The sequence below is a fragment of the Paenibacillus sp. FSL R5-0345 genome, from assembly GCF_000758585.1.
GTDB lineage: Bacteria > Bacillota > Bacilli > Paenibacillales > Paenibacillaceae > Paenibacillus_AQ.
The window spans coordinates 57,672-519,044 of sequence record NZ_CP009281.1; the positions used below are offsets into that span (position 1 = coordinate 57,672).

Consider the following 461,373-nt stretch of genomic DNA (forward strand, 5'->3'; position numbering starts at 1 on the left):
GGAAAGTGCTGCTCGTTTCATTGGTAGCAGCGGTTTCCTTTTCTATGCTCGCAGCATGCGGTAGTAGTGCTGATGATAGCAAGGCAGTAGCGACTTATAAAGGTGGAACGATTACAGAGAAGGAATTTGCGATGGATCAAAAAATCATGAAATTCCTCTCCCCACAGCAAGCGCAATATTTAGAGATTGATGCTTTTAAGGAGTCTATTTTGAAACAGGAAGTGGGCTTCGAATACTTGGCTTCCCAAGCAACGGATGAAGCGAAGAAGCAGGCGAAGAAAGAGGCAGATAGCCAAATCGCAGATTTGAAGAAAGCTCTGGGCGACAATTATAAGAAAACACTAAAAGACGCAGACGTTACTGAGGGCGACATCCATAGTTATATGGAGCGTGTGCTGACAGTTTATCAGGATATGCTGCTTAAAGTGACCGACGATCAGGTTGTTAAAGAATTTGAAGCTACAAAAGGTGACTTTACGGTAGCGACTTTGCGTCATGTGCTGATCGGTCTGACCGATGCTGACAACAAAGAGCGCACCAGCGAAGAAGCTCTGAAAATCGCGAAGGAAGTTAAGGCAAAGCTGGACGGCGGAGCTGATTTTGCAGCAATCGCTAAGGAATACTCTGACGATACAGCCTCTAAGGAAACGGGCGGAGAATACAAAGATAAAGCTGTAGGCACCTATGTAGATGAGTTTAAGAAGGCTGCCCAAACGTTGCCTCTGAATACCATTAGTGATCCTGTAGAGACTTCTTACGGTTACCACATTATTAAGGTGGAGTCCCGCACAGACAAAACCTTTGACCAGTTAACGGATGAACAAAAAGAAGGCATTAAGAGCTCCATTGTGTCCAAGAACCTAGAAGCGTTCATGGAGAAGGATTTGGAAGGCATTATTGAGAGCATCAATCTGCCGAAGAGCTCTGCTGCCGCAGATGAATCCGGAACAGAAGCCACTACAGCACCAAGTGCATCCCCAAGCGCTACAAAAGCCGCTGAATAAACATCGGCAAAAATGGACAAGCTTACCTTAGAAAAAGCCATCCTCACTTAATGTGAAGATGGCTTTTTATTTCGAGGAAACATCTGTAGAACGGCTTTATCTTGATACAGATATTAATACATGTCAGCTTATGTATAAGGATCTGGGAAGAGATGAATACTATGGTCAGATATTACGATAAATCACTGGGATTATCCTTTCCCATAATGGACAGTAGTAAGACCATACTTCTTAAGAAAGCGGGGCACATGTGAAATGAAAGCTACTGGAATTGTTCGGCGTATTGATGATCTCGGACGAGTGGTTATTCCCAAAGAAATTAGACGTACTCTACGGATTAGAGAAGGCGACCCATTGGAAATTTTCGTCGATCGGGACGGTGAAGTTATACTCAAGAAATATTCCCCGATTGGTGAGTTGGGTGACTTTGCAAAAGAGTACGCGGAGTCGTTATTCGAAGGTACTGGTCATATTACGATGATTGCTGATCGTGATACCTTTATTGCACTAGCTGGAGGCTCCAAGAAAGACTATTTGGAGAAACAAGTAGGAATCCTCTTGGAGAAGGTCATGGATAGTCGTAAGACGGTGCTGGAAACCAACGAAGGCAGTTATGAAATCGCTAAAGATCATCCGGATTTGGTGTCCTCATATGTAGCCTCACCGATCATTTCCGGTGGAGATCCTATTGGTTGTGTAGTGATGGTAAGCAAGGATGATTCGGCAAAAATGTCGTCAATGGAAGTGAAAATGGCCGAAACCGCCGCTGCATTCCTCGGCAAACAAATGGAGCAGTAATCGTAATATAGACCCCGCTTTCCTTTTGGTAAGATATACAAAGGGTAAACGGGGTTTTGTCGTTCATACAAAACCGTTTCTACTTGTGGGCATACATACGTTATAATATAGAAATTCATCCCATCAAAGTCGTAGAAGCAGGTATTTTATGAAATCTAACACACAAACATCACGATTACTCCAAGGAGCATTTATTTTAAGTGCCGCAGCGATTATTTCAAAGCTTATAGGTACACTCCAAAAGATCCCGCTGCAAAATCTTGGCGGAGATGCGGTATTTGGTATATACAACACAGTTTATCCCTTGTACACGATGTTGTTAACGGTAGCGATGCTGGGTCTGCCAGCAGCCATATCCAAATTTGTCGCTGAGGCTTCTGCCGGAAGGCGGGATGACGAGGGGCGGCGGATTTTGCTGGTATCTGCCGTAATAACGAGTCTTAGCGGATTGGTTATCGGAGCAATTACCTATGCAGGTGCGCCGATTATAGCTGAGTGGGTCGGCAACTCGCATGTGATGCCCGCTTTACGAACAAGTGCTTGGGGACTGGCAGTTGTACCAATCATGTCAGCATTGCGCGGTTACTTTCAGGGACTTCATAATATGGTTCCGACGGCTGTGTCACAAATTGTAGAGCAGTCCGTACGTGTTACAGTGATGATTGTACTGCTGTTATATCTGACCTCACAGGGGGCAGGCGCTGAGAGCATCGCTGCTGGCGCATTGCTTGGCTCCGCTGGGGGAGGGGTAGCAGGGCTTGTGATTATGCTGTTGTTTTTGCGACGTCATCGGCGGCAGTTAAGACAGGACACCTCTTTAGATGCTGCCGTCTCTGTCGAGAGCCTAGATTTAAAGCTGCCCAATATGGAAAGTAAAGGGCGTTCCAATCAACGGATGAAGGGCGTTAAAGCAAGTACATTGCTAGCTTATGGAATTCCTGTGATGCTTGGCGCATTGGCAATGCCTCTTATCGGCCTTGTAGATGTATTCACTGTACCTCGCTTGCTATCCTCTGTAGGGAGCGAAGTGGAGGCGATGACACAATTTGGTGTGTACAATCGCGGTTTGCCGTTAGTGCAGATTGTAACGATGATCGCCACTTCTTTGTCTGTTGTATTCATTCCAGCCTTGGCAGAGGCGAAGTACAAAGGGGATACGAAGCTGATCGAGAGCCGTTGCAGCTTATCGCTGCGTTGGTTCTGGCTGTTAGGTTTAGCGGCTTCAGCAGGCCTAGCAGTGCTTGCTGAGCCGATTAATATGGCTCTTTACGGGGATACCGCCGGTAGCAGCACTATGACTTGGCTGGCCTTAACCGCTGTTGGTGGTACGGTCAGCATCATCTCGGCTGCGCTCCTGCAGGGCCTCGGCCACGTGCGCGCCCCGGCCCTGCACCTTTTGGCCGCCGCGCTGCTCAAGGCGGCCCTGAACCTGCTGCTGGTCCCGCAGCAGGGCATTACCGGCGCGGCCATCGCTGGCGTGGCCGCGCATTCGTTCGCAGCAGCGCTTAACGTGCTGCTGCTCTACCGCCAGGGCCATCTGCGGCTTCGCCTAGCAGATGCCCTGGCACGGCCCGCGCTGCTCACAGCGGGCCTGGCTCTTGCCGCCGCAGCCGCCAGCTGGGGCGTGGGCGCTGCGGCTACGGCCGCTGGCATTGGCGGCGGGCGCACCGCCAGCTTGGCGCAGAGCCTGCTCGGAGTGCTCGCAGGCTGCGTTGTCTTTGCCGTAGGGGCAATAGCCCTGCGGCTCCTTAGCGAGAGCGAGCTGCGCCAGCTTCCGGGCTTCGGCCCGTCCCTGGCGGACAAGCTGAAGAAGCTGCGCTTATTCCCTTAATCTACATTTACATCACAATATAAAAATGCGGTCTGCTGAGACAGCCGTTGATGAGGAGGAACAGACATGAGTGCAACATTAACGGTCGTTGGTCTTGGTTCAGGTAACCCTGATCGACTGACGTTAGGGATTATAAAGAAATTGAAGGCAGCATCTGTTGTTTACGTGCGGACAAAAGAGCATCCAGTCATGGCTGCACTCTCCGAGCTTGAAATTGCTTCACAGTCTTTCGATGGATTGTATGAATCCTTATCTTCGTTTCCTGAGGTTTATGCAGCGATTACTTCAAAGCTGATTGAAGAGGCTCGGTCCGCACCTGAGGGTACAGATATTGTCTATGCGGTTCCGGGTCATCCTATGGTGGCGGAATCAGCGGTTTCACAGCTGCGTGAGCGGTGTCCTGAGGAAGGCATTGAACTGCAAATATTAGGCGGAGAGAGCTTCCTCGACGAGGCGTTTGTTCGACTGGGGTTTGACCCCATCGAAGGATTTCAACTATTAGATGCTTCTGGTATTCGCAGCGCTCAGCTTCAGCCTGAACTGCATACCCTGATTGGCCAGGTATACGATAGCTTTACAGCCTCGGAGACAAAGTTATGTCTGATGGAGCTGTATCCGCCTGAATATGAAGTGGTTGTGGGTCATGCACTCGGTGTGGAGAACGAAGAAAGTATTGTAAGAGTCCCTCTATACGAGCTGGATCGTCTTAACGGTTATGGAAATTTGTCGTTGGTCTATGTACCTGCGAATCGTGACGAGAATCTAAGAAATCGTACCTTTGCTCGTTTGCATGAAATTGTCGATATTCTTCGAAGCCCGGAGGGTTGTCCATGGGATCGGGAGCAGACACATGAATCCCTGCGCAAAAATTTAATCGAAGAAACCTATGAAGTCCTTGAAACCATTGATGAGGACGACCCCGATCATATGAAAGAGGAGCTGGGCGACCTTTTGCTGCAAATTATGCTTCACTCTCAAATGGAGGAGGAGCTGGGCACGTTTAACGTGTATGACGTCATTGAAGGGCTGAATGATAAGCTTATCTTCCGTCACCCTCACGTCTTTGGAGATACCAATGCGAATGATGCCGAAGAAGCGTTGAAGAACTGGGAGGGCATGAAGGCAGAAGAGAAGCGGCGTAAAGGTGTGAAGCCAGAGGAATTATCCGTTCTTAGTGGTGTTCCGCGTGACCTACCTGCCCTTATGAAGGCATACAAGCTTCAGAAAAAAGCATCCAAGGTGGGCTTTGACTGGGACAACGCTACGGATTGCATAGCCAAAATTCGTGAGGAGATCGATGAGCTGCAGGAGGCGATTGACACAGATGCGGCGACAGATGATCAAATTCTGGAACTTGGGGATTTGTTGTTTGCAGTTACGAATGTCGCTCGTTTTATCGGTGCAGATCCGGAAGAGGCATTAACCCGAACTAACCGCAAATTTGTGCGCCGGTTCCAATATATTGAGCAAAGCTTGCACCGCAAGGGAAAGAGTGTAAAGGATAGTAGTTTGGAAGAGATGGAAGAATTGTGGCAAGAAGCTAAGGCGGAGGAGCGAAAAGTCTAGCCTTTCACAGCCTCCTTACGGTATATGGACTCTAAAATGGGGCAATGCTGTGGATGTAGCTTTTATTTTCTGATTTAGAATGTGGCCAGTAGTTTAATAGTGCTATAGAATAGATTCTGCGACGATTTGTGAGAAATAACTGCTTCTTTTTTAAAAAAACGACGAATCGTGGCAGGATTTTAAGGTGACATCAAGAATAACATAAAGACGAAATGCGATTCGCCCCATCCTATGGTGGTGATTCTCGTTTCATTTATTTTTTCGTATCCTAGGAGGAACTTTAAATTATGAACAAGACAGATTTGGTAAACAACATTTCCGAGAAAAACGGATTGGCAAAAAAAGATGTAGAAGCAGTATTGAACGGGTTCTTGGGTGAGATTACAGAAGCTTTGGCAAAAGGTGATAAAGTCCAACTGATCGGTTTCGGAACTTTTGAAACTCGCAAACGTGCAGGACGCACTGGTCGCAACCCGCAAACGGGCACAACGATTGAAATTCCAGAATCGACTGTACCGGCTTTCAAAGCTGGTAACAAGCTTAAAGAAGCCGTTAACTAATGCGTCTTGACAAATTCCTGAAAGTGTCCCGTTTAATTAAGCGCCGTACAGTGGCCAAGGATGTGTCCGAACAAGGCCGGGTACTGATTAACGGGCGGGAATCTAAACCTAGTAGTGCAGTTAAGGTCGGTGACGAGATTACTGTACAATTTGGGCAAAAGCTTGTAACGGTCAAAGTAGAAAAGCTGGTCGAAACGACTCGCAAGGACGAGGCCGCTGGGATGTATACTCTAGTTCGGGAAGAGCCTGTTGCTAAGAGCAGCGGACTGGACTGGTAAGAGTAATAGTAAATAAAGAAGAAGGCATAACTTTACATTCTGTAGAGTGGTGCCTTCTTTTTTCTTTTTGTTTCTCTTATTTTTTTAGAGGGACGGGATGTTCTATAACTTCTACTTCTGCCATAGATTAGAGGTAAGAAGGAGGGGTACATGCTATGATCGAGCCAGGAAAGGTAAACAAACAGCATGATCTGCACATGCGCAGTCGTAAGCAGTTAGAGTTGACGGGCGTGCAAAATGTGGAGAGCTTCGACAGTGAGGAATTTTTGCTTCGTACAGAACTCGGCCATCTCACCATTCGCGGGAATCATTTACATATCAAAAATTTAAGTCTGGAGAACGGAATGTTGTCATTAGAGGGCAATGTACATTCCCTGATTTATCTCGATCCCGGATCGCAGGGCAAAAACAAAGGTCTACTCGGTAAGCTATTTAAATGAATCCTGCAGTTCAGTGGGTGACGCTGTTCTACATGATCATGGCTGGGTTGGCAATGGGACTGGCCTATGACAGCTACCGGGTGCTGTCGCTGAAGTTCAATTTTCCCAAATGGCTGAATGCTATGCTAGATCTACTATATTGGCTATGGGCCGCTTTGCTAGTATTTCGTATGCTATATGCCGGAAATCAAGGCCAACTGCGATTTTATGTCTTTTTAGGTTTGTTTCTAGGAGTATGGATCTATTTTTTAATCTTCAGTGTTACGGTACGGCGTTTTGTGTTAATGTTAATTCAATCGGTTCAGTATATGTTCAGGTTGCTATGGAGACTTGTGGAGATCCTGATAGGTACACCTCTTCGCTGGCTTTGGCGTTTTATTTTAGGACTGCTAAAGCTAACAGGTCGTATTCTATGGTTTATTCTTAAGCTTCTGCTGCGTCTGACCAAACCAATTTGGGTATTACCTGTAAGGTGGATCTCTCCACGGTTATCGCGGCTGACACATAGCGCCTGGATTGTGAAGATCACTGGATGGATTACCAAATGGCGGAAACGCTGACCTTGAATTAGGGGGTACGTTGCATGAACAGATTTACTGCGGAAGAGAAAAGTAATCATAGTAAAAATTCGGCCGCAGGCGCGAAGAGAAGAAGATTCATGTGGATTGTCTTTGTGGCACTATTTTTTGGCTGGGCGGGTTATACTTACTTCGATCAGAGTGCAGTCATTGCGGACAAGGGCAAGGAACTTGCGAAGAAACAGGAAACTAGTAAGGATGTCATGGCATCTTTAACTCAATTAAAATATGAATTATCCAGACTTAATGATGACGAGTATATTGGCCAATTAGCACGTAAATGGTACAATATCTATCCTCAAGGGGAAACTCCTATTCGAACAGAGCAATCCGAGCAATAATAGAGGTTAAAAGAGGCTTTTACTCTGTTGCCTTGATTTGCTCTTTACTGTATAATCAAATCACCGCAGACAGGATGACCTTAATATTCGTCTGTATATTTTTAAGGGAGGATCATTTTATTCTATGGCAATTGAAGTGGGCACCAAGTTAGAAGGCAAAGTGACAGGCATCACGCATTTCGGAGCATTTGTGGATCTGTCAGGAGGTGTCACAGGTCTCGTTCACATCTCGGAAATCGCCGATAATTATGTCAAGGATGTTAACGATCATCTGAAGATTAGTGATGTAGTAACAGTCAAGGTGATCAACGTCGATAAGGACGGCAAGATCGGACTTTCCATTAAGCAGGCTGTTGACAAGCCGGCATCGGAAGTACGTCCGCCTAGAGCTCCAAGACCAGAACGTCCTAGCGGCGGAGACCGTTTCGGCGGTGGCGGCGGCAGTGGTGGAGGCGGCGGTGGATTCAATCGTGAACGGGGTGGGCGTCCATTTAAGCCTGCAGCCGGTAAACCTTCATTCGAGGATAAAATGTCGCGATTCCTGAAAGACAGCGAAGAACGTATATCTTCGATCAAGAAGAACACAGAAGGAAAGCGCGGAGGCCGTGGAGCCAAACGCGTATAATCCAATAACCTGTACATCATAAATAACCGCAGGGGCATTTCGCCCTTGCGGTTTTTTTGTCATGTCATATAAAATTGCCGACAGCATCCATGCCATTCTCACATAACTCTAGGGCAATCGCTGACGAATGACCGCCGCGTCAGCGCGTGAAACTGCGTTGGAAATAATCTTGAAACTAATCAACCTACCGCCCCGCATGGGATAGAACAGCTTTTTTAAAGATCGCGGTCGAAGGCTTTTTTGTCGGAAATTTCTTGTGTGTGTCCCTCCATTTCTGACAAACTTTCTCAAATCCCCGGCTATATAATGAGTACCATAAATTCTTAAACGGGTGGTGTAGGGGAATGAGTAAAAGCAACGTGGTAAATTTGCCAGAGTGGACAAGAGTGGGAAGTGAAGATAAGAAGCAAAGACAAGCCTTACGCACGCGTATTGCAGCTTGGGGTCAGAAGCAGCGGTACATTCAGCTTATAGCAGCGAAGAAATGGATGCTTTTGCTTAGTTTCATGGGATTTCTGCTGGGTAGAGCCATGATTTTGGACGAACTATCTCCTTTTGCCGCCGCATACTTTGCCGTCATTGTGTTTATGCGTCGCGACTCTATTCTACCTGTAGCTGCAGCCATTATAGCTGGAAGTCTCTTTACCCCATTCCCTGGAGCTTTGATTATTACTGCTGAACTGATTATTTTCTTTCTAGTTTATAAAGGGCTGGAAAGTTATGAGCGAATAGACTTGTCCTATGCACCACTGATGGTGTTCGTGTCTTCGTTTATGGTTGGCTTGTTCCAGATCGTTATTGGCCCTTCTCTTTCTTGGTATCCGCTTATGATGACAACACTAGATGCTCTACTAGGCTTTGTGCTTACATTGGTGTTCATTCAAGCGCTACCTCTACTAACCTATAAGCAAAAGAGTAGAGCGCTCAGGAATGAGGAGATTCTATGCCTTATTATCTTGCTCGCCTCAGTAATGACAGGCCTAGTGGGTTGGACCCTTAACGGTTTGTCTTTGGAGCATATATTGTCACGTTATTTAATTCTTCTCTTCGCCATGGCAGGAGGGGCTCCTCTTGGTGCTGCTGTCGGGGTGGTGACCGGGTTGATTCTCAGTCTGGCGGATATCAGTGCAATCTATCAGATGAGCCTGCTTGCTTTTTCCGGAATGCTGGCGGGAATGATGCAGGGCGGCCGAAAAGGTGCAGTATCTATTGGGATGTTGCTAGGATCCACGATCCTTTCCGTCTATTTTACGGGTCCGGGTGATATGATGGCCTCAACATGGGAGACCTGTGTAGCGGTGGTGCTATTTCTTATAACGCCTAAGGCGATGATATCTGCTATTGCTAAATATGTTCCGGGCACATCAGACCATAGCCGATCTCAACATGAGTATGCACGAAGGGTAAGGGATCTAACGGCAGAACGGGTGACGCAATTCTCACAGGTATTCCAGCAGCTGTCGAGCAGCTTTGGGCAGATTCCACGCGCAGGAGAAGTAGGGAAATCAGACCGTGAGATGGAGGATTTCATGAATACGGTAACAGAGGGGGCCTGTGCGGGATGCATTCGGCGTTCCCACTGCTGGGATGCGAAATTCTATCAGACATATAGATACATGACAGATATGATGACCACTGTGGAGGAATGCCCTGATATTACGGCAGCTCAGTTACCACCGGAATGGAGCCGGATTTGCGGTAAAACTGGCGAAGTGCTTGAAGTCATGAAAGGGCAATATGATCTTTACCAACATGATATGCGATGGAAAAGACAAATATACGATAGTCGTCAATTTGTTGCCGAGCAGTTATCCGGCGTGTCGCAGGTTATGGAGGACTTAGCGCGAGAAATTAAACGTGAAGGACAGGCCATGTATCGCCAGGAAGCTCAAATCCGTGAGACATTGGAGAAATTGGGCTTGTCTATCCATGGCATTGAGATCTTAAGTCTGGACCCTGGGCGCGTAGAAATTGAGGTGGTTCATGCCTATACTCGTGGATTTGATGAATGCCGTAAAATGATCGCCCCGCTCTTATCTGACATTCTGGATGAGAATATTGCTGTCATGAGTGAGACGGCAGTCCATCCTAGGGAAGGCTTGTCGATGGTTACCTTCGGTTCAGCTAAAGCTTTTGAGGTAAACACAGGGGTGGCTGTCGTTTCTAAAAGTGGAGATATGCTGTCGGGTGACAGCTTCAGCACCGTAGAGCTTGGAAATGGTACCTTTGCGGTATCCATTAGCGATGGGATGGGAAATGGTGAGCGGGCGAGAATGGAGAGCAGTGCTGCACTTGGCATGTTAGAGAAGCTACTGCAATCGGGTATGGACGAGAAGCTGGCTGTAAAGTCGGTAAACTCTATTCTCTTATTACGTTCTCCCGACGAGTTCTATGCTACCGTCGATATGGCTTTAATCGATCAGTACTCTGCACAGACCACCTTTATGAAGATTGCTTCCGCACCGAGCTTTATCCGGAGGGGCAGTGAGGTCATTCCAATAACCTCTAGTAATCTGCCTATAGGAATCATTAAAGATATCGACGTGGATTTGATCAGCATGCAGCTTCGGGCGGGTGATATTTTGATTATGATGACGGATGGTATTTATGATGCGCCTGGATATGCCGTTAATAAGGAGATATGGATGAAACGGTTGATCCAAGAGCTTGAAGGGGATGATCCTCAAGATTTGGCGGATAGCCTGTTAGATAAGGTGATTCGTTATCAGGGCAATGAGATCCATGATGACATGACGATTGTCGTCAGTCGTGTTGATCATTTTCATCCGGAATGGTCCAGCCTGCATATGCCTGGTGTCGGCCGAATGGAGCGTCCGCGTACGGTGAGCTAGATGGTTGGGCACGCGCGAAGTGTCGTAATGCCTGTATGTTTAAGCACGCGCGAAGCGTCGTGTTGCTTGTATGTTTTAGTACGCGCGAAGCGTCGTGTACACTGTTATTGGTATAGGCCGAGGCGAGTCTGTGATGTGTAACTCGCCGACGTCTACTATTTACGTTTCAAAGGTTGACTGACTTTGGCGCATAATTTTTTCAGATCTTAACTGTTTACTAGTGAAGGTATGGAACGGAGAGAAATTTTGGAGCTGTAGAAGCGGAGCGTTCGCCTTTGTCCTCGGATTCCAACCGCAACAGGGGGTTCTAATCAGGGAATCTGAGGACAACAGCGATCGAAAGCCCAAACATTTCTCGCAGTTCCCCTATTCACTATCCCACAGTTCAGATCACAAATGTCCCCAACAATAGCGACCGTTTGAAATCTCTCATTTCTGGATATGCTAGAAACAGAGGTTTCAAACAAGGGGGAGTGGAGAGTTATGAAGCAGATTTTGCTCATTACTGACGGTTGTTCAAACGTAGGGGAAAGTCCGGTGATGGCAGCGGCGCATGCCTTGCAGGAGGGAATCACCGTAAATGTGGTCGGTGTAGTTGATTATGGTACGATCGGCGAACTCGGAAGCCGGGAAATAGCCGACATTGCCAAGGCCGGGGGAGGCCTTAGCCGAATAGTCGGAACGCCACAACTGGCGCAGACAATTCAGATGATGACACGGAAAACTGTGGTTCAGACGATCCAGCAGGCGGTTAATAAGGAAGTAAAAAAGATACTAGGTGAAGGGTCGCTGGAGCAGCTACCACCTGTTCAACGCTCGCAGGTTGTTACAGTTGTAGATGAACTAACAGAAACATCGCCACTGCGCATTGCGCTCCTTATCGATGCCAGTGCTAGTATGAAGCCTAAACTGGGTGCTGTGGAAGATGCGATTCGGGATTTGGCGCTCAGTCTGGAAGCTAGAGAAGGAAAGAGTGAGATCGCTGTGTTTCATTTTCCTGGAAATAACAGCAGCGAGGATGCCAGACTTGATTTAGATTGGACCAAGGATATGTCAGGTATTCGTACGCTATTCTCCAAATTACACATGAGAGGCGCAACACCGACGGGTCCAGCTATTTTCAAGGTGCTTGAACATTATCGTTATGATACACTGGATGAACATCGTGGACGGCGAATGGATGACCACGACGAAAGAGAAGGGATGATTGGTGGGTATGTCGTCTAATCCGTCCTATCCTACTGGCACCTTAATTACCGGCAAATGGCGGGGAAACCGTTATGTCGTGGAACGGATGCTGGGAAGGGGCGCGAACGGAACCGTATATCTTGTGCAAAGAGAAGGCAGACGGGAATGGTACGCGCTAAAAATCGGATACGATACACTTGAGCTGCAATCGGAGATCAATGTACTGACGTCGCTGCAATCGCGTCGAAAGCGCAATGAACACCGTGCTCGCCGTGAATCTCCATTATCTTCTTATTTCTTGGAATCGGATGATTTTGCGAATGGAAACAACGTACCTTTTTATGTCATGCGGTATGTTGAAGGCAAGCCTTTGCATCATTTTTTATCGAAGAATGGACCGGAATGGTTAGGTTTGGTAGGGCTTGGGTTGCTCGATAAGCTGCGCACATTACATGAATGCGGTTTTGTGTTTGGAGATTTGAAGCCGGAGAATGTAATGGTGTCCAATTACGGTGAAGTGGAGCTGATCGATTTTGGAGGCGCAAGCCCTAAAGGTCGTAGTGTGAAGCAATTTACGGAGTGGCATGACCGTGGCTTTTGGAATGCAGGTAGCCGCACGAGTGATGAGGGGTATGATTTATTCGCTTTTGCTGTGCTGTGCCTCCGTCTTTTAAATGAAGAGGGGCTCAAGAAAGCCGCGCTACAGTTGCCGCAGACAAGAAGTGTAGATGAACTGTTTAAGTTGGCCAGAAATCTACCCGACAAGAAACTATCCTCTTGGATTTGTTTGGCGTTAAAAGGAGGTTTCTCCGGTTCTGCAGATGCTACAGAGGTCTGGCGCAACCATATTTACAATTCGCGTAGAAAGCGACCTGATAGTATGGACACACCTCGCTGGCTTAAAAATGCTTTTGCATTATCCTTGTTCGTGCTTGCCTTTACGATTTATTGGGTATTTCGGTTTTGAACTTATACATATAGTTGAGAAAAGGGGGGCCGCATATGGAGCAAATGAATGGACTGATGGAGTCAGTATTGGAGTCAGCAGCCGAGCATGAGCTGTGGGCACCCCATGACACCATTGTAGTCGCAGTTTCCGGCGGCCCGGATTCTGTGGCTCTTTTGCATGTTTTGCATGAAATATCTTTAAACGTTATGCCACTTACCTTAATATGTGCTCATGTGAATCACGGATTTAGACCGGAGTCGAAGGAAGAGGCAGAGCTCGTACGTGGTATGGCTGAAGAACTGGGATTGCCCTTTGAGTTTGCGGAATTCGATATTCCCTCCTTGGCTAAAGAGAGTGGACTTGGTCCTGAGGGAACTGCACGTGAGAAGCGGTATGAATTTCTGATTGATACGGCACACCGATATGGGGCGCGTTCTGTTGCTCTGGCTCATCATGCGGATGATCAGGCAGAAACTGTCATTATGCGTTTATTACGCGGAAGTGGATTATCGGGACTGTCGGGTATCAAGTGGAAAAGAACAGAAAAAAAGGTGGAACTCATTCGCCCATTCCTACGTATTAACAAAACAGCACTTTTGGGTTTATGCCAAAATGAAGGTTTCACTTATGCTGAGGATGCCACCAATCTGCTAACGAAATACAAGCGGAATGCCATTCGTTTGGAAGTTCTTCCTTTTCTGGAAAAGTATAATGGAAGAGTGCGGCAGTCCCTCGTACAGCTTGCGGAAATTGCAGGGGCTGAGGATGAATATATGGAGGCATCTGCGGTAAAATGCTTTGAGGAGCTCGTTTCGGAAGGGGAAGGGAAATATACCTTTAACAGAGCTTCATTTGCGGCCATACCCTCCGCTTTACAACGGCGTTTGATTAAACTAATATTAAATTATCTGTCGGCGGATCTATCTGCCCTTGATTTCTCCAAGATTGAATCTGTACGTCGGGGAACGCTGCAGAGCTATCCCACCACCTGGAGTTTAGATTTAGGTGGAGGCCTGACTTGTGTGCGGCAATATGATATCATCTTGTTCTCGTCCAAGCCCGCGCAGCAACAGGCAAGCTATACATATCGTCTGTTTTTACCGGACTCCGAGCTTAAACTGGAGGAAATAGGTAAGGTGATGTCAATGGCGGTGCTGGAGAGAGAAAACTTTTTTGTACAGGGGGAGGATTATGGGAAGATGTCGGCTTGGTTTGACCGTGATGAACTGGTCTTTCCACTAACGATACGTTCCCGATTGCCTGGAGATACCATAAGAGTCATGGGATTAAACGGAAGCAAAAAGGTAAAAGATATTTATATTGATGATAAAATACCTGCTGCTAAACGTTCTATGATCCCCCTCGTTTGTGATGGTTTGGGCAATATCGTCTGGATTCCGGGCGTAAGACGCTCGATGCATGCCGCAGTAGGGCGGCACACGACCTCGGTACTTCTGTTGTCTCTAGCAGAGCTGGATGACCCTGAAGAAACGTAATGGTCGAAGTAAGTCTTTCATAGTATAACTTAGGAGGTTTCGCAAGTTGCAAAATGATATTCAAGAAGTCTTGATCACCGAAGAGGAACTTCAGCAGAAAATTAAGGAGCTCGGTCGAACACTGAGCGAAGAATACGCAGGCCGTACCCCTTTAGTCATTTGTGTACTAAAAGGCGCGTTTATATTTATGGCAGATTTGGTTAAAGCCATTACAGTACCTGTTGAGATGGATTTCATGGCAGTGTCCAGCTATGGAGCATCCACCAAGTCCTCTGGTGTTGTCAAAATTATTAAGGATTTGGATGTATCGGTAGAAGGCCGCGATATCTTGATCGTTGAAGATATTATTGACAGTGGCCTTACGCTCAGCTATTTGATTGAGCTGCTCCGCAACCGCAATGCTGCTTCTATCTCGGTGGTTACCTTATTTGATAAGCCATCAGGTCGTACGGTTAATCTTGAAGCCAGCTATACAGGCTTCGTGTTGCCAGACGAATTTGTAGTAGGCTACGGATTGGATTATGCCGAGCGGTATCGGAACCTCCCATATGTTGGAGTACTGAAGCCTGAGATTTATTCCAATTAAACTATTGATTGCCTTGATCATACGGATCAGGCACCCTTGGCTTCCTATATTTGAGGTGTCCCAAGAGGCTATGGTACAATAACTTGAGTGTTGCGAGAGGAGGTAGGGGATGAATCGGTTCATCCGGAATTCTGGTTTTTATTTGATTTTATTTTTAGTCGTGGTGGGTATTGTCCAGTTTGTGAGCAATGGAAATGAAGCCGCCGATTTCCCTAGATACGACGAGTTACGGCAGGAGATCAAGAACAACAATGTGAAGGATTTGACGGTTCAGTTTGAGGGTAATGCCTTTTTAGTTACAGGCGAATATAGAGAGCTGCCTGCCGATACTAAATCGAAAAGCTTCTCCACATATATTCCTCCAACAGATGCTGCTATTAATGAACTGATTCAGGCCAGTGATGTAAATGGCATTGAATTAACTCAGAAGAAAATGGAAGGTACCAGCATTTGGCTGACATTCCTTTCTTCCATTATCCCGCTGGTCATTATGTTCATCTTGTTCTTCTTCCTGTTTAACCAGGCGCAAGGTGGCGGCGGTAAAGTTATGAATTTCGGCAAGAGCAAGGCTCGGTTATATAATGAAGAGAAGAAGAAAATCAGCTTTGAGGATGTTGCAGGGGCTGATGAAGAGAAGCAAGAGCTTGTCGAAGTTGTTGAGTTCTTGAAAGATCCGCGTAAATTTGCAGCTGTCGGTGCACGTATCCCTAAAGGCGTACTGCTTGTAGGTCCTCCGGGAACAGGTAAAACATTGCTTGCACGTGCAGTAGCAGGTGAAGCCGGCGTTCCTTTCTTCAGTATTTCCGGTTCTGATTTTGTGGAAATGTTCGTGGGTGTCGGTGCTTCTCGGGTACGTGATTTGTTCGAGAACGCCAAGAAAAACGCACCATGTATTATCTTCATTGATGAAATTGATGCTGTGGGTCGTCAACGTGGCGCCGGACTCGGCGGCGGACATGACGAACGCGAACAGACACTTAACCAATTGCTGGTTGAGATGGATGGATTCGGTGGTAACGAAGGCATTATTATTGTTGCGGCAACTAACCGCGCTGATATACTTGATCCTGCATTACTTCGTCCAGGACGTTTTGACCGTCAAATTACGGTTGACCGCCCTGACGTAAAAGGTCGTGAAGCTGTACTTAAGGTTCACGCTCGTAACAAGCCGCTTACGAAAGATGTAAGACTGGATGTTGTCGCTAAACGTACAACTGGATTCACGGGTGCTGATCTAGAGAATCTGCTAAATGAGGCAGCGCTGCTAGCTGCACGTCGTAACCGCAAGGATATCTCCATGATTGAAGTGGATGAAGCCATTGACCGTGTTATCGTAGGTACTGAGAAACGTAGTCGTGTTATCAGCGACCGTGAGAAACGCATTGTAGCTTACCATGAAGCAGGCCATACTATCGCTGGTTATTTCCTTGAGCATGCTGATATGGTGCATAAAGTTACAATTATCCCACGCGGACGTGCAGGCGGATATGTAATTATGCTTCCGAAGGAAGATCGGATGATCGTTACCAAGCAGGAGCTTTTGGATAAGGTTACTGGATTACTTGGTGGACGTGTTGCCGAAGAATTGTTTATTGGTGAGATCGGTACGGGCGCATACAGTGACTTCCAACAGGCTACGCGTATCGTGCGTGCCATGATCATGGAATACGGTATGAGCGATAAGCTTGGACCTATGCAGTTCGGCTCTTCTCAAGGCCAAGTATTCTTAGGTCGTGATATTGGGCATGAACAGAATTATAGTGATTCCATTGCTTATGAGATTGATCAAGAAATGCAGAACTTTATTACTTCGAGCTACGAACGTTGTAAAGAGCTGTTGCTCAAACACTCTAAAGAAATGCATCTGATTGCCAACACGTTACTTGAGAAGGAAACACTTGAGCTTGATCAGATTAAAGAGCTGATTGAACAAGGATTCCTTTCTGAAGATGGTAAGGCTGAAGGTGGCGAAGGCGTTGCACTTGAAGTTGGTGAACCAGTCATTGATAATATCGGTGATGTGCGTGTTCGCATTCAAGGCAAGTCTGAAGATACGGAGTCCACGCCTCCGAACCTATCTAAGGAAATCCCGAACAAACCTGAGTCTGAGGGAAATGACGGATCTGATGATGACAATAAAGGCGGCGGAACTAGCCTTACCTAAGCAGGCTTACTATTCATAAGATGTAAAATTATCCGGAGAGCGTAATTGTTCTCCGGATTTTTTATTTTAATTTTTAGGTAATTTCATGCTTGGAAGCCTGTCTAGTCACATTGACAGGGGCTGGAACGTTGTGTACATTAGTGATTAATATTACTTACTATTATCATCAGCTTATTCATTTTTTCAGATGATGGCTCATGCCATTTGATAACATCGCGCCGGCGTAAAGCCGCGAAGATTTAAGGGGGAGAACAATCGGTGGAAGCTCTGGCACTTGAGCGCAAGCAGGAACAGAATCGTGAACTTCGTATACGTCTTGAACAGCTTAAAAAGGAAAGAAACGCAATCATTTTAGCTCATTATTATCAACGTGATGAAATTCAGGAAGTTGCCGATTTCCGGGGGGACTCTTTTTTACTCGCTCAGAAGGCTGCGGAGACAGATGCAGAGGTTATCGTATTCTGCGGTGTTCATTTCATGGGGGAAAGCGCTAAAATATTAGCACCAAACAAAACCGTCCTTATTCCTGATGAACGTGCAGGCTGCCCAATGGCTGATATGGTCAATGTAGATGGTTTGCGTAAGCTTAAAGCGCAACATCCAAATGCTAAAGTGGTGACTTATATCAACTCGTCTGCAGAGATTAAAGCGGAAACTGATATCTGTTGTACCTCTGCCAATGCCGTGAAAGTAATCGAATCCCTCGATGCTGAAGAAATTATCTGGGTACCCGATAAGAATCTTGGTCAATACGTACAGGATCAGACCGGCAAAAAACTGATTATTTGGGAAGGCTATTGCAACACTCACGATATGTTGACTGTTAAAGATGTAGTAGAAATGAGAGCAAAATACCCAGAAGCAGAATTTGTAGTTCATCCAGAATGTCGTCCGGAAGTAGTGGCCATGGGTGATTATGTAGGTAGTACTACATCCATTCTCGAGTATTGCCGGAAATCCGACCGTAAGCAATTTATCGTTGGAACTGAGGATGGTACAGGATATCAGCTTCGTAAAGATAGTCCGGATAAAGAATTCTATTTTGCTACAAAATTTCTTGTTTGTCCCAATATGAAAGTTAACAATCTAAAAAAACTGGTGAAATGCCTGGAGACAATGAAGCCACAAATCTATGTACCGCCTGCTGTCGCCGACAAAGCCAGAACTTCCCTAGAGCGCATGCTACAAGTCCGGTAGTATGCGCTACTCTTTCGTTGAAACAGGTGAAACGCGGTCATGATTCCACAATATTTGGTTGATTTTGATCTTCGGGATATTCCTAAAGTAAAGACAGATTGTATTGTTATCGGTTCAGGGATTGCCGGATTGTTCACGGCTATTAAAGCTAGTGAAGATCGGCGTGTCATTATGATCACAAAGAAATCAGTAATGGAGAGTAATACTCGCTATGCACAAGGGGGGATCGCAGCTGTAATAGCTGAGGACGATTCTCCTGCTTACCACCGGCAGGATACCTTAATGGCTGGAGCAGGTCTTTGCTCCTCCACAGCTGTCGATGCACTTGTTAATGAAGGACCAGATCGAGTTCATGAGCTAATTCGTTTAGGCACTCTTTTTGATAAGGAAGATGGGGTACTGGCTTTGACGCAGGAAGGAGCGCATAGCCACCGTCGTATTTTGCATGCTAATGGAGATGCTACAGGTTATGAGATTGTTCGTGCTTTGGCTGAACAGGTAGCAGAACATAAGAATATTGAGGTGTGGGATGATCATTACGTCATTGATCTCATCACTGAAGGCGGAGAATGTGTAGGCGCATTGTTGCAGCGTCCCGGGGGCGGACGGTTATTCCTGCAAGGGGATGCGACTATTTTGTGCTCTGGTGGAGCAGGACAATTATTTAGATACACTACCAACCCTGAAGTAGCTACAGGCGATGGGGTAGCCATTGCCTATCGAGCCGGCGCTCATATAAGAGATATGGAATTTATTCAATTTCATCCTACAGCATTGAGTTATCCTGGAGCTCCTAGATTCCTAATCTCCGAAGCAGTTCGTGGGGAAGGCGCAGTATTGCGCAATATTAATGGAGAGCGGTTCATGGAGCGTTATCATGAGTTGCTTGAGCTAGCCCCACGAGATATTGTAGCTCGGGCAATTGTAAGTGAAATGGAGCTTACAAAGTCAACGTTTGTCTATTTGGATATTACGCATGAATCTCCAGAAATGGTGAAGCATCGGTTCCCTACAATACATGAGACATGTATGGGCTATGGATTGGATATTACAAGTGATTGGATTCCAGTGGCTCCAGCTGCGCATTATATGATGGGGGGCATTAAGACCGATCTGAATGGGGAGAGTACGATTCCCCGCTTGTTTGCTTGCGGAGAGGTTTCTTCCACAGGCGTACATGGGGCTAATCGATTAGCAAGCAATTCATTATCAGAAGCAGTTGTTTTTGGGCATCGTATTATTGAGCGGATTCGCAAATTATCCCCGCTTGGACGTGATGTTGTATCAGTTAGCAGCAACGATGGGCGTGTTGATTCGCCAACTCAAGCTATTGTGGAACGCCGTTTGAAGCTGCAAAAGGTAATGGTTCGATATGCTGGATTACGACGTAATGAAGAGACCTTGTCTAAGGGAATAGAAGAATTGAAACGGCAGCTACCCATCTTTGGATCCGTATTGACTAAACGCGAGGAATACGAGTTCGCTAATATGCTGACCTGCTGTTTGCTCGTGACAGAGTCTGCTCTAGCACGGGAAGAGAGTCGGGGGGCACATTACCGTGAGGATTATCCGCAGCGAAGTGATGTTCAGTGGCGCAAGCACCTGCTTCAAATTCGCGATCTGGGAATAGTGGAGGAATTAAGCGATGATGTTTAATGGTTACAATGAAGAACTAGTACAATCCATCAAGGCTTGGCTGCGGGAAGATGTTGGTTCCGGGGATGTAACAACACAGATGACGATACCTGTTGGCCATCAATCTAAAGGGATTATTCATGCTAAAGAAGATGGCGTAATTTGTGGTATCCCAATTGCAGAGTTGGTTTTTGAAATTGTTGATCCTACGCTTAGCTTTACAGCCCTTGTAGAAGAAGGTCAAGCAGTGACCAAAGGGACTGTAATTATTGAGGTGGAAGGCAGCACACACGCAATTCTTACAGGTGAACGGCTTGCGCTCAATTTGATGCAGCGTCTTTCGGGTGTTGCCTCACGTACGGCATCTTTCGTACAGGTGCTTGATGGATTATCGACTCGTCTAGTAGATACACGGAAGACTACACCAGGCCATCGTATGCTTGAGAAATATGCAGTTCGTGTTGGTGGAGGCTTTAATCATCGCTTTGGCTTATATGATGCGGTTATGATCAAGGACAATCATATCAAAGGTGCGGGGGGTATTCGGCAAGCTGTAGGTCGTGCTCGAAAGAACATCCCGCATACGATGAGCATTGAAGTAGAGACTGAGAACTTAGAGCAAGTCGAAGAGGCGCTGGCAGCAGGTGCTGATATTATTATGCTGGATAATATGTCTAACGAGATGATGAAGCAAGCGGTGGCTAGGATTAAAGCTAAAGCGCCACATGTCAAGACAGAGGCCTCCGGCAATGTATCGTTAGAAACGGTTCGTGGGATTGCAGAAACAGGCGTGGATGTGATCTCTGTAGGGCGCCTTACGTACTCCTTCTCCAGTCTGGATATTAGTCTAGACCTTAATGCCAAGAAGGAAGGGCCTTCATCATGATGCTTGCTGTTGATATCGGTAATACCAATATTGTTCTCGGCGTATACAGAAAGCGTGAATTGTTGCATCATTTCCGTCTAAGTACTGCGCGCCAATCGACCGTGGATGAATATGGAGTGCTGATACACAATCTTTTTCAGATGTCAGGAATTTCTGTCAAAGAGGTGGAAGGTGTAATTATATCCTCGGTAGTTCCACCCCTGGTTAAGACTATCGTGGATATGTGTATAAAGTATATAGGCAAAGATCCGTTACTCGTGGGACCAGGGATAAAAACGGGCCTTAATCTTCGCTATGAGAATCCACGTGAGATTGGCGCAGACCGGATTGTTAATGCTGTGGCTGCGATTGAACAATATAAATGTCCGCTTGTTGTTGTTGATTTTGGTACGGCTACGACCTTTGATTGTATCGATGCGGGAGCTAATTATCTCGGAGGAGCGATTGTTCCGGGGCTTGGCATTTCTACAGAGGCCTTATATCAGCGAGCATCCAAACTGCCACGAATTGAGTTAGAGAAGCCTAAAAAAGTTATCGGACGTAATACAGTGCATGCTATGCAGGCTGGTATTATTTTTGGGTACGCGGGTCAGGTTGAGGGAATCGTTAAGCGTATCAAAATCGAGATGAATGCTCCGGGGCTAAAGGTTATTTCTACCGGAGGTCTCGCTTCGCTAATTGCAGGTGAGACGGATTGTATCGACGAAGTAAACCCCATGTTAACACTAGAAGGATTACGAATTATTTATGATCGTAACCAATAAAGATAAAGAAGCCTAAAGGGCGAAGAGATAGGAGGGCTAAGCACCCAATGGAAAAAAAGAAGGATCGACTTATCCGTGGAACGGCTATGAATGGTAAAGTGAGAGCGTTTGCTGTCCGCACAACAGAATTGGTCGAGGAATTGCGGCGTAGACATGATACGTATCCGACGGCAACAGCCGCGTTAGGACGTACGGTTACCGCTGCAGCCATGATGGGCGCTATGCTCAAAGGTAGAGAGAAGCTATGCATCATGGTCAAAGGGGATGGACCGATTGGACAAATTGTTGCGGAGTCCAATGCGTTGGGAGAAGTGTGCGGATATGTACACCATCCTCACGTTCACTTACCTAGCAATAGCATGGGCAAATTAGATGTAGCTGGAGCTGTAGGGACGGAAGGGTTCATTGATATTATTAAGGATTTGGGTTTAAAGGAACCTTATCGAGGTAGTATTCCAATCATCTCTGGAGAGCTTGCAGAAGATTTCACTTATTATTTCGCTGTATCTGAGCAAACCCCAGCTGCCGTTGGCTTGGGTGTACTAGTAGATACTGATGAGTCAGTAATTGTAGCCGGAGGATTTATCGTGCAGCTTCTTCCAGGACTGACGGATGCGGAGATTACGGAGATCGAAAAAGCTCTAGGGGCTATGCCTTCCGTGACAACACTCCTTGATCAGGGCTTAGAGCCAGAAGAAATGCTGCGTTTTCTTTTGCCGGATGCCGTGGTTATGGATGAACTGGATATTAACTTTGCTTGTCAATGTTCGCGTGAGCGGGTAGAGCAGACATTGATTAGCCTTGGGCAAGCTGAACTGGAGAGAATAATTGCAGAAGATGAACAGGCTGAAGTTGTATGTCATTTTTGCAACGAGGCTTATGTTTTTAATAAGGACGAATTACAGGTCATTTTAGAACAAGCGAACTCGTAGGTCATGGGATGATGACGAGACAGGAACGCGCACTTCGCAATACGGTTGTTATTCTAGCTGTTGCATCTTTAATGCTCGGGGGTCTGTTATTCTGGAGTTTACGCGCCATGGCCCTTCTAAAAGGAGATACAACAGAGAGTGAAATATCGGAGATAGCGACTGCAGGCGGGCAACCGATAACAGATAAGCAGTGGATGGATGAGCTGAAAAAAAAGCATGGTTACGAAGTGCTAGTTGGAATAATCAATCATATTGTTGTGGAGATGGAAGCTAAGGCTCTGGGGATTACTGTGACGGATGATGAGGTTGAGCAGGAGCTTGCACGAACTATGGTTGGATACGGATCCGAAGAACAGTATTATGCGCAAATGCAGTCTCAGCTGGGTTTATCCCGTCAGGAAGTGTTCGCAGAGACAGCTTATCGTCTAACCTTACAAGCGATAGCCACCGTGGGTATTACGATTAATGAAGCGGATATCGATACTTATTTAGATCAAAATGCTGAGCGGTTTACTCCGAAAAGAGAACTAGAGCTCTCCATGATCAAGGTTTCATCTTATGAAGAAGGCGAGCAGGTAATGGATCGTTTGGAGCAGGGTGAGAACTTTGCTGATTTGGCTAGGGAAGTGTCCATTGATGAAGCGAGTCGGCAGCAAGGAGGCAGCTTGGGGAAGGTGGAGGAAGACGATCCTTTTTGGCCTGAAGGACTGCTTAAGACTGCGGCTAGTTTGGATGCGAGTGATATAGCGGGACCGATTCAGGCGGAGGACGACTTCGCTATCATTCGACTAGAGAGTATTCACTCTCCAGCAGTTCCGGACCAGAAGGAGATACGGGCGCTGATACGTCAAGAACTGGCTTTGGAGCAAGCACCTCCTCTACAACAAGTAGAGAGTGATTTGCGTACAAAATATGATGTGGCAATAAATATTGACAACAGCCTGCAAGATTGATAATATGATATTAACGTAAAACCTACCGTTTTAGTCGGAAATAACTAACGGTGGTCAAATATCTACACCTCTTTATAGCAGTTATTACTGCGTAAAAGGCACCCACATACAGAAGAGTAAAGTCATAATTTACGTTCTTATATTGCACTTATCATTCTAAGGAGGTTTTTGCTCATGGCTAAAGTCGTTAACAACGTAACAGAATTGATCGGCGGTACTCCGCTCGTTCGTTTGAATCGTCTGGCACAGGAAGGCTCCGCAGATATTTATTTGAAATTGGAATATCAGAACCCGGGATCAAGCGTAAAAGACCGTATCGCAATCAGCATCGTGGAAGAAGCTGAGCGCGAAGGTCTACTGAAGCCAGGAGGTACAATTGTAGAAGCAACTAGTGGTAATACTGGTATCGGCTTGGCACTTGTAGCTGCGGCTAAAGGTTATAAGGCAGTTATCGTAATGCCTGAAACCATGAGCTTGGAGCGTCGCAATCTACTTCGTGCATACGGAGCAGAATTGGTACTAACTCCAGGATCGGAAGGCATGAATGGTGCGGTTAAGAAAGCGGAAGAAATTCTGAAAGAGAACCCAAGCTATTTCCCATCCGAGCAATTCAAGAATAAAGCGAACGTGAAGATCCACCGTGAGACCACTGGACCTGAAATCGTTGAAGCGATTGAGTCCATCGGTGGCCCACTGGATGCTTTTATTGCAGGTATCGGAACAGGTGGAACGATCACGGGTGCAGGTGAAGTGCTGAAGAGCAAATATCCTGACGTGAAGATCTATGCTGTGGAACCTGCTGCTTCTCCAATCTTGGCAGGAGGCAAACCAGGCCCTCACAAAATCCAGGGTATCGGAGCTAACTTCATTCCTGAGATTCTGAACCAGGATATTTATGATGAGATTATCCATGTAGAGAACGATGAAGCATTCGAAACTGCACGCCGTGTAGCTAAAGAAGAAGGCGTTCTTTCCGGTATTTCTTCAGGTGCTGCTGTGTTTGCGGCGCTTAAGGTAGCTAAAGACTTGGGTCCTGGCAAAAAGGTAGTTGTCATTATTCCAAGTAACGGTGAACGTTACCTGAGCACACCACTTTACAATTTCGAAGCGTAATTGCTTGCAATAACGTAAATCTATAAGAGTCTTCATACCACCCTTTTGGTGGTGATGGAGACTCTTTTCGTTGATTAATAAGGCAAAAGGTTCTGTACATATACGGCAGGCTTGACGCGGTAACATCATTATTGTTGAAAAACACTTTGCTTTTTACTGAAAACGCAAAAACCATAATAATTTCCTATCGCTGGGGGCTTTTCAATAATGCCTTAAGTACAGTATACTGACAGGCAACATACTACTGACGATTTAAAATAGGTGAAGGCTGGACAAAACTAATGGAATGCTTACGAAGCGATTTTTGTTGAGAAGTGATGACTACGATGTAATGGCTTCATAAAACTAAGCAAATGCTTACGAAGCGGGTTTTGTCCCGAAGAATAAACTGTAGGATTATGATAGACAAAACTTAAGCAAATGCTTACGAAGTAAGTTTTATTGCGAAGTGATATCTATGATGTAATGGCTCCATAAAACTAAGCAAATGCTTACGAAGTAAGTTTTGTCCCGAAGAATAAATTGTAGGATTATGCTAGACAAAACTTTTAGGAGGATGGCTTTGGAAATCATAACGACATGGCATGAGTGGGAACAATGGGCAGCTGAGGACTGGAGCATGTTCCCTTTAATAATAAAATCCCCCCGGTGCACAAACGAGTTGCCTGCATCGTGGGAGAAGGCCTGGGAATTAGCTTCCCAGTATTCTGTAGTCTTAGAAAGTGGCAAGGGTGGGCGATTTACGTACTTAGGCTTGAATCCTATATCCATATTGAAGGGAAAAGAGGACAAGGCCGAAGTATTTAACTTTTCTACTGAATCTTTGGAATCAGCGGACGATGAGGAAATACTTGAGGTAACAACGCTGCAAGGACAGCCGCTGGAACTGCTACAGCAATGGATGTCTGGCTTCACCTCGCCAAGTCTAAATGTTCAGGGCATTCCTCCATTTACAGGTGGATGCATTGGATTTCTAGGGTACGATGTGGTCCGCTCATTGGAGCGTTTGCCGTCTCTTGCACAAGATGATCCTGGTTTTCCTGATTATCTTTTTATGAGGATGGATGAGGTATGGATTTATGATCATGAAGAGCATGTGCTTTATTGTGCAGTTCACGTCCCGGTTCCAGCAGAATGCGGGATGGAGGAATTGCAGAACCTTTACCTCGGGGGGATAGAGCAGGCCGGGCGAATGGTTGAGCAATGGCAGTTGATTTCTTCAACCTCGGGCTTGAACAAAGAAACCGTAGATAGCATTGAATCCATTACGGCTTCATCAGGAGAGTGGCCGGGCATGACCTCGGCTTTTTCACCAGAGAAGTTCCAGCAGGCTGTGCTGGACGTTCAGGAATACATCCGCCAAGGCGATGTATTCCAAGTGAACCTCTCGCTGCGCCAGGAGGCGCAGCTGAAGTCCTCGCCGGAGGATGTTTACGAGTGGCTGCGCAAGCTCAATCCGTCCCCGTACATGGGGCTCTTGCGGTCGCCCGGCTTCGCGCTGTCCAGCGCTTCACCGGAGCTGCTCGTCAAGCTGCACGGGGACAAAGTGAGCGCACGGCCAATCGCCGGCACCCGGCGCCGAGGCCTGACTCCCGCGGAGGATGCCGCCATGGAGGCGGAGCTTCGCGGGAGCGAAAAAGAGATCGCCGAGCATATCATGCTTGTCGATCTAGAGCGCAACGACATTGGACGTGTCGCTGCATACGGGTCCGTCAGCGTACCTGAGCTGATGACGGTGGAGCGCTACTCTCATGTGATGCATCTCGTTTCGCAGGTTGAGGGCCAGGTCGCGCCCGATAAGGACGCTTACGCTGTTATCGCAGCTTTGTTCCCGGGGGGGACGATTACAGGTGCGCCTAAAGTAAGAACAATGGAAATCATTGAAGAACTGGAGCCGGTTCGGCGTGGACCGTATACAGGATCCATGGGCTTTATTGACTATAACGGAAATATGGAATTAAATATTATTATTAGAACACTGGCTGTAAAGGATGGAGTCGGATATATTCAGACAGGTGCAGGCATCGTGATCGACTCTGATCCATATCGTGAATACCGTGAATGCCATAATAAAGCCAAAGCGGTAGTGAAGGCAGTCCTCTGTAGTGAATTGCAGCAGGAATCCCAAACTACCGGCGGCGCCGAAGGGGGAGAAACACTGTGATCTTGGTCATCGATAATTATGATTCCTTTACGTATAACCTCGTGCAGTATTTGGGGGAACTAGGGGAAGAGGTTAAAGTACACCGCAACGATGAAATTACCATTGAAGAGATTGAAAAAATGGCTCCCGATCATATTCTAATTTCTCCAGGACCATGTACACCTAATGAAGCGGGGATCAGTTTGGAATTATTGCATCATTTCAAAGGTATTATTCCGATCTTCGGCGTATGCCTTGGACATCAGGCGATTGGCCAAGCATTTGGTGGCAATGTTATTCGTGCAGAGCGTTTGATGCATGGAAAGACATCTCCGATTCATCATAAAGGCACGTCGGTTTTTGAAGGTCTGGAGTCTCCTTTTACAGCAACTAGATATCATTCTTTGATTGTTGAACGTGAGAGTCTGCCGGATTGTCTGGAGATTACAGCGGAGACTGAAGAAGGGGAGATTATGGCACTGCGCCATAAAGAATACCCTATCGAAGGTGTGCAGTTCCACCCGGAATCTATTATTACGGATCATGGTCATACGATGCTGCGTAATTTCTTGAAACGGAGAGCCGGAGAAACGGCATGAAATATATAGGATTTAACAATGATGTCATAGATGCACGACAAGCCGTGGTTTCCGCACTGGATCACGGCTTTTTATACGGCATAGGGTTATTCGAGACTTTTCGGACGTATGGTGGACTGCCTTTTTTGCTGGAGCGTCATTTGAAGCGTATGGCGGAGGGGTGTAAGGAGCTTGGTATTCCCTTTGAGCAGGATGCTGAACATCTGCAGGAGTGGATTCAACGTGTTATGGACAAAAATGAATTAAAGGAAGCTTATATACGCTATACCGTGACCGCTGGCGAGGATATTCTCGGATTACCGGCGGACGATTACCGTGAGCCTAATCATTTGCTGTACATCAAAGCGCTCCCGAAAGCTCCTGATAAACTATATACCGAAGGCAAAGAGCTGCAACTGTTGTCCTTACGACGTAACACTCCTGAGGGAGCAGTGCGGTTCAAGTCGCTGCATTATATGAATAATATTTTGGCCAAGCGTGAGCTTAGGGGGTATGCCTCTGCTTCGAATGGTTCTGAAGGACTGATGTTGACCGAACAAGAGATCATAGCAGAGGGCATTGTCAGCAACATCTTTTTTATAAAAAACAATATTCTCCATACGCCGGATATCTCAACTGGGATTCTGCCGGGAATTACCCGGGAAATGGTAATGGAGCTGGCTCGTAGTGCTGGAATTAGGGTAGAAGAGGGCGCATATCACTGGGAGCAGTTGAAAATAGCTGACGAAGTATTTCTTACTAATTCCGTGCAAGAAATTGTTCCTGTCACAACGCTTTGGGAAAAAGATAAAAGATTTACCGTAGGCGATGGCCTTTGCGGCAAGATTACTTCGGTTATGATTTCAGCCTATAGAGAAAGGACGGGAGTATCGAATTGAGACCAATCATATTTAAGCGGACGTACCGCTGTGGGAGTACAGATTTACAATTGGGAGATCGAACGCTGATTATGGGCATCCTGAATGTAACCCCGGATTCTTTTTCAGATGGAGGACTTTGTGATCATCCGGACAAAGCAGTAGAACATGCGCTGCGCATGGCTGCCGACGGTGCTGATATTATAGATATTGGTGGGGAGTCTACCCGTCCGGGTCATAAACCGGTGGGGCTTGAAGAGGAACTAGCGCGTGTATTACCTGTCATCGAGAGTATTCATCGAGCGGCACCGCATATTCCTTTATCTATTGATACCTACAAAGCTGAAGTGGCACGCCAAGCTATTGCCGCTGGTGCTCATATCATTAATGACATATGGGGATGTAAGGCAGATCCGGAAATGGCGGCAGTGGCAGCAGCTGCGGACTGTCCTATTATTTTGATGCATAACCGTCAGGATCGTGAGTATACAAATCTAAGTGCAGATATGTCGGCAGACCTTAAGGAAAGTATTGACCTTGCTTTAGCCGCAGGCGTGAAGCCGGCCAATATTATCTTGGATCCAGGGATCGGCTTTGCTAAGGATTTTAATGAAAATTTGCAGGCAATGATACTTTTAGACCGATTAACTGATCTTGGCTATCCGCTGTTACTCGCGACTTCACGCAAAAAATTCATCCGGACGGTACTTGATTTACCCTCTGATGATGTTGTCGAAGGTACCGCAGCTACTGTAGCTTTCGGTATTGCTCAGGGCTGCCAGATCGTACGTGTGCATGATGTATCCCTGATTAAAAGAACGGTCAAGATGTGTGATGCGATGTTGTATGCTGCACCTCCAGTGGTGCGTGAATAAAGATATTTTAGAAAAAGGGCGGGTTTAAAGATGGATAAAATGACGCTGCATCGAATGGAATACTACGGATATCATGGTGTATTTGAAGAGGAGCGTAAGCTGGGTCAACGTTTTTACATTGATTTGGAGCTGGAGCTTGATCTGCAGGGAGCGGGTCAGAATGATGACTTGAACCAGACGGTGAACTATGCTGAAGTGCATGAGCTTGTTAAAAATATTGTCGAAATAAAGTCCTTTAAGTTGATTGAAGCTTTGGCAGAATACATTGCATCCTCCTTACTGGACACTTATACTGTTATCAATGCAGTAACGGTAAAAGTAACTAAACCGCATCCGCCATTCGACATTCATTTTCAGGGAGTGACTGTAGAGCTGCGCAGAACTAGAAAGTGAGAACAATGTCCATGAATATACATTCCACCTCTGAAGAATCAGAGGCTTATATTGCTTTAGGGGCTAATTTGGGTGACCGTGAGGGTACGCTGTCAGAGGCTTTGAACAGACTGAATAATTATGATGAAATAACGGTGGTTCGCTGCTCCAAAGTTTACGAGACAGAGCCTGTAGGTTATTTAGATCAGCCACAGTTTCTCAATATGGCAGCAGCTTTGCGCACGACGCTTGCGCCAGAGACCTTGCTGGAAGTAATGCTGGGGATTGAGACGCAGCTGGGTCGTATCCGGGATATCCGGTATGGGCCGAGAACGGTAGATCTAGATCTATTGTGGGTAGAGGGGCAGACACTGGATACCCCGCATTTAACGTTACCGCATCCGCGTATGTTTGAGCGTGCATTTGTAATGCTTCCGCTCAGTGATATCGTTCCACAGGACGAACAGTCTTCCGGACTCCGCAAGTTGATTACAGCAGCGCTTCAAGACATAGACGGGAAGGAAGGAATTCGGTTGTGGACAACAAGCGTATGGGACGGAGGATCAGGGCATTCCGCAAGCTAAAAGGCTACACTCAACAGGAGCTTGCGGATCTCGCTGGGATTTCATTGGCTGTGCTTGGCGCAGTCGAGAGAGGCAACAGACATTTGGAAGATCAAATTTTAGATAAAATTGCGAATGTCCTAGGGGTTACAACCGAAGAATTGGCAAATCCTAACTCATAATTTTTAAGGGATACAAATAGGAATAGAGGAAGTGATACGAATGCTGAAGATTGGCGACATTGAGATGAAGAATCAAGTTGTTCTGGCACCTATGGCTGGCGTTTGCAATCCAGCTTTTCGTCTAATCGCTAAAGAGTTTGGTACAGGTTTAGTCTGTGCAGAAATGGTGAGCGACAAGGCTATTATTCACGGAAATACGCGTACTCGCGAAATGTTGTTCGTGGATGAACGTGAGAAACCGCTTAGTTTGCAGATTTTTGGTGGAGACAGAGAGTCACTGGTACAAGCGGCAAAAGTAGTTGATAAAGAGACCAATGCTGATATTATCGATATCAATATGGGATGCCCGGTGCCTAAAGTAACAAAATGTGATGCGGGAGCCCGTTGGCTTCTGAATCCCGACAAAATCTATGAAATGGTATCCGCGGTTGTCGATGTTGTTGATAAGCCTGTAACTGTGAAGATGCGGATTGGCTGGGATAGTGAGCATATTTTTGTCGAAGATAATGCGCGTGCAGTAGAACGTGCGGGTGGCAAGGCTGTCAGTGTACACGGACGAACACGGGAGCAACTCTACACGGGTCGTGCGGATTGGAATTATATCAAGATGGCAAAGGAAGCGGTCTCCATTCCGGTTATCGGCAATGGGGATGTCAATACACCTGAAGATGCTCGGGCTATGCTTGATCAGACGGGTTGTGATGGTGTGATGATCGGGCGTGGTGCGCTAGGTAACCCATGGATGCTGTATCGTACGATTCAGTATTTAAGCACCGGGGAACTGATGCCTGAGCCGGGGTTAGATGAGAAAATTAAGGTTGCCATTCTTCATATGGATCGACTGGTTGCTCTTAAGGGAGAAGCCATTGCTGTTCGTGATATGCGTAAGCATATGGCTTGGTATTTAAAAGGCCTAAAGTCTGCTGCACGTGTGAAGGATGTACTCATGTTAGAGACCAAACGTGATGGAATGGTGAAGATTTTGAATGATTTTGTCGTTCAACTTCAGCATGAAGAAGCGAATAAGGGGAATGAAATGTCTTCATCCGCAGTATAAACGTTATTTTCCTAACGCTTTTTGAACACATCCCACTTTATATGTGGTGTCATTGACATTTTGTAGCGGTTCCAATATAATTTCACAGTATAAAATCGCCGTTACAGTAAGAGCAATGCAGCAGGGAGTGTTCTTATCCTCCTAGATTAGCATATAGTATGGTGTTTTCAATAATTGTATACGACAGGAGAATCGGTTGAGATGAGCGATAAAGAAGTCATCCTTACGCCGGACGGGCTAAAGCGTCTGGAAGATGAGCTGGAGACCCTCAAATCTGTGAAACGCCGTGAGGTTGCTGAACGGATTAAGGTAGCGATTGGCTACGGAGATATCAGTGAGAACTCGGAGTATGAAGACGCGAAGAATGAGCAGGCTTTTATCGAAGGACGCGTTATCACCTTGGAGAAGATGCTTCGCAACGCGCGCATCATTAATAGCGACGAGATCGTTACTGATGTGGTAAGTATCGGTGTTACTGTAAGTGTAGAAGATTTGGAATATGGTGACACTATGGAATACACGATCGTAGGTACAGCGGAGTCCGATCCACTGAATAATAAGATCTCCAATGAAAGTCCAGTAGGCAAAGCCATCATCGGCAAGAAAATAGGCACGATTGTTGACGTTAATACACCTGCAGGCGTTATTCAATATAAAATTCTCGATATCAGAATGAAGTAGTGTACAGATCTTATAGTCTGTAAATAGATGTGCTGCCGAATGTATAAGTAGTTTTGTTGTATGCAGGCAGATAAGGGAACATTGTTTGGGAAAGCTTCCTTAGGGAAGCTTTTTTTCAAAATATAAGGGATTTATATCTGCAAGGGGATGAATAGCATGACCGAGGAAATCAATAATGTGGAAAATGCAGAGAACGAACTTAGTGAGCTTTTGCAAATCCGCCGTGCCAAATTGGACGAGCTTAGAGGACTTGGTATCGATCCTTTCGGCAAAAAGTATGAGCGTACAGCTAACGCTGGCGACTTAGTATCGAAGTATGATGGACTTTCTAAAGAAGAATTGGACGAGCTATCCGTTGAAGTCAGCATAGCAGGCCGTATTATGGCAAAACGTGTGATGGGTAAAGCCAGTTTTGCGCATATCCAAGACCTCAGTGGAAGAATCCAGCTTTATGTTCGTCAAGACAGCATTCCTGAAACGCAATACGCAGCGTTCAATGTTCTCGATCTAGGAGATATCATCGGCGTTCGCGGAACAGTATTCAAAACTAAAACAGGCGAGACCTCCATCAAAGTGCATAATCTCGAAGTCTTGTCCAAGTCCTTGTTGCCACTTCCTGAGAAATATCATGGCCTTAAAGATGTAGAGCTGCGTTACCGTCAGCGCTATGTTGATTTGATTATTAATCCAGAAGTTCAACAGACATTTATTGCTCGTTCAAGAATCATTCAATCGATGCGTCGTTATTTGGATTCACTTGGTTATCTTGAAGTCGAAACACCAACACTTCATGCGATTGCCGGTGGAGCTGCTGCGCGTCCGTTTATCACTTACCACAATACGCTTGAAATGCAGCTGTATATGCGGATTGCGATTGAGCTTCATTTGAAACGTCTTATTGTTGGTGGATTGGAAAAAGTATACGAAATCGGTCGTGTCTACCGTAATGAAGGGATCTCGACTCGTCATAATCCTGAGTTTACTATGATTGAGCTGTATGAAGCTTATGCTGATTACAAGGACATCATGAACCTTACGGAGAATATGATCGCTCATATTGCCCAAGAGGTATTAGGAACTCAACAGGTCGACTATCAGGGCAAGCCGGTAGATCTGTCACCAGGATGGCGTCGTGTAACTATGGTTGATGCCGTTAAAGAAGTAACCGGTGTTGATTTCAGTGTTCATATGACAGATGAGGAAGCACAGGCTCTCGCAAAAGAGCACCGTGTACCTGTAGAGAAGCACATGTCTTTCGGCCATATCCTAAATGCTTTCTTCGAGCAATTTGTAGAGGAAACTCTGATTCAGCCTACCTTTGTAATGGGACATCCGGTTGAAATCTCACCACTTGCTAAGAAAAACGATGAGGATCCACGCTTCACCGATCGTTTTGAATTGTTTATTGTGGGTCGTGAGCATGCGAATGCATTTAGTGAATTGAATGATCCGATCGACCAACGTCAACGCTTTGAAGCGCAAATCCAGGAGAAAGAGCAAGGAAATGACGAAGCTCATGAGATGGATGATGACTTCATCCGTGCTTTGGAATATGGTATGCCTCCTACTGGTGGACTAGGAATCGGTGTTGACCGTTTGATTATGTTGCTTACGAATTCTGCATCTATTCGTGATGTACTGCTGTTCCCGCATATGCGTAACCGTACAAACGAATAGTATTTATACAACAATGAGCACGGGGGAGCTGTCTAACGGCGGTTCTCCTTGGCTACTGTTGATCAGAAGGTAAGGGTTTCAGTATTGCTTTGAGGATATATAGCTTAATGCTAATTTGTTTGAAAAAAAGTGTTGCAATCAATCTCTATACATGATATATTCTAAGTCCGGCCAATAAATACACATGCCGAGCTCGAAAAAGAAGTTAAAAAATAGCTTGACATTAAATATCCGAACATGATATAGTATAAGAGTTGCTGCTGAGACATTAAACGGCGCCAACGAGAACTTGATCTTTGAAAACTGAACAACGAGTGAGTAGGAAATCACGAAAGTGAAATCCAAAACTGATGAGTTTCACAGCGTATTTTACGCTTTTGAAATTTCATCGTGAGAATTAATTTTCTCGTCAGATGTTTCAAAATGAGCATATCGCTCTTTTCAATACTAATTGGAGAGTTTGATCCTGGCTCAGGACGAACGCTGGCGGCGTGCCTAATACATGCAAGTCGAGCGGAGTTATTTTGAAAGCTTGCTTTCAAAATAACTTAGCGGCGGACGGGTGAGTAACACGTAGGCAACCTGCCCCTTAGACTGGGATAACTACCGGAAACGGTAGCTAATACCGGATAATTTCTTTTTTCTCCTGAAGGAAGAATGAAAGACGGAGCAATCTGTCACTGAGGGATGGGCCTGCGGCGCATTAGCTAGTTGGTGGGGTAACGGCCCACCAAGGCGACGATGCGTAGCCGACCTGAGAGGGTGAACGGCCACACTGGGACTGAGACACGGCCCAGACTCCTACGGGAGGCAGCAGTAGGGAATCTTCCGCAATGGACGAAAGTCTGACGGAGCAACGCCGCGTGAGTGATGAAGGTTTTCGGATCGTAAAGCTCTGTTGCCAGGGAAGAACGTCCGGTAGAGTAACTGCTATCGGAGTGACGGTACCTGAGAAGAAAGCCCCGGCTAACTACGTGCCAGCAGCCGCGGTAATACGTAGGGGGCAAGCGTTGTCCGGAATTATTGGGCGTAAAGCGCGCGCAGGCGGTCATTTAAGTCTGGTGTTTAAACCTTGGGCTCAACCTGAGGTCGCACTGGAAACTGGGTGACTTGAGTACAGAAGAGGAAAGTGGAATTCCACGTGTAGCGGTGAAATGCGTAGATATGTGGAGGAACACCAGTGGCGAAGGCGACTTTCTGGGCTGTAACTGACGCTGAGGCGCGAAAGCGTGGGGAGCAAACAGGATTAGATACCCTGGTAGTCCACGCCGTAAACGATGAGTGCTAGGTGTTAGGGGTTTCGATACCCTTGGTGCCGAAGTTAACACAGTAAGCACTCCGCCTGGGGAGTACGGTCGCAAGACTGAAACTCAAAGGAATTGACGGGGACCCGCACAAGCAGTGGAGTATGTGGTTTAATTCGAAGCAACGCGAAGAACCTTACCAGGTCTTGACATCCCTCTGAATCTGCTAGAGATAGCAGCGGCCTTCGGGACAGAGGAGACAGGTGGTGCATGGTTGTCGTCAGCTCGTGTCGTGAGATGTTGGGTTAAGTCCCGCAACGAGCGCAACCCTTAACTTTAGTTGCCAGCAAGTAATGTTGGGCACTCTAGAGTGACTGCCGGTGACAAACCGGAGGAAGGTGGGGATGACGTCAAATCATCATGCCCCTTATGACCTGGGCTACACACGTACTACAATGGCCGGTACAACGGGAAGCGAAGCCGCGAGGTGGAGCCAATCCCATCAAAGCCGGTCTCAGTTCGGATTGCAGGCTGCAACTCGCCTGCATGAAGTCGGAATTGCTAGTAATCGCGGATCAGCATGCCGCGGTGAATACGTTCCCGGGTCTTGTACACACCGCCCGTCACACCACGAGAGTTTACAACACCCGAAGTCGGTGGGGTAACCCGCAAGGGAGCCAGCCGCCGAAGGTGGGGTAGATGATTGGGGTGAAGTCGTAACAAGGTAGCCGTATCGGAAGGTGCGGCTGGATCACCTCCTTTCTATGGAGAATTGTCTTCTGCAATGAAGACATTCAAATCGGAAGTTAAACTTCCAAAACTCAGGTTTAGGCCTGTTACTCACTCGTTGCTCAGTTTTGAGAGTTTAAGCTCTCAAGTAAGACTTGATCCTTGAAAACTGGATACCGAAACGAATTTGCGTTTTAGAACATCTTTTAGCAACTTGTGTAAACAAGTAAATGTTATTAGTGAGATTTTTCGAAAGAAAAATCAAGGTTAAGCTAATAAGAGCACACGGAGGATGCCTAGGCGCCAGGAGCCGACGAAGGACGTGGCGAACAACGAAACTGCCTCGGGGAGCTGTAAGCAAGCTTTGATCCGGGGGTGTCCGAATGGGGAAACCCAGCTGTGGTAATTCGCAGTTACTCACATCTGAATACATAGGGTGTGTAGAGGCAGACCAGGGGAACTGAAACATCTAAGTACCCTGAGGAAGAGAAAACAATAGTGATTCCGTCAGTAGCGGCGAGCGAACGCGGAACAGCCTAAACCTAAGAGCTTGCTCTTAGGGGTTGTGGGACGTCTCACATGGAGTTACAAAGGAATATGGTAGGCGAAGAGGTCTGGAAAGGCCCGCGATAGAGGTAAAAGCCCTGTAGCCTAAACTGTGTTCTCTCCGAGACGGATCCCGAGTAGTGCGGGGCACGTGAAACCCCGTATGAATCCAGCAGGACCATCTGCTAAGGCTAAATACTACCTGGCGACCGATAGTGAAACAGTACCGTGAGGGAAAGGTGAAAAGCACCCCGGAAGGGGAGTGAAATAGAACCTGAAACCGTGTGCTTACAAAAAGTCAGAGCCCTATTAATGGGTGATGGCGTGCCTTTTGTAGAATGAACCGGCGAGTTACGTTTAACATGCAAGGTTAAGTCGAGAAGACGGAGCCGCAGCGAAAGCGAGTCTGAATAGGGCGATTTAGTATGTGGACGTAGACCCGAAACCGTGTGATCTACCCCTGTCCAGGGTGAAGGTGCGGTAACACGCACTGGAGGCCCGAACCCACGCACGTTGAAAAGTGCGGGGATGAGGTGGGGGTAGCGGAGAAATTCCAATCGAACTCGGAGATAGCTGGTTCTCCCCGAAATAGCTTTAGGGCTAGCCTCGGTATAAGAGTAGTGGAGGTAGAGCACTGATTGGGTGCGGGGTCCGCAAGGATTACCAAGCTCAGTCAAACTCCGAATGCCATATACTTATTGCCGGGAGTCAGACAGTGAGTGCTAAGATCCATTGTCAAAAGGGAAACAGCCCAGACCATCAGCTAAGGTCCCCAAGTGTGTGTTAAGTGGGAAAGGATGTGGAGTTGCACAGACAACCAGGATGTTGGCTTAGAAGCAGCCACCATTGAAAGAGTGCGTAATAGCTCACTGGTCGAGTGACTCTGCGCCGAAAATGTAACGGGGCTAAACACACCACCGAAGCTATGGCTAGATACGTATGTATCTGGGGTAGGGGAGCGTTGTATGTGGGTTGAAGGTGTACCGTAAGGAGCGCTGGACAGCATACAAGTGAGAATGCCGGTATGAGTAACGAAAAGATCAGTGAGAATCTGATCCGCCGAAAGCCCAAGGTTTCCTGAGGAAGGCTCGTCCGCTCAGGGTAAGTCGGGACCTAAGGCGAGGCCGAAAGGCGTAGTCGAAGGACAACAGTTTGAAATTACTGTACCACCGTAATCCGCTATGAGCGATGGGGTGACGCAGGAGGGTAGTGACGCGGACTGATGGATATGTCCGTCTAAGCAGTGAGGCTGATGTGTAGGCAAATCCGCACATCATTAAGGCTGGGCTGTGATGGGGAGCGAAAATTGTAGTAGCGAAGGTCATGATCTCACACTGCCAAGAAAAGCCTCTAGCCAGGAGAAGGTGCCCGTACCGCAAACCGACACAGGTAGGCGAGAAGAGAATTCTAAGGCGCGCGGAAGAACTCTCGTTAAGGAACTCGGCAAAATGACCCCGTAACTTCGGGAGAAGGGGTGCCCCGGTAGTGTGAATAGCACGAGGGGGCCGCAGTGAAAAGGCCCAAGCGACTGTTTAGCAAAAACACAGGTCTGTGCGAAGCCGCAAGGCGAAGTATACGGGCTGACGCCTGCCCGGTGCTGGAAGGTTAAGGGGAGTGGTTAGGGGTAACCCGAAGCTATGAACCGAAGCCCCAGTAAACGGCGGCCGTAACTATAACGGTCCTAAGGTAGCGAAATTCCTTGTCAGGTAAATTCTGACCCGCACGAATGGCGTAACGACTTGGGCGCTGTCTCAACGAGAGATCCGGTGAAATTTTAATACCTGTGAAGATGCAGGTTACCCGCGACAAGACGGAAAGACCCCATGGAGCTTTACTGCAGCTTGATATTGAATTTGGGTACGATCTGTACAGGATAGGTGGGAGCCGTAGAAATCGGAGCGCAAGCTTCGGTGGAGGCGCCGTTGGGATACCACCCTGATCGTATCTAGGTTCTAACCTAGTGCCCTTACCGGGTACGGGGACCGTGTCAGGCGGGCAGTTTGACTGGGGCGGTCGCCTCCTAAAGAGTAACGGAGGCGTTCCAAGGTTCCCTCAGAATGGTTGGAAATCATTCGAAGAGTGCAAAGGCATAAGGGAGCTTGACTGCGAGACCTACAAGTCGAGCAGGGACGAAAGTCGGACTTAGTGATCCGGTGGTACCGCATGGAAGGGCCATCGCTCAACGGATAAAAGCTACCCTGGGGATAACAGGCTTATCTCCCCCAAGAGTCCACATCGACGGGGAGGTTTGGCACCTCGATGTCGGCTCATCGCATCCTGGGGCTGAAGTAGGTCCCAAGGGTTGGGCTGTTCGCCCATTAAAGCGGTACGCGAGCTGGGTTCAGAACGTCGTGAGACAGTTCGGTCCCTATCTGTCGTGGGCGCAGGAAATTTGAGAGGAGCTGTCCTTAGTACGAGAGGACCGGGATGGACGTACCGCTGGTGCACCAGTTGTTTCGCCAGAAGCATGGCTGGGTAGCTACGTACGGACGGGATAAGCGCTGAAAGCATCTAAGCGTGAAGCCCCCCTCAAGATGAGATTTCCCAATTAGTAAGACCCCTTGAAGACGACGAGGTAGATAGGTTGGAGGTGGAAGTGCAGTAATGCATGGAGCTGACCAATACTAATCGGTCGAGGGCTTATCCTATACTTAAGACGCAAATTCAATTCGGATTCAGTTTTCAGGCATCAAGCCTGTAACACGCTTAGAAATTTTTTCTCACTTCTGGTGATGAACTAAATTTCACGCGGCAGCGTCTGTTTCACAGACGCATGTTTGGTGGCGATAGCGGAGGGGTTCCACGCGTACCCATCCCGAACACGACCGTTAAGCCCTCCAGCGCCGATGGTACTTGGACCGAAGGGTCCTGGGAGAGTAGGACGTTGCCAAGCACGCAAGACCACTGTTGAGTTATCGACAGTGGTCTTTTTGTTGTATTATTGAAGAATTCATTAGGGTTTAATTTGAGATACTACAGTATAGATAGGCGTAAGGATTGGTGGTGGCTGTGGTGAATTTTATAATTCCACCACAAAACGTCCACTGTGCGTGGACAATAGTCCAATAATTCGCTTACTCGAGAGTCGTTTTTTGAATACCTACTCTGATGATGTAATGTTCTTGACAGTCCAAATGCCCTTTGCTAAGATGGCAATAATATATTTTTGGATGAGCATCACAAACCTAAATTGAAGATATGAACTTGTTCTACTTCCAGATGTACAGAGTTGTCTGTCGTGAATGGACTTAAAGGCGAAGGTTCTTCTTTATAAAGTTTGTAGGCGGGTATAATTTAAAAACAACCGAGGAGGAATGACCCAGGTGTGGAAAGATAAGTTTGGTAAAGAAGGTCTAACTTTTGATGATGTGCTGCTGGTTCCGCGTAAATCTGAGGTACTGCCGAAGGAAGTAGATTTGACTACAGTTCTAAGTAAGAATGTGAAGTTGAACATCCCGCTTATGAGTGCAGGTATGGACACAGTCACAGAAGCGGCTATGGCCATTGCTATTGCTCGTGAGGGTGGTATCGGCATTATTCACAAGAATATGCCTGTAGAGCAGCAAGCGGAAGAAGTGGATCGTGTGAAGCGTTCCGAGAGCGGAGTTATTACTAACCCTTTCTCACTTTCAGCAGAACATCTGGTTTCTGATGCTGAACTATTGATGGGTAAATATCGCATTTCAGGAGTACCGATTGTAGACAGTGACAACAAACTGGTCGGTATTCTAACTAATAGAGATTTACGCTTTATTCATGACTATAGTATTCCAATTAAAGAAGTTATGACGCATGAGAATCTCGTGACTGCTGCTGTAGGTACGACACTTCAAGAAGCAGAAGGCATCTTACAACGTCATAAAATTGAGAAATTGCCGCTGGTGGACGAGAATAACGTTCTTAAGGGCTTGATCACGATTAAAGATATCGAGAAAGCCATTCAGTTCCCTAACGGAGCGAAAGATGCACACGGTCGCTTACTAGTTGGAGCAGCTGTCGGTATCTCTAAAGATACATTCGAACGTACTGCAGCGTTAGTTAAATCAGGTGTAGATCTGATTGTCGTTGATTCTGCACATGGTCATCATATTAATATTATTGAAGCTGTTCGCCAAATTCGTGAGTTGTATCCTGATCTTACGATTGTTGCTGGTAACGTGGCTACAGGTGAAGCAACCCGTGAACTTATTGAAGCTGGAGCTTCTGTAGTTAAAGTAGGTATTGGACCTGGATCTATCTGTACAACACGCGTTATCGCTGGTATCGGTGTTCCGCAGGTTACAGCCATTTATGATTGTGCAACGGTTGCTCGTGAGTACGGAGTTCCTATCATCGCTGACGGTGGAATAAAGTACTCCGGTGAAATCACTAAGGCTATTGCCGCTGGTGCTCATGCAGTAATGATGGGAAGTATGTTTGCGGGTACAGAAGAAAGCCCAGGAGAATCGGAGCTTTATCAAGGCCGTAAATTTAAAGTATATCGTGGTATGGGCAGTATGAGTGCCATGAAACAAGGTAGTAAGGATCGTTATTTCCAGGATGACGATAAGAAGCTTGTTCCTGAAGGAATTGAAGGCCGTATCGCTTTTAAAGGACCTCTTTCGGATACCGTTCATCAATTGATTGGCGGGCTGCGTTCGGGTATGGGCTACTGTGGTACCAAGTCGCTCGAAGAGCTCCGGAATGACACTTCGTTCATTCGTATCACAAGTGCTGGACTTCGCGAAAGCCATCCACATGATGTGCAAATCACGAAAGAAGCGCCAAACTATTCCGTGTAATGGACTAGAAAGACTATTTTTTGGACAGACAGGACTATTTCGTCCTGTCTGTCTTTTTTTGCGTGTACCCCTGTGTTAGAATAGAACAAGCTATTGATATGAGGTTTAAAGGAGAGTAGTAATCATTGAAGCACAAGCAGAAGTTTAACGGTAAGCAATTTATGATTAAGACAGTCACAGTAGGTCTACTTTTAAATATGTTAGTTTCCACTCCACTTCCGGCATTCGCTGAGGAAGGTACGACTACGACAATACAAGCTGGTACTGCAGCTCAGACCACTCAGAAAGCGGTAAAGATCCCTTCTGTGGAATCACTGGGTCTAAATTTGAAATCAGCGGTTCTAATAGAACCAACAACAGGTGAAGTTCTTCTATCAATGAATGCAGATGAGGCTTTGCCTCCAGCTAGTATGACTAAGATGATGACAGAGTATCTTGTAGCAGAAGCGGTGAAGACAGGACAGCTTTCCTGGGATCAAAAAGTCATAGTAGGTGAAAATGCGTCTAAACAAGTCGGATCACGGATTTTTCTAGCGGAAAATGACGAGCATACGGTTGAAGAGCTGTACATAGCAATGGCTGTCGGATCTGCAAATGATGCTACAGTAGCTTTGGCAGAACTAGTTTCTGGATCAGAATTGGAATTCGTAGAGCTAATGAATCAGACTGCCCAGAAGATGGGGATGAAAACTGCTTATTTTGTTAATTCTACTGGATTAGACAAAGCTGACATGCCTAAGAAGTACCGCTCAACTGATAAGAAAGAAAACGTAATGTCAGCGATGGATGCTGCTATCCTTGCCAAACATATCGTTACGGATCATCCTGATTTTAATAGATTTACTACGGTTCAGTCTTATAAGTTCCGTGAACGCGATACCGCGCCAATGATTAACTTTAACTGGATGTTGGAAGCTAATAAGAATATCCAGAATTTCAAGGCTTATGCTTATGAGGGATTGGATGGCTTGAAGACAGGCCATACCGCTAGAGCTAAATATTGTTTTGCAGGTACAGCTGTACGTGATGGCATGCGTCTGATAAGTGTAGTAATGGGGGCTGATACAGAGCCACACCGTTTTACAGAGACGAAAAAAGTACTTGATTTCGGATTTAATAATTTTGAAATCAAACAAGTTGTAGCCCCTAAAGCAGTGATAGCCGGCAATGAAACCGTGCCAGTTCTTAAAGGGAAAAGTAAAGAGGTGTCTGTAGTTACGGATGAAGCTGTTTCATTTATCGTCCCTAAGGGAACAACCTCCCCTGAAATTAAAACAACCGTTGAAATAAATGATCCGGCAACCTTAGTTGCTCCTATAGAACAATCTGCTAAAGTGGGTAAGGTCACTTATTCCTACCAAGTTGAAGGCATGTCGGATGTTCAGCAGAAGACAGTTAATCTGATTACTGCTGAAGAAGCGGAGAAAGCCGGTTGGTTCAGTTTATTCCTTAGAGCCATTGGAGATTTCTTCGGCGATTTATTTACAGGGATCAAGAACTTGTTCTAATGAATTTAGCGTCGAAAATTGTATTAATTCCGAGTAAGTGGATTGTATATTTCCCTTCATTGGGGTAAAATTACAAGTTAGATTACGATAGATCATTCGGGGGGCTAGGACATGGAAACTGGAACATCGCGAGTTAAAAGAGGCATGGCAGAAATGCAAAAAGGCGGCGTCATTATGGACGTCATGAATGCAGAACAAGCAAAAATTGCTGAGGCTGCGGGTGCAGTAGCAGTTATGGCTTTGGAACGCGTACCTTCTGACATTCGCGCAGCTGGCGGTGTAGCACGAATGGCCGATCCTACAATTGTAGAAGAGGTTATTAAAGTGGTAAGTATTCCTGTTATGGCTAAGGCTCGTATTGGCCATTACGTAGAAGCAAAGGTCCTGGAATCCTTGGGTGTTGACTATTTGGATGAGAGTGAAGTTCTTACTCCTGCTGATGAAGTGTTCCATATTAATAAACGTGAGTTCACTGTTCCATTCGTATGTGGAGCTAAGGATCTTGGAGAAGCCCTGAGACGTATTAATGAAGGTGCATCCATGATTCGTACGAAAGGTGAACCAGGAACAGGCAACATTGTTGAAGCAGTGCGTCATATGCGCTTTATCAACAGCCAAATCCGCAAAGTAACCAATTTGTCCAAGGATGAACTATATAATGAAGCTAAGAACCTGGGAGTGCCTTACGAGTTGCTGCTTGAAGTACATGAGCTTGGCAAGTTGCCGGTTGTTAACTTTGCGGCTGGCGGTGTAGCAACTCCTGCCGATGCTGCCCTGATGATGCATCTAGGTGCGGATGGTGTGTTCGTAGGCTCGGGTATTTTTAAATCGGACAACCCTGAGAAATTTGCACGCGCGATTGTTGAAGCTACTACACACTATACTGATTACAAACTGATTGCAGAAGTATCCAAGAACCTTGGTGCACCAATGAAGGGGATTGATATTGCAACTCTAACCCCGGCTGAACGTATGTCAGAGCGTGGCCGTTAATAGAGAGAAGGTTGCTCGGATGAAAATAGGAGTGCTGGCGCTTCAAGGTGCTGTTACGGAGCATATTGTTAGTATAGAGAAGACCGGTGCTGAGGGCGTACCTATCAAGCGGGTAGAGCAGCTTGATGAGGTTGATGGCCTAATTATTCCTGGTGGTGAAAGTACAACAATTGGTAAGCTGATGCGGAAATACGGCTTCATCGAAGCCATACGTGATTTCTCCAATCAGGGGAAGCCGATTTTTGGAACTTGCGCGGGAATGATTGTTCTGGCCAAAAGGATTGCCGGCGGCGAATCAGGGCATTTGGAGCTAATGGATATAACGGTAGCCCGGAATGCATTCGGTCGTCAACGGGAAAGCTTTGAATGTGATCTGGAGGTTAAAGGCATCGATGAGCCGGTCCGTGCTGTGTTTATACGTGCACCGCTTATCAACGAGGTAGGTCCGGGAGTCGATGTGCTTACAGTCTATAATGATGAGATTGTAACTGCGCGGGAGGGTAACCTGCTGGTGTCTTCTTTTCATCCAGAACTGACCGATGATTTTAGACTGCATCAATATTTTGCCGATATGGTAGAGACTACTAGGCAAGTGCAACAACAGAATCGCATATAAGAACATTCTGACTCTTTCAAAGCTGTAAGCAGCAATTTGAAAGAGTTTAGGCTGTTTTCAGGAGGGAAACTTTGTGTTAGACGTAAAAGTATTGCGCAGTGATTACGCTCGAGTTGAACAAGCCTTAGAGAAACGGGGTAAATCACTGGATTTGATTGCTGATTTTCCACAACTTGATCTACGCAGACGTGAATTACTGCAAGAAACAGAAGGTCTTAAGAACCGTCGTAATACGGTATCGGGTGACGTAGCCAAGAAGAAAAAGAATGGTGAGCCAGCAGATGACTTAATCGCAGAAATGCGTACAGTATCTGATCGAATTAAAGAGCTCGATGACGAAGTACGCGAATTGGAAGCTCAGATTTCTGAACTTACTATGAGCATTCCGAATATTCCCCATGATTCAGTTCCAGTAGGGAAGTCCGAGGACGATAACGTTGAATTGCGTCGCTGGTCAGAGCCCAAAGAGTTCGGATTTACTCCAAAATCACACTGGGAGCTTGCACAGCAGCTCGATATTATTGATTTTGAAGCTGCAGCTAAGGTTACGGGATCTCGGTTTGTTTTCTATAAAGGATTGGGAGCACGTTTAGAGCGGGCGCTAATTAACTTTATGATGGATCTTCACAGTGGTGAGCATAATTATGAAGAAATGCTGCCACCTTACATTGTAAATAAAGACAGCTTATACGGAACAGGACAACTTCCTAAGTTTGAGGAAGATTTGTTTAAGCTACGTGACACTGAATACTATTTGATTCCTACAGCGGAAGTACCTGTAACGAACTACTATCGCGAAGAGATTTTGACAGCAGCAGACCTGCCTAAGTACCATGTAGCATACAGCTCTTGTTTCCGTTCTGAGGCGGGTTCAGCGGGCCGTGATACTCGCGGCTTGATTCGTCAGCATCAGTTCAACAAAGTAGAGCTGGTGAAGCTTACTACACCTGAATCCTCTTATGAGGAGTTAGAGAAAATGACAGCAGATGCTGAACGTGTGCTGCAGCTTCTGGGACTGCCTTATCGTGTACTTGGGCTATGTACAGCTGATATGGGCTTTACTTCGGCTAAGACGTACGATTTGGAAGTATGGCTGCCTGAGAGTGGAATGTACCGTGAAATCTCTTCCTGCTCGAATACGGAGGACTTCCAAGCGCGTCGGGCAAATATTCGTTTCCGTAAAGATCCAAAGTCCAAGCCTGAATTTGTTCATACACTGAATGGATCTGCTTTGGCTGTTGGACGTACTGTTGCAGCAATCCTTGAGAATTATCAGCAAGAAGATGGAAGTGTGCTGATTCCGGAATGTCTACAACCGTATATGCGCAATGCGAAATCGATCCAACCTAAATCTATTTAATAAAAGGGTTGCTTTTTCTCTACACCATATGGTACAATTACTAATGCATGTGAAATTTATATGCATTTGGAGAGGTACCGAAGCGGTCATAACGGGGCGGTCTTGAAAACCGTTAGGGTGCAAGCCCACATGGGTTCGAATCCCATCCTCTCCGCCATTCCTTTAAGAACTTTAAGAAATAAGTAGATAGAAACCGTCTCCTCTGGGGGCGGTTTTTTTGTTGTGCTTGAACTAGTACAATTTTAGTTATTGTTTAATGTGCCTAAGTTCATTGAGAATAAAAAGATTGATTTCTCCGCAATGTATTAGAGAAGGAGGATGATCATAATTATGGACAGACAATTGGAAGTAGATCAGCATAATCTTGTCTCGGCCTGGCAAGAACGCCTGCCTGCGTTAATGGAGGATGGGGACAGTTTTAATGTACTGGCAGATGAAGGTGACCCGAATAGTCTGCTGATTCATTTTAATGCAGCGGGACGTCAAGGTTACTCCCTTGATTTCCGCTGTAAGTATGTAGATAGCAGGGAGGTTGCTGTTGATCTGCTTGATGTGGAGCAGAGTGGAATTCATATTGATGAGCATAGCGATGCAGTGCAGCTATTAGCACAGCAGTATACACGGCAAATACACGAATGTGCTCAGGCTCTTCAGAACATGACTAATCCTTAGGAGGAATGAACAATGTCAAAGCCAAAGAGTATTCCAGTTCCCGGGGCACAACCCACCGATGGTCAACCTAGAAAGGAGCATCATTCTTCAGCACCAAAGCCACTTTCTGGATCTAAAAAGGTGAAACAAGCTAATCATGTAGACCATCATAATCCGCAGGGATAACAAATAAAAACAATAAGAATTATAAAGAAGTGTTTCTTGATTTTTACAAATAGTTTATCATTAGAGGGGGGAGATTTTTTTTCACATGGGAGAGGAGAAAAATAATGAACAAAAAATGGGGTTTATCGGCCGCGGCGCTGTTGCTAACAGCAGCAGTAATTCTGCCGGGATGTGGAAGTAAACAGGAGGCGCCAAAAGAGGCCTTAAAATCAGCCGCTACAAAAGCGACCACGATGTCTTCATATGAGATGAAGAGTAAGTTCTCGATCAATGATCTAACTATCGAGACCGCTGATGCTGAATCTGCTGCAATGACAACACAGGTACTCAGCATGCTTAAGAACGCTGATATAACCATTGATGGGGTTTATCAGGCTGATCCAATGCAGACAGAGCTAACTATGGTTCTGAATCTCAAGGGTGATATGAGCATGAGCTTCAATGTCCCTATGGTGATGACCACTGAGAAGCTGTATGTTAAGATTCCATCGATTCCGTTCTTCCCGATTCCGGAGACAATCGTTAACAAGTTTGTAGAGGTGGATCTCAAGGCATTGGCTGAGCAAGAGGGTGCTGAATTTAATCCAAACTCTCTGGATACGCAGAAAATGCAAAAGTTCTCTAATGAAGTCATGGACACTGTATTAGCCGAATATGATGAAGGAAAATATTTTAATGAGCTTAGTCCAAAGGAAGCAAATTTGCCAGAGGGTGTTGAAGCTAAGCAAGTCGTTCAGTTCAAAGTGACGAACGATAATGTTAAAGAAGCAATCACCATCTTTGTGAATAATGCCCTGCCAAAAATCATTGATATTGTGAGCAAGGAAGAATACAAGGATATGCTGCAAATTAATGATGCGGATCTAGCTAAGGCTAAAGAAGAGATCACATCAAGTGAAACTAGAACTGAATTCGATAAGAGCTTGGCAGATCTTGATAAGTATCTTACGATTAATCAGTTCCACTACAATACAGCGATCAATAAAGACGGATTCCCTGTGTACCAAGATTTATTGATGGACATTAAAGTTAATGATCCAGAAGATGGTACGAACGTAGCCTTCTCAGTAAACGGAACAGGTCAATATGACAAGATCAATGAGAAGCCAGAGTTCAAGATTGGAATTCCTCAAGGCGATGATGTAATTACAATGGATCAACTAGAGGAGCAATTCGGTAGCTTGGGGACTTATTAATAAGAAGTTATGAGAGAAAGACCCGCATGTCGCGTATGATATACGCCCATGCGGGTCTTTTTAATAGAAGAATCCTGAACGAGTCAGTAAAAAGTTATTTAGGTTCAACCAGTAACACATCTTCGGCCAATATTGCGTAGGTTTGGTGATCCTGCCACTGGCCGTTTATTTTGAGATACTGGCGGGCGATGCCTTCAGGTTTAAATCCGCTCTTCTCCAGCACCTTCCGGGAAGCCTCATTATGCAATAAGATGGCTGCCTGAACCCTATGAAGACCTAAGGCTCGAAAAGCGTAGCCTAGAATCAATCCGACCGCAGCAGTCATATAGCCTTGTCCTTGCATCCTATGGTCCATCAAATAACCTAAATCCGCATACTGAGCTACACCTCTTGAGACATTAGATAGCGTGATTTGACCTATTAGTTGTCCATCAAGCAGATAGACACCGAACATATAGGCTCTGTCCTCCAGCGCATCCTCCAGACGCTGATTAATGATCCTTTGTTGACTCTCCAGCGTGTAGAATTGCTCATCGCGTTTAGGTTCAAATGGTTCGTGTGTCAACCGATTATTCAAGCGCAGCTCCAGTAATTTCTCTGCATCCTTTAGCTCTAGTGGAGAAATATAGATGTTTTGTGAGGTATGATATAAAGTAAGGGTCATTTCAGGGTTCTCCTTTTTTTAAAATATGGACGCCGATGGTGTTTATGCTTGTTTCGGTGGCTTTTGACGTAAACGGCGAAAGAATGAGGTCAGTAGCTCTGCACATTCCTCTTGTAAAACCCCCTGAATGACTTCGGTACGATGATTAAACCGCGGCTCTTCAAGTAAATTCATGAGGGTTCCAGCACACCCAGCCTTAGGATCGGGAGTGCCATATACAGTGAGGGGTACCCTTGATTGTACAATCGCTCCAGCACACATCGGACAAGGCTCTAAAGTAACATAAAGCTGGCAATCCAGCAGTCGCCACGAATTCATGAATTTGCTGGCCTCACGAATGGCTACCATTTCTGCATGAGCTGTTGAATCCATTGTTGTTTCTCTTAAATTGTATCCGCGTCCGATAACTTCACCATGCCGTACGACGATCGCCCCTATAGGAACTTCTCCTAATGCTTCAGCTTTATGGGCTTCTGCTATCGCCTGCCTCATCCAATGTTCATGAACCGCCACCATATCATCTAGCGATTCACCCGCTCTAATATTCAAGATCATCTTCCCTTTCTTTATATCCATTGTACAACGAACAAATATTCGTTCTTAACAAAATGTGAATAACTCTGTGGATAACCGCCTACTTATGCACATTTTTGTGCACATCGTTCTATAATAAAATGTTTATATGTGCATAAGATGTGGATGGTTTTTTAAAATATAAGAAATTATATATTTCTCGCTATCCTTTATTCTTATATTTCTTGCTAAAACGCTTACCGTCCTTATAAGGGCACCGAAGGCGTTTATACTTGTATATTGTAGATAAAGACCCATTGAATTTCAATATTCCTTGAATTGAATGCTTCATTGAAATGTCTTTTCAAATGTGGGGGCAAAAGGTATGATGTTTATTGTAGGCCCCGCAAGGATTTACCAGTGGATAAGAGGTGAACAAACAGTTTGTCCATAAAGACAAAACTATCTGCTATTATTTTTGGGGCGGTGTTGCTAATTTTAGCACTGAACCTGACATTTAACCTTTATGCCGCCCAAAATAATCTACGGAATGAAAGCATTAATAATATGCAACTAACTGCTATGCAAATGGCCGTTTCTGTAGAACAAAGTAACTATAGCTCTAACTATGTAGAATATCAAATTGCGCATAATTTAAGGATGGCGGCTATCTTTGCCTCCGAGGAATTGGACCCAGACTATAAGAACGTGACGAATGAAGAACTTAAAGCCCTAACTTCCAAGGTGGGCGTGTCTAATATTTCAATTCTGGTAAAGACTGATAACGATGTCGTAGTAGCAAGGTCTTCGGTACCTGGTGATATTGGGATGTCCACAAAAGATTGGGGGTACTGGTACCTGGCCTTTTTGGAGTTGTTCGATAATCAGGAGGTATCCGTGGGTCAGGGTCAGGCCTTGGACCATTTTTGGTCAGGTCCATTTGAATATTCAACCTACAATCCCGATTTCATTGAGAAGTGGGGTTATTATCGTGATGAAGAGAGTAACTACATCATCAATCCCGTTATTCTCAATACGGAGGCCAGCGATTACGTCAAAATCACTAATCCCGACCAAATTGCATCGAGAACTAAAGAAGCTAATCCGGGGATTTTAGAATTGACAGGATTTAACCCGGCAACCTTTGCTTCTGCAAGTATGAAGGCGGACGGAAGCGACACGCTGAATAAGAAGCTGGGGAACCGCCCCATTAAGTACGGCACCTATACTTATGGTAACGTGGAGCGGGATAGACAGGCGATTCTATTAGCTCAAGGGAAGCAGAAGCCGGTTACGCTCGAAATGAAAGTACATGGAAAAAGAGTGCTCAAAAGCTACATTCCTATCCAATCGCCTGGACTGAAAGCTTATGTGATAGGAGTAGTTTTGGATTACTCTGTGATTTCATCTGTGGTTCATGATCAATTAATTAATAGTCTGACTACGTCACTGTTATTGCTTACCTTATTCTTGTTATGTAGTTACATACTGTCTGGATTTGTTACTCGTCCGATTCAGGCGATACTTGCCAAAGTGAACGATGTAGCTAAAGGGAAATTTGAGCCTCCTCTAAAGGTAACAAGCCGGGATGAGCTAGGACAGTTGGCTCTGCGAATCAATGCTATGACGGCTCACCTCATGCAGCGCACCAATCGACTCAAACAGACACTGGAAGAGAACCGAGCGGTTAAGGAGCATTTGGAGTCCGTCATTAACGGAACTTCTGATGCGATTCATACGATCGATATGGATGGCCGAATTACTAGTACGAACAGAGCCTTCGAAGAACTATATGGATGGAGTGCCAAAGAGGTATTGGGTAATATGCCGTACCTTGTACCTGCGACAGCGCTTAAGCAGGAGGAAGAGCGGCTTAATGCGTTAAAGAATGGTGCTGTTCTACCACCCATTGAAACCGTAAGACTTAAACGTGATGGAACAATAGTTGAAGTTAGTGTTAGTACCTCGGTAATTCGTGATGAAGACGGGTATCCGCATTCCTTTATTCACGTTTCACGTGATATGACGGAACGTAACCGAATGGAGGAACTGCTTAGACGCTCTGAGAAGCTGACTACAGTAGGCCAATTAGCTGCGGGAGTAGCCCATGAGATTCGTAATCCGCTTACAACGCTAAAAGGATTTTTACAGCTTCAACAAGAGAAGCAGATTCTGGTTCCACTCCATATTGAACTGATGTTATCCGAGCTGGAGCGGATTAATTTGATCGTAAGTGAATTTTTGATTTTGGCCAAGCCTCAAGCTGTTCATTTCCAGGAAAAAGATGTACGGGACATCCTTGGTGATGTAGTTTCTCTATTAGACAGTCAAGCTCATTTGTTTGGGATTCAGTTTAGTGCCATATTCTCTGAACATCCATCTACCGTACATTGTGAAGTGAACCAGCTAAAGCAGGTGTTTATAAACATCGTCAAAAATGCAATTGAAGCTATGCCAGATGGTGGTGTGATTTCAATGGAGCTAAGAAACACCTTGGACTCTGTCTTCATTCTCATTTCAGATCAAGGTGAAGGAATTCCTAAGGATATGTTGCCTAAGCTGGGTGAACCCTTCTTTACTAATAAAGAGTCGGGAACAGGCCTTGGGCTAATGATTAGCCAACGTATTATTCAGGCTCATAAGGGTCATTTGGATATACAAAGTGAAGTAGGTCAAGGGACAACTGTTATGATCAAGCTGCCTGCAGCTGGTACGGATACCCCTTGGCTTAATATTAAGGATGAACGGAGTGAAGGACAACGTGAGAATTAATAAATTCATCAGTGAGACAGGGTACTGTTCACGCCGTGAAGCAGACAAGCTGGTAGAAGGCGGTAGAGTTACGATCAACGGAGAACCTGCTGTGCTTGGCAGTCAGGCCGTTCCGGGTGATGATGTGCGAATAGATGGTGTTGCGCTTGAAACATCAAGCCAGACGGTTTACATTGCGTTAAACAAGCCAGTGGGTATTACTTCAACTACAGAGCAGCATATTAAGGGGAATATTGTTGATTTTGTAGGTCATCATGAGCGAATCTTCCCGATTGGGCGTCTCGATAAGGATTCAGAAGGATTGATTCTGCTTACTAACGATGGGGACATCGTTAACAAGATTTTACGCTCCGAAGGTCGGCATGAAAAAGAGTATGTGGTTACTGTAGACAGACCGATTACGCCATCATTTATTACCGGCATGTCCAGCGGCGTAAAGATATTAGGTGAGAAGACGCTACCTTGTGAGGTCACTCGTATTACAGAGCGTGTATTCCGTATTATTTTGACGGAGGGCAAGAATCGTCAGATTCGCCGTATGTGCAGCGCTTTTGGCTACGAGGTTAGAAAGCTGCAACGCATTCGGATTATGAATATTCGTCTAGGGGTATTACAAACTGGAGAATGGCGTGAATTGTCTGCTGAAGAAAAGCAAGAACTTGGAGCTACACTGAACTACAAACTTCTATAGTCTAGAAGAAATAGTGATCTAATTATGAATACAATTTATCAAAAAAAGAGCTGTTCCATCGGTCTAAGACCTTGGGACAGCTCTTTATGCTTTGAACTAGGACAACCATTATTCATCGGAAGGAGCAATACCTGAGAACTCTTTGGTTTCTTGATATTTACGAATAATGGACACTTCAACCCGGCGGTTCTTACTTCGTCCAACAGCTGTAGTATTTTCAGAAATAGGGTGGTACTCCCCGTATCCGATCGCACTAAACTTGCGTGGATTCAGGTTCGTATTCGTTAACAGGATCTTCATGAACTGAAGAGCACGATCCGCGCTTAGGTCCCAGTTGGAAGAATAATTGCTATTAGAGATAGGAATATTGTCGGTATGTCCTTGCACGACTACATCATAATCCGGGAATTGCTGCAGCATGGTTGAGATGGACTTTGCTAATTGCCGAGAATCATCTTTAACTACAGCCTGTCCGGAAGCGAACAGCGCATTATCACTTATCGTAATCATAAGCTGAGACTGATTGAGCTTAGTACTGAGAAGATCGGTAAGACCGTTCTTGCTGATATATTGATCAAACTGCTTTTTAAGCTTCTCTAAATCTTCTTGTTCCTTTTGCCGCAGCTTAGCCATTTCTGTTTGTTCATTTTTCTTGGCTACTGATTTATCCATTTGATCATTTTTTCCTAAATCCTCTTGACTCTTAGATGGCATTGCCGCCCGTTCTTCAAGAACACCTGTACCGCCATTAAGAGCGGAGCTGAAGGCTTGACTCATCTCTTCGAATTTTTTGGCATCCGTTGCACTCATAGAATACATTACGATGAACAAGGCTACCAGAAGGGTCATAAGATCAGAATAAGGCAGTAGCCACGATTCATCGGCGTGTTCTTCATGCTCTTCGTGTCTAGTCTTTTTGCTCACCCGATCCACTCTCCTTCTCATCATTTAACTTAGCTCGTTCCGAAGGTGTTAGGAAGACAGCAAGCTTCTGATTGATGGCAATAGTGGATACACCGGATTGTATGGACAATAGACCTTCGACCATCATCATTCGAACTTCAATTTCACGTTTGGAAAGTCGTTTTAGCTTATTGGCAATAGGATGCCATAATACGTAACCTGTAAAGATACCGAGTAGTGTTGCGATGAAGGCAGCCCCGATTGCTGCAGCCAATTTGTTCATATCACTCATATCAGCCAGAGCGGCGATAAGTCCGATAACAGCCCCGAGCACGCCAAGTGTAGGAGCATACATACCTGCTTGTGTGAAAATGAGTGCACCTGCTTTATGTCTATCCTCTGTGGCGTGGATGTCCTCCATGAGAACATCGCGGACAAAGTCCTGATCATTCCCATCAATAATCATTCGCATGCCGTTTCTGAGGAAGTTATCTTCTATTTCATCGACTTTAGACTCAAGAGCCAGTAGACCTTCACGCCGTGTAATAGAAGCCCATTCCATGAACATAGTAATTAATTCGGATTTACTGATTAATTTCTTTTTGACAAAAATTATTTTAAACAGACTTGGAATCTTTTTGACCTCCGAGATTGGAAAGGCCATAAAGATGGAGGCCGCCGTCCCCACTAAGATAATAACGTAAGCAGCGGGTGTGGCTAAAGCGTGAAGAGGAGCGTGCTTGAGGATCATACCCCAAATTACTGCAACTAGACCAAAAATTAAACCGAGTATTGTTGAAATTTCCATTATGCACCTCGTCCATGAGATTATAAGATGTGTTCCGACAAAGCCGCGTATATCATCCTTGAAATAGCGGCAAGGCACTCTGTGCGAAACCGAATAACGTATATTCTTATTTATCGACATCATTCCGTTTTTTGTGAAGTCATTTTTTCGGCTATAATGGATAAGGTAAGTAATTATTCATCTGTGGAGAAAACGGAGTGATACATGTGGGTGTAAAGCATGGTAGAGATTACGGTGAAATCCTAACGGATTTGACTGAGGCTGTCGGAAGAATTTCCGATGGGTACTTATTTTTTGAAATGGATCCGGAAGAGTGGCAAGAATTGCCGCAGGAATCCAAGATGGAGGTATGGGAGGCGCTAGCTGAGGATCTTTTCTTCGCGCTGGGTAATGAACCTATGATTGAGGTGGGGAGCGGCGTTATCATCTACGATAAGGACACGCACCGCATTAATATTTTAGTCGGAGAAGAGGATTTAGCCTCTGTTGTTTTGATTTAGGAAGAGGGGGCGGCGGGGCGTAATTTGCCCGTAGTTAGTAGCCCGTGTTAAAATTGGTGTAGCCGAGTTATAATCGCTGGGATTCTTGAATACATTTAATCGAAAATATTGCCTTTATCCTGGCACATCCCTTGGACCTCAGAAGCTAAGGGATGTTTTGTTTAGCGAATAAGACGAGTAAAGGGACCTGCGGATTTTACTGCAATTTTTAGTAAGGGAGGAAACGAATTGTTATTTACGGAAGAAGAACTGCGTGAGCAGATCAGCAAGCTGGAAGGTTGGAAGCTCGAAGAGAATACCATGGTGCGAAAATATATGTTCAGCCAATATATGAAGGGTATTGCTTTCGTTGATGAAGTAGCCACCATTTCAGAAGCCTTTGATCACCATCCACATATTACGATTGATTATAAGACAGTGACTTTACGACTGAAATCAAATGAGGAAGACGGTATTACAGCTCTAGATATTCGAGAGGCACATGAATTTAATGAAGCCTTTGAGAAAAATCGTTAGTGTCACCCAAACTCATAAATAAACGCCCGTGCGCAGATAGTGAACTATCTTCTGGCACGGGCGTTTTTAGTTGCTTAGGTAGTAGTTACTGTTACTTTTTCTCTGAGAGCCAGAGGGCGACGTTTGCGATCTCCTCAGGGGCTAGCTTTTCTTTAAAGGAAGGCATTTGACCGCGTCCCTTAGTGACGATGCTGTAGATTTCTTCAGCATCATGCTGACCGCCTTCATTTTGAAGACTAGGGCCAACTCCACCTTGAAGCTGATCGCCGTGACAGGTGATACAGCTGGCTTTCACGGTTGCTTCTGCCTTTGCCGCATCCAATTGAACTACCGGCATTGTGGGTTTATTCTGTTCAGCTACCTCTTCTTTACCTGGAAGTGTAAACATAAGTACTACCGCAAAGGCACAGGCGGCAAAAAACAAACCGCTCATGATCCATTTCTGCATCCCAGTTCGTCCCTTCTATGTAAGCTGCTCCCTACATTATAGCTCAAGGTGAAGCGTTATCATAGGGTTTGTGACAAAAAAATGAACGATAATACCATCAATTGATTGAAAAATATGGATTTTAATATCATTTCTCATAGACCATGCAATAAAAAGGTTTGTTTCCTGATGGGGTTAAGCGCTCATACGTATCTGTAATCGTAAATCCACACTTTTGGTAAGTTCGGATCGCCCGCTGGTTCCAGGTCAATACCTCTAGATCAATCTCACGCTCAGGATAACGAAGCAAGGCTTCTTGCACGATTGCATCCATGAATAATTTGCCTAGCCCTTTACCGCATAGATCAGGTTGCATGCCAATCCCCAAACGTACAACACCTTCCATCGGGAACAACTGCGCGAATCCACACAAAGCTTCTTGCCCATTTAATATGGAGACATATTGCTCATTCCGTAGCTGAGGATCACCGAACTCGATGCCTAGAGCCTGCATTTGTTCCCACGGCATCCAGCCGTAAATATTATAAGGGGGGATGTAATTCCAATTGCATATCTCTTCCGCGTGACTAGTCTCCATAGGAGTTACATGAAAAGTAACCGAGGGATTTATCATAAGGTCAAAGACCTCCTTTCACGTGGGTTATAACGCTTGCCGTCCTTACGAGTGCCGAAGGCGTTTATACTTGTAACTAATTATATACAAAAAGAGGGGGCATCGACTCAGAAAATTTATAAGGAATATTGTTTTACAAATTTTGAGAGGGGTAAATATTAAATAAGACAAAAAAACAAGCTCTTCCCCAAGAATTAACCTCTTGGAAAAGAGCCTATGTACGTTCTACTTATTGAACATCATCATTATCTTCTGTCTCAGAAGCAACAGAATGATAAGCATCAGTGCTCATAATCCGTTTAGCACCGATATAGCGTTTTACGTAGTAGCTATCACTCAGGGAGCTAATCGTTACACCGCGTGAGGAAGATGCGTGTGCAAACTTGCCTTCACCGACATAAATGCCGACGTGGGAAACACCCTTACCACTTGTATTGAAGAATACAAGATCTCCTGATCTTAAATCATCTCGGGAGATAGCAGTACCCATTTGATACTGGGAACCTGATTGGTGTGGTAGGTTGATACCGATTTTATCAAAAACATACATTGTAAATCCGGAGCAATCAAATCCATTTGTGGAGATCCCGCCGGATACGTATTTAGTTCCGATGGTCTTGTCGATCACTTTATCCATTTTGGAATCCGCGAAAGCGCTTCCTGCTCCGATGGTGAAGATAATGGAAAAGCTGAGTACAGCTGCTGCTAACTTCTTCTTCAAAAGTTTATACCCCTTCCAGATGCCTACGAGGTTAGCTTAAGGGTTCGGTTGAAGGTCCCCTATGACCCCTCTAAAAATGGAGGTCAATTCACCCAAAGTTGGTTCCCCCGTTTCCCTAATAGTTAGGAAACTCGGCTCAGACTGTTGATTAGGAATAGCTTGTAATCAATACATGACAAAACCTTTGTAAATAACAACTTAATGATTACAAAAATGTTACTAAAATCTTACTGCAGTTATTGTAACAAACAGAGTGCCGCTTGGCAATCGTTTTTAACCTAATCATGCAGAAAAATTCATATATTTAAAGACAAAATGCATATGTAAGCGATAATATTAAACTTATTTTTATATTTATTGAAATTTTTATCAAATAAAAGTGTTTAAAGTCTGTTCTAGAGGTGTAAAGATTATAATAAGGCAAAAGAAAACCTGGATTCGATTAAGGTGATAATCAAATCCAGGTCTATATAGTTGTAATTGTGAGGTTATAGTTGTGGGGAAGTATTAATCGTAGGCTACAGCTTGATATGAGGAAGTACTCATTACTCTTTTAGCGCCAACGTAGCGATTGGCCCAGTAGGACTGGCTAAGTGAAGTGATGGTCACGCCATATGAAGATGATGATTGTGCGAATTTTCCGTTTCCAACATAAATGCCGACATGGGATACGCCATTGCCCAATGTGTTAAAGAAAACTAGGTCACCTGAACGCAATTTGCTTTTGGCTACAGGAGTTCCAACATTATATTGAGCTTTTGAAGTGCGGGGCAAAGAAAGACCCACCTTCTTGAATACATACGTAGTGAATCCAGAACAGTCAAACCCGGCAGTGCTAGTGCCTCCGGTTTTATAGGCAACTCCAATTGTCTTTGAAATAACACTGTCCATCTTAGAATCTGCAAAGGCACTTCCTCCACCAATAGAGAACGCCATCACAAGTCCCAGCGCCGCAGCGACGCATGCTTTTCTTAAATTCTTCAAAAAAATTGTACCCCTTCCAATGCCTGTGAGGTTAGCTTAAGGATTCGGTAGAAGGTTCCCCTATGATCACTGCAAAGCGAGATCAATTCACCCAAAATATGGTTCCCCCACTTCCCGGTGCAAGGAATTCGGCGTTTTATGCACCAGATAGTGACTTATCGACAAGACTACGATGAATACATGAAGTTATGTAGAAATCGTTTCAAATGATTACAAACTTGTTACTAATGGAACAGGACTTATTGTAACAAAGTCTTTACGATTTTGCAAATCGTCATAATTTGTCTATAACGCGAAAGAGTCCCGGCTCCTGATTTAGGAACCGGGACTCTTATATTATGTGTTGTAATGCCATAAATTATTGTGGAAATGCTTTACTGCGCCATAGATGATATTGAGCGGAGATTCCCCACATTTTGAAAAGTGTCGAGGGCAGTGATGAGAGTTGACGAATAAGAAGTGCCGGCAGGCCAGGACAGAAGATACCGGATAGTCCGCACACTAGCAGAAGGATAAGGCCCGCTGCACCAAGTATGATTGAAATGCCTAGTGCAGGAATCAGTGACTTTATACAGATGAATAGGGAAGAGAACATCCCCGTACCGCTGGTATAACCAAACTGCATATATAGAAGGAACAGGCGAACGATAAAGATGTATATAAGCCATGCCAATACGTATGGAAGTAGATGAAGTAACAAAGAGGAGTTCAGAAAGGAAGATAAGAACAGCCCGTACATTTTTGGAGCGAGCCAGTATAACGGCAATAGAGCCAGCACCCATTCGATTAAACTAAAGATAAACACTGGAAATCCATAAAGCTTCATGCCGGGAAAAAAGAACAGGCCTCGCTCTCCTTTTCTCTCCTGATGGAGTTCATGCAGTAATCCTGCTCTTATGAAGGGGGAGAGCAGCAGTCGTAAGAGAACAAGCCCTAGGAACATCCATAACCAATTACGTATCTCAGGATCTGTGTTCAAGCTGAACTGCCCTTCGACATAATAGAGTAGTCTACCCATTCCACTGCCTCCAGCGTCTTTATCTGGGTAGCGCAGTAGAATTGGAACGATAGCAGACCGGATGAAGCCGTACATAAAGTAGCCCCAGAGCAGTCGATAGATGAAGAGCAGAATCAGAATATAAAATTGCTCCTTCATGCTTTGCCAGCCGCGGGTTATCGATGTTCTCACAATCATTCACCTCACCAGACAAGAGTTCCGAGCACAGTTTCAACTAATTTAGTTACACTTAACGTCCAGCGGGAGAGTGTTTTGGGCTCTATTTCCGCCAGTCTGAAGTTATTAAGATGTTTGTTTTCTAAAAGAACGGTATGCTCAGGATCAATCTCAGCAGAGAGGAGAAGTTTATCGCTTAACAGCTGAAACGTAGTCTCTGCTCCTTCACCGTTCCAGACCCGCTCTGCCGCAGAACCGTCAGCGAATGTGAATTTAATGGGAACGTCAACGTAATGACTCCCTTTGTTTGTAATTTTCACTATGGATTCGTAGCTCTGAGCCTCGCTGCTGCCATTCTTTTTAATCGTAATCGTATCTACTGAGAAATCAGGAGCACCGCCACCATAAACATAATCCTCGAAATAAGGCTGCCACGATTTTTTGGTTACCTTCTCAACGACTTTTTGAAAATCAGATGTAGTGGGATGCTGGAAACGGAATTTACGTGCGTAAGTAGACATGATACTGTTCATTGCTTTAGCGCCTACTTGGCGTTCAATATCCTTAAGTACTAGCTTTCCGCGAATATATACATTTCGGCTATACGATTCTGCCCCGTCATATTTCCATGTCTCTAAGTTCAGCGGCTCTGATTTGGTCACCAGGCTAGATTGCAGAGGGAGATTAGCTTTGACACCATATTCCTGCTCCATGAGTTTGTCTTCAGCGTAAGAAGTGAAGCTTTCGTCTAACCAAGCCTCTTCGAATTCATTGCTGGCGACCATACCGTAGAAGTATTGATGGCCAATTTCATGAACGACGGTTCTCTCAAGTGAAGTATCAGGTGAAGAGTCCGTGGCTCCAAAGGCTGTAATGAGCGTAGGATACTCCATTCCTCCTGCACCATTACCCTCCTTAGGTGGAACGATAATAGACAGAGTGGAGTAGGGATAAGGACCATACCATTTACTGAAGTAGGTCAGGGCAGCCTTAGCGGCCTGAAGGTATCGTTCCTTTAAGTCTTTGTGCAATGGATCGAGATAGACCTTGATCCGTACACCAGGTACTTCTGGTGTAGAGAAGGCTTCTTCAGCTACTGTGAAATCAGGGGAAGCCGCCCAAGCGAAGTCATGGACATCATCAGCGTAGAATTGATATATTTTTTGATCTTGTTTCAGTTTGGCATTCTTTACAGGAAATCCGGTCGCAGCTACCGTATAGTTAGAAGGAACTGCAATCGTTACATTAAAGATGCCAAAATCGCTGTAAAATTCAGAGGTGCCGTGATATTGATGTAAATCCCAGCCTTCTTCCTTAACCCCGCGTGTGCCCATAGGCTCGTATACACTAAGCTTAGGGAACCATTGCCCAGCCATCACGAAATTCCCTGATGTACCCATACGGGCAAATATTTTGGGAAGCTGGACCTCGTACTTTAGTTTAAGTGTGACACTTTCTCCTCCATTAACCGGTTGTGGGAGATGCACCTTTAGGAGTGTCTTATCGTTGACGTTACCATCGTCGGGTTGTACAAATTGTACTCGTTGCATTAGCGATGTTCCTTCTGTCGTGCGCAGATCGGTTAGAGTCATACTTCCGAAGCCGTTCTCTGGCATGGTGTCACCCCTGAGCGTTCCTCCGGATTCCTTCATAAAAGTAGTATCTGGTGAGGCAAAAGCATTTGGGTACATATGAAAATATAGATCACTTACAGGTTTTACACCGGGGTGTGTCCAGGTTACCGTCTCAGAAGCGATTAAGGTTTCTGTATCTGGAACAAGCTGAACATCGATGTGGTACTCGACAACCCGATGACTTAATGCTTCCTCTGCCGGAACGGGGGCGCTATCAGGAAGATTTTGCTGTGGTGCAGCAGCAGGAGCTGTGCCACTGGAGGACTTGGCCTCTTTTGAAACAAAGCTAGTAACAGAAGTTGTGGAGTTATCCCCCGAATAGACCCATATTCCTCCTAGTAGCACGAGGGCGGCCAGGGTCGCAAAGATGATAATGTACCTTAATGACAGTGACTTCATACTGTGATTCCTCCCGTGACAAGCATCTACGGGATGTATATGTTTGCAATCGCCGCATTATTAGCTAAAATTAAATTATTCGTAAGAGGAAGGGTGTGCACTCGTGGACAACATACAACCGGAGGGCAAGAAACAGATTGCCTTAAATATTGTGAATGCCAAAAGTAAACATAAAGGCTTTGGAGCAGGCTCTATTGAGCTCAATAACGTATCGCCTGTCATTATTGATGGCGGTGAAGCAGTCATTGATATCGGTGCCATGCATGCCAAGAGTAAGGTTGAAAAGGGTATTAAATTCTCCATGAACCGTGAAGATGTACCTAATGGAAGACAGGTTTGGGTGGTATGGGTAGCAGTGGACCGTACCCAGGATAGTCAATTCTATGGTGGAATAACAGCTTGTGAAATGTGGATTGATACGGAAGCGCGTCGTGGCTGGAAAATCCTCGCCGAGCATGTCAATAAGCTGGATGGGGCTCTAAAACGCAAAATCGATGTGGGAGGGCTTGGTGCAGTTGAAAAGGCTGCGCTAAAATCCCTCTTGATCTCTCATAATGAGGCATGGTGGACCGCATCCTCCGATGAACTCAAGGCTGCTCTGACCGAGTAGGAACAATCACCCGGTCAAGATTAAAGGATACAGTAAAAAGGCTTCGACACCCTGAAATAGGAGAGTCGAAGCCTTTTTTGCTATACATGAATTTAGTTTACGATTTGCTTCCCGTACTAAGTTTGCGTTTGAGTTGACTTACTCTGGCTTGACTGATCCCCAGGATTTCAGCAAGCTCTTTCTGATTGGCATATGGATGATCATCTATGGCCCGCTCCAGGCGTTGGCACATATCCTCTGTTTTCGTCTTCCGGATCGTGCTGCTGTGCTCTGACACTTCGCTAGCAAAATCTTGGCGTGTCTCCGGCGCTTGAGACATGCGTTCAGGATCGGCAATTTCTTTTAGACAGCTACTGCAAATAAATTGCTCTTTATAGTAGGTGACATGGTCGTGGCTTCTGCAAAACGTACATTCTGTCGAGGTGTACTTCCTGAGTATGATGGTGTTATCGTTTAATATAAAAAATTCGATAGGATCACCAATGTCGATATTACGAGTCATACGGATTTCTGCGGGAACCACAATTCTCCCAAGACTGTCTAAACTCCGGATCATGCCTGTATCCTTCATCCCATGTCCCTCATTTACATCTTTATATTTTGGTTGCTACTAACTATTATAGCAGTAATTGTGAGTTAAGAGAATGGGGTGATTACATAAAATGAAGCGGTTACATCCTTTGCGGGAGAAGTGAAAATTGAATTTGCCCATCCTATCAATTCTGCAATAAATAAGTTATAAAAAAGAAAAACCTCTTCAATAAATGAAGAGGGCTAATTCAACCACCAGCGCTTAATATTGTTCCACAGAGAACGATTTTCTTCAGCAGGATCTACTTTGCTTTGTGCATCATCGGCAGCGGGACCTTTGCCGTGCTGATCACAGTATTCGGTGGGCTCAGTTCCACTAATGAAAGTCTCTAGTTCTTTTTCGGGACAGGCTGCTGTCGCTAGCTTGCCGGACTGCGGATTGATGTATACACTAACCACGCCATCTGGAATGGGGAAAATCTTAGGCGGGATATTTTCCAGAGCTTTTTCAGTGAACTCCGCGAAAATTGGAGCTGCCCGTCGACCGTCGGTAGTTGTAATGTCGCGCCCCTTGTCATATCCAACCCAAACAGCAGTGGATAGCTCGGGGGTGAAGCCTACCATCCAGCCATCTGTATCCGTAGTTCCAGTCTTGCCGGCTACCGGACGTTTGATTATAGAAGCTACACGGTTCCCAGTTCCTCCAGTCTCAAATACTCCCTCCATTAAACGGGTTAACACATAGGCGGCAGAAGGTTCTACAACGGCTTCACCCTTTGGCTGTGGAGCTTCATACAGGACCACACCCTTTGAATCCGTTATTTTTAGAATGGCAGTGGTGGGCATTTTCTGACCACTGTTTCCTATAACAGCAAAAGCTGCAGCCATTTCTAGCGGACTGATTGGTGAGGTGCCGAGTGCCAGTGAAGGAACACTTTGAAGCGGGCTGTCAATGCCCATCTTGGCTGCCATCTCGCTCACTTTATCCGCACCGATCTTCATGATTGTATTCACAGCATAAATGTTGTCGGATGCTGCAATAGCTTGTCGCATGTTGATTTCCCCTAGATACTTATCCCCGAAGTTCCGAGGCTGGTAGGTTTTGCGATTGTTATCATAATGGAACATCGTTGGCTGGCTTTTGAAAACGGAAAGACCCGTCATCTCTTTGGAAGAAAGTGCGGCTAAATACATGATTGGCTTAAAGGATGAGCCAGGCTGACGTGTAGTGGCTAGAGCATGATTGTATTGGTTGGTACGATAATTTTTTCCGCCGACCATTGCTTTAATGTAGCCAGTTCGAGGATCAATGGAAACAAGAGCCGTCTCCAGATCACTCTTTTGATCCATCTCTTTGTCGACGGCTTGTTCTGCGGCATGCTGCATGTCAGGGTCTAGGGTAGTGTAAACATTTAGTCCCCCTTGCTCTAGCTCATCACTGCTGATGTGAAGAGATTCTGTGGCGAGATTGCGGATATAATCTCTGAAATAAGGTGCAGCCACAGTGGTATCCTTCTGGCCTTGTGGTTTTAAGTTCAAGTCTTCCTGCACTGCCTGCCCCGCTTCTTCTTGCGTAATTTCTCCTAAATTAGTCATGACGGTCAAAATAATTTTTTGGCGTTTTTTAGCGTTGTCTAAATGATTGTATGGCGAATAGTAGGTCGGTCCTTTTGGAATCCCAGCTAGCATGGTACTCTCTGCTAAGTCTAAATCTGCTGCAGATTTGCCAAAATACATCTGAGAGGCTGCTTCAATGCCATAGGCACCATGACCATAGTAGATGTTATTTAAATACATGTTCAAGATTTCATCTTTGCTGTATTTCATCTCAAGCTGCATCGTATACAAGGCTTCTTTGGCCTTGCGCGTCCATGTCTTTTCGTGGGATAGATAGAGATTTCTCGCGAGCTGTTGAGTTAGCGTACTAGCGCCTTGTGTTCGATTTCCCTCTTCCAGATTGACGAGTACGGCCCGCGCCATCCCCTTCATATCGAATCCGGAATGCTCGTAAAACTTACGGTCCTCGACGGCTAGTGTGGCTTCAATAAGCAGGGGAGAAATTTGACTTAATTTGACCGGTTCACGGCTACGCCCGTCTGAGGTAAAGGTGGCAAGAATATTGCCTCTGGAGTCGAGTAGCTTGGAGCGCACATCGTCGCCAATGGGAGGAAGATCCTTTTGATATAGGTAACCGAGCAGAGCTCCCGTGGTCAGTAGAAACAATATAATCATGGCTAGCAGCAGCCGGAATAAACGGCGGAAGCGGCTTTTTCGTTTAGGTGGATTTGTTGATTCACGTGTCATGGCACCAGACTCCCTTCTCCTTGTATTATGGGATAGGAACTGGAAGGATATTCATTGTATAACTAGGCGATCTGTGAAAGGGACTATTGCCGGAGGCGATTTAAATAGGAGATGACAAACTGTTTCCATTTTGTGACTATTCAATGGTGGATCATGCGTGCTTCAGGAGGTATAAAAGAGTAGAGATTGAAAGCGAGGGTATATATACAATAGGAGGTGTCACTATGAACTGGACGAAAAAGATTCACAGAACGACAATAACCGCCCTTTCGGCGACGTTAATAATGGTTTCAGGCTGGGGTGCATCAGCTTCTTCTGTACATGCTGCGGCATCAGCCACGCCTGCGGCTTGCGGCACTGGAGACCATGGGCTACTACAGTCTCTGCAAAATAAGCATTCAGGAGACGTATCCACACCGCTTACCTTTTCTGATGTTCAGTTTTTGAATGGAGATATCGGACGGGCAGCAGGTAATGGATTTATGATTGGCACTTCTGATGGAGGCTGCAATTTTCAAGCGATTTATGAAGGCCAATGGAGCTTTAAACAGATTGATTTTCCCGATAACGTGCATGGTTTTGCCCTTGCTTCTGTAGAAGACGGTCAAGCTCGATATTTAATCAGTACCTCTAATGGCGGCTCAGAATGGAAAAGACTTTCGAATAAAGCGGTTAGCTTTGAAAGAATCGATTTTATCGACAGTAAGATTGGTTTCGGGTATAACAGGGCATCAACGTATTACACCAAGGACGGGGGACTTAGCTGGAGTAAGATTTCAACCCCATCCAATACACGCGGTGCTTATTTCAGTGATCGTAATACCGGCTGGGCCGTTGTAACTGTGCCTGGAACCGGCTACCGGGTAATGAAGACTACAGATGGTGGCAAAACTTGGAGTTTATCGTTAAAGGTAGCCTTTACCGATCCAGAGTATGGGCAAATCACTTCAAAGGGAGATCAAGTTGATGTGGTTCTCTTTGGCGGCTCAGGGATGAGTCAAACCTCATACTCCCTATATACAAGTACGAGTAAGGGTAAAAGCTGGAATAGAGTGATCGCTCAGGAAACTGCTGGGGGTGGACCTGCTCCGGGTAGTGGAAAAGCTGTAGTAAATAAAGGGCCTGCGTCTGGCAGACCGGGAAATTTGGAGCTGATAGGGAACAGTACGACCTTCTTGGTGGGTTATTCCGACGCAGCAGAAAAAGTAGCGGTAGGACGCACGTATAACGGTGGTAAGCAGTGGACCAATCTTCCGGCGATTGCTGGGTATGATGGGGTAATCTCTTTCACTAGTAATAAAGAAGGCTGGCTGGCCGTTCGCGAGCGCGATTATGCATCGTTATATGTAACGAAAGATGGTGGCGCTTCTTGGCAGCTTAGGTTTTCGTTAAAAATTCTGTCCTTGTAATCGGTGATTTGTAAAGGTAGTAAGCGAGTTAACAGAGCGTTATAGTTAACTAGACGGTTCCTGAGGGGACCGTTTTTTTGTGATTATGAAGCCGGGTGCACTCATGTGCAGTTTTACTACATGTTCCAAGTGTGCTTTTATCCATCAATATGGTAAAATTTTATGAGCTAAGCTAGATCTATTGGATTCAAAGATTGAAATGCTTCTTTGAACTGGATATAGTGTACAATGGGAAAGCGAATAGGCCTTTGATAAAATATAAAAATGTTTAAGTTTCACGATAGACGTTTTTCTTATGCAGAATGCAGAGGCTTGCAGAATGGAGGAACGTGTGATGCCCGAATTACAGTCTGACAAATATGACGTCTCTATTACGCTCGTAAGCCTTCAAGAGGGTCAGCGGAATGTTATGAAAGCGAATGGAGAGGTAGTATCCAAAGGACCGCATCTATATATTCAATATGAAGAGTTAGAGCAGGGCCCTCGAGGAGAGGAAGTTTCTGTTCGTACAACAATAAAGATTGCAGGCAATCAGCTAAAGCTAATCCGCCACGGTGGGATACAGTCGGAACAGAGCTTTCAATCTGGACGGCGTCTACCGGGATTTTATCGTTCGCCATATACACAGTTTAATCTTTCTACAGAAACGAACAAGCTGGACGTGGTTCGCGAAGGGCGTTCCTTAACGGTCGAATGGGAATATGATTTGTACGTTTACGATGAATTGTCAGGAAAGTTTGCTATTAGTTTGCATATACAGGAGGAACCGAAATTATGACACAGAGAAAGAATCCGTTGGAGCTTGTAAATGAACGGGTAAAAGAAGCCATTGCCGATGCAATTGTGAATGCAGGAATTGTTGCACCGGAAGAGGTTCCGGATATCGTACTGGAAGTACCAAGAGATAAGGCACATGGTGATTTGGCTACGAACGCTGCTATGCAGTTGACCAAAATCGCAAAACGTAATCCGCGCCAGATTGCTGAGGCAATTATAGAACATTTGGATACAAGCAGCGCTTCTATTGAAAAGGCTGAGATTGCCGGACCAGGCTTTATTAACTTTACGTTGTCCAAGAATTATTTGTACCCAATTATCAGCCTTGTTGCTGAGCAGGGTGATGATTATGGCCGTATTAACATCGGTCAAGGTCAGAAGGTTGAAATGGAATTCGTCAGTGCCAATCCAACGGGTAGCCTTCATTTAGGACATGCTCGTGGTGCTGCTGTCGGCGATGCGCTTTGCAATGTACTCGATTATGCAGGCTATCAGGTGACAAGGGAATATTATATTAATGATGCCGGTAACCAAGTAGTCAACCTGTGTAAATCCATTGAAACTCGTTACCTGCAGGAGCTGGGCCAAGAAGCAGAAATGCCTGAAGACGGTTACCATGGCGAGGACATTAAGGGATTTGCTAAAGAGCTTGTGGCTGAAAAGGGTGATACACTGCTCGAAATGAGCCCAAGTGACCGCGCAGCTTTTTTCCGGACCTATGGACTTAATAAAGAGCTCGATAAAATCAAACGCGATCTGGGGCTATTCCGCGTAAACTTCGATATTTGGTTCAGTGAGACTTCGCTGTACGAGAACGGAGAAGTGTTACGCTCGCTAGACGAGCTTCGTGATCGTGGAGAAGTATATGAGCAGGATGGGGCAACCTGGCTGCAAACGACTAAGTATGGCGATGATAAAGACCGCGTTCTGATTAAGAACGATGGCACATATACCTACCTTACACCGGACATTGCTTATCACAGCGATAAGTATGGCCGCGGTTACGATAAAATGATTAACATTTGGGGTGCGGATCATCATGGCTATATTCCGCGGATGAAAGCAGCGATGGCAGCACTTGGCAATGATCCTGAGAAGCTAGTGGTTCTGATTGCTCAGATGGTCAGTCTGTTCCAGAATGGTGAAAAGGTTAAAATGTCGAAGCGTACCGGCAAAGCGGTTACGATGGAAGATTTGATGGAGGAAGTAGGAATCGACGCGATTCGATATTTCTTCACCATGCGTAGCATGGATTCCCATCTCGATTTCGATATGGATTTGGCGATCTCTACTTCTAATGAGAACCCTGTATTCTACGTTCAATATGCGCATGCACGTATCTGCAGTATCTTCCGTCAGGCAGAAGAGCAAGGGATCTCCATTCCTGATTACGCTGAGATTGACTTCTCCAAGCTGACAGCAGTGCATGAATATGACTTGCTGCGCAAAATTGGTGAGCTCCCAGCAGAAATTGCTGTTGCTGCGGAAGGTTATGCTCCACATCGCCTCATCCGTTATGTATATGAGCTGGCTGCGATGTTCCACAGTTATTATAAAGCTGAACGTGTAATTACAGAGGATGCCGCTCAAACAGTAGCCCGTCTTGCCCTGCTTGGCGCTGCGCGCACTACCATTGCTAATGTCCTGCGTCTTGTCGGTGTTTCTGCACCGGATCGCATGTAATTCAACATCAAACGACAAAAAATCCGCCTTCCGGTTCCCCCGGAGGCGGATTTTATTTTTTGCCGTTCTTCGCATCGGCACAAGCTGCGCTCACGTCAGAGTGACCCACCCGGTGCCCGGGTAGGGTCTATACGTTCGCGGAGACCGCCCGCTTGGCCCTAACTCCTGCTTTCAGCAGGCGTAGGGCATCGGCAGCGCCGCCGCCAAGGGATGCGCGTCGCTGCCCCTTGCGCAGCCGCACCGGGGATGCGGTGCGCCGCAAGAGCAGCTTCAGCTCCCTTGGCGAGAGCCCCGGTCGCACCGCGAGCAGCAGTGCAGCGGCTCCCGTAACATGCGAGGTCGCCATGGAGGTGCCGCTCATCTCTTTGTAGCCCTCCCTTAGCCAACAGGAGGGCACGCCTTCGCCGGGGCCGTATACATCGATGTAAGAACCGCGGTTGCTGAAGCCGGCAACACGATGTCTTTTATCGATGGCACCCACGGCAATCGTCTCAGGATAACGTGCGGGGTAATCTCCGCCACGCTTGCCATCATTCCCTGAGGAGGCAATGATAGCGATTCCGGCTCGGTACGCTTTTATAACCACATTATGAAGTGCTTTGCTTCTAGTTTTCATTCCGAAGCTCATATTGATGATATCGATTCTGTTCTGCACACACCAATCAATGCCCAGTACTATGTCCGACACATAGGCGGAGCCGCTATGATCAAAGGCCTTGACTGGATATAGCAACGCTCGTGGAGCTACGCCCATCATCCCGCGTGTTCCGCCTGCCGCGGCAAGCGTGCCGGCGATGTGAGTCCCGTGTCCATTATCATCTAGCGGCAACATCCCGCGGTGTAGTAAGTTGACCCCAGAGGCTAATGAATGCTTCAGATCGGGATGGCGGTAATCAGCACCTGTGTCGATTACGCCGATTTTAACGTGAACTCCAGTTGATTTAGACCATGCCTGAGGGGCATGAATGGCTTTCACTCCCCATGGGAGTGTGGCGGTTCCGCTCTTTTCGTTAGCTATAGAATGGATTTGTATTTGTAGATCCTCTTCAACATTTAGAAGGTCTGCAAATCGGCTCATTAGTTTTCCAGCTCCGGCAGCAGGCACAAAGAAGGCCCGAATCAGCGGAGATACCTGCACTTGCCGCAGCTCGGGCTGCTTCGCTTTCAGAGCCTTCCATTGTGTAAATGCTCCGGCATACTGGCGGGGATCATTGAAGGTAAGAATACGCCGCTCACCATTGTTGGGGGCAACCGATATTTCTTCAAGAAGCATGTGCCAAAATTTGTGATAGTCCATAGGATTTGCTGTCCCCTCCTCGGTGCCCTGCTGCCATATTGTATGAGTGGAAGAGGGGGTCCGAATGGGAACTTGCCCTTTTTTAACGAAATGGGCTGCCCATCGTGTCAAAAGACGGCGCTTTACATAAAATAGACAGAAGAGATTAACACTCTCTTTGTAACATCACGTAAGGAGCCGATCCTTGGCGTGGATACAGTCATGCGCGGAGGGTTTCCTCCGCCTTTTTTAATAATAAAAGGGAGTAAAAGTCTCACACGGGTACATATGTTTTAGATTTCTTCTTCTTCAAGATAGAGACAGGTTTCTGCTACGGATAAGTGCTGGAGGACTCTTTCTGTTAGCTGATACCGCTTTTGACTTGCAATTTGTTGTCAAATAGGTTTTACTTAGTTTTGTTAATGGATATTATTGAAATAAACCGTAATGTGAACAATGCGTGAGAGGAAGTGTCCTTTAGTGAGTACGCCACTCAATTTAAAGCTAGACCCTGAGAAAGTTAAAGAAATGCCGATGGTGGATTTGGCTTTTCTAGTCCTTAAGGCAGCCAATACACCCTATTATTACCGTGATCTGATGGTCGAAGTAGCCAAGCTGCGCGGCATGACCGATCAACAAAGCCAAGATACTATTGCCCAGTTATATACCGAGATTAACATTGATGGGCGTTTTGCCTGTGTTGGAACCAACCTTTGGGGATTGAAACGCTGGTATCCTCTAGAGCGTTCTGATGATCCGGTTGGTAACACCAAACGTGTACGTATCATCAACGATGAAGATGACGATTTGGAAGACGACGACTTTGCTGAAGAAGAAGAAAACTACGCTGCTGAAGAAGAGGATTTTGACGCTATCGACGAAGATCGCGACGACCTCTATTCCGACGACGACAGCGAAGAAGAAGTCGACGAAGATGTCGTGATCGATGAAGATGACATAGACGAAGATGACACAGATGAAGACGATGCAGAAGATGACTCAGATGAGGATGCAGAAGCTGACGAGTAAGATAAATAATTTCAAAGAGTCTCGCTGATGGTATAATTCCTCCCTTGACAGTGGGGGATCGTCAGAGTAAACTATTGCATGGGCTTATCATGTAAGTTAATAAACGCGTTTTTTAAAATAAAAAGTGCCCCGGTTCTACGGGTGTCACTTTTTTGTTTTTTTAGATGCAAAGTAGCTGTAGTTTTATGTAATTCGCGGGACGACGCCTTATGTTTTCCCCGGTGTATTAAACTTTTGATTTCCCCTGTTTTGATGATAGTAAAACGGGTTACGATAAACACCATGCGTTGTTGAATGTCTGGACTTTATTTAGGAGGGTTTTACAGTGACAAAGTATATTTTTGTAACGGGTGGCGTTGTGTCTTCCCTAGGCAAGGGCATTACAGCCGCTTCGCTGGGCAGGCTGCTCAAAAACAGAGGTCTAAAGGTAACGATTCAGAAATTTGATCCGTATCTTAACGTAGACCCTGGAACAATGAGTCCTTATCAGCACGGTGAAGTATTCGTAACAGATGACGGTGCGGAGACTGACCTTGACCTTGGACACTATGAACGGTTTATTGATATTAATCTGTCAAAGAACAGCAATGTAACGACAGGCAAGATCTATTCATCCGTAATCAGCAAGGAACGTCGTGGAGAGTATTTGGGCGGAACTGTACAAGTTATCCCACACATTACGAATGAGATCAAAGAACGCGTGTTCCGCGCAGGTCGCGAGACCAACTCTGATGTTGTAATCACAGAGATTGGTGGAACTGTAGGTGATATTGAAAGTCTTCCGTTCCTAGAAGCCATTCGTCAAATCAAGAGTGATATCGGACGGGAAAATGTGATGTATATCCACGTAACCTTGATTCCTTATATCAAGGCTGCTGGAGAAGTGAAGACAAAACCGACACAACACAGTGTAAAAGAGCTGCGCAGTATCGGTATTCAACCGAATGTCATCGTGTGCCGTACGGAATATGAACTTTCCGCAGATATGAAAGCGAAGATCGCACTCTTTTGCGATATTGATGCTAATGCTGTCGTGGAATGCCGCGATGCTTCAACATTGTATGAAGTTCCACTGAATCTTCGTGATGAAGGATTGGACGAGATTGTTGTTAACCATCTGAAGCTTACAACACCTGCGCCAGATATGCGTGAATGGGAAAGTATGCTTGAGCGGATTCAGAAGCTAGAGAAAACAGTGGAAATTGCGATTGTTGGTAAGTATGTAGCTTTGCATGACGCTTATTTGAGTGTTGTTGAGTCACTTTCACACGCAGGTTTTGCTTCCAATGCAGAAGTTAAACTTCGCTGGGTCAATGCAGAAGAAATCACGGATGAGAACGTGGACGAAATGCTGCGCGGTGTTGGCGGTATTCTAGTTCCTGGTGGTTTCGGTGATCGGGGAATTGAAGGCAAAATCTCCGCGATTCGTTATGCCCGTGAGAAATTGATACCTTTCTTCGGAATTTGCCTAGGTATGCAAGTTTCCGTAATCGAATATGGCCGTTCTGTTCTAGGTCTAAAAGGTGCGAATAGCTCCGAAATCGATCCGAACACACCATATCCACTGATCGATTTGCTTCCTGAGCAGAAGGATATTGAAGATATGGGCGGTACTATGCGTCTTGGTTTGTATCCTTGTAAGATTGCTGAGGGTTCCCTGGCAATGTCTTGCTACGATGATGAACTGGTATACGAGCGTCACCGTCACCGTTATGAGTTCAATAACACGTACCGTGATGAGATTGAAAAAGCAGGTCTGGTTATTTCCGGAACCTCACCAGATGGTCGTTTGGTCGAAATTGTAGAACTTCCTGGACATCCATGGTTCTTGTCGGTTCAATTCCATCCGGAATTCACTTCACGTCCGAACCGTCCACAACCTTTGTTCCGTGAATTTGTCAAAGCTTCTTTAACTCATTCCGAACAGCAATAGGTTGTAAACATAATCGTAACTTACGTGCGAGTTTTTAATTAAATCTGAAGAGCCTCCTATTGGAGGCTCTTTTTTTAATTATTAGAATGTATAAGTTGTTCACCGATCTTTTATGTCCAATATTTCTCACTTAAACGCTTACCGTCCTTATAAGGACGCCGAAGGCATTTATGCTTGTTTACCCATTTTGGAGAGTTCCGAAAATGACATCACTGCAATTCAGGCTCTTTATTTACCCATTTTATCCAATTAGAAGGATTTGGGCATTGAAGCACGAATAATAGGTTTCGTATGGAGTTAATTTCTGAAGGGGCCGTTAGCTGTGGAGAGCGCGGTATAGTCAATCTGGCTTAATCTCTGGGAGGGTGTTATATGGAAAAAAAGAAAGTGTTAATTGTCGATGATCAGAATGGGATTCGGATTCTTCTTATGGAAGTATTTAATAGCGAAGGATATACGACATTTCAAGCAGCTAACGGAAAACTGGCTTTAGACATTGTTCGCAGCGAGTCTCCTGACTTGGTTCTGCTCGATATGAAAATACCGGGAATGGATGGACTCGAGATTTTGAAGCATCTAAAAGAGCTGAATCCGTCCATTAAGGTCATTATGATGACGGCTTACGGAGAACTGGATATGATTAAGGAGGCTACCAAGCTAGGCGCATTGATGCATTTTACAAAGCCATTTGACATAGATGAAATGCGGGTAGCGGTCAATATGCATCTTCATAATAAGTCAGTAGATCAATGCAGTTAAAGTGACATTTTCTGTATTGATCCTATTTGGTTATGGTGATTATAAACAGGTTGAGTCTAATTGCTATACGGGCTGGATAAAAATCGTCCCACCGGGACATTTTTTTGTTTATCCTATTTAGTATTTGACTCAGGATGTGTTATAATAAGCCTGTATGTGATGTCGGTTTAAAAACATAGCCAACCAACATTCTTAGGAGGATGAAACCATGCCATTAGTATCTATGACAGACATGTTGAACAAAGCACTTGAAGGAAAATACGCAGTAGGTCAGTACAACATTAACAACTTGGAGTGGACTCAAGCTATTCTTGGTGCCGCTGAACAAGAAAAATCACCAGTAATCCTTGGTGTATCCGAAGGCGCAGCACGTCACATGGGCGGCTTCACTACTGTTGTTAAGATGGTAGAAGGTCTAATTATCGATATGAATATCACAGTTCCTGTAGCTATCCACCTTGACCATGGATCAAGCTTTGATAAATGTAAGGCAGCAATTGATGCTGGATTTACATCCGTAATGATCGACGGTTCCCACCACCCAATTGATGAGAATATTGATATGACTAAAAAAGTCGTTGAATATGCTCATGCTAAAGGTGTTTCCGTAGAAGCAGAAGTAGGTACTGTTGGTGGACAAGAAGACGACGTTATCGGCGGCATCATGTATGCTAAGCTGGATGAGTGCGTTCGTATTGTTAAAGAAACAGGTATCGACACTTTGGCTCCTGCTCTAGGTTCTGTTCATGGTCCTTACCATGGTGAGCCTAACCTCGGATTCAAAGAAATGGAAGAAATCCGTGACGCTACTAACATCCCAATGGTTCTTCATGGTGGTACAGGTATTCCTGAACATGACATCAAGAAAGCTATCTCCCTGGGTACTTCCAAAATTAACGTAAACACTGAGAACCAAATCGTGTTTGCAAAAGTTGTTCGCGAAGTTCTAGCTGCTAAACCGGATGCTTATGATCCACGTACATTTATCGCACCAGGTCGCGACGCAATCAAAGAAACCGTTATCGGTAAAATCCGCGAATTTGGATCCAACAACAAAGCCTAATCATTGTTAGTTTCCGCCTTAGGTGGACAAGCAATTTGTAAAGGGCAGGGTGTAGCTCTGCCCAGTTGAATAGTTTGATGAGGAAAGCACACCGCTTAGCCGGTGTCTTTCCATTTTCATCACTAAAAGTCCACAGCACGTATTGCCCGCACAGCTGCAATACACGTAGGGGGAAATTGATAAATCTATGGAAAAATTAATGATTGGCGGTGGACGTCCGCTAGAGGGCGTTGTAACCATCAGTGGAGCAAAGAATAGTGCTATTGCACTTATTCCTGCGGCGATTTTGGCCGAATCTGAAGTTGTTCTTGATAATTTACCGTCCCTTAGTGATGTAGCCGTTTACTCTGAAATCTTGCAAGAGCTTGGCGCAAGTGTATCTTGGTCAGGCAACCAGATGAAAATTGATCCTTCGCGTATTGTATCTATACCTATGCCTAATGGTCCGGTTAAGAAACTTCGAGCCTCATATTATATGATGGGAGCTCTGCTTGGAAGATTCAAAGAAGCGACAATAGGTCTTCCTGGTGGTTGTAATTTCGAACCTCGTCCCATCGATCAGCATATCAAGGGATTCGAGGCACTGGGAGCAACAGTTACAAACGAACATGGTTCTATCCACTTATATGCTAAAGAGCTACGCGGCGCGAAGATTTATTTAGACGTATCAAGCGTAGGTGCCACTATTAACATCATGCTGGCGGCTTCACGTGCCAAAGGCTCCACAATTATTGAAAATGCGGCTAAAGAGCCTGAGATTATAGATGTAGCAACCCTATTGAACTCTATGGGCGCTGTTATTAAAGGCGCTGGTACAGAAACCATCCGAATCGAAGGGGTCTCGGAAATGCACGGCTGCCGTCACTCCATTATTCCCGATCGGATTCAAGCAGGAACTTATATGATTGCCGCTGCGGCTACGCGTGGTAATGTGTTGATAGATAACGTTATTCCTAAGCACTTGGAAGCATTAACGGCCAAGCTTTTAGAGATGGGCGTTGATATTGAAGAGCTTGATGAGAGTATTCGTGTTATAGGTAGAGCTAAATATGAACATGCAGATGTCAAAGCGCTGACCTACCCTGGCTTTCCTACAGATTTACAATCTCCTATGACAAGTATGTTGACGCAGGCAGAAGGTGTTAGTGTTCTTAGTGATTTCGTCTACAGCAACCGTTTTAAGCATGTGCCAGAATTGGTACGAATGGGCGCAAAGATTCGCGTTGAAGGCCGTTCTGCTATTATTGAGGGTGGTAAGCTTAATGCTGCAAAAGTAAAAGCGACCGATCTACGGGCAGGTGCTGCTCTTGTTATTGCTGGGTTGACGGTAGAGGATGGAATCACCGAGGTGACCGGCGTAGAATATATTGACCGTGGTTATGATAATTTAGTGAGTAACCTTCGACAACTAGGTGCTCATGTTTGGCGTGAGAACGAATAAAATTAGGATATCCCGTTTGGAGGGAGGTTTATTTGCTGATTTACCGCATATATCCTTCCAAATTGGGTATTAATATCCTAACGGGCATTTTAATAGACTCATCATTTTGCCTAGTAGATAGACTAGGGCGAACTCATTTAAAAATTGAATAGGTGGTTATTACATGGATCTTCAAATTTCCGATTTGGAAGAAATGAAGCTGACCGAGTTGTATAAGCTGGCCAAGAAATACCAGATTCCTTATTACGGACAGCTGAAGAAACGGGAACTGATCTTTGCGATCCTTCGGGCACAGGCAGAGCAAAGCGGTCTTATGTTTATGGAAGGCGTACTGGAAATTCTACCCGAGGGCTATGGATTTCTAAGGCCGATTAACTATTTGCCCAGCGCTGAAGATATTTATATCTCAGCCTCACAAATTCGGAAGTTTGATCTCAGAAGCGGAGATCTTGTATCTGGGAAATGCCGGACGCCGAAAGAAAATGAACGATATTTTGGCCTGCTTCAAGTCAATGCCGTTAATGGTGAGAACCCTGCTAGCGCAGCGGAGCGACTTCATTTTCCAGCATTAACACCACTTTATCCGCAAGACAAGCTACCGCTTGAAACATCCCCTACTCATTTGTCTACCCGAATAATGGATTTGCTCGCTCCTGTAGGTTTGGGGCAGCGGGGTTTGATTGTAGCACCTCCTAAAGCAGGAAAAACGCTCCTCTTGAAAGAAATTGCCAATAGTATTTCCACTAATAATCCTGAGATTGAGCTCTTTGTATTGCTTATAGATGAACGTCCTGAAGAAGTAACCGATATGCAACGTTCTGTAAAAGGCGAAGTGGTTGCATCGACGTTTGATGAGCTTCCAGAGAATCATATTAAAGTGGCCGAACTTGTGTTGCAAAGGGCTCTTCGTTTAGTTGAGCACAAGAAGGACGTAGTTATTCTTTTAGATAGCATTACCCGTCTGGCGCGTGCGTATAATCTTGTGGTTCCGCCATCTGGACGCACACTTAGCGGAGGGATTGACCCAGCAGCGTTTCATCGACCGAAGCGGTTTTTTGGCTCTGCACGGAATGTGGAAGAGGGCGGTTCACTGACTATTTTAGCAACGGCTTTAATTGATACCGGGTCACGTATGGATGACATTATTTATGAAGAGTTTAAGGGTACCGGTAACATGGAGCTTCATTTGGACCGCAAATTGGCAGAACGCCGTATTTTCCCTGCTATTGATATTCGCCGTTCAGGTACACGCCGGGAAGAAGTACTCTTGAGCAAAGAAGAGCTTGATACGATCTGGGCGATTCGCAAAAACATGAATGAATCCTACGATTTTGTGGAGGGATTCATCAAAAAGCTGCGTGATACAAAGACTAATGCTGAATTCTTAGCCTCCTTTGACGTTGCGGGAGCTAAACAATCACCAAATGGAACTGCAAGCAGCGGAGGAACTTCCAACAGTGGTACGGCTGCTCGTCGCACAACACGGGCGAAGACTTCTTCAGTACCTACAACTTGAGAATTGATAATAAGAGGAGACTAACATGTATTTGGTATATGCCGACGGGCAAGGAAACGTATATGATCATCCTGAACTGTACGGGCTAGCCCGTAGTGGGGATATGATCGTTGAAATACTGGAGGAAGAGTTGATTCCGCTGCCTGAAGGCGCTACTCTTGTGGGCTTGCCTAGTACACGGGCGGTGGGTATGGATCCTGAAACCGGTGAAATGATGTCGCTGCCAGATGGTTCGCAGGCTGTAGGGGCTTTGTTGCCTCAGGGCTATACTCGCTTGTGTCTTCCTGGCTATGTGAAGACAGACAAGTCTTACAAGCTTCCTCTGTTTGGGTATTCGGCTGTAGTGTGGAAGGATGGCGGGTTCTATGTTGCGGCGGACCCAACAGATAATCCGGAAAAGTGGAATCCACTGAACTGTGATAAACAGGACCTTGAGGTAAGTGTTGGTGAATTAACTGCCAAATATCCTGATAACCGTCTCTATGAGCATCTTTCTAACTGTGCGCTTGGTTATGAATGCCTCACTTCCTCCAATACCTTTTTAGGTCGTTGGGAGGGCGGCGTGCCTGTCTCTTATTCATGTAATGCTGGATGTTTTGGCTGTATTTCTGAGCAACCTGATGATAGTGGTTTTGTATCTCCGCAGACTCGGATGAATTTCCGACCAACCGTCAATGAAATTTCACAAGTTATGCTGGAGCATTTGACCACGCCTGAATCGATAATCAGTTTTGGACAAGGCTGTGAAGGAGAACCTTCTACGCAGGCAAAACTTATTATAGAAGCAATTCGTGAAGTGCGCTCAATTACTGACATGGGCTACATCAATATCAATACCAATGCTGGCTTAAGCGATCATATTCGTGGAATCGTCGATGCTGGGCTGGATTTGATGCGTGTCAGCACGATCAGTGCCCTAGATGATCATTACAATGCTTATTACAAACCGCGTGGCTACACATTGGCTAATGTAGAGAAGTCTTTAAAATATGCAGCCTCGCAAGGTGTATACACATCGATCAACTATCTGATATTCCCTGGAGTGACTGATCGCGAGGAAGAGATTGAAGCGATGGTAGAGTTTGTAAGACGAACGGATCTGAAGCTTATTCAAATGCGTAATCTGAATATTGATCCTGAGAGTTATTTGGAGTTAATCCCCCCTGCTAAGGGTGAAATTCTTGGCATGAAGACGATGCTGGAAATTTTCCGGGATGAATTGCCGGATGTTGTTATTGGTTCCTACACGCATGTACCGCCGGCAAATATGGCTCGAGTAAAGCAACGGCAACTCAACATATAATAGAGTGAATGTACCAATGAATTACCAATGAAACATATTGATCATTTGAATTTTTCGTGCTAAAATACCACAGTGTAATCATATAACTCTGGGTCCGCATGAGGCTTAGGGCATGAGAGGTGAAATTCAAAATGCAAGCAGCAATTCAACCAAAGTATAACTTAACTAAGGTAACCTGCGCGTGTGGCAACTCTTTCGAAGCTGGCTCTGTTAAACAAGAGCTTCGTGTTGAAATTTGCTCCAGCTGCCATCCTTTCTTCACTGGCAAGCAGAAGTTCCTGGATGCCGGCGGTCGCGTTGATAAATTCAAGAAGAAATACGGTATCTAATTGGAATAGCCGCTTAGCGGCTTAATGGTTAGATCGAGCCCCCAGCTTTCTCGCTGAGGGGCTCATTTTATGTCTTGGAGTTGATTTTTGTCTGATCGTGAGCTATACTTATCTTCGCCGTGCTAGACGGGGAGGTAGCGGTGCCCTGTAACTCGCAATCCGCTGTAGCGAGGTTGAATTCCTGTTAGAGGTGCTATCGATGTGAGGCCTTGGTTCCTACGGGCTGTGTTGACGGTTGGGTCCTCCGCAATGAGTGCTTATGAACCTGGTCAGGTCCGGAAGGAAGCAGCCATAAGTAAGTTTACTCTTGTGCCGGAGGGTGGCCTAGCCCGAGCAGTCATGTAGGGTTGCCGCTTGGATCGTAGTCATCAATAACAGGTGCACGGTTTATATTTCTGTTTATAACAGCATCTTTGCGGGACTGACCCCATAACATGAGACAAATCAAAACACCTTCAAGAGAATGGAACCTTGTCGTAAGATAAGGAGATCATCTTGGAGGTGTTTTTGCATTGGCAACCAGAGTAAGTTATCCCGTGGAAATAAAGATGAAAGCTATAGAAATGAGATTAGCAGGAGTACCTGTGAAAGAGGTTATGGAGCAGCTCGGAATACGGAATAAGACACAGCTAAAGACATGGATGAGATGGAATCGAAATGGTGAACGACATCGTTTGGAGCAGCCGGTGGGTAAACAGTACAGCTATGGCAAAGGTCCGGAGGACTCTTCGGAACTCGAAAAAGTAAAGGCAGAGAACCGATTCTTAAAACAACAATTAGATCTGCTAAAAAAGTACGAGGAGTTGGAGAGGAGGTGGAACCAGAGGCCGTTATTGCCTGGATTGAATCCATTCGAAACGAAGTGACGGTGTCTGAGGCTTGTAGATGGCTCGGAATCGCAAGAACGACTTACTACCGCTGGAAAGCAGCTGTGGGGACAAAGCATACAGACAAACTGGTGGAGAAAATCCGGGAGCTTTGCATCCGTCATAAATTCCGCTATGGGTACCGAAAAATCACGGCGCTCCTTCGGATAGAGCAGAGTATAAATCATAAGCGAGTCCAGCGGATCATGCAGTGTGAGGGGCTTCAGTGCCGCGTGAGGATGAAAAAACGAAAGGTGACTGGGCAATCTGTACACTCCTTTGAAAATCTGCTCAAGCGACAGTTTCATGCAGAAGCACCTCTGCAAAAACTCGTCACGGACATTACCTATTTGCCATTTGGCGGGAAGATGTTGTACTTCTCCAGCATTCTAGACTTGTACAATGGTGAGATTGTGGCTTACAGTATAGCAGATAAACAAGATACCTCTTTGGTGTTGGATACATTAAATCAACTTCCAAAGCAGAAAAAGATGTTGTTGCATAGCGACCAGGGCAGCGTGTATACGTCCTTTGCGTACCAGGAAGCTGTAAAAGGAAAAGGCATTACCATGAGCATGTCCCGTAAAGGAACGCCCGCTGATAATGCCCCCATTGAATCGTTTCATTCCACTCTAAAGTCTGAAACGTTCTACCTCGAAGATCTCACATCTACAACGACTGCAATCGTTGTAAAGACCATTCGAGACTACATCATTTACTATAACTCAATTCGAATTCAAGCGAAACTAAATAACCAGTCACCGATGGATTTCCGGCGACTGGCTACTTAAACTTGTAAGGTGTTTTGATCCCTGTCTCACAAACGGGGGTCAGTCCCTTGCCACAAGCAAAGATGCTTTTTGTTTTTGGTCAATAGCCGATGAATATAGTATAATAAATTTGCGACAAATGCCGGGAAAGAGGCAGCCTAAGAGAGGGTAATGCATAGTGGAACATATCGCGCTGTACCGTGCTTGGCGGCCGCAGTCGTTTCAAGACATGGTTGGACAACAGCACATTATCCAAACGCTGCAGAACGCAATTCGTGAACAGCGGGTTTCGCATGCCTATCTGTTCAGTGGTCCGCGCGGAACGGGTAAGACAAGTGCTGCTAAAGTCTTAGCGAAAGCGGTCAATTGTGAACGAGGGCCAGGTCCGGAGCCTTGCAACGAGTGTCCTTCCTGCTTGCGAATCACTGCGGGCAATGTGATGGATGTGCAGGAAATAGATGCGGCATCGAACCGGGGTGTAGAAGAAATTCGTGATCTCCGGGATAAGGTGAAATATGCACCTACCGAGGTGCGCCGTAAAGTGTATATTATTGATGAAGTGCATATGCTGACAACAGAAGCATTTAATGCGCTATTAAAGACATTGGAGGAACCGCCGTCACATGCAATGTTTATCCTTGCGACTACGGAACCTCATAAATTACCAGCGACGATCATCTCTCGTTGTCAGCGCTTTGATTTCCGTAGAGTAGCTTTGGAAGAACAGACAGCTCATCTAAGCGCTATCTGTGAGAAGGAAGGGATTACAGCCGATGTTAACGCATTGCAGTATATTGCCCGTCTTTCTGATGGAGGTATGCGTGATGCAGTGAGTTTGCTGGATCAGATTTCATCTTTTACAGATGGCAAAGTTACGTACGAACAAGTGCTTGGGATGACCGGAGGGATACCCTCTGAGCAATTTGCACGTCTTGCAACTGCTATCCTGGAAGGTGATATGGGTCTTCTTCTGGAGCTTGTTGAACAGCTTATGCATGAAGGTAAGAGTGCTGATAAATGTCTAGAGAATCTTATGTATTATTTCCGTGATTTATTGATGATTAAGATGGTACCCGGGGCCGACCAACTGACTGAGCGAGTGCTTAATCCCGCCGAGTTTAAAGATATGGCCACCGCATTTTCTCGGGATCGTCTGTTTCAGATCGTTGATACACTTAATAAGTACCTAGGTGAAATGAAGTATGCTACACATCCGCAGACGTTGTTTGAGGTTGCGTTGATGAAGCTTTGTAGCTTGCAGCAAGATGAAGGTGAGACTGTAACAGCTGCTCCGTTAGGTGCATTACAGCCTGGATCAGGGGCAAATGCTCCTGTGGTTCACTCTGGCGAATTGGATCTGCTCAAGAAACAGATTGCTGCGCTGGAAAAAAAGCTGGAACAGGCGTTGCAGTCTGGCGGCGTTTCTGGAGGTGGGCGAGATGGTGCCTCTTCTGCGAAATCGCATCCGGCTCCAAGTTCTGCGCCGAGAATCTCTGCAAGCTCTAAAATGCCTCCAAATGTAGATAAGTTCATTGCTGGTAAGGATAGTCCTGATTTTGCAGCTATCTACAAACAGTGGAGTCTTGTCTTGCAAGGGGTAAAAGAGGAGAAAGTAACGGTTCATGCGTGGTTTGTAGACGGTGAGCCTGTATCAGTAATGGACGATGCAGTGCTTGTTGCATTCAAGAACACGATTCATCGCGATACAACGGAGAAGCCGGCCAACAGACAGGTCATTGAGAATGTGTTTGCAGCACGTCTTGGTAAACCTTATAAACTGGTAACTATTATGCAACGCGACTGGAACGAAGCTGCTCAGAAGTCAGTGGGACAGCCTGGCAAAGAAGAGTTACGGCTAGAACATGAACATGACACTGCAGAAGCGAAATCTGAACCTTGGATTGATGAGGCTATCCAGCTTTTTGGAGAAGACCTTGTTGTCATAAAAGAGTAATGTAAGCATACTAGCGCAGATAGCGCATCCCAAAGGAGAGATGATGTATGAATAATATGAACCAAATGATGAAGCAAGTTAAGAAAATGCAGGAGCAAATGCTTAAAGCTCAAGAAGAGCTAGGTGGCAAAGTAATTGAGGGCTCATCTGGTGGCGGTGTAGTTACAGTTCAAGTGAATGGTCACAAAAAATTGCTTTCTATTCAAATTAAGCCGGAAGCTGTTGATCCGGAAGATGTTGAAATGCTGCAAGATTTAGTAATTACTGCGGTTAATGATGCTTTGACTCAAGCTGAAGAGCTTGCAAACAATGATATGGGTAAATTTACTGGTGGAATGAAGATCCCAGGTTTGTTCTAATCACTCACTCCACATTCGTTTAAAGGAGAATAATAAATTTGTATTATCCCGAACCGCTAGCCAAGCTGATCGATGCTTTTACGCGCTTGCCCGGGATTGGGCCTAAGACAGCCGCCCGGTTAGCCTTTCATGTGCTTAACATGAAAGAGGATGACGTCATTGATTTTGCTAAAGCGCTAGTAAGCGTCAAACGTAATCTTCATTATTGCTCTGTCTGCTGTAATATTACGGATACTGACCCGTGTAAGATATGTCAGGACAAAACTAGAGATCCTTCAGTAATCTGTGTGATCCAAGACTCCAAGGATTTGGTGGCAATAGAACGAACCAAAGAGTTTAATGGGTATTATCACGTTCTTCAGGGTGCGATTTCACCTATGGAAGGTATAGGTCCTGATGATATTCGCTTGAAGGAATTATTGACTCGTTTGAGTGATGAGAGAGTAAGTGAGCTTATCATGGCGACCAACCCCAACATTGAGGGTGAGGCAACGGCGATGTATATTTCTCGTCTAGTTCGGCCGTTTGAGATTAAAATCACCAGAATAGCCCATGGCTTGCCTGTTGGTGGCGATCTTGAATACGCCGACGAGGTTACCTTGTCCAAGGCGTTAGAAGGCCGTCGTGAGCTATTCTAGTAGCTCTAAAGTTGTGTTTTTCAAAAGGAGGCCCCTTGGGCTTCCTTTTTTTGTTCTAAGTTTGTCCCTATTCCGATATGAATGAGAATAACGAGATGTAATTTTGCATCGAAATTATTCTGAGGAGGAATTGGTAATGGGATGGTGGAGCGTGTTGTGGCGGGGCGTAGATAAAGAACAGGGAAGAAGAGAGTCTGAGGGTTGGGAAACGTTATTGGAGGTTCGCAAGGCGCATTCAGAGTGGGAGAGAGCGTACCTAATGTTTGATGAAGCGTTGGGTCAAGATCAAATTGATTACGCTATTTATATCCTGGAGGCGGCAGAGCGTAAATATCAGATACATCTCAAGCATGCAAAAAGCATGGGGTTAAATAGCAGTCAGATGTAGGCACTAGTCAAAAAATATAAGGAGGATTATTATGCTAAGAATGTTAGCTATAGGAGTACTGGTCTTATCGGTTGTGTTGTTGAGTGTAATTGTGTTCCGAAAAAAACTTGGATTTGGATGGCTTAGTTTATTCGGCGCTCATTTGGTGCTAGCTGCGCTAGCGATATATGTAGTGAATTTCTCGGGGTTGATCACACAGGTTCATATTCCATTAAACCCCGCAACCATAGGCGCAGTAACGATTCTTGGCCTTCCAGGAGTAGTAATGTTAATGGGATTAAGAATAATTTTGTTTTAAAGCTTGACGTGGGTTTGAAAAATATGATACATTAAGTCTCGCCCCTTTGGACAAGATGTTGATTAACAACTTGCTGAAACGGTAAGCGAAAAAAAGAAATTAAAAAAAACGCTTGACGAAAACAAAGGTGCTGTGATATATTATAAAGGTCGCTGCTGACAAGCAACGACAACGAAAGATGAGACATTGATCTTTGAAAACTGAACAACGAGTGAGTAGGAAATCACGAAAGTGAAATCCAAAATTAGAGAATTAATTTTCTCGTCAGATGTTTCAAAATGAGCATATCGCTCTTTTCAATACTAATTGGAGAGTTTGATCCTGGCTCAGGACGAACGCTGGCGGCGTGCCTAATACATGCAAGTCGAGCGGAGTTATTTTGAAAGCTTGCTTTCAAAATAACTTAGCGGCGGACGGGTGAGTAACACGTAGGCAACCTGCCCCTTAGACTGGGATAACTACCGGAAACGGTAGCTAATACCGGATAATTTCTTTTTTCTCCTGAAGAAAGAATGAAAGACGGAGCAATCTGTCACTGAGGGATGGGCCTGCGGCGCATTAGCTAGTTGGTGGGGTAACGGCCCACCAAGGCGACGATGCGTAGCCGACCTGAGAGGGTGAACGGCCACACTGGGACTGAGACACGGCCCAGACTCCTACGGGAGGCAGCAGTAGGGAATCTTCCGCAATGGACGAAAGTCTGACGGAGCAACGCCGCGTGAGTGATGAAGGTTTTCGGATCGTAAAGCTCTGTTGCCAGGGAAGAACGTCCGGTAGAGTAACTGCTATCGGAGTGACGGTACCTGAGAAGAAAGCCCCGGCTAACTACGTGCCAGCAGCCGCGGTAATACGTAGGGGGCAAGCGTTGTCCGGAATTATTGGGCGTAAAGCGCGCGCAGGCGGTCATTTAAGTCTGGTGTTTAAACCTTGGGCTCAACCTAAGGTCGCACTGGAAACTGGGTGACTTGAGTACAGAAGAGGAAAGTGGAATTCCACGTGTAGCGGTGAAATGCGTAGATATGTGGAGGAACACCAGTGGCGAAGGCGACTTTCTGGGCTGTAACTGACGCTGAGGCGCGAAAGCGTGGGGAGCAAACAGGATTAGATACCCTGGTAGTCCACGCCGTAAACGATGAGTGCTAGGTGTTAGGGGTTTCGATACCCTTGGTGCCGAAGTTAACACAGTAAGCACTCCGCCTGGGGAGTACGGTCGCAAGACTGAAACTCAAAGGAATTGACGGGGACCCGCACAAGCAGTGGAGTATGTGGTTTAATTCGAAGCAACGCGAAGAACCTTACCAGGTCTTGACATCCCTCTGAATCTGCTAGAGATAGCAGCGGCCTTCGGGACAGAGGAGACAGGTGGTGCATGGTTGTCGTCAGCTCGTGTCGTGAGATGTTGGGTTAAGTCCCGCAACGAGCGCAACCCTTAACTTTAGTTGCCAGCAAGTAATGTTGGGCACTCTAGAGTGACTGCCGGTGACAAACCGGAGGAAGGTGGGGATGACGTCAAATCATCATGCCCCTTATGACCTGGGCTACACACGTACTACAATGGCCGGTACAACGGGAAGCGAAGCCGCGAGGTGGAGCCAATCCCATCAAAGCCGGTCTCAGTTCGGATTGCAGGCTGCAACTCGCCTGCATGAAGTCGGAATTGCTAGTAATCGCGGATCAGCATGCCGCGGTGAATACGTTCCCGGGTCTTGTACACACCGCCCGTCACACCACGAGAGTTTACAACACCCGAAGTCGGTGGGGTAACCCGCAAGGGAGCCAGCCGCCGAAGGTGGGGTAGATGATTGGGGTGAAGTCGTAACAAGGTAGCCGTATCGGAAGGTGCGGCTGGATCACCTCCTTTCTATGGAGAATCGTCTTCTGCAATGAAGACATTCAAATCGGAAGTTAAACTTCCATAATAGAACCTTCGGGTTCGAACACTCACTCGTGTTCAGTTTTGAAAGAGTAAGTCTCTTTCATATGCGTTTGGTGGCGATAGCGGAGGGGTTCCACACGTACCCATCCCGAACACGACCGTTAAGCCCTCCAGCGCCGATGGTACTTGGACCGAAGGGTCCTGGGAGAGTAGGACGCCGCCAAGCGAACAACCACTTTGGTTGATTCACAATATTATATATGTTATATGGGCTTTTAGCTCAGTTGGTTAGAGCGCACCTCTGATAAGGGTGAGGTCGGTGGTTCGAGTCCACCAAGGCCCACCATATAACTTATATCCCTTTATGGGGCCATAGCTCAGCTGGGAGAGCGCCTGCCTTGCAAGCAGGAGGTCAGCGGTTCGATCCCGCTTGGCTCCACCATAATTTTTAAATTCAATACTTTCTTTAACATTGATCCTTGAAAACTGGATACCGAAACGAATTTGCGTTTTAGAACATCTTTTAGCAACTTGCGTAAACAAGTAAATGTTATTAGTGAGATGATTCCAAGAGAGATATCGTATGATATTTTCCTGCGGAAAAATCAAGGTTAAGCTAATAAGAGCACACGGAGGATGCCTAGGCGCCAGGAGCCGACGAAGGACGTGGCGAACAACGAAACTGCCTCGGGGAGCTGTAAGCAAGCTTTGATCCGGGGGTGTCCGAATGGGGAAACCCAGCTGTGGTAATTCGCAGTTACTCACACCTGAATACATAGGGTGTGTAGAGGCAGACCAGGGGAACTGAAACATCTAAGTACCCTGAGGAAGAGAAAACAATAGTGATTCCGTCAGTAGCGGCGAGCGAACGCGGAACAGCCTAAACCTAAGAGCTTGCTCTTAGGGGTTGTGGGACGTCTCACATGGAGTTACAAAGGAATATGGTAGGCGAAGAGGTCTGGAAAGGCCCGCGATAGAGGTGAAAGCCCTGTAGCCTAAACTGTGTTCTCTCCGAGACGGATCCCGAGTAGTGCGGGGCACGTGAAACCCCGTATGAATCCAGCAGGACCATCTGCTAAGGCTAAATACTACCTGGCGACCGATAGTGAAACAGTACCGTGAGGGAAAGGTGAAAAGCACCCCGGAAGGGGAGTGAAATAGAACCTGAAACCGTGTGCTTACAAAAAGTCAGAGCCCTATTAATGGGTGATGGCGTGCCTTTTGTAGAATGAACCGGCGAGTTACGTTTAACATGCAAGGTTAAGTCGAGAAGACGGAGCCGCAGCGAAAGCGAGTCTGAATAGGGCGAATGAGTATGTGGACGTAGACCCGAAACCGTGTGATCTACCCCTGTCCAGGGTGAAGGTGCGGTAACACGCACTGGAGGCCCGAACCCACGCACGTTGAAAAGTGCGGGGATGAGGTGGGGGTAGCGGAGAAATTCCAATCGAACTCGGAGATAGCTGGTTCTCCCCGAAATAGCTTTAGGGCTAGCCTCGGTATAAGAGTAGTGGAGGTAGAGCACTGATTGGGTGCGGGGTCCGCAAGGATTACCAAGCTCAGTCAAACTCCGAATGCCATATACTTATTGCCGGGAGTCAGACAGTGAGTGCTAAGATCCATTGTCAAAAGGGAAACAGCCCAGACCATCAGCTAAGGTCCCCAAGTGTGTGTTAAGTGGGAAAGGATGTGGAGTTGCACAGACAACCAGGATGTTGGCTTAGAAGCAGCCACCATTGAAAGAGTGCGTAATAGCTCACTGGTCGAGTGACTCTGCGCCGAAAATGTAACGGGGCTAAACACACCACCGAAGCTATGGCTAGATACGTATGTATCTGGGGTAGGGGAGCGTTGTATGTGGGTTGAAGGTGTACCGTAAGGAGCGCTGGACAGCATACAAGTGAGAATGCCGGTATGAGTAACGAAAAGATCAGTGAGAATCTGATCCGCCGAAAGCCCAAGGTTTCCTGAGGAAGGCTCGTCCGCTCAGGGTAAGTCGGGACCTAAGGCGAGGCCGAAAGGCGTAGTCGAAGGACAACAGTTTGAAATTACTGTACCACCGTAATCCGCTATGAGCGATGGGGTGACGCAGGAGGGTAGTGACGCGGACTGATGGATATGTCCGTCTAAGCAGTGAGGCTGATGTGTAGGCAAATCCGCACATCATTAAGGCTGGGCTGTGATGGGGAGCGAAAATTGTAGTAGCGAAGGTCATGATCTCACACTGCCAAGAAAAGCCTCTAGCCAGGAGAAGGTGCCCGTACCGCAAACCGACACAGGTAGGCGAGAAGAGAATTCTAAGGCGCGCGGAAGAACTCTCGTTAAGGAACTCGGCAAAATGACCCCGTAACTTCGGGAGAAGGGGTGCCCCGGTAGTGTGAATAGCACGAGGGGGCCGCAGTGAAAAGGCCCAAGCGACTGTTTAGCAAAAACACAGGTCTGTGCGAAGCCGCAAGGCGAAGTATACGGGCTGACGCCTGCCCGGTGCTGGAAGGTTAAGGGGAGTGGTTAGGAGCAATCCGAAGCTATGAACCGAAGCCCCAGTAAACGGCGGCCGTAACTATAACGGTCCTAAGGTAGCGAAATTCCTTGTCAGGTAAATTCTGACCCGCACGAATGGCGTAACGACTTGGGCGCTGTCTCAACGAGAGATCCGGTGAAATTTTAATACCTGTGAAGATGCAGGTTACCCGCGACAAGACGGAAAGACCCCATGGAGCTTTACTGCAGCTTGATATTGAATTTGGGTACGATCTGTACAGGATAGGTGGGAGCCGTAGAAATCGGAGCGCAAGCTTCGGTGGAGGCGCCGTTGGGATACCACCCTGATCGTATCTAGGTTCTAACCTAGTGCCCTAATCGGGTACGGGGACCGTGTCAGGCGGGCAGTTTGACTGGGGCGGTCGCCTCCTAAAGAGTAACGGAGGCGTTCCAAGGTTCCCTCAGAATGGTTGGAAATCATTCGAAGAGTGCAAAGGCATAAGGGAGCTTGACTGCGAGACCTACAAGTCGAGCAGGGACGAAAGTCGGACTTAGTGATCCGGTGGTACCGCATGGAAGGGCCATCGCTCAACGGATAAAAGCTACCCTGGGGATAACAGGCTTATCTCCCCCAAGAGTCCACATCGACGGGGAGGTTTGGCACCTCGATGTCGGCTCATCGCATCCTGGGGCTGAAGTAGGTCCCAAGGGTTGGGCTGTTCGCCCATTAAAGCGGTACGCGAGCTGGGTTCAGAACGTCGTGAGACAGTTCGGTCCCTATCTGTCGTGGGCGCAGGAAATTTGAGAGGAGCTGTCCTTAGTACGAGAGGACCGGGATGGACGTACCGCTGGTGCACCAGTTGTTTCGCCAGAAGCATGGCTGGGTAGCTACGTACGGACGGGATAAGCGCTGAAAGCATCTAAGCGTGAAGCCCCCCTCAAGATGAGATTTCCCAATTAGTAAGACCCCTTGAAGACGACGAGGTAGATAGGTTGGAGGTGGAAGTGCAGTAATGCATGGAGCTGACCAATACTAATCGGTCGAGGGCTTATCCTATACTTAAAATGCAAATTCAATTCGGATTCAGTTTTCAGGGAGTCAAATTCCTGTTTGGATTGCTGTGGTACTGATATCGTTTGGAGAGATACCCAAGTGGCTATAAGGGGACCCTCTGCTAAGGGGTTAGACTGCGTAAGCGGTGCGTGGGTTCGAATCCCACTCTCTCCGCCATTTTCAATCCATAGCATTTCTAATTATTGTGGCGGTGTAGCTCAGCTGGCTAGAGCGTACGGTTCATACCCGTGAGGTCGGGGGTTCGATCCCCTTCGCCGCTACCATAATACCTGGAGGCTTAGCTCAGCTGGGAGAGCATCTGCCTTACAAGCAGAGGGTCGGGGGTTCGATCCCCTCAGCCTCCACCATTATTACTTTTTTAGAAACACTTTTTACACCGTGCCGGTGTAGCTCAACTGGTAGAGCAACTGACTTGTAATCAGTAGGTTGGGGGTTCAAGTCCTCTCGCCGGCACCATTATTACTAATGCGGAACCGTGGTGTAGTTGGCCTAACATGCCTGCCTGTCACGCAGGAGATCGCGAGTTCGAATCTCGTCGGTTCCGCCATTTTTTCCACAAGATTAGGGTGGGAAGTTTAATACTACCACTTTATTTTTATGTCAATTTAATATGGCTCGATAGCTCAGTCGGTAGAGCAGAGGACTGAAAATCCTCGTGTCGGCGGTTCGAATCCGTCTCGAGCCACTTTTCCCTGGGGGATTAGCGAAGTGGCCAAACGCATCAGACTGTAAATCTGCTCACGTACGTGTTCGGTGGTTCGAATCCATCATCCCCCACCATTTATGAGCCATTAGCTCAGTTGGTAGAGCACCTGACTTTTAATCAGGGTGTCGAAGGTTCGAGTCCTTCATGGCTCATCCCAAACAGAAAGTCATCACCATAAGGTGATGGCTTTTTTTGTGTTTTGAAGTTGTATTATAGTAGCGCGCTAATGTAGCGATTAACATAATATAAGAGAATATGCTAAAATAGGCGAAAAGAGCAAAAGTGGTGGAGCATGGTGACTATGGATAGTGAGACATTGCGGAAAAAATTAGAGCAGCTCACCGGAAAGAGAACCGGAATCAAGCAGTTAGGGAGGCAGCATTCAGCTTCTCTTTTTAGCATGGGATTAGAAGCGCAGGATCAGCTGGTAATCCATGAGGGCCATCTCTGGGCACCTTTGTATGAGAGTGACGGACGTATAACCGCCGTTTGGGTAGAAATGGAAGGACTAAGCTCTCTGGAAGTACAATTGGTCAATTATGCAGTTCGGAATTTTGCTATTGCACTTAAAGCTACAGGGCTTAGAGAAGAAGGCGAAGTTGAGGCGCGGCAGCTTGGCGCCTGGTTAAACACAGAGCTAGAGCAAGAGAAGAATGATACTGAGATTCCGGATGAGATGACCTTAAAGGGGCGTCTGTTCGGTGACATGATTCCATTCCTACTTAGTAGTGAGATTGCACACAGCCCACAGATAACTTATCGTTCACTGATGAAATTGTTGCGCAGCTATTTTGAGAACGAAATCCTGCTTATTCCTCTTCAAGAAAAGGAATGGTTAATTTTAGCCCGTAAAGAATTGCTTATGGGCGGGGATGATAAGGATGATGAAGAAGAGAGTGTAGATGATCTTCTAGCACAGACTAGTATGGGTTTACATGAGCTGATAGCAAGTGAATGGGTAGGTGTATTCCATTTGGCGGTGGCTCCGGCTATTGTCCCTGTTAAGGGATTAACAGGATCTGTGGCTTTGCTCAGGGAGACGATTGTACTTGGTCGTATTTTTCAAGTAGGAGAGTATATTCATTTACCTTGGGAGCTGCATTTGGAACGTTTGGTTAACAGCATACCTGACGTACGCCGTAAACAGCTGCTTGGACAAATTGGTGATTATTCCTCTGTACTATCAGATAAAGAAATGCTGCTGACCTTAGAGACTTTCTTCGAGATGGACTGTAATGTAAGTGAAACCGCCAAGAAGCTATATATCCATCGTAATACGCTGCTATACCGTCTGGATAAGATAAAACAAGAGACTGGGGCAGATGTAAGAAGCTTTGGAGACGCTGCTATTGTGAAGCTTACTATGCTTTTGTATAAAGTGACGAAAAGGAAATAGGTTTTTTGTGAACCTTACAAATAGCCATCGTGTCACGACTGGGGTAATATAAATGTACAAGGAAACAGAATTTTTATTTTAACTAATTAATAATTAACTCGAGGGGGAAATACAATGGCAGGCGTACGTTTAGAGCATATTTTCAAAAAATACCCGGGTTCAGATAAAGCGACAGTAATCGATATCAATCTTGATATTAAAGATAAGGAATTTCTAGTATTGGTTGGACCTTCCGGTTGCGGTAAATCCACAACTTTGCGTATGATCGCTGGTTTGGAAGAAATCTCTGAAGGTAAAATGTACATTGGCGATCGTGTAGTTAACGACGTTGCACCTAAAGACCGCGATATCGCGATGGTATTCCAATCCTACGCCCTGTATCCGCATATGAGCGTATACCAAAACATGGCTTTCGGTTTGAAACTTCGTAAAGTGAAGAAGGATGAAATCGACAAGAAAGTTCGCGAAGCTGCTAAAATTCTCGATATCGAGCATTTGCTAGATCGTAAACCAAAAGCGCTTTCCGGTGGTCAACGCCAACGTGTCGCTTTGGGACGCGCTATCGTACGTGATCCACAAGTCTTCTTGATGGATGAGCCTCTTTCCAACTTGGATGCTAAACTTCGTGGTCAAATGCGTGCTGAAATCACTAAACTGGTTAAGCGCCTTGAAACCACTTGTATCTACGTAACGCATGACCAAACAGAAGCTATGACAATGGGTGATCGCATCGTAGTTATGTATGATGGTATCATTCAACAAGCAGCTTCCCCTGAAGAGTTGTACAATGAACCTACAAACTTGTTCGTAGCTGGATTTATCGGATCCCCTACAATGAACTTTATCAATGGTACTTTGTCTGAAGTAAGCGGTTCTATCCGTTTCCGTGCTGAGAACCTTGATGTTGAAGTACCAGGCGGAAAAGCACAAATCATCCGCAACAAAGGTTACATCGGTAAAGAAGTAATCATGGGCGTTCGTCCAGAAGATATCCATGAAGAGCCAGTATTCTTGGAAGCTTCCCCGAACACAATCTTTACTTCATTGGTTGATGTTACTGAAAACCTTGGTCATGAAATGCTCCTTTACTTGAGCGGCCTTGGTAAATCTACTGTAATCGCTCGTGTAGATGGACGTTCCACTACTCGCGAAGGCAGCAAGCCAAAATTGGCTATCGATATGAACAAAATTCACTTCTTTGATAAAGAATCCGAAGCTAACATTTTGTTGGGATAAGATTGTAAAGATCTTTTCTCTCTTGATAAAGCCACCCGAAAGGGTGGCTTTATTGTTTAGATGGACCCTGTTTGGTTAGGCGCTAAGATTGCATTCATAGGCGTTATCAATTAAGATAGCAGGAGAATTACCTCCGGAATGTAATGAGATCGCTGCCAACCGGACGCAGTAAGCGGACAAATACCGCAGGTGACGAAAGGACGAACTTACATGGCTAAGAAAGTAAAAGTATCTGAATTGGTGCAGCATTTTCAATTAGAGGTTATTTCCGGCCAGGAAGGTCTAAAGAGACCCATTACGGTCGATGACCTGAATCGCCCTGGACTAGAGATTGCTGGTTATTTTGAATATTATCCAGAAGAACGTGTTCAATTGCTAGGCAAAACAGAACTCGCTTTTTTCTCCATGCTGCCTGAAGCTGAGCGGAAAAGTCGACTTCGTGGAATTTGTAATGACAACACACCTTGTATTGTAATTACACGTGGTTTGGATGTGCCTCAGGAGTTAATTGACATAAGTAATGAAAAGGCCCTTCCTGTGCTTCGGAGCTCCATGGCTACGACTATTTTCTCCAGCCGGTTGACGAGCTTCTTAGAAGGAAAATTAGCCCCTACAGCGACGATCCATGGCGTACTTTGTGATGTATATGGTGTAGGTATGCTAATCACGGGTAGTAGTGGGATTGGTAAAAGTGAAACAGCACTTGAACTTGTAAAACGCGGACATCGCTTGATTGCTGATGATGCCGTAGAAATCCGTCAGACTTCAGATAACCAGCTGCATGGTACAGCACCTGAGTTAATCCGTCATTTACTGGAGATCCGTGGAGTAGGTATCATTAATGTAATGACACTGTTTGGTGCGGGTGCCATTCGTAATCATAAACGGATTACACTTGTTGTTAGATTGGAAGCTTGGCAGCAAGACAAGCAATATGACCGGCTTGGACTCGACGAGGAAACGACACGGATTATCGACACCGATGTTCCACTTGTAACGATTCCTGTACGCCCAGGACGTAACCTTGCTGTTATTATTGAGGTTGCAGCGATGAACTATCGCCTGAAACAAATGGGCTTTAATGCAGCCCTGCAGTTTACGAATAAGTTAACTGCGACCATATCTGAAGATATGGATGATCTCGATTAGGAGTGTGAGAGAATGTTCCCATTAGCACTAAATCCTATTGTCTTCTCAATTGGATCACTGCAAGTACACTGGTATGGATTAATACTAGGTTTCGGTGCACTCGCGGGGTTATATCTTGCGATCCGCGAGGGCAAACGGTTTGGTATCCCACAAGAATTCTTTATGGATATGCTGCTGCTAGGTGTGCCCTCAGCCATTATCGGGGCACGGATTTATTTTGTAGCATTTAAATGGGAGGATTATAAGGATAATTTAATAGATGTCTTTAAGATCTGGAACGGTGGCATTGCCATTTACGGTGCATTAATTGGAGCCATTATTTGTGGAATTATATATTTCCGCTATAAAGGCTACCCCTTCTGGCGTATCGTTGACATTTGTGCACCCGGACTACTTGCGGGTCAAATGATTGGACGCTGGGGGAACTTTGTCAACCAAGAGGCATACGGCAGCGTGGTTGAAGAGTCTTTTTTACGGGATAAACTGCATTTACCTGACTTCATTGTGAACCAAATGTACATAGGGGATGCTTTTCATCATCCAACCTTCCTATATGAATCTCTTTGGAGCTTACTGGGCATCGCACTTCTCATGGTCCTCCGTCGTCAGAAATTTGTGCGTGCCGGTGAGATCTTCATGTCTTACTTTATATGGTATTCCATCGGTCGTTTCTTCATCGAAGCCATACGTACGGACAGCTTGGCGTTTAATGGAAGTGCAGGTTTGGCATCCTTTATGAACGGATTGTGGAAACCGATGGAATGGCTAGGTTTTGAACAAGGATACTTGGACCCAAGCTATGGAAATATCCGTATTTCCCAGCTACTTGCTCTACTGATCATCGTTGCAGCTGTACTGCTTATCATTATTCGTAGGGTCACCGGAGAGCCTAAAGCACATTATTCTGATCCTATCGTATGTACTAAACCGATCAAAGCAGATACCGTAGTGCCAGAAAGTGCAGTAAATACACCGCAGAAAGCTCGTCATGGGGCACAACCTGAACAAGGACAGCCTGCGGATGGAGATAAGAAGGAGCAGTAAAGCTTATGATAGAATGCGTTCTTTTTGATCTGGATGGAACGATTGTCGATACGAATGAACTAATTATTAGTTCGTTTATGTACGCGCTGAAGGACAATGGTCTGGCTCCACTCACCAGGGAAGAGATTATTCCGCATATGGGCACGACCCTTCAGCAACAGATGAGAGTCTTCTCTGGACTTGAGGATGTAAGTGGTGCGCTAGAAAGATCCTACCGTTCTTATAATTATGAACATCACGATGAGTTAGTGCGTCCCTTTCCTCAGGTGAATGAGACGATGGAGGAGCTCAAACGTCGTGGGATTAAAATGGGGATTGTAACCACAAAAATTCGTCCAACAACGATTAAATCACTTGAGATGTTTGATTTGCTAAAGTACATGGATACGATTGTGACGGTGAACGATGTTACTGAACCCAAGCCACATCCAGAGCCTGTTCTGACGGCAGTCAATAACCTTGGCGTTGATCCTCGTAAAACGCTTATGGTGGGTGACAGTACGGTTGATATTCAGTCAGCAAAAGCTGCTGGTGTATATGCGGCTGGCGTATCGTGGTCATTAAAAGGCGAAGAGACTCTCCGCAAGTATGATCCCGACTATATCATCCATAACATGAAGGATATTATAGAAATTGTGGAACGAGGAACGAGTGAATCGTGAGAAACGTAACCCGATATCCTGTAGAAGGTCATAACTCACTTTGGTACATTTACCGTACGGTCAGCCCATGGAAGGGTGTCCGCAACTTTATTTTTATTCAAATCGCACGTTATTGCCCGATTCTACCGTTAAAGAATTGGATCTATCGTCGGATTCTCGGTATGAAGGTTGGGAAGCATACCTCCTTCGGTCTGATGGCGATGGTGGATGTGTTTTTTCCGGAAAAAATCACGGTGGGTGAGAACTCTATTATCGGTTATAACACGACGATTCTGGCGCATGAGTATCTAATCAAGGAATATCGGCTAGGCGAAGTAGTGATTGGTGAAAATGTATTGATCGGCGCGAATACAACGATTCTTCCCGGTGTGACCATCGGTGATTGGGCAGTTATTGCCGCAGGATCAGTGGTACACAAGGATGTGGCAGCCGGCTCTTTTGTCGGAGGCAATCCGCTGCGAGAGCTGCGCCCGTCTTCATCGGAAGATTCCTTGGAACAAGTGTAAAAGATGCTTCGTAAACCCTGCAGTTTCATATTGCGTTTTTTTAGCGCAGGATCTGCAGGGTTTCTTGCGTCTTGGAGAAGCTTATTAAGGAAACTTTAAGATCTTCTTAAGTTTTTCAAACAGATGCATTCGATATAATAATCGTTAGTGATAAGGCGAATCCCACGCTAGGCATTCAGCTTCTAATATCAGAATGTAAAATCAGCAGGTGCAGGCTTCCTGATATTTCAGTTTCAACATTCCGCTTAGCGTCTCTATGAACAACCATCATAGTAGAGAAGAGGAATAGAACATGAACACTGCGAGACAGGAAAGACTGCCCCAACTGGATATTTTCAGAGCATTAGCTATATTAGGTGTATTGCATGTGCATTCCTCATCTTTTGCTGCTGGAGAGCAGGCACTGCATTCTCCTTATTATTACTGGCTGAACTGGATGAACATTTTCTTTAAATTCGGCACGCCTTCATTTATTTTCCTTAGCAGCTTCGTATTGTTTTATAATTATTATGGTCGTCCTGTGACACGCAGCTTGATCATTAATTTCTATCGTCGTCGATTAAAGTATATTTTACTGCCCTATTTTCTAGCTTCTGTAGGGTACTATGCACTAACTTTATATGTGAACGGACGATTGACGCAGAACCTCGGAGACAACTTGTTAAGCTTTTCTAGAGCGTTATTCTCGGGTTCAGCCTATGCTCATCTGTATTTTGTGTTTATTAGTATTCAGTTTTATGTGCTTTTTCCAGTGCTGCTTAAGCTGTTGCAGAGCTCCCGATTCTTAGTACGATGGGCGGTTCCGCTCGGGTTTGCTCTTCAGTGGGGGTTTATTTTCTGGAATAAGTACGAACTGCACATTGTTGAAAAAGGGAGCTTGGCGATCTCCTATTTAGCTTATTATATGATGGGTGCTTATATTGCCATTCACTTTGAGAAGGTGAAGCAATGGCTGATAAAGCCATGGACAGAGCTGCCTGCCAAGCAAAAGGGATGGACTGCCCTATTAGTGAGCTTGTGGTTAATTGCAGCCTTTATCCATGTGCAGCTATGGTATGTGGCCCGCCATTTTGGGGTGTGGACGGATTCGCTGTGGTACGAGCTGTTATGGAATGTCCATACGATATTGTCAGCGTTGGTGCTGCTGTATGCTGCATTTTTGATCCACCGTAGGGCTCCACGCAGGATGGTCGCTTTTTTGACTCGTCTGGGTGAGCTGTCATTTGCGATTTATTTGATTCATCCGCTATTGCTGGCGATATATCGCAGGTTCCGATATCATATTCCCCTAGAGTCGCTAACTTATGTTTTCTTTATCTATGGAGGACTTGCGTTTGCGCTGGGAGGAAGCTGGTTCATGGTGCAGTTTGCTTTTCGCCGAATTCCTAAGTTATGGATCTTCTTAGGGAGTGTTCCTCGGTCTTTAGAGTCTAGTTCCAAGGTAAAGTCAGGACATGCCTCTGATGAGATGAGGAAGGTTAATACTTGATTAAGGCATCATTTGGATGCGGAGCTTAACAGGAGGAAAGATCATGAAACAAAAAGAAAGAATTCCGCAGCTGGATATTTTCCGCGCGATTGCTATTTTTGCAGTGCTAGCTATTCATGCGACTTCGCGAACGTTGGCGGAGACATTAGGTACAAACATGTTTCATCCGTTCTTATTTATTAATAAATTCAGCCAGTTCGCCGTACCTTCATTCATATTTTTAAGTGGGTTCGTGCTGTTCTATAACTATATTGATCGTCCACTGGGCGGAAAGACGCTGGGGAAGTTCTACAGTAGAAGGCTGCTTTATATTATTGTGCCCTATGTGCTATTCTCGCTGCTATATTTCGCTTTAAAAATGACGGCCGGTCATACATGGAGCTTACCTCCAGGGGAGATGGCTTCTAAGCTTTGGAAGTATTTATGGACAGGAACGGCATATACGCATTTGTATTACATTATTATCATTATTCAGTTCTACGTATTATTTCCGCTTATTCTGTGGTGTCTGCAAAAGGTTCGCCGTCTGGCGGCTTGGGCGCCGCTAATCGGATTAATTCTACAATGGGGTTTCGTACTACTGAATAAATACATGACTAATAACGGGTATTGGCAGTTGTCCAAAGGCAGTCTGGCAATCACTTATTTCTCGTATTTCTTGCTGGGTGCTGGGATTGCAGTATATTATTCTTCTTTGAAAAAATGGCTGGTACCTTCACGTGAAGGCTGGCGCACTGGTAAAGGTCCGGTATGGATTACATTGTGGTTGTTATGGATCGTAGCAGGGATTGTTCATGTTGAGCTATGGTTTAACAACTATACGAAGAAAACAGTCATTAATAGTTTATGGTATGAGGGATTCTCTAACCTCCATGCGCTGCTCTCTTGCTTGGTGCTGCTGCAAGTATCCTTCTTACTGTACGGAGCGGGCCGAAGCTTGCTTACAAGATTGTTGTTATCTGCCGGAGCCTGCTCTTTCGGAATTTATCTGCTTCACCCTTTACTGCTATTTTTCTATAGAAAAATACCGTTTCACGGGGGCTCTCTTGCCTATACCGCAGCAATTGCTGGGGGTTGGCTCTTTGCATTGTTAGGTTCATGGCTGGTAGTGGCTGTAGCCTTCCGATATCTTAAATCAGCTTGGATCATTTTCGGATCGGGTCCACAAAAATCGAAAACGAATTCCAAAGGTGCGTAACTAAGTTATGCATTAATGGTAATAAAGAAAGCGTCGGTATTCCACCATTGGGTGGATTGACCGACGCTTTTTAATTTATTATATTTGCCGCTGAAATTCTGCAATGGCTTGATACTGGCTTTCAAGACTACGGTAAACAGAAATATAAATCGGTAGCAGCTGTTTGTATATTTTGGTATGTTCATCTATTGGATCATGCTTATAGGTTGAACCGATCATGTCAAACACCACATCAAAAGAATCGACTCGACCTGTTGCATAAAGGCCAAGTACAACCGCCCCGAGGCAGGAGCTCTCGATACTCTCCGGAATGACAACCTCCTGATCAAAGATATCAGCCATCATCTGCCGCCACACCGAGGAGCGGGCGAAGCCGCCTGTGGCTAGGATTCTGCTTGGGCGTCCGATTTGCTCTTCCATAGCAAGAAGTACCATATACATATTGAAGATTACGCCCTCAAGTACTGACCGAATCATATGTTCTTTATGGTGATTCATAGATAGGCCAAAGAAGGAGCCGCGGGCATCCGGATTCCACAGTGGTGCCCGTTCACCAGTTAAGTAGGGATGGAACAGAAGCCCACCGCTGCCTGGTGGAACCTGCTCCGCGATGCGGGTCAGCACCTCATAAGGGTCAATGCCAAGACGTTTGGCGGTTTCGACTTCGGAGGCGGCGAACTCATCCCGTACCCAACGGAACAGCATACCGCCATTATTAACCGGTCCTCCGACTACCCAATGATTTGGAGTTAGATTATAACAGAAGGTCCGTCCTTTGGGGTCTGTTAGCGGGTGATCCACTACGGTACGTATTGCTCCGCTGGTTCCAATCGTAGCGGCCACTACACCGGGTTTAATGGCACCTACGCCGAGGTTGGATAAGACGCCGTCACTGGCTCCAACAACAAATGGGGTTGTAGGGAGCAGTAAGAGCTGCTCTGCCAGACCGGGAAGCAGTCCATGCATAATCTGCGTGGTGGGAACAAGCCGCGAGAGCTGATCCGCTGTGATATGGGCAATCTCTAAAGCTTCTTTATCCCATTCTAGATTCTCCAGATTGAGCATGCCTGTGCAAGAGGCAATGGAATGATCAATGATGTATTCGCCAAACAGTCTTGCGAATATGTATTCTTTTATGGAAATAAATTTATAGGTTTGGTGGAATACGTCCGGCTGCTCTTCGCGAAGCCACATTAGCTTGGTGATCGGAGACATGGGGTGTATAGGTGTTCCTGTACGCAGATACAATTCATGGCCGTTTAGCTCCTCCTTTAAACGAAGTGCGCATCCGGCGCTGCGATTATCGGCCCATGTGATGCAGGCAGTTAGGGCTTTACCCAGTTTATCAACTGCAATGACACTGTGCATGGCTGAGCTGAAGGAGACGAATAGGATTGCATCCGCAGAGACACCGCTTTGCCGCATAACAGCAGAGATAGTATGGAAAACTGCATTCAGGATTTGCTCTGGGTCTTGCTCCGCTATTGAGGGTAAGGGCTGATGTAAAGGATATCCTACATTAGCTTGTGCAACTATGGCTCCTTTTTCCTCGAAGAGAACTGCCTTGGTACTCGTAGTTCCGATATCAACGCCAATCATATAGGATTTAGTCACGCATTAGCCCTTCTTTCTAGTTGTGGGTAGATTTTTAGAACACAAATTACAGAATTATGAAGTACAATCATATTAGCTCATTATAGTATTGGATAAACGTGGAGGCAAAATAAAGGGATTCCCAAGTTTTGGTTCGAAGTACATAAGTGTTTAATTTAGACAAGCTTAAGCATACAAGCATTTGAAATGAAGTTATAGGCTTTACCCCGTTTGATTGACGAAAAAGCAGTGAACATGATACGATATTGAAAATACTTTAATTTGCTACCACTTTACCATAGTAAAGTAAACATAAACAGTATCTAATGATAACTGACGAGGTGAACAATGAAGATGTCCAAACCAAAGGGATTTGAGAAGCCGTCTGGCGTTCGGGACTATCTGCCCCGGGCCGTAACAAAATTACGCAAAATTGAGAATGATGTCCTGCATTGTATGAGTCGCTGGGGTTATCAGCAAATGATGACTCCGACGCTAGAATATTACGATACGGTTGGCGTGGCTAGCTCAACGTCCGACCAAAAGCTTTATAAATTGCTCAACAATCGTGGTCAGGCGCTAGTGCTTCGTTCTGAAATGACTGCTCCAGTTGCCCGTGTTGTTGCATCTTTATTGAAGGATGAGCCATTACCATTGCGGTTATCCTATCACGCTAATGTCTTCCGTGCCATAGAGGAAGAAGCAGGGCGGGAAGCGGAGTTCTTCCAGACAGGGGTCGAGCTGGTAGGTGATGACTCACCTGAGGCTGATGCTGAAGTAGTAGCGCTCGCGATTTCATCGTTGCAGGCTGCGGGTGTGAAGTCTTTTAAAATCGCTATGGGGCATGTCGGTTTTCTGAATGGTTTATTTCAAGAGGCACTTCCAGAATTACCGGAGGTTCAAGAGGAGCTGAAGAGTCATTTGCTGGGCCGTGACTATGTCTCTTTCCGTGAGACCTTACGGAGACTGGATCTGACGGAAGCTCAGAAGAATGAACTGGATGGATTGCTGCGTTTACGTGGGGGTAAGGAGATCTGTGGACAGGCACTAGAGCTTAGCAGTCATCCGCTTGCCCGTCATTCGATAGACCATTTGTGTAAGGTATGGGAGGTACTAGTCTCTTACGGGGTATCACAGCATGTACTGATTGATCTGACGATGATCGGGGACTTTTCCTATTATACAGGTATGACATTTGAAGGGTATGCAGCAGAATTAGGATTTCCGGTATGCAGTGGAGGTAGATATGACAATCTGCTGCAGCAGTTTGGCCGTCCGATCCCATCCACAGGGTTTTCTTTAAAAACAAATCGAATTCTCGATGGTGTGACCGGCTCAAACGAAGAGGAAGAGCTACCCATCTTAATCCAATATGATGCTACTCGCAGAAAAGAAGGTCTGGAAGAGGCAACACGCTTGCGGTCGGAAGGTCACGCAGTAGTGACTAGATTGGCAGCAGGACCAGAAGAGCTTGAAACGGTGAAGCGTTTGGATACGGACACAGTCGAAGCAGAGGGTGTGCGGTACGGAGAAATCTATACCTTTGTGTCTTTTATAAGTGAGCATGGCTGAGATATCGCTAGTAAGAATGAGCGATTAAGATAAATTTTGCATGGAGATGGAAAAGGAGGCAACTTAACGATGGCACAGATTTTGAAGGTCGCTATGCCCAAAGGTCGGATTTATGAAAAGGCTGCTGAGCTGTTCCGCCAGGCAGGTCTCCCGATTCCACCAGATGGTGAGGCATCCCGCAAGCTTGTTATTCCACTGCCTGAGGCAGGGATGGAGTTTATATTAGCGAAACCAGTAGATGTACCTACATATGTAGAATATGGTGTGGCGGATATTGGAATCGTGGGCAAGGACGTATTGCTGGAGGAAGATCGTGATGTATATGAGCTGCTTGATCTTGGCATTGCTCGATGCCGGATGTCGATCATTGGATTGCCGAACTGGCAGCCGGGAATTCAGCAGCGTGTGGCGACGAAATATCCGAATGTAGCATCAAAGTATTTCCGGGAACAGGGACAACAGGTCGAGGTTGTGAAACTAAATGGTTCAATTGAGCTTGCGCCGCTGATTGGTCTCGCTGATCGTATCGTGGATATGGTAGAAACCGGGCAAACGCTGCGGGATAATGGGTTAATTGAAATGAAGAGCATATTCGAAATTACGAGCCGCCTTGTGGCGAATCGTGTGAGCTATCGGATGAAAAATGAAGAGATACAGCAGCTGTGTGATCGACTGCAGGCGGTTATAGGGGAACCTAATTTGCGGTAGGTGGCAAGAGACGTTAAGGGGTAAAGGGAGGAACCAGCGATGAAGGTTGTATCGAGCAAGGATTTTAAGCTAGAGCGAGAAGTAGAGTATGGAACACCGGAGCAAAATAAGGCGGTAAAGGAAATTGTGGCCGCTATTAAAAAAGAAGGAGACACGGCGCTTCTTCGCTACACGGAGCAATTTGACGGTGTTGCGCTTACGCCTAATCAGCTACGGGTAACCCCGGAAGAGCTTCAGGCGGCATATGGTCGAGTAGAAGAATCTTTCGTATCCGCTATTCAAGCGGCCGCAGCAAATATCCGGGCTTTTCATGCTAGACAGAAACGGAATTCGTGGATGGACTTGCAGCCTGATGGTACGATTCTGGGGCAGATTATTCGTCCGCTGAAGCGGGTAGGGGTATATGTTCCTGGCGGCAAGGCAGCTTATCCTTCCTCGGTGCTGATGAACGTGATCCCTGCGCAGATCGCGGGCGTGCCGGAGATCGTTATGGTAACCCCGCCATCCACCGGCGGCAAAGAAGGAATTGATCCTTACATCCTGGTCGCTGCCGCAGAAGCAGGTGTGAATGAAATCTACCGTGTGGGCGGAGCGCAGGCGGTAGCTGCTTTGGCTTTTGGGACGGAGAGCATAGCACCGGTAGATAAGATATGTGGACCCGGCAATATATACGTTGCGCTGGCGAAACGCGAGGTATATGGCGCCGTGGACATCGACAGTATCGCGGGACCAAGCGAGATTGTCGTGCTCGCAGATGAGACCGCTGAGCCGGCCTATGTCGCAGCGGATCTGCTCTCGCAGGCCGAGCATGACGAGATGGCCTCAGCGATTCTGGTTACGCCATCGCAGAGCTTGGCGGATAGTGTGGCAGCCGAAGTGGAGCGTCAGCTACAGGAGCTGCCCCGTCAGGCGATCGCCCGTTCATCAGTAGAGAACTACGGCGCGATCATTGTTGTGGAATCTATGGAGGAGGGAATCTCCGTAGTGAATCGTTTGGCGCCAGAGCATCTAGAGATTGTTGTCGAGGATCCGATGGGTCTTGTGGGCAGCATCGAGAATGCTGGAGCGATCTTCTTGGGAGCATATAGCTCCGAGCCCGTGGGCGATTATTTTGCCGGACCAAATCATATTATTCCGACCAATGGTACAGCACGGTTCTCGTCACCAGTGGACGTGGATGATTTTATAAAGAAATCAAGTCTGATCTATTACAGTAAGGAAGCCCTCCTTCGAGATGGGAAGACCATTATAGAGCTGGCACGTCGCGAAGGCTTAGAAGGTCACGCACGAGCTATTGAGATTCGATTAGAGAATGAAGGAAAAGGTGGAGACGGATATGGAGAACAATAATGAACAGGCCTTGCGCCAGTCGGGGCTAAGCCGTAAAACAAACGAGACGGATATCAAGCTGTCTCTTAACGTAGATGGAAGTGGAGTTTCCGAGCTGGAGACGGATGTTCCTTTTTTGAATCATATGCTGGATTTGTTTACGAAGCACGGTCAGTTTGATCTATCTGTACAGGCCCGTGGAGATATCGAAATTGATGATCACCACACGGTTGAAGACATTGGGATCTGCCTAGGTCAAGCATTGTACGAAGCACTAGGTGATAAAAAAGGAATCAAACGTTATGCGAGTGTTTTTGTACCGATGGATGAGGCGTTGGCACAGGTTGTAATCGATATTAGCAATCGGCCGCACTTTGAATATCGCGCAACGTATCCTTCACAGCAGGTGGGCAGCTTTTCGACGGAGCTTGTTCAGGAGTTCTTATGGAAGTTCGCACTTGAAGCTCGGATTACGCTGCATGTGATCGTACACTACGGTTCTAACACTCATCACATGATTGAGGCTGTATTCAAGGCTCTCGGACGTGCGCTCGATGAAGCGACACTGATTGACCCGCGTGTGAAGGGTGTGCCTTCTACGAAGGGAGTGCTGTAGCATGACTGTTGCAATCGTCGATTATGGCATGGGCAACCTGCACAGTGTGAGCAAGGCGGTAGAACGTCTCGGTTATGAGTGTGTTGTGACAGGGGATGCCGAGAAAATTCTCGCTGCTGATAGTGTCATTCTGCCAGGTGTCGGTGCATTTGGCGATGCGATGGAGCAGCTGCGGGAAAGCGGTTTGGATCTAGTGGTCAAACAGGTAGCAGCCGGAACCCAGCCGCTGCTTGGCATTTGTCTTGGCATGCAGCTGCTATTTAGCAGTGGTGAAGAGCATGGCAGCCATGAGGGACTTGATATTCTCTCAGGTTCGGTGGTGCGGTTCGCTCCTAGAGATGGCTATAAAGTACCGCATATGGGGTGGAACAAGCTGAGCTTTAGGCAGCCGCAAAGTCCGCTTTTTGCAGATCTTGATGAGGGGCATGTGTATTTCGTTCACTCTTATCACGCGCTTGTAGCGAAAGAGAGCGATTTGCTGGCTGTCACCGATTATGGTTACCCAGTCACAGCTATAGTGGGGCAAGATAATGTGTTCGGCATGCAGTTCCATCCGGAGAAAAGCGGGGAGCTGGGCATCAAGCTGCTGGGTAATTTTTTGAAATATAAGAAAGTATAAGTTTCACAATACACTTTATCCTTATATTTCTCGCTTAAACGCTTACCGTCCTTATTAGGACGGCGAAGGCGTTTATACTTGAAATTAAAGGGAGAGCGGGCGTAAGCCGCGCTATAAATATAATGTAACGAAAGTGGGGAGCGCCAAATGTCTTCTTTTATTGTATATCCGGCGATTGATATCCGGGATGGAAAATGTGTCAGGCTGCAACAAGGGGATTACAGTCAGGAAACGATATACAATGATAGTCCACTGGAAGTAGCAAAATCATGGGAAGAGCAAGGCGGAAAGTTCATTCATTTGGTGGACTTGGACGGTGCGAAAGCAGGTCATCCTGTGAATGATGCGATTATCGGCGCTATTGCTGCTAATGCTAATGTGCCTGTTCAAGTGGGCGGTGGCCTTCGTAATCTTGCGGACGTGGAAAAATTGCTCGGACTTGGCGTTAGCCGCGTTATTATCGGCACTGCTGCAATTAATGACCATGCTTTTACCGAAGCGGTATTGGCTAAATACGGTGATAAAGTAGCTATCGGCATTGATGCGCGCAACGGGTTTGTTGCGACACACGGCTGGTTGAACACCTCTGAAGTACGGGCCGAGGATCTTGCTAAGGAACTGGCTGCAAAAGGAGCGGAAACGTTCATTTACACCGATATCTCCCGCGATGGGATGATGCAGGGTCCAAACGTGGAGGGCATTGTGTCCATGGCGAAGTTCAGCGGCAAAACGGTGATCGCTTCCGGCGGAGTCACCAGTCTTGATGATCTGTTACGTCTAAACGTGCATAGCGGTAGCGGTGTGGGTGGAGCTATTGTTGGCAAGGCGTTGTACACGGGCAATATCGATCTTTCCAAAGCTTTGCAGGCACTCGGGCAGAAGTAGTGCTGATTATGTGCGTTAGTTGACGAACCTGACTAATTAACTCGTTCTTACTCTGTGAAAAATTGCATTTATAGGGATTTTGGTTGTATTTAGTGCAATAGAACGTTGAACTAGGCTTATAGTCACCAGCAACCGAGTGACTAAGTTGGTAGAACGGGACAGTACTCCTCAGATGGATGATATAAGTGTACTTCATACAACTATTATTCCAGTTAAGAGCGTGTTTGCTAATTTAATTGTATTTCGTGCAGCTATAAATGAGAGTTGAGCTTATATCTAAGCTCATTCCCGGATTTAATTGTACGAAATGCAGTTAAACGCCTGGTTTGCTGTACGGACGATGAAATAACTGCACGTTGTGCAACTAAATGAGTCGATTATTTCATGAGCGCGAGCCCACAGGCTGCCTCTAAGGTTGTGGTCTTGCAATTGTCGCGAGTCCGTCGTCCTGCTAGGAGCAAGAGTCGTGGAAACATAGTGATTATAGGGTGAGTATTGAAGTTGGTCTCGCTTATGCCAACAATCCGGATGTCCAGAGGGCCGTAGACTTTGGTGCCCCCTTGGCTAAGGTGGATCGAAATGATTTAGGAAACACATGGAAAGGAGGAACATCTAATGTTAGCAAAACGTATCATCCCCTGTCTTGACGTTAAGGATGGACGGGTAGTCAAAGGCGTTAACTTTGTGAATTTGCGTGATGCCGGAGATCCGGTAGAATTGGCGGCGCTGTATGACCGTGAAGGCGCGGATGAACTGGTGTTTCTCGACATTTCTGCTTCTGTAGAAGGTCGGGCGACCATGATTGAAGTAGTGCGGCAGACCGCAGGTGAAATCGCCATTCCTTTCACAGTGGGTGGAGGGATCTCTACACCTGATGATATGAAGCGGATCCTTCGTGCAGGTGCAGACAAAATCGGTATTAATACGGCAGCAATTACTAATCCACAGTTAATTCTAGAAGGTGCACGTCGTTTTGGCTCTCAATGTATTGTGGTAGCAATAGATGCTAAATATAACGAGGCCTTTGGTGAATGGGAAGTGTACACGCATGGTGGTCGCAAGCCCACTGGTATCCGTGCTTTGACCTGGGCCAAGGAAGCTGAGAAGCTGGGTGCAGGTGAGATTCTACTCACTAGTATGGATGCAGATGGTACAAAAGATGGCTTCGATTTGAAGCTGACCTCAGCTGTAAGCGACTTGCTCAGTATTCCTGTGATTGCTTCCGGCGGCGCTGGGAAGAAGGAGCATTTTTACGATGTATTTACGGAAGGGAAAGCCGATGCGGGACTGGCGGCGACCATTTTTCACTATAAAGAGATTGCTATTAATGACTTAAAGGCAGACTTGAAGCAAAAAGGGGTAGAGATCCGATGAGCGAAACAGAAAAGAATACATCCAGCCAAAAAGAAGCGCTGGCCGGCATTCGTTGGAATGAAGCAGGGTTGGTGCCTACCGTTGTACAGGATGCTAACACACTAGAAGTTTTGATGGTTGCTTATATGAATTCGGAATCATTACAGCTCTCGCTGGAAAGTGGTCAGACATGGTTCTGGAGCCGCTCACGCAGTGAGCTTTGGCACAAAGGTGGAACCTCAGGCAACACACAAGCGATTACATCCATATCCTATGATTGTGATAGCGATACATTGCTTGTGAAGGTTGTCCCTGAAGGACCGGCTTGCCATACTGGAGCTACGTCGTGTTTTTTCCGTGAGATTCCTTTGAATAACCAAACCAAGGAAGCTCAAAAGTCATCTCCTGGTAATACGGATGGCGAGCGTTTTGCTGTTCTTGGTGAGCTGGAGCGCGTGATTGCTGAGCGGGAGGTAGAGCGTCCGGAAGGTGCGTATACCACTTATTTGTTTGATAAAGGCGTGGATAAGATCCTCAAAAAGGTAGGCGAGGAAGCCTCCGAGACCATTATTGCCGCCAAAAATAAAGATAACGCCGAGCTGCGTCTTGAAGTTAGTGATCTGATCTACCACTTACTAGTACTGCTGCAGGAGCGCAAGCTTCCGCTGGATGAGATCATGGAAGAATTGAGTACCCGCCACGAGCGCCCACGCCGGGACCAGTACTAGGGAGGGAACTGACGGATGCATATCGATTACCACACGCATCATGAGCGCTGCGGTCATGCCGTGGGCAAGCTTGAGGAATATGTGCAGCGTGGGATAGCGCTTGGACTGCAGCAGTTAGGGTTGTCGGACCACTTGCCGCTCATCCATGTCGATCCCGCTAGCTATTACCCTGAAATGGCTATGCCAATGGCCGAACTGCCTCGTTATGTGGAGGAATGCCTGACGCTGAAGGAACGCTACCGAGGAGTCATAGATCTGCGGGTGGGGCTGGAAGCGGATTATATTGAAGGCTACGAAGATCAAATTCGTGAGATTTTATCTCCTTACCCATGGGATTATTTGATAGGTTCCGTGCATTTTCTTGGGGAATGGGATATCACAGACCATCGACAGGTTCATGGCTGGGAAGGCAAGGATGAACTAGAGGTATATCGTCTTTATTATGATGCTGTAAAGAAGTCGGCGTTATCAGGATTATATGATATTATAGGACATATGGATGTTATTAAACGGTTCGGTTATGGTCCACAGACACCAGAAGGAAAAGCAGAGGTGAAAGCGCTGGAGCTGGATACCTTAAAGGTTATAGCGGATAGCGGCATCGCCATGGAGCTGAATGCTTCAGGACTTTCCAAACCATGTGCTGAGATGTTCCCGGCGGAACACCTGCTACAGGAGGCTTTTAAGCTCGGTATACAGCTTACGCTCGGCTCGGATGCACATGACCCTGCCAAGCTTGGTGACGGCTTGCAAGAGGCACGCAGCATGCTGTGGCACACAGGTTTCCGTGAACTGGCTGTATTTGAGGGACGCCGCCGTACCGCTGTTCCGTTCAAACTATAATTTATAATCCGCAGGAGGGTATTATGCATCATCAACAATTACGTATTTTTTCCGGTTCGTCGAATCCAAAGCTGGCGGCAGATATTGCAGAGCGACTTGGTGTTGAATTGGGGCAGATTAAGCTGACCCGTTTCATGAGCGGCGAGATTTACGTGCATTACGAAGAGAGCATCCGGAACTGCGACGTATTTTTGGTGCAATCCCTATCCCATCCCATTAATGAGATGTTCGTGGAACTGCTCGTGATGATAGATGCCGCCAAACGGGCATCGGCGCGTACAGTTAACATTATTGTACCGTATTATGGATACGCTCGGCAGGAACGTAAGTCTGCACCTCGTGAACCGATCTCGGCTAAGATGGTAGCAGATGTACTTACGACTGCAGGCGCAACCCGTGTGATCACTATCGATTTGCATGCAGCGGCAATTCAAGGCTTTTTCAACATTCCGGTCGATCATCTGACTGCACTTGATTTGATCAGCAGTCATTTGAAAGCCAAGGCTATGTCTGATCTGGTCATTGTCTCCCCGGATGCCGGACGTGCATCTATGGCTGAGAAGCTGGCGAATAAGCTGGATTCCCCTTTTGCCATTATGATTAAGAAGCGTCCTGCCCATAATGAATCGGTAATCACTCATGTCATTGGCGATGTCGAGGGACGTACACCGATCATTATCGAAGACCTGATTGATACAGGAACTACTATTGTGAATGTCGTAGAGGGTTTGAAAGAGAGAGGTGCGAAGGACAGTATCGTCTGTGCGACGCATGGATTGTTCTCAGGACCTGCGTTGCAGCGGCTTGACCATCCCTCTGTTCAGGAAGTGGTCATTACCGATTCTATCGCGCTGCCAGATGATCATTCAAGTCGGTTTACGGTCTTATCGGTTGCACCGATGCTTGCGCAAGCAACACGCATTATTCTTGAGGGCGGTTCGATCGACAAGCTTTTCAGAGACGCGGGAATTTAATTCCCCGTCTTTTTTATTTTTTACTTGAGAAAGTTGCTGTTAATGGAGTGGTAGAGTCTTTCTCAACTTGAGAATCTCACGGTCACATGTGGTATACTGTGTGAAGATAGCCGCACCCATAAAGGGAACGGAATAGCGATTAAGTTTGGAGCTCCGGTATACCCTATTGGGCGCCGTTCTCCTATTTTTTCGTTAGTATAAGGAAGCTTCTTATAAGGGGGTGCCTTGCTTCCATGATGGAGAGAACTTCAGAGTATGATGCGGAGAATGGTAATGTTATTCCTGTCACTCTGAATGCCAATTTTTTCTTTGAAAGAGCCGTTCGGTCCTTGGATCGCTTTCAATATGATAAGGCATTAAAGAATTTTCGCAAAGCTGTAGAGTACGAACCGGAGAACCCGGTAAATCATTGCAACGTAGCAGGCGTATTATCAGAGATGGGTAATTATGAGGCGTCTAATGACATTTTGACCCATGTCTTAGAGAATATTGATCCTGGAATGACGGAATGTTATTTCTATATGGCTAACAACTTCGCCAATATGGAAAGCTATGAGGAGGCCGAACGTTCACTCGTTACTTATCTCGAAGAAGATGTGAACGGTGAATTTCTGGCCGAATCAGAAGAATTGATGGAGCTTCTGCAATATGAGCTGGATCGTCCTGCACCGCTTATCCGGATTAGAAGCCGGGAAGGGGTAATAGAGCATGAGCGGGCCCGAGCGCTGTTGGAAGAAGGCAAGTTTACACAAGCCGTAACTTTGCTTGAAGAGATTGTAAGCAATACGCCAGACTTCTTGGCGGCGCATAACAACCTAGCCCTTGCGTATTTCTATATGGGGCGTTTCACCAAAGCCAAAGAATGCATCATGCGGGTGCTTGAACAGGACTCAGGGAATTTACATGCACTCTGTAACTTGGCGATCTTTCTGCAGTATGAAGGTGACCGGGGGCAGCTAGCTGGATTGTTACGTCTGTTAGAGACAACTATTCCTTTTCACCAGGAGCATTTGTTCAAAATGGCCACTACCATGGGGATTCTGGGACGGCATAGAACCGCCTACGGTCATTTTCGACGCCTGCTGAAGGATGAAGAAGTCGGCGGTGACGCCAGCTTGTACCATTATTGTGCAGCGGCAGCTAGCAATAGTGGTCTGTACACAGAAGCTCAGCGTTGCTGGCAAAAAGCTGCTAAGCTGGATCCGGAATCGGCTGTGCCGAGGTTTTTTCTGGCTCAGCTGCAGCAAGCGCAGGGAGAAGGTAAAGTGCTCTCTCCTATAAGCTACAACTATCAGCTCCCATTTCAAGAGCAGCTGAAGCTGTGGAAAGACAATAAGGGCAGCTTTGCCGAAGAGGTGCGGAACAATCCACTGCTTCGATCTTCTTTCTTCTGGGCGCTTCGCTACGGCGATGCCAATACGAAGCTTCAGGTGACGGAAGCTCTGCGCTGGATCGAAGATGAAGAAATGTCCGAGATTCTGCAAGGACTTTTGAAGCAACAGCCTTTACAGGAAGAAAAGCTTCAAGAAGCCGCACTTCTCAGTCTGCAACGGCTGATTGGTAGTGTTCCGGAGGAAAAGGTACTTCAGGAAGCCAAAGAAACGCCTACTGCACGTCTGAAGGGATTGCCAGAATGGAGAGAAGATTGGCAAAAAGTCATTGATCAGACAGTAAGTATGATGGACCGGAGATTCGATGCCGTCCAGAAAAAGGATGCTGAATTACTCTGGAAGCAATTCGTGAGCAGCATATATCCGGATGTTCCTTTTATCCGACAAACGGAAGGCTGGTGTGCGGCCTTAGAGTATCTGATCGCAAAAATGCATAACCTTCCAGTCACCTACCGTGAGGTAGCTCAGCGTTACAACGTTTCTGTATCGATGGTCAGTCGCTATGCCCGGCGTATCGATGATGAATGCAGTTTTCAGGGAAGTGTGAGCGACAGTCTTCCCCCATTTACTGAGAATATCTAAATTATCAATGCAGTATTTCGTAGAGACGGAGCCTTCTTTCTAATGAGGGCCCGTTTTCTTCAAAATATAAGGAAGTACAAGTTCTACACCTTTACTTTAAGTCTTATATTTCTCACTTAAACGCTTATCGTTCTTATAAGTACACCGAAGGCGTTTAGGCTTGAAATAAATCCTATTGTGAGGAGGCCACTGTTATGTACAAAACGATTGTAATCGGAACAGGCCCGGCCGGGCTTACTGCTGCTATTTATTTGGCACGTGCCAACCTTAACCCACTTGTAATTGAAGGTATGCAGCCTGGTGGACAACTGACAACGACAACGGAAGTGGAGAACTTTCCAGGTTTTCCAGAGGGGATTCTCGGCCCGGATTTAATGGACAACATGCGGAAGCAGGCTGAACGTTTTGGTGCTGAATTCAAGAATGGTTGGGTGGACTCCGTGGATTTTTCACAGCGTCCATTTAAAGTTACAGTAGATGGATTGGGTGTATTAGAGGCAGAGTCGGTGATTATCTCTACCGGTGCTTCTGCCAGATATTTAGGAATACCAGGGGAGCAGGAGAATGTAGGCCGTGGGGTCAGCACTTGTGCTACTTGTGACGGTTTCTTCTTCCGCAATAAGAAGATCATCGTGATCGGTGGTGGAGACTCCGCGATGGAGGAAGCCAGCTTCCTAACAAGATTTGCTTCCAGTGTAACCGTGGTTCATCGTCGTGATGAGCTTAGGGCTTCGAAGATTATGCAGGATCGCGCACGTGACAACAGTAAGGTTGCGTGGGCGCTTAATCGCACACCGCTTGAGGTTACAACGGATGAGTCCGGTGTTAAAGGGCTAAAGGTTAGGAACAATGAGACAGGTCTTGAGGAACTCATCGAAGCAGACGGAGTATTTGTCGCTATTGGACATACGCCGAATACGGGTTTCTTGGGTGGTCAGATTACCACGGATACTAACGGTTATATCGTGGTGAATCCAGGTACTACTGAAACGAACATTCCAGGCGTATTTGCTTGTGGTGACGTACAGGATACCCGTTATCGCCAAGCGATTTCTGCAGCAGGCACCGGCTGTATGGCAGCAATGGACGCTGAGAAATATCTTGAAGGTACAATGGTGCATGACTGGAGCGAAAACTTGGGTAGTAATAGCAAAGTTTAATCGGAATGATTTCAAGCAGGTGACCTTATCTTAAAGGGTCGCCTGCTTTTTTGTGATGGTTAAAATAACTGTAACAATATCCTTCAAAAAGGACTTGCGCATTCTTAAAATAGGTTTACAATAAGATTGTAATGTTAACGTGAACAATTTGTAAAAAGCAATTATCTTTAGATTTAATCATAGTTTGTTTTGTTATCGACAAGAAATTCTAAAACCAATAAATGTTCACGTTAAACTAAATGCAACTCCCATTATGATTATAAAGGAGAGCAGTAAATCTCATGAGCAGAAAATTCATGGATGAGAACTTCTTATTGTCCAGTGAGACAGCAATTCAGCTGTTTCATACCTATGCGAAAGACATGCCGATTATCGACTATCATTGCCACCTCAGTCCACAAGAGATTTATGAGAACAAGACGTTTAATAATATTACCGAAGCGTGGCTGTATGGTGACCATTACAAATGGAGAGTGATGCGGGCAAATGGTGTAGAAGAGAAATACATTACCGGTGACGCCAGTGACTATGATAAATTTCTAGCCTGGTCCAGAACCGTTCCTAAGATTATCGGGAACCCGCTTTATCATTGGACACATTTAGAGCTGCAACGTTTCTTTGGTGTATATGATCTGCTAAATGAGGCTAATGCGCCGAAGATTTGGGATGAAGTGAATAATCAGCTGCAAGGGGAAGGGTATGGAGCAAGAGATCTAATTGTTAGATCGAAAGTTACTGTTGTATGCACCACAGATGACCCTGTAGATACTCTGGAATATCATGAAAAAATCAGTCACTTGAGCGGATTCAATGTCAGCATAGTTCCGGGGTTCCGTCCAGATAAAGCCCTTGAAATCAATCGTCCTACCTTCAAGCCTTGGGTAGCTCAGCTAAGCGAAGTCTCAGGAATGGATGTTGAAAATTATGGTCAGTTTCTAGAAGCATTGGAGAGTAGAGTGAGATTCTTCCATGCCAGAGCGGGCCGTGTATCCGACCATGCTTTGGATGCAGTAATGTTTGAGCCAGCTACTTTGGAGGAAGCTGCGGCAATATTTGCTAAGGCGCTTCGTGAAGGCACTGTAAGCGAGAGTGAAGAAAAGAAATATAAAGGGTTCACACTTGTGTTCCTAGGTAAATTATATAGCGAGCTGGATTGGGCAATGCAATTCCATATTCATGCGCTGCGCAATAATAACAGCGTAATGTTCGGACGTCTCGGTCCTGACACGGGTTATGATTCCATCAATGATGGTGTGATTGCTAAGCCGCTGGCAGGTCTACTGGATGCGCTGGATCGTGAGAACGCGCTGCCTAAAACAATTTTGTACTCACTGAATCCAAATGATAATCATGTCATTGCCGGGTTAATGGGCTGCTTTCAAGGAGGCGGAATTCCAGGAAAGATTCAATTCGGAACGGCATGGTGGTTCAATGACAATAAGGATGGCATGCTGGAACAAATGAAGACGCTCGCCAACCTTGGTGTACTTAGCCAATTTGTCGGGATGCTAACAGACTCCAGAAGCTTTTTATCGTATACCAGACATGAGTACTTTAGAAGGATTCTATGTGATCTTATAGGCTCCTGGGTAGAGACTGGAGAAGCCCCAGATGATATGGAACTGCTGGGCGGTATGGTTGAGAACATCTGTTACAATAACGCTGATCATTATTTTAATTTCTCGAAACAGGCATTGGTGACTAGGTAATCGTTATGATATCCTTACATGGAATAGCCAAACCCGTTTGATAAGGAAGGTTGACCCATGGCACCTACAATCAAGGATATCGCCAAGCTGGCGAATGTTTCACATACAACTGTATCAAGAGCACTTAACAACAGTCCCCTAATTAAAGAAGTTACACGTAAAAAAATCGCCGAGATCGCTGCGCAAGTGGGTTATGTCCCCAATTACAATGCTAAAAGCCTTGTGATGCAGCGATCATACACCATTGGCTTGTTCTTCACGAGTATCGCCAACGGCACAACGTCTGGTTTCTTCTCTGACACGATTCGTGGTGTAAATAGTGTCATAGATGTAGAGTATAATCTGTTCATCCGTGGGATCGATGATTATGCGGAATATTCCTCTATTCATCGCAAACGCTTTGATGGAATTATTCTAATGAGCCAGAGTGAAGCAGATAATAAATTCATTTACCATGTGGTCCAGCAAGGCATTCCAATCGTTGTGCTGAATCGGCAGATAGATGACCGTTCCATTATTAACATCATCTCGAATGACCGGGAAGGTGCTTATCATGCAGGAAAACATCTAATTGAAGCCGGGCATCAAGACATTGCGATTATTGAAGGCGTAGAGGGTTTTAAATCCACGCAGGAACGCAGAGACGGTTTTATAAAAGCATTGATTGACCATAATATCCCTGTGCGTAACGACTATATGAAAAGTGGTAATTACGATATGCAAAGCGGATATGAGGCGATGGGCAAGCTGCTGGATTTAGAAAAACCACCAACGGCAGTATTTTGTTCCAATGACGATATGGCGATCGGAGCTATGAAATCTGTGTTCGAGCGAGGGCTGCAGGTGCCGAAGGATGTCTCTATTGTTGGTTTTGATGATATTGGTTTTTCGCTTTTTGCGAATCCATCGCTTACCACGGTCAAACGTCCGATTGAGAAGATCAGTGAGCAAGGTGCACGCCAGTTGTTAAGCTTAATCAAGGAACCTACAGAACAAGATGGACGAATCTCGATCGAGACAGAGCTGATTGAGAGAGAATCGGTTAGGAAGCTGTCAAAATAGTAGGTGGACGCATATGGCCCCCAATCCTTTACAATGGTAAAGGGTTTTAGATAAAATTTTCACGTGTGCATAAATTAATAAAATTAAGAATAATAATATTAATTTATATAGTTTTTTTAAATAGTTTATCGTGTGCATTAATAAATGGGAGGCGTTTAGATTGAAAAAATTGAATAGCGATAGTTGGAAAGCCTACAAGCAATACCCCGAAAAGGTCCTGCAATTTGGTGAAGGTAATTTCATGCGCGCCTTTGTAGATTGGCAGATTCATACGATGAATCAAAAAACGGATTTCAATGGTGGAGTGGTGGTTGTACAACCGCTGGGCAACGGACTTGCAGAAATGCTAAATGTCCAGGATGGTCTATATACGCTTTATCTCCAAGGAATCAAAGACGGAGTAGCGGTAAAAGAACATGAGGTCATCAACTGTATTACGAGAACGCTTAATCCTTTTGCCCAGCATGAGGAGTATATGAAGCTTGCTGAGAATCCAGAGCTGCGCTTTATCGTGTCCAACACCACTGAGGCGGGAATTGCTTTTGAAGCAGGCGACAAGTTAACCGATGCTCCGCAGAGCAGTTTCCCGGGCAAGCTGACAGCCTTATTGTATAAACGTTTTGAATTTTTTAATGGGGATGCTTCTAAAGGTTTTATCATCATTCCATGCGAGCTGATTGACCGAAATGGTGATGAGCTTAAGAAGGTTATTTTAAAATATGCGGACCTTTGGAATCTTGGAGAGGGCTTTGTAGACTGGTTGAACGAAGCCAACACCTTCTGCTGCAGTCTGGTGGATCGCATTGTTCCCGGATATCCAAGAGACACTATCGCCGAGATAACAGAAGAACTCGGTTATGAGGATAAGCTGGTCGTTGTCGGCGAGCAATTCCATCTTTGGGTGATTGAAGGGCCAGAGTGGATTAAAGAGGAGTTCCCTGCTGAATTAGCAGGTCTTAATGTACTGGTAGTCGATGATATAGCGCCTTACCGGACTCGTAAAGTTAGAATTTTAAATGGAGCACACACAGCTATGACACCAGTAGCCTATTTGTACGGCATTGATACGGTTGCCGAGGCCATTGAGCACGAAGAGGTTGGGGCCTACGTGAAGTCCTTAATCTATGATGAGATCATTCCGACACTGGATCTGCCGACAGAGGAATTGAATTCTTTTGCAGACGCGGTATTGGAACGGTTCTTGAACCCTTATGTGCAGCATTACTTGATGAGCATCTCCCTTAACGCTATCTCGAAATTTAAGACAAGAGATCTGCCTTCTTTATTGCAATATGTAGAGTCCAAGGAACAATTGCCTGAGAAGCTTGTTTTCTCATTGAGCGCATTAATTGCCTTCTATAAAGGACGTAGAGGGGATGAAGAAATTAAGCTTGCGGATGATGCGGATATTTTGGAATGGTTCGCTTCCTTGTGGGGAGGATGGGATGGTACAGACTCTGGGTTACGCGCACTGACTGCTCAGGTACTGGCGGCAAAAAATCGCTGGGGTTGTGATTTAAATGAAATTGCGGGGCTGACTGACAAGGCGGCAGAAGGGCTAATTGCAATTGAGCGAGTAGGGATGAAGCAAGCGCTGCAAATGTTCGTGAAGAGACCTGCGCACAATTAATACACAGGAGGTGGATAACGATATGATCAAGACCATGAAAGAGGTACTACAAATCAATGATGCTGATAACGTAGCGGTTGCATTGAAGGACTATAAGGCAGGCGACACTATCGTAATTGGTTCAAAAGAGATCAAGATTACAGAAGATATCGCCAGAGGTCATAAAATTGCATTAACCAGCATTAGCGAAGGCGAGAATGTGTTGAAATATGGTTATCCAATCGGTCATACCAAAGCACCTATTGCGCCTGGTGAATGGGTGCATACCCATAATACGAAGACCAACCTAACAGGGGTAGAGGAATATACGTTTGAGCAGAAGCTGATACCGAATCCTTTTGCCGATGAGAATTTGACCTTTAAGGGGTACCGTCGCTTTGATGGAACTGTAGGTATTCGCAATGAGCTGTGGATCGTGCCTACAGTTGGTTGTGTGAATGGAGTGGCGGAGCAGATCATCAATATTTTCAAGGCAGAGGTTGGCGATATCGCTCCGTTCGATAACGTGCTCGTACTGAAGCATAACTATGGTTGCTCTCAGCTGGGTGATGATCATGACAATACTCGTACGATTCTGGCTAATGCGGTTAAGCATCCAAATGCGGGCGCCGTACTTGTGCTCGGACTAGGTTGTGAGAACAACAATCTGCATATTTTTAAAGACATGCTGGGTAGTTACGATGAGGATCGTGTGCGTTTTCTTGTCTCGCAAGAGGTTGGGAATGAGATTGAAGAAGGCGTAAAGCTGTTGAAGGAACTCTACAATAACGTACAAGGCGATCATCGGGAAGAAGTCTCGCTCTCTGAGCTGAAAATCGGTCTGAAATGCGGAGGCTCCGACGGTTTGTCCGGTATTACTGCGAATCCTCTGCTAGGACGTTTGTCTGATTATATGGCTGCTCAGGGCGGTACAACTGTACTGACTGAAGTGCCCGAGATGTTTGGCGCCGAAAAGATTCTGATGGAGCGTGCGGCAGACGAAGCTATTTTCCACAAAATTGTTGATCTCATCAATGACTTTAAGCAGTATTTCATGGACTATAAACAGCCGGTATATGAAAATCCTTCACCAGGCAATAAAGCCGGAGGGATTACTACGCTTGAGGATAAATCGCTGGGTTGCACTCAAAAATCCGGTAATTCTACGGTATTGGATGTACTCAAGTACGGAGAGCTTATCACTAACAAAGGCTTAAATCTTCTTAACGCGCCGGGCAATGACCTAGTGGCTTCGTCGGCTCTGGCTGCTGCTGGCTGCCAATTGGTGATCTTTACGACTGGACGGGGGACACCTTTTGGTACTTTTGTGCCAACGATGAAGGTATCGACGAATACACCTTTGTATGAAGGCAAACGTCACTGGATTGATTTTAATGCAGGTGTGTTGGTCGAAGACGGTTCTCCAGATGAGGTCCTGCGTGACTTTATTAACTACATTATCAGCGTGGCTAGTGGGGATTGGGTAAATAATGAGAAGAATAATTTTCGTGAGATTTCCATATTTAAAACAGGAGTAACGCTATAATAAATGAACATTTACCAATCAAGCTGTCCCTTATGCTTTTTAAGCGTAGGGGGCAGTTTTTTTAGTTTCGGACTATACATAATCCATCTTTAAAAAGAACGATAATTGCATTCTTCTAATTTAGTGACTGCAATCACAATCGCCCCATACGGCCTGTGCTAATCTGTTGTTGAGAATAGTTCTCACACAAAGGAGAATAGTCCAATGGAAAAAGTGCTGCGAATGGATGAGTCTATCTTCGAGATGGTATCAAGGCATCCGGAGGTCGTTGAGATTATGGTAGAGCTGGGCTTTAAGGACATTGCTAAGCCAGGCATGCTGCAGACCGCTGGCCGTTTCATGACCTTATCCAAAGGAATCAAGCTGAAGAAAATGGATCTCGAAACCGTGAGGTTAGCATTTGAACGACATGGCTTCGAGATTATGAAATAAAGACATCTATCATCAAAATATCATTAAGGAGAGATCAATAATGAGTGAACTGATAAATAACCGCGAGGTTGATGTGCCGGAGCAAACTCGTCGCCAAGCCATGCTCAAGGAGATTATTAAAGAACTGCATGCAGGCAAAAGCATTGAAGAGGTGAAGGCGCGCTTCGAGGAAGCTGTAGGCGATGTAACCGTAGCGGAAATCTCAGCTATGGAGCATTCATTAATGACCGAAGAGGGGATTCCGGTATCTGAGGTACAGCGGCTTTGTTCGGTCCATACAGCGATTTTTAAAGGTTCTATTGAGCAAATTCACCGTTCATCTAAGCCTGAGGAGCAGCCAGGGCATCCAGTACACACCTTCAAGCTGGAAAACCGCGAGATAGAAAGACTTGTGAACTTCCGTTTAGATTTACACGCAACCAAATTTCAGAAGAACGACAGTGAAGAACTTATCTTCAAGTTATTGGAAGATTTAAGCTTATTGCTAGATCTTGATAAACACTACAGCCGTAAAGAGAATCTGCTATTTCCTTACCTTGAAAAGTATGGGATTTATGGACCGACCAAGGTCATGTGGGGAGTCGATGATAATATCCGCCGTATGATAAAAGAGGCCAAAGCAGCACTTAGCGCGTATAACGGAAACGCTGCAGAAATTGGGGCTCAAGTTACGGAGATTATCCAGGAAGTAAATGAAATGATCTTTAAAGAAGAGAATATTCTACTGCCTATGGCGCTGGACAAACTGACTGAAGACGAATGGGTCAAAATCGCTCGGGAGAGCGATGAGATTGGTTTCTGTCTAACCGCACCGGAGCAGGAATGGGTCCCAGAGCGCGCCGCAGAGCCGGAAGGTGCAGTGCTGGGAGAAGCAGAGGGAGTAACTCCGCAAGAAGGGTTCATACGTTTTGAGACAGGGCTGTTGTCACTGCATCAGCTGGAGACCGTACTCAATCATCTGCCGGTAGATCTGACATTCATTGATGAAAATGATGTTGTGCGGTATTTTTCACACGGCAAGGAACGTATCTTTGCCCGAACTAAGGCAGTTATCGGCCGTACGGTACAGAACTGTCATCCGCCTCAAAGTGTTCATGTGGTGGAGAAGCTTCTGGAAGACTTTAAGGCAGGACATAAGGACGCTGAGGACTTCTGGATCAACATCAAGGATAAGTTTATTTATATCCGTTATTTCGCTGTCCGCGACGAGACAGGCCGGTATATGGGAACGCTAGAGTTTACACAGAATATCGCACCCATCCGTGCACTGGAGGGGCAGAAGCGTATTCTATCAGAATAATGGGTGATAATGGAATATTTCCAGATAATAATATGGGAAGAAGACTCTCTTGCTTTGGCGCAAGAGGGTCTTCTTAGAATATAATAGAGTATACTATTGAAATAAGGAATTCCCGGGTGTGTTGTCTTTCCTTGACCACAGAGGGGGCTTCTATTATAGTTGGTACTTAGGATTAACTATTTTAGTATAAAAAAAGGTGGCTTGTTACATGTCTGAGAATATCTACGTTGGCGTGGATTTGGGTGGAACTGCAATTAAGGTTGGAATCTGCAATGCTGAGGGAACTCTACTACATACTTATGAGGGACCAACAGGAACTGCAGAAGGTGTCGATACTGTTATCGATAATATCGAGAAGTATGTACGCCAAATTGTGGAGGATTCCCCGTACTCTTGGGATCAGCTTGCAGGTGTAGGCGCGGGCGTAGCAGGGTTCACAAATATTCGTGAAGGAATCATCATTCTTGCGCCCAACATAGGATTTAAAGATGTGCCGATTCGCTCCATTTTGGAAGATCGCTGGAACAAGCCTGTCAAAATAGACAATGATGCGAACGTGGCTGCGCTGGGTGAAGCTTGGAGTGGTGCAGGTCGCGGGATTGAGAACTGTGTTTGCTATACCCTTGGAACAGGTGTGGGTGGCGGAATCATTATTAATGGAAAAATTTATCAAGGTTTCGCGGGTCTAGCGGGCGAGCTTGGCCATATCACTGTAGTGCCGGATCTGGAAGCTATTCAATGTGGTTGTGGCAATATGGGATGTCTGGAAACCGTTTCCTCTGCTACAGGTATTATTCGTATGGCTAATGATGCAGTCGCTCGTGGTGATCGTACTTCCCTTTCTCAGGTAGAGAAGATTGCAGCGAAGGAAGTATTTGATGCGGCTAAAGCTGGTGATGAAGTAGCGATTCGTATAGTAAACCGTGCAGCTTACTATCTGGGTAAATCTATGGCTTCTGTTGCGGCCGTGCTTAACCCTGAGGTCTTTATCATTGGTGGTGGTGTGTCTAAAGCTGGAGATATTCTATTTGATGAAGTTCGTCGCGTGTTCGCTAAGCTCGCACCAGCTCCGCTTCAGACGGGTGTTTCGATTATCCCTGCGGAGCTTGGCAATGATGCAGGTATTGTTGGTGCTGCAGGCCTTCTGCTTCGTTCTTAAAAGATAGGGAGTATTCATATACTAATTTAGGGAGGGGACGCTTTAATGACCGAATTGGACAATACTCCAACGGCTGGAGCCACCCTGATCATTATTACCGGAATGTCAGGTGCGGGTAAGACAATTGCTGTGCAGAGTCTGGAAGACCTAGGGTTCTTCTGTGTCGATAATTTACCGCCGGTGCTGATCCCTAAGTTTGCAGAACTGATTGAGCAGTCGAAGGGTAAGATCGCCAAGGTAGCACTTGTGATTGACCTGCGCGGCCGGGAATTCTTCACTGCTTTGTCCGAGTCTCTAGCCTATATCAAAGATGAGTCAACCATTGGCTGTGAAATCTTGTTCTTGGATGCTACGGATTCGGTACTTGTGCAGCGTTACAAGGAAAGCCGGCGTCATCATCCTTTAGCACCCAAGGGACTTCCGCTTGACGGTATCAAGCTGGAACGTAAAATGCTTGAGGAATTAAAGAATTCAGCCACATTATGTCTGGATACTAGCAGTATGAAACCAGTGCAGCTTAAAGAGAAGATTGTATCTCGGTTCTCGCATTTAGGAAAAAGCACACTTTCCGTCAATATTACATCGTTCGGATTTAAGTATGGTATTCCTATTGATGCAGACCTCGTCTTCGATGTTCGCTTTTTGCCTAACCCACATTATGTGGATCACCTGCGGCCAAAAACAGGTCAGGACAGCGATGTCTATGACTATGTAATGAAATGGCCTGAAACACAGGTGTTCCTGACCAAACTGCTCGATATGCTTCATTTCTTAATTCCGCAATATCGTAGGGAAGGTAAATCCCAGATTATTATCGGCATTGGCTGTACAGGCGGAAAACACCGTTCAGTAGCCATTTCGGAATATTTGGGTAAAATGCTGGGCGTCAGCGAAACGGAATCCGTAGCGGTTAGTCATCGGGATTCCGAGCGTGATCGGCACTAATGAGAGAAGGGGTCCATAGTGGCTGAAGAACAAAGACAGCGTCCACGTATCGTCGTTATGGGCGGTGGTACGGGGTTATCTGTCATGCTTCGCGGCTTAAAAGAAAAGCCGCTAGATATTACAGCTATAGTTACGGTAGCGGATGATGGAGGAAGCTCGGGCATTTTGCGCAGTGAACTGCAAATGCCACCTCCTGGGGACATCCGTAACGTATTAACAGCTATGGCTGATGTGGAACCGCTCATGGCGGATATTATGAGATATCGTTTCAACACGGGTGAAGGCTTGGCGGGTCATAGTCTTGGTAATCTAATCCTCGCTGCGCTTACAGATATATCTGGCGATTTTGTCACAGCTGTTCGCGAGCTTAGCCGATTATTTGCTGTTCGTGGACGGGTATTGCCCGCTGCGGGAGATGCCGTTGTGTTACGTGCAGAAATGTCGGACGGTACGATTATCACAGGTGAGTCTAAGATACCGGAAGCCGGCGGGATCATTAAACGGGTATCTTTGGAGCCTGCTGATGTGGAACCGTTGCCTGAAGCACTTGAAGCGATTCGAAACGCTGATGCGATTCTTTTGGGACCAGGAAGTCTCTATACGAGCATTCTTCCGAACCTACTTGTTCCAAAGCTAGCAGAAGCCGTTGTATCTTCGGATGCAATCAAAATCTTTGTCTGCAATGTAATGACTCAGCCTGGCGAAACGGATAATTATACCGTAAATGATCATCTACAAGCCGTTTATGATCATATTGGAATTCATTTATTCGATTATGTTATTGTCAATGACGGTGAAATTCCAGAGCAGGTCCAGACGAAGTACGCAGAGAAGGGCGCACGTCCGGTACAACTCGACAAGGATGTACTAGATGGCAGTGGGTATAAAGTCATCGCGGATAAGCTAGTGTTATTCCGAACTTACTTAAGGCATGATACCGATAAACTTAGTCATCATATCTACCAGCTTGTGCAAGATTGGATAAACAGGAACCCTAGGGTATAACTTAAAAATATAAGAAAATATAAGTTTTACACCTATACTTTCTTATATTTCTCGCATAAACGCTTACCGTCCTCAAAAGGACGCCGAAGGCGTTTATGCTTGTATATATGAATGACGTACTTATTTCAGAAAGAGGTGAGACCCTTGTCTTTTGCGGCCCTTACCAAAAAAGAGCTGACGATGGTGGAGAGTGAGCCCTGTTGTGAGAAGGCGGAAATGTCAGCACTTATCCGTATGAATGGATCTGTGCAGCTTTCAAGCAAAAAGGTTATTCTCGACATTTCGACGGAGAACGCCGCGATTGCAAGGCGGGTATATTCTTTGCTTAAGAAATATTACCAGGTCCATATTGAGCTACTCGTGCGTAAAAAAATGCGTTTGAAGAAAAATAACGTTTATATCGTTAGAATTCCTAGTCGCGTACAGGAGATCCTAAATGACCTCAGAATTGTGTCCGAAGGATTTATTTTTACCGACGGTATTGATAAAGAGATTGTTGGGAATAACTGCTGTAAGCGTGCTTATTTACGCGGTGCCTTTTTGGCGGGCGGATCGGTTAATAATCCGGAGGGTTCCTCTTACCATTTGGAGATTTCCTCGATGTATGAGGAGCATTGTAAGGCGCTTGTCGATCTAGCTGGTGAATTTCACCTAAACGCACGCTGCATTGAACGTAAAAAAGGGTTCATTCTATACATTAAAGAAGGCGAGAAGATTATCGAATTCTTAAGTTTGATCGGGGCGCATCAAGCGTTGTTCAAATTTGAGGATGTAAGAATTATGCGGGATATGCGTAATTCCGTGAATCGGATCGTGAACTGCGAGACCGCGAATCTCAATAAAACGATAAGTGCCGCGGTGCGGCAGATTGAAAATATCAAACTGCTGCAGCGAGAAGTAGGACTGGAGAGCTTGCCGGATAAATTGCGAGAAGTTGCAGAGATTCGAATGGCACATCCAGATATCAACCTTAAAGAGGTTGGTGAAATGCTGAAAGGTACAGTTAGTAAGTCCGGAGTAAATCATCGACTTCGTAAGATTGATGAACTGGCGGACAAGGTTCGCGGCGGCTAGTCACTTTTTTTCTAGTGTGGTTTACGTTATAATGATATAATAATATAAAATTAATGTGAAATTTTTGGGGAGAACTCAATTAGGGGGTAAGCGTTTCATGACAAAGCACCCGGTAGTTGTTCGGTTGAAGACAGGGCTACACGCTCGACCGGCAGCATTGTTTGTGCAAGAAGCTAACAAGTTTTCGTCGGAGATTTTCGTGGAAAAAGACGATAAAAAAGTAAACGCCAAAAGTATTATGGGTATTATGAGCCTAGCGATCAGTTCCGGCACGGAGATCTATATCAGCGCGGATGGTGCAGACGCGGATCAAGCTGTAAACGCTTTGACGAGTCTCGTCAGCAAAGAAGAGCTTGAAAACCAATAATATTTTGAGATGACTTTTTATCGCATGACTAAAAAGCCCCTAGGGGCTTTTTTTAATACCAAAAAATAGATTTACGTGTGCAACATTTACCAAAAAGACTCGTCTAGAGGATAATAACAAATCACAAAAGATGAAAGGGGCTGGCAAATATGAAAGGTTTGGTTAAAAAGATTGGTTCAGTGTTGATCGTAGGGAGTTTGTTAATTGGAGGGATTAGCATGAGTGGTGCCTTCCAAGGTCCTGCAAAGGCTTACGCAGATGAAGTGCAGAAAAATGTCGTTAGTGTAGTAGGTAAAGGTGAATTGTCCATCAAGCCGGATATTGTATACTTGTCCATCGGTGTAGATACTACGGCTGCAACTGCACAAGAAGCGCAAAAAACAAATGCTGCTAAAATCCAAAAGATCACTACACTACTGAAAGGGACTTGGAAAATCGCAGACAAGGATATTCAAAGTACCCAATTTTATGTGCAACCCAACTATAGTTATAGCGAAAAAGATGGACAGCAAGTGAAGGGATACAACGCGAATCATACGCTGTTAGTGTCTTATAGAGATCTGACCAAGGTTGGTGAATTGCTGGATGCTGCATCTGCGGCAGGGGCAAATAATATCGGAAATGCACGTTTTTCAGTGGAAGATACTTCTGCCTTTGAAGCTCAGGTGATTGAAAAGGCGATGGCGAACGCAGATGTTAAAGCAGGAGCTATTGCTAAGGCAGCTAGACGTAGCTTGGGTCAAGTAATCACAGTCAGCCAAAATGATGGTAATGTTACTCCGGTTTATTTTGAGCAGAATCTAAAAATGGAAATGGCTGCAGCAGATGCTGGTGCAAGCACATCCGTTCAACCGGGAGTAGTTAAAGTTACAACACAGCTGAGCGTAATGTATGAATTGAAATAGTAGCAGAACAAGATGTGTGTAGAGAGGAGAGGTGCTCTTCCGCTAGTAATAGTGGGGGGTGCCTCTTTTTTTGTGTAAAATCTCTAAGATTATGTTTAATAAACTGGAAAGGGGAGGAAAAATATGATGATGAATTTCTCAAAAGAAATAGTACGCAAATGGGGCATAGGCTTGATGTCGGCGGGGTTATTGCTTGGTGGAGGATTACTGCCTGTTGAGACTGGTTATGCAGCATCGGATCAGACGAAGAGTGTGGCTATTGCTTCAAGTATAGTTTTGAAGGCAAACGGGATGATTTCTCAGCAGACAGGTATTTTGCAGGAAGGGAAGGCATGGGTGCCGATCACCTTTATGCGTGATGTGCTGCGATTACCACTTACTTATGATAAAAAAGAAAATGCATATACGATTGGAAAGGGAACGATAAAAACTAAGTTCATGTTATCTAGCTATGGAAATTCTATTTGGGTGAACAATTATTACATTCGAGAATATGAAGGAAAGCTAATTAACAATCGGCTTTATGTTCCATCAGGCCTGTTGAATGATTATTTGGGTTATAAAGTAGATTGGAGTCGGGACTCTGGTAGGCTGAACGTGGTGAACAGACCACTGAACGTGCTGACAGTAACCACTGAAACCTATGCTAAGGATCGGCAAGAGGCTTTTATCCAGCTTGATTATCCGAAGATCAGTGGATTAAGTAATTCCAATGCGCAGCAGGCAATTAATAATACTTTGAAGGAAAGTGTTATGAAATTTGCGGCTGGTGCAGAACAGGATATCTCCGATCGGACCGGGTCAGAGCCTAAGTATACCTATGATATAGATTATGTGGTGACCTACAATCAGAATGGTGTGATCAGTTTAGTGATGTCACAGTATAGCGATACGGGCGGCGCTCATGGCATGACTAATCGTGAGGCATTTACTTTTTCACTTAAGGATGGCAAACGTCTATTGCTGGGTGATTTGTTTGGTGCTAATCCCAACTACAAACAACAGCTAAATGCCAAGCTGAACAAGCTGGTAAAAGCGGAGGAAAGTTATTTGGGAGGATTCAACGGATTGAATACGGAGAAGTATTTTTATCTGAAGGATGATCAGGTCGTGCTGTTCTTCCAATTGTATGAATACACAGCTTATGCTGCGGGATTCCCGGAATATCCCTTTACTTTCAAAGAACTGTTGCCGGAAGGCGGTAGCCCATTTGCTGCTGTAAAATAAATAGAGAAGTTGTAACCGCTAGTGTCACCACTGGACATCTCCCCCTTACCAGAATCACCTCGAATTCATATGCTAAATGGAGTAACTAGTTTATGAACGGGGGAGAGCTATGAGCTATCAATACACTGCAATTGGCGATTCCTTGACGACTGGATTTGGCGCTCTGCCAGGTAACGGTTTTGTACCGGTGTACCGTAGAATGGCGGAAGGGAGACTGCGTTCTAATGTAGCCTCTACGAATTTGGGCGTGAATGGATTGACTACTTCTGAACTGGAACAGCGGCTACGGGGGAGTGCAATGACTCGCGAAGCCATTCGAGCAGCCGACATCATCACTCTATCCATCGGTGGCAACGATTTAATCCATGCTGCGAAGGCTGTAGCTAGACAACCTGAAAATTTATCTAAAGAGCTGCGAAGATCATTGCAAGAATGCAAACAAAATTTTGCTGCAATTATGAGTATCCTCTTCCAATTGAAGACGGGAACGCGTAGACCTTTTATCATTCGGATTGTGGGACTGTATAATCCTTATCCTCAGGTAGTGGGTGCTACAGAGTGGGTGCGGCAGTTTAACCGCTATGCCTCACAGTACAGTAGCCGAGTATGTGGGTTTGCTTCTATCTATAGTGAGTTTGCAGGAAATGAGAGAGGGCTATTATCGATTGACCACTTACATCCGAATGGCCGAGGCTACCGTGTGATTGCTGAGAAACTCGATGCGCTTGGATATGGCGGTTTGATTTAACTGAGATTCGTATGGAGTGGTGGTCTGAAAAGTAAAGAGGCTGTGCGCTAACCATCAAGTGGATAGGGCACAGCCTCTTTGCGTTGTTTTATAGCTTACACACCGCTAGGCAGTGTTTTCTCGATGACTTTATCAACGATACCGTAAGTTGCCGCGTCTGCAGCAGTCATGAAGTAATCACGATCTGTATCCTTCTCAATACGTTCTAGCGGTTGACCCGTACGTTCTGCAAGAATACGATTCAACTTATCACGCAATTTGAGGATACGGCGGGCACGGATTTCGATATCCGTTGCTTGACCTTGAGCACCACCCAGAGGTTGGTGAATCATGATCTCACTGTTAGGCAGTGCGAAGCGTTTGCCTTTAGCGCCAGCGTTAAGTAGGAATGCTCCCATGGAAGCTGCCATACCTACACAGATGGTGGAAACATCCGGTTTAATGTACTGCATTGTATCAAAAATAGCCATACCTGCAGTAATGGAACCGCCGGGGCTATTCACGTAAAGGTGAATGTCCTTATCCGGATCTTCGGCAGCCAAGAACAGCATTTGTGCGATGATAGAATTGGCTACCACGTCATTAACCTCCGTTCCAAGGAAAATGATGCGGTCCTTCAGCAGGCGGGAATAGATGTCATAAGCGCGCTCACCGCGGTTGCTCTGTTCTACTACCATAGGAATATAACTCACGTGGAAAACCTCCTTGATATTGGTTCTTCAAATGTATTCATTTTTACTCTTGCCGTATTACCCACATGATAAACAAATTCAAACAAAAAGTCAAAGAAAGTCAAACTTATATTCAAAAAAAAGAGCCGACACGCGGCTCTTTGGTTAAGTAGTAGTATAGGCACTACTAAATTATGTACAAAAGTGAAATTAATGGCGCGCCCGCCAAGAATCGAACTTGGATCTCAGGCTTCGGAGGCCTACGTCATATCCATTGGACCACGGGCGCAACAAAAATGATTATAATACAATTTCTTTGCAATTGCAATGAATTAATAATGCTGTGCACGGACTCTACCCCTTGTCTTCAAGGTGGACAAGCGTATATTGTCTTTCACTGAGCGATAGAATCTGGATTGTTAATTACAGGTTTTAGGAACCGTACCTCTTTCCCGATCTTATAAATGTATAAGAAGACAAGCGCTTGAGAATTCTACTCTCGGAAGACTTGCACTTCGAGCAATATTTGGTTAGAATATGAGTGGGACTTAAAAAGTTTACCCGGGACATTTTGAGACCATGAACAAGGGAATAGAGGAAGACGAAGTTGCAGGAGTGAAAGTATGCGTAATTTATTAGATATCCAAAAGCAGCTTCTGCCTGATCTCATGGAAACCCTTAAGAGACGGTACACGATTCTTCATCAGATCATGCTGTCCGATATAATTGGGCGCAGAACGCTTGCCGCTTCGCTTGATATGACTGAGCGGGTACTGCGTGCCGAGACGGATCTTCTGAAATCGCAAGGGCTCATTGAGATCGAGAGCGTTGGTATGCGCATTAGCGCTGCTGGACGTAGGCTGCTTGATTTGCTAGAGCCGGTCGTTAAGAGCCTGTTTGGTCTGGATGAGCTGGAAGAGAAAATTCGGGCAACGTATGGTCTGGATAAAGTTATTGTGGTGCCGGGTGATTGTGAGTCATCGCCATTCACCAAACGTGAACTCGGCCGAGCAGGTGCAAAAGCGCTGCTTAGTGTACTTCGTACAGATGATATTGTTGCTGTCACTGGTGGATCAACGCTTGCCGATATGGCTGATCAACTGACACCGCCGTTATCCCTTTCCTATAAGAACGCTTGGTTTGTTCCGGCGCGTGGTGGATTAGGAGAGAGTATGGAGATTCAAGCCAATACGATTGCCTCAACAATGGCAAAACGGGTAGGAGCGAATTACCGGTTGCTGCATGTACCTGATTTACTTAGTGGGGATGCCTACCAGTCACTAGCACTTGACTCTAATATTGGAGAGATTGTACAAATCATCCGCAGTTCGCGTATTATTGTACATGGGATTGGGGATGCCATTGAAATGACTCGCCGCCGCAAGCTGGATGAGGCAACTGTCTCAGAAATCCAGGGTGAGGGAGCCGTGGCTGAATCCTTTGGGTATTACTTTAACGAAGATGGTCAGGTTGTCCATACGATGCTTACGATGGGACTACGTCTAGAAGATATTGTTCGGACGGAGACAGTCATCGGTATTGCTGGAGGCAAACCAAAGGCCAAAGCCATTCATGCCATGCTGCGTTTCGGGCAGGAGAATATACTCGTCACCGACGAGGCTGCTGCTGTGGAAATCGGCAAGGAAATTGATAATCAGTTACAGATATCCTCGTAACTCACTAGAACATATATCTTGCATCATACTTAACATTGTTGTCATGACAGGCTTCACGGTCTGTTTTGAATAAATAAAACGAATTCTAGGAGGAACTATTCAATGAGTGTAAAAGTTGGAATTAACGGATTTGGACGTATTGGACGCCTTGCTTTCCGCCGTATTCAAAATGTAGAAGGTATCGAAGTGGTAGCAATCAACGACTTGACTGACGCTAAGATGCTTGCTCATTTGCTTAAATATGATACAACTCAAGGTAAATTCCAAGGTGATGTTGAAGTGCATGATGGCTTCTTCAAAGTCAATGGCAAAGAAGTTAAGGTTCTTGCTAACCGCAACCCTGAAGAATTGCCATGGGGCGACCTAGGCGTTGATATCGTACTTGAGTGCACAGGTTTCTTCACAACTAAAGAAGCAGCTGAAAAACACTTGAAAGGTGGAGCTAAGAAAGTAGTTATCTCCGCTCCAGCTACTGGCGACATGAAAACTGTCGTTTACAACGTTAACGATGACATTCTTGATGGTACTGAGACTGTTATTTCCGGCGCATCTTGCACAACGAACTGCCTAGCTCCAATGGCAAAAGTATTGAACGACAAGTTCGGTATCGTTGAAGGCTTGATGACTACAATTCACGCTTACACTGGTGACCAAAACACTTTGGATGCTCCACACGCTAAAGGTGACTTCAGACGCGCTCGTGCAGCAGCTGAGAACATCATTCCTAACACTACTGGTGCTGCTAAAGCAATCGGTCTTGTTATTCCAGAACTTAAAGGTAAATTGGATGGTGCGGCTCAACGTGTTCCAGTTGCAACTGGTTCCCTGACTGAGCTTGTAACTGTTCTTGATAAGAGCGTTACTGTTGAAGAAATCAACGCAGCAATGAAAGCAGCTTCCGATCCAGACACTTATGGTTACACTGAAGATGAAATCGTATCTTCCGATATCAAAGGTATGACTTTCGGATCCCTGTTCGATGCTACACAAACTAAAGTATTGACTGTTGGCGACAAACAACTCGTTAAGACTGTTGCTTGGTATGACAATGAAATGTCCTACACTGCACAATTGGTTCGTACTTTGGAGAAATTCGCTAAAATCGCTAAGTAATTGACTTGATATAAGTAACATCTATAGAGCGGAAACAGAAGTTCCTTGTTTCCGCTCTTTCTAAATGTATTTCTTGTTTCCTGCTAGAAACAACTTTGGGTGTGGAGGAATTAATCATGAACAAAAAGAGCGTCCGTGATGTAGAAGTAAAGGGTAAACGCGTATTTGTACGCGTGGATTTCAACGTACCTGTAGAAGACGGTAAGATTACTGATGATACTCGTATTCGCGAAACACTTCCAACCATTAAATATTTGATCGAGAACGGTGCAAAGATTATTCTCGCAAGTCACATGGGCCGTCCTAAAGGCCAATTCGTAGATTCCATGCGTTTGACTACTGCTGCTGAACGTCTGTCCGAGCTTCTCGGCAAACCAGTAGCTAAAGCTGATGAAGCTGTTGGCGATGCTGTAAAAGCAAAAATTGCTGAGCTAGGCGAAGGCGACGTACTTGTACTTGAGAACGTTCGTTTCTACCCAGGCGAAGAAAAGAACGATCCTGAATTGGCTAAACAATTTGCTGAATTGGCTGATTTGTTCGTCAATGATGCGTTTGGTGCGGCTCACCGTGCACATGCATCGACAGAAGGTATCGCTCATTTCCTACCAGCTGTATCCGGTCTTTTGATGGAGAAAGAATTGACCGTTCTTGGTAAAGCTCTTACTAACCCAGAACGTCCTTTCACTGCGATCATCGGTGGTTCGAAAGTTAAAGACAAGATTGATGTTATTGATAACTTGTTGTCTTTGGCTGATAACGTTCTGATCGGCGGTGGATTGTCTTATACATTCACTAAAGCTCAAGGCTTCGAAATTGGTAAGTCACTTGTAGACAACGACAAACTTGACGTTGCTCTTGGATTCATCGAAAAAGCTAAAGCACTTGGCAAAAACTTCATGCTTCCTGTTGATGTTGTTGTTGCTGATAAATTCGGTGCTGATGCTAACACTAAGATCGTTAATTACAATGAAATCCCAGAAGGTTGGGAAGGACTTGATATCGGACCTAAGACTCGTGAACTTTATGCCGATATTATCAAAAACTCCAAGCTGGTTGTCTGGAATGGACCTATGGGCGTATTCGAAATCGATAAATTCGCTGAAGGTACACTTGCAGTAGCAAAAGCTTGTGCAACAACTGAAGGTTACACTGTTATTGGCGGCGGAGATTCCGCAGCAGCAGCAGAAAAATTCCACCTGGCTGACCAAATGGATCACATCTCCACTGGTGGCGGTGCATCCCTTGAGTTCATGGAAGGCAAGGCGCTTCCTGGCGTAGAAGCACTGAACGACAAGTAAGACGTATAGAAGGAGGCAATTTAATTCATGAGAACACCAATTATTGCGGGTAACTGGAAGATGTTCAAAACAGTTCCTGAAGCAGAAAGCTTTATTGCTGACATCAAAGGCAAAGCAGAAGTAGAAGGCGTTGAGACTGTAATCTGCGCTCCATTTACTAACCTGCCTGCACTTGTAGCAGCTGCAAAAGGTACAGACATCAAGATTGGCGCACAGAACCTGCACTTTGAAGATAACGGTGCTTACACAGGAGAAATCAGTGGTGTAATGCTTAGCGATCTTGGCGTAGACTATGTAATCATTGGTCACTCAGAGCGTCGTGCTTATTTTGGCGAAACAGATGAAATCGTGAATAAGAAAATGCATGCTGCATTCCGTCACGGTATCACTCCAATCGTATGTGTTGGCGAAAAGCTCGAAGAGCGTGAAGCTGATCAAACGAAAGCTGTATGTAAAGTACAAACTGAAGCTGCATTCCAAGGCCTTAGTGCTGAGCAAGCAGCAAAAGTTGTCATTGCATACGAACCTATCTGGGCTATTGGCACAGGTAAATCTTCCACTTCCCAAGATGCTAACGAAGTTATTGCGTACATCCGCAGTCTTGTAAAAGATCTGTATGATGTTGCAACAGCTGAAGCTGTTCGTATTCAATACGGCGGCAGCGTGAAGCCTGAGAATGTAACTGAGTACATGGGCCAAAGCGACATCGATGGTGCGCTTGTTGGCGGTGCCAGCTTGCAGCCTGCTTCCTTCGTTCAATTGGTTGAGGGGGCGAAGTAAGATGTCAGCTCCAAGACCTGTAGCTTTGATCATCATGGATGGTTTCGGTTTGCGTGGAACATCTGAAGGTAATGCCGTTGCTCAAGCTAACAAACCTAACTATGACCGTTACTTGAAACAATATCCTAATACTACCCTTACTGCTTGTGGTGAAGCTGTTGGTCTTCCAGAAGGCCAAATGGGCAACTCTGAAGTAGGGCACTTAAATATTGGTGCAGGACGGATTGTATACCAGGATTTGACTCGTATTGATAAATCGATCCGTGAGGGCGAATTCTTCGATAATGAAACACTGGTAGCCGCAGTTAGAAATGCTAAGAACACAGGTAAAAAGCTTCATCTTTACGCGCTTGTATCCGACGGAGGGGTACATAGCCACATTAACCACCTGTTTGCTATGCTTGACCTGGCTAAGAAAGAAGATATGCACGAAGTGTATATCCATGCTTTCATGGATGGCCGTGATGTACCTCCAGATAGTGGTAAGAAGTTTGTCCAAGATCTGGTGGCTAAGATTGAAGAAGTTGGAGTAGGTACAATTGCAACGGTATCCGGACGTTATTACGCCATGGACCGTGACAAACGTTGGGATCGTGTAGAAAAAGCCTATCGTGCTATGGTTTATGGCGAAGGCCCTAAATACACGGATGCTCTGCAAGCTATCACTGCTTCTTATTCAAATTCCGTGTTCGACGAATTCGTTGAACCTAGCGTGATTGTAGACAGTGAAGGCAAGCCGGTAACGGCAGTAGAGAGCGGCGATTCCGTCGTGTTCCTCAACTTCCGCCCTGACCGTGCTATTCAGTTGTCACAAGTGTTCACGAATCAAGATTTCCGCGGTTTCGACCGGGGTCCGTTGTTCCCACAAGACTTGCACTTCGTATGCCTGACTACTTTCAGCGAAACGGTACAAGGTTATGTAGCCTATTCACCGAAGAACCTGGATAACACATTGGGTGAAGTACTTGTGCAACACAACAAGAAGCAACTGCGCATCGCGGAAACTGAGAAGTATCCGCACGTAACGTTCTTCTTCAGTGGTGGACGTGATGAGGAACTTCCAGGAGAAACTCGTATCTTGATCAACTCTCCTAAAGTAGCAACCTATGATCTTCAACCTGAGATGAGTGCTTACGAAGTGGCTGCAGCCTGCGTAGCAGAAATCGAAGCGGAAAGACAGGATGCTATTATCCTTAACTTTGCAAACCCTGATATGGTTGGACACTCCGGTATGCTGGAGCCAACAATCAAGGCTGTAGAGGTAACGGATGAGTGTGTAGGTAAAGTAGTGGACGCAGTAGTTGCCAAGGGTGGCGTTGCGATCATTATCGCCGATCACGGTAATGCAGACATGGTATTTGATGAGAACGGTCGTCCGTTCACAGCTCATACCACTAACCCGGTTCCGTTCATCCTTACGGATGAAAATGTTGTATTGCGCGATCGCGGTATCCTTGCTGATGTAGCACCAACCATTCTGGATCTGATGGGAATTCCGCAACCTGCGGAAATGACTGGTCAATCTATGATCGCTAGTCGCAAATAAGGAAACAATACCTGAGATTAAGCTTCAACAATTAAAACCAAAACATTGTTTAAAGGAGATTAACTAAAATGACTATTATTTCTGATGTTTATGCTCGCGAAGTCCTTGACTCCCGTGGTAACCCTACTGTAGAGGTTGACGTTTATCTTGAATCCGGTGCTAAAGGCCGCGCTATCGTTCCTTCCGGCGCTTCCACTGGCGCTCATGAAGCTGTAGAGCTTCGTGATGGCGACAAATCCCGTTACATGGGTAAAGGCGTTCTGAAAGCTGTTGAGAACGTAAATGAAATCATCGCTCCAGAAGTTATCGGTATGGACGCTCTTGACCAAGTGGGCATCGACAAATTGATGATCACTTTGGACGGAACTCATAACAAAGGTAAATTGGGCGCTAACGCGATCCTAGCTGTATCCATGGCCGTAGCTCGCGCAGCTGCAGCAGCTTTGGATATTCCTTTGTACGTATACCTGGGCGGATTCAACGCTAAGACTCTTCCAGTACCAATGATGAACATCATCAATGGTGGTGAGCATGCGGACAACAACATCGATGTTCAAGAGTTCATGGTTCTTCCTGTAGGAGCTCCAAGCTTTAAAGAAGCTCTTCGTACAGGTGCTGAAATCTTCCACAACTTGAAATCCGTACTTCAATCCAAAGGCCTGAACACAGCTGTAGGTGACGAAGGTGGTTTCGCACCGAACCTTGGTTCGAATGAAGAAGCAATCACTACAATTATCGAAGCTATCGAAAAAGCTGGTTACAAACCAGGTGTTGACGTATTCTTGGGTATGGACGTTGCTTCCACTGAGTTCTACAAAGACGGTAAATACACCCTTGCTGGCGAAGGTAAATCTTACACTTCCGCTGAGTATGTTGACCTTCTTGCTTCATGGGTTGAAAAATATCCTATCATCACAATCGAAGACGGTATGTCCGAAGACGACTGGGATGGTTGGAAATTGCTTACTGAAAAATTGGGAGACAAAGTTCAATTGGTTGGTGACGACTTGTTCGTTACAAACACTGAGCGTCTTGCAACAGGTATCGAAAAAGGTATCGGTAACTCCATCTTGGTTAAGGTTAACCAAATTGGTACATTGACTGAAACTTTCGATGCTATCGAAATGGCTAAACGTGCTGGTTACACAGCAGTTATCTCTCACCGTTCCGGTGAATCCGAAGATAGCACAATCGCTGACATCGCTGTTGCGACTAATGCTGGTCAAATCAAAACTGGTGCTCCTTCCCGTACAGACCGTGTTGCTAAATACAACCAATTGCTTCGCATCGAAGACGAGTTGGGTGAATTGGCTCAATACAACGGCCTGAAATCCTTCTACAACCTTAAAAGATAATCTGCTTTTATAGCAGAGTACGAAGACCCGCCTTTATGGCGGGTCTTTTTTGTACTCAAAGAGACGCAGACGCTATGTAATTCCTTATCTTACAAGAAAAGCTACGACTTAACAGTCTAGGCGGTTGTATTACCGACAACGCTATGATAAAATAAGAATACTGTTTATGTATCGTGATAACCTCAATTACCATAGATAGTGATGCTTAGGCGTAGGAGGTGGAAGTGAATGGATATCTTTTTGAAAGTTGTGCTCCTGATTTTTTCCGTCGGTCTTATTGCGGTCGTTCTTCTGCAAAAGGGGAAAAGCGCGGGTCTTTCCGGTGCCATCTCCGGCGGTGCTGAGCATCTCTTTGGTAAAACAAAAGCTCGGGGTATGGAACTCGTACTACAACGTGTAACTGTTGGACTTGCTGCAGGATTCTTCATTATGGCGATTCTAGCTGCTGTTTTCATTGACTAAAGTACCTACAGTAAGCCCTCGCTCTGTTCTGAATGGAATGGAGCGAAGGCTTTTTTGTTATAATTAAAAGGGGATAAGCACCTGTAGGTGCTTTTCTTTGCATAAAGGAAGAATAAGATTCGGTAAGGTAGAGGCCTAATAAATAGACTATCTTCTTAGTTGTGACTGAAATTTTGTACTGCGTTTACCTTTGGATGACAGTAACAGGGATGCGCAGGATTGATTTCGTGTATACTAGGGTATGAAGTAGGTAAAGGTAAATTTTACTTGGCATTACTACAGAGCAGGACAAGACATACATATTTGCCAGCGGCTTGGAGCCGCGGAGGGCTGGGGTGACGAACATGATAACACAAGAAATATTACTCGATTTCATGCGGGAAACTGCATATAAACCAATGACTTATGAAGAGCTGGTGAGCCATTTTGCTCTAGAAGATAGCACAGGGTTTAAAAAGTTCGAGGAACTACTAATTGAATTAGAGCAGGACGGAAGAATTGTATTAACTCGTAATGCACGTTATGGCGTGCCGGAACGAATGGATTTACTGCGAGGCCGGTTACAAGCTCATGCGAAAGGCTTCGCTTTTTTGATCCCGGATGATCGTGATCATCCTGACGTGTACATCCATGCGAATGATCTAAAGGGAGCTATGAATGGCGATATCGTTTTGATCCGTATTACCTCTAAAAGTCCGTCCGGCGGACGTATGGAAGGTGAAGTTGAACGTATTGTAAAACGTGGCGTATTGCAAACGGTCGGCGTATTTCAAAATCTAGAGACCTATGGTTTTGTGCTGCCTGATGATAAACGGATTAACCGTGATATTTTTATTCCTAAGCAATCCTTCATGGGGGCGGTAGACGGGCAAAAGGTCGTTGTGCGCATCGTGAATTATCCAGAAGGACGATCAGCAGCAGAAGGTGAAATTATTGAGATTCTCGGACATAAGGATGATCCGGGAGTCGATATTCTATCTATCATCCGTAAGCATCAGCTACCAGAGGCATTTCCGGCTGAAGTGATGTACGAAGCGGACAATGCTCCGGATTCAATCACAGAAGAGGAAATTGCTGAGCAGGGACGGCGCGACTTGCGCGGACTAAACATTGTCACGATTGATGGCGAAGATGCTAAGGACTTGGATGATGCCGTTAATGTTCAGCGATTGGAGAACGGGAATTACAAGCTAGGCGTGCATATTGCGGATGTAGGTTATTACGTGCGTGAGAGCTCTGAACTTGATAAAGAAGCTTACGATCGGGGCTGTAGCGTGTATTTGGTGGATCGGGTTATTCCGATGCTTCCTCACCGTTTGTCTAACGGGATTTGTAGCTTGAACCCACAGGTTGACCGCTTAACAATGTCCTGCGAGATGGAATTTAACGAACAAATGAAGGTTGTGAAGCACGATGTCTTTACCAGTGTGATTCGCACCAAAGAAAGAATGACTTATTCTAATGTTCGTAAAATTTTGGAGGATGAAGATCCAGAATTGCTGGAGCGTTATAGTCCATTAATTGATGATTTCCGTCTCATGAAAGAACTAGCGATGAAGCTGCGCGATGCGCGGATGCGGCGGGGCGCGGTTGATTTTGATTTCGAAGAGAGCAAAATCATTGTGGATGAGAACGGCAAGGCTGTAGATATTGTGAAGCGTGAGCGTTCTGTAGCGGAGCAGATTATCGAGGAATTTATGCTTGCTGCGAATGAAACGGTCGCTGAGCATTTCCACTGGCTGAAGGTTCCGTTCCTTTACCGGATTCACGAAGATCCAGATCCAGAGAAGCTGCAGAATTTTATGGCTTTTGCGGCTAATTTCGGATATCACGTGAAGGGACGTGGCAATTCGGTTCATCCACGTGCTTTGCAGGATCTGTTGGAGCAAATCCAAGGAACTAAAGAACAGACTGTTATTAGCACAATGATGCTGCGTTCCATGAAGCAGGCGAAATATGATGCAGAGAGCACAGGCCATTTCGGACTCGCTGCAGAATACTATTCTCACTTTACTTCTCCAATTCGCCGGTACCCCGATCTGGTTATTCACCGCGTAATGCGTGAAGTGATTGAGAATGGAGGGGCGCTGAGCCAGAAACGACATGATTATTTGGCCGGCCGGATGCCTGACATTGCTCAGCAGTCCTCGGAACGTGAGCGTGTGGCGGTAGAGGCTGAACGTGATACAGAGCAGCTGAAGAAAGCTGAATACATGCAAGATAAAGTAGGCGAGGAATTCGAGGCTATGGTCAGCAGTGTGACCAGCTTCGGAATGTTCATCGAGCTGGACAACACCGTCGAAGGACTCATTCGTCTCAGTGCAATGAGCGATGATTATTATCACTTCGACGAGGCGCATATGGCGCTCATTGGCGAGCGCACATCACGGGTGTTCCGTATTGGCGACGAGGTGAAGATTCGAGTCGCCAAGGTAAATATGGATGACCACACGATCGATTTCGAGTTGGTCGACATGAAACCGCGCGCGCCAGGCGAGCATCGCAGCGGTGGTTTTGGAGGCAGCCGCGGTGGCAAAGGCGGCCGTTCAGGTGGCGGCGGCTTCGGCAAGCCAGCCGCTGGGGGTAAAGCCGGCGGCGGCAAGGGCCGCGGCGGTAAAGGCAAGCCCGGCGCTGCTGTAGGCGCGGGCAAGGGCAAGCCGGGCGCAGGTGTGCGCGCCGGCGAAGGGCCGCGCGAAGCGGCCGGTGCTGTTGCACCGGGCGGACGCGGAAAGCGGAAGCGCGGGCGTGATGCCGGCGAGGATGCGAGCCGGGGTGTTGCGGCGCCGGGCGGAAGCACCGGCGCAGAGCGCGGGGGCGAAGCCGGCGGCAACGCAGGCGCACCGCGTGAGCGCAGCGGCGGTCGAGGCCGCGGTGGGGACAACGGCGGTGCCGGTGGTGGACGCGGCATCAGCTTCGGCTTTGGCTCCGGCAAAGGCGGATACGGCGCTCCTGCGTCCGAGTCTTCCGGCGGCGAAGTTCGCGGCCTGGACGGCAGCACGAAGTTCCGCAGCCGCGAGGACCGCGGCGGTAACTTTGGCGGTGGAGAAGGTCGTAACGGCGCTCCAACAGGTAAAGGTCGCCGGAAAAAGAAGAACAAAAGCGGTGTGTTCATCGGTCAGTCCGTGACACCGGGCAACGTTCAGACGTCTGAACAAGCCACTTCTAAACGTAGTGACACTACGGGCAGCACTCCAGACGGAGCTCCTCGTAAGAGAAAGAAGAAATAAATAACGTTTATGGGCTACGTCTCGTAGCTCTATGACGCAAGATTAAGCACCGCCCCTTTGCTTGAAGTGCACCCCTTAGAATAGACATTGGAAAAAACCCCTGGTTTATCCGATGAAATTCTAGGGGGTGCATTTTTATGGCGATTAAAGGACAGAAGTTTAAAAATTACTCAGATGAGATTAAAAAAGAGGCCATTCGTTTACATGTGGAGGAAAGATGGACTTATCGGAAAATTACGGAGCATTTTGAGATACAAGATCAAGGACGGGTAAAGAGATGGATGAAGAAATACCGAGAGCTAGGGGAATTTGGGCTACTAGATCAACGGGGGCGTCGTATTGAATATATCGATCAAGATAGGTATGTTCAAAAGCTCAAACGGGAAAATGAAATGCTAAAAAAGTGTTTGGAAATCTGGATGCAGGAGGTGAAACGCACAAATATAGAGTCATTGAGAACGCTGCAAAAGAGTATGCCGTTAGCAACCTGTGTAAACTCTTTAGGGTCTCTAGAAGTGGATACTACGCTTTCCTGAAGCGCAAAGGAACAGATCGGGATCAGGAAGCAAAGGCGCTCATTCAGAAGGTCTATGAAAGGTATGAAGGAGTCTACGGTTATCGCCAAATTCAATTGTTCTTGCTACAAGACCACGGGGTTTGGATGAATCATAAGAAGGTACTCAGAATTATGCAGGATTTAGGCATTCGTTCGAGGATCCGCCGAAAACATCGTTGTAATTATGCTACTTCTGAAGGAGACCGTGTGGCGAAAAATATTTTGAAACGGGATTTCAAAGCGGATGCTCCCAACCAAAAATGGGTGACAGACATTACGCAATATCGTGTAGGCGAAAAGTGGCTCTATCTTTCTGCGATTAAAGATTTATTCAATAACGAAATTATCGCTTATCAAATGAGCGCTAGGAACGACAACGAACTGGTTCTCCGGACCTTTGAGCAGGCGTGGAGTCAGCAAAAAGACGTGACTGGACTGATCGTTCACAGCGATCAGGGATTCCAATACACGTCTCATGCATACCACGACATGCTGCCAAAGGTTGGGGCCCGAATCAGCATGTCTCGCCGAGGCAATTGTTATGACAACGCCTCTATGGAGAGCTTCTTCTCGCATCTCAAAACGGAAGGACTCTATCCTTATGATATCCGAAATATGGATGAGGCACAAAGGAAAATTGAAGATTACATTCGATTTTATAACCAACATCGGCCACAACGAAGGTTAAATAAGCTGCCTCCGGTAGAGTACCGGAAACAGCTTATTGCCTAGGGTCTTTTTTCAGTGTCTATAAAATGGGGGCTTGACCAGCTGGGGGCGGTGCTTTTTTAATTGTTTTCTGCAGCTCGGCTAAAGTGTAAAATTATCGTTTCTGAACGAGAATATTGGTTGCCACAAGTTTGTTGAGTAATAGTTAGAAGAAGCTTTGTACTAACGTCGTTTTTGCAACTATGACACTTGGATTGGAGCAAAGTAACTAGTGTTATCACGATGCTTATTTTTAATTGCATAATGTGCGGTTAAAATACTGGCGTTTCAGTAAAGAATGAGGTTAATTGCACTTTGTACATCTAAATTGGATCAGTACCTTCAAAACGGCATGACTTCGAGTTTTTAACTGCAGAAAGTACAACTAAACAACCATCAAGCGTCTAAATATATTAAATAGATGTATAAAGTGCATTTATGTAGCTTAATTAGCTTTAGCGTCCGAGGGAGAGAGTGAATAAAAAAGGGTATGAGTTAATTGGGATGTGTGAATATAGGAACATAAATATATTTTTATAAACAAATGTAATTAAAGTTAATTAATGGGTAAACTTACTGACAACTAGTTGTCAAAATGACTCAGAAAGGATTACCTGATCCTTTCTTGCGCACAATCGATTCCATTTGTTACAATATAGATCAGACGTTCGATGACTATGTCGTTTAAGATTAGAGAGACATGGTTACTTTAACTTATGAATATGATTCAAGGAGTGATTCTCATGGGTAAAAAAGCAGACGGGAAAGTACTTGCCCAGAACAAAAAAGCTTCCCATGATTATTTTATCGAGGATACTTATGAAGCTGGCTTGGTGCTGACAGGTACAGAGATCAAGTCGCTGCGTAATGGCCGCGCTAATATTGGAGATGCTTTTGCTACGATCCGTAACGGTGAGATTCACATTCACAACATGCATATCAGCCCTTTTGAACAAGGTAATCGTGCTAACCCTACTGACCCGACGCGTACTCGTAAATTGCTGATGCATAAAGAGCAAATTCATAAACTGCTGGGCTTGTCCAAGCGAGATGGATTTACGATTGTGCCACTTAAGGTTTATGTGCGAAATGGTTATGCGAAGCTGTTGATTGGTCTTGGTAAAGGTAAGAAAGAGTACGATAAACGTGACTCTGCTGCTAAGCGTGATGCTCAGCGTGATATCCAGCGTGTATTGCGTGAGAAGCAAAAGATCGCCAGATAATCTAGGAAGAATAGACGATTCAAATGAGTACCAGTTTCCACCTTCAATTCCTTTAACCCACGTGTTAAAGTATTGATAAATGTGATATACTGAATAAGTAAGATTATTGCTTCGTTACGACTTCTTGAAGAAGAAGCTGTGGATTGGATCTCTCTTGCTTGGAAGATCCGCTTGATCCGAAGCGCCCTTTATAATGAGGGGCCGTTCTTGGATTCGACGGGGGTAGTTCGAGCATGAGTAGCGAGTAGTGGGGACGCGTCCGCTTCATCAACGCTAAAGCCTATTAAACGGCAAACAACAAAACAACTACGCTTTCGCAGCCTAAGAAACTGCGCGCGTGCTTCTACCCTGCATCGCCCATGTGACAGGGATAGGGGCTAACAAGTAGTGGGATACGCCGTCTGGTCTCCGCCTGGGGTCAACGGAAGAAGATAATCAGGCTGACCCAACGTATAGCCGGTTACGGGGCGATACTCGGGTGACATCAAAACTGTGACTACACTCGTAGAAGCTTATGTGCCGTTATCTTCGGACAGGGGTTCGACTCCCCTCGGCTCCATAAGAAAAACCCGCTAAATAGCGGGTTTTTTGCTGTTTAGTGTTTGAATTGTATACTGAATGTAGACAAGGAATTGTGGGGAACTAAATGTGTTCATTATTGTAGACATGCTGTTTATATCTAAAATTAGATCATTCACTTTGAAGTTAATAATTAGTGGCACATTTAATAAGCATCAAAAGCAAAACATTCGGAGGAATTACTATCATGAGTTTTACTATTGATTATGTTAAAAATAAAAACAGAATTATTGTAACATCGGACGGTATGGAAGTTGAGGATGCCCTTGCGTACGCGGAACAATTTCCGAGAGTACTGAAGAAAACTAAGCGAGGGTTTACAGGTATGACTGTAATTACTGGAGGCTTGGTATTCAAGCAAGAAGTGATGGCAATTCTTGCTCCAACTGGTGAAGATGCTGTGAAAGCCGGGATCTCTACAAAACACAAATGGGTGTATGTTGCGCCTACCGCGTTCTACAAAACGCAAATGCATCGTATGTTTAAAGATATTGCAAACTTGTACGAATCGATAGAAGAAGCTGAAGCGTATCTTGATTCCGCAGGCAATTAGCAACTTCTTAAAAATTAAAAACCTTTATGTAAACCTTCTGGCTGGTTAGAATGCTTCTAGGGTGACTTCAAAACTGTGACTACACTCGTAAAAGCTTATGTGGCGTTATCTTTGGACAGGGGTTTAACTCTCTCGGCTCCATATGGAGTATTAGTGAAGACACCTTAAAGGGTGTCTTTTTTATGTTTTCAGAGTATGATCTGGACTATGCATGACGGTTCAAAGAAACTGAGTATCTTGCTAGGTCCAGTATCTTTCGTATATGGAACTAAAATTGCAGTGTAGAAGAAGTGCTTGTCCCGTAATTAAAGATGATCAGCTCTGGAATTGCTATTCATTCAGTCTTAGAATTGTGAAAGTTGTGAAGACCAAAAAAAATTAAGGTTCTATATAGGGATAAAAAAGGCAAACATAGGATGGGATGAGTTAATAAGTAGATATAAATGAAAACCAGTACACTTATGCTATAATTTAATAAAGTGTTTCTGTGCTTTTAGAAAATCGGATAAAGGATGCAATGACCAACCATGTATGAGAATCAGACTTCTATGCACCACAAGCTGTTTATTATCGGCGCAGGTGCTGCCGGACTAATGGCCGCTGTTACTGCGTGTGATATGGGTATCGATACTGCCATTCTGGAGAGTAACGACCGGATTGGAAAGAAGATATTAATGACAGGTGATGGCCGCTGTAACATTACAAATGAATCCACTGCAACGGGTACAGATGAAGCAATCGCTTTATCGCGCAAGTATCACAGTAATCAGGCCGGATTTCCACTTGCGGTATTGCAGCAATTTGGCATCCGTCAGACCATAGATTTTTTCTCCTTTCTCGGGCTTCCGCTTACAAGATTGAAGGAGGGCTTGATGTATCCGATGTCGCTGCAGGCAGCAGCGGTACTGGATATTTTCCAGCTAGCGCTGGAGGATCGGAATGTTCCGGTGTACCTCAATAACAAAGTGTTGGATGTTACTGTTTCGAAGAATCATCCGCGCTTCAAGATAAAATGCCAAACGGAGACAGAGGAGGAGGTTGTTTATACTAGCGACTATCTACTTATATCTGCGGGTGGCCTTGCCGGTCCAAATGCGGGAAAAGAACCTCCTGGGTATACACTTGCCGAACGTCTGGGACACACCCTGATTAAGCCTTTACCGGCCATTGTGCAATTGAAGCTGCAATATCCGAATATGAGGGCACTGTCCACTATCAAATCTCAGGGACAAGCTCATATCATTGTGAACGGTAAAGTCATCTGCAGTGAACAGGGTGAAATTGCCTTCACGGATTATGGTATTACCGGCCCGCCAATTCTTCAGCTAAGCAGGAAGGCTGCGTATCATCTTGCAAGAGGAGAACAGGTAACATTGTCGGTTGATCTGATGCCGGGCCGCACGGAGGAAGAGTTAGTTGAGTTTTTAGAAAGGCTCTGGGAGACCTTTGGACACCGGACTGTGGCGGATTGCCTTGTTGGCATCTTCAATAAGAAGCTTGTTTCTGTCCTACTAAAAGAGACTGGCTTAGATCAACAGCCAGAGTTGCTTTGCCAGGATCTATCGATGAAAACCAAGGGGAAATTTTATCGAATCTTGAAGCGTTGGGAATTTAAAGTGACGGATACCAATGGCTTTACGAATGCGCAAGTGACAGCAGGCGGCATTGATACGTCGGAACTCATCGAAGGAACGCTGGAATCCAAGCTGGTGCCTGGGCTGTATTTGGCTGGCGAAGTAATGGATGTGGACGGAGATTTCGGCGGCTATAACCTGCAATGGGCCTGGAGTTCCGGATATGTGGCCGCCATGGCGCTAGCTAAGTCAATTCAATAAATTTATTAGGAAAAGGGATGCATCAATTAACATGTATAAGGATCAGACTTCTAAGCACCACGAGCTGTTCATTATCGGTGGGGGTGCTGCAGGTCTAATGGCTGCAGTTACAGCGAGGGATCAAGGTATTGATACAGCAATTATTGAAAGCAATGACCGGCTTGGGAAGAAAATAATAACGACGGGTAACGGACGTTGCAACATTACGAACCAATCCACCGCCACCGGTACGGATGAAGCGGCCGCTTTATCACGCAAGTATCACAGTAATCAGGAAGGATTCCCAATACATGTATTGCGGCAATTCGGTGTCCGCCAAACGATCGAATTTTTCTCCTCGCTCGGGCTTCCCTTTATAAGCTTGGAGAATGGCCGGATGTATCCGATGTCGCTGCAGGCGGCTTCGGTGCCGGGTGTATTTAAGCTGGCGCTGGAGGATCGGAATGTTCCCGTATATTATAAACATAAAGTGTTGGATGTTACCGTTTCGGAGGGACATCCGCGGTTCGCGATAACCTGCCAGACGGAGACAGAGGAACAGGTTGTGTATACCAGCGACTATCTTTTTCTATGTGCAGGCGGCCTTACCGCTCCCAAAACGGGAACGGACGGCTCCGGTTATACGCTTGTCCAACGTCTGGGGCACACCCTGATCAACCCGGTGCCAGGCATTGTACAATTGAAGCTGGATTATCCGTATTTAAAGGAACTATCGGGCATTAAATTTGAGGGAGAGGCCCATGTTATCGTAAACAATGAAGTCATCCGCACTGAGTCTGGTGAGATTCTTTTTACGGACTATGGTATCTCGGGCCCGCCCATACTTCAGCTCAGCAGAAAGGCTGCGTATAATCTCGGAATAGGAGAATCGGTGACATTGTCGGTTGATTTAATGCCGGAGCGCACGGAGGAAGAGTTAATTGATTTTCTGGAGATCCACTGGGGGATCTTCGGACACCGGACGGTTGCCGATTCCCTTATAGGTATCGTCAGCAAGAAACTGATTCCAGTTCTGCTGAAGGAGGCTGGAATTGATCAACAGTTGCACCTGCTTTGTCAGGATCTTTCGTGGAAAACAAAAAAAATATTTTATAAAATATTGAAGCGTTGGGAATTTAAAGTGACCGATACCAATAGCTTTACTAATGCACAAACAACAGCCGGTGGCATCGATACGACGGAGCTAACCGAAGGAACGTTGGAATCTAAGTTAGTCCCTGGACTGTATTTGGCAGGTGAAGTGATGGATGTCGATGGAGATTGCGGCGGCTATAACCTGCAATGGGCCTGGAGCTCCGGCTATGCCGCAGCGATGGCACTTGCTGATCGACGTAATGGCAACACGTAAGGAGACAGATGGTTTACGGACTCTTGGCACGTTGCAGTGAAATACTTGCATGCATTGAACACACAGCGGCTAATTGTGGATTTGCTATGGCTCTGCTCCATATGGATTACAAGTAGAAGACACCTTAATAGGTGTCTTTTTTTATTTACTGGGAAATCATACCTATTGGAAAACAGCATGTAAACTTAGAGAAATAGGGATTTGTCATCATTGTAAATAAAATATACACGAAGATATATGCAACTCTTATTAACTATATAATTTCACTTTCAATAATTACCGATAGAATAACGAGATTGATATATAAATTAAATTGGTATTTTTTACTAGATAATTGGTATTTAAGACTAATAAAAATTTGGAGGGAAAAATGAAGAATAAAATTGGAAAGCTTTCTAGTGTAGTTTTGTTGTTTTCACTTGTAGTGTCTTTAATTACAGGTGGATTAGGAAATACGATAGCACATGCTGCGGGTCTTTCGATTACGGGTAGTGGGGGCTGGAATGAAACTGCGTATGTGGAATGGTCACCTGTAAGTCAAGCGACGGGTTATACGGTATATGTTAAACCGGCAACTGCAGCGGATTCCCAGTATCAACAAATTAATGATGAATTAATTCGACAATACGCTTCCTATTGGAGAGCGGATGCTGTGGGACTTGCTGCTGGAGCTTATGTAATGAAGATTGAAGCTACACTGCCAGGCGGTGGGGTGGTAAGTGAGGTTTCGAGTCCGCTATCTGTTACGTCATTTGACCGATCTGGATTTTCTTTTTCGGCCAACTCACCCTATGGAACTGGTTCGGGTGCTTATAATGAAGATGGAACGCTCAAGAATGGTGCACAAGTGCTGTACATAACCTCTCAGAATGCTAAAACCGTAACCCTTGGTGTGAAAACTAACAGCTCAGGTGCTATACAAACTGGCGTAGGTCTTGGAGAAATATTGAAACTTAGACAAAAAGGTTATGATAAAATGCCACTAGCGATTCGAATGATTGGAAAAGTTACAGCTGCTGATCTGAGTGGACAACTTAACAGCAGTGGATATCTTGAAGTCAAAGGTAAAAATAATTATTCGGAAATGAATATTACGATTGAAGGTATCGGGAACGATGCTTATGCATACGGTTGGGGAATACTTCTTAGATATGTCGGTAATGTGGAAGTAAGAAACCTAGGGGTGATGTTATTCCCTGACGATGGCATTTCAATGGATACAGGCAATGCGAATGTGTGGGTGCACAATAATGATATTTTCTATGGATCTGCAGGAAGTGATGCGGACCAAGTTAAAGGTGATGGTTCCACGGACGTTAAAAAGGGGTCAACATATGTTACCATCTCTTACAACCACTATTGGGATTCCGGAAAAGTTGCTCTAGTGGGTCTGAGCGAGTCTACTGAATTCTTTGTTAGCTTCCACCATAACTGGTTCGATCATTCGGATTCCCGTCATCCGCGTATCAGAGTGGCCTCTGTTCATATCTATAATAACCTTTATGACGGAGTTTCCAAATATGGTGTCGGTGTAACCACAGGAGGTTCAGCTTTTGTAGAATCAAATGCTTTTAGACATGCTAAATATCCAATGATGAGTTCTTTACAGGGTACTGACGCTTTAGGAGAAGGTACATTCTCAGGTGAAAATGGAGGTATGATCAAAGCATACAACAATAGTATTGTTGATGCTGCGAGTCTTATTTATGCGAACTCTGATGCTGGAACTGCTCCGGCAAAAGCAACCTCATTTGATGCCTACTTAGCATCGTCGAGAAATGAAACCGTCCCAAGTTCATACAAAACACTAAAAGGCGGCACAACGTATAACAATTTCGATACGATCGTTGATACGGGAGCGAAGGTATCTGACATTGATGACGTGAACGCAGTTGAACAGATTGTTACGGCAGAGGCTGGACGATTGAATGGCGGAGACTTCACATGGCAGTTTAATAATTCAGTGGATGACACATCGTCTGCACTTAATACAGCTCTGATGTCCAAAATAAGAAGTTACACCACTGGGCTTGTATCTGTAGGCGGTAACTCCAACTCAACAGAGCCGACACCAACAGCAACGCCAACACCAACAGTAACGCCGAAGCCGACGGTAACACTTACACCGACAGCAACTCCGGTGCCGCCAACGGGAGCGTATGCCCATAACTTTACGACTGATGGGATTACAAGCGATTTTTTCAATATTCAAGGAAACCTTTCAGCAAATAAAGGAACTGTGATCTACAATGGATTGACACTAACTCAAAGCTTAAAAATCGAGAGTTCAACTAACATTGAGTTCACCTCTAATGAAGGAACTTTGACATTAGTATTTAATTCAGCAGATGGTAACAAAATCAAGATTGATGGAACAAGTTATTCCATGACAGATGGCATTGTTAGCGTAGCGCTAGCAGCAGGCGCACATACCATTACGAAAGATAGTCCTGCCAATCTTTATTACATGCAACTAGATCAGGTTCCAACAACTAGAGCATATGTTCATAACTTTACGACCGATGGAACAATTAGCGACTTCTTCAATATTCAAGGGAATCTCTCAATTAATAAGGGGACTGTGCTATATAATGGTCTAACACTCACTCAAAGTCTAAAAATTGAGAGTCCAACCAGCATTGGGTTTACGACAACTAAGGATTCAACCCTAACATTAGTGTTTAATACAGCTGACGGAACTCAAATCAAGGTCGATGGAACAAGCTACCCGATGACCAATGGTATTGTCAGCTTACTCCTTGCACCCGGTGCCCATACCATTACCAAGGATAGTCCTACGAACCTGTATTACATGCATGTAGAATAAGATGCTTTAATTCCTTACTAATATATATTTCGATATTATTCAGACGGATTCGATTTCCATCGGCTCCATATGAAGTAAAGACACCCTTAGGGGTGTCTTTTGCTTTAGTCCAAACTCTTCCAGTCTCTCTTATATACTCGGCTCTCTTTTTGCCCAGCTATAGTTTTTTTCAGCCAACCCAGTTAAATGAACCGAGCCTCTGACGCATGAAGCCCTATATGAGAAAAGATAGCTCAGCCCTCTTCCCCCAAATCACCCTATTGATGGTAACTTGAATTTTGCGTAGTACTAGAATCTAATTTATAATAATAGACTGATCTAAACTGCTTTAGGAGGAAACAATGGAATTTATCAAAAATCATCTAGACGGATATGGCATAAGTGAACAAATGATTGGGTATCTCTCAAATTTGATCATGGTTGTTTTTATAGCTGTGGTCTCCATAATGGTTAATTTTATAGCCAAAAAAATCGTATTAAAGACAATTATTCATATCATCAATAACAATAGTTATACGTGGGACAATGTCATTTTGGAGAAGAAAGTATTCCATAAGCTGTCGCATCTCATGCCAGCAATCATTATCTATTATTCGGCATCTATCTTCCCATCTTACCAATCTATAATTGAAAAATTTGCTTTAACGTATATGATTATCGTAACTATCATGGTGTTTGATGCATTGCTCAATGCCCTTGATGCGATATATCGTTCGTTCGAGGTTTCCAAGATTAGACCCATTAAGGGATACATTCAGGTAGGAAAAATCGTTCTATTCATCATCGGTGGTATCGTGGTGATCTCGAACCTCATCGGTCAGAATCCTTTAATTATTCTCAGTGGTCTTGGTGCCTTATCGGCTGTTCTAATGCTAATCTTTAAAGATTCCATATTAGGCCTTGTTGCAGGTGTTCAATTATCATCGAATGATATGGTGCGTGTCGGTGACTGGATTGAAATGCCTAAATACAATGCGGATGGTGATGTGATCGACATTACATTAAACACAGTAAAGGTTATGAATTTCGATAAGACAATCACGATGATTCCGAGCTACGCTCTTATCTCGGACTCATTCAGGAATTGGAGAGGTATGCAAGCATCTGGTGGCAGAAGAATTAAGCGAAGCATTTATATCGATACGAGCAGCATAAGCTTTTGTTCCCAAGAGCTGATTGATGAATTTATGAAGATTCAATACCTTACCGATTATGTCACGACAAGACTGAATGAAATTAACACGTACAACCTGGAACATCAGATTAATACAGATAGTATGGTCAACGGTAGACAACTTACGAATGTGGGTGTATTCAGAGAATATATCCATCAATATTTGAGAAATCATCCGAAAATTCATAAGGATATGACACTGATAGTCAGACAGTTAGCACCGGGAGATAACGGTCTGCCATTGGAAATTTATGCTTTCAGTAATGATATTAACTGGGGAGTATATGAATCGGTTCAAGCGGATATCTTCGACCACATTTTTGCGGTTATGCCGACATTTGGACTTCGTGCTTTCCAAAATCCAACCGGCCATGATATCGTCCATCTAAAAGAGAGCGCGCAATTTTCTCGGGAATATTGAGATGGAGCGGAGATAAACTGAGTGATTGTAAGGAGAGCGAATCCCCTTGGTCTCCAACATTATGAACACCATCCTTATGAGGATGGTGTATTTTGTATTTGCTAGCAATGCAATCACTGTATTTTCAGCTAACTTTCAGTTCAATATAAGCTTTGTTTAAGAATAGAAATGTAAACTAATCGTGTATAAAATCTATCGAAAGGAAGTGATATAGTATGCTGAAGCGTACAATGTCTCTTATGCTTGTCTTCATCTTGACAATGACTAGTGTAGTGGGGGTTGCTTCTGCTAGTACAACTACGAAGGAAACGGTTATTAATCTTTCGGATTCAGCAGTAACCGTTGATGGACAGAAGGCGTCAACGAGTTCATCGGCCGCTGTATATACGGGAGCTAGCATTGTGTATTATGAGGACGGACATGACAGTAGCTATGGAGAAGGTACAGATTCAGATACACACAGTGCGGAGGAAGCAGCTAAGCATACAGTTGTGACCATTACAAAACCGGGCGTTTATCGTGTAACAGGCAAGTTATCTAAAGGACAGCTTGCAATTGATCTTGGGAAGGATGCGGCTTCTGACCCTACAGCGGTAGTAACACTTATTCTAGATGGAGCAGATATTACGAGTACAGTTGCTCCGGCAGTTATTTTCTACAATGTATATGAGCCGTACTCCAATACAGAGGACACCAAAGGAATTGTCGATCTTAGTCATGCAGGTGCACAGGTTATTTTAGCAGATGGCTCTGTAAACACTGTAAATGGCTCTTATGTCGCACGAATTTATAAAGAGGGCACAACGAAAAAACTGCATAAGTATGATGGAGCCTTCTATTCTAAAATGTCCATGAACATTTCTGGAGAAGCTAAAGGAACAGGAGAGCTACATATTACTGCTGCTAACGAAGGGCTCGATTCTGAGCTGCATTTGGCTCTCAATGGTGGAAAGGTTTATATTCAATCCCAGGATGATGGAATCAATACGAATGAGGATGGAATATCGGTTACAAGTATCAATGGTGGATATCTTTATGTGAATGCAGGTCTAGGAGCAGAAGGTGATGGGATTGACTCCAATGGCTACTTAACGATTAACGGAGGAACTATTGTTACTATGGCTAACGACCGTAGTCCTGACGGCGGTATCGATGCAGATAAGGATATTACCATTAATGGTGGTACGGTGCTTGCACTAGGAACGCGTAATGATGCGACCTCTTCTACATCCAAGCAACCGTTTATGGAGTTTTCTTTTGCTACGACACAAGCGAAGGGAAGTATAATTTCATTAAAAGATTCGGCAGGAAATGAATTACTAAGCCATACTGCGGAAAAGAACTTTCAAAGCGTAACCTTCTCATCGGCTGACCTTAAGCTCAATACTGAATATCATCTGTACATTAATGGAGTTCAGCAACAATATACAGGAAATTCATTTGGTATGATGGGTGGCGGAGGCTTTGGTGGTAATCGTCCTAGTGGTGACAACGGCCAAGCTGCTCCTCCAACAGGAGAGCGTCCTACTACTGGAGAAAAACCAGAAGGTACACCTCCATCAATTCCTGATGGGATGCAAGGAAAACCAGAAGGTGGCTTTAATCCAGACGGACAAAACACAACAGTAAGCGGTGAAGGTTCTACAGTATTTAAAATAACCGACTCTATTCATAGCTTTTCAGGTATTTCCGAGGCAACTGATAATAGCGGTAAAACAAAAGTTACCTTTACCGTCAATGACGGAGCCGGCATTCAAAGTGTAGCTTCTGGTAAAAGTGTTGTATTGAAGGGAGTTACAGCAAGTGCAAATGTTCCTGAAAGTGATATTCAGCTAACAGTAACGGACGTACCTTCTGAGAACTATTCTGAAACGTATCTTCTTTCTGAGTTAAAGGATGATTACTCTAAGATTATGCCTAAGGAGGATGGGCAATACCGTCTTACCATTGCGGTTGTGTCTTCTAACGAAACCTACACAGGGGTATCACAATGGCAATTTTCAATCGGTATGCTACCCTTCACGGATGTGAAGTCAGACGATGCGTCTTATAATGCCATTAAGACTTTGTATGAAAAAGGAATTATGATTGGAACGAGCTCTACTCAATTTTCACCAAATTCACCAGTAACACGTGCAACTGCGATTACAACTCTTGGTAGACTTCTTAATATTGAGCAGACTGAATCCAACGCCTTTAATGATGTTGTGAAAAATAGCTGGTATAGTGGGTATGTTGGTTGGGCAGTTGAAAATGGACTTGTTATTGGCGATGGAAAAGGAAATTTCATGCCCAATGCTAACCTGACTGCTGAGCAGATGAAAGCTGTTATATCGAGATATGTGGAACTTAATGGATTAAATATTGCGGTAGACGAGCTTTTTCCAAATACTCTTACGGGTACAATGACTCGCGCAGATCTTGCGTCTATATTAAGCAAGCTGCTGTAGATATGAGTAATAAAAAAGACACCCTTTCAGGTGTCTTTTTTATTTTTTCATCTTGAAAAGAAAATATTGCTGACGAGTCTAATGAAAGTTCCCGGTTTCATTTTCCGTGAATTTTCCATTGCTGTCATGCTGAGCTTGTTTGCGGCGATCATTACGGGCTTGTTGCTGCTGTTGGGCTTCCAGGCTGTTTACGGGAGTGGCTTCCAATTCTTTTACGGTGTTGATCAGATTCTTGTCTGGTTGATTTGCACTCAATTGAAAATTCCTCCTTGATTACCTAATGGTTGTGAATTTTATTATGTGCTGGCTACTGTGAGGCTATTCGTAATGTATTTTCATTCTATATGCCATTATTTTGGATGTTATCTTACTGTAATGTCTTGAAAATCAGGCCCAGCTTGTCTAAGTTATCTCCACCACGACCTAAGAAACCTGCGACATAGCTACCTGAAGGAGCAGACAAAGTGTAAGAGGTTCCACTTTTTGTCCCTGCGGCTACTTTGCGGTTTTGATTTGTTGTCAATTCAAGATAGAATATCCGATCGCTGCCTTTATAGCTGTTTTTGTACACCACAGCGCTTGTGATGAACTCCCCGCTGTTAAGTGTGAGCGATGCTGCTGTACCGCCTGTGCCGCCATTCAACAGCGAGGTTCCATCGGCGTATTGCATAGCTATGGAATCTAGACGGCTTGCTCCTTTTAAGGTTACGGAGGTTGGACTGCTTGTGGATACGGCTTTACTTCAAGCCTTCTATATACATAGACTGAGTAGTATGATTTGCTAATATGTATTAAGAGTACTAATTAGAGGAGGAATCCAGTGGATAAATACAACATCCATAGCGACTTTGAACCCTACGCGAAGACAAAACTCCCTTTAAATCCTTTGATATTGCCAATTTTGAATAAACTCATAGCGAGAAGTGCGAGAAAATTCAACTCTACTGAAGGCGTGAATGTAACGAAAGAAGTTATTTCAGGCTATAAAGACGGAAGTGTTGAGCTGACGATAATTGAACCTGATGGTATTCCAAAGAATGCTCCTTGCCTTATTTACATTCATGGAGGAGCATTTGTCCTAAAAGCAGCACCTGCTCATATCCATTGGGTCTGTGAGTATGCTTCAAAAACACCTTGCATAGTGGTATTTGTGGATTATAGACTAGCCCCGAAATACGCTTTTCCATTTGGTGTCGAGGATTGTTATGCAGCATTCGAGTGGGTCTGCAATCATGCGGACGCCTTAGGCATTGATAAGAGTAGAATAGCAATTGGGGGAGATAGCGCGGGTGGCGCACTTGCTGCTGCAGTGACTTTAATGGCACGCGATAGGCAAGCTCCTCTTATTTGTTATCAAATGCTACTTTATCCAGTAACAGATGCAAGACAGACTACGGAATCCATTAAAGAGTTTACAGACACACCACTGTGGAACTCCAAACTTAATAAGAAAATGTGGGAATTGTATCTCAAGAATGGAGTAGCCGCTAGCAAGAGAGAATATGCATCTCCTATGGAAGCAACATCATTAAAAGGCTTGCCTGACGCCTATGTTGAAATTACAGAGTTTGATTGTTTGCGGGACGAAGGAATTCATTACGCAGAGGCTTTACAAAAAAGTGGGGTTCAGGTTGAATTGTATCACACCAAGGGAACCGTTCATGGGTATGATATAGCTGAAAAAAGTGAAATTGTGCAGCAGAGTGTAACACGAAGAATTGAGGCTTTACGAGGAGCTTTCAAGTAGAAAAAATGAATCAAGCCGTGGGCATCTTTTCGATGATCCACGCGTTTGATTCTTTTTTATTTTATCATCCATAAAATGTAAAAATGTCATAATAATTTGATGACTGCTGTCACTATTTATCTTAATTTAAAAGCATTACAATAAAGGATGGTCCTAAAGCTTAGCTATTGCTAGAGTTGAGGCTTACTCAATCCTAAAAGAATTAACTATTTACACTGGAGGCAGCTCTTGAAGATGAACCCACAACTGTTACGAGATTTCCCGTTCTTCGAACATCTTGATGATGAATATTTAGCTGAAATTGCCAAGCTATGTAGTGAGCGTACTTATATAAAAGGAGAGTCCATCTTTTTTGAAGGTGAAGAGGGAGAGGAACTCTATCTGGTGATCTCAGGAGTTGTTCAAATCTATCAAGATAACCACTCTAGGGATGTGATCCTTTCTATTTTTAGAGAAGGTGACTTCTTTGGAGAGATGGCTTTGCTGCAAAATGAAAGAACACGCTCTGCTTCTGCAAGGACCATTGAGAAGTCCACCTTATGTATTCTGAAAAAACGCGATTTCATTCCCCTATTAAAAAGTAACCCAGAAATACTAATCGGCATTTTGGAAACAGCCTTAGATCGTCTACGTGATGCCAATAAATTAATAACAGACTTGACTGTTATTGACGTGCGTACGCGCATTGCTCGCGTGTTGTTGCGTCTAACAGAACAGCATGGCGTGCCCAGTGATGAAGGTGTTCTAATCGATTTGAAGCTAACGCATCAACACCTGGCAGATATGACAGGAACGGCGCGAGAGACCGTGACAAAATCATTGCTTGGATTACAGGATGAGCAGTTGATACGTATTGATCAGAGAAAGATACTCGTGTGTAACATAGATAGACTTAGAAATATACTTGACGTAATTTAAATTTGGATATTTGAAAATTGTAATTGGGGTTACAGAACATTAATCAACCTAAATGATATAACAGTATTAACAAAGAACACGAACGACTATTAATAAATGAAAAGAGGAACTGGAATGAGTGTTAAAAAATTGGTTTTATCTATGTCAGGTACTTTTGTACTGGGAATCATTGTAGGCGGGGTCTTGTTATATAACGATTCGGTCTATAACTCCGTTAAGGATGCCCTGAATGGAAATGCCACGCAAAATTCGGTAGGCAGCGTTAATGGAGTGGGTGGTGTGACACAGGTTAATATTCAGGGTATGGATCTTGAAACAGCATTGATGGCTGTACAGTCTAATCGTGCAAGTATGTTAGAAAATCAGTTGAAAGACCAAATCGAATCCGTACAAGCCAAGAATGAAACAATCTCAAAACTGAATCAATTGTTGGGAATTATCAATGAAGAGCTAGGGAAGCTTCCTTCAGGTACTGAGGCCAACGCTGCTGTGAATCTGGCAGATGACAAGGGTGCCATGTTTACTGCCATGAGTATGGCTATACCGCAAACAAAAGGCGAGCTTGAGAGTCTGTTGGGACAAATCAAGTCACAGATTGATAGTGCAAGTAATAGTCAGCAAATGGACATGCTGCGCCTGCAAAGTTTATCCAATAAGCGGAACGAAGCTTTCGATGTAATGACGAATTTTGTTAAAAAAATGGAAGATTCAAGAAATAGTATTATAGGAAATATGCGGTGATGAATTAAAACTATGATACCTAGTGCTGCAGTCGATTTTCTACGTGATCATCCGTTATTACGAGGTATTCCTGATGATGAGCTACGAAATGTAATTAACGCTATAAAACTTATGTCTTTAGAGGATGGACAACGACTTCTTATGGAAGAGTCCACCTCTAAGGACTGTTTCATTATATGGCAAGGGAAAGTGCAAGTCACCTCGGTGAACTTAGTTGGAAAGGCGCTGCTCTTAGCTGAACTTGGACCGGGAGAGTTAGTAGGAGAGATCGGTCTTATTCGGAACGTACAAAGATCAGCTAGTGTTACGGCAATCGGACCAGTAAAGGCGTTGCGTCTGGACCGTTCCTCGTTCGAATATTTGGCGAGCCTGAGTCCGCTATTTTATGAGAGTGTGCTTGTGAACATACGGATTCGAATGATCCATAGTATGCTTCGCAAAGCGACAATCTGGTCGGTCATACCTGATGCTGAACTTCGGGGTCTTGCAGAGATTACAACGATTAAGAAAGTAACGAAGGGCGAAGAGATTATCGCGGAAGGTACGGATGTTGATCAATTTCTCATGATAAGCAGCGGAAGCATCGAGCTTTGCAGCCGAAAGCGGCGTAAGACTATTCTTCGAGAAGGGGATTTTTATGGAGAGACAGAGTTACTAACGGACACGGTTTCCTCGCACACGTTGATCGCGGTAGAAGATAGTGAATTACTGATCATGGGTAAGTTAGAATTCTTAACTATACTTGACTATTATGCTCCGGTTCGTCAACAACTCATAGAGGTTCTAAATATACGAACACCTCATATGTTGGAGAAAGTTACTATCGCCTTTGGCGGGGAGTCTATTGTAGAGGATAATAAATCGCTACCTAAGGCCAAGGACAAGTGGATGGAGCAATTACTCTGGCTGGTAGGTGGATTCCTTGTCTTATCCTTCTTGGCACTATTCCTTCATAGCCAATGGTGGAAGATCGCCGCTTTAATTGTTGGAGGTGTTGTGGGTCCTGTAGCATTCGTAGCTTTTATGAGAAGTCAGCAGTTAATAGGCTTTCGCCAGAGGAGGCTTGGTTTAGTTTTTGTGTCCACGGCGATTGTTGCTATCCCTCTGGCTTGGTATTTAGAGCGGATTTGGCTTTTTGAAGTAAAAGCAAATTCCTCCGACTTTTCGCAGCTTTACGTACCGTTGTCTGTAGCTCTAATTGAAGAAACTGCAAAATTATTAGTCTGTGTGATGCTCGTTCGGACGCGAAAAATCCATTTTCTGATGGATGCAGTGGTGTTTGGTGCCGCAGCAGGAATGGGATTTGCTGCAGTGGAAAGTATTATTTATGGATGGGTACATATTGATGATGCCTCTTCACTTGGAATGCTCGCCGTCCTATGGATGAGAGCATTATTATCTCCCTTCGGTCATGGAACATGGACTGCGATCGCAACTGTGGGTATCTGGTATGCAAGCAGCATGCATAAGAACTCGAACTTGGGTGACAGTAAGCCGTGGACGAAAGGGCGACGTGCAATGGAGATGTTTTTGGCAGCAGTCGTGATGCATGCATTATGGAATTATCACTTTGAATCGGGTCTGATGAAGGCGGGTGCTATGGCCTTAGTCGGGTTTTTGGGTCTCTATTTATTGTTCTCACTCATTCGTAGGGGAAGAAGAGAGGAGTTCCATGCATTGAATATGTTAAATCCAACCACGCATGAGGCGATAAGGCATGACGATCAAGTGAAGCCTAAGACGCAGGAGCTTTTTTGTGAAGGCTGCGGGTCAATGTCTCCTCAAGGTACTCGTTACTGTGCACGCTGTGGCCAGGCATTAAGGGTGAAATGATAATTAACTTTGACGTAGAGCCACAAGCTCCGTTCCTAGTGGAACGGAGCTTTTTTGCGTGCTCATTTAGAAACATGTAAAGGATTGGATGGACTCCAAGCTCAATCCTGTATACACCCAGAACCTTCCGTTCCACTGAAATCCAGCAACCGAGGTACGTCCTACGAAAACCGGGTAAAACCAGAATTGATTTCTATTGACAAGCCAAATGTACGTATTCCGAAACAAACAGCCAGCAATTGCTCCCGGGTCGACAGCAAGGGGCGAAACCGCAGATTGCTGAGGGATGAATTCTGGGGGAGGTGAGCTGGGTGCTGTGAGTCCTGGTTGCCCGGGGCCTGGCTGTCCCGCCTGTCCCGGCTGCCCTGGGAATCCTGGGAAACTTGGAGGTGGTAAAAATGACATAATCTTGTCACTCCTTAATGGATGGGCTAAAACATTGTATGTAGAAGCGGAGAAAAGTGAATGGGCGTTTCGAAGATTCTTTACTATGTTTCGCGGGGGATGAAATGTTTTCTGGATTATGTGTTAAACGAGAAGACAGCTCATTGCAAGAATGAACAGTGGCTTACAATGCCATGTGGATATTATTCCCTTTATAAATTAAGCGCATGAATAACCCATGGAGGTTATAATAGACACAAAGAAGAACCGATGCTTACTAACCAACAGTACAATAGACCCCGTATCTTACGATGGGTGGGGTCTATTTTTTTTGGCGTAAGGCTGTTATGAAAGCTGTGTAGTCGGTATTATTGAAAGGTGATTTAAATGCTGAAAGCTTATGGTTGGCTCACTTTTTGTGTAGTCGTATGGGGTAGCAACTTTGTGTTTGGAAAGATCTTAGTTCAGGACTTCTCCCCCGGTCTGTTAACATCACTGAGACTTTTATTTATAGTGTTATGTCTAGTTGGAATAACAGCTTACAAAAAGAGTTTTAAGCTGGTGGGTAAATCGGATGTCCTACTAATTTTATCTTTAGGTGTTATTGGTGTGTTTATTAATCAATGGTCCTTTTTTAAAGGGCTGCAAACGGCTGATCCAACGACATCTGCAATTATTTTAGCTATGACTCCTATTTTAACGGGCTTGTTAGCCGCTGTTTTTTTAAAAGAAAAATTAACGATTCGTATGCTCATAGGGTCCATTCTAGCGATCATAGGCATTTATTTTGTCGTTGTAAAAGGTGGATCATCCTCGTTACATGTTGACAAAGGACTACTGTGGATTGTTGTGACGATGATAACATTCGCAATTATGATTATTATGACTAGGGTACTCTCGCAAAGAATAGATCCACTCACGATTACTTTATATTCAAATCTGGTGGGTTTTATATTATCGATCCCTTTTGCCTTCTCGCTAGATACACCTATACGAATGAGCTCGAATATTACGGATTGGGCTCTGCTGATTGGAACCGCCATTGTTGTACATGGCATAGCCACTCTGATTTGGAATAACAATATTCGACATGTTAATGCTTCAAAAGCGTCTGTATTATCTAATTTAGAGCCTTTTGTAGCCATGATTATGGGATTAATATTACTGTACAAACCCATCACAGGTGTGGAAGTGTTAGGGTCATTGTTCATTCTGACAGGAGTTATGTTATCTACGTATCAACGAAAAAGTGCGATATTAAACCCGGTGGAATAGCCTGAGGGGGAGAGACTCGGAGACTCATTAATTCTCCGGGTTACAGCCCTTATTTTCACCAATTTATTCATATACTTGTGAATTAGTATCTTAATAGACTTAGATATGTTATAATAAATTTATTGAAGTAGCGTCCTAATAAATACACATAGTGTAGAGGGTTGTTCTTGAATTAATAACCTTGTACCATATGTGTATTTTTTATTTTTAGAGATAAGAATGTCATGTAAATTAAAATTAGGTGGTAATTAGTATGGAAACAGGCACAGTGAAATGGTTTAACGCAGAAAAAGGATTTGGATTTATCGAAGTTGAGGGCGGTAGTGATGTATTCGTACATTTCAGCGCAATCACTGGAGACGGTTTTAAATCTTTGGACGAAGGTCAACGTGTTGAATTTAATATCGTACAAGGCAATCGCGGAGCACAAGCTGAGAATGTCGTAAAACTCTAATATAGAGCTCGAAGCCCCAAACAATATGTTTGGGGCTTTTTTATTTTTTTTCAGGGGATAAAGAACGGGCTGATATCCTGAATCTTTTGATGTTCTGAAGTTAATCAAGCAAATAAAACCATTTTATGGTATGTTTTTTGGTGATTGATGTTATAACTTGGGAGCTGTATAAGGATGATAGGGAATACGACAGACAAAGAACGGACGATATTCGATCATGCTGGAAATACGATCAAGACAGAAGACAGAGAAATTCGAATTCTTGCCAAGTATGAAGAGCCGCTGGTTGTCCTGTTAGGAAACGTGCTTAGCGATGAGGAATGTAATGAGTTAATTGAGTATTCTAGAGAACGATTGCAACGTTCGAAAATAGGCGAAGACCATGTGGTCAATTCAATTAGAACGAGCAGCGGTGTGTTCTGTGAGGAGAATGAGACGGTTACAAGAATCGAGAAACGATTCTCACAAATTATGAATATCCCTATCGAGCACGGTGATGGCTTGCAAGTCCTTTTGTATATCCCTGGTCAAGAGTATCTACCCCATCATGATTTCTTCGCACAAACGAGTCGAGCAAGTAGCAATAATCGAATTAGTACGCTCGTGATGTATTTGAATGATGTGGAGGAAGGTGGAGAAACAGATTTCCCTATGCTTAATTTATCTGTGAGCCCTAACAAAGGTATGGCGGTCTACTTCGAATATTTTTATGATAATCATGAATTAAACGAGTCCACCTTACATGCAGGTATGCCAGTAATCAAAGGCGAAAAGTGGGTTGCAACGATGTGGATGAGAAGACAAGTCCTTCGCTCTTCCTAGATGTAAGTTATTGTATTTTTTTAATCTCACTTACTACAGTCAATATATCTTCCAGACAAGACACCCTAAAGGGTGTCTTTTTATATTAAAGTAAGTAATTTTATTGATAATTTCTATAGATTGGAGAGAGGCTAAGGGGGATCGGAGTATTGATTGGAGGATTTACTAGTCACTATGTTATAATATTTATTCACTATTTCAAATAGGGTGAATCTAACATCATGAGAGAGTTTCAAAGTAATCATCACAAGCTGTTTATTATTGGTGGGGGCGCTGCAGGGTTAATGGCTGCCATTACTGCGAGTGACTTTGGTATTGATGCAGCTATATTGGAGGGCAACGACCGGATTGGCAAAAAGATATTAACGACAGGAAACGGTCGCTGTAATATTACGAATAATTCTACAACGATGGAGCCGGAGGAGACGATTGCTTTATTATATAAGTATCACAGTACTCAGCCTGACTTTCCATTGTCTGCGCTGCAGCAATTTGGTATCCAACAAACCATCGACTTTTTTAGAATGCTCGGACTTCCGCTAACAAGCTTGGAGGATGGTCGGATGTATCCGATGTCACTGCAGGCTGGCTCTGTGTTGGATATTTTCCAGCTTGCGATGAAGGACCGGAATGTGCCTGTGTATTTTAATCATAAAGTGTTGGATGTTACTGTGTCGATAGATCATCCACGTTTTAGGATTGTTTGCCAGACAGAGTCGGAGGAGCAGGTTGTATTAACCAGTGATTATCTTTTTCTATGTACAGGCGGTCTTACCGCTCCGAAAACGGGAACGGACGGTTCCGGGTACACCCTGGCTCAACGTTTAGGGCACACGCTTATTGAGCCTTTGCCGGCCATTGTTCAATTGAAGCTGGATTATCCGCATCTAAAGGCATTGTCAGGTGTCAAATTCGAGGGAATGGCTCATATCATGGTGGACGGTCAAACGATCCGCAGCGAATATGGCGAGATTCTTTTCACCGACTATGGTATCTCCGGTCCAGCCATTCTCCAGCTTAGTCGAGTTGCTTCTTATAACTTAGCTGAAGAGAAGCCTGTGGTGATATCGGTCGAATTAATGCCGGACCGCAGTGGCGAAGAAGTAATTGATTTTCTGGAAATGCACTGGGGTACATTCGGGCACCGGACTGTTGCGGAATCCTTTATCGGCATTATCAACAAGAAGCTAATTCCTGTATTAATGAAGGAAGCAGGCATCAATCAGCAGCCTAACCTGCTTTGTCAGGATTTATCGTGGAATACGAAAAAAATAATTTATCGAATCATGAAGAATTGGGAATTCACAGTCATAGGTACCAATAACTTTACTTTCGCCCAAACTACAGCCGGAGGCATCGACACAATGGACATCAACCAAGAAACGATGGAATCCAGGCTTGTTCCCGGGCTCTATTTTGCGGGTGAGGTGATGGATGTGGATGGAGACTGTGGTGGATACAACCTGCAGTGGGCTTGGAGTTCAGGTTATGCTGCAGCAAAAGGGCTTGCTGATCATATAGCAACTAATTCTGAATGATACGAAGAGAAAAGACACCTTAAAGGGTGTCTTTTTTCGTTTAACTGCAATGTCTACTCCACCAAAACACCATTAATGAACGTCATAGTTTTATCTTTGAATTCAAGAATAAACTTGTTTGGGAAATCCAGATCGGTTTGAATCTCCGTCCCCAACATAACTTTTTTCCCTACATCATCAAAGGGATTGTGAATCAAGCCCCTAGGGGTATACCTAGTTTCGGAACCAATCACATTATTATTTTCATCGCGGATAAATTTAGTTTTTCCTGAGAACACCAAGTCTTTACCATTTTGCAAAGTTAGATGAACCTCCAGATGAGTCTTTGTCTTCTGATAATCGATGGTCACATCTTTAGAGGATACAGGGAAACCAATTACAAAAAGTCCAATAAGAGCAGCAGCCAGTAGGATTACCGTTAAAATGGAAAAGGCGAGCGTCTTTATATTTTTTGATTTGACCTTTTTAAAATAATTAAGTTTGTTAACTTCTTCTTTATCAACAATAGGCACAATTAGATCTGCTGTTGCGGTCATTTCGTTATAGGACTGAAGGCAGCTTTCACAGGTTTGCAGATGTTTTTCAATCTCTTCGTTGCTATGTACAGAGGTTAGTTTTTCAATATAGGAGGGCAATAAATCCTGAATGATCTCGCATTTCATGAAGATCTTCCTTTCATCAATTTTTGTTTTCCGCGGTAAAAGGTAACTCTTGCCCAAGTCTCATCCCTTCCGAGAATTTCACCAATTTCCCGAAAGCTGAATTCTCCGGTCAAACGCAGATACAATACTTCCTTGGTATTGGGATCAAGTAAATGAAGCTGTTTAAATAACTCCATTTTATCTTGAGCTAAAATGAATTGAGTTTCTGTTGAATTTTCGTTTGAAAAAGCAGGGTCTTCTAATTCTTGAGTCTTCCTTTTGTTCTGCTTGTCCAGCTCCTGATACCACACATGCTTAGCAATCTGACAAAGCCATACGTATACTTTGCAGGTTCCATCATATTTGTGTATGGACTTTATAGCTCTATAAAAGGTTTCTTGGGTGATTTCTTCTGCCAGTAAATGATTATGACAAAAACTGAAAACGAATTTATATACTTGGGTTGAATATTCCCTGTATAATTCCCCATTGTCCTGCATCCGTTCACCTCCTCAAGTTATATATCCGTAAAATGCTATAAACGTTACAGCCTTATATAAACTTTTGAAATTAAAATCTTTGGAAGAAACATCATCATAAAGGATTTTGCAGGCAATGTCAGGATTTAAGTTGATAAAAAACAGAAAAAACGGACATCATTGATGTCCGTTTGTCCGTTTGTCCGTTTGTTTCTTCTATTTTCCACTTGGCAACAATTTATTCAATAAGATCGCAGCCAATGAAGCCGCTAGGATAGGTGAGCCCAGCAAATATTGCACGAATGAAGGTAAGGAATGCAAGTAATCGCTAGGAATGAGTACCAAAGCTAACGTTATAATCATCGGTATTGCGATAATGTACATTTCTTTTTCGCCAATCGTTACGTTCTTCATCACCTGCACACCGTTAATCGCGATAATCCCGCAGACGATAGCGAAGACGCCGCCGATTACAGCGGATGGAATTGAAGAGATCAGAGCAGCTAATTTACCAGAACAACCGAAGAGGACAAACCATCCTCCTACAGCAAGAAAGACCCGGCGGGAGGCAACACCCGTGATGGAGATAATGCCTGCATTGGTTGAATAGCCTGTAACAGGTGTTGATCCGAGAGCAGAAGCAATAAGACAGCCAATTCCTTCACCGATAACACCTTTGTTAATATGCTCGTCTGTTAAAGGTTTATTGATTACGTTGCTGACAGCAAACCAGGTACCAGTTGTTTCAGCAAGCAGTACGAGATAAATAATGACCATGGTGATAATAGCAGAAAAGTTGAAAGAAAATCCGAAATCCACAAAAGCGATCCGCGGCATACTAAACCAATTCGCTTGGCTAATCGCTGAGAAGTCTAACACACCCATCATATTAGCAGCAACACATCCAACTACTAACGCCATCATGACGGAAATAATTCGGAAGATCGATCCTTTATTGCGGAACATAGAACCTAGAATTACAAATAAAAGGAGTGTACCCGCTGAAATAAGGGCTAATAATACATTCTGGTTGATGGAAGCGCCTGAGGCTCCATAGATATTGTCTCTTATAGCAACTGGTAGTAAAGAAAGACCAACTATGAATATGATCGTACCACCTACAATAGGTGGGATAAAGTTTTTAACGATTTTATTAAAGATACCGACATAGCCCAGAATAATAACCAGGATCGCACCGATTAAACTGGCACCTAACACGGAACTCCAACCTAACTCTCCGCCACCACTTGCTGCATAAATACTGACGATCGCACCAAGTGGAACATAAGAAGGCCCTTGAGCGATCGGAAGCTTCATACAGAAATAAGTCTGCACAATCGTTGCAAGTCCAGCAGCAATAAAGGTGGATTGAATCAACGCGCTTGACTGATTGGGTTGTAAGCCGATTAACATTGCAACTAGGAAAGGAACCACATAAACGTCCATTGCCAATACATGTTGGAAGCCTAGGATGATGGATTTACTGAATGAAACCTTTTCATCGGGTAGAACGGTTAATAGTTGTGACTTTAATGGTGCTTGATCTTGCACGTTTGCTTGTGTTTCCACTCAGATGCCCACCTTATATTTTCTAGTTTTATCGATCCTTAACGTGAATGAACCTTGTTACCCTGTACCCAGACTTCACGGATATTCTCAGGTCGAGCTAGATACATCATTTTTTGAAACACGTCGTGTAAATCTTCATTCCCATCAAAGATAGGCAATCTAGCCGATGGTATTTTCGTATCGATAATTTGAACATCCCATGTATAGCCTTCTAGTATCCGACCGATAGGTAAGCTTAAACTTTTACCACCGCCAGCGGTAGCAAGATAGAAAGATTCATCAATCTTAATCCGAGATCCTAGTAAACCACGCTCTTGTGCAGGAAGAGAAGGATTAACGCCATCCTCTAGCATTCGTGAAGACATTACAGCTTGTCTTATGTTATCGAAGAGACTAGGTGAAAAACCACCGGAAATATCAGACCCTAAACCAATCTCCACACCCTTGGAATGAAAGTGAGCGATAGGGATGACACTATTGGCAAAATAAGCGTTTGATATTGGACAATGCGCAATAGCTGTTCCTGTCTCCGCAAATAAATCTACATCGTCTTCATCTAAAAAATTGCAATGTGCCATGACAGATTTATCACGGAGCAGACCGAAATCATGCAAGGCAAAAGCATCGTTCTTCTGGAATCGTTCTTGTACATAACCGTGCGCCCAATCACTTTCACTACAATGCGATTGAATATGAGTATCGTATTTTGCGGCTAAGTCCCCTAAACCTTGCAAAGCCTCATTTGTGCAGCTTGGGATGAACCTAGGTGTCACTACTGGATAAACGCCTTGCTTAGTAGATTTGGCTAGTTCTTTTACCGCTAGAATAAATTCTTCTGTATCTTTAAGTGCGGTGTCGGTGTCAGTGTCGCGATAGTTTTCTGGATTCCCTTGAGGATCGTCCATTACCACTTTTCCAACGAGTCCCCGCTGTCCTTTTTCTGCACAGATTTGGGCTAATAATAAGCTGGCTTCTTTATGCACCGTTGCAAAATAAAGAGCTGTAGTGGTTCCGTTCGCGAGTAGAGTATCAACCACGTCATCGTAGATCTTTTTTGCAAAATCCAGGTCTGAAAATTTAGACTCCAATGGGAAGGTGTACGTATTTAACCAATCATAGAGTGGAATGTCTAACGCAGTACCGGATTGAGCCCACTGCGGGGCATGAACATGCAAGTCGATAAAGCCAGGCAAAAAATACTGACCTTCAGCTAATCGATGGAAGTTATCTTGATCTTGATAAGAATCTAGTAAAAGTTGATAGTCGGGTTCCTCTGGCGAAACGATCTTTTCTATCATCCCATCTGTATTAATGCAGTAGAGGTGGTCTTTTAAAATTTGAATTTCCTTCGGTGATTTGCTTGAAAATGAAGTACCTAGGAATATTTGCATATATTCTGTCATGATTTCCGCCTTAATGTTCGTCTTTTGGTGTTCGTTTGTTATTATAATCCGTAAAAAATGATAAGTCTATACCTAAAGTCGAACAAAGACGAGCGTTGAATACTGAATTATGTTCTAATTAGATCGAAACATATGAATTCACGTTATCTTTGCGTAAAATGTATGCGGTTACTTACTTATGCTATAATACTTATAGATTAATAAGGTTAAGCGCTTGAGAAAAATGGGTTAGGGAGTGTTACTGAAATGAGAAGATATAACTTTTGGCGTCCGATCATGCTAATTATTGTCGCCCTGCTTACGAGAAGCTTGGTTACTAACGTATGTATTTTGTTTGGTCTTCAGACTGATGTAGCGAGTAGTATAGGTACGCTGGGCATGGTTATCGCCGGTTTAGTGATGTATAATCGCATGAACATCCGCCGCCGAAAATAACGAACAGATTCCAACAATCCGATCCATCCGGTTGATTAATAAGTCATGAGTGCAATCGTATAAACTGCTTAGTTATTATGTTATAGTAAAGAGTGAAATAAACATGTATTAACCTTAAAAGGAGTACTTCATGACACAGTTTGTCTACAAGCAAATTATTGATGATCTAAAAATGAAAATCTTTGCTGGGCAGTTTCCTGATATGAAATTACCGGATGAACGGAGTCTCAGTGAGACTTATCAAGTGAGTCGGAGTTCCATTAAAAGTGCTCTGACTAAAATGGCGAATGCCGGCATTATTTTTAAAAAACGTGGTTCAGGAACCTTTATTAACCCGTTATACATAAAAAATGAATCTATTTTTAATTACGAAGGCTCTAATTTAGGGGTCACCGACAATTTTCATATGCATGGCAAGAAACCTAAAATCAAAGTATTGAAATTTGAGGTTATCCCACCAACAGAAGAGTTACAGCGGGATTTGTTTTTAGGGCCTCATGACTTTGTTTACAAAATCGTTCGACTTCGTCTCTTTGAAGATGAACCCTTTATGATTGAAACAGGGTATATCCCCATAAAAATCGTACAAAATTTGAATCAGACGATTATCGAAGGATCTATTTTTAATTATTTGGAGGACTCGCGCAATTTAGCGGTTACCAAATCTTTTTTATCCATATCTGCAGAGCCGTCGGATTCCAATGATCAAGAACTGCTGAATTTAGAGAAGAATGAGCCTGTTAGCATTATGGAGGGGATTTTCTTCTTGGATAATGGCACGCCTTTTGAATTTTCGCACATGCGATTCCACTACAAATTCTTAAAATTTAATACCTTTGTATCGGTTGACTAAAAGTAAGACTGGGGAATTTTTCTCGGTCTTATTTTTTTTGTTTTGAACAAAATAGAGTTAAGTCCTCCAGCATGATCTCTTCGAAAATAGTTCCTATATTTTTACAAATATTAAAATATACAAGCTTTTTTACAGTGAATTTACTCCGTTTTTCATACTATGTTCATATTTTCACATAATTGGACCGTATCATTTGTTTAAAAGGTTGAATTAATTTTGCGCGGCGGTATGATGTATTTGTGGAAGTAATACGGTACTGAAAAAAACATAAAAAATTTTGGGGAGTGGAAGAAATGGTATTATCCATGGATGTTGATTACTCATCAAAAACTTATTTAGAAAAGCTGGATGCCTATTGGCGTGCGACGAACTACATATCCGTAGGTCAACTGTACTTAAAAGATAATCCGTTGTTAAAGGAACCGTTGAAGGATGCAGATGTAAAAATTAAGCCTATCGGACACTGGGGAACCATTCCTGGCCAAAATTTTATTTATGCCCATTTGAATAGGGTCATTACTAAATATGACTTGAACATGTTCTATATTGAGGGGCCTGGTCATGGTGGTCAGGTTATGGTTTCAAATTCTTATCTGGACGGTAGTTACACGGAAATTTATCCGGAAATCACGCAAGATATTCCAGGGATGAAGAAATTGTTCAAACAATTCTCATTCCCAGGGGGCATTGCTTCTCATGCCGCCCCAGAAACACCTGGTTCTATCCATGAAGGCGGCGAGTTGGGTTATTCTCTTTCTCACGGTGTCGGTGCCATATTGGATAATCCGGATCTGATTTCGGCTGTTGTGATTGGTGATGGCGAGGCTGAAACTGGACCACTAGCTGCTTCATGGTTCTCCAACAGATTCATCAACCCGGTTACTGATGGTGCGGTTCTGCCGATCTTACACTTGAATGGTTTCAAAATCAGTAATCCAACGATCCTATCCCGTCAATCAAAAGAAGAAATTACCGCATACTTTAAAGGGATGGGTTGGGAACCGTTCTTTGTTGAAGGTGAAAATCCTGATCTTATGCATCCAGAAATGGCAAAGGTGCTGGATACTATCGTAGAAAGAATTGAAGCGATTCAAAAGAATGCACGTGAGAACAATGATCTTACTCGTCCGGTTTGGCCAATGCTGGTCTTCCGCTCTCCTAAGGGATGGACAGGTCCAAAGCAATGGGACGGTGTACCAAATGAAAATTCATTCCGCGCCCATCAGGTGCCAATTCCAGTGGACCAAAAAAATATGAAACACGCACCAGCGTTACTGGAGTGGTTAAATAGCTATAGACCGGAAGAATTATTTGACGACAATGGCCGTTTGAAAGCTGAAATTGCTGAGATTCTGCCTACAGGCGACCGACGTATGGGAATGAATCCTGTTACCAACGCCGGTAACCTCATTAAAGATTTGAAATTGCCAGATTATCGTAACTTTGCACTTGATAATGCTGTGCCAGGCCAAGTTATTGCACAAGATATGGCTGTGCTGGGTAAATACATGAAAGATGTAATCTCCCTTAATGAAGAGAACCGTAACTTTAGAATTTTCGGACCGGATGAAACGATGTCCAACCGTCTGGGACCTGTCTTTGAAGTAACTAAACGACAATGGCTGGATCAAATTAAAGAACCAAATGATGAGTTCCTCTCATCTTATGGACGTGTAATTGATTCTCAATTGTCTGAACATCAAGCAGAAGGCTTACTTGAAGGATATGTTTTGACTGGACGTCACGGTTTCTTTGCGAGTTATGAAGCTTTCTTGCGTGTAGTTGATTCTATGATTACTCAGCATTTTAAATGGCTGCGTAAAGCAACAGATCAAAGCTGGCGTGCAGATATCCCATCCTTAAATGTGGTGGCAACTTCAACTGTATTCCAACAAGACCACAATGGTTATACTCACCAAGATCCAGGTCTGTTAGGTCACTTGGCTGATAAGAAGCCTGAATTTATCCGTGAGTATTTACCTGCCGATGCGAACTCCTTGCTGGCTGTCTTTGACACCGTCTTAAATGACCGTCAAAAAATCAACCTGATCGTTTCATCCAAACATCCGCGTCCGCAATGGTTTAATGCAGATGAAGCACAGGAGCTGGTTGAAAAAGGCTTGAAGATCATTGACTGGGCAAGCACCGATCAAGGTGGAGAGCCGGATGTTGTTATTGCTTCTGCTGGTACAGAACCAACTATTGAAAGCTTAGCGGCAATCTCTATCCTGCATGAGAAACTTCCAGCACTTAAGATTAGATATATCAATGTGGTGGACTTATTGAGACTGAGAAGTCAAAAATTAGATCCTCGTGGTTTATCTGACGAAGAGTTTGATCAATTTTTCACAAAGGACAAACCGGTTATTTTCGCCTTCCACGGGTATGAAGGTCTGATTAAAGACTTGTTCTTTGATCGTCATAACCATAACCTTCACGTACACGGGTACCGTGAGAATGGTGATATCACAACACCTTTCGATATGCGTGTCTTGAATCAAATGGACCGTTTTGATCTAGCGAAGGAAGTTGTGCTGAGCTTGCCTGATGGGGATAAGCATAAAGCCATCGCAGATGAAATGGACGCTATCGTGAAGAAACATCACCAGTTCATTCGTGAAGAAGGTATTGATCTGCCAGAAGTAGAGAACTGGGTATGGAAGCCATTGAAATAAGCATAGCCAGTACCATAGGAAGTAATGAAAAAGACACCCTTAGGGGTGTCTTTTTTGTGTTGTCCAAGTAACTATATAAAACAATTATAGTCATTCTTTCATCTTTACCACTGTAAATATATGTGAGTAAATAGGATGGATAATGAAAGGGGAGAAATGTATGCCACATATTGATAAACTTCCCAAGTCTATAGAAATGCAGCTTACGGAACAACCGTTATTTCACTTTGTATCTGATTTAATGAAAGATGGACAATTCGGTGAGCAGTGGCTTGTATTGACTGAGAAGGAGCTTTCCGTTTGGGGGACGGATGGGAAATTGGTGTCGAAGCTATTTGTTTCGAGCATAACCGATTCCCGAGTTGTAGGCGGGGTAGGCGGCGGTTCGTTGCTTGTCGATACTAAAGAGGGTCCAATGATTCTTATACGTTATACCGCATCACTTACTTCTATATTTGGATTTGCGTCTAAATTAATTGCTGCTGTAGCTAAAGGGGAGGAGCGGCCAACGGCTTCTGAAAAAGAATTTCCAAGACATTGCCCAAAGTGCCGCAATCCGCTTCCGGACGATTCTCAAGCTTGTCCGGTATGTAAAAGTAATGGCAAGGTTCTGTTTCGGATGCTAAGTTACGCTAAGCCGTATAAAATCCAAATGATCGCAGCAGCGATTATGTTGATTTTCACTACATTGGTAGAGCTTGTTCCACCTTTTTTGACGAAGATGATTGTTGATAACGTGTTAACAAAAAAGGACATGGGCTCAACGCTTCTATGGATAGTCATTGGGCTTGCTGCCACATCTCTGGTGGTTACGCTAATGCAGACTGTACGTGGGCTTATCGGGGTATGGATTGGTTCCAAAATTATGGGTGATCTGCGTCATGATGTGTATCATTCCTTGATGAAATTGTCGTTATCTTTCTTCGATCGAAGACAGTCTTCGCAATTCATTGGACGGGTCAATAATGACTCTGAGGCGATGCGGCAATTCATGACAGATGGTGTGATATGGGTCTCTGGCGAATCCTTGAGGGTAATCGCAATCTTCGCGATTATGTTTAGTATGGATTGGAAGCTAACACTGCTAGCCATGCTGCCTATGCCGCTCATGGTCGTACTATCGACTGTATTATGGCCAATGATTGGTAGACGTTGGTATCAGCAGTGGAGATCTATTTTCAGACTAAATGCTTTGGTAGGCGATTCTTTGCAGGGCATTCGTGTAGTTAAAGCATTTGGACAGGAAACTACAGAAATGTCACGTTATACTGTCGCTAATAAGGAATTGGTGCGGCACAACATCCGGATTGAAGGCTTGTGGCAGGGAATGTTTCCCGCCTTTGCATTAGTTGCTGGTGTAGGTACGCTGTTAATTTGGTATTATGGCGGCAGAACGGTGCTTGATGGGCAATTATCCATTGGTACACTAATCGCTTTGGTTACTTACCTGGGAATGCTCCTCGGACCTTTGCAGTGGGTAAGTCAAATGATCAATTGGGCCAGTCATGCGATTTCGGCAGCCGATCGGGTATTCGAAATTATGGATACACCATCCGATGTGCCTGATACTACGAACCCAGCGGATATTGGTCGTGTCAGTGGTGAGGTAGAGTTTAAACAGGTCACTTATGGATACGAAAAGCATCATCCTGTGCTCAAGAACGTGGATTTAAAAGTGGGTGCAGGAGAAATGATCGGTCTGGTTGGGCATTCAGGTGCTGGGAAGTCGACCTTCATCAACATGATTTGCCGATTCTATGACACAGACGAGGGGACTATCACCATCGATGGGGTGGATATCCGTAATATTAGTCAGTCTGACCTGCGGAGCCAGATCGGTGTAGTGCTGCAGGAGACATTCCTGTTTGACGGCACGATTGCTGAGAATATCGCTTATTCTAAACCGGACGCCACAGAGCTAGAAATTATGCGTGCTGCTAAAATTGCCAATGCACATGACTTCATCGTTCAGCTACCTGATGGCTATGACACAAGGGTAGGAGAACGTGGGCATAAGTTATCCGGAGGGGAGAAGCAGCGAGTGTCTATTGCCCGAGCAATAATTCACGATCCGCGGATTCTAATTCTGGACGAAGCAACGGCTTCAGTGGATACAGTGACTGAGCGGCAAATTCAAGAAGCGATTTCGCGTCTGGTCAAAGGCAGAACGACATTCGCCATTGCTCATCGCTTGTCCACTTTAAGAAATGCCAATCGGCTCGTCGTGCTGGAACGCGGCAAGATTATTGAGGTGGGTACGCATGAAGAATTGCTAGCAGTAGAAGGGGCTTACTTCAAACTGGTCGAAGCACAGAAAGAAATGTCCCAGATCAAGGGGGTAGAAGTGCATGAGTGATCCAATCAGCGTCAGTGGTCAATCGAATGCTAAAGATAAAGATAAAGATAAAGATAAAGATCCCTATGAAATTAATATTTTCGAACCGGGTGCGATCTCCTTTAGTCGTAGTCAAGGCGGGGTATTTCAAGGCGTAGTGGAAGGTAAGGTTTATGAAGAACTAATTCTTTTTCGTATCTTTCCTTTTCAATACAACACCCAGTATATTTCTGTACGTAACTCTAAGAGTGAGGAGATCGGTGTCATTCGTGACATTGATCAGCTGGATGAGGAAAGTCGCGGGGAAGTGGACAAAGAATTGCAGCTGCGATACTTTTTACCGGTTGTGACCCGAATTGATTCCATCAAACAGAAGGCAGATATGTGGATTTGGGAGCTGCAGACGAATCTGGGTCAGACCCGTATCGTGATGCGTAACCTGCATGAGCATATGCAATACCCAAGCCTTCATCGAATCATTCTGACTGACGTTAACGGAAAAAGATGCGAAATTCGTGATTATTCCACTTTGGATGCTCAGAGTCGGAACAAGCTGAAAGACGTTTTATAGTGGAAGAAGGAAAGTGCTTGGTAGTTTATACTACTGAGCACTTTTTTGATCGGTGTAAACATCCGAGGTTATCCCTCCTTTTGTGATGAGGAAACGCATTGGATTGAAGCAAATTTGTCACTAAACTCCCAGTATATGTGGTAATATATTACAACTAGATGATTACTATATGGGAGGTATGTGAGTGAAGCATAAATGGATGAACTCGCCGTACACCTTTGCTTTAGGGATGTTTGCGATGATGGTTCCCAGTCAGGCTTTTAGTTCTTTTTACAGTTATTTTTATGTGGAGAAATTGGGCTTGGGCATTGGACTTGCTACACTGGCCAGAACAATCTTTCTGATCTGGGATGCGGTGAATAATCCGCTGTTTGGATACTGGTCAGACCGCACAAATACCCGCTATGGTCGGCGTAGACCCTGGGTGTTCGGCTCGATTCCGCTGTTTATGCTGGCGTTTGTGCTGGTATTCTCTCCTCCTGGCGGTTTATCCGAGAATGGACTCTTCACTTGGTTTCTAGTGACGCTTATTTTCTATGAGGCTGTCGCTACGGTCTTGTGGGTGAACTATGGCGCACTGCTTCCGGAGCTCTTCCGTGGAGATCGTATTCGGGCAAAAGCCTCGGCGATTCAGCAAGGCTATCAAGTGGTTGCTCTGTTAATCGGTACGGCTCTAACGCCAATCCTTTTCGCAGCAATTAACTTCTCTAATATGGCTATTGTGTATGCCTGTGTCTTCGGTGTGTTTATGTTCTTATGTATGATGAATGTCCAAGAGAAGAAAGAGACTACTAAGACCGAACCTTTGAAGCTCATTCCTGCTTTTCGGGAGACGATACGGAATAAGAAGTTCTGGGTGTTTAATATTTCGAACTCTTTTGCCCAAACGGTTAATGGACTTGTAAGCTCGATGATTCCCTTTTATGCAAAATATGTTCTACATATTTCAGAAGCACAGGTGTCTATTATGCTCGCGGCTGTCTTTGTCTCAGTCATTCCATTAGTGTTCGTGTGGTATTGGATTATTCGTAAGATGGATGGGGTCAAGGCATGGCGGCTATCGCTTATCCTATATGCTTTATCTGTCATTCCGCTATGGTTCGGGTATGATCTCGTGAGTGGTGTGGCCGCTGGCATTGTTGTCGGCTTCGGACTAGCAGGGTTTCTAGTAACCCCGGCGATCGTAGGTGGCAAAATCATTGATGAAGATGCAGAGAAGACAGGGCTGAGAAGAGAGGGTATCTATACTGCAGTAAGCGGATTCATCACTCGTTCAAGCGGATTAATCTCGGCACTGGCCTTTTTTATTGTAGGGATGATCTTTGGTTATAAGGGTGGCGATGATCCAGGGTCTGATCCGGAAGCGACGTTCCGGTATTTAATAAGTGTGGTACCGTTATGTCTGCTAGCTATATCTGTTGTCATATCTTTTACAATTAAATTTACATTTACGGGGCAAATGAGAGGTGATGCTGACTATGAGCAGAAGATTAATCATCAATTGTGATGATTTTGGGCAAAGCCCTGCCATGAATCAGGCCATTATGCATCTATTAGAAGAGCAGAAGGTATCCTCAACGACGATTATGGCAGTAGCTCCTGGATTCGAGGAGGCTGCTGCATGGTGTAGCCGTAGGCAACAACAAAATGTGGGCCTTCATTTGACGTTGACTAGTGAGTTCGAGGCTTTACGCTGGAGTAGCCTGACGGGGGATTCTTCTCTGCACGACGAGAGTGGACATCAGTATAAGACGGTAAAAGAGTTCGAGCAGGGGGCGCAGACAAAAGCTGTGCTGAAGGAGATTGTTGCGCAGTACGAGCGAGTGAAGCAAGCAGGAATAGTGATTAGTCATGTAGACAATCATATGGGTAGCTTATATGGCATGGAAACGGGACGCAGTTTGCTACCGCAGACGCTGTGGAGAATTTCGCGCTGGGGGTTGCCGTCAAGATTCTTCCGATACATCCATGCAGAAGATCCTCTTCTGGGATCGCTGAAAAATATTGAACGTCCTGTTGCACTTGGATCCGGGCTGGCCGATACATTTGGAGTCCCGATTCCTGATTACTTGTTGTCGCATCCTTTTGGTGTGGAAGAGGGTGAGACGTACGATAGCTTCAAACAATCCATTATCGCCAAGATGTATTCGCTACCTGATGGTGTTAGTGAAACCTATATTCATCCCGGAATAGACGATCAGTGGATGCTTGCAAATATACCACATTGGGAGAAGCGAGTCTGGGAATACCATCTACCTTTTGATGATGATTTTACCTATGCGATTCGTGATGCTAATGTTGAATTGACGGACTATCGCTATGTACAGGAGCATTTAAAGCGCCCACGGGTAAAATCTGCGGGAAGGCTTTTGAAGAATCTGATAAGTTCATGAGGATAAATAAAAAGACACCTTGAGGGGTGTCTTTTGACTATCCCATTAAACCCTTCAGTCCATTCAAGAATGGGGAAATCGATTTAATCATATTGTAGCCCATTTTCACAACCGGCATTGTTCTTTGGATCATCCCTACGAAGCCCATAATTCTACCGAATCCTGAAGCGCCTGAACCTGCAGCCTCGGCAGCCCCCGCAGCTCCTCCTCCCATTCCGAACAGTGAGCCAAATAACGGCATGAGTCCAGATACATTCGCCTTCTGGCGGGAGTGAGTGTGTCTTTTTGACTTTCTATTTTTACTTTTATTTTTACGTGGTTTGGACAGGGTCAATCCATCCTTATCGAGGCCAGTTATCCATCCTACATACGTGCGTCCATCATGAAGCGTAACACACACGGGTCTACCCTTGAGCTGTTCAGCTCGCTTGCGAATCTTTGCTCTGTTTGACATACGTGGATCACCTCATTGGTCTATTTAATTCTATATTACTCAGATATTCTGGTGTTGCTTGTGCTGGTTCATCATAAATTGGAAAAGAAAGTCCAAAAAATTGATGAAGAGAGGCTGTACATAAATATCCATCTCAGACTGGGACAATGCTAAGGTCATCGATTTTCATTTGGGATCTTATATTTGAGGGAATGGCTTGAAAGAGGACAATAGATAGATTAAAAGGAAAAAAAAGGTGTTCTTCCGCTTATAAAACCCGAATACCAATTAGCATGGGGGTGGAAGGATGTTATCGGCATGGATTGGAAGTTTTATTTTTGCGGGAGCAGCGGTTTTTTACATACTACTAACATTGGGATTACCTTATGGTGAATTTGCGATGGGAGGCAAACATAGAATCATGCCTTCACAGATGCGGGTGGCATGTGCAGTTTCAGTAGTCATACAACTGCTTGCAATCTTGTACTTGCTGCAGGCAGGTCATGTGATTTCAATTGGTTTACCGTTTGATAGAGGCGTATGTTATTTTTTCGCAGTCTATTTAATTCTCAATACCGTTATGAATTTATTATCGGACAGTAAAAAAGAAAGGCTTGTGATGACACCTTTATCTTTAGTCACTGCTATTTGTTTTGGGCTTACAGCTATCATACGTGGGTCTTGAGAAAGATATCATGAGACCAGGATTCGACGCATCTAGACTTTAAATTAGTGATTATTTTAGGACGCATCTGTATAAGATGTGTTTTTTTGTATGTCTAGAGACTCTTGATCTATTAAATTAAAACATGACTTAGGTCTTTCTTCACACGTTAATAAATTTAACATAGTTTTAAATTGATTTTACAATACTATGCTTTTTCGTTACATCTGTGTGATATAATATCACAGAAACTATGTAAAAATGATAGGGAGGACTTATAATTTATGGGATGGAAGACACGATGGAACAAGCCACTCGCTTCTGTACTGGCAACTGCAGTGCTTTCTTTGCAGGTGTTTGGAGGAATTGGTTTGGGTGCGACTTGGGGTACAGACAAAGCTGAAGCAGCATCCTCAGCTACAGCCAAGCTCCGGTTAATGAGTACCACAGACGTGCACACCAATGTCTACGGCTGGGACTACTTTAAGAATGCGGCCTCTACAACTGTAGGGCTCGATCGAACAGCTACGTTAGTTACTTATGCTAGAAGCGAATATCCTCTTAATAATCTTCTACTCGATAACGGGGATCTGATTCAAGGTACACCACTGGGGACTTACATTGCAAACGAAAGTAAACTGATGGAATCAGAGACCAAGCTACACCCTATGATTGCGGCTATGAATATTATGGAATATGATGTTGCCACTTTTGGTAATCATGAATTTAACTATGGGCTGGAATTCTTAAATCGTACTATTAAAGGCTATAGTAATAATCCATTGACTGGTGCTGATTTCCCTTATGTAAATGCCAATATATATATTGATGATAAAGATGGTAATCCAGACAATGACAAAAATGCTTTCGACCCTTATGTCATTATCAAAAAAACAATAATGGACAGTGATGATCAACCTCAGGTAGTTAAGGTTGGTATACTAGGCCTTGTGACCCCTCAAATCATGGAGTGGGACAAGGTTAATCTGGAAGGTCGAGTTATTGCTAAGGATATTGCAGAAACTGCAGCGAAATTTATTCCTGCCATGAAGAACGAGGGAGCCGATGTTATCGTAGCAATGGCGCATACCGGCTTCGATGCAACTGCAGTTGCGGGTACTGATGCAGAAAATGCTATCAATCTGTTAAGTAAAGTTGATGGTATTGATGCAATTACCTTCTCGCACACTCACAAGGTGTTTCCGACAGGCGATAATGCTTCCCTTGATGCTTCTTTCAAGGATCCATTAACAGGACAGCCGTATAATAGTCCTCAATCTGTTGTTGATAATGTTTATGGCCACATTAATGGTACTCCAGCTGTGCAAGCAGGTTATGGCGGGGGTTACTTGGGTCTGATTGATCTTAATCTGGTGCAGGAAGACGGCAAATGGACAGTCGATAAAAAGAACTCTAAAGCTTCGACCCGCTCCATAGCCAATGCTAAACCGGATGCTGTTGTTGATGCTGCTGTGGCAGCAGATCACCAAGCTACTATTGACTATACAGGTCAAGAGCTAGGCGTTACTACTGCTCCGATGAACAGCTATTTTGCAATGGTTCAGGACGATCCTACCGTGCAAATTGTGACCAATGCCCAGAAGTGGTATGTGGAGAAGTATATTGAAAACAACCTTCCACAGTATAAAAATCTTCCGATTCTCAGTGTAGGTGCTCCTTTTAAGGCTGGACGTAACGGCCCTTCGGAGTACACGAGTATTGAAAAAGGTCCGTTGACTATCCGCAGTGCAAGTGACTTGTACCTGTATGACAACACGCTAAAAGCTATTAAAGTTAAAGGCTCTGTTGTTAAGGAATGGGTTGAAATGAGTGCGGGTGCGTTTAATACCATCGATGAGAAGAGCACGGCTCCACAAAGCTTGCTAAATGGAGATTTTGCGGTTTATAACTTCGATATTATTGATGGTATTAAGTACACTATTGATGTAACTAAGCCTGCGAAATATAATCCTAACGGTACAATTAAGAATGCTTCATCCAGTCGTGTGAAGCAAATTACGTATAAAGGTAAAACTTTGGATCAGAACCAAGATTTCATTGTTGTGACTAACAACTACCGCGCAAGTGGCGGGGGCAATTTCCCGGGTGTGAAAGGTTCAGAGATGTTGGTGGATTCACAAGATGAGAATCGCCAGATCCTCATGGACTACATCAGAGAAGTAGGTACCATTGATCCTTCTGCGGATGGGAACTGGTCTTTGGCCCCTATCTCGGACGATGTGAATATCACCTTTACTTCTTCACCAGAAGCGGCAAAAGTTACGCCAGCCAACATTACGGATACTGGTGCAAAAGATATTAAGGGATTTAGTATTTATAAATTGGCTCTCCCGGTTAAGGATGTAGAAGTTCACCTTCTGGGAATCAATGATTTCCACGGCCAACTGGATACAGTTTCTACAGTAAGTAACAAGAATGTGGGAACGGCTGCTATTCTTGCAACTTACCTAAAAGAAGCACGGGCTAAATACGACAATGCTCTGCTCTTTCATAACGGAGATTCCGTAGGTGCATCTGCTCCGGTATCCTCGCTTGAACGCGATGAGCCGACGATTGAGTGGATGAACATGATGGGATTTGATGTAGGTTCCCTGGGTAACCATGAATTTGACCAAGGTGTCGATGCACTGATGACGCAGCTTTATGGCGGTGTGGATCCTAAGGACGGCAATGTTACCCACAAGGGTACCAATTTTGACTATGTTAATGCCAATGCGGTAGATGCGACAACCCGCGAGCCGATCATTAAACCTTATGTAATTAAAGAAGTGGGCGGTGTGAAGATCGGATTTATTGGTCTGGTAACGAAGGCTACACCAGGCAAAGTTTCACCTTCCGGTACCGCTGGCGTATATTTCCTCACACCTGAGGAGGAAGTAGCGGCTGTTGAGAAATATGCGAAGGAGCTTCAAGCTAAAGGCGTAGAGACGATTATCGTGCTTGCGCATGATCCAGCTTCTACTAAAGACGGGGTAACTACAGGTGAGGCAGCTGATCTAGCCAACGCACTTCCTGCAAATTCCCCTGTTGACGTTATTGTTGCTGGTGATAACCATGCGCTGGCAAACGGAACAGTAAACGGTAAGTTGATTGTACAAGCCTACTCTTACGGTACAGCATTTGAAGATATTAAGCTGATCATTGATCCTAAAACAGGTCATGTGAAGGAGAAGTCTGCTGTAGTGACCTCCACCTTCCATGACGGCGTAACACCGGATCCGGAAAGTGTGGCACTGGTTAATACTTACCTTGAGAAGCATCCTGAACTTACTCAACCAGTGGGTACAACAAACGGAACTATCACTCGTACCGATGCTTACAACAATGAGGCTGCACTTGGTAACCTGATCGCTGACGCTATGCGTACTGCTGATTTCGGCGATGGCGCTAAGGCTGCTGATTTCGCCTTTATGAATCCGGGTGGTATCCGTGCGGATCTTCCAAAAGGCCCTGTAACCTTCGGCGATCTGGCGAAAATTCAGCCATTCGGCAATACGCTTGTGAAGCTGACGCTGACTGGAGCGCAAATCAAAACGTTGCTGCAACAGCAATGGAATGTAAAGGCTGATGGAACACCCGATATCAAAACGCTGCAAATTTCTGGACTGAAATATACAGCGAATATGTATCTTCCGGTAGCAGATCGCATTGCCAAGCTTACGCTAACTAATGGAACACCAATTAATCCTACACAGAAATATACGGCTGTAGTGAATAACTTTATGGCTGCGGGCGGGGATAACTACAAGGTTCTGACTCAAGCTAGTGATTCATTGGCTGGACCTATTGATTTGGACGTATTCTACGACTATATTGTGAGCACGTTTGATAGAAAAGAGATTAAAGCAGCTGTTGAAGGTCGGATTGTTAACAATTTGAAGGAAGTAACTCCAACGCCGACACCTAGTCCAACGGCAACACCAACGCCAACAACGGTACCAACAACAGCACCAACAACGGCACCAACAACAGCACCAACAACAGCACCAACAACAGCACCAACAACGGCACCAACAACGGCACCAACAACGGCACCAACAACGGCACCAACAACGGCACCAACAACAGCACCAACAGCAACACCAGCACCAACAACAGCACCAACAGCAACGCCAGCACCAACTACTGCTCCAGCAGCAAACTTCAAAGATCTGGGTAAGGTAGTATGGGCGCAAGAAGCTGTTCAAGCATTGGCTGCTAAGGGCATTATAAAAGGATTGGACGCAAATAGTTTTGCGCCAACCAAAACAGTGACTAGAGCAGAGTTTATTACAATGCTGGTACGCGCACTGAATCTGACGGGTTCGGCAACAACCAGTTCATTCAGCGATGTTAAACAAGGAGTTTGGTACACGGATTCTATCGCTATTGCGGTGAAGGCCGGGATTGTACAAGGGTCTGGTGATGGTAAGTTCGAACCGGGTCGTCAAGTGACCCGAGAAGAGATGGCTATTATGATTGCTAATGCATTGAAGGATAAACTACAGCCGATTGATAAGAATGCAGCGCTGGGCAAGTTTGCAGACAAGTCCAGTATTGCTCCTTACGCTCAGGACGCTATAGCACAACTGACCCAATTGGGGATCGTTAACGGTGTTGAAGGTGGCAAATTTGCACCTAAGGGCATAGCTAACCGTGCTCAAGCGGCAGTCATTATCTACCGTATGCTTGAACAAGCTTCATAACCCGATAGTTCTTCTGAAAAAGTGTATCGATGATCCCAAATAGGGACTCGGTACACTTTTTCTTTTTACATTAGGTATTGCCCTTTGTGCTAATATATGATAATTTAGTTCTGCACTGCATGTTTCTTTTATATTTTGTGCGGTCGTGGCGGAATTGGCAGACGCGCACGGTTCAGGTCCGTGTGGGTTAATCCCCGTGGAGGTTCGAGTCCTCTCGACCGCATACCTAAGTGCATATAAACTAGCTGTACTTTTGAATTGCTCTTCAACCTGAAGAGCCTTTTTTTTATTTATAAGGATATTTCAAGTTTGGATAACTCTAATATAAAAGAAGTGAAGCGAAGATGGAACCTAATGTAAATGTCAATACGAAGCGAAGTGTGCGGTTTCTTGAGAAGTATTTTTCAGGAGAATCGTTAGATTATCGCCATATGATTGCTTTATTCATTCCTATTCTGGTAGATCAGGCCTTTATAGTGGGGCTTAATCTAGTGAATACAGCCATGATCAGCTCGTCCGGTGTGGCAGCTATCAGTGCGGTGAACATGATCGATTCCCTTAATCTTTTTCTCATTAGTGTGTTTATCGCGGTATCAACAGGTGGTACGGTTGTCGTAGCGCAGTACAAAGGAAGCGGTAATAGTCTTATGGTGTCAAAAGCCACCGCAGGTGCCACCTCGTCGGTTTCCCTTATGGCTTTTGTTATTGGTATGTTTGGTATTCTTTTTCACAATCCGTTGTTGAACTTACTATTTGGAGCGGCTTCGCCAGAGGTAATGCACAACGCCCGAATCTATTTGATTGGGAGCTGTATCTCCTATCTTGGAATAGCTGTGGTAGAGGCAGTGTGTGGTGCCCTTCGGGGAATCGGAAGGACGAGAGCCTCGCTTGCACTATCGCTCATTATGAATTTAGTTTACGTCCTCTTGAATCTCGTATTTATTAACCTTTTGCATATGGGTGTTCTAGGGATGACTATTTCTATAAATATAGCTCGATATTTGGGCGCGATATGCGCTCTGTATTATCTGTTCCGGATGGACAATGAACTGCATATTCGAATTCGTGACTTACTGGTGGTTCAATTCTCCATGCTCAAAAAAATAATGTTCATCGGTATGCCGTTTGCGGCGGAGCAGATGTTCTTTAATGGTGGTAAGATTCTGACGCAAGTCTTTATCGTCAGTCTCGGTACTTACGCGCTTGCTACAAACGCTATTGCCTCTTCCTTTGCGGGGATTATGCAAATTCCGGGCAATGCGCTGTCTTTGACGATTATTACAGTGGTCGGACAATGTATGGGAAGCAATAATGTTAAGGATGCCCGGAAATTTATTAAATCGTTTCTCGTAGCCTCTTCCCTTTCCTTTGTGGTGATGGGATTGTTAGTTATGCCTTTCTTCCATCCGCTAGTTTCGATGTTCCATCCACCTGCGGAGATCGTGAGAGATATCTTTATAATTGTACTTATCAATACAATCGTACAAATACCACTGTGGTCTATTAGCTTCATAACACCATCAGCGCTTAGAGCAGCAGGAGATTCCAAGTTTACATCCATGGTGTCTATGCTGAGTATGTGGTTGTTCCGCGTAGTACTCGGGTATATCTTAGGTATTGTTCTGGATTTCGGTCTACTTGGGGTTTGGTTAGCTATGAACTGTGAGTGGGGAATTAGAGGATTCATATTTCTACGGCGTTTCATGGGTAAGAAGTGGGTTCAGCATCGTGTTATATAGTAAAAGTAAAAGACACCCTAAAGGGTGTCTTTTTGTTCGCCATGCATGTAATGTTATTCTTTGATCTGTGAGAACAAATCATTCAAAGCCTCGCTCATTGTGGGGTGAGTAAAGATATGATCTCTCAAAAAGGTGAAATCTTGCCCTGTTTGAATAGCCATACTCACGATATTAATCACTTCACTGGATTCCGCACAGAACAATGTAGCTCCGAGAATTTTATTGGTTTTTGCATCCACAATAGCTTTTAGGAAGCCTTCAGTTTCGTTAATTAAGCGGGCACGTGGAATAGCTGCTGAAGGCAATTTCGCGACTTTAATTTCAAGTCCTTGTTCGGTAGCTGCTTCTTCACTAATTCCTACTCTGGATAGTGGAGGATCTATAAATACGCTGTACGGAACAGCGTCACGGTCATTTGTGGTATGGGAATGATCGCCGAAGAGATCATTTCGTACGATTCTATAATCGTCTAAAGATATATAGGTAAACTGTAATCCGCCTTTGACATCGCCAAGAGCCCATATATGGGGAACGGAGGTTTTTAGGGAAGGGTCCACCTTAATAGCACCCCGATCTGTAACTTCTACACCGGCTGCTTCTAGATTTAATCCCTCGATGTTTGGTTTTCTACCTGTCGCTACCAGTACAGCATCGACTTTCAATTCTTGAATAGCGCCATCTATCGAAAAGGAGATAACTGTTCCATCTTTAACATCCTTCAGTCCTATAACCTTTGCCTTCAGTTTGACCTCAATGTTCTTCTTGGTAAAGGTTTGGAGGACGGCCTCCGCGACATCGCGGTCTTCTTTAGGGATGAATTTCGAGGAACCCTCCAGCACCGTAACCTGTGAGCCGAATTGACTGTAGATCGAAGCGAATTCCAAACCAATATAACCACCACCAATGATGGCTAGTTTAGTTGGGAGCTCCTTAAGATCCATAATGGACGTGCTGGTATAAACGAACTTACTATCTTGTATCCCGTCAATCGTTGGAATGATGGTCTCAGCACCCGTATTAATGAAGATTTTGTCGGCGGTTAAGATTTTCGTCTCACCGGCTTCCTTCACTTGAACTTCGTGATCTGATAAGAAGGAAGCTTCTCCATTAATAACTTCTATATTCTCGTTCTGATTTAGATTATCGTAATTTTTCTGGCGTAGAAATGAAATCAGTTGATCCTTGTTATGGATCGCTTCTTCATAATCTTTGCCTTGATGTGCTTGGTAAGCTAAGGATTTGGTAGGGATGCAGGCGATGTTAATGCAGGTTCCACCGTACATTTCCTTAGATCGTTCAATAACGGCTACTTTCCATTTTCGATTAGCTAGTTCTGTGGCAAGGGTCTTTCCGCCTTTACCGAAACCAATAATAATAGCGTCGAACTTGTTCATTTGAATACCTCCGGGTTACACAGGATGTTATAAATTATGCGGTAAATAGCATGTTATCTTTATTATTACCCTTGATTCAAAGGCTATTAAACGAATAATAAGGAGATTTAAAGACAAAAAAAGATCTCCTCTAAAGGAAATCTCTTAATGATCAATAGGCTGGCTGGCGTATAAATTAACGTAATTTAATCGATCCGCCATCGACCATGATTGTTTGACCCGTAATATAGTCGGAGTCTTCGTTCGCTAGGAGAACAGCAACACGGCCGATATCACTTTCCAGCTCACCCAGTCTTCTTAAAGGGATCTTGGAAATCATGCTTTGGTAGTACTCTAGGTTTGCTTCTGCCCATCGAATCATACATCGAATGGTTTCTTTCAAATAAGGTAATGCGGCTTGTATGAAATAGAAGGTAGGATAGAATCCGGTTAGCTGTCTAGGTAGGAGAGAGTACAGGGAATCCCATGGTGATCACTGCACCGCCATCCTTACGGTTCCCCGCTGTAATCAGACCTCCGGAGCGCTCTACGATCGCACGGGAGATGGCAAGTCCTAGTCCCGATTCGCCATCTTTTCCTTTAACAAATCGGTGGAACAGGTATGGAAGCAGGTCTTCTGAAATGCCAGGGCCATCATCGCTAACTGAGAGTAGAACCTGGTCATCCTTAACCGAAGCATGAATGTAGATATGCTGATTAGCATAACGAGTTGCATTGGAAACCACATTAAGCAGTGCCTGCAATAGCTTATCTCTATCGGCACGGACCGTAAGCGGCTCGCAATCATCGTAGGATACATGCAGGGTCAGCCCTTTTTTCATCAAAAGAGGGTTCATGCGTTCAATGGTTTCTACAATTATATCGTCCAGTGAGAGCTCGCTAGTTCTAAATATATTCTCCTCACTATCCAGCTTCGCAAGCAGGGTCATTTCCGTAACGAGTTTCTTCAGACGACTACTCTCGCTCATAATGATATCCAGACCCTTATCGATCGCTTCCCCCTCGAAGACACCATCCTTAATGCCTTCAGCATAACCAGAGATGGACATCAGTGGGGTCTTTAATTCGTGAGAGGCATTCTGAAAAAATTGCTTCTGTACGTGGTTAAATCGATTCAATTCACCAGCCATGTCATATACCGACTTAGCAACAGCGCCAATCTCTCCACCAGCCTTGATCAGTTTAACCTCTGAGAAGTGGCGCTCTTTTACTTTTTTCAGTTCTTGCTGCAGCTTCATTAGAGGCTGGATTAGCTTTTTCGTGATAAACAGGCCAAATAGGAGCATAAATGCCCCTGCAGCACCGAAAACGATTAGCAGTCTTTTGAACAGAGCTTGTTCAATGCTTGTTACTGCGCTCATAGGTGTAAGCAGAGTTAGCGTGCCTATTGGCGTAGCCTTCACTTCTGTTATATATCTTGCATCTGTTCCATTCCAAATATTCTGGAGGTCAGAGGCTTGACCAGCGACAAACTGCGCATTGGATTTTACCGCGACGGAACTCATACTCGATGAGGTGGACAATACTTTTCCTGTCTCATCACTAAGGATAGCCTCGACGCTTGCAGTGCCTACAGAAGAAGGCATGATCACGGGCAGCGCATGGAGTTCAGTCTCAAAGTCGCCACTGTATGTGCTCCCCTCAACTATAGTGGCTGACATGGCAGAGCTAATGGTTCGCAGTTCCGCCTTTTGTGTTCCGACAAAATGATTAAGCAGCACAAAATGGATCACGACAGCGGTAATAGACAGGAGCAGTACCAATACAACGCTAAAGGCTAAATTAATCTGATGTGCTAGCTTCATCGATCTCCACTCCCTCCTCAATACGCATACGATAGCCATGTCCCCATACGGCTTCAATCGGCAGCAGATCTAGTTTTTTTCGCATCCGTTTAATTAAATGGTCTACGGCACGGTCGCTTCCGAAATAGTCATCTCCCCACACATGGGTTAGCAGCTCATCTCTTGTAAATGCGCGGTTGGGAGAGGTTGCGAATACTTTTAGGAGGGTGAATTCTTTACTGGTGAGTTCAATCTCTTTCCCATGCCAGAACACACGTCTTTCATCCAATAATAGCTGTAGATGAGTAACCTCAATATGCGTAGGTGTGAGGGGGGTACTACTTGCAGGTTCTATTTGAATACTCATTTTATACCACCGTTGTAGCTGGCGTTTAATGCGAGCAACTAGCTCCCGAGGGCTAAATGGCTTGACTAGATAATCATCACTGCCTAGCTCTAAACCTAAAATTTTATCCACTTCATTATCCCTTGCGGAGATCATAATAATCGGCACTTCGGCTTCATTGCGAATTCGCCGACAAAATTCGTACCCGTCCATGCCGGGCAGCATAACGTCGAGTACCCACATATCCGGTGGGCTTGTCTGCCATAAGGTCCATGCTTCTTCAGCGCTGCCAAGAGCAATCGTGCGGTAATTTTCTTTTTGTAAATAAGCTTCTACAAGATTACGTATATGTTGATCATCATCTACTACGGCAATGAGATAGTTGGTATTCATTTAGTTAACCTCCAGATTATTCTTCTGCAATTATATCAATCCAGAGGGGAGTAGAGGGGGCTGCCATCGTTTTTCCACAAATTAACCAATGTTATGCCACACCGATTTTGTAAGCTTGGACTTGTAAGATCATTCGAATCGACGAGGAGTGTTGTATTTATGAATCAACAGATGATATTTAAAAAGTTAGCGTTATCCGCCCTACTGGTATCCGCAGTTGCTGCACCGACTGCAGCGAACGCAGCTAGCGGAGCTCAGGATCAAAGTGGAAAAACAACGGCTGCAGCGGTGGTTACTCCAGCAACTAAGGGAACAATTGCTACTCAAGTAACAATCTTTGATTGGGTAGATCCCCTTGAACTGGCTAAAACATATGCACCTAGTACTCTAGAAGACTGGAAGAAGACCTTGGATCAATATTACAAGGCTGCTGGATTTAGTGTAACCGCGGTTTCCGAGCTAGTACCTTCTGAGCAGGCAGAAGGGGTTGTGTTCTCGAAAAATATTGCATCAGCCGAAGCGCTGCCCGTGAGTTATATTGAAGCTGGTCGCAATGTTGAGGTATTGCCTAATGATGAGAAGATGGGGAGTGTCGTCTCTACTTCTATTAAAGGTGTAGCTGCAATTGCAGCAGTAGAAGTGAGTGAAGCTACAATTTCAATTCAAGAGTTTAGCGAGGCTGATAAAGCCTTTTTCAAAGCCCAAGAGGATCTGAATAGTGCTGCTAAAACCAAAGATGCCACTGTGATTAAGGAAGCTTTAGCTAAGCTGCTGGATCAATATAAAGAGAAAATCGAAGCATTTGAAACAGCTAAGTAACAGCGATTAACGCGGCTGGATACAGAGCAGAGAGAGTGAAAAGGGAAGAATAAAAGACACCTCGAGGGGTGTCTTTTTTTACGTAAATGTAAGGATCGATCGAAGGTGTACTTTAGCAGGCTTTCTCTAGTCCAGCCCAATCTCGCCCTTTACTTGAAGCTTTGCCTTCTTGCGCCAGTTGACTCCGATCACCCCGGCGATGATCATCACCGTACCGGTCCAATGATACCATTCCAGCTGTTCATTCAGCAGAAGCACGCCGCCAAGAATAGAGACAACCGTCGAAAGACTGCCGAAGATGCTCACGCGTGAAGCCTCCATTCGGGATAAAGCGTAGTTGGAGAGGAAGGAGGTCACGAGGGATGAGAGTACGCCGAGATAGATCATGGAGAATATGAACTTAGGCTCCTGAAAAGGTGTGAAATATTGATTCAAGGTTCCTGCTGAACCATGCTTAATGATTGATAGACCATTGAAAAATATAAATCCGAATAAAGTAATCATATAAGTGAGCTCTTTAGGACTCCAAGTTCGTGTCAGCTTTCGGGCCGCAACATTATAGCCGGCAAGGGATAGCGCTGAGATTAGGATGAGTAAGACGCCCCAGAGACTAGAGGAAGAAATACTCACACCCGGTATGGCAAAGATAAGAATGATACCTGCAACCGAGATTAAGGTGGAGATCTTTTGGAAGCCGCTTGTAGTTTCCTTTAAGAACATTGCCGCCAAAATAATGGTGAAGATGGGCATGGTCGCCTGAATAATACCCGCTACAGCTGATGTTGTATGCAGAAGTCCAAAGGCTTGGAGCGTAAAGTACAACGCTGGGTATAGTAGAGCAAGTGGGATGACCACTGCTGCCTTGGATATTCCAAACTTCACCCGCCCCCACCCTGGAAAAGTAAATAACGAAGCGGCAAGAAAAGATAACGTGAAACGATGAGCCAATGTATCGAATGGGTCCGAAACGGTTAGTGCCATTTTTACAAATATAAAAGAAAACCCGACAATAACAGCATTCAAGACAGCAGCTACTATCGCTTTTTGAGTAGAAGATATATTCATCAGTAAGACCTCCAAAGTGTTGCGCGCATTTAGGACCGGTCCTGTTATGTTCTTTATTCTAAGGCTAGAATAGCTGTGCTACAATGAAATTATTGTTCATCTGTACCGGTACAAAATAGACTCGGAGGAGGGTGAAGGAGATATATAAGTATTCGGAATTAATTAATGATCTGGAATTTCAAATCGCAGAAGACACGTACCGAGAGGGTGACAAGCTGCCCTCTATTCGGGAGCTGGCACTGCGTTATGATTGCAATAAGAGCACAGTTATCCGTGCACTCCAAGATCTTCAAGATAAACATCTAATCTACGCTGCTTCAAAGAGCGGATATTATGTTATGAAACGAAGTGGGGAGCGGAAAGAAGAAGGTGCGCACTGGATTGATTTTGCGGCATCTGCACCGGACCCGGATATTTTCCCGTATCTGGATTTTCAACATTGTATTAATAAAGCGATTGATATGTACCGTAAGGATTTGTTTATCTATGGAACGCCGCAGGGGCTGCCGTCTCTTATCCGTGAAATGCAGCGACAACTGGCCTCTTACCAGGTATTTGCTGATCCGAAGCAGATTTTCATCACCTCTGGCGTGCAGCAAGCGCTTGGGCTCTTGACCCGGATTCCTTTTCCGAATGGCAGGGAGCGTGTGCTGATTGAACAGCCGAGTTACCCGTTATTTATGGAGTATTTGAAGACGTACGGCATCGAGACCGAGGGGATACAGCGTTCGGATGACGGGGTGGATTTGAATGAATTAGAGCGTTTTTTTAAAACAGGCGAGTTCAAGTTCTTCTATACCGTTCCGCGGTTTCATAACCCGCTAGGTGTTTCCTATACTCGTAATCAGAAGAAGGCGATTGCGCAGCTTGCAGCTACATACGATGTGTATATCGTAGAGGATGACTACATGGCAGATTTAGAGCAGGATGCGAAGCAAGATCCGATCTATGCCTATGACAATACCTCACATGTTATCTATTTAAAAAGCTTCTCCAAGATCATATTCCCAGGTCTGCGCGTTGGTGTGGCCGTACTTCCCGAGGTGCTCTGTGAGTCCTTTAACCGATTCAAAAGACTGATGGATATAGATAGCTCTATGCTATCCCAAGCTGCTCTGGAGCTGTATTTAAAAAGCGGGATGTTTGAGCGCCACCGTAAAAAGATGCGTTCCTGCTACGGAAAAAGGTCCATGCTCCTCCATGATTCGATCGTGAGGGAGGTAAATGCAGCCTCTGAACAGTATTATTCCTATCGTCCTGCCAGTCAGTTAGGTGTGCATACATATCTGAAATTGGCGGATAACCTTAGAGCAGAGCAAATAATCAAACGGCTGCAAAAAAAGTCTATTCGAGTGGAGATGGCGGATAGCGGTTACCTGCCCTATTTTGCTAAAAAAGAGAGAATCCTAAAGCTTAACGTATCTAGTGTAAAAGAGCCTGACATTCCCTCTGGTATTGAACAGGTCATTCGAGAAATAAGATGAAGTAGCGGTAATAGAGACTATGACTAACTTTGGAGGAAAAATAAAAAAGCCTGCTAATGTAGCAGGCTTAAGGGGATGCGTTATATGAACTTCTAATCTTTCTCTGGCAATGGATATGGATGATTTCTCTTACTGATCTTCTACTATCTCTGACTGCCAGCCTAACTGTCTGCACATCTCGCTCATTTTGCGGATATTAAGTCTGGCTTCAATCTTGGTTAAGCCCAGTCTCATCGAAGTATCCGCAGCCCAGCGAAGTAAGTACACCAAGGTGTCAGCCTGCGCTTCTTTAGCTGCATAATCTAATAGTACAAGGGTATTGTCCACAACACCTGCGCGTACATATCCCCAGTAGCTGCCATCAAATTGCTGTATAGTAAACAACTCGCGATCCTCTATAACTCCAACCTCTTCTAGCGGACTTTCCAGATGCTCCAGCCACTCTTTTTCAGAAGTGAAATGCAGTGTATATTGCGGAATATTCCACTCGGTAGTCTGGGTCGCGAGGTCGGTAAGCTGCTTGTTATTTTCTAAAGGAACCCATTTTTCCACGGGATGATCTAACGCTGCCGGAACGTCTACAACGATTTTCCAAGGTCTGTAGTTTACTTCTACGCCAATGGACCCTAGGATCTCAGGTACGCCGACACTTTCCAAACCTCTTTGCTTGGCGATCCGAATAAGTGCTCTCAAGGCATCCGGTGAACCCTTTGCGACATCATTACTATGCATGACTACAATGGTTCCATTTTCAAGTGTAGGTTCAACTCTGGCAACGATCTCGTCTGCAGAAATACCTGACCAATCTCCGCAATCAACGCCTTCAATATCCAGATAACCGCCCCATTCTGTCAGCCAATCCAGATTCTCTTCCCGGAATGAGCAGTATGGAAAACGCATGAAATTTGGAGACGGAAGACCTGTTGCGTCCTGATATGCCAGCTCGGTCAGCTTCAACTGCTCTAAGAATACGGCCTTTGGCACTTGGGCCATTCGCCGGTGATGATACGTATGCGGAGCAAGTACATGACCACGGGAGAGGATTAATCTCGCCTTATCTGGGTGCTGATCCATCCATTCCCCAGTGAAGAAAAAGGTGCCTACAGCCCCTTCCTCCTCCAAAACATCAAGCCACAATTCAACGGGAAGTTGGGAAGGTCCATCATCAAATGTAAATGCGCATAGTGCTTGGTTGATATCGCCTTTCCAAACCGCTTTAGCTGACATATTGACGCCTCTTTTCTATGGTTATTTGGTAAAGAAGTTCGGCAAGAACTCTTTATTGGCCTCCAGCATTTCATCCAGCATACGTACCGCTATATCTACAGATGGAACGAGTGGATGATGTACCATGGCCTGAAGAGCAAGTGCACGGTCACCGGTTACAGCGGCATCAATAGCTAGTTGCTCATAAGTTTTGACCGCATGAATGAGTCCCTTAGCCATCGGTGGAATCTTGGTCAGTGGTAGAGGCAGTGGACCGTTCTTGGTGACAACACAGTTGACTTCGATACTTGCATCTTCTGGCAGGAAGTCCAGTATGCCACGGTTAGCAACATTCAGGGTCTGGATGTCGCTTGATCCGTTATGGAGCGATCTCATGAGATTAACGGCCGCCTCTGAGTAGAAAGCACCGCCGCGTTGCTCCAGCTGTTTTGGTTTCTCGCTTAACTCCAGATTGGCGTATAGCTCAAATAGCTCTTCTTCTACGCGCTTCACGACTTCAGCACGATTGATGCCTTGCTTAAATGATTCCATTTGCTCTTCGAGCATGGCATCTGTCATATAAAAATATTTCAAATAGTAGGAAGGGACGGCACGAAGCGATTGTAAGAACTCAGGATTCCACTCTCGGGCAGGTACGTTCTTAGCACTGTAACCTTCTGTGAGCATGTCATCCAGCTTATCTTCACCTTCAACATCGATCCGAGTAATCCAGTGCAAGTGATTCAGACCCACAAATTCGGCATAAACACGGTCCGCAGCTACGTTATATTTGGCGGATACTTGCTTGATCAGACCGATAGGTGCGTTACAGAGACCGATACTCTTTACTTTGGAGTATTTCAGAACAGCCTCAGTGACCATTCCTGCAGGGTTGGTGAAATTGAGCAGCCAGGCGTTAGGAGCCAGCTCTTCGATGTCACGGCATACATCCAGAATGACAGGGATAGTACGCAGTGCTTTCATCATTCCACCAGGGCCCGTCGTTTCTTGACCGATAACACCATACTTAAGAGGAATAGACTCATCACGTGCGCGGGCATCGAGCATACCGACACGCATCTGAGTGCTGACGAAGTCTGCGCCTTCGATAGCCCTCCGGCGGTCTGTTGTAAGATGAACTTCAATCGGAAGCCCGGATTTCTCAACCATACGTTTAGCGAGATTTCCAACGATATTCAGCTTGCGGAGTCCAGGTTCAATGTCTACAAGCCAGAGTTCACGAACAGGAAGCTCCTTGTAATGAAGAATAAAACCCTCTACCAATTCGGGTGTATACGAAGAACCCCCACCGATAACTGCGATCTTTAATCCTTGTTTAGTTGCCAAGATCAATCACTCCTGTCTTATTAGTTTGTTGAATAGATTCATAGTCTTGGAATCCCCGCATTTTGTTAAAGACTTCATTACTAAGGACTAGACCGTCTTGGTCCATCGCGGACCATACGGCACCTACTACAGGTTCTGTGGTAAGGGTTACCACAGTTGCTTGTGGAGCTGCGGCTAGTACAGCCTTCTCAATTGGTCCGCGAATCCAGCCGCGATCTCCACGGGTTAGCAGACTTCCTGCCAGAACCACATCGAAGGTATCCTGCTCCATGCCAAGCTTGTGTATGACTGCAGCAGCGGATTTTCCTAACTCAACGCCTTGCCGATTTAGAATCTCCAAGGCTACGGCATCTCCCTCAGCGGCTGCTTCAAAGAGCAAGCGTGCAGCATGTACAGGCACCTGTTTCCAATGATCGAGGAAATCATTAAACATATCCGCTACTTCCTCATAGCCTAGCAAATTGAGCAGGAGACCGGTCAAGAGTGTAGGTTGTTCTCGTCCATCCCAAGCTCTAATAACAGAGCGAAAGACTTCAATGTTGAGTGCACCACCTCCGCCGAAATCCCCGTACATGTAGTCGAAGCCGCCACACTGATAGTGCTCTCCTTTCGGGTTTCTGCCTGCCGAATTAGTGCCCGTGCCACAGATTAGTGCAACTCCATAAGTGCGAGTCGTCCCTGCGCGTAATCCGATCATCGTGTCACAGTTGATTGTGTAATTGATAAATCCGATCTCGCATATCATTGGGTGGAGAATGGCATAATCAGCCTCGCGATCGGCACCAGCAAGTCCTAGATAAGTGTGCTTGATGTCTTCTAATCGGAGTCCGGCTTCTGAGAGTGCTCCGAATGTGGCTTCTCGAATACTGTTGGCTGCCTCCTGGGCGCCAGTCTGGTGGTTACCGTTACCGCTCTTGCCTTTACCGAGAACATTACCAAGTTCATCGCATAGCAGAGCATAGGTTTTAGTACCTCCACCATCGATCCCTAAGTAGTAAGTCAAAGGTCATCACTCCTAGTGTATGGTATAGAATCTACTTGACTGCGGTAGATTCGCGTACAATAATTTTGGGGTCAATCCGCACGCCGGCTCCACGTTTCATCTTGCCGGAGATGCGTCTGAGCAGCATATCTGCGGCAGCCAGCCCGATTTTATCCGAAGGTTGACGTATCGTTGTAAGATATGGATGAAGCTGTGAAGCAATGTAATGATCATCATAGCCAATTACAGCTACCTCTTCGGGTACTCGAATGCCAGCTTCCATCAATGCGTTGATGACTCCAAGGGCGATATTGTCATCACCAGCGAATACTGCAGTAGGTAGTTGTCCTTCATTTAGCCAACGCTTGCAGGTATCATATCCCATTCCAATATCGAAATCGCCATGCACAATCTCAAATGGAGTGAGATTTTTTTCTTCAAGCGCGTGCAGGAATCCAGCGCGTCGCTCCCGCGTACTGCGGAACATCTCCTGTCCACAGAGATGAGCGATTGACGTATGACCGAGTGATAACAGATGACTGGTGGCCATATATCCACCCTTGAAGTTGTCGATCGTGATGGAGTAGGTGTCATTTTCAGGCTTCTGATTATCTATCAACACATAAGGGATACCTCGTCGTTTTAATTCCACAATATAATTATCCTCTTCCACTGGAGACAGTAGAATCAAACCATCTACCCTATCCTCCTGAATCAGATAGTGGCTATCATCCGATTCGATGCCTTTTGAGATGGATATGGCTAGATAATAACCGTGTAGCGCCAACACCTCATTTAGTTCTTTGACCACTGCATCGAAGAAGGAATCCTGCAAGGTGGTGACGATTAGACCGATAATTCCAGTCTTGCCGCTGGCCAAGCTCCGTGCCGCTGCATTAGGGCGATAATCCAGCTCTTTAATGGCATCTAACACCTTCTGACGATTGTTTTCTCGTACCGATTCGGCTCCGTTTAGAACCCGGGATACGGTTACGACGGATAATCCGGATTTCTTAGCAACATCAAAAATACTAACCTTCATTTTAAGTTCTCCTTGCTTAAATATAAGCGCTTTAACTTTTGTACGGATTATGATTATTCTTAAGTTTAAATGTAGTATGTGTACATCCAAAAGTTTAAGCGCTTTAACTTTTGGATGCGCTTGTTAAATTCATCTTAGAGGATGACTTCTAATTAATCAATACTTATTTTGGATATGAAAGCGATATCGTAATTTACTAATTTGTGTGTAAGTATGTCAAATATGATGACATTCATTTGTGATTTTCGAGAGCGAGCGCTCGTGCTATGATTAGGCTTGATTATATTTTTTTAGAATCGAGGAAACTGAGTGACGACTAGACCCTACCTAAAAATGATCCAGCATTCCGTGAAATCCAGAGGTATCAGCTTTGAGGAAATCACGCCGAATTTCGTATATAGAGCAACGGATGGAGTTCATTCGTTTGTAATGGTAGACGCGGAGATTGGTCTAAACAGCAGCGCTTCTACGATTATTGCCATGAGTAAATCTCTAACTTATGATGTCTTACGCAAAGCGAATATTCCGGCTGTAGAGCATGTCTATTTAGCACATCCGGACTCCAAATTTAGCAATTTAGATCCTTATCCAATAGCTAAGGATTATTTCCATAAGTGCAATGGAGAGGCTGTTGTGAAGCAAGACAACGGGGCGCAGGGCAATCATGTGTACAGGGTTAATGAGATAGGAGATCTGCAAGAGAAGCTGGATTTATTATTTTCCTTGCAGCTTAATGGGGCGATAGGCCCTTATTATGAAGCAGAGATTGAGTATAGAATCGTAACTTTTAATCATCTGGCGCGTGTATTCCTTGGGAAAAAAAGAGTTCATTCCTGGAAGCACAATTTGATTAATGGAGCTGTTACGATTGAGGTAAGAGATCAGGCCAAACGAGAGGCGCTGGCAGAGCTTGCTTCCCAGACCTCTAAAGCGATGGGCCTTGATTTCTGTTCCATAGATATCTTAGAGACAAATCAAGGCCTCAAGGTCATCGAAGTTAATCATAAGGTTATGTTAGATGAGTATTGTAAGCAGAACCCGAGCGAAGTGCCAGCTCTATCTGATCTTTATAGGGAAGTCATTCTCCAGCGTTTTGAGAAGCTATAAGCCGATATCGAGCAGCGATTGCCCGAATAATCGTTTGGCATTTCCGATGAAGGTTTGCGTGCCGACAATTACAATAATCTCGGAGGACGATCGAGCTTTTATGTGAGTAAGAGCATCCTCCAAATAGGGAAACTCGGAGCTTTTTTCGATAAAACGCTCGGCAACACGGAGTGCATCTGTAGGAAAAGAAAGATGACTGATGTCAGGCTTTGTGACGATCAATTGCTCCGAGACCGTACTCATCACTTCGATAACCCCTAGATAATCTTTATCTTCGGGAACACCGATGATTGAAGTTACATCTCGACTGCGGTCGGGATTGACTAGTTGAATAAGCTCAGCCAGATAGGCTGCCGATTCCTTATGAATCGCTCCGTCAATAATCGTTAACGGATCATGGCAGATCACCTCACAACGACCCGGCCATTGCAGTTTTGCAAAACAATTGATTAAGAGTTCCCTATCCAGGGGACTGCCTGTAATATCCTCACATAGCGCGACTGCAGTGGCGGCATTTAGAGCTTGAAATTGCCCCAATAACGGGATCGTTAAGGACGGGTAAATCGCTTGATTTGTCCGAACATCAAAAGTAGTTCCAATGGGCGTTATTGTAATAGAGTCAGCCCAAAACTGCTCCTCATAGTACTGTACAGAATTGGAGGTAAGGTTCTCCTTTATAGTCGCTAGTACGCTCGGATTCTGCCTGCTGATATAGGCTTTTGTAGCCTTATTTTTGACGATTCCCAGCTTATGTAGCGTAATACTATTCAGGTCAGGACCCAAATTAGCTACATGTTCTTCCATAATCGGAGTAATGACCGCCCAATCATTCTTCAGGACATTCGTGTCATCAAACCTTCCGCCTCTTCCGCATTCAATTACATTGAAATCGGTATGATTCTCCTTGAAGTACAACGCCGCTATAGCTAGACCTATCCCAACAGGACCTTGATATTCATCAGCACTAAGCTGATTTTCAATCGTTTGGAATCCCTCGTGAACCACATTTCCTAATCGTACAAAATCCTCTGTGGATATGGCCCGCCCGTTAATCCGAATTCTCTCGTTGAAATCGACCAGATGAGGGGAGGTGAACAAGCCCACTTTATAGCCTAGGTGACTTAACAAAGAAGAGATGAATCTGGAGGTGGAGCCTTTACCTTTACTGCCTGTGACTAGTATGTATTGTTGATCTCGATCCGGACTTCCGACTAGATCCAGCAAAGCTCTGGTTAATTCCGGTCTTCTAACTTGTTCATCCAAAGTTTCTGTGATGTTGTTAATGGCTCTTAGATAAGAGCTATAGATCATATCTTCTACCTGGGATTGTGAAGTGAATTTCACGATTATCGCTCCATTTAGTTAATTTTTGCTCGTTCTTCAGATAGCGTCGTGTAGATGATTATCGGAAGCAGTATCAGAGAAATAGCAACGGTCAGAGCGATGCTCCAGTTCAAATCCTTATACAGCTGAACTACAGTAAACAATAAAGCGATTACGGGCAAGACCAACTTGTTTAAGTGTTTTAAGAATAGGGAGTTCATGCTTCTCTTTACGGTAACCGATGTGCCGATACTGGGGATTTCCAGTTCATTCCGTGACAAAGCGGTGATTCCGATAAATAAGTGGCTGTCGATAAATTTAAGCTGCTCATTCTCCTCATTTAGCTTGATCAGTTGGGCTATATGCTCAGTGTCTATATCTAAGATGGGGACGGTGATTGTTTTGTTGTTATAGGTGACGACGATTTTGTCGGTCTCTTCCATACCCAGCAGCTTTCTAACATTGGGATGAATTCGGCATAGATTTTGGTGTTCATCAAAAGGGTAGGGATGGCCTACTCTTAGTGTAAGCTCTCTTTTGCCAATAAAAAGATTTCCTAATGCGGTTAAAGGCCGTTTGATTCCCAGATGTATAAGTTTATGTATGCCTGGCTTGGACTGAGGACTTGTTCTTGCACGGGTAATAATTAGTTGATCATCCTCAGTGGCATGAGTCTCAAGCAGCAACATGATATATCTGTTGAAATACAGGGCATTCGGCTTGGCTGTGTCATCTTCTTTTAAAGTTAAGTTTACCCGAAAGCCATTTTTAGGATTAATAAGCTCGACATGGTTCGAATATTTACGGACAAGCGTTGGACAGGCTTTGACATAAGGCTTGGCAATCTCGTCCACTTTAGGAATTCCCCGAAGGATCGTGCTGTACTCAGGTTTGGTAATGGTTAATCCTGTTAGTGGGCAGTTTCCTAGCTTGTCCTTTGCTCTTTTCGACAATTGAATACTGCCTCTTGGGATATCACTTTTAGATAAAAGCAAACAGCTAACCTGAGCGCCATTCTCTGCTTTAAGCTCGACAAAGATATGGTGTACTAAGCCTAATTCGACTAACTCATCGGGGTTTATTGTGATTTCTTTCCGAGCGGTATAGCTCTGTTTCTCCAGTATAGTGAAGGTCTGCTCGATATTTATGTTAGGCGCCTCCCAATCGATTGATAATTTGTTCGAGGGAATGAATGGTTTTTTGGAATAAATCAAATGAATTCGGGTTACGATAATTTCGATTAATTTCAATCTGAAAACCTTGAACTAACAATTCTTTAGCCGAATACGAAGTGATCGTTCCGGGATGAGATGCAGAAAAGGTATGGTTTTGATGAACATTGGTAATACCATTATTGAAAAAAATACGTACGACTTCATTTATATTATTTTCCTGTATGGATGTTCCGTGTAATGTGCCTAAATCAATATCGAATTCTCTATCTTTAGAAGCACCATGCAAGTCTATAACAAAGTTAATTTGATGCTCTTTGACAATTGTTCCAAGCGCAGCTTTATATTCTCCCCCAAGGATGTAATTAGGGTCTTCTTTGGAGAAGCTATTGGAATAGATACAGTGGCAATCTGTGAGCTTGTGTAACAGCAGCGCTAGCGAACCTGTATACATGTCTGCAGGCTTTACAGCATGTTCTCTATAGTGGTTAATGGCATGCGGAGCAGATACAAGTACGGGAAGGGTGCCAACTTCAATGGAGTAAGAGGGCTCTACGCCGATATCGCCAAAATAATTATTATTAGAGAATTGTAACTCATACTTTTCGATCAGAGATAAGATATGATATCACCTATTCCTATTTATTTTGAATCTATTATAACGTCTGAGGATTTGTGATGGCGATTTTTTCTAATAAAGTGGCTATTGAAATGTTGGAAACGGTGTGCTAATATTTCAATTGAAAACGTTACCGATAAGGATACCGGAAAATAAGCGATCGTTACTTAAGTGGAATGGAAACGCTGACAACACTCTCGGTGGGTAATTTCGGAGACGTCTTTAAGCGAGGTAATTTAATAACAAGTACGAGGGGGAAGAAAAATGAAGAACATTAAAAAATATCTAGGGCTCATGTTGGTTATGTCTATGGTAGTAGTCTTGGCAGCAGGGTGCGGGAATAAAGAAAACAATGCTGCCTCTAACGATGGGAACGCTTCATCTGGTAAAAAAGGATCGGTTTACTTTTTAAACTTCAAGCCTGAAATTGCAGAAATATATGAAAAAATAGCTAAGGATTACGAAGCAGAGACAGGCGTTAAAGTAAAAGTGGTAACGGCTGCCGCAGGTACTTATGAAACCAAATTGAAATCTGAGATTTCTAAGTCAGATGCACCTACAATCTTCCAAATTAACGGACCTGTTGGTTTTCAATCTTGGAAAGATTATACCTTGGATTTGAAGGATACTAAGCTGTACAGCTATCTGTCCGATAAAAGCTTGGCTGTAACAGAAGGTGAAGGCGTATATGGTATCCCTTACGTAGTTGAAGGCTACGGTATCATCTACAACGATGCAATTATGAAGAAATACTTTGCCTTGGCTGATAAAGCTGTATCCATCTCTTCCACGACTGAAATCAATAATTTCGAGACCTTGAAAGCAGTAGTAGAAGATATGACTGCTAAAAAAGATCAACTGGGTATTAAGGGTGTATTTGCTTCCACTTCCCTCGCTGCTGGTGAGCAATGGAGATGGCAGACTCACTTGGCTAACTTGCCGCTGTACTATGAATTCAAAGACAACACTGAGTTTGATAACACCGTACTTGCGGGTTTAGCTTCTAAAGAAGTTGAATTCAAATATAACGATAAATTCAAAAACATTTTCGATCTTTACATCAAAAACTCTGTGACTAAAGAAGCGCTTCTAGGTAGTAAATCTGTAGCTGATTCCATGGCTGAGTTCGCACTGGGTAATGCAGCTATGGTTCAAAACGGTAACTGGGCGTGGTCACAAATCAATGATGTAGACGGTAACGTAGTTAAAGCTGAAGAGATCAAATTCTTGCCTATCTACACAGGTATGGAAGGCGAGGAAAAACAAGGTCTGGCTGTAGGTACAGAAAACTATTTGGCAATCAACAGCAAAGCATCTGCTGAGAATCAACAAGCTTCTATCGCATTCTTGGAATGGTTGTTCTCCAGTGAAAAAGGTAAAGCTTATGTAACGAATGACTTAGGTTTCATCGCTCCATTCAACACTTTCGAAGATAGCGAAAAACCAGCAGACCCACTGGCTAAAGAAGTGTCCGCTTGGATGGAAAAAGATCTGACTTCCGTAGCTTGGACATTTGCAGCATTCCCAAGTGAGGAGTTCAAAAATGTCTTTGGTGATGCGCTCTTGCAGTACGCTCAAGGTAACAAAACTTGGGATGAAGTTGTAACGATCTTCAAGGACACTTGGAAGGCTGAAAAAGCAAAATAATAAAGGCATGGAAAGATGATTGAATATCCCTCAGTTGTTATATAGATACAAGCTTAGTGCCACTAGGTTCCTTAGGGACTTCAGTGGCACTAAGCAACAATTCGAGTGAATTTGATTACATCTGTTTAATCATTTTCCATTCTGAGATAGGAGAAGACTCCATGGAAAAATCGATAAAAAAATATTTTGCTCTTTTTGCATTACCGACCATAATAGCCTTTGGAATCGCTTTTGTTGTACCATTTCTGCTAGGTATATATTTATCCTTTACAGAGTTTACTACAGTCAATGATGCTAAATGGATAGGTTTTGGCAATTACGTTAAGGCATTCTCAAATCAAGAATTCCTAAATGCGCTGGGCTTTACGGTTAAGTTTACAGTTCTATCGGTTCTTACGATTAATGTGTTCGCTTTCATTCTGGCGATGTTGTTAACTAGAAAACTAAAAGGCACTAACGTATTTAGAACTATCTTTTTCATGCCTAACTTGATAGGCGGTATCGTATTAGGATACATTTGGCAGTTGATCTTTAATGGAATCCTGTATAAATTTGGTGTTACTTTGACCTCAGATGCTACTTATGGATTTTGGGGATTAATCATCCTTATGAATTGGCAATTGATAGGGTACATGATGATTATCTATGTTGCAGGTATTCAAAATGTGCCTAAGGATATAGTAGAAGCCGCAAGAATTGATGGAGCTTCACGTTCTAAGATATTACGTAATGTGACCATCCCGCTCGTAATGCCGTCTATCACCATTTGTTTGTTTTTAACCTTATCGAATTCATTCAAATTGTTTGACCAAAACTTAGCATTGACCGCTGGTGCTCCGTCTAAGCAGACATCCATGTTGGCACTGGACATCTACAATACATTCTACGCAAAAACAGGGTGGGAAGGTGTGGGTCAAGCGAAGGCCGTCGTATTCTTTGCTTTAGTAGCCTTAATCGCCTTAGTACAACTTGTCATTACTAGAAGAAAGGAGGTTGAGAACTAATGCAACAGACTAGAGCAAAAGACTACTCCATTTTCACTATTTTGTTGGTCTTGGCCATTGCGTTCTTATCTCCGATCTTTATTGTTCTAATGAACTCCTTCAAAGGTAAGTTCTACATTAGTGATACGCCTTTTTTATTCCCTAATGAAACTACATTTGTTGGTTTAAAGAACTATACTAGCGGTGTAGCGAAGATCGATTTCTTTAGTGCTTTCGGAATGTCCTTGTTTATCACCGTGTGTTCGGTTGCTGTAATCGTGTTATTCACTTCCATGACCGCATGGTATATTACTCGGGTGAAATCAAAATTCACGAACTTAATGTACTACGCATTTGTGTTCTCAATGATCGTACCTTTCCAAATGGTTATGTTCACAATGACTAAGACAGCCAATGTGCTGCATCTCGATAATCCGATTGGAATTATCTTGATCTATTTAGGATTTGGCTCAGGGCTATCCGTCTTTATGTTTAGTGGATTTGTGAAGTCCATACCGCTTGAAGTTGAAGAAGCAGTTATGATTGATGGATGTAATCCACCGCAAGCCTTCTTTAGAGTGGTACTGCCCATCCTTAAGCCTATAGCTGTAACCGTAGCGATCCTAAATGTAATGTGGGTATGGAATGACTTCCTGTTGCCGGATCTGCTGATCGGTACTGAATACAAAACAATTCCTATTGCGATACAGTACCTAAAAGGCGGTTACGGATCGATTGATATGGGAGCTATGATGGCGATGCTTGTATTAGCTATTGTACCGATTATCATTTTCTACCTCACCTGCCAAAAATACATTATTGAGGGTGTTGTTGCAGGAGCTGTGAAGGGTTAAATAGAATATGTCTGTAGAAGCAAGTAGGGTGCTTTTCTTGTTGAGTCTTCTCTTCAAGAATCCCCTGCTTTCTTATTTAACGTGCAAAGGAAAGGTAGAAATGGAGAGATTGACTATAATAGATATCGCCAAATTATGTGGGGTTGGCGTGACTACAGTATCCAGAGCGATAAATAATCATCCTGATATTAATGAAGAAACAAAAGCGATGGTGATGAAAGTCATCAAAGAGAACCATTATGTACCGAATAACAGTGCCAGAAATTTAAAACGTTCCGATTCGAAAACGATTGCAGTATTGATCAAAGGGATATCTAATCCATTTTTCAGCCCGATGATTAAAGTATTTGAAAAAGAGATCCAACGAAAGAAGTACTCCTTTATCCTACAGCGAGTCGATGAGAATCAAGATGAGATCGAAGTGGCAATTGAGCTGGAGAAAGAAAAGCGTCTGAAGGGAATTGTGTTCCTTGGGGGATTATTCTCACACTCTCAAGAAAAATTACAGCAATTAACGGTTCCATTTGTCCTCAGCACGATCGGAATGACGGAAGAGTTTGATCTAAGTAACTATTCTTCTGTATCTGTAGATGACTTTAATGAGAGTTATAAAATTGTAGATTATTTATGTAATCTGGGACATGAGAAAATCGCAGTCATTACCGCGCCCGAAGATGATGTAAGTATCGGTAAGTTGAGATATGAAGGGTATAAGAAGGCTCTTTCTGATCATGGAATAGTTTATAATGAACGGCTAGTACGGCGGATGAAAGAAGATATTGATAGCTATAGTATGGAAAATGGGTATGCGGTTACAAAAGAACTACTGGATTCAGGGGAAGAGTTTACTGCTATTTTCACCTTATCGGATAGTATGGCCCTCGGTGCTTGTAAAGCAATATTTGAAGCGGGCAAGCGAGTTCCTGAAGATTACTCTGTAGCTGGTTATGACGGACTGGATATTTCTTTCTATTATAATCCCTCTATCACTACCATCAAACAGCCAGTAGTAGAAATTGCGGAGGCGACGATTAAGATTCTTTTTGATCTCATTAATAAGAAGGTCAGTCATGCGCATCAGATTTTCCCTGCAGAACTAATCGTTAGAGAATCTACGAGATCTATATTGTAGTGTCAGGTCGCTGAAGGCTGGGGAAATTGCCGGTGAATTCGAGGACTAAGCCACTTAAGATATGGGTTTAGTCCCATTGTCAAGATAACCAGGCACCTACCATATCAGAAACAGGTTTATAGATAAAGATCATCCAGCCTAAGGGATTAGAGACTTGGATATGCAAAGCGTTCATAACGCCGAAATAGGTTCCCAGCAGTAGAAGAAATGAGAACACCCATAGCTCTTTGATTAATTTGTTCTTCCACATAAGGGGCACTTCAATGGCTATAATCACGGCTACAACGATGACGATCAGTACTAACCCCAAAATTCATAACCTCCCAAGCCATCTTTAGTTTCGAGATTTCAAGTCTTTATGCAGTGCTCTCCGAAACATCGCCACACCTAACAACACCAAGGGTAGAAAAAATCCGAAGGTTATAACATAGTACACCAAATAATTATCGAAAACTGTGTTGTAATATGTATAGTTCGGGGCAATGAGAGGTGCTAGAGCAACCAAAATTAACCCTGTGGGTAAGGTTAGCACGCGAAACTCTTTTAGTTTGAATAATTGGGATACCCCTAGAATGAATGCATAGAAGAACAAAGTTACTTTTATAAACAGGGTTAACATCCATTGTAGAGCTATCAGGGCTTCCACCCGCTCAAAGAATCCGCCCACAGATATTCGCCTTGCTATATTATAACTAGGGTATATGTCTCTAGTTGTCAGATCGGGACCTAGTACTAAAATGGAAACTGAGAGCGTTAGGAAGATTATAATACCACCGAGGAAGCAGCCTTGTAGTAAGCTTTTTGTTATCTTTTGTTGTTGGTTTACATAAGGTAGAAACATTAGAAAGACAACCGGTTCTAAAAAGGTGTAAGCCGTAATAGAGATAGCCCCTCTCAACACTGGCTTTATGCCATCCTCCAATATGGGAGTTATTCTGACAAATTCTATCTGAGGAATAATTGCGACCGTCAGAACTAGAAATAGGATAATAATCATGGGCGTAAAGATTTCCCCAGCCCGTCCTATAACCTCAATACCGAGCCGCGTCGCCATAATCACGATCAGTATGAACAAGATTAGAATGGATGGGATAGGGGTTCCTTGCAACATTTCTGAAACCACGAAATCACTGATCTCTCGCATACTTCCAACGCCAATCATAAGAAAAAACATTAAAGTCATGAGTGATAGGATTGTACCTATCCATTTTCCAAGTGCCTTTTGAATCGCCTGAATTAGCGTTAGATTGGGGTATGCTTTAACGAACCTACTGTACATATAGGTGGTTAACAATCCAGCTACCATTCCAATTATGGTGGAAATCCAGGCGTTTTGTCTGGCGTAGTGTGTAGTAGAAGGGGGGATTACGAGAATGGAATCCCCGATAGTAAGAAGCATAACCAGAATGGTTAGCTGACGATTACTTATTTTTCCTTTTTCCAGCATAGCTTCGTTCCCTCCAATGTATCACTTCATCTCTTCTAAGAAAGAGTTAGTTATTTTTCCTAACAGGCGAATTTTAATGTCTGTCTTTACACTTACTGGCAGGTTAGCAAAGATTTGATCCCAATTGTCTTTTAGTTTCTTCCATGCCTGTGGATCAGAGCGATGTACAACCTCGCCAAATCCAAAAATATCAGATTTATATTGTTGTTGTACTTTCTTAATAGTATTTTCGAATAAAAGTTCTACCTTCTGGTTAGCGATTTGTTCTAATTCGGTGATGGTCTTTGGATTGGTCAGGTCTAGATTTCTACATTGAACCTCTCCTAAATTTGATTCTATGTGTTGTTCTATACTGATTTCTGGCTTGCCGTTTTTCATGCTACTTTTTATTTTGGAGTGGGCTTCAAATACATCAAGAGACACCTTATTTCCTTCGGGGCACTTGATGTAGAATACGGTGCTCTTCACCTTATTGGTTAAATAGTTATATACTTTTGATTCCTCTTGATTTAGCCAGCCAATCAATTTGTCCTCTTTAAATACAGCCAATCCGGAGTATTTCAATTCTGTTGGAGAGTCAACTGTTTCAACATTCTGTTGAGTTTCTCCCACATCTACATTTCCATCGATGATAACCCCTGTTAGGACTGGATTCTTACCTTTAGTAACAAGCTCTGTTGTCAATGTTCCTAAGGTCACAGTAGATGTAGGTGCCCATTGTTTCTCCGATGTTTCCAGACTAGAATATAATCGCATGGCAGGAATCTTTTCGAGGCTGGTTAATATTTTCAAAGCATCTGATGCTTTGGAGTTTTTGGATACGACTATAAAAAAATCATTTCTCACTTCGGTATCTCTAGACAAGAGATCAAGAACTGGACTGATTCCTTCCTTTGCTAAATCTTCGCCCAGAACTAATATTCGCAAATGAGCGATGTAAATTTTGCGGGGGCTAAGGGTTGTGATTTTCCTTACGGCTTCATAAACGGTGCTTCCAGTGGCTTTATATAGGTTTACGGGTGACTGAGGACTTCCGCCCTTTGAGCCTGCAATCTGACTGGGTAACACCACTTGTGCAGAAACTTGATATTGATCTCCGATCTTATCAATGCCGAGCCCGACAGTAATCGCAAGATCGTTCAATTCACGGCGACTCCAGCAACCTGTTATGAATATTTGTAAGAGTATAACAATGCAAAGTAGGAGTGATCTTCGTCTCATGGTTTATTCCTCCGTTACATCTCCCGGTTTTTCCGGTGGTGTACTCTTCTCCCGAACGAGATTTTTTTGATTGATTAGCTTAGGACGGGTAAACATAGCCCAACGAGGCATTCGGAAAAAGGTGTCCTTTTGATCAACAAGATTAAACGGAGCTAGCGGGCTCATATAAGGAACTCCAAAGGAGCGTAAACTGCACATGTGCAGAACAATTGCAATAATCCCGATAATGATTCCGAACAATCCGAAGGAAGCGGCTAGAAACATCATTGGAAAACGAAGCATTCTGACCGTCAAGGCGAGATCAAAGGCTGGCAGAACAAAGCTGGAAATAGCTGTGATTGCGACAACAATGAGCATGGCGGCAGAAACAATACCGGCATCAACTGCTGCGGTCCCTATCACTAAAGTTCCCACAATAGAGACAGATTGGGCTATGGTTTGAGGCATTCTTACACTAGCTTCTCTTATAATCTCAAAGGCAAGCTCCATTAAGAGGGCTTCAATAAATGCTGGAAGCGGCACGCCTTCCCGTTGAGCAGCTAAACTAATTAGCAGCGTTGTGGGCAACATCTCTTGATGGAAGGTAGTAATAGCTACATATAAAGATGGGGCTAGCAGGGATATGAATATACAGAAATAACGGAGCATCCGAACTAGGGTGCTGACATCCGCACGTTGGTAATAGTCCTCTGCGGTCTGCATGAAGGAAACGAAAATGGTAGGAACCATCATCACTTCAGGGGTGCCATCTACTAAAATAGCTACTTTCCCTTCCATAAGACCAGCTGCAATAACATCAGGACGTTCGGTATGATGAATAGTTGGAAATGGAGTATAGGTTTCATCCTCGATTAATTCCTCGATATAACCACTCTCCAAGATTCCGTCAATATCGATCCGATCTAAACGTGAATGTACTTCTTGCACCACCCCGTCATCTACAATTCCTTTGATATACATAATCGCAACATCTGTTTGGGTAACCCGTCCAATGGGTTGCGTTTCTAACCATAGGTTAGGGTCTTTTATTTTTCGCCGGATTAATGCAGTGTTGGTACGTATGCTTTCTGTGAAAGCTTCCTTAGGCCCACGGATCACCGTTTCGGTGGAACTTTCTGTTACACCACGATCTTTCCAACCACGCATACCTATCATGAAACCCTTGGCGTATCCATCTAGCAAGAGAATCACATCTCCGGATAAGAGGGAGGTCATTAAAGAATTGAACTCCGTTGCGTCTTTGATTTCACCTACGGTAAGCATGTGATTTTTTAATAAGGAATAGTTGTCTTTCTCAGGTTCTAAGCTCAAATCTGGAATTTCTAAGATAAGAGACTCTAGAATGAAATCCTGAATAGCTTTACTGTCAGCCAGTCCATCTGTATAGAAAATAGCAGCCTTCATCTGTTGCTTGGAGCCAATGAAGAAATCTCTGATTACAAGGTCTGTGCTATTGCCGAGCGCTGTTTTTATATGTTCAATATTATCTTGAAGGTTTGTCTTGATAGGTTCTTTAGGTATTTCTCTATTGGGGTTGGGGTATCCTGATGTAGGGTTTTTGAATATTTTAGTTATTGTTCTGTTTAGAAATCCCATAGTTGTTATATCCCTCTTCCGCAAGCTGCTGTGAAATTAGCTATTACCAAAATGCGGTGGGATTATTCTTTGAATAATCAACTGCAGGTTTGGGGATGAACATGCAAAAAAGCCGTCGAGAGCATCTCGACGGCTAGGGTTAGAACTAGGTATTTAAAAACTTTAGGACGTCCAATCGTTATATAAATGTTTCTCAGTTAAGATGGACAACAACTGGATACCGACCTCATTATGGCCACCTTCAGGGATGATCAAATCGGCGTATTTTTTGGATGGCTCAATAAAAGCTTCGTGCATCGGTTTAACCGTGCTCAAATATTGGTGATGGATTGATTGAATGCTCCGACCGCGTTCCTCGATATCACGGAGTACCCGGCGGAGGATGCGTACATCAGGATCAGCATCAACAAAGACTTTGATATCAAGCATATCGCGGAGGTTCTCGTCGGATAGAACATGAAGCCCCTCGATAATTACAATATTGTTTGGTTTCAGTTCTACAGTCTCCGTAGTGGAGCGGGCATGAACTGTGAAGTCATACACCGGTGCATATGCGGCCCTATCTTCTCGCAGACATTTAAGATGCTCAATCAGCAGCTCGTTGTCGAAAGCGAAAGGATGATCGTAATTGATGGATTCACGTTCAGCGAAGCTGAGGTGTGAATGATCTTTATAGTAGTTATCTTGAGATATGAAAGTTACCTTTCCCGTTCCAAGACGGTCAATGACGGAGCGGGCTACGGTTGTTTTTCCCGAGCCGGTGCCGCCGGCGATACCAATAATGAGCATGTGATTCAATAACCCTCCCTAAGATTGCCGTTGCAATTCCAATATTGTAGCACAGCGCTCATGTTTTTTCACCTTAGATCGGGTAAAATTAAGATGGGATTTTTTGAAATTCGTCTATATTAGGGACAAGGCAAACACGGAAGGGGCAATTCTACCAATGAACGGAAAAAAATCAGTGCAAGAGGCATTTAATGAAACGACTTATCGAATCGTAGGACATGGGGATCGGGATGTTCAAGTCTTGAAGGAAGCCTTTGAAGCTGTAGAAGATAATACGCCATCTGATATTTATGGATCGGGCAAGGTGATTGAGAATTTCCAGTCGGAAATGGCGAAGCTTTTGGGAAAAGAAACAGCAGTCTTCTTTCCGAGTGGAACGATGGCACAGCAAATCGCCTTAAGAATATGGTGTGATGAAAAAGGACTCAAGAGCGTCGCCTATCATCCTTTATGTCATTTGGAGATCCATGAGCAGGATGGGTTGGAGGAATTGCATCATATTAAGCCTGTCCTACTTGCGGATAAGGATCGACTAATTACCTTGGATGATGTATTACAAATGAAGGAGGATATTGCTTGTCTGCTGCTTGAATTACCGCAGCGTGAGATTGGCGGGCAGTTACCAGAGTATCAGGAGCTTGAAGCGATTTCTGCTCATTGCCGTGCTCGGGGAATTAAGCTGCATTTGGATGGCGCAAGATTGCTCGAGACACTTCCCTATTATGGCAAGACAGCTGCTGAGATCTGTGCCCTCTTTGATAGTGTCTATATCTCACTGTATAAAGGAATCGGAGGAATTGCAGGCGCGATTCTTGCAGGCAGTGAGGCGTTTACGAAGCAATCGAAGATATGGAAAAGGCGGCATGGTGGCGACCTAATCAGTCTGTATCCATACATTATTTCCTCTGACTATTACTACAAGCAAAGAGTAAATAAGATGCAGCAGTATTATGAAGACGCTAAGGAGCTTGCTGCTTTAGTTAATAAATGCCATGCGGTGACTACGTTACCTACTGAGCCTGTCTCCAATATGTTTCATATGCATTTTCAAATGTCTAGGGAGCGCATGGAACCAATCCTGTCTTCTGTATATGAGGCAACAGGAATCGGTTTAAGCGCAGCGATAAGACCAACGGGAGAACATAGTTCTTATTGTGAGATCAGTATTGGAGACAAGTACGCCGACATCCCTAAAGAAGAAGTAAACGGATTCTTACTGCTGCTCGATAAGCTAATGCATGAATCATCTTCTGAGCAGCGTTCGAAGTAACGAAATCCGTAATAATTGTTTTTTAATAAGCTTTGTACGAAATTCATTTCTTAATTGATTGTAGATTGGCGGGCAATGGTTAAGGGCCCAATGATACATGAATTTAAAGTCTGTAGCGTCTTTCGCAGAATTTAATAAATAGTATGAGATCGTATCATACGCATTATGGCTAAACCATTCTGTCATTTCCTGCTCGCTATAGCCATATTTCTGAATGGCCATATTCTTAATCAAGAGTTTCTCCTCCAGATTCTCAATTAAGAATCCCTGACTCAGATGAAAGGTAATGTTGTCACCATGTAATCTATACACGCCGGCAAGGGTATCTATGAAGCCAGCATCACCGACCAACAGAGAGCGCAGATAAATAGAAGCATCGTTGACCATATTCATACTCAGGATATCCATAGCCATTAAGGCCTCGCGCTTAAAGACAGTTGTTAGTGTGGAGGAGGGCTTCGGATATCCTTTTTTCTCGAAATTCATGAAATAATCTTGCTTCTTAATAATTTTACTTAGCTGTAGGCTGCAGATCTTCAGTTGTTTTGCCTTTGAATATTCAAGAAACACATTAGCAGCCACAAATGAGATTTCGGGATGAAGATTGTGAAAGTCCACAGCCTTACTTAAATAGTTCATGTCAATCAGATAGTCGTCATCATCTAGGAAAAGAACATACTCGCCATCACCATGAGCGGCAAAGGCTGAACGGCGATTATTACCGGGTCCGCTATTCTTTTCGTTTCGCATGTAGATTACCTGCGGCTCATCTCCGAAGCTTTGCTGCATTAACTCTTCCGTCCCATCTGTAGAACAATCGTCGATCACTGTGATCTCTTTATGAGGATAGTCTTGCTTTAAGATGCTTTGGATCGCTTGGTATAGAAATGCCTTTCTATTGTAAGTAGTGATAATGACACTGACCTTGGGATAATCGGCAAAGGAAACGAGTACTGGGTCTGAACTAGCCGTATCTGAGGACTGATATTTGAATGCAACTAACCCATGGATTAACCCGTCGATCTCTTCGTGCACGATACTAAATTGCTCTGCTAAATAGAACCTTAATGCATCCTCCGAAGCTCTCCCTGTGAGATAAGCCTGGATCACCTCTGATAAAGTTTCTAAAAAGGCTTTGACTTGGGGATTTTGTTCTTTATCTATGATCAGACGACATCTTTGGAAGATTTCTTTATCATCCATATGAAGGGGGAATGAGTGGTTGATTTCATCATTTAGGTCATTCAGAAAGACGTAACAGGCTTGCTGTAAAACCTCGCTATGATCCATTTCGAGTCCTCCTGTTGTGTTATTTGGATAAACCACTTACCTCAGGCTGAGTATTAATTTTATTTTTGAGTTTATATCGATACTTTTTGAGATGTTCCCATGTATAGAGAAATACTTCCCGTTCCATTAAAGAGCCGATTACGAAATATACAGGCAAAATCACAAGTCCTAGCAGTACACCCCACAACATAAGTCCCGCATAGGAATGGATGGGGATATTGATAGCGCGAGAGATCAGAATAATGCCCACAAAAACCACTGCATTCGTTAGCCATCTTTTAAAGGTGACCCAAGGACTCCGATTCAGCAGATGTCTGCTAGCGTAGATCACGATATCTATGGAGCGGTATAAGAGGGCGGCTATAGTTCCCATCAGTACACCGTAAATTCCCATGAAGATTACAAATACAATGGAAGCTACCAGATTTATAGCTGATTCCAGAATGGAACGGTTCTGTGTGTTCTTGAAATGCCCGGCGATGGTAATCACATTATTGGAAGAAGCTCTGGCATTGGTTAATAATTTGATGACTACGAACAGGATCGGTAGCCACATATCGATGTAATTCACGTCATTTACTCCAGCGGTATACAACTTCATAAAAGGAAGAATTAGAATGTAAGCCACAGTCAGAATTGAGAAGATGAGCCCCATAAAGTAGACTTCGTAAGCATCATAAAATTTAATAAAGGCTTCTTTACTCTCATGAAAGCTCTGACCAAGAGCTGCCTTTACACTTCCGTTTATAGTTTGAACAATGTTATCTACAATCGTAAAAATCATGTTGTACATGACATAGATGCTAACGATCTTTAAGTTCGTAAATATAGTCAGGATCAGCACGTCGGTATTTCTAAACACCAAGTAGGAGATCTCATGAACTAACACGGAGTTTTTTTGACCAATGGCTGCATAGTCTGGTTTAAGATTTAGGTCGATCCATTTGTAATGCTTATTGATATAGATATAGAAGACAACGATTTGAAGTATGGTCAATATGAAATAGGATGCTTGCACTGCGATGATGTTAACACCTTGAAGTAATAACAGAATCCGAATCACATTGTTCAGAATATTAGCCACAGTGACAATAGAAGTTTCTACATAGCTTTTTCCCTCTGCAGCGAGCAGAGCTTTGAATTTTCCTTGAAAATAATAATTAATCGCTCCGCCCATCCCTGTGAGCAAAATAATGAGCATAATCGATAATTTATCGATGTCAGAGGTGATCACTAATGGGTATATAACGGCAATTAGGAGGACGGCGAAGAAATAATAAATCCCTGTTTTTTTATAATAGCTGGAGGTAGCGGCCAGAATAGAGTTGATATGGGTCTTATCATCCGAAGCTACCGGCTTATATAGGGCTTGAATCGAAGCGGCGCCTACACCGGCTTCCAGCAGGGCCAAATAACTAATGATCTGTACAATCGAAGCGATTAAACCATTGGCTTCAGAGCCATAGTTAACCATAATCAGTCTGGGTATAAAAAAACCAAGGATGATCGTGATGAGCTGACTTCCGAGTCCAAAGGATAAGTTAAGAATGCTCCGCTTGGCTCTCATAACGTATCCTCCTTTCGTAAAGCGATAAATACGTATCCAGATGTTCGAAATGCCTTTCGGCATGTTTGGCTTGTGGCGTAACATCCATGTAGTGGGTAGTCATACTATCAAAAACCTGTGCAGGCTGTAGCTGCTCTAGTGTAGTGAAATCGGTATATAACCCTTTGTACTGGGCATCTTCCATTACATTGATCATTTTTTGGCTGTAAGCCACGGGAAACACTGGTTTATCCAACACCCAACCCAGGATCATCGCATGGAATCTTGATGCTACTATGAAGCTGGAGTTGGCTAGAACGGCCAAGACCTCTTCCATATTCGTTTTATATAAATGCACTTGGATGGCATCCTCATAGGAGGAGCCCATAAGATTCCGGATTTCCTCAATCGCTAGCTGATCACCTTCATGTTCGCAAAATGACATGAAATGAACAGCGTAGCCTTTTTCAATGAAATAAATTGCGAGTTCTTTCATTTTTTCATAATAGAGGTTGTCAAAACCGTTCAGACCTTTAGAAGAAGGCTTAATAACGGATAAGACGATGTAATCCTCAGGTTCGGGTTGAAGATCTGGCGGGTTAAGCTGAAAAATAATATCTGGCGCTAAACGGACATGATCCAGATCCTCAAATAACTCATAAGAGTACTTTTCTCTAAAACAGATATCTGTATAGTCCTTAAAAATCCGCCTGTGTTCCTCATAATATTCTTTATCTGTATAAGGGCCGAAATTCGATCCTAATAAATAGTAGGGTTTATTCTTATTCCGTATGGCTTCAGCGTTCTTGAAATGCTCTTCCCAATGCTCTGCCTGCATAAAGATCGAGCCACCGATATGAACAACGCCATCGGAGCGATCGGCCATATATTTTTGTGACAGATTATGTATCTTTAACCTTCTGCAAATAAAGGCAACGCCTCTTAAGAAAAGGGAATCAGAAGGATACACTTTCAGATTCTTGATCTCTTTGAAACACTGCTTGTATAAGCTTGGAGCACAGATTCTGAATTGGGTATCGGGATATCGCTCACATAGCACCTTAATGAACAAATCATCGCCCAAATTAAATTCCGTATAGGCATAGATCAGCATCTTTTTCATATTCTAGATTCCTTTCGCTTGAACCTGGATAAGCTTCTCTCCACAGAAATGAATCTGTGATATAGAAGCGGGGAGATTAAGAATGCTCGGATATAAAGGGCTAATCTTCGATCATTACCTCTATAACGTCTTATGAGTTCATACATTTCTTGATTTAGTTCAGGATAGGTATGATCAATGTCGCGAAGTAACTCCTGAATGCTTATGCCTTCTGTCCCATTTAGACAGGTTTTGAGGTTGAAAAAGTAATTCTCGATCAACTCGCGATTTCTTATATAAGGGGATATCATATCCAGCTTCTCAAAGGGATGGGCCTCGAAATAGGCATCAACCCGTTTGAATACACCGACGACATCAAATTTTTTTACATTATAGCTATTGGAAATTGAAGTGTTTCTTTGTAAATAAAACGATAATATATCCGGTAACGTAATGACTGTAGCCGCTCTGGACAAGGCTTTGTAGATAAATTCCTGATCCTCTCCATTTACACAGCGTTCTGTATATTTGAGTCCATGATGGAGTAATAGTTCCCGTTTATATGCAATGCTCCCTGTCCATATCCGCAAGCTTTTGTCCACAAAAATATGAGTCAGCGCTTCACTGCCTGTGATGTCACTATAATCGGAAGAGTAGCTCAAAGTAGTGACTCCATCCTCTGAAACATGGCTATATCCCCAGCAAATAATCTCGGGGGCTGATGCTTGAGTATGGGTATGAATAGTTCGTACTAAGTCTGTAGAGATATAATCATCACCATCCAGAAACAGCACATATTTTCCTGTAGCTTCTGTTAAGCCTCTATTTCTAGCCGCACTAACCCCTTGATTTTCTGTTTGAATGGCTTTGCAAGAAAGATCGGGGTGAAGTGCGAGAATATTTGCTATCACGTTGTAGGTGTTATCTGTAGATCCGTCGTCCACGATAATGACTTCGAAATGTTGTTCACTTTGGGTAAGGAGTGAATTAAACATAGGGGTTATATAATGCTCAATATTGTATACAGGGACCACAATGCTTAAATTCATGTGCTGGCTCCTTTCCTTAGTAGAACTGGATAAATAGCTATCTTAAGCTTACCCTCCGTATCAAAAGATTGTATATACTACTTTAGTTTACTTATTGCTACCTCTATTTCGTTGTAACATCACGTGAATAATAATTATTACAGTATGTAAAATGACAATCATATCGATTGGTATAACATATATAGAAAGCCATAAAATCATGAACGCTCGAAGCGGAGGGACCTACAATGCAGCTGCAAAAAATATTCGTAAACGGTGAGAGATTAAAGCATACGATTGAAGCATTTGCGGATTATGGGCGTACAGATAACAACGGCGTGACCCGGTTATCGCTGACTGAAGAGGATCTTAAGGTTCGGGATTATTTTCGATCCTGTTGTGAAGAATTGGGGATGTCTGTGAAGGTGGACGATATGGGCACGATGTACGCTACGCTTGCGGGTGTAGAGTCTGGGCCTCCTATTGTGATTGGTTCGCATATGGATACTGTGAAAAAAGGTGGCAGATTTGATGGCGTACTTGGGGTAATCGCTGGACTAGAGGTAGTCCGCACACTCGTGGATCATGGGATAAAACCGAAGCTACCGGTGACCATTATGAATTTCACAAACGAAGAAGGCGCTCGCTTTGAACCTTCGATGATGGCCTCTGGTGTGCTGGCCGGTAAGTTCGATAAGGTGGAAATGTTGAATAAAAAAGATCCGAAGGGTGTTACCTTTGGTGAAGCACTGGAGAAGAGCGGGTACAAGGGAGAAACGAGCAATCGTATTACCGAAGCTGCTGCTTATTTAGAGCTTCATATCGAGCAAGGTCCCGTGCTAGAACAAGAAGAACTGTCGATTGGTCTGGTGGACTGTGTAGTTGGCATGGCTTGTTACGAGATTGAAGTGACGGGTGAATCGGACCACGCGGGCACAACGCCTATGGCGATGCGCAAGGATGCCTTGTTCGCTGCCACGGATCTGATCACGGCGCTGCGAAGCAAGCTGAGTGTGCTCGACTCCGAGTTGGTGTATACCATGGGCAGAATGAACGTGCTACCTAATATTCATACCGTTATTCCTAATAAAGTGATCTTCACCATTGAGGCTAGACATAAAGAGATGGAGATTGTTCGTGAGGTGGAAGCGATTATCCATGGTTTGCCGGAGAGGCTGCTGGACTGCGAAGTGAGTAAGACCAAGCTTTGGGGCAGAGAGACCGTCTGGTTTGACCGGGGTGTATGTGATTTAGTGGAGCAAGCGACACAAGCCTTGGGTTATTCTAATCGGAAGATCGCAAGTGGCGCAGGGCATGATGCTCAGTTCGTAGCCAGCTTTCTGCCATCCGCGATGGTGTTTGTACCTAGTGTGAAGGGGAAAAGTCATTGTGAAGAGGAGTTTACCTCCTATGAAGACTGTGAAAAAGGGGTAAATGTAATCCTAGAAACGGTGTTGTTATTACTGTTAAAGTAAAACATGTTATTAAACATAACATTCCATTATGGTAGTAGTGCTTTAATTTCATACAAAATCGTCAAAAAGACACTCTAAGCAGTGTCTTTTTGTATGAGATAATGATTAGGGTTGTGTTGGGTACCAAATGAACCTGAAGTTGATGGGCGGTTTAAGACGAATCCTTTGTGTAAAAACACAATGATGATAGATAATATTTTAATTTTTTACCAAAATGGGAATACTAAACGTATGTTATCATTCTTTACATAAGGGATCTACATTAGACGGGAGAGATGAATGATGATTATCGGAGTGCCTAAAGAAATTAAAAATAATGAGAATCGTGTAGCCATAACGCCTGCGGGTGTAGTTAGCCTTATTAAAGAAGGACATCAAGTGTTAGTGGAAGCCGGGGCTGGTGTGGGAAGCGGATTTCCGAATGAAGAGTATGCTTCTGCCGGAGCAAAGTTGGTTCAGGATGCAGCTACGGTCTGGAACTCTGCCGAAATGGTGATGAAAGTCAAAGAACCGCTGGAAAGCGAGTACCCCTATTTCCGTCCAGGCCTTATCTTGTTCACGTATTTGCATCTTGCACCTGAACCTTCTCTGGCCGCTGCACTTAAGGACAATGGTGTCTTTGCTATCGGATATGAGACGGTTGTTCATGAACGTACCTTGCCGCTATTAACACCGATGAGCGAAGTAGCGGGCCGGATGTCTGTTCAGCTTGGTGCTCAGTTCTTGCAAAAAAACTATGGCGGACAAGGAATTCTTCTCTCCGGTGTTCCGGGGGTTAGTCGCGGGAAAGTTAGCATTATCGGCGGTGGCGTAGTAGGTACCAATGCTGCGAAAATGGCGATCGGATTGGGAGCTGATGTTACGATTGTTGACCTCAGTGCAGAAAGATTACGTCAATTAGATGATATTTTTGGGGCACAGATCAATACACTGATCTCGAACCCTTACAATATTGCCAAAGTAGTAGCTGAGGCAGATCTGTTGGTAGGTGCGGTGTTGATTCCGGGTGCAAAAGCGCCGAAGCTGGTTACAGAGGAAATGGTCAAGACCATGAAGCCGGGGTCAGTGATTGTTGATGTGGCCATTGACCAAGGCGGTATCGTAGAGACGATTGACAGAGTGACAACACATGATAATCCTGTATTTATCAAGCACGGCGTACTGCATTATTCTGTTGCTAATATGCCGGGTGCTGTTGCCAAAACTTCGACGATTGCTTTAACCAATGTCACCGTTCCATACGCCCTGCAAATTGCCAATAAAGGCGTGGTCAAGGCGATTCAGGAAAATGCCGGCCTAAGAAGCGGTGTAAATGTCGCTAATGGAAAAATCACCTGCCAAGCCGTAGCTGAAGCACTTGGAGAGAAACATTTTACGGTAGAACAAGCGATGGAGCAAACGTTCACGATGAGTTAAATAGATGCGTTCCAAATGAGTAATGATATTTGGAAACCGACAAACAGCAAATTCCCGCTATGGGAGTTTGCTGTTTGTCGGTTCTGGGGGAATACACCTGGCTAGCTTCTCTTTTGAAGTGAGGAGATCTGGTAGAAATCTGCTTGTGTGATCTCGAAGGTGGAATTCTCTGCACTCTGCACTTTGCACTTGCTTAAATCGAGTAGAAGCTTGCAGGCTGGTGATAAAAGTAACTGAAATGCGTAGTGGTGTGGTTGGGTCGGGTATGTGTGATGGTATGTTATTAAAAGTAAAGTTCTATTTCGCTGTGGCTAGGTACAGTAGATGTAACTAAAGCTGTGCAAAAGAAGGGTAGAATACGTAGAAGTTGGTATTCGAGCACATCTAGCTAGTTTCAACTATGCGTAGCCTGATTAGGCCGGTTATAGCTGGATTTAGTTTCTGGTTTTTGGTTTTTGGTTTTTGGTTTTTGGTTTTTGGTTTTTTGGTTTTTTGGTTTTTTTGGTTTTTTGGTTTTTTGGTTACGATGAGAGGCTTGTTGAGATAGTTTTTGGGGAAATCCTCCCTAAAAATTACGCATAAATAGCTTAAAATGCAATAATTAGGGAATTTCTCCCTAATAATACGAAGAAAATGTCCGATTACAACCTAATCGGATAAAAATTAGGGAGTTTTTCCCTGATTAGTGGTAAAACAAGCCCAAAACACAGAATTTTAGGGAGGAATTCCCTAAAAACTCTAAAGGTGCTCTCTCAAATAGCGATTTATGTGCTGTCGAGCCACTCCGTCACCCGCACTCAACGTAACTCTCATCAACGTAGCCTGCAACTCCGTCCCATGCAAACCCGCAACCCTGTAACCAACGTAACCGTAACTCAACAACTCCGCCCACACGGGAATTTATAACCCCGTAGCTCCTTTGCCCTGTCATCTCCCGGCCCGTGACCACGCCCTCCATCCCATTATCTATAGTCAGCTGAGAGCACGCATACTATAATAAAATCACGCTAGAATGCAAGGTTCGGCTATTTTTTCGGGCAGGGGTGGGGCTAGTGACGGATAAGGATCCATTGTTTGATCGTTTCTTCGATAGTATGGAATCGTTGGCGGATGCGATTAGTGAGTCTCTTCAATCTCAAGTTACGATTGAGGATAGTAATCACCATGTGATCGGATACAGCTCCCATCAATTTGAGAGTGATTCCGCGAGAATTTCAACCATTATCGGAAAGCGCGTACCTAATGCTGTCATTATTGGGTTGCGCAAGAAGGGGATTATGCAGCAGCTTGAGAGCGCTACACGTCCGATTCGGATTCCTGCGGTCATGGAGGTAGGGCTTGGTCCCCGACTCGCTATTTGCATCAAACATCAGAAGGAAATTCTCGGATACATATGGGTAGTGGATGCAGGCAATCTAGTTGAAGGGCACGCGGAGAATATTGTAGAGAAAGCGGCGGCCATCGTTGGTCGTTATATATTGAAGCAACGGGGTTGGAAGACGAAGCAGGAGAAGACTCAGGAGGATTTTTTCTGGAAGCTGCTCACCTCCCATTATGACAATGAAGCGAATATCAAGCAGGATGCGGAAGTTTGGTCGATTCTTTTGCCGGAAAAATATTATATTAGCGTGTTTGAGAGTGACAAAATTATCAATGATCATCTCATACTTCGGTTTCGGCAAACTATGGCCTCTTATCCGGGGCTGCAATTATTGTTTCTGACGGCGGAGCACAATCGGTTGATTATATTGTTTTCATTCAGCTTTCGCATGGAAGGAACGGGTGGGCTGTTTTCGTTCATGCATAAAATTATCGAGGATATGCGTAAAAGTGAGAGCTGTATGCTAGCAGCAGGCTGTAGTCTGGATTACACCGAGTATATGTCGGCGGCTATTGCGTATTGGGAAGCGGGATCCATTCTGGAGATCAAGAAGCTGCTGCCTTTTCATGGCCGGGAGTTACTATTGTATGAGGATATTGGATTTTGGGCGTATATTCCGGCTATGCTGGAGCAAAAGCGCAGTCGAACCCGCAAAAGTCCTCTGCTCTATCCGCTTAAAGAGCATGATCGCGAGCATAAAAGTGATTTTCTAAAAACGATCGCCGTTTATTTATCGCTCAATGGAAACCTGAAGGAATCGGCTGCTTTTTTACATATTCATACCAACACATTGCTGTATAGATTAAATCGCATAGCAGAGATTACAGGTAAAAGCTTGAAGGATACTGGATACCGTACTTCTATTTATTTGGATATTTTGACGGAAGAGACCAGGCAGCTCAATCAGTGGTTTGTTGAGGCACGGGAATAAAATGAATTAAGCACCAACTGGGCAGTGAACACGTACAATAACCTATATTTAGAACCTATAACATTGGAGGGACTAAGCATGGTGAAGGAAGTTCGTTCACCCGATGCCCTTGACTTTGAACGGAAAATGAGAGAAAGCATCGTGGATTCGGCCGAAGGTTTAAATAATAGTGGAGCGGATTTTGCAACATTTGATGAGTCACGCGGTAATCCGCAATTTTGGACGCGTACAGATATCGGAGGACTTCAGCTGAATGCTGGCGTGGCACCTTCGGTTGGGGTTAAAGACATTTTTCGGAACGGACATTTATATGCCTTCGAATGCGCGACAGCGATGGTCATTGTTATGTACAGGGCGACAATTGAAGCTATAGGTGAAGAAGCTTTTAATAGGTATTTTAAGGATTTGTTCTTATGGGATTGGAACTACGACGAGAATCTACGCTTAGTTACGAATTATAATAAGGATCAGATGCTTCGGGGAGATGTTGTGTATTTCAGGAATCCAGATCATGCCCCTAGCAAGCCGGAATGGCAGGGTGAGAATGCTGTTAAGCTTGAAGAAGACCTGTTTTATGGCCACGGCATTGGGATAACCACTGCAGAAATTATCATAGACTCTCTTAATGAGGAAAGAGTGCCCGGAAGTAATGTTTCAGCTTTTCTTACGAATGAATCGATACATCCTGATTTTAATTATTTACAGAGATTGTCTACAGAATCTGTCTTACCCATGGCGGAAAACAGAGGCTCCCAATACACTGTTTTTTCAAGAATAGGGGTTCGAAGCTACATTTATAAAATCTAGAATCTAAGAAAGCACCAAGAAAAGCAATCTTCCTGCAAAAAAATCCCGGACCTCCGATAAGGTCTGGGATTTGTTGTGTTCGATAACCTAAAGCTCTGTAAAATCGTTGCGGAATTTTTCGAAATCAGATTTTCTACATTCCAGCGCAAGCCGTGTGCCTGTTTCTTCATAGCTTGTGGATTGAACATGGGCATGCTCGTTAAAATAAGAAACCACATTGCCGCGATCGAATGGAATCAAAATTTCACACTGAACATAATCCGTAAAAACATGGCTGCGAATCAGATCAGTAAGTTCAGCCATTCCACTATTTTGTTTCGCGGAGAGATAGATGTTGTCCCCTTCAATATGCGGGTAAGGCAAGTCTGTTAGGTCAGCCTTATTATAGGCATAGATCGTCGGAATCTGATCAGCGCCGAGTGTTTTTAATGTCTCATCCGTGACGGCCATATGCTGCTGATGCTGTGGATCAGAAATATCGACTACGTGAATCAATAAGTCAGCTTCGGTCACCTCTTCAAGTGTGGAGCGAAAGGCTTTGACTAGATGATGGGGAAGCTGGCTGACGAATCCAACGGTATCCGTTAATAAAAAGGTTTTGTGATCCGGTAGCTCAATGCTCCGAACGGATGTCTCCAGCGTAGCAAATAACATATCTTTGGCGAACACTTGCTTATTAGAGCCTGGATGGAACGTCTCCACCATCACATTCATTAAGCTGGACTTGCCGGTATTCGTGTAGCCGACGAGACAGACAACCGGAATTTCATTCTTATGCCGCTGCTTCCGCTGAATTTGGCGTCTTGCCACTTGCTGTTGAAGCTCAACTTGTAACGCTGTAATCCGTTCTTCAATTCTTCTGCGATCCAGCTCCAGCTTCGTTTCACCTGCGCCTCTGTTCTTCAGCCCAGCACCACCGCCTTGTCTGCCAAGGGACTCCCGGAGTCCTGTTAATCGAGGCAACATATATTGCAGCTTGGCTACTTCTACTTGCAGCTGTGCTTCTTTGGTCTTCGCTCTTTCTGCGAAAATATTCAGAATTAGAATCGTCCGGTCAATGACCTGACGATCCAAAGAAGACTCTAAATTGCGAATCTGTGATGGGGACAGCTCATCGTTAAAAATAACAATAGGAGCATCATGCGCTTCCAGAAGCGCTGATAATTCCTGGATTTTGCCTGTGCCGATATAGTGGGAAGGGTTGATCCGACTTGCCTTTTGACTAAGCTCTCCGACAACCTCCAGGTCACAGGCGGCAGCCAAATTGCGCAGCTCCTCCATGGAATAGGCAAAGTTTGTTTCGTTTTGAAGCTGGACACCGACTATAATAGCTTTTTCTCGTAGTTGTTCCATATATTAATCATCCTCCAGTAGTAAATAGTAAACGCAAAAAAACACAGGCCATCTGCCTGTGCTTACGGTTCGTTAGAGGACGTCAGAACAAATGTGTAAGGAGAAATCTCCATTACCACATTCGGGTCATCCATAGATATATCGAATTAAACAACGGCTGGGGCGTAGGGAAATAATAACTTAATCCCTTACGAGCAGCAGTTGGTTTAAATTATAAGAAAGTATAAGTTTCACGATATACTTTATCCTTATAATTCTCACATAAACGCTACCGTCCTTATAAGGACGCCGAAGGCGTTTTAGTTTGTTGGCTTCTATGGAGTTAAATGGGTAGACCTATCCTGAGTCCTCTGCACATGGGCAGAGCTTTAGCGCTATTCAATTAGCTGCGCAAAGTTCTAACTCGGATAAAGTCTATCACACGTAACCCTCCGTTCATAAAAAGTTAAGTCGAGTTTACCATATCCTTTATTTGGTGGCAAATCTGTATTTTATGCTCGGTGAAGCACTTCTCTATTTTAATATCATCCAAGAATTCTAAAAAAAGATTGCATACCATATATATATAATTTGATATGAATAGGAGGTGTGAAGACATTGCCTGTCCTCTCTACAAACACCATCATTAATTTACCTGTCGACGGTACTCGTCCAATAGATCATGTTGTGATTAAAGTAGTTAACAATGGATTAGCTGGCGCGGCTTGTTATTTAACGGGTTTATCCAATAGTGCAAGTCCTCAGACAGTCTTTATTGAAGAATTATTTGAGCTGCAATATCGGGAAACGTTAAGCAGGACCTACGCTATTGTAGAGGAATTATTTCAATTTAATTTTGTATATTCACAGGAGCAAATGAAGATTCAGATTTTTCTTGTGGATGTTAACGGTGTCTGGACGGATGTTAATCTGGAAGTGTTTCAAGTAAGCCGTATAACCTCGGAAATACGTGATAACGTATCCGTTACATCGACTGACTTTGCAGCGATCAGCTTTATGAGGAGCCCTGCCTTTACTCTTCCACAAGGTCTTGCGGCTGAAATCAGACCGGCAGCTTTAGATGTTCTGTCCAAAAGACCTGTGCGTTATATGGTCGTTGCAGGCGGGACGCTGGATGGGACATTCGAGAATTTTCCTACACCAACTACGGATATTCCTGTTACGGATACGGCACTGCTAGTGAATTACACCTGCACTTCAGTCACTGGTGGAAAGGTTATTATGCAAGGTACAGGATCAGGGATCTCTGGTGCGTATGCAAATTTGGCCGTTAATTTGCTTAATGAGCGACTCTCTTACGAGCTTCAGCATGAGCCGGTGACTTTGGTAGTTAACTCACTCTCAGGTGATGATGATCTTGCAGTCACCTTTAAAATGTCTGAGCAATGGTGAGCGCTCAATAATCTAGTGCTGAAGATAAATTCGGGTGATTGAAAAAAGGAACATCCGCGTAGATGCGAATGTTCCTTTTGATAGCGTTGCAAGCGGTAGGTTTAGTCTGTTAATCCTCGCCGCAATGTAAATAGGTCTTTCAAAGCTTCAGTAGACAGCTCGGTAATCCAGCCTTCGGAGCTGGAGATGACATTATCACTTAGCTGCTGCTTACTCTCCAGCATCTCATCAATCTTTTCTTCGAGCGTCCCGAGGGCGATGAATTTATGCACCTGCACATCACGTGTCTGGCCCATCCGATAAGCACGGTCTGTCGCCTGATTCTCAACGGCTGGATTCCACCAGCGATCGAAATGGAATACGTGGTTGGCTGCAGTTAAGTTCAGACCGACACCTCCAGCTTTGAGTGAAAGGATGAACACATTCGGCTGATCAGACGGTGACACCTCTGGACGTCTGGCCCTTTCGTCCGCAGAAGGGGCGGGCGTCTGAAATTGCTCAATCATTCGGTCACGCGCCTGTTTGGAGGTGCTTCCGTTCAAATAAAGGACAGGCTCTCCCAGCTCCTGCTGTAGAACAGCTTGAAGCATTTTCCCCATCCCTACATATTGCGTAAAGATGAGACAGCGCTCATCCTCTTCACGTAGCTCCTTCACCATATCCAGCAGTCTTTCGAGTTTAGAGGAACGGTTAATGAGTTGACTAGTGTCCAGCTTGTTGTCTGAATCAGTTTCAGGGAGGGCTTCCTTGGTCACGAGCATCGGGTGATCACACAGCTGTTTAAGTCCGGTTAAAGCTCCAAGGATGGCACCTTTGCGCTCGATACCTTCCAGCTTCTGCATACGTTCCAACAGTCCGTTTACGGTCTGATCATAGAGCGCAGCTTGTTCAGCTGTCAGATGAACATAAGTCTTCATCTCATTTTTATCGGGTAGATCGAGCTGGATATTAGGATCCTTTTTCTTGCGGCGAAGCATGAACGGCTTCACGAGATTCTGTAGGTCCGCCGTACGCTTCTCGTCACGTTCCTTCTCAATGGCATTACTGAACCGGTCGTTAAAGGCTTTGGCGGTGCCCAGATAACCTGGGGTTATAAAATCATAAATGGACCAGAGCTCCGATAATCTGTTCTCTATAGGTGTTCCTGTTAGCGCAATCCGGTGTAAAGCCGGGAAGCTGCGCACAGCTACCGACTGCTTCGTTTGAGCATTCTTGATGTTCTGTGCTTCATCGAGGCAAATCGCCGCCCAAGTGAATTCCTTTAGCAATTCCTGATCAAGGGCCGCAGTCGCATAAGAGGTAAGTACCACGTCCGCTTGCGAAGCAGCGCCATAGAAGAATCCTGCATCCAGACGGCGACTTCCGTAGTGAAGCATCACATTCAGAGAAGGCGCGAAGCGCTGCAATTCCTTCTGCCAGTTACCAAGTACAGAGGTAGGGCAGATGATTAGAGCAGGCCAGCCAGGCGGGTCGGTCTGGCGACGAGATGAGCTAGGATCGGTATTTTCTTTGATATGAAGTAAATATGCGATGAGTTGGACGGTCTTGCCAAGCCCCATATCATCGGCTAGACAAGCCCCCAAACCGAATTGACGCAGGAAAGTCAGCCAAGCATATCCTTCGTGTTGATAGGTGCGTAGCTCTGCCTGGAGTCCTGCGGGCACTGGAGGCTTCGGCCACTGTGAGCGTTGGCCCAGCTGACCAATGAGGCTGATCAAATGCTCGTTTAGCTCTACCTCGAGCCGCAGGCGCGCCGCATCCTCTTGAAGCTGCTCTTCTGTAGCCTCAGCATCAGCTTCCTCACTCGCTTGCAGCAAATGAAGCTGAAGCACATCTTGGAAAGACAAGCCTTGTGACTTATCCATTCCAGCCATGGCTCTTTGGATTTGTGCCAGCAGCGCGGGATCGAGCGAGACCCATTTGCCTTTGAAGCGCACGAGTCGTTCACCTCTTGCGACTAGCTCGGCAAATTCAGCTTCGGTGAGGTCGACGTCGCCGATGGAGATTCGCCAATCGAAATCGATGATCGAATCGAGGCCGAACAGCGACTCGCCGCCGCTGCGTTTGTCCTCGCCGGAGCTGATCTTGGCGCGGAGGCGTGGTTTTTTCCGGCTGGCGGCTTCCCACCACGCCGGCAGCAGCACTTGCCAGCCTGCTTCCAGCAGCCGCTGGCTCTCGGCCGTCAAGAACCGCCAAGCGATGGCATCGCTGAGCGGTTCGGCCAGCACGTCGCCGCCCGCCGCGAAGCGCTCGGGCGGTAGACTGCCGCGGAGGCGCTCCAGCCATCCCGCGGCGCGTTCATGCACGTGGGCCGACCATGCTGTCGGCCACAAGCCGTGCGGCTCGCCGTCATCGGCGAGCCTGATGGGAACAAGCGCGGATTCATCGCGCTTGTCCTGGAGGATCAGCTGCAGCCGCCAAGGGGATTCATCCCCCTCCGGCTCCAGCAGCTGAAGTGCGGGCCGGAAAGGCGCGGTATCCGCCTTCCAGCCAATGGCGATAAGCCATGCAGCGGTATCCATACCCGCTGCAAGGGCCCCGCTTCTATCGAATAGAAGCGGGAACTCGCTCCGGAGGTCGCCTGCTGCGGCCTCCGTGCTGTAGTACCTCTGCGATACGGCGGCGGAGAACGCCGCGCGTAGCCCGCGGCTAAATTCGCTGCCGCCATTTAGCGCCTCAAGGGCACCCTTGGCAGTGTCATTCTCCACTGCCACCAGCGCAAGAGCTCCCTCATCCCAAGTCCATTGCAACCTCCCGGTGCGGTAAGCGGAGATATCGGGAATATACTGTTTGTTCTCCAAACATATAGCCAAAAGTGGTGCAAGTTCAGTCAGATGAGCCGCCTCGCCCTCCCAGTTCCATTCGATATGCGACAGCAGCTTCTGCTCTGCAAAGAAGGGGATGACCTGCTCCGCAGGAAGAATTACTAGCTCTACACCTTCACCGGCCGGTTGAACCGTTAACTCCGTACCATAAAAAGACGCCTCATGCCAGGCGAATAGCCGCTGCTTAAGCTGCAAACCGGGCACCAGATCTTCTCTTTCATTCATTCCATATAGTAAAGCGTCGCCATACTGGCTTAATGCAAGCCGGATGGTCAGCGTGCGCAAATGCATGTTCATGGTATTAGCTTTCCTTTCCGAAGCTCCTCTTGCAGCGCGCGAAGTCTGCTGTGCCTAGTAGTGAAGGCAATAAGGAACTCTTCCCACCGTTCTTCTTGTTTCATTTTTTTATACAGCTTGGATAATCGCTTCAAAAGTTTCACAGCTGCCTTGTAGCTATGTCTATTTTTATCCAGCACAAATCTTTCAGCGGCCTGATGATAGAAGGGGAGTAGAACTTCGGGTGCATTTTTCTCCATAGGCTGGAGGTCTGTAACACGAAATTCAGAAGGCTGTTTACCGATGGACAGTTGATAATCCATCCATATATGCCATTTTTCATAGGTAATTAGCTTCTCTTCGTATACTTCGCCAGAGATAGGTAGCATAGTGGCTAATGTATTCCACATCTGCGGTTCAGCTTCAGGAAGGTGGCGAACAGCCTCTTCCCAGCTATTCGAATAGTTATTCAAATTATAGAGCCTGCTGCTTAGCAGTGGGCCGATCTGAACAAGCCAACTCACCAAGCGTGACCACTCACCTGCATCCAGAAGTGGAGAGGTGAAGCTCATAAGCTCATCGGGATGGAGACCCGGACGCTCGGCAGCCTTATTCAGCAATTCCCAAGCTTGTGGGTCCTTCTTCAGATAAAAATACATGCGGCTCTGGGCCAACAGCCATGCATGACGTGACAGGGAAGCGCCTAATTCACCTTCTGCTTGCTGAAGCTGTTTGATTTCATCTAGATAAAGCTTAGTTCCACCCGTATTCGGGTAGATCCAGTTTCTCCACAGCAAGTCATAGCAAAGTGAAAAAGAGGGCTGATCCCGCAAACGATCGCGCGACTCCGTCAACATCTCACGCCGCAAGTAGGAGAGGGTCTCGACGATATGCGGCCACAGATCGTATTCCTGCTCTTGCTCGGGAGACAGCGGGAGTGTGCTTTTTAACAGACGTGTGATTGCTTCCTGTAGCTCAGAGACCGCTACTTGCGTGTAATATCCGAGTGATGCAGTGAAGGCGACCTGACCCGGTAGATTGGCGGAAGGCTTAGCTAGCTTTTCTAAAAGAAAAAGATGGGCATGCAGAGTGAATAGCTTGTCCAATTCCGGAGATAAATTCGGCTTGGATTTAGTAATGGAAGATAACGCACGATCCACATATTCAGGATTGCGAGTGGTATGTGCCAGAGGGGTAATGCAGATTGCAAAATACTCTCGCCACTCCGTGAGGCCTCCCTCAGCGATCCGGCTGGCATGCTCTTTTAGCTGTTGCTGGTGTTTTCCATCTGCTCCGATAGGGGAGCTACTCGATGTTTTTGGGAGAAAGGACGCAGCCTTGGCGTTAGCTAGAACTTGTACAGATCTATTCTGTTGTTCGGCAAAACTGAGCAGTACGGCTGCCATATGCTTGCAATGACCTGAAACAGGGCAGTTGCAATGACACCGAGTGAAGCTGTCCAGATCAATCGTAACGCGGTAATCCTCTCTACCTTCAACAAGTGCATTGATCTTAGATGGCTCCGTCATAGTGAACGAACGAATCCGGCTTTGCTTATAATATTGGAACCCCCGTTTGAGGGTAAGGTCATCGAAATAATAGGCGACATTCTGGATGAGCTTACTCCACTGCGTATCATCCATAGTATAGGTTGGTTGCATACAATTGGTCCCCCGTAATAAAAATGTTCGTTATTTGAATTTCATTATATCATTTCTTTTTGAGTAGGATGTTTTGGGGTTGTAATGAATGCGAAGTTGCTGGCTTGTATGGAACCTAAGCTCTAAACATATACTAAACGTACTGCATTTTGAAATATAAGAACGTAAGAGTTTCAATGATTCTTATATTTTGGCAGATACGATTATCATCTCTGAGAGGACGCCGAAGGCGGTTCTTTTTAGATAGGGGGTAATGGTTGATTTTATGTAAATCAAACAAAGGTCAAAAAAGGTCAAATCATTAAATATGTTTAAATTTGTAGCATTAAATCAGCTGATTTGCCTGAATTTGACCGAAAATTGGCTTAAATCGATTTTGTTATTCCTCTGGCAGGGGACTATAATAAGGTCATAGGTCAAATAAAGTCAAAGTCAATGAGAGGAGAATGGATAATGTTTGATTTGGTTCCTTTTGGTAAACGTAGAGATGATGCTTTTGGTATGCTGGCTAAGTCTTTGAATGATGTTTTTAACGATGATTTTTTTGCTCCGATCAAGAGCTCAACGATGTCCTTTAGAACGGATATTCGCGAGAGTGACCAGGCTTACCTGATTGAAGCTGAACTTCCTGGCTTTAAAAAAGAAGAAATCGACATTGATTATGCCAGCCCCTACTTGACGATTAAAGCGGTGCGGAAGGAAGAGAATGCCGAGGAGAACAAGGATCATCAAATTGTACGCAGAGAACGTCGATATGGTGAATATGTTCGCAGATTCTATGTTCAGGACATTGCAGAAGAAGAGATCCGCGCGTCTTTGAAAGACGGATTACTGAAGCTGGAAGTTCCAAAACGGCAAAAGCCGCAAGGAAAACGCATTGAAATTCAAGACGGAGATTCTAGCGGTTCGCAGTCTGAATAAGCATAATTTAGGCGGAATTAGTTTCCGCTTAACATCTTAGAGATTGGCAGCGGGCTTTTGATATAGTGTTATGAATAAAAGGCGCATTGTAGTGGAGGATTCCGGCTATGGTGCGTCTTTTCTCGGAATGGAATGATAAGTTAAGTTACAGGTAATAAAGCAATGAAAGGAGGAATCCGAGTGGCTAACAACAACTATTATGATGCTTTGGGTGTGAGCAAAACAGCAACCAAACAGGAAATTAAAAAGGCTTATCAAAAGCTCGCCAAGAAGTGGCATCCCGATGTGAACAAAGCTCCTGAGGCAGAGGCCAAATTCAAAAAAGCGGCTGAAGCCTATGAAGTGCTTGGTAATGAGGAGAGACGAAAGCTTTACGATGAGGAGCTGCTTTATGGGGCTCAGCGTGGTAGAGCGGGTGGAGGTGCTTCGAGCGGGGCCTCTTCGTGGGATTCAAACTTTGGTGGAAGCTGGAGCGGCGGAACTTATTCTACAGGGGGCTCTGGCATTTCGGAGGAAGATTTGTTTGGAATGTTTTTTGGGAATCGGGGCTCGGCGGATCGAGCTGGCTTTGATTTCTTTTCTAGTAGTGGTAGTGGCCGTTCGAGCAGCAATCCATGGGGTGAGGCGCACAGTACGACGCAGGCGCAGCTGGATATTACGTTGGAGCAGGCTTATAAAGGAGCAACTGTACGAGTACAGATTGGTGATAAAACTGTGGATGTTCATGTTCCGCCGAGATCTAGTGAAGGTACGATTTTAAAAATCGCAGGGAACGCTCAAAGTGGCATAGCTCCAGGCGGCGATATACTGCTGGCACTTCATATTCTTCCTCATGATATTTACGAGCTTCGAAATGGCGACTTATGCGGCGTAGTTGAAGTTGCTCCTTGGCAAGCGGTATTGGGCGGAGAGGTAAAGGTTCCACTACCTGGCGGCGGTGCTGTGAAGTTGAAGATTCCTGCAGGAATTCAGAGCGGCAAAACGCTGCGCATCCCAGGCAAAGGTTTGAAGCGTGAAAATGGTACGAATGGTGATATTTTATTTGGTATTGAGATTATTATTCCTGAGACAACCAGCGAAGCGGAAAAGAACTTGTACCGTAAACTGGCTGAATCCAGCCGATTCGAGGCCAGAGCTAAACGCCAAAGCACCGGTACGCAGCGCCAAAAGTCTAAAGTGGGTAATTAATAGATAGGTAGAGGTAGAGTTGGTGAATATGGTGAATGGAATGCTAGCTGTAGGATAGTAACTTAATTAGAAACTAACTATAGAAGAGACCTGTGAGGAGTGTCGGGAAAAAGGAAGGCTAAAGTGTGGTGAAGTGTGCTGAAGTGCGCTGAATGCGGCTTAATGAGCGAAAAGAGGTACAGAAATACCCTAGATTACGCCGAATTCGGCTCAATGAGCGAAAAGAGGTACAAAAATACCCCAGAAAGCGGTGAATTCGGGTTAATGAGCGAAAAGAGGTACAAAAATACCCCAGAATGCGCTGAATGTGGCTCAATGAGCGAAAAGAGGTACAAAAATACCCCCGAATGCGCTGAATGTGGCTCAATGAGCGAAAAGAGGTACAAAAATACCCCCGAATGCGCCGAATGTGGCGCACCAAATTAACTTATACCGGCCAAAACGGCCGATCCTATATATCATTCATAAATAGAAAGGTGAGAGAGCTATGGATTTCAATAAACTTACTCAAAAGCTGCAGGAAGCAGTGGCTGCGGCGCAGTCGCTTGCTTCAGACAGCGGACATCAGGAGATCGATAATCTCCATCTATTAAAAGCATTACTCCAGCAGCAAGAAGGCTTGCTGCCAAGACTGCTGCAAAAGATGAATGTCCCCGTAGCTGAGATGCTGCGCAGCACGGATGAACTGCTTGGGCGTAAGCCGAGCATCAGCGGGTCAGGAGCAAGCACGGTGCGGCGTTATGCCTCGCAATCGCTGATCCATCTGCTGGAGCAGGCGGAGAAGGAAGCGGCGAAGATGCAGGATGAATTTGTCTCTGTGGAGCATGCTGTGCTGGCCATGGTGTCGGATTCGAGCAGGGACAATCGTGAGCTACGTGATCTTTTTGTCAGTCGTGGCCTAACACGCGAGAAGCTGATGTCTATACTTGCGGAGATTCGTGGGCATCAGCGTGTAACGAGTCGGGAGCCAGAGGCTACTTATGAGGTGCTGGAGAAATACGGACGTGATCTGGTAGCAGAGGTTCGTGCAGGCAAGATCGATCCAGTCATCGGGCGTGACGCAGAAATACGCCGTGTGATCCGAATTCTGTCCCGTAAAACGAAGAATAACCCTGTTCTCATCGGTGAGCCAGGTGTAGGGAAAACGGCAATTGTAGAAGGCTTGGCTCACCGGATTGTACGCAAAGACGTACCGGAGGGTCTGAAGGATAAGACGATTTTCTCGCTGGATATGAGTTCCCTCGTAGCAGGCGCGAAGTTCCGAGGTGAATTCGAGGAACGCTTGCAGGCGGTGCTTAGGGAAGTTCGTGAAAGTAACGGCCGAATTATTCTTTTTATTGATGAGCTGCACACGATTGTAGGCGCAGGTAAAACTGAAGGCTCGATGGATGCTGGCAATATGCTCAAGCCGATGCTGGCTCGGGGTGAGCTGCACTGTATCGGTGCCACAACGCTCGATGAATACCGCAAGTATATTGAGAAGGACCCTGCGCTGGAGCGCCGTTTCCAACAGGTGCTGGTCAGCGAACCGGATGTAGAGGATACGATCTCCATTCTACGCGGTCTGAAGGAACGGTTCGAAGTCCATCATGGAGTCAAAATCCATGACAGCGCCCTCGTAGCTGCAGGAGTATTGTCTAATCGCTACATTACGGATCGTTTTTTGCCGGATAAAGCGATCGACTTAGTGGATGAAGCTTGCGCCATGATCCGTACAGAGATTGACTCTATGCCGGGTGAGATGGATGAAGTGACCCGTCGTCTGATGCAGATGGAGATTGAAGAAGCAGCACTTAAAAAGGAAACCGATGACGCCAGCAAACGCCGTCTGGAAATCCTACAACGTGAACTCGCCGATCTTAAGGAGAAGCAGCTTGGGATGACGGCGCGTTGGGAGAAGGAGAAGTCAGCGATTCAAGGCATCCGCGACCTCAAAAAACGGCTGGAGCAAGCCCGGAAGGATTTGGTCGATGCGCAGGAGGAATATGATCTTAATAAATCTGCCGAACTGAGCTATGGCATTATTCCTGATCTGGAGCGGCAATTGAAAGCGGCTGAAGAAGCGGCTCAGCAGGATCAGGATACTAGATTATTGCGTGAAGCTGTAACCGAGGAGGAAATCGCAGATATTGTATCGCGCTGGACGGGTGTGCCGGTTAGCCGGCTGGTTGAAGGCGAACGGGATAAGCTGCTACGTCTGGAAGAAACGCTGCATGAACGAGTTGTGGGCCAAGATGAAGCTGTCAGCTTGGTGGCTGACGCCGTACTTCGGGCAAGAGCTGGGATCAAAGATCCAAATCGGCCGATCGGTTCCTTTCTGTTCCTCGGTCCGACTGGGGTAGGGAAGACGGAGTTGGCAAAATCACTCGCGGTCTCTCTCTTTGATCGCGAAGATGGCATGATCCGTATTGATATGTCGGAGTATATGGAGAAGCACAGTGTTTCTCGCCTGGTCGGAGCACCTCCGGGATATGTTGGATATGAGGAGGGCGGCCAACTAACAGAAGCGGTACGGCGACAGCCATATACAGTAGTGCTGCTCGATGAAGTGGAGAAGGCGCATCCTGATGTATTTAATATTCTACTGCAGCTGCTTGATGATGGGCGGCTGACCGATTCGCAGGGCCGGATGGTCGACTTCAAGAACACGATCATTATCATGACCTCAAATATCGGCTCACCACATCTGATTCAAGGCACCGATGAGAAGGGTCAGCTTACGGAGGCGGCTAAGGACAGAGTAATGAAGGAACTAAGTGGACATTTCCGTCCGGAGTTCCTGAACCGGGTAGATGACATTGTGATGTTCAAGCCTTTGACCCTGGGCGAGATCGAGAAGATCGTGGACAAACTGGTAGACGGATTGCGTTTACGCCTTGCTGAACGGGAGATTGGTCTTCAATTAACTGAACCGGCGGTACGTTTTATCGCTAAGGAGGGTTTTGATCCAGTGTATGGGGCTAGACCGCTGAAACGCTTTATCCAGCGTAGTTTGGAGACCCGTGTGGCCCGTGCGATCATTGCTGGCGAAGCTGCAGAAGGTTCAGTGATTCAAGTAGATGAATCTGGCGGTGACCTGACAGTTACCATCATGAAGCCAGTAGGCGATGAACCACAGCGTGCTGAATAAGAGGTTCGTACGATGTAAAAATATAAGGCATCCACAAAGCCGTTAAGGTTTTGTGGACGCCCTTTTTATTAGTACACTCACTCCACCCAAGGTATTAAATGGGGGTGTTCATCCAGAATGGACAAGTATTGCTCCTTCCAGCCGTATTGGCCATCGGGATCAAGGAGCATGTAACGCAGATATTTTTCTAAACGGAATTCTGCCTTCGACCAACCTAAATGCTTGAGTCGTAAGTTGCTTAGCTGGTGGGGAAGCTCGAAAATATTTTCCGGAAATCGCCCACAGTGCTGTGGGGATTCATTCCATACATAGTTGAAGTCTTCTTTATAGCGAAGCAAAAAAGGACGGTAATTCAAATGAGAGCGCCAGTAAATATCTTCTCTGTAATGGGTGGCGTTCCATAAATCGTAGAGACGGAAGCAGAATAGATCGACCTCGTCAGCGTACAGTAACGTTTCAATATTTGCAGCAAAACTGGGTTCAAAGATTTCGTCTGCATCCAGACTCAGAATCCACTCAGGATTCGTCTTCAGAACCTCTTCCCACTGCTGCTTTCGCAGCTCAATTTCATTGCTGAATTTGGATATGGTATTGTGCACGAGATGAACGGGAATGCCTTCAAGGGCTTCCAAACAGATAGCTGCTGAATTATCCGTGCTGCCATCATCAATAATGACGGCCTCATCGATGTATTTGCGATGCTCCTCCAGAACCTGTCGCAGAAAGCGTCCACTTTCATTTTTCACAACCATGGTGAGGGTTAGCTTGGGCCGCTTTTTGGCTAGAGGGATTGTTTCCTTGGAACTTTCATTGTCTGGATTCTCTGTAATGTCTGTATTGGTTAGATTGTCTGGATTCTCTGTAATGTCTGTATTGGTTAGATTGTCTGGTGTGGAGGTCGACTCTGTCGTTATAGGCACATCATCCGTAGATAAATTGCTCGCTGCATCAGTGGAGTCAGCTTTGGTCTCCGTGGTTTCTTTGATAAAATCGTCAACTTTGCTCAAATCACTGTCTCTATACAAGTGTAGCGCCGGATAATGGGTGTCGACGAACAGGGGAATGCCAAGGGCTGCGGCACGAATGCAGAAATGGCGGTCTTCTCCCCAATAAGAAATGTTGCGAATTTGATTGTAGCTAACCCCGGCTTTTATCGCATGCTGACTAATCAATGTACAAGCCCCGAGTCCGCCTACTTCATAAATTCCGGGATTCCGCATCTTAGCTATGAATTCATGAAATCTGCGATTGATCTCTTCTTGTTGCAGTTTTTCGCCGGGCAGTAACTCCCATTGATTGTATTCGTCGTGCATCCATACCTGCGGCTGAAACATAGTTCCGGGCTGCCACTGCGTCCAGAATACCTCTGAGATAATATCCTTGTTCGCACCTATGAGATGTCTGAGGGTATCGGGATGGAGAATGAGATCGGAGTCAATCAGAAACAAATAGTCATAATTCAGGGTCTGGGCTCGGTTGATCATGAGATTCTTAAAGTTGGCTACTTTCCAGACTAAGTCGGTACTCCAGAAGTGGGTGGTATCATTGCGAATATACGCATCATGAAAGCCGGAGCTCTGAAGATAAATATGATCACCCATGCTTTTGAATTCCTGGAGTAGCCGGGTTGATTCCTCATCATCATTATCATCTATCAGATGAAAATCCAGCTCAATATTGGCTACATTCAGACGAAGCAAGGAATTGAGAAATTCTTTTAAAACCGTAGGCTTCTGGTGGATCGGACTGCCGATCAATACACGAATCTTGGTTTCCGTCATTGCCGCCTCCTTGAGGGATGCTCCCTCTTTCCTTGGATGTATCCGTATGTTCTCAATATATTTACAGGGGAGCGGCAATAATCCTTATTTTTCAAAGTTCTGTAAAGTAAATGAGTGTTAGATATATTAATTCGTAACAATCTGCTGTACAATAACCGAATAATTAGATACAGATGCCAACATGAAGCGCAGAGGATGAGAGCAATGGGTAAATCACCGCTAAAAGTACAGGAGTTAATCAATCGAATATTAGCCATGAATCCTAGTGCGGATGTGTTCTGGTATGATGCAAATGGTGGTAGAATTATCGATTTCCTCAATATTACATTAATGTGAAATGCTATCCATTGTAATTCCTAGTATTCCGATATACAATATAAAAAACACAAGCAACGCAGAATACAGATTACGGGGGAGAAACTTATGCGTAGAGGATTATCTGGAGTTATTACTTTGATTTTGTTAACATTTTTGATTAGTGCGTGCTCCGGAGGGAACACCGCCACTTCCACAAATACAAATCAAACACCTGCTACTAATGATGGAACGACAACAAGTACTGAGCCAAAAGATGGAGGCAACTTGATTATTGGGGTCGCTGCTGATCCTGTTATTCTCAATCCAAACTATGCGGGTGACCGTGTCAGTCTTACGATTGACCAAGCGCTCTATGCTCCACTGTTCCAAGTAAATGATGGTAAGAAGACCTTCTACTTGGCAGACAGCCTGACACTGTCAGAAGATAACCTGACTTATACTTTGAAGCTTAAAGATGGTCTTACATGGCATGACGGAGAAAAGCTTACTGCTGACGATGTCGTGTTCACGATTGATAGCATCCTCGATGAGAAACAAAACAGCATGTTGAGAGCAAACTTATTCATCGGTGATAAACCCGTTAAGGCAGTTAAGGTGGATGATCTGACCGTAGAGTTCAAGCTTCCGCAGGTCAGCCCAGCTTTTGAAGCTACACTAGTGCAAGTATTCCCGATTCCAAAGCATATTTTTGAGAATGAGACGGATCTAGAGAAAAGCACCAAGAATGCTGCTCCGGTCGGATCTGGCCCATTCAAATTTAAAGAATACAAACCAGGCGAATATGTTACACTCGAGAGATTTGATAACTATTTCGGCGGCAAGCCACATCTTGATTCCGTAACATACCGGATTGCTAAAGATACGAATGCTGCAAATCTCGCACTTCAGAACGGTGAGATCAATATTAAATATCTAGATCCACAGGATGTTGGTACGATTGAGGCTTCGAATAATTTCGAAATCCTTCCTTATAGTGAAGGTCGATTGTCCTACCTGTTGTTCAATGCGAACAGCGATAGAGGCGCTCTTGCTAAAAAAGAAGTTCGTCAAGCCTTGTCTCTAGCACTAAGTCGTGATGAAATCATTCAGGCTGCTTATACCTCTAACGAGTATGCAGACCCAGCGAAGTCATTCTTGACTCCGGATGCATTGTTCTATACTAATGATGTACCTTCTTTCGATAATGATGTGGAAAAAGCAAAAGAGCTTCTGCAATCGGCAGGGGTTAGTGATCTGAAATTGAGATTGATTGTATCGAGCGGTAATAAAGCTCAGGAAGCCATTTCACTATACGTGCAACAAAAGCTAAAGGCCATTGGCGCAGAAGTTGAACTGCAAAATATGGATGCCTCGGCATATGGTCAGAAGTTCAGTGATATGAACTCAACAGATTTTGAACTTGCGATTGCAGGTTATATTATGGGTTACGATCCTGATGCTTACAGAATTTTGTATACTTCTACTGCTGACTCCAACTACACGCATTATAATAATGCCGAGGTTGATAAGCTGTTCAATGAAGGTGCAGGAGAAGCAGATGTGACTAAACGTGGTGAGATCTACAAGAAGATCCAAGAGATCATTGCTGACGATGCACCGATTTATCCAATTGCTAATACTAAGACTATTGTAGCTGTCTCCAAGAACTACGGCGGTCTTGAAGAAGCGGTCTTGAAGCCTGTCGTTATTTTTGAAGATTTATCGAAAATCTACCTTAAATAAAAACGGGAAAAAGTAAGCTGGATTATCCAGCTTACTTTTTTACCGATACAGAACTGGGAGAATAAAACGTATGAGACAACTTATCGTCCGAAGATTACTGCAAACCCTGCCGATGTTATTTTTTGTTTCGGTTGTGTGCTTTGCGATGATTAAGCTGGCTCCGGGGGATCCGGTCTTATCCTTCGTTACGCCGAATATGCACGCAGATGATATTGAGCGCATCCGGCATAACCTTGGGCTGGATAAGCCAGCCTACATTCAATATTTAATCTGGATTAAAGAAATACTGCAGGGGAATTTCGGTTATTCCCTAGTGAATCATCAGCCAGTATTGGATCAAATTCTTGAACGCCTACCTGCAACCGCCGGTTTAATGGGTTCTGCAATCGGTCTTGCTGTTTTGCTGGCGATTCCACTCGGTCTTATTGCCGGGGCAAACCGGAACCGCTGGGTGGATAAGCTGATTAATTTCTTATCCTATGTTGGAATATCTGTGCCTTTGTTTTGGCTTGCCATTTTACTGATGTACTTATTCGCGATTAAGCTGCACCTGCTTCCTATTATGGGGATGCGAACGATTGGTGTGGAATCGGCGTTTGATGTATTCAAGCATGGTATCCTGCCTTGCACTGTGCTTGCTTTTGGGTTCCTCGCAGGTTATGTGCGATACATTCGCTCTAGTACCATTGGACAGCTAAAAGAAGAGTACGTGCAGATTCAATATGCTTTTGGATCTAACAAGACTACGATTTTGTTCCGTCATGTAATGAAGCATGTGTTGCTTCCTGTAATTACATTGCTCGGGATGTCTATGGGTGATCTGGTGGCAGGTGCAATTGTAACAGAAACGGTATTTTCATGGCCGGGTATTGGCTCTTTGGGGATGACTGCAGTAAAAGGGATGGATTACCCCGTGATTATGGGAATTACTCTATTCTCCTCTTTAATGCTGATCATCGGCAATCTGGTCGCGGATATTCTATATAGCTTCGTGGACCCACGAATTAAATTAACGAGGTGACCTCATGAATCGCAGTAAATGGAAAAGTGTTGGAGATGAGCTATTTACGAATAAATTGGGCGTCGCAGCCCTCATTACTTTATTCATCTTCACACTAGGCTCTATATTTGCCTTTTTATCTGGACATGATCCGAATGCGATGGATGTTCTGGCACGTCTGAAATCGCCGGGAGCCGATCACTGGTTCGGGACGGATGACTATGGCCGGGATTATTTTGCCCGCGCATTATATGGCGGCCGGGTATCCCTGCTAGTTGGCTTTGCTTCAATGATCATTGCTACAGGCATAGGTGTGACGGTGGGCGTAATCAGCGGATTCTTTGGCGGATGGGTTGATAATCTTCTCATGCGGATGCTTGATGTAGTACTGTCCATTCCATCTTTCTTAGTTCTGCTACTGCTTAGCGTATTTTTGAAGCCGAGTGTAGGGAATATCATCATTATTATTGCACTATTAATGTGGATGAATATCGCCCGTGTCATTCGGGCGGAGACGATGACGATCAAAGAACGGGAATATGTACTCTATGCAAAAGCCTCCGGTCAGAGCAACTTCGGAATTATTTGGCGTCATATTCTTCCGGGTCTAGTGCCTGTTGTCATTGTAGGTGCGACGAATAATATCGCTTCGGCAATTATGATGGAGTCGTCCCTAAGTTTCCTTGGGTTTGGGGTACAACCTCCAAATGCCACTTGGGGCAGTATGCTTAACAATGCGCAGGGATATATCGCTCAAGCGCCATATCTGGCTTTGTTCCCTGGATTACTGATACTATTAACGGTACTGAGCTTTAATGTTTTAGGCGATATTTTGCGGGTAGGCTTTGAACCGAAGCTGATCCGAAGATAGGAGTGTGAAGACATCATGACGGAACGGCTATTATCTGTTGAGGATTTGAAGGTTTCCTTCCAGACTCGAGACGGAGAGAACCAAGCAGTTCGCGGCGTTAGCTTTCATATAGATGCTGGTGAAACGGTAGGAATCGTTGGTGAATCTGGTAGTGGGAAGAGTGTGACTGCCAAGGCGATTATGTCGTTGATTACACCTCCGGGTAAAATTATCGGTGGAAATATCAATTTCCGTGGTGAGAATTTATCGAACCTTTCGGAAAAAGAGTGGAGAAAGCTGCGCGGTAACCGCATAGCAATGGTGTTTCAGGACCCCATGACCTCTCTTAATCCTGTAAAAAAAATCGGCCAGCAGCTTACGGAGGTCATCCGTCGGCATCGCGGTTTAAATAAGCAAGAAGCGCTTAAAGAGGCGGCAAGCATCCTGCGTCAGGTAGGTATTAATAATCCTGAACAGCGGCTGCAGCAATATCCGCATGAGTTCAGCGGCGGGATGCGCCAGCGGGTCATGATTGCCATGGCTCTTTCTTGCCAGCCAGAGTTATTGATTGCAGATGAGCCAACCACTGCGCTCGATGTAACGATACAGGCACAAATTCTCGATCTTTTTAAAGAGTTGAAAAACAATACCAGTACCGCTGTAGCGCTCATTACCCATGACTTGGGTGTGGTAGCTCAGGTATGTACACGGGTTATCGTAATGTATGGTGGACTCGTGATGGAGGAAGGCACGGTGGAGGATATTTTTTACCGCCCGCAGCATCCTTATACGAAAGGTCTGCTTCGCTCGATTCCAAAACGTGACGGTAAGTCGCGTGAACGACTTGTTCCTATTGAAGGTACACCGCCGGATTTGCTGAATCCACCTTCTGGATGTCCTTTTATGGAACGTTGCCCTAATGCTTTTGCCCGCTGTAGTGAGCGTCCTCCGGTCATCGAATTATCGCCTGGTCATCGTTCGATGTGCTGGCTGGCAGACGGTGCGCAGGAGACTCCAGCCGTAGCTGGTGTTGAAGGGAGCGGTTCGGTTGAGTGATAATAAGATTCTAGTGGACGTAAATAATCTCAAGAAACATTTCTCTAAAGGTAAGGATATATGGGGGCGCGATACATCTGTGCTTAAGGCGGTAGATGGTGTAAGCTTTCAGATTCGTCAAGGGGAGACCTTTGGACTGGTTGGAGAGTCAGGAAGCGGCAAGTCCACGGTTGGGCGCTGCTTGTTGCGATTATATGATTATACCGACGGTGAAGTGTCTTTTGACGGGCAGCCGCTGAGCAAGCTTGGAGAGAAGCAGCTAAAACCTTTTCGCAGACGCATTCAATCGATCTTTCAAGATCCCTATTCATCCCTTAATCCAAGCCTGAATGTACTTGATCTGATCAGCGAGCCTATGAAAATCCATGGGGTCCACGAAGGCGACGAACGTATAGAAGCGGTTGCGGCACTACTGGATAAGGTGGGTTTAAAAAGAGAGCATCTTTATCGCTTCCCTCATGAATTCAGCGGTGGGCAGCGTCAACGGATTTCGATCGCTCGAGCGTTATCTGTGAAACCTGAGTTTGTAGTGTGTGATGAACCGATCTCAGCGCTGGATGTATCTGTTCAGGCGCAGGTAGTGAATATGCTGGAGGATTTGCAGTCCGAATTTGGGTTGACCTACCTCTTTGTTGCGCATGATCTGTCGATGGTACGTCATATTTCGGACCGGATCGGTGTGATGTATGGCGGTCGTCTAGTAGAGGTAGCCGAAAGTGATGAACTGTACGAGAATCCTATTCATCCTTATACAAAGGCATTGCTGTCTTCCATTTTGGAGACGGACCCTAGACGGGCTAATCAAAGAATTATTTTAGACGGATATTCGGCAGAGTACGGCAGAGCTGAGACTTCTACATTGCAGGAAGTTAGTCCGGGCCATTATGTTGCCTATGATTTCACGGAATAAGTAGAATCTATATACAGGTACGGGAGGAATCAGGATGTCAGAGAATTTGAACCGAGTAAAGTTATCCCAGTGGGATGCGTTATTGGTAGAGTCACTTCGCTCTTTAGGCTGGTCCAATGAGGATATTCTTCGTAAAGTGGCAGAGGGCGATTTGCCCGTTGGCGAGAGTGAATACGAATTTGATTATAAGCAGTTGACCACTTTGCAAGCGGAGCAGCCAGAACTGTTCGAGCAAGCGGTGAAGACTGGCTATCAGATTAAATACAACACGATCCGCGGCATTCGTAGCTGGATATGGGTTGCTCTTGGTAAAGAGGGAGAGCTGGAGCTTGAAGAGGGTAAAGAAGCGGTAGAAGCGGCTTTGACTGTGGCTGAGAAGGAACGTCTGGCATCTGTATTATCTTTTGGTTGGCAGATCGAAAGCGGGACGAAGTCAGCAGATGGAGACACTTCAGTCTACCGGATTTCCCCGATTGCACACTAAGCTGAATAACTACAATAAAAAAACGATTGTTGCGAGGGAGGACTCCCAGTGCACAATCGTTTTTTTCTGTGAAAATTTAATATACATTTACCGCTGGATAAGCAACCTCATATTGCGCAGCGTCAAACCAGGTTCCTGTTTTAAAATCTCTGCCCCGGATAAGTACTTTATCGCTATAGACTTCCACATAGAAGCCTTGGCTGCCCGTCTTATGCTTATCTTCGTTTGTCCAAAGGTAGGCGACGGAAGCAGCATTAAACATCGTTGTGGACGAGCTTGGGGAAGAGAATTACTTTGCAGATAAGAGAAGGTCCTAGACCGTCTACAATTACACATAAATGTACATAATTAAATATATAGCTCTCCATTTGAAGGAGGTGTTCCTTAAGCCAGTTGAGACTTAGGGATCGCCTCCTATTTTTATGATAAGAAACAAAATAAGAAGAAAATGTAACCAAAAGTAGGTGGAACTGTCACCAAATATGTAGTTACATAGTGAATAAGATTTCTTTATTAAGGAGATTTAGAGATTGCATACGAAAAAATATATAATACTTTTAGTCATCGTTCTGCTAATAAGTCTTGTTGCTATTTTCAACAATCAACGTGAACCTTCGATATTGACCATTAATGTAAACGGTCAAATCATTAAGACAGTAGCTACTTATCCGGGCTCACCTGATGAGCTAATGATTCCCAAGGCTGCTGCCGAACGGGCCCTTAACATGCATATTGACTGGCAGAAGCAGGGGCCGCTTCCGAAAGGTATCTACTATAAAGACCATGTAGCTGTGCTGATGTACCATCATCTGTCAGAGAAGCCAATGCCGCAGTTTCCTTGGATTTTATCGGCTGATCGGTTTGATGATCAAATGAACCTGCTGAAGCAGGAAGGGTTTCATGTGATTACGATGGAACAATATCGAGAATTTATGCTAAATGGCGGTACGGTTCCAGACAATGCGGTGCTGCTGACTTTTGATGATGGATATGAGAGTTTTTATGAGCTGGCCTTTCCTATTCTGAAAAAATACGGGTATACGGCAGTGAATTTCGTTATAGTCTCTACGATTGACCACCCAGATCCGAATAGTGTGCCGAAACTCAACTGGGAGCAGATGCGTGAAATGAAGCGTGACGGGATGGGGTTCTATAGTCATACGTACGATTTACACCATTATGGTATCGTGGATGCTGAAGGTGGGGGACGGCCTGCCGCTAGTGCCTTGTTATATATCGACGATGAAAATAGGAATGAAATGAATACGGAGTACTATAGCAGAGTTACTCGTGATTTGGCCAAGGCGGAGCAAAGGCTGAAGGAAGAACTGGGAAATACCGATTCAGCGATTGCCTTTCCTTACGGATCTTACAATGACCGGTTGCTATCCGCATGTGATTCACTCGGAATTTCGCTGACATTTAAAATCCAGGATGGAATAAATGCGAGAACGGACCGGAATGCCTCCCGAATCAACGGGGGAAGCCAGAATCTAACCGCAGTCCAAACCCTTGAGCAGATCAAACATATAGATTCGCCTATGGAATTAACCCTGAATAGTCAAAAAGTAGCACTGATAGGAAGTGCACCCGAAATGAGGAAAGGGACCTTAATGGTTCCGTTTATGCAATTATGCAAGGATCTAAATATTGATCTCAATTACGATCAGAAGCGTCGAACCGTTAAGTTAATGCGTACAACGGGAGGTACATAAACGAATAAGGAAATGTATGGAATGGATATCATCTTTCCCTACGATCATTAGGGGTTTACAAAAAGTGAGAAATTTCGCCAATTTGGGCGAATCACTAGTTGCTATAAGTGAATTCCTTACTGTAGACTATAAATAGAGTACTAATTGGTAGGTGAATGGAGAGAACAGATGGAAGTATTTAAGCGTTATTACGCGAATTTAACGGTCCGGCGTTTTTTTATTTTGGGGCTGGTTGCCCTGCTGCTATTCAGTATTAGAGATATGCTTAATTTAGTACTGTTAACATTTTTGATTGCTTATGTAATGAACAGCTTTCAAGTGCTGCTCACGAAGCGGATCAATAAATATGTTGCAGTCAACAGTAAAGTCATTATTATTATGTTGTATTTAGCTCTGATTGCTCTGATCGTAGTGACTTTAGTGAATTATTTACCGAAGGTCTTTACTCAGATTAAGCAGTTAACCAATTTTCTGACCAGTTTAACCCCTGCAAACATTCCACAAAACGAAATTGCGCAGTATTTATTTGCCCAGCTTAAGGATTTGAACTATCAATCTTATGTGAAAGATGGTCTTGAGTACGTCCTGAAAATAAGTAATTGGGGCACCAGCTTCGTATTATCCACCATTCTGAGCTTTGTCTTTATCCTTGAGAAGAACAGAATTGTCAGTTTCACTGCCCGTCTTAAAGAGAGCAAAATTTCCTGGTTCTATGTTGAGCTTGAGTATTTCGGCAGAAAATTCATCTCATCTTTTGGTAAAGTGATTGAAGCGCAAATTCTGATCGCGCTGTTTAATACATGCTTTACTGTGATTGGACTTTGGATCTTAGGCTTTCCGTATCTATTCGCCTTATCGATTATGATCTTCCTGCTTAGTTTGATTCCAGTTGTAGGCTTTGTGATCTCCTTAATACCGCTTTGTATTATTGGTTACAACATCGGTGGCATAGCAATGACGATATATGTATTGGTTATGATCGCCATACTACATTTTATCGAAGGTTACTTCTTAAATCCAAAACTGATGTCATCCAAAATGAATCTGCCTATGTTCTACACCTTTATCGTACTTCTCTTCTCTGAGCACTATATGGGTGTATGGGGTCTAATTCTCGGTATTCCAATTTTTGTATTCTTCCTGGATATACTGGAGATCACTAGGGATAACAAGATAGAGACTTAGGAATTGAGTTAAATAGCATCGAAAATACAAAGAGGGTGATCCGATAGCCATTCAATGGCTTCGGATCACCCTCTTTATTTTGGCGCGGAGAAATGTTGTACGGCCACTGTATGTATCTTCCTTAGCCGAAAGAAGTGAGAACACTCTCCGTAACGATGTCCCTCAGCTCCGCCTTGTGTGCTGCATACTGCTCAGCCGTAATACTTCCGGAAGCCAGCCGTGAATCTAGCTGTTCCGTTAGCTGAGCTACTTGTAGATTGATCACATCTTCAATATCCGTGTTTTGTTCTATTGCAATATCTTGAAGTGACTTACCGTCATATAAGGCATCATACAAATCTTCATCTGTGGGCTGGTTAAGTGCTTTCAACAATAATTCGTCTTTATCCGCAGCTTTTACGGTGGACCATTGTGCAGGCGAACTTGCGTTAGCAGTAAGGCTGCTCCAAGCATTTCCAAAAGACATCACTATAACTACGGTTCCTACTATAATCACTCTTTTTATATCCATTAGAGTCCTCTTTTCTTATTTTACAAATAACATTTTATGGTTTCTGTTGAAAGTGTCTGTGATGGTTGTGGTTTAACTTGCTTCTATTATAACCCGGAAAGCTGAGCTGAAGCTTAAACAATATTTAAGATAACCTAAAGATTTAACATTGGAATAATATAGCGATAATACACCGGATGTATACTTTCCAGATGATCTCCAATGTATATTTATGCACTGGGTCACAATCAAACTTATGGGGAGTGTTCGGAGTTTTGAGAATAACAGCAAAAGCTAAACGTTTTCTATCCGGTGTAATTGCAAGCAGTCTGATGTTGGGGATAATGGTTCCAGCAGGATATGCTGAAGAGCAGCTGGATACGGAGCAGACATCTTCCGAATTAGGATTACATGTTGATGAACAGGATCAGCTACTTACACTTATGAGTCAAACAAACGTGACAACAGCTGTGTATGCGACACCTACCCATCCGGGATCTTTACTTATTACAGAGGTTGTTCCGGATACTAAAAATGTAAAAGGCACCAATGGAACCTCTGTAGATGGTTATGAATTTGTTGAAATCTATAATAATACGGACGAGCCAGTTAACTTTAAGGATTATTATTTCTTTTATAATGACAATGATACTTGGACACCAAATGGAGATGCGGTCATACCGGCGCATGGGAATATCGTCTTCTGGATTATGAACGGTAATAATCTGAATGTTCCAGCCGAGGATTTCATCAAAAACTTTAATCCTTCAGCAACTCTTCAGGAAGGAGTGAACCTGTTCCGTATCAATGGTGGGGGTGGTATGGCTAACACTTCTCCTCGTAACTTACAAATTAAGAGTAAAGCAGGAGATACTTTAATTGTTTCTGCTTCTTATGGGAAAGAACAGGTGAAGGAGAATAACGGCATATTCTATCAATTCTCTCAAGCAGACAGCTCTACAATGAGTCTCATGCCAAATTCGGGAACCGGTGCGGCTACACCTGGAACTGTAGAGCCAGAACAGCTTCCTAAGCCAGTGCCTGGAGACAAACAGCCGGTGATTGAACACCACCCACTGAGCAGTGTAGATCCAGTTGATCTTTCCATCACCGCGAAGATTACGAACTTAGAGAATGGACCAGACGGAACGCTAACGGTAGTGAAGTTGCAATACGGCTCTCCTTCTCAGGTGAAAGATACGGTAATCACCATGACCTCAAAAGGCGAGGGGGAATATACGGCGGTAATTCCCGCGGCTGCGCTGGAAGAGCCAGAACTGCACTACAGCATCCGCGTGAACAATGTAACGGAGAACTATTCTGTTCATGTGAACCTGCCCGCGTTCGACACGAACAATGTGCCGAAGCTTCTAATTACAGAGCTGCTGCCGAATTCGACGAATGTAAAGGGAACGAGCAGTGACGCTTTTGAATTCATTGAGGTGTATAACAATACTGACGCACCGATTGATTTCAAGAACTACAAGATCTATTATCGTTATCCTGATAAAGGTAACGCTTCTGATGTGAAGTGGCCCTCGACGAAGGAAAGCTTTGTAATTCCTCCACAGCAGTCCGTGGTGTTCTGGATTATTAATAGTGCTAATAGTACATACACTGCCAATGATTTCAATACAGAATTTAACACTAATCTGGTTGATGGTACGAATCTCTTTCTAATCAAAAGCGATGGGATGGCCAACTCTGGCCGCCGGGCAGTCGTAATCAAGAGTAATACGGAGAAGGAAATTTCCTCTGCGTATTATGATGCCGACCTTACCTATGATGGTGGAGCTAAAGGTGATGACACCAAAGAAAATAAAGCCCTTCTATACAAGTATCCCGTGAATGGGCAAAGCAAAATGCTCAAGATTAGCACAGGTTCGGCTGCTCCATCACCAGGGCAGGTGGATGCAGCGCTGCTACCTAACACACCGATTCATGTGGAGCCGGATACCGAGAATCCGACGGTAAATGATCTGACTGCTATAACGGAGATTGATCAGTCGATGAGTCTCGATTTGAAGGCTTTCGCGGATGACAATAAAGCCGTTACATCCGTAGAAGTAAGAGTAGCTTCGGATAAGCAGCCTGATTTTGTCAGTCATAATCTTTCTCAAGATTTCAATGACAGTCTGTATCATTATAAATTGTCATCTGCTGATCTGATTGGTAGGAATGAAATACAGTATTATTTCGTCGTATCTGACGGCACGAATGAGACCGAATCTCCGGTAATGAAAGTGAAAATCACAGGTGGTCCCGATCAATCAGCGCTTCGTTTGAATGTGAAGGATGGACAATTCATTAATGGCTCTATGACGGTAAAAGGAACCTCTGCCACTGCCAAAGCTGATGAAGTGGACCTGACCATCGACAATAAGGTGCTCGGCAATAACGAGGTATATGCCGCGCTTGAGAATGATGCTTACTTTGTATTTGATGCGAAGAATGTAGATTATTATTTCAAAAACGGTATCACCATGGGACCAGAAGAATTAGGGGATGCGAGTATTCTGTACACCTTTATGGACCCGATTACTACGTATACGACATTAACCTTTCCGATCTCCTCTGCCGCTTTACAAGTAGGCAAGGATAATGTGATTTACATTCGGGCGGGCTCTAAATCATCGCCTTTTGACCCTCGTCCTGAGGAGAATAAAGATGATTTCGAAGTGAAGAATGTGCGCCTATTACTTGCAGACGGCACAGAAATTTGGGACCCTGCTTATGCAGAACGTGATAAAGAAATTAAGATGGGGGACAGCGCAGGTAAGCATGAATCCATCGGCTTCCGGTTCGATCTGAAATCGGATTTATTCCGTTCAAAGGCGTATAACTGGAAAACTAAAGAAGTAACTGACGGAGAACATAAAGTAACAGTGACCGAAGGTGGATCCAAGGTATCTTCAAATGTAATTGTAGACAATACGCCGCCATCTATTAAAGCTTCGATTGAAGAAGGAAAAACTTATCGTGGTAATTTCATAATTACTACTGAGATCAAGGATACTTACGCAGGTGTAGATAAAGTTAGCGTGAAGCTGGATGGCAATGTTATTGAACTGCCTTATGCTACTTCATCCGGAAAGCTGTCCGGTGGAGACCATGCGCTTTCTATCACCGCATTAGATAAGATAGGTAATCAGGTGGAAAAGGTAATTACATTCCATGTACCGAATGAAAATCCATTTGCACCACTCCTGATCTCACCTCAGAACTGGGAGATTGGTGTGGGTACGAATCCGACCTTGAAGGTTAAGGTTGAAGATCCTAACCAGGATAAGATGGATGTTACCTTCTATAGAGGCTTCAAGTACGATGGTAACCATCCAGAGCAAGGATTTACTGGATTTAAGAACGCATCCGATACAGAACCGCCGAAGCAATCCGTTCCTGCGGGCGAAGAAGCCCTTAGCAGTGACGAATACAGCAAAATAAGTGCAGTTGACGGACAGTACCTAATTAACGATGCTGTTGAGCAATTCCCATATCAGCGTTATGAAATTAAGCTGGATGAATCCGTGAAGGCTTCAGATCGTGTGGATATTGAATGGAAGGGGAATTCACTTCCAGGCCGTAAAGTAAGTCTCTACGCGTGGAGTCCTGCCGGACAAAAATGGATACAGTTGGATCATTTAATCGCTGGTACTGAGGATTTTGAACTGAAATCTACGGTGACTGCTGGAGATTATAGAAATGGAAATAGCATTGCGGTGATGGTTCAGGATGAGATCGCGTCCGTGGCTAAGACTGCAGCTACAGTAACGCAAGACACTTATGATTTTTCCTTTGTATGGATGTCTGATACGCAATATTATTCTCAAAGCTATCCTTACATTTACCAGAAAAATGTGAAGTGGATTGCTGAGAATAAGGATAATTTGAATTTGAAATATGTTATTCATACCGGAGATGTAGTGGATAAGTCCTATCAAGAATATCAATGGGAAGAAGCCGATCGGGACATGAAGGTACTCGAGGATGCAGGTATTCCTTATGGTGTTCTTGCAGGGAACCATGATGTAGGTCATCAAACCGGAGATTATACGAAATTCTGGCAGTACTTTGGTGAATGGAGATTCAAGGACATGCCAACTTTTGGCGGTTCCTATGACAACAACCGGGGCCATTATGATTTGGTATCTGCGAACGGAAATGACTTCATTATCGTATATATGGGCTGGGGACTGGCTGAAGAAGAGATTGAATGGATGAATGAGATTGTCGCTCGTTATCCAGAGCGTAAAGCGATTCTTTGTCTTCATGAATACCTGCTCGTATCTAATAACCGCGCACCGATTGCAGATACAATCTTTGAAAAGGTTGTAAAACCTAACAAGAACGTAATCGCAGCTTTGTCCGGTCATTATCATGATGCAGAGCTTAAGGTAGATGAGCTGGATGATAACGGAGATGGCATTGCGGACCGCAGTGTATATCAAATGCTGGCAGACTATCAAGGTGCCGAAGAGGGCGGACTTGGTTATATTCGTCTCCTTCAGTTCGATGTAGCTAACAATAAGCTCCGAGTGAAGACTTATTCGCCTTATTTAGATGATTATAATTATTATGATGAAAATGAGTTCCCGGGCAAAGATGAGTTCGTACTAGATCTCGATCTGCAGCCTGTAACCAAACGTGTAGCTACCGATTACATCGGAGTTAAGGTTTACAGTGATCAGACAATCGCGACCAATCAGCAAGTAGAGAGCGGTGCGGAGACTCAGGTTACTTGGAGTAAGCTTAATCCAGAAAGCTACTACCAGTGGTATACAAAAGTCGAGGATGATAACTCTGGTAGTGTGCTTTCAGACATTTGGGGCTTCTACACTGGGAAAGAGAATGTAACACCGACACCAGAGGTGACACCAACACCGACACCAGAGGTATCGCCATCGCCAGAAGTGACGCCGACACCAGCACCTGAGGTGACATCGGCACCTCCAGTAGTTTTACCTGTGCCAACAGTGACTCCAACGCCTACAGCCACACCTGGAGCGGAAAAAGGAAACATTGAACTGGCATTAGGAAGTAATGGAACGTATACAGCTGATCCGTCAGCCTTGAAGAAGCTGATAGAGGAAGCTGCTACAGGGGGAAGCCTAAAGATTAGCGTAGGCGGGGCAACCTCGACTCAAGGTCAGATTAGAATTGCTCTTGATGCAGCGGCCGTTCAACAGGCTGTCGATAAGAAGTTGAATTTGAATATTGTTTCATCTAACGTTACATTAAGCGTACCAACAAGCTCTTTACCAGCGATCCCGGCCGGCAGTGACATGCTGCTGCTGAGCGTTGATACAAATACGACAGCTGTACAAAGCAATGTCGCTGGAATGAGTCCATCCAAGGCTACCGTTACGCTGAACCTCAGTACATCAGCAGGAGGCAAAGAAACGGCTATCCACCAGCTTAAAGGTGCTGTTACGATTACCTTGACGCTGACTAAGGAACAGCTTGCCAAGATCGATACGGATTTTGCAGGTGTCTATTATGTAAATGGCAGTACGCTGGAATATTTAGGTGGGGTGTTCAAAGATAATACCGTTACCTTTACAACCGATCATTTCTCTTCCTTCGCGGTGCTGGAATATGTTAAGCAGTTTAGTGATACCTCTGGTCACTGGGCAGAGCCGTACATTTCCAAGCTGACGGCTAAGCATGTGATTAAGGGTATCGACGATACGCACTATGGTCCACAAGCGAATGTAACCCGTGCAGATTTTGTTACACTAGCCATTCGTTCACTCGGATTGAATGAGACAAGTGAAACTACGGGGAATGGTGCTTTTGCAGATGTATCAAAAGATGCTTATTATGCATCATCGATAGACAAGGCTGTTCAGCTCGGACTCATCCAAGGCAGTGATAGCAAGTTCCGTCCTAAGGATGCGATTACACGTGAAGAAGCGGCGGTTGTCCTGCAGAAATTGATACAGTACAAAGCTGGAACACAGTCTTCCGTTGCTGCTATTGCAAGCTTTAAGGATATGAGCAGCGTATCAGAGTGGGCGAAACAAGCGGTAAGTGAATTGAAAGCTAAGGGAATCCTTGATGGCAAGGGCGACAATAACTTCGATCCACGTGGCAAAGTAACCCGTGCTGAAATTGCAAAACTGCTGTATGGAATAATCAATTTATAAGAATAGTATGGCAAAGGCAGGCAGAGGTAACTCTGGTCTGCTTTTTGTCGTTTTATGTATTTCACCCCCGCTTTTTTTCTTGTAAAGTAGGAAATTCTTACTATTCATATGATTTTTCATATATAATATTTTTGAATAAATTTTTAATAGACTTTATCCGGCAGTCATTCTCCTTGTTACGGCACTTCTTCCAATTGGCGCAGGAATGGGTATTCATCCATGGGTGCTTGTATTCCTTATTCTGTTATCTACTGACCCCTTCTTCTTTGCTTATCCATCACTAACGTATCTGACCACTTATTATAGTGCTGAAGGTAAATTCTTTACCTACAAGCATGCTCAAAAGATTGCCTTAGATTATGGACTTTTCGTTATATTACTAGCGATCCTATGTATTCCTTATTGGCGCTGGCTCAGACTCATTCCATAATACATAGATTGGAGAAACAAACCTTGAAAGTAAAGTTAGCACATATTTTGCTTCTACTTACGATGATTTTTGCGGTTCTTCTGTACAGAGGGAGTCTGGACTCTATTGATCATCTGTTACAAGATCGCGTGATGCAGCACGAGCGGTCTGTGGATACTACGATTGCTATTATCGGGATAGACGATCAAAGCTTGAAGGACTTTGGCAGCTGGCCGTGGAGCAGAAATGTTCATGCACAGCTGTTAGATACACTCTCTGAGGGACATCCTGCTGTGATCGGCTTTGACCTGACGTTCCCGGTGGGCTCAGAAGATCCCGAGGCAGATACAGAATTCGCTGCGGCTGTCGCTCGGGCGGGAAATGTTGTTCTGCCCGTATACGGTACTTTTGCATCTAATACTGAACAAGGAAAAATAGAAGCGCTGGAGCTGTCCCAGCCGTTTGAAGCCTTGCGAGAGGTTGCGGCTGCAACCGCGCACATTAATACCATTACCGATACAGACCGTGTGGTGCGTAAGGCCCTTTATTCTTTTGATTATGAAGGTGAGTCTATTCACAGCTTGTCATGGACGGTCTATCAGAAATATCGAGAGGCGATGGGAAGCACTGCTGATCCGCAGAAGCTCCCGCTGGATGACTTTGGACGGTTTTATATCCCCTATTCAGGTGGCAAAGGCGCCTTTGAAGAGATTCCTTACTCGGCCGTGCTTAGCGGAGAGGTCCCACCCTCTTATTTTGAGAATAGAATTGTGCTTATCGGACCTTATGCTACAGGGTTTAAGGATGACTTCCTAACACCGATTAGCGGAAAAAACACGTTATACGGTGTGGAAATTCATGCGAATATCATCCAGTCTCTGCTCGACGATAATTATAAACGAGTGCTGGACTGGAAGTGGAACGAAGTAGTGCTCTTGCTAGTTGCGCTCCTGGCGTATCTACTATTCCGTAAAGTGAAGATGCTGTATTCCTATGCGGCCATTGTGGTCATCATTGCGCTACTAATTTTTGCGGGTCGTTATTTCTATGATCAGGGTACGGTGATTTCACTAGGTTATGTGATTCCCCTTCTAATCGTTAGTTGTATTATCGTGATAGCTTTTCAATATTTAGAGGAGTTGATGGAAAAACGTAGAGTTACGGATATTTTTGGCCGATATGTTGCTCCACAGGTTGTGGATCAAATTCTCAAGAACGGTCAAGAAGGTCTGAAGCTGGGAGGAAGTCGCAGAGAGCTAACCTTGTTATTCGTAGATATTCGAGGCTTCACCCCGTTGTCAGAGGCTGCTGAACCGGAGGAGATTGTAGAGATTCTGAATGAGTATCTGGATCTGACCGCGGGTTGTATTTTTGAGTTTGATGGCACACTGGACAAGTTTATCGGGGATGCCACGATGGCGATATTTAATGCTCCATTGCTGCTAGAAGATCATCCGATGCAAGCGGTGAAGGCCGCGTGGGCGATGAAGGAGGGTTCGGCGGCGGTAGAACAAAAGCTGTTTGAACGCTTTGGCCTAGTAGTTAAATTTGGTATTGGGGTACATACTGGCCCTGCTGTATTTGGGAACATCGGCTCTAAGACACGGATGGATTATACAGCGATTGGAGACACCGTCAATACGGCAGCCCGTCTGGAAAGCAATGCGAAGCCTGGACAAATCCTCATCAGTGAGGCTACCTACGCTTTTGTAAAAGATAGAGTATCAGCCGTTTCATTAGGAGAGATCAAGGTAAAGGGCAAAGAACAGGGAATTAGTGTTTATGAATTGGAGGGGTTGAAATGAAATCATTGAAGCTTACACTGTCATTTATTCTATTGTTCAGTATTCTTTGGCCGGCGGTTGTCACACAGGCGAAGGACAGCGTCAAGGTAGGGAAAATAACCGCGGTCTCAGGCAAGTCTGAGGTGAAAAAGAGCGGGGGGACGAAGAAATTTAATGCTTTTAAAGGAATGGCGATTACGCAAGGCGATACGATTATAACGGGCACTGACGGGCAAATCAGCCTCGACCTCGATGCTAACAAAGAAGTTACAATCGGAGCAAACACTACGCTTACCATTAGCCAATTAGTCGAAAGTGCAAAAGCGCTCGGCGGAAAGACAAGTCTGAAGCTGCAAAACGGGCAAGTCCTGATCAAGGTGAAAAAGAAACTGGATGGCGACTCCCGTTTTGAGATTGAGACCCCGACGGCGATCATGGGCGTGATGGGTACAGAGTTTTTTGTTAGTGTTAATAGCCAAGGCAATGTAGTCCTTAATGCTGGGGGAGGAATTAGCGGCGATTATTTGGGAGTTCTGGAAGGAACAGTCCATGTAATTCCGTCTAATGATCCCACACTAATTGAGCGTATGATAACAGCATCCCAACAGTTAATTATGGAGAATCAACAATGGACACAGGGGCAGCTGTCCCTGAATGCATTACCGCAATTTGCGCTAGAGCAGCATTTGAAATATCTGAACGAAGAAGAGATATTGGAATTCGAATCGGTTAAGAAAAAAATCGAGCAACTACTCGAGCAAATAAAAGCCACGATGCCCATTCACTCAAGTCCGCCTATTCCAACCATTCCACCTCAGATTAACTATGATCTATCTAGTTCGGCTCCCTTAGATATGACGAGACCAACACCGCCGACGAGACCTACACCAACGCCGACACCGACACCGGAGCCGACAGCAACGCCGACACCGGAGCCGACAGCAACGCCGACGCCGGAACCGACAGCAACGCCAACGCCGGAACCGATAGCAACGCCGACGGAAACTCCAAATCCACTCGGTGCACCTGAGATAGACCAGCAGGAATTTAGAGAACATATCTATGACTATCTCGTCCGTGATAATGAGATTGTTTTGCCGTTTACAGTACCGTTAGATTTTAATATTGCAGATGACTCTAATCCTAATGCCGCCAGGGATGGTGTGAGTGTTACCTTAAATCAGAGTGAGGACACGCTCGATTTAGGTGAGGTATACATTCGAGAGAATAAGCTTCACATTCAGCTGCGTGAATCACTTCCTTATAAGTCATTCGTTCAAATCAAGGTTAATGGTGGTTTGTTAAAGAATACCCTTACCGGGGGGCAGGTACAGGAAGAGGTTCAACAGATAGCAGACGGCGGGTTTTACTTTAAAGGAGAAATCACTCCGAGTTATTTTAACCATACGGGTCCTATAGGTGAAGATGAAGCGCCGGAATTTATCATTCATTCGCTAGGTTATGATGTAGGGGAGATCAGATATCATTATGAATATGATCTTGGAGATCCATTTCCACTAGAAGATACGGATTATGTACTGGATCGGAACGATGAGAATACCTTTGTACTTAAACTTACTCCGGCATTCTTGAATAGACTAACTCCCGAACCTTATATTGTTATCATTCCACTGGTGAGGGTTGAAGATACTGAAAACGGCCCTGTAGAGGTAATAATAGATAACCTCCAGATTAGATTGTCTTTGTTATTTTAAAGGCGCAATAACCTTCGAGAGGAGAAAATAACGTAATGAAAAAGGAACTTATCTCCATCGTTTGTGGATTAATGCTCGTAAGCGCAGTACCATCTAGTATCGTTACCGCAGAGGCAGTGCAGCCCACAAGCGGCAACGTTCAAGGAAGTATAGATCAGAACATCTCTTCTAACGCCGTACTCTCTCTTAAACAGCCATGGGGACTAACTTCTGTACCTGGCAGTAATGAACTCATCATCGTACAGTCCGGAAGCGGTACGATCAACAAGTGGAGTAATGGAGCGTTACAGACAGTGGCTGGACAAGGTGCTGAAGGATATATCGATGGCAAGAGTGCAAAGGCCTTGTTTAATCATCCGACGTACACCGCTGCTGACAGTAAAGGCAATATCTATATCAGTGATACCGATAACCATGTCATTCGAAAAATTAAGGATGGAGAAGTGTATACCCTCGCAGGAACGGGAGTATCAGGCTATAAAGATGGACCGCCTGATGTGGCGCAATTTAACGCGCCGGGTGGATTGGCAATAGACAGCAATGACAACATATATGTAGCGGATACACTGAATCATGTGATTCGTAGAGTTACACCAAAAGGTATTGTGACTACGTTTGCGGGTCTGCAGGCCAATAATGGTGCTTATTTGGACGGAGCAGTAGCTTCAGCCAAGTTCAATGAACCACAGGGTCTTGTATTCGATGAATCTGGCAATCTCTATGTAGCTGACAGTGGGAATCAGATGATCCGGTTAATTAAAGGCGGTAAGGTGGAGACCTTTGCAGGCAAAGCAACCCTTGTTGATCCAGTAACTGGCTATATGGCTGGAGGGTTCCAGAATGGAGAGCGTCTATCGGCGTTGTTCAATCGTCCTCGTGGACTAGCCTATGCCAATGGGGTATTGCTGATTGCAGATAGTCTGAACTATCGCGTTCGGGCTATCCAAAAGGATGGGAAAGTTATAACAGTTGCAGGGCAGGCGAACTCGGGAGATCAGGTTGGAGTATTGGATCAAGTAATGTTTGATCAGCCTTCCGGTGTTGCACTTGCCTCTGGTAAGCTGTATGTGACCGATACGCTGAATAACAAGCTAAAGGTATTGAATCTTGATCTGCAAGCCCTTAAGCCATTGCGTAGCGAGGCTGATCTGCTTGATGCAGTTCCACTGCTGCCAGCCGGTAAGAACATGCAAGTATGGTTGGATGGAGCGCAGGTGAAGTTCAATAGTGCTATTCAACCTCTTAAAGAGTCGGGAAAAATATATTTACCAGTTAGAGCGCTATTTAGCTCATGGGGAGCGGACATTCGCTGGGATGCGGCAAGCAAAGAGACGATGATTAGCAAAGGGGATTGGACACTCACCCTAAAGCCAGACGTAAGCCTTAATGTGCAAAACATAAAGGGTACTTTGTATGTGGCAGCCGATTATTTGCCGACCATTTCATCTTTTATGCAGGTATACGATGAGGGCAGTAACGCAATTGTGCTGGAAAGTGGACAATAATCATTCAGTATATCCTTTAAATAAGTTTAGGCTGTCGAGAAAAGTCTCGACAGCTTATTTTTATAAGGATAATCCTTCAACGACTTTATCAATATTCCATTTAATCATCTTAATGTAGGTGTCGCCTTCTTCGCCTTTCTTAGCTAAAGAATCGGTAAAAATCTTAGAATGTATCGGTACTCCCGTTTCATTGGAGATGGTTTCCATTGTTTTTGGATTTACGCTCGTTTCCAGAAATAAAGCGGGCACTTGATTTTTATCAATAATGTTAATGATGTTTTTCATTTGTTCTGGCGTTCCTTGACTGTCGGTATTGATTTCCCAAATAAATGCGGACTCAAATCCGTAGGCTTTTGAAAAATATTTAAATGCCCCTTCGCTTGTAACCAAAATGCGTTTCTCCTGTGGGATTTTTTCTACCGCTTCTTTGGCGTATTGATCCAATTCATTAAGTTTCTTAACATATTCTGATTGGTTATGAAGATAAAACTCTTTGTTGTCCGGATCTTTTTCGATTACACGTGTAGTGATGATATCTACATATTTAATCGCATTCTGAATATCTAGCCAGGCATGAGGATCTTCCTGAGTTTCTTTTCCTTTTTCCGTTAGGTACATTGGAGTTACTTCATCCGAGACTGCAAAAGCAACGTCCTTTTTATTAGTGACATCAAGAAGGTCCTGGAACCATCCTTTCCCTGTTTCTAGGTTCATCCCATTATAAAAAACTAAATCTGCACTAGAGACTTTACTTGTATCCTTGGGTAGCGGATCGTACATATGCGGATCTGTTCCGATGGGAACCATGCTATAGACCTCAGCTTTTTCCCCTACAATATTTTCGGTCATATCCGCGATAATGGAGTAGGTTGCAACAATCTTCAGTTTGTCATTGTCTGCCTCTCCCTCACTAACGTTTGAACATGCGGTAACTAGTAAGATGAATATTGTCAAAGAGAGCATCTTTATTGTTTTTTTCATCCTTGTTTAACCCCTTTTCTTAGAAAATTATTTTTAGGCGAGATAATAAATGATATAGCAAACAAACTTACCCCTACTAGAACAATGGTGGCACTTGTAGGTAAATTGAATCTAAAGCTAATGATCACACCTATAATTCCAGATACAGCGCCGAGGGTAGAAGCCAGGATAATCATGTGGATCAGCTTATTCGTCCAAAGATAGGATGTAGCTGCTGGAATAACCAGCATTGCAATCACAAGCACTATTCCAACTTGAGATAATGAGGATACGGTAACCACGGATAGCAGCATCATCAATAGATAATGATAGAACCCCGTTTTTAAACCAAATGCCTTAGAGACGACAGGATCAAACGAACTAATTAACAGCTCTTTATACAACAATGAAATGATAGCTATAACAACAAGCATGATAATAAATGACTGCATTAACTCGGACTGCGGGACGGCTAAAATGTTACCAAATAAAATGTGAGTTAGATCAAGCCCGCTTTTGGCAAACGTGATGAGGACAATCCCCAGTGCAAAAAAAGAGCTGAGAATAATTCCGATCGAGGTATCACTTTTGATATTGCTGCGACTTGTTATGAATTGAATGAGGATGGCTGCTAAAAGTCCAAACAATGAAGCTCCCACAAGAATGTTGATCCCTAAAATATAAGATAACGCCACACCCGGTAATACAGCATGAGACAAAGCATCTCCCATTAATGACATTTTTCTGAGTACAATAAAACTTCCTAAAACCCCTGAAACAATGCCAAGAATGATAGCAGACAATCCGGCGTTAAGTGCATAGATGGGAATGTTTAATAACGATGAGAAATAATCAATCATTATCGGCGCCTCCCATCCCTTTGATCACCAGATTACCTAAGGAGGCACCATAGGCACTGAGGATATTCTCCGGAGTAAACGTGTCTTTAACGTCACCAAAAGCAATCAGCTTTTTATTGAGAATGATGACTTTGTCAAAATATTCTTCGACTTCATGTAAATCATGATGAACGATCAATATGGTTTTCCCTTCTTCGCGAAGCTGTTTAAGCAGTTTTACAATAATTTTCTCACTGACTAGATCTATGCCGACAAAAGGTTCGTCTAAAAAAAACACATCTGCTTTTTGGGCAAGCGCTCTAGCAATAAAGACTCTTTGAAGCTGCCCTCCAGACAAATTACTAATTTGTTTATTTGCAAGATCACTTATATCTACCATGGTCATACATTCCTCGACGCATTGCCGCTCTTGTTTCCCGGGGCGCTGAAAGATCTTCAGGTTTGGGTATGTTCCAGTCAGCACTGTATCCTTCACCGTAATTGGAAAAGTAAGATCAATGTCATTTTTTTGCGGTACATATGCGATCTTACGCTTATACTCAGAAATGTCTCTTCCCTCTACCATCACCGTTCCGCTTCTTTTCTTAATTACTTCTAACAACGACTTAATGAATGTGGATTTCCCTGCACCATTTGGCCCGATAATTCCGACCGTATATCCAAAGGGAATATCAATATTTACATTTTCTAGAGCTGAATTACCGAAGTAATCCACGTTTAGGTTTCTAATTTCAATCATTAAAAAGCTCCTCGTCTTGAAATTTATTGATTTGTTTCCTGTTGGAAACATTTATTTCAATTATCTAATTTGTTTCCCTAGGTAAACATTTATTCTTAGGTACAATATATTTAACAATGGGCAAATTGTCAATGAAAAAGCTTAAATTTTATGTGATTTTGAGTTGGAACAAGCACTCGATTTATGCCATTATGGATGTGATTTTTTAGTATTTAAAATACATACTTGACAGGTAGGAATAAAGGGTTATATGATATCACCAATAGTTAAACAGTAATTAAATGAACAGTGAAATAATTCATCCGAGCTGATTGGACCACCAAAGGCTCCCGTACTTTCCCTTGTCAGGGACTTGTGCTGGGAGTCTTTTTTGTTGGCTATGGAGAGAGATGAGGTAGGCATGAGCGATACGTATTGGAGACAGCTGGAGGAGACGGATTGGGGATTTCGCAAGGTGGTTCGCAGATTCGTAAAGGAGCGGGATAAGGTCACTGTGGAAGGGATCTCCTTACCAGGCATGCTGATTCTGCACAAAATCATTCGCGAGGGTGAACAGCGGCTTGGGGATTTAGCGGATGAACTGGACTTTACGTCAGGTGCGATCACCGCTTTGAGCGATAAGCTTGAGACAGGCGGATTTACTGTACGGAGACGTAAGGAGGGAGACCGCAGGACGGTGATGCTGGACATTACAGATAAAGGCCGGGAGATGGCGGAGCTTAACAGCAACATTGGGGAACGATGTATTTCGCTTCTGTTTGAGGGGTTTACGGAAGAGGAATTGGCACAGCAAAGTCAATTCTATCAGCGGATCATCAGCAATCTGGAGGGATTCTCAGAAACCTTGCTGAAGCTGGCGAAGGAGAATGCGGAGACCGAGTCTGCACCGAACCTTGAACAGAAGCCACGAGCAGTCACAAAGAAAAGTAATTATCTTAGCTATTAAAAAATCAAATGTAGGAGAGATGAACGATGGGACATTCAACCATATATCCAACTGGGGCAACTGTATATAATCCGGGCAAAGCATGGAGCGGCTATACTGTATTTCAAGCAGGTGAAGAAGGTGTTGTACTGATAGATATGAACGGTAAAGAAGTGCATTTGTGGAAGGGACTGCTCGGGTTTCCGGCTAAAATCTTCCCTGGTGGTTATGTGCTAGGCAGCACAGGTAGAAGAGATCCCAAATTTGGCATTCAGGATAATGTAGATCTGGTGCAGGTCGATTGGGACGGTAACATCGTGTGGAGATATAACAGCTATGAGCATATAGAAGATCCGGGTTATGAACCCCTCTGGTATGCCCGCCAGCATCATGACTATCAGCGCGAAGGCAATCCAGTGGGTTATTTTGCACCAGGGCTAGAGCCAAAGGTAGACGGTGGAAACACCCTAATCCTCGCTCACAAAAATATTTACAACCATCAAATCTCCGACAAGCAGTTGCTGGATGACACGATCATCGAAGTGGACTGGGAAGGGAACATCGTTTGGGAGTGGGCTCCAAATGAACATTTTGCAGAGCTTGGCTTTGATGAAGCGGCCAAAAACGTTCTATTCCGTGATCCTAACTCACGCTCCTTCGGGAATCTGGGCGGGGGTGTAGGTGACTGGTTGCATATCAACTCAGCTTCCTATGTAGGACCTAATAAATTTTATGATGCAGGAGATGAGCGTTTCCATCCGGATAACGTGATCTGGGATGCGCGGGAAGCGAATATTATCGCAATTACAGATAAGCGTACTGGAGCTATCGTTTGGAGAATCGGTCCAGATTACTCATTACCGGAATTGAAGCATATCGATTGGATCATTGGCCAGCATCATGCACACATCATTCCGAAGGGCTTACCGGGAGAAGGCAACCTACTCGTATTTGATAACGGAGGTTGGGGCGGTTATGGTCTTCCCAATCCATCTTCACCCTTTGGGCAAAAAAATGCACTCCGCGACTACTCTCGAATTCTAGAGATTAATCCAGTGACACTCGAAATTGAATGGCAGTATACCGCGGCAGAAGCAGGCTTCTCCGTTCCGACGGATTCTTACAAATTCTACAGTCCTTATATCAGCTCAGCACAGCGGCTTCCGAATGGCAACACCTTAATTACAGAAGGATCTAACGGTAGACTTTTCGAGGTTACGCCAGAGCATGAACTGGTCTGGGAATATATCTCACCGTATAACGATTCCAGAAATACAAACATGGTTTACCGTTCCTATCGTGTGCCTTATGCGTGGGTACCACAGCTGGAGCAGCCGGAAGAACAAGCGATTGAGGGGATAGATGTCACGCAGTTCAGAGTGCCAGGGGCCGCGCCTAAAGGTTCGGATTCTGTAGTAAGTGTGGCGACCACCCTGCCGTTTGTTGAAGGGGCTGCTTGTGTGGCGACAACAGATGAAGGTAGCAGCCGCAAAGCCAATGAACAAATTTAAGGGGGTGTCGTTGTGAAAAATTCATGGATCAGCTCAAGCTTCCTGCTCTTATCCTTATCCGTTGTTATCCTTTTATCAGGCTGCGGCTCCAAAGGTGATGCGTCGCCGGCTAAAGATGGAGCGGTTAGCGGCAAAGTAGAGACCTTGAAGATTAAAATCGCTGACATCAATACGAATCCAACTTTTCGTGTGGCATTAGATAAAGGTATCTTTGCGAAACACGGGGTAGACGCTGAACTAGTCAACTTTGGTTCCCCGGCAGAAGGTGTAAATGCACTCTTCATTAAGCAGGTGGATGTGGCTTTCGGGGCAGATTTTCCCCTGCTGAACGCAGTGTCGAAAGGAGATTACGCGATCATCGCTTCAGCGGGTCTGGCGACAGATGAAGCTTCTACAGAATGGAAGCTGTTCGTACAGGATGATATCAAGACAGCTGAGGAATTGAAGGACAAGAAGCTGAGCTTTATTCGTGGAACCTTCATTCCGTACCTTTGGGATGAATATTTGAAAGAGCATCAACTTGCATTAAGTGATGTGGAGCTGATAGGACAAGGAGCATTTGATGAGTCTTATATCGCTTTGAAGCAAGGGGCTGTGGATGGGGCATGGTTCTATGGTTCCGTTCTTAATGATAAGCTGGGTGCCCTTGCAGGTGTTCATGAGCTGACGGATATGTCTAAAACAACCGTACGATTAGGAATGGGCATTGTAGCAGGAAATGATTTTATAACAAAAAATCCTGAGGGGATTGCGAACTTTCTCGCAGCAGTGGATGAAGCTGGGGTCTATGCACAGGCTCATCCCGATGAGGTTGCTGATTTAATGTACGAGGAAGTGAAGCAGCCTAAGGAATCCACGATTAAAGATCTTCCGAACAATCCGTGGGCCCTCGGATTCACGCAGGCGGCTTATGACAGTCTGACTAAGCAGAAGAATTATATGGTCGACACTGGAATCATCGAGAAGGATTTCGATTTGGATAGCAAGCTGAATCTTGAACCATTGACCAAAGCTTTGCCGGAAGAAGTCACGTATAAGAAATAGGAGGGTTCAAAATGTCATTGCCTGCTAAGCAGCACACCATTCATATTGAGCAGCTTCGCAAGAGCTACAGTGAGCCAACCGCCGGAGACGTTCATTATATTATTAAAGATGTGGATCTCATAATCAAAGGCGGAGAGTTCTTCGTTCTACTTGGTCCAAGTGGCTGCGGAAAATCGACGCTGCTGAATATGATCGCCGGATTTGTTTCCAAATCTGGCGGTAACCTTCGGGTGGATAACGAAGAGGTAAATAAGCCTGGCAGAGATCGGGCAGTTGTGTTTCAACAAGCGGACTCCTCTTTATTCCCTTGGCTAACAGTTCGAGAGAATGTGGAGTTCGGACTGCGAATGAAGAAAATTGCAAAGGCAGAACGGCGCACGATATCGGATAGGTTCATCGGGCTTGTAGGTCTGAACGGGCATGAGGAGAAGTTCCCGAAGGAGCTATCAGGAGGGATGAAGCAGCGTGTTCAGCTGGCACGGGTGCTCGCCAATGATCCGGCAATCCTGCTGATGGATGAGCCCTTTGGTGCACTTGACGCGATGACCCGGAGGACAATGCAGAAGGAGCTGGTCAATATCTGGCAACAGACGCATAAGACAGTGATTTTTGTAACCCATGATATTCAGGAAGCCTTGCTGCTGGGGGAACGGATCGGCATTATGTCTGTAGGGCCTTCCTCTAATATCACGGACATTTATGACAACATGTTGCCTTATCCGCGGGACATCGCATCACCGGAATTTTACTCGTTATACAATCAAATTCAGAGCCATTTCGAAGAATAGGATAGGGTGGGGCAGATGATGAAATGGGTAGAAAAGAAATGGGTTTCTGTATCTATACTATGGATTGCCGCACTCTGCATCTGGCAGCTTGGGGCGGTGATCTACGGTCCTGATGTGATCCCTGGACCGTGGAGTACGCTTCAGGGTGGCCGGGAACTGCTGGAAGACGGCACCTTGATGCAATATATCGGCATTAGCTTTTACCGGGTGCTTATTGGCTGGGTACTCGGCAGTTTAATGGCGATTCCTGTAGGATTGGTAATTGGAAAGGTGAATGTGATTCGTATCTTTGCAGAGCCTTTTCTGAACTTTATCCGTTTTATCCCGCCGATTGCGTTCATTACATTGTTTCTCGTGTGGTTTGGCATTGGAGAGCAGTCGAAGATTGCGTTGATTATGTACGCTACCTTTTTTATCGTGGTGCTGAATACCTTAACCGGTGTAATGTCTGTGGAGGAGGATAAAATCCGCTCAGCCCGCAGTATGGGCGCCAGTGAGTGGCAAATCCTGATTCATGTGATTGTCCCGGCGACGATACCGTATATTTTTACAGGCATCCGGTTAGCGATGGGAACGTCGTATATGGCAATAATCGGTGCGGAAATGATTGCTTCGAACGAAGGTGTAGGTTATCTGATTTGGAATTCACGGTTATTCTTTCGTACAGATTGGATTTTTGTAGGGTTATTCTGCCTTGGCTTTATGGGCTTTTTCACGGATCGGTTATTTGGGTGGTTCGGTAAGAAAGTGCTCTATAGATACGGCGTGGTTAGTGTCGCGGCGCGTAGAAGGTAGTGTAACTTTATTTAATAAAATAATGTAAACACCAAAGCTGCCTGAGGAAATCAGGTGGTTTTTTGGTATGTCTTATTTTTTATTTACAAATATTCCTATTCTCCTTAATGTCACGAAAATAGTACACGCCTATACTGCAATTGGGTGCCTAACAGTTGGAGCATAGAGAAGCCCGCAAATAAGAAATAGGAGTGAAGGGGAAATCATGAAAAAAGGGATCAAAAATCAATTATCGATGGGTCTAATATTATCCTTGCTCGTCCTGTTGCTTGCTGCTTGTGGAAATTCGGCCAAGGCTGAGGAAACAACGAATGGAAATGCTGGCACCAAAGAGTTAAGTCTGACCGAGATCGAGAATAAAGCTAAAGAAGAAGGCAGTGTTATCAGTGTGGGAATGCCGGATTCCTGGGCGAATTGGAAAGATACATGGAGTGATATGAGTAGTAAGTATGGTCTTACACATTCAGATACGGATATGTCGAGCGCGGAGGAAATTGCCAAGTTTGATGCAGAAAAAGATAAGCCAACGGCTGACATTGGAGATGTAGGGATCGCTTTTGGATCGGTTGCCGTAGATAAAGGAGTAACACAGCCTTATAAAACGTCCTACTGGGATGAAATCCCCGATTGGGCTAAGGATAAAGACGGAAATTGGATTGTCGGCTATCAAGGCACAATTTCTTTTCTGACGAACACCAAGCTTGTGGCTAATCCACCGAAGAGCTGGGAAGATCTGAAGAACGGCAGCTACAAAATCATCGTTGGCGATGTAACCAAAGCTGCTCAAGCTCAGATGGCTGTATTGGCGGCAGCAATTGCCTTTGGCGGTGATGAGTCGAACATTGAGCCGGGGATCGCTTTCTTCGAGGACTTGGCTAAAAAAGGACGCCTCTCCAATGCAGAAGCTTCCCTTGCCAATATCGAAAAAGGGGAAGTAGAAGTTACCCTGCTGTGGGATTTCAACGCTTTGAACTATAGAGATCAAATCAACAAAGATGGCTTCGCGGTAGCCATTCCGAAGGAAGGCAGTGTGGTGAGCGGTTATGCAACGATCATTAACAAATATGCACTGCATCCTAATGCTGCGAAGCTGACTCGTCAGTACATCCTTAGTGATGAAGGACAGATTAATCTTGCCAAAGGGTACGCTCGTCCGATCCGTGACAGCGTAACGCTGCCGGATGATGTTGCGGCTAAGCTGCTGCCAAAAGAGGAATATGTCAATGCTAAGCCTGTTGGTGATTACAAGGTGTGGGAAGAGACAGCTAAGACCATTCCGCAATTATGGCAGGAACGTGTGCTTGTGCATTTGAACTAGAATTGTTCTTCCCTAAAAAAAGAAGCAGGGCGCCTTCGTCACGATGCCGTAAGGTGCCCTTGTTCTATTCCCGCGACAAGGAGTGAGGAAGTTGAAACAGAAAAGCCGCGGTGTGATTCTGGCACTCATTCCGTTTGCACTGATGGTGTTGGCATTTCAGCTGGTACCTGTATTGTCCATGCTGACGGGAAGTTTCCAAAAGGCAGACGGAACTGGGTTTACGCTAGGCAATTATCTGCATGCACTGCAAAGTCCCTATTACATGCAGGCGATCAAGAACAGCTTGCTAATCTCTTTAACTTCAAGTCTGATAGGGATCATTGTCGGACTTTTTTGTGCATATTGTATTACTCGGTTCACTCCAAAGGTAAGGGACAGACTCTTAATGCTGTCGAATATGACCTCTAACTTTGCGGGGGTCCCGTTAGCTTTTGCATATATTATTTTGCTCGGAAATAACGGGGTGTTTACGCTTTTATTCAAACAGTGGGGCTGGAGTGTTTTTGCCGACTTTGATTTATATAGCTGGTCTGGTCTGATTCTGGTGTATGTCTATTTTCAGGTTCCGTTAGCCTTACTGCTCTTATATCCGTCTTTTTATGGCATTCGTGAGCAGTGGAGAGAGGCGGCGTCCTTGCTGGGGGCAGGACCGTGGCAGTTCTGGAAGACGATTGGGCTACCGATTCTAACCCCGGCGATATTTGGCACGCTCGGGATTCTTTTTGCCAATGCAATGGGCGCGTATGCCACGGCTTACGCATTGGTTGGCGGCAATTATAATCTGCTGGCGGTACGTATCGGTTCTCTGGTTGCTGGGGATGTGGTTACTCAGCCTGAAATGGGGAGTACGCTTGCTGTTTTGCTCGGTCTGATTACGATTTTGGCAGTTTATTTGAATCATCTGATGGTTCGGCGCACGGAAAGATTTGGAGCTAAAACGCTCAGTAAATCGAATGTAAAAGCCAAATCTTCTCGGCGCTTATGGACAGCAGCCAGTGAGGAGGCGCGGCAATGAATATACGTAAAGCGGGCTTTGCTCCGCGTACCTTCATGCTAATGCTCATGGCGTATTTATTACTTCCACTGCTGGCAACCGGTATTTATGCCTTCGCGCAGGACTGGCAGAATACCTTGTTGCCTCAAGCATGGACATTAAATTGGTTCGGAGAAATGTTTAAGGATATTCGTTTTTTGGAGGCGCTTTGGACCTCCCTGTATTTATGTCTGATCAGTGTAGTACTGAGTCTGGCCGTGATGCTGCCAGCTGTTTTTGTCATCACCATTTATTTTCCGCGTTGGGAGAACTTTATGAAGGTGATCGTTGTTCTGCCTTATGCGGTGCCCGGTGTAGTGGCTGCGGTGGGTCTTATTCGTACCTATTCCTCTGGTCCCTTGGATATCGCTGGAACAGCTTATTTATTGGTGGGAGCATATTTTGTAGTCATTCTTCCCTATATGTATCAGGGCATTCGCAATAGTCTGTTGACCGTTAACGCCGTAGAGCTGCTGCATGCTGCAGAATTGCTTGGAGCCCGCCGCAGAACGGCTTTTGTAAATGTGATTTTGCCAAATATCTGGCCTGGGGTTATCGTTTCGACCCTGTTATCATTCTCTGTTCTGTTTGGCGAATTTGTTCTTACCAACATGCTAGTTGGCGGACATATTCAGACGATTCAGGTATATCTATATCAAAGAATGGGCGAAAGCGGGCATTTAGCCAGCGCGATTGCGATCTCGTATTTTCTGTTTATTCTAGTCCTTTCGATGGTACTGATGAAGCTTGGCAAAAAGATGGGGGGAGGCGTTAAGGGATGAACGATTATCTGAAGCTGCAGGGTATACGTAAAATGTTCGGTGATACCTGTGTGCTAGACAATATAGATTTAGAGATTCGCGAAGGGGAGCTTGTGACGCTGCTGGGGCCCTCCGGTTGTGGCAAAAGTACGTTACTTCGCTGCATAGCTGGCCTTTCGGAACTGGATGGCGGCAGAATTGTTCTGGAAAATAAAGATCTGGTAAATCTGCCGCCCCGTAAACGCGAGGTGGGGATGGTGTTTCAGTCTTATGCTCTATTCCCTAATTTGACAGTGAGCCAAAATATTGAGTATGGAATGAAAATGCGTGGAGTATCCAAATCCGCCAGACGTAGCCGCTGCGAGGAACTGCTTGCTTTAGTTGATCTGGAGGAGAAGCGGGATGACTATCCGCAGTCACTCTCCGGTGGACAGCAGCAGCGTGTAGCATTGGCCCGTTCTCTAGCCGTGCAGCCCAAAGTATTACTGCTGGATGAACCCCTGAGTGCACTCGATGCCAAGATTCGCAAGAATCTACGTGCTGAAATTCGCGATATTCAGAAGCGTTTTAACATGACGACCCTATTCGTTACGCATGATCAGGAAGAGGCGCTGATCCTATCCGACCGTATCTGTATTATGAACGGTGGGCGAATTGTTCAGGATGGAACACCGGAAGGACTGTATACGGCGCCGCGGACAGAGTTCGTTGCCCGGTTCATGGGTAGTTATAACGTATTGACTCGGCCTGAAGTGATGGCGCTGTTCCATGGAATAGATAGTGGGATGGACAGCTTTGCCATTCGTCCCGAAGCCGTAACGCTGCTGCATGAGGGAGCGGGTCAACAGGAGGCTGCTGCCGGAGCGCAACTGGTGAATGGAATGATTAAATCGGTGTCTGTGCTTGGAAATATCATTCGATGTACGGTTGAGGCTGAAGGAATCCGCTTAACGGTTGATCTTTTAAATGATGGACGCTGGCTGCGGGTTGGAGAAGGGGACAAAGTCACATTGGCGCTGAACCCTTCCGAGCTTTTACATTTAGAGCGAGAAGGAGCGTGAGTAGAATGTCGGAAATGACCAATAAACTCATTGTGGTTGTCTTGGATGGACTTAGATATGATGCTGCTCGCAAGTACATGGGGTATCTGGAGCATCTTGTGGAGCAAGGATCCTTATCTTGTTATCGAGTGCAGTCAGAATTACCCAGTCTATCACGCCCGCTTTATGAAGTGCTCTTAACGGGTACACCCGTGTCCAAAAATGGAATTACGGCCAACCATATTGTGAGACCAAGCCATGAAGAAAGTGTATTTCATCTGGCAGTGGGCGCTAATTTGCGTACAGCTGCTGTTGCCTATCATTGGGTCAGTGAGCTTTATAATTCAGCCCCTTTTGATCCGCTGGCTGATCGTCATCAGCATAATGTGATGAAACCGATACAGCATGGGAGCTTTTATTTCGAAGATCACTATCCTGACAGCCATGTGTTTGCCGACGCTGTGTATTTACGGAGTGCTTATGATCCGCATTTTATATACATTCACTCCATGAATATAGATGATGCCGGGCATCGTTATGGCGGGGAGAGTAAGGAATATGAGCTTTCCGTGCGTAATGCCGACGGTCTGCTGGCCACTGTTTTGCCCATTTGGATGGAGCAGGGGTATAAGATTCTGATTACGGCCGATCATGGAATGAACGCAAACGGGTACCATGGTGGGGTCACCTCTTCCGAGCGGGATGTGCCGTTATATACGTTTGGAGTAGATGTGTTGTCTTCCGAAAAAGAGGATCAAGTAATTCCCCAGTTGCGGTTAGCGCCGCTAATGTGCCATTGCTTGGGGCTTGCTCCTTCGGCTGCAATGAGCAAGGAAGGCTTGTCTCCTTTTGTACAGAAGCAATTACATCATGAAGGTGCTGAGCCCTTGCCACTGGGATAAAAATTATAATAGGCAAGCACAATAAAAATCATATACGGGAACGCTGGATTTTTGTATACTAAATAGTATATTTTACCTATTAGGAGGTTGTCTTTTGAGTGCTTCTAGAGCTTTGAAATGGATTACAGGCTCATTTGAAATTATTTTGGCAATTCCAATTCTGGGTGCTGCTATTGTAATTGGCACTGCGTACTCTGCACTGGGATTGATGTTTATTCTTCATCTAGTTACTCTGATTTTATCTTCAAAGAACAATGAATCTATCTATGGTTCAGTGCTCGGGATTGTAACTTCTTTACTCGCTTGGATTCCATTCGTGGGATGGGTATTACATTTGATTACAGGGATTCTGTTGATGGTAAGTGGCGGACAGAAGACCCGTTATCCTTCGAATCATAACTATCCACAATAATTAAAATCAGCCTAATACAGCCCGATTCGGACGTTTGTCCGATCGGGCTGTATTCATGTTATAATGAGGGCACATTTTAGCATGAAGCACTTACGAAAGGAGGCACATCCATATGGAAGTAACAGCACAAGATGTAGCGGAATGGATGGTTAAGGAAATTCGGTTTACGGGTACCTTGTATCAGACCGCGGCGATTGAATATGTGAAAGAGAATTTTGGGGAACAATTTGTATTTGTGAATGAGAATGGCAATGCCTCACTGTCCAAGGAAGTAAAGAAAGCTTTCCGAAAGCTGCACGGCGGCAAAATCGCGTGGGATCGCGATGGATTTTTGTGGGCGTGGACTTAAGCCGAAACATGGCGTTATATATCAAAAAGCAAGTTTCCAGGGAAGAGGAAACTTGCTTTTTTTTTGTGAGAATCATACTGGAACTTCTCTCTGATCCTTTGCCATAGGCGAGCTACATAGAGGGCAGGGCTTCGAGGTTAGATGGTCCTCGGCTCCGCCAGCTTTCATGCGTGTCCAACCAGGACAGCTGCTGCCCGTGCAATTCCATACCGGAACGACATGGGTTTTTGTTGTGGTTGTTCGGCTGGTCGGCAAGGCTCTTGTCGTCACTGTTCTTGTTGTTACTGCTCTACCCACCGTAGTTGCTGCTGTGGAAGAAACAGCTGAACGAAAGGCGGATAACATGAAGCGGGAAACCTCCGCTTTTTTACCGCGATGCTGTGCAGGTGAGCTGATAAACAGCTCCTCTCGGGCTCTCGTAACGGCCACATACGCCAGTCTCCGTTCCTCCTCCAGCGCGGCTAGGCTTGAAGCTCCGCTGCTTCCGGCAGCAAGCTTGCGATCTTTTAACCGGTCACCCTCCAGTGCAGAGCTATGCGGAAGAATCCCCTCAGACGCTCCAATTAAAAACACAACAGGGAACTCTAGCCCTTTTGATTTATGAATGGTCATTAGTGCAATCCGGTTGCCTTGCTCTTTAGTACCTGGTTGGCGATTATGCTCGTTACGCTCCGTGACATTATCTATGAAATCAAGAAAGGCAGGGATGCTGTCGAAACGTGCCGCGGAAGATTCTAGCTCATCTAGCATTTCTTTTAGCGTCTCGCGATGTAAGGTTGCTTGATGCCGTTCATTCGCTTCGATGAAATAATCGTAGAATTGGGTACGAATCTGCCGAATTGCTTGTATTGGGGTCAGTTCGCGTATATTCCGGATTAGATCAAGCCGATCTCTTAGCTTAGTTCCCTTGAAGTCTTCCATGCCAGGCATAGACAATAGGTGGATTAACGGTCCTTGTTTGGGCTGTCTAGCCTCCATCTGGCGGATGTGATTCATGCCTTTTTCACGATTCATATATAGCGTCGGCAGGATGTTCTCCATTGCTGCAAAATTCCGCCGATTCACGGAGAGTCGCAAATGATCCAGCACCGGAGAGATCAGCCAGTGCTCGTACAGTAATTGCCCTTCACCATAATCAATATAGGGAATGTCGCGTAAAAGGAGTAGTTCGAGAACGGCCCGATTGCTGCTCGACGCCCGGTACAACATGGCGAAGTCGCTATATTCTCTTTTGCCGCTAGAGACCTCGTTTAAAATATGCTCGATCATCTGCTCCGCTTCTTCATCTGCAGTTTGCGGACGCATATATCGTGGCTGACTTCCACTACCTTTTGCGGCTTGCAGGGTTTTGGAGCGTCGGCGTGTATTGTGCCGGATAATGCCGTTGCCAAGTCCCACAATAGCTGGGCCTGAGCGGTAGTTGATATCGAGAGTAATAACCTTTGCTCCCGGATAGAGTTTTTCGAACTCTAAAATGAACTCACTGCGCGCTCCGTTGAAGGAATAAATCGTCTGGTCATCGTCACCAACCACCATTAGATTATGCTGTGGGTGAGCGACCATTTTGACAAGCTCGTACTGCAAGGCGTTCGTATCTTGGAACTCATCGACCATCACGTACAGATATCTCATCTGCAACTCTTGCAAAAGCACCGGACGCTCCTTCAGCATCCGATAAGCGATTAAGAGGACATCATCGAAGTCGATTTTGAAATTGTCTAGTTTCCATTGTTCGTATATTTCCAGAATGGATTTCATTTCTTTTTCGGCGGTGGTGCTTTCTGGCAGATCTTCCACGGTGCCCATGTTCATTTTGCAGGAAGAGAGCAGTGAGAGTAGGGTTTCCGGTGGATAAGCATCCTTCGGCAGTCCGAGCTCACGCATGATCTGCTTCAATAGGATGTGCTGGCGCCGTGTCTCACTGAAAATCTCCTGCTGCAATCCCTGTCTGCGCAAGAAAAACAAGAAAAAAGAATGAAACGTACGAGCCTGTAGCCGCGCGACGTCAGCTGTGCTGACTCCGGGGAGCAGGGCGATTCGTTCGCGCATTTCTGCCGCGGCTTTACTCGAGAAAGTCAGCAATAGCAGCTGACTCGGCGAGACGCCGCGCACGGACAACAAATAACCGGTTCTGCAGATCAGAACCGAGGTTTTGCCGGAGCCTGCGCCGGCCAGTGTCAGCAGCGGCCCTTTATGATGCCGCACTGCGGCAATCTGCGGGCGGTTGAGCAGGATGCCGCCTTCCTCCAGCCTACGGAAATAAGCGGAGTCTCCCTCTTCCCGCTTCACCAGCTCCTTGCTGGTCTGTGCTGAAGCTACAGCTGCCTGCGGGATGCGTTCGCCGGTAGCACCCAGCGGGATATTATGAAATAAGAGCTTATTCAATAGATTCACCTTCATATATTTCTGTATAGAGTGAGCTCAACAAAACTAGTTAGAGGATGGTTGAGTCCATCTTAAAATGTGCCGTTTAAAATATGCTATAAATTTAGCCAATCTACAATATACCATCCCAGCGTTTTTGCTGCACAGAAAAAAATGCTGGATATCGTGTGGGTGAAAGGAGGAGTTTGGCTGTGGGAGTGGGGCTCCAATGGGCAAAATGTACGGTATAAATCGTGTAGAAATACTGGAATTGGGGGCTCTATGTGCGGTATAAATCCGTAGAAAAGCTGGAATGGGCTTCATGAGCGAAAAGAAGGGTATAAATCCCCCCTTGTCCTCTCTTAAGTTTACAGTGTAGCCCATTCCCTTTCCTTATCATCCTCATATCCTAAAGCAAAATCATGATATGGAGATGACCGTACGTATGCCCTCACCCAATAAGGTCCGCATAAGACATGCCGTTACCATAGATGTGCTTATTCCGGCTATCGAGAAGGATTTGGCTACCCTCCCTTATGTTATTGACGCTGTCCGAACTCATGTTAAGCATCCGATAGGTCGAATACTGATTGTCGCACCAAAAAAGACACGGATATTGGATTTCTGCCGAAAAAAGGGCTGTACCTTTGTCGATGAGAATACAGTCCTTCCGATTACTAAAAAAGATATCCATTACCGTTCACGGAAATGGGAAAGATCCGGTTGGTTGTTCCAGCAATTGTTGAAGCTGAATGGTGACAAGCTGTGTACGGCTGACTATTTTTTAGTCATCGATGCAGATACGGTCTTAATCGCTCCTCATCGTTTCCGTGAGAAGGGAAAGACGATTTTTTACAGCCGTAATTGGAGTCAGCCTCAGTACTTTACAACCTATAGGAAGCTAATGGGTAGGAGGGCGGCATCTGCTTCATCTTTTGTGACGCATTATATGCTGTTTGAGCGCAGCCAATTGGCTCAAATGAAAAGAGAGATTGAAGTGAAGCATCAGAAGCCTTGGTATTCGGCGATTTTACACAGTATGGACCGCACTAAGCAATTTGCTTTCTCTGAATTCGAAACCTATGCGAACTACTTGTATTCGAAGAATCGTGGGGGCATGAGGATCCAAAAAGCACGTAATAAAGGTCTCCATATGAATGCAGGCCAGCTATCCAAACAGAAGCTGAACGAGCTGGCGGAAAAGTATAGATCGTTGTCTTTTCATAAACGAAAGGGGTATGTGAGAACAACGAGCAGTAAGTCCGGCACAGGGGGGCGATAGGCTTGCAGATCGTGCTCCTTTCAGGGGGATCGGGAAAGAGGCTGTGGCCGTTGTCGAATGAAATCAGGTCAAAGGCATTCTTGAAACTTCTTCCAACAGAAAATGGCGGTATGGAGTCGATGATTGAGCGAGTATGCAGAGGGCTGGATGAGGCAGGATTGCTGGATTCAAGCTGTATTGTAACCCATAGCAGTCAGGTGGAGATTACTCGCAAATCTGTGGGGGATCAGGTTTCCTTATTGGCGGAGCCGCAAAAGCGGGGAACCTTTACTGCGGTTGCTCTGGCGGCGAGCTATTTGCACTCCGTGAAGAAAATAGATTTGGAAGAGATCGTAGTGGTCATTCCGGTGGATTCATATGTGGAGGCTTCTTTTTTTAAACAGCTTCAACAATTTCCCAGCGTGCTGTCCGAATCACAAGCGGATATTGCCCTGATCGGTGTTACGCCTGAATTCCCATCCACACAGTTCGGGTATATTTTACCCGGTGAAGGTTCGAGCGATATGTCCTTTTTAAATGTTAAGCAGTTTGCGGAGAAGCCAGACGAAGAGACGGCGGCAGGGTTCATTTCCCATGGAGGACTATGGAACTGCGGGGTGTTTTCCTGCTCACTAGGCTACCTGCTCTCAAGTATGATAGAACGGAGCCTCCCGGTTGATTACATGGAGCTATTGAAGCGTTATGACGAATTGCCAGAACGAAGTTTTGACTATGAGGTGCTGGAACATACACGGCGAGCGGTAGTTATCCCTTATACCGGAGTCTGGGCCGATATTGGCAGTTGGGATGCGCTTACCCCTCATTTGCAGGAAAAGGTAATTGGCAGGGGGAGCATTTCTGAGGATTCAAAAGGAACCCATTTGGTGAACGAGCTCTCTTGTCCCGTGCATATCATCGGAGCTCCGGGATTAATCGTGGCGGCAGGTCCAGATGGCATTTTGGTTGCTGGGATCGAGCAGGCGAAACGGATTAAGCAGAAGCTGGAGGGGCATGCTGCAAAGCCGATGATTGAAGAAAAGCGGTGGGGAAGCTCTCGCATCCTGGATTTCTCACGAACAGCAGCAGGAGTTGAGGTCACGACCTCCAAAATTACCATGTTGGCAGGGAAGCACACTAGCTATCATTTTCACAGGCATACCAAAGAAATATGGTCTTTTCTTTCTGGAAATGGAGAGTACCGTATGAACGGCGTTCTTCATGGGGTTGCTGCCGGAGACACGGTCATGGTACCTGCTGGATCGAGACATGGTTTGCGGGCGCTTACCCCGCTAGAATTGATCATTATTGAACTGGTGGCATTTCCTGACGTGGGGGATTATGTACGTGTTTGTGCTGAATGGGAGGGGGAGGACAACTCCCTTGATCATTTGAGGTGAAATAGGTGTGGAAGAGAGGTACAAACAGCACCGTGAGCATAACTGCCCACGGTGCTATTTGTGTACACGCAACGTAACAAAGGAATCACTTTTGAGATTCTCTGCTCAAATTCAAAAGATGCTCAAGTCCTACCGCCACTCCATCTTCCTCATTGCTGACGGTAACGAATTCAGCCATTTCCTTGAGTATCGGAGCTGCATTAGCCATGGCAATTCGGTAGCCAGCCACCTCGAACATCGGTTGATCATTATAGCTGTCACCCATTACGGCTACATCCTTTAGTGGGATTCCATAATGGGCGGCGAGCATAGCTACACCGGAGCCTTTGTTGGCATCTTCGTGGTTAATCTCGATATTGTTGACATGGGAGGCTGTGATAATGAGGCCAGGGATCGCGGCAAAGCGGGTGGAGGCTTCTTTGAGCAGTTCACGGTTTAGAGAAAAAGCTAACGTTTTATAAATGACGTTTTCCTCTTTGCTCCAGATCTCTTCCATACTCTCTACGTAAGTTACCGCTGCTTGTTGAAACTGCTGATCGATCATTGCTTTTAGCAGCCAGCTGACTTCCTCTGGGACTTCTTCTTCACTTAATGCAGATAATTTCTCTAATCTAACCCGTTTATTTAGTTCTACATATACGTTGTCCTCTGTGTATACTTCGTAATACAAATCCGGAATTTCATTCATCCAGCGTAACGCAGGAATAATGTCTTCCTTATTCAGCGGTGTACTTGCTGCGAGCGTGCGGTCAGACAGTGTGACTACTGCGCCATTCAGACTGACCACAGGGCATTCCAGATCCGCTAGCCGTAGCTGTCGTTCCGCATCCATAAAAGAGCGTCCCGTAGCAATAATTACGATATGACCTAAATTTTGAGCCTTTATAATCGCCTCGCGGTTCTTTGGGCTAATTTGTCCTTCTTCGTTCAGCAATGTTCCATCCATATCTAAAGCAATCAGCATAGTGTATGATCTCCTTATCCAGTCTTAGTTGTCCCCTTCGCGGGCCAGTGAAAACGTTACTTGTATCTTATCATTAATATTCTGAAAACCAAAAACACCTTTTCATTCATTTATAATCGTATATTTTTAGAAAATAGTTCAGTCGTGGTACAATAGTTGTCAAACTAATCGACTAACCGAGTCTATCGTCAGTTCATGTTCGTGGGACGTGATCCGCCGATATTTTTCCTGCGTAAGGACATCGGTAGCTGTATATGTAAGGGGGACTAATCGTGAGATCCAAAAACTTGGCCACCATGTCACTAGCTTTTATGGCATGTGGGTTTCTGATTACACTATTTCTACCTGAAAATCTCGCTGTGATTCTACTAAGAGGTGGATTTGAGGCCGGGCTGGTCGGGGGGATTGCCGACTGGTTCGCAGTAACCGCGTTATTCCGTCATCCGATGGGGTTACGTATTCCACATACCTCATTGCTGCTCAAGAATCGCGATAAGATTATCCAGTCGTTAATTACTGCTATGGAGACTGAGCTGCTGAACAAAGAGAGTATTGAGAACAAGCTGCGCAAGTTTGGTATTATGTCTATGGGTTCCAAACTGCTGACGAAGTTCTTTAGTAAGAAGAAGGCGAGAGCCCAGATCCTAGAGCAGCTTAGCGAATTTGTGTCACGACTTCCGGTAGAGAAAGCTGTACCTTTTCTTCAAAAGGCAGCTTCCGATTATATTCGTGAAGCGGAGCTTGGGGTTGCGGCCGATAAAATTGTCACTAAATTAATGAACGATGGAAAAGATGTAGCGGCTCTGGATTATGCGCTGGAAGGGGTGTCTAACTGGAGCGGTCGTCCTGAAACGAAAGCTATGCTGGGTAAGATCGCCAGTGAGAAACTGGCTGAAGTGAAGCTTGGTGGACTTAAGGGGATGGCTTTTCAGGCTTTCGTTGGGTTTATGGATGCGGATATGCTTGGTGAAATGCTGCAAGGCATGCTACAGTCGGGTATTCGCGATTTTCGTGAAGAGGATAGTCCATATCGTGAAGAGATCATTCGAGAAATTCGGGTGGCACTGTTCCAGATTGTTAATGACGAGGCTAGAATGGCTTCTGTAAAAGAATGGGCACTAAATGAGCTTGAGGGAGAAGCGGCAACCGCTTTTCTGCATACTCAATTGGAGAACGTACGTAGCAAGGCACTCTCCTTGTTGGAAGAGGACCGGGCAGCTGGTGGACGCAAGTTATTTGCACTATATGCTCTGCTTGTGCGCCGTATTAGCAAGGAACAAGAGTGGATCGGCAGCTGGGAGGAGCGGATTCGCGCTTCATTAATTGCATTTGTAGAGGCTAACCACTACCGAATCGGTCTTTTGGTGAAAGAGAATCTGGATAGCATGGACGATGCTAGTCTAGTGAATATGCTGGAGGATAAAGTAGGTAAAGATCTTCAGTGGATTCGTGTGAACGGTGCCTTATGCGGTTTTGTTGTAGGGCTTGTTCTTACAGTTGTTCAATTTATTTAACTCAAAGTAGTCCGTCTCCAGTGATTGGAGGCGGACTACTTTTTTTTGAAATATAAGAAAGTATAAGTTTCGCACCATACTTTATGTCTTATATTTCCCGTTTATACTTGTAGGATTCTATTGTTGTACTAATGTATCTTTGATAAATGCGTTCCAAATCAGTTGCTGTACGGTGCCAATTGAAGACCTCAAGCGCATCTGCTCTTCCTTGTTTCCCGATGGTTGCTGCTAACTCCGGATTCCGGCCTAGTCGCAGCAAATATCTAGCGAAGGGCAAGGCCTCGCGATATCGTTCCACCAGATAGCCGTTATGGCCGGAATCGATAATCTCACGGATACCTCCATTGCTAGAAGCGATGACGGGCAGTCCCGAGGCCATAGCCTCTACATTAACAAGTCCAAAGGATTCATGACTCTGAGAAGGACATACAAAGCAATCGGCGGCTTGATAAAGGGTATGAATATCTTCATGAGCTACATTTCCAAGGAAAGAGACGGGTACTCCCAGCCGCCTTGCAAGCAGCTTCAGCTGACGCATATACGAAGGGTTGCCTTTGCCTGCAATTACAAGATGAACGGGAAGATGTTTATTTAAATGGTACATAGCGCGTATCAATATGGGTACCCCTTTGCGGGGAATGACTCGACCGACGAATAAGACGGTAAAGGCCTTCGGGAGTCTGTAAAGTCTGCGAAGATGATATTTTTCCTGTGTGCCTACAGGAGTGAATCGATCAAGATCTGCTCCTAGCAGGACAATACGGATTTCATTGTCTAATTGAGGGAATCGGTGAGTTAGTCTTCGTTGTAGAGAGTGGCTATTCGCAATAATCAGATCTGCTTTTGCCAGGGCTCTAGCAGTCTTATCTGTGTCCGGTGTGAATGTAAGAGAATGCAGAAATAGAAATACCGGAAGATGTGGGAGCTCTTTCTTTACAGCAGACATAAGATGGGGGCGATTATCAATCTGAACGATATCAAATGACTCATTCTGAATATAGTCTAATACCGAAGTACGATAATGGACGGGAGTACTTGCAGGCAACCGAATGATTCTGACCTGCTCTAATATTGAGGCATCGGGCAGTCCCGGCGCTATTCGGCTCACAATGGTAACCTTATGTTTCTCAGCCAGCCGTCTGGCAATGGCCCAAATGCAAATTTCTACTGAACCGTCTCCCGGAACCGGGAGCCGTTCCGGCGCAATAATACAAATATGCATGGTTCATGCCTCCTCTGATCCGCTAATGGTTATCCTCTTCCCACCATATGCAGCTTTAGTATCTGGAGATACATCTGAAAGCGGAGAGGGCGTTCAACCCATGCCATTCATATTGCCGATGCATAAAATACTAAGGCTAAGCAAGGCTGTGATCATTATTTGAGTGATAGGGGAGAGGGCAATTGGGAACGAAGTCAAAGTCGGCGTTGACCAGCAAATGGATTAAAACCAAGGTGCTCATGCAAAGTTCCGAGATTTCACCGCTGATTCCAGAGACTGTAAGGTTTAGTAAAGCCAACTTAAAGACGATGCTGCTAAAATATGGGATGATTTACGTTAAGCCGGAACACGGTACTTACGGTAATGGTGTGATGAAGGTTGAACAGAGTAAGGACTCTCATGGAACAGAATACAAATACCAAAGTGGAACAAAGATAAAAACGTTTGGAGTCTATGACACCTTTTATTCATCCCTTAAGAAAGCGACACGCGGACGTAGTTACTTGATTCAGAGAGGAATTGTTTTGCTGAAGCATGGTAAGCATCGCTTTGACATCCGTGTGATGGTCCAGCTCAGTCCGCGTGGCAAATGGGAAACTACCGGATTGATTGGCCGAGTAGCTGAGAAAGGCAAGATTGTTACCAATTATCATAACGGTGGTACGCTAATGTCTATGGAGAAGCTGCTGTCGCCTTATTTGAACGATGCTCAGCAAGCTCAGATGCTTAAGATATTGAGAAAGCTAGGTGAGGATACCGGACGTTTCTACCATAAGAAATATCCTGGGTTTAAACAGATTGGTGTAGATGTAGGATTAGATAATCACATGACGCCTTGGATTATTGAAGTGAATACTAGCCCGGATCCGTATATTTTCAAACATCTTTCTAATAAAAGCATGTACCGCAAAGTGATGGCTTATCGCAGAGCAAATGAGAAGAAGAAGACCGTTAGCTGATTTGTTTCTTTGTATTCGCTATAACAAGGGAAACCTTTTGTTCCAGCTCAATTATTTTTTGTTTGTGGGTTGCGATCTGACGATAACCAGAGACCAGTGAAGATAGGGATTGGGTGGTTAGCGTAAGATTTTGTTTACGAATCGCTGCTTTAAAGTCCGTCCAATCTGCTGAGACACGTTTGTTTAACGAGGTGATCACGCTCTTGTTAGATTTGATCGTGATTTGAGGACTTTCAATGCCAGCTAAGGTTTTGCGAGCTTCAGCTATCTTTTGGGTACGTGTTTTTTTCGCAGCGTTTAGCTGATTCTGCTTATCGCTGATCTCTTGGCGTGCCAACTGAACCAAGATCTTCATAGCGTCACCTTGGGCACGCAGTACGGTATTCAAGGTCTTATCCTTAAGAGTCTTGGCGATACTAATTCGCTTGTTAAGCGCACTATACTGATCAAATAAGGGCTGATAGCGTTGCTTACAGCTCTTAACGGAGGCTTCCAAGCGGTTCACTACTTCAAGATCGATCTCTTTCATTTGTTGACGTACAACAACTAGCGACTGCTCATTGTTGTAGTGGAGGATTCGAATTTGCTCCTCGCGCTGATCATACTGCAGCTTTAAGGTGGATAAATCATTGTAAAGAGAAGTCAGCTTAACCCTGGCAGGACCATCTGCCGTTGCGGCCGTCAGATCAAAAGCCGCTTTAACAGAGGGGGTTAATTCTGTTGTGGATGCAGCAATAGCTCCAGATGATGTGCTTAGCAGTAGCAGGATCGCCAGCAGTAATAAGGGCACCGACTTTAATGTTTTCATTTGTTCTCCTCCTATTGTCGTAACCTAATGGCAACAAAAAAAAGCACCCGTAGCAAAGGCAAAAGCCTTTATTACGGGTGCTTCCAGCGTAATAGGTCACGAACGATATTATTATGTTTAATAATAGTTTGCCCCAGGCCATCCAGTCAATATTTAAAATTAAACTATTCCCTATTCAAAATGATACGCAGGGCATTTCTATACTCACTTCTCTTATCGTATACTGAACTTAGGATGGAATAAAGGATGCAACGTTCGCAACAAAGGAGGTCTGGCGTAGATGGATAACGCGGTAGAATACAGCACAATGTTGGAACATGCATTTATGAGGTCGCCAGAGGGAATAGCCGTACTGTCTTTGAACGATGGTAAGGGCAACTGGCTAAAGGTCAATCCGGCTTTTTGCAATTTACTTGGCTTTACTGAAGCTGAGTTTCTTGCTGGGGCTATTTTTGCAGAAATGGAAAATAGACAGACGTCTTCGAAAGAGCTTTCCTATAGATTGGTGATGGACGAGCTTCAGAATTCTCCAGCAGGGAGCTGGAAGAAGGAAGAATGCTTTTACAAAGGGGATCACCCGGTATGGCTTTCCCTGACATTCTCAGGATTTGGAACAACAGGACAAGCCCCTTCGTGTATTATTGTGTACGCCGAAGATATTACAGACCGAAAGATTGCAGACCAACAAATGGAAGATCAACGAGATCTAGAGGAACAGATTTATCAAAGTGAACGTAATTATAGATTGATGTCCGAGAATTCGCTGGATTTAATCTCGCGTCATGCAGTTGAAGAGCGCAAACAGTTCGAATTCAAGCTTCAAGAGAATGAACAGCGCTATAAATCCTTATTTGAATATAATCCTTCTGCTGTGTACTCCATGAATTTGCAAGGGGATTATTTAACAGCCAATGCGAATCTGGAGAAACTGACAGGGTATTCGCTGGAAGAACTGATCGGAATGTACTTTGGTCCCGTTGTGCATGAGAAGGACATGGAGAAGACGCTGTATCATTTTAACTTAGCCGCTAAGGGCTATCCTCAAAGCTATGATCTGACACTTATTCATAAAGAAGGCCATTTTATAGAGATTAATACCACTAATATTCCGATCATTGTAGACGATCAAGTGGTAGGCGTATACGGTATTTCCCGTGACATTACGGAACGTATAAGATATACGGAACAAATCGAAAAGCTAAGCAATGAATACACCCTTATTTTAAATGCGGTTTCGGAGGGTATTTTTGGACTCGATATGGAGGAGAAGGTGACCTTCATCAACCCAGCAGGTTTGCATATGCTCGGCTATGAACATGATGAGATTATGGGTCATACCTATCTAGATCATATTCAGCAGACAGCGCTTGATGGGATCCATTACCGGCCAGAGGAGTCGCCATTAATCAAAGCCATTAGGTCAGGGCGATCTTACCAGAGCAAGGATGCAGTCTTATGGCGTAAAGATGGCACGAGCTTTCTTGCAGAGTACCAGGTAACGCCTCTTTTTGATAAAGGTGAATCTAAGGGTGTTGTAGTCGTGTTCAGGGATATTACAGATGAGAAGGAGATCATTCGTGCCAAGGAATCTGCGGAAAAAGCGGACCAGGCTAAATCAGAGTTTCTGGCCATTATGAGCCATGAAATACGCACGCCTATGAACGGCATTGTGGGGATGACTGATCTGCTTGCCGAGACAGAACTAGATGAAGAACAACGTGAGTACACAAATATTATTAAGGAGAGCAGTAGCTCTCTTCTATATATTCTGAATGAAATTCTCGATTACAGTAAAATTGAGGCCGGAAAAATGATGATCGTACATGAGCCCGTGCATCTTCGAGAGGTACTGGACAGTGTAACGGATCTATTTATGGCTAAGGCTTTGGAAAAAAATCTTGAGCTGTCTTACAGCATGGCACCAGGAGTTCCTACGTTCATTATGGGAGATGCAGGACGATTACGTCAGGTATTGGTTAATCTGGTTAGCAATGCGATTAAATTTACTGACCGAGGCAATGTCTGTATTTACGTGGAGCGGAATTTGTCCGTGGTTTCAAAGAAATCGACTTTGAAGTTTAATGTCAGAGACACGGGGATAGGTATTCCTTTAGAAAAGCAGCATCAGTTATTTCAATCATTCTACCAGCTGCACTCCTCGTTTAATCGTAAGTATGCTGGGACGGGTTTAGGACTAGCCATTTGCAAAAAGCTCGTCGAGCTGATGGGCGGAGCCATTGCGGTGGAGAGTAGCGAAGGAGAGGGCTCTAATTTCTATTTCACGCTACAGATTAATCCTGAAAGCGGAGATGAGAGTGATGAAGAAATAGTTGCTCAGACAGAGCAGAAACCCGCTCAGGAAATGGAATCAGGATTTGATTTAGAGGTACCTATGGATGCTGGTGAAAATGTGATTCTACTCCCGGAGGGCAATGCCCTTTCAGCTTCTAAGCCGATTTCTTCAAAAGGAGAAATGTCCTGATGAAGCATAGAAACTCCAGTCTCAGCAACAAACTACCGGCGGATCCATACACACAGTGGGAGGCTGGGGTTTCATCTCCGTCTTCTGCTTGTGGACCTGCGACAATGGCAGCTTTAACCGAGTATTGGAATACCCAGCTAGGAATGGACTTTATTCGTGGCACAGGTCATTTTCACTCCAAAGCAGATCATATTAATTACATATACAGTCATCACGGAGGAACCCCTTTAGGCATGAGTACACGTCGTTTTGTAAAGGGAATCACAGCTTATATCAACGCTTCAATCTCGCCAGAGGGGGAGTATAAGCTATCTATCTCTACTTTTAACGATTTCGATGTGTATAAAGCGGAGATTGATGCAGGTCGACCAGTCGCTGTTAAATTTGATAAATGGTTTAATTTTCGGTGGAGAGGGAGCTTTGCTTACGACTACCACTGGGTATTAGGTATAGGATATGAGGTGCCTGATAACGGGGATCGTCCAATTCTCATCATTCAGGATAATGGTGTGAGGTATAAGGACGGAAGAATTGCTCTTTGTAAAGAACGGCGCATTCCATATTATTCGAATAAAGACATCATTACGATGGTAGGTTTGAATATCTTAGAAACACCTAGTTAATCGCGATCTGCTAAGGGAATTCCTCTGGAAAAATGATCTAATTATTTTGAGTCCAAACGTTTGCACAAATGCGAGGATCATACTATAATCCAGTTAATAACTGGAAAAGGGGATAGGTGCTTTGTCCGTACAAAAGGAAATGAAGGAACCCATTTATTATGGTGATCCTGCGACTACTAGGGGTATTTCTGTTTTTGCTCAGGAGTTTGATCAGTTGTTCAGCTACGACGGCGATGATCTGGGACTGACCTATTCACCGGCCTGCTCATCATTTTGCTTGTGGGCTCCTACGGCTCAGGAGGCAGAGCTAGTAATCTATGATTCATGGCAGGGAGCGGCGGAGAGCAAATATGCTATGATTCGCGATATCCGGGGAACGTGGAGAGCTACAGTTGACGGTGATCTGGATGGCAAATTCTATACTTACCGAGTGCGTTTAGGTGAACAGTGGAATGAAGCAGCTGATCCTTATGCACGGGCTGTTGGCGTGAACGGTGACAGAGGCGCTATTCTAGATTTGCGCAAGACAGACCCTGAACGTTGGACGGAAGATAAGCCGCCGTTTGAGGATCCTGTGGACGCCATTATTTATGAACTTCATTTGCGTGACTTATCCATTCACCCGGCGAGCGGGATGACTCATAAGGGACAATATCTCGCTTTGGCGGAAGAAGGAACCCGCGGACCTGAGGGTATTCTAACCGGACTTGATCATATCGCAAATCTCGGTGTAACCCATGTGCAGCTATTGCCTATTTATGATTATTCTACAGAGAGTGTAGATGAGACGAAGCTGGATGAACCTCATTTTAACTGGGGTTATGATCCGAAGAATTATAATGCTCCTGAAGGCTCCTATGCTACGGATCCCTATATGCCCGGACTACGTATTCAAGAGCTAAAAACAATGATTCAAGCGCTTCATGATCGTGGCCTCCGTGTCATTATGGATGTTGTTTACAACCATGTGTACGATGGATATCGCGTGAATTTTACTAAACTGGTTCCAGGCTATTATTTGCGATATAAACAAGATGGAAGCTTGTCGAATGGCTCAGGCTGTGGGAATGACGTGGCTACAGAACGCTTGATGATGTCCCGCTTCATTGTGGAGTCCGTGGTCTATTGGGCTAAAGAATACCATATCGACGGCTTCCGGTTTGATTTGATGGGCTTGATGGATGTTGATACGATGCGGGAAACTCGGCGGCGTCTGGATGGAATAGATCCATCCATCATGACGATTGGTGAAGGCTGGATGATGGGAACAGAGCTGCCGATGGAACGGCTCGCTCATCAGAAGAATGCCTCCCTTATGCCGGGAATCGGACATTTTAATGATGACTTCAGGGATGCGATTAAAGGAAATATCTTTTTGTATGATCAGCCGGGCTTCATCAGTGGAATGATGGGTCTGGAGCCTGCGATCAAGGCGGGGATTGCGGGAGGAATTGACTTCAGCCCAGGAATTAAGCAATTTGCCGAAGAGCCTCAGCAGAACGTTAATTATGTAGAGTGTCATGATAATCATACCTTATGGGATAAAATCGTATTGTCCACCGAGGGCGAGACGGTCGCTCAGCGCCGATCCATGCATAGGCTGGCTTCTGCGATAGTGTTCATGAGTCAGGGGATTCCTTTTATCCATGCGGGTCAGGAATTTATGCGCACCAAGAACGGAGTGGAGAACAGCTACAAATCCTCGGTTGAGATCAATCGTATGGACTGGGAATTGTGCGCTGCGCATCAGGAAGAAGTGGCGTATATGAAGCAGCTAATTGCACTGCGTAAAGCTCACCCGGCCTTCCGTATGCGAACCGCAGATGACATTCGGAAGCATTTGGTTTTTGAAAAAGCACCGGCAAGTGCAGTAGCTTATACACTGCGTGGCCATGCTGGAGGAGATGCAGCGAAGCATATCTACGTTCTTTTTAATACGAATGCTGAACAGACCGCTGTGGTTCTGCCGCAGCTTGGAGAGTGGAAGACCATCTTTGGCGATGAACTTGCGCTGGATCTGACAGGGAATAAGTTAACTGTAAATGGGATTGGGACAGTAGTACTGACAGTGAAATAGATAGTCTTTTATAAGATCAATATTGAAAAGCATGCGGAGTAACGTACTTTAATCAGGTACAGTACACTGTGTGCTTTTTTTTGTTTTTCTATTTTCTTAATTTGATTGTTTCATTTTACATAAAAAGGTGACATTACTCATTTTCGATGACGATATTGGATGTTAATATGAAGGCATTTACTTTGACGCTTTAGAGTGGCATAAGCTTGACCTCAGACAAACATAGAGCGTATTTTTCTTTTTCAACGGTTTAGAAAGTATATATTGGGGTCCCTGCAAAGTACCTGTGTACGCATCGAAGAAAGCTTCACTTTGTGGGGATATTTTAGAGAGGATGACAGAGATGGGGAAAGCAACCGGATTTTTAGAATTTGAACGGCAGACGCCTGCGGAGTGTGAGGCGCTTGAGCGGATTAAGAATTGGGATGAATTCTCGATTCCTATGGAGGAAGAGAAGCTGCGTGAGCAAGGTGCGCGTTGTATGGACTGTGGCACACCATTTTGTCATGTAGGACGTCTGTTGTCTGGTATGGCTTCCGGCTGTCCTCTGCATAACTTGATTCCGGAATGGAATGATATGGTCTATCGTGGAAACTGGGAGATTGCGCTGAAACGTCTGCACAAGACCAATAACTTTCCTGAATTTACTGGACGTGTGTGTCCGGCGCCTTGTGAAGGTTCTTGTACGGTGGGGATGAATGGCAAGCCCGTTACGATTAAATCGATTGAAAAAGCGATTGTAGATAGAGGTTTTGAAGAAGGTTGGATTGTGCCAGAGCCGCCGCTTTCCCGCACAGGTAAAAAAGTAGCTGTAGTAGGTTCAGGTCCAGCAGGCCTTGCTTGTGCTGCCCAGCTTAACAAGGCAGGGCATACGGTGACTGTGTATGAACGGGCAGACCGGATTGGCGGTTTGTTGACCTATGGTATTCCGAACATGAAGCTGGATAAAAAGACGGTGCAGCGCCGGGTGGATTTGCTTGCGGCTGAAGGGATTACATTCGTGACTCATACAGAGATTGGGCGAGATATCTCGGCTGCAAAGCTTAAGGTGGAGCATGACGCAGTAGTCTTGTGTGGCGGGTCCACGCAGGCACGTGATCTTCCGATAGAGGGTCGAGAGCTGCGCGGCGTTCATCAGGCTATGGAGTTTCTAACGTTGAATACTAAGAGCTTGTTGGATTCAGAACTTGCTGATGGTGAATATCTGTCTGCGGCAGATAAGGATGTAGTTGTAATCGGTGGTGGAGATACTGGCACGGATTGTGTAGCTACGTCGATCCGCCACGGCTGTCGTAGTGTGATCCAGCTTGAGATTATGCCACAGGCCCCACTGACGCGTCAGCCTAGCAACCCGTGGCCGGAATGGCCAAAGGTTCTTAAAGTTGATTATGGACAAAAAGAAGCGGAGCAGTTATATAAAGAAGATCCACGTCGATATCTTGTTTCGACAAAACGTTTTATCGGCGATGACGGTGGACATGTGCAGGAGCTGCATACGGTACGAATTGAGTGGACTCGTAATGAACAGGGACGGATGGTTCCGGTTGAAGTACCCGGCAGTGAGGAAGTGCTAGAGGCGCAGCTAGTACTGCTCGCTTTGGGATTCACAGGCCCCGAAGAGACTGTACTAGGCGAGCTTGGGGTAGAACGCGATGAGCGCGGAAATGCCAAGGCGGAGTTCGGTGCACAAGCGACCAATGTAGAAGGTGTATTCACAGCAGGCGATATGCGCCGCGGACAAAGCCTTGTTGTCTGGGCCATTGATGAGGGTCGTCAGACGGCCCGCGAAGTGGATCGATTCTTGATGGGATCATCGAATTTACCGTAAGGGTAGAAGCATATAGAGCAGGGCGTTCCTTTTAGGGAACGTCCGCTTTTGCGTTGTGGGTATATTCAAGGTTAAAATTATGATCTGAGCACAAGATTTATTTAAGTTAAGTCGAAAAGGAGAATACATTGATGAAGCTAATGTTTATTTCCGATATTCACGGATCTTTATTCTGGTTAGAACGGGCATTGGAAAAGGTAGAGGAAGAACAGCCGGACAGTCTTGTTATCGTAGGAGACTTTTTATATCACGGTCCCAGAAATCCACTGCCGAAGGGTTACGACCCACAGGGAGTTGCTAATAAATTGAATGAATATAACCAAAAGAAGCCCATAACGGCAGTACGCGGTAACTGTGATGCTGAGGTGGACCAGATGCTGTTGCAATTCCCGATGATGGGCGATTATGTCATGCTCCTGCATGAAGGCAGACGAATCTATGTTACACATGGTCATGGCTTTAGTATTGAGAATTTACCGGCACTATCCGAGAAGGATATCTTTATTCAGGGGCATACCCATATTCCGGTTGCGGACGTAAAAGAGGGCGTATTCGTGCTGAATCCCGGCTCCATTTCACTGCCTAAAGAGAATAATCCGAATTCTTATGGTGTCCTTGAGGCTGGAGAATTCATCGTTAAGGATTTTGAAGGCAATGTGGTAAAAAGAATTACCGTTTAGTTTGATATTCTGTCTAAAAGAATCTCCGGAGATCGAGAGATTGAATAAGGGCGATAACGCCGAAAGATAACATTACTAGTCCAGACAGTTTGTTGAAGAAGTGCTGTTTCGAGCTTCCGAATGTCATGTTGTTCCTGAACAAGGCGGTACTCCCTGTCAAAAAAATCCACCATAACGTGGAACCTAGAAATACACCGCCAACTAAAAACGGCATATTGGAGCTGCTATGAGACAGAAGAACACCTGAGGCACTGAAGACACCAAGGAAAAAAATAATCGTCATGGGATTGGATAACGTCAGCAGCAGCGTTACTGCGTATGATTTCACTGAGTTTGTTTTTGTATCGGATTCAATGTTTCTCTTCCTCGGAGGAACTAATAGCGAATTTATACCCAGATAACAAATAAATAGTCCGCCTAAGGCTTGTAGCACCGTTTTGTGATCAACCAGATGAGCGGTTAGGGAGGATAAGCCGAATCCGGCGATACTGCCATAAACTGCGTCAGCTGTGGCTGCTCCCAAGCCGCAGCATAGACCGGTTTTGAATCCTGAGTTTAACGTTTTCTTGATGCATAATATGCTGATAGGACCTAACGGAGCCGCAATAGAAAGCCCCAACAGAATTCCTTTGGCGATCCACTCCCATGCCATAAGGAATCACTCCTTTTATTTATTCTTCTTTTAGCGTGGACAAAGTAAATACAGTATTGGATCTTACAATGTCATGATTGGCTTTGAGCGTATGCGTTATAAATTCCTCCAATTGGGATAAATCCATCAGCCCCACCTTTAAGAGATAGTCGTATTCCCCCGAGATATGATGACATTCAAGTACTAGTGGGGATTGAATAATAGTTTTGCGGAAGTGCTCTGTTTCAACCGAGCCGTGCAGCTGTACAAATATATAAACTACTAGATTTTGCCCTATTGCTTTGCGGTTCACCTTGATCGTGAATTGATCAATCACTCCGCTATTCTCCAGCTTGCGGATTCTTTCAGTGATGGAAGGCACGGACAAATGAACGATTTTACTGATTTCGGAACTAGTCATGCGTCCATTGCTCTTCAACAGCTCCAAGATTTGCAGATCGATGTCGTCCATTACATTTCACTCCTTTAAGTTAATTATACAAAAGGCAATAAAAATGAAAATAGAATCACTATAATAAGTAAAAATATTAAATGATATTCTCTTTTGAACTAAAATAATTAAATAAAGACTTGTTGAAACGGATTAAACCTAAAAAGTTTAACTGTAAAAGGTTGTGGCGAACAAAAAGATTTCTTCCAACATTATTAGTGTCTCAGGGAATTGAGCGCTAGAACATATTATTGTATGATGGGGAAGGAGTTTTAAGGGTAGGGCTAGCTCCAAATATAATAGTAGAGGTAGTTAACACATGAATCCTAAAGAATTGAACTATACAATGCCACCGGAATGGGGCAAACATGAACGTACTTTTATCTCCTGGCCGGTGCAGGAATCCATGTGTTTCCCGGATAACCATGAGTCTGTATGTCAAGGTTATACGGAGATCATCACAGCCATTGCTGAGTTTGAACCGATCACGGTCATCGTTAACCCGGAGGACGTGGAAAGAGTAGAACGTCTGGTTAGTGGACCGAATGTAACGCTGCTGCCTATAGCGCATAGCGATGCTTGGCTGCGTGATAACGGACCTACCTTTGTTGTTAATAAAGACGGTGTTCTAGCAGGTGTGAACTGGAAGTTCAATGCCTGGGGCGGTAAATATTCACCTTGGGATCTGGATGACGAAGTGGCGCCACAGATTCTCGAACACTCACAAGTTACACGCTTTGATGCACCGCTGGTGATGGAAGGTGGCTCGATCCATACGGATGGAGAAGGCACTTTGATTACTACAGAAGAATGTCTGCTCAATACGAACCGTAACCCAGAACTGAAGCGCGAGGATATTGAAGAGTACGTGCGGAATTATACGGGTACAGATACTATTATCTGGCTTAAACGTGGTTTAAGTGGTGATGAAACCGATGGCCATGTGGATAATATCGCCTGCTTTGCTGCTCCGGGAAAAGTCATTATTCAGGTCTGTGAGGATCCGCAGGATGAGAATTTTGAGATTACACAGGAGAATCTTCGTATTCTGGAGAATGCGACAGACGCGAAAGGGCGTAAGCTGGAGATTATCAAGATTCAGCAGCCACCACGGGTGGATCATGACGGCAGCCGTCTGACGCTCAGTTATTTAAACTTCTATTTCGTAAACGGTGGAATTATATTGCCTGTGTTTGGCGGTACAGCGGTGGAGACAGATAAACTTGCCGAGGAAGTGCTGGCTGGTTTATTCCCCGAACGTAAGATTCGTACAGTTAACGGTATGGCAGTCATCACTGAAGGCGGGAATGTTCACTGCACTACGCAGCAAATGCCTGCTCAGCAATAATTGAAGGAAACTAAACGTCCAAAGGGACATTTATATACAAGGAGGACAGATTCTTGAGAAATGTAAAAGTAGCTGCGACACAAATGAGCTGTTCCAGTAATATTGATGAGAATATCCGCAAAGCCGAAACCCTGGCTAGAGAAGCAGCGGCACAGGGAGCGCAAATTATTTTGCTGCAGGAGCTGTTTGAGACTCCATATTTCTGCCAGAAAGAGAAAGCTGATTATTACGCATATGCAACAGAGCTAGAGCATAACAAAGCGATTAATCATTTCACAGCAGTAGCCAAGGAGCTGCAAGTGGTGCTGCCGATCAGTTTTTATGAGAAAAAGAATTACGCACGTTACAACTCACTGGCTGTAATAGATGCCGATGGAACGATATTAGGTAAATACCGCAAGAGCCATATTCCAGATGGTCCAGGGTATGAAGAGAAATTCTATTTCAATCCGGGAGATACCGGCTTTAAAGTATGGAACACTCGCTATGCCAAAATTGGCGTAGGGATTTGCTGGGATCAATGGTACCCAGAAGCGGCTAGAGTAATGAGTTTGATGGGAGCAGAGATTCTGTTCTATCCAACCGCTATCGGATCGGAACCGCAGGATGGATCGATCGATTCTAAAGATCATTGGCAGACCTGTATGCTTGGGCATGCAGCAGCTAACCTTATTCCAGTCGTTGCCTCTAACCGTATCGGTGAAGAAATTGATGAAGATTCTAGCATTAATTTCTACGGCTCTTCCTTCATTGCCGGACCGCAAGGTAATAAAATTGTTGAAGCAGGCCGAGATGAGCAAACCGTGCTGGTGAGCGAATTTGATCTGGATGCTTTGGAAGTCGGACGGATCGAGTGGGGAGTTTTCCGTGATCGCCGGCCAGATCTTTACAAAATGATTGGTTCTTATGATGGGGATATCATACTTTAATAGAATGCACAGTTAAATGTGCTAAAGGCATTGCTAGAGAGGATAGAATCTCTGGCAGTGCCTTTTTTGATATTTCAGAGAGAAATACGAAGGTTCTTCAAGTAGCACTACGCATAAAAGTCACAATAAAACATATTTATGTTATATAACATTACATTTAATAGAAAAGTTAATTGTCACCAATTCTTAATTCTGTTAAAATCTCTTTAAGTTATTTACAAAAAATAGGTTAAATGGAGATGGTGCTATGGGAAAAGGTTGGATTATGTCAGCTTTTGTTGCATTGATGATCGTGGGATTAGTGGGATGTGGGTCGAATAATGCAAATAGCAATAAAAGTGCGGGAGTAGAGAAGATCAAATTTGCCAGTGATGCTAGTTATGCGCCAATGGAATATATGGACACGGATACGATCAAAGGATTTGATATTGATTTCATTAAGGCAGTTATGGAAGAAGCCGGACTTAGCTATGAGGTCACCAATACAGGCTGGGACACGATGCTTACGAGTGTAAAGCAAGGGACGGAGTATCAAGCGGGACTATCTTCAGTATCCATCACGGACGAACGTAAAGAAACGTATGACTATTCCATTCCTTATTTTGAATCTACCAACATGATTATGGTCAAAGAAGGCAGTGATATCAAAAATGCCCTCGATCTTAAAGATAAAAAGGTTGCTGTGCAGGCTGCTACTACCGCCGATGAGCTAATGAGTGGAATTATGGGGATTGATAACGCAAATCTGAAGCGTTTTGACAGCAATGCGGTAGCGTTGATGGAACTGAATGGTGGTGGAGCCGACGCGGTTGTGGCAGACATTGCCATAGTGCGTGAGTACATGAAGAACAATCCGAAGCAGAATTTGGTGGGAATCGTGGACACAGAGAATTTCGGAGCTGAATATTACGGTATTCTATACCCGAAAGGCAGTGATTTAAGAGCGAAACTGGATCCTGCCATCCAAAAGGTATTGGAGAATGGAAAGTATGCGGAGATCTACAAAACATGGTTCGGCGAAGAGCCTAACTTAGATAATCTGTTGAAGGCAAAATAAGAGGAGAAGCTAATAGGCGTGCGTAATGATTGCTATTGCGCATGCTTCTTTTTTAATCATTTGTGACCTAAAGAAGAGAAGAGAAGGGAAGAGTCCTATGGATTTTAGATTGGACATCATCATTCAGTATTTGCCTGTCTTATTAAAAGGGACCCTGCTGACGATCGGTATTTCTGTGGTCTCTATTTTATTTGGCTCTATTCTGGGTCTGGGGATTGGATTCGGAAAAATGGCACCAAAATGGTATTTGCGCTGGCCTTTTCATTCTTATATCAATTTCTTTCGAGGGACACCGCTGTATGTGCAGATCCTGATTGTTCACTTTGGAGTGATTCCCCCAATTTACGGTAAAACCAATGCGCTGATCACTGCGTTTGTTGCATTGTCGCTTAATTCGGCAGCTTATTCCGCTGAGATTTTTCGGGCAGGTATTCAATCTATCGACCGCGGACAGCGGGAGGCAGCTATTTCACTTGGGATGACAAATTGGCAGGCGATGCGATTTATTATTTTACCGCAGGCGATCAAACGGATGGTTCCGGCTTTTGGCAACGAATTTATTGTATTAGTAAAGGACTCTTCACTTCTTGCGCTCGTAGCCGCACCGGAAATTATGTATTGGAGCAATACAATGAAAGGGCAATATTTGCGGATCTGGGAGCCTTATTTGACGGCGGCACTTATTTATTTCATTCTCACCTATACTCTTAGCAAGCTGCTAAACTACGTCGAACGGAGGCTGTAATATGAGTGAGCTTATGATTTCAGTGCGAAATTTACATAAATCATTCGGAACAAATGCAGTATTGACCGACATATGCATTGATATTTTCAGTCAGGAGGTTGTGGTGGTGATCGGCCCGTCTGGATCAGGTAAATCTACCTTTTTGCGATGCCTGAATTTACTGGAGCAGCCGCAGAGTGGTGAAATTGTGATCGAGGGTACCTCATTGATGGACGCGAGTACTAATATTAATGCTATCCGCACAGAGCTAGGAATGGTATTTCAGCAGTTTAATCTATTTCCACATATGAAGGTGATTGAGAACATTATGCTTGCGCCGATTCGGGTGCGGAAATGGTCTCCAGATAAAGCTCGGCAAAAAGCGTTGGAACTGCTGCAAAAGGTAGGATTAAGTGAAAAAGCAGAGATGTATCCAGCTTCATTGTCCGGAGGTCAGGCTCAGCGGGTTGCGATTGCTAGGGCGCTGGCGATGGAGCCCAAAATAATGCTTTTTGACGAACCCACCTCTGCGCTGGATCCGGAAATGGTCGGTGAAGTGCTGGCAGTGATGAAGGATTTGGCCCGTGAGGGGATGACGATGATTGTGGTAACCCATGAAATGGGCTTTGCACGTGAGGTTGGGGATCGTGTGCTGTTCATGGAACAGGGCGAAATCGTAGAAGAAGGCAGTCCGGAGCAATTGTTCGGAAATCCTATGCAAGAACGGACACAATCTTTTCTATCAAAAGTACTGTAAGAGTTTGGAAAAGTAGAATATTGCTATTTTATCAGGTATATTAGAAGAGTAAACCGTGATTCAGAGATCTACTATGAAAATTCTGTCGGATACGTGGAGAGGAGGCTCTGGGATATCTTTTGTTATCATAATCTTGCGGTGATAGAAGGAGAATACGATGAGCACATTTAAAAGCTGGTTGAATACCACCAAAAACGGACTAACAGATCAAGTGAAGAAATTTAAAAATAAAGATTTCATGAATGCGGTAGTTGCGGGCTGCGCCTTAGTTGCTGCTGCCGACGGTAAAATAGAAGAAGCTGAAAAGAATAAAATGGCCGGCTATATGAATATGAGCAATGAGCTAAAGGTATTTGACATGAGAGACGTCATTACCCAGTTCAACTTTTATGTAAGTAACTTTGAATTTTCCCCGGAAATCGGTAAGCAGGAAGCACTCAAAGCCATCGGTAAGTTTACCGGCAAACCGGATGTGGGGCGCGTAATTGTGGGTGTATGCTCAGCTATCGGCTCTGCTGATGGTGATTTTGATGACCATGAAAAAGCGGTTGTACGGCATATCTGCGGTGTCTTGGGATTAAACCCTAGTGAATTTAGTTTATAAACGATGTAATACCATATACATGAGTTCGGATGAAACGTATTTAGTTCTTTAGCGTATCACTGATAGAACATACAAAAGCTAGACTAACAAATGGTGATTCTTTTTAGGGAATGGAGGTACGTAAAGTTGGCTGGAATTAATCTGGTAAAAGGTCAGAAGATTGACCTCACAAAAGGTAATGCAGGCTTATCTAACGTAATTGTAGGTTTGGGCTGGGATCCAGCTGAGCCGTCTCGCGGATTCTTCGGGATGAAGAAACAGGCCAACGTGGACTGTGATGCTTCAGCACTGATGCTTAATGAGAACGGTAAGCTAGTTAAGAAGGGGAACCTGATTTGCTTCCACAATAAGCAAAGCCCTTGTAACTCTGTCATTCATTCCGGAGACAATCTCACGGGTGATGGAGACGGAGACGATGAGCAAATCATGGTCAACTTGAATGCCATTCCTTCCGATGTACACAAGGTTCTTGTAGTCGTGAATATTTATGATGCTACGAACCGTAAACAGGATTTCGGACTGATCAAATCAGCTTATATCCGTGTGATAAATGCTGTAGGCAACAATGAGCTGATCCGCTTCAACCTATCTGATAATTACAATGGTTATACAGCGCTTATTTGTGGGGAGCTTTACCGGCAAGGTGGCGAATGGAAGTTCGCCGCAATTGGTGAGGGCAGTCACGCGGCGCATATTAATCAACTGGCGGAACGTTACGTATAATCCAAATAAAAGAAAAGAGGAATGTTATCATGGCAATTAATCTATCCAAGGGTCAAAAGATCGATTTAACAAAAACAAATCCAGGTCTGTCCAAAATCACAGTAGGTCTTGGTTGGGACACTAATAAATATGACGGCGGTAAAGATTTCGATTTGGACGTTTCCGTATTCTTGACTAATGCGAACAGCAAAGTTGAAAAAGAAACGAACTTTATTTACTTCAATAATAAGCAAAACGAAAATGGTTCTGTTATTCATACAGGCGATAACCGTACTGGAGACGGCGATGGCGATGATGAGCAGGTTCAAGTAGACCTTCTGAGTATCCCAGCGGATGTAGAAAAGATAGCATTCACTATTACTATTTATGAAGCTGAAGCTAGAAGCCAAAACTTCGGACAAGTTTCTCGTTCTTATGTACGTATCGTAAATGATTTGAACAATGAAGAACTAATTCGTTTCGATTTGGGTGAAGACTTTTCTATTGAAACTGGCGTTGTTGTCGGTGAGCTATACCGTCACGGTGCAGAGTGGAAGTTCAATGCAATCGGTAGCGGCTACAAAGACGGCTTGAGCGGTTTGACTCGCGATTACGGCTTGCAATAAATCTTGTGGTATAAATCTTGTAGTATTGATCTTGTGGTTACACAATGAACTGAATCTACTCATGAAAGAAGGTTATGTCAGTGACGATCAGTCTTTCCAAAGGACAGCGGATTGATCTTACCAAGACTAATCCAGGTCTAACAAAGGTAGTTGTTGGATTGGGCTGGGACACTAATAAGTATAGTGGAGGTCAAGATTTTGACCTCGATGCTTCAGCGTTTCTGCTTCATGAAGACGGCAAAGCTAAAGGTACAGATGATTTTGTATTCTATAACAACCCTAATGGTGGTGCAGGTTCCGTAGTCTATACGGGGGATAACCGTACAGGTGAAGGCGACGGAGATGACGAGCAAATTATCGTTGATTTCAGCAAAGTGCCTGCACATATTCAGCGGATTGGTATAACTGTAACGATTTATGATTACGAAGCTCGTGCACAGAACTTTGGACAAGTCTCCAATGCTTTCGTACGTGTGGTGGATGCTTCGACGGATCGTGAAGTGCTCCGTTACGACCTGGGTGAGGATTTCTCAACAGAGACGGCAGTTGTATTCTGTGAATTCTACCGCAATGGTGCGGATTGGAAGTTCCAGGCAGTAGGTAGTGGTTTTGGCGGCGGCCTTAGCGCATTGTGTAAAAATTATGGGCTGGACGCGCAATAGCATCTTCCGGGCGGGGTCATCACCGATCCTGCCCTTTTTTTGGAATTTAAGAAAGTATAAGTTTCACCCTCACAAAGGACCTGGATTAGGTCGCGGAGTATAAACTCCATTTTGTGGGGTTATTTAAAAATGTAAGAAAGTATAAGGTTCACACGATACTTTGAGTCTTATATTTCTCGCTTAAACGCTTGCCCTCTTTATGAGGACGCCGAAGGCGTTTATGCTTGCTCCATTTATAAAGGTGGTGTAAGAATGGGTATTACAGTTGTCAAAGGACAAAAGGTTGACCTAACGAAAGGAAATCCTGGACTTGATTCTCTTATTGTAGAGATTGGATGGCAATCGCCATCTGCATTAGAGATCGATACTTCTGCTTTTCTGCTTGGTGCACAAGGTAAAGTAAGCAAAGATGAGGATTTGATATTTTATAATAATCCGTCTACGCCTTATATCAGATATAAGGAAATGCCTACATCCAACAGTCTCAAGCAATTTGACGTGGAACTAAATAAAGTTCCTTCTGATGTGATGAAACTCGCGTTTACACTCACCATTTATGATGGCGAGAAGCGAGGTCAAAGTTTTAGGCAGGTAAATCAGGCCTATTTTCGGATTCTGAATCAAGTAACAGGTGCGGAGCTTCTCCGATGTGATCTTGAAAATCATTTCTCCGTGGAAACGGCTGTTGTGGTAGGAGAATTATATAGATATAACGGTGAATGGAAATTCAGCGCCATTGCTGCAGGATTTGCTGGCGGTTTAAAGGAGCTGTGTCTGAACTTTGGGATAGAGGCGAACGATGAACCTACACCAACACCGACACCGACACCGACACCAGTACCTAAGCCTGCAGCTCCGCAACCAGAGCTTAAACGTCAATCAGCGCCGATCGCGGAGCCTAAGATTCAAATTCCGCCACCTCCTGCAGCTGCACCTTCACCTGTAGGACCTCCACCGATCAATCTCAACCTGAAGAAGATCGAACTGAAGAAAAAAGGTGATTCGATCAACCTGAAGAAATCAGCTGGTGGTTTAGGTGAATTGCTGATTAACCTCAACTGGAATCAGAAGCAGGGCGGAGGGCTTTTTAATCGTAAAAACGGTGTGGATTTAGATCTTGCTTGTCTATATGAGCTGAAGAATGGCAGTAAGGGAGTTGTTCAGGCGCTGGGCAATGCGTTTGGTTCGTTAAACCAGCCTCCATATGTCATGCTTGACGGAGATGATCGGACAGGCTCTGTGACAACTGGTGAGAATCTGCGGATTAATGGTAGCAAAATTTCCGAGATTGAACGAATTCTAATTTTTTCTTTTATTTATAAAGGTGTTACCAATTGGTCAGAAGCTGACGGTGTTGTCACGATTACTCAGAGCGGTGGACCCGATATTGTTGTCAATTTGGACGAGCACAACAACCGTAAAGGTATGTGTGCAATCGCGTTATTTCGGAATGTGAATAACGAGACATTCAGTGTTGAACGGCTGGTCCAATATTACAGTGGTCATCGGGAGATTGATGAGGCTTATGGTTGGGGACTGCGCTGGGTTGCTGGCAGTAAATAGACGATTTTTTCGGAGGCGCAAGTGTAATGGATTGGTTCGCTGATTTTTTCAGGAATATTAGTGAGAACTACGGGCATTTTTTCTCATGGAGCGATGTCGTAGGTACGCTCTCTGACCCGGTTAGCTGGGGGATTATAGGGAGCTTAGTGCTATTGGAAGGGCTGCTCTCTGCAGATAATGCGCTCGTGCTTGCTGTTATGGTGAAGCATTTACCTAAAGAACAACAGAAAAAGGCGCTCTTCTACGGAATCATAGGTGCTTATGTATTCAGATTTTTGGCTATCGGTCTCGGGACCTTTCTTATCAAATTCATGTTGGTTAAGGTTCTCGGTGCAGCCTATCTCTTTTATATCGCTTATGGCGGATTGTTTAAGGGCGGCGGCGACGAGAAGATCGAGAATAAGGGGTTCTCTTTTTGGAAGACGGTTCTCCTTGTTGAATTAATGGATATTGCTTTTAGTATTGATAGTGTCATTGCTGCATTTGGTGTTAGTAACCAGGTTTGGGTGCTCTTTATGGGCGGAATCATAGGTGTTCTGATGATGCGGGGAGTAGCGCAATTATTCTTGAAGCTTATTGATAAAATCCCGGAACTTGAGCGTGCTGCTTTTGCGCTTATTGCCATTATTGCCGGTAAAATGCTCGCGGGCGCTTTTGGATACGAAATGCCACATGTATTATTCTTTTCAATCATTATTCTTGTATTCGGTGGTACGATTCTTTACAGCGTACTGCGTAAGAAAAAAGAAGCCCATAGAAATGCTTGATTTCAAAGGTAGTTGAACACTGCTGCTTTCAGGTAATCGTATATGTTTATAGCGTAGGCCTTCACTTATATATGAGAGAACCGGATAAGGTATAGCTGGTTCTGCCACTCTCTATAGGAGAGGCCTACGCTTGTTTTGCTTGGCTTCGCAAAACTATAAGGGGGAACCATCTTGAGATACTTCGATTACCTGACGATTGAACAAGAAACAGCCTTATTTTATAATCGGCCGATTTCATTTAACCATAATACTACGAGCAAGGATTTGTTGGCATATGCTGTTGGTGCTGCTCTTTATATGCCAGCAACTCGTGCTAGTGTTCCAGAAGATATTTTGAAGCTTAAAAGTGCAGGACTTGTAACCGTTATTATTGATCTGGAGGATGCGATCGGAGATAACGAGGTTGACCATGCAGAGGAGTCTCTCATTCAGCATCTTATTTTTCTCGCCGCATATGAGGAGAATGAGCCAAGCGGGAGTGATAGTCTTCCGCTTCTTTTCATCCGAGTTCGTAATCCAGAGCAGCTGCGGCAGCTGATTTTTCGATTAGGATCTTTGGTTACGATGTTAACGGGTTTTGTTTTTCCTAAGTTTTCGGTCGACAATGGAATCCAATATTTTGAGGCGATTGCCGATTACAATAGAACGCGCAGCTATTCAGATCCAGTGCTATACGGCATGCCAATCCTGGAAAGTGCGCCTATTATTTACCGCGAGAGCCGGGTAGACAGTCTTTTATCTATTCGTAATTTGCTAGGGAACTATCGTGAGTATGTGTTGAACGTTAGAATTGGAGCAACAGATTTTTCTAGTTTATTCGGACTGCGTCGAAGTCCTGATATTAGTATCTATGATCTTACCCCTATTCGAGACTGCATATCAGATATTATTAATATCTTTGGTAGAGTGGAAGAGGGATATGTAATTTCCGGACCGGTCTGGGAGTATTTTGCGAATAAAGGACATCGGGTGCTTCGGCCACAGCTAAGACAGACTCCGTTTGAAGACACCTATGGTAAAAACGGCCGCGACATGCGAAACAGTTACATTTCTAGCAGCGTGGATGGGCTTATTCGTGAAGTGATTTTAGATAAAGAAAATGGGATCTTGGGCAAGACAATTATACATCCCTCACACCTCAGACCTGTTCAGGCCATGTACACGGTAATGCACGAGGAATATGTTGATGCCTGCAGTATCGTAGAGAGTAACGATGGTAGCCTAGGAGTCTTCAAGAGTCAATATTCTAATAAGATGAACGAGATTAAGCCGCATTTGAACTGGGCAAAACGGATTTTACTACGATCACAAATATACGGGGTGTTACATGAACAACAGCATTTTGTCAGATTATTACCCGAGAACGAATTTACACACGTATAACATAGTCGAGAACCTACAGGTCACGGTTACTGAAACATCTAATCCCTTTCATTTGCCTGCGGATACTTTATTCTCCATGGCAGCCCGGATTAATAAGAAGCGCTCCTTTTTGTTCGTCAGCAAGGTGCTTGGCAAACATATCCCTGTTAATCCATACACTCCTCTACTAAGTGGTGCTGCATTAGCGCTGCTGTTATATCAGGAGATGAACGATGATTCTACAGATAAGGGTAGGATGGATGACTTATTGAATAAAGCTGTGCATGGACTGATTCACCCTGAGTCTGCCAAGGAAGCCTATCAACATTTGCTAGGAGCACGGTTAGTTCTTCCTAAGCCTGTTGTTTTTATTGGCTTTGCTGAGACTGCAACTGCACTCGGTCACAGTGTGTACAACATGTTTGCCGATGCAGCATCATATATTCATACTACGCGTGAACATATCCTCGATTTGGAGTCGATTGTTAGCTTTGAAGAGGAGCATTCACATGCGGTCGACCATTCATGTTACGCCTTGAATGCTGAACTATTATCAGGGACTGAGCCGATTATACTGGTGGATGATGAGATTACAACGGGGAATACAGCAATTAATACGATCCGTGATATTCAGTCCAAATTCCCTCGGGAGGAATACGTAGTCGTTTCTATTTTGGATTGGAGGAGCGGTAATAATCTTCACACCTATAGCGAATTAGAACAGGAACTAGGGATTCGGATTAAGTCCTTATGTTTACTGCAAGGTAGTATTGAAGTGAAAGGCACGCCTTTGCTTCATGCTGGGAATGACAAAGATTTATGTCCGTCTTCAGAAGAAGCCGAAGTGGTGACTACTTATGTGGTGGACGGTTTAGAACGTCTGCAGGTGACATCTATAGATTCATATGGCGACACTAACGCATCTCCTTATGTGAAATACAGCGGCCGATTCGGTCTGGATTCGCTGAATAATGATGGGATGGATGAAGGCGTCACCCGGATTGCGGCACAGCTTAGAGAACTACGAGAGGTGGATTCTAGGACTCTTGTGATGGGTGTAGGGGAATTTATGTACCTTCCTATGCGGATAGCGGCTGAGATGGGGGAAGGTGTTTCCTATCAGTCTTCCACACGCAGTCCAATACATCCTGAGCATCGGGCAGATTACGGGGTACATAGTGCTTTCGCATACCCTTCAGCTGGTGATCCGGAAATTACAAACTTTATTTATAATGTAGCCCCTGGTCAGTATGATGAAATATTCGTGCTGATTGAGCGTGATGTACCGCATGAACGAATGAAACCGATGCTTGATATACTGAAGGCACTGGCCCGCCATAAAGTGCATCTTATTGTACTGACTCCTGAAGGAAGAAGTGGAGGTCCCCAGGATGAAGGGAACAAGTAAACATAAAGTCATGGATAAACAAATAGCAGAACCGGTTCCGCTAGGGAGCTATCCACCGTCAGATGTTACGTTTTTGCTCAAGGATCTTAGTGATGTATCGCTGGAGCTGGCGACGGAAGTAAGGGAGGAAGCTATTCAATCGGGTGTCCATTATTCTGAGATGCTGCCTGTTGAATATCAGCCTACCGAGCAGTATATTGACTTGTTTCATGAGACGCTGCAGCAATCGGCTAAGAGGGTAGCTTTGGCTGTTGCCATTGTCTCTGAGATGATTGTCGCAAGAAGAGGGCTAGGTTGTGTGCTGGTCTCTTTGGCTAGAGCAGGAACACCCATTGGTATATTGATTAAGCGTTATATCGCAGAGAGATACGAAGTAGATCTACCGCATTATAGTATTTCTATTATTCGGGGCAAAGGGATAGATGAGAATGCGATTCTCTATATTCTGCAGAAGCATGGACTTGATTCTGATTTGCAGTTTGTCGATGGATGGACAGGAAAAGGGGCTATCCGTGGGGTGCTGATTGATTCTTGCAACAGCCTCTATGAGAAGTATGGTATTCGCTTAAATGATGATCTTGCCGTATTGGCTGACCCTGGAAACTGCGCAGGCATGTTTGGGACTAGAGAGGACTATCTCATTCCTAGCGCCTGCTTAAACTCTACTGTTTCAGGATTGATGAGCCGAACGGTGTTACACGCTGATCTCATTGGTCCTGAGGATTTTCACGGCTCAAAGTTTTATAAGGAGTGGCTGAATGCGGACGAGTCCAATGTATTTATTGATACAATCTGTCCGTATTTCTCTTCCGTAGTAGCAGAAGCGAAGAGCGCCTGCGAACAGATGCTGGAGCATCCGCCCGAAATCACTTGGCAGGGTCTTCGTGATATTCAGAGTATTCAGGAAACTTTCGGCATAGATAACATCAATCTGATAAAGCCGGGAGTCGGAGAAACAACACGCGTATTACTGCGCAGAGTACCTTGGAAAATTCTTGTCGATACTATGGATAATCCGAATCTAAAGCATATTCTTCTCTTAGCGAAGGACCGGGGCGTTCCTGTTGAGATCTTTCCTGGAATGACGTACTCCTGTTGCGGAATAATTAAACCGCTGAAAGGGGAGACGGAATGATATATGCCAGTGATCTAGATCGTACTTTGATCTATTCTTTAGGTGCAATTGGTGTTCCTGAGAATACTCCGGGTCTAATTCCGGCGGAAATTATCGAGGGGAAGACGAGATCTTACATTTCGCAGCAAGCATTAAATCAGCTACTCGATCTTACCACACGGGTTATTTTTGTCCCGGTTACTACGCGTACGGTACAACAATACAAGCGTATTAATCTGTTTCAAGAAACGGTCATACCTGACTATGCCGTTACAAGCAATGGGGGGAATATTCTAATCGGTGGAGTTGTCGATAAGGAATGGAGAGAATCAATCGGTAGGTTGGTAGCTCGTCACTCTGCTGGGGCTGAAGAGGTTAGATCATATATCAAGGCAGTTGTACGTGAGGATTGGATCATTAGTGAGAATTATTGTGATGATCTATTCTACTCCTTCATGGTTTATCGGGATCAGTTACCTTTAGATGAAATCACTAATCTATCAGATCGGCTCTATAATCTCGGCTGGAGAGTTTCTTTACAAGGCCGCAAGCTGTACGCTGTGCCGGCAGCCGTGAACAAAAGCGACGCTATACTTCATCTGCGGCGCACCGTTCGCTCTGAGCCTATGGTAGCTTCTGGAGATTCCTTGCTAGATAAGAGTCTCCTTGAGAGTGCTGACTATGCTATTGCCCCCTGCCATGGTGAAATATTTGCAGAGCAACAGAGTGGTCTTGTAAAATCAAGGTATCCGTTTACGAAAGAATCAGGTGTATTTGCTGGAGATGAGATTTTGCAGTATGTAAATATGATCTATAATAATCTAACTGCATTGGGAGTGGGGCCACTATGAAAAAGGTAAATATTTATTTCAATCGTTGGTTTTCCGTGGCTTACCATTATATGAATCTCCTCCGCAATAACGAGGATGGTATACCGGTTCAAATCTTTGCGACACACCCGGATATCCGCCATATGTCGCTACAAGGTGCTGACTTTGCTGAAACCGAGCCGGCGCTGAAGGGAATAGAATATGTTCAGTTTTGCGTTGATTTCTGTCGGCGTAATGAGATCGATGTTTTTATTCCACGCTTGCATATGCTTGATATTGCTCTCCATGCGGCAATGTTTGATGCGATTGGTACAAAGGTTCTGGTATGTAGAGATCTTGACCTGCTGGAGTCCATTATGGACAAAGGTAAATTTTACGAGAATGTTAGTGAGCAGGGCATCATGAGTATCCCGGATTATCATGTAGTTAGTACAGCGGAGCAGTTTAAAAATGCTTACGAGGACCTTGTTGCCAAGGGACATCGTGTTTGTTTTAAGCCAACTGAAACAGAAGGTGGGTTAGGCTTCCGTATTATCGACAATACCCGCGATCCTCTTCAAGAGCTTTTTGGGTATGTAACTCCATTGATTACGTTTGATGATGCCTATCGTATTCTTGCAAGCAAAGAGACCTTCCCTGATCTGATGGTGATGGAATTACTGGAGGGATACGAGTATAGTATAGATTGTCTGGCAGATGAGAATGGTAAGCTGTTAGTAGCTGTGCCACGTCGAAAAGTGGGCGGTCGTCTGCGATTGATGGAACATATTCCTGAACTAGAGGAGATTGCAGCTAGAGTTGCAGAAGTTTACAAGATCCCCTTCAATTTCAATATTCAAATGAAATACAATGGAGATACTCCAAAGCTGTTGGAAATTAACCCGCGAATGTCCGGTGGACTGCATATGTCATGTTTGTCAGGGATTAACTTTCCTTATTTAGCCGTCAAAAGTGCCCTCGGTGGCGAGGTTCAGCCTATGAATTTTGAAGGAGATGTACTGGCCAGCCACCTGGAGCAACCGATGATTATGAAAATAAACGGCCAATCCGTCATTTCGGACGCCGTGAATTGAGCGTTCATAAAGTCGCTCACAAGAGGTGAGAACAATTCAGTTTAAATCAAAAGTATTACTTTACGCCGGTATCGGTTATGTTGTCGCTGTATTAACGAGCTCTCTTCTGCCTGAGTTCATCTCTTTGCTGTTGCCTTTAGCGGGTGCAGGGATAGGTGCTCTAGTCACGAGAAGTCCAAGAACTAATCTACCGGCGGAGGTGTTGCCAGCAGGTCCCGTGACGGCACCAATTGCTCCGCCGCCCGCTGCGAGCGCTCCACAATTAAGCAACGCAGCAAATGATACTACATCAGGTATTCACGGCTATGACGGTAAAACGGAGGACGCTGTGAAGATTGGACCGGAGTTCGCTCCGGTTGTGGAGTATCTTAGCATTCTGGAAGATATGATTATCTCAGAAGGGCAGAAGGATACGCTGGACAATGAAATTGTCGAGAAATCATTGGCGCTCTTCGCGAGGCTTCAACGTGTAATTCCACTGCTGCAGGAGCTGAATAACGGCGAGATTAATCATACGGTCCGCAGATTGATTCTGAAGGATTTAAATGGTGTAATCAATCCGTTCTTACGCCTAGGCGGTGAAGCAAAGACGAAGAATCGGAGAATGCTGCTGAACGGTCTAAGAGATGTCGATTCCAAAATATCGGATATTGCGTCCACGATCGAACATAAAGACCTGATGGAACTTCAGACGAAGGCGGAACTGATTCATCAGCGGTACAGCAGTTCCGAACTATAGGAGGGAATCCCATGTCCACGCAGTTGATCCAATTAAAAAAAGAAGATGAACAAAAGGTAGTCGAGGAAGCGGCACAATTAATTGAAAAGGTATCCCAAACGGATACTGTTACACTAGATTCCTTGATGGATGATATCGGTAAGCTTGGAGTTAAGACGCAGGAAAAAGCAGGACAAACCTTGAAGCTGCTGGATCGTCCAGTGAATGACCTGATGTCAGGCAAACGTGTTGAAGTGCCTAACATGATTATGAAACTGCGGAACGAATGTGAGAATCTGCAGCAGAGTAAGAATGTGAGCTTCTTCGGCAAGATGCTGCGTAAGAGTCCGATGAAGAACTATGTGTACAAATATCAGTCGGTCCGCACGAACATTGATGCCATTGTTACAGGGCTTCGCGACGGTAGAGATACCCTCGAAGAGAGCATTGTGAATATGCGTCAGCTAAAACGTACCTCCATGGAAGAAATTTATAACCTACAGACCAAAATTGCCTTCGGCAATAAGCTGAAAGAGCTGTTCGAGGTGGAGATCGCGAAGCCAGAGAATGAGTTCCGTAAAGCGTATCTTGAGCGTGGTCTACGTAAAGTGATGGTTCGTATTCAGTCGATGACAGAGATGATTCTGCTGTACAATCAAGCGATTGCTGCTACAGATATCATCAACGACAATAATGATAAGTTGATTGATTCTGTGAATAACGCCATTGATAAGACCTCTAATTTAATTACAGTATCGGCAATGATTGCGATGTCGTTAGCGGATCAGGAGAACGTCATCAACGCTGTTGAAGCGACGAATAAGACGATTGAAGATCAATTTAAAGAAAATGCACGTCTACTGCGTACCACTACGGAGAAAACAACCGAGTTGCTATCTAAGCCTTCTATGTCCATGGAAGCTGTGAACCAAGCGATCGGCGATTTGCTTAGCGCTTTAGACACTTCAGAACAGTCTAACCGTCGTATTATTGAAAGCTGCCAGGATTATACGTCTAAAATGACGGCAATCAATACTCAACTAGGCAATCGTTTAGGATTGAATGAGGCGGACAAGCCGCAGGCGCTGAAGCAAGGAGAGGCTGAGAGTCAACTTAGCAGCTTCTTGAACTAATTGTTTCTGAAATTCGCATGAATACACAGTATAGGATGTAAAGCCTGTTGAATTTTTCAGCAGGCTTTTTTCTTTGTTCTTTTTTCAACATTAATTATAATATATTCCAATTTACTAAAATTTTCTCATGAGATATTATGGTAAAGATCTGATGGATTTATTGATGCTCAGGTGCACCTAAGATGAAAGGATCGGCTTTATCATGCGCTGTTTCAAGAGAAACGGGCATACCTATTGGGAGGGGTAAATGGATGGGCAGAAAGTTTAGGGGAATATTAGCTGGTGCACTGGGCGTAAGTATGCTTTTTAGTTCTTTAGGGGTAGTAACAGCACAAAATAGCAAGGATTACGAAGGCCATTGGGCTCAAAAAGCTATTGATAGCTGGTTAGACAGCGGCAAGTTGAAGGGTTTTGAAGATGGCTCTGTAAAGCCAAATCAAACCATAACAAGAGCTGAGTTTATGACATTGGTCAACCGTGCGTTTAATTATACGAAGCTAGCTAAGATTAGTTACGATGATGTGCCTTCTACTAACTGGGCATATAATGAGATAGCGAGAGCAGTTGAAGCCGGATATATCCAAGGATTTAACAACGAGATGCGTCCGAATGCTCCAATTAACCGCCAGGAAGCAGCAGTCATTATTAGCAGACTGTTGAAACTGGAAGGGGGGAGTGTTGATGAGCTGAAGGTGTTTAGCGATGCTGGACAAATTGCTGCATGGAGCAAAGAAAGCGTTGCTTCAGCAGTTAAAGCCGGTGTTCTGAAAGGATACCCTAATGGGACTTTTGCGCCTGGACAGGCATTAACCCGTGCAGAGTCCTTGACACTGATTGATTCCGCTGAGGCTCTTACACATATAGTGTTGCCGACAGCTTCTCCAGTTACAACTTCTTTGCCTAGTGTTGCGCCAACGGCAACGGCAACTGCAGCATCCGCTGGTGGTGCTGGTGGTGCTGGTGGTGCTGGTGGTGCTGGTGGTGGTCAATCTGAGGCAACTTCTACTCCAACCGCTACACCCACACCCACTGCTTCACCAACGTCAACCCCTGAACCTACAATGCCTATAAAAGAATTGCCCGCCTTAGATATTCATATTACATCTACTCCAAATGAGTCAGTCACAAATTCCGTTTATCTGAAAGTTGACTTTAGTAAAGTTTTTGACACAATAGTGAATCAAAATGATCAGATCACTTACTATATTACATCCGAGCCGATTAATGACAGGGATCTCCGCTGGGGCCTTACTAATCTTAACTCATATATAACTATGTCCGGTTATACAGCTCGACTTATGCCCGAAATCACGGTGTCTTCTAGTTATATAGATGGAGGTGGAGATGGAGAAAAGTATGTATCGGTTGTTGTTAGAAACCATAAAGAAGAAATTACAGGATACTACACCCAAAAGATGAACTTGAAGTTCTCGCAAACGGAGCAAGCCAGTGACATGGTGAAGTTAGAAAGTGGAGTAACCATTACACAAGAAAAATTTATCTATGACGGTTGGATAAATCCAGGGGAATACTATTCTGATATTATTGATGTTACAAATGCTTTTGCACAGTTAAATGGTAATGCGGTTTCTTATACGATTTATCCTAAGTATTACAAGGATTTGGATCAGAACCCTCAACTTAATGATAGTATTTCTGCCTCGCGTACTTTATACAAAAGCAATCGAATTAGAGTGGTTGAAACTACTTATTCTTCCGGCGGGGCAACATCACCAGGGTATATTCCTATTGTTTACGAATCCTATTATAACTATAAAACCTACAATGAAGCAGAATATATGATTGTGTTCTATGACACCAATTTGAAGGCTATCGCTTATTACGAAGGAAAAGTTCAATTAAGTGACGAATTGGCAGTTGAAGCCGCCGAGAAGAGGATTGACGATATTCCGATCAGTCTAGGGTTGAAGGAAGAGGATACTATAAATAGGGCCACTAGAGCCTATGAGGCACTTAATGAATCACTCCGTGGGAGGATTAGTGAGCAGCGTAAAGTGAAACTTATGAATGCTCAAGAAACTCTTGAAATACTTAAGAAATCAGGGCCGTTACAGAACCTCGCGCTTGTCTCTTCCTATATTGGTATTAGAGAATTTCACCTCAACGGTACGTTAGTTAATGCGTATACTATAGACTTCCCGGATACTTTAAGAAGAGAGATTGGAAGCTTTTCTTACTATATTACTAAAAATCCGATCACTGGGAACGATTTAGAGGCTCCTAGTATTTACGGTAAATATGCTTTTTCGGAGATTAATACAATACTACTGCCTATTCGGGATAAGATAGGTGATTATAACGTAACGATAGTTTATTACGATAAGGCAGATAAGCCACTGCGCTATACGACAAAGCAGATGAACTTTTCAGCCCTTTCTCCAGCATGGGACAATTCTGCGGTTCAAGTGTTGGATGGAGTGACTATGGAACGTCATTATGGCAACGGCGGACGTGTAGACTTTATTGATGTCCAAAACTACGTACGCGCACACCGGGAGGCTGTATATTTCACAGTCACATCAAGATCGATGCTGGAAAAAGAACAAGCTTTTACGGTCGAAAATGTGGTCAAGAATTTGAATCAGGTCTATCAAGGAATGGCCGTTTTCAATTCTTCTGATCCGGCTTTAAATGGACAGACAGAAGAATATATCGTTATTTTTTATGATAAAGATTATAAGGCAATAAGCTATTACACAGGGGTCCTGAAAGACTAATAAGGGAACAAGAACTCACAGCAATCATAAAGCCCTATCCTCATACATAAGTTGTCACAAGACTACATGTGTAGAAAGTGGGGATAGGCATATGATCTTAGGGTGTTTGATACTCGTGCTTATCATCGTAGCCAGCAGCGAAAAAGCAGAAGCGATAGCCAAATTGAATGACGACAGTTAGCGGGAATTAACATCAATTCCTCTAAGAAATTCGGGGATTTTCAACCACAACTTGGTTCAAGTAATTTCCAGCGGGTTATTGGGTATAATAACTCAAGGCTGTACGATTAGCCCTTACCTTAACTAGCTGGAAATACCAAAATCCCTAAGGAGGTCACATGGAGAACGAGGCGCTGCTTCAGGTTGAACAATTGGCACTCAAGAAACAGAAAATCTTTCGGCAAAGTATAATGCGTTATATTGCCAGAGCCATGCTGGCCAGTATGTTTATCGGGTTTGGTGTAATTGTAGCCTTCAAGACAGGTAACTATTTCTATATGGAGCATTCACCATTTGCGTATCCGATGGCTGCAATTACTTTTGGAGCAGCGATTATCCTTATCTCATACGGTGGAGGGGACTTATTTACCGGAGATACCTTTTATTACACGTATACAGCTTTGAGACGTAAAATGAAATGGTCCGAGGTTGTACGCATGTGGGTTATGAGTTATATCGGTAATATCCTTGGTGCTGCTGTATTTGCATTATTGATTTTTTTAACAGGACTGTTTTACAGTTCTGATGTAAATGGATTTTTGCTATATGTGGTTGAGCATAAAATGGGGGCTCCGGCAGGTCAGCTTTTTTTCCGTGCTATCCTCTGTAACTGGCTCGTGTGTATGGCTTTTTTCATACCGATGAATATTAAAGGCGATGGGGCTAGGATGTTCGCAATGGTCTTATTCGTATTCTGTTTTTTTATCTCCGGTTATGAGCATAGTATTGCTAATATGTGTACCTTTGCGATTGCATTGGTCCTTGACCATCCTGGAACGGTTTCGTGGGCCGGTGTGGTACATAATCTTGTGCCTGTTACAATCGGCAATCTAATTGGTGGTGGAGTTCTGATGGGGGTTATGTATTATTATGTGAACAAACCTTTTCTGGACGATACAAAGCACTAAGAAGCTCGGTTAACGCGTAACTTCGCTCTCTAAAAGGGCGGAGTTTTTTTGTGCTGCAAGAAATTTATTCGCCATTGGGATTTTTTGATTTTTTAGGGTTCAAAAGGATTAGAGGCAAAGAAGTAGAATACATATTAGTATTACAAAATTGAAGATTCATACAGAATGGGGTAAGGCTTTGGAAAAGACAACAGGGATACTGACGGATGAGACTATTATTAAGGCTTCCAATCAGCATTGCATTGATCAAGGAATAGACCCTGAGCAGCCTCCTATTTTTCCAAAATGTTATGCTGCAGATGAATTGGGGTCACAACTCCATGTATATAGTGAAGTGATTGAAGTTATCGATTTTTTTGTGAATAAGTTTCTTTCTTCAGTAAAAGGCAATCCGATCCTTGTTACGATATCGGATGATGCAGGTTATCTATTGGCGTTCAAAGGGGATCCGACGATTATTGATCTCGTAGGGCAGATTGGTATCAAAGAAGGTGTGCAGCTAAACAAAGAAGTGGGTACGAATTCGATTGCTTTGTGTCTCGAATATCAGCGGCCTTTTCAGTTGAAGGGGCAAGACCATTATCATCATATTCTTCATCGTTTAGTGTGCTGTACGGCTCCTTTTTATAAAGAGGATGGGCGTGAGATTTTGGGGACGATATCATTTATGGCGGATATAGATGTGGCTCATCCCCACCTATTACCTTTGCTCTGTACCATGGCTGACTCCATCGAACGCGAAATTTTGCTGCGTAGAGGAAATGCTGAGCTTCAGCTTTTAAACCGAATCCTATTGGATACTAATTACTTAGGCGTTATTATAACGGATGAACTCGGAACGATCGTCAATATAAATGAGAACTGCTTAAATATGCTTCATTTGGATGGTGAACATCAAGAATCTGTTATCGGTGCCAGTGTTTTTGAAATTCGGAATGTGGGCTCTTATTTTCAGCATGTCATTCTTCAGCAAGAGGCATGTGCTGGGCTGGAAGTGATTCAAGAAAGTAACGGTTTGTTTGAGCATTATATGCTGGATGTGCTTCCGGTTTACGACTCGAATGCATGCTTGGCTCGTGTGATTGGGAGTCTTCGTAATATTACAGAGATGAAAAAAACGGAAGAAGTGCTGCGCAATACAGAGAAGCTAGTGGTCGCTGGACAACTGGCCATGAGTATTGCGCATGAGATTCGAAATCCGCTGACCACAGTTAAAGGGATGCTTCAACTGGCCAATAAAGATTCGCAACTGCTCCATTATGATCTTATTATGTCAGAAGTGGAAAGAATGAACCTCATTGTGAGTGAGTTCCTTATACTGGGTAGACCGCAGGCTGCGCATTATAGGATAGAACAATGTAGTGCGATTCTGGAGGAAGTGCTTAGCATCTTTGCAATTCAAGTGGAGATGAATAATATATCGTTAAACACGCAATTCCATAATGATGCCACAATCTTGTGTGACCGCAATCAGATCAAACAAATCTTCCTAAACATCCTAAGAAACTCAATGGAAGCCTTGCCTTTTGGTGGAAGCATTACAGTAGCTCTAGATGTGGAGAATGGATACCAGACGATTACCTTCACAGACAACGGAGAGGGTATGAACCAGGAAGTGTTGGATAAATTAGGTCAGCCTTTCCACACGACCAGAGGGGATGGTAATGGACTTGGAATCATGATTGTTAAAAAAATAGTTTCTGCACATAGAGGCCGCGTGGTCATAGCTAGTGAAGAGGGTGTAGGTACAACTGTTACGATTTATCTGCCGATAAAATAAAGGGTTTATCTTGGCTATAACTCCGTCGTACAAGCCTTAATTCATAATAAAAGACTCTTCCAAGCAGGCTGGAAGAGTCTTTTATTATGGAGATGGACTACCACTTGGATCCGCCTGATGAATTTCGGCCGGACTTTCCTCCGCCGCCACCCCAAGAAGAGCCGCCGGAGGATTTGCCACCACCGCCGCCTCCGCCCCAGGAAGAACCACCGGAGGAACGTCCTCCACCAAATCCGCCCGAGGAAGGGGGACCAGAGGACATCCGCTTGCGGGCCTGTGCACGACGTTGCTGTTCTCTCATCATAGCTAATTGGGCTAGCCGTTCTTCCTCTTCCTTCTGGCGAACGAGTCGGTTCGCTTCATTTACAAAGGAAGTGATCTGCGAATCATAAGAACGGCTTAGGGACTCCAGTTCCTCAAGATTGTAAGGCCGGGACGTCAGGCGATGCTCCAGTGCACTGAATTCTGGCAATAAGGATAGCTCGAAGCGAATTCTAGAGGATAACCCTCTGCTATGCAGCATTCGCTGGGTGGTTTCCACCCGGCTTTGCCCTTCAGAGAACAGGCGAGTGACCTTATCCAGTCTTTCATGGAGTGCATTTAGACTCTCCGAGATACCATCGAACTGTCTTGCAGCCTCATCCAGTAAGGATAGCAACTGCTCAAGCGCATTGTGGGCCTTGTCATATTCCCCGCGTTCATCGCTGGTCCAATTCTCAATCTGCGCCACTTCACTTGCACCCTCCCGAAGGCGAGTGCTCCACTCTGTTAGAATGTTCTCCACAGTTGCTACATGTTGTTCTTCAAAATATATTCGTGCTTCTGTAATCCGGCTCTGCAGTCCGTCTCGCCGCTGCTTTAATTGGCTCCATTCGGTGCGGAATGTCTCTAAATCTCTGTGGTTATTCTGCCGAAGAAGTGCTTGTTGTTCTGTCATAGCAACAGCCTCATCCAGGAGAAGATCAAGATTGGCGCCAATCCTGCGCACCTCATCCATATCTCCTGCGCGTAGCGGTGCTTCAAGAGTCAGCGACTCTACTCGGGCCTGCTCCAGACGGTCATAAGGTTTTATCTTCATGTTATGGAGTGAATTCTGTTCGATGATGCTTGTGATTTTCGCACGGGATGCAGCTAATACCGTAGGGAAATGGTTTAGCTTATCATCATAGAGATCGACATCCTTCAGGTCTTGTTCAATTTTTTCTTGGCGCTCTTGCGCATCCTCGGTAATTTCTTGTGCAGCAATAGGGTCAAAGAGCTCTAATTGATCTGCTTTTGAGGTCTCCTCGGCAAGCTCCTTAAGCTCTTCAACAATTTCTTGAAGTGCATAACCAGTTTCTTTAACCGCATCTTGCAGCTGCTCTTCAAGCTCTGGCGTATCCTCTTTAAGCTCTGTGATGCGTTGTTTAACGTTGCGATCTGCTTCACTGATAACTGCAATGTTCTTCTCTTCCTCCTCAAGCGCTGTGCGGAAGGATGCCTCTGTCTGCTGCAATTGTTCCACGGCAGCTTTAAGGGCATTCAGACGATAGAAGGGTGGCTGTGTACCTTGCCCATCACTTTGCAGCGAAGAGATTTCAACGAGCTTTGCAGACAGTCGTTTTGAAATGCCTTCTACCAGCACCTCGGTTTTGCCCTGAACGATCCCCTGAAATGGCTTTAATGATTCCAATGCTCGATTCGCTTGTACAAGCAAATTGGATAACTGTTCCTGTTGCTCGCTTAGCTGTTTACGTCGACGCAGACCTGTGATCACTATAAAGAGCACAAGTAGGATTAGTACGGTTCCAATTACAATGGCAGCAATCTTGAACATGGAGCTACTGGAGCGGCTTTCGGAACTGACTGAGGTTCCTGGATTGCTGGAGGTGCCGTTCTCTAAACCGCCGTTCGTACTGCCAATTGCACTGCCACTTCCTGCGTTTCCTCCAGCATTTCCGGTGCTATCTCCGATGGAATGGACCGCTTTAATTAAGGCCTTTGTCCCTCCAGCGAAGTCTCCTTCTCTGGCATAAGGTATGAAATAAGTATCAAGTAACGCTGTAATGGCAGCATTTCCTGAGCTCCCCCCCTGATTCTGGGACCAGGCATTTAACGAGTTTTGAAAGCCTGGGTTGTTAAAATTCAGTTCAATGGACTGATCGCCAGCGGAGATTAGCAAGAGAATATCGCGTGTGGACAGTCCCCATGAGGCATAAGTTTCATCAGCGTACTTATCGGCTGGAGTGCCGTTTAAGGAATCTACGGTGAGTACATGCATAGTAACGAGATCCCCAGTGGCGGCAGCAGAAATGGATTTCGCTTCTGCGGAGCTAAACATTCCAGCGCTATCAGTAACTAATCCCTGCTGAGTAGGAATTACGGCGGCATATGCACCGGGTACCCATAACACGCTGATTAATAAGAATAAAGCTATATACTTTTTCAAGCTGACACGCTCCAATCTGAAGGACTTTGTATTCAATATATTATGCTAATAATTATACTATATCATTAACCATCAGGGACCCGGGGATCTTCCTATTCTTACATATCCGCGAGTTATACCAGCAAAAAAAGCCGCATTCCCTAAAAGGAATGCGGCGAATATTCAGAAGGGCTATCTTGTCGGCAGACAGAGGATGTATTGCAATCTGGATTTAATTTCTTTTTGCCATTTTAAATCTCCAACTTTAACGGCAAGATTGAGCAGATCCAGATAATCGTCAACCTGTAGTGTTGTTCGGGTAGAGGTAACGTTCATGGGTGATCAGTCTCCTTTTTAACTTAAATATAGTAAAGTGAAATCAATAACTTCTTTAATAATGATAATCATTATCAACTTATTTCATTATTGCTATTATCCACATTTTCCATCTAAAAAGCAATATAAAAATGTAGCATCCGTAATTTTATATAATTTACAAAGGGAAGGGTCATCGATAGGATTTGCGTATATTGTGTGACATGGACGTGAATAGCAGGGATATTGCCATATTTTGTCGAATATTATTTAGGCTATTACTGTAAAATCAGTAAAAAGGGGGATGAGCGATGAAGCAGGGTAAACTGTTGCTTCTGATTAGCATTCTATTTATGCTCTTACCTCCTACTGCCATTCACGCCGAAAGAAAGGAGATAGAATATCAAGTAGAGTTGGGATATCCACCTTATAAATATGAGAAAGATGGGTACATGACCGGTTTTGATATTGAATTGAGTAGTTTGATCTTTGAGAAGCAGGATTACGACGTCCACTATAGTACAGGGAAGTTGGAGAATGTGTATAGTCGGCTGGTTCAGGGAGATATCGAGACTGCGGGTCTAATGGCAATTACAGAAAAACGAAAGCAAGAGGTGCTATTTTCAGACACTGTTTTCAAAAGCTATATTTCCATCTACGCAAGGCGAGGGCTTGAGGGTGAGATTAATTTAAAAACACTAGAACGATATAAGATAGGTCTAGGAAACGGGCAGTATTCGGAGACGGTACTAAACGGGAAATTAGGGATTAATGATTACGTAGAATATGCAACGGTTCCTGAGGCTTTAAAGGCTCTTGAAAAAGGAGAGATCGACCTTCTATTTGAGAATCAAGGGGTGGTCGATTATCTGCTCGATGAACAGGGGGAAACGAAGGATATTATAAAGGAATTGAGCGATCTCTACCCCAGGGATGTAGCATTTGCAGTCAGTAAATCCACACCGGAGTTGGTTTCTTATATTAACGAGAGATTGAACGAATTGCAGCATTCGGGTGCTTATGAAGAATTGTACCAGAACTATTTCTACGTTCATTCTGATTATTATAAAGGTATGATCCACAAGAGAATAGCTTACGGAATAATCGTTCTATTCTGTCTGCTTATTCTTAGTTTAATCCTGCTTAAATTGTATATAAATCGTTTACGGCGTGCTGTTTATTCGGAACATCAATTTTTTGAGGATGTTATAGAGCATAGCGGCATGGTGGTCTGGGCGGTACAGGCAGATAAAACAGTAGTCCGGTTTAACAAGTTCGCTGAGCGGATGACAGGTTTAAGAGAGAAAGAGGTACTGGGCGTAAATCTTGAGGATATTGATGGTCTGAAGGGTAGTGCTGCTATTTTCCGGGAGCTACTGGAACGGGCAATACGGCTCGAATATGTTAGCAACGTAGAAATTAAACTTCCAGATCAATCACCTGAAGCGCGCTATTTCTCATTCCGGACAACTTTATTAAAAGGGCTAGATAAGCAGGCGGGCGATATCTTTGTACTTGTTGGTGTGGATATCGATGAACGTAAACAGAATGAGCTAAATCTGCAGCTAAGTTATGAGGAACTAGAAGCTACTTATGAAGAGTTGTCAGCGACAGAGGTCGATCTGCAGGAACAGTTTAATAAGCTCCAAATCAGTGAACGACGTTTCCGGCTTACCTCAGAAGGTTCTGGTGCATATATGTGGGAGTTTGATTTGGAGGCGAGACGTTTTAATTTATCAGATCGATGGTATGAACTCATGGGCTACATGAAGGATGAAATCAATTCGTTTGAAGATGGAGCGTTAAGTATAGTTCATCCCGATGACCTTGCTTCAACCCTTAAAATTAAACGAGATCACTTGAAAGGTATTACATCTATTTTCGAAACGGAATTTCGGATGCTTACCAAAGATAATCAAATTGTGTGGTTTGAAGTCAGAGGCAAGGCTACCCTTAATCCAAGGGATAAAGTTCTGTTATTCGTGGGCTCTTTGATTGATATCAGCGAGCGGAAGCAGGCTGAGCTTAAACTAAGCAACAGCTACCAAGAACTTGAAGCGACCTATGAGCAGCTTGCGACCACTCAACAGGAGCTTCAAGTGCAATATAATATGCTTCTAGACAATCAGAAATATATACATCGTCTGGCTTATGTGGATGAGCTTAGCAATTTGCCTAACCGTTTATGCCTTCTGGAGTCGATGGAGAAATACCTACAGCGTCCGGGCGGAAAATTTGCACTATTATTTCTAGATTCAGATAATTTTAAATACATCAACGATACATTGGGTCATAAATCCGGGGATGTACTCATTCAGAAGGCTAGTAAGAGATTGCAGTCATTGATGCAGGAAGGAGATATGCTCTCACGGCTAGGTGGAGATGAATTTGTTGTTTTTATTAAGGATACAGAAGACCGTGAGGATGTATTGAACCTAGCAGAGCGTATTATGAGATCGTTCAGACAGTCCTTTGTGATAGGAGAGAGTAATCTATACGTTTCGCTAAGCGTCGGAATTTCTTTTTATCCAGAGGATGGGGAGACGGCCGAACAAATTCTGAGCAATGCAGATGTGGCGATGTATCGTGCCAAAGAGGATGGTAAGGGAACTTATGTAGTCTATGACAAATCGATGCATACAGCGTTTAATGAACGAATGAATATAGAGAAGCATTTGCGCAGTGCTATGTACAATAATGAGTTTGAAGTGTACTATCAGCCACAGCTGGATATTCAGTCCGGATTCATTTCAGGCTTTGAAGCCCTAATTCGTTGGAATAGTCCAACGCTTGGCTCTGTATCTCCGCTTTCATTTATAAAAATTGCTGAGGATTCCAGACTGATCATCGATATTGGTGAATGGGTGCTTCGAGAATCTTGCGTCTTTATGAAAGGCATTCAAGATCGTACAGGTGTTCCTTATAAAATATCGGTTAACATTTCGATTATTCAGCTATTCCAGAACGATTTTATCGAGATGGTACAGGATAGTCTGGCTGTAAGTGGTTTAAAGCCAAGCTGTCTTGAGTTGGAAATTACGGAGTCTATTTTCATGAAATCATTTAATGAGAGTATCTTGGGTGATCTGCGGTTTCTAAAATCTAAGGGCATCAGTATCGCCTTGGATGATTTCGGAACGGGGTATTCGTCCCTTAGTTATTTGCAGCAATTGCCGATTTCAACCCTCAAGATGGATAAAACCTTTATTGATTCGCTCTCAGAAGAAGAAGCTAACAGCAAGTCTTTTGTGCAGTTGATTATACAACTGGGGCATAATATGGGACTAGAGGTTGTAGCGGAGGGGGTAGAAGAGGTTAGCCAGATGGATTTCCTCAAGTTGATAGGCTGCGACAAAGTTCAAGGCTACCTGATTAGCAGACCTGTACCAAAGCAGGCAGTAGTAGAGCTTTTGGAAACTCAGAGGCACTATGGAATATAGCTGTTAGATTCATACTTATAGATGAACACAAACAAGCCCATGAAAATATCAGTGGGCTTATTTATTCAAATATAAGAATTTATAAGTCTCACGCTATATATTATCCTTACATTTCTCGCATAAACGCTTACCGTCCATTAGGGACGTCGAAGGCGTTTTTGCTTGTGTTCAGTCTTTAGCTGATTACGATTTTATTCTTCCCTGTGTTCTTAGCCTCGTAAAGTGCATCATCTGCCTTCTGAAACGTAGAATTCTTGGAATCAGTACCTGTGAAATCATGCATACCGATACTGACGGTTACGCTTTTTCCATCCATTTCCGCAAAAGGGTTATCAGAGATGGTTGTTAGAATATGCTGCATAATCTCATGAGAATGATCAATGGTTTTAGCAGTCAGAATGACGACAAATTCTTCTCCGCCGTAGCGGGCGGCGAAATCATCGGGACCGACATGTTCGAGTAGGATCGCGGCGACCTTTTGCAATACGATATCTCCAACGGAGTGTCCATAGGTGTCATTTACTTTTTTGAAATTGTCGATATCCATAACAGCTAGCTGCATGGGAAATGGATTACTCTGCTGATGATCGATCAGCCATCCCAAGTATTCATGAAACGTCTTATGATTATAAAGATCAGTTAGAGGATCAATCTTAGATAGTCGGTCCATGATTATATTCTGAATGCGTAAATCCTGTTCTGACTTTACCGAGTTCTCCAGGGATCGCATCAAATCACGCCCGCGACCGATGACTGCGAAGCCTGCTAGAGCAGTACCTGCAAAAATAAGTGCAATAATGATAGTTTGTGTGATCGGTATGTACCCTTGACTCGAGGTCTTGATAAATAAAACGATCGTGTACAGTAGACATATGGCAGAAGTGGCTATCATATAGCTTTTCTTCATATAGATCATGGATATATGCAGTGGCATTAGCATAATTAATGAAATCATATATAGTTCATTGCTGAGATTGATGATAATCAGAAGTGCAAATATATGGCTCGCCACTGTGATCGTTAGCTCAGACCATAGGGGTCTCCATCTATAGACACATTCCAGAATAATGATCAAAGTCACTATGATGGAATTAGGAATCACCGACTGTATTATAAAATTGCCCATGGTTAGGGTGGTGTCCGGGTGTTTGCCCCATAAGCATAGAGAAACCAAAAAATGAATACATAGATCCACAATCAGGATGATCCAGAATGCATTGAGAAGCACGCGATTCCAATGGGTCTGACGAGGAGTTTGAAATGTAGCATGCATAATATGTTCCTCTTTTCCAGTGGCAATATGCTTATATATTCGACAATAGTAACGGATTCCCTCTCGGCGAATGAATGAAGTGCTCTTGGGATAATTGTTCGAAAAGGAATACTATAGAAAGTATTTCCTTTAATTAACTCTGCTGATATAATGTCAGAATACATAACATCAATCGAGTGGAGTGGGAATAATGATGCAGATTCGTCGAAGCCAGATTTTTGTAGTTGTCCTGTTGCTCCTTGTCAGTGTTTACAGTTTGTTGATAGACATGTTCTGGATTCATAAGCTGGTAATCATTCTGCTTATGGCTTCTCTAGGCTGGGTCGTACTGAATTTGTCCCGCTATGGTTATCGTAAAGAATTGCTGCTGAAGGAATCTAAGAGTAAAGTGGAGCTTCTTGGTAATGAGATTGTAGTTACTTCGGACCGACTGCATGGTGCACTCGAAGAAATTAGCCGTCATACAGAAGAGTTGCAGCGGACAGCTGATTATTCACACGAATATGAGATGGATTTGCGGATTCGCAGTAACGAGGCTAAAGCTAATATTGAAGGGGCTTATCAGACAATGGACGGAGTAGCATCAGTTACTTCACATATCGAAGAGTTAACGGAGAGACTGGGATCAAATATGAAATACGCCCGTCAGGGCATGACAACCATGGTTGATTCCTTGAGCATTGCAGATGCTGTGATGAAGGACCTGCAGATGCAGAGCGGAGACATGTTGGCTAAGTTTACTACCTTGAGTAACCATATCGCGATGGTGGAAGAGATTAATACGCTTATTAACAGTATTGTGGATGAAACCTCTTTACTCGCGCTGAATGCTTCCATTGAAGCGGCACGCGCAGGTGAACAAGGCCGCGGATTTGCAGTGGTGGCTAGCCGGATCCGGCAGCTGGCAGATCAAAGCAAGAGCTCGGTAGACCGTTCCTCTGGCATCTTGCTCGACATTAATAACGGAGTACAGCAAGTGCTGGAATCCGTTACGAAAGAGCAAGCTTCAGTGGAACGCGGGGTGAACGAGGTCGGCACTGTGAAGCTACGACTCGATGATATCGCGTCGAGAGTAGATGAAGTTGGCAGCGCCGTAACGGAAACCATCGATGCTGCCGAGAAGCAGGGCAAGCTGATTGTAGAAGTGACAACGGAGCTGAGTGGGGCGGTGGCTATCGTGAATGAGACGATTGCTAATGTGGATCTTACGCTGGAACAGGTGACACGGCAGCGGAACCAGATCGGTCAGCTGAACGAAGTCAGCGCCAATCTGTTGGCGGAGTCGCAATCGTTGCAGCAATCGGTTACTAGCATAGCAGGCCGAAAAGAAATCGAGATGAGCCAATATGCAGCCCGGCTTCAGGAAATGCAGAGTCTCTTGGAGAATATTTCAGTGAAGGAAGAGCTGTTCTCGCCGTATACTGAAGTTCATCAAGGTGTTCTAACCTCTTATATTAAGAAAATTCCGGATGTGCAAGCCATTTGGTCCAATCGGACCGATGGGACCTTTATCTACTCCGAGCCGGCGGCAGGCCTCCTGAATGCCAAGCGGCGGGATTGGTGGAATGGGGCCATAAATGAAGGTGAATATGTTTCGAAGCCTTATGTATCAGCGATTACGAAGCGTTCTTGTGTTACATTATCCAGAGCGATTAAGAATCGTCAGGGAGATGTCGTTGGTGTAGTAGGTATCGATTTAGCGGTGTAATAAAACGACAAAAGCAAGCCCTTTTATACAGGGGGCTTGCTTTTGTTATTCCGAATGTAATGTAGACTAGCTTTTAATTAGAGCCAATATGCAGCTGATTCCAAGTTGCTTGCCAATTCTTTTTAATAACCCGTTGTTCATAAATAGGAAGCAAGCTAGGGTTCTCTGTAAAATGCGGGGTAGGTCGTAATACTACATTAATTACGTCCGAAATTCCGTGTGGAGCGACTAGGATAACCTTACCGTTCTCATCTAAGGATAACCCGAGTGCTGTAGCAGTTTCCGGAAACTTGGAGATGGCATCTACAGCTGATGTATAAGGCGGGAGTTGATTGACGGTATGCATCCTTGCTTCATTTTTAACAGACCAGGGAACAGCAGGATTCAGGCTTCGTAGTCTCGCCTCCCATTGCTTTTCCACATCCTCTTGATGATTGCTGTCGTCATAATATATAACATCAACATCTGGCAAAGGTGTTCGTTCTTCGAAGCCATGAAGGGTGTCCCAAATTTTTGCACGCACAAAGCCAGCGCAAACCCACCAGTCAGGTAACTGCAACGATCTAGCATTTTCTAATATATCCATCATCCAGGGATCATTTTGTACAAGCTGTATGATATCTGCCTCGTGTTCTAATTTTTGCAAACCGCCCACCTCCGTATATGTATGCTTTTATTCTGTTCATATCATACAACAAGAGTTTCGATAGAGGTATTAAAGGATAGGCTGAATGGACAGAGGCATGAACTATCTTTATAATAAGTCGACATCTAGTCCTTTGGAGGCGGAGACCGTGCAATATACGTTTACGATATTACTGCAATTATTTGAAAGAGCTGCACTACTGCTGATGTGTCTGTTCGTGCTGACTCGTCTGCCGCGGTTTAAAGAGATTTTTCAAAAAGGAACCTACGCCCCGCAGGAGCTTGCCATAGCGACGACGATCTTCAGTTTATTCGCTATCTTTGGTACCTACAGTGGGATTAATGTGGAAGGCTCGCTTGTGAATGTGCGAATTATCGCCATCGTGTCTGGTGGGATTTTGTTCGGGCCATGGGTAGGACTCATAACAGGCATCATCTCAGGGGTTCACCGTTTTCTAATTGATATCGGAGGGGTAACCTCTCTTCCTTGTCTGATTACGAGTATTACCGCAGGGATTGTGTCAGGGGTAATATACCGCCGCACTTCTGGTGAACGTCGCTGGATGGCCGGCATTTTGGCCGGGATGGCCTGTGAAGCCCTGACGATGCTGCTCATTCTAGTGATGGCCGAACCGTCGTCGCTGGGTGTGGATATCGTGTCCAAAATTGCTTTTCCGATGATTATGAGCCAGATTAGTGTCGGTCTGATTGTCATGCTAGTGCAGAGTGTGGAAGGTGAAAAGGAACGGATTGCGGCGAAGCAGTCCAAGCTGGCACTGGATATTGCCAATAAGACCTTGCCCTATTTTCGCAATATTAATCCCGAGTCGCTTCGTACCATCTGCCAAATTATCAAAGAAGATATCGGTGCAGACGCTGTAGCTATTTCGGATACAAGACTCATTCTCGCTTACGTTGGTGTTGGGGAAGAGGACTATACTACGACCAATGAAATTATAAGTGAAGAAACTAAAGTGACGTTGTCCAGTGGTGAAATTACGATCCGTAACGACGATAGTGATTATGTGAATCCGGAGATTAAATCGCTGATTATTATTCCGTTGAAGGAAAAAGGCGAAGTTACGGGAGCGCTCAAAATCTATTACACCAGAGCCCACAAGATCACTTATTCTCTACAAGCTATGGCTGTAGGTTTGTCGCAAATGATCTCTACGCTAATGGAAGTATCGCGGGTTGAGGGCATTAAAGAAATGGCGAACAAAGCAGAGCTAAAGGCGCTGCAGACAAGCATTAACCCACACTTTCTGTTCAATGCGCTGAACGCGATTGCGTCCTCGATTCGGATTAACCCGGATAAGGCGCGGGAGTTAATTGTGAACCTGTCCGGTTACATGAGATACAATCTGGAGCTGACCGATGAATTCATTGATATCAAGCGCGAGTTGCAGCAGGTTCAGCAGTATGTGGAGATTGAAAAAGCGCGTTTCGGAAGCCGGCTTAATGTTGTGTATGATATTGATGAGGTTCAAGTTCGGATTCCGAGTCTGATCATCCAACCGCTTGTAGAGAATGCGATCATACATGGCATACTGAAGGTAAGAGGAACGGGAACCGTAACGATTTCTGTAAAAGATCAAGGTGATAATGTACGAGTAGGTATTCGGGATACTGGAGCTGGCATCAGCGAAGAAACGATAGAGAAGGTTTATACCGGTGATATGCCGGAGAATAAAATCGGATTGTTTAATGTACATCAACGGGTCAAGCTAATCTATGGAACTGGGCTTACAATTCAGAGGCTCGAAAAAGGGACGAACATTTATTTTGATGTCAAAAAGGAGGGCCTATGAGAGCAATCATCGTGGAGGATGAAGAGCTGGCAAGACAGGAACTAGCTTATTTAATAGAAACTCACAGCGGGATCGATATTGCGGCACAGTTTGAAGATGGACTGGACGCATTAAAATATTTGCAGAGTGATACGGTAGATGTGATTTTTCTGGATATAAATATTCCCTCAATTGATGGGGTGCTGCTGGCTCAGAATATTAGCAGGTTCTCGGTGAAACCATATATAGTGTTTATTACGGCTTATAAGGAGCATGCCGCTGAGGCCTTTGAGATTGAGGCATTTGACTATATTCTTAAACCCTACAGTGAGGTTCGAATTAAGGCTATGCTGCACAAGCTAGAGGGAGCATTTGCTGCTCGTGGAAGACATGGGGAAGAGGAACGAAATCCTGTCAGTGATAAGGTGAATCTGTGGAAAAATGAAAAGATTATCGTAGTGAATGCCGACGATATTTATTATGCTTCCGCACAGGAAAAGAGTACGAGCGTAATGACTAAAGGTGAGGAGTATAGTATGGCGCTCAGCATCAGCGATTTCTATAATCGACTGCCCGAGGATCGGTTTTTTCGCTGCCATCGTTCCTATATCGTTAACCTGTCCAAGATCAAGGAAATCATCCCTTGGTTCAACAATACATACTTGCTGCGCCTGCATGATTTGGATTTTGAGGTGCCGGTAAGTCGTAGCAAGGTCAAAGAATTCAGGCAGATCATGCGCCTATAAATGCAGTTCATTCTTCATTTTCGTCATCTCATGCCAGATTTCTCTCAGCATCCGCTGATTTAGCTACAATAAAGAGGCAATAGAAGCTCTTGTAGCAGACAACGAGAGAGAAAGAAGGAATAGACCATGACTTCGACGATGGACAACAAAAACGCCAAACGGTGGCTTATCGTATTAGGAACAGTAATTATGCAGATGGGTCTAGGTACCATTTATACATGGAGTTTGTTCAATGCACATCTGGTAACGAAATTCGGATGGGAGCTTAACTCTGTTTCTATTACGTTTTCGATCACAAGCTTTGCACTCGCTTTTGCGACTTTGTTCGCAGGGAAATTGCAGGATCGTTTCGGGCTTCGCCGGTTGACTGCCACCGCAGGGATTGTGCTTGGTCTAGGATTGATTCTTAGCTCTCAGGCGAATTCGCTTCTAATGTTCTATGTATTGGCTGGCGTGATCGTTGGTTTTGCGGACGGAACAGCTTATATCACTTCATTATCTAACTTAATTAAATGGTTTCCGAATAATAAAGGTTTAATCTCCGGTGTGTCCGTGGGTGCTTACGGAACGGGGAGCTTGATTTTTAAATATATTAATGGCAGCTTGATCGACTCAGTGGGTGTATCTAATACATTTATGTATTGGGGCATGATTGTTATGGTCATGATTGTAATCGGTTCCTTGCTCGTTAGAGAAGCTCCAGTACAAGCGGCATCATTGGGTGCAGCATCAACTTCGACTATCACTAAACCAAAAGACTACACGGTAAAAGAAATGCTACGTACGAAAGAAGCTTATCTGTTGTTCATTATTTTCTTTACTGCTTGTATGTGTGGCCTGTATTTGATCGGTATTGTAAAAGACATCGGCGTACAGTTGGCTGGACTTGATGTGCAGACGGCAGCTAATGCGGTAGCGATGATTGCGATTTTTAATACAGCAGGGCGTTTGATCTTGGGTGCCTTGTCTGACAAAATGAGCCGGTTGAAGCTGGTAGGTGCTTCACTTGCTGTAACGGCAGCCGCTATGTTGACCCTTAGCTATGCAACGCTAAACTTCGGACTGTTCTTCACTTGTGTAGCAGCCATTGCGTTCTGCTTCGGGGGTAACATTACAGTATTTCCGGCGATTGTCAGTGACTTCTTTGGACTTAAGAACCACAGTAAGAACTATGGAATCGTATATCAAGGTTTTGGTATCGGTGCCCTTTCCGGTTCGTTCATCGCCGTCTTCCTAGGCGGGTTTAAACCTACTTTCGTGATCTTTGGTCTCTTGTGTCTGCTGGCCTGCATCATCGCAATTTCACTGAAACCGCCAGTGGAGAAAGTGAAAGAGAATGAGAAGAAAGCCTTGCGCCTCAAAGCTACAGAGCGGACGGCTTAAAGGGAATAAAGACAACTAGATAATTCGAATAATGGCGTGCAACTGACAACAGTTGTACGTCATTTTTTTGTTGGCGGTTAGCGTTAGCGTTCGGCTAAGAAAATGAAAGTGTTAAACCAAAAGTACCTTTGGACGAGTTAACGGACTGCATAGCTCTTATTAGCCCCTAAATGTGTATAATTGGACGTGAAAACTATCTATATTTCGAAAATAGGTTCTCCTCGGTCCAATACATATTCTATGTAGCGCGAACCGCAGTCAAATTTTGTTCCTATTTTGATTTGCATAGGCACTTTTTGCCGCGCTCAAGTGTTATAGAAGTTATAAAGGTTAAGGAGGTGCTTCTGTCGCAACAGGATTCGCTAGACCCCAAGGAGCTGGAAGAGTTAATTGATAGTATCCAAAAAGGAAATACCGATCGGTATGCTCTTATCGTCAGAGCTTTTCAAACACCGATCTACCGCTATTGCTATCGTTTGTTAGAAAACAAGCAGGATGCGGAGGACGCGGTTCAGGATATTTTGGTAAAAGGCTATCAATCTATCCTTCAATACAAGTCGCAGATGCATTTCTCGGCATGGCTCTATCGTATCGCGTATCATCATTGCTTAAACCTGCTGCGCAGACGGCGTCTGCAAAAGCGAGTCATGAGTATTTTCAAACCTGAGTTTATGTCTGCAAGTCCTGAACAAGAGCTGGATGATCGGTTGTTTAATCCCTCATTGTCAGCCGCATTAGCGCAGTTGTCGCTGGAAGAGCGGAATATGCTTATTCTGCGAGTGTTTGAGGAAAAAACTTATGCGGAGATCAGCGAAATTCTTGGGGTCAGTCCCAATGCACTGACGAAGAGAATGAACCGGATCAAGCAGAAGGTACAGGAAGGTATGAATTTAGAGGAGGAAATCACATGGAACGAACCCCAATCAGCAATGAATACCAAGATATAATTTATGCTTCAGCTGGGAATGAACTTCTGGGTGAGATCGATGTAGAAGAGAAGGTTATGGGACATATCCGTGGCATATCAGATCGAAAGCGATCGTTCTCGCTCTCGCTGAAGACGATGAATAAAACAACGGCAATTGCAAGTATGTTAGCCCTGTTCCTGATGATCTCAGTGACAGCTTATGCTGCATCGGAATATATCCAGATTCGTAATAGTGAAGGCGTAGTAAAGGTTCAGCATGTTGCGCCGAATGATTCTGCAGGAGTAGCCTCCTATGATAAATATGCTGCGCAGATTGACACATTAGCTAAACCGGGTGAGCTGATCGCTTATTTGGTGAACAATAAGGCGGGTACAGAAGGCTTGGTGACCGAATTGCAATTTAAGTATAAAGAGCAGCGGATAGGTGCATATTCTGATTTTCTGAAGGAAATCAAACGGACAGATGCGCCGATGCTCCCTGCATTGGCATCAGGGTATGCTTTTAAATATGGGGTTATTAATCCTAATCATCCTACAACGGATGCAGATAAGAAAAGCTCTCTTTATAAAGAGACGTTGCGCGATCTTACTGCTCAGGCAAACCAAGAGAAGGGTAGCAGTAATATATTCATGAAAGCTATACCATGGTCGGAACCAGGCTGGATCAGTGCCATTTATTCGAAGGACAATGCCTTTATAGGTATCTCTGCCACGATCATGCATGGCGGGAAAGTGTTTGTGGAGCAAGAACCTGAGAATCAAGCAGATAAGATTGTAGTGGCAGGTACAGAGGTTATTTATAACAAAGTAGTAAAGAAAGAGGTCAGCTACGATTATTTGAATTGGTATAACGAGAAGCAGGATGCTTATTATACACTCACCAGCTACGGAGATAAGATTCTGACCAAGGAGCAATTATTACAGTTGGCTGGGGAGCTGTTGAAGTAGATTCTTTCGTTTTTGTAGTTTTGTAGTTTTGTATTTGCATGCGCTAAGGTAGTTGTAGAGAATGCAATTAGGGAAGAGGGTATGAGCAGATCAGAAATAAATAGTGTATAAAATACAGTTGAATCGTATGCAAATAAGGTAGCAGGTTGAGTAAGATATATAAAAGAAGGTATCCCTAATGTGAAGCTCTAGGGATACCTTCTTTATATTCTTAAGTTGAAAGATCGATCAGGATCAGCCTTCGAGCAGCAGCGCTTCTGGATCTTCCAGCAATTCCTTCACTTTGACGAGGAAGCTTACCGCTTCGGAGCCGTCAACGATCCGGTGATCGTAGGAGAGGGCGATATACATCATTGGACGGTTAACGGTTCTTTCTTCGTCCAGCGCGATTGGACGCAATTGAATCTTATGCATCCCAAGAATACCTACTTGAGGGGTATTCAGAATCGGAGTGGATAACAGTGAACCGAATACACCGCCGTTTGTGATGGTGAACGTTCCGCCTTGAAGCTCGGAGAGGCTTAGCGTATTCGCACGTGCCTTGGAAGCGAGTTCGCCAATCTGGCGTTCGATTTCCGGGAAGCTGAGGCGATCCGCGTCACGGACAACTGGAACCACCAGACCTTCCTTAGCTGCAACGGCAATACCGATGTCGTAGAATTTCTTAACGACCAGATCTTCACCATCGATTTCAGCATTCAGCAGTGGATACGTCTTCAGCGCACCGATCACGGCTTTGGTGAAGAAGGACATGAAGCCTAGTCCAACTTCATGCTTCTCTTTAAAGGCATCCTTGCGGCGTTTACGGATGTCGAGGATCGCTGTCATATCCACCTCGTTGAAGGTAGTCAGCATAGCTGCGGTTTGCTGCGCTTCTACCAAGCGGCTGGCAATCGTGAGCCGTCTGCGCGACATGCGCTTGCGCTCCACGTTCTTGCCATCCTCCGGCGCGGCTTTGCTCGCTGCCGGCTTCGCTGGCTCCGGCTTGACTTGTGCCGCCGGAGCTACTGGTGCAGCGGCCTGCGGCGCTGCACCATGACCCGACACATCGGCCTGACCAATCCGGCCGATCGGATCACGGGCGCTAACCTCGCCGAGGTCGATGCCGCGCTCCCGTGCCAGCTTGCGTGCGCCCGGCGATGCCAATGCAGTGTGGCTGTCGCCACCTGCAGGGGCTTCGGGCGCTGCTACAGGTGCGGCTGCTGCGCTGCCGCTTGCCGGTGCCGCTTCAGGCGCTTTGCTCTCAGCGGCCTGCGGCTTACTGCCGCTAGCGGCTCCAATGATGCCGATGGCTTCGCCAACGGCTACGTTCTCGCCCGCTTGACGTAGGATGGAGGAGATGACACCCTCCACCTCCGCACTAATTTCCAGATTGACTTTATCTGTCTCTAACTCAGCAAGCACATCGCCTTGACCTACCGTGTCGCCTTCTTTAACCAGCCATTTGTAGATGGTTCCTTCGGATATAGATTCTCCCAGATCGGGTACTAAGATTTCTGACACAGGCCGTTACCTCCCCAAACATAATGGTTTACGCTATTGTGATACCGTCCTCTTAGGAGGACGGTACAGCCGTTTGTACTTGTGAATTTGATTTTAGGGCCTCTGAAACAATTCTACGCTGTTCAAAGCTATGAACATCTGCATAACCACTGGCTGGACTGGAACGTTCAGGACGTCCGATATATCTCACGCTGGTGTTTTGCGGTGCAATGGAGCGTAACCGAGGTTCGGTGTAGCTCCAGCCACCCATATTTTTCGGCTCTTCTTGCACCCAGACAATTTCCTGAAGAGCTGGGAACGAGCTTAGGTGAGCATTCAGTTCACGTTCTGGGAACGGATAGAGTTGCTCTAGGCGAAGTACATGTAGCCAAGACCAATCTTTGTCTGAGGCAGCTTCGAGTTCTGTTTGGATGTCGATAGCTACTTTACCGCTGCAGACTACAAGACGCTTAACCTCACCTGGTTTTTTGCCTAGCAGAGGCTCTGATAACACAGGCTGGAATTGTCCTGAGGCGAGCTCAGTTCCGGCAGAAGCGCTCCGTGTATTACGAATGAGACTCTTCGGTGTCATGATGACTAGCGGTCTTGCATCTTCCTGTCCGCATAACGCCGCTTGGCGCCGCAAGAGATGGAAATACTGGGAGGCGCTCGTCAAGTTGGCAACGGTCCAGTTTTCTTCTGCGGATAATTGCAGGAAGCGTTCCAATCTACCGCTGGAATGCTCAGGTCCCTGTCCTTCGTAACCATGAGGCAGCATGATGACAAGATTGCTGCGCTGCGTCCATTTGGCGCGTCCAGCGGCAATGAATTGGTCAAATATAACTTGACCTGCATTAGCGAAATCGCCATATTGTGCTTCCCAGATCACGAAGGTTTCCGGTGCGAACACGTTATAACCATATTCAAAGCCTAATACCGATGCTTCTGACAGCGGACTGTTGTATACCCCAAAGGAAGCGCGGGAATTACTCAGCTGATGAAGCGGAGAGAACAATTCCCCAGTCTTACTGTCGTGCAGCACTAGATGTCGATGAGCGAAGGTTCCGCGCTGAGCATCCTGGCCGCTCAGGCGAATTGGCGTACCATCTTTTAGAATGGTAGCGAAGGCGAGAGACTCAGCAAGTGCCCAGTCGACCTTCTCACCTTCATTCAGTGCATCCTTACGGCGTTGCAGAATTCGTTCCAGCTTCGGATAGACTTGGAATCCTTCTGGCACAGTCAGCAGTTCACGATTGATCTCCTGCAGACTGGAGATAGATAATGCTGTTGAGCCTGGCGCAGCGTGTTCCGCTTCTAAAGGAATGAAGGCTTTTGGTTCTTTTTTCTTGTGATTGCCTTCCTTCATACTATCATACGCACGTTGCAAAACGCTTTCTGCAGCAGCATTCATCTCTTTAACATCGTCAGCTGTAAGAATCTTTTCACGCTGTAGTCGCTCAGCATAAACCTTGTAGACGGTTGGATGTTTACGCACCTTACTGTAAACAATAGGCTGTGTAGTATCAGGATCATCCATTTCGTTATGACCATGACGGCGGTAGCCGATGAGATCAATCACGAAATCCTTTTTAAATTGGTGGCGATATGCGCTAGCTAAACGGACAGCTGCTACACAGGCTTCCGGATCATCAGCGTTGACATGGACAATCGGGATTTCATACCCTTTGGCGATATCACTGGCATAATGCGTAGAACGGGAGTCTTCACTTTCGGTCGTAAAGCCGATCCGGTTATTAACAATGATATGGATCGTTCCACCATTCTGATAACCTTGAAGTTTGCCGATATTAAGTGTTTCTGCAACAATCCCTTCACCCGGAAAAGCAGCATCGCCATGCATTAGCACTGCTATAGCTTTACTGGTATCAATCTTAGGCAGCCCGGCAGTGCTCCGATCCTCTTGAGCGGCACGAGTGAAACCTTCCACGACAGGATTGACGAATTCCAAGTGACTTGGATTGTTCGCTAGTGTTATTCTTGTGCGTACGGTTTCTCCTTCACGGACAGCGCGGTCTGCACCGAGATGGTATTTCACATCACCCGTCCAGCCATAGTTAATTCCTGTAGAGCCTTCGGAAGGGAAGAGCTCCTTGTTTGGAGAATGATGAAACTCTGAAAATATAATATCATAAGGTTTGCCTAAAATATGTGCGAGAACGTTGAGACGGCCGCGGTGCGCCATACCCATCAGAATATGCTCTGCGCCGTCATGCGCAGCAGCGCGTACGATTTCATCGAGCATAGGCACAAGAGCGTCGTTGCCTTCCAAGCTGAAACGTTTCTGACCCACAAAGGTCTTGTGGAGGAAGGTTTCGAATTGCTCTACTTGAATCAGGCGGTTCAGTAGTTCTTTGCGTTCTGAATTATTTAAAGGTGCTGGTGAGCTAGTGGATTCTGCCTGTCTATTCAGCCATTGCAATTCTTTTTCCTCATGCACATGCCCGAATTCATAGGCGATAGTTTTGGTATATGCCTGACGCATACGCTGAACAGCATCCCATCCGGTATGCACGTCATTCGGTGCATTCTCCCAAATGAGTGTGGCAGGTAATGCGATCAGATCCTCACGGGTCAGCCCATAAGTTTCAAGTTCGAGATATTTAGCCATGGGATTGTGGTCCCGCTCAAGCGGATCAATTTCAGCGGCCATATGGCCATATATACGAATATTAGCGATTAACTTGGAAGCTCTTACTGCTTTTCTAAGCCATTCGGTGTCTCCTGAAATGCGAGGCTGTGGAGCCGGTTCGCTATCCGGTGTTAATGGTGGGGGACCCGAATTTGTAAAAAGTTCACGATAATTATTCTCTACGGTGGTTGGGTCTTTCACAAATTGCTCGTATCTTTCTTGAATGTAGCCTAAATTGGGTCCATAATACTTACTCCAAATGGATTCGTTATAGGGCTCTTTGGCTGCCATGAATACATCCTCCTCAACGGATGAACTCCATACGTGACATTTTGTGTCAATGCTTGTAGGAGCTGTGATGATTGCGGTTTCATTCCTCATCTTATTGTGCTACTTTCCACACATGTAATCAATTCATTCTTTCGTCTAATACGTTCGCAAAATGGTATGGGTTAGCTTGTTCTACTAAATAAAGAGTTGTTCTTTTTTATTACCCATTCTAAAGGCCTACTAAAATGATTCTATTATCCTTAATTTTAACTAAATAGGGAATGGGACATTATTATATTGGCTTATATAATTTTATGAATAAGACGAGTATCGCGATAATAGGACAGGAAATTCTATAAAAGAACTTCTATTTTTTGTTTTTTAATGGAAAAACTAATCAGAAATCGACACACTTTTTCACTTTAGTATAGTATAATGTTATTGCAGTTAGCGTTTTTCATATATTTCAAAGTAGATCCTTTCACGTAAAGGGTCCAGTAAAAGGTAAACTTGCCGAAAGGCAGGGGCACAAAGTCGCGGGTCTAAGGTAGAAATACTATGACAGCCGGATTGCCTGGGGACGTAAAATCTTAGGAGGAGATTTTTTGGACAAGTCCAACCAGGGAAGCAACAGAGAACAGCAGGTCATTGATCTAGACGTAGAGTGGGTCCATTTATTATTAGCAGCTAAGAAGGCTGGCATAAAGGCAGATGAAATTCGTCGCTTCTTTCATGAGAAGACTGTGCAAGCCGTGCAGTAATACATTCAGAGCATTACATATCAAATGAGCACAGCGATAACTCGCTGTGCTTTTTTTCTTTATATAAGAAGCTATAAGTTTCAGATGACACACTGTCCTTATATTCTAGTAGAATATAAAACGCCTTCGCAGTCCATATAGGAGAACGAAGGCGCTTATGCTTGATAGTATGAGTAGAAGAGGATCTTATCAGATCAGATGGAAGGATTAATCCTTCTGATCCAGGCGCCATTTCTGGTAGTCCAGAAACTCCTTGAATTCGCGTTTGCTTATGCCTGAGGCCATAGCTTCCTGCACCAATCGGAACCATTCCGAATCTAAAGGTGATTCCTCAGCATCATTAGGTTCTCCATAGAGCAAAGCGTGGATGGATACCTGAAGCGCGTCGGCGATCTTTTCGATAAATTGGATTGAAGGATTGGATTGGATGTTTCTCTCCACATTGCTAAGATACGACTTAGCAACATCCGCTCTGTCCGCAAGCTCAGATAGGGACAATCCCTTTTCTAGGCGGAGATGCTGGATACGTTGGCCCATATTTTGTGGCACTATGCTGACGCCCCTCCGTAATTTTTGTTATTAGTATAGCAAATATCAATAAATTCGACAAAGATTATTGTAAAGAAAAAAGCAGCATCTACTTATCCGCTTTCCGGAATAAGAATCTGCTGCTCTTCGAATGGAAGACTTATTAGATTATTTAGCGGATCCAGCTGTTTGCTTACCTACGAAATCCCAAGTCAGAGTTAATGAATCTTTTTGGAAGTAGTTTTGCTCTTGGCCGTTATCAACAAATTCGAATTGAACGGTGAAGCTATCATTTGTGCCGGCCTTAATTCCAGATGCTTCGCTAGTACCCCAGATTGCATCAAGTCCAGTGTTTTTTACGAGATCCGGTGTCTGAGTCTTCAAATCGGCCAGGGTAGTTTCCCAAACTACTTTCTCTTCACTACCAGGTAAGATGCCGCTTTTATCTTTATTCACCAGGAATTTAACTTTGATGAATTTTGCCAAATCGTTAGCGCCGTTGTTACCACCTACATCATTAATAGAGGTAGCTGTTTTGAGGAGGATCGAACCGATATCAAGTGTACCGTCATTTTTTAGTTTGAAGTCTCTTTTGATCGTATCGCCTGGCTTCAGATCCTTCAAATCAACGATAACAGAAGGATCAGAGTTCAAATCCAGTGTACCTGCTGCGAATGTAGCGGTGCTTTGTGCAGTGTCGCTAAAGTAAGCGAATGTTCCTCCACCAATCAATGATAAACCCAGTGCTGCAGATGCTACGCCAAGACCCAATGTTTTTTTGATACCCATAATTAAAATTCCTCCTCGGTTTTGTGGTTTTTTTATAAAAGTTATATATTGTAACTTCCGGTTCGTAAGCGGAAGCGGACAATCAACGAATTACTGTATTTCAGTTGGAGGTGGAGAGGTGGGCAGTATAGCCGCATTTTTCTTTTCGAGTGCAGCTACAGCCTTCCATGATGAATACAGGGCATAGAGCAGGAGCATCAAGCCTGGTACGATCATGAGCACAACACTTCCAGCTTTGGAAACTGCGAAATTCATAGCGTAACCTACATAAGGTACGGTGACCCCTGCATACTCAGCTACAACATTCGTGGAACTGGTAGGGTTCATATCAGGCGCATCATTGTTATCGCCTTTCGTGCGATACATGGCTTCACCAGTAGCATTGTTCATTGTTGCTTCTACAACACGGTGAGTAATGAGCAGGTTTTCTTCATTTCTAAAGGTGATAACATCGCCTTTTTTGAAGCGATTCATATCTCCTCCGGGTTTTAAAGCGACAATCGATCCGGTTTGAATCCCTGGCTCCATCGAACCTGAGAGTACCGATTTGATCTGGTATCCGAAGAAGGCAGGTTCACCGCCGGAGGCCTTGGATAACACTACGGCTATCACCAGCAGAATAAAGATCACAAGCATGATGCTCGATAATGTATTGTTGATCATTTTTTTAATCCGCATATTATTCTCCACCTTTGTCTTGTTGAGGGGCCGAAGGAGCTGGTGTTGCTGCCGGCGGGGAAGAGGTTGTAGCTTCCGCCTTTGGCGTCTCCTGAGGAACCTTTTGCTGTGGTATATCTTGTGGAATCGTTGGCTCTTCACCAACTTCCGGATCGACCGGGTTAGTAGCTGGGGCTTCAGGTTGCTCTTTATTTATGTTCTCTGGAGCAGCTTCACCTGTCGGTGGAGTCGCTTCCGTTTTTGCTTTCTCTTCAGCTTCAGCTTTCGCTTTGTCCTCTGCTTCTTGCTTTTCTTTTTTCTCCAGGGCCAAACGTTCTTCTTTCTTCGCTTGTTCCAGCGCCTCTAATCGGGCTTTCTCAAGGGCTTCCAATTGTTGTTCGCGGGTTTGACTGATCAATTGGAGCTGACTCTGAAGAGTGCTGATGCCTGAAGTAGCTGATTCTTTAAGATCATTCATTTCAGTATTGAGATTTTCATAAGTGGAGGTAAGCTCGCTAGAGATATTGCCAGCCGGTTGACTAAAAGCAATCAGGTAGGGGAACGGCTGCTGAAACGCCTCATTGCGTAACTCTGGTTGTCCATATACATCACTGGTCACTACCGAAGCAAACGGAAGACCGATGTCGTGAATAGAATTTAGGTATTGGATGACTCCATTTAAGGAAGCATTCAGGGATTCAGAGATTACACCACTTTGATTCAGGCTATTTTGCAGCTCACTGAAGAATTGTTCATCCTTGATTTCTAAACAGTTTGAATCTAGAGAGGTCATATATCCTCCAATCTGGAATAATACGGCTGCTGCTGCGTTCAGCTCACTATTGATTTCGTTCCAAATTTGGCTGTTGGTGGCCAATTGCTCATTAACGCCATCAATTTGAGATTGAAGCGCGGAGATTTGCGAGGAAATCTCTTGCGCTGCGACATCAAGCTCATCCAGCGACATGCCTTCTATTCCCGAAACATCTGAGAGACTGCCTGAAGGGGCATAGCTTTGTAGCGATCCTTTTAAAGCAGTAGCTTTTTCGATATGATCTTTGAGTTCTGTTAGAAGCCCTTTGATCGAGTTTGGAAAGACTTCGCAAAAGCTAATTGTGCTGGTCGCTTGCGTAGTAGCTCCAAAACCACCGTAGGTATTACCCACTTGCTGCGAGGTATACAGAAACAAGACGGAGACAGCCATTCCTGATTGCAGAACACGTAGTCCGATTTGCCTCTTTCTTTTAGGTCTTCTTTTTGCTGATCTGGGTCTCAGAGGAATACCTCCCCTCAATGTCTTGAATTTCTTTGGTTCGTTATTGTCGTTCTCAATAAAGAACAACTTCTGTAATGAATAATACATGGAATAAATTGAAAAGAAAACTGCCAATAAGCCTAGTTTGTGCTCTATAAAGAACGAAAATGTTAATTTATCTCTATTTACCTCGGTTTTTCGCTCGATATCTATTTTTATTCGCAATAGAGAACAATATGTAAGAAATGGGGAGGCATTAAAAATAGCCTAATCATGCGAGAGGCACAATTAGGCTATTAAGAATCCTTTGGAGTTGAATTTGTGGAGCGGGTTAGGGAAGACGAGTACCACGCGAACTAACGTATAAGTCATACCACTCTTTACGAGTAAGCTCCAGCTTGTCCGCATCGGCGCAGGCAGCAATGCGCTGCGGATTCACAGTCCCAATCACAGGCTGAATAGCTGCCGGATGTGTCATTAGCCAGGATAGCACTATGGCTTCGGGTGTTGTTCCTTTTTTATCTGCAAGTTGTTTAACCATGGCAGCGGTCTGGACGATATTCTCTGGTTGATCCTCTAATGAACGTCCGCTAAATAAGCCTTGTGCGAGTGGGCCCCAAGCTTGAAGCTGAATATTCTCCATTCGACAATGCTCAAGGGTTCCCTCAGGAAAGGTAATATCCTTCCAAGGTTCACGGTTTACACTGATTCCAGCATCGACCCAGCTCAGCTTGGCTAGGCTCATATGTAGCTGGTTTACGATAAAAGGCTCATCGCAAGAGGCTTGGAGCATTTTGATTTGCGCTGCGCTCATATTGGATACACCGAAATGGCGAACCTTGCCTGCTGCTTTTAATTGATGCAATGCAGAGGCTACTTCCTCCGGATCCATTAGGGGATCAGGCCGATGAAGCAGCAGAATATCTATATATTCTGTTCCTAGTCTCTGCAATATTCCATCTACACTGCTTAGAATATGCTGGCTTGAGAAATCGAACACATTAGAGCTGTCTCCAGGCTCCATCAGCTTAATACCGCATTTCGATTGAATAATGATTTCTTCGCGGAGTCCTGGGCGTTCTTTGAAGATCTGACCGAACACCTTCTCGGCTTTACCGCGGGTATAAATATCTGCATGATCAAACATATTGATACCAATAGAAAGTGCAGCGTCGACGGCTGCATGTCCTTGCTTAACATTCTCGGCGGTAATAGGTTCATGATCCCAGCCCCCACCAAATCCCATACAACCTAGAGCAATACGGCTGGCTGGTATACCGCGCTTGTTTAAAGGCAGCGTTCTCAACAATGTGATTCCTCCTAGGAAAATATGATTGCGTACACGTACATATTGTACACTTTTAGAATCCTGTATGGTATTTATTACAACTGGGCAGCAAAAAAAGAAGAGGCCTTTAGGCCTCTACTCTAGATTGAGTGGTGTTCCGATATCATTTAACTTACGTGCTACAACGTCATTGTAGAGGTGTTTCAGCCATTTTAGCTCCGTCAGGTTATGTTCATAGGTGCCGTACATGAGATGAAGAGCGGAACGAGGAACAATGGGAATATGTTCTTCATATACCTGATAAGCCAGATTTACCAGATGTTCAGTTTCCCGAATGCGTTCTTCGAGCAGTTTCTCCACTTTGCTTTGATCGACATGACGCGACATGGCTAGCGCCATATACATCGGATGATAGAAAGGCTCGTTCTTTTTAATTTGCTGTAGAATTAACTGTTCGAATAAATTTTTGCCTTGCTCAGTAATACCGTATATGGTTTTATCTGGGCGATCACTGCTGCTAATCACCTCTAAAGCTTCGATATAGCCATCTTGTGCAAGTTTATCGACAGCGTAATAAAGAGACCCAAGCTGCAATTTTGTAATTCGGTCCATGGAGCGTTCTTTCATAACTATTGTAATTTCATAGGGATGCATATTCCGTTCCAGCAGTAGACCGAGAATGGCCAATTTCATCGACATAATCGTTACCTTTTACCCTCGGATGCCTGAGCAGCTTTACTCGGAATGGTGAGGCGGTCTTTTGGCATAAGCAGCACAAAGACTAAACCAAGGACCGCAGGAATCAAGGCCCACATAAAGGTATGTGCGATAGAAGAGGACAGTGCGCTGGATATTTTCTCTAAAATTTCAGGTGGAATCTTGGCTCTTGCTTCAGGTGTCAGGGCCGCCCGCGGATCGCCGAAGGCTGCTGATTGCTCACTTCCGCCAAAAGCGTCGCTAATGCTGCTCGTGAAGCTATTACGCTGAATAATCCCGAAGATTGTAATTCCCAACGTCATTCCAAGAGAGCGCATAAAGGTACTTGTTGAAGTTGCCGAACCGCGTTGGCGCATGTCGAAATTATGGATCGCCGCCATGCTTAGTACGGAGAAGGAGAAGCCTACGCCGAACCCGGTCAAGGCCATAAATATATTCAGCATGAGACGGGAGGTATCTGGTGACAGAGTACTTAGACTATAGACACCTGCGACAAAGCAGACTGCGGACAGGATCATAATGTTGCGGAAGCTGGTTTTGGTTGTAAGCAGCCCCCCGGACTGACTGCCCACGACCGTTCCGATCATCATCGGCATGAGGATCAATCCTGAGTTCGTTGCGGAGCCGCCAAATACACCCTGTACGAAGATAGGAATATAAATTGTAGCTACGATAAAGGCAGAGCCATAGAACAAGGCTGTCACACTACTTGTTGCAAACAACCGTTTACTGAACATCGCGAACGAGATAACAGGTTCAGCCGCCACTCTCTCAATGAGGATGAATGCCAGCAACAGTACAGCAAAACCGGCGAACAAGCCGAGGATAACACTAGAATCCCAAGCGTATTGATTGCCTCCCAGCTCTAGTGCGAACATTAAGCAGATAATGGCGCCGACGAGAGTGAAGGCTCCGCCCCAGTCGATGCGCTGTTTTGCATGAGAGATCGACTCTTTGTAAGAAGTTGCGATCAGAAACAGTGCAATAATTCCGAGCGGCAGGTTAATGTAGAATACCCACTGCCAGCCTACATAGTCGGTGATATATGCACCCAGTAACGGTCCTAGTACACTGGAGATTCCGAAGACGGCACCGAATAGGCCGGTCAGCTTTCCTCTTTTTTCAGGAGGGTAAATGTCGAAGACGATGGTGAAGGCGATAGGCATTAGTGCACCGCCGCCGATCCCTTGAACAGCCCGATAAATACTGAGCTGCGTAATACTGGTTGCAGTACCACACAGTGCTGAGCCAACCAGGAATACAATCAGACCGAACATGAAGAAACGTTTACGTCCGTACATATCTGAGAGCTTGCCGAAGATAGGGGTTCCAGCCATTACCATGACCATATAGGCCGAGGTGACCCATACGATTTTATCCAGACCGCCAAGGTCAGAGACTATGGTTCCCATAGCTGAAGCTACAATGGTATTGTCCATCGCGGACATCAGAATACCGAGCAGCAGGCCGACAACTACGAGTTTAAGATTACTTTCTTTAGTATGCATGCTTCGCAGGCTCCTTTTTCTAAATAGTGATATTCCGTTCAAATAATGTTCATACTTTAGAAGCAAAACTTATTATATTCAAATTTGAATAGGGTAGCAATAGTTTTTTTTAGAAAAGGGAATTGGAGTGCCAGGCAATGAAGAATGTCTCTTGACATACCCTACGGGGGTATATTATATTAATGGCAAGGAGGCTGATTCTTATGTCTACTAGTAAGCAAGAACAAACTGAGAAATCCTGTGAGGCTGGCTGTCATTCATCTGGAGAACGAATGAGTCATCATTCAGCAGATTTCAAGAATGGTTTGAATACTCGCCTCAACCGGATTGAAGGCCAGATCCGCGGGATAAAGGGTATGATAGAGCGGGATACTTATTGTGATGATGTGCTCAATCAGCTCGCAGCGGTTCAAGCGGCACTAAACGGTGTTGGTAAGATGCTGCTGGAAGGGCACATGAAGAGTTGTATTATTGAACGAATCGAAGCCGGTGAACATGAGGTTATCGATGAGCTGCTAATTACGGTTAACAAATTAATGAAATAATAAGCTACTGCTCCTTGAGCATGGCTTCATAACATTTACTGGAGGTAATATTAATGTCGAACGCTACATTAAACGTTGAAGGAATGTCGTGTGGTCACTGTGTCAGCTCTGTAGAGAAGGCTGTAGGTAATCTTGGAGCTACTGCAAAAGTTGATCTTGCTGCTAAAAAAGTTTCCGTTGAGTATGACGAGAATAAGGTAAGCCTTGGAGCTATTAAAGAAGCTATTGAAGATCAAGGGTATGATGTAGTTTAATTTGAAGCAGAGTAATAAGGCTTGGAGCTGTATGGGGATGCCATAAGCTCCAATGCCTTTTCTTTTTATAGAAATTATCATACTCTATAGGGGTATGAGGAGGCTTTGGAATCATGGATAAGTTAAAAACAACAGCATCACCCAATGAACAGCAAGCGACCGTACAGATTACAGGTATGACCTGTTCTGCTTGTGCAGCTCGAATTGAGAAAGGTTTGTCACGGATGGAGGGTGTTTCTCTCGCAAATGTAAATTTAGCCTTGGAACAAGCCACTGTCGGATTCGACCCTTCTGTATCAGGGTTACCACAAATCGAAGATAAAATCCGCGCTCTTGGTTATGATACCGTCAAAGAGACCGCGGATTTTGATATATCAGGCATGACCTGTGCCGCATGCTCGGCGCGGATCGAAAAAGTGTTGAGCCGTACGCCGGGTATCGCAGCAGTGAACGTAAATTTAGCGCTGGAAACGGCACATGTAGAATATACTCCCGGTAATATTAGTCCAAGAGAGATCATGGAGAAGGTAAGCAATATCGGATATAAAGCTACCCTTAAAGAAGACCGCAAGGATCATGTGGATCGTCGTATACAGGAAATTCAGCATAAGAAGTGGAAGTGGGTCATTTCTGCTATTCTTTCTTTCCCATTGTTATGGGCGATGGCAGGTCATTTCTCATTCACAAGCTGGATTCCAACACCGGAGATATTTATGAATCCTAGGTTTCAGCTTGTTCTGGCGACTCCCGTACAGTTTATCATTGGTTGGCAGTTCTACGTAGGCGCGTATAAAGCACTTCGTAACGGGAGTGCTAATATGGATGTGCTGGTCGTACTGGGAACATCCGCAGCGTATTTCTACAGTCTTTATCTGACGATTGATTCATTAAGTATGAAGGGAATGAATCATACCGTAGAAATGTATTATGAGACGAGTGCTGTACTCATCACGCTCATCCTCGTCGGTAAATGGTTCGAAGCGCTAGCGAAAGGACGTTCCTCTGACGCCATTAAGAGCTTAATGGGGCTTCAGGCCAAGACGGCTCTCGTGATCCGCGATGGCAAAGAAATGAATATCCCGACAGATGAAGTGATTCCCGGCGATATTGTATTGGTGAAGCCCGGAACAAAGGTGCCGGTGGATGGCGAGGTAGTAGAGGGCTCTTCTTCTGTGGACGAGTCTATGCTGACCGGAGAAAGTATTCCTGTAGAGAAAAAACCTGGAGATACTGTTATCGGTGCTACTTTAAATAAGAATGGGATCTTAAGAATCAAAGCCAACAAAGTAGGAAGAGACACTGCACTCGCTCAAATTATTAGAGTGGTGGAGGAGGCACAAGGCTCCAAAGCGCCAATTCAGCGGATCGCGGACGTCATCTCAGGGATCTTTGTACCGATTGTTGTAGGGATTGCGGTAATCACTTTCTTGGTCTGGTATTTCTGGACAGCACCTGGTCAGTTCGCCGATGCTCTAGAAAAAGCCATTGCAGTGCTCGTAATCGCTTGTCCATGTGCACTAGGTCTAGCAACCCCGACCTCCATTATGGCGGGATCGGGTCGCGCTGCGGAGCTTGGCATCCTGTTCAAAGGTGGTGAGCATTTAGAAGGTGCACAAGGGATTAAGATCGTTGTTTTGGATAAGACAGGTACGGTTACAAACGGTAAACCCGTGCTGACAGATATCGTGACTACAACTGGAATTGCCGCTTATGGTAAAGAAAATGCCGAGAATCGTCTACTAGCTTTAACTGCTGCAGCTGAGAAATTATCAGAGCATCCGCTTGCGGAAGCTATCGTAGCAGGAGCTACCGAAAGAGGCTTGACCTTGCCAACTGCTGCGCAGTTTGATAATGTCCCTGGACGCGGAATTATGGCTGTGGTCTCAGACCAGAAGGTTATGGTAGGCACACGGCGGATGATGGAAGATCATCACATGGACATCACAGAGTGGGCCCCAGTCATGAAGAGACTGGAAGAGGCAGGAAAGACAGCTATGCTTGTAGCGGTGGACGATGAGATTGCCGGTATTGTCGCTGTGGCGGATACGATTAAGCCAACCTCAAGAGCAGCTGTAGCAGCGCTTCATGAGATGGGTATAGAGGTCGTAATGATTACAGGGGACAACAAAATCACAGCCGAAGCTATTGCGAAACAAGCGGGCATTCGAAAAGTGTTAGCAGAGGTTCTACCGGAGGGTAAAGCGGAGGAAGTTCGTAAGCTGCAGCGAAATGGGACAAAGGTAGCTATGGTTGGAGATGGCATCAATGATGCTCCTGCACTGGCTACTGCAGACACGGGCATGGCGATCGGTACAGGGACGGATGTAGCAATGGAGGCTGCAGATATTACACTGATGCGGGGAGATCTGAAGAGTATACCCGATGCTATAATGATGAGCCGTAAAACAATGAGCAATATTAAGCAGAATTTGTTCTGGGCACTCGCATACAATACAATAGGTATACCGATTGCTGCACTCGGATTTCTAGCTCCATGGCTAGCTGGAGCTGCGATGGCATTCAGTTCTGTGTCCGTCGTCTTAAATGCACTTCGTTTGCAGCGGGTAAAGCTGTAAGAGAAACTTAACTATGTAAGGAGTGGCCGCTGTGCAAGAAAACAACGAGACAATATCTCTATTAATGAACCATGCATCTGTCCGCAAGTATCAGGATAAGCCAGTAAGTGAAGAGCAGCTTGCAGCGATTATTGAGGCAGGCCAAATGGCTTCAACTTCCAGCAGTGTACAAGCCTATAGTGTTATTGCAGTGACTGACCCGGATCTAAAAGCAGAGCTTGCCGGATTAGCGGGTAATCAGGCTTATATAGAACAGTGCCCAGTCTTCTTGGTCTGGTGTGCGGATCTGTATCGGCTGCGTGAGGTGACAAAACCTCATTTACAGGGAGAGACTTCTTATGAAGATTCTGCGGAGAATCTTATTGTAGCTACCGTTGATGTTGCACTTGCTGCTCAGAACGCTGCGGTAGCTGCGGAATCACTCGGACTTGGGATTGTTTATATCGGTGGAATTCGTAACCGGATCGCGGAGGTTTCTGAGCTGCTGGGACTGCCCGAACTGGTTTACCCGATATTTGGAATGTGTGTGGGATATCCTGATGGAGCCTCAAGCCTGCGTCCGCGTCTTCCGTTAGAGGCTGTTCTGCATCGCAATCGCTACAATGCCGAAACCACGGTGGAGCAGGTCAAGACTTACGATCAAGTCTCTTCAGACTATATGCGTGAGCGGACCCATGGTGCCAAGGATACACCTTGGTCAGTAATTATGGCAGAACGCTTGGCACAGCCAGCACGAATGCATATGAAGGAATTCCTGATCGAAAAAGGATTCTTTAAGCGGTAAATTAGCATTTTTCCTTAAGAGGTTGCCCTATTCGTAGTTAAAACTATGGATAGGGCAGCTTCTTTTTTTGTGAAGGTGACAGTTGTCATCTTAAAGAAATGACAGTCCATACTAATGTCAGGTCCCCTTTTTCCATATGATTGAAATAGATCAAACGCATTCGGAATCGGAGGGGTTACGTAATGGACAGTGTTATAGAGATGAATGGCGTCAGCAAATTATATAAGGATAAGAAAGCAGTAGATCACATTAGCTTCAACATTGCCAAGGGTTCGATTACAGCTATTCTTGGACCGAACGGAGCAGGCAAAACAACGGCATTAGGAATGTTATTAGGGCTATTAGAGCCCACTGAAGGCACAGTGAAAATTTTCGGACAACATCCGAAAGATAAAGCGGTACGTGAAAAGACCGGCGCGATGCTGCAGGAGGTAAGTGTAATGGATCGACTGAAGGTTCGGGAGATCATTGCTCTGATCCGTAGCTATTATCCACAGCCGATGGATATGGAATTTCTAATTAAAGCCACAGGGCTTGCGCCAGCGGATCTGAATAGATATGCCGAGAAGCTTTCAGGCGGTCAAAAGCGTAGTCTAGGCTTCGCGCTGGCCTTGGCGGGTGATCCGGAGCTGATCTTTTTCGATGAACCTACGGTTGGACTTGATATTACTTCCCGGCGGCGTTTCTGGGATACGGTTCGCGGACTTGCGGAGCAGGGCAAGACAATTGTGTTCACGACGCATTATTTGCAGGAAGCCGAAGATATCGCCGATCGTATTCTGTTGTTCAGCAAAGGTCATTTAGTTGCGGACGGAAGTCCAGATGAGATTAAATCGCGGATTGTAAAGCGCTCGTTGTCTTTCCTGCCAGTAGGTGATCGCTCCCAATTGCGCAGAAACTTGCTAGACCTAAGCGCTATAGAAGATTGTTATGAAAAAGAAGGTCGAATTCACGTAACGACAGACGATACGGATGAAGCGCTGCGAGCGATTTTTGTGACTGGACTTCCCGTGAAGGATGTCCGAATCGATCAGGGACGTCTGGATGACGCTTTTGAACAATTGACCATGAACCAAGAGGAGGCTATCTAAAGATGAGACTAATTACTGTACAATGTAAAGCCGAGATGCTGCGGATCATCCGTAATCCCTATTATGTGTTCTGGTCTTTGCTCATGCCCATCATGTTCTACTTCATCTTCACCCGAGTGGTCAATACAGGTAACGATGACCCAACGTGGCGCGCTCACTACTTGATGTCGATGGCAACCTTTAGTGTAATGGGCTCAGCGATTATGACGCTTGGCATTCGTTTGGTGCAAGAGCGAACACAAGGCTGGACCACCTTTATTCGGATTACCCCGCTACCGGGTTCAATTTATTTCTTCGGAAAAATGTTCGGACAAACGATGATGCACCTGTTCTCGGTCATTTGTATTTTTGCCGCAGGCTATTTAATCAATGGTGTCTCCTTATCAGCGGGTCAATGGGTGCTTAGCGTGCTATGGATTCTGATTGGTTCCCTTCCATTTTTGGCGATTGGTACGCTTGTGGGTGCTATGAAACGGGTGGATACGGCTAGTGGAGTCAGTAACGTGATTTATATGGCGCTTGCTGTAGCGGGGGGCATGTGGATGCCGATTGAGATTTTGCCACGATTAATGCAGAAGATTGGTCATTGGTTACCTTCTTATAACTATGGAAATGGGGCGTGGGAGATTGTACGTGGCTCAGCCCCGCAGTGGAGTAATGTCTTGATTTTGCTCGGATATTTGGTAGTTTTTATGTTACTATCGGTTTATATTCGAAAAAAACAGGAAGCGGTGTGAATGAATGGCTGAGCGTGCGCAGTTTCGGTTATTTCCACAAAAACAAGGGTTTTTCCCTTATGTATGGGCTGTTTATCTGGTTTTGCCCATCCTGAATTTGCGTGGGGAGACTGGATTGAAGCTCATTTTAGGCGGGTTGATGATAGCGGTGTTCGCCATCAGCTATCGCCAGCTGTATTGGGTTCGTGGTGGAGTATTTAATGTTTGGTTAACGATTCAAATGGTGATCATCGTGGTGCTTAGTTTGTTTTATACGCCCTTTAATCTGTACATGGGCTTTTTCACCGCGAATTTTATAGCTTACTATACGGAGAATAAAGGGTTCAAAATTGCATTTACTTCTTTTGTAGTCATGGTACTTTTTGTGCTTGTCTTAGTGGGTCGTGAGATGGAGTGGGGAAGCATGATATTTTTAGCTCCATTTATCATTATTATGTTGATTAGTCCGTTCGGCGTGAGATCCATGAATCGGAATCAGAAGCTGGAGAAAGAGCTGGATCAAGCCAATGAGGTGATTAAAGAGTTGGTGAAGCGTGAGGAACGGATGCGAATTGCTCGTGATTTACATGATACGCTCGGGCATACGTTGTCCTTGATTACATTAAAAAGCCAACTCGTAGAGAAGCTGGTGACCAAAAATACGGAGCGAGCCCAAGAGGAGGCGCGGGAAATTCAGCGTACTTCGCGGGCTGCGCTCCGTCAGGTGCGTGAGCTAGTGTCGGAAATGCGGGCGATCTCAGTAGCAGAAGAACTGGCAGAAGCCGGGGAAATGCTGCGCACGGCGGAGATTGCCTTGGAAGTGGAAGGGGATATCTCGCTAGAGGGAGTATCCGACCTGACGCAAAATATTCTCAGTCTCTGTATCAAAGAAGCGGTGACTAACATTGTGAAGCATAGTAGAGCGGATAAATGCTTCATCGGGGTGGCGAAGACCACCGGAGAAGTTCGAATTACTGTTAAGGACAATGGAATTGGCCTCGAGAACGGTGAGAGATGTAGTGGTGAGCTTAGCGATGGAAATGGTATGAAGGGGATGGCGGAGCGTCTATCTCTGATTGATGGCTCTCTGTCGCTAAGCTCAGAAGAAGGTCTGGGAACTACGCTGATCGTTATGATCCCTCTAATCGTTAAGGAAGCAACAGGAGGTGAGAGTGCATGATAACTATCGTTATAGCGGAGGATCAACGCCTGCTTCGGGGAGCGATGGCTTCCCTGCTGGATCTTGAGGATGATATCGAAGTCGTCGGAGAGGCTTGTGATGGAGCTGAGGCGTTAGCTTTAATCGACAGGCTTCAGCCGGATGTATGTCTCATGGACATTGAAATGCCGTTCAAGAGCGGTCTGGAGGTTGCAGAAATATTGCGGGGGAAGGGTTGTCCGACTAAGATTATCATCTTGACAACCTTTGCCCGACCGGGCTATTTCGAGCGTGGAGTGAAGGCTGGGATACAAGGGTATTTGTTAAAGGACGAGCCAGTAGATAAATTAGCCGAATCAATTCGTCGTGTCATGGCTGGACATCGGGAGGTCTCTCCAGAGTTAGTCTTCGGTAGCCTGCGGGAGGAGAATCCACTTACAGCACGTGAGCGAGAGATCTTAAAGCTGGCTGGTGAAGGGCAAACGGCGGCAGAGATCGCTTTTTCGCTACATCTTTCTTATGGCACAGTTCGCAATTATATTTCTGAAATACTCAATAAGCTGGAAGTGAAAAGCCGAATTGAGGCGGTACGACTAGCAGAGGAAAAAGGCTGGATTTGAGGGGAGCAGGGCATTATTATGCAAATATTTCTGATTCGTCATGGTGATCCGGACTATTCCATAGATGGCCTAACAGAATTTGGGCATCAGGAAGCAGCGGCACTAGGAAAGCGCATGGCATTTATAGGTCTGGATGAATTATATGCTTCACCACTGGGTAGAGCACAGACAACAGCCAGTTATGTGGCCAAAGAGACGGGACTTGTTATTCAGACAGAACCTTGGACTAGTGAGCTGGATTGGACAGAGATTATGTTGGATGGACAAATGGCGTCTATATGGGATAGTCCCGGAGAACATATTAGCGAATTATCTAGTGGAAAGAGAGTATGGTCTGATGAAACAGATCATTGGTTGAAGCAAGAGGAATACAGATTACGGTTCAGCGAATTACAAGCGGCTTCAGATCAATTCTTGCTGCGACACCACTATAAAAGAGAAGATGGCCTGTATCGGATCCTTGAGCCTTCAACCAAAAAGATTGGAGTAGTATGCCATGGTGGCTTTGGTCTCGCATGGCTAGCTCATTTATTACAGATTCCTTTATCCTTGGCTTGGTCCGTATTTTGGTTAGCACCAAGCTCGGTAACGACGATCTTGTTTGAAGAGCGCAGCGAGCACTTTGCAGTTCCTAGGTGTATTGGACTAGGAGATGTCTCACACCTTTATGCTGGCGGCATGAATTATCGCCCGAGGGGATTAATGGGCAATCATGTTTAAAGCGAATGCTTAAGAGCTTGTCTATGGAGAGGAGGGCCATCCCACAGAGGATGGCCTTTTTACTAGCTCTATATGATCGGAAAGAATAGGCCACTCTTCAACGTGGATTTAATTTCACCTGTGACCCTTTACCACCCGTCTGGATGCCAGTATCCTTTGTTCCGACTTCCTTTAGGTCAGTCACTAGTCGCTCCAATACGGCCTTGGAAGCGGCGGCTTCTTTGGCGCCGGATGCCTTCACGACTAATTGCACTGGCTTGCCAGAACGGAGATGCTTCTCTGCCTGGCGAAGCTTCGTATCGTAATCATGCTCTTCAATATGAGCAGTGAAGCGCAGCTCTTTGACCTTTTCCTTACTGCCCCCTTTAGATGCTGCACTACCATTTGACTTGCGTGTTGCAGCGGCTTCCTTCTGCGCGGCAGCTTTTGCTTTGCCCTTTGCGGTCAGGCTGCAAGGTGGCGGGCTGCTCATCAGTGAGGTGCATACCAGATCTGCACCTGCCGATCTGGCCATGGCCAGCGCCTCTTCTCTGGAGACGATGCCCAGCTTTTCGCCTCTAAGTCCTGTAAGGACTACTTCGGATGCTCTTATTTGTTCGTTGATTAATACTGCCACTTCTATGAATCCTCCCTGAGAACAATGATATAGCTATCATATATGGAAGTTGCTTGTGGTTCAAATGTGGAGAGTAGGATTAGCGTTACTGATCCTCTCAATTTCTTCTTTTATGATTTGTAGGATTAGTTTTTTAGATGATGTTGCTAAATATTCTCGGTTGCGCCGCTGCAATATACCCACTTGAATGAACGGTTCGCTTAGTTCAACATCTATTTTTACGATATCTGTCATTAAAGCTGTTGAATCAAGCACTACCCCTACCCCAGGGTTCTTTCTTACAAAATGAGGAATAGCAGAAATTTGGCTTATGGTGGATAAAGTGGGCTTTGATTCGAATCTCGAAAATTGCTTAGCTAACCGAAGGTAATATAAGCAAGTGCGTCCTCCAGCTATAATTGGATATTCAAGAATTTCTCGAAATGAAATATCGTCTCGTCCGCTTAAAGGATGATTTTCATCTACTATAAAAGCAATTTTCTCGTGATAGAGCGGTTCGAAATAAAAGAAAGATAGGTCGGACGGCTCACCGCAGATGGCGAAATCCAGTTCACTTTGTAGAACAAGTTGTGAGAGGGAATCAGTGTTACCCTGAATGAAGTTACATGCCATCTTTGGTTTTTGCTCATGAAATTTTCGCAAGGCGTTCGGTAGGACGGATTCCATCATGGATTCAATGCCTCCGATATGAAGTGTGCCAATTTCGTCATGCTGTAAAGCCTTGGTGAGTTCTGATACATAGTTCCAATGTTGAATAAGGTTATCGATTTCCGCTGCAAAAACTTGCCCAGCACTTGTCAGTTCTACTTCCCAGCCTCTGTGAAAGAGTTGTATGCCCAGTTCTTTTTCAAGTCGTTGAATTTGGTTGGTAATGGTAGACTGCGCATAATTCAACTTCTCGGCAGCGCGTGAGAAAGTGCCTTCTTGAAGGATGGTCTTAAAAGCCATCAGTTCTTTTAGATCCATCGATTGTCACCTCTATCGGTATAATTGATTAAGATTATTATCTTATTCAATTATATAAATCAAAATACTGAGAGTACAATAAAAGAATTCCACAGAAGGAGTGAATTAAAATGCCATTCATTAGAGTCAGTTATCTGGAGCAACAATACGACATTCATCAGCTAGAAGGAATATGTAGAGCGATTATGAGCGCGTTAATTCAGCATTTCCATGTACCGGAGGATGATATGTTTCAGGTTTTTCATGCGCATAAAGCGGGGGGATTTTTTTACAGTAAAGATTATTTAAATATTGAACGAAGCGACGGACTGATATATATCCAAGTTACGCTAAAATCCGGAAGATCAACGGAACAGAAGAAAAGCTTTTACGCGAGGCTAGCCGAGGAATTATCGATGACGCTAAACATCAGAAAAGAAGATATATTCATTGTGCTCGTCGATACGGAATTCGAAGATTGGTCGTTTGGTAACGGTGTTGCTCAAATGCTACAACCTCCGGTTAGGGAGGTGTAATATGGCGCATCGGAGAATTGTCACAAATGTACGGGAATCGTTAGGGGAGTTCGCTCCAGCATTCGTCGACTACTCGGAAAATGTGTTATTTGGGGACTTATGGAGACGGGAGCAATTATCACTTCGGGATCGTAGCATGATTACGATTTCTGCTTTGGTGATGGGGGGCATGACGGAACAACTGCCCTATCATTTGCGCTTGGCTTTAGAGAACGGCTTACAACTTGAAGAAATCGTGGAGGCCATTACCCACCTTGCTTATTATGTAGGCTGGCCGCGAGCCTCTTCAGCTTTAGAGGTTGCAAAGGATGTAATAGGAAAAAATAAATAACGTCTGACTTTTTTAATCTCATCCGTAACCTTTGGGAACTTCATTGGCACTTGTATATAATACGGAAGAAGGGAGCGAGGGAAGGTATGCTTCAGTATATAGAAGAAGCGAGACGAGGAGATCGTCAAGCTTTTGAACAGATCGTTAGGCATTTTACACCAATGGCGAATGCGGTTGCATATGAAAAGCTCCACGATTATCAATTAGCGGAGGATGCTGTGCAAGAAGCCTTCACAGAAGCCTTCCTGAATTTGAATAAATTACGAGCAGTAGAGGCATTTCCAGGCTGGTTTAAAGCGATTGTGGCAAGGCAATGCTATCGTATCTTACGAAGAAAGCAGCATCCTGCACTACCCTACGATGAAGCAGTGGAATCGAGAGAGTCTTCATTTAATGTGATAGACATTATTGAGAAAAAAGAAGCACGGCGACTGCTTCACGAGTCTATAGCTGCATTGACATCCAATATGCGGATCGCCGTTCAATTATATTATTTTCAGGGATACACTCTTCAAGAAATTGCTGACTTTCTGGGGACTTCTGTCCCGGTATTGAAGAAACGACTCTTCGATGCTCGCCGCAAGCTTAAGGGGGCGCTACCTGTTGCGGATGTCCTCTCCGTGTTCAATCATTTGTACGAAGGAGGAAAAGGTGTGCTTCATATTGTAAACGGAGATGTAGTGGGAGATAAGCTGCGTCAGGGAATTGTGAAGGGTGATGTATTAGTTTGGAGAGAGGTCTATTCTCATGGACCGGTATTTTTAGAGCCTGCGGAACAGGATAACCGCTTCATACGAGCTGAATATTTGGAACAAACGATGGGAATTCCGCAGAAGGAATTCATACAGGGCAGTGAGAGTCAGGAAAAAATATTAGCTGATTTTCATAAATATGAGGAAGTGGTGCTATGGTTCGAGCATGATCTATTCGACCAGACGATGCTGTGCTATTTGCTCCATTGGTTCTCGAAGCAGAAACAGGGATCCACGAAGCTGAGCTTATTGTGCATTGGAGAGTATCCTGGCATTGAACTGTTTCGAGGACTTGGACAACTATCTGTAGAGCAAATGGAGACTTTATCAGGAACATGGAAGTTAATTGGAGAGAAGGAGCTAGAGGTAGGCCGAGCGTTCTGGGAAGCTTTTGTATCACCGGATCCAGAATCATTGCAACAACTGCTAGCTAAAGATACGTCCGCACTGCCATTTGCACATGACGCCTTCGTGGCGCATTTATCACGTTTCCCATCGACCTATAATGGACTTGGGATTGTGGAACAGATGACTTTGGAGATGATTCTTGCTGGAATTAACTCCCCTTACGAGTTGTTCAAAAATGTGGGAGATAAGCTTCATATATTAGGCATGGGCGATTTGCAATATTGGCATATTCTAAGACAGATTGCACAAGCCCCATACCCGTTACTGCAAATGCGTGGTTTGACGGAATTTCCCGGTTATAACGAGCCAGGGATGCCATTTCAAAATTGTGAAGTTGTATTAACAGCGTTCGGAGAGAACGTAATGTCTGGTAAAGAGGATTGGGCCGAGAAGAAAGGGATTGATGAGTGGTATGGCGGGGTGCATCTGCAAGGCGTAACTCCGCGCTGGAGATGGAATTCGTCTTCGCAAACAATTCAATAATATAGAGAATGTAAGTTAGAGAAGGGGCTGTCTCAAAAGTAGTTAATGCTGCTTAGAGTCAGCTTCTTTTCTTGAGATTAATTACGGAAAAAATCCCTGAAAAATACTGATTTTTGCTTCAAAAGAATGAAATTAGGGAATTTATCCCTAAAATCGGAGTAATATCTATACTTTTCAACAAATCGGTCGAATTTTAGGGAGGAATTCCCTAATCACTAGACAAATGAATAGAATATCAGATTTTTTAGGGAGAAATTCCCTGATTATCTATCGGAGGATCGGCTTTCCCCTTCTTCAACCCATGGCGAGGGGGCTCCACGGACGTAGTGTTGTTACAAACTCTTTTCAAAACGTGAAACCTGCCGCAGTTTTTTACTTCAATCATTATTCATAAATGTCTTATGATAGGCGTTACGATATTGGGTCGGTGTCATGTTTTCGTATTTTCGGAAGAGGCGCATGAAATATTTATCGTCGGTGAACCCCGTCTCTGTCGCGATTTCCCTCACGCTGAGGGCGGTTCTGGTTAGCAGCTCCTTCGCTTTAGTCACACGTATTGAATGAATATACTCCAAAGGCCCCATCGAGGTATGTTGTTTAAATAGCCGAGCTAAATAATCCTTGTTGTAATTGAATTTCTCCGCAATGATTGTCACCGTAAGAGGTTCTCTTGCGTGTATTCTTGTCCACTCGGCTATTTTGACAAAGGTGACATCTTGCTGCGCACGGATTAGCTTACTGGCGAACGGCTGAAGCGCATGCTCAGACAGCTCAATTAAGAGTGAGGTCAACAAATAATTAACACTGGAATAGGTCAAATACCCTGAGTTGGCCACATGGAGGATTTGATTCGCCAGGATATGAATCCGGTCTCTGTGCTCGATCTTTATGAACTGTGGTAGATATAGATCATGTACGGACCATAAGCGCTGTGTGCGCGAAAAGATTTCTTCTGCCTCCGGTTTCATTTCCGCCTCACTCAGCAATACCCCCTCGCTTTTCAGCTCGAAATGAAACCAATAAAATTTAACTCCGGGTCGTGATTCTCTATAGCCGACATGCGTGCGATTAGGCATAAGCAAAAGAGCCTCATCAGGGCCAACTTCGAAGCTTTTGGTCTCCTCACTTAAATAAACCGTTTCATTCACGCCTATGATTAGCTCATAATTGCCCATTGCACGTTCTACATGTTTCCATGGCGTTTCTGAGATGAATTCACCTGCTGCTGTAAAATGAAGAGGTACATCTGCATTTATCTTCAAATAGGTCATGCGATCCTCCCAGCAATCAATAAGTCGGATTTGTCCACCATATGTATGGCTGATCTACCGACAAATCAACGTTCCGATGTTATCTTATGGATACAAATATACACTTGTCGGAAAACGCTGACAAGATTGCGAGGGAGAGATTTCTTTGAAGACGCAAGCTTTTGATCTGAAGGACGTACGTATAGAGTCAGGTCCACTTCTCCATGCGATGGAGTTAAATACGGATTATTTACTAAAGCTGGAGGCTGACCGGTTATTGTCACGTTTTCGCGAGTATGCTGGCTTAGCGCCCAATGCTGCCCATTATGAGGGATGGGAAGCTCAGGGCATTAGCGGTCATACATTAGGACATTATCTATCTGGATGTGCGTTGATGTATGCTTCTACGGAGAATGAAGAGCTGCTTCAACGTGTGAATTATGTAGTAGATGAATTAGAGCAGTGTCAGAATGCACATGGTAATGGTTTTATCTCCGGGATTCCCCGCAGCAAAGAACTGTTTGAGGAAGTGAAGGCAGGTGACATTCGCTCGCAAGGCTTTGACCTCAACGGTGGCTGGGTACCGCTGTACACAATGCATAAGCTATTTGCGGGTCTCCGCGATGCTTATCGTTTGGCTGACAATCAGAAGGCACTAGTGCTTGAAACGAAGCTGGGACTGTGGCTTGAAGATATTTTTGCAGAGCTGAGTAAAGATCAGATCCAAGAGGTACTGCGCTGTGAATTCGGCGGCATGAATGAAGCACTCACGGATTTGGCAGAGGATTCTGGTGATGATCGTTTTCTTGCCTTGGCGGAAAGCTTTTACCATGGTGAAGTTCTTAATGATTTGGCCGTAGAAAAAGATACCCTAGCCGGAAGACACGCCAATACTCAGATTCCGAAGATTATTGGAGCGGCAAGACAATATGAAGTAACAGGACAGGAGCATTATGCTGGTATCTCACGCTTCTTCTGGGATCGGGTTGTGAATCATCATTCCTATGTGATTGGCGGCAACAGCTACAATGAGCATTTCGGTGAACCGGATAAGCTAAATGATCGATTGGGCGAAGGCTCCTGTGAGACGTGCAACACTTACAACATGCTGAAGCTGACGAAGCATATGTTCCAGTGGGATGCTTATGCCGCATATGCGGATTACTACGAACGTGCAATGTATAACCATATCCTGGCTTCTCAGGAGCCGGTAGATGGACGTGTGTGTTATTTTGTATCCCTCGAAATGGGTGGACATAAGTCGTTCAACTCCCAGTTTGAGAGCTTTACATGCTGTGTAGGCTCAGGAATGGAAAGCCATTCTATGTATGGGTCGGCGATTTACTTCCATAGCGCAGATGAGCTGTATGTGAATCAGTACGTACCTTCAACAGTGACTTGGAAAGAGCAAGGCATTCGTTTGAAGCAAGAGACCAAGTTCCCTGAAGAGGGACAAGGCACCCTGCGTATCAGCACAGAGAAACCGACTAAATTCACATTGAAGCTAAGATACCCTTACTGGGCTGAGCAAGGCATGAACGTTAGGGTAAACGGTGAAGACATTCAAGTGAAGGCAGGCAAATCTAGCTACCTTACGTTGGATAGAGTATGGCAGGATGGGGATGTTGTCGAATACGACATTCCAATGTCGGTAAGAATCGAATCTATGCCGGATAATCCGAACCGAATTGCTTTCCTCTACGGGCCGCTTGTGCTCGCAGGTGATTTTGGAGCTATAAATGCAGAGCTAGGCGACGATCGCGCCCTTGCTTCCGTATTAATCGGTGATCGCGAGACGCTAACGGACAGCCTCATTCAGTCTAATGTGAGTGAAAATGTGTTCCGGATGAAGGGTTTAGGATATACGGCGGATCATGAGCTTCGTCCATTCTACCCCATGCATGATCATCGTTATTCTGTGTATTGGGATTTGTTCACGCCGGAGGAATGGAAGCTGGCAGAAGCTGAATACCGTGAAGCCGTGGAGAATAACCTGCTGCTTGAGCAGCTAACCGTTGATTCGGTACAACCTGCTGAAATGCAGCCTGAACGCGATCATAACTTCACAGGCGAATTTGTAGGCTTAGGCAAAATTTACAATCGCAAGTATCGCGACAGTTGGATCAATGGCTGGTTCTCCTTCACGATGGAGGTCTTGCCAGAAGAACAAGTCGATCTGGTAGTAACCTATTTGAAATCGAATGATACTTCGGTGGCCTTCGATATTACGGCAGACGCTAAACAGCTTGGATTAGGTGTCTTGGAGTCTGAAGAGATGAATAAGCTGGAAACGATTCGTTACGAGCTTCCGCAGTCGATCACAAGTGGCAAATCAGCCATTACGATCAAGTTCGCTTCGCATGAAGGACAGAAGGTTGGCCAAGTGGCAGGCCTACGTATCGTTAAACGTAATTCTTGAAAAATATGGATTATAGAATTATAATAGGGGCAATTCTTTTAATTGAGGTGAAATGGATGTCTTTCCGTATCGTTCGAAGTAACTAGTTATCGGGCTGGGTCAAACGCGTACCAGCTATCATGGGGGTAGTCTATCCTTTTGATTACATGAACTAGAGCTTTGAACGGTGCCCAGGCAGCCATTTTGTAAAGTCAGGCACTTAACCTATTTAACTTAGAGAACCGTTTATTTGTGGGTGGTTTTTAACAGTTGGAGGGTGGGGTTTGCCTGGCTTTTTTGCATTCAATTAAAAGATAGGGGATTAATGATATGTTGAAAAAGAGTCTATCTAACCTAAAGTGGTGGATATGCGGTTATATTTTATTGGGTTTTACTATTCAGCTGCTGAGTAGTTTAGGGATTGTAGTGTTTCAAAAAATATTAGACAAGGCCGCGGTGATGAGCAGCTTCAGTGAGATATCTAATTTAATCATGGTGTATGGAGTTTTACTGGCTGGCGTCGTGATCCTAAATTATGTGGACGAATATCCTAGTGTTTATTTATCGAACAGTATAACGGAGAGATTAAAGATACTCGCACTATCCAAAATATCCAAAATCGACTATCAAGCCTATCAGGATATCGGCACAGGGCAGATGATTAAAGTGATCGAGAACGGGGCAGCGGCTGGAAACAGCATGATCTATTCTTTTTTCCTTAAAACATTACATGAGTTATTGCCCACGCTTCTGTTCAGTTTAATCTTTATTAGCTTCTATGATTTAAGGATCATGTTAGTCATTGCAGCAGGCTACGTGGTCGTCTTTCTAATAACGAATCTGCTGTTGAAATTTCTGTATGCGATGAAGGCTACCATTCTCCAGGAACAAGAAAAGATGTCCAGATTCTCTATCCGTGGGTTTATGGAATTGGTTGTCTTCCGAACGAATAAACGATATGAGAAAGAGATTGATAAATTAAGCCAGACCGCACGCACTATCATTCATAAGAATGCTCAGCTACAAATGATCCACGAAGCTTTTTTCGCGATATTCGAGCTGTTTGTTACGGTAATTAAGGTCGTCGTCTTGATTTACGGTGTAAAAAGCGTTGTTGCAGGTGATACCTCACTTGGTGTTGTGGTCGCATTGTTTATGTTTATTGATAAGATTTACTCGCCGATTGCCATCTTTAATGTTCTATTTGTAGATTTCAGACTGAACAGAGTGACCTACAAAAGATTTGAGGAATTTATTGAGGCCCCAGAAGATAGAAACTTGGAGTCCGGAGAAGTCGTCACAGAGATCCACGGTAATATTGAATTTAGGGACGTATCTTTTGATTATGGGCAAGTGAAAATCTTGAATAATCTAACCTTTTCGATTGAGCGAGGAATGTCTGTTGCGATTGTCGGATTAAGCGGGGGCGGGAAATCTACCCTGATAAAATTGATTGTAGGATTATTAAAAAAGGACAAAGGTGAACTCTTATTGGACGGTAAGGATATCGATGAGATCCATCTGGATAGTTACTATGATCATATCTCTTACTTATCACAGGACACACCGATTTTTGATGCCACAATCAGGGACAATATTGTATTTGATGAGCATACCTTATCCGATGAAGAACTCTATGAGATTTTGGGAAAAGTTCATCTGCAGGAAAAAATAAGCCAATTGCCGGATCGTTTAGATACTTTGGTAGGTGAAAAAGGGGTTAAATTATCAGGAGGGGAAAGACAGCGATTAGCTTTTGCCAGAATCATCGCCCAAAAAAGAAATGTTCTAATTCTGGATGAGCCGGTGTCGGCACTTGATAATATCACGGAGCAAAGTCTCATGGAGACGATTTTGGAGGAATTTAAGGACAAAACCATCATCATTGTTGCCCACCGATTAAATTTCATAAAAGACGTTGATAAGATACTGGTAGTGGATCACGGTTCGGTTGTGGGTGAAGGGAAGTTTGATGATTTGATAGAGCATTGTGAAGTTTTTAAAGCGTTATGGAGTAGAAAAATATCGTTTACAGATGCTGATTAAATTGTTAACATCTTCTAAAAAGAGGTGCGATCTATGGCATGGCCAACACATATTGTAGCGGTAGGTGGATTCGCAGAAAATGAGCAAGGAGATATCCTTTTAGTAAAGACTCATGATGGTGGCTGGGTATTTCCTGGTGGACAAGTAGAGGTCAGAGAGAACCTAATCGATGCATTAGTTCGAGAAATTAAAGAGGAAAGTGGAATAGATGTCACGGTTTCTCAATTGGTTGGTGTGTATTCGAATACAGGTATCCATAAATGGTATGACGGTGTGACGGATGTTCCTACTAAGGTCATGTTTGATTTTATCTGCAAGCCCGTGGGTGGGGAATTATGTACCTCGGAGGAAACCTCTGAAGTAATGTGGGTGGCAAAAGAGAAAGTGCTGGATTGGATTACACAACCGGCTATTCGTACCCGCTATCAAGCTTATTTGGATTACGATGGGAATACGAGGTATATGGATTATGTAACTGGAGACATGTTTGAAGTTAATTTAGATCGAACGGTGTAATATAAGTGATAGGCCATCCTTCAAAGGATGGCTTTTTAAATTATAAGAAAGTATAAGTTTCGCCAAAGGCGTTTATGTTTGTTATGCTTTGATGCCCTCAAAGGCAGAGGTGATCAAATATTTCACAAAAGCTTCGTTCAGCTCATCCCCTGTGATCAAAAGCCGATAAAATATCGGTCCATAGAGCAGATCAATCGTGATCCCAATATCCAGACCCACTTTTAATTGGCCCCGGGTCACCCCACGCTCCAACAACTGTCGTGCCTCTTGGCGACGGGGAGCGAAAAACCTCGCACGATAGGCCTCAGCAAGGCCGGCATCAAATTGACCTTCGCCGATCAACTCGGTAATGATCTTTCCTTCTCGGCTGCGAAGAAAATTAGCCAGGTTTGTGGCATGTATCATAATATCGTCCATGACCGAACCGGTGTCTGGCACTGGCAATCTTGCGGATGCTGCAGAGAGGTAGCCGTCCATGACCACAGCTGCTTTGTTAGGCCACCATTTATAAATGGTCGCTTTACTTACCTTGGCCCGTTCCGCGATTTTCTCTACGGTCACCGCACCAAATCCAGTCTCTAGTAGTAGATCATACGATGCTGCCAGAATAGAAGCCTCGGCTTCGCTATTGCGCGGCCGTCCTCTTTTTTTATCCATCAGAGATCCCTCCCGATTAATCTATCCTTTATTTAAGTTGCGATCTGAAAAGAAACTATACGTTCATTATACAAAAGGTTAAACGAAGTAGCCAATCGCCTATTTACAAAACTGAACGTTCAGTATATATTTAAATCAATTAATGAACGGTACGTTCAGTATTTAAAATCGAAGGGTGGAGATCTTATGCATCAAGGCAGTAGTATGAATCGGGTAAGTTCGGTAGGTTCAGTAAATTCGGTAAAACCGGCAAAGGAACATTCGGAAAGAAAGACAATCCCTGGATGGATTACATTTTTATTGGCGGCCTCCTGCGGACTTATTGTAGCCAATCTGTATTACGCCCAAACCCTGATCGGACAGATTGCCCAAGCTACGCATCTTTCATCCGGTGCAGCAGGTCTGATTGTGACTTTGACCCAGGTAGGTTATGTAATTGGTCTCTTGTTCGTAGTACCGCTTAGCGATATTATTGAAAACCGCCGCCTGACAGTGGCGTCTCTGGCTGTGGTGGTGGTGTCGCTGATAGCGGCTACGATAGCTCCTAATGCAGCGATCTTTCTGGGAGCGTCCCTGTTCATTGGACTCGGTTCTGTAGCCGCGCAGATTCTTGTGCCGTATGCGTCTTTTTTGGCTGCTGAAGAGCAGCGCGGCCGGGTAGTCGGTAATGTTATGAGTGGTTTGCTGCTCGGTATTATGTTCGCCCGGCCGCTGGCCAGCTTTGTCTCTGGATTGTGGGGCTGGCATGCGATTTATGCCATATCGGCGGTAGTGATCGCCTTGTTGACACTTCTGTTGTCCCGTGTACTGCCGCAGCGCCAACCTGAGCCTACAATGAATTATGGTGGACTGGTACGTTCTCTGGGAACTTTGCTGAAGAATACACCGGTGCTGCGTCGTCGGGCGATTTATCAGGCTAGCCTGTTCGGAGCCTTCAGCCTATTCTGGACGACGGTCTCTTTGCATCTGGCCGATACGTATCATTTAAGTCAGCAAGGCATCGCCTTGTTTGCACTGGCCGGAGTGGCTGGAGCAATTGCCTCTCCTATCGCCGGGAGGTTAGCTGACCGTGGCTGGACCCGGCCGTTGACCGGTCTTGCATTTGTGTTGGCGGCTGCGGCTTTTTTACTGGCTTATCTGTTTCAGAATGATTCAAGAGTGACGCTCGGGTTACTGGTTGCCGCAGCTATTATGCTGGATATGGGGGTATCGGGTAATCTAGTACTTGGACAAAGGGCGATTTATTCTCTTGGCAATGAGGCAAGAGGGCGTTTGAACGGATTGTTTATGGCGATATTTTTCGTAGGCGGAGCCATCGGCTCCTCGCTGGGCGGCTGGGCATATGCGTACGGAGGTTGGAGTCTGACCAGCTTGATCGGTCTGGCGCTGCCGATCTTGGCCTTCCTGTACTATTTGACAGAGAAGAAACAAGCATAAGGCTGAATTAAAGAAACTGCTTTCCGGGCTGAATATAGTCAGCCTAGAGAGCAGTTTTTTTAAAAAAAATGCTACATCGTATAAGGATTTTGGCGGATCATCTGAATAAGATTGTCCGCAGAAGCGGATAAGGGTTCATTTTTCCGCGTACATATCGCAATACTATTCTTCAGATGTATTCCTTCGACATAAACTCGGCATAATTCTCCACGTTCTACATATTCGCGTACAACGAGCGAAGAGACGAAGTTGGCGCCATATCCGGCAATAACCGCTTTAATCGCTTCATGAAGTCCATTAAATTGTAAAGAGATCGTGGGCGCGGGCGTATTGTATGTACGGCATAAGGATAAGAGTCGCTCTCGTGTCGAACTCCCCTCCTCACGCATGACAAAAGACTCCTTCATCATTTCGGATAAAGAAATTTGCTGATTCGCATAAGGGTGATCTGGCGCAACTACAAACCATAGCTCATCCTGAAATAACTCCTCAGTCTGGATCGTATCTGGATAGGCCTCAGCAATTCCCCCGTAAATCGCCATATCCACGTCTACATTTAACAACTGCTTCAGAGCATCGCTTGAATTGGTGGTAGTAATCACCATTTCCACTTGCTCATATTGTTGTTTGAACTTTGCAATCCAGGTAGGGATAAGGAAGTGAGCGGGCAAATACGTCGCGGCTAGACGAATACTTCCATTCGTGCCGTTTACGTAATCTTGAGCAAATTGTTCGATCTGCTGTTCAACGGCGAACAGTCTTTTCGCGAGTAGGGCAAGCTCTTCACCCGCATCTGTTAAAGCAATTCCTCTGCCTTGAGGCTTAAATAGGGCGAAGGATAGTTCCTTTTCGAATTTTTTGATCTGAGCCGTAATCGCAGGCTGACTGATATTTAAAGTTTCTGAGGCGCGTGTCACACTGCCCATTGATGCGATCACATGGAATAAGCGCAAAGCGTGTAGATTCATGGTTAAGCCTCCATCATTCAATTCATATATATAAAATATGATTTAGGTTTAAAGATATATTATATTTATGATTATAACTGATTTACAATACAGGTATAAAGTTGAAGTTGAAGTTGAATGTGAATTATTAGTTACGATCGAACCCTAATTGTGGAAATGAAAATTTTAATTCAAAGGAGAAGTGATAAATATGAATCAAACGACTACATGGGATAAAGTTGATCAATATATTACAGAGCGTCTAATTCCACAGGACTCCGTGCTGGAGGAAGTATTGTTCGCCAATCAGCAGGCAGGCCTACCACCTTTTGATGTTTCACCTAGTCAGGGCAAATTTCTTAACCTATTGGTTCAAATGAAAGGTGCGCGCCGGATTCTAGAGATTGGCACCTTAGGTGGGTATAGCACGATTTGGATGGCAAGAGCCCTCCCGTCTGACGGACATATCGTTACTTTGGAGCTAGATCCATCGCATGCTCAGGTGGCTGGGACCAATTTCGAGCTTGCTCAAGTAGATGAACTGATAGAACTTCGTATAGGTGATGCTTTGGGGCAATTGTCTCAGATGAAACAAGAGGGTGTGGAACCCTTTGACTTTATATTCATTGATGCAGATAAGCCGAATAATCCTAACTATTTACAATGGGCGCTTCACTTCTCCCACCCTGGAACGGTGATTATAGGGGATAATGTAATACGTGAAGGCGAGGTCATTAACCAGAATAGCAAAGATCCTCGTGTAGTAGGTGTACGGCAATTTTATGATCTGTTAGCAGAAGAACCTAGGATATCGGCTACTGCCATTCAGACGGTGGGAAGTAAAGGGTATGATGGATTCGTATTAGGGATTGTAAATAGCTGAGTTATGCATTGCAAAATCCAGTAATTGTAATATAATCTATTGAAAATCCAATAGTGAGAGGTACCTTCTATGCAACCTACATTTGAAACACAAAGGTTAATGCTAAGACCGTTTCAATCCACAGATGCAAGTGACGTTCAAGAGCTTGCTGGGAATATGGAAGTAGCTAGAACAACATTGTCCATTCCCCATCCATATCCAGATGGAGCGGCTGAATCTTGGATTAGTGCCTGTAAGAAGAGAGCAGACGAGGGGGATGGATTTCCTTTTGCTTTAATTGGTAAAGAGAGCAACACCCTAATAGGTTGTATGAGTCTAAATATAGACAAATCGCATAAAAGAGGTGAGCTTGCTTATTGGGTAGGAGAACCTTTTTGGGGAAATGGTTATGCGACTGAAGCAGCTAAGAAACTGATTGATTTCGGATTTGAAGACCTGCTATTAAATAAAATATGGGCAGCGGCAATGACTAGAAATCCTGCGTCCTCCAATGTTATGAAAAAATCTGGAATGAGATTTGAAGGGGAATTTAAACGGCATATTTTAAAATGGGATAAATTCGAGGATCTAGTCTTCTACGGGTTAACTAGAATGGAATATGAAGATAGGAAATCATCTTAAAATAAAACAAAAAGGGTGCTCCTAAGCCATAATGGCTTTTGGAATACCCTCTTTGTTTTAAAGCGACTCTTTAATCACTTTTTTATAATAGAACACGGATAGCACTGCAAAAATCGAATATAAGGCGGTGTATAGCAGCATCACCAGAATCATCGGCGTCATAAGCTCTGTACCGAAGAAGAACCATCCTGATTTTACGGCGAAGTAGCTGTGAAGCAATCCAATGACTAACGGAATCCCAAAATTAAATAATTGTTTCGCCTGAATGCCTTTAAGCAGATCACCCTGCGTAAAACCAAGCTTTCTCAGGATCGTGTAATTGGACTTTTCATTCTCACTTTCATCCATTTGTTTAAAGTAAAGTATACATCCGGAGGTAATCAGGAAGGTTAGCCCCAGAAAGGCAACGATAAACATGATAAGTCCCATATTTTGCTTTTGATTGTTTTTCGTCTCCAGTTGAGAGTCGTATTTGCTGTCTTTTTTAAATTTCATGTTCTGAAAAAGCTCATTAGCATGTTCAACGCTTGACCGGTCCTTCATATCGATGCTGATATTAAGAGAGGACTTTTTTTGAAGGGCTGGATCTAGATCCTTCTTTAAGCGTTCAAAGGTCGTGTCGTCTACAATAGCAAGGGGTAAGCCGCCACCCGTGAAATAGAATAAAACGGGGGCTTCGATATCAATTCTTTTATAAAACTGCGGAATGACTTCATGTTGTCCCTTGAGTTCAATATCACCTTTGTCTTTCATACTAATTAGATTCTCCATTGCACTACTTGTCTTCGTAAAATAGGCCTCATCCGGGGATAGATCAATGCCCTCAAGAGAATTTTCACTAATGACAGGGAGAGTCATATTCTTCGACATCATACCGATTGCCTGGGGATTGTTACCTAGTAGTTTCTCCACATTTACATCTACCTGAATGACTTCGGTTATTTTTTCTGTAAACATCAAATTTTCAGCCGTTAATGCCTCTTTAAATTGATCAGCCTCCTGGATATCCGTAAGAATAAAATCTGACGGAACATAGAGCTTCGCACTTTTCTCAGCAGAGTAGAACGAAATGTAGCTCAAGGATAATAAACCTAGCGCCAGCGCTGATACCGTTGTAATGACGGTCAGTAATACGGCATTTGATTTCATTCGGAACATAATGGAGGAGAGTGACAACACCTCTTTAATATTTAGATACCCGTTTTTCTTTTTGCGAATGAGATGAAAGATAAAGCTTACAGAGCCTTTATAAAAAAGATAAGTCCCAATGATAACTGAAGCCAGAATAGTGATCATGGCTATAGATAGCTCAGTCATTGATGTTAAGTCTCCGCTAAACAATCGAGATGAAATCGAATAGCCAAGCAGAATCAATCCAATCCCAGCGATCCCTATAATCATTTCAAAGATAGACAGCTTTTTCACATTGCCTTCTGTGGTTGAGGTCACCCGGAATAAGGATAAAATGCTCTGTCTTTTAATAAAGCTATAATTCATCAGCATGATTAAGAGATAGATTACAAAGAATACAATCAGCGTTTGAATCAGGGCTGGAGCAGAAAAACGAAGGGAGGCTATCGCATCGACCCCTATCGTTTTAAAAAGAATCATGAGAATTAACTTTGAAACAGAAAAGCCTACGGCGATCCCTAGAACTAAAGATCCGAAATATAGAATGAAGTTCTCTGCCGAAAGAATTCGAAATATTTTTCCCTTGGTCATCCCGATTAATTGGAACAGGCCAATTTCTTTCCCCCGGCGTTTGATGAAGATGGTGTTAGCATATAACAGGAAAATGGATACAATTGCGACCAGTAAGACCGAGGCAGCCTTAATTGCTGCGCCACCCTTGACCGAGCCTTCTACCGCATCCATTGAAGGATCGTATTGCAACGTAACAAAGGCGAAATATAAGGCCACGCTAAAAACGAGAGCAAACACATACAGGTAGTAATTTCTGATGTTTTTTCGCAGATTTCGAAGCATCAGTACATTAATGCTCATTCTGCACACCGCCTAATACACCTTGTGTTTTTATGATATCGTTGAAGAACACTTGTCTTGATTGTTCCCCTTTATTCAACTGCGTATAGATCGTACCGTCCTTTATAAAAATAACTCTGCTGCAATAACTCGCTGCCACCGGATCATGTGTAACCATAACGATTGTTGCTTTCCGTCTTTGATTGAGTTCACTCAGCTTGTTTAACAAATCAGAAGCAGATTTAGAATCCAAAGCTCCCGTAGGCTCGTCAGCAAAAATAATGCTTGGATCATGAATGAAGGCCCGAGCCGCAGAGGTACGTTGTTTTTGCCCACCGGAAATTTCATTCGGGTACTTATTCTTTAACTCTAAAATCCCCAGTTCCCGCGCGACGTTTTCAAATTTCTCATTGGCGATTTTCTTGGGTGTTTTGGTAATGGATAGCGGTAAGAGGATGTTTTCCTTCACCGTCAGCGTGTCCAAGAGATTGTACTCTTGAAAAATAAAGCCTAAATGATTCTTCCGAAATTCAGCTAATTGCTTTTCTTTCATATTAGAAATTTCATTACCCTCGATGGTAATCGATCCGTTGCTGATCTGGTCAATTGACGAAAGAACGTTAAGCAGTGTGGTCTTTCCTGAACCGGAAGAGCCCATAATACCGACAAACTCGCCTTCCTCTATTGAAATATCTAAGCCGCTCAGCACGGATTGTTTGTTTAATTTGTTACCGTAGCTTTTATGAATTTTAGTGGCTTCTAGAATTGCCATAATGATTCACTCCCCTTTTCTATAAGCTTTATTATAAAAGGCTTTACCGTTCTTATCCTTCGATTGCCCGAACAAAATAAAAAAGCATGTGACATTGTTGTCACACGCTTGAGAGCTTCACGAATTCATTTTTGAGCGGGAAGGTTAAAGTGAATGTCGTTCCTAATCCGAGCCTCGACTCAACTCCGATAACGATCAACAAGGATTGGGCTGCTTTTTTAGCTAAATATAATCCCATGCCTGTGGCGGCATTGTCACGATGTACCGTTGTGGAAGTAAATCCTCTATCAAATATGCGAGGCAGATCTTTGGGATCTATTCCGCGCCCACCATCCTTCACCTCAAGAACGATATGCTCATCTTGCTGATAGCTGTTCACTGTAATATCTGATGCTTCGCTATATTTTACAGCGTTGGTTAGGAGTTGTCGGAGGATAAAAGCTAGCCATTTGGCATCACTAAGCACTTCAGCTACCTCCAAGTTCAGTTCAAAGCCAATGCCCTTCTGAATACACCAGGATTGCAGCGTCTTGATCTCCCCGAAAATTAGCGTTTCTAAATCGATATGTTCTATATATAAATCATTCTCGATAAAAGGAATTCGCCTTTGATGAAGCTGTTGGTCCAGCAGAAGGTGAATACGCAGCCATTCATAGGTCAGATTTTTCTTCATTCCTTCATCTTCCATACGCTCAATCATTAGATGCATCGCTGTCAGAGGGGTTTTCACCTCGTGAATCCAAGACAACAGTTCATCCTTTTCCTGCTCTAACGTTATCTGATTATTCGAAGCTGCTTGTTTTAAACATTTAGCTTGATTGGTGATGCTCTCTTCAATAATTTTCTCAAACGGGCTTTCGGGGGTAGCGATACTTGTTACATCGAGATCATCATCTCGCTCAGCTAAGCTTTTATAAAACCTGGTTTCCCTGGGATAGCGAAGGATTAAGAACATCAGGAAAAAAAACATCGATAAAGAGATCACATAGAGAACCGAAGAGAGTGGGATGGATGGATCCATATAGGTAACAAAGAGTATAAATAGATTGGTAAAGAGAACTAGTATAATCCAGCTGATTCTTTCCAAGAGATACTTTTTAATCATAGTGCTTCCTCTTCGATGGCCATATACCCTTGTCCCACCTTCGTCTCAATGAAAACACCTAATCCAAGCTCATCCAGCTTCTTTCGAAGCCGATTTACGTTGACGGTAAGGGTGTTGTCACTAATAAAACGTTTATCATCCCAAAGGCTATTGATTAATTCCTCGCGGGTGACGATTTTATTCTTTTTCTCAATAAGCAATTTTAATATAAAAATCTCATTTTTCGTAAGCTCAATCGATCCCAGGTTATGGGTCAATAGATTTCTCTCATAATCCACGGTTGCTCCACACCATGTCTTGAGTTCGATGTTATCTGTGTTGTAATTGTAGACACGCCGAAGAATCGCTTGTACTTTGGCAATGAGTACATCGAAATGGAAGGGCTTTTGTATATAGTCATCGGCTCCAAGCTGCATCGACATCACCATATCCGTAGGATGATCACGGGAAGATAAGAAGATAATCGGAAGGTTGGAGTGGGAGCGAATCATTCGGCACCAATGAAATCCATCGAATTTAGGTAATTGGATGTCGATGATAACTAAATCAGGTTTGATCTCTATAAATTCCTGCGTGACATTGCTGAAATCTTGAATGCCGTACACATCATAAGACCACTGCGTAAGTCGCTCTTTAATCTCATTAAACAGCGTCGTGTCATCTTCGATTAATAATAGCTTGAACAAATGCTTCACCACACTTTTTGTTAGTTAGTGTTTACAGCATTTTAGATAATACATCCTGATAATGCTTAAACTCTTTGGTTTCATTTAGATTAGGGCATGTCCTTAAGGATAGCAGAGCGCTTTCGATTAAGAACTGTCTTGGTTCCTTATTGTTCATGATTTCTTCCTGGATAAAGTATAACAGCTTTAGATAATTAGTGAGGTTCGCATCACCGGGCGCAAAGGATCTCTCTATAATTTTCTTCAAGCTTATGGTGGCAAAGGATAAATCATTATTGAAAAAGTCAGAGTATTCCGAAGCGGGCAATAACTTGTCCACGTGATCCGGGGAGATGAGCTGAATGCCTCTTTGACTTACTTCTTCAACAATAGTTTGGATAAGAGTAGTGCAATAATTAATGATTTGCTCAGAAGTGATGACTTCATTCATAGCACTGTTGATTTGCAGCATATTTTGCAGAATCCCGTTAAAAATGATGGCTCCATCCAGTAAATAGGGTTTCTTATCTTCAGGGAAGATATGAAGGAAACGTTCATATACCCAGGTTAGCAGGCTGAACTTCGTTTTTTTGATAAACGTTATTAAGTCTGGATCATTGGAGACCAGAGCATCCTCAACAAGCTGTAACAATTTATTTTTTTTATTAATTTTCATGACCAACTGAATCTGCTCGGCAAATATCTTAATGTCAGAGGGATCTTGACCAATGATCAGTGAATTTCGCCCTTCTTCCAGCTGAATGTGAATAGAAGTGAATACAGCCTTAAAAAGATCCCCCTTGGAAGGAAAATAGTTATAAAAAGATCCTTTGGAGATACGACTATGATTCAAAATATCCTGAATGGATGTGGCGTGGTAGCCTTTTTCAATAAATAGTTCATGTGCTTTATGAATCACTTGCTCTTTGCGTTTATTTATCATCTGAGGTGCCCCTTTAAGCTGGACTCTTTGTTCCAATATAGACTAGCTTATATTTCCACTTAATACAATTTCAATTTTAAATGAATTTTGTCTTGCCAAGCAGGAAATAAGAGAGTATTATATTGTACACTGGTTTGTAACTAGAGTTCAAATTTGAACCGTTAGTATGATTATAGAATGGAGGATTCCAAAATGAAAGCAAAAGAAAGTAAAGCGTCTTACGGGATTTTGGCAATCCTCATGATTGGTGCTTTTGTTGCTTTACTGAGTAATACTCTACTCAATATAGCTTTACCATCGATTATGAAGGATTTTGATGTCAGTGCCTCAACGGTACAGTGGCTATCAACAGGTTATATGCTAGTGAACGGGATCATGATTCCTTCAACAGCCTTTTTGATTCAAAAGTATACTGCGAGACGGTTATTCTTAATCGCCATTGGATTATTTGCGATAGGAACCTTTATCGGAGGCTTTGCTTCAAGTTTCCCTGTGTTGTTGATCGCCAGAATGGTTCAGGCTTCAGGGGCAGCGATCATGATGCCATTATTAATGAACGTATTGTTCACAACCTTTCCTCCTGAGAAACGTGGTTCAGCTATGGGGATGTTCGGGTTGGTTATGATTTTTGCACCAGCGATCGGACCTACATTATCCGGCTGGATTATTCAGCACTATGAATGGCCTGTTCTATTCTTTATGATTGCTCCAATCGCCGTATTGGTGTTTATTCTGGCCTTTTTTAAATTGCATGATCCTAAAAAAGATGTGGCGATTAAGATCGATTTCTTATCCGTAGTTCTATCAGCGATTGGGTTCGGGGGTCTTCTATACGGCTTCAGTTCCGCTGGGAACAAAGGATGGGATGATCCAATGGTCTACTCTGCACTTATTATCGGAGCGATTGGATTAGTGATCTTCATTATGCGCCAAATGAAGATGAAGGAGCCTATGCTTAACTTCAGAGTGTACAAATATCCGATGTTCGCTTTATCTTCAGCGATTTCGATTACACTGAATATGGCAATGTTCTCTGCGATGATGCTAATGCCGATCTACCTGCAAAATATTAGAGGAATTTCACCGCTGGATTCGGGACTTCTAATGTTGCCTGGTGCGCTAATTATGGGTGTAATGTCACCAATTACAGGTAAATTGTTCGATAAATTCGGCGGTAAGGTGTTAGCGCTAATCGGCTTAGCGATTGTAGTGATCAGTACGTATTTCTTTAGTGATTTGACTGAAACGACTAAGTATTCGACACTCATGATTCTGTATTCTGTGAGAATGTTCGGGATCTCTATGGTGATGATGCCAGTTATGACCAATGGTCTGAACTCGATCCCAGCCAAATATACTCCGCATGGTACTGCCATGAACAGTACGATTCAGCAAGTATCAGGGGCGATTGGCGGAGCACTGCTCGTAACCATTATGTCTAACAGTACCACTTCACATGTGAAGGATATGGTCGCTGATGCTGTAAGTAAATTAACGACTAAACCTTCGGCAGACCAATTGCTTGGTATACAAAATCAAGTCATTGCGAAAGCCACTATTGAAGGAATTAACGATGCATTCTTAGTATCTGTAGGCGTAGCGATTATTGCATTTATTCTAGCCTTCTTTATTAAAAGAGGCGTACAGCCAAAGGAAACGGCAGAAGAGAAAGTGACTGCAAAGAAAGTAGCTGCTAAGCAGGTTACAACGCATTAGTCTATATTCAAAAAGGCGCTCACCTTATAGGTGATGCGCCTTTTTTTGCTAATGTTAATTTATGAAGATTACTTAAAACGATGTGTTAATCTCGGACCATCCTGAATAACTGTGATAGATTTGTCGTTCGCGACATATAACCTGTTCGATAGTGGATTAAGTGCAATATTTACGCCTGTTACGGAGGGGAATACCGCAATTCTTTTAAACGTACTGGCGTTATATACGGACATTCTGTTCTTATTGAAATTACTGACAAATAAATGATTTGTAATCGGGTTGATGAATGTGCTGGAGGAGGAAGATAACACTCTAGTTGCGATCACCTTATTGGTATTTCCATTAAGCACAAAAAGCTTCCCTTGTTTAACCTGTTGAGCGCTGGAGACGTAAACACGGTTCGTAAGCGGATTAAGGATGACCTCGCTTTGTAGCCGTCCAAGCTGTACATTCTTGAGGAGCTTGTTGGTGCGGCCATTGATCACGGAAAGAAAGCGGCTTAAGTTGTTCGCTACATAAATACGGTTTGTTACCGGATTTAGCGCTGGTGTGATCACTGGATTGTTGCCGACTTTTATAGTTGCGATCACAGTTTGAGTACAGCCGTTGATGACAGATACGGAGTTGTTTATCGTATTTGTTACATAAATGCGATTGGTACGTTTATTAATGACGATCGCGGAAGGGCGACCGCCGATCTGGATAGTAGTCCGAATGCTGTTCGATCTGCCATCGATGACGGTTACGATGCCAGAGGCACTCGACACATAAATCAGGTTCGTTCGAACATTAACGTTAACACTATCAGGGTTGCTGCCTACTTGGAGGGTCTTAATTACACGGTTTGTCCGTCCGTTAATTACAGATATTGTCCCATCGCGGAAGTTGGTGACATACACACGGTTTGTTCTTGGGTTTATTGCAAGCTTAAGTGGAAATCTACCTACCGGGATGGTTGCAATGATCCGATTGGTTAGGGTGCTCAAAACACCGACAGTTCCGGCTGTAGTATTAGGATTTACGAAGTATACCCGATTGGTTATGGGATTTACCTCAATATCTCCGACGGGTACGGATGTGGGAACTGTGGTTATGATGGTGGGTAACGCCATGATATAACCCCCTCTTCAAATGACTAGATGCTTCATTATATTTGGGCAAGGGCAAAAGGGTACTACATATATCGTTGCAAGATGACACTGACTATCCTTATAGAATAAGGTAAGGTATACTGGAATGAACTTTTCAGTAAGAGGTGATTAAATGGCTGGGACAGTCTCCATATTAGGCGTTCCATTTTCAAAGCTAACACTTGATGAGACAACGCTTCATCTAACAGAACATATTCAATCCGGAGAACCGAAGCTATTTCATTTGATTACGGCGAACCCGGAAATTACGATAACAAGCCAATCGGACGAGCTGCTTCGAACCATACTCCATGAGGCAGATTTGATTACTCCTGATGGGATTGGCATTGTGCTGGCATCGAGAAGAAAAGGTGACCCTATAGCTGAACGAGTTACGGGGTATGAACTACTTCTTGAGCTGCTCGCACAAGGGAATAAGCTGGGTTGGAGCTTTTATTTCTTAGGCACGGATGAGCATACCAGCTGTAAAGCGGTTGAAAAGATTACAGAGCTTTATCCGAATGTTAAAATTGCCGGAAGACATAATGGTTTTCTTGCTAAAGAAGAGGAACCGGCCATTGTGGCAGAGATTCAGCACGCACAGCCAGATTTCCTGATTGTCGCGATGGGGGCTCCATACTCTGACAAGTGGGTTTATAAGCATAAACAGGCGCTTTCTCAGGTTAAGGTTGTGTTTGGCGTGGGGGGAAGCTTGGATGTTATAGCGGGAAAAGTGACTCCAGCCCCTGCGATATGGAAGAAACTCAATTTGGAGTGGCTGCATCGACTCTTATTCGCACCTGTGGCCAAAGGACAAAAGTCGCGCTGGCGCAGGCAAGCAGTTCTTCCTAAATTCGTGTATCGAGCTATGATTAGGAAATAAGGTACAGCAGTAAATATAGTCTTTCACTATTTCTGCAATTTGTAGAAATAGTGAAAGACTTTTTTTTGTTATCGCTTTACAGGAAATATGCCCTAAGTATTTAAGAGAGAATATTGGCTGGAACAATTCCAATATATTACTGATTGCTTTTTTAAGAATGTTGTAATAAAATCTTATCAAGATAATAAATTATTATCAAAATAGAAAAGACGTAAAACGAAAGGAGTGAGATGCTCACATGTTAGAAGATCGCAGCTGCCTGGAGTCCTATTTTCCAATTGCTTCTTTTATTGCTTCAATTATAGGTTCAAAATGTGAGGTTGTTATTCATGATATAAGCAATCCAGAGCGTTCAATTATTTTTATTGAGAACGGATACATTAGTGGGCGTAAAGTAGGCGATAGTTCAACAGATCTCGTGCTTAAGCTGTTGAAAGATGAGTCCTACCGTGAGCAACCGTTTATTGCTAACTATAAAGCGCGTGGTTCGCAAGGTCAGGTATTTCGCTCCGCTACTTATTATATTAAAAACAGCAGCAGCGAATTGGTCGGTATGATGTGTATTAACATTGATGTCACGCATATGGAGGTTGCAGCTGAGTGGATACAAAACATTTTGCAAGGAGGATCAACACTTCCACCAATACCGTTAATACCACAACAACAAGAGGTTGTAGAGAAGCAGACGGAAGAGTATTTACAAGGAAACGTAGATGACCTACTCCAGCACATGATTGATTCGGTGCTTGGTAAAATTAATGTCCCGGCAGAGCGATTGTCCTCGAAAGAGAAGATTGAACTTGTGAAAGTACTTAACGAGCAGGGCGTGTTTCTACTTAAAGGTGGAGTTTCTCAAGTCGCTAAGACCTTGATGATATCTGAGCCAACAGTTTATCGTTATTTGCAAAAAATTAAGTGAGAATAAACAGAACTCTCGAGAGAGGAAGTGGGCTAGATGACAATAGACTTTGATAAGGTTGTTAGCCGATATGGGACCAATTGCGCTAAGTGGGATGGTATGGCGCAAGTTTTGGGCAGAGAAATGATAGCGCTTTCCGTCGCGGATATGGATCTTCAAGCCCCTCCACAGGTGATAGAGCGAGTAACGGAGATGGCGAAGCATGGCATATATGGATATACCGATCCTTTTCCACCTTATTATGAGGCAGTTCAGGGATGGATTAAAAAAGCTTACGATTGGGAGGTTCCGCAAGAATGGATCGTGTTTTGCCCTCGTATTGTGCAAGCGGTTTCTCTGATCATTCAGAACTTCACTCAACCAGGTGATCAAGTGTTAATCCATACGCCAGCCTATCAGCCGGTTGCTAAATCGGTAGAACTAAATAACCGCGTATTAGTGGAAAGTCCACTTCGTGAAGTGAACGGGCGTTATGAGATAGATTTTGCTGATATGGAGTTGCGAATGCAAGAAGGGGTTAAAATTGTACTGCTCATCTCACCGCATAATCCGGTTGGACGAGTATGGACACGAGCCGAACTAGAACGAATCGTTAGCTTGTGTACAAAATATGATGCTTATATTGTATCGGATGATATTCATGCCGACTTTATCCATGCTGGCCATGAGCATACGATAATCGGGAAGATATCGACTGAGGCAGAGCAGCGATCCTTTATCTGTACTTCCCCAGGGAAGACCTTCAATCTTGCAAGCCTTGAAATTGCTAACATCGTGATTCCGAATGATCAGCTGCGTGAGAGATTTAGACATTGCTTACAGCAAGCAGGCTGTCATAACCCAACCTTTTTTGCAGTACCTGCATTAGAAGTGGCTTATACGGAATGCGATGAATGGCTGGAAGAATTACGAGGTTATATCACGGCCAATATCGATTGGGTGAAAGTTTATATAGCTGAATATATGCCTGAGCTTCGCGTGATCGAATCAGAAGGAACCTATCTATTATGGGTGGATTGTAGGGCAATTAGCACCAACGAAGCAGAGCTAAAGCAGTGGATTGAGTCCGATGCGAAGGTTAGTGTGAGCTTTGGAACAGGTTTTGGGGCATCAGGAGAAGGCTTTATTCGCTTAAATATTGCAACGCCACTGCCCATGTTACAAGAAGCTTTTCATCGGCTGTACCGGGCCTATCCATTAAAAAATTCATAATAAAAAAAATCTTTATCAATGACCTTGAAAGACCTCGTTAGTAGCCTTTTTCAGATCCGTATCAAGGGGGATAATAATCATGTCCAAATCAGAAACACCAAGAGTCAAGAAACAGCCGACGATGTTCTTAGCGCTATTGCCGATTATTACGATGATTGTGCTACTTAGTTTAGGGTATGTGTTGTTTGAATTACCACCAGAACCACTTATTATTACCTCAGCGGTTGTTGCTGGTATTATCGCGATTATTCTTGGTTATAGCTATAACGACATACTAGAATCTATCGCTGGTAAGATCGCGAAAACGATGCCCGCCATTCTTATTCTGATCATGGTTGGTTTTATGATTGGGGCATGGATGGTTGGTGGAACGATTCCGATGATGATTTACTATGGATTGAAAATTATTAGTCCACAATTTCTGCTTATTACCGCATTTATTGCGACAGCTGCCGTTTCGCTTTGTACGGGCACATCTTGGGGGTCAGCGGGAACGATCGGGGTTGCTTTTATGGGCGTTGGCGCGGGTATGGATGCAAACCTAGCAGCAGTGGCTGGTGCAGTAGTTGCAGGTGCTTATTTTGGTGATAAATTGTCACCGCTTTCAGACACGACTAATATTGCGGCGTTAGCAACAGGTGTCAATCTATATGAGCATATTGGACATTTATTGTATACCACAATTCCTTCCTTTATTGTCGCAAGCGTTGTTTTTATTATTACAGGCCTAAACACAGATGCCGCAGGCGCTATTGTTCCGGAGAAGGTTGGAACAATCATGGGATCGTTGAATACAATTTATGACTTTAATCTGCTGCTTATAGTACCCGTATTAATCATCTTGTATGGTTCAATTACGAAGAAACCGACAATACCGGTCATGCTGATCTCTTCTATGTTCGCTATGGCTAACGCACTTGTATTCCAGGGGTTTACTTTGAATGATGTCGTATCTTCTGTTGTTAATGGATTTAATATTTCTATGGTTCAAGTTGCTGGGTTTGATTCTGCCAACGTTATTGAAGATGTACCCCGTCTTCTAAATCGTGGCGGAATGAACTCCATGATGGGGACACTTCTCATTTGCTTCTGTGCAATCACGTTCGCTGGAACCATATCTCTGACCAAGTCCTTGGAATTGATTGTTAATAAGCTTTTGAAGTTCGTCCATTCCACAGGTTCAATGATCGTAGCAACAATTGTTACAGGTCTTACGATGATCGGAGTTACAAGTAATGGTCAGGTGTCCATCTTAATGCCAGGTGAAATGCTACGTGAAGCATATATCCGTCGGGGCTTACATCCGAAGAACTTGGGACGTACCATCGAGGATTCAGCGGCGATTACCGAGCCTATTCTGCCTTGGACAGCTGCAGGTGCTTATATGGCGGGTACGCTGGGTGTTGCAACGCTAGATTATTTACCTTGGGCTGTTCTCTGTTGGACAGGAATAATCTTTGCGACGATATGGGGCTTCACGGGATTCGGTATCGCGAAGTTAACGCCAGAGCAACAGGCAGAAATGCTAAAGGAATATGACGGCAACACTAATGAACAAGCTGGATAAAGGAGTCTTTTAAAATGACAAATATGCATAAAGAAACTGTAATAACAACGGATGCACCAGGCGCAATTGGACCTTACTCTCAAGCTGTAAAGCTTGGGAACGTCCTATATACTTCAGGACAACTCGGACTAGACCCGGTTAATGGGACTTTTCCTGCTACGGTTGAGGAACAGACGGAACGGTCGTTGCTGAATGTCAAAGCCATACTGGAAGCGGCGGGTACAAGCATGGATCAGGTAATAAAGACGACCGTTTTCCTAAAGGATATGAATGATTTTCTTAAGGTGAATGAGATTTATGGAAGGTTTTTTGCTCAGCCATACCCTGCTCGCAGCGCTGTTGAAGTAGCACGTCTGCCTAAGGATGGGCTCGTAGAAATTGAAGTTATAGCTTATGTACCTTAAGTGATCCAGTAACGCTCAAACTACGGATTCCTTTAGAATTTCAGTTAGTTAAGCCTGCACACCCTGTATGGAAAAAGGATAAGGAAATAAGGCAGATGGCCACCCTGGAAAGGGTGGCTTTTTTGAAATATAAGAGTATATAGGCTGCACAGCTTTAATAACTGAGTAGGGAGCTGAGATGTATTTGAAATGGAGGAATTTTATGAAAAAATAATTGAAAATATACATGAAAATGTGACAGTAATCATAACTAATTACAGAAAACCTTCACAAAATAGTATCTTTGCTTTATTATAAATGTGAAAACATTCACAAAGGGGCGTTATAAAGGTGAAAAAGACAACAAGTGCTGCTCTTATTCTCATTCTTTCGGTTATGCTCGTGATCGCAGGCTGCGGTAACAGTAATAGCAACAGCGCAGGTAATAGTGCTGGCAACGAGAACAAGAGTAAGGTCAATGAGACGGCTAAAAATGATAAAACCGAAGCCGTATCTGGTGCATCAGAGGCTAGCTACACACCACTGGATCAATTAAAAGATAGCTATGATATCGTTATTGTCGGAGCCGGCGGTGCTGGAATGTCCGCTGCACTAGAAGCAAAGGCTAAAGGTTTGAACCCGGTTATTTTAGAAAAAATGCCAGTTGCTGGCGGGAATACAAGTAAATCCTCATCGGGGATGAATGCTTCTGAAACAAAATTCCAAAAAGATCAAGGTATTAAAGATAGCAATGATTTATTTTATGAAGAGACATTAAAAGGTGGTCACGACACCAACGATAAAGAGATGCTTCGTTTCTTCGTAGATAATTCCGCAAGTGCTATTGATTGGTTGGATTCGATCGGAATCAGACTGAACAATATCACGATCACAGGCGGCATGAACGAAAAACGTACTCACCGCCCAGAAGACGGCTCTGCGGTAGGCCAATACCTTGTCAAAGGATTGGTTAAGAATATACAAGAAAAAGAAATTCCATTGTTTGTGAACGCAGATGTGAAGGAAATCACCCAAAAAGATGGTAAGGTTGACGGAGTAAAGGTACTCTTTAACCAAGCCGATGAAAAAACCATTACAGCGAAGGCTGTTGTTGTCACTACCGGTGGTTTCGGTTCTAATATGGACATGATCTCTACAGTTAGACCTGATTTGGAAGGTTACGTTACTACTAACCAAATCGGCAGTACCGGTGACGGCATCAAAATGATCGAGGCACTTGGCGGAACCACCGTTGATATGGATCAAATCCAGGTTCACCCAACAGTTCAACAAGAAAAATCTTATCTGATCGGGGAAGCTGTACGCGGCGAAGGTTCTATCCTCGTAAATAGCGAAGGCACACGGTTCGTAAATGAATTGACTACACGTGATAAAGTTACCGAAGCGATCAATGCACTTCCTGAAAAAGCGGCAACGCTTGTCTTTGATTCCGGCGTCAAATCACGCGTGAAAGCAATTGAACAATATGACAAAATGGGCTTCGTGATCCAAGCGGATACCATCGAAGCATTGGCGAAAGAAATCGGTGTTCCAGCCGATAAGCTAAAAGAGACACTTGATACTTGGAACAGCGCAGTAAAGAACAAGAACGATGCTGAATTTGGCAGAACGACAGGAATGGACAACGACTTGTCCACCGCTCCATACTACGCTATTAAGATCGCACCTGGGATTCACTACACTATGGGCGGCGTGAAGATCAACACGAATACAGAAGTATTAAATAAAAAAGGCGCAGCTATTCCTGGCCTGTTTGCAGCAGGTGAAGTAACAGGCGGATTGCACGGTCAAAACCGGATCGGCGGTAACTCTGTAGCTGAGATCATTATCTTCGGCCGTCAAGCCGGAATTAAATCTGCTGAGTTCGTGCAAGCACAATAAGATTTAACTACTATTCTGGTTAAAACAAAAGAACCGCTTGGGCTAATTGAAGCCCGGGCGGTTCTTTGTTTAATCACTCATTCAAAGTGAGTGGAGCGTCGCTATTCAAAAAGCTGCTTCCCGCTTTTAGCCTGTTCTTCTCGCATCCATTGTGACAGTTGTCGTTTGAGTTTAAGGAATTCCGGGGAATCCGTAATCTCATCACGGCGTGGCCGTGGAAATGGCACGTCAACAGTATGTAGGATGGAGCCGGGGCGACCGGAGAATACATAAATACGATTCGAGAGCAGCAACGCTTCTTCGATGTTATGGGTGATGAATAGCACGGAGCGGCGATTCTCCTCCCACAGCTCCAGCAGCCAGCGCTGCATTTCACTGCGAGTTAGTGCATCCAATGCGCTGAAAGGTTCATCGAGCAGCATCAACTCCTGCGGAGCCAGCAGTGCTCTGAGAAAAGCAGCACGCTGCTGCATCCCACCAGACAGCATATGCGGATAAGCCTGTTCGAATCCATTCAAGCCAACCTTAGCGAGCCACTGGCGCGCTTCTTCACGAGCTCCATCCTGCAGAGCACCTTTGATTTCTCCGGCTAGCAGTACATTATCTTCAATCGTTCGCCAAGGAAAAAGAGCAGGCTGCTGCGGCATATAACTAATCTCACCGCGTTGACCTGTAACGACCTTGCCGTTCATGCGGATCGTTCCTGTATCAGGCTTCACTAGTCCGCCGATCATATGGAATAAGGTGCTTTTTCCGCAGCCGGAAGGACCGACGATCGAGACGAACTCTTGCTGCTCTACCTTAAGAGAGACGTTGTTGAGCACGTTCGTCTCGCGGCGACGATGGGTGAAGGACTTGGAGATGCCGCTTACTTCAAGAGCAGGTGGTGCAGTATGAGCTTCAGGAGAGCTTATGATTTCTGTTGTTCTTTGCTCTATTTGCGTCGCTTGAGACATACAGGCATCTTCCTTTCTATGAGTTACGGCGCGGTTTCCAGCGGACTAACCATTTTTCCAATAATGCGATAATCGCAAAAAGCACAAGACTAAGGAGCACAATAATCACAATAGCGACAAACATCCGATCCGTACGGTAAGCCGATTTTTGCAGAAGCATATAATAGCCGATCCCTTTATCCGCGCCAATCCATTCAGCGACCACGGCTCCCATAACCGCATAGGTAGCAGATATTTTCACACCGGAAAATAGTGCCGGGATAGAAGACGGAAGCTCCAGCTTGGTGAAGATTTGCCACTTGCTTGCGCCAGCCATTTTCATATAATTCATCATGACCTGATCACTTTGAGACAAGCCGCCCATTGCAGCGACAGCTACCGGGAAGAAGCATACCAGTGTAATCAGCACGATTTTGGGCAAAAGACCGAAGCCGAACCAGATGATTAGCAGCGGTCCGAGTGCGATAGAGGGAACATTTTGACTCAGAATAATGAGTGGATAAAAAGCCCGTTTGGCCCAAGGCAAAAGATGCAAAAGTAGAGCAACGATCAAGCCTACACCTGTACCAATGGGGAAACCGATTAATGTGAGCCGAAGCGTAGCCATCGTATGAGCCCAGAGACCTGAGGCATTACTGGTGGATTCGCGAGCAATGTCAGCAGGACTCGGCAGAATCCAGGATTCGATATGGAATAGAGAAACAGATAACTGCCATACGGTTAAAAAGAAGACGACCGCCACAAGGGGCGGCCATATTAGCTTCCAGGTCGATCTCACGGCCGATATTTCTCCGTCAATTTATCCATGCTGATTCCGTTAGGGTTATGGGCGATTTTGATTTGGGAGATCACGCTTGGACTACCTGCTTCGATCAGCGCCTCCTGCATTTGACGGACAACCTCCAGGAGCTCGCTCAGTTCACCTTCCATAGTAGTTTCCAGTGGATTCACCTGATGTTTAACACCGGATTTCTGAATAACTTCAATCGCTTTATCTACGTAGGGGATGGAGTCCTCATTGTTTGGAGTCTTAGGAATTACTTGAATGCTTAATAATGTATTAGCCACAATAATCAATCCTCTCAAATTGTATAGGTAAGTTCAAAAAGCCAACTTTGATAACGATGTAATTCAGGAAGCAGATTCGGCGTCGAATCTTGAACGAACTTGGGAAGTCCGGTCTACTCCGCCGGTAAAAAATCATTCGTGAATGCACTAGCTGCATCCAGCGGTTTGTCCAGCAGCTTCAAATCATACATCCAGTCGCCGTAATTCTGCCAGACCTCGGTTTTTTGCTCTCCCCAGCGTGGGGCGTCGTCCTTATATTTCGGGCTAAGCCATTTCTGGCTAGCTAGGACAAGCTCGGCATCAAGGTCAGGCACAGCCTTGGATAATGTAGCGGCAGCCTCTTCTGGATGATCAATCGCATATTGATAGCCCTTGGATGTGGCTTTCAGGAAAGCCTTCACCAAATCTGGATTCTCAGAAATCTGCTTCTCACTCGTGGTCAGCACAGGGGTGTAATAATCGAGCTGAGGCGCATAATCCTTCAAGTAAAGCATATCCAGAGGCTCACCACGCAGTTCGGCTTCAATACCAGTCCAAGCGTAGAAGATCCAAGCGAAATCAATGTCACGTTTGACTGCGGTAAAATAGTCAGCTTCACCAATACTGATTAGCTTCACCTTTTTCACATCGCCACCTACAGGGTCCATGATCGCCTTCATGGCTGCTTCTTCAGCAGGAGAGCCCCAACCGCCGTAGGTTTTACCCTCAAAATCTTTTGGTGATTTAATATTGCGGTCTACTGGAGCGGCGAAACCCGAAGTATTATGCTGAATAATGGCTGCAATCGAGACAAGGGGAACGCCTTGTAGACGGGCTAGAGTCAATCCTTCCTGAGCGCTGATCCCAAAAGCGGCTTCGCCAGAGGTAACCATAGTATCAGAACCCGCTGCGCCAGGTTGAACGATTTCTACATCCAGACCTTCTTCCGCGTAATAACCAAGATCCTTGGCTACGTATAGACCGGTGTGGTTCGTATTCGGTGTCCAATCCAGTGCAACCTTAACTTTGGTAAGCTCTTTCGGAGCATTTGATCCGGTCGCTGCATTCGAATCCGCAGCATTTCCTTTGTTTCCGGCTGTATTCCCATTGTTGCTGCCGCATCCGGCAATCGCAAGAATGAGCATACAGGTGAGGCTAAGCATAAGTGCTTTTTTGAGTTGCATGTCTTCTTCTCTCCTTTAAGGTTGCCAGATCCCGTCATCCAACATGAACCATAAAGTGTAGTATGTACATTTCTTCTACATCTTTTGTGATCTACACAAAAAAAGCGCCCCGAGTGATCGGGACGCTGGCTTGGCGCAAGGTTAGTAAAGGTCACAGGGACCAAAACCAATTGGCGATTCCTACGCTGGCATTATCCAGATCAGGTATAAGGGTCAGTATCTTGTGGGATACAATCTCAGCCGGCCAATTCCAGCACCCCTGGTTCTATGAAGTTAACGGGTATTTCCACGTGAAATATAAGTAAGTATAAGCTTTCATCTATACTTTATGTCTTATATTTCTCGCATACGGTGTATTATAGACGGCTGTTCTCGGAATGTCTAGTAGCACGTTCCTAGATTTTTCAAATTTATCTGTCTGATTTCATTAATCCAGATCTTTATGTTTCTTGCGATGACGCCGCTTAAGCTCAGTAACCAGAGCACCTAGCGTAAGGACAACACTGATCATTATCCCGCTCATAATCACGAAAAGAGCAAGAAACTCAAAGGGGGAATAGCTAACCATCTTACTCCATTGAATCTTTCCATCCAGATCGTCAATGACTTGATTCATGCCATAAATCCCACTTACCACCGTAAATACAGTGAGGATCATCAGCAGATTATCCCGGCGCTTCGATTGGAACTTATCTTGATACTGAAACAGGTCAGTCAAGGTTTCTTTTACTTCCTCGAACAGAGCGTCATTCCCGTATACTTTACGCAGCTGAAGAAAAATCTCCCGTCCTTGCGACTGTGAAATCAGCTCCAAGAAATAAAACTTTGCCGAGAATTTATTAATCGAGTAGATTAAATTGTCGATCTCATCATAATCGTGGTTTATGCGTAGTCGGGAATGCATATTTGCCAGCTTTAGCAGAACAATTTTGTGGAAAATATTGAGTAGAAATCCGTAATAATATTGCCCGTACATCTGGTTGGCCAGGCTAACGGCGATCTTTGGTTCAGCTCGGGTCAGACAGCAAAAGGTCTGCTCATTCATCATATAATACGAGTCTGGGCCCCATCGATTATAGGAATGCTCATGACAGTAGTTCGCAATATACGCTGGATCGCTGGCACTGGCATAGGGCTTCCCGTTCAGATCAATTCCATCAAGCTGAGAGGCGCGATAGCGCATATTTATACTAATCTCATCAGAATCTCCTTCACTCTGAAAGCCATAAAAGGCTTGCACCTGCATTCTTTCATCTACGAAAAAGGGAAGGGTCTCGAAATAAGCCCCATTGATATCCGAGTGATCCAGAAAAGGCTCCAGTCCATCCACCAGATTTCGGAAGACAAAATCCTCTACCATCTCATAGGTCTGTTCCCCGCAATGGATATAGGTGTAGTCATCCTGCACGAAGGTATTCTCAAGCGTCCGGAAGCGGTCCGCGAATTCCAGTGCAATACTAAAGGGAATCGAATCCCCCTCAAGCTGGACACGTATCGTCACAAATCCAAGCTGAAAAGGACATATGAATATATCCGTCGAGAGAATTTTAAAAAATATAGACTGCTGAGGAATCTCTAGAATACAGTCCAGATTATTGACTCTGGAAAAGCGGCGGAAAGAGTCTACATCCTTCTTGCGTGGAAAAAGAATATGTGCAGCAAACGGTAAATAGGTGCGCTCCATCCGTTCATGGGAAACACAGTGATCTTCTCCGTAATAGGCATTTTCTAACTCTTTATTATCCAGAAAAAAACGTGTGAAGCCATCATCCTGCAATTGTTGGATAAGCTTCTTAGAATCGCCCTTTTTTATTGAAAAGGGAAAAATAAACTGCATAAGCGCAGTATGTAATAAAGGCTCAGTTGAAAGCTTATCCATTCATCGTCCATCCTTGTGCTCAGAATATGCTTATAGATGACATTACCCTAAAAGGATTAGGTTGATACCATATTAACATTCTAAATACTGGAACTCTTTCTTTGCACTGCTTGTCTGGATTGGAATCTCCATGTGGCAATGCTCAGCAAGAACAAGAAGGCGGCAAAACCGGCAAGTAACCCAGCAGTTTGTGCCACTTTTAGATGGTCCATAGACCAGCCCATAAATAGGGGCAGCAGAGCTCCACCGACACCTCCAGCAGCGATCATTATGCTGGGTGTTGATTCTTCGGCTCCTGGTAGCATCTTGCTGGAGAAGACTAGAGCTATGGAGAAAATACCGGACATAAATAGCCCAAGTAGCATAATCACGATGAATGCAGCTAATCGATTATCTGTGAACGGAAAAAGAGCCAGCAGTAACAAGGTCAGTAAACAGCTACTTAAAATGTATACACGGTAAGAAATTCTCTCTGCAATCACTCCAGCAAACAATCTTCCCGTAGACATAGCTAGCCAAAAGAAAGTGACTGTCAGCGCCGCAGCAGATTCTGTCATCCCTAGCTTGGCGATAAAGATGGCGGGCATAAAGTTGACCAGACTCATCTCCGTACCTACATAGAGAAAGAAGAAAAGGATGAAGATGCCCAGCAGAATCCATTGTTTCCCTTTATACGGAAGCTGTGTGCTGGACTGCGAGGAATGTGCGGACACTGAGACTTTGCGAGGTGCTCGCTCGTCCAGTATGCGCTGTAGATTCCCAAAATGGCCTCTTCCCCAGAGAATGAGGGAAATGAATGAGAAGCCAGCGACAATTAGAAATGCCAATCTCCATGCTCCTGTAGCAATGAGCGGACTGGCGATAAGAGGCATCACGAGTGCGCCTATCCCAAATAGGACTTCTAATCGGCTCATCGCGATCGCGGTTCCTTCAATCACAGCTCCGATGATGATGGTGCCGATCACGGCTTCGATCATGCCGAAACCAAAGCCTGCTGCAACAGCGATGACATACATCCACTCCCAAGGGGGTAGAAAAGCATACGCAATCTCAGCAGTCAGGAGAAGAGCGGTGGCGATAATGATGCCTCCTCGTTTCCCAAAACGGCGATTGAGTAGGGGAGAGACAAGCACACCAGCCAAAAAACCAGCGAATTGACTAAAAATTAATTGCCCGCCGGCACTATAATTTTGGTCATAATGCTGTAGCAGAACGGGAAGAATAGATCCCAGCACTACATGAGCAAGGCCAATGACAAAGTAGGAAAGACAGCCAATCCAGATCAGTTTTTTCACGAAGTAAGCCCCTTATATTGAAAGTAGTTTATGGAGTAAGGTCGGATTCAATGTGAACCGGAAGGGTACATTATAATAAGCACCATTGTTATGATAAATCCAAACGGTGAGCTTGGATATATAAACTTTTGTTTACATGCTTGAAGGGAGAGATTTACGTAATGGATAACAAACAACTGGAACAACTCATTATTAGAGCATTGGATGACAACAAGTTCGGTTCCTTTGGTACGATCGAAGAAGGAAATAAGCCGAAAGTACGTTACATGGCCATTTTCCATGAGGGTTTGAAGATTTATTTAGCTACGAATCGCAAAACTCATAAGGTGGAGGAATTATCGAATAATCCGAATGCTTTTTTGCTGCTTGGATATGAGTCAGGCGGAAGCAAAGATGTGCTGGAGATTGAAGCCACCGTTGCCGTTTCTAAGGATGAAGGGCTGCGCACAAAGGTGTGGAACAAAGAGCTGGAGCCATGGTTTACTGGGCCTGATGACCCTAATTATGTGATTCTTGAACTTACTCCAACGCGTATTGAGTATGTTGGCAGTAATAAAGAGCACGGCGTGTGGACTCCCTAAACCAATTTAAAATCGATTCCGAAAGCCTTCCTATCCCCCACGGGTTTAGGAGGGCTTTTTTAAAAGATAAGTCCCTGAGTGACCTGTTAAAACATGTTATAATGACTTCAACTTTTTACGTAATTTCTCAGGGGAGGACTTAAAATACATGACCGTTACTCTGTTATATATTGAAGATGATCATGAAATCGGCAGCGTCGTGTCTGCGGATTTAAGTGATCGTGGCTATAGTGTACGTTGGCTGCGGAGCGGGGAGGGAGCGACGGAGGAAGCAGCGCCTTGTCATTTGGCTATTCTGGACGTTATGCTTCCGGGTTTGGATGGATTTACTGTCGGCCAACGCTTGAAGCGGGTGTACCCAAAGCTGCCGATTCTGATGCTCTCAGCCCGAACCTCGATTGATGACAAGCTGCAGGGCCTTGAGTTCGCGGACGATTATTTGACCAAGCCTTTTCATCCGGATGAATTGGCAGCCCGTATTGAGGTGCTGCTTAGACGGAATGGAGCAGCAGTGCAGGATTCACTCGCGCTTAAGCACTTAGTCGTCTATGAAGGGGATAACCGAGTGATAAATGCTCAGACACAGGAAGAAATCATGCTTACGGGTAAGCAGTTTCAGATTTTTTCTTATTTGCTGCGTCATCTTGGTCAGATTATGACGAAGGAGCAGATCTATGAAACGGTCTGGGGGGAGAGCTATATCGAAGGGGATAAAACGCTAATGGTACATATTCGGTATTTGCGCGAAAAGCTAGAACTTGATCCGGGCAATCCCGAAATTATAGAAACTGTCCGGGGGATCGGATATCGGGTAAGAGCATGAGGGGGTTAGGGCGCATTCGCAAGCAGCGTAACTCCTCTTTGCTATCGGGATATTTGCTTATTATTGTTTCTGCACTGCTTTTTATCCCTGTGGTCCTGCCGTTATCTTTTGTTCTCTACAATATGGTTAATGAAGTGACTAAAGGGGCTCCACCTGTAGACACCTCTCTGTATTCGAGTGTTGCAGCGCTGGAGACCATGTGGCATAAAGAGGCGCTTCAATTGGAAGATGCTTCTTCAGAAGGCATAAATGAGCGGCTATATGAACTGAGCCGGAAATACACTGAGGCTACTATGTTTTGGGTAGATGGGCAGGGAATGACCCAGTTGATTCTCACACCTGATGAAGGCAATCCGGACCATGGCAGCGGAGTTCCGGAGCAGTGGACGGCGGCTGAGGCTATTTTTTTTATGAAAGAAAGTACAAAGCGTGATCCTTTAGCCATCGTCGCCTTTATGGGAGACCGAGTGGATGCGGGTAAAGGCTTTATGGTAATGCAAATTCCAAACAAGCTGCTCAACAAAGGGGCTTATGGGGGAGTCGGGGCTTGGGCTTTGTATTACTTTGTGCTCTTTGTACTTTTTGGAGGGTTCGCACTGGTTTCTTTGCTGTTCTTTAGAAAAATACGCAAACGGCTGCTACAGCTACAAACGGCGATGACCATTACGGGTCCAGATAGAATGCCTAGACCTATAGCGACAGGCAAACTGGACGAGATTGGCCGATTGGAGGAAGCCTTTAATACGATGGTCGTAAAGCTTGACGAAAGTCGACGCAGGGAATTAGAAGAAGAGGAGCTGCGAAAGCGTTTAGTATCCAACCTATCTCATGATTTGCGTACGCCGCTTACAGTCATCCGCAGCCACATTCATGTAATGACTAAGGAGAGCTTAACTCCAAAAGGTCAACAGTCCCTACAGCTTATGGATGAGCGTATTGCGGATCTTAGCGTCTTGATCGAGAATCTTTTATCCTACAATTTACTGAGCAGCGGAAGGATTACCTTAAAGCCGGAACGTAAAGATGTCCTGCGTTTGTTGCGGGAAAGTGCCGCTGCTTGGTACCCCGTATGGGAAAAAGAGGGCTTCGAGATCGATATTGATCTCGAAGCTGAACCACTAATCTGGATGGTGGATGAGGTGTGGTTCCGCCGTATTCTTGATAATCTGTTTCAGAATATTGTACGTCATGCCAACAGCGGTCTTTATGTAGGGATTTCTACGGAGTCCCGTAATGGGCAACGCGTTATTTTGATAACGGATCACGGCAGAGGTATCCAGAGTCCATCCGATTACAAAGGGGCAGGATTAGGGCTGTCCATCGTGGATCTGTTAATGAAGCATATGGAGTTAGAGTGGGATATGGAGAGTACAGGAGATGGCACCTCTATTGTAATCTTCAATCCACGGGATGAAATTTAAACAAAACTTAAACTTCGTGCCGCCTTGTTCTTAACCTTGGGACGTTATGCTAATTACCGAGGTGAGGAACATGAAAGAAACAGTGATTGAAACGAAGGATTTATTAAAAAAATACCGTGGCCGGGCTGCGGTGGAAAATTTAAATTTGAACATCCGCAAGGGAGAAATCTATGGCTTTCTTGGCCCAAACGGGGCAGGGAAAACAACAACAATTCGTATGCTGCTTGGACTGATCACTCCAACATCAGGAGGGATTGAAGTATTCGGCCAGGATCTTCGCAAGCATAAACTGCAAATTTTGCGGAAGGTAGGGTCGCTTGTAGAGTCTCCATCCTATTACGGGCACTTAAGCGCTGTGGATAATCTTGAAGCCATCCGGCGTATTCTTGGTGCTCCGAAGTCACGGATTGCTGAGGTGCTTGATATTGTTTCCTTAACAGGGGAAGAGAAGCGCCCGGTTAAAGGCTTCTCCCTCGGGATGAAGCAGAGACTAGGTATCGCTGCTGCCTTGCTCGGGGAACCGGAGCTGCTTATTCTGGATGAGCCGACGAATGGACTTGACCCGTCTGGGATTCAGGAAATTCGCGGACTGATTAAACGATTGCCGCAGGAGCAAGGGATTACTGTCGTAGTATCCAGTCACTTGCTTAGTGAAATTGAGCAAATGGCGGATACCGTAGGGATCATTCGTCAAGGGCAAATGGTGTACCAAGATAGTATAACGAATCTGCAGCGGCAAGCCGGGGGAGAAATGCGTTTAGCAGTCTCGGACCCGGAGGCCGCGCTTCGTCTTGCTGAAGAACGGGGGTACGCAGGGCTACTTCAAGACCAAAAGCTAGTCTTCTCCCGGATGATCGATGCAAGAGTTGCCTTGCTAGTCAAAGCCTTGGTAGAGAATGGGCATGCTATTTATCGTGTAGAGGAGCGGAGACAATCACTTGAGGACTTCTTCCTGCAGGTTGTAGGAGGAGAGGAATCATGATGTGGCGGGCACTGTCGGCGGATTGGCTCAAAATCCGTGGCAAGGGACTCTGGTTTCTAGTGTTTCTTGGACCGCTTGGACTTGTAGCCATGCAAGGCTTGAACTTCGGCCTTCGTTATGATTATCTTCGCGAGCAGTATAGCGCGGATTTATGGGGTGGACTTCTGAACAATGTGGCTGCATTTGTGCCCATTGCTCTTTTTCTCGGAGGGACCTTAGTATGCTCGTTGATTGCAAATGTAGAACATCAGATGAGCTCGTGGAAGCAGCTCTTGGCGCTACCTATCTCACGTACTTCAGTATTTATGGCTAAGCTGGTGTTATGTTTGGTGCTAGTGGCGGTTTCTTGTTTGCTGCTTTCGGTGGGTACAGTTGGTTTAGGGCTTGTTTTGGGCTTCAAGGTAGAACTGATTCCTTATTTGGATGTGTTACGAATTGGTTTTATGTCCTATATCGCGGCGTTGCCGGTAATTGCCTTGCAGCTGTGGCTTTCTCTGGCTAACCGAAATCAGACATTGCCGGTCGCTCTGGGGATTACCTTATCTCTGGTATCTATCTTTTCTATGTTACTTTCAGAATGGGTTCCCTTAACATGGCCCTATATGGCTTGGGACTCTTCTCATCGTCTCTTATTTAGCGGCGCAGGGTTGCTGCTGGGGCTGCTGATTCTTTTGCCGGGTGCACTGCACTTCGCACGAAAGGATGTGGATTAACGATGAATTCATTTTGGAGAGTATTATCCTCAGAACGATTAAAAATGTCTAAATCATATGTCTGGCTTTTAGTTATAGGCAGTCCGATTTTAGCATTACTTCCCGGGGCATTGGCAGATAACGAAGGGGAGAAGATGAGTTGGGAACTGCTGTTAAATGTGATGTCCATGATGCATGCCTTGCTGTTTCTACCTGTACTCTCGGGTATTTTCGCCGCGCTGATCTGTCGTTATGAACATCATGACGGGGGCTGGAAGATGTTGCTGTCTCTGCCTGTGACTCGGTTATCAGTATACCTTTCAAAATATGTGATGATTATCGGATTGCTGGCTGCGGTCCAACTAACGTTCCTGGTGATGGTGCTGGGAATGGGTTTATTCCGAGATATTCCGGGTTCAATCCCTTGGTCGCTGCTACTTAGCTCGGTATTTGGCGGCTTTGTTGCCTGTCTGCCACTCGCTGCACTGCAGCTGGCTATCTCTCAAGGCTGGAGCAGTTTCGGCGCACCGCTGGCGCTTAATGTGAGTCTGACCATTCCTAATATGCTGATCGCCAATTCTTCAACCTATGGTCCTTATTATCCCTGGGTACAACCGATGTTGGCTATGATGCCGTATGGTGATGACACGTTTGGGGCTTTTAATTTACCGTTCGAAACGCTGATGATGGTAGTGGGCGGAAGCTTCATTGTCTTTTTTATGGCAGGACTGATCTCCTTTTATCGTAAAGCGGTCTGATATGCAACTCGGAGTGTACACACGCCTTCTCAATGGACATCCAGAGCTGGTTTTCATATAATTGAAGAAAACAATCAGCAAAGCTAACTGGCTGGTGGAGGAGGGCGATAGCATGGAGCCAACGGCATTAGAGGATTGCGATAATACATGCAAGGGTTCGGAGCTTGAACCGGAATCCATTGCATTGATCCTGCCTGACCGAGGAATAACGGATAAAATGGCAGAGATGTTCAAGGCGTTGGGTGATCCAACACGGGTGCGGCTCATTTACGCTTTGTCCCAGAAAGAATTATGTGTACACGATTTGTCTGTGATCCTTGATATGGGCCAATCTGCGATATCCCATCAGCTCCGTTATTTACGGAATTTACGAATTGTGAAGCGTCGTAAAGAAGGGAAGACGGTATTCTATTCGCTCAATGATGCGCATGTAGAACAGATCTTTCTGCAGACACATGAACATGTCCGTCATGAATAGCTAGGGAAGCAAAAAAAGAGGGAATTCCAACAGCCGTTTCAGGCGCTTGGGATTCCCTTTTCTTATTATGTCACAGTTGGTTTGCGATGAATATGCTCTTCTTAAAGGAATGGCGTCGATTAACCAGCTTGATTTAGGTTCTTCGTCAGGTTTGGTTTTCTAAAGGATAATACTAGCCAGACACATTGAGCAGCGAGCACCAGGAGAATGAGCAGATCGATTCCTATATACTCGCTTGTATTATCGTTACCAACAAACTGAATCAGATTATGTACAAAATGAAACAATATCAGCGGAACAATATTATTATTTTTCAGCATCAATAAAGAAAGCACAAAGCCGATCAGAAGAGCATATACGAGCTGTAGAAGGATTTGAGTGATGTCTGTACCAGATAAGGCATTAAGTAAGTGGGTAATAGAGAATAGAATACTTGAAGTAATTACTGCCGTTGTAGCACCCTTACTGAGCAAAGTCTTGAAAATCAATCCGCGGTAGATACTCTCTTCCACAAAAGCTACGAGCAGGGTGAAAAAGATAAAGAACAATACCTCAGACGTACTAATTTCACGGAAACCTTTAAAGGATATGGTGATCAGGATGACGACTAGAGGTGCATAATAGATCCAATTCCCAGAAGATATGGTGTTCAGAGGACGGAAGCCAAGATCACTCCATTTGTTCTTAACCGTGAAGTAGATGAGTAGTACAAGAGCAATTGGAATAAAGGAGATCAGTACTGGAGCGGTATACGATAGCTCTTTAAGCGTGGCGTAAGTCCCGGCGGCTGATACCGCTAAAAGTAACAACACCTCAATAATAACAACGGTCCAAACAGGGTGTTTCTGTGAAAAAGAAGACGTTTTGGCTAGCTTTGACATGGTCTACATTCATCCTTTCTTTATCTTTCAGTTGCCAATCCATCTAGAAAGTGATCATGCATAATTTTACATATTTTTGCGGAAAGGTCAATTTATTTAATTTTTATGGAAACGGAGAAAAATGGTGTATATCGCGTATTGACCTTCAAAAATAAAGGGAATATAATAGCAGTAAGATAACATATGAACAAGTGCTCATATATGGTTTTTATTTGAGGAGATGTGCCGTATGGATACGATGCAAGGAAAAGTAAAACGTCAGTGGGAATTAGAAGGCTTGGACTGCGCCAATTGCGCAATGAAAATTGAAGATAAAGTGAAGAAGATTGAAGGTGTATCGTCTTGCTCCGTTAATTTTGTTACGAAGACAATGACGATGGAAACCGCCGCAGGTTATGAGGAGTCAGCGATTGTTGAAGCAAAGAAAACGGTGAAAGCACTTGAGCCCCATGTAAATGTGAAAGAGAAGGTTTCGGGTAGTCGCAAGCCGCATAATAACAGTAGTCATCAACATGATCATAAACATGGACATGACCACGATCATCAGGCTGCAGACGGACATAAGCATGATGATGCGGATGGCCATAGCCATGGTCACAGTCACGAGCATGGGGAAGGCGATACCCGTAAGATTCTACTGCGGTTAGGTGGCGGTGGCATACTCGCTCTTGCCGGAATATTCTTACCGGTCGAGGGTGTAGTAGAACTACTGATTTTCTTAGCAGCCTATCTCATCGTGGGTAGTGAGGTCGTCTGGCAAGCAGTGAAGAACATTATCCGGGGTCAGGTGTTCGATGAGAATTTCTTGATGGCTCTCGCAACCATCGGTGCCTTTGCGATTGGTGAGTATCCAGAGGGTGTAGCGGTTATGCTTTTTTACCAAATCGGAGAACTGTTCCAAGGTCTGGCAGTAAACCGTTCACGCCGATCTATCACGGCACTTATGGATATCCGTCCTGAATTTGCTTACCTTAAGCTTGGAAATGATCTTAAACGAGTCTCCCCTGAGGAAGTGGCGATCGGTGATTTGATTGTTGTGAAACCGGGTGAAAAGGTACCTCTGGACGGAACGATCCTTGAGGGGAGCGCCATGATGGATACATCAGCACTTACCGGGGAATCTGTACCGCGTTCGGCTGGACCGGGAAGTACGGTATTAAGTGGGTTTATTAATCGGAACGGTGTTATTACTATGCAAGTCACGCAGACCTTTGGAGAATCAGCTGTATCTAAAATTCTGGAACTGGTGCAGAATGCTTCGAGCAACAAGGCGAAAACGGAGAACTTCATTACTAAATTTGCACGGGCTTACACACCTATAGTAGTGATCACAGCTGTACTGCTGGCTGTCGTTCCTCCGCTAGTGATTAGCGGGGCAACCTTTTCAGATTGGATTTACCGGGCGCTTGTATTTCTCGTAATCTCCTGTCCGTGTGCGCTTGTGGTCTCAATTCCACTCGGTTTCTTCGGAGGAATTGGTGCAGCTTCACGCAGTGGAATTCTAATCAAAGGAAGTAACTACCTTGAAGCATTAAATGATGTGAAAGTAGTTGTCTTTGATAAGACAGGAACGTTGACCAAGGGGCAGTTTAAGGTCACTGGAATTTATCCATCGGGTGGTAACTCTAAGGATGAATTGCTGCGAATAGCCGCTTATGCGGAGAGCCATTCGAATCACCCGATTGCCGAATCGATTCGGACGGCTTATGGAGAACAGATTTCTAAGGAAGCGATCTCCAATTACAATGAAATCTCTGGTCACGGAATTGAGGTTTCGATTGAAGGTAAGACGGTCCTTGCAGGTAACGCGCGTCTGATGGAGCGAGAGGGTATAGCTTATGAGGTGCCAGAGCAGAGTGGTACAGTAGTTCACATCGCAGTGGATCATCAGTATGGAGGATATCTGGTGATTGCTGATGAAGTGAAGGAGGACTCACTGCAGGCCATTCAGACGCTCAAAAAACTTGGCATCCGCAAGACGGTGATGCTTACTGGCGATGCTTCTTCCGTAGCTGAAGCTGTTGGGAAGCAGTTAGGTGTAGATGAGGTACACGCGGAGCTTTTACCGCAGCATAAGGTAGAGGCCATCGAGAAGCTGGATCGTGAAAAGTCACATCGTGAGAAAATTATTTTTGTCGGTGATGGAATTAATGATACCCCGGTACTGGCTAGAGCAGATGTGGGGATCGCAATGGGTGGACTGGGCTCGGATGCAGCGATTGAAGCGGCAGATATCGTTATTATGACTGATGAACCATCTAAGATTGCTGTAGCTATCGGAATTTCTAAGCGCACACGGATGATTGTATGGCAGAATATTATCTTTGCTTTAGGCGTTAAAGCTATATTTCTTGTCCTCGGTGCATTTGGGATCGCCACGATGTGGGAAGCCGTATTCTCAGACGTTGGGGTAACTGTGTTAGCTGTACTGAACAGTATTCGAGCATTAAAGGTTAAAGATCAAGGATAAAAAAATCGCTCTTTAGGGTATTGGTGTTACTTACTGATCCCAAAGAGCGATTTCTTTTGTTTAAAGGGGGTTGTCTTCCAAGTGCAGACTCTCAATACCTGCGCGTACAATGCTGCAGGAGGCGTCGAATTTCGCTGCTTCTTCAGTGTTTAGGTTAAGCTCGAGCAGTTCTTGAATGCCAGTACTGCCAATAATGGCAGGCACACCGGTACATACACCACTTTGCCCGTACTCTCCGTCCAGAATTGCAGATACGGCAATGATCTTGTGCTCATCATTCAGGATGGAGCGAGTAATGTAGGCCAGTGCGCTGCCAATACCGAAATGTGTAGAGCCTTTTTTGGTGAATATCTCCCAGCCCGCGTCTTTGGTCTTGCGGGAGATATCCTCCAGATCCAGATGCTGGAACCGCTCGCGATGCTGCTCCATAATTTGCAGGATAGGCTTGCCGCCAATCGTCACATGTGACCAAGCTACAAACTGGGATTCACCATGTTCTCCGAGCGCGTAGCCGTTAACGCTGCGCGGATCAATAGAGAATACATCGGACAGTAGTGTCTTTAGGCGTGAGGAGTCAATGGAGGTTCCCGTACCAATAATTCTGTGGCGGGGCAGCCCTGATATTTTCCATACCATATAAGTGACAATATCGACTGGATTAGCGGCGACTACGAATATTCCATCGAATCCCCCAGCCATGATGTTGGTGATAATTTCTCTAGTAATTACCGCAGAGGCTTCCAGAACATCCAATCTTGTCTGTCCCGCCGTTGGATTGGCGCCGGCAGTCAGGATAACTACATCCATTCCTGCACAGTCGCTATGGGTTCCGGCATACACCTTTGTGCGTGTGTTGGTGAAATCCATGCAGTGCGAGAGATCAAGTGCTTGTGCCATAGCACGGTCATAGGTGCGGTCGATCATCATGATCTCATCACAAATCGCCTGATTGACCATGGAGTAGGCGCAGCTGGAACCGACCATTCCGGCACCGACGATGGCGACTTTTCTCGATTTACTTTTCAATTGCCTTGACCTCACTCTCTATCGTTAGATATGCATATATTTTAACGTATCCCTCCGCAAGTTACCTAACATCGGACACAGAAAAAATGATTTTTTTTACTCCAAGGCGTTCAATAGTAAAAAGCCATCTCAATCATATGGATTGAAATGGCTTCTTGGAATAACAATATATACTTATGACTTTAGGGATTGTGTCTCCGAGGAAGTCATTACCTTATAACGTTTGTACATAAAGAATCTCCAGTGAACAATCATCCCGAAGGCCAAGATGAAGAACAATCCGCCGGACTGTGGGATAGAAACATAACTATTAATAAATTCATGAAGTAAGGTGCGGACTAGAAGAAGTCCGAGCAGGATGAAAGCAAAGCTCTTAGAACGCTGAGCATAGATTTGTCCATCCCGTTGTTCGAAGTTTGTACTGCGTATTAGAGGATACGCGAAGATGAACCAGCCGATCAGAAAGGCGAGCGCTGCCCACCATAAAGGAAACCTAACTTCAGGTACAACGAACATGGCAAAGCCGGTCGACATACCTAGAGGCGGAATCCATATTTTTCGAATGGTAACCGGACGAGCGCTAGCTTTAAGACGAATAAAAATAACCATTAGCGCCATGAGCAAGGTCCCTATAGTGGAGCCGATATGTAGGAGTGAGGGGTTAATGCTACTCATGATTCACGACCTCTCTATGATTTGAGTCACTTGTATCTTCATTATAACAGAAAAACGATGGCAGAACATTGAAGTGTAGCCGCTGTACGGAGGTAGTAACTCCATGAAAAGCACTGCAAACTACTTTAAGTAGAAAGGAGCCGAAAACACCAAATAGCAGATCAAGGCTAAACCGCCTAGACCTGCTATTTTTTAGCATAAATATTCATTTAGGGAAGTAGCCCGATAATATTAGTTCGGTCTAGCTTATGAACGGCTACGTCCGCTTGTTGAGCGAAGAATAAGGCTGACGATAAAGATCAGAACAACGGCCCCGATCAATGAAGGGAAGAAGTAGAAATCACTTACTTTAGGTCCCCAGCTTCCCAGAAGCACGCCGCCGAGCCATGAACCGATAATACCTGCGATAATGTTACCAATAACCCCGCCTGGAATATCTCTGCCCATAATCAGACCCGCTAACCAACCAATAATCCCACCAACAATTAACATCCATAAAAAACTCATGTTACTTCAACTCCTTCGTTTTGTTGTTTTCGATGTCTACTATTAACCTTGCCAATCATGTTTAAACCACTTGTAAAAACTTACTTCTACCGGAATTGTTAGGAAGTGGGCTCAAAATTCAACTCGATAATGTATTACAACTATAAACATGCTATAGTGAAAAAATATTATGAAATACTGAGTAAGATGCTATCAGTAAAGGGTAATTAAGAAGTAAATACACTTTATACAAACAAAGGAGTCGCTACTATGGAACGGCCTAATGAGGTATTGTTTTATGTGGGAACGTATAACCCTGAGGGTGAGGAAGCTATTCTATTATGCTCGCTTAGTCCTTCATCAGGGGAAATGAAGATTCTTGAGGGTACAAAGGGCATTGAGAATCCATCGTTTTTAGCAGTAAACAGCACAGGAAGCGTGCTCTATGCGGTTAGTGAGAAGGATGAGGGCGAGGTCTATGCTTTTGCTATTGATCCTGTTACTAAAGCGCTGAGTCCACTTGGAAGTCGTCCTACGGAAGGCGGCGCTCCTTGTTATGTCTCCATCAGTCCTAAGCAAGATTACATATTTGTCTCTAATTATTCCGGTGGCAACGCCAACGTATTTCCTGTAAATGAGGATGGCTCGCTTCAGGTTATGTCTGACCAAGTGAAGCATGTAGGTTCAGGAATTCGTGAAGACCGTCAGGAGGCTCCGCATCCACACTCTGTCATTCCAGAAGGAAGCGGAAAGCTTATACTGGTTTGCGATTTGGGACTGGATCAAATCCTGATTTACCGCCTTGAAGAAGGTAAGCTGTCTAAGCATCGGGAGATTAATCTCCCGCCTGGTTCAGGCCCCCGCCATCTGGCGGTACACCCTTCAGGACAATGGATTTACCTGGCGAATGAACTAAACTGTACAGTAACGGTATTTGCTAATGATGAGCAGAATGGGAACCTTAGCATTTTACAGCATGTTAGCACGCTTCCAGAGCAATACATTGCGGGTAGTGATGATACAGCTTCCGATATTCATGTATCGCCATGTGGTAAATTCTTGTATGTCTCGAACCGGGGACAAGACAGCATTGCCTTGTTCCATATTGACGGTTCAACAGGTCTTCTTGAAGCAGTAGATTGGCAGGTTACAGGCGGACGTACTCCGCGTAATTTCGCCATCATTGGCGGCAAGCTGCTCGCTGCGAATCAAAATAGCGACATTATTACTTCGTTCTCTATCGATAGTGACAGTGGCAGATTAATTCCTACAGGGAATGAGCTGAAGATAAAGACACCAGTCTGTATTCAAGCCTTGTAGGCTGGGAATAGGTTATTGTATGTTTCAATATTAGGGGCTATTCCCCGTAATCCATCAAAATAAAAGGCCTTCCAATCAGCTCTACATGTGCTGAGGGGAAGGCCTTATTGGTATGATGGCAAGATACCTTAAAACGTGTTTCGAATTCCTAAATCGTAGAAGCCAATGTCATCTAGCATGATTTTATCTCCCTCAGCTTCAAGGTAGAAGGTGATTTCCGTCAGGTTCTCAGGTTCTAGCTCGGGTTCTTCCTCTTGAAACTGTTCGAAAGGCATCTCATAGGTTTGAAAAACAGCTTCGGATAGATCACCGTATTTCCCATCATTAATCCGTTCTTCAAGCCATGGGAATAACGTGAACTGAGTTTGCGGCAGTGGAAGAATATCCATTACCTCACTTAGCGGCAAGCGTGCTGAGGTATCATTTTTGTCGGTTAATTCCACCTCTACATTCGGAGGTAGCGGAATATTTAATTCATCCTTGATATCACCATTGAGGTTTGCTAAGGAGAACGTAAGACCGTCTGCGTCTGAAAGGGCCATTTCAGTAACAACACTGTCTTTAAGCTTAATGTTGTAATAGGCGTCCTCGTCTTTTTTGGATGTCCGTTCAAGAACGACACCATAGGTGGCTTTACTCTTAGATTCACGATCCTTCGCGAGCTCTTCCGACCAGGATAATCCGGAAGCTTCTGCTGTTCCAAGATCAACGGTATTCTTGTTGCGATCCTCGTCAAATGTGGCTACTGGCCGATATCCGCCATCCTGGAATCGACTGTAGTAAGTAGTATCCGGTAGCCATTTCAGTCCGCTGCGGTAATCCCGGAACAAGCTCTGGTATTCGTCTTTTCCGTGTAAGGTAGTCTCCAGAAAGGCTGATACATAGACTTTTGCGATTTGCCGCTGTTTATCTGCTTCCATAATTTGCGCTCGATTTAAAAAGAGTCCAGCAGGTAATGTCTGATCATAGGCACCCCAATCGCTGTTGAACTGACTGTGATTGGCGTCCGCAATATACAGCGAGCTTTTGAAAGCGGAGGACCCTTGGGAATAGGAAGTACGTATATACTGTCGATCACCATAGAAATCATGTACATCCCCATCGCGAGCCCCTTGCAGAGTCAAATAGTTAACATCCTTGAGACGGGCTTGCTGATCGTCTATCGCTTTGTCCGTTGGGGCAAGGGCGACTACAGAGGTTATATTAAAACGATCTACTGCCTTCATAACGGGATCATTTTTGAACCAGCGATCGGCATCTGCAGCCATAGCAACAGCTTGTCCACCGCGGCTATGACCGAGCAGGGCGGTTTTTGTGAAATCTATTTTCTCATAAAAAGGATTGCCCGGTTGTTCTGAGAAATCTGCAAGCTGTTCCAGATGTTTCAGAATGATCCAGGTTCGTACTTTAAAATCATTGTCCGGAATACCAGACCAAGCCGAATAGTTGAGGAAATTCTCATCCAGGGAAATTGCGATAAACCCTCGACTGGCCAAGAGTTCGCCGAGATAAGCATACCCTCCATCAGAGTAATCTTCCATCATGTGATTTCCGTGCACCATCAACACTACCGGATAGGGACCTTCGCCCTCAGGCATCCATACACGACCATTAAGTGGAAGTGCATTATAATCGAATCCCCAGAATAAAGTGCGCAGTTTTGACCAATTCTTAATATAAGCAGAAGCATCTACTGTAGAAGAGATCACATTTGCATCCTTGCCGTATTCCGTTCGGTGCAGATCCTTACCGCTGGCATAGGTGAAGGACTGATAAGCTTGATTGCCAGGTTGTGCCGGATCGGAGGCAGTCAGTGGAATTACATCCGAATCACTGATATCAATAGGCTCCAAAGTAGGAAGTTCCTGCACTCCGTTTGCCAGAGCCAGTTGGGAAAAAGTTACCGTAATGGTAAGCAGAAGTCCCAGTGTTACTCTTTTGCTGCGCAGCAGACCGATAGCCAAACCGCCTAACGCACCTAGTAGTGACAGAAGGACAGCAATGAGTGCCGCTGCTTCAATCTCAAAATCAGCGTAATATAAGATTAGTAGAATAGCTCCAAAATCGCTCAATACACAGCCTGCGAATAATCGCGGGATGCGAAGTCCGGTCAACGCGATCAGTACGGCTATGATATTGCTGGCAATGGCCAGCAGAATGGTGCTCGTACCTGCAGCAAGTGCAATATCTGTGGGCACCCCTAACCCAGTAGGTATGCCTAATACAGCAGTCGTGAAAGCCAAAAAGCAAACGATCCAAAGACCAGCGATTGCTGTCCTCCAGACCGTTGTATCATAACGGTAAGTTCCCCTAACTCTTCGTTTAATTTCTTGAGTCATTCGCCTGTGAAGCCGTGGTCTTATCGGCGCAGGGACGTACTCTAAATCCATACCCATGATTCTCACTCCCGACATTAAGCGGTAATTTTCTCTAGACCATAAGCTGTAGCAATAATATTACTTTATAGCATCAATAACAAGTGGATCTTACAGGAACCCACACCATTGCCTGTATAGCGTGGGACTCAAAAGATTCCTTTGTCATTGGTTGGAAAAAAAGGTTTGACACAGTTAAAGGGTTTCAGTATTATATCCTTATAACCAACTAAGTAGATAGGAATAATCATAGAAAGTTCTTACCGTACAGACGGAGGAACGCTCGCATTAGGCTCGCAGACACGTGTCATAGGACCGGTTTGACCTGCCATACGTGGGCTTTCCTCCGTTCTTTTTGTTACCTGCAAGCATAAACGCCTCGACCTCTTAATAAGGACGATAAGCGTTTAAGCGAGAAATATAAGGAAAATGTATAACGTGAAACTTATACTTTCTTATATTTTAAGAATGAAATGATGGCAAGAAAAACATGGGGGAGTGGAAATGATGAAGAGAAAAATGAACAAAGGGCTTCTTGTAGGATTTACCTTGTTGCTGACGGCAGGACTTACTGCGGCTTGCGGCGGCAATAACAATAGCGGAAATAGTGCTAGTTCGGCAACGAACTCACCAGCATCAACCAATACAGCGGAGGCTACGAATGCTGCAGAAGCTACAAAGGCGCCATCCAAAGATCCGGTAGAACTGCTCAACGTCTCCTATGATCCTACTCGTGAGCTATATGAGAACTATAATAAGGCTTTTGCAGCTTACTGGGAAAAAGAAACGGGACAGAAGGTCACAATTAAGCAATCTCACGGTGGATCAGGTAAACAAAGCCGTGCAGTGCTTGATGGTCTGGAAGCGGATGTGGTCACACTGGCCCTTGGATATGATATTGACGCATTGCAGGAAAAGGGTCTTATCAATGAAGGCTGGCAAAGTAAATTCGATCATAACAGTTCACCTTATACCTCAACAATCGTGTTCTTAGTACGCAAAGGGAATCCGAAAGGAATCAAAGATTGGCCGGATCTGCTCAAGGAAGGCGTAGAAGTGATTACACCGAATCCGAAAACATCAGGTGGTGCGCGTTGGAACTACTTGGCGGCGTGGGGTTATGCGTTAGACCACAACAATAACGATGAAGCTAAGGCTGAGGAATTTGTAAAAGAACTGTTCAAACATGTTCCAGTGCTGGATACGGGGGCGCGCGGTTCGACGACCACTTTTGTAGAGCGTGGAATTGGCGATGTGCTGATTGCTTGGGAGAATGAAGCTTATCTTTCTGTAGAAGAGCTCGGTCCGGATAAATTCGATATCGTAAATCCATCTGAGAGTATTCTGGCTGAACCGCCGGTAGCAATAGTAGATAAGGTTGTGGATAAAAGAAATACCCGTGAGGTGTCCGAGGCTTACTTGAAGTATCTCTATACGGAGGAAGGACAAAAAATCGCGGCTGAGAACTACTACCGTCCAACGCTAGAAAGCGTGAAAGAACAATATAAAGATAAGTTCCCGGAAATTAAGCTATTCACACTGGCTGATAAATTTGGAACTTGGAAAGAAACACAAGAGAAGCATTTTAACGATGGCGGGATCTTTGACAAGATCTATGTGCCGGGTGCTAAATAACAGATTAATAAAATGGGATTATTACTTTGCTTTTAGAGATTTGTCCCTAGTAAGGGGCTGATCGGCTAACCTGCCGAAGGCGAGAAAGGATGAATAGGGGATGAATGTCACCGCAACTACTACAGCTGCACCGGCGACAACTCGGAGAAAGATACTGCCCGGTTTTGGAATAACGATGGGGTACAGCGTACTTTACCTGAGTCTTGTAGTACTCTTGCCGCTATCAGCGCTACTGTTCAATTCTACTGGGCTGAGCTGGGCGAAATTCTGGGATGTAGCTACCGATCCGCGCGTATTGGCTTCGTATCGTGTCAGCCTATCTACGGCAGCGGCTGCTGCTTTTGTCGATGCTATTCTAGGTCTTTTGCTGGCATGGGTACTGGTACGATATGAATTTCCGGGCAAAAGAATATTTGATGCGCTGATCGATCTTCCGTTTGCTTTACCGACAGCTGTAGCTGGTGTCTCCTTGACGGCTCTTTATGCGACAAACGGCTGGATCGGAGCGTGGCTTGAGCCGCTGGGATTAAAGGTGGCATTTACCCCGCTTGGCATTACCCTTGCTTTAATGTTCATCGGGATACCGTTCGTCGTGCGAACGGTACAGCCGGTGCTAGAGGATTTGGATCGGGATATGGAGGAAGCCTCAGCAACCCTTGGTGCAGGCCGCTGGAGAACCTTTCGTTCAGTGGTATTGCCAGAGTTGTTCCCTCCGCTGTTAACAGGCTTTGCTTTGGCATTTGCCCGTGGTATTGGTGAATTTGGCTCTGTCGTATTCATCTCCGGTAATATGCCGATGAGGACGGAGATTGCTCCGTTGCTTATTATGTCTAAACTGGAGCAGTATGATTACGCTGGTGCTACTGCCGTAGCATTGCTGCTACTGCTCATTTCCTTCTTAATGCTGTTAGTCATCAATACGCTCCAGCGTTGGGTGCGTAAGACTTCTCGGTAGGTCTTTAGGTTTTGACTCTCTATATTGCAAGTATTTAATTTGGAAGTTTTGTTTTGCTGAGCGATTCTTAGCGAAGCTATAACCGAACAGGTAAATGACGACTTTATTTTACGAAGCATACTTGCTTCCGTAAAATGCGGAATCCCAAGGGAAATTGAGGATTCGCAGAGTGAATTTTCTTTTAGAGGAGCGATAGCGATCTCGAAGTTTTGAACCAGATAACTGGTAAGAAAGGAACGGAGAGGAATATTGGAACTGTAGAAGCGTTAGCGTTCGCCTTTATCCTCGGATTTCTACCGCGGACAGCGGTTCAAATCAGGAAATCTGAGGATAACAGCGATCGGAAGTCCAATATTCCTTGGAAGTGACCCATTACCAGTAATCTTGTTTGAACGATTCCAGCCGCCCGATAACTCCAAAATTCACTCAAAGACGCTTCATATTTCCCGTTGTTCGGCATTTTTCAAAAGCTAATCATGCTTTCGTAAAACCCTTTAAAGGAGGAATAACTTGTGGCAGGCACCGTCCCACTCCAAGCCCCCCGGCTGCAGAAGAATACGTCCTCGCCAGCGACAACGGAAACCCAGGCTGTAAAATGGGTTTTGATCGGAGCTGCTGGACTAGTCCTTTTTTGGCTGATTGCTCTGCCCTTGGTTGTCGTGCTGACAGAGGCGTTGAAAAAAGGCTGGGACGTATATATAGCTGCTCTAACTGATCCAGATGCTCGTTCCGCACTGAGGCTGACGCTTCTTGTTGCGGCGATCACTGTACCATTGAACACCATCTTTGGTGTAGCAGCTGCGTGGGCAGTAACCAAGTTTCGTTTTCGCGGCAAAGGGTTTCTCATTACCTTGATTGATCTCCCCTTTGCAGTATCGCCGGTCATCGGCGGTCTGATCTTTGTGCTCGTCTTCGGCGCCAACGGTTGGTTTGGCCCTTGGCTAAGCGCCCATGATATCAAGATCGTATTTGCGCTTCCCGGGATCGTGTTGGCCACACTGTTTGTTACATTTCCTTTTGTGGCGCGTGAATTGATTCCACTGATGGAGGATCAAGGGACACAGGAGGAAGAGGCAGCGATTACCCTCGGAGCACATGGTTGGCAAATCTTTTTCAGAGTCACGCTTCCTAATATTAAATGGGGTTTATTATACGGCATTATTTTGTGTAATGCGCGGGCCATGGGCGAGTTCGGTGCAGTCTCTGTAGTGTCCGGGCATATACGCGGGGAGACGAATACACTGCCACTGCACGTTGAGATTTTGTACAATGAATATCAATTTTCAGCATCTTTTGCAGTAGCATCACTGCTCCTCTTGTTGGCTTTGGTGACGATGATTATTAAAAGCTGGTTATCACGAAAAAATGCCCATTGACAGTACTTTTGGTTCCGTGCTAAGTTAATTCATAGTATACTGGTTGGTAATAACGGAATTGTGAAAATTAGGCGGATATAATCCTTTGGATGGGGAAAGGGAGGCTAGAGAATGGCTAAACCGCTGAAAGTGGATGATTTATGGCTTACGCGGATTGCAGGGCTTCTGGATGATATGGAGTTTGGCTCCTTGCACATCGTAGTGCATGAAGGTCAGATTGTTCAGATGGAGCGTACGGAACGCAAACGTTTTGAGAATGGCAATGGCAACGCAAATGGGCGTTACATTGGTGAGGGCGGAACCCGGCGAGCTGATTCCCAATCGGCAGGACGTTGATACAATCTCGGGCAATCATACAGGTATATATTATCTTACTGGATTAAAATTATGGAGTTGCCTCAGCAGCCTTGAAAGCCTGCTGAGGCAACTCCTCTGTTTTTTGATACGAAGCATCGATCGGACTCAGAAGACCCTAAACGCAGTTTTTTGCACATTTGGCATGCTAACGGCCCCTATAGTCGCTATCGCATAAAAAACATCAAACAGGTATCTCTTTTACCAAAAGACAGAGCAGCGATTCATCCGAACATGGAGAAACGACTGCTCTGTTATCTTTTTCACACGCAAGCGACCGACGATATCTGCCCCTTTTAATAGCGGGGGGCTTGGCGTGAGGCGGACACACCCTCCATCAGCAGTACGAGCGCAGTGACGCCGTGCATAATCCAGCCTAGGATAGGGATGAACGCTAAAATCGAGGTGATAATGCCTAGCACGTTTCCCACAATGGGTTTCCGCTCTCTTTGCAGTATAACGATGGCTACTGCGTGGAGCAAAAAAGCAATGGCAAGTGGAACCCAACCATTAGCGATGATAAAGAGTCCACCAATCAACGGCAGAGCCAGAAAGGCTTCATACAGGCACGTACCCCATTTAAACAGCTTTGCTACAGGAGACATTATGCTTCACCAACCTTTTTAGAATATTGTTATAGATACTATTCCACACAGTTAGTAATAGGATTCAAGAATTTGATTGTCCCAAGTCCTGTGAATAGCGCAGTGAATTTTGATAATGGACGGCATTTTCATATTCATATATAGTGTGAGTTAGATATTTCCAAAAGGATGGTAAGGAGATGTAATCACCCGATGAGGATACAAACTTTCCTATTAGGTGATTTTCAATTTATAAAGGAATCACCAAGGGGAGATCAAATTGCTTAGAAAGTCTTTTTTCACAAAACTACTTATTGCCTACCTCATTATTGTATTCGCTTACACGATGATTGCGGTCTGTCTGTCTTTTTTTAAGGACAGTCAAAGAGTGCGTTCAGAACTTAGTCAGAATCAGCAGAATTTTCTGATGCAATCGCGTGACAAAATTGATACGAAGCTCGGTGTTTCTTTCAATTTAATTGCGCAGTTGAGATTAGATGAGCATGTCGTTAAATTCGCTGAAAAAGAACGCAATTACTATGAGATCACACAAACCTCATATGCACTGCAAAATCATATAGATGCATTCTCTGAATTCGGCTACAGCATCGATTTAATGAAGACTAACGACGATCTGGTCATTACGCCGCAAATCTCGTCGGATAGAAGACGTTATATGGAAGATATGGGGATGACTAATGAGGATTTTTCACAATTAGGCACAGACAGCACGAGCCCAAATATAACGCTATCGAGTAGCCGAAATACTTCGGTGGGAGATGAAAACGCATCCATAATAATTGTTAATCCAGAAAGGGTAGGAATAGGGAATTCATTGTTTTTCGTTGTCTCATTCTTTGAGCAATTACTGCTGCCGCCCCTATCATCTGATACACAAGAAGCTTTTGCCATTATCGAGAATGGTCGATACGTTACGCTCAAATCAAGCTTTGATGATAAACGGGGCAAGGAATTGCTTACTTATCCACTGGCACAACTAGATGGGCAGGCAACCGCTGATTACACCAAGCTGTCCAATGAGGAATTCGATTTCCATTTGATCCGCTCGAAAACGATGCCACAATGGTCGTATATGTATGTTACACAGAATTACTCATTGGCAGACTCCTTTACACCGAACTTGAAAGGGGCTGTACTTCTACTAGTTATTCTCATCATTGTTGGACTTGCGTTCGCATATACAGTTTCCAGACGCATGTACCGGCCAGTGGGTCATCTCGTCGGCTTGTTCAAAAGCTACGGTGAGCCTGCGGGTACAGACGAATTCGCTTTTCTCAATGAGACAGCGACGAGTATAAGTAAAGCTAATGAACAGATGAAATCTGCACTAAATGAGCATAGACTCTCAATGAGAGACAAGTTTCTGCGGGATTTGCTGCATGGATTAATTTCTCCTGACAAGGTGGATGATCTGCTAAATACGCATCAACTACAAAGCCTTTCTGCCAACTTGAGCGTTTGCGTGATTTCCTTCTCAAACAGTAAGGAATTGGAGGAGCAATATTCGAAAGAAGCGATTCTTACGATAAAATCAAAGACTTCCTTGATCATTTATGAGCAGTTGAAGGTTCATTTCCCTTGCGAGCTGCTTGATCACGATTTCACTAAATTTGTCTTCATAATCAGGGACTCCGATACGGAATCGATTCAGAAGAAGCTCATGAAAGCGATGGCTCAAGTCGAGGATGCACATGCGTATGGATTGACTGCAGCTGTCGGCCAGCCCGTAGCCTCTGCTGGTGAAATCGACCGCTCCTTTATCCAGGCGCTTGATATCCTGAAGCGGAGATCGGCAGTGGATAAGACCTCCGTCATCACTTATAAACAACTCAGCCAAGTTCAGATGGTTAGCTATTATTATCCTATCGATACGGAACGCGAGCTGATTAGCTATGTGATTCGAGGCAAACGGGAAAATGCATTAAATACGCTAAACCGGCTTCTATCGGAAAATCTGGAGCAAAGGCAGTTAACGCGGCAGCAGCTCGACCAGTTCAGCTTGCTTGTGTTGGCTACACTGAGTCGAATTATTCAGCAGTTGAATATGTCTTTCGAAGAATTCGTTCAAGCCCACAAGGATTCTCTGGACATTGTGCAGCACGGCGAATCGAAGGAGCTGATGGTTTCGGCCATCACGACCTTATTTAGCGCTATGCTCGATACGATTGATCAGCAGAATGAAATGATGGATAACAGCACGGTAAAGCGGATGATCGAATATATTCACGACAACTACAACAGGGATTTATCACTTAGCATGATAGCGGAGGAGTTTAACTTCTCTCCCGGGTATGTAAGCATCGCATTCAAAAATCATTCCGGCGAAAATTTTAAAGATTACTTGAATTTTTATCGTGTGCAGCAAGCCAAAGAAATTATGCGTCAACAGAAAGACATTAAGATTGGTGATTTGGCGCTGATGGTCGGCTGCAACAATGCGAACACGTTTATTCGCATGTTCCGGAAGTATGAAGGGTTAGCTCCTGGCCAATACGCAAAGAAGCTTAACGAGAAGCAATAAGATTTCAAGGCTTTATATAATGAATATTGATGATTCAACAATAGCCGCCTAGCCTAAGTGCCAGGCGGCTATTGTATGTTCGACGGACGTTTCTCTATAACGAGAAATTGTTGATACATAAAAAAATGCACATTAGAGGCCATGACATAAAGAGTTGGTGGTAGATGAAATAATGGAGATAGACAGCGCTTACATTCATTCCTATAGTTTAAATTGCAACGCTGACCTTTCATATGGGAGCGCTCCTGAGGGGATCAGCTAAACATCGTTGCGAGAGGAGAAGAGGGTGCTGCTTAACTTTAAAGAAATAAAAGCCAACTTTATCAGAGACCGTTATCTTTATTTGCTCCTGATACCGTTTCTGGCTTGGTATATCATCTTTGCGTATAAGCCGATGTACGGTCTACAAATCGCCTTCAAGGATTTCAGTGTATATAAAGGAATCGAAGCTAGTCCCTGGGTTGGGTTTGAACACTTCGAGACCTTTTTTAAAAGTCCATATTTCTGGCGGCTATTAAAAAACACAGTATTGCTTAGTTTGTATCAATTGCTGTTCGCGTTTCCTGCGCCGATTATCCTCGCTTTGTTATTTAACGAATTGAAGAATGGAGTATTCAAAGCAACGGTGCAGACCTTCACGTATTTGCCCCATTTTATTTCGGTCGTTGTCGTAGCTGGGATTGTTACTAACTTTTTGGCTCCTAGCAACGGCATTGTCAATATCCTGATCGAAATGATGGGAGGAGAAAAGCAATACTTTCTGACCAATCCCGATTATTTCCGTACGATTTTTATCGGGTCCATGGATATTTGGAAGGAAGCGGGATTTGGTACCATCATCTATATAGCGGCTTTGTCGGGCGTCAATCCGGCCTTATATGAAGCGGCGGTTATCGATGGGGCTAATAAATGGAAGCAAATGTGGCATATCACGCTTCCCGCCATCATTCCGACGATCGCAATCATGCTTGTCATGAAGGTGGGTTCCATGCTGGAAGTCGGCTATGAGGCGATTATTCTTCTGTATCAGCCAGCCACCTATGAGACGGCCGACGTTATTAACACCTATGTGTACCGGTCTGGTCTGCAGGATGCACGTTACGACCTGGCTACAGCTGTGGGACTGTTTAATGCCGTCGTTGGATTTATTCTCGTCGTATTTGCTAACAAGATGAGCAAGAAGTTAACGGAGACTGGATTATGGTAGGTGATGGAAGATGAAAAAAACCAGAGGCGAAAAGCTGTTTTATATCTTTAACTGTGTATTTCTTGGAATAATCGCTTTGCTTGCATTGTACCCATTTGTCTATGTCTTATCCGCATCCATCAGCTCCTCCCAAGCGGTCGTTACAGGTAAGGTGATCTTGCTGCCGCGAGATATTAACTTTGACTCCTATGCAAAGGTATTATCGGAAAAGGGAATTTGGATTGCCTATTTAAATACGTTCTATTACACCATATTCGGCGTAATCGTCAATTTAATTCTCACCATTTGCGGTGCCTATGCCCTGTCAAAGAAACGGGTTATGGGACGTACGGCCATCAGCTTCTTTATTGCGCTGACGATGTGGTTCCAACCGGGCATGATTCCGATGTATCTCAATTTCCGAGATTTGAACATGCTTGACAGCAGGTTTACGATCGTTATCGGTTTTGCCATTACGACCTTCTATGTCTTCCTTATGAGAACGTTCTTCCAGAGCATTCCGGAGGAACTCGAGGAAGCGGCAAAGGTTGACGGAGCAAATGATTTAACGATCTTATGGAAGGTGTATCTGCCGCTGTCTAAAGCTTCTCTTGTGACGATAGGTTTGTTCTATGCGGTGCACCGTTGGAACGGCTACTTCTGGACGATGATTCTTCTGAGCGATGAGAGTAAGATACCGCTACAAGTTCTGTTAAAGAAGCTGATCGTGGAAATGAACGTGAGCGACGAAATGGGGAATATGGCGGTATATTCTAAGGAAACGATCATTTATGCGACGATCATCGTCTCTATTATTCCGATTGTTGCAGCCTATCCCTTCATTCAGAAATATTTCGTTAAAGGGACCATGATCGGCTCCGTCAAAGGTTAATGGCTGTCTCAATCTTTTTACTATGAAATCAAGAAACCAATAAATGGAGGTCGTGAATGTGGGTAACAAAACATGGATGAAATCATCAGCTGTAATCATGGTGACTGTCGGTATGCTACTGGCAGGCTGTAGTAATAATAACGTTCCACAAAATAGCGCAAGTTCAGCAAATGATTCAAAGGAGTCGGATACAAAACCGCTATCCGGGCACCTGATCGTTAAAGATCCGCTTGAACTGACGATCCACATGCATTACTCAGATAAGTTTATATTCGACGATAACTGGCCCGTCTTCAAGGAAGCGGAAGCCATGACCAATATTAAGCTGAAGGGAACCGCATCTAAAGCCTCGACGAATAGTAAAGAACTATTCAACACAATGATGGCTTCCGGAAAAATTCCGGATCTGGTTCATCATCAAATTAAGGAGCAGTATGACAGTCTTGGAATTGAAGGGGCCTTTCTTGAGCTTGATGAATTGATCGAAAAGCATGCCCCGAACATTAAAAAGTTCTTTTCCGAACATCCAGATGCAGCCAAATATATGAAAGCCTACAACGGAAAAACGTATTTCCTTAACTTTACTCCGGATGGGCCGGCTGCTAAAGGCTGGTTTGTACGCCAGGATTGGTTGGATAAATTGGGACTTGAGCAACCGAAAACGGTAGATGAGCTGTACGCGCTATTGAAAGCATTCAAAGAAAAAGATCCGAACGGTAACGGAGTGAACGATGAAATTCCATACTTCAGCCGGACAAAGCTGGATGGGATTTATGATCTGCTGATCCAGTGGGGCGTGCGGGGCGGGGCCGATGCGGCCAAACGCGGATTTTACGCGGACAACGGTGTCGTGAAGTACGGCATGTATGAGCCAGGATATAAGACGGCCATTGAAAATATTGCGAAGTGGTATAAGGAAGGCTTAATCGATAAAGAAATCTTCACCCGCGGAGCGAAAGCGCGTGACATTTTGCTCGCAGACAATGTCGGTGGCATGACGCATGACTGGTTCGCCAGCACGGCTAATTTTAATGACATTCTTGCAGCTAAGATTCCGGGCTTCTCCTTTGTTCCGATGACGCCTCCAGCGAATACCGAGGGCAAAGTCGTCGAAGAGAGCTCCCGTAAAGAGACGCATGCGAGCGGATGGGGAATCTCAGCGGCAACCAAACATCCCGTCGAAGCGATCAAATATATGGATTTTTGGTTCTCCGAAGAGGGCCGGAGACTAATGAACTTTGGCATCGAAGGAAAGGATTACGACCTCGTGGACGGCAAGCCGAAGTTTAAAGATTCTGTATTGAAAAATAAAGAAAAGACAGTGATCCAACAGCTTCAGGAAGAGGGAGCACAGATCGAGCTGGCCTTTCATCAAGACTATGCTTACGAAGAGCAATGGACCAACGCGACTGCATTGAAAGGCATCAAGGAATACATTGACAATGGCTATATTATGGAGGCTTACCCGCCGATTGCGTATACGGATGAGGAACGGACCAAATTTGAGGAGTTAAATGCTGGCGTACTGACTTATGTGGAGGAGAAGCTTCAGAGATGGGTGCTTGGCGTGGAACCGATCAACGATGAGACATTCAGTAAGTATATCAAGGAATTGGAAGGATTAGGAATAAAGGATTTGCTTGCTTTAGAGCAAGGTGCATACGACCGTTACATGAAATAGCTGGAGTCGCTCCTTCCGGAGTCTTAATGATTTCGGAGGGGGCATTTCGAATTCGAAATAACATAATGGAGATGAATAAATGAATCTACAATCATGGCTGAAAGAGCCGATGTCTACGACGGAGCTGTTAGCTAACTTGCGATCACGGCTTGAGCCGATGGACGAGAAAGCCGCCTATATCGCAGCACATATGCCTGATCATGTGCGCGAGACGATCACGAATGCCGAATTCGCCTATCAAGGAATGATCATGCTTCCCGGTACGGGGGGAGTCAGGGAATTTGTCGGGAATCCGCCCAGCTGGCTGGAGCGCAGACATAATGACAATGAATATTTATGGCAGCTGAATCGCATGAATCATTGGCAGGACTTACTGGAAGCTTACTCGCTTACCAAGGACGCGAAGTATGGACTCAAGGTCATCGACGAAATGCTGGACTGGATCGAAACGGTTACTATTCCTGAGGACTTGCTCGATAAGCCGATCGGCTATTTTACGGAATGCCATCCGCTGAGGGTTTTGGAGATTGGTATCCGGGGCTACAAAATTTGGCCGCTTGTCTTGGAGCATCTAGGCCGCTCGGAGCTGTTTACGGAGGCAGTATTAGAGCAGTATTTAACGGTCATTTACAAGCAAGTAAAAGCTTTGCGTAACGTGTCACCTCAGCTGTGGCCTAAAGCGGATCATAACCATTATTTAATGGAATGTTTGGGACTTCTGACGACTGCCCTTTACTTTCCCGAGCTGAAAGAAGCTGAGGAATGGAAGGCTTTTGCGATCGAGGGCATCGAAAAGTGCAGCATGGCGCAACTGACAGAGGACGGCGGTCAAATCGAGGGCTGCCCATCGTATCATAATGGCTGTATGTTCTGGTTTGGGCTGGCTGTGGTTCTGGCTAAGCGTTTCCAGTTTCAGTTCTCCCCAGCGTACATGGAACGGTTTAGAAAAAATCTGGATTACTCCATTTACTCGTTAAGACCAACCGGGAAATGTGTACCTGTAGGTGATTCCTATGCGAACCCGCTTGCTGTAATGTCCGGTGTCTATGGGTATTTTGCGTTGGATGATGTTTCTTGGCTGGGGCTAGCAACGAACTTGATCGATGTGACTGAGGTGGTACGGGAAGCAAGCAAGCATGTATGGAGAGCACTCGATGTCCGCCAATTCGTGGAAGAGCTGCATTCTCTGCAGGGCAGACAATTTGTATTAGATAAGCAGACGACATTCTGGAATCGTACGCTAGATCAAGCGATTATCCGCAGCGGCTGGGATTCAAAGGCTCTTAGCTTTTTGTTTATATGTAAAAGCCCAATACAGAATGCCCACGCCCATATCGATCTGATGAGCTTTGATTTTACGGCGCTTGGAAAAGACATGATTTGCGATCCCGGATTTTTTTGTTATCGGGATGATGAAGACCGCAAACAGTTTAAGAGCTCAAATTATCACTCCACACTGCTGATCGATGAGCGAGATCATTTCGAGTATATTTCTCCGTTTAAATTCGGGCCGCAAAAGCCCGGTGGAATCTACAATGTAGAAGATAGAGGCTTCTACCGGCTCGCCAGTGCTTGTCATACCAACTACGATCCGGTTGTTCATCACCGGCATATTTCGCTAGTGGATAATCGATTCGTGCTTATTGCCGATCGGGTAGAAGGGCTGAATGACCATAGCGTTCAGCGCTATTTCCATCTAGATTTTGTCGAGGTGGAAGAGAACAAGAACGGTGTGATCGCGACAAGTAATATTGCGAATCTCGCGATAGCGACAAGCCATACGGGAGAATTGAATCTCTTGAAGGGAAGATTATCCGATGAGACCGATCTCTCAAGGCCTTCGACAAGGGTCCGCTTTCAGGATAGGTACAGCGGTACTATGAATTTCTTGACCGTGCTTATTCCTTTTCATGGGGTGCAACAGCCTGCCGTTCAGATTATTGAAGAAGAGGAAAGTGTATTCAGCTTCGAGCTTGGAGATCAGTACTTGGTTTCGATAAACGAAAGAGATATGCACATAAGCAAACGGGCTTAAAAAGGGGGGACCCTTAGAAAGTTAAATATAGGAGTGAGCAGATTGTTGAACCTTCAGGCTGATGATCAAATTTGGGTAGATAATGTCATTTCTAAACTAACGGACAAAATGGACGCCGTATGTGAACGATCAAGAAGCAAAATTCCATATACGACAAGAAATGGCACGCACGACAATCAGATTGAAAAAGATATCAACTGGTGGACGAATGGATTTTGGGGCGGTATGATGTGGCTCATGCACCATGAAACCGGCGCTCAGAAGTACAAGGAAATCGCCAATTTCACGGAAGATGCATTGGATGCCTGCTTCCATCAATTCTACGGTCTGCATCATGATGTCGGATTTATGTGGTTGCCTACGAGCTTGGCCAATTATAAAGTTACCGGAAATCCGGAATCCCGTAAGAGGGCAATGCATGCCGCCAACTTACTTGCTGGACGATTTAATCTGGCAGGCGGATTTATCCGCGCTTGGAACGATGATACGGCCAGCGAAGATACAAGAGGGTGGGCGATCGTGGACTGCATGATGAATCTCCCGCTTCTCTATTGGGCGAGCGAAGAGACTAACGATCCGCGATATGCGCAAATCGCAATGAGGCATGCGGACACCGCTTTAGAAGCTTTTATCAGGCCGGACGGTTCCGTGAACCATATCGTGGAGTTTGATCCGTTCCATGGAGGAGTAGTCCGAACTTACGGCGGCCAAGGCTACGAGGATGGCTCGTCCTGGACACGTGGGCAGACCTGGGCTTTATACGGCTTTATGATCAGTTATACACATACGGGAAAGCCGGAGTATTTGCAGGCGGCCAAACGGGTGGCGCATTATTTTATGGCTAATATTCCGGATAACGGGGTTATTCCAATCGATTTCCGGCAACCGAAGGAGCCCGCTTACGAAGACTCCACGGCAGCGGTGATCGCAGCTTGCGGACTGATCGAGATCACCCAAGTTGTTGGCGAGCACGAAAAGGAGGTCTACCTGAACGCTGCGCTGAAGCTCCTGAGAACAGTGGACGCTACTCGCTGCGACTGGACGACCGATTCCGATCATCTTTTAATGAACGGTTCAGCAGCGTATCATCATAAAGACATTCATGTTTCAATCATTTATGGCGATTATTATTTCATGGAAGCTGTGTTCAAGTTAAAGGGGAACGACTTGTTTTTGTGGTAGTGAAATGATATACCAGATGTGCTAATCAGATTAATGGGAGTAATTGCATAGTTTAATGAGAATCGTTGATTCCAAAAGCCGCCTTGCGTATGTGCTAGGCGGCTTTATTATTTTTGGACAGACATTCCGTTATTCCGAGAAACTGTTGTATGTTCAATATGGGAAGAGGGGTAAGCGTTACCTGAACTATGCTGATCCTTGCCTGTGTACCACAGAGTCGTATATAGTTGGAACAGCAATGCTGAACGGTGCTAAGCTTAGTGTATGTTAAAGAGCTAGGAGGAGAACGGTATGGGGACGACAGGAAAGCTGGATATACGTCATGAATGTCCTTCAGTGGAACAGTATTTAGCGCTGAGAAAAGAAGCTGGTCTGAGTGAAATGAGCGCGGAAGGGGCTGGGATAGGATTGCCTCGATCTATTTTCGCGGTTACCTTGTATGAGGAGAATACCTTGATCGGGATGGGCAGGGTGATTGGCGATGGGGGATGCTTTTTTCAGGTCACGGATATCGCGGTTAAGCCTTCACATCAAGGACGGGGTTTAGGCAAATTGATCATGGGGGAAATTAGGCAATTTCTTCATACTGTACCGGACAAGGCTTATGTAAGTCTGATTGCAGATGGGGAAGCCTCGAAATTGTATGCACAATATGGCTTTGAATCGGTCATGCCACGTTCTCAGGGAATGTTTTTGCGCCCTTAATGCGAGTACATGCTGTTCAGTAGAGAGTGCCCCTTGTGTTGGTTAAGGGGTTTTTCGTTTGGAAGTTAACTTATTGGGAATCTGATTTTAAATAACCCTCGTGGGATAAATAATGTTTAAAGGTTGTAAGGGAAAAGCTATTGAGACGAGTATTGAAAATACAAATAAGTAGGAAGGTCGTACAATGACCTTATCTAAACAAAGTGAGGAAAAACAGATGGATGTTGTAGTATTGGGTGCTTCAGGAACGATTGGAAAGGCGATTGTACAGGAGGCTTTAAAAAGAAAACATGAGGTAACCGCTGCGGTACGTAACCCAGAAACGTTCACTCTTGAACATGAACGTCTGCACATCACGACAGTAGATGTTCTAGATGCTGCTTCAGTTGCAGCTGCAGTCCGTGGACATGAAGAAGTCATTAGTGCTTACGGTCCAGCAGTCGGCCAAGAGAAGGATTTGATAACAGCAGCGAAGGCGATTGTAGGGGGAATGCAAGAAGCTGGGCTTAATCGATTGCTGGTTGTTGGTGGTGCGGGCAGTTTGAAGACAGAAACCGGAGAGCTGTTGATGGATACGGAAAAATTCCCTGCTGAGATTAGACCGTTGGCTGAGGCACATGCGGAAGCTTATGAAATCTATAAAAACACAGAGCTGGACTATACGTATGCCAGTCCTGCCGCGGAAGTTCAGTCAGGTCGACGTACAGGTCAATTTCGCATTGGACTCGACCGTCTCGTTTTTGATGAGAATGGCGAAAGCATGATTAGTGTGCAGGATTTTGCTGTAGCTATGGTAGACGAGCTGGAAGAGGGGAATTTTAGCAGGACGAGATTTACTGTAGCTTATTGATATCAAGCTAGTTGTGGATTGAAGTGTAGCGGAAAGGGGCCGAATCATGTATCTGGTAACTGCTGAGCAAATGCGGCAGCTGGACGGAGAAACGATCCAGCGGCTGGGGATTCCAGCGATTGCGCTGATGGAGAATGCGGGAAGAGTGATCGCAGAGGAGATTGTTGCGCTGTGCCGGCGGAGAGGTGGAGCGAGCTGCAGAAATGCAGCCGATGGAGAAGACGCCGGGCGGACGGATGCCGCGCTTCCCGTCGCGGCATTTCAGGTCAGCGCAGATCATGCGCTGACCCTGGACCATGCCGCCGACGAGCGATGGTTCATCCTCGTCGGCAAAGGCAACAACGGCGGCGATGGCCTCGCCGCCGCACGGTACCTTCGCGAGACGGGCATTGCCGTCAAGCTCGTCTATGCGGTGCCGCCGGAGTCGCTCTCCGGCGAGGCCGCCCTGCAGCGCGATGCGGCTGCAGCCATGGGCCTGCCTGCCGTGGTATACAGCAGGGACCGGCTGGACCTTGCCGAGTGCAGCGGCATCTTGGATGCGCTGCTCGGCACCGGCGCCGCGGGAGCCCCGCGCGGCGCCTATGCGGAGCTGATTGCCGCAGCGAACAGCAGCGGCAAAGTGATTGTGTCCGCGGACATCCCGAGTGGTCTGAACGCGGACACGGGTGAGACGCATGAGCCTTGCATTCATGCGTCGGTGACGGTATGCCTCGCGTTTCTCAAGCGAGGCCTCCTGCAATACCCCGGCGCAGGCGCTGCGGGGCATGTGAAGGTCCGGGCCATCGGCATTCCGACTTCTCTGGCCTCAGAAAGCGGTGTGCAGGTTCACCTGCTGACACCGGAAGTGCTGCATGCCCATCTAGGCGTAGATATAGCCCGCCGGCGTTCGCCTGAGGGCCATAAGGGTACTTATGGGCATGTCCTTCTTGCCGCCGGCACCTTAAGAATGAGCGGTGCCGGACTGCTCTCTGCCCGTGCTGCGCTCCGGGCAGGCTGTGGGTTGGTGACATGGGCGCTTCCTCAGAAGTTGATGCCTGCTATCATCGGTTCTGCCCCTGAACTCATGCTGGCCGATGTTGGAGGCAATGAAGATGGAACCTGGCAAGCAAGGAGCGTTTCAGAGCTGCTGAAGCTAAGTAAAGAGCGAGATGTTCTTGCCGTTGGTCCCGGTCTTGGTCGATTTGAGGCCGATACAGAATGGCTTCGCAATCTCTGGGAAGGAACGGATTGTCCTCTGGTGATCGATGCCGATGCCTTGAACATATTAGCTGAAGCTGATTACAAGAGCTGGGCAAGTAGACGCCATCCCGTGATTCTGACGCCTCATCCAGGTGAGATGGCTCGCCTTGCTAGTATAACAACAGCTGAGGTGCAACGGGACCGCATCAGACTGGCTACAGGTTATGCGAAAGAGCATGGGATTACACTCGTATTAAAAGGAGCACATACGGTTATAGCAACGCCAGAAGGGCAAGCTTATGTAAACACCACAGGCCATCCCAGCATGGGCACTGGTGGAGCCGGTGATGTGCTAACGGGCATCATTTCCAGCCTGCTGGCTCAGGGACTGAATGAGACACAGGCAGCAGCTTTTGGTGTATATTTACACGGATTAGCAGGGGAGAGAGCTGCCCGTCAGCGCAATAATCCAGCGGCTATCATTGCCGGTGATATCATAGAAGCACTCTGAGTGCAGCTTATAACAGCAGTAAGCAGAGCAGCGGTAGAAATAGTGCAAATACAGGCAGTAGCAGAGGGGAGCGCTCCACACCCAGTTGCGTCACCCGTAGCAGCAACAGTCCCAAAATTCCTGCAAAACCCCATAGCAGTAGATCTGCACCTTGTTCTGCTGCTAGCCATAGACCTGCACCGAAACCTGCGGCAACGTATACAACAAGGGAAACGATGTGGGATGTGGAGCGTAGGAGGCGCAGCAGAACATCGGCTACTAGTGCTGCTGGCAGTCCATAAGCGTAAATCGCATATGGGATTGAAAGAGGCCAACCCTCAGGTACGCCGTTATGTTGTGGAAACCCAAGCATAAGTAAGGAGATAAGGACGTACGTTAGCCCTGCGCAGGCTAATTTTGTTAAGGCATACATGCCACTTGTTAAACGGACAGAAGGAATATCATAATCGGGCATCTTATTCATAGGTATACATTCCTCTCATGGTGTGTTGTGTATCAGCTTGTACCCATGTCTTCACCGTTGACATGAATACACGTCGGCGGGGATTCATTTGATTTTCTAGACTTGGCTGGCTGCTTTGGTGCTGTGTGGGGAAAATGACGGGCTGGTCCTTACATCCTGTTCGTTCCCCATAATAGGGGTAGGTGGGATTCATTTTTCTAATACACTCCTCCTTGCCTTCTATCCTCCGTATATTTCTATGCTTGCGCCCAGAAAAGCGTGCGCTGTCTTTAATACATATGCGTTTATAAACCCGAGTCGGAGGAGGCGCTTGTCCAAAGTGAATGATTGGCGAAAAATCGATGATTTGAATCGTGGAACCGCGGTTCAGAAAGAGGTCTATAACCTTCTTACAGAGCTGGATATTATGAATTTACTAACGGACTATAATCCCTTGTTGGTTGGGACAATACCGCTTGGAATTCAAGTGGAGGGCAGCGATTTGGATATCATTTGCGAGGTTCATGATCCTGCGAAGTTTAAGGCGCTAGTTGTTCGATATTTTGGAGCCATGGAGGGGTTTGTTAGCGAATCGCGGGTGGTTCAAGGCATACCTCGAACGAAAATTAACTTTATGGCAAAGGGCTGGCCTATAGAACTGTTTGGACAGCCGAGGCGAACGGAGCTCCAGAATGGTTATTTGCATATGATCGTTGAAGCTGAAATTCTAGCTCAAATGGATGATGCTTTTCGCAAACAAATCATTTTTTTAAAGACAAGTGGATGGAAGACAGAGCCTGCCTTTGCGAAAGCTCTGGGATTAGTGGGAGATCCTTACGAAGCGCTGCTGGAGCTGGAAAAGCTTCCTCGAAGTGCTCTTCATGCTTTATGCCGTTCTGTACAAGCGAGGGGACAAGTATGATTTATAGAGAAATGGTTGCGGATGATTATGAAGCTGCTTATCAGCTGTGGGAGCATACAGAGGGGATGGGACTTAGCGAAGCGGATTCAAAGCCGGAAATTCTGCGTTATCTGGCGCATAACCGAGGCTTTAGCCAGATTTGTGAGAATGAAGATGGCCAGATGGTAGGTACGGCATTATGCGGGCATGATGGGCGAAGAGGCTACATGTATCATGTTGCAGTTCATAATGACTGCCGGGGGATGGGTGTTGGTCGTAAGCTTGTGACTCGCTGTCTTGAGAATCTCCGTACAGCCGGTATTGCCAAGTGTCACCTGATGGTTATTGGAACCAACGAACAAGGAAGAGGGTTCTGGGAAGGGATGGGCTGGCAGTATAGAAGTGGAATTATGCTGTACTCCCAGGATATCTTGTGATACTCAGGGCATGAAATAGAAATACTAGCCTTTGAATAAGCAATGTTAGGCATTGCATATCACAGCAAATGTCACGGTGAACTCCGACAGCTAGTGCAGTATACTATATAGGAGTACGATAATTGCCTATTCTTGCAGGCAGGAGGTCTTTTATGCGTTTTAAGGATGTATTTTCAATTATTGGTCCGGCAATGGTCGGTCCCTCAAGCTCACATACCGCTGGAGCGGCACGGATCGGGAGGGCTGCAAGGCAGGTGTTAGGAGAAGTACCGCGTGTAGCCGAGGTAACATTTTTCGGTTCTTTTGCAGCAACTTATCAGGGACATGGTACAGATCGAGCGATTGTTGGAGGGTTACTTGATTTCACTACCGACGATCATAGGCTTCCAGATTCCCTAGAACTGGCGGTTGAAGCAGGGATGGAAGTTTCTTTTAAACAGGGAACAGGCCTGTTTCCACATCCCAACACAGTTAAGCTGAACCTTATCGGACAAGAAACAGGAAGCAAACTGACACTAATAGGGACATCTATTGGTGGCGGGAACATCGAGATTGTCGATATCGACGGTTTTGGGGTGAAGCTTACAGGGATCTATCCAACGGTTCTGATTAATCATATGGATTATTTAGGTGTTCTGGCGAGTGTTACGGAAGTGATGCGTAACGGACAGTTTAATATAGGGCATATGTCTCTGGACCGAAAAAATCGCAGTGGGGCAGCCTTAACGGTCCTGGAGCTGGATGAAGCAGCTACACCGGAGCTTATTGAAGCGCTTAAAGCGCTCACTGCTGTGAAATCGGTGAAGTTGGTTAATCTAAACGAAGGTAAGCAAGAAGAGAAGGGGAAGGAAAGTTTAACATGAATTTTCAAACACTTAGTGAGCTGGCTGTATTGTGTGAGGAACGGGGTCTCACCATTGGAGCGCTAATGCTCGAAGAGCAAAGCGCGGAATCTGGACGTTCCAGTGAACATGAATTCTCCACGATGCGTGAATATTATGGTGTGATGAAAGAGGCTGTTCATCGCGGGATGCATGAAGATACAACTTCACGCAGCGGTCTTACAGGCATGGATGCCCAGCGTGTAGGCGCATATAATGCAGCTGATGAGCCGTGCCTAGGCGGACCCGCAGGTCAAGCTATGGCTTACGCGCTGGCTGTATCTGAAGTGAATGCCTCTATGGGGCGGATCATTGCAACCCCTACTGCTGGTTCATGCGGGATTATTCCGGGTGTATTTCTCAGCTGTCAGGAGCGGTTTGGCTGGGATGATGATTATATGGTATCCGGATTGTTCGCGGCCGGGGCTATCGGTTATGTCATTGCCAATAATTCGTTTGTATCGGGCGCGGAAGGTGGCTGTCAAGCTGAGGTTGGTTCTGCTATTGGGATGGCGGCAGGCGCTTTAACCGAGCTACGCGGCGGAACGCCTGCACAAGCAGTGCATGCTGTCGGGCTAGCACTTAAGAATACCTTAGGTCTGATTTGTGATCCGGTTGGTGGACTTGTAGAGATTCCTTGTATTGTTAGAAACGGATTCGGTGCAGTTACCGCACTTGCCGCCGCAGATATGGCATTAGCGGGTGTTCGTAGTGTGATCCCATCTGATGAAGTCATCAAGGTCATGCTTGAGGTGGGCTCAGCAATGCCAGAGAAACATCGTGAAACTGCGGGAGGCGGTTTAGCACAGACACCTACCGGTCGTAAAATCATGCAGGATTTACGCAAAAAGAAGTAATCTATAAACCTTGAATCACAATTCTTCGTAGATTAGAGCATTTTGAAACGTTCCAGCTGATCCCATTGCCCTTCTTGCCGAAGGATTTCTGCCTGTCTAGGTCCAATGAGGTCAAAGTGGGGAAACGATGAACGATTATGAATATATTGGGCAGGCAATCCATTCTTCTCGCACCAATGTTTCAGTGTGGTAAGATTACTGCAGCCCACCTTGGTCACAGTAGTGATGTCAGGAAAGCGCGGATCCAGCCAATAATGAGTCAAGAAGGCGATCTCTCCTGCGGAGACCGCTTTTTTCCACCGGGATAATTCTTCTCTGTTGATGCCGAAGGCCATAACAGCTCCTCCTTATCTATTGTAGTTGACAACATTATAACCCATGAAAGGGGATTACATCATGAACGGACAAGTACGAGCGGATATTCGACCTGGGCTTGAAGTGGATATTGTGCTTAAGCAGGATCAGCCTACAGGCAAGCTGACACGCGGTACGGTAAAAGATATTCTCACGAACTCGCCTCGGCATCCGCATGGCATTAAGGTCAGATTAACAAGCGGACAGGTAGGACGAGTTAAGAATATTACAGGGAACTAAATAGCCTATACTTCTCCATATTAATAAGCGGCCCTAATCTCAAGGCATCTGTTCACGGGAACAGAACAGCCTTCAGAGATTAGGGCTTTTTGATTTAAGAGGTTATATTCGGCCCATAAAATCCTCAACAGATTTATCGGCTTTGGTCTGATTACACAACGTGCAAGCGCAGACGCAATTATCCGGGGTTGTGTGGCCGCCTTTAGCGCGAGGTAGTAAATGATCAATAGTATCCCCATAAGCGCCGCAGAAGTAACAGGTATAGCTATCTCTAGCTAGGATATAAGCGCGAAAATCCTTATTGCTATACAACCGCCTTATGGTTCGACGATTCACAACGATAGCGGCATGTTCCCTGACTAGCGTAACCGCAAGGGCTAGATCGATTTCCTGATGCCAGCGCCGTCCCTTATCACTATGGCCACGCATTAAGATCATCCCTTTAGCAGTGGGAATCAATTGGGTCGGATCTTCAGGATTTATCTTCGCACCTTGAGAAGGTGTATGTTTTCTTCGCTGCTCCAAACCACGTACGCGGCGGTTCGGATTGCATTGTCCTGAAGAAGCAGCGGCGGAAGATGATTTCCCCTCTTTGGAACGTTCCAATAGAGCCTGCTGATGGGTTTGGACCATATCAGGTTTTACCAGTAAGGGGTTTGCTGTGAGCTTTATATTTAGTGCTTCCCGTTGTTTACGACATTCACGGCAGGCACCACGGCGTGACTGCCCCTTGGAACGTTTGCCTGTACGTCTGCGAAACTCAGAGAGCGGCTTTTGTTTGTGGCAATAAGCACACTGTTTGGTAGATAGAAGGTCGGTATCATTCATAGGTATGTTAGGTGCAGCGCGTGTGTACGCATGTCCTGTCTCCTTGTTTTATAAGTTTCACACCATACTTTATGTCTTGAATTTCTCGCTTAAACACTTAGCGTCCTTATAAGGACGTCGGAGGCGTTCATGCTTAGGATTCGATGGCTTCTATTTATGAGATCGGTCAGGTGCAATATATTAGCTTCTAAACTTAGTATAACTTAAAGCGCTGTTGTTCACATCGTACGTAAAAAAATCAAAAACTCAGCGAAGTTTGTGATATGCATCTCGGTGAAATACAGGGAAAACTTGTAAAATACAAAAAGGGCAGATTCGTTTTCTAGATAGGGTTGCTCTAATTCTTATTTGGAAATGGGGAAGTGAAATGGAATTAACGAAGGGAAGGCCGGGTACAGTAACATGGCTTTATATTCTTCTTATTTTTTTGGGGGTTGGAGCGTTAGGAGGGGGCGGTGCTCTTGTAATAGATCCAAGCGGGGATCTAATGAAAATGCCGACTTCTATGCTGGAAAGATCGCCATTCTCAGATTTTTTATTCCCGGGTATTCTGCTATTTATCATATTTGGTTTACTGCCCCTCCTCGTTGTTTATGGTCTGATCAAGAGACCTCAGTGGCACTTGGTGGAACGATTAAATCCGTTCAAGAAATTATATAGCTTCTGGGCCTTGTCTCTGTACATCGGATTTGGGCAAATCATTTGGATAACGGTGCAGACGTACATGCTGAATAGTGTTGCTATTATACATCTGATCTATATGAGTCTAGGTCTGTTGATTCAGGCCGTTACACTACTCCCCTCTGTACAAAGTTACTTTTCGCTGGACGGCGGTACGGAAAGACGTTAAAATTGCAGTGAACATAAGGCATTTCATTTGTCAGGGCAAGGAGCGAGCCGATTTGACAACGATATACGATATTGCCAAAAGAACCGGTTACTCTCCAACAACGGTTTCTAAGGCGTTTAATAATTATTCCGATGTACGGGAGAAAACTCGTCAGGAAATATTCCGGGTTGCCCAAGAAATGGGATATTTGCCAAATTCACATGCCCGTACATTGACCACTAAGAAATCGTGGACCATCGGCGTGCTATTCGTAGAGAATACGGGATTTGGTATTCGCCATCCTTTTTTCAGCGCTGTGATCGAGAGCTTTAAGAAGGTTGCCGTGGAAAAGGGTTATGCCCTCATGTTTATCTCCAAAGATGTCGGCGGTAAGCAAAGTGGTTATTTAGAGAATTGCAGGATTCGTGGCGTAGACGGCGTTGTTGTCTTCTTGTCCGATTATGAGGATCCGTATTTCCGTGAACTGCTTGAGAGTGATATTCCTACGGTTATCGTGGATTTTGATACCTCTGAGACACATACGGTATGCTCAGACAATACAGTCGGGGCACAGCTGGCGGTGGAGTATCTAGCTTCATTGGGGCATCGCAAGATTGCTCATATCTCTGGTGGCATGAACACATTTCCAGGAAAAATGCGGGAGCTGGGATATATGTCCGCTATGAAGCAGCGAGGGTTTAAAGTACCCAAGACCTATGTTGTAAACGGAGCCTTTTATTCTCGGGAAAGCGGCTATAACGCGATGTTGGAGCTTCTTAAGCTCCCTGAACGTCCAACCGCGGTCTTTGCTTCAGGCGACTTATTAGCCTTAGGAGCTATTATGGCTGCTAAAGATAGTGGACTTTCCGTACCGATGGATATTTCAGTTATGGGTTATGATGACATCGATCTTGCCGAGTATGTCACTCCTGCACTGACAACTGTGCGTCAGGATACAGAACTTCTTGGGAGCCGTGCGGCTGACATTCTTTTAGCTTCAATTGAAGGCAAAGTGTTAGATAAGGAAGCAATTTTAGTTCCGGTGGAAGTGGTTGAACGGGAGTCTTGTTCACCTCCGATTAGCTGAATTTAGCTAGTATTAAAATCAGGATAAATCTTGACGAACTGAAAAGAGTCCTGCTAAAGTAAAGGACATCATAGCTTTTATTTTCTTAGTTAGTGGTATTTGATACATCTAATTTCGAGGGATGGAGCTATAATCGAATCATTGAAATAAAAATGCTCTTTCAATTGCTTTCGAAAGATCATTTTTTTTCGAAACAATCGAAACCGGTTTCGATTGTTTCGGTGGCTCATTGCTCCGAATATATAACATCGGAAAATGATCCAGTAAAGGGCGTCGAAGACGTTTATGCTTGGTAAGAAAACAATTCAGAGGAGATGGATGAAATGGCAAAAGTTCAAACTGTGGTAACTGCAAAAGATACAGGGGAACGCTTAACTCCAAAAGATGCAATTGTTTTTAGCGCAAGAGTAGGATCTGGGTCTGCCGATGTGGAGCTTAAGCCAGAGCAGGAGTTTCAAAAGATGATTGGATTTGGCGGCGCTTTCACTGAAGCTGCAGCCTATACGTTATCACGCCTGAGCCCGGAGAAACGGGCAGAGGTTATTCATCGGTACTTCCACCCTGTAGAGGGATTAGGCTATAGCATGGGGCGTGTTCATATTCATAGCTGTGATTTTGCCCTCGGAAATTATACGTATGTTGCTGATCATGATACAGAGCTAGCTACTTTTGATATCTCTCATGATCATAAGTGGGTACTTCCGCTGATAAAAGACGCCATGGAAGTAAGAGGCGGCGCATTCACGATGCTGGCTTCTCCTTGGAGCCCTCCGGCATGGATGAAAACAAATGGGGAAATGAATAACGGTGGATCATTGAAGCCGGAATACGCAGAGGTTTGGGCACGCTACTATACGAAGTTCATTGAAGCTTACGGAAAAGAGGGAGTGCCAATTTGGGCGGTTTCCGTGCAGAATGAGCCGGCTGCCGTTCAAGTCTGGGATTCATGTATTTATAGTGCGGAAGAGGAACGGGATTTTGTTAAAAATTATCTTGGACCGGTGATGCATCAGACAGGCCATTCAGATGTGAACATCGTAATTTGGGATCATAACCGCGATATTATGGTCGAACGTGCTTCGGCAGTACTATCTGATCCTGACGCAGCAAAGTATGTGTGGGGGACCGGTATTCACTGGTACGGAGGCGAGGAGTTCGACAAGGTCGAAAAGGTACATGATTTATTTCCTGACAAGCATCTGTTGTTCACAGAAGGCTGCCAAGAGGGCGGCGTTAAGCTGGGGGAATGGTTTACTGGCGAACGTTACGGCAGAAACATGATTGGAGATCTAAATGCGTGGACAGAAGGATACCTGGATTGGAACCTGGTACTGGATGAGACAGGAGGTCCCAACCATGTAGGTAATCTCTGCGATGCACCGATCATTGCAGATACGACAACAGATCAAGTGCACTATAACAGCTCTTATTATTACATTGGGCATTTCAGTAAATTCATTGCGCCAGGTGCAGTACGGATCGGATTTACGTCTGAAGCAGAAGGCATCCTAACCACAGCATTCCGTAATCCTGACGGAAGCATTGCTGTTGTACTGATGAATGAAAGTGAAGAAGTACACAATGTAACGTTAGGTCTAGGCGAAGAGATTGCGAGCTGCGAGCTAGCGCCGCATTCCATCGTAACGCATTTGATTTCATAAATAATCTACAACCTAGGAGGTCATAAGTGTGAGTAACTATTATTTCGAATCAGGTACATTTGTAATGGAGCAATTTGACGAGGGAAAGCCTTTTTCCAGTTTCCTGCCCGGCCTTGCCGGACTGAAGGGAATTCCGATGTGGACTTTTTATGTGAACCGCGGTCAGGCCATTTGCAGCTTCGGGGTACGCGATAAGAACTCGCCGATCATGGAATTCTCACCCGCAAATATCTCTTATAAGAACGTAGGGACGACCGGGTTCAGAACCTTTATCAAGATTAAAGGGGAGCAAGAGATTTATGAGCCGTTTCAATCGGCACGTCCAGATCCTGCAGCCAAGCGGATCATGACGATTTTGCCTAATGGGCTTACCATTGAAGAAAGCCATGCTGGGCATGGTCTGAAGACGACTGTACACTATTTCAATCTGCCAAATGACGATTATGCGGCATTGGTACGTCGGGTAGAGATTGAGAACATCGGTGGTAAAGAGATCGAGTTAGAACTGATGGATGGTCTGCCAGAAATCCTGCCTTACGGTGTAGAGAATAGTGGATACAAGGAAATAGGTAATCTGTTGCGCAGCTGGATGGATGTATACAATTTAGAGAATGGCATTCCGTTCTATAAGCTGCGTTCCAGCACTAATGATAGTGCGCAGGTTAGTGAAATCACCAATGGACATTTCTATCTGTCCTTTACGGGAGAAGGAGAAAAAGTCTCGCCAATTGTCGATTTCGAGCTAGTCTTTGGTGGCAACACCTCGCTTACGTACCCAGACCGCTTTGCGGGATTAACCCTTGCCGAACTGGGCGAGCTTCCACAATACCCGGTTAACAAGGTTCCGTGCGGTTTTAGCGGAGTGGCAAGACGTTTAGCACCAGGTAGCAATCTGATCCTGAATACACTGGTTGGACATGTAAATGACATCGACAAAATCAATAAGAAGGCAGAGCAGTTATGCCGCGATGAATACATCCAGTCTAAATCTCAAGAGGCCGCAGGTCTGACGGAAGAATTAACGGAAGACATTGCCACTCACACTTCATCGGCTGTGTTTGATGCGTATTGCCGTCAATCCTATCTCGATAACTTCCTGCGCGGAGGCTATCCTTTTGTCTTCGACAATGGTGGGGATGGCTTTGTCGTTCACTTATACTCGCGTAAGCATGGTGACTTGGAGCGTGACTACAACTTCTTCTCTCTCGCCCCAGAATATTATTCACAGGGGAACGGAAACTTCCGTGATATGAATCAGAATCGGCGGAACGATGTGTTTTTTAATCCGAAGGTGGGTAGCTTCAACATCAAAATGTTCTATAGCTTGATACAAGCGGACGGTTACAACCCGCTGAGCGTACAAGGAACAACTTTTGAAGTGAAACCGGACAGTAAGACGCAAGCTGTGAAGTGGATCGAGGAGGCTGCGGCAGATCATCAAGCTGAGCTTGTAAAGCTGTGCAGCACTCGGTTCACACCAGGTAGTTTAGTGAACTATATTGCAGATCATAACGTTACCCTGAAGGTAAGCGAACAACAATTTCTGTCGGGGCTACTAGCCTTGTCGCAACAAAACATTGAGGCTGCTTTTGGTGAAGGCTTCTGGTCGGATCACTGGACATATAATATGGATCTGGTAGTTGGTTATTTGGATATCTTCCCTGACAAAAAGCAGGAGCTTCTGTTTGGGGATAACACCTATGCGTTCTATGACAGCCCGGCGTATGTGCTGCCACGAAGTGAGAAATATGTAATCAGTGATGGAAAGGCTCGGCAATATGGTGCACTTCTTGAGGATGAGGAGAAGCTGCACAAGCTGAAATGGAAAGCTGGAGATACCCATTGGCTGCGTACCGAAGGTGGACACGGTGCCATTTACCACACCAATCTGTTCGTGAAGATGCTGTCTCTTGCCTTGAATAAATTCGCTACACTTGACCCTTACGGTATGGGGGTAGAGATGGAAGGCAATAAGCCGGGCTGGAACGATGCTATGAATGGACTGCCGGGATTGTTCGGCTCCGGAATGAGTGAGACTTTTGAGCTGAAACGTACCGTAGTCTTTTTGCTAGAGGCTCTGAAAGGCAAAGAGAACGTCCAAGGCGCTGTAGACTTGCCAGAAGAAATTGCACAGCTGCTTGAAGAGGTACATCGTGCGGTAACGGCTGTCCTAGCAGGAGATTTGGAACAATTCAATTATTGGGACATTGTAGCTTCAGCGCGTGAGGCTTATAGAGCACGTATTCGTTTCGGTATTACTGGGGCTGAGTCTGCAGTAGCCTTAGAATACATTCGTGAAGCCCTCTCCAAATTCTTAGTTAAAATCGACGAGGGGATCAACAAGGCGGTAGAACTCGGTAACGGACTTACCCCAACCTATTTCCGCTTTGAGGCGAAGAAATTCCAGCAGGTAACAGATGCTGAAGGTCAACCGGTACTTAGCGGATACGGTCTGCCAAAAGCTGTAGTGGAGGAGTTTGAGGTATATGCTTTGCCATACTTCCTTGAGGGACCTACTCGCTGGTTGAAGACGTTGAAAGATCCGGTGCAAGTCAAAGAAATCTACAATTTGATTAAGCAAACGGAGCTGTATGATCCGACTACGTCTATGTACCAAACCTCGGTTAGCCTAGAGGGAGAGTCTCATGAGATCGGGCGAATGAGAGCCTTCACACCAGGCTGGCTAGAGCGGGAGTCTAACTTCCTGCATATGTCCTACAAGTATTTGCTTGAGCTGCTGAAGGGCGGTCTATATGAGGAATTCTACGGCGAGCTGAAGACGTCGCTGGTGCCGTTCCTTGATCCTGCGGTTTATGGACGCAGTACACTGGAGAACTCATCTTTTATCGCAACTGGAGGGAATCCTGATCCCAATAACCACGGTAGAGGGTTCGTAGCAAGACTAAGTGGATCGACCGCTGAATTCCTCAGTATGTGGAGAACGATGATGGCCGGAAGCCATATTTTCAGAGTAGAAGATGGACAGCTTACGTTATCTTTGGGTCCGGTTCTACCGGGCTGGCTATTTGATGAACAAGGCAATCTTTCTTTCACATTCCTTGGTGGTACGGAAGTAACGTATTCGAACCCGCAACGTGAGAATACGTTTGGTGAGAAGAAGGCTGTTATTCAGAGCATGACGCTCGTCTATCACGATGGTACGGTGGCTGAAATTTCTGGAGCACTCGTTCGTGGTGAAGAGGCAGAGGCTCTGCGGCGTGGTGAGATCAAGCAAATTCGAGCAATAATGGCATAGAAAATGAGGGAGGGCCTAGGCCCTCCCTCATTTTTTTCTCCAAATATAAGAAAGTCTTTGAAGGACGCCGAAGGTGTTTTAGCTTGAACCCGAAAAATGGGACCTATAACCCGAAATTCAAAGCCTTACGGAGACAGGCAAAAGCAAATACAATAAATACATAGATATTGTAAGCGCTTCAGAAAAAGAAAAAGATATGTAGCCTGGAGGTCCAAAGGATGGAGAACAAAAAAAGCGTGGAAGTAAGTCCAGCGATGAATCCGTTAATTCCTGGCAATTTCGAAACCGGTAAAGTAAATCGTAACTCGCTGTGGAGGAGATTTGTAGCCCAGCGTCATTTACAGACCATGGCCCTACTAGGCGTAGCCTGGATGATCATCTTCAACTACATTCCAATGTATGGAGTTATTATTGCCTTCAAAGAGTTCAATATCGTAAAATCAATTTCCGAAGCTCCATGGGTAGGACTAGCTCATTTCAAAGAATTCCTACAAGATGAAAGCTTGGTTGACGTTATTAGGAATACGTTAGGCATTAGCTTAATCAAGCTCTTCATCGGGTTTCCACTGCCGATTATATTCGCGCTATTCTTGAACGAGGTTCGTTCGGTGAGATTCAAAAAGTGGATTCAGACGATTTCGTATTTACCTCACTTTCTCTCTTGGGTTGTACTCGGCGGTATTCTAGCGACATGGCTAGCGGATATAGGGATTATCAATAACATCTTGTTAGCGCTAAATATCATTGATCAGCCGATTACCTATTTGGCCGAACCTAGCTACTTCTGGACGATTGTTATTTCCTCTGATATCTGGAAGGAACTTGGATGGTCAGCGATTATATATCTGGCAGCAATCTCTGGTGTATCTCCTGAAATGTATGAGGCGGCTACGATTGATGGTGCTGGAAGATTCCAGAAGATGTGGTTTGTTACGCTGCCGGCGATTAAATCGACGATCAGTATTCTCTTCATTCTTGCAGTCAGTGGTGTACTAAGCTCCAACTTCGATCAGATCTTGGTGCTACGTAACTCGTTGAATGATAGTGCAAGTAATGTAATCGATTATTATGTGTACTACACAGGGATTCTCTCAGGCCGCTTCTCCTATTCGGCTGCGGTTGGACTATTAAAATCGATTATCGCTCTAATCTTGCTGCTGATAGCTAACCAAGTGTCTAAAAAAATCAACGATACATCATTGTTCTAGGATAAGGAGGACCTACACATGTTTGCTCTCAATCGCAAAACGAAGGGCGAGGCCCTATTCGATATCGTCAACAATATCATTATGCTGTGTATTTGCTTCATAACGCTTTATCCGATCTGGTACGTACTCGTCAATGCCTTTAATGAAGGCACGGACGCTATGCGAGGTGGTATATACTGGTGGCCGCGGGTGTTCAGTCTAGGAAACTTCAAGGCAGTGTTCGACAGCCCTGGCATTATGCAGGCGATGTGGATTACCGTTGCCAAAACAGTGATCGGCACAGTCCTGCATGTATTTTTCACAGCGATGGTAGCCTATGCATTTTCTCGTAAAGGCTTGATTGGCGGAAAGTTTTACATGTTAATGGGTACTGTTACGCTCTTCTTCGCGGGAGGGTTGATCCCGAGCTTCTTGCTTATCAAAGACCTTCAGTTACTAGATAATTTCTTAGTGTATATCATTCCTGCGATGTTTAGCTTCTTCGATCTTATTATCTTCATGACCTTCTTCCGAGAGATCCCTGAAGGATTGGAGGAAGCGGCCCGGATTGATGGGGCTAATGATTGGTCCATCTTCCTACGAATTGTGCTTCCAGTGTCTATGCCTGTTATTGCGACCATTGCGCTGTTCCACGGCGTGTTCCAATGGAATGATTATTTTACAGGTATGATCTATATCAATAATACAGAGTTACAGCCGATTCAGACGTATCTGTTCCGCGTTGTAGCACAATCTAGTTCGACTCAAATGATGGTTGCTGCACAAGGTAGCGGTATGACAAGAAGCGTAACGTCACAGTCTATTAAGCTGGCGACGATGGTGGTCACCACACTTCCTATCGTGTTCGTATATCCTTTCTTACAACGCTACTTTGTTAAAGGCATGATGATCGGCTCCATTAAGGGCTGATCCTTAGTAAAGGTAACTCCTCCAGCAGCTCATCTCTATGAGCTCTGGGGTTGAGCTTATAATTAACAATCATAGAAAAGGGGTAAAGAATATGGGTATGAAACGCAAACCGAGAACAGCGATGACTCTACTTCTGGCAGCGGTTATGGCCTTGTCAGCTGCAGGCTGTTCCAGTGGAAATAACGCTAAAGGAAATTCGGATGGCACTAAAGAAACGAACACGGGGGCGACGGATACACCTGCTGCTACATTGTCTGCGGATGAACCAGGTTGGAAGATTGACACTTCACCGATTACGTTTGACTGGTACCTGAACTTCTCTTGGTTCCCCAACAAATGGGGTGTGGACCCAACTTCCCAATATGTAACTAAGAAAACCGGCGTTGATATTAATTTCATCGTTCCGGCTGGTAACGAGAATGAGAAGCTGAACACACTGATTGCCTCTGGTAAATTGCCAGATTTCATTACATTGGGCTTCTATGAAGATGCGATAAAGAAAATTATCGAAGGTGATCTTGCACTACCACTGAACGAGCTTGCTGATCAATATGATCCTTATTTCTACAAAGTATCCGATAAAGATAAGCTGAATTGGTACACTCAAGAAGATGGTAATGTGTACGGCTACCCGAACTCTTCTTCCTCTCCTGCCGACTATGAGAAATATGGAGAGAACTACGTATCCAACCAAGTATTCGCGGTACGTAAGGATATGTATGAAGCGATTGGCAGTCCTGATATGCGCACACCAGAAGGATTCTTGAATGCGCTTAAGTTAGCGAAAGAGAAATTTCCTGACGTAAATGGACAACCGCTAATCCCGCTTGGTCTGCATGAGTTTGGTGTAAACGGTAATGATTCTCTGGAAGGTTATCTTCAGAACTTCCTGGCGATTCCTAGAGAAAAAGATGGTCAGGTATATGCCCGTGAGACAGATCCTGAATATATCCGCTGGATGAAGACGCTTCGTCAAGCGAATCAGGATGGACTGCTTGCTAAAGATATCTTTATCGATAAACGTCCACAAATGGAAGAGAAGATCGCTCAAGGCCGTTATTTCGCGATGCTCTATCAACGTACAGACTTTGCAGCGCAACTAGGTACGATTTACCAACAAGATCCTAGCAAAACTTATATTGCTATTGATGGTCCTTCGAATACGAACTTGGATCAACCGACCCTTGACGGACCTGCGATCGCAGGCTGGACAGTGACGCTGATCTCCAAAGATGTGAAGGATAAAGCTCGCGCTATCCGCTTCCTAAGCTACTTGAACAGTGAAGAAGGTAATAAAGACTTGTTCCTCGGTGAAAAGGGTGTCAGCTACGAAACGATTGATGGCAAAGACCAATTTAAGCCTGAAGTGTTTGATCTAATGAATAAGGATCGTTCGGCATTTGATAAGCAATACGGATCTTCGTTCACCTACTGGATGATGCAGAACACGAATATCACGGATCAATGGGCACCTAAATCAGTAGAACCTTTTAAACAATTGGAAGATTGGACGAGAGGAAAAGCGACTAGTACTTCAACATTCCAACAGATTGATCCTACAGGTAACTCCCCTGAAGGCATCATTGCTACAAAGCTGAAAGAACTGCGTGGGAAGACGATTCCTAAGCTGCTTATGGCTTCTTCAGATGCTGAGTTCGATAAAATATGGACTGAGTATTTAGCGAAACAAAAGGATATAGGTGTAGATAAATTCCAAGCCTATCAACAGAAAAAGTATGAAGAGAACAAAGTGAAGCTCGCCCAATAAAATATAACCCAGAAGCCCGCTGATTGCGGGTTTTTGGGTTATTTTCAAACAAGAATAAGGTATAGTTGTTAAGTAAGTTAAGTATGTTAAGTATGTTAAGTATTCACGATATTAGCGAGGTGAACGTTGAAGAAGTGAAGAGGGAGAATTTGCGTGAGCGCAGCAGAGAAATATGGAATTCCTTCTTGTATTGGTGGGGGCGAAGGTCGCTGCAGAGTCGTTTGATTGCTGCCTATGTTTTTATTATTATAGGTCCGTGCTTGTTGGTGTCCGTCTATTTTTATGAGTCTATCAACAATACCTATTTCCGAGATGCTGTTGAGAAAAATGAATATTTGCTGCAAATGGAAAAATTGCATATCCACAATCAAATTGAAGCGATGGAGCGGGCAGCACAGATGGCGTATTCTGACTCGGATGTTAAAGACTTTCTTGCGAATGAGACTGAGCCGATGCTTGAAGATTTGGTTGATTTTAATACAAATGCTTATGTGAATATGACACGTATTCAATTTAATAATCCGAATATTGAGCATTTACGGCTGTATTCGAAAAGTAAAACGATGCATGAAATTTGGCCGATTTTATTTCGTGAAGAGCGAGTCTCTTCCGAGCCCTGGTACCAGAAAGCACAGCAGTTGGAGGGACAGGAGTACTGGTCTTTTCAAAGGAGTGATCCGGATCTGATGCAGAGATACTTGGGTGCACCGACTGAGAGTTTGCCGAAGGTTTCTTTACTACGTGAGATGAGTCGTCCTGCTGGCAACCATATTGGGATGGTTCAAGTAGATATGATGTTGAACCGCTTTACGCCAAAGACATATACCGATGTACGGGATAACCAGACACAAATGTTCCTTGTAGATGGTGAGCTCCAGCTATTTACTCGTCCGGATCAGTCTTTTCTTCAGGATAACGAGGAGATGGCCAGTGTTATTACTGAACGATACAAGAACTTCAGGGCTACTGGTGAATGGGATAGCAGTTATTCAGCCAACGGTAAATCTTATTTACTTATTAACACACCGCTGGAACGCATTGATGCTTATCTGTTAAATGTGGTCTCAACGGAGGGTGTTTTGAAGGATATCTCCCGTACACGCAACTTTATTATTGGAGCTAACATCGGATTTATTATTTTACTCACGTTGATTGCTTATGTGATGAATGCCTTTATTCTAAAAAATCTGCGCAGATTGACCGAAACGATGAAAAGCGTGCGCAGAGGTGAAGCCTATAGTGGAATTACGATTCGGGGTGGGGGAGAAGTCGGTGAGCTTGCCCATCATTTCTCTAAGCTAATGAATACAATTAATACGTTGGTCGCTCAGGCTGTGAGTAAGCAGGCATTGTCCAAAGAGGCTGAGCTGCGTACGCTGCATAATCAAATAGATGCACATTTTTTGTATAACACACTTGAAAATATTAAAATGCTTGCTGAAATTGAAAATCAACGAACGATATCAGACGCACTAACTTCGCTCGGTGGAATGATGCGTTATAATTTCAAATGGTCTGGGGAGTATGTGAAGCTTCGCGATGAAGTCCGCCATATTGAGAATTACATTGAAGTAATGAATATTCGTTTTGAGTACCCGGTTAAGCTTGTACTTCATATTGAACCTCGATATTTGGAGCTGGAGGTGCTGAAAATGTCACTGCAGCCTATTGTAGAGAACAGTGTTAAGCATGCTTGGAACGGTGAGAAAGAGAATTTAGAGGACCCGAACATTCATATTCATATTTCGGAAACGGAAGGTGATATTTCCATAGAGCTTCGTGATAATGGTATCGGTCTTACCCCAGAACGTCGAGTTGCTTTAAACGAGGCGATATATGCTAAGGATGAATGTTGTGACAGCTCTTGTGAACAGAAGAAGGATGTAAACCGAAGAGCAGGTGGCATAGGGCTACGGAATGTACACCAGCGTCTGCAAATCTTTTATGGCGAAGAATACGGGCTTGTAGTACAGAGCGAGGCAGGAAGTTGGACGATGGTACGTCTGACCTTGCCGAAAGTTCTTTTGACGGGAGAAAAACAACCATGAAGAAATTACTGATCGTTGATGATGAGAAAAATATCCGTGTAGGTCTGAAGATCATGATTGAAAGGGAATTTCCGTCCGCATATACGATCATAATGGCGAGCAACGGCGCAGAGGCGCTCGAGGTATTTAAGACAGACGGTGCAGATATTATTATTACGGATATTCGTATGCCGGTGATGGACGGAATTATGCTTTTGGAGCAGTTATCTGTAGAAGTTGGCGAGAAAAGACCAGCAGTGGTAATCCTAAGTGGGTATGATGATTTCGAATATGCTAAATGTGCTATACGTTATCGTGTGAAGGATTATCTACTTAAGCCGATTCGCCGAGATGAGCTGTTCGAAATCTTGAAGCATATCCATAAGGAACTGGAAGAACAGGAGTTCAGTGTCAAGAAAATAGAGCGGGAAACAGAACAGTTTCGTAAAGAGCTACGCTCCAGCCGTTTGCGGGGACTGCTGCAGCAGCAGGAGGTTCAATTGGAGTCCGAGCAGCAAGCGGAGCTAGAGGGGTTGGAGGTTCCTTTTATTGTAGGTGTGCTGAATTACTACTATAATGATGGTACACGGATGAAATCTGCAGAAGTTCAGGGGCTCATCGAACGTTTGATGGGGCCGATTGAGAAGTGTTTTTTGGAAATTATAACGGACTGGGATGGCAGATTAGTCTTGATCGGGACTAGTGCTCAGAGCTTTATGGAGCTGTCCCGTCAAGCTGATGCTAGAGAAATAACCGGTTTATCAATCGGGATCAGCAGTGAGGGAAAAAGTCTCGAAGTACTTCGTTCTTGTTATAAGGAAGCGTGCCGGGCGCTGCAGTATACTTTTTTATATCCGCAAGAAAATCTTTTGGATTATGAGGATGTCAGTCAAGAACGACGTAATTTTCCTTTGCCGAAGGAGGAGCTTCGGAAGCTGCTTAATATGCTTGGAACCGAGCGTGAGAAGGAAATAAAGTACCTGCTGTCCGTTATTTTTCAGACTGAGCATTTGAAGGAACTGGACTTGTCTTATCTTGAGAACGTAGGTCAGAGTATCAATGAGCAGGTGCTGGATGAAGTATTTCGGGTATATGGCGAAGCCTCTGTGGAGGTGCTAAAGCTATATCGTACGGTTGGTAATATGTATAATTATCGTCATTTCCATGATTATTATCGTGCGCTTGAGAATTTGCTCCTGAGTGTGAATGATTACATCTTAGGGGTACGGTCTGCTCATACGGAGCATGCTGATATGGAGGAAGCGCTGAATTATATTGAAACGAACTATGCTCGTCCACTAAATATGGCTATGGTTAGTAACCATGTGTCTTTGAATTATTCTTATTTTAGCGAAGCCTTCAAGGCATATACCGGTGAGAATTTTGTCATTTATTTAAAAAAGGTTCGTATCCGTCATGCAAAAGCACTGCTAGCGAAGGGGTGTAGCAAGCTTGCCGAAGTCTCGGAAAAAGTAGGCTTTGAGAACAGTAAGCAATTTGCCCGTGTATTCAAAGAGTTGGAAGGGATCTCTCCAGGGGATTATAGAGCCAAAATACTGTCTGAAGATTTGTCGTAAATGACAGGACAAGTAGCTATAGTATATATCATTGCTGCGCTTGTAACCGTAGTGAACATTATGGGTGTCGTTAGAAGTGATCCTCCTATATAATGGCTGTGAGAAGCTTTGCTAGAATTAGCAACATGAGAGTTTGGAGGAATGAAGGGTGGAAGAAATTCAAGGGGATTTGATTACAGTTCAGACGCTGGCAGAGGATTTTCGGAGACTGGGTGTTCAGGCGGGGATGACGATTCTACTGCATTCGTCCTTCAAATCGCTAGGCCAATGGGTGGCAGGTGGGCCGGTTGCTGTTATTTTGGCGCTGGAGGAGGTTCTCGGAGAATCAGGCACACTTGTGATGCCGACTCATTCCAGCGATCTGACAGACCCTGCTGGCTGGAGTAACCCGCCGGTACCCGAGTCATGGTGGCAGACTATCCGGGAGCAGATGCCTGCTTATGATCCAGACCTGACTCCGCTGAGAGGGATGGGGATTATTCCAGACTCTTTTCGTAGACAAAAAGGGGTGAAGCGCAGCGATCATCCGATTCATTCATTTGCGGCTTGGGGCAAGCATAGAGATGAGATTGTTTATGGTCACACCCTCGAATACGGTTTGGGGGAAGATTCTCCACTAGCTCGTATTTATGATCTGGGTGGAAGTGTGCTGCTGCTAGGTGTAGGAAATCTAAACAATACTTCATTACATCTTGCTGAATGCCGAGCCTTGTATGAAGGAAAGAAGGAAGTCATTGGCGGGGCACCCATGATGGTGGATGGTCATAGGCAGTGGGTGGAATTCAAGGAGCTAGATTGGAACTCTGACGATTTCGTTGAACTGGCTGAGCAATTCGGACAAGAGACAGGGCTCATTACATATGGTCATATCGCCTCAGCTACAGCTCAACTGATTCCGCAACGTGAAATCGTTGACTTTGCAGTGAACTGGATGGAGCGAAACAGGAAGTAGACTATCTCTGGTTTTGGGAGTAGGAGGAGAAGCGGCGGATGAGTACTACAACGATATATTTAACGCGTCATGGGCAGACGGAATGGAATGTGCAGAATCGTATGCAAGGTCATATGGATTCTGCCCTCACGACACTTGGCGTACAACAGGCGGAATGGTTGAGCCGGGGAATGCAGGCTATAAATCTGGATGTCATTTATGCAAGCTCCAGTCCAAGAGCACTGCTTACAGCTGAGATTATACGTGGAGAGCGGGATGTTCCGCTGAAGATTTCCGATGCATTCAAAGAAATTGGCATGGGCGTATGGGAAGGTAGAGATTCTGCTGAACTGGCGGCTCAGTATTCGGACCAGCATCGTTATTTCTGGAAGGATCCCGACCAGTTTAAAGTGGAGGGCAGCGAGACCTTCGCAGAGGTGCAGACAAGAGCGCTAGAGAAGCTTCAGGAAATTCTCAAGGCTCATCAGGGTGAGACGATTCTTATCGTAACGCATACGGTGGTGATCAAGCTCTTGATGGCTTATTTCGAGCGCAGAGAGTTGCCTAAGCTGTGGGATCTGCCTTACATATATCCAACCTGCTTATCCAGAATTGATTTTACGGATGGCGTGCCGGAGATCCTGTTGCATGGGGATACAAGTCATTATGAAGAGAATGAGACGGGGATGGAAAGTTAGGATAAATAGTTTTTTTGAAAAAAAAGACGATCTCTTAGTGCCTGCTGCACTTAGAAAATCGTCTTTTTGTGCTATTTATTCATCGCTTGATGTGGAAACTCTAGTCGCTCTAATCCATCCATATATTTGCGGAGCGCCTGAGGGATGTAGATAGAACCATCCTCTTGCTGGTGATTCTCCAGCAGCGGGATTAGAATTCTTGGTGTAGCCACTGCGGTGTTATTTAAGGTATGGCAGTATTGTAAGCGACCGTCTGCATCACGATAACGGATGCCCGAACGGCGAGCTTGGAAATCGAGTAGATTAGAAGCCGAATGGGTCTCACCGTATGCGCCTCTGCTAGGCATCCATGTCTCGATGTCATATTGCTTATGTGTCTTCAGGGACATATCTCCTGTGCAGACGGCCATGACCCGATAGGGGAGCTCTAAGAGCTGGAGAATATGCTCAGCATTCGCGAGGATTTCGTGAAGCATATGGTCCGACTCACCTTCATCATTACGGCATAATACGACTTGTTCGATCTTCGAGAACTGATGAACACGGTACAGACCACGAACATCTCGCCCGGCTGATCCAACTTCACGGCGGAAGCAGGTCGACATTCCAGCAAGTCGCATGGGTGTGTCTAGTTCCACAATCTCGTCGCTGTAGAGCGAAACTAGCGACACTTCCGATGTGCCCACCAGCCAGCGGTTATCTCCGCTTAGCTCGTATGTCTGATCCATCCCTCCAGGGAAGAAACCCGTGCGTTCCAGCGCTTCCGGACGGACAATCACGGGAACATCCATCACAGTAAATCCGCGTGCAGTGAGAACATCTAGAGCCAGTCTCTGTACAGCGAGATGTAGCCTTAGGCCTGCTCCTTTAAGTACATAGCTGCGAGGCCCACCGGCTTTGACGCCACGGGGGATATCAATGATATCGTGTAGTTCGCCTAACTCCACATGATCACGAGGCGTAAAGGCGAATTCCGGCACAGCTCCATTCAGCCGCAGTTCTACGTTATCTTGATCATCGTGACCGATGGGTGTGTCCTGCGACACTGGATTCGGTGCGAGCAGCATGAGCTCTCTACAGCGGCTTTCAGCCTCGTTCAGATCTGCTTCCAGCAGGTTTAGCCGATGATTGAGTTCTCGTACCTGTGCCTTGACGATCTCTCCAGCAGGGCGGTCACCCTTACGTAGTAATTGTTCAACCTTTTTTGTTAGCCCATTACGTTCGGCTCTCATTTGTTCGGTTTCTTGACGCAGGCCCCGGCGCTTTTCATCCCAATCCAGCAATTCATCCAGTGGGAAGTCGACTCTTTTCCAGGTGGCAGTGTTTCTTACAAGTTCTTGATTATCCTTAATCCAGTTCATTTCCAGCATATCGCTCGCTCCTTTTTGTTTAAAAGATAAGAAAGTATAAGGTTCACACTTCACTTTATCCTTCTAATTCTCGCATAAACACTTACCGTCCTTATAAGGACGCTGAAGGTGTTTAAGCTTGAAAAAACGCAAAAAACGCCCTCATCCATGGGACGAGGAGCGTCAGCTCGCGGTGCCACCCAGGTTGATCGAATCTTCTTAACAACAGAAAAGGATTCGACCCTCTTTGGTCTTCGCGGTAACGGGCGAAACCCGGTGAACTTAGGGAGTCAATATAGGCTCCGGTCGCAGACGCCTCACGGTTGGATGCCGGTCATTGGCCTGATTTTTGGATTTAATATTGTTGCTTAGTATATCGTAAGAGTGGGATGAGCGCAAGCGTTTATAGTTTGACAATAATATCTAATCTGCGATAGGATTAGTATTAATTTAAAGTATTCCTGTCGGGATAAATATTTGCAGTGTAAGCTGCTTAAATGGGATGGAAGAGGTGGAGAAGTGGCTAAAATTGTTGTGATTAACGGAACGCCTTCCCTGGTATCGCGCATAAATGCAGTTATAGAGTATGCGGAGGCAAGCTTAACCGATCAGGGCTTTGAGGTTGAGCGTATTAACGTAGCCGAGCTACCAGCGGAAGATTTGATTCATACCAAGTTTGAGAGCGATTCTATCGTCAAAGCGAATGGCCTTGTAGCCGAAGCGGACGCGGTAATCGTGGTTAGCCCGGTTTATAAAGCCTCCTATACAGGTGTGCTGAAGACCTTCTTGGATCTAGTTCCACAAAAGGGGTTGGCCGGCAAAATCGTACTCCCGCTCTTCATGGGCGGCAGTCTTGCACATCTTCTTACGATTGATTATGCGTTGAAGCCTGTGTTGTCTGTACTCGGCGCACGCTATATTCTCGGTGGTGTGTATGCTGTGGATTCTCAGGTGGTTCGTAATGATCACGGAGTGGTAGAGCTTGCTGAGGAGCTGAAGCTGCGTCTGAATGATGCGCTAGCTGAGCTGGCAGAAGAAACTACACATCGAGTAGAGCGCAAGGTGTAGACTACGCAGCGGAGATTCTGCTTCGGATGGATTCATATCAAATATATTAGCGTCTCATTCATACCTGATACAAGGGGTGAAGGGACGCTTTTTGCTATAGCAAAGAGGCCATCTCACTGTGAAAGTAGAGAATGGCCTCTTTTTTTATATAGGGTTCGTTATAATCCGGTCTTACAAATCGTCGAATCCGTTATCGTCGCCAACCTTACCGTAGTTACGGGATTTAGCTTCGAAGAAGTCGGTTTTGGTGGCATTAAGAGCATCATCGGAGAAAGGCTTGATCCAAGGCATGCAGTTTACGTCAACGCCTTGGTAAGCTTTTTCCATACCCATCAAGGTTAAGCGTTTGTTCGCTGTATATTTGATGTAGTCGCTAAGCTCGTTAAGATCAATACCGCGGACATTAGTGAGGGTATAGTAAGCCCAGTTGGTTTCGAGCTCTACCGCGCGGTCGATCGTACGGTACACGTAATCCATGTTCTCCTTAGTGTTCAACTCAGGGAAATCTACAAGCAGCTGTTTAAATACTTCTGCGAAGAAGTAGCAGTGCTGATTCTCGTCACGTTGGATATAAGAGATCATTTGGCTGGTTGCCATCATCTTCTGGTCACGGGCCAGATTGTAGAAGAAGGCGAAGGTGCTGTAGAAGAAAATTCCTTCTAGGATGAGATCCGCTACCAGCGCATGGAAAAAGGTTTGTTTTGATGGATTATCACGGAACTCTTGATAAATATCGGAGATAAACTGATTACGCTCCAGTAGAACCGGATCCTTCTTCCAATATTCAAAAATCTCTTTCTGTTCACTATCCGACACAATAGAGGATAGAACATAGGAATAGGATTGGTTATGCACTACTTCCTGTTGTCCAATAATGGCAGAGATAGCTTCCAGTGAGGAGTCGGTAAAATAACGCTTCACGTCGCCGACGAACATCGTCTGCATCGAATCTAGCACGGCGAGCAGGGAGATATTAATCTTAAATACGCGTTGCTCTTCCGCATCCAGCATTGGGAATTGTTGCGCATCTTTGGACATTGGGATTTCATCCGCGATCCAGTGATTAAGCAGCAGTACCTTGTACAGCTTGTACATATGCGGCATGCGGATATCGTTCCAGTTCAGAATGCCTGAGCATTCACCGTCGATGATGCGTGTGGACTGGTTAGGTGCTTCAGTATTAAAAATCTTTTGTAGTTGCATTTATTTTCCCTCCATTTTTTTGCGCGGGTAATCTTTCTTTGATGTCTTGTTCATAGAAAGACGGTGATGGAGTAACGGAGAGGAAGTTTGGAGCTGTAGGAGCGTCAGCGACCGCCTTTGTCATCGGATGTCATCCGCTAATAGCGGTAAAGATCAAGACATCTGATGACAACAGCGGCCGGAAGCCCAAACATTCCTCGCAGTTACGAAATTCATCATCGTTTTTCTATTCAGGGCACTAAGATAATTAACTAGCGCAAGAATCACACTCTTCTATTGTCAAAGCACGGCTACGCACATAATAAGTTGATTTCAATCCGCCCTTCCAGGCGTTTAGATGCAGCTCAAGGAACTCGGTAGCCTTGATGTCAGGACGAACATACAGGTTGAAGCTTTGACCTTGATCGACGTGACGCTGACGAGCAGAAGCCATGCGGATCGACCAGTTTTGGTCAATTGTAAACGCAGTTTTATAGTACCAAATCGTCTTGTCGGACAGATCCGGTGCTGGGTTAGCGATCTTGTAAGTTGTTTTCTCTTCATAGGAAAGCAGTTCATACAAAGGATCAATGCTGGCTGTGGAGCCGGCAATAATCGATGTTGAGCCGTTCGGTGCAATCGCGAACATCCATGCGTTACGAACACCGTCTTTAGCCACTTCTTCTTGCAGCTCGCGCCATTGTTCAGTGGTTACATATTTACCTTCTTGTTCACCGCTAACGTAACCACGTGAAGTAAAGTATGCACCTGTCTCCCAATCGGAACCGGCGAACTTCGGATAACGGCCTTTTTCACGGGCAAGCTCCATGCTCGAACGTACCAACAGGTAGTTGATGTGTTCATACAAATGGTTGTTATATTCTACGGCTTCATCAGATTCCCAACGAATGCCCTTGAGTGCCAATAGGTGATGCAAGCCGAATGTGCCGAGACCCACTGCGCGGTACTGGCTGTTCGTGTATTGTGCTTGCAGAACTTCAATATTATTAATGTCAATTACGTTGTCCAACATACGTACTTGGATAGGTACAAGTCTTTCCAGCACACCAGCTGGAATCGCACGTGCCAAGTGAATCGAATTCAGGTTACAGACTACGAAATCGCCAGGGATTTTGGAGATAACAATCCGGGTCTTGCCATCTTTGGTTACTAACTCTTCCTGTTCAATAACGGTAGCGGATTGATTCTGCATAATTTCTGTGCACAGGTTGGAAGAGAAGACCATACCTTGGTGACGGTTCGGGTTCGTCCGGTTAACCGTATCACGGTAGAACATATATGGAGTACCTGTTTCAAGCTGTGATTTCATAATCCGTTTCATGATGTCAATCGCAGGAACTGTAATACGGGACAATTCCAGATTAGCTGTTGCTTCAGCATACTTTTCACGGAAAGTGCCTTTCCCAAGCTCTTCATCGTAGAAGTCTTCCAGACCAAGCGGACGACCATTCTCATCCGTCCAGCCCATAACCTTCTTCACTTCATGTGGGCAGAAGAGGTTCCAATGGCTGCGCGATTCAACGGCTTCCATGAACAGATCCGGCAGGGTAACCCCGTGGAACACGTCATGTGCACGCATACGCTCGTCGCCGTTATTCAGCTTAAGATCGAGGAAAGCGAGAATATCTTTATGGAATACATCAAGGTAGACAGCGACAGCACCTTTACGTGTACCAAGCTGATCTACGCTGACTGCTGTATTGTTCAATTGGCGAATCCAAGGGATTACGCCGGAGCTAGTGTTTTTGTGACCACGGATATCCGAACCACGTGCCCGTACTTTACCAAGGTAGACGCCGATGCCGCCGCCCATTTTGCTAAGACGTGCTACGTCTGTATTGGAATCAAAGATGCCCTCAAGGGAATCGTCTACTGTATCGATGAAGCAGCTGGAGAGCTGTCCAGCGACCTTTTTGCCGGCATTGGACATGGTAGGGGTAGCAGCTGTCATGTAGATGTTGCTCATGGCCCAGTAAGCTTCTTTTACAAGCTCAAGACGTTTCTCGGCTGGCTCACGGTGCATCAGGTACATAGCGATAATCATGTAACGTTCTTGCGGAAGCTCCATTACACGACCGTCAAAATCATGCGCCAAATAACGGTCGGATAGCGTAAGCAGACCAATGTAATCGAACAGAAGATCGCGCGTATAATCGATGCATCCACCTAGCTCAACGATTTGTTCTTTAGTGTAGTGAGTTAGAAGCTCTTCACGGTAGATTCCTTTTTTTACGAGATCCGTAATTAGCGGGTACAACTCACCGTAAGGCTCTTCTGGATAAGCTTTATAGCGGCGATGAACGGCTGCTTTTTTATAAAGAGTAGTCAGAAGGGCACGGGCAGCTGCAAACTTCCAAGTAGGCTCTTCCTTTGTTACAAGCTCTAGAGCACTCATAGTGAAGGCGTTGCTGATTTCTTCTCCGCTTACGGAGTCACGGCGCAATTTGGAAATTACTCCCCGCAGCAAAGTTTCTTTATTTAGTTGATCAAGACCTTCCAAGATACGGTCGGCGTAGACAGAAAGGCGCTTCTCATCAAAAGCCAGTTGGCGATTGTCTGGTTTTACTACGAATTGTGGCATGGTTATTTCATCCCTTCTTATTTTGGGTTAATTTTGAATATCAAAAATTGATATATTATAGCGCAGTAGGCTGCCACAGAAAGACCTCCGAGCCGTTCATACTGGCCGGAATGTCGATTATGCGTTGGTTAGAGCTTCCTCGGTAAGGAAGTGTAGTATCTTTCAGTTCTTCTATAAATCGTCCATCTATTAACACCTGACACTGCGTAAGTAGATTCCACTCCGGCGAACCGGGAAGGGCGATTAGTTCCTCATACGTATAACCACTGTAAATCCAGATATTAAAGCCTGGGAGCACGGCGCGGAGCTCATGAATGAATCCCAGAACCTCCTCAGCCGAGAAAAAAGGATCACCACCGGCCAGTGTTAAACCATCAAGCAGAGGATTAGCGGCAATTTCTGCAATAATTTCGTGTTGACGTTCCAGGGTGAAGACTTCACCGTATTTAAAATTCCACGTCTCGGGATTAAAACATCCCGGGCAACGATGGCGGCAGCCGCTGAGGAAGAGGACGGCCCGCATGCCCTCTCCCTCGTTAATCGACTCCGGGTAGTAACCGCAAATATTCATAGATGCTTAACGCGGTCTCTTACTTCAGCTTGCTTGGCGGCATTAAAGCGGGTCTGGTAGTCGCCGGTTAAATAACCTGTAACTCTACGCAAACGGCGGATATGAACATCCTTCTCATGCACGCCGCAGGAAGGACAGTTTGTCCCGATTACGCCTTCGTATCCGCAGCCGGAGCAGCGGTCAATCGGGTGGTTAATGCTGAAATAGCTGACCTGCTGTTCTAGTGCGTATTTAATGATTTTGATAAAGGCGGACGGATTACTGCGGGCATTGCCATTTAATTCGACATAAGAAATAGCCCCGGCGTTGCAGTATTCATGGAAAGGAGCTTCCAAGCTGATCTTCTGAGCAGCGCCTAGATCGTAGTATACAGGGATGTGGAAAGAGTTCGTATAATACTCACGGTCAGTTACACCCGGAATAGAACCCAGTACCTTGCGATCAATCTTGGTGAATTTGCCGGACAAGCCTTCGGCTGGTGTTGCGAACAAAGTGATGTTGAGATTCAGTTCCTCACTTTTAAGGTCGCAATACTCCCGCATATGACGCACGATAGCCACAGCCTTGGCATGGATTTCCATATCCTCGCCATGGTGCTTGCCATACATGGCTTTCATGCATTCCGCCATACCGATGAAGCCAAGCGAAAGACTGCCATGCTTCAGCAGTTCGCCTACAGAGTCTTCAGGAGCGAGATTTTCGCCGCCTTCCCAGACGCCTTCTCGCATCATGAAATCGGACGCTTTAGCTTTTTGCGCGGCTTGGATGTTGAAACGATGAAGAAGTCCTTCCAGCGCAATATCCATATAATGATTTAGATCTTCATAGAAGCCAGCTTCGTCTGCGACGGTACGTCGGCCCGTTACTGTGCCGTGTGCCAGACCGAGTCGAACCAGATTCAGTGTATTAAAGGAAAGGTTGCCCTTTCCGGAGCAATGATTACGCCCAAAACGGTCACCGAGCACGCGGGTGCGGCAGCCCATTGTAGCAAATTCCGTATCAGGATCACTTGGATCATAATACTGCAAGTTGAGCGGAGCGTCCAGATTAGCGAAGTTCGGATATAGTCTGCGTGCAGAACATTCCGCTGCTTTTAGGAACAATTCATAGTTCGGATCACCTTGCTGTTGATTGACGCCTTGCTTGCATTTGAAGATTTGAATCGGGAACACAGGTGTCTCTCCGCTGCCAAGTCCGTTCATCGTTGCTGTTAGCAGGGAGCTGATCACAAGCTGACCTTCTGGTGAAGTACAAGTCCCGTAGTTAATGCTGGTAAACGGAATTTGCCCACCGGATCGGCTGGACATGGTATTCAGATTATGTACCATACTTTCAGCCGCTTGCAGGGTTTCAATTTCGGTTTCCTTTAGTGCAAAACGGAACGCTTTTGGATATAACTCCGCCAGATCGGTCCGGCTCATCGTAATCTCGCCCAAAGATTCATCAGCTTGTCCTTCTTCAAAATAATCCAGACCCTTGCGGAATAGCTTAGCGAAGGATTTGGTTACATAAGGGGCTAGATCATAGTCGAGCTTATTAGCGGATACACCGCCATATTGAGCATTTTGCTGGGATTGAAAAATGATTGCTACCAGTGACATAGCCGTCATTATGGAGTTTGGAGGACGAACACTGCCGTTGCCGGTGTTGAAGCCTTCGCGGAGAAGTTTATCAAACGGGATAAAAATACAGTTCGTCGTTCCGATCGCGTATTGATCCAGATCATGCACATAGACGACATTGTCATCAATGGCCTGCACTAGCTGCGGTGGCATCGTAAAGTTGCGGGCATACCATTTTGAATATTCACTGCCGAACTTGCTCATTTTACCGGAGAAACTCTCTCCGTTCAAATTGGCATTCTCGCGCAGTAAGTCCAAATCCCGACTGTCGATAATATCGCGCCCTAAATCAATGAGCTCTTCTAAAAGAACTTCTTGTGCATTTGTTGTACCGTTAAATTGTCTCTCCAACAACGTCATTGTATAGCTCTCCTCTCAGTCTATCGTCCTATCATTAAGAAGCCCGACCGCATAAGCGGCCGTATATTCATTCTGATCTCATAAAAAAAGCATCCCCTAGCGAGGATGGCAGAAAATGCCCGATGCGTTATGTAAATATCCACACGGATATTTGCGGTGGTCTCTCAGAAGATGACCGCATGCGGACACCGTTCCTGTTCCTCGCAGGCACTCATAGTTGGTGTCGTCGAAACAGGCAGGTCTCCTGGCTTCCGCAGGATCTCTCAGCGCCTTCCCAAGGGGTTCGTAACCCTCAGTGGCTTCTGCTGGGAGATCTGTCCGTCTTAAGCTTCTAAAAGCTTGTGAAGGACATCCGGTTACAGTGGCGGGACCGCAGCGGAATCTCACCGCACTTCCCTATTAAGCTCTAATTCAAATAAAGGATCAAAGCGCCTGTCTCCACTATATTTTGTTGTGATTAGATAAAAATAACCCAAGATGTTGTGTTTGTAAACAGTTTTTTAGAAAACCCAAGCGGGGAGCGGCTTCTTTAAAAGTACTCCACAAATGATCCACAGGCTGTCCATAAGTAATCCACAATTGATCCACAGGCAGATGGAAAATGATTCATAAATTGTCCGAAAAGATGCCACAAATAGTCCATAAATGTAGTGCAGACGACCCTAGAATTCATGTAAGAGAAAGTACTCGTGGCGAAAGCTGTATTTCGGAGTACTTGGGGGGAAAGAAGGGGCATAATAATGCGGGCATCATTTGTGGGAGAGCGGTGGAGTTGTTACAATAGATGGAGACACACTTTAAAATTCGAAGGAGGTATTCCCATGCCTATTGCTGAAGTAACCGTTATTCCGATTGGAACAGGCAGTACCAGCCTTAGCAGTTATGTTGCGGATATGCAGCGAGTGCTGCAGACGGTAGAAGGAATTACTTATGAGCTTACATCGATGGGTACAATCATTGAAGGACCTCTCCAACGTATATTTGCAGCGGTGGAAGCATTGCATGAGTCTCCTTTTGCCGCAGGTGCAGAACGTGTCTCTACCTCGCTTAAAATAGACGACCGCCGCGATAAGCCCTCCACTAGCCGCGGAAAGCTGGAGTCTGTGGAGCGTAAGCTACAGGTGGAGTAGCAGCAGTCTAGGAGAGTAGAAAACAGGGAGAAATAGACTTGCGTTTCTAGCTGAAAGTTGTATAATGTTTTTTGTTTGACAGAAAATTAGCTATAAGCTGGTGTAGCTCAGGGGTAGAGCAACGCACTCGTAATGCGTAGGCCGGGGGTTCAATTCCCTTCACCAGCATATTTTCCGCTATATCAACGTTGTCAGCGTTAAATGTTGTTTTCCGGACGTTAATTCGTCGGTGCGTACCTGCTGATATACGGTTAAATATGAAGCCTCCTACGGAAAACTGTGGGAGGCTTTGTTATGTACATTTAATCACTCTACCTAATCATAATCACGGAAGCACTACGCTGACACCAGCGGGCGGTCGTACGTACGGAGTCTCTTAATATATCTTTCATAATGTAGAACTGTTGGGTATAATTGGAATAATTCTATCCTTAGGAGGTTCATACGTATGAAGAAGAAAATAGTAGGGATTGCAGCTGCAGCGCTGTTGCTCGGAGGATCAATAGGATTTGCAGCAAGCTCGTCAATAATTGGCGCTAAAGTTACCGGACTGTATACGATAAAGCAAGACGGAAAGAAGATTGCGGACGCAGCTATTATAAACGGATCAGCTTACGTACCCGTGCGCACGATATCCGAAGCGACTGGAACGGACCTGACAGTAGAAGGGAAGACAATAATACTGGAGAGTAAAGTAACGGACAAGCCCGCGGCAATATCTGAGACTGACACAACGGCTGCAGATCGGACAGGAACACCAAAGGCAATCATTGAGGCGGCTAAACTCCGGGAAAGATTAGCAGTGGCAGAATCCAGCGTGCAATTTCTCAAAGAAGCGATCCAACAAGCGGAAGCTACTGCGGCCGATCTAACAAGCACAGCGGACCAAGAAGCTCGCAGAAGCTATATCGCCGATTTGAATAAACGCCTTGTGTACACGGAAACAGAAATTGCGCAGATCAAGGAGCAGCTTGGTGAATAAAGCACTGGTGCATGTTGAACCAAAGCCTCTATATGTTGGATCTGAGATGCACCTACCATAAGCATGATACTATGGCCATCTCTCGGGTGGTCTTTTTGTTATGTACATTTTTCCTTTTAATAGGTTTAATTAATCATATAGTTAAAGGGGATATTACTATGAACTCATTAAGCGCGAACCAGTTAACCGCGGTATTCCGGGAATTCGGAGACCACGCTTTTCTGTATCTTCCGAGGGGATGGATATGATGCGGTGTTTAACGATACGACAGCCTTGGGCAACGTTGATTGCTCTTGGTGAAAAACAGTTCGAAACTCGATCATGGAGAACAACCTACCGCGGGGGGTTAGGTATTCATGCCGGAATGAGGATAGATAAGAAGATATGTGAACAGGAACCATTCAGGTCGATATTGGCGAAGCATGGTTATACAGCAGTAAATTTACCAACAGGGGTTATTATTGCGTTAGGTCAACTCACGGGGTGTTATGAGGTTACACCGGAGGTGGACCTAAGGGAATGGATAAAGGGAAATGAATATGATTTTGGCGACTATAGTGAAGGGCGTTTTGCTTGGAAGCTTGAAGATGTTCATCAGTTAAGTCATCCTGTACCGGCTAAGGGCAGATTAAGCTTATGGGAGCATCCAGATCTAGCCTAAACCAAAAATTGATCTTTTTAATGTGATTTTCATGTGAGCATCATCTTATTTTCAGGTTCGGGGTATATATTGAAGACACCAAACACCCCCCAGTGTTTTGTGGTATAAATCTCTTAGGTCTTGCCAACTCCCATGGTAAGGCCTATTTTTTTGTTCGCTAATGGAAATGGGGGGAGGGGCGTAACTTTTTACGCGGCTTTACTTAATCTGATACTGCCCTTCATAGCTCTTAAAAGATGAAATATCCAGCCCGAGATATCTGCGCATATGAATAGCAGCTTGTGCAGCAACGATGTCGTTTAACAGCAGCATTCGTTCATGGTATCCGCGACATATAAATTTGGCTTCTATCCCTGTGTTGAGCCTGTTCTGCTCATATACCTTGATTCCCCGTTTTCTCATTTCCGAACGAACATCTCTTAGATCTGCTGTAGCTACTGCCGCGGCGGTTCCAAGAACCTCCAGATAGGGGGCGGGCGTTCGTAAATGTGTAGATAAAATGGCGGAGTCCCGTTCGAAAGCTGATAAAATCATCGGAAGCAATAAATAAGATTTCACCAGCATGTTGTCTCTGCTTTCAGCTCTATGCATGAATCTCATCACCTCTAATGGGAACGTATATTCGTATTCTACCCCGATATCCCAAAAATAATCAATGGTATTTCTAAACAGCCAGTCCAATGTGATTAAATTCACAACGAAAATAGAAAGAATAAAATATATTAAAATTGTAATAATAAAAATTAATGATTTAAGCTTATGAAAAGGAGAATTAGGATGAGAGAGGAAGGAAGTCTCCGCCGTGGATTGGTATTTGGTTTGATTTTTAGTATTCCATTATGGATATCGATATTAGGCTATATACAGTTACTTTAAAATTGAATAAAAACTTTTGCGTGAAGCGCCTTTAGGTGCTTTTTTTGTGCTGGTTAATGTGTATGATTATTAAAAGGAATTGATTGACATTTGTGGGGGCGGAGCGCTAAACTATTATTAGTTCGAAAGTATTAAAAGTCATAGACGATTATTTAATAGGATGCTTAAACTGCCGGTTCTATTTTGCAAAGGGTATACATATATAATCATGATAATAGCAAACCGCCCGAAAGGGTGGGACGCAAAGTCCAGGAGTCTAAAGTGTCTTAAGGACACTATGACCGTCCGACTGCCATGAGAAGGGAATTCTACTTCTTTTTTGGCGGTCTTTTTTGTTGTTAGGTCTTTTAGAGTTTCTGGTAATTATTCTGATTAGATATAAATGATAGATTTAGGAGGTGTGCTTTTTGAAAAGAAGAATAAAACCGCTACTCTCACTAGTATTAGCGGGGGCTTTAATGGTAGGCAATGGACTTTCCGGAGGGCATTTGGTAAATGCAGCAGGGGAGGTACCTCCCTATACTCCTACACCTGTGTTAGGTATTGCAGGGAATTTTAATACTTTTATTTTTGGGGATTTCAAACAATCTAATGATCAGGTTCATGGGCGCCTTGCCGCCAAAGGTAACATTACATTGCAGAATTACGGCGTATCCAAGGATAATCCAGGTGGAGATGTTCTTATTGCTGGTAATGACATTACTTTTACTAATGGTACTATTCATGGAGCATCCGTTTATGGTGGTGTTTTTTCCAGCAACGGTGTAGATCTTAAAGAACCAGCGAGAAAAGGAACGCCTATTGATTTTGATGCTGAAGAGCAATTTCTTATCGGACGTTCTAATGAATTCTCTTCACTTACTACAGTTGGAACTTTCAAAAAGGAATATGGGAAAATAACAATTGATGCTCCGGAATCATTTAACGTTCTTAATCTAAGTGCTGCCGATTTCGCTAATGCTAATGGCTTACAGTTTAATATTGCAAATAACGCCACAGTTATCGTTAACGTTAGCGGAAGTTCAGTTGAAATTCCAAGTTTTCAAATATGGGGAGGCAGCCCTAACAAGGTATTATTTAATTTTTATGAAGCTAGCACTGTAAACATAGGAAGTTTAACGATAGAAGGAACTATCCTAGCTCCGCATGCGAAAGTAACTTATAATTCTGGTGAACTGCATGGGACACTGATTGCAAAGGGATTTGCTGGTGGGGTACAGATGCATTGGTATCCATATGGAGGGGAGGAACCACCTCCGACACCAACGCCGACCGTGACACCAACACCAACGCCGACTGTGACGCCAACACCAACACCGACCGTGACGCCAACACCGACGCCGACCGTGACACCAACACCGACGCCGACTGTGACGCCAACACCGACGCCGACTGTGACGCCAACACCAACACCGACCGTGACACCAACACCGACGCCGACTGTGACGCCAACACCAACGCCGACCGTGACACCAACACCGACGCCGTGCGTGACACCAACGCCGACCGTGACGCCAACACCGACCGTGACACCAACGCCGAAACCAACACCAACGCCGAAGCCAACACCAACGCCGAAGCCAACACCAACGCCGAAACCAACACCAACGCCGAAACCAACACCAACGCCGAAACCAACACCAACGCCGAAGCCAACACCAACGCCGAAGCCAACGCACACACCAAAACCAACACACACACCAACGCCGACTGTGACGCCAACACCAACGCCGGACGTGACGCCAACACCAACGCCGGACGTGACGCCAACACCAACGCCGGACGTGAAGCCAACACCAACGCCGGACGTGACACCGACACCAACGCCGGACGTGACGCCAACACCAACGCCGGACGTGACACCGACACCAACGCCGGACGTGACGCCAACACCAACGCCGACTGTGAAGCCAACACCAACGCCGGACGTAACGCCAACACCAACACCGGACGTGACGCCAACGCCGACGCCGACTGTGACACCAACACCAACGCCGGACGTGACGCCAACACCAACGCCGACTGTGACACCAACACCAACGCCGACGCCGACGCCGGACGTGACACCAACGCCGACGCCGACGCCGGACGTGACACCAACGCCGACGCCGACGCCGGACGTGACACCAACGCCGACTCCGTCGTCTGAGGCAACACCAACGCCGACTCCGTCGTCTGAGGCAACACCAACACCGACTCCGTCGTCTGAGGCAACACCAACACCGACTCCGTCGTCTGAGGCAACACCAACGCCGACTCCGTCGTCTGAGGTAACACCAACACCGACTCCGTCACCGGTGGCTCCGGTATTCCCAACACCAACGCCATCCTCCGTAATTGGCATTATCGTCGTTAATGATGACCCTGTGCCACTTGGACCTGTAGCTTCATCGACGCCAGTACCAGTACCAACACCAACACCGTCGGGTGGTACAGAGGTACTTGTTGATGATGACGAGATTCCATTAGGATCAGTAACGGAGGTAACGCCAACACCGTCACCAGAGGATATCGCCGTGGTGGATGATACAATCCCGCTAGGTAATCCACCTGTGGATGAACTTCCGAAAACGGGAGAATCAAGTCCAGTCCCTTATTATGTAGCTGGTCTAGGTTTTGCACTTATTGGATTGCTAATGAGAAATAGATTCTCCAACAAGAAATAATAAACGGTAATTATAACGAGAACACAAGGTATGCCAGAACAGAAAAGAGCCGCTTTCGGGACTTATTCCGATAGCGGCTTTATTTTGTAATGATTGATATATTTTGGAGCAATCTAAGTAGATGCTATACTGATTTACAACGGATATGAGGAAAGGACGGGGAAGATGAATTGGTATGGTTCTTCATTAGTGCGATCATCGTCATAGGGGCTCTGATCTTTGCGGGCTTTTTCTTTTATGGTATTGCTATTAAACGAGCGCCGAAGGAATTTCTGAGTAATAATCGTGACTTGAAGGTTGATCCCCCGGTTGCCGGGGCTTCTTGGGGGGAGGGGAAGGATTGGATCTCCAGTCAGAGCTTTGAGAATATGGAGATTACATCTGAGGACGGGCTACAACTAAGAGGGTACTTGCTCCTTTCAGATCGTGCTGAAGGTCGTACGGCGATTATAGCTCACGGTTATTCTGGAAAAGGGAAGGATATGGGGGCGTACGCCAAAATCTATTACGAGAGACTGGGCTTTAATATCCTGATTCCCGATGCCAGGGGACATGGGGAAAGCGCTGGGAATTATATTGGTTTTGGATGGCATGAGCGCAAGGATTATTTGCAGTGGATTGAATATATAATAGAAAAGACTGGGCCCAGTGCTCAAGTTGTGCTTCATGGGGTCTCTATGGGTGGTGCTACCGTGCTAATGACCTCAGGTGAAAATCTCCCACCGCAGGTCAAAGCTATTGTCTCGGACTGCGCTTACAGCTCAGTTAAAGCACAATTAGCCTACCAACTACGGCGCATGTATCGCTTGCCAAGTTTCCCTTTTATTCAAAGTGCGAGTCTAATTACTCGTATGAAAGCAGGGTATGGTTTTAGTGAAGCGTCTGCTTTGAAACAGGTGCGGAAGGCGAAGGTGCCGATTCTTTTTATTCATGGGGATGCCGATAATTTTGTACCATATAGTATGATGAATGAATTGTATGAGGCATGTCAGAGTCCCAAAGAGAAGTTCGTAGTGCCGCAAGCAGGGCATGGATTAGCATATGATATGGATAAGACGGGGTATATAAACGTAGTAACAGCCTTTGTGAATCAATATGTAAATTAGATGCCCTGAACGTAGACAGCGCCCGATATCCGCTAGGTAGCGGTTATCGGGCGCCTATATTTTTCCACACATGGCATGTGTCCTTGTGTAAGGTTCGTACAGCCATGCTTTTTCGTTATATTCATCCCCCGCCGTTCGTGAGTAACGGGTGTCTTAATTCCTTGTTATTTCCAGCAGCCGTGTGGCGAGAATAATCCTTCCAATACGACAAAAGCCCTACCTCTCTTTTGCCCTTGCGGCTCCATTGACCGCGCCAGTGTGAATCGGAATGCTATATTTCGAATTTAGTCTCATAAAAAGGAAAGTTTCTGCAAGAAAACATAAAGCCTCTGTGTCCAAAATGCCGATGTGTAAATGAGTCGGCCTGACATCTTCTTGATGGGGATATTCAATATATCGAAAAACAAATACGATATAAATATAGCACAGTATTGTTTAAAAGGCAAATATAATAATCAATTCCAAGATAAGGGTAGTTTGATTTAGGAGGGGAACAAGTAGACCAAGATAGAGCGTTTGATTCGAATATAACTTATGCCGGATTATTTGCGGATTAATTCGGAAAAGCTAGTAAGCCAGAGGGAATGGGACTACGGGGGCTATTTTGCGTGCCTATTTTGTGAACTGCTCTCTAAAACTTACATTAAACCCCAACATTGATTGAAGGATTGAGGGTAGACCGTTATAATTAATAAGTCTGGATTTTAATTAAAAAATAAGGGAGATTTTTATGAAACGCGCAGATGTGTGGTTGATTTCCATCGTGTTAATTGCTGCGCTCGCTTTTCTCGTACCGAGATGGTTTTCGGACAATGATGATAAAGGTGGGGCCGGTAAAAATCTCGTAGCCAATGTGACAGTGGACGGCGAGTTATTTAAAACGGTAAAGCTTACAAAAGAAGAACAAACCATTGAGGTCCGTACCGACCGTGGTTATAACATCTTGAAGGTGCATAATTACGGGATTGAAATGTACGATGCTGACTGCCCGGATCAAGTGTGCCTAGGTTTCGGTTTTATTACCCTGCCCAAACAGACGATTGTCTGTCTACCGCATAGAGTATTAGTGGAAATCACGAGTGCGTCGGGGGAGGATGATATAGATGCCTATGTCCAGTAGTGAATCTGCAACAGCTTTAAAAAGAACGGTAATTATTGCGATTTTCGCCGCGGTGGCGGTAGTGCTTAGTCTAATAGAGGCACAGATTCCGTTGTCAGGAATGGGACTGGTACCGGGTGCTAAGCTAGGATTAGCCAACATCATGATTTTGACTTGTATTTACTTTTTACGTGGACGGGACGCATTCCTGCTTGTCATCCTCAAAACACTGCTCACTGCATTTTTGCTAGGTACTTTTTCGAGCTTATTGTTCAGTTTATTCGGTTCGCTTTTTAGCTTTGTTGTAATGTTCGTATTAATGCTGATTAGTGGCAAAGGTAAGAGTATAAGTTTGATCGGAATTAGTATAGCTGGTGGGATTGCACATAATATCGGTCAGCTGCTGGCAGCTTCAATGGTATTCTCATCCCTTAGTATTTTTTATTATCTTCCCATGCTGCTGATCACTGGAGTAGTAACAGGAATTGCCGTGGGCTATGCAGTCCGTTATTTGGTGGCTTCATTGTCAAAAATATCGTTGTTTGAAGAGTTTTTGGACTGATTAGTCACATCAGCGGAAGGATGACTAACATGAATGAATCATTTGAAGGTCAAGAATTAGAGGGAGAAGGACAAGCTATCATCTCTCTGGATGGGGTATCGTTTGGTTACGATCCTGAGCATCCGATTCTTCAAAATATAACGTTATCTATTTCACAGGGACAATGGGTTAGCTTGGTTGGTCCTAATGGCTGCGGGAAGTCAACGCTAGTTAAGCTACTAAATGCATTGCTGCCTAAGAGTGCTGGCGAAATTGTGGTTAGTGGTATGCAGCTGAGTGAGGAAACGATCGGCAGCATTCGGCAATGCATCGGTATGGTGTTCCAAAATCCAGATAATCAGTTTATTGGAGCCACTGTAGAGGAAGATATCTTATTCGGCCTGGAAGGGCTTTGTTTGTCGTACACAGAGATGGCTGAACGGCTGCACTCATATACGACGAGGCTGGGAATAAATCATCTGTTGTCCAAACACCCGAGTGAGCTGTCTGGAGGACAGAAGCAGCGTGTCGCTATCGCCTCCATTTTGGCTATGGAACCAGGCATCGTCATTTTTGACGAGGCCTCTTCTATGTTGGATGAGGGTAGCAGAAATGATCTTCTTGGCATTTTGCAGGATATGAGAGCGGAAGGAAAGTATACGATCCTTATGATTACGCATGATGCAGATGAGATTCTGGCATCGGATCGGGTGCTTGCGTTGCATGGAGGTGGTCTGGCTGCTGATGTTACACCGGCGGAGCTATTCCGGAACGAGGAGCTTCTGCAAAAATGCCATCTGTGTGAGCCGTACCCTTGGCGTCTTGCACGTGAACTGCAGAATCAGGGCATTCATGTGGATGTTCCCGCCAGTGAAAAGGAGCTTATAGACACGTTATGGCCATAGAATTACAGCAAGTAAGTTACTCCTATGCTGACCGAAGCCTATGGAAGCTGACGGCGCTCCGCGACATTAACCTAAGTGTTCCACTAGGCTCTATGGTTGGTATTGCTGGGGCGACAGGCTCTGGTAAATCGACGCTGCTGCAGTTGTTTAACGGGATACTGAAACCAACGGAGGGTACGGTAAAAGTACTCGATGTAACCATTCAGGCGGGTGAGAAATCACCTAAGCTAATGCCGCTGCGCCGTAGAGTCGGTTTGGTATTTCAATTTCCAGAGCAGCAAATGTTTGAAGATACGGTCGAAAAGGACCTCATCTTCGGACCTCTTAACTTCGGCATGAGCCTTGAAGAGGCCAAGGCACGTGCCAGACAGGCGATGTTGGATATGGGCCTGGATCTGGCACTGCTAGAGCGGAATCCTTTTAAATTGAGTGGTGGACAAATGCGTAAGGCAGCTATTGCATCCGTGCTAGCTATGGACCCTGAGGTCATCGTTTTGGATGAACCTACGGCTACTCTTGATCCTATCAGCCGTGCAGAGCTAATCCGCTTGCTGGAGCGATTATGCCGTGAGCAGGGGAGAACGATCATCGTCGTCACGCATCGGATGGATGAGTTATTGCCTTACGCGGATAACTGGCTTGTCCTTAAAGAGGGCAGCACGGCGTTTCAAGGCAGCGTAAAGGCGCTGGCGGATGACCCTTCGATTCTGGAACAGTGTGGCTTGACGGTTCCGCAGTCCCTTCGTTACTGGCGTGCAGTCGCTGATCGCTTTGGTCTTACGGATGAAGCTCCTCGCTTAATGGCAGAGAGCTTAGCAGAGCTGATCGCTTCGCTGTCATCTGGATCAGGCAACTCTAGTGAGCAGCACGAAGGAAAGAGGGACGGCCATGAATGAGAAGCTAATCATAGGACGCAGTATTGAGACCGGTTCATGGGTGCACAAGCTGGATGCTCGTGCCAAAATCACCGGAATGCTATTATACGTAGCTGTTATTCTGCTCTCCCGTTCGTGGATGGCCATGGCACTGCTGGCTATTTTCTCAATAGCCGTTATGGCTTCCACTCGGATTCCGCTTAAATACTTCCTGAAAGCAGCTAAGCCTTTACGTTATTTAATGCTATTTATCTTTATCGTACAGCTGCTGTCTGTGAAGACAGGGGAAGCGGTGCTGACGCTTGGTTCGTGGTCTATCTATGAGGGAGGGCTAAGATTAGGCGCATTTTCGGTCATCCGCATGTTTTTTCTGATCACCTTCACGGCGCTACTTACATTCACCACAACGCCGGGTAAGCTGAATCAAGGACTAGAGGGGATTTTGGCTCCTTTCAAAAAGCTAGGCTTGAAGCCCGACCGTATCACGCTGATGATCAGCATTTCACTCCGGTTCATTCCTACGATTCTAGATGAGTCGCAGATTATCATGAAAGCGCAGGCCTCACGGGGTGCTGATCTGAAAGAGTTGCCTTTGAAGGAAAAGGGAAAGATGCTAGTCTCCCTGCTGGTTCCGATTATCGCCAGTGCGTTTAGGCGTGCACAGGATCTGGTGTATTCCATGGAAGCCCGTGGCTTTCGTATGGATGCTCCGCGCAGCCAGTATCACCGCCTAAGGTGGGGAATATTTGATACTATTTTTATTACTATGTTTGTTGTCATGGGGATTGTAGTAGCTTTGGTTTAAAATACAACATGTTTGAAGAGTATCAACAACTTGGGAGGGAACTTGAATGGCACGTTATTTTAACGGTAGAGAGATTGAATTATTAGCACCCGCAGGGACGTTTGAGATTTTCAAGGAAGTAATCCAGTCACGGTGTGATGCAGTTTATTTTGGTGGACCAGTACTGAATATGAGAATGATGCGTAAAGGATATAATCTGTCTCATGAGGAGATCGTAGAGGCACTAGATATCGCACACCGTCTAGATAAAAAAGTGTATATCACAGTGAATAACCTGTTTAGTGAAGAAGATGTGGAAGAGGCTAGAGAATATCTGCGTTTCCTTGACGGTGCCCGTCCGGATGCCTTGATTGTTCAGGATATGGCGGTGTTGGAGCTTATCCGTGAGATGGAGCTTAATCTTCCTATTCACTCTTCGGTCATGATGAATGTTCATAATCTGGAGATGATCTATGCGCTGCGTGATCTTGGGGTAAGCCGTGTGGTTACTTCGCGGGAAATGGATCTGCAAACGGCTAAGCTGCTTGGTCAGCGGAGTGGGATGGAGCTGGAGTATTTTATTCACGGGGATATGTGCTCGGTTCACGGTGCGAATTGTTACTTCAGCTCCCATGTATTCGGTATGAGCAGTAACCGTGGGAAATGTATGAAGCCTTGCCGCTGGGATTATCGGGTTAAAAAAGACGGGTATGTATATCCGGCTGAATACCCGCTGGCTGTAAAAGATATGTTCATGTATGAGCATCTTCCGGAATTGATTGAATCCGGTATTACCTCCTTCAAAATAGAAGGCCGT

Annotated in this window: 393 protein-coding genes, 14 tRNA genes, 6 rRNA genes, 2 other RNA genes, 2 pseudogenes and 6 riboswitches (2 of these 423 running past the window's edge); of the genes and pseudogenes, 312 read left to right on the forward strand and 105 right to left on the reverse strand. The window is 44.9% G+C overall.

Annotated features, from left to right (window positions below):
• The 45 genes from R50345_RS00275 to R50345_RS00495 all read left to right on the forward strand — a co-directional run.
• Nucleotides 1-1,004: the 3' portion of a peptidylprolyl isomerase gene (locus R50345_RS00275; RefSeq protein ID WP_042123130.1), read on the forward strand. The gene continues 25 nt to the left of window position 1, outside the view; only the last 1,004 of its 1,029 coding nucleotides appear in the window; its start codon lies off the left edge, out of view; its stop codon occupies nt 1,002-1,004.
• A gap of 255 nt (nt 1,005-1,259) precedes the next feature.
• Nucleotides 1,260-1,802: a stage V sporulation protein T gene (gene spoVT / locus R50345_RS00280; RefSeq protein ID WP_042123132.1), complete on the forward strand. Its 543-nt coding sequence runs from the start codon at nt 1,260-1,262 to the stop codon at nt 1,800-1,802.
• Between the two features lie 148 nt (nt 1,803-1,950).
• Nucleotides 1,951-3,633: a putative polysaccharide biosynthesis protein gene (locus R50345_RS00285; protein ID WP_042123133.1), complete on the forward strand. Its 1,683-nt coding sequence runs from the start codon at nt 1,951-1,953 to the stop codon at nt 3,631-3,633.
• A 66-nt stretch (nt 3,634-3,699) separates the two neighbouring features.
• Nucleotides 3,700-5,199 (forward strand): bifunctional methyltransferase/pyrophosphohydrolase YabN, encoded by a 1,500-nt coding sequence (gene mazG, locus R50345_RS00290; protein WP_042123136.1) that lies wholly within the window; start codon nt 3,700-3,702, stop codon nt 5,197-5,199.
• A 287-nt stretch (nt 5,200-5,486) separates the two neighbouring features.
• A complete protein-coding gene (locus tag R50345_RS00295) occupies nt 5,487-5,759 on the forward strand; it encodes an HU family DNA-binding protein (RefSeq protein ID WP_036678778.1) in 273 nt (90 codons plus the stop codon).
• Nucleotides 5,759-6,037 (forward strand): RNA-binding S4 domain-containing protein, encoded by a 279-nt coding sequence (locus R50345_RS00300; protein ID WP_042123138.1) that lies wholly within the window; start codon nt 5,759-5,761, stop codon nt 6,035-6,037. Before R50345_RS00295 ends, R50345_RS00300 begins: the two co-directional genes overlap by 1 nt.
• 155 nt (nt 6,038-6,192) lie before the next feature.
• Nucleotides 6,193-6,477: a sporulation protein YabP gene (gene yabP / locus R50345_RS00305; protein WP_042123140.1), complete on the forward strand. Its 285-nt coding sequence runs from the start codon at nt 6,193-6,195 to the stop codon at nt 6,475-6,477.
• Nucleotides 6,474-7,037, forward strand: coding sequence for a spore cortex biosynthesis protein YabQ (gene yabQ, locus R50345_RS00310; RefSeq protein ID WP_042123142.1), 564 nt, complete (start codon nt 6,474-6,476; stop codon nt 7,035-7,037). The genes yabP and yabQ overlap by 4 nt, the downstream gene beginning before the upstream one ends.
• 23 nt (nt 7,038-7,060) lie before the next feature.
• Nucleotides 7,061-7,396 carry an FtsB family cell division protein gene (locus tag R50345_RS00315; RefSeq protein WP_042123145.1) on the forward strand — a complete coding sequence of 112 codons (336 nt, stop codon included), beginning with the start codon at nt 7,061-7,063 and terminating at the stop codon, nt 7,394-7,396.
• A 124-nt stretch (nt 7,397-7,520) separates the two neighbouring features.
• Entirely contained in the window at nt 7,521-8,021 is a 501-nt protein-coding gene (locus R50345_RS00320; protein ID WP_036678766.1) for a S1 domain-containing RNA-binding protein, read from the forward strand.
• Between the two features lie 344 nt (nt 8,022-8,365).
• Nucleotides 8,366-10,873, forward strand: coding sequence for a stage II sporulation protein E (spoIIE, locus tag R50345_RS00325; RefSeq protein WP_042123147.1), 2,508 nt, complete (start codon nt 8,366-8,368; stop codon nt 10,871-10,873).
• 483 nt (nt 10,874-11,356) lie between these two features.
• Nucleotides 11,357-12,100, forward strand: a complete 744-nt coding sequence (locus tag R50345_RS00330) for a vWA domain-containing protein (RefSeq protein ID WP_042123149.1) — start codon at nt 11,357-11,359, stop codon at nt 12,098-12,100.
• Nucleotides 12,090-13,028 carry a serine/threonine protein kinase gene (locus tag R50345_RS00335; RefSeq protein ID WP_042131739.1) on the forward strand — a complete coding sequence of 313 codons (939 nt, stop codon included), beginning with the start codon at nt 12,090-12,092 and terminating at the stop codon, nt 13,026-13,028. The genes R50345_RS00330 and R50345_RS00335 overlap by 11 nt, the downstream gene beginning before the upstream one ends.
• Nucleotides 13,029-13,063: 35 nt before the next feature.
• Nucleotides 13,064-14,506, forward strand: a complete 1,443-nt coding sequence (gene tilS, locus R50345_RS00340) for a tRNA lysidine(34) synthetase TilS (RefSeq protein WP_042123151.1) — start codon at nt 13,064-13,066, stop codon at nt 14,504-14,506.
• Between the two features lie 46 nt (nt 14,507-14,552).
• On the forward strand, nt 14,553-15,092 hold the full coding sequence (gene hpt / locus R50345_RS00345) for a hypoxanthine phosphoribosyltransferase (RefSeq protein ID WP_042123153.1): 540 nt from the start codon (nt 14,553-14,555) through the stop codon (nt 15,090-15,092).
• Between the two features lie 109 nt (nt 15,093-15,201).
• Nucleotides 15,202-17,256 (forward strand): ATP-dependent zinc metalloprotease FtsH, encoded by a 2,055-nt coding sequence (ftsH, locus tag R50345_RS00350; RefSeq protein WP_042123154.1) that lies wholly within the window; start codon nt 15,202-15,204, stop codon nt 17,254-17,256.
• Nucleotides 17,257-17,514: 258 nt separating this feature from the next.
• A complete protein-coding gene (gene nadA / locus R50345_RS00355) occupies nt 17,515-18,453 on the forward strand; it encodes a quinolinate synthase NadA (protein WP_042123156.1) in 939 nt (312 codons plus the stop codon).
• Between the two features lie 39 nt (nt 18,454-18,492).
• On the forward strand, nt 18,493-20,109 hold the full coding sequence (nadB, locus tag R50345_RS00360; RefSeq protein WP_042123158.1) for an L-aspartate oxidase: 1,617 nt from the start codon (nt 18,493-18,495) through the stop codon (nt 20,107-20,109).
• Nucleotides 20,099-20,974, forward strand: coding sequence for a carboxylating nicotinate-nucleotide diphosphorylase (gene nadC / locus R50345_RS00365; protein WP_042123160.1), 876 nt, complete (start codon nt 20,099-20,101; stop codon nt 20,972-20,974). The genes nadB and nadC overlap by 11 nt, the downstream gene beginning before the upstream one ends.
• Nucleotides 20,971-21,738 (forward strand): type III pantothenate kinase, encoded by a 768-nt coding sequence (locus R50345_RS00370; RefSeq protein WP_042123162.1) that lies wholly within the window; start codon nt 20,971-20,973, stop codon nt 21,736-21,738. Before nadC ends, R50345_RS00370 begins: the two co-directional genes overlap by 4 nt.
• Nucleotides 21,739-21,785: 47 nt before the next feature.
• Nucleotides 21,786-22,670, forward strand: coding sequence for an Hsp33 family molecular chaperone HslO (hslO, locus tag R50345_RS00375; RefSeq protein ID WP_042123163.1), 885 nt, complete (start codon nt 21,786-21,788; stop codon nt 22,668-22,670).
• 8 nt (nt 22,671-22,678) lie between these two features.
• Nucleotides 22,679-23,623 carry a peptidylprolyl isomerase gene (locus tag R50345_RS00380; protein WP_081953962.1) on the forward strand — a complete coding sequence of 315 codons (945 nt, stop codon included), beginning with the start codon at nt 22,679-22,681 and terminating at the stop codon, nt 23,621-23,623.
• A 174-nt stretch (nt 23,624-23,797) separates the two neighbouring features.
• Nucleotides 23,798-24,736 carry a cysteine synthase A gene (gene cysK, locus R50345_RS00385; RefSeq protein ID WP_042123166.1) on the forward strand — a complete coding sequence of 313 codons (939 nt, stop codon included), beginning with the start codon at nt 23,798-23,800 and terminating at the stop codon, nt 24,734-24,736.
• Between the two features lie 556 nt (nt 24,737-25,292).
• Nucleotides 25,293-26,900 (forward strand): anthranilate synthase component I family protein, encoded by a 1,608-nt coding sequence (locus R50345_RS00390; protein WP_042123168.1) that lies wholly within the window; start codon nt 25,293-25,295, stop codon nt 26,898-26,900.
• Nucleotides 26,897-27,478, forward strand: coding sequence for an aminodeoxychorismate/anthranilate synthase component II (gene pabA, locus R50345_RS00395; protein ID WP_042123170.1), 582 nt, complete (start codon nt 26,897-26,899; stop codon nt 27,476-27,478). The genes R50345_RS00390 and pabA overlap by 4 nt, the downstream gene beginning before the upstream one ends.
• The gene (gene pabC / locus R50345_RS00400) at nt 27,475-28,356 is read left to right on the forward strand and encodes an aminodeoxychorismate lyase (protein ID WP_042123172.1); all 882 of its coding nucleotides are present in this window, start codon (nt 27,475-27,477) and stop codon (nt 28,354-28,356) included. The genes pabA and pabC overlap by 4 nt, the downstream gene beginning before the upstream one ends.
• On the forward strand, nt 28,353-29,210 hold the full coding sequence (gene folP, locus R50345_RS00405; RefSeq protein WP_042123174.1) for a dihydropteroate synthase: 858 nt from the start codon (nt 28,353-28,355) through the stop codon (nt 29,208-29,210). The genes pabC and folP overlap by 4 nt, the downstream gene beginning before the upstream one ends.
• A gap of 30 nt (nt 29,211-29,240) precedes the next feature.
• Nucleotides 29,241-29,603: a dihydroneopterin aldolase gene (gene folB / locus R50345_RS00410; protein WP_042123176.1), complete on the forward strand. Its 363-nt coding sequence runs from the start codon at nt 29,241-29,243 to the stop codon at nt 29,601-29,603.
• Between the two features lie 11 nt (nt 29,604-29,614).
• Nucleotides 29,615-30,166 (forward strand): 2-amino-4-hydroxy-6-hydroxymethyldihydropteridine diphosphokinase, encoded by a 552-nt coding sequence (gene folK / locus R50345_RS00415; RefSeq protein ID WP_042131741.1) that lies wholly within the window; start codon nt 29,615-29,617, stop codon nt 30,164-30,166.
• Nucleotides 30,118-30,327 carry a helix-turn-helix domain-containing protein gene (locus R50345_RS30590; RefSeq protein ID WP_042123178.1) on the forward strand — a complete coding sequence of 70 codons (210 nt, stop codon included), beginning with the start codon at nt 30,118-30,120 and terminating at the stop codon, nt 30,325-30,327. The genes folK and R50345_RS30590 overlap by 49 nt, the downstream gene beginning before the upstream one ends.
• Nucleotides 30,328-30,367: 40 nt before the next feature.
• Nucleotides 30,368-31,384 carry a tRNA dihydrouridine synthase DusB gene (dusB, locus tag R50345_RS00425; RefSeq protein ID WP_042123180.1) on the forward strand — a complete coding sequence of 339 codons (1,017 nt, stop codon included), beginning with the start codon at nt 30,368-30,370 and terminating at the stop codon, nt 31,382-31,384.
• Between the two features lie 201 nt (nt 31,385-31,585).
• Nucleotides 31,586-32,065: a transcription elongation factor GreA gene (gene greA, locus R50345_RS00430; protein ID WP_042123182.1), complete on the forward strand. Its 480-nt coding sequence runs from the start codon at nt 31,586-31,588 to the stop codon at nt 32,063-32,065.
• 156 nt (nt 32,066-32,221) lie between these two features.
• On the forward strand, nt 32,222-33,742 hold the full coding sequence (gene lysS, locus R50345_RS00435) for a lysine--tRNA ligase (RefSeq protein WP_170880371.1): 1,521 nt from the start codon (nt 32,222-32,224) through the stop codon (nt 33,740-33,742).
• Nucleotides 33,743-34,190: 448 nt separating this feature from the next.
• Nucleotides 34,191-35,748: ribosomal RNA gene (locus R50345_RS00440) — 16S ribosomal RNA — on the forward strand.
• A gap of 232 nt (nt 35,749-35,980) precedes the next feature.
• Nucleotides 35,981-38,909, forward strand: a 23S ribosomal RNA gene (locus R50345_RS00445).
• Between the two features lie 128 nt (nt 38,910-39,037).
• Nucleotides 39,038-39,154, forward strand: a 5S ribosomal RNA gene (gene rrf / locus R50345_RS00450).
• Together the 16S, 23S and 5S rRNA genes form the textbook arrangement of a ribosomal RNA operon.
• A 430-nt stretch (nt 39,155-39,584) precedes the next feature.
• On the forward strand, nt 39,585-41,042 hold the full coding sequence (guaB, locus tag R50345_RS00455; protein ID WP_042123184.1) for an IMP dehydrogenase: 1,458 nt from the start codon (nt 39,585-39,587) through the stop codon (nt 41,040-41,042).
• A gap of 161 nt (nt 41,043-41,203) precedes the next feature.
• On the forward strand, nt 41,204-42,550 hold the full coding sequence (locus tag R50345_RS00460) for a D-alanyl-D-alanine carboxypeptidase family protein (protein WP_042131743.1): 1,347 nt from the start codon (nt 41,204-41,206) through the stop codon (nt 42,548-42,550).
• Nucleotides 42,551-42,661: 111 nt separating this feature from the next.
• The gene (gene pdxS, locus R50345_RS00465) at nt 42,662-43,543 is read left to right on the forward strand and encodes a pyridoxal 5'-phosphate synthase lyase subunit PdxS (RefSeq protein ID WP_042123186.1); all 882 of its coding nucleotides are present in this window, start codon (nt 42,662-42,664) and stop codon (nt 43,541-43,543) included.
• A gap of 19 nt (nt 43,544-43,562) precedes the next feature.
• A complete protein-coding gene (pdxT, locus tag R50345_RS00470) occupies nt 43,563-44,159 on the forward strand; it encodes a pyridoxal 5'-phosphate synthase glutaminase subunit PdxT (RefSeq protein ID WP_042123188.1) in 597 nt (198 codons plus the stop codon).
• 73 nt (nt 44,160-44,232) lie between these two features.
• Entirely contained in the window at nt 44,233-45,519 is a 1,287-nt protein-coding gene (gene serS, locus R50345_RS00475; RefSeq protein WP_042123190.1) for a serine--tRNA ligase, read from the forward strand.
• A gap of 68 nt (nt 45,520-45,587) precedes the next feature.
• A tRNA-Ser gene (locus tag R50345_RS00480) sits at nt 45,588-45,676 on the forward strand.
• Nucleotides 45,677-45,849: 173 nt separating this feature from the next.
• Nucleotides 45,850-46,191 carry a hypothetical protein gene (locus tag R50345_RS00485; RefSeq protein ID WP_042123192.1) on the forward strand — a complete coding sequence of 114 codons (342 nt, stop codon included), beginning with the start codon at nt 45,850-45,852 and terminating at the stop codon, nt 46,189-46,191.
• Nucleotides 46,192-46,203: 12 nt separating this feature from the next.
• Nucleotides 46,204-46,356 (forward strand): small acid-soluble spore protein P, encoded by a 153-nt coding sequence (locus R50345_RS00490; protein ID WP_042123194.1) that lies wholly within the window; start codon nt 46,204-46,206, stop codon nt 46,354-46,356.
• Between the two features lie 104 nt (nt 46,357-46,460).
• Nucleotides 46,461-47,552, forward strand: a complete 1,092-nt coding sequence (locus tag R50345_RS00495; RefSeq protein ID WP_042123196.1) for a hypothetical protein — start codon at nt 46,461-46,463, stop codon at nt 47,550-47,552.
• Between the two features lie 94 nt (nt 47,553-47,646).
• Here the strand turns inward: R50345_RS00495 and R50345_RS00500 are convergent, their stop codons facing one another.
• Nucleotides 47,647-48,216 carry a GNAT family N-acetyltransferase gene (locus R50345_RS00500; RefSeq protein WP_042123198.1) on the reverse strand — a complete coding sequence of 190 codons (570 nt, stop codon included), beginning with the start codon at nt 48,214-48,216 and terminating at the stop codon, nt 47,647-47,649.
• Nucleotides 48,217-48,258: 42 nt separating this feature from the next.
• Nucleotides 48,259-48,732, reverse strand: a complete 474-nt coding sequence (tadA, locus tag R50345_RS00505) for a tRNA adenosine(34) deaminase TadA (protein WP_042131744.1) — start codon at nt 48,730-48,732, stop codon at nt 48,259-48,261.
• A gap of 441 nt (nt 48,733-49,173) precedes the next feature.
• Here tadA and R50345_RS00510 point away from each other — a divergent pair, with 441 nt between their 5' ends.
• Nucleotides 49,174-51,501 (forward strand): ATP-binding protein, encoded by a 2,328-nt coding sequence (locus R50345_RS00510; protein WP_042123200.1) that lies wholly within the window; start codon nt 49,174-49,176, stop codon nt 51,499-51,501.
• Nucleotides 51,491-52,192 (forward strand): 23S rRNA pseudouridine(2604) synthase RluF, encoded by a 702-nt coding sequence (gene rluF, locus R50345_RS00515; RefSeq protein ID WP_042123202.1) that lies wholly within the window; start codon nt 51,491-51,493, stop codon nt 52,190-52,192. Before R50345_RS00510 ends, rluF begins: the two co-directional genes overlap by 11 nt.
• A 108-nt stretch (nt 52,193-52,300) precedes the next feature.
• Here rluF and motB read toward each other — a convergent pair whose 3' ends face one another.
• A complete protein-coding gene (gene motB / locus R50345_RS00520; RefSeq protein WP_042123204.1) occupies nt 52,301-53,116 on the reverse strand; it encodes a flagellar motor protein MotB in 816 nt (271 codons plus the stop codon).
• Nucleotides 53,100-53,903 (reverse strand): flagellar motor stator protein MotA, encoded by an 804-nt coding sequence (gene motA / locus R50345_RS00525; RefSeq protein ID WP_042123206.1) that lies wholly within the window; start codon nt 53,901-53,903, stop codon nt 53,100-53,102. The genes motB and motA overlap by 17 nt, the downstream gene beginning before the upstream one ends.
• A gap of 206 nt (nt 53,904-54,109) precedes the next feature.
• Between motA and R50345_RS00530 the strand changes: the two genes are divergently transcribed.
• On the forward strand, nt 54,110-54,403 hold the full coding sequence (locus R50345_RS00530) for a hypothetical protein (protein ID WP_042131745.1): 294 nt from the start codon (nt 54,110-54,112) through the stop codon (nt 54,401-54,403).
• A 228-nt stretch (nt 54,404-54,631) separates the two neighbouring features.
• The gene (locus R50345_RS00535) at nt 54,632-54,919 is read left to right on the forward strand and encodes a 4a-hydroxytetrahydrobiopterin dehydratase (protein WP_042123209.1); all 288 of its coding nucleotides are present in this window, start codon (nt 54,632-54,634) and stop codon (nt 54,917-54,919) included.
• A gap of 91 nt (nt 54,920-55,010) precedes the next feature.
• On the opposite strand, the gene R50345_RS00540 is transcribed toward R50345_RS00535, so the two are convergent.
• The 6 genes from R50345_RS00540 to R50345_RS00565 all read right to left on the reverse strand — a co-directional run bounded on the left by R50345_RS00540 (nt 55,011) and on the right by R50345_RS00565 (nt 60,892).
• Nucleotides 55,011-55,367: a c-type cytochrome gene (locus R50345_RS00540; protein ID WP_042123211.1), complete on the reverse strand. Its 357-nt coding sequence runs from the start codon at nt 55,365-55,367 to the stop codon at nt 55,011-55,013.
• A 127-nt stretch (nt 55,368-55,494) separates the two neighbouring features.
• Nucleotides 55,495-55,980: a GNAT family N-acetyltransferase gene (locus R50345_RS00545; RefSeq protein WP_042123213.1), complete on the reverse strand. Its 486-nt coding sequence runs from the start codon at nt 55,978-55,980 to the stop codon at nt 55,495-55,497.
• A gap of 229 nt (nt 55,981-56,209) precedes the next feature.
• Complete coding sequence (locus tag R50345_RS00550) at nt 56,210-56,701, reverse strand: C40 family peptidase (RefSeq protein ID WP_042123215.1); 492 nt, start codon at nt 56,699-56,701, stop codon at nt 56,210-56,212.
• 5 nt (nt 56,702-56,706) lie between these two features.
• Nucleotides 56,707-56,848: riboswitch (cyclic di-AMP (ydaO/yuaA leader) on the reverse strand.
• A gap of 360 nt (nt 56,849-57,208) precedes the next feature.
• Entirely contained in the window at nt 57,209-57,637 is a 429-nt protein-coding gene (locus tag R50345_RS00555) for a C40 family peptidase (RefSeq protein WP_042131746.1), read from the reverse strand.
• A 53-nt stretch (nt 57,638-57,690) separates the two neighbouring features.
• Nucleotides 57,691-57,829, reverse strand: a riboswitch (cyclic di-AMP (ydaO/yuaA leader).
• A 214-nt stretch (nt 57,830-58,043) separates the two neighbouring features.
• Nucleotides 58,044-58,874: a hypothetical protein gene (locus R50345_RS00560; protein ID WP_042131747.1), complete on the reverse strand. Its 831-nt coding sequence runs from the start codon at nt 58,872-58,874 to the stop codon at nt 58,044-58,046.
• Nucleotides 58,875-58,885: 11 nt separating this feature from the next.
• Nucleotides 58,886-60,892, reverse strand: coding sequence for a M1 family metallopeptidase (locus tag R50345_RS00565; protein WP_042123217.1), 2,007 nt, complete (start codon nt 60,890-60,892; stop codon nt 58,886-58,888).
• Nucleotides 60,893-60,995: 103 nt separating this feature from the next.
• On the opposite strand from R50345_RS00565, the gene R50345_RS00570 reads away from it, so the two are divergent.
• Nucleotides 60,996-61,502 carry a YwhD family protein gene (locus R50345_RS00570; protein ID WP_042123218.1) on the forward strand — a complete coding sequence of 169 codons (507 nt, stop codon included), beginning with the start codon at nt 60,996-60,998 and terminating at the stop codon, nt 61,500-61,502.
• Between the two features lie 97 nt (nt 61,503-61,599).
• Here the strand turns inward: R50345_RS00570 and R50345_RS00575 are convergent, their stop codons facing one another.
• The gene (locus tag R50345_RS00575; RefSeq protein ID WP_042123219.1) at nt 61,600-62,073 is read right to left on the reverse strand and encodes an AbrB/MazE/SpoVT family DNA-binding domain-containing protein; all 474 of its coding nucleotides are present in this window, start codon (nt 62,071-62,073) and stop codon (nt 61,600-61,602) included.
• A 203-nt stretch (nt 62,074-62,276) separates the two neighbouring features.
• A complete protein-coding gene (locus tag R50345_RS00580; protein WP_042123220.1) occupies nt 62,277-64,337 on the reverse strand; it encodes a transglycosylase domain-containing protein in 2,061 nt (686 codons plus the stop codon).
• A gap of 224 nt (nt 64,338-64,561) precedes the next feature.
• On the opposite strand from R50345_RS00580, the gene R50345_RS00585 reads away from it, so the two are divergent.
• From R50345_RS00585 to argS, 3 genes are all read left to right on the forward strand, one after another.
• Nucleotides 64,562-65,746 carry a beta propeller repeat protein gene (locus tag R50345_RS00585; RefSeq protein WP_052414409.1) on the forward strand — a complete coding sequence of 395 codons (1,185 nt, stop codon included), beginning with the start codon at nt 64,562-64,564 and terminating at the stop codon, nt 65,744-65,746.
• Between the two features lie 334 nt (nt 65,747-66,080).
• Nucleotides 66,081-66,524 carry a YwiB family protein gene (locus R50345_RS00590; protein ID WP_042123221.1) on the forward strand — a complete coding sequence of 148 codons (444 nt, stop codon included), beginning with the start codon at nt 66,081-66,083 and terminating at the stop codon, nt 66,522-66,524.
• The gene (gene argS / locus R50345_RS00595; RefSeq protein WP_042123222.1) at nt 66,521-68,206 is read left to right on the forward strand and encodes an arginine--tRNA ligase; all 1,686 of its coding nucleotides are present in this window, start codon (nt 66,521-66,523) and stop codon (nt 68,204-68,206) included. The genes R50345_RS00590 and argS overlap by 4 nt, the downstream gene beginning before the upstream one ends.
• A gap of 127 nt (nt 68,207-68,333) precedes the next feature.
• Here the strand turns inward: argS and R50345_RS00600 are convergent, their stop codons facing one another.
• A complete protein-coding gene (locus R50345_RS00600; protein ID WP_042123224.1) occupies nt 68,334-69,503 on the reverse strand; it encodes a S8 family peptidase in 1,170 nt (389 codons plus the stop codon).
• A gap of 459 nt (nt 69,504-69,962) precedes the next feature.
• Here R50345_RS00600 and rpoE point away from each other — a divergent pair, with 459 nt between their 5' ends.
• From rpoE to R50345_RS00780, 36 genes are all read left to right on the forward strand, one after another.
• The gene (rpoE, locus tag R50345_RS00605; RefSeq protein WP_042123225.1) at nt 69,963-70,511 is read left to right on the forward strand and encodes a DNA-directed RNA polymerase subunit delta; all 549 of its coding nucleotides are present in this window, start codon (nt 69,963-69,965) and stop codon (nt 70,509-70,511) included.
• A 325-nt stretch (nt 70,512-70,836) separates the two neighbouring features.
• Entirely contained in the window at nt 70,837-72,444 is a 1,608-nt protein-coding gene (locus R50345_RS00610) for a CTP synthase (RefSeq protein WP_042123227.1), read from the forward strand.
• A gap of 372 nt (nt 72,445-72,816) precedes the next feature.
• Nucleotides 72,817-73,203, forward strand: coding sequence for a response regulator (locus R50345_RS00615; RefSeq protein WP_042123230.1), 387 nt, complete (start codon nt 72,817-72,819; stop codon nt 73,201-73,203).
• 208 nt (nt 73,204-73,411) lie between these two features.
• Nucleotides 73,412-74,266 carry a class II fructose-1,6-bisphosphate aldolase gene (gene fba / locus R50345_RS00620; RefSeq protein ID WP_036679934.1) on the forward strand — a complete coding sequence of 285 codons (855 nt, stop codon included), beginning with the start codon at nt 73,412-73,414 and terminating at the stop codon, nt 74,264-74,266.
• Between the two features lie 187 nt (nt 74,267-74,453).
• Nucleotides 74,454-75,707, forward strand: coding sequence for a UDP-N-acetylglucosamine 1-carboxyvinyltransferase (locus R50345_RS00625; protein ID WP_042123233.1), 1,254 nt, complete (start codon nt 74,454-74,456; stop codon nt 75,705-75,707).
• A gap of 163 nt (nt 75,708-75,870) precedes the next feature.
• Nucleotides 75,871-77,223 carry a transcription termination factor Rho gene (rho, locus tag R50345_RS00630; protein WP_042123234.1) on the forward strand — a complete coding sequence of 451 codons (1,353 nt, stop codon included), beginning with the start codon at nt 75,871-75,873 and terminating at the stop codon, nt 77,221-77,223.
• Nucleotides 77,224-77,248: 25 nt separating this feature from the next.
• On the forward strand, nt 77,249-78,526 hold the full coding sequence (locus tag R50345_RS00635) for a radical SAM family protein (RefSeq protein ID WP_042123237.1): 1,278 nt from the start codon (nt 77,249-77,251) through the stop codon (nt 78,524-78,526).
• A gap of 131 nt (nt 78,527-78,657) precedes the next feature.
• Nucleotides 78,658-78,855 carry a 50S ribosomal protein L31 gene (gene rpmE, locus R50345_RS00640; RefSeq protein ID WP_042123239.1) on the forward strand — a complete coding sequence of 66 codons (198 nt, stop codon included), beginning with the start codon at nt 78,658-78,660 and terminating at the stop codon, nt 78,853-78,855.
• Between the two features lie 117 nt (nt 78,856-78,972).
• Nucleotides 78,973-79,241, forward strand: an RNA gene (ffs, locus tag R50345_RS30595) — signal recognition particle sRNA large type.
• A 126-nt stretch (nt 79,242-79,367) separates the two neighbouring features.
• Nucleotides 79,368-80,512 (forward strand): IS3 family transposase gene (locus R50345_RS00650; RefSeq protein ID WP_156114702.1). Its coding sequence is split into 2 segments (ribosomal slippage): nt 79,368-79,656 and nt 79,656-80,512, totalling 1,146 coding nucleotides; the frame shifts between segments, so codons are not numbered across the junction.
• A gap of 157 nt (nt 80,513-80,669) precedes the next feature.
• On the forward strand, nt 80,670-82,445 hold the full coding sequence (dnaX, locus tag R50345_RS00655; RefSeq protein WP_042123247.1) for a DNA polymerase III subunit gamma/tau: 1,776 nt from the start codon (nt 80,670-80,672) through the stop codon (nt 82,443-82,445).
• A gap of 47 nt (nt 82,446-82,492) precedes the next feature.
• On the forward strand, nt 82,493-82,804 hold the full coding sequence (locus tag R50345_RS00660; protein WP_036679924.1) for a YbaB/EbfC family nucleoid-associated protein: 312 nt from the start codon (nt 82,493-82,495) through the stop codon (nt 82,802-82,804).
• Between the two features lie 38 nt (nt 82,805-82,842).
• Nucleotides 82,843-83,442, forward strand: a complete 600-nt coding sequence (gene recR, locus R50345_RS00665) for a recombination mediator RecR (protein WP_042123249.1) — start codon at nt 82,843-82,845, stop codon at nt 83,440-83,442.
• 136 nt (nt 83,443-83,578) lie between these two features.
• Nucleotides 83,579-83,830 (forward strand): DUF2508 family protein, encoded by a 252-nt coding sequence (locus R50345_RS00670; RefSeq protein ID WP_042123251.1) that lies wholly within the window; start codon nt 83,579-83,581, stop codon nt 83,828-83,830.
• 40 nt (nt 83,831-83,870) lie between these two features.
• Nucleotides 83,871-84,128, forward strand: coding sequence for a pro-sigmaK processing inhibitor BofA family protein (locus tag R50345_RS00675; protein ID WP_375105323.1), 258 nt, complete (start codon nt 83,871-83,873; stop codon nt 84,126-84,128).
• A 303-nt stretch (nt 84,129-84,431) separates the two neighbouring features.
• Nucleotides 84,432-85,989 (forward strand): 16S ribosomal RNA (locus tag R50345_RS00680).
• Between the two features lie 124 nt (nt 85,990-86,113).
• Nucleotides 86,114-86,230 (forward strand): 5S ribosomal RNA (gene rrf / locus R50345_RS00685).
• A 43-nt stretch (nt 86,231-86,273) separates the two neighbouring features.
• Nucleotides 86,274-86,350, forward strand: a tRNA-Ile gene (locus R50345_RS00690).
• 20 nt (nt 86,351-86,370) lie between these two features.
• A tRNA-Ala gene (locus R50345_RS00695) sits at nt 86,371-86,446 on the forward strand.
• A gap of 167 nt (nt 86,447-86,613) precedes the next feature.
• A 23S ribosomal RNA gene (locus R50345_RS00700) occupies nt 86,614-89,542 on the forward strand.
• Nucleotides 89,543-89,624: 82 nt separating this feature from the next.
• Nucleotides 89,625-89,716, forward strand: a tRNA-Ser gene (locus R50345_RS00705).
• 30 nt (nt 89,717-89,746) lie between these two features.
• Nucleotides 89,747-89,823: transfer RNA gene (locus R50345_RS00710), tRNA-Met, on the forward strand.
• A gap of 8 nt (nt 89,824-89,831) precedes the next feature.
• Nucleotides 89,832-89,907: transfer RNA gene (locus R50345_RS00715), tRNA-Val, on the forward strand.
• A 33-nt stretch (nt 89,908-89,940) separates the two neighbouring features.
• Nucleotides 89,941-90,016: transfer RNA gene (locus tag R50345_RS00720), tRNA-Thr, on the forward strand.
• Nucleotides 90,017-90,029: 13 nt separating this feature from the next.
• Nucleotides 90,030-90,107 (forward strand) — tRNA-Asp (locus tag R50345_RS00725).
• A 65-nt stretch (nt 90,108-90,172) separates the two neighbouring features.
• A tRNA-Phe gene (locus R50345_RS00730) sits at nt 90,173-90,245 on the forward strand.
• A 9-nt stretch (nt 90,246-90,254) separates the two neighbouring features.
• Nucleotides 90,255-90,340 (forward strand) — tRNA-Tyr (locus R50345_RS00735).
• A gap of 5 nt (nt 90,341-90,345) precedes the next feature.
• Nucleotides 90,346-90,418: transfer RNA gene (locus R50345_RS00740), tRNA-Lys, on the forward strand.
• 149 nt (nt 90,419-90,567) lie between these two features.
• Complete coding sequence (locus R50345_RS00745) at nt 90,568-91,662, forward strand: PucR family transcriptional regulator (protein ID WP_042123254.1); 1,095 nt, start codon at nt 90,568-90,570, stop codon at nt 91,660-91,662.
• A 114-nt stretch (nt 91,663-91,776) separates the two neighbouring features.
• The gene (locus tag R50345_RS00750; protein WP_042123255.1) at nt 91,777-92,898 is read left to right on the forward strand and encodes an ABC transporter ATP-binding protein; all 1,122 of its coding nucleotides are present in this window, start codon (nt 91,777-91,779) and stop codon (nt 92,896-92,898) included.
• A gap of 210 nt (nt 92,899-93,108) precedes the next feature.
• Complete coding sequence (hprK, locus tag R50345_RS00755; RefSeq protein ID WP_042123257.1) at nt 93,109-94,047, forward strand: HPr(Ser) kinase/phosphatase; 939 nt, start codon at nt 93,109-93,111, stop codon at nt 94,045-94,047.
• 12 nt (nt 94,048-94,059) lie between these two features.
• Entirely contained in the window at nt 94,060-95,091 is a 1,032-nt protein-coding gene (lgt, locus tag R50345_RS00760) for a prolipoprotein diacylglyceryl transferase (RefSeq protein WP_042123260.1), read from the forward strand.
• A gap of 5 nt (nt 95,092-95,096) precedes the next feature.
• Nucleotides 95,097-95,753, forward strand: coding sequence for a pyrophosphatase PpaX (gene ppaX, locus R50345_RS00765; protein ID WP_042123262.1), 657 nt, complete (start codon nt 95,097-95,099; stop codon nt 95,751-95,753).
• Nucleotides 95,750-96,259, forward strand: coding sequence for an acyltransferase (locus tag R50345_RS00770; RefSeq protein ID WP_197069730.1), 510 nt, complete (start codon nt 95,750-95,752; stop codon nt 96,257-96,259). The genes ppaX and R50345_RS00770 overlap by 4 nt, the downstream gene beginning before the upstream one ends.
• A 292-nt stretch (nt 96,260-96,551) precedes the next feature.
• Nucleotides 96,552-97,748, forward strand: a complete 1,197-nt coding sequence (locus R50345_RS00775; RefSeq protein ID WP_042123266.1) for an acyltransferase — start codon at nt 96,552-96,554, stop codon at nt 97,746-97,748.
• A 43-nt stretch (nt 97,749-97,791) separates the two neighbouring features.
• The gene (locus R50345_RS00780) at nt 97,792-98,946 is read left to right on the forward strand and encodes an acyltransferase (RefSeq protein WP_042123268.1); all 1,155 of its coding nucleotides are present in this window, start codon (nt 97,792-97,794) and stop codon (nt 98,944-98,946) included.
• Between the two features lie 78 nt (nt 98,947-99,024).
• On the opposite strand, the gene gntK is transcribed toward R50345_RS00780, so the two are convergent.
• Complete coding sequence (gene gntK, locus R50345_RS00785) at nt 99,025-100,545, reverse strand: gluconokinase (RefSeq protein ID WP_042131749.1); 1,521 nt, start codon at nt 100,543-100,545, stop codon at nt 99,025-99,027.
• 348 nt (nt 100,546-100,893) lie between these two features.
• On the opposite strand from gntK, the gene R50345_RS00790 reads away from it, so the two are divergent.
• From R50345_RS00790 to R50345_RS00915, 26 genes are all read left to right on the forward strand, one after another.
• Nucleotides 100,894-102,111, forward strand: coding sequence for an ATP phosphoribosyltransferase regulatory subunit (locus tag R50345_RS00790; RefSeq protein ID WP_042131750.1), 1,218 nt, complete (start codon nt 100,894-100,896; stop codon nt 102,109-102,111).
• Nucleotides 102,112-102,180: 69 nt separating this feature from the next.
• Entirely contained in the window at nt 102,181-102,819 is a 639-nt protein-coding gene (hisG, locus tag R50345_RS00795; RefSeq protein WP_042123270.1) for an ATP phosphoribosyltransferase, read from the forward strand.
• A gap of 39 nt (nt 102,820-102,858) precedes the next feature.
• Nucleotides 102,859-104,169, forward strand: a complete 1,311-nt coding sequence (gene hisD / locus R50345_RS00800; RefSeq protein ID WP_042123273.1) for a histidinol dehydrogenase — start codon at nt 102,859-102,861, stop codon at nt 104,167-104,169.
• Nucleotides 104,156-104,764, forward strand: coding sequence for an imidazoleglycerol-phosphate dehydratase HisB (gene hisB, locus R50345_RS00805; protein ID WP_042123275.1), 609 nt, complete (start codon nt 104,156-104,158; stop codon nt 104,762-104,764). Before hisD ends, hisB begins: the two co-directional genes overlap by 14 nt.
• Before the next feature lies 1 nt (nt 104,765).
• The gene (hisH, locus tag R50345_RS00810) at nt 104,766-105,383 is read left to right on the forward strand and encodes an imidazole glycerol phosphate synthase subunit HisH (RefSeq protein WP_042123277.1); all 618 of its coding nucleotides are present in this window, start codon (nt 104,766-104,768) and stop codon (nt 105,381-105,383) included.
• Between the two features lie 147 nt (nt 105,384-105,530).
• Nucleotides 105,531-106,268, forward strand: coding sequence for a 1-(5-phosphoribosyl)-5-[(5-phosphoribosylamino)methylideneamino]imidazole-4-carboxamide isomerase (gene hisA / locus R50345_RS00815; RefSeq protein ID WP_042123280.1), 738 nt, complete (start codon nt 105,531-105,533; stop codon nt 106,266-106,268).
• Between the two features lie 615 nt (nt 106,269-106,883).
• On the forward strand, nt 106,884-107,642 hold the full coding sequence (gene hisF / locus R50345_RS00820; RefSeq protein WP_042123282.1) for an imidazole glycerol phosphate synthase subunit HisF: 759 nt from the start codon (nt 106,884-106,886) through the stop codon (nt 107,640-107,642).
• A complete protein-coding gene (hisIE, locus tag R50345_RS00825) occupies nt 107,639-108,349 on the forward strand; it encodes a bifunctional phosphoribosyl-AMP cyclohydrolase/phosphoribosyl-ATP diphosphatase HisIE (protein ID WP_042123284.1) in 711 nt (236 codons plus the stop codon). Before hisF ends, hisIE begins: the two co-directional genes overlap by 4 nt.
• A 15-nt stretch (nt 108,350-108,364) precedes the next feature.
• Complete coding sequence (gene hisJ / locus R50345_RS00830; RefSeq protein ID WP_042123286.1) at nt 108,365-109,192, forward strand: histidinol-phosphatase HisJ; 828 nt, start codon at nt 108,365-108,367, stop codon at nt 109,190-109,192.
• A gap of 23 nt (nt 109,193-109,215) precedes the next feature.
• On the forward strand, nt 109,216-110,166 hold the full coding sequence (locus R50345_RS00835) for a ribose-phosphate diphosphokinase (RefSeq protein WP_042123288.1): 951 nt from the start codon (nt 109,216-109,218) through the stop codon (nt 110,164-110,166).
• Between the two features lie 233 nt (nt 110,167-110,399).
• Complete coding sequence (locus R50345_RS00840) at nt 110,400-112,139, forward strand: tetratricopeptide repeat protein (protein WP_042123291.1); 1,740 nt, start codon at nt 110,400-110,402, stop codon at nt 112,137-112,139.
• Between the two features lie 194 nt (nt 112,140-112,333).
• On the forward strand, nt 112,334-113,299 hold the full coding sequence (gene trxB / locus R50345_RS00845; RefSeq protein ID WP_042123293.1) for a thioredoxin-disulfide reductase: 966 nt from the start codon (nt 112,334-112,336) through the stop codon (nt 113,297-113,299).
• A 281-nt stretch (nt 113,300-113,580) separates the two neighbouring features.
• Nucleotides 113,581-115,008: a glucuronate isomerase gene (gene uxaC / locus R50345_RS00850; RefSeq protein WP_042123295.1), complete on the forward strand. Its 1,428-nt coding sequence runs from the start codon at nt 113,581-113,583 to the stop codon at nt 115,006-115,008.
• Between the two features lie 57 nt (nt 115,009-115,065).
• On the forward strand, nt 115,066-116,070 hold the full coding sequence (locus R50345_RS00855; RefSeq protein WP_042123297.1) for a LacI family DNA-binding transcriptional regulator: 1,005 nt from the start codon (nt 115,066-115,068) through the stop codon (nt 116,068-116,070).
• A 160-nt stretch (nt 116,071-116,230) separates the two neighbouring features.
• A complete protein-coding gene (locus R50345_RS00860) occupies nt 116,231-117,700 on the forward strand; it encodes a tagaturonate reductase (protein ID WP_042123299.1) in 1,470 nt (489 codons plus the stop codon).
• A gap of 34 nt (nt 117,701-117,734) precedes the next feature.
• Nucleotides 117,735-119,225 carry a UxaA family hydrolase gene (locus R50345_RS00865; protein ID WP_042131751.1) on the forward strand — a complete coding sequence of 497 codons (1,491 nt, stop codon included), beginning with the start codon at nt 117,735-117,737 and terminating at the stop codon, nt 119,223-119,225.
• Nucleotides 119,226-119,429: 204 nt separating this feature from the next.
• Complete coding sequence (locus R50345_RS00870) at nt 119,430-119,657, forward strand: DUF1858 domain-containing protein (RefSeq protein WP_042123301.1); 228 nt, start codon at nt 119,430-119,432, stop codon at nt 119,655-119,657.
• A 40-nt stretch (nt 119,658-119,697) separates the two neighbouring features.
• The gene (locus R50345_RS00875) at nt 119,698-120,957 is read left to right on the forward strand and encodes a DUF438 domain-containing protein (RefSeq protein ID WP_042123303.1); all 1,260 of its coding nucleotides are present in this window, start codon (nt 119,698-119,700) and stop codon (nt 120,955-120,957) included.
• A 208-nt stretch (nt 120,958-121,165) separates the two neighbouring features.
• Nucleotides 121,166-122,116 carry an ROK family glucokinase gene (locus R50345_RS00880; protein WP_042123305.1) on the forward strand — a complete coding sequence of 317 codons (951 nt, stop codon included), beginning with the start codon at nt 121,166-121,168 and terminating at the stop codon, nt 122,114-122,116.
• A gap of 45 nt (nt 122,117-122,161) precedes the next feature.
• Entirely contained in the window at nt 122,162-123,061 is a 900-nt protein-coding gene (rapZ, locus tag R50345_RS00885; RefSeq protein ID WP_042123306.1) for an RNase adapter RapZ, read from the forward strand.
• Between the two features lie 57 nt (nt 123,062-123,118).
• On the forward strand, nt 123,119-124,066 hold the full coding sequence (locus R50345_RS00890; RefSeq protein WP_170880206.1) for a gluconeogenesis factor YvcK family protein: 948 nt from the start codon (nt 123,119-123,121) through the stop codon (nt 124,064-124,066).
• 144 nt (nt 124,067-124,210) lie between these two features.
• Nucleotides 124,211-125,140 (forward strand): DNA-binding protein WhiA, encoded by a 930-nt coding sequence (whiA, locus tag R50345_RS00895; RefSeq protein WP_042123310.1) that lies wholly within the window; start codon nt 124,211-124,213, stop codon nt 125,138-125,140.
• Between the two features lie 97 nt (nt 125,141-125,237).
• Nucleotides 125,238-125,507, forward strand: a complete 270-nt coding sequence (locus R50345_RS00900) for an HPr family phosphocarrier protein (protein ID WP_036687106.1) — start codon at nt 125,238-125,240, stop codon at nt 125,505-125,507.
• A gap of 149 nt (nt 125,508-125,656) precedes the next feature.
• Entirely contained in the window at nt 125,657-126,412 is a 756-nt protein-coding gene (locus R50345_RS00905; RefSeq protein ID WP_042123312.1) for an SIMPL domain-containing protein, read from the forward strand.
• Nucleotides 126,413-126,535: 123 nt separating this feature from the next.
• Nucleotides 126,536-127,639, forward strand: a complete 1,104-nt coding sequence (locus R50345_RS00910) for a PdaC/SigV domain-containing protein (RefSeq protein ID WP_052414410.1) — start codon at nt 126,536-126,538, stop codon at nt 127,637-127,639.
• Nucleotides 127,640-127,748: 109 nt separating this feature from the next.
• Nucleotides 127,749-128,387 carry a GDSL-type esterase/lipase family protein gene (locus tag R50345_RS00915; RefSeq protein WP_042123313.1) on the forward strand — a complete coding sequence of 213 codons (639 nt, stop codon included), beginning with the start codon at nt 127,749-127,751 and terminating at the stop codon, nt 128,385-128,387.
• A 95-nt stretch (nt 128,388-128,482) separates the two neighbouring features.
• Here R50345_RS00915 and clpP read toward each other — a convergent pair whose 3' ends face one another.
• Both clpP and R50345_RS00930 read right to left on the reverse strand, forming a co-directional pair.
• Complete coding sequence (gene clpP / locus R50345_RS00920) at nt 128,483-129,079, reverse strand: ATP-dependent Clp endopeptidase proteolytic subunit ClpP (protein WP_042123316.1); 597 nt, start codon at nt 129,077-129,079, stop codon at nt 128,483-128,485.
• Nucleotides 129,080-129,272: 193 nt separating this feature from the next.
• A tRNA-Arg gene (locus R50345_RS00930) sits at nt 129,273-129,347 on the reverse strand.
• Nucleotides 129,348-129,681: 334 nt separating this feature from the next.
• Here R50345_RS00930 and R50345_RS00935 point away from each other — a divergent pair.
• The 18 genes from R50345_RS00935 (at nt 129,682) to R50345_RS01015 (ending at nt 154,189) form a co-directional block, all read left to right on the forward strand.
• Nucleotides 129,682-130,734: a sugar-binding transcriptional regulator gene (locus tag R50345_RS00935; protein WP_042123320.1), complete on the forward strand. Its 1,053-nt coding sequence runs from the start codon at nt 129,682-129,684 to the stop codon at nt 130,732-130,734.
• A 102-nt stretch (nt 130,735-130,836) separates the two neighbouring features.
• Nucleotides 130,837-131,847 carry a type I glyceraldehyde-3-phosphate dehydrogenase gene (gap, locus tag R50345_RS00940; protein ID WP_036687120.1) on the forward strand — a complete coding sequence of 337 codons (1,011 nt, stop codon included), beginning with the start codon at nt 130,837-130,839 and terminating at the stop codon, nt 131,845-131,847.
• Nucleotides 131,848-131,963: 116 nt separating this feature from the next.
• Complete coding sequence (locus R50345_RS00945) at nt 131,964-133,145, forward strand: phosphoglycerate kinase (protein ID WP_042123322.1); 1,182 nt, start codon at nt 131,964-131,966, stop codon at nt 133,143-133,145.
• Between the two features lie 27 nt (nt 133,146-133,172).
• A complete protein-coding gene (gene tpiA, locus R50345_RS00950) occupies nt 133,173-133,925 on the forward strand; it encodes a triose-phosphate isomerase (RefSeq protein WP_042123325.1) in 753 nt (250 codons plus the stop codon).
• 1 nt (nt 133,926) lies between these two features.
• The gene (gene gpmI / locus R50345_RS00955; RefSeq protein WP_042123328.1) at nt 133,927-135,471 is read left to right on the forward strand and encodes a 2,3-bisphosphoglycerate-independent phosphoglycerate mutase; all 1,545 of its coding nucleotides are present in this window, start codon (nt 133,927-133,929) and stop codon (nt 135,469-135,471) included.
• A 68-nt stretch (nt 135,472-135,539) separates the two neighbouring features.
• Complete coding sequence (gene eno, locus R50345_RS00960) at nt 135,540-136,826, forward strand: phosphopyruvate hydratase (protein WP_042123330.1); 1,287 nt, start codon at nt 135,540-135,542, stop codon at nt 136,824-136,826.
• Between the two features lie 228 nt (nt 136,827-137,054).
• Nucleotides 137,055-137,288: a preprotein translocase subunit SecG gene (secG, locus tag R50345_RS00965; RefSeq protein WP_042123332.1), complete on the forward strand. Its 234-nt coding sequence runs from the start codon at nt 137,055-137,057 to the stop codon at nt 137,286-137,288.
• Between the two features lie 344 nt (nt 137,289-137,632).
• A complete protein-coding gene (gene rnr / locus R50345_RS00970) occupies nt 137,633-140,515 on the forward strand; it encodes a ribonuclease R (RefSeq protein WP_042131753.1) in 2,883 nt (960 codons plus the stop codon).
• A gap of 137 nt (nt 140,516-140,652) precedes the next feature.
• Complete coding sequence (locus R50345_RS31775) at nt 140,653-141,051, forward strand: helix-turn-helix domain-containing protein (protein WP_042123336.1); 399 nt, start codon at nt 140,653-140,655, stop codon at nt 141,049-141,051.
• On the forward strand, nt 141,003-141,803 hold the full coding sequence (locus tag R50345_RS00980) for an IS3 family transposase (protein WP_231574208.1): 801 nt from the start codon (nt 141,003-141,005) through the stop codon (nt 141,801-141,803). The genes R50345_RS31775 and R50345_RS00980 overlap by 49 nt, the downstream gene beginning before the upstream one ends.
• A 719-nt stretch (nt 141,804-142,522) precedes the next feature.
• On the forward strand, nt 142,523-143,002 hold the full coding sequence (smpB, locus tag R50345_RS00985; RefSeq protein ID WP_042123338.1) for an SsrA-binding protein SmpB: 480 nt from the start codon (nt 142,523-142,525) through the stop codon (nt 143,000-143,002).
• 197 nt (nt 143,003-143,199) lie between these two features.
• Nucleotides 143,200-143,564: a transfer-messenger RNA gene (ssrA, locus tag R50345_RS30600) on the forward strand.
• A 204-nt stretch (nt 143,565-143,768) separates the two neighbouring features.
• Entirely contained in the window at nt 143,769-144,134 is a 366-nt protein-coding gene (locus R50345_RS00990; protein ID WP_042123340.1) for a hypothetical protein, read from the forward strand.
• A 527-nt stretch (nt 144,135-144,661) separates the two neighbouring features.
• Nucleotides 144,662-145,969 carry an aminoacetone oxidase family FAD-binding enzyme gene (locus R50345_RS00995; protein ID WP_052414411.1) on the forward strand — a complete coding sequence of 436 codons (1,308 nt, stop codon included), beginning with the start codon at nt 144,662-144,664 and terminating at the stop codon, nt 145,967-145,969.
• 31 nt (nt 145,970-146,000) lie between these two features.
• Nucleotides 146,001-147,317, forward strand: a complete 1,317-nt coding sequence (locus tag R50345_RS01000; RefSeq protein ID WP_042123342.1) for a BaiN/RdsA family NAD(P)/FAD-dependent oxidoreductase — start codon at nt 146,001-146,003, stop codon at nt 147,315-147,317.
• Between the two features lie 370 nt (nt 147,318-147,687).
• Nucleotides 147,688-150,144, forward strand: coding sequence for a pectate lyase family protein (locus R50345_RS01005; RefSeq protein ID WP_081953964.1), 2,457 nt, complete (start codon nt 147,688-147,690; stop codon nt 150,142-150,144).
• A 341-nt stretch (nt 150,145-150,485) separates the two neighbouring features.
• Nucleotides 150,486-151,739 (forward strand): mechanosensitive ion channel family protein, encoded by a 1,254-nt coding sequence (locus R50345_RS01010; RefSeq protein ID WP_042123344.1) that lies wholly within the window; start codon nt 150,486-150,488, stop codon nt 151,737-151,739.
• Between the two features lie 215 nt (nt 151,740-151,954).
• Nucleotides 151,955-154,189, forward strand: a complete 2,235-nt coding sequence (locus R50345_RS01015; protein ID WP_042123346.1) for a carbohydrate-binding domain-containing protein — start codon at nt 151,955-151,957, stop codon at nt 154,187-154,189.
• A gap of 78 nt (nt 154,190-154,267) precedes the next feature.
• Here the strand turns inward: R50345_RS01015 and R50345_RS31540 are convergent, their stop codons facing one another.
• Both R50345_RS31540 and R50345_RS01020 read right to left on the reverse strand, forming a co-directional pair.
• Nucleotides 154,268-154,444, reverse strand: coding sequence for a hypothetical protein (locus tag R50345_RS31540; protein ID WP_170880194.1), 177 nt, complete (start codon nt 154,442-154,444; stop codon nt 154,268-154,270).
• Between the two features lie 112 nt (nt 154,445-154,556).
• Nucleotides 154,557-154,892 (reverse strand): annotated as a pseudogene (locus R50345_RS01020) (jacalin-like lectin); the annotation flags it as partial.
• Between the two features lie 117 nt (nt 154,893-155,009).
• On the opposite strand from R50345_RS01020, the gene R50345_RS01025 reads away from it, so the two are divergent.
• From R50345_RS01025 to R50345_RS01040, 4 genes are all read left to right on the forward strand, one after another.
• Nucleotides 155,010-155,936 carry an alpha/beta hydrolase gene (locus tag R50345_RS01025; RefSeq protein WP_042123350.1) on the forward strand — a complete coding sequence of 309 codons (927 nt, stop codon included), beginning with the start codon at nt 155,010-155,012 and terminating at the stop codon, nt 155,934-155,936.
• Between the two features lie 234 nt (nt 155,937-156,170).
• On the forward strand, nt 156,171-156,854 hold the full coding sequence (locus R50345_RS01030; RefSeq protein ID WP_042123352.1) for a Crp/Fnr family transcriptional regulator: 684 nt from the start codon (nt 156,171-156,173) through the stop codon (nt 156,852-156,854).
• A gap of 114 nt (nt 156,855-156,968) precedes the next feature.
• On the forward strand, nt 156,969-157,595 hold the full coding sequence (locus R50345_RS31780) for a hypothetical protein (protein ID WP_042123355.1): 627 nt from the start codon (nt 156,969-156,971) through the stop codon (nt 157,593-157,595).
• 12 nt (nt 157,596-157,607) lie between these two features.
• Nucleotides 157,608-159,428 (forward strand): cyclic nucleotide-binding domain-containing protein, encoded by a 1,821-nt coding sequence (locus tag R50345_RS01040; RefSeq protein ID WP_052414412.1) that lies wholly within the window; start codon nt 157,608-157,610, stop codon nt 159,426-159,428.
• A gap of 66 nt (nt 159,429-159,494) precedes the next feature.
• On the opposite strand, the gene R50345_RS01045 is transcribed toward R50345_RS01040, so the two are convergent.
• Nucleotides 159,495-159,833: a hypothetical protein gene (locus tag R50345_RS01045; RefSeq protein WP_042123357.1), complete on the reverse strand. Its 339-nt coding sequence runs from the start codon at nt 159,831-159,833 to the stop codon at nt 159,495-159,497.
• Between the two features lie 366 nt (nt 159,834-160,199).
• Between R50345_RS01045 and R50345_RS01050 the strand changes: the two genes are divergently transcribed.
• The 4 genes from R50345_RS01050 to R50345_RS01065 all read left to right on the forward strand — a co-directional run bounded on the left by R50345_RS01050 (nt 160,200) and on the right by R50345_RS01065 (nt 163,901).
• On the forward strand, nt 160,200-161,087 hold the full coding sequence (locus R50345_RS01050) for a DMT family transporter (protein ID WP_042123358.1): 888 nt from the start codon (nt 160,200-160,202) through the stop codon (nt 161,085-161,087).
• Between the two features lie 253 nt (nt 161,088-161,340).
• Nucleotides 161,341-161,541: a cold-shock protein gene (locus R50345_RS01055; RefSeq protein WP_042123360.1), complete on the forward strand. Its 201-nt coding sequence runs from the start codon at nt 161,341-161,343 to the stop codon at nt 161,539-161,541.
• A 174-nt stretch (nt 161,542-161,715) separates the two neighbouring features.
• Nucleotides 161,716-162,363 (forward strand): 2OG-Fe(II) oxygenase, encoded by a 648-nt coding sequence (locus R50345_RS01060; RefSeq protein WP_042123362.1) that lies wholly within the window; start codon nt 161,716-161,718, stop codon nt 162,361-162,363.
• Between the two features lie 221 nt (nt 162,364-162,584).
• The gene (locus tag R50345_RS01065) at nt 162,585-163,901 is read left to right on the forward strand and encodes a BaiN/RdsA family NAD(P)/FAD-dependent oxidoreductase (RefSeq protein WP_042123364.1); all 1,317 of its coding nucleotides are present in this window, start codon (nt 162,585-162,587) and stop codon (nt 163,899-163,901) included.
• A 53-nt stretch (nt 163,902-163,954) separates the two neighbouring features.
• On the opposite strand, the gene R50345_RS01070 is transcribed toward R50345_RS01065, so the two are convergent.
• The 4 genes from R50345_RS01070 to guaD form a co-directional block, all read right to left on the reverse strand.
• Nucleotides 163,955-164,563, reverse strand: coding sequence for a zf-HC2 domain-containing protein (locus R50345_RS01070; protein ID WP_042123366.1), 609 nt, complete (start codon nt 164,561-164,563; stop codon nt 163,955-163,957).
• Complete coding sequence (locus R50345_RS01075) at nt 164,560-165,042, reverse strand: RNA polymerase sigma factor (protein WP_042123368.1); 483 nt, start codon at nt 165,040-165,042, stop codon at nt 164,560-164,562. The genes R50345_RS01070 and R50345_RS01075 overlap by 4 nt, the downstream gene beginning before the upstream one ends.
• A gap of 195 nt (nt 165,043-165,237) precedes the next feature.
• Entirely contained in the window at nt 165,238-166,590 is a 1,353-nt protein-coding gene (locus R50345_RS01080) for a uracil-xanthine permease family protein (protein WP_042123370.1), read from the reverse strand.
• Nucleotides 166,591-166,628: 38 nt separating this feature from the next.
• A complete protein-coding gene (gene guaD, locus R50345_RS01085) occupies nt 166,629-167,993 on the reverse strand; it encodes a guanine deaminase (RefSeq protein WP_042123372.1) in 1,365 nt (454 codons plus the stop codon).
• A gap of 246 nt (nt 167,994-168,239) precedes the next feature.
• Between guaD and R50345_RS01090 the strand changes: the two genes are divergently transcribed.
• The 7 genes from R50345_RS01090 to R50345_RS01120 all read left to right on the forward strand — a co-directional run bounded on the left by R50345_RS01090 (nt 168,240) and on the right by R50345_RS01120 (nt 177,255).
• On the forward strand, nt 168,240-168,428 hold the full coding sequence (locus R50345_RS01090; RefSeq protein ID WP_042123373.1) for a hypothetical protein: 189 nt from the start codon (nt 168,240-168,242) through the stop codon (nt 168,426-168,428).
• Nucleotides 168,429-168,558: 130 nt separating this feature from the next.
• A complete protein-coding gene (locus R50345_RS01095; RefSeq protein ID WP_042123374.1) occupies nt 168,559-169,281 on the forward strand; it encodes a GntR family transcriptional regulator in 723 nt (240 codons plus the stop codon).
• A 293-nt stretch (nt 169,282-169,574) separates the two neighbouring features.
• Nucleotides 169,575-171,956 (forward strand): phosphoketolase family protein, encoded by a 2,382-nt coding sequence (locus R50345_RS01100; RefSeq protein WP_197069731.1) that lies wholly within the window; start codon nt 169,575-169,577, stop codon nt 171,954-171,956.
• A 160-nt stretch (nt 171,957-172,116) separates the two neighbouring features.
• The gene (locus R50345_RS01105; protein ID WP_156114703.1) at nt 172,117-174,312 is read left to right on the forward strand and encodes an ABC transporter ATP-binding protein; all 2,196 of its coding nucleotides are present in this window, start codon (nt 172,117-172,119) and stop codon (nt 174,310-174,312) included.
• A complete protein-coding gene (locus tag R50345_RS01110; RefSeq protein WP_081953965.1) occupies nt 174,305-174,862 on the forward strand; it encodes a DUF1854 domain-containing protein in 558 nt (185 codons plus the stop codon). The genes R50345_RS01105 and R50345_RS01110 overlap by 8 nt, the downstream gene beginning before the upstream one ends.
• Before the next feature lie 184 nt (nt 174,863-175,046).
• Entirely contained in the window at nt 175,047-176,369 is a 1,323-nt protein-coding gene (locus R50345_RS01115; RefSeq protein ID WP_042123377.1) for an MFS transporter, read from the forward strand.
• Nucleotides 176,341-177,255 carry a polysaccharide deacetylase family protein gene (locus R50345_RS01120; protein ID WP_042123379.1) on the forward strand — a complete coding sequence of 305 codons (915 nt, stop codon included), beginning with the start codon at nt 176,341-176,343 and terminating at the stop codon, nt 177,253-177,255. The genes R50345_RS01115 and R50345_RS01120 overlap by 29 nt, the downstream gene beginning before the upstream one ends.
• A gap of 37 nt (nt 177,256-177,292) precedes the next feature.
• Here the strand turns inward: R50345_RS01120 and R50345_RS01125 are convergent, their stop codons facing one another.
• Entirely contained in the window at nt 177,293-177,709 is a 417-nt protein-coding gene (locus R50345_RS01125) for an LSm family protein (RefSeq protein ID WP_042123381.1), read from the reverse strand.
• A gap of 286 nt (nt 177,710-177,995) precedes the next feature.
• On the opposite strand from R50345_RS01125, the gene R50345_RS01130 reads away from it, so the two are divergent.
• The 4 genes from R50345_RS01130 (at nt 177,996) to R50345_RS01145 (ending at nt 184,797) form a co-directional block, all read left to right on the forward strand.
• On the forward strand, nt 177,996-178,373 hold the full coding sequence (locus R50345_RS01130) for a hypothetical protein (RefSeq protein ID WP_042123383.1): 378 nt from the start codon (nt 177,996-177,998) through the stop codon (nt 178,371-178,373).
• 263 nt (nt 178,374-178,636) lie between these two features.
• Complete coding sequence (locus R50345_RS01135; RefSeq protein WP_042123386.1) at nt 178,637-183,058, forward strand: bifunctional 2',3'-cyclic-nucleotide 2'-phosphodiesterase/3'-nucleotidase; 4,422 nt, start codon at nt 178,637-178,639, stop codon at nt 183,056-183,058.
• A gap of 139 nt (nt 183,059-183,197) precedes the next feature.
• Nucleotides 183,198-183,281: transfer RNA gene (locus R50345_RS01140), tRNA-Leu, on the forward strand.
• A 121-nt stretch (nt 183,282-183,402) separates the two neighbouring features.
• Nucleotides 183,403-184,797, forward strand: coding sequence for an MATE family efflux transporter (locus R50345_RS01145; RefSeq protein ID WP_042123388.1), 1,395 nt, complete (start codon nt 183,403-183,405; stop codon nt 184,795-184,797).
• A gap of 53 nt (nt 184,798-184,850) precedes the next feature.
• Here R50345_RS01145 and R50345_RS01150 read toward each other — a convergent pair whose 3' ends face one another.
• The 4 genes and pseudogenes from R50345_RS01150 to R50345_RS01165 all read right to left on the reverse strand — a co-directional run bounded on the left by R50345_RS01150 (nt 184,851) and on the right by R50345_RS01165 (nt 188,714).
• The gene (locus R50345_RS01150) at nt 184,851-186,191 is read right to left on the reverse strand and encodes an FAD-dependent oxidoreductase (RefSeq protein WP_042123389.1); all 1,341 of its coding nucleotides are present in this window, start codon (nt 186,189-186,191) and stop codon (nt 184,851-184,853) included.
• Between the two features lie 175 nt (nt 186,192-186,366).
• Nucleotides 186,367-186,543: pseudogene (locus R50345_RS01155) on the reverse strand (SDR family oxidoreductase); the annotation flags it as partial.
• Between the two features lie 85 nt (nt 186,544-186,628).
• Nucleotides 186,629-187,996, reverse strand: coding sequence for a sensor histidine kinase (locus tag R50345_RS01160; protein WP_042123392.1), 1,368 nt, complete (start codon nt 187,994-187,996; stop codon nt 186,629-186,631).
• The gene (locus tag R50345_RS01165; protein ID WP_042123395.1) at nt 187,974-188,714 is read right to left on the reverse strand and encodes a response regulator transcription factor; all 741 of its coding nucleotides are present in this window, start codon (nt 188,712-188,714) and stop codon (nt 187,974-187,976) included. The genes R50345_RS01160 and R50345_RS01165 overlap by 23 nt, the downstream gene beginning before the upstream one ends.
• A 159-nt stretch (nt 188,715-188,873) precedes the next feature.
• On the opposite strand from R50345_RS01165, the gene R50345_RS01170 reads away from it, so the two are divergent.
• Nucleotides 188,874-189,533: a hypothetical protein gene (locus R50345_RS01170; protein ID WP_042123397.1), complete on the forward strand. Its 660-nt coding sequence runs from the start codon at nt 188,874-188,876 to the stop codon at nt 189,531-189,533.
• Nucleotides 189,534-189,659: 126 nt separating this feature from the next.
• On the opposite strand, the gene R50345_RS01175 is transcribed toward R50345_RS01170, so the two are convergent.
• Nucleotides 189,660-190,598 carry a DMT family transporter gene (locus R50345_RS01175; RefSeq protein WP_042123399.1) on the reverse strand — a complete coding sequence of 313 codons (939 nt, stop codon included), beginning with the start codon at nt 190,596-190,598 and terminating at the stop codon, nt 189,660-189,662.
• 140 nt (nt 190,599-190,738) lie between these two features.
• Here R50345_RS01175 and R50345_RS01180 point away from each other — a divergent pair, with 140 nt between their 5' ends.
• A complete protein-coding gene (locus R50345_RS01180) occupies nt 190,739-192,082 on the forward strand; it encodes an aminotransferase-like domain-containing protein (RefSeq protein ID WP_042131760.1) in 1,344 nt (447 codons plus the stop codon).
• 129 nt (nt 192,083-192,211) lie between these two features.
• On the opposite strand, the gene R50345_RS01185 is transcribed toward R50345_RS01180, so the two are convergent.
• Genes R50345_RS01185 through R50345_RS01200 form a run of 4 tightly spaced genes read right to left on the reverse strand, consistent with a single transcriptional unit; the run spans nt 192,212 to nt 196,659 of the window.
• The gene (locus R50345_RS01185; protein WP_042123402.1) at nt 192,212-193,309 is read right to left on the reverse strand and encodes a polysaccharide deacetylase family protein; all 1,098 of its coding nucleotides are present in this window, start codon (nt 193,307-193,309) and stop codon (nt 192,212-192,214) included.
• A gap of 21 nt (nt 193,310-193,330) precedes the next feature.
• Nucleotides 193,331-194,635: a 6-phospho-beta-glucosidase gene (locus R50345_RS01190; protein ID WP_042123405.1), complete on the reverse strand. Its 1,305-nt coding sequence runs from the start codon at nt 194,633-194,635 to the stop codon at nt 193,331-193,333.
• Nucleotides 194,625-195,638: an N-acetylglucosamine kinase gene (locus R50345_RS01195; protein ID WP_042123406.1), complete on the reverse strand. Its 1,014-nt coding sequence runs from the start codon at nt 195,636-195,638 to the stop codon at nt 194,625-194,627. Before R50345_RS01195 ends, R50345_RS01190 begins: the two co-directional genes overlap by 11 nt.
• A 31-nt stretch (nt 195,639-195,669) precedes the next feature.
• Nucleotides 195,670-196,659 (reverse strand): LacI family DNA-binding transcriptional regulator, encoded by a 990-nt coding sequence (locus R50345_RS01200; protein WP_042123408.1) that lies wholly within the window; start codon nt 196,657-196,659, stop codon nt 195,670-195,672.
• A 309-nt stretch (nt 196,660-196,968) separates the two neighbouring features.
• Here R50345_RS01200 and R50345_RS01205 point away from each other — a divergent pair, with 309 nt between their 5' ends.
• Complete coding sequence (locus R50345_RS01205; RefSeq protein ID WP_139328426.1) at nt 196,969-197,766, forward strand: ATP-grasp domain-containing protein; 798 nt, start codon at nt 196,969-196,971, stop codon at nt 197,764-197,766.
• On the opposite strand, the gene R50345_RS30005 is transcribed toward R50345_RS01205, so the two are convergent.
• The 3 genes from R50345_RS30005 to R50345_RS01220 form a co-directional block, all read right to left on the reverse strand.
• Nucleotides 197,761-199,110: a bifunctional folylpolyglutamate synthase/dihydrofolate synthase gene (locus R50345_RS30005; protein WP_052414413.1), complete on the reverse strand. Its 1,350-nt coding sequence runs from the start codon at nt 199,108-199,110 to the stop codon at nt 197,761-197,763. The genes R50345_RS01205 and R50345_RS30005 overlap by 6 nt on opposite strands.
• A gap of 14 nt (nt 199,111-199,124) precedes the next feature.
• Nucleotides 199,125-200,042 (reverse strand): hypothetical protein, encoded by a 918-nt coding sequence (locus R50345_RS01215; RefSeq protein ID WP_042123412.1) that lies wholly within the window; start codon nt 200,040-200,042, stop codon nt 199,125-199,127.
• Between the two features lie 196 nt (nt 200,043-200,238).
• The gene (locus R50345_RS01220) at nt 200,239-200,715 is read right to left on the reverse strand and encodes a hypothetical protein (RefSeq protein ID WP_052414414.1); all 477 of its coding nucleotides are present in this window, start codon (nt 200,713-200,715) and stop codon (nt 200,239-200,241) included.
• Between the two features lie 429 nt (nt 200,716-201,144).
• On the opposite strand from R50345_RS01220, the gene R50345_RS01225 reads away from it, so the two are divergent.
• From R50345_RS01225 to R50345_RS01240, 4 genes are all read left to right on the forward strand, one after another.
• Nucleotides 201,145-202,527 carry an ABC transporter substrate-binding protein gene (locus tag R50345_RS01225; protein ID WP_042123413.1) on the forward strand — a complete coding sequence of 461 codons (1,383 nt, stop codon included), beginning with the start codon at nt 201,145-201,147 and terminating at the stop codon, nt 202,525-202,527.
• A gap of 161 nt (nt 202,528-202,688) precedes the next feature.
• Nucleotides 202,689-203,531 carry a carbohydrate ABC transporter permease gene (locus tag R50345_RS01230; RefSeq protein WP_042123416.1) on the forward strand — a complete coding sequence of 281 codons (843 nt, stop codon included), beginning with the start codon at nt 202,689-202,691 and terminating at the stop codon, nt 203,529-203,531.
• Nucleotides 203,531-204,364 (forward strand): carbohydrate ABC transporter permease, encoded by an 834-nt coding sequence (locus tag R50345_RS01235; RefSeq protein ID WP_042123418.1) that lies wholly within the window; start codon nt 203,531-203,533, stop codon nt 204,362-204,364. The genes R50345_RS01230 and R50345_RS01235 overlap by 1 nt, the downstream gene beginning before the upstream one ends.
• A 100-nt stretch (nt 204,365-204,464) precedes the next feature.
• The gene (locus tag R50345_RS01240; protein ID WP_042123419.1) at nt 204,465-205,496 is read left to right on the forward strand and encodes a LacI family DNA-binding transcriptional regulator; all 1,032 of its coding nucleotides are present in this window, start codon (nt 204,465-204,467) and stop codon (nt 205,494-205,496) included.
• A gap of 79 nt (nt 205,497-205,575) precedes the next feature.
• Here the strand turns inward: R50345_RS01240 and R50345_RS01245 are convergent, their stop codons facing one another.
• From R50345_RS01245 to udk, 5 genes are all read right to left on the reverse strand, one after another.
• Entirely contained in the window at nt 205,576-205,806 is a 231-nt protein-coding gene (locus R50345_RS01245) for a hypothetical protein (protein ID WP_052414415.1), read from the reverse strand.
• Between the two features lie 24 nt (nt 205,807-205,830).
• Complete coding sequence (locus tag R50345_RS01250) at nt 205,831-206,943, reverse strand: GerAB/ArcD/ProY family transporter (RefSeq protein ID WP_042123423.1); 1,113 nt, start codon at nt 206,941-206,943, stop codon at nt 205,831-205,833.
• Between the two features lie 21 nt (nt 206,944-206,964).
• Nucleotides 206,965-208,164: a Ger(x)C family spore germination protein gene (locus R50345_RS01255; protein WP_042123425.1), complete on the reverse strand. Its 1,200-nt coding sequence runs from the start codon at nt 208,162-208,164 to the stop codon at nt 206,965-206,967.
• 3 nt (nt 208,165-208,167) lie between these two features.
• Nucleotides 208,168-209,760: a spore germination protein gene (locus tag R50345_RS01260; protein ID WP_052414416.1), complete on the reverse strand. Its 1,593-nt coding sequence runs from the start codon at nt 209,758-209,760 to the stop codon at nt 208,168-208,170.
• Between the two features lie 162 nt (nt 209,761-209,922).
• Entirely contained in the window at nt 209,923-210,549 is a 627-nt protein-coding gene (gene udk, locus R50345_RS01265; RefSeq protein WP_042123429.1) for a uridine kinase, read from the reverse strand.
• Between the two features lie 157 nt (nt 210,550-210,706).
• On the opposite strand from udk, the gene R50345_RS01270 reads away from it, so the two are divergent.
• Nucleotides 210,707-211,819 carry a threonine aldolase family protein gene (locus R50345_RS01270; RefSeq protein ID WP_042123432.1) on the forward strand — a complete coding sequence of 371 codons (1,113 nt, stop codon included), beginning with the start codon at nt 210,707-210,709 and terminating at the stop codon, nt 211,817-211,819.
• Here the strand turns inward: R50345_RS01270 and R50345_RS30010 are convergent.
• Genes R50345_RS30010 through R50345_RS30015 form a run of 4 tightly spaced genes read right to left on the reverse strand, consistent with a single transcriptional unit; the run spans nt 211,793 to nt 216,806 of the window.
• Nucleotides 211,793-213,109, reverse strand: coding sequence for a glycosyltransferase family 2 protein (locus R50345_RS30010; protein ID WP_052414417.1), 1,317 nt, complete (start codon nt 213,107-213,109; stop codon nt 211,793-211,795). The genes R50345_RS01270 and R50345_RS30010 overlap by 27 nt on opposite strands.
• Nucleotides 213,110-213,128: 19 nt before the next feature.
• Complete coding sequence (locus R50345_RS01280; RefSeq protein WP_042123435.1) at nt 213,129-214,676, reverse strand: lipopolysaccharide biosynthesis protein; 1,548 nt, start codon at nt 214,674-214,676, stop codon at nt 213,129-213,131.
• Nucleotides 214,651-215,778, reverse strand: coding sequence for a polysaccharide pyruvyl transferase family protein (locus R50345_RS01285; RefSeq protein ID WP_042123437.1), 1,128 nt, complete (start codon nt 215,776-215,778; stop codon nt 214,651-214,653). The genes R50345_RS01280 and R50345_RS01285 overlap by 26 nt, the downstream gene beginning before the upstream one ends.
• Entirely contained in the window at nt 215,775-216,806 is a 1,032-nt protein-coding gene (locus tag R50345_RS30015; RefSeq protein WP_052414418.1) for a glycosyltransferase family 2 protein, read from the reverse strand. The genes R50345_RS01285 and R50345_RS30015 overlap by 4 nt, the downstream gene beginning before the upstream one ends.
• A gap of 227 nt (nt 216,807-217,033) precedes the next feature.
• On the opposite strand from R50345_RS30015, the gene R50345_RS01295 reads away from it, so the two are divergent.
• From R50345_RS01295 to R50345_RS01310, 4 genes are all read left to right on the forward strand, one after another.
• Nucleotides 217,034-218,260, forward strand: coding sequence for a Zn-dependent hydrolase (locus R50345_RS01295; RefSeq protein WP_042123439.1), 1,227 nt, complete (start codon nt 217,034-217,036; stop codon nt 218,258-218,260).
• A gap of 282 nt (nt 218,261-218,542) precedes the next feature.
• Nucleotides 218,543-219,676 (forward strand): alanine dehydrogenase, encoded by a 1,134-nt coding sequence (gene ald / locus R50345_RS01300; RefSeq protein WP_042123441.1) that lies wholly within the window; start codon nt 218,543-218,545, stop codon nt 219,674-219,676.
• Nucleotides 219,677-220,728: 1,052 nt separating this feature from the next.
• Nucleotides 220,729-221,988, forward strand: a complete 1,260-nt coding sequence (locus tag R50345_RS01305) for a PucR family transcriptional regulator (RefSeq protein WP_052414419.1) — start codon at nt 220,729-220,731, stop codon at nt 221,986-221,988.
• A 78-nt stretch (nt 221,989-222,066) separates the two neighbouring features.
• Entirely contained in the window at nt 222,067-222,795 is a 729-nt protein-coding gene (locus R50345_RS01310; protein WP_042123444.1) for a hypothetical protein, read from the forward strand.
• An 87-nt stretch (nt 222,796-222,882) separates the two neighbouring features.
• On the opposite strand, the gene hflX is transcribed toward R50345_RS01310, so the two are convergent.
• The gene (hflX, locus tag R50345_RS01315) at nt 222,883-224,148 is read right to left on the reverse strand and encodes a GTPase HflX (RefSeq protein ID WP_042123446.1); all 1,266 of its coding nucleotides are present in this window, start codon (nt 224,146-224,148) and stop codon (nt 222,883-222,885) included.
• Nucleotides 224,149-224,736: 588 nt separating this feature from the next.
• Between hflX and R50345_RS01320 the strand changes: the two genes are divergently transcribed.
• On the forward strand, nt 224,737-225,540 hold the full coding sequence (locus tag R50345_RS01320; RefSeq protein ID WP_156114705.1) for a hypothetical protein: 804 nt from the start codon (nt 224,737-224,739) through the stop codon (nt 225,538-225,540).
• Nucleotides 225,541-225,641: 101 nt separating this feature from the next.
• Here R50345_RS01320 and R50345_RS01325 read toward each other — a convergent pair whose 3' ends face one another.
• The gene (locus tag R50345_RS01325; protein ID WP_042123450.1) at nt 225,642-228,662 is read right to left on the reverse strand and encodes a DEAD/DEAH box helicase; all 3,021 of its coding nucleotides are present in this window, start codon (nt 228,660-228,662) and stop codon (nt 225,642-225,644) included.
• Entirely contained in the window at nt 228,659-230,302 is a 1,644-nt protein-coding gene (locus R50345_RS01330; RefSeq protein WP_042123451.1) for an SWIM zinc finger family protein, read from the reverse strand. Before R50345_RS01330 ends, R50345_RS01325 begins: the two co-directional genes overlap by 4 nt.
• Before the next feature lie 453 nt (nt 230,303-230,755).
• Between R50345_RS01330 and R50345_RS01335 the strand changes: the two genes are divergently transcribed.
• The 4 genes from R50345_RS01335 to clpB all read left to right on the forward strand — a co-directional run bounded on the left by R50345_RS01335 (nt 230,756) and on the right by clpB (nt 235,541).
• Nucleotides 230,756-231,223, forward strand: a complete 468-nt coding sequence (locus tag R50345_RS01335; protein ID WP_042123453.1) for an Hsp20/alpha crystallin family protein — start codon at nt 230,756-230,758, stop codon at nt 231,221-231,223.
• 180 nt (nt 231,224-231,403) lie between these two features.
• On the forward strand, nt 231,404-232,411 hold the full coding sequence (locus R50345_RS01340) for a DnaJ C-terminal domain-containing protein (RefSeq protein ID WP_052414420.1): 1,008 nt from the start codon (nt 231,404-231,406) through the stop codon (nt 232,409-232,411).
• Nucleotides 232,412-232,573: 162 nt separating this feature from the next.
• Nucleotides 232,574-232,837, forward strand: a complete 264-nt coding sequence (locus R50345_RS01345) for a hypothetical protein (protein ID WP_156114706.1) — start codon at nt 232,574-232,576, stop codon at nt 232,835-232,837.
• A 61-nt stretch (nt 232,838-232,898) separates the two neighbouring features.
• The gene (gene clpB / locus R50345_RS01350; RefSeq protein WP_042123457.1) at nt 232,899-235,541 is read left to right on the forward strand and encodes an ATP-dependent chaperone ClpB; all 2,643 of its coding nucleotides are present in this window, start codon (nt 232,899-232,901) and stop codon (nt 235,539-235,541) included.
• A 77-nt stretch (nt 235,542-235,618) separates the two neighbouring features.
• Here the strand turns inward: clpB and R50345_RS01355 are convergent, their stop codons facing one another.
• Nucleotides 235,619-237,322, reverse strand: a complete 1,704-nt coding sequence (locus tag R50345_RS01355; protein ID WP_042123459.1) for a glycosyltransferase family 2 protein — start codon at nt 237,320-237,322, stop codon at nt 235,619-235,621.
• Between the two features lie 204 nt (nt 237,323-237,526).
• Here R50345_RS01355 and R50345_RS32160 point away from each other — a divergent pair, with 204 nt between their 5' ends.
• The 7 genes from R50345_RS32160 (at nt 237,527) to R50345_RS01385 (ending at nt 243,662) form a co-directional block, all read left to right on the forward strand.
• The gene (locus R50345_RS32160; RefSeq protein ID WP_269321978.1) at nt 237,527-237,658 is read left to right on the forward strand and encodes a hypothetical protein; all 132 of its coding nucleotides are present in this window, start codon (nt 237,527-237,529) and stop codon (nt 237,656-237,658) included.
• Between the two features lie 87 nt (nt 237,659-237,745).
• Complete coding sequence (locus tag R50345_RS01360) at nt 237,746-239,362, forward strand: ABC transporter substrate-binding protein (protein WP_042123463.1); 1,617 nt, start codon at nt 237,746-237,748, stop codon at nt 239,360-239,362.
• A gap of 70 nt (nt 239,363-239,432) precedes the next feature.
• Complete coding sequence (locus tag R50345_RS01365; RefSeq protein WP_042123467.1) at nt 239,433-240,383, forward strand: ABC transporter permease; 951 nt, start codon at nt 239,433-239,435, stop codon at nt 240,381-240,383.
• 4 nt (nt 240,384-240,387) lie between these two features.
• Nucleotides 240,388-241,233, forward strand: a complete 846-nt coding sequence (locus R50345_RS01370) for an ABC transporter permease (RefSeq protein WP_042123469.1) — start codon at nt 240,388-240,390, stop codon at nt 241,231-241,233.
• A 15-nt stretch (nt 241,234-241,248) separates the two neighbouring features.
• Nucleotides 241,249-242,268, forward strand: a complete 1,020-nt coding sequence (locus tag R50345_RS01375; protein ID WP_042123470.1) for an ABC transporter ATP-binding protein — start codon at nt 241,249-241,251, stop codon at nt 242,266-242,268.
• Nucleotides 242,261-243,178, forward strand: a complete 918-nt coding sequence (locus tag R50345_RS01380) for an ABC transporter ATP-binding protein (protein ID WP_231574002.1) — start codon at nt 242,261-242,263, stop codon at nt 243,176-243,178. Before R50345_RS01375 ends, R50345_RS01380 begins: the two co-directional genes overlap by 8 nt.
• A gap of 34 nt (nt 243,179-243,212) precedes the next feature.
• Nucleotides 243,213-243,662, forward strand: a complete 450-nt coding sequence (locus tag R50345_RS01385) for a hypothetical protein (protein WP_042123474.1) — start codon at nt 243,213-243,215, stop codon at nt 243,660-243,662.
• A 76-nt stretch (nt 243,663-243,738) separates the two neighbouring features.
• On the opposite strand, the gene R50345_RS01390 is transcribed toward R50345_RS01385, so the two are convergent.
• A complete protein-coding gene (locus R50345_RS01390) occupies nt 243,739-243,924 on the reverse strand; it encodes a hypothetical protein (protein WP_042123477.1) in 186 nt (61 codons plus the stop codon).
• Nucleotides 243,925-244,192: 268 nt separating this feature from the next.
• On the opposite strand from R50345_RS01390, the gene R50345_RS30020 reads away from it, so the two are divergent.
• Together R50345_RS30020 and R50345_RS01400 are read left to right on the forward strand one after the other, a co-directional pair.
• Entirely contained in the window at nt 244,193-245,377 is a 1,185-nt protein-coding gene (locus tag R50345_RS30020; RefSeq protein ID WP_052414421.1) for a polysaccharide deacetylase family protein, read from the forward strand.
• Nucleotides 245,378-245,545: 168 nt separating this feature from the next.
• The gene (locus R50345_RS01400) at nt 245,546-246,562 is read left to right on the forward strand and encodes an AI-2E family transporter (protein ID WP_042123478.1); all 1,017 of its coding nucleotides are present in this window, start codon (nt 245,546-245,548) and stop codon (nt 246,560-246,562) included.
• A 121-nt stretch (nt 246,563-246,683) separates the two neighbouring features.
• Here the strand turns inward: R50345_RS01400 and R50345_RS01405 are convergent, their stop codons facing one another.
• Nucleotides 246,684-247,073 carry a hypothetical protein gene (locus R50345_RS01405; RefSeq protein WP_042123480.1) on the reverse strand — a complete coding sequence of 130 codons (390 nt, stop codon included), beginning with the start codon at nt 247,071-247,073 and terminating at the stop codon, nt 246,684-246,686.
• Nucleotides 247,074-247,327: 254 nt separating this feature from the next.
• Here R50345_RS01405 and R50345_RS01410 point away from each other — a divergent pair, with 254 nt between their 5' ends.
• The 5 genes from R50345_RS01410 (at nt 247,328) to R50345_RS30025 (ending at nt 258,611) form a co-directional block, all read left to right on the forward strand.
• Complete coding sequence (locus tag R50345_RS01410; protein ID WP_052414422.1) at nt 247,328-253,198, forward strand: S-layer homology domain-containing protein; 5,871 nt, start codon at nt 247,328-247,330, stop codon at nt 253,196-253,198.
• Nucleotides 253,199-253,403: 205 nt separating this feature from the next.
• On the forward strand, nt 253,404-253,628 hold the full coding sequence (locus R50345_RS31065) for a hypothetical protein (RefSeq protein ID WP_139328429.1): 225 nt from the start codon (nt 253,404-253,406) through the stop codon (nt 253,626-253,628).
• Between the two features lie 23 nt (nt 253,629-253,651).
• Nucleotides 253,652-255,412 (forward strand): CHASE2 domain-containing protein, encoded by a 1,761-nt coding sequence (locus tag R50345_RS01415; protein ID WP_052414423.1) that lies wholly within the window; start codon nt 253,652-253,654, stop codon nt 255,410-255,412.
• Nucleotides 255,409-257,106 (forward strand): FecR family protein, encoded by a 1,698-nt coding sequence (locus R50345_RS01420; protein WP_042123481.1) that lies wholly within the window; start codon nt 255,409-255,411, stop codon nt 257,104-257,106. The genes R50345_RS01415 and R50345_RS01420 overlap by 4 nt, the downstream gene beginning before the upstream one ends.
• Before the next feature lie 35 nt (nt 257,107-257,141).
• Nucleotides 257,142-258,611, forward strand: a complete 1,470-nt coding sequence (locus R50345_RS30025; RefSeq protein ID WP_052414424.1) for a stalk domain-containing protein — start codon at nt 257,142-257,144, stop codon at nt 258,609-258,611.
• Between the two features lie 60 nt (nt 258,612-258,671).
• On the opposite strand, the gene R50345_RS01430 is transcribed toward R50345_RS30025, so the two are convergent.
• The 3 genes from R50345_RS01430 to R50345_RS01440 are packed head-to-tail and all read right to left on the reverse strand — an operon-like array spanning nt 258,672 to nt 261,167.
• Nucleotides 258,672-259,592, reverse strand: coding sequence for a metal ABC transporter substrate-binding protein (locus R50345_RS01430; RefSeq protein WP_042123482.1), 921 nt, complete (start codon nt 259,590-259,592; stop codon nt 258,672-258,674).
• Complete coding sequence (locus R50345_RS01435) at nt 259,589-260,431, reverse strand: metal ABC transporter permease (protein ID WP_042123483.1); 843 nt, start codon at nt 260,429-260,431, stop codon at nt 259,589-259,591. Before R50345_RS01435 ends, R50345_RS01430 begins: the two co-directional genes overlap by 4 nt.
• Nucleotides 260,424-261,167: a metal ABC transporter ATP-binding protein gene (locus R50345_RS01440; RefSeq protein ID WP_331281369.1), complete on the reverse strand. Its 744-nt coding sequence runs from the start codon at nt 261,165-261,167 to the stop codon at nt 260,424-260,426. The genes R50345_RS01435 and R50345_RS01440 overlap by 8 nt, the downstream gene beginning before the upstream one ends.
• A gap of 403 nt (nt 261,168-261,570) precedes the next feature.
• Here R50345_RS01440 and R50345_RS01445 point away from each other — a divergent pair, with 403 nt between their 5' ends.
• From R50345_RS01445 to R50345_RS01500, 12 genes are all read left to right on the forward strand, one after another.
• Complete coding sequence (locus R50345_RS01445; protein ID WP_042131772.1) at nt 261,571-262,116, forward strand: MarR family winged helix-turn-helix transcriptional regulator; 546 nt, start codon at nt 261,571-261,573, stop codon at nt 262,114-262,116.
• A gap of 26 nt (nt 262,117-262,142) precedes the next feature.
• Nucleotides 262,143-263,606, forward strand: coding sequence for an aryl-sulfate sulfotransferase (locus R50345_RS01450; RefSeq protein ID WP_042123485.1), 1,464 nt, complete (start codon nt 262,143-262,145; stop codon nt 263,604-263,606).
• Between the two features lie 12 nt (nt 263,607-263,618).
• Nucleotides 263,619-264,650, forward strand: coding sequence for an ABC transporter substrate-binding protein (locus tag R50345_RS01455; protein ID WP_042123486.1), 1,032 nt, complete (start codon nt 263,619-263,621; stop codon nt 264,648-264,650).
• Between the two features lie 11 nt (nt 264,651-264,661).
• Nucleotides 264,662-265,438: an ABC transporter ATP-binding protein gene (locus R50345_RS01460; RefSeq protein WP_042123487.1), complete on the forward strand. Its 777-nt coding sequence runs from the start codon at nt 264,662-264,664 to the stop codon at nt 265,436-265,438.
• An 18-nt stretch (nt 265,439-265,456) separates the two neighbouring features.
• A complete protein-coding gene (locus R50345_RS01465; protein ID WP_042123488.1) occupies nt 265,457-266,233 on the forward strand; it encodes an ABC transporter permease in 777 nt (258 codons plus the stop codon).
• Between the two features lie 205 nt (nt 266,234-266,438).
• Nucleotides 266,439-267,551, forward strand: coding sequence for an ABC transporter substrate-binding protein (locus R50345_RS01470; RefSeq protein WP_042123489.1), 1,113 nt, complete (start codon nt 266,439-266,441; stop codon nt 267,549-267,551).
• A 91-nt stretch (nt 267,552-267,642) separates the two neighbouring features.
• Nucleotides 267,643-268,566: an ABC transporter permease gene (locus tag R50345_RS01475; protein ID WP_042123490.1), complete on the forward strand. Its 924-nt coding sequence runs from the start codon at nt 267,643-267,645 to the stop codon at nt 268,564-268,566.
• Entirely contained in the window at nt 268,563-269,366 is an 804-nt protein-coding gene (locus tag R50345_RS01480) for an ABC transporter permease (RefSeq protein ID WP_042123491.1), read from the forward strand. The genes R50345_RS01475 and R50345_RS01480 overlap by 4 nt, the downstream gene beginning before the upstream one ends.
• Entirely contained in the window at nt 269,363-270,406 is a 1,044-nt protein-coding gene (locus tag R50345_RS01485) for an ABC transporter ATP-binding protein (RefSeq protein WP_042123492.1), read from the forward strand. Before R50345_RS01480 ends, R50345_RS01485 begins: the two co-directional genes overlap by 4 nt.
• A 5-nt stretch (nt 270,407-270,411) precedes the next feature.
• Nucleotides 270,412-271,287 (forward strand): alkaline phosphatase family protein, encoded by an 876-nt coding sequence (locus R50345_RS01490; RefSeq protein WP_042123495.1) that lies wholly within the window; start codon nt 270,412-270,414, stop codon nt 271,285-271,287.
• A gap of 94 nt (nt 271,288-271,381) precedes the next feature.
• A complete protein-coding gene (locus R50345_RS01495) occupies nt 271,382-271,699 on the forward strand; it encodes a hypothetical protein (protein ID WP_042123497.1) in 318 nt (105 codons plus the stop codon).
• A gap of 112 nt (nt 271,700-271,811) precedes the next feature.
• Nucleotides 271,812-272,048: a DUF6953 family protein gene (locus R50345_RS01500; RefSeq protein WP_042123499.1), complete on the forward strand. Its 237-nt coding sequence runs from the start codon at nt 271,812-271,814 to the stop codon at nt 272,046-272,048.
• Between the two features lie 72 nt (nt 272,049-272,120).
• On the opposite strand, the gene R50345_RS01505 is transcribed toward R50345_RS01500, so the two are convergent.
• Entirely contained in the window at nt 272,121-274,433 is a 2,313-nt protein-coding gene (locus R50345_RS01505) for a UvrD-helicase domain-containing protein (RefSeq protein ID WP_042123501.1), read from the reverse strand.
• Between the two features lie 424 nt (nt 274,434-274,857).
• Here R50345_RS01505 and R50345_RS01510 point away from each other — a divergent pair, with 424 nt between their 5' ends.
• Both R50345_RS01510 and R50345_RS01515 read left to right on the forward strand, forming a co-directional pair.
• A complete protein-coding gene (locus R50345_RS01510; protein WP_042123503.1) occupies nt 274,858-275,694 on the forward strand; it encodes a DUF6492 family protein in 837 nt (278 codons plus the stop codon).
• An 11-nt stretch (nt 275,695-275,705) separates the two neighbouring features.
• The gene (locus tag R50345_RS01515; RefSeq protein ID WP_231574210.1) at nt 275,706-277,070 is read left to right on the forward strand and encodes a sugar phosphate nucleotidyltransferase; all 1,365 of its coding nucleotides are present in this window, start codon (nt 275,706-275,708) and stop codon (nt 277,068-277,070) included.
• Between the two features lie 85 nt (nt 277,071-277,155).
• On the opposite strand, the gene R50345_RS01520 is transcribed toward R50345_RS01515, so the two are convergent.
• On the reverse strand, nt 277,156-278,034 hold the full coding sequence (locus tag R50345_RS01520) for a Cof-type HAD-IIB family hydrolase (RefSeq protein WP_042123509.1): 879 nt from the start codon (nt 278,032-278,034) through the stop codon (nt 277,156-277,158).
• A 272-nt stretch (nt 278,035-278,306) separates the two neighbouring features.
• Here R50345_RS01520 and R50345_RS01525 point away from each other — a divergent pair, with 272 nt between their 5' ends.
• The gene (locus R50345_RS01525) at nt 278,307-279,548 is read left to right on the forward strand and encodes a DUF445 domain-containing protein (protein ID WP_042123511.1); all 1,242 of its coding nucleotides are present in this window, start codon (nt 278,307-278,309) and stop codon (nt 279,546-279,548) included.
• Nucleotides 279,549-279,636: 88 nt separating this feature from the next.
• Here the strand turns inward: R50345_RS01525 and R50345_RS01530 are convergent, their stop codons facing one another.
• The gene (locus R50345_RS01530) at nt 279,637-280,770 is read right to left on the reverse strand and encodes a glycosyltransferase family 4 protein (RefSeq protein ID WP_042123512.1); all 1,134 of its coding nucleotides are present in this window, start codon (nt 280,768-280,770) and stop codon (nt 279,637-279,639) included.
• Nucleotides 280,771-280,952: 182 nt separating this feature from the next.
• Between R50345_RS01530 and R50345_RS01535 the strand changes: the two genes are divergently transcribed.
• Nucleotides 280,953-281,729, forward strand: coding sequence for a YheC/YheD family protein (locus R50345_RS01535; RefSeq protein ID WP_231574005.1), 777 nt, complete (start codon nt 280,953-280,955; stop codon nt 281,727-281,729).
• Here the strand turns inward: R50345_RS01535 and R50345_RS01540 are convergent.
• Complete coding sequence (locus R50345_RS01540; RefSeq protein ID WP_042123515.1) at nt 281,722-282,537, reverse strand: hypothetical protein; 816 nt, start codon at nt 282,535-282,537, stop codon at nt 281,722-281,724. The two genes, R50345_RS01535 and R50345_RS01540, sit on opposite strands and share 8 nt — an antisense overlap.
• A gap of 280 nt (nt 282,538-282,817) precedes the next feature.
• Here R50345_RS01540 and R50345_RS01545 point away from each other — a divergent pair, with 280 nt between their 5' ends.
• The 5 genes from R50345_RS01545 to yfcE all read left to right on the forward strand — a co-directional run bounded on the left by R50345_RS01545 (nt 282,818) and on the right by yfcE (nt 290,227).
• Nucleotides 282,818-285,019, forward strand: coding sequence for a PAS domain S-box protein (locus R50345_RS01545; RefSeq protein ID WP_052414425.1), 2,202 nt, complete (start codon nt 282,818-282,820; stop codon nt 285,017-285,019).
• Entirely contained in the window at nt 285,019-285,642 is a 624-nt protein-coding gene (locus R50345_RS01550) for a C39 family peptidase (RefSeq protein WP_052414426.1), read from the forward strand. The genes R50345_RS01545 and R50345_RS01550 overlap by 1 nt, the downstream gene beginning before the upstream one ends.
• Nucleotides 285,643-285,763: 121 nt before the next feature.
• Entirely contained in the window at nt 285,764-287,719 is a 1,956-nt protein-coding gene (gene pulA / locus R50345_RS01555; RefSeq protein ID WP_042123517.1) for a type I pullulanase, read from the forward strand.
• Nucleotides 287,720-288,062: 343 nt separating this feature from the next.
• A complete protein-coding gene (locus tag R50345_RS01560; protein WP_042123519.1) occupies nt 288,063-289,547 on the forward strand; it encodes a glutamate synthase subunit beta in 1,485 nt (494 codons plus the stop codon).
• 131 nt (nt 289,548-289,678) lie between these two features.
• Nucleotides 289,679-290,227 (forward strand): phosphodiesterase, encoded by a 549-nt coding sequence (gene yfcE, locus R50345_RS01565; RefSeq protein ID WP_042123522.1) that lies wholly within the window; start codon nt 289,679-289,681, stop codon nt 290,225-290,227.
• A gap of 13 nt (nt 290,228-290,240) precedes the next feature.
• Here the strand turns inward: yfcE and R50345_RS01570 are convergent, their stop codons facing one another.
• The gene (locus R50345_RS01570) at nt 290,241-290,879 is read right to left on the reverse strand and encodes a LysE family translocator (RefSeq protein WP_042123523.1); all 639 of its coding nucleotides are present in this window, start codon (nt 290,877-290,879) and stop codon (nt 290,241-290,243) included.
• A 19-nt stretch (nt 290,880-290,898) separates the two neighbouring features.
• Nucleotides 290,899-291,330, reverse strand: a complete 432-nt coding sequence (locus R50345_RS01575) for an Lrp/AsnC family transcriptional regulator (protein ID WP_042123525.1) — start codon at nt 291,328-291,330, stop codon at nt 290,899-290,901.
• A gap of 298 nt (nt 291,331-291,628) precedes the next feature.
• On the opposite strand from R50345_RS01575, the gene R50345_RS01580 reads away from it, so the two are divergent.
• The 21 genes from R50345_RS01580 to R50345_RS01680 all read left to right on the forward strand — a co-directional run bounded on the left by R50345_RS01580 (nt 291,629) and on the right by R50345_RS01680 (nt 314,331).
• Complete coding sequence (locus R50345_RS01580; protein WP_042123526.1) at nt 291,629-292,657, forward strand: agmatine deiminase family protein; 1,029 nt, start codon at nt 291,629-291,631, stop codon at nt 292,655-292,657.
• A gap of 53 nt (nt 292,658-292,710) precedes the next feature.
• A complete protein-coding gene (aguB, locus tag R50345_RS01585) occupies nt 292,711-293,586 on the forward strand; it encodes an N-carbamoylputrescine amidase (protein ID WP_042123528.1) in 876 nt (291 codons plus the stop codon).
• 247 nt (nt 293,587-293,833) lie between these two features.
• Complete coding sequence (locus R50345_RS01590; protein WP_042123530.1) at nt 293,834-294,643, forward strand: basic amino acid ABC transporter substrate-binding protein; 810 nt, start codon at nt 293,834-293,836, stop codon at nt 294,641-294,643.
• Nucleotides 294,644-294,740: 97 nt separating this feature from the next.
• A complete protein-coding gene (locus R50345_RS01595) occupies nt 294,741-295,388 on the forward strand; it encodes an amino acid ABC transporter permease (protein WP_042131777.1) in 648 nt (215 codons plus the stop codon).
• 13 nt (nt 295,389-295,401) lie between these two features.
• Nucleotides 295,402-296,124, forward strand: a complete 723-nt coding sequence (locus tag R50345_RS01600) for an amino acid ABC transporter ATP-binding protein (RefSeq protein ID WP_042131778.1) — start codon at nt 295,402-295,404, stop codon at nt 296,122-296,124.
• A 157-nt stretch (nt 296,125-296,281) separates the two neighbouring features.
• Entirely contained in the window at nt 296,282-296,728 is a 447-nt protein-coding gene (locus R50345_RS01605) for a tellurite resistance TerB family protein (protein WP_042123532.1), read from the forward strand.
• Nucleotides 296,729-296,854: 126 nt separating this feature from the next.
• Nucleotides 296,855-297,451 (forward strand): TerD family protein, encoded by a 597-nt coding sequence (locus R50345_RS01610; protein ID WP_042123533.1) that lies wholly within the window; start codon nt 296,855-296,857, stop codon nt 297,449-297,451.
• Nucleotides 297,452-297,480: 29 nt separating this feature from the next.
• A complete protein-coding gene (locus tag R50345_RS01615; protein ID WP_042123535.1) occupies nt 297,481-298,056 on the forward strand; it encodes a TerD family protein in 576 nt (191 codons plus the stop codon).
• Between the two features lie 80 nt (nt 298,057-298,136).
• A complete protein-coding gene (locus R50345_RS01620; protein WP_042123537.1) occupies nt 298,137-298,718 on the forward strand; it encodes a TerD family protein in 582 nt (193 codons plus the stop codon).
• Nucleotides 298,719-298,970: 252 nt separating this feature from the next.
• Nucleotides 298,971-300,281 (forward strand): TerD family protein, encoded by a 1,311-nt coding sequence (locus R50345_RS01625; protein WP_042123538.1) that lies wholly within the window; start codon nt 298,971-298,973, stop codon nt 300,279-300,281.
• A 26-nt stretch (nt 300,282-300,307) separates the two neighbouring features.
• Nucleotides 300,308-301,048 (forward strand): TerC family protein, encoded by a 741-nt coding sequence (locus R50345_RS01630; protein WP_042123539.1) that lies wholly within the window; start codon nt 300,308-300,310, stop codon nt 301,046-301,048.
• A 171-nt stretch (nt 301,049-301,219) separates the two neighbouring features.
• Nucleotides 301,220-302,431, forward strand: coding sequence for an HpcH/HpaI aldolase/citrate lyase family protein (locus tag R50345_RS01635; RefSeq protein ID WP_231574007.1), 1,212 nt, complete (start codon nt 301,220-301,222; stop codon nt 302,429-302,431).
• Between the two features lie 76 nt (nt 302,432-302,507).
• Nucleotides 302,508-303,818: a phosphoribosyltransferase family protein gene (locus tag R50345_RS01640; protein ID WP_042131780.1), complete on the forward strand. Its 1,311-nt coding sequence runs from the start codon at nt 302,508-302,510 to the stop codon at nt 303,816-303,818.
• On the forward strand, nt 303,802-304,953 hold the full coding sequence (locus R50345_RS01645; RefSeq protein WP_042123541.1) for a cysteine protease StiP family protein: 1,152 nt from the start codon (nt 303,802-303,804) through the stop codon (nt 304,951-304,953). The genes R50345_RS01640 and R50345_RS01645 overlap by 17 nt, the downstream gene beginning before the upstream one ends.
• Complete coding sequence (locus R50345_RS01650) at nt 304,950-305,783, forward strand: HAD family hydrolase (protein WP_042123542.1); 834 nt, start codon at nt 304,950-304,952, stop codon at nt 305,781-305,783. Before R50345_RS01645 ends, R50345_RS01650 begins: the two co-directional genes overlap by 4 nt.
• On the forward strand, nt 305,780-306,835 hold the full coding sequence (locus R50345_RS01655; RefSeq protein WP_042123544.1) for an ATP-grasp domain-containing protein: 1,056 nt from the start codon (nt 305,780-305,782) through the stop codon (nt 306,833-306,835). The genes R50345_RS01650 and R50345_RS01655 overlap by 4 nt, the downstream gene beginning before the upstream one ends.
• Before the next feature lie 25 nt (nt 306,836-306,860).
• A complete protein-coding gene (locus R50345_RS01660) occupies nt 306,861-307,574 on the forward strand; it encodes a hypothetical protein (protein ID WP_375104556.1) in 714 nt (237 codons plus the stop codon).
• A gap of 11 nt (nt 307,575-307,585) precedes the next feature.
• Nucleotides 307,586-308,686 (forward strand): toxic anion resistance protein, encoded by a 1,101-nt coding sequence (locus R50345_RS01665; RefSeq protein ID WP_042123546.1) that lies wholly within the window; start codon nt 307,586-307,588, stop codon nt 308,684-308,686.
• Between the two features lie 251 nt (nt 308,687-308,937).
• Nucleotides 308,938-311,424: an S-layer homology domain-containing protein gene (locus R50345_RS30030; RefSeq protein WP_052414427.1), complete on the forward strand. Its 2,487-nt coding sequence runs from the start codon at nt 308,938-308,940 to the stop codon at nt 311,422-311,424.
• Nucleotides 311,425-311,762: 338 nt separating this feature from the next.
• Nucleotides 311,763-312,551: a formate/nitrite transporter family protein gene (locus R50345_RS01675; RefSeq protein WP_042123548.1), complete on the forward strand. Its 789-nt coding sequence runs from the start codon at nt 311,763-311,765 to the stop codon at nt 312,549-312,551.
• A gap of 148 nt (nt 312,552-312,699) precedes the next feature.
• Nucleotides 312,700-314,331: an ATP-binding protein gene (locus R50345_RS01680; RefSeq protein ID WP_231574009.1), complete on the forward strand. Its 1,632-nt coding sequence runs from the start codon at nt 312,700-312,702 to the stop codon at nt 314,329-314,331.
• Nucleotides 314,332-314,428: 97 nt separating this feature from the next.
• On the opposite strand, the gene R50345_RS01685 is transcribed toward R50345_RS01680, so the two are convergent.
• Together R50345_RS01685 and R50345_RS31550 are read right to left on the reverse strand one after the other, a co-directional pair.
• Complete coding sequence (locus R50345_RS01685; protein WP_042123550.1) at nt 314,429-316,759, reverse strand: septation ring formation regulator EzrA; 2,331 nt, start codon at nt 316,757-316,759, stop codon at nt 314,429-314,431.
• A 171-nt stretch (nt 316,760-316,930) separates the two neighbouring features.
• Nucleotides 316,931-317,074 (reverse strand): hypothetical protein, encoded by a 144-nt coding sequence (locus R50345_RS31550; protein WP_167348483.1) that lies wholly within the window; start codon nt 317,072-317,074, stop codon nt 316,931-316,933.
• Nucleotides 317,075-317,364: 290 nt separating this feature from the next.
• On the opposite strand from R50345_RS31550, the gene R50345_RS30035 reads away from it, so the two are divergent.
• Nucleotides 317,365-320,493: an EAL domain-containing protein gene (locus R50345_RS30035; protein WP_052414428.1), complete on the forward strand. Its 3,129-nt coding sequence runs from the start codon at nt 317,365-317,367 to the stop codon at nt 320,491-320,493.
• A 175-nt stretch (nt 320,494-320,668) separates the two neighbouring features.
• Here the strand turns inward: R50345_RS30035 and R50345_RS01695 are convergent, their stop codons facing one another.
• Nucleotides 320,669-321,766 (reverse strand): GGDEF domain-containing protein, encoded by a 1,098-nt coding sequence (locus R50345_RS01695; protein ID WP_042123552.1) that lies wholly within the window; start codon nt 321,764-321,766, stop codon nt 320,669-320,671.
• Nucleotides 321,767-321,956: 190 nt separating this feature from the next.
• Between R50345_RS01695 and R50345_RS01700 the strand changes: the two genes are divergently transcribed.
• The gene (locus tag R50345_RS01700) at nt 321,957-323,474 is read left to right on the forward strand and encodes a methyl-accepting chemotaxis protein (RefSeq protein WP_052414429.1); all 1,518 of its coding nucleotides are present in this window, start codon (nt 321,957-321,959) and stop codon (nt 323,472-323,474) included.
• Nucleotides 323,475-323,547: 73 nt separating this feature from the next.
• Here R50345_RS01700 and R50345_RS01705 read toward each other — a convergent pair whose 3' ends face one another.
• The gene (locus R50345_RS01705; protein WP_042131787.1) at nt 323,548-324,063 is read right to left on the reverse strand and encodes a nucleotidyltransferase family protein; all 516 of its coding nucleotides are present in this window, start codon (nt 324,061-324,063) and stop codon (nt 323,548-323,550) included.
• Nucleotides 324,064-324,325: 262 nt separating this feature from the next.
• Between R50345_RS01705 and R50345_RS01710 the strand changes: the two genes are divergently transcribed.
• The 5 genes from R50345_RS01710 to R50345_RS01730 all read left to right on the forward strand — a co-directional run bounded on the left by R50345_RS01710 (nt 324,326) and on the right by R50345_RS01730 (nt 329,914).
• Nucleotides 324,326-325,930, forward strand: a complete 1,605-nt coding sequence (locus R50345_RS01710) for a sensor histidine kinase (protein ID WP_269321988.1) — start codon at nt 324,326-324,328, stop codon at nt 325,928-325,930.
• Nucleotides 325,927-326,655, forward strand: a complete 729-nt coding sequence (locus R50345_RS01715) for a LytR/AlgR family response regulator transcription factor (protein WP_042123554.1) — start codon at nt 325,927-325,929, stop codon at nt 326,653-326,655. Before R50345_RS01710 ends, R50345_RS01715 begins: the two co-directional genes overlap by 4 nt.
• A 126-nt stretch (nt 326,656-326,781) precedes the next feature.
• Nucleotides 326,782-328,038 (forward strand): L-lactate MFS transporter, encoded by a 1,257-nt coding sequence (locus R50345_RS01720; protein WP_231574011.1) that lies wholly within the window; start codon nt 326,782-326,784, stop codon nt 328,036-328,038.
• Between the two features lie 338 nt (nt 328,039-328,376).
• A complete protein-coding gene (locus R50345_RS01725; RefSeq protein ID WP_052414430.1) occupies nt 328,377-328,985 on the forward strand; it encodes an RNA polymerase sigma factor in 609 nt (202 codons plus the stop codon).
• The gene (locus R50345_RS01730; RefSeq protein ID WP_042123556.1) at nt 328,946-329,914 is read left to right on the forward strand and encodes a hypothetical protein; all 969 of its coding nucleotides are present in this window, start codon (nt 328,946-328,948) and stop codon (nt 329,912-329,914) included. Before R50345_RS01725 ends, R50345_RS01730 begins: the two co-directional genes overlap by 40 nt.
• Nucleotides 329,915-330,148: 234 nt before the next feature.
• Here R50345_RS01730 and odhB read toward each other — a convergent pair whose 3' ends face one another.
• Entirely contained in the window at nt 330,149-331,417 is a 1,269-nt protein-coding gene (gene odhB, locus R50345_RS01735) for a 2-oxoglutarate dehydrogenase complex dihydrolipoyllysine-residue succinyltransferase (RefSeq protein WP_042123558.1), read from the reverse strand.
• Between the two features lie 52 nt (nt 331,418-331,469).
• The gene (locus R50345_RS01740; protein WP_042123561.1) at nt 331,470-334,337 is read right to left on the reverse strand and encodes a 2-oxoglutarate dehydrogenase E1 component; all 2,868 of its coding nucleotides are present in this window, start codon (nt 334,335-334,337) and stop codon (nt 331,470-331,472) included.
• A 472-nt stretch (nt 334,338-334,809) separates the two neighbouring features.
• Nucleotides 334,810-334,894, forward strand: a riboswitch (cyclic di-GMP riboswitch).
• Nucleotides 334,895-334,921: 27 nt separating this feature from the next.
• On the opposite strand from R50345_RS01740, the gene R50345_RS31070 reads away from it, so the two are divergent.
• Nucleotides 334,922-335,077 carry an anti-repressor SinI family protein gene (locus R50345_RS31070; RefSeq protein WP_231573373.1) on the forward strand — a complete coding sequence of 52 codons (156 nt, stop codon included), beginning with the start codon at nt 334,922-334,924 and terminating at the stop codon, nt 335,075-335,077.
• Between the two features lie 207 nt (nt 335,078-335,284).
• Here R50345_RS31070 and R50345_RS01745 read toward each other — a convergent pair whose 3' ends face one another.
• From R50345_RS01745 to R50345_RS01775, 7 genes are all read right to left on the reverse strand, one after another.
• On the reverse strand, nt 335,285-335,614 hold the full coding sequence (locus tag R50345_RS01745; protein ID WP_042131791.1) for a helix-turn-helix domain-containing protein: 330 nt from the start codon (nt 335,612-335,614) through the stop codon (nt 335,285-335,287).
• Between the two features lie 159 nt (nt 335,615-335,773).
• Nucleotides 335,774-336,394: a TasA family protein gene (locus tag R50345_RS01750; protein ID WP_042123563.1), complete on the reverse strand. Its 621-nt coding sequence runs from the start codon at nt 336,392-336,394 to the stop codon at nt 335,774-335,776.
• A gap of 90 nt (nt 336,395-336,484) precedes the next feature.
• A complete protein-coding gene (sipW, locus tag R50345_RS01755) occupies nt 336,485-337,072 on the reverse strand; it encodes a signal peptidase I SipW (protein ID WP_042123565.1) in 588 nt (195 codons plus the stop codon).
• A gap of 1 nt (nt 337,073) precedes the next feature.
• A complete protein-coding gene (locus R50345_RS01760; RefSeq protein ID WP_231574013.1) occupies nt 337,074-338,414 on the reverse strand; it encodes a hypothetical protein in 1,341 nt (446 codons plus the stop codon).
• Nucleotides 338,415-338,637: 223 nt separating this feature from the next.
• The gene (locus R50345_RS01765; RefSeq protein ID WP_042123569.1) at nt 338,638-339,615 is read right to left on the reverse strand and encodes an aldo/keto reductase; all 978 of its coding nucleotides are present in this window, start codon (nt 339,613-339,615) and stop codon (nt 338,638-338,640) included.
• 114 nt (nt 339,616-339,729) lie between these two features.
• Entirely contained in the window at nt 339,730-340,293 is a 564-nt protein-coding gene (locus R50345_RS01770) for a PadR family transcriptional regulator (RefSeq protein WP_042123570.1), read from the reverse strand.
• Between the two features lie 5 nt (nt 340,294-340,298).
• Entirely contained in the window at nt 340,299-341,819 is a 1,521-nt protein-coding gene (locus tag R50345_RS01775; protein WP_042123572.1) for an MDR family MFS transporter, read from the reverse strand.
• Nucleotides 341,820-342,022: 203 nt separating this feature from the next.
• On the opposite strand from R50345_RS01775, the gene R50345_RS01780 reads away from it, so the two are divergent.
• From R50345_RS01780 to R50345_RS01820, 9 genes are all read left to right on the forward strand, one after another.
• Nucleotides 342,023-342,364, forward strand: a complete 342-nt coding sequence (locus R50345_RS01780; protein ID WP_042123574.1) for a metal-sensitive transcriptional regulator — start codon at nt 342,023-342,025, stop codon at nt 342,362-342,364.
• A 53-nt stretch (nt 342,365-342,417) separates the two neighbouring features.
• A complete protein-coding gene (gene copZ / locus R50345_RS01785; RefSeq protein ID WP_042123576.1) occupies nt 342,418-342,618 on the forward strand; it encodes a copper chaperone CopZ in 201 nt (66 codons plus the stop codon).
• A 113-nt stretch (nt 342,619-342,731) separates the two neighbouring features.
• Nucleotides 342,732-345,194 (forward strand): heavy metal translocating P-type ATPase, encoded by a 2,463-nt coding sequence (locus R50345_RS01790; protein ID WP_042123578.1) that lies wholly within the window; start codon nt 342,732-342,734, stop codon nt 345,192-345,194.
• A gap of 31 nt (nt 345,195-345,225) precedes the next feature.
• Nucleotides 345,226-345,978: an oxygen-insensitive NADPH nitroreductase gene (gene nfsA, locus R50345_RS01795; protein ID WP_081953972.1), complete on the forward strand. Its 753-nt coding sequence runs from the start codon at nt 345,226-345,228 to the stop codon at nt 345,976-345,978.
• A gap of 182 nt (nt 345,979-346,160) precedes the next feature.
• The gene (locus tag R50345_RS01800) at nt 346,161-347,069 is read left to right on the forward strand and encodes an ABC transporter ATP-binding protein (RefSeq protein ID WP_042123580.1); all 909 of its coding nucleotides are present in this window, start codon (nt 346,161-346,163) and stop codon (nt 347,067-347,069) included.
• A 2-nt stretch (nt 347,070-347,071) separates the two neighbouring features.
• Entirely contained in the window at nt 347,072-347,806 is a 735-nt protein-coding gene (locus R50345_RS01805) for an ABC transporter permease (RefSeq protein WP_042123582.1), read from the forward strand.
• Nucleotides 347,807-347,810: 4 nt separating this feature from the next.
• Nucleotides 347,811-348,965 carry a sensor histidine kinase gene (locus R50345_RS01810; protein WP_042123584.1) on the forward strand — a complete coding sequence of 385 codons (1,155 nt, stop codon included), beginning with the start codon at nt 347,811-347,813 and terminating at the stop codon, nt 348,963-348,965.
• Nucleotides 348,962-349,564, forward strand: a complete 603-nt coding sequence (locus tag R50345_RS01815) for a response regulator transcription factor (RefSeq protein ID WP_042123586.1) — start codon at nt 348,962-348,964, stop codon at nt 349,562-349,564. The genes R50345_RS01810 and R50345_RS01815 overlap by 4 nt, the downstream gene beginning before the upstream one ends.
• A gap of 18 nt (nt 349,565-349,582) precedes the next feature.
• The gene (locus R50345_RS01820; protein WP_042123589.1) at nt 349,583-350,284 is read left to right on the forward strand and encodes a histidine phosphatase family protein; all 702 of its coding nucleotides are present in this window, start codon (nt 349,583-349,585) and stop codon (nt 350,282-350,284) included.
• 97 nt (nt 350,285-350,381) lie between these two features.
• Here the strand turns inward: R50345_RS01820 and infC are convergent, their stop codons facing one another.
• Together infC and R50345_RS01830 are read right to left on the reverse strand one after the other, a co-directional pair.
• Complete coding sequence (infC, locus tag R50345_RS01825; RefSeq protein WP_042123591.1) at nt 350,382-350,900, reverse strand: translation initiation factor IF-3; 519 nt, start codon at nt 350,898-350,900, stop codon at nt 350,382-350,384.
• Between the two features lie 60 nt (nt 350,901-350,960).
• Nucleotides 350,961-351,866: a LysR family transcriptional regulator gene (locus R50345_RS01830; protein WP_042123593.1), complete on the reverse strand. Its 906-nt coding sequence runs from the start codon at nt 351,864-351,866 to the stop codon at nt 350,961-350,963.
• A 110-nt stretch (nt 351,867-351,976) separates the two neighbouring features.
• On the opposite strand from R50345_RS01830, the gene R50345_RS01835 reads away from it, so the two are divergent.
• The 3 genes from R50345_RS01835 to R50345_RS01845 all read left to right on the forward strand — a co-directional run bounded on the left by R50345_RS01835 (nt 351,977) and on the right by R50345_RS01845 (nt 354,355).
• Complete coding sequence (locus R50345_RS01835; RefSeq protein WP_042123596.1) at nt 351,977-352,381, forward strand: tautomerase family protein; 405 nt, start codon at nt 351,977-351,979, stop codon at nt 352,379-352,381.
• A gap of 1 nt (nt 352,382) precedes the next feature.
• Nucleotides 352,383-352,712: a carboxymuconolactone decarboxylase family protein gene (locus R50345_RS01840; protein WP_042123597.1), complete on the forward strand. Its 330-nt coding sequence runs from the start codon at nt 352,383-352,385 to the stop codon at nt 352,710-352,712.
• A gap of 86 nt (nt 352,713-352,798) precedes the next feature.
• Nucleotides 352,799-354,355, forward strand: a complete 1,557-nt coding sequence (locus R50345_RS01845) for a sigma-70 family RNA polymerase sigma factor (RefSeq protein ID WP_042123599.1) — start codon at nt 352,799-352,801, stop codon at nt 354,353-354,355.
• 377 nt (nt 354,356-354,732) lie between these two features.
• Here R50345_RS01845 and R50345_RS01850 read toward each other — a convergent pair whose 3' ends face one another.
• The gene (locus R50345_RS01850) at nt 354,733-355,626 is read right to left on the reverse strand and encodes a helix-turn-helix transcriptional regulator (RefSeq protein WP_042123602.1); all 894 of its coding nucleotides are present in this window, start codon (nt 355,624-355,626) and stop codon (nt 354,733-354,735) included.
• A gap of 145 nt (nt 355,627-355,771) precedes the next feature.
• Here R50345_RS01850 and R50345_RS01855 point away from each other — a divergent pair, with 145 nt between their 5' ends.
• The 3 genes from R50345_RS01855 (at nt 355,772) to R50345_RS01865 (ending at nt 360,565) form a co-directional block, all read left to right on the forward strand.
• Complete coding sequence (locus R50345_RS01855) at nt 355,772-358,024, forward strand: glycoside hydrolase family 127 protein (RefSeq protein WP_042123604.1); 2,253 nt, start codon at nt 355,772-355,774, stop codon at nt 358,022-358,024.
• Nucleotides 358,025-358,333: 309 nt separating this feature from the next.
• Nucleotides 358,334-360,049: an ABC transporter ATP-binding protein gene (locus R50345_RS01860; protein WP_042123605.1), complete on the forward strand. Its 1,716-nt coding sequence runs from the start codon at nt 358,334-358,336 to the stop codon at nt 360,047-360,049.
• A gap of 33 nt (nt 360,050-360,082) precedes the next feature.
• Nucleotides 360,083-360,565, forward strand: a complete 483-nt coding sequence (locus R50345_RS01865; protein ID WP_042123607.1) for an NUDIX hydrolase — start codon at nt 360,083-360,085, stop codon at nt 360,563-360,565.
• Between the two features lie 81 nt (nt 360,566-360,646).
• Here the strand turns inward: R50345_RS01865 and R50345_RS01870 are convergent, their stop codons facing one another.
• Nucleotides 360,647-361,222 carry a TetR/AcrR family transcriptional regulator gene (locus tag R50345_RS01870; RefSeq protein WP_042123609.1) on the reverse strand — a complete coding sequence of 192 codons (576 nt, stop codon included), beginning with the start codon at nt 361,220-361,222 and terminating at the stop codon, nt 360,647-360,649.
• Between the two features lie 186 nt (nt 361,223-361,408).
• Here R50345_RS01870 and R50345_RS01875 point away from each other — a divergent pair, with 186 nt between their 5' ends.
• A complete protein-coding gene (locus R50345_RS01875; RefSeq protein ID WP_231574022.1) occupies nt 361,409-362,659 on the forward strand; it encodes an MFS transporter in 1,251 nt (416 codons plus the stop codon).
• 71 nt (nt 362,660-362,730) lie between these two features.
• Here R50345_RS01875 and R50345_RS01880 read toward each other — a convergent pair whose 3' ends face one another.
• On the reverse strand, nt 362,731-363,627 hold the full coding sequence (locus R50345_RS01880; RefSeq protein WP_042123611.1) for a LysR family transcriptional regulator: 897 nt from the start codon (nt 363,625-363,627) through the stop codon (nt 362,731-362,733).
• A gap of 190 nt (nt 363,628-363,817) precedes the next feature.
• Between R50345_RS01880 and R50345_RS01885 the strand changes: the two genes are divergently transcribed.
• Nucleotides 363,818-364,489, forward strand: coding sequence for an O-methyltransferase (locus R50345_RS01885; protein ID WP_042123614.1), 672 nt, complete (start codon nt 363,818-363,820; stop codon nt 364,487-364,489).
• Nucleotides 364,490-364,558: 69 nt separating this feature from the next.
• Nucleotides 364,559-365,110, forward strand: coding sequence for a GNAT family N-acetyltransferase (locus R50345_RS01890; protein WP_042123615.1), 552 nt, complete (start codon nt 364,559-364,561; stop codon nt 365,108-365,110).
• 57 nt (nt 365,111-365,167) lie between these two features.
• Here R50345_RS01890 and R50345_RS01895 read toward each other — a convergent pair whose 3' ends face one another.
• The 5 genes from R50345_RS01895 to R50345_RS01915 form a co-directional block, all read right to left on the reverse strand.
• Nucleotides 365,168-367,114 carry an FtsX-like permease family protein gene (locus tag R50345_RS01895; protein ID WP_042123617.1) on the reverse strand — a complete coding sequence of 649 codons (1,947 nt, stop codon included), beginning with the start codon at nt 367,112-367,114 and terminating at the stop codon, nt 365,168-365,170.
• Nucleotides 367,104-367,865: an ABC transporter ATP-binding protein gene (locus R50345_RS01900; RefSeq protein WP_042123619.1), complete on the reverse strand. Its 762-nt coding sequence runs from the start codon at nt 367,863-367,865 to the stop codon at nt 367,104-367,106. Before R50345_RS01900 ends, R50345_RS01895 begins: the two co-directional genes overlap by 11 nt.
• Before the next feature lie 100 nt (nt 367,866-367,965).
• Nucleotides 367,966-368,970 (reverse strand): sensor histidine kinase, encoded by a 1,005-nt coding sequence (locus tag R50345_RS01905; RefSeq protein ID WP_042123621.1) that lies wholly within the window; start codon nt 368,968-368,970, stop codon nt 367,966-367,968.
• Complete coding sequence (locus R50345_RS01910) at nt 368,967-369,656, reverse strand: response regulator transcription factor (protein WP_042123624.1); 690 nt, start codon at nt 369,654-369,656, stop codon at nt 368,967-368,969. The genes R50345_RS01905 and R50345_RS01910 overlap by 4 nt, the downstream gene beginning before the upstream one ends.
• Nucleotides 369,657-369,687: 31 nt before the next feature.
• Complete coding sequence (locus R50345_RS01915) at nt 369,688-370,578, reverse strand: TetR/AcrR family transcriptional regulator (protein WP_231574023.1); 891 nt, start codon at nt 370,576-370,578, stop codon at nt 369,688-369,690.
• A gap of 192 nt (nt 370,579-370,770) precedes the next feature.
• Between R50345_RS01915 and R50345_RS01920 the strand changes: the two genes are divergently transcribed.
• Nucleotides 370,771-372,294 (forward strand): DHA2 family efflux MFS transporter permease subunit, encoded by a 1,524-nt coding sequence (locus tag R50345_RS01920; RefSeq protein ID WP_042123626.1) that lies wholly within the window; start codon nt 370,771-370,773, stop codon nt 372,292-372,294.
• Nucleotides 372,295-372,362: 68 nt separating this feature from the next.
• Here the strand turns inward: R50345_RS01920 and R50345_RS01925 are convergent, their stop codons facing one another.
• Nucleotides 372,363-373,406, reverse strand: coding sequence for a YncE family protein (locus R50345_RS01925; protein WP_052414431.1), 1,044 nt, complete (start codon nt 373,404-373,406; stop codon nt 372,363-372,365).
• Nucleotides 373,407-373,557: 151 nt separating this feature from the next.
• Here R50345_RS01925 and R50345_RS01930 point away from each other — a divergent pair, with 151 nt between their 5' ends.
• The 6 genes from R50345_RS01930 (at nt 373,558) to R50345_RS01955 (ending at nt 380,290) form a co-directional block, all read left to right on the forward strand.
• Entirely contained in the window at nt 373,558-374,307 is a 750-nt protein-coding gene (locus R50345_RS01930; RefSeq protein ID WP_042123628.1) for a WecB/TagA/CpsF family glycosyltransferase, read from the forward strand.
• Nucleotides 374,308-374,545: 238 nt separating this feature from the next.
• Nucleotides 374,546-375,226 (forward strand): helix-turn-helix transcriptional regulator, encoded by a 681-nt coding sequence (locus tag R50345_RS01935; protein ID WP_042123630.1) that lies wholly within the window; start codon nt 374,546-374,548, stop codon nt 375,224-375,226.
• Nucleotides 375,227-375,262: 36 nt separating this feature from the next.
• Entirely contained in the window at nt 375,263-376,438 is a 1,176-nt protein-coding gene (locus R50345_RS01940) for a MalY/PatB family protein (RefSeq protein ID WP_042123631.1), read from the forward strand.
• A 79-nt stretch (nt 376,439-376,517) separates the two neighbouring features.
• A complete protein-coding gene (gene nhaC, locus R50345_RS01945; RefSeq protein ID WP_042123633.1) occupies nt 376,518-378,005 on the forward strand; it encodes a Na+/H+ antiporter NhaC in 1,488 nt (495 codons plus the stop codon).
• A gap of 14 nt (nt 378,006-378,019) precedes the next feature.
• Nucleotides 378,020-378,409: a RidA family protein gene (locus tag R50345_RS01950; RefSeq protein WP_375104590.1), complete on the forward strand. Its 390-nt coding sequence runs from the start codon at nt 378,020-378,022 to the stop codon at nt 378,407-378,409.
• A 330-nt stretch (nt 378,410-378,739) separates the two neighbouring features.
• Nucleotides 378,740-380,290 carry a flavocytochrome c gene (locus R50345_RS01955; RefSeq protein WP_042123635.1) on the forward strand — a complete coding sequence of 517 codons (1,551 nt, stop codon included), beginning with the start codon at nt 378,740-378,742 and terminating at the stop codon, nt 380,288-380,290.
• A 101-nt stretch (nt 380,291-380,391) separates the two neighbouring features.
• On the opposite strand, the gene R50345_RS01960 is transcribed toward R50345_RS01955, so the two are convergent.
• The 6 genes from R50345_RS01960 to R50345_RS01985 all read right to left on the reverse strand — a co-directional run bounded on the left by R50345_RS01960 (nt 380,392) and on the right by R50345_RS01985 (nt 386,651).
• The gene (locus tag R50345_RS01960; RefSeq protein ID WP_081953973.1) at nt 380,392-381,246 is read right to left on the reverse strand and encodes an ABC transporter ATP-binding protein; all 855 of its coding nucleotides are present in this window, start codon (nt 381,244-381,246) and stop codon (nt 380,392-380,394) included.
• Nucleotides 381,247-381,262: 16 nt separating this feature from the next.
• Nucleotides 381,263-382,024 carry an ABC transporter permease gene (locus R50345_RS01965; protein ID WP_042123637.1) on the reverse strand — a complete coding sequence of 254 codons (762 nt, stop codon included), beginning with the start codon at nt 382,022-382,024 and terminating at the stop codon, nt 381,263-381,265.
• A complete protein-coding gene (locus R50345_RS01970) occupies nt 382,021-382,314 on the reverse strand; it encodes a thiamine-binding protein (protein ID WP_036682688.1) in 294 nt (97 codons plus the stop codon). The genes R50345_RS01965 and R50345_RS01970 overlap by 4 nt, the downstream gene beginning before the upstream one ends.
• Before the next feature lie 113 nt (nt 382,315-382,427).
• Nucleotides 382,428-383,477, reverse strand: coding sequence for an ABC transporter substrate-binding protein (locus R50345_RS01975; protein ID WP_042123640.1), 1,050 nt, complete (start codon nt 383,475-383,477; stop codon nt 382,428-382,430).
• A 160-nt stretch (nt 383,478-383,637) separates the two neighbouring features.
• Nucleotides 383,638-383,748, reverse strand: a riboswitch (TPP riboswitch).
• 156 nt (nt 383,749-383,904) lie between these two features.
• The gene (locus R50345_RS01980) at nt 383,905-385,356 is read right to left on the reverse strand and encodes a hypothetical protein (RefSeq protein ID WP_042123643.1); all 1,452 of its coding nucleotides are present in this window, start codon (nt 385,354-385,356) and stop codon (nt 383,905-383,907) included.
• 80 nt (nt 385,357-385,436) lie between these two features.
• On the reverse strand, nt 385,437-386,651 hold the full coding sequence (locus tag R50345_RS01985) for an MFS transporter (protein ID WP_042123645.1): 1,215 nt from the start codon (nt 386,649-386,651) through the stop codon (nt 385,437-385,439).
• Nucleotides 386,652-386,812: 161 nt separating this feature from the next.
• Between R50345_RS01985 and R50345_RS01990 the strand changes: the two genes are divergently transcribed.
• The 7 genes from R50345_RS01990 to R50345_RS02020 all read left to right on the forward strand — a co-directional run bounded on the left by R50345_RS01990 (nt 386,813) and on the right by R50345_RS02020 (nt 392,386).
• Complete coding sequence (locus R50345_RS01990) at nt 386,813-387,232, forward strand: pyridoxamine 5'-phosphate oxidase family protein (RefSeq protein ID WP_042123646.1); 420 nt, start codon at nt 386,813-386,815, stop codon at nt 387,230-387,232.
• Nucleotides 387,233-387,380: 148 nt separating this feature from the next.
• The gene (locus tag R50345_RS01995; protein WP_042123648.1) at nt 387,381-388,055 is read left to right on the forward strand and encodes a response regulator transcription factor; all 675 of its coding nucleotides are present in this window, start codon (nt 387,381-387,383) and stop codon (nt 388,053-388,055) included.
• Entirely contained in the window at nt 388,052-389,476 is a 1,425-nt protein-coding gene (locus tag R50345_RS02000; RefSeq protein ID WP_042123650.1) for a HAMP domain-containing sensor histidine kinase, read from the forward strand. The genes R50345_RS01995 and R50345_RS02000 overlap by 4 nt, the downstream gene beginning before the upstream one ends.
• 70 nt (nt 389,477-389,546) lie before the next feature.
• A complete protein-coding gene (locus R50345_RS02005) occupies nt 389,547-390,458 on the forward strand; it encodes an ABC transporter ATP-binding protein (RefSeq protein ID WP_042123652.1) in 912 nt (303 codons plus the stop codon).
• Nucleotides 390,455-391,171: an ABC transporter permease gene (locus R50345_RS02010; protein WP_042123654.1), complete on the forward strand. Its 717-nt coding sequence runs from the start codon at nt 390,455-390,457 to the stop codon at nt 391,169-391,171. Before R50345_RS02005 ends, R50345_RS02010 begins: the two co-directional genes overlap by 4 nt.
• A 2-nt stretch (nt 391,172-391,173) precedes the next feature.
• Nucleotides 391,174-391,908: an ABC transporter permease gene (locus R50345_RS02015; RefSeq protein ID WP_042123656.1), complete on the forward strand. Its 735-nt coding sequence runs from the start codon at nt 391,174-391,176 to the stop codon at nt 391,906-391,908.
• A gap of 112 nt (nt 391,909-392,020) precedes the next feature.
• Nucleotides 392,021-392,386 carry an ArsR/SmtB family transcription factor gene (locus R50345_RS02020; protein ID WP_042123658.1) on the forward strand — a complete coding sequence of 122 codons (366 nt, stop codon included), beginning with the start codon at nt 392,021-392,023 and terminating at the stop codon, nt 392,384-392,386.
• Between the two features lie 119 nt (nt 392,387-392,505).
• On the opposite strand, the gene R50345_RS02025 is transcribed toward R50345_RS02020, so the two are convergent.
• Entirely contained in the window at nt 392,506-393,267 is a 762-nt protein-coding gene (locus tag R50345_RS02025; RefSeq protein WP_042123660.1) for a CPBP family intramembrane glutamic endopeptidase, read from the reverse strand.
• A gap of 229 nt (nt 393,268-393,496) precedes the next feature.
• Between R50345_RS02025 and R50345_RS02030 the strand changes: the two genes are divergently transcribed.
• On the forward strand, nt 393,497-395,737 hold the full coding sequence (locus R50345_RS02030) for a heavy metal translocating P-type ATPase (protein WP_042123662.1): 2,241 nt from the start codon (nt 393,497-393,499) through the stop codon (nt 395,735-395,737).
• 60 nt (nt 395,738-395,797) lie between these two features.
• Here R50345_RS02030 and R50345_RS02035 read toward each other — a convergent pair whose 3' ends face one another.
• The 3 genes from R50345_RS02035 to R50345_RS02045 form a co-directional block, all read right to left on the reverse strand.
• Nucleotides 395,798-396,763 (reverse strand): L-lactate dehydrogenase, encoded by a 966-nt coding sequence (locus tag R50345_RS02035; protein ID WP_042123664.1) that lies wholly within the window; start codon nt 396,761-396,763, stop codon nt 395,798-395,800.
• A gap of 174 nt (nt 396,764-396,937) precedes the next feature.
• On the reverse strand, nt 396,938-397,438 hold the full coding sequence (locus R50345_RS02040; protein WP_042123667.1) for a CcdC family protein: 501 nt from the start codon (nt 397,436-397,438) through the stop codon (nt 396,938-396,940).
• Between the two features lie 246 nt (nt 397,439-397,684).
• The gene (locus R50345_RS02045) at nt 397,685-397,945 is read right to left on the reverse strand and encodes a GlsB/YeaQ/YmgE family stress response membrane protein (protein ID WP_042123669.1); all 261 of its coding nucleotides are present in this window, start codon (nt 397,943-397,945) and stop codon (nt 397,685-397,687) included.
• Nucleotides 397,946-398,194: 249 nt separating this feature from the next.
• Here R50345_RS02045 and R50345_RS02050 point away from each other — a divergent pair, with 249 nt between their 5' ends.
• Complete coding sequence (locus tag R50345_RS02050) at nt 398,195-399,244, forward strand: lactonase family protein (RefSeq protein ID WP_042123671.1); 1,050 nt, start codon at nt 398,195-398,197, stop codon at nt 399,242-399,244.
• A gap of 128 nt (nt 399,245-399,372) precedes the next feature.
• Here R50345_RS02050 and R50345_RS02055 read toward each other — a convergent pair whose 3' ends face one another.
• Complete coding sequence (locus R50345_RS02055; RefSeq protein ID WP_042123673.1) at nt 399,373-401,640, reverse strand: alpha/beta hydrolase family protein; 2,268 nt, start codon at nt 401,638-401,640, stop codon at nt 399,373-399,375.
• Nucleotides 401,641-402,126: 486 nt separating this feature from the next.
• Here R50345_RS02055 and R50345_RS02060 point away from each other — a divergent pair, with 486 nt between their 5' ends.
• From R50345_RS02060 to R50345_RS02075, 5 genes are all read left to right on the forward strand, one after another.
• Complete coding sequence (locus tag R50345_RS02060; RefSeq protein ID WP_042131798.1) at nt 402,127-403,254, forward strand: sulfate ABC transporter substrate-binding protein; 1,128 nt, start codon at nt 402,127-402,129, stop codon at nt 403,252-403,254.
• Nucleotides 403,255-403,354: 100 nt separating this feature from the next.
• Complete coding sequence (cysT, locus tag R50345_RS02065; protein WP_042123674.1) at nt 403,355-404,209, forward strand: sulfate ABC transporter permease subunit CysT; 855 nt, start codon at nt 403,355-403,357, stop codon at nt 404,207-404,209.
• Nucleotides 404,210-404,418: 209 nt separating this feature from the next.
• Nucleotides 404,419-404,577 (forward strand): hypothetical protein, encoded by a 159-nt coding sequence (locus R50345_RS31555; RefSeq protein ID WP_197069733.1) that lies wholly within the window; start codon nt 404,419-404,421, stop codon nt 404,575-404,577.
• Between the two features lie 144 nt (nt 404,578-404,721).
• Nucleotides 404,722-405,585: a sulfate ABC transporter permease subunit CysW gene (gene cysW, locus R50345_RS02070; RefSeq protein WP_042123676.1), complete on the forward strand. Its 864-nt coding sequence runs from the start codon at nt 404,722-404,724 to the stop codon at nt 405,583-405,585.
• A 111-nt stretch (nt 405,586-405,696) separates the two neighbouring features.
• Nucleotides 405,697-405,921 (forward strand): YezD family protein, encoded by a 225-nt coding sequence (locus R50345_RS02075; RefSeq protein WP_042123679.1) that lies wholly within the window; start codon nt 405,697-405,699, stop codon nt 405,919-405,921.
• Nucleotides 405,922-406,235: 314 nt separating this feature from the next.
• Here the strand turns inward: R50345_RS02075 and R50345_RS02080 are convergent, their stop codons facing one another.
• A complete protein-coding gene (locus R50345_RS02080) occupies nt 406,236-406,544 on the reverse strand; it encodes a hypothetical protein (protein WP_042123682.1) in 309 nt (102 codons plus the stop codon).
• 259 nt (nt 406,545-406,803) lie between these two features.
• Between R50345_RS02080 and R50345_RS02085 the strand changes: the two genes are divergently transcribed.
• The 10 genes from R50345_RS02085 to R50345_RS02130 all read left to right on the forward strand — a co-directional run bounded on the left by R50345_RS02085 (nt 406,804) and on the right by R50345_RS02130 (nt 419,286).
• A complete protein-coding gene (locus R50345_RS02085; RefSeq protein ID WP_042123683.1) occupies nt 406,804-409,065 on the forward strand; it encodes a helix-turn-helix domain-containing protein in 2,262 nt (753 codons plus the stop codon).
• A gap of 286 nt (nt 409,066-409,351) precedes the next feature.
• The gene (locus R50345_RS02090) at nt 409,352-410,272 is read left to right on the forward strand and encodes an ABC transporter permease (protein WP_231574024.1); all 921 of its coding nucleotides are present in this window, start codon (nt 409,352-409,354) and stop codon (nt 410,270-410,272) included.
• 10 nt (nt 410,273-410,282) lie between these two features.
• A complete protein-coding gene (locus R50345_RS02095) occupies nt 410,283-411,143 on the forward strand; it encodes a carbohydrate ABC transporter permease (protein ID WP_042123688.1) in 861 nt (286 codons plus the stop codon).
• 58 nt (nt 411,144-411,201) lie between these two features.
• Nucleotides 411,202-412,824 carry an extracellular solute-binding protein gene (locus R50345_RS02100; protein ID WP_052414433.1) on the forward strand — a complete coding sequence of 541 codons (1,623 nt, stop codon included), beginning with the start codon at nt 411,202-411,204 and terminating at the stop codon, nt 412,822-412,824.
• 79 nt (nt 412,825-412,903) lie between these two features.
• Nucleotides 412,904-414,859 carry an alginate lyase family protein gene (locus tag R50345_RS02105; RefSeq protein ID WP_042123690.1) on the forward strand — a complete coding sequence of 652 codons (1,956 nt, stop codon included), beginning with the start codon at nt 412,904-412,906 and terminating at the stop codon, nt 414,857-414,859.
• 108 nt (nt 414,860-414,967) lie between these two features.
• Nucleotides 414,968-416,041 carry a glycoside hydrolase family 88 protein gene (locus R50345_RS02110; protein ID WP_081954226.1) on the forward strand — a complete coding sequence of 358 codons (1,074 nt, stop codon included), beginning with the start codon at nt 414,968-414,970 and terminating at the stop codon, nt 416,039-416,041.
• Between the two features lie 55 nt (nt 416,042-416,096).
• Nucleotides 416,097-416,312, forward strand: coding sequence for a hypothetical protein (locus R50345_RS02115; RefSeq protein WP_042123693.1), 216 nt, complete (start codon nt 416,097-416,099; stop codon nt 416,310-416,312).
• A 20-nt stretch (nt 416,313-416,332) separates the two neighbouring features.
• Nucleotides 416,333-416,746 carry a GNAT family N-acetyltransferase gene (locus tag R50345_RS02120; RefSeq protein WP_042123695.1) on the forward strand — a complete coding sequence of 138 codons (414 nt, stop codon included), beginning with the start codon at nt 416,333-416,335 and terminating at the stop codon, nt 416,744-416,746.
• 217 nt (nt 416,747-416,963) lie between these two features.
• Nucleotides 416,964-417,596, forward strand: coding sequence for an NAD(P)-dependent oxidoreductase (locus R50345_RS02125; protein ID WP_042131800.1), 633 nt, complete (start codon nt 416,964-416,966; stop codon nt 417,594-417,596).
• A 46-nt stretch (nt 417,597-417,642) separates the two neighbouring features.
• On the forward strand, nt 417,643-419,286 hold the full coding sequence (locus R50345_RS02130; protein WP_042123697.1) for a bifunctional ADP-dependent NAD(P)H-hydrate dehydratase/NAD(P)H-hydrate epimerase: 1,644 nt from the start codon (nt 417,643-417,645) through the stop codon (nt 419,284-419,286).
• A 7-nt stretch (nt 419,287-419,293) separates the two neighbouring features.
• On the opposite strand, the gene R50345_RS30040 is transcribed toward R50345_RS02130, so the two are convergent.
• Nucleotides 419,294-419,749 (reverse strand): hypothetical protein, encoded by a 456-nt coding sequence (locus tag R50345_RS30040; protein WP_052414434.1) that lies wholly within the window; start codon nt 419,747-419,749, stop codon nt 419,294-419,296.
• 319 nt (nt 419,750-420,068) lie between these two features.
• Between R50345_RS30040 and R50345_RS02145 the strand changes: the two genes are divergently transcribed.
• The 4 genes from R50345_RS02145 to sdaAA all read left to right on the forward strand — a co-directional run bounded on the left by R50345_RS02145 (nt 420,069) and on the right by sdaAA (nt 422,804).
• Nucleotides 420,069-420,650 carry a DUF4269 domain-containing protein gene (locus tag R50345_RS02145; protein ID WP_042123701.1) on the forward strand — a complete coding sequence of 194 codons (582 nt, stop codon included), beginning with the start codon at nt 420,069-420,071 and terminating at the stop codon, nt 420,648-420,650.
• Nucleotides 420,647-421,066, forward strand: coding sequence for a GNAT family N-acetyltransferase (locus R50345_RS02150; RefSeq protein WP_042123703.1), 420 nt, complete (start codon nt 420,647-420,649; stop codon nt 421,064-421,066). The genes R50345_RS02145 and R50345_RS02150 overlap by 4 nt, the downstream gene beginning before the upstream one ends.
• A 152-nt stretch (nt 421,067-421,218) precedes the next feature.
• On the forward strand, nt 421,219-421,929 hold the full coding sequence (gene sdaAB / locus R50345_RS02155) for an L-serine ammonia-lyase, iron-sulfur-dependent subunit beta (protein WP_042123705.1): 711 nt from the start codon (nt 421,219-421,221) through the stop codon (nt 421,927-421,929).
• Nucleotides 421,926-422,804, forward strand: coding sequence for an L-serine ammonia-lyase, iron-sulfur-dependent, subunit alpha (gene sdaAA / locus R50345_RS02160; RefSeq protein WP_042123707.1), 879 nt, complete (start codon nt 421,926-421,928; stop codon nt 422,802-422,804). The genes sdaAB and sdaAA overlap by 4 nt, the downstream gene beginning before the upstream one ends.
• 32 nt (nt 422,805-422,836) lie before the next feature.
• Here the strand turns inward: sdaAA and R50345_RS02165 are convergent, their stop codons facing one another.
• Entirely contained in the window at nt 422,837-423,139 is a 303-nt protein-coding gene (locus R50345_RS02165; protein ID WP_042123708.1) for a hypothetical protein, read from the reverse strand.
• 61 nt (nt 423,140-423,200) lie between these two features.
• Between R50345_RS02165 and R50345_RS02170 the strand changes: the two genes are divergently transcribed.
• The gene (locus tag R50345_RS02170; protein WP_042123710.1) at nt 423,201-423,398 is read left to right on the forward strand and encodes a YwbE family protein; all 198 of its coding nucleotides are present in this window, start codon (nt 423,201-423,203) and stop codon (nt 423,396-423,398) included.
• A gap of 102 nt (nt 423,399-423,500) precedes the next feature.
• Here the strand turns inward: R50345_RS02170 and R50345_RS30615 are convergent, their stop codons facing one another.
• Nucleotides 423,501-424,226, reverse strand: coding sequence for an HNH endonuclease (locus R50345_RS30615; RefSeq protein ID WP_042123712.1), 726 nt, complete (start codon nt 424,224-424,226; stop codon nt 423,501-423,503).
• A 367-nt stretch (nt 424,227-424,593) separates the two neighbouring features.
• Between R50345_RS30615 and R50345_RS02180 the strand changes: the two genes are divergently transcribed.
• From R50345_RS02180 to R50345_RS02230, 11 genes are all read left to right on the forward strand, one after another.
• The gene (locus R50345_RS02180; RefSeq protein ID WP_042123714.1) at nt 424,594-425,076 is read left to right on the forward strand and encodes a hypothetical protein; all 483 of its coding nucleotides are present in this window, start codon (nt 424,594-424,596) and stop codon (nt 425,074-425,076) included.
• 52 nt (nt 425,077-425,128) lie between these two features.
• Nucleotides 425,129-426,142, forward strand: coding sequence for a LacI family DNA-binding transcriptional regulator (locus tag R50345_RS02185; RefSeq protein ID WP_042123716.1), 1,014 nt, complete (start codon nt 425,129-425,131; stop codon nt 426,140-426,142).
• Nucleotides 426,143-426,465: 323 nt separating this feature from the next.
• Nucleotides 426,466-427,803 carry a glycoside hydrolase family 30 protein gene (locus tag R50345_RS02190; protein WP_042123717.1) on the forward strand — a complete coding sequence of 446 codons (1,338 nt, stop codon included), beginning with the start codon at nt 426,466-426,468 and terminating at the stop codon, nt 427,801-427,803.
• A gap of 28 nt (nt 427,804-427,831) precedes the next feature.
• A complete protein-coding gene (locus tag R50345_RS02195) occupies nt 427,832-431,059 on the forward strand; it encodes a cellobiose phosphorylase (RefSeq protein WP_081953976.1) in 3,228 nt (1,075 codons plus the stop codon).
• Between the two features lie 218 nt (nt 431,060-431,277).
• On the forward strand, nt 431,278-432,267 hold the full coding sequence (locus R50345_RS02200) for an ABC transporter permease (RefSeq protein WP_081389681.1): 990 nt from the start codon (nt 431,278-431,280) through the stop codon (nt 432,265-432,267).
• An 18-nt stretch (nt 432,268-432,285) separates the two neighbouring features.
• Nucleotides 432,286-433,176 (forward strand): carbohydrate ABC transporter permease, encoded by an 891-nt coding sequence (locus R50345_RS02205; RefSeq protein ID WP_042123720.1) that lies wholly within the window; start codon nt 432,286-432,288, stop codon nt 433,174-433,176.
• Nucleotides 433,177-433,267: 91 nt separating this feature from the next.
• On the forward strand, nt 433,268-434,944 hold the full coding sequence (locus R50345_RS02210; RefSeq protein WP_042123722.1) for a type 2 periplasmic-binding domain-containing protein: 1,677 nt from the start codon (nt 433,268-433,270) through the stop codon (nt 434,942-434,944).
• Between the two features lie 83 nt (nt 434,945-435,027).
• Nucleotides 435,028-436,992 carry a cache domain-containing sensor histidine kinase gene (locus tag R50345_RS02215; RefSeq protein ID WP_052414435.1) on the forward strand — a complete coding sequence of 655 codons (1,965 nt, stop codon included), beginning with the start codon at nt 435,028-435,030 and terminating at the stop codon, nt 436,990-436,992.
• Entirely contained in the window at nt 436,989-438,548 is a 1,560-nt protein-coding gene (locus R50345_RS02220) for a response regulator (protein WP_042123725.1), read from the forward strand. The genes R50345_RS02215 and R50345_RS02220 overlap by 4 nt, the downstream gene beginning before the upstream one ends.
• A 148-nt stretch (nt 438,549-438,696) precedes the next feature.
• Nucleotides 438,697-439,500: an AAC(3) family N-acetyltransferase gene (locus tag R50345_RS02225; protein WP_042123728.1), complete on the forward strand. Its 804-nt coding sequence runs from the start codon at nt 438,697-438,699 to the stop codon at nt 439,498-439,500.
• 38 nt (nt 439,501-439,538) lie between these two features.
• A complete protein-coding gene (locus R50345_RS02230) occupies nt 439,539-440,177 on the forward strand; it encodes a histidine phosphatase family protein (protein WP_042123729.1) in 639 nt (212 codons plus the stop codon).
• A gap of 71 nt (nt 440,178-440,248) precedes the next feature.
• On the opposite strand, the gene serS (R50345_RS02235) is transcribed toward R50345_RS02230, so the two are convergent.
• Nucleotides 440,249-441,547, reverse strand: a complete 1,299-nt coding sequence (gene serS, locus R50345_RS02235; RefSeq protein ID WP_042123731.1) for a serine--tRNA ligase — start codon at nt 441,545-441,547, stop codon at nt 440,249-440,251.
• A 147-nt stretch (nt 441,548-441,694) separates the two neighbouring features.
• On the opposite strand from serS (R50345_RS02235), the gene R50345_RS31075 reads away from it, so the two are divergent.
• On the forward strand, nt 441,695-441,898 hold the full coding sequence (locus R50345_RS31075) for a hypothetical protein (protein ID WP_139328433.1): 204 nt from the start codon (nt 441,695-441,697) through the stop codon (nt 441,896-441,898).
• A gap of 147 nt (nt 441,899-442,045) precedes the next feature.
• A complete protein-coding gene (ssuE, locus tag R50345_RS02240) occupies nt 442,046-442,594 on the forward strand; it encodes an NADPH-dependent FMN reductase (protein ID WP_042123733.1) in 549 nt (182 codons plus the stop codon).
• A gap of 171 nt (nt 442,595-442,765) precedes the next feature.
• Here ssuE and R50345_RS02245 read toward each other — a convergent pair whose 3' ends face one another.
• From R50345_RS02245 to R50345_RS02260, 4 genes are all read right to left on the reverse strand, one after another.
• A complete protein-coding gene (locus R50345_RS02245) occupies nt 442,766-443,797 on the reverse strand; it encodes a ribonucleotide-diphosphate reductase subunit beta (RefSeq protein ID WP_042123735.1) in 1,032 nt (343 codons plus the stop codon).
• A gap of 247 nt (nt 443,798-444,044) precedes the next feature.
• Nucleotides 444,045-446,378 (reverse strand): ribonucleoside-diphosphate reductase subunit alpha, encoded by a 2,334-nt coding sequence (locus R50345_RS02250; protein ID WP_042123737.1) that lies wholly within the window; start codon nt 446,376-446,378, stop codon nt 444,045-444,047.
• A gap of 55 nt (nt 446,379-446,433) precedes the next feature.
• A complete protein-coding gene (gene nrdG / locus R50345_RS02255) occupies nt 446,434-446,949 on the reverse strand; it encodes an anaerobic ribonucleoside-triphosphate reductase activating protein (protein WP_042123739.1) in 516 nt (171 codons plus the stop codon).
• On the reverse strand, nt 446,946-448,931 hold the full coding sequence (locus tag R50345_RS02260) for an anaerobic ribonucleoside triphosphate reductase (RefSeq protein ID WP_042123741.1): 1,986 nt from the start codon (nt 448,929-448,931) through the stop codon (nt 446,946-446,948). Before R50345_RS02260 ends, nrdG begins: the two co-directional genes overlap by 4 nt.
• 217 nt (nt 448,932-449,148) lie before the next feature.
• Nucleotides 449,149-449,382: riboswitch (cobalamin riboswitch) on the reverse strand.
• A gap of 370 nt (nt 449,383-449,752) precedes the next feature.
• Between R50345_RS02260 and R50345_RS02265 the strand changes: the two genes are divergently transcribed.
• The 4 genes from R50345_RS02265 (at nt 449,753) to R50345_RS02285 (ending at nt 451,704) form a co-directional block, all read left to right on the forward strand.
• Nucleotides 449,753-450,061 (forward strand): MTH1187 family thiamine-binding protein, encoded by a 309-nt coding sequence (locus tag R50345_RS02265; protein WP_042123742.1) that lies wholly within the window; start codon nt 449,753-449,755, stop codon nt 450,059-450,061.
• Between the two features lie 96 nt (nt 450,062-450,157).
• Nucleotides 450,158-450,229: transfer RNA gene (locus R50345_RS02270), tRNA-Thr, on the forward strand.
• 280 nt (nt 450,230-450,509) lie between these two features.
• Nucleotides 450,510-451,043, forward strand: coding sequence for a hypothetical protein (locus R50345_RS30050; RefSeq protein WP_052414436.1), 534 nt, complete (start codon nt 450,510-450,512; stop codon nt 451,041-451,043).
• A 247-nt stretch (nt 451,044-451,290) separates the two neighbouring features.
• Nucleotides 451,291-451,704, forward strand: a complete 414-nt coding sequence (locus R50345_RS02285) for an ASCH domain-containing protein (RefSeq protein ID WP_042123746.1) — start codon at nt 451,291-451,293, stop codon at nt 451,702-451,704.
• Nucleotides 451,705-451,902: 198 nt separating this feature from the next.
• Here the strand turns inward: R50345_RS02285 and R50345_RS02290 are convergent, their stop codons facing one another.
• Nucleotides 451,903-452,400 (reverse strand): YhjD family protein, encoded by a 498-nt coding sequence (locus tag R50345_RS02290; protein WP_156114707.1) that lies wholly within the window; start codon nt 452,398-452,400, stop codon nt 451,903-451,905.
• A gap of 386 nt (nt 452,401-452,786) precedes the next feature.
• Nucleotides 452,787-452,877: riboswitch (cyclic di-GMP riboswitch) on the forward strand.
• Nucleotides 452,878-452,987: 110 nt separating this feature from the next.
• Here R50345_RS02290 and R50345_RS31560 point away from each other — a divergent pair.
• The 8 genes from R50345_RS31560 to R50345_RS02345 all read left to right on the forward strand — a co-directional run.
• Nucleotides 452,988-455,246, forward strand: a complete 2,259-nt coding sequence (locus R50345_RS31560) for a choice-of-anchor A family protein (protein WP_197069734.1) — start codon at nt 452,988-452,990, stop codon at nt 455,244-455,246.
• 170 nt (nt 455,247-455,416) lie between these two features.
• A complete protein-coding gene (locus R50345_RS02315) occupies nt 455,417-456,352 on the forward strand; it encodes an alpha/beta hydrolase (RefSeq protein ID WP_042123755.1) in 936 nt (311 codons plus the stop codon).
• A 730-nt stretch (nt 456,353-457,082) separates the two neighbouring features.
• Complete coding sequence (locus R50345_RS02320) at nt 457,083-457,472, forward strand: NusG domain II-containing protein (RefSeq protein ID WP_042123756.1); 390 nt, start codon at nt 457,083-457,085, stop codon at nt 457,470-457,472.
• A complete protein-coding gene (locus tag R50345_RS02325; RefSeq protein WP_042123757.1) occupies nt 457,456-458,013 on the forward strand; it encodes a Gx transporter family protein in 558 nt (185 codons plus the stop codon). Before R50345_RS02320 ends, R50345_RS02325 begins: the two co-directional genes overlap by 17 nt.
• 29 nt (nt 458,014-458,042) lie before the next feature.
• On the forward strand, nt 458,043-458,897 hold the full coding sequence (locus R50345_RS02330) for an ATP-binding cassette domain-containing protein (protein ID WP_052414437.1): 855 nt from the start codon (nt 458,043-458,045) through the stop codon (nt 458,895-458,897).
• Nucleotides 458,888-459,793, forward strand: coding sequence for an ATP-binding cassette domain-containing protein (locus R50345_RS02335; protein ID WP_042123759.1), 906 nt, complete (start codon nt 458,888-458,890; stop codon nt 459,791-459,793). The genes R50345_RS02330 and R50345_RS02335 overlap by 10 nt, the downstream gene beginning before the upstream one ends.
• Nucleotides 459,786-460,577, forward strand: coding sequence for an energy-coupling factor transporter transmembrane component T family protein (locus tag R50345_RS02340; RefSeq protein WP_042123761.1), 792 nt, complete (start codon nt 459,786-459,788; stop codon nt 460,575-460,577). The genes R50345_RS02335 and R50345_RS02340 overlap by 8 nt, the downstream gene beginning before the upstream one ends.
• Before the next feature lie 46 nt (nt 460,578-460,623).
• On the forward strand, nt 460,624-461,373 hold the start of the coding sequence (locus R50345_RS02345) for a peptidase U32 family protein (protein WP_042123762.1). Its footprint extends 1,176 nt past the window's final position; 750 of the gene's 1,926 nt are visible here — the first part of the coding sequence; the start codon lies at nt 460,624-460,626; its stop codon lies beyond the right edge, outside the window.

Excerpts from the sequence above, each read along its gene's own strand:
- spoVT (WP_042123132.1), top strand. The coding sequence starts at position 1,260 with ATGAAAGCTACTGGAATTGTTCGGCGTATTGATGATCTCGGACGAGTG.
- R50345_RS00285 (WP_042123133.1), top strand. The coding sequence starts at position 1,951 with ATGAAATCTAACACACAAACATCACGATTACTCCAAGGAGCATTTATT.
- mazG (WP_042123136.1), top strand. The coding sequence starts at position 3,700 with ATGAGTGCAACATTAACGGTCGTTGGTCTTGGTTCAGGTAACCCTGAT.
- R50345_RS00295 (WP_036678778.1), top strand. The coding sequence starts at position 5,487 with ATGAACAAGACAGATTTGGTAAACAACATTTCCGAGAAAAACGGATTG.
- R50345_RS00300 (WP_042123138.1), top strand. The coding sequence starts at position 5,759 with ATGCGTCTTGACAAATTCCTGAAAGTGTCCCGTTTAATTAAGCGCCGT.
- yabP (WP_042123140.1), top strand. The coding sequence starts at position 6,193 with ATGATCGAGCCAGGAAAGGTAAACAAACAGCATGATCTGCACATGCGC.
- yabQ (WP_042123142.1), top strand. The coding sequence starts at position 6,474 with ATGAATCCTGCAGTTCAGTGGGTGACGCTGTTCTACATGATCATGGCT.
- R50345_RS00315 (WP_042123145.1), top strand. The coding sequence starts at position 7,061 with ATGAACAGATTTACTGCGGAAGAGAAAAGTAATCATAGTAAAAATTCG.
- R50345_RS00320 (WP_036678766.1), top strand. The coding sequence starts at position 7,521 with ATGGCAATTGAAGTGGGCACCAAGTTAGAAGGCAAAGTGACAGGCATC.
- spoIIE (WP_042123147.1), top strand. The coding sequence starts at position 8,366 with ATGAGTAAAAGCAACGTGGTAAATTTGCCAGAGTGGACAAGAGTGGGA.
- R50345_RS00330 (WP_042123149.1), top strand. The coding sequence starts at position 11,357 with ATGAAGCAGATTTTGCTCATTACTGACGGTTGTTCAAACGTAGGGGAA.
- R50345_RS00335 (WP_042131739.1), top strand. The coding sequence starts at position 12,090 with ATGTCGTCTAATCCGTCCTATCCTACTGGCACCTTAATTACCGGCAAA.
- tilS (WP_042123151.1), top strand. The coding sequence starts at position 13,064 with ATGGAGCAAATGAATGGACTGATGGAGTCAGTATTGGAGTCAGCAGCC.
- ftsH (WP_042123154.1), top strand. The coding sequence starts at position 15,202 with ATGAATCGGTTCATCCGGAATTCTGGTTTTTATTTGATTTTATTTTTA.
- nadB (WP_042123158.1), top strand. The coding sequence starts at position 18,493 with ATGATTCCACAATATTTGGTTGATTTTGATCTTCGGGATATTCCTAAA.
- nadC (WP_042123160.1), top strand. The coding sequence starts at position 20,099 with ATGATGTTTAATGGTTACAATGAAGAACTAGTACAATCCATCAAGGCT.
- R50345_RS00370 (WP_042123162.1), top strand. The coding sequence starts at position 20,971 with ATGATGCTTGCTGTTGATATCGGTAATACCAATATTGTTCTCGGCGTA.
- hslO (WP_042123163.1), top strand. The coding sequence starts at position 21,786 with ATGGAAAAAAAGAAGGATCGACTTATCCGTGGAACGGCTATGAATGGT.
- R50345_RS00380 (WP_081953962.1), top strand. The coding sequence starts at position 22,679 with ATGATGACGAGACAGGAACGCGCACTTCGCAATACGGTTGTTATTCTA.
- cysK (WP_042123166.1), top strand. The coding sequence starts at position 23,798 with ATGGCTAAAGTCGTTAACAACGTAACAGAATTGATCGGCGGTACTCCG.
- R50345_RS00390 (WP_042123168.1), top strand. The coding sequence starts at position 25,293 with ATGGCTTTGGAAATCATAACGACATGGCATGAGTGGGAACAATGGGCA.
- pabC (WP_042123172.1), top strand. The coding sequence starts at position 27,475 with ATGAAATATATAGGATTTAACAATGATGTCATAGATGCACGACAAGCC.
- folB (WP_042123176.1), top strand. The coding sequence starts at position 29,241 with ATGGATAAAATGACGCTGCATCGAATGGAATACTACGGATATCATGGT.
- folK (WP_042131741.1), top strand. The coding sequence starts at position 29,615 with ATGAATATACATTCCACCTCTGAAGAATCAGAGGCTTATATTGCTTTA.
- dusB (WP_042123180.1), top strand. The coding sequence starts at position 30,368 with ATGCTGAAGATTGGCGACATTGAGATGAAGAATCAAGTTGTTCTGGCA.
- greA (WP_042123182.1), top strand. The coding sequence starts at position 31,586 with ATGAGCGATAAAGAAGTCATCCTTACGCCGGACGGGCTAAAGCGTCTG.
- lysS (WP_170880371.1), top strand. The coding sequence starts at position 32,222 with ATGACCGAGGAAATCAATAATGTGGAAAATGCAGAGAACGAACTTAGT.
- R50345_RS00460 (WP_042131743.1), top strand. The coding sequence starts at position 41,204 with ATGATTAAGACAGTCACAGTAGGTCTACTTTTAAATATGTTAGTTTCC.
- pdxS (WP_042123186.1), top strand. The coding sequence starts at position 42,662 with ATGGAAACTGGAACATCGCGAGTTAAAAGAGGCATGGCAGAAATGCAA.
- pdxT (WP_042123188.1), top strand. The coding sequence starts at position 43,563 with ATGAAAATAGGAGTGCTGGCGCTTCAAGGTGCTGTTACGGAGCATATT.
- R50345_RS00485 (WP_042123192.1), top strand. The coding sequence starts at position 45,850 with ATGGACAGACAATTGGAAGTAGATCAGCATAATCTTGTCTCGGCCTGG.
- R50345_RS00490 (WP_042123194.1), top strand. The coding sequence starts at position 46,204 with ATGTCAAAGCCAAAGAGTATTCCAGTTCCCGGGGCACAACCCACCGAT.
- R50345_RS00495 (WP_042123196.1), top strand. The coding sequence starts at position 46,461 with ATGAACAAAAAATGGGGTTTATCGGCCGCGGCGCTGTTGCTAACAGCA.
- R50345_RS00500 (WP_042123198.1), bottom strand. The coding sequence starts at position 48,216 with ATGACCCTTACTTTATATCATACCTCACAAAACATCTATATTTCTCCA.
- tadA (WP_042131744.1), bottom strand. The coding sequence starts at position 48,732 with ATGGTGGCGGTTCATGAACATTGGATGAGGCAGGCGATAGCAGAAGCC.
- motA (WP_042123206.1), bottom strand. The coding sequence starts at position 53,903 with ATGGAAATTTCAACAATACTCGGTTTAATTTTTGGTCTAGTTGCAGTA.
- R50345_RS00540 (WP_042123211.1), bottom strand. The coding sequence starts at position 55,367 with ATGCAGAAATGGATCATGAGCGGTTTGTTTTTTGCCGCCTGTGCCTTT.
- R50345_RS00545 (WP_042123213.1), bottom strand. The coding sequence starts at position 55,980 with ATGATAAATCCCTCGGTTACTTTTCATGTAACTCCTATGGAGACTAGT.
- R50345_RS00555 (WP_042131746.1), bottom strand. The coding sequence starts at position 57,637 with ATGGCGTTCTCTATTGGTGGAGGAAGTGCCTTTGCAGATTCTAAGATG.
- R50345_RS00565 (WP_042123217.1), bottom strand. The coding sequence starts at position 60,892 with ATGAAGTCACTGTCATTAAGGTACATTATCATCTTTGCGACCCTGGCC.
- R50345_RS00575 (WP_042123219.1), bottom strand. The coding sequence starts at position 62,073 with ATGAAGGATACAGGCATGATCCGGAGTTTAGACAGTCTTGGGAGAATT.
- R50345_RS00580 (WP_042123220.1), bottom strand. The coding sequence starts at position 64,337 with ATGACACGTGAATCAACAAATCCACCTAAACGAAAAAGCCGCTTCCGC.
- R50345_RS00585 (WP_052414409.1), top strand. The coding sequence starts at position 64,562 with ATGAACTGGACGAAAAAGATTCACAGAACGACAATAACCGCCCTTTCG.
- R50345_RS00590 (WP_042123221.1), top strand. The coding sequence starts at position 66,081 with ATGCCCGAATTACAGTCTGACAAATATGACGTCTCTATTACGCTCGTA.
- argS (WP_042123222.1), top strand. The coding sequence starts at position 66,521 with ATGACACAGAGAAAGAATCCGTTGGAGCTTGTAAATGAACGGGTAAAA.
- R50345_RS00600 (WP_042123224.1), bottom strand. The coding sequence starts at position 69,503 with ATGGACTATCACAAATTTTGGCACATGCTTCTTGAAGAAATATCGGTT.
- R50345_RS00615 (WP_042123230.1), top strand. The coding sequence starts at position 72,817 with ATGGAAAAAAAGAAAGTGTTAATTGTCGATGATCAGAATGGGATTCGG.
- fba (WP_036679934.1), top strand. The coding sequence starts at position 73,412 with ATGCCATTAGTATCTATGACAGACATGTTGAACAAAGCACTTGAAGGA.
- R50345_RS00625 (WP_042123233.1), top strand. The coding sequence starts at position 74,454 with ATGGAAAAATTAATGATTGGCGGTGGACGTCCGCTAGAGGGCGTTGTA.
- rho (WP_042123234.1), top strand. The coding sequence starts at position 75,871 with ATGGATCTTCAAATTTCCGATTTGGAAGAAATGAAGCTGACCGAGTTG.
- R50345_RS00635 (WP_042123237.1), top strand. The coding sequence starts at position 77,249 with ATGTATTTGGTATATGCCGACGGGCAAGGAAACGTATATGATCATCCT.
- rpmE (WP_042123239.1), top strand. The coding sequence starts at position 78,658 with ATGCAAGCAGCAATTCAACCAAAGTATAACTTAACTAAGGTAACCTGC.
- R50345_RS00660 (WP_036679924.1), top strand. The coding sequence starts at position 82,493 with ATGAATAATATGAACCAAATGATGAAGCAAGTTAAGAAAATGCAGGAG.
- R50345_RS00670 (WP_042123251.1), top strand. The coding sequence starts at position 83,579 with ATGGGATGGTGGAGCGTGTTGTGGCGGGGCGTAGATAAAGAACAGGGA.
- R50345_RS00675 (WP_375105323.1), top strand. The coding sequence starts at position 83,871 with ATGTTAGCTATAGGAGTACTGGTCTTATCGGTTGTGTTGTTGAGTGTA.
- R50345_RS00745 (WP_042123254.1), top strand. The coding sequence starts at position 90,568 with ATGGATAGTGAGACATTGCGGAAAAAATTAGAGCAGCTCACCGGAAAG.
- R50345_RS00750 (WP_042123255.1), top strand. The coding sequence starts at position 91,777 with ATGGCAGGCGTACGTTTAGAGCATATTTTCAAAAAATACCCGGGTTCA.
- hprK (WP_042123257.1), top strand. The coding sequence starts at position 93,109 with ATGGCTAAGAAAGTAAAAGTATCTGAATTGGTGCAGCATTTTCAATTA.
- lgt (WP_042123260.1), top strand. The coding sequence starts at position 94,060 with ATGTTCCCATTAGCACTAAATCCTATTGTCTTCTCAATTGGATCACTG.
- ppaX (WP_042123262.1), top strand. The coding sequence starts at position 95,097 with ATGATAGAATGCGTTCTTTTTGATCTGGATGGAACGATTGTCGATACG.
- R50345_RS00775 (WP_042123266.1), top strand. The coding sequence starts at position 96,552 with ATGAACACTGCGAGACAGGAAAGACTGCCCCAACTGGATATTTTCAGA.
- R50345_RS00780 (WP_042123268.1), top strand. The coding sequence starts at position 97,792 with ATGAAACAAAAAGAAAGAATTCCGCAGCTGGATATTTTCCGCGCGATT.
- gntK (WP_042131749.1), bottom strand. The coding sequence starts at position 100,545 with ATGATTGGCGTTGATATCGGAACTACGAGTACCAAGGCAGTTCTCTTC.
- R50345_RS00790 (WP_042131750.1), top strand. The coding sequence starts at position 100,894 with ATGTCCAAACCAAAGGGATTTGAGAAGCCGTCTGGCGTTCGGGACTAT.
- hisG (WP_042123270.1), top strand. The coding sequence starts at position 102,181 with ATGGCACAGATTTTGAAGGTCGCTATGCCCAAAGGTCGGATTTATGAA.
- hisD (WP_042123273.1), top strand. The coding sequence starts at position 102,859 with ATGAAGGTTGTATCGAGCAAGGATTTTAAGCTAGAGCGAGAAGTAGAG.
- hisB (WP_042123275.1), top strand. The coding sequence starts at position 104,156 with ATGGAGAACAATAATGAACAGGCCTTGCGCCAGTCGGGGCTAAGCCGT.
- hisH (WP_042123277.1), top strand. The coding sequence starts at position 104,766 with ATGACTGTTGCAATCGTCGATTATGGCATGGGCAACCTGCACAGTGTG.
- hisA (WP_042123280.1), top strand. The coding sequence starts at position 105,531 with ATGTCTTCTTTTATTGTATATCCGGCGATTGATATCCGGGATGGAAAA.
- hisF (WP_042123282.1), top strand. The coding sequence starts at position 106,884 with ATGTTAGCAAAACGTATCATCCCCTGTCTTGACGTTAAGGATGGACGG.
- hisIE (WP_042123284.1), top strand. The coding sequence starts at position 107,639 with ATGAGCGAAACAGAAAAGAATACATCCAGCCAAAAAGAAGCGCTGGCC.
- hisJ (WP_042123286.1), top strand. The coding sequence starts at position 108,365 with ATGCATATCGATTACCACACGCATCATGAGCGCTGCGGTCATGCCGTG.
- R50345_RS00835 (WP_042123288.1), top strand. The coding sequence starts at position 109,216 with ATGCATCATCAACAATTACGTATTTTTTCCGGTTCGTCGAATCCAAAG.
- R50345_RS00840 (WP_042123291.1), top strand. The coding sequence starts at position 110,400 with ATGATGGAGAGAACTTCAGAGTATGATGCGGAGAATGGTAATGTTATT.
- trxB (WP_042123293.1), top strand. The coding sequence starts at position 112,334 with ATGTACAAAACGATTGTAATCGGAACAGGCCCGGCCGGGCTTACTGCT.
- uxaC (WP_042123295.1), top strand. The coding sequence starts at position 113,581 with ATGAGCAGAAAATTCATGGATGAGAACTTCTTATTGTCCAGTGAGACA.
- R50345_RS00855 (WP_042123297.1), top strand. The coding sequence starts at position 115,066 with ATGGCACCTACAATCAAGGATATCGCCAAGCTGGCGAATGTTTCACAT.
- R50345_RS00865 (WP_042131751.1), top strand. The coding sequence starts at position 117,735 with ATGAAAGAGGTACTACAAATCAATGATGCTGATAACGTAGCGGTTGCA.
- R50345_RS00870 (WP_042123301.1), top strand. The coding sequence starts at position 119,430 with ATGGAAAAAGTGCTGCGAATGGATGAGTCTATCTTCGAGATGGTATCA.
- R50345_RS00875 (WP_042123303.1), top strand. The coding sequence starts at position 119,698 with ATGAGTGAACTGATAAATAACCGCGAGGTTGATGTGCCGGAGCAAACT.
- R50345_RS00880 (WP_042123305.1), top strand. The coding sequence starts at position 121,166 with ATGTCTGAGAATATCTACGTTGGCGTGGATTTGGGTGGAACTGCAATT.
- rapZ (WP_042123306.1), top strand. The coding sequence starts at position 122,162 with ATGACCGAATTGGACAATACTCCAACGGCTGGAGCCACCCTGATCATT.
- R50345_RS00890 (WP_170880206.1), top strand. The coding sequence starts at position 123,119 with ATGGGCGGTGGTACGGGGTTATCTGTCATGCTTCGCGGCTTAAAAGAA.
- R50345_RS00900 (WP_036687106.1), top strand. The coding sequence starts at position 125,238 with ATGACAAAGCACCCGGTAGTTGTTCGGTTGAAGACAGGGCTACACGCT.
- R50345_RS00905 (WP_042123312.1), top strand. The coding sequence starts at position 125,657 with ATGAAAGGTTTGGTTAAAAAGATTGGTTCAGTGTTGATCGTAGGGAGT.
- R50345_RS00910 (WP_052414410.1), top strand. The coding sequence starts at position 126,536 with ATGATGATGAATTTCTCAAAAGAAATAGTACGCAAATGGGGCATAGGC.
- R50345_RS00915 (WP_042123313.1), top strand. The coding sequence starts at position 127,749 with ATGAGCTATCAATACACTGCAATTGGCGATTCCTTGACGACTGGATTT.
- R50345_RS00935 (WP_042123320.1), top strand. The coding sequence starts at position 129,682 with ATGCGTAATTTATTAGATATCCAAAAGCAGCTTCTGCCTGATCTCATG.
- gap (WP_036687120.1), top strand. The coding sequence starts at position 130,837 with ATGAGTGTAAAAGTTGGAATTAACGGATTTGGACGTATTGGACGCCTT.
- R50345_RS00945 (WP_042123322.1), top strand. The coding sequence starts at position 131,964 with ATGAACAAAAAGAGCGTCCGTGATGTAGAAGTAAAGGGTAAACGCGTA.
- tpiA (WP_042123325.1), top strand. The coding sequence starts at position 133,173 with ATGAGAACACCAATTATTGCGGGTAACTGGAAGATGTTCAAAACAGTT.
- gpmI (WP_042123328.1), top strand. The coding sequence starts at position 133,927 with ATGTCAGCTCCAAGACCTGTAGCTTTGATCATCATGGATGGTTTCGGT.
- eno (WP_042123330.1), top strand. The coding sequence starts at position 135,540 with ATGACTATTATTTCTGATGTTTATGCTCGCGAAGTCCTTGACTCCCGT.
- secG (WP_042123332.1), top strand. The coding sequence starts at position 137,055 with ATGGATATCTTTTTGAAAGTTGTGCTCCTGATTTTTTCCGTCGGTCTT.
- rnr (WP_042131753.1), top strand. The coding sequence starts at position 137,633 with ATGATAACACAAGAAATATTACTCGATTTCATGCGGGAAACTGCATAT.
- R50345_RS31775 (WP_042123336.1), top strand. The coding sequence starts at position 140,653 with ATGGCGATTAAAGGACAGAAGTTTAAAAATTACTCAGATGAGATTAAA.
- smpB (WP_042123338.1), top strand. The coding sequence starts at position 142,523 with ATGGGTAAAAAAGCAGACGGGAAAGTACTTGCCCAGAACAAAAAAGCT.
- R50345_RS00990 (WP_042123340.1), top strand. The coding sequence starts at position 143,769 with ATGAGTTTTACTATTGATTATGTTAAAAATAAAAACAGAATTATTGTA.
- R50345_RS00995 (WP_052414411.1), top strand. The coding sequence starts at position 144,662 with ATGTATGAGAATCAGACTTCTATGCACCACAAGCTGTTTATTATCGGC.
- R50345_RS01000 (WP_042123342.1), top strand. The coding sequence starts at position 146,001 with ATGTATAAGGATCAGACTTCTAAGCACCACGAGCTGTTCATTATCGGT.
- R50345_RS01005 (WP_081953964.1), top strand. The coding sequence starts at position 147,688 with ATGAAGAATAAAATTGGAAAGCTTTCTAGTGTAGTTTTGTTGTTTTCA.
- R50345_RS01010 (WP_042123344.1), top strand. The coding sequence starts at position 150,486 with ATGGAATTTATCAAAAATCATCTAGACGGATATGGCATAAGTGAACAA.
- R50345_RS01015 (WP_042123346.1), top strand. The coding sequence starts at position 151,955 with ATGCTGAAGCGTACAATGTCTCTTATGCTTGTCTTCATCTTGACAATG.
- R50345_RS01030 (WP_042123352.1), top strand. The coding sequence starts at position 156,171 with ATGAACCCACAACTGTTACGAGATTTCCCGTTCTTCGAACATCTTGAT.
- R50345_RS31780 (WP_042123355.1), top strand. The coding sequence starts at position 156,969 with ATGAGTGTTAAAAAATTGGTTTTATCTATGTCAGGTACTTTTGTACTG.
- R50345_RS01040 (WP_052414412.1), top strand. The coding sequence starts at position 157,608 with ATGATACCTAGTGCTGCAGTCGATTTTCTACGTGATCATCCGTTATTA.
- R50345_RS01045 (WP_042123357.1), bottom strand. The coding sequence starts at position 159,833 with ATGTCATTTTTACCACCTCCAAGTTTCCCAGGATTCCCAGGGCAGCCG.
- R50345_RS01050 (WP_042123358.1), top strand. The coding sequence starts at position 160,200 with ATGCTGAAAGCTTATGGTTGGCTCACTTTTTGTGTAGTCGTATGGGGT.
- R50345_RS01055 (WP_042123360.1), top strand. The coding sequence starts at position 161,341 with ATGGAAACAGGCACAGTGAAATGGTTTAACGCAGAAAAAGGATTTGGA.
- R50345_RS01060 (WP_042123362.1), top strand. The coding sequence starts at position 161,716 with ATGATAGGGAATACGACAGACAAAGAACGGACGATATTCGATCATGCT.
- R50345_RS01065 (WP_042123364.1), top strand. The coding sequence starts at position 162,585 with ATGAGAGAGTTTCAAAGTAATCATCACAAGCTGTTTATTATTGGTGGG.
- R50345_RS01070 (WP_042123366.1), bottom strand. The coding sequence starts at position 164,563 with ATGAAATGCGAGATCATTCAGGATTTATTGCCCTCCTATATTGAAAAA.
- R50345_RS01075 (WP_042123368.1), bottom strand. The coding sequence starts at position 165,042 with ATGCAGGACAATGGGGAATTATACAGGGAATATTCAACCCAAGTATAT.
- guaD (WP_042123372.1), bottom strand. The coding sequence starts at position 167,993 with ATGACAGAATATATGCAAATATTCCTAGGTACTTCATTTTCAAGCAAA.
- R50345_RS01090 (WP_042123373.1), top strand. The coding sequence starts at position 168,240 with ATGAGAAGATATAACTTTTGGCGTCCGATCATGCTAATTATTGTCGCC.
- R50345_RS01095 (WP_042123374.1), top strand. The coding sequence starts at position 168,559 with ATGACACAGTTTGTCTACAAGCAAATTATTGATGATCTAAAAATGAAA.
- R50345_RS01100 (WP_197069731.1), top strand. The coding sequence starts at position 169,575 with ATGGTATTATCCATGGATGTTGATTACTCATCAAAAACTTATTTAGAA.
- R50345_RS01105 (WP_156114703.1), top strand. The coding sequence starts at position 172,117 with ATGCCACATATTGATAAACTTCCCAAGTCTATAGAAATGCAGCTTACG.
- R50345_RS01110 (WP_081953965.1), top strand. The coding sequence starts at position 174,305 with ATGAGTGATCCAATCAGCGTCAGTGGTCAATCGAATGCTAAAGATAAA.
- R50345_RS01120 (WP_042123379.1), top strand. The coding sequence starts at position 176,341 with ATGAGCAGAAGATTAATCATCAATTGTGATGATTTTGGGCAAAGCCCT.
- R50345_RS01125 (WP_042123381.1), bottom strand. The coding sequence starts at position 177,709 with ATGTCAAACAGAGCAAAGATTCGCAAGCGAGCTGAACAGCTCAAGGGT.
- R50345_RS01130 (WP_042123383.1), top strand. The coding sequence starts at position 177,996 with ATGTTATCGGCATGGATTGGAAGTTTTATTTTTGCGGGAGCAGCGGTT.
- R50345_RS01135 (WP_042123386.1), top strand. The coding sequence starts at position 178,637 with ATGGGATGGAAGACACGATGGAACAAGCCACTCGCTTCTGTACTGGCA.
- R50345_RS01145 (WP_042123388.1), top strand. The coding sequence starts at position 183,403 with ATGGAACCTAATGTAAATGTCAATACGAAGCGAAGTGTGCGGTTTCTT.
- R50345_RS01150 (WP_042123389.1), bottom strand. The coding sequence starts at position 186,191 with ATGAACAAGTTCGACGCTATTATTATTGGTTTCGGTAAAGGCGGAAAG.
- R50345_RS01160 (WP_042123392.1), bottom strand. The coding sequence starts at position 187,996 with ATGAAGCTAGCACATCAGATTAATTTAGCCTTTAGCGTTGTATTGGTA.
- R50345_RS01165 (WP_042123395.1), bottom strand. The coding sequence starts at position 188,714 with ATGAATACCAACTATCTCATTGCCGTAGTAGATGATGATCAACATATA.
- R50345_RS01170 (WP_042123397.1), top strand. The coding sequence starts at position 188,874 with ATGAATCAACAGATGATATTTAAAAAGTTAGCGTTATCCGCCCTACTG.
- R50345_RS01175 (WP_042123399.1), bottom strand. The coding sequence starts at position 190,598 with ATGAATATATCTTCTACTCAAAAAGCGATAGTAGCTGCTGTCTTGAAT.
- R50345_RS01185 (WP_042123402.1), bottom strand. The coding sequence starts at position 193,309 with ATGTCAGCTAAAGCGGTTTGGAAAGGCGATATCAACCAAGCACTATGC.
- R50345_RS01200 (WP_042123408.1), bottom strand. The coding sequence starts at position 196,659 with ATGAAGGTTAGTATTTTTGATGTTGCTAAGAAATCCGGATTATCCGTC.
- R50345_RS01220 (WP_052414414.1), bottom strand. The coding sequence starts at position 200,715 with ATGTATACAGGTTCGCTAGCGCTGCTGTTACACAAGCTCACAGATTGC.
- R50345_RS01225 (WP_042123413.1), top strand. The coding sequence starts at position 201,145 with ATGAAGAACATTAAAAAATATCTAGGGCTCATGTTGGTTATGTCTATG.
- R50345_RS01230 (WP_042123416.1), top strand. The coding sequence starts at position 202,689 with ATGGAAAAATCGATAAAAAAATATTTTGCTCTTTTTGCATTACCGACC.
- R50345_RS01235 (WP_042123418.1), top strand. The coding sequence starts at position 203,531 with ATGCAACAGACTAGAGCAAAAGACTACTCCATTTTCACTATTTTGTTG.
- R50345_RS01240 (WP_042123419.1), top strand. The coding sequence starts at position 204,465 with ATGGAGAGATTGACTATAATAGATATCGCCAAATTATGTGGGGTTGGC.
- R50345_RS01250 (WP_042123423.1), bottom strand. The coding sequence starts at position 206,943 with ATGCTGGAAAAAGGAAAAATAAGTAATCGTCAGCTAACCATTCTGGTT.
- R50345_RS01255 (WP_042123425.1), bottom strand. The coding sequence starts at position 208,164 with ATGAGACGAAGATCACTCCTACTTTGCATTGTTATACTCTTACAAATA.
- R50345_RS01260 (WP_052414416.1), bottom strand. The coding sequence starts at position 209,760 with ATGGGATTTCTAAACAGAACAATAACTAAAATATTCAAAAACCCTACA.
- udk (WP_042123429.1), bottom strand. The coding sequence starts at position 210,549 with ATGCTCATTATTGGTATCGCCGGCGGCACCGGCTCGGGAAAAACAACC.
- R50345_RS01270 (WP_042123432.1), top strand. The coding sequence starts at position 210,707 with ATGAACGGAAAAAAATCAGTGCAAGAGGCATTTAATGAAACGACTTAT.
- R50345_RS30010 (WP_052414417.1), bottom strand. The coding sequence starts at position 213,109 with ATGGATCATAGCGAGGTTTTACAGCAAGCCTGTTACGTCTTTCTGAAT.
- R50345_RS01280 (WP_042123435.1), bottom strand. The coding sequence starts at position 214,676 with ATGAGAGCCAAGCGGAGCATTCTTAACTTATCCTTTGGACTCGGAAGT.
- R50345_RS01285 (WP_042123437.1), bottom strand. The coding sequence starts at position 215,778 with ATGAAAAAGATGCTGATCTATGCCTATACGGAATTTAATTTGGGCGAT.
- R50345_RS30015 (WP_052414418.1), bottom strand. The coding sequence starts at position 216,806 with ATGAATTTAAGCATTGTGGTCCCTGTATACAATATTGAGCATTATATA.
- R50345_RS01295 (WP_042123439.1), top strand. The coding sequence starts at position 217,034 with ATGCAGCTGCAAAAAATATTCGTAAACGGTGAGAGATTAAAGCATACG.
- ald (WP_042123441.1), top strand. The coding sequence starts at position 218,543 with ATGATTATCGGAGTGCCTAAAGAAATTAAAAATAATGAGAATCGTGTA.
- R50345_RS01310 (WP_042123444.1), top strand. The coding sequence starts at position 222,067 with ATGGTGAAGGAAGTTCGTTCACCCGATGCCCTTGACTTTGAACGGAAA.
- hflX (WP_042123446.1), bottom strand. The coding sequence starts at position 224,148 with ATGGAACAACTACGAGAAAAAGCTATTATAGTCGGTGTCCAGCTTCAA.
- R50345_RS01325 (WP_042123450.1), bottom strand. The coding sequence starts at position 228,662 with ATGAACATGCATTTGCGCACGCTGACCATCCGGCTTGCATTAAGCCAG.
- R50345_RS01330 (WP_042123451.1), bottom strand. The coding sequence starts at position 230,302 with ATGCAACCAACCTATACTATGGATGATACGCAGTGGAGTAAGCTCATC.
- R50345_RS01335 (WP_042123453.1), top strand. The coding sequence starts at position 230,756 with ATGTTTGATTTGGTTCCTTTTGGTAAACGTAGAGATGATGCTTTTGGT.
- R50345_RS01345 (WP_156114706.1), top strand. The coding sequence starts at position 232,574 with ATGAGCGAAAAGAGGTACAGAAATACCCTAGATTACGCCGAATTCGGC.
- clpB (WP_042123457.1), top strand. The coding sequence starts at position 232,899 with ATGGATTTCAATAAACTTACTCAAAAGCTGCAGGAAGCAGTGGCTGCG.
- R50345_RS01355 (WP_042123459.1), bottom strand. The coding sequence starts at position 237,322 with ATGACGGAAACCAAGATTCGTGTATTGATCGGCAGTCCGATCCACCAG.
- R50345_RS32160 (WP_269321978.1), top strand. The coding sequence starts at position 237,527 with ATGGGTAAATCACCGCTAAAAGTACAGGAGTTAATCAATCGAATATTA.
- R50345_RS01360 (WP_042123463.1), top strand. The coding sequence starts at position 237,746 with ATGCGTAGAGGATTATCTGGAGTTATTACTTTGATTTTGTTAACATTT.
- R50345_RS01365 (WP_042123467.1), top strand. The coding sequence starts at position 239,433 with ATGAGACAACTTATCGTCCGAAGATTACTGCAAACCCTGCCGATGTTA.
- R50345_RS01370 (WP_042123469.1), top strand. The coding sequence starts at position 240,388 with ATGAATCGCAGTAAATGGAAAAGTGTTGGAGATGAGCTATTTACGAAT.
- R50345_RS01375 (WP_042123470.1), top strand. The coding sequence starts at position 241,249 with ATGACGGAACGGCTATTATCTGTTGAGGATTTGAAGGTTTCCTTCCAG.
- R50345_RS01385 (WP_042123474.1), top strand. The coding sequence starts at position 243,213 with ATGTCAGAGAATTTGAACCGAGTAAAGTTATCCCAGTGGGATGCGTTA.
- R50345_RS01390 (WP_042123477.1), bottom strand. The coding sequence starts at position 243,924 with ATGTTTAATGCTGCTTCCGTCGCCTACCTTTGGACAAACGAAGATAAG.
- R50345_RS01400 (WP_042123478.1), top strand. The coding sequence starts at position 245,546 with ATGGAAGTATTTAAGCGTTATTACGCGAATTTAACGGTCCGGCGTTTT.
- R50345_RS01405 (WP_042123480.1), bottom strand. The coding sequence starts at position 247,073 with ATGGATATAAAAAGAGTGATTATAGTAGGAACCGTAGTTATAGTGATG.
- R50345_RS31065 (WP_139328429.1), top strand. The coding sequence starts at position 253,404 with ATGGGTATTCATCCATGGGTGCTTGTATTCCTTATTCTGTTATCTACT.
- R50345_RS01420 (WP_042123481.1), top strand. The coding sequence starts at position 255,409 with ATGAAATCATTGAAGCTTACACTGTCATTTATTCTATTGTTCAGTATT.
- R50345_RS30025 (WP_052414424.1), top strand. The coding sequence starts at position 257,142 with ATGAAAAAGGAACTTATCTCCATCGTTTGTGGATTAATGCTCGTAAGC.
- R50345_RS01430 (WP_042123482.1), bottom strand. The coding sequence starts at position 259,592 with ATGAAAAAAACAATAAAGATGCTCTCTTTGACAATATTCATCTTACTA.
- R50345_RS01435 (WP_042123483.1), bottom strand. The coding sequence starts at position 260,431 with ATGATTGATTATTTCTCATCGTTATTAAACATTCCCATCTATGCACTT.
- R50345_RS01445 (WP_042131772.1), top strand. The coding sequence starts at position 261,571 with ATGAGCGATACGTATTGGAGACAGCTGGAGGAGACGGATTGGGGATTT.
- R50345_RS01450 (WP_042123485.1), top strand. The coding sequence starts at position 262,143 with ATGGGACATTCAACCATATATCCAACTGGGGCAACTGTATATAATCCG.
- R50345_RS01460 (WP_042123487.1), top strand. The coding sequence starts at position 264,662 with ATGTCATTGCCTGCTAAGCAGCACACCATTCATATTGAGCAGCTTCGC.
- R50345_RS01465 (WP_042123488.1), top strand. The coding sequence starts at position 265,457 with ATGAAATGGGTAGAAAAGAAATGGGTTTCTGTATCTATACTATGGATT.
- R50345_RS01470 (WP_042123489.1), top strand. The coding sequence starts at position 266,439 with ATGAAAAAAGGGATCAAAAATCAATTATCGATGGGTCTAATATTATCC.
- R50345_RS01480 (WP_042123491.1), top strand. The coding sequence starts at position 268,563 with ATGAATATACGTAAAGCGGGCTTTGCTCCGCGTACCTTCATGCTAATG.
- R50345_RS01485 (WP_042123492.1), top strand. The coding sequence starts at position 269,363 with ATGAACGATTATCTGAAGCTGCAGGGTATACGTAAAATGTTCGGTGAT.
- R50345_RS01490 (WP_042123495.1), top strand. The coding sequence starts at position 270,412 with ATGTCGGAAATGACCAATAAACTCATTGTGGTTGTCTTGGATGGACTT.
- R50345_RS01500 (WP_042123499.1), top strand. The coding sequence starts at position 271,812 with ATGGAAGTAACAGCACAAGATGTAGCGGAATGGATGGTTAAGGAAATT.
- R50345_RS01510 (WP_042123503.1), top strand. The coding sequence starts at position 274,858 with ATGCCCTCACCCAATAAGGTCCGCATAAGACATGCCGTTACCATAGAT.
- R50345_RS01520 (WP_042123509.1), bottom strand. The coding sequence starts at position 278,034 with ATGCTGATTGCTTTAGATATGGATGGAACATTGCTGAACGAAGAAGGA.
- R50345_RS01530 (WP_042123512.1), bottom strand. The coding sequence starts at position 280,770 with ATGCATATTTGTATTATTGCGCCGGAACGGCTCCCGGTTCCGGGAGAC.
- R50345_RS01540 (WP_042123515.1), bottom strand. The coding sequence starts at position 282,537 with ATGAAAACATTAAAGTCGGTGCCCTTATTACTGCTGGCGATCCTGCTA.
- R50345_RS01545 (WP_052414425.1), top strand. The coding sequence starts at position 282,818 with ATGGATAACGCGGTAGAATACAGCACAATGTTGGAACATGCATTTATG.
- R50345_RS01550 (WP_052414426.1), top strand. The coding sequence starts at position 285,019 with ATGAAGCATAGAAACTCCAGTCTCAGCAACAAACTACCGGCGGATCCA.
- R50345_RS01560 (WP_042123519.1), top strand. The coding sequence starts at position 288,063 with ATGGGGAAAGCAACCGGATTTTTAGAATTTGAACGGCAGACGCCTGCG.
- yfcE (WP_042123522.1), top strand. The coding sequence starts at position 289,679 with ATGAAGCTAATGTTTATTTCCGATATTCACGGATCTTTATTCTGGTTA.
- R50345_RS01570 (WP_042123523.1), bottom strand. The coding sequence starts at position 290,879 with ATGGCATGGGAGTGGATCGCCAAAGGAATTCTGTTGGGGCTTTCTATT.
- R50345_RS01575 (WP_042123525.1), bottom strand. The coding sequence starts at position 291,330 with ATGGACGACATCGATCTGCAAATCTTGGAGCTGTTGAAGAGCAATGGA.
- R50345_RS01580 (WP_042123526.1), top strand. The coding sequence starts at position 291,629 with ATGAATCCTAAAGAATTGAACTATACAATGCCACCGGAATGGGGCAAA.
- R50345_RS01590 (WP_042123530.1), top strand. The coding sequence starts at position 293,834 with ATGGGAAAAGGTTGGATTATGTCAGCTTTTGTTGCATTGATGATCGTG.
- R50345_RS01595 (WP_042131777.1), top strand. The coding sequence starts at position 294,741 with ATGGATTTTAGATTGGACATCATCATTCAGTATTTGCCTGTCTTATTA.
- R50345_RS01600 (WP_042131778.1), top strand. The coding sequence starts at position 295,402 with ATGATTTCAGTGCGAAATTTACATAAATCATTCGGAACAAATGCAGTA.
- R50345_RS01605 (WP_042123532.1), top strand. The coding sequence starts at position 296,282 with ATGAGCACATTTAAAAGCTGGTTGAATACCACCAAAAACGGACTAACA.
- R50345_RS01615 (WP_042123535.1), top strand. The coding sequence starts at position 297,481 with ATGGCAATTAATCTATCCAAGGGTCAAAAGATCGATTTAACAAAAACA.
- R50345_RS01625 (WP_042123538.1), top strand. The coding sequence starts at position 298,971 with ATGGGTATTACAGTTGTCAAAGGACAAAAGGTTGACCTAACGAAAGGA.
- R50345_RS01630 (WP_042123539.1), top strand. The coding sequence starts at position 300,308 with ATGGATTGGTTCGCTGATTTTTTCAGGAATATTAGTGAGAACTACGGG.
- R50345_RS01640 (WP_042131780.1), top strand. The coding sequence starts at position 302,508 with ATGGCAGCCCGGATTAATAAGAAGCGCTCCTTTTTGTTCGTCAGCAAG.
- R50345_RS01645 (WP_042123541.1), top strand. The coding sequence starts at position 303,802 with ATGAAGGGAACAAGTAAACATAAAGTCATGGATAAACAAATAGCAGAA.
- R50345_RS01650 (WP_042123542.1), top strand. The coding sequence starts at position 304,950 with ATGATATATGCCAGTGATCTAGATCGTACTTTGATCTATTCTTTAGGT.
- R50345_RS01655 (WP_042123544.1), top strand. The coding sequence starts at position 305,780 with ATGAAAAAGGTAAATATTTATTTCAATCGTTGGTTTTCCGTGGCTTAC.
- R50345_RS01665 (WP_042123546.1), top strand. The coding sequence starts at position 307,586 with ATGTCCACGCAGTTGATCCAATTAAAAAAAGAAGATGAACAAAAGGTA.
- R50345_RS30030 (WP_052414427.1), top strand. The coding sequence starts at position 308,938 with ATGGGCAGAAAGTTTAGGGGAATATTAGCTGGTGCACTGGGCGTAAGT.
- R50345_RS01675 (WP_042123548.1), top strand. The coding sequence starts at position 311,763 with ATGGAGAACGAGGCGCTGCTTCAGGTTGAACAATTGGCACTCAAGAAA.
- R50345_RS31550 (WP_167348483.1), bottom strand. The coding sequence starts at position 317,074 with ATGAACGTTACCTCTACCCGAACAACACTACAGGTTGACGATTATCTG.
- R50345_RS30035 (WP_052414428.1), top strand. The coding sequence starts at position 317,365 with ATGAAGCAGGGTAAACTGTTGCTTCTGATTAGCATTCTATTTATGCTC.
- R50345_RS01695 (WP_042123552.1), bottom strand. The coding sequence starts at position 321,766 with ATGCATGCTACATTTCAAACTCCTCGTCAGACCCATTGGAATCGCGTG.
- R50345_RS01700 (WP_052414429.1), top strand. The coding sequence starts at position 321,957 with ATGATGCAGATTCGTCGAAGCCAGATTTTTGTAGTTGTCCTGTTGCTC.
- R50345_RS01705 (WP_042131787.1), bottom strand. The coding sequence starts at position 324,063 with ATGATGGATATATTAGAAAATGCTAGATCGTTGCAGTTACCTGACTGG.
- R50345_RS01710 (WP_269321988.1), top strand. The coding sequence starts at position 324,326 with ATGTGTCTGTTCGTGCTGACTCGTCTGCCGCGGTTTAAAGAGATTTTT.
- R50345_RS01715 (WP_042123554.1), top strand. The coding sequence starts at position 325,927 with ATGAGAGCAATCATCGTGGAGGATGAAGAGCTGGCAAGACAGGAACTA.
- R50345_RS01720 (WP_231574011.1), top strand. The coding sequence starts at position 326,782 with ATGACTTCGACGATGGACAACAAAAACGCCAAACGGTGGCTTATCGTA.
- R50345_RS01730 (WP_042123556.1), top strand. The coding sequence starts at position 328,946 with ATGGAACGAACCCCAATCAGCAATGAATACCAAGATATAATTTATGCT.
- R50345_RS01740 (WP_042123561.1), bottom strand. The coding sequence starts at position 334,337 with ATGGCAGCCAAAGAGCCCTATAACGAATCCATTTGGAGTAAGTATTAT.
- R50345_RS01745 (WP_042131791.1), bottom strand. The coding sequence starts at position 335,614 with ATGGGCCAACGTATCCAGCATCTCCGCCTAGAAAAGGGATTGTCCCTA.
- R50345_RS01750 (WP_042123563.1), bottom strand. The coding sequence starts at position 336,394 with ATGGGTATCAAAAAAACATTGGGTCTTGGCGTAGCATCTGCAGCACTG.
- sipW (WP_042123565.1), bottom strand. The coding sequence starts at position 337,072 with ATGCGGATTAAAAAAATGATCAACAATACATTATCGAGCATCATGCTT.
- R50345_RS01760 (WP_231574013.1), bottom strand. The coding sequence starts at position 338,414 with ATGTATTATTCATTACAGAAGTTGTTCTTTATTGAGAACGACAATAAC.
- R50345_RS01770 (WP_042123570.1), bottom strand. The coding sequence starts at position 340,293 with ATGTCGATGAAATTGGCCATTCTCGGTCTACTGCTGGAACGGAATATG.
- R50345_RS01775 (WP_042123572.1), bottom strand. The coding sequence starts at position 341,819 with ATGCATACTAAAGAAAGTAATCTTAAACTCGTAGTTGTCGGCCTGCTG.
- R50345_RS01780 (WP_042123574.1), top strand. The coding sequence starts at position 342,023 with ATGTCTACTAGTAAGCAAGAACAAACTGAGAAATCCTGTGAGGCTGGC.
- copZ (WP_042123576.1), top strand. The coding sequence starts at position 342,418 with ATGTCGAACGCTACATTAAACGTTGAAGGAATGTCGTGTGGTCACTGT.
- R50345_RS01790 (WP_042123578.1), top strand. The coding sequence starts at position 342,732 with ATGGATAAGTTAAAAACAACAGCATCACCCAATGAACAGCAAGCGACC.
- R50345_RS01800 (WP_042123580.1), top strand. The coding sequence starts at position 346,161 with ATGGACAGTGTTATAGAGATGAATGGCGTCAGCAAATTATATAAGGAT.
- R50345_RS01805 (WP_042123582.1), top strand. The coding sequence starts at position 347,072 with ATGAGACTAATTACTGTACAATGTAAAGCCGAGATGCTGCGGATCATC.
- R50345_RS01810 (WP_042123584.1), top strand. The coding sequence starts at position 347,811 with ATGGCTGAGCGTGCGCAGTTTCGGTTATTTCCACAAAAACAAGGGTTT.
- R50345_RS01815 (WP_042123586.1), top strand. The coding sequence starts at position 348,962 with ATGATAACTATCGTTATAGCGGAGGATCAACGCCTGCTTCGGGGAGCG.
- R50345_RS01820 (WP_042123589.1), top strand. The coding sequence starts at position 349,583 with ATGCAAATATTTCTGATTCGTCATGGTGATCCGGACTATTCCATAGAT.
- R50345_RS01830 (WP_042123593.1), bottom strand. The coding sequence starts at position 351,866 with ATGGATCTAAAAGAACTGATGGCTTTTAAGACCATCCTTCAAGAAGGC.
- R50345_RS01835 (WP_042123596.1), top strand. The coding sequence starts at position 351,977 with ATGCCATTCATTAGAGTCAGTTATCTGGAGCAACAATACGACATTCAT.
- R50345_RS01840 (WP_042123597.1), top strand. The coding sequence starts at position 352,383 with ATGGCGCATCGGAGAATTGTCACAAATGTACGGGAATCGTTAGGGGAG.
- R50345_RS01845 (WP_042123599.1), top strand. The coding sequence starts at position 352,799 with ATGCTTCAGTATATAGAAGAAGCGAGACGAGGAGATCGTCAAGCTTTT.
- R50345_RS01850 (WP_042123602.1), bottom strand. The coding sequence starts at position 355,626 with ATGACCTATTTGAAGATAAATGCAGATGTACCTCTTCATTTTACAGCA.
- R50345_RS01860 (WP_042123605.1), top strand. The coding sequence starts at position 358,334 with ATGTTGAAAAAGAGTCTATCTAACCTAAAGTGGTGGATATGCGGTTAT.
- R50345_RS01865 (WP_042123607.1), top strand. The coding sequence starts at position 360,083 with ATGGCATGGCCAACACATATTGTAGCGGTAGGTGGATTCGCAGAAAAT.
- R50345_RS01870 (WP_042123609.1), bottom strand. The coding sequence starts at position 361,222 with ATGGATAAAAAAAGAGGACGGCCGCGCAATAGCGAAGCCGAGGCTTCT.
- R50345_RS01875 (WP_231574022.1), top strand. The coding sequence starts at position 361,409 with ATGCATCAAGGCAGTAGTATGAATCGGGTAAGTTCGGTAGGTTCAGTA.
- R50345_RS01880 (WP_042123611.1), bottom strand. The coding sequence starts at position 363,627 with ATGAATCTACACGCTTTGCGCTTATTCCATGTGATCGCATCAATGGGC.
- R50345_RS01885 (WP_042123614.1), top strand. The coding sequence starts at position 363,818 with ATGAATCAAACGACTACATGGGATAAAGTTGATCAATATATTACAGAG.
- R50345_RS01890 (WP_042123615.1), top strand. The coding sequence starts at position 364,559 with ATGCAACCTACATTTGAAACACAAAGGTTAATGCTAAGACCGTTTCAA.
- R50345_RS01895 (WP_042123617.1), bottom strand. The coding sequence starts at position 367,114 with ATGAGCATTAATGTACTGATGCTTCGAAATCTGCGAAAAAACATCAGA.
- R50345_RS01900 (WP_042123619.1), bottom strand. The coding sequence starts at position 367,865 with ATGGCAATTCTAGAAGCCACTAAAATTCATAAAAGCTACGGTAACAAA.
- R50345_RS01905 (WP_042123621.1), bottom strand. The coding sequence starts at position 368,970 with ATGATTAAAAAGTATCTCTTGGAAAGAATCAGCTGGATTATACTAGTT.
- R50345_RS01915 (WP_231574023.1), bottom strand. The coding sequence starts at position 370,578 with ATGATAAATAAACGCAAAGAGCAAGTGATTCATAAAGCACATGAACTA.
- R50345_RS01920 (WP_042123626.1), top strand. The coding sequence starts at position 370,771 with ATGAAAGCAAAAGAAAGTAAAGCGTCTTACGGGATTTTGGCAATCCTC.
- R50345_RS01925 (WP_052414431.1), bottom strand. The coding sequence starts at position 373,406 with ATGGCGTTACCCACCATCATAACCACAGTTCCCACATCCGTACCCGTC.
- R50345_RS01930 (WP_042123628.1), top strand. The coding sequence starts at position 373,558 with ATGGCTGGGACAGTCTCCATATTAGGCGTTCCATTTTCAAAGCTAACA.
- R50345_RS01935 (WP_042123630.1), top strand. The coding sequence starts at position 374,546 with ATGTTAGAAGATCGCAGCTGCCTGGAGTCCTATTTTCCAATTGCTTCT.
- R50345_RS01940 (WP_042123631.1), top strand. The coding sequence starts at position 375,263 with ATGACAATAGACTTTGATAAGGTTGTTAGCCGATATGGGACCAATTGC.
- nhaC (WP_042123633.1), top strand. The coding sequence starts at position 376,518 with ATGTCCAAATCAGAAACACCAAGAGTCAAGAAACAGCCGACGATGTTC.
- R50345_RS01950 (WP_375104590.1), top strand. The coding sequence starts at position 378,020 with ATGACAAATATGCATAAAGAAACTGTAATAACAACGGATGCACCAGGC.
- R50345_RS01960 (WP_081953973.1), bottom strand. The coding sequence starts at position 381,246 with ATGTCTCAAGCGACGCAAATAGAGCAAAGAACAACAGAAATCATAAGC.
- R50345_RS01975 (WP_042123640.1), bottom strand. The coding sequence starts at position 383,477 with ATGCAACTCAAAAAAGCACTTATGCTTAGCCTCACCTGTATGCTCATT.
- R50345_RS01980 (WP_042123643.1), bottom strand. The coding sequence starts at position 385,356 with ATGGATAAGCTTTCAACTGAGCCTTTATTACATACTGCGCTTATGCAG.
- R50345_RS01990 (WP_042123646.1), top strand. The coding sequence starts at position 386,813 with ATGGATAACAAACAACTGGAACAACTCATTATTAGAGCATTGGATGAC.
- R50345_RS01995 (WP_042123648.1), top strand. The coding sequence starts at position 387,381 with ATGACCGTTACTCTGTTATATATTGAAGATGATCATGAAATCGGCAGC.
- R50345_RS02000 (WP_042123650.1), top strand. The coding sequence starts at position 388,052 with ATGAGGGGGTTAGGGCGCATTCGCAAGCAGCGTAACTCCTCTTTGCTA.
- R50345_RS02005 (WP_042123652.1), top strand. The coding sequence starts at position 389,547 with ATGAAAGAAACAGTGATTGAAACGAAGGATTTATTAAAAAAATACCGT.
- R50345_RS02010 (WP_042123654.1), top strand. The coding sequence starts at position 390,455 with ATGATGTGGCGGGCACTGTCGGCGGATTGGCTCAAAATCCGTGGCAAG.
- R50345_RS02015 (WP_042123656.1), top strand. The coding sequence starts at position 391,174 with ATGAATTCATTTTGGAGAGTATTATCCTCAGAACGATTAAAAATGTCT.
- R50345_RS02020 (WP_042123658.1), top strand. The coding sequence starts at position 392,021 with ATGGAGCCAACGGCATTAGAGGATTGCGATAATACATGCAAGGGTTCG.
- R50345_RS02025 (WP_042123660.1), bottom strand. The coding sequence starts at position 393,267 with ATGTCAAAGCTAGCCAAAACGTCTTCTTTTTCACAGAAACACCCTGTT.
- R50345_RS02030 (WP_042123662.1), top strand. The coding sequence starts at position 393,497 with ATGGATACGATGCAAGGAAAAGTAAAACGTCAGTGGGAATTAGAAGGC.
- R50345_RS02040 (WP_042123667.1), bottom strand. The coding sequence starts at position 397,438 with ATGAGTAGCATTAACCCCTCACTCCTACATATCGGCTCCACTATAGGG.
- R50345_RS02045 (WP_042123669.1), bottom strand. The coding sequence starts at position 397,945 with ATGAGTTTTTTATGGATGTTAATTGTTGGTGGGATTATTGGTTGGTTA.
- R50345_RS02050 (WP_042123671.1), top strand. The coding sequence starts at position 398,195 with ATGGAACGGCCTAATGAGGTATTGTTTTATGTGGGAACGTATAACCCT.
- R50345_RS02055 (WP_042123673.1), bottom strand. The coding sequence starts at position 401,640 with ATGGGTATGGATTTAGAGTACGTCCCTGCGCCGATAAGACCACGGCTT.
- R50345_RS02060 (WP_042131798.1), top strand. The coding sequence starts at position 402,127 with ATGAAGAGAAAAATGAACAAAGGGCTTCTTGTAGGATTTACCTTGTTG.
- cysT (WP_042123674.1), top strand. The coding sequence starts at position 403,355 with ATGAATGTCACCGCAACTACTACAGCTGCACCGGCGACAACTCGGAGA.
- R50345_RS02075 (WP_042123679.1), top strand. The coding sequence starts at position 405,697 with ATGGCTAAACCGCTGAAAGTGGATGATTTATGGCTTACGCGGATTGCA.
- R50345_RS02080 (WP_042123682.1), bottom strand. The coding sequence starts at position 406,544 with ATGTCTCCTGTAGCAAAGCTGTTTAAATGGGGTACGTGCCTGTATGAA.
- R50345_RS02095 (WP_042123688.1), top strand. The coding sequence starts at position 410,283 with ATGAAAAAAACCAGAGGCGAAAAGCTGTTTTATATCTTTAACTGTGTA.
- R50345_RS02105 (WP_042123690.1), top strand. The coding sequence starts at position 412,904 with ATGAATCTACAATCATGGCTGAAAGAGCCGATGTCTACGACGGAGCTG.
- R50345_RS02110 (WP_081954226.1), top strand. The coding sequence starts at position 414,968 with ATGGACGCCGTATGTGAACGATCAAGAAGCAAAATTCCATATACGACA.
- R50345_RS02115 (WP_042123693.1), top strand. The coding sequence starts at position 416,097 with ATGAGAATCGTTGATTCCAAAAGCCGCCTTGCGTATGTGCTAGGCGGC.
- R50345_RS02120 (WP_042123695.1), top strand. The coding sequence starts at position 416,333 with ATGGGGACGACAGGAAAGCTGGATATACGTCATGAATGTCCTTCAGTG.
- R50345_RS02125 (WP_042131800.1), top strand. The coding sequence starts at position 416,964 with ATGGATGTTGTAGTATTGGGTGCTTCAGGAACGATTGGAAAGGCGATT.
- R50345_RS02130 (WP_042123697.1), top strand. The coding sequence starts at position 417,643 with ATGTATCTGGTAACTGCTGAGCAAATGCGGCAGCTGGACGGAGAAACG.
- R50345_RS30040 (WP_052414434.1), bottom strand. The coding sequence starts at position 419,749 with ATGAATAAGATGCCCGATTATGATATTCCTTCTGTCCGTTTAACAAGT.
- R50345_RS02150 (WP_042123703.1), top strand. The coding sequence starts at position 420,647 with ATGATTTATAGAGAAATGGTTGCGGATGATTATGAAGCTGCTTATCAG.
- sdaAB (WP_042123705.1), top strand. The coding sequence starts at position 421,219 with ATGCGTTTTAAGGATGTATTTTCAATTATTGGTCCGGCAATGGTCGGT.
- sdaAA (WP_042123707.1), top strand. The coding sequence starts at position 421,926 with ATGAATTTTCAAACACTTAGTGAGCTGGCTGTATTGTGTGAGGAACGG.
- R50345_RS02165 (WP_042123708.1), bottom strand. The coding sequence starts at position 423,139 with ATGGCCTTCGGCATCAACAGAGAAGAATTATCCCGGTGGAAAAAAGCG.
- R50345_RS02170 (WP_042123710.1), top strand. The coding sequence starts at position 423,201 with ATGAACGGACAAGTACGAGCGGATATTCGACCTGGGCTTGAAGTGGAT.
- R50345_RS30615 (WP_042123712.1), bottom strand. The coding sequence starts at position 424,226 with ATGAATGATACCGACCTTCTATCTACCAAACAGTGTGCTTATTGCCAC.
- R50345_RS02180 (WP_042123714.1), top strand. The coding sequence starts at position 424,594 with ATGGAATTAACGAAGGGAAGGCCGGGTACAGTAACATGGCTTTATATT.
- R50345_RS02190 (WP_042123717.1), top strand. The coding sequence starts at position 426,466 with ATGGCAAAAGTTCAAACTGTGGTAACTGCAAAAGATACAGGGGAACGC.
- R50345_RS02200 (WP_081389681.1), top strand. The coding sequence starts at position 431,278 with ATGGAGAACAAAAAAAGCGTGGAAGTAAGTCCAGCGATGAATCCGTTA.
- R50345_RS02205 (WP_042123720.1), top strand. The coding sequence starts at position 432,286 with ATGTTTGCTCTCAATCGCAAAACGAAGGGCGAGGCCCTATTCGATATC.
- R50345_RS02210 (WP_042123722.1), top strand. The coding sequence starts at position 433,268 with ATGGGTATGAAACGCAAACCGAGAACAGCGATGACTCTACTTCTGGCA.
- R50345_RS02215 (WP_052414435.1), top strand. The coding sequence starts at position 435,028 with ATGTTAAGTATGTTAAGTATTCACGATATTAGCGAGGTGAACGTTGAA.
- R50345_RS02220 (WP_042123725.1), top strand. The coding sequence starts at position 436,989 with ATGAAGAAATTACTGATCGTTGATGATGAGAAAAATATCCGTGTAGGT.
- R50345_RS02230 (WP_042123729.1), top strand. The coding sequence starts at position 439,539 with ATGAGTACTACAACGATATATTTAACGCGTCATGGGCAGACGGAATGG.
- serS (WP_042123731.1), bottom strand. The coding sequence starts at position 441,547 with ATGCTGGAAATGAACTGGATTAAGGATAATCAAGAACTTGTAAGAAAC.
- R50345_RS31075 (WP_139328433.1), top strand. The coding sequence starts at position 441,695 with ATGGGACGAGGAGCGTCAGCTCGCGGTGCCACCCAGGTTGATCGAATC.
- R50345_RS02245 (WP_042123735.1), bottom strand. The coding sequence starts at position 443,797 with ATGCAACTACAAAAGATTTTTAATACTGAAGCACCTAACCAGTCCACA.
- R50345_RS02250 (WP_042123737.1), bottom strand. The coding sequence starts at position 446,378 with ATGCCACAATTCGTAGTAAAACCAGACAATCGCCAACTGGCTTTTGAT.
- nrdG (WP_042123739.1), bottom strand. The coding sequence starts at position 446,949 with ATGAATATTTGCGGTTACTACCCGGAGTCGATTAACGAGGGAGAGGGC.
- R50345_RS02260 (WP_042123741.1), bottom strand. The coding sequence starts at position 448,931 with ATGACGTTGTTGGAGAGACAATTTAACGGTACAACAAATGCACAAGAA.
- R50345_RS02265 (WP_042123742.1), top strand. The coding sequence starts at position 449,753 with ATGCCTATTGCTGAAGTAACCGTTATTCCGATTGGAACAGGCAGTACC.
- R50345_RS30050 (WP_052414436.1), top strand. The coding sequence starts at position 450,510 with ATGAAGAAGAAAATAGTAGGGATTGCAGCTGCAGCGCTGTTGCTCGGA.
- R50345_RS02285 (WP_042123746.1), top strand. The coding sequence starts at position 451,291 with ATGCGGTGTTTAACGATACGACAGCCTTGGGCAACGTTGATTGCTCTT.
- R50345_RS02320 (WP_042123756.1), top strand. The coding sequence starts at position 457,083 with ATGAAACGCGCAGATGTGTGGTTGATTTCCATCGTGTTAATTGCTGCG.
- R50345_RS02325 (WP_042123757.1), top strand. The coding sequence starts at position 457,456 with ATGCCTATGTCCAGTAGTGAATCTGCAACAGCTTTAAAAAGAACGGTA.
- R50345_RS02330 (WP_052414437.1), top strand. The coding sequence starts at position 458,043 with ATGAATGAATCATTTGAAGGTCAAGAATTAGAGGGAGAAGGACAAGCT.
- R50345_RS02335 (WP_042123759.1), top strand. The coding sequence starts at position 458,888 with ATGGCCATAGAATTACAGCAAGTAAGTTACTCCTATGCTGACCGAAGC.
- R50345_RS02340 (WP_042123761.1), top strand. The coding sequence starts at position 459,786 with ATGAATGAGAAGCTAATCATAGGACGCAGTATTGAGACCGGTTCATGG.